Origin of the sequence: Bacillus sp. XT-2 (assembly GCF_025696525.1) — a bacterium.
Classification (GTDB): Bacteria; Bacillota; Bacilli; order Bacillales; family Bacillaceae; genus Bacillus; species Bacillus halotolerans.
Map to the genome: position 1 here is coordinate 56891 of NZ_JAHVOC010000001.1, position 461373 is coordinate 518263.

Below are 461373 nucleotides of genomic sequence, written 5' to 3' on the forward strand. Positions count from 1 at the left end.
CTTGTCTTGATCTTTTGTGTCGTCTTTCAGTTTCTTTGCTTCAGAGCTGATGGCTTCATACTCTTTCTCAAGTGCTTCATGCTCTTGTTTAAGACTTTTATATTCAGTGTTTAGTGCTGAATATTTTTTATCAGCATTTGCTGCGGCAGCGTCAGGTTCTGTCAAAGCTGCTCCGGTGAAGAGCAGAATGAGGCCTCCAATGAAAAGCGGCCAAAAGAGTTTTTTAGAGAATCGTTTTTCTTTTTTCAGCACATATCTGACGAGATGGTACACTCCATAGCCAAGCGAAAAGAGAAATGCAAAAAAACCGAGGAATGCGAATGCCATTTCCATGAAATTTACCCCTTTTTCTATTTATTTTACAATTTTCGAACAATATTTGTTAGATTTTTTCACACTCATCTGTTGAAAAATATGAGATAGACAGATAGAATGAATGTGCTATGATAACTGGATTCGTACGGAGCCTGTTGAGGTTTCCGTTTTTTCATGAGCTTTTATAGATAAGAAAGGGGGATCAGTATGCCGCGCGCATTGAAAATTTTAGTGATAGGGATGTTTATTAATGTGACAGGGGCATCCTTTTTATGGCCGCTTAACACGATCTATATTCATAATCATTTAGGAAAGTCGTTAACGGTCGCGGGGATTGTCCTTATGCTGAATTCCGGCGCCAGTGTGGCAGGGAATTTATGCGGCGGGTTTTTGTTTGATAAAATCGGCGGGTTCAAATCCATCATGCTCGGAATTGCGATTACGTTAGCAAGTCTGGTGGGTCTCGTCTTTTTTCATGATTGGCCGTTTTATATAGTGCTGCTTACGATTGTCGGGTTTGGTTCGGGTGTTGTTTTTCCGGCCAGTTACGCAATGGCTGGATCAGTGTGGCCTGAAGGGGGAAGAAGGGCATTTAATGCGATTTATGTCGCGCAAAACGCAGGTGTTGCCGTCGGTTCTGCGCTTGGCGGCGTGGTGGCGTCTTTCTCGTTTTCATACGTATTTTTGGCGAATGCCGCGCTGTATGTGGTCTTTTTCTTTATCGTATATTTCGGATTTCGAAATATTCAGACGAAGGATGTGTCTCAAACGTCTGTGCTTGATTATGACGCTGTAAGCAGCAAAGCAAAATTTACGGCTCTGGTTATTTTGAGCAGCGGGTATGTGCTCGGATGGCTGGCATATTCTCAATGGTCTACCACCATTGCATCGTACACGCAAAGCATCGGAATGTCTCTTTCTTTATATAGTGTGCTGTGGACGATTAACGGAATTTTAATTGTGGTTGGACAGCCGCTTGTCAGCTTTTTTGTGAAAAAATGGGCTGAGTCGCTGAAAGCGCAAATGATCATTGGTTTTGTCATTTTTATTGTGTCTTACAGCATGCTGCTGACTGCGAAGCAATTTCCAATGTTTCTGGCTGCCATGGTGATCTTGACCATCGGGGAAATGCTTGTTTGGCCTGCCGTGCCGACGATTGCCAACCAGCTTGCGCCTAAAGGGAAAGAAGGATTTTATCAAGGGTTTGTGAACAGCGCTGCGACAGGTGGCAGAATGATAGGGCCTTTGTTCGGAGGAGTGCTCGTCGATCATTCCGGCATTCACGCTCTTGTTTTATCACTTTTGGTTTTGCTTATGATCAGCATAGCCACGACGATTTTATACGACAAACGGTTAAAATCAGCTGATAAAGCGAATAAGCAAGCTTCAGTTTCTTCATAAGAAAGATCCCGCCGGATGAGCGGGATCTTTTTACATAATCGGAAGCACGTTCACGGCATCCTTTACATTAGAATATGTTTTCAGCGATGAGAAATTGGCATCCAGTTTATTCATTTTCATAGCCAATTCGGGCTTAATGCCGGTAATGATTAATTCGGTACCGGTCAATTTCAGCAAATGGCTCAGCTTGAAAATCTGGTCGGCGGTTTGTTCATTTACTTGGGCCAAACCTGATAGATCAATAATCAAATAATCATCTTTGGATGTTGATAAAATATTCGTCAATGTGCTGACGATGGAATTAAATCGCTCCTCTGTCAGGTTGCCGACTAGCGGAAGAGCCGAAATGCCGTTGCGAATCGGCACAATAGGAGTTGAAAGTGCAGTAATTTCTGTGAGGGAATCCTCGAGAAGCTGTTCATACTCTTTTTGCTTGGTAATGTCATTTTGAATTCCGACAAAATAGGTTTTGTCTTCTATTTCCAGCGGATCAATATATAACTCATTCCAGAACATCGTTCCGTCTTTTTTGTAGTTTTGAATCTGAACTGTAACCGGCTCTTTATTTTGTAAACCGGCTCTGATGTTGTCCACTTCACCAGCGTCTGTATCTTTCCCCTGTAAGAAGCGGCAGTTCTTTCCTAAAATTTCCTCGGCCTCATAGCCGGTCATTTGAACAAAGCCTTGGTTTACGTAGACAATCGGATTATCTTCAAGTGCAGGATCTGTAATCACTACACCGACTCGCGCGTGATCAAGCGCTTTTTTGATAACGTCCAGCTGTCCTTTTATTCCGAATGATTGAAAACTACCCATATAATTCCCCCTTAGGCCGCCAGCTTGCTGTGCGAAAGCCTGATATTCCCCTTTTTTTAATGAATTCTACAGTAACCGTAGCACAACACATGTTCTGATTCAAGCAAGCGCAGTTTGTTGTTTGTCATTCGGGCTTGTCCTCGTATACACTAAAAATAAGAACAGAGTTTGAACATATGAACGGAAAGGTTTCTACATGCTAAATAAGTGACTAGGTCAATGTCACTGGGTGAAAAATGAATCTAATGCATCAAGCTTACCGATCATGTGTTCACATATAATGGAAGAAACAAGCTTTTTTCAGATTTGCCAGTATGTAGATATCGAAAATCATCGGAATCGTTTAAGGTGGCTGGATGGCCTGAAGTCGCTTTACGAAATAAGGGCTTTAGGAAGGTGATGATGAAGATGCTGCATCAGGTATTAATTGCTTGTGTAATTGGAGGAATCATGGGGATTCTCGGTCATGTGAAAAAGAGAGGCAGACTGGAGAAACCCAGGATGACAAAGCGGTTTATCTATCTTGGATTTTTGGAAGATTGGTTTATCGGCATGACGGCTTCCATTTTACTTGTACTATCCGCTGACCCCGATTCAGGAATTCAACTTGTCATCTTATCCATTATCTCAGGCTACGGCGGTGAAGCTGTTCTCAGAAGCTTTGATTTTGTAAGAGAAATGAACAGCGGCGGCGAACCGGCCGAGTCGAAACGTCAAACCAAAACTCCACCAGAATAATTGTCCTCAATCTTCGCCCGTTCAGGGTACATTCCCATTGTATACAAACCTGCTTGCACTTATGAACAGAATTCTATAAAATACAGTTAAGATTACGGTTGCGATAAGAACAATGAAGAGGAGCAGTAAGAAGCAGATATTGTTTCAGAGAGTTGACGGCTGGTGAAAGTCAATCAAGTTTGTTTCCGAACTCACCTCAGAGTTGCAGCGGTGAAAAGCCGCTGACGCATAACTGCGTTAAAAGTATCAAGTGAGTGCGGCGTCTGCCGCGCTAACGAGGGTGGTACCGCGGGAAAACGAAAGTCTCTCGTCCCTTTTAGGGATGAGGGAGTTTTTTTTAGTTTGGGAATATTCTGAATATAATTGTCCCTTTCCCGTCAATACTTGAACCATAAAACGCCGTATTCAATCAGAAGGAGGTTTTTACTTTGAGTTTTCAGCACAAAGAGATAGAAAAGAAATGGCAAAATTATTGGCTGGAAAACAAAACATTTGCCACTCTTGATCATAATGAGAAACAAAAATTTTACGCGCTGGACATGTTTCCTTATCCGTCTGGAGCGGGTCTGCACGTCGGACACCCTGAAGGCTATACAGCAACGGATATCCTCTCCCGCATGAAGCGCATGCAGGGGTATGACGTTCTTCATCCGATGGGCTGGGACGCATTCGGTCTGCCGGCTGAGCAATACGCTCTCGACACCGGGAATGACCCGGCAGTGTTTACGAAGCAGAATATTGATAATTTCCGCCGCCAAATTCAGGCGCTCGGTTTTTCATATGATTGGGATCGCGAAATCAACACGACAGATCCTGAATACTATAAATGGACACAATGGATTTTCTTAAAGCTTTATGAAAAGGGCCTTGCTTACGTTGATGAGGTGCCGGTAAACTGGTGCCCTGCACTCGGTACGGTTCTTGCCAACGAAGAAGTCATCGACGGAAAGAGTGAACGCGGCGGCCATCCGGTCGAAAGACGCCCGATGAAGCAGTGGATGCTGAAAATCACAGCTTATGCGGACAGGCTTCTTGATGACTTGGAAGAGCTTGATTGGCCGGAAAGCATTAAAGACATGCAGCGCAACTGGATCGGCCGTTCTGAAGGTGCGCACGTTCATTTTGGCATAGACGGACATGATGAATCATTTACGGTGTTTACAACAAGACCTGATACATTGTTTGGCGCTACATACACTGTACTTGCTCCGGAGCATGCATTGGTAGAAAAAATCACAGCTGCTGAGCAAAAAGAAGCTGTCGAAGCTTATATCAAAGAAATTCAATCAAAGAGTGACCTTGAGCGCACGGATCTCGCGAAAACAAAGACAGGCGTCTTCACGGGAGCTTATGCGATCAATCCTGTAAACGGTGAAAAACTGCCGATCTGGATCGCAGATTACGTTCTTGCTTCATACGGAACAGGTGCAGTCATGGCTGTTCCCGGTCACGATGAGCGTGATTTTGAATTCGCCAACACATTCGGCCTTCCAGTCAAGGAAGTCGTGAAAGGCGGAAACGTGGAAGAAGAAGCGTACACAGGCGACGGAGAGCACGTAAACTCTGACTTCCTGAACGGGCTTAATAAACAGGAAGCGATTGAAAAAATGATCGCTTGGCTGGAAGAAACGAAAAACGGCGAAAAGAAAGTCACTTACCGTCTGCGCGACTGGCTCTTCAGCCGCCAGCGCTACTGGGGCGAGCCGATACCGATCATTCATTGGGAGGACGGAACGTCAACAGCTGTGCCGGAGGAAGAACTGCCGTTGATTCTGCCGAAAACAAACGAAATCAAACCGAGCGGCACCGGCGAATCACCGCTTGCGAACATTAAAGAGTGGGTTGAAGTCACAGACCCTGAAACAGGGAAAAAAGGAAGAAGAGAAACGAATACAATGCCGCAGTGGGCGGGAAGCTGCTGGTATTTCTTGCGCTACATTGATCCGCACAATCCGGATCAGCTGGCATCACCTGAGAAAATGGAAAAATGGCTTCCGGTTGATATGTATATCGGCGGCGCGGAGCATGCTGTGCTTCACCTTCTGTATGCCCGTTTCTGGCACAAGTTCCTTTATGATATCGGGGTAGTGCCGACGAAAGAACCGTTCCAAAAGCTGTATAACCAAGGAATGATTCTCGGTGAAAACAACGAGAAAATGAGTAAGTCAAAAGGGAACGTTGTCAACCCTGATGAAATCGTTGCCTCTCACGGCGCTGATACGCTGAGATTGTACGAAATGTTCATGGGACCGCTTGATGCTTCAATTGCCTGGTCTGAATCAGGCTTAGACGGCGCACGCCGCTTCCTTGACCGCGTATGGCGCTTGTTTGTTGAAGACAGCGGTGAGCTTAATGGCAAAATCGTTGAAGGCGCCGGTGAAACATTGGAGCGCGTCTATCATGAAACAGTCATGAAAGTGACAGACCACTATGAGGGCCTGCGTTTTAACACAGGTATTTCTCAGCTGATGGTCTTTATCAATGAAGCCTACAAAGCGTCAGAGCTGCCGAAGGAATATATGGAAGGTTTTGTGAAGCTTCTTTCTCCTATCGCGCCTCACCTCGCGGAAGAGCTGTGGGAAAAATTAGGCCATAGCGGTACGATTGCATATGAGGCTTGGCCTGTATATGATGAAGCAAAACTTGTTGACGACGAAGTTGAAATCGTTGTTCAGCTGAACGGAAAAGTGAAAGCGAAACTACAGGTTCCTGCAGATGCGACGAAGGAACAGCTCGAACAGCTTGCTCAAGCAGATGAAAAGGTCAAAGAGCAGCTTGAAGGCAAAACCATTCGTAAAATCATCGCGGTGCCGGGCAAGCTTGTCAATATTGTGGCAAACTAATCCTGGAAAAATCCCCTTTGTCAAAAAGGGGATTTTTTTCATCAGTCTCAAAATAGCAATCGTCCAGCTGACTTTGATATACTGAACATGATTATTGGTGAATAGGAGTGTTTTCTTTGGAAATAAAAGAAATCAGCACAGCTGCTTTGCAAGAAAAAATCGAGGCGGATGAAGAATTGTATTTGATTGATGTCAGAGAAGATGAAGAGGTTGCGGAAGGCATGATCCCGCAAGCGGTTCATATTCGCATGGGGGATATTCCTGAAAAAATGGACACCCTCGATAAAGACAAAGAGTACACTTTTATCTGCCGATCAGGGATGCGCAGCATGAATGTCTGCAGGTATTTGGATGAGCAAGGCTTTAAAACAGTCAACGTAGAAGGCGGCATGATGGCCTGGGAAGGCGAAACGAAACCGAAAAACTAGGGGAGAGATCACCCCTAGTTTTTTTTATTTGTATGCTGGAAGCCAATCGCCGTGCGCTTCAAATAAATCATCACACATAGAAATAATGTCATTGATGGACAGCTCCGCACTTGTATGCGGGTCAAGCATGGCTGCCTGGTAGACAGCTTCTTTTTTTCGTGTAACAGCAGCTTCAATGGTCATCAGCTGTGTGTTGATATTCGTTCTGTTTAACGCTGCGAGCTGCTCAGGAAGTTCTCCGGCAAAGCACGGGGTTATTTTTTTTCTGTCGGCGACGCATGTCACTTCAACTACCGCTTTGGAAGGAAGGTTTGTGATGAGTCCGGTATTTAAGACGTTTCCTCCGAAGGTGAACGGCTGATTCGTTTCCATTGCTTCTATTATTCTTGAGCCATATTCCTTTGAGCGTTTATGGGTGAGGTTTTTATTGTTAACAATGTCATCCCTCATTTTCTCCCAATCTTCTATCTGTTTCACGCATCTTCTTGGATATTCGTCCAGCGGGATCTGCAGCTCGTTGATCAATTCAGGATAATTCCGCTTAATAAAATAAGGATGGTATTCTGCGTTGTGCTCTGATGATTCCGTGACGTAATAACCGAACTTATCCATCAATTCAAATCGCACCATGTCATGATGCTTTGTTTTTTGCTTTTCTCTCGCTCTCTTTTTGATTTCGGGATATAAATCAGCGCCGGCCTTTTTCACTTCCAGCAGCCATGCCATATGATTGATGCCTGCGATTCGTTCTTCAATCCCGTCGTGCTCCATACCGAGAGATCTAAATAAATCTCTTGTGCACACTTGGACGCTGTGGCAGAGCCCGATCGTTTTCACATCCGTATAGCGAAGCATAGCGCCAGTCAGGGAGGCCATTGGGTTTGTATAGTTTAAAAACCAAGCGTCGGGACACATTTCCTCAATATCTCTTGCGATATCAAATAACACAGGGATTGTCCTGAGTGATCTGAATATCCCGCCGATGCCCACTGTGTCGGCAATCGTCTGCCGCAATCCGTATCGTTTAGGAATCTCAAAATCGATGACTGTGCTTGGTTTATAGCCTCCGACCTGAATGGCATTAATCACATAGCCCGCTTGCTGCAAAGCCAGTTTTCTGTCGTCATAGCTGTTGATAACCACGCTCAGATTATAGCGGTCTCTCAAATTTTCGAGCATAAGCTGAGATTCCTGCAAGCGTTTTGGGTCAATGTCGTAAAGCGCAAATTCAAATCCATTTAACGCCTCCGTTAACAAGCAGTCTCCTAAAACATTTTTTGCGAAAATTGTGCTCCCTGCACCGATAAATGTGATTTTTTTCATGTCGGTTCCTCCTTTATTTCATTATCCTTTTACCGCGCCTGATGACAGCCCGGCAATAAAGTATTTTTGCAGCGCCAGAAACAGAATGACCATCGGCAGCATTGCCATGATGGCAGCCGCGGCGACCAAATGCAGATTGTTGGCGTTTTCTCCGAAAAACCCGGCCATTGCGACAGTAAGTGTCTGCACCTTCTGATCCTGTAAAAAGAAAATCGCAAATTGATAGTCATTCCATATAAAGACACAGGAAATAATACAGATGGTGGCAGTGATCGGCTTCAGCAAAGGAAATACGATCGTAAAAAAGATTTTCAGCATTCCCGCTCCATCCATTCTTGCCGCTTCTTCAAGCTCTTTTGGAATGGTTGAACGGATAAACCCGGAATACAAAAACACGGTTAATGGCATATACGCCGCTGTATTGATCAAAATGGCGACTGCGTGTGTATTGACCATGCCGGCGTCCACAACCATTCTGTACAAAGGCACCATGGACGTTAACGGAGGGATGATCATAATTGAAATCAGCAGCGCGAAAACGGCTTTATTCAGCTTGGTTTCCCGCCGGGCAAGAGGATAGGCGGCCAGTGAGCCGAATATGATTAATAACAATGCCGAAACACCTGTGATGATGATTGTGTTGATAAACGAGTTGCCAAGTGAAGCGCGCTCCCATGCCTCAGAAAAATTTTGAAAGGAAATATCAGCTGGAAACAGCCATTTGGAACTGTAATCTCCTTTTGCTTTCAATGAAGTGGTCAGCAGAATGTAAAAAGGAATGAAATGCGCACAGGCTACAATGGCAGCAAGAAGTGTAATAAACCGCAGTTTGTTTGAGCGGGCGGCTCTCATGACATTTCCGTCTCCTTTCTTTTAAAGTACGCAAGCGCGCAAAAGCTGATGATCAAAATGACAAATGCCATAAATATGCCTTGTGTCGCAGCATAGCCGGCATCCTGCCGTTTAAAATACAGGTCATACATAAACGTTGACATCGATTGCGACGCGTTTCCGGGTCCGCCTGCAGTGAGCGCAATTATCACGTCAAACAGCTTTAAGCCTCCGATAATGTTGATGACCATATTGATCGTGATCGAAGGCATTAACAGCGGCAGGGTGATGCCAAAAAACTGCTGGCCCCGTGTTGCGCCATCCATTTCCGCTGCTTCGTAGTAATCTTTTGGAATGCTTTGTAGGCCTGCCAAATAGACAATCATGGCGATGCCGACATATTGGTACGTGTTAATCATGACGATGATCCATGGGTTCGAAGACGGACTGGCAAGCGCGTTGATCGGGGTGATGCCGAAAACGCCAAGCAGGTCATTAAGCGCGCCTCCGTCATAAGAAAAGAAAAAGTACCAAATGTAGCCCATAATGAGCGGACTGATCATAACCGGCAAATACACAATGGTCCTTGTTATCGCTTTCATTTTTATGCTTTGATTTAATAGCAGGGCGTACAGAAGCCCAATGCCGTTTTGAAAAAAGGTGCTGCCGAGTCCGTATAGCAGCGTGTTTTTTAAGATATGCCATGTGTCCGGATCAGCAAACAGCCTTTCATACTGAGCGAAACCGACCCACTGATAAACCTGAGAAAATCCGTTCCAATTTGTGAAGGTGATAAAAGCGCCTTTTACAAACGGATAAATCATGAAGATCAAAACGGAGAGCAGAGCCGGAATATACATCCACCAAAGTGAGGATTGTTTTTTCGGCTTGACCTGTTTCATAAGAACATCTCTTGCGATCTCACTCATTGTTTTCAGCTCCCTGTGTTTCAGATTGCTCCCGGAGTCGTTTATATTCTCTTCCCAGCTTTTTAGAAATCTCGTTGGGTGTCAAAATGTCTGCCGCAAGCTCTTGGCCGACCGTTCCCATCACATCCCACATCCCGTTCGGCAGGTACAATCGGTCGAAATAGGGCTCGACTTTCATATTCTGATAATGCTGATAGTCTTTGGCATAGAAAATATCAGCTTTTACATTGGTCAGCCCTGAAGGAAGCGATGTGGCTTCAGCCATTTCTTTCGCATGGGCGGGACGAGCCATAAAGGCGATAAATTGCTTTGCTTCCTTTAAATGAGGCGAGTCTTTCCATGCTGCCAGTGTATAGCGCTCGCCGCCAATCCATATCGGGTCATCACCGGAGTGTATAGCTGGTGTCGGGATAATCCCAACCTTTACATTCGGATTAATTTGGGCGACGTCTTGACCAAGAGTGCCGCCCTGCATGGTAAAAGCGATTTTATTTTGAGCCATTAATTCAATGAGCTGTGATTTTTTTGCTGTTACGGCATCGATATTGATGAGTTTTTCTTTCTGCATTTGTTTGAGGGTATCTGAAAGATAAGTAAATTTGCTCCAATTGAAGGTGCCGTCAATGAGCTGTTTCTTTTCATTATGGGCAGGATCTGTGATGAGAAGAGGTGTTGCGAATTGGTCATAATATTGGGCGAAAGAGCTTTTATCATATCCGGCGAACCAGAAAGGAACGATTTCTCCATTGCTTTTTTCTTTAATCGTTCTCAGTGCTTTTATAAAGTCATCCATCGTTTCCGGCGGATCAATGCCGAAACGGTCTAACATATTGCGGTTGTACGCCAGGCCGTCCTTTGCTTGGTTGATCGGATATGCGTATACCTTTCCGCTTTTGTTTTTAAGGATGCTGTTTAAATTTGGATCAAGATTCTGAGTCCAGTCCATATCCCGGAGATCGGCTGTATACTCCCCGTACCTGATTTTCCCCCAGCCATGAGTATCAAAGAGATCAGGCAGATCATTGGCGGCCATTCTGACACGCATCATATTTTCATAGTCATTGCCTGGGAAATGAATGCTGACGCGAATGCCGCTTTCCTTTTCGAACGCTGCGGCTAGTTTTCTGAATGTGTTTCTTTCACTGTCTGTTGACATCGTAGAATAAATGGTTAACGTCTTTTTGCCTGTATCTGCAGCGCTTTCTTCAAATGAGCATCCCGGCATAATCAGCAGAATAAGAGAGAGAAATAAAACAAATATGTGTTTCATCTTTTCCTCCTTATGATCTTGATGAACGTTTGTCTTGCGTCACCTCCTTAGCTGTATATCCGCAGCTTTGCCTGATGATCAGTGTTGTCGGCAGGGTGACTTGATGAGGAATTGTTCGGCCGTTAAAGCGGTCGAGAAGCTGTTTTACGCCTGTTCGGCCCATTTCCTCTGTATGCACTTTCACGGTGGTTAAAGGTGTGCTTGCAAACTCGGCCTCTTCAATGCCGTTAAAGCTGACAATGGCTGTATCCCGCGGCACATGCAGATCGGCTTCCTGAAGTGCTTTCAATGCGCCGATGGCCATAGAATCACTTGCGATAAAAAAGGCTTCAGGCAGCTTGCCTTGAGTGATGGCTTTTTTCATCAGACGATAGCCCTCGCGCATGCTGTAATCGCCGACCAGGACGTGTTCAGGCTGAGGATGGGCGGACTGCAAAAAGGCAGTCTGGCGTTTGTCCTCAATTGTTCTGCGAATGCTTTGGCCGTCCCTCAGTGTATGCTCCTTCTCCTGCCCGCCGATATAGCCTAATCGTTGGTAACCTAAATCGAAAAGGTGATCAATTGCCTGGCGTGCGGCGGCTTCAAAATCAATCCCAATCGAGTCGTATATCTGCGGATCGGGAGAATGATTGATAAATACGGCATGCTCCAATCGGCCGCTGATATGTTGAACGGCTTCGTCATGGACACGGCCGATAACAATGATACCGTCTAATTCCCGAAAAATATGCTCCTGGAAGGAACCGAGATGGATGGAGTTTGTAATGAAAATTTCCTGTTCAAAGCATTCTTTTTCAATTCCTTTGCGAATAGAAGAAAAATAAGGATCCTGCCGTTCTTCATCGGGAGATAAGCAGCTCAGCACCCCGATAAGCGGCTGGGCGCGCTGTTTTTGTCCGCGGGCTTTTCGGCGTTTAGCGACAGTTTGATAGCCTAGCTCTTCAGCGATACTGATCACTCTTTGTCTCGTTTCACCAGCCACAGAAAGCGAATGATCTTCATTTAAAATTCTCGAAACAGTAGCATTTGAAACGTTCGCTTTTAAGGCGATATCTTTTATACGAACCATGGTTACTCCCTTTCATTTGAATGAGATTTACTAAAACAAAAGAAATATTTTACTCATACGTTTTTGATAAATTGATACTATCATATGAAAGTAAGCGGTTACAATAATGAATTTCAGAATATTTTGTTATATTTAGTAAAAGTTTAGTAAACTACGATTTTTGTTTCTATATACTGTGTGAAAAATAAAGGGAATAACAAATCCGTCTCGTACATTGAAGATAAGCGAAAAAGGAAGGGTGATGGGATGAGTAACGAAAAAAGAGAGCTGCTGTTTCGATTGCTTGGTGATTTGCCTGATCGGAAGCATACGGGGGCGGAAACGCTGCGTATTGAGGAAAAAGAGGGATATATAATTGAAACGCTGCTGCTTGATATAAATGGGCTTGAAAAGGTGCCTGCATATTTTGTGAAGCCGAAAGCCGCAAAAGGACGGTGCCCTGTTATATTATTTCAGCATTCGCATGGCGGGCAGTATGAACGGGGAAAAAGTGAACTACTTGAGGGAGCGGATTATTTGAAAGCGCCTTCTTTTGCTCGGGAGCTGACTTCTCTCGGATATGGCGTATTGGCAATCGACCATTGGGGATTTGGAGACAGACGGGGAAAATCAGAAAGCGAGATTTTTAAAGAGATGCTTCTGACGGGCAGGGTGATGTGGGGCATGATGATGTACGACAGTATAAGAGCCATTGATTATGTGCAGAGCCGTCCTGATATTCAGCCTGACAGAATCGGAACGATCGGCATGTCTATGGGGGGCTTGATGGCTTGGTGGACAGCGGCGCTTGATGAACGGATTAAGGCATGTGCGGATTTATGCAGTCAGGTTGACCATCATGTACTGATTGAAACACAGAACCTTGACCGGCATGGCTTTTATTATTACGTTCCGTCTCTTGCCAAGCACTTTTCTGCATCAGATATCCAAAGCCTGATCGCACCGCGACCGCATCTTAGTCTTGCCGGCATACATGATCGGCTAACACCCGCTGAGGGAGTGAACAAAATCGAAAAAGAATTAACAGCTTTGTATGCTGAAAAAGGGGCTTCTGATTGTTACCGTATGGTGCGCTCCGCTTCAGGGCATTTTGAAACAGCTATGATGAGGCATGAAGCTCTGCAGTTTTTGAAAAAGTGGCTGTGACATGAAAAAGGGCAGGCTTTACGTGTTTTTCTGAAATGGTTCAAACAGGTAAGGAGGCGAGCATCTGCCCGTCTCTTCTTTTTTTAGTGGATCAATACAGTTATCAGGAATATACATGATAAATAGATTTTGTTTATGAGGAAATGGCGTTCTGATATTGACAGAATTGTGTATACATAATAGTATTCTAATTGTTAACCTTAATTTATAAATGGTTAACAAATAGAATACTTTCTTCTGTAATCAAAGCTGAAAGGGCGAGAAGGTATGCAAGAAGAAACATTTTACAGTGTCAGAATGAGAGCTTCTATGAATGGGTCTCACGAAGATGGAGGAAAGCATATATCCGGCGGAGAACGGCTCATCACGTTCGATAATATGAAACGTACGGTGAATGCTTTATTAGAAAAAGGGTTATCTCACTCTAGAGGAAAACCGGATTTTATGCAAATTCAATTTGAAGAGGTTCATGAGCCGGTTAAGAAGATTCATCCATTACCAATGAAGACAAATGAAGTAGAATCCCCGGAAGAGGGACAAAGTCTTGCCCGATTCTTATTGGGGAAAGCGGGTGTTCCAAGAAAAGTGATTGAAAAAGCATATCAACAAATTTCTGAATGGTCAGGTATCAGGGGAGCAGTGGTGTTTGATATTCACACTGGCAAACGAATTGATCAAACACACGATAAAGGTGTACGGGTGTCCAGAATGGATTGGCCGGACGCCAATTTTGAAAATTGGGCGTTCCGCAATAACATGCCGTCCAATTCAAGAATAAAAGAGGCCCTTGCACTTGCTTCGAAGGTGAGTGAGCATCCGGCAACCGTTGCAGAATTATGCTGGTCAGATGACCCTGATTACATAACAGGCTACGTCGCGGGTAAAAAATTGGGCTATCAGCGCATTACAGCAATGAAAGAATACGGGACTGAAGAGGGCTGCCGAATCTTTTTTGCTGACGGCTCTGTAAATGTAAACACATACATAAATGATCTCGAGAAGCAGCCTATTTTAATAGAGTGGGAGGAAGATGATGACTCAAGATTTGATAGAAAAAAGTAAAAAACATCTTTGGCTGCCTTTTACTCAAATGAAAGACTATGATGAACATCCCTTGATCATCGAAAGCGGCAACGGAATCAAAGTAAAAGACATTAACGGCAAGGAATATTATGACGGCTTTTCTTCCGTTTGGCTTAATGTGCACGGGCACCGCAAAAAGGAATTAGATGAGGCCATCATAAAACAGCTTGGCAAAATTGCTCACTCCACATTATTGGGCATGACCAACGTTCCGGCGACTGAACTTGCCGAGACCTTAATCGAGATCAGTCCGGAGAAGCTGACGCGTGTTTTTTATTCGGACAGCGGTGCAGAAGCGATGGAAATTGCTCTTAAAATGGCGTTTCAATATTGGAAGAACATCGGGAAGCCTGAGAAACAAAAATTTATTGCAATGAAAAATGGGTATCACGGCGATACGATCGGTGCCGTCAGTGTCGGTTCAATTGAACTGTTCCACCACGTCTATGGCCCGTTAATGTTTGATAGTTATAAAGCTCCGATCCCTTATGTATACCGCTCTGAAAGCGGCGATCCTGTGCAGAGCCGTGATGAGTGTCTCTATGCGCTTGAACAGCTGCTGAAGGAACACCATCACGAAATTGCAGCACTTTCGATTGAATCAATGGTTCAAGGAGCATCCGGCATGATTGTGATGCCGGAAGGATACTTGGCAGGTGTGCGCGAGCTTTGTACAGCTTACGATGTCTTAATGATTGTTGATGAAGTTGCCACTGGTTTTGGGCGTACGGGGAAAATGTTTGCATGTGAGCACGAAAATGTTCAGCCTGATCTAATGGCTGCCGGCAAAGGCATTACAGGAGGCTATTTGCCGATAGCTGTCACTTTTGCCACCGAAGACATCTACCATGCATTCTACGATGATTACAAAGAACAAAAAACCTTTTTCCACGGTCACTCCTATACAGGAAATCAGCTTGGCTGTGCGGTTGCTCTTGAAAACCTGAGATTATTTGAATCTGAAAACATCGTTGAACAAGTCGCGCAAAAAAGTAAAAAACTCCATTTACTTCTTCAAGACCTGCATGCACTTCCTCACGTTGGGGATATTCGGCAGCTCGGCTTTATGTGCGGCGCAGAGCTTGTTCAGTCAAAGGAAACCAAACGGCCTTATCCTGCTGATCGGCGAGTGGGGTACAAAGTTTCTTTGAAAATGAGAGAGCTCGGGATGCTGACGAGACCGCTCGGCGATGTAATTGCATTTCTGCCTCCGCTTGCCAGCACAGCTGAAGAGCTCGAAGCAATGGTGTCTATTATGAAAGAAGCGATCCAAGAGGTAACCAGCCTTGAGCATTGACAGCTGGTTAAGCCGCCGGTTAGACAAAGCGAAGGGAGCCGGCGTATACCGTACACTGCGAACAATGAATGGGCCTCCAATTCCGGAGGTGACGATTGATGGCAAAAATCAAACGGTCTGGTCGTCAAACAATTATTTAGGTCTCGCAAACCATAACCGCTTGATCTCTGCAGCTCAAGAAGCACTGCAGCAATTTGGAGCAGGAAGCACCGGCTCGCGTTTAACGACGGGCAATTCGACCTGGCATGAAAAACTCGAAAAAAAGATTGCCGGCTTTAAACGGACAGAAGCGGCTTTACTGTTTTCAAGCGGCTATTTAGCCAATGTCGGTGTCCTTTCTTCGTTACCTGAAAAAGGGGACGTCATTTTAAGTGATCAATTAAATCATGCAAGTATCATCGATGGCTGCCGCCTGTCTAAGGCTGATACGGTCATTTATCGCCATATCGAAATGGCTGATCTTGAAGAAAAACTGAAAGAAACACAGCGGTACCAGCGCCGTTTTATCGTAACAGACGGGGTATTCAGCATGGATGGCACGATTGCCCCTCTTGATCAGATCATCTCTCTTGCTAAAAGCTGCAATGCTTACGTGATCGTTGATGATGCGCATGCAACAGGTGTTTTGGGAGAATCAGGAGGAGGGACGAGTGAACATTTCGGTGTTTGTCCTGACATTGTCATCGGCACGTTAAGCAAAGCTGCCGGAGCGGAAGGGGGGTTCGCTGCAGGTTCAGCGGTATTCATCGACTTTCTGCTGAACCATGCCAGAACGTTTATCTTTCAAACCGCTATTCCTCCGGCAAGCTGTGCAGCTGCCCATGAGGCGTTAGACATCATGGAGGCCAGCAAGGAAAAACGACAGCTTTTATATTCTTATATCCAGATGATCAAAACGAATCTGAAGCACATGGGCTATGTGGTGAAGGGGCATCATACACCGATTATTCCGGTGGTCATCGGCGATACCCGAAAAACGGTCACGTTTGCTGAAAAACTGCAGGACAAAGGAATCTATGCCCCTGCCATTCGTCCGCCGACCGTTGCGCCAGGAGAAAGCCGTATCCGATTAACCATCACTGCTGGGCACAGTATGAGGGATATTGATCATTTGCTGGAAGCATTTCGTTCAATCGGAAAGGAGCTGAACATCATTCCATGAGAGGTTTTTTTGTAACCGGAACAGATACAGAAGTGGGGAAAACGGTGATATCCTGCGGTCTTGCAGCCTTATTGCGGGAAAATAAGATGGATGTCGGAGTATTTAAACCATTTTTAAGCGGGATCTCCCCTCATCATCCAGAGAGTGACACAAGCCTGCTGAAAGAGATGTCGCAAACGAGTCTTTCACATGAAGAGATTACGCCTTTTGCATTCAAAGAGCCGCTAGCTCCATACGTTGCAGGAAAGCTGGAGGGCAAGGCTGTCAAAATGCAAGAAGTCTTACGCCATTGGGAGCGGATAAGAGAAAAACATGGATGCTTCATCGTAGAAGGTGCGGGCGGGATTTCTGTGCCATTAGGAGAGGATTTTTTAGTCAGTCATGTCATAAAAGCGTTACAGCTTCCAGTGATTATTGTGGCCCGCCCTCATCTTGGAACGATTAATCACACCTTTTTAACTGTTCAATATGCCAAAAGCATGGGCCTTCCAATCGCCGGAATCGTCATCAATGGAATCAGTGATTCTCCTGATCATGATGAAAAAACCAATCCTGAAATGATTGAGAGCCTATGCGGTGTGCCGCTATTAGGAGTGACGCCAAAGCTGATAAACACAACAAAAGAAACGATACAGAATATGGTGAAGGACCATATAGATTTATCATTACTGATCAATCGAGTGGGGGCATGAAAATGAATCAATGGATGGAACTTGCAGACCGGGTGCTGGGCGGAGCAGAGGTGACCAACGAAGAGGCGCTTTCGATATTAAACTGTCCAGATGAAGACATCTTGCTTTTGATGCATGGAGCTTTTCACATCAGAAAACGGTTTTATGGAAAAAAAGTAAAGCTCAATATGATTATGAATGCAAAATCAGGGCTCTGTCCGGAAAATTGCGGCTATTGTTCCCAGTCTGCCATTTCGAAAGCGCCGATTGAGAGTTACCGGATGGTGAATAAGAAAACCCTTCTGGAAGGCGCAAAGCGGGCGCATGATTTGAACATAGGTACATATTGTATCGTGGCAAGCGGCAGGGGGCCGTCCAACAGAGAAGTGGATCAGGTCGTAGAAGCGGTACAGGAAATAAAAGATACGTATGGACTGAAAGTTTGTGCGTGTCTCGGATTGCTAAAGCCGGAGCAGGCGAAACGGCTGAAAGAAGCCGGAGTAGACCGCTATAATCATAATGTCAATACATCACAGAGAAATCATTCAAATATTACCACGTCACATACGTACGAGGACAGGGTCAATACGGTTGAGATTGCAAAAACCTCCGGCATGTCTCCATGTTCAGGCGCCATTATCGGGATGAAGGAAACGAAACGGGATGTCATCGATATCGCACAAAGCTTGAAGGCCCTTGACGCTGATTCCATTCCGGTGAATTTTTTGCATGCAATTGACGGCACACCATTAGAAGGCGTAAATGAATTAAACCCGCTGTATTGCTTAAAAGTGCTGGCGCTGTTCCGTTATATCAATCCGTCAAAAGAAATCCGCATTTCTGGTGGAAGAGAGGTCAATCTCCGCTCATTGCAGCCATTGGGGCTGTATGCCGCCAACTCCATCTTTGTCGGAGATTATTTAACGACTTCCGGACAGGAGGAGACGGAGGATCATAAAATGCTGAGTGATTTAGGATTTGAAGTAGAATCGGTCGAAGAGATGAAAGCCAGTTTAAGTGCAAATAGCTGAAAGCAAGAATAGAAGCAATCGGTGTCATGTCGATTGCTTTTATTTTTATGGAGTCAAAATGATGATGTCAGAATCATGAGAGGGAGCATATGACAATTCCAATTTCACTTACACCTTCTGCGTTTTTTAAAAACCCTTATCCTTTTTACGATACATTACGTTCTGCACACCCTTTATATAAAGGGAATGTTTTGAAGTATCCAGGCTGGTATGTCACGGGATATGAGGAAGCGGCAGCAATTCTGAAAGATACCAGATTCAGAACACGTGTCCCGCTGCCTGAGACCTCCATAAAATATAAGGATTTGAATCATGTCCAGAAGCAGATGATGCTGTTTCAGAATCAGCCTGATCATAGGCGCCTGCGTATGCCGGTCAGCGGGGTATTTACTCCGAGAATGACAGAGGGCTATCGCCCATTTATAAATGAAACTGTCCATCAGTTGCTTGATCAAGTGCAAGGGGAAAAAAAGATGGAGCTGATTTCTAACCTTGCTTTTCCTTTGGCAAGCAGCATTATAGCTAAGATCATAGGTGTGCCGGCAGAAGGAAGGGATCAATTTAAAGAGTGGGCGTCAAGCCTTGTTCAAACGATTGATTTTACCCGATCAAGAAAGGTGTTAACAGATGGCAATCAGATCACTGTAAGGATGAGGGGGTATTTTAGAGAGCTCATTCAAAAACGGAAACAAAAACCGCAGCATGACGTGATCAGCATGCTGCTGAAGGAAGGACAGGCTGGTAAGCTGACGGAGGAGGAAGTGGCATCAACATGTATATTGCTGGCGATCGCAGGACATGAAACAACAGTAAATCTCATCAGCAACTCAATTCTTTGTCTGCTGCAGCATCGAGAACAGCTTTTGCAGCTCAAAGAAAACCCAGCCCTGATTCATACCGCAGTTGAGGAATGTTTACGCTATGAAAGCCCCACACAAATGACAGCCCGTGTTGCGTCAGAAGATATTGAAATGAATGGCGTAACGATTCGACAAGGGGAGCATGTCTATATTCTGCTGGGGGCTGCCAATCGAGACCCAAAAGTATTCGCGCATGCCAATGAGTTCGATATCACCAGAAGCCCTAATCCCCATCTTTCATTCGGACAGGGCCACCATATTTGTATAGGTTCCTCGCTGGCACGGCTAGAAGCACAAATTGCAATCAACACTCTTCTGCAGCGCATGCCCGGCCTGCAGCTCGCTGTTTCTGAAGTGCGATACCGGAAGCTAATTGGTTTTAGAGCGCTTATGGAGCTGCCGGTTATTTTTTAATGAAGGCTAAAGGAAGCCATGTGAATGCTGAAAACGTGTCATCCCCGGCGAAAATGGGCAATCTATAAAAAAGGGGAGTGAACATATGAGAAAAGTGCTGATCGCCGGCGGAAATGGTGTGATTGGGAGAATATTGGCTAAAGGGCTTATGTCTGAGTACGAGGTGACGGTGCTGGATAAAGACCGCTACGAAGGCTTAGCACCCGCTATTCAGGCAGACGCGTCAAACTATGAGGATCTATTGAAAAAGATTCCGAGAGATACAGACGTGATCGTGAACTTACTCGCTGTCAAAATCAAATACGATGTCATGGACACAGCTGAATTTGAAAAAATGACGGATATTTTTTATAGAGCAAGCTACTATTTGTGCCGCGCGGCAGCAGAGCTCGGCATCCCAAAGGTTGTTTTCGCCAGCAGCAATCATGTGACAGATGTGTACGAAAAAGACGGGCGTTCGCTCTTAGGGCGGGAAATCACAACCGACGATTATCCGCTGTCAAAAAATCTATATGGCGTCCTAAAGCTGACCTCGGAACATATCGGCCACCTGTTTTATCTGGAAAATAAGCTCTCTGTCATCAACCTTCGAATCGGAACGGTCGTCACAGATGAAATGGATACACTGCATGAGAACGACCGGACGAAAAAAACGCTTCTTTCCCACCCGGACTTGCTGTCGATTTTTAAAGCAGCCATTGAAACGAATATCCGTTACGGCACTTATTACGCCGTCTCTGACAATCCCGGCAAGCCGTGGTCGATAGAATCCGCGGTTCAGGAGCTTGGGTTTGCGCCTCAAATTAATACCGCTGAGCTTCTGAAAGAGGAAGAGAACGGCAATAACAGAGCATAATCATTTTCTAAGATTATGCTCTTTTTCTTTTATGATCGGTTTCAAGCCAGTTCCGATGCCGCCGGGCAAGGGACAGTGTTCAAATGATTATAGACATGGCAATCGCATATTTGCTACATTTTAGACACGATATCGTCACATGCTGCAGCTCGTTTATTAAAAATGATAACGCTTACAAAGGGAGGTGGGAACGATCGCACATTCACTGAAAAATCGCCTGTTTGATATTTTGATTTACGGATTTTTGCTGATGTTCGCTTTAATATGCGTACTTCCGTTTATTCATGTCATTGCGGCATCCTTTGCCACAGTAGAGGAAGTGGTTTCGAAAAAATTCATCTTAATACCGACCACTTTTTCGCTCGATGCCTATCGTTACATTTTTTCGACAGATATCATTTATAAAAGCTTGCTCGTTTCTGTGTTTGTGACAGTTGTAGGCACGGCGGTCAGCATGTTTCTTTCTTCATTGATGGCTTACGGTTTATCCCGCCGCGACTTAATTGGGCGGCAGCCGCTCATGTTTCTCGTCGTATTTACGATGCTCTTCAGCGGCGGAATGATTCCGACTTTCCTTGTGGTCAAATCGCTTGGATTGCTCGATTCTTACTGGGCCCTTATTTTGCCGACAGCGATTAATGCCTTTAACTTGATCATTCTGAAAAACTTCTTTCAAAACATCCCGGCGAGCCTGGAAGAGTCCGCAAAAATTGACGGCTGCAATGACTTGGGGATTTTCTTCAAAATTGTGCTGCCGCTGTCTCTTCCAGCGATCGCAACGATTTCACTGTTTTATGCGGTGACGTACTGGAATACGTATATGACGGCGATCTTGTACTTAAATGATTCAGCTAAGTGGCCGATTCAGGTGCTTTTGCGCCAAATCGTTATTGTATCAAGCGGGGTACAAGGGGATATGTCGGAAATGGGCTCGGGCAGCCCGCCGCCTGAGCAAACGATCAAAATGGCAGTAATAGTCGTAGCGACCATTCCGGTTCTGCTGGTCTATCCATTTATTCAAAAGCATTTTGCAAAAGGGGCTTTGCTGGGGTCTGTCAAAGGATAAAGAATATGAAACGGAGGGATATGATGGGAAACAAATGGAGGGTGCTTCTGATTGTGCTTGTATTTGCTCTCGGAGGAGTGCTGGCGGGCTGTAAAGGAGCTGATCAATCATCAGGCAAGGCGGACTCGGATTCAAAGGTAAAGCTGTCTATGATGGCGATTTTGTATCACCAGCAGCCGCCGAAAGACAGGGCGATCAAAGAAATTGAGAAGCTGACAAATACAGAATTGGACATCACGTGGGTTCCTGATGCGGTGAAAGAAGACAGACTGAATGCGGCGCTTGCAGCCGGCAATCTTCCGCAAATCGTGACGATTCAAGACATTAAAAATTCGTCTGTCATGAATGCCTTCAGATCGGGAATGTTCTGGGAAATCGGCGATTATATCAAAGATTATCCGAATTTAAACAAGATGAATAAACTCATTAATAAAAATGTCACAATCGATGGCAAGCTTTACGGGATATACAGAGAGCGTCCCCTCTCGAGACAAGGCATCGTCATTCGGAAGGACTGGCTGGACAATTTGAATTTGAAAACGCCGGAAACGCTGGATGATCTTTATGAAGTTGCCAAAGCGTTTACAGAGAACGACCCGGACAAGGATGGAAAAGATGATACATTCGGATTGACTGACCGAAATGATCTGATTTACGGCGCTTTTAAGACGCTTGGCTCATATGAAGGCATGCCGACAGACTGGAAGGAATCAAATGGCACATTTACGCCTGATTTCATGACGAAAGAATACAAAGACACAATGGATTACATGAAAAAACTGCGTGATAACGGCTACATGAATAAAGACTTTCCGGTCACAAGCAAAACCCAGCAGCAGGAGCTGTTTTCTCAAGGAAAAGCCGGCATTTATATCGGGAATATGGTGGATGCTGTCAATTTGCGTGACAATGCTTCCGATAAATCAATGGAGCTGGAGATCATCAACCGCATAAAAGGCCCTGACGGAAAAGAGCGTGTATGGGCGTCAGGAGGGCATAACGGTGTATTTGCTTTTCCGAAAACGAGTGTGAAATCAGAAGCCGAGCTGAAACGGATCTTGGCGTTCTTTGACCGAATAGCCGAAGAGGACGTCTACAGCCTGATGACATACGGCATTGACGGGGTTCATTACAATAAAGGAAAAGGCAAAACATTCACAAGAAAAGAAAGCCAGGTAAAAGATTGGCAGACTGATATTCAGCCGCTGTCCGCCTTAATCGCCATTGATAAAGCCTACTTAAAAAACACCGGTGATCCGCTACGGACAGCGTACGAGGAGCTGACGGAAGACAATGAAAACATCATCGTCTCCAATCCGGCAGAGAGCTTGTATTCCGCCGCGGAGTCTGAGCGCGGAGATGAACTGAAAAAAATGATAGACGATGCCACCTATAAATATATGATCGGAGAAATTACAGAAAGCCAGTTTGATAAAGAAGTTGAAAAATGGGAAACAAGCGGAGGAAAGCAGATTATTCAGGAATACGAGGAAGCGTTTAAAAAAACAAAGTAATATTGAAAAAACCCAAAACGCACTAGCGGTTTTGGGTTTTTATATGCTTCTTTTTTGCTGGCGGTAGTTGCCCGGTGTGATGCCTTCCAGCTTTTTAAAGGATCTGATAAAGTTTTGCGAGTTTTTGTATTTGAGCTTTTCAGCTATGTCTTTCACCGCCATGTCGGATTCAGCCAGCCAGCTTTTTGCCATATGGTGGCGGTAATTCGAGACATACTCGCTGAATGAAATGCCCATTTCTTTTTTGAAAATACTGCTTAAGTAGTTTGGGTTGTAATGCAGCCTGCGGGCAATTTCGTCCAGCGTTAAATCGGATTCAAACTCATGGTGGATGATATGGATTATGTTGTCGGAAATATTCTTGTACTGTGCATCGGCCCGGGCATTTACTTTGTCTGTCATCGGATCAATGAATTCTTGCTTCAGCCAGTTTTCAGTATCCTCGAATGTCTTCAGCTCAAAAATTTGGTCATACAGCATTTTGTTTTCTTCAAGCTCAAATAGTTCAATTCCGAGTACATGCATCAGTTCAATGACATGATTCAGAAAACGGGCGATTGCGATCTGAAATTGGTACGGGTTGGTGTTGTGTGTAAAAATCGACTGTAAAATCGCGTGCAGGCATTTGTCTGCTTTCTCCTTGTCACCGGCTTTTACAGCATCGAACAGCTCATGCTGAAGCTGCTTCGGAAAATGGGTTTTGAACGTTTTTTTCTGATCCAGGTCTTCATAAAAGATTATCGATTTGTTTTCTGCTTTCAGCCGGTATTTTAACGCTTCTAAGCCTTCCGCATAAGCGTTTTTCGCCATTGCTAATGCATCAAACGGCTGGCTGACGCCGATGCTGACAGACAGGTGCAGCTCAGCTTCAACTGTATCCTGAATCATCCGGGCGATATCATTCAGCTCGGCCATAAATGCCTCTTTTGTCCCGCTTTCATTCATCAATATGGTTGCCTGCTGTTTATCGACTACCGCTGGTGCGAGGTGTTTTTCCGCGGGGATGTTCCGCTCAATCAGGCTGTTGACGGCAAACAACAGCAGATCCATATCTTTTTTCTCATACGGTGTCTGATTCAGCGTGTCAATTTGGAGCACCAGCAGGGCGAGGTGACGCCAATTTTGTTTTAAGCCGAGGCTTTCAAAGCGGTTATTGACCTCCTCATCCGTCAGTTTTCCAAGCATAAGTCTGACCATAAAATATTGCTGAAGATGAGTGGCCTGCTGCCTCATTGTTTCTTCAAGATCGTCATTTCTGTTTTTGAGCTGCTTGAAGCTTTGCTCGATTAATTCAAACTCGTTTTGATGAGGCTGTTTTTCTGGAAAGGCTCCGTGCCGCGCAAACGATTCATAAAGCAGCCGGATCGGCTTATAAAAATGACGGGAGCCCAGCCAAGAGAATAACAATGAAAGCGCTAACAAAATGAAACATACCGTAAAGGTGATCCAGCCGATCGACTTGGCTTCTTTTTTTAGTTCGGGCAGGGAAACGAGAGAAAAATAAGTCCACGTGTTATAGTCTGATTTTTGATAGGTCACTTTATAATGAATGCGGTCAATGGCTGTTTCAAACTGGCCGCTTTTGGAGCTTTGCGCCAGCATTTTTTTGACAAAATCGTCGTTTTGAAGAGAATCGCCTATATCAGACATGTTGTTGTGAAGGATGATACGGCCTTTTTCATCAATGATAAACACGCTGTTTGCGCTTGAATAATCAGGCATATTTTTAACGAGTGAACAGCTTGGGATGCTTGCGGCTGCCAGTCCCTTCGTGTTTGTGCTGTTCAGCGGGAGCTGCTTAATCAAATTGATATTATACCGGCAGCTTTCTGAAGCGCCTTCCTTTGTGGAGATCAAACGGTTGTTTTTTTCCAGCGTCCAATAGGACCGGCTCGCTTTGTTTTTCGAATACGCCTCGGCTGCTTCATGAAGGGAGTCCGTATTCATGCGGTACAAACCGGAATTGTTCATGTACCAGTTTTTCATATAGCTGACAAGCGTCATGTTGGACAAATCGGTATCAAAGCTTTGCAAATAGTTGAGCTCTTGGTTCACTTGGTCATAGATTTGAAATTGGTCAGAGTGCAAAGGCTCGGACAGTGTGCGGAGGAGAGGCGGCGAACTCACATAGTGGGTTAAAGAATGATCGACGGTTTTTAGGATGTGCTCGATGCTTAGCTGGGTCTGCTGGAGTGTGTCGAGTTTTTCCTCCGAAACGTTGGAGATGGCCGTTTTCTGAGAGTGCTCGTACGAAAACAAACCGACCAAAATGACGGGAATGGTGCTGAGTAAACAAAAAAACGTGATGAGTTTGTAATAAAACTTGTATTGGCTTCTTTTCATAAAACCCCCCATTTCATAACACCTTAATACAATTAATCCAAAGATTGATAGATATTGTCAATAATCATTTTCTAATATCGGTGTCTTTTTTTCAGATAGAGAGGCAAAACCCTTGATGACAAAGGGCTCAGGCAGAATGTGATCATATGATTGTAGACGGACTTTTGCACGCTGCGCTACAGTGAAAACAAGAACCCGTGAAAGGAGGCTTTGAAAAAGATGAAAACAGCAGAAGCGCAAGCGCCGGCTGTAGACGCAGTCATGTTTAAAAAAGAAAAAAGAAAGCGCTTACTAAATAAGCTGCTGCAGCAAAAGTTTTTGTACTTTATGATTTTGCCGGGATGTATTTATTTTTTGCTTTTTAAATATGTTCCAATGTGGGGAATCGTGATTGCGTTTCAGGATTATCAGCCGTTTCTCGGCATTTGGGGCAGCGAGTGGGTCGGGCTGAAGCATTTTATCAGGCTGTTTACAGAGCCTACATTTTTTGTCCTGTTAAAAAATACGCTCGTGCTCTTTGCCTTGAATCTGGCCATTTTTTTTCCGGTGCCGATTTTATTAGCGCTTCTTCTAAACGAAGTGCGGATTGCACTCTTTAAAAAATTCGTTCAGACGCTGATTTATATTCCGCACTTTATGTCCTGGGTCATTGTTGTATCGCTGTCATTTGTGCTTTTGACAGTAGACGGGGGCCTGATTAATGAACTGATTACGTTTTTTGGCGGTGAAAAAATCAATTTTCTGCTGAATGAAGAATGGTTCCGTCCGCTGTATATTCTGCAGGTCATCTGGAGAGAAGCGGGCTGGTCAACGATCATCTACCTGGCCGCAATGACGGCGGTTGATCCTCAGCTTTATGAAGCGGCGAAAATGGACGGAGCGGGACGGCTGCGGCAAATGTGGCATATTACGCTGCCGGCTATCAAAAGCGTCATCGTCGTTTTGCTGATTTTAAAAATTGGGGACACGCTGGAGCTTGGCTTTGAGCATGTATATTTGCTGTTAAACGCCACAAACAGGGAAGTCGCGGAAATTTTTGATACGTACGTTTATACTGCAGGGCTGAAACAGGGCCAATTCAGCTACAGTACAGCGGTCGGCGTATTTAAAGCGGCGGTCGGGCTGATTTTGGTCATGCTTGCGAATCGTTTGGCGAAGAAATTTGGCGAGGAAGGAATCTATTAAGAAAGGGATGGTATCAATGGATCAATCAATCGCTGTAAAGTCGCCTCTTACGTATGCGGAGGCATTGGCAGAAACGATTATGAACACGTATACAGTTGAAGAGCTGCCGCCTGCAAACCGCTGGCACTATCATCAGGGCGTTTTCTTATGCGGGGTTTTGCGTCTTTGGGAAGCAACCGGACAGAAACGGTACTTTGATTATGCGAAATCTTATGCGGATCTCCTAATTGATGATTACGGCAATCTATTATTTAAAAGAGACGAACTCGACGCGATTCAGGCGGGCCTTATTCTTTTTCCTTTATACGAAAAGACGAAGGATGAACGCTATGTAAAAGCGGCAACAAGGCTGCGGGGCTTATACGGAACGCTGAACCGAACGTCAGAGCAGGGGTTCTGGCATAAGGACGGCTATCCATATCAAATGTGGCTTGACGGTTTATATATGGGCGGGCCGTTTGCACTGAAATATGCCAATTTGAAGCACGAGCCGGAGCTGTTTGACATGGTTGTGCTTCAGGAAGGCCTGATGAGAAAGCATACGAAGGATCCAAAGACCGGACTCTTCTATCATGCGTGGGATGAAGCGAAAAAAATGCCTTGGGCCAGTCAAGAGACAGGCTGCTCTCCGGAGTTTTGGGCGCGTTCAATCGGCTGGTACGTCATGTCACTCGCAGACATGATTGAAGAGCTGCCTGAGAAGCACCCAACCCGTCATGTCTGGAAAAAAACACTTCAGGACATGCTCGAAAGCATCTGCCGCTACCAAGACAAGGAAACAGGATTATGGTATCAGATCGTTGACAAGGGCGACAGATCTGACAACTGGCTGGAAAGCTCGGGATCGAGCCTGTATATGTATGCCATCGCTAAAGGAATCAATAAAGGATATCTCGACAGATCCTATAAAACGTCTTTGTTAAAAGCGTATCAAGGGCTGATTCAGCATAAAACTGAAACAACAAAAGACGGCGCGTTTCTCGTCAAAGACATATGTGTCGGAACGTCGGCAGGATTTTATGATTATTATGTCAGCCGGGAACGGAGCACAAACGACCTTCACGGGGCGGGAGCGTTTATTTTGGCGATGACAGAATTGGAAGCGCTTCTCGGGTCAGACGAAAAATGAAAAGATCTCTATGTGCGGCTATATGTGTGATCGTCTCGTTGCTGTTTTTGGCTTCGTGCTCAAGCAGACCGGACGGCATTCATGTCATCCTGTTTTCAGATATGCAGGCAGGCGTACAGGATAACATAAAAGAGGCCGCTGAAAAGAAGGCAGGCAGGGCAGAAATTTTTCCCGCTTTGCCGGAAAAGCTGCTGACTGAAATTACGGCTCGCGAGGGTGACGTCTTTATCGTGCCTGAAGACTTGTTTGCAGCATACGATGATCCGGAAAATTTTCAGCCGTTAGACGGATTGTCACTGAAACATTCATCGCCCTATACAGCCGTAAATCAAAAAACGGGAGAAAAAACAGTCTATGCCGTTCTGATTGAGAAAGGGGAAAAACAGCTGAACGGCTATTCTTTTCGGCTGAATCGAAATATGGCGGCGTTTATCCCTGTATACTCCGAAAAAACAGAGGAAGCGCTGCAGCTGATTTCCCAATTAACAGAAGTCCGATAGGGGTGGGGACCATTGAAAAGCATCGTCATTTGCGGATTAAGCAGCAGAGCCCTCAGCATGTTTATCAAACCGCTGCTCAAACAGTTTTCATCCATTTATGAAATTACGGGATTGCTGGATGCCGATCCGAAACGATTCGCCGTCTGCAAAGAGGCATTTCCGGAGCTTGCACAAGTACCGGAGTATAAAGAAGAAGATTTTGATAATATGATGAGCGTTTCGAAGCCAGACATTGTGATTGTGACGGGAAGGGATGACACCCATGTTACCTATATATTGAGAAGCCTTCAGTGGGATACGGATGTCATAACGGAAAAACCGATGGTGACGACGGTGCAGGATGCAAAGCGGGTGCTTGAGGCAGAAGCGAAAAGCAAAGGGAAGGTTACTGTCGCGTTTAATTACCGCTACAGCCCGTATCATCGGAAAATCAAAGAAATGATTTTAGAGGGAAAAATAGGAAGGGTCACGTCTGTTGATTTGAATTGGTATATTGATACCTATCACGGCGCCAGCTATTTTAAACGCTGGAACCGATCCAGGCAATTTTCCGGCGGCCTTTCTGTCCATAAATCCACACATCATTTCGATCTGGTGAATTGGTGGCTCGGCCAAAACCCGGCGGAGGTATTTGCTTACGGCGAGTTGAATTACTACGGGCCGGACAGTGAGTGGAATCCGCTGCCGGAAGAAGACGGGCGTTTTTGCGGCACATGCCGGGTCAAAGAGAAATGCCATTACTATGCGAGATGGCACCCCCGTGCCTCTAAAGCTTCTGTAAAGGATGATCATCTCAAGGCGGATGCAGACCAGTCAAGCTTATATACCGCATATCGCCCTGACGCGTGCATTTTTGACGAGGAGATCGATATTGAGGATACGTATGTGGCGGCTGTCAAATATGACGGCGGTGCGCTTTTAAGCTACTCGATCACATTTTCCGCTCCGTACGAAGGCTACCGCCTTACGATAAACGGCACAAAAGGACGCATTGAATCAAATGAATTCCATGAGCCTTCCAGAATTCCGTTTGCTTTTCCAGAGCAGACGATTGAGTATTATCCGCTTTTTGAATCGAAGCAAACCATTCAAGTCGTCAAAAACGAGGGAGGACACGGCGGAGGTGATCCGCTTTTGCTTGCTGATCTATTTATAGGCAAAGATCCCCTGCGCCAGTATGACATTTTGGCCGGAGCCGAAGCCGGAGCCTATTCTATCGCGGTCGGTGAGGGAATATGGCGCTCCGTTGTTGAAAAGAAACCAATTGATATTAAACAGCTTTTTCATATGCAAAATGTATAAAAGCGAAGAGGAGGGGCTTTCGTGGAACATGACGGATCAATGGCACGGGTGCTGCGTTTTTGCGAGTGGATCATGAGGTTTGCGTATACCAATTTGCTTTGGCTGCTTTTTACAATCCTCGGTCTCGGAGTGTTCGGTGTCATGCCCGCGACTGCCGCTTTATTCGCTGTTATGCGAAAATGGATTCAGGGTCAGGATCACGTTCCGGTGCTGCCGACATTTTGGCGGGAATACAAAGCTGAATTTCTCCGTTCCAATCTGATCGGTGCTGTACTGGTGTTAATCGGTTTGATCATTTATATCGATTTGGCCTTTATTTACCCAAGCCACTTTTTATTGCATATCCTGCGCTTTGCTATTATGATATTTGGCTTTCTGTTTGTATCAATGCTTTTTTATGTGTTTCCGCTGCTCGTCCACTTTGATTGGAAAAAGCGCCTGTATTTTAAGTTTTCCCTCTTGCTGAGTGTGGCGTACTTACAATATACCCTCGTCATGCTTGCGCTGACGGTCGCGCTCTTCTTCCTGCTGGCTTATCTGCCGGGAATTGTCCCTTTTTTCAGCGTCAGTCTCATCAGCTACTGCCACATGAGGATCGCTTATGCCGTTCTGGTGAAGCTGGAGCAGCAGGACCATGAACCGGCAAAGAAACATCCTGCACCAGAAGCTTTTTATCCGGAGACGAGGTAAACATTTTCTCTATCATATATTGATTCCAAACGGAATAGATTGATAGAGAAAGGAGAGCGGATAAATGCTGAAGGTGGCAGTGTTTGATGAAGAGCATGAAAAAGATTTGCAAACGGAGATCAATTCATTTTTAAAAGGAATATCGGAAGAGCAGCTGGTTGATATCAAATATACGGTTTCAGCGGCATGTGACCCTGAAGGCGAGCAGCTCTACTGTTTTTCCGCACTCATTTTATATCGAAAATAAAAAAAGATCTTCCCGCGGACTGCGGAAAGATCTTTTTTTATGGTTAAGCCTTTTTCACTCTTGGGCTTCTTGGTTTCTGGAATTTCTCTGCTGCTCTAATTTCTTTTCGTTCTCTTGCCAATGCTTTATAAAGGGCAGCAATCATGAGCAGGATAACAATTGAAAACGGCAGTGCCGCCAGAATCGCTGTGTTTTGCAAAGCGGCAAGTCCGCCGGAATACAAGAGCGCAGCTGCCATAGCAGACTGAATGATGCCCCAGCTGAGTTTGACTGAGTTAGCCGGGTTTAATGAACCGTATGTCGTCTGCATACCAAGGACAAATGTCGCTGAATCAGCTGATGTAATAAAGAACACGGCGATCAGGATCAATGCCAGGATAGACGTGATCATCGTCAGCGGATAGTGATCCAGTGTTCCGAACAGCATCGTTTCGGAAGACTGCTTCGCCACATTAAAGATACCTTTTTGCTGAAGGTCCATTGCGGAAACACCGAAAATGGAGAACCATAGGAAAGCCAAAATACATGGTGCCACCAGGACGCCGATCAAAAATTCACGGATTGTCCGGCCTCGGGATACACGAGCGATGAAAATGCCGACAAATGGAGACCAGGAAATCCACCATGCCCAATAGAAAATCGTCCAGCCGTTGATCCATTCACGTTTGCCTGGATCGTTCGGCGCCAGTCTGAAGCTCATTTGAACAATGTTTTGAATATACTGCCCAATTGAATCTGTAAGTGAGTTCATGATCAAAACGGTAGGTCCGACAACCAGCATAAACAGCATCAGCAATCCGGCTAGTACCATATTGGTGTTGCTTAAATACTTAATGCCTTTTCCGAGTCCGCTCCAAGCCGATAGTAAAAAGAGCACTGTTACAATAACAATCAAAATCAATTGAACGATAAAATGATTCGGAATTCCGAATAGGTAATTCAATCCGCCGTTAATTTGAGTTGCGCCGATCCCCAGACTCGTTGCAACGCCGACAACTGTAGCGAAAACAGCGATACAGTCAATCAGTTTACCGATCGGGCCGTTTACTTTATCGCCGAGAATCGGAGTCAGTGTGCTGCTGATTAATCCAGGCGCGTCTTTGCGGAATTGAAAATATGCGATACATAATGCCACGACGGCATAAATGGCCCAAGCGTGCAGTCCCCAGTGGAAAAACGTGTACCGGAGCGCATCTCTGAAGGCTTGGGGGGTTTCTGTTTCACCTGATGGAGAGCTAATTGCGTAATGGCTGATCGGTTCAGCCGCACCATAGAATACTAAGCCGATTCCCATGCCTGCACTGAACAGCATGGCAAACCAAGATAATAACCCGAATTCCGGTTTTTCATCCGGTTTCCCCAGTTTAATTTTTCCAATCGGGCTGACAATTAAAAAGAGACAGAACCCGACAAACAAAGAGACAACTAATAGATAATACCAACCAAATGAATCTGTTATAAACGATTGTGCCGATTGAGACACGTTTTGCAGGCTGTCAGGAGAAATAACGCCCCACAAAACGGCTGCGGCTGTGATGACAATCACAATCCAAAATACACTAGATATATTCTTCAAACATTCTCACCCTCTGACTTTTTTGTGTACGCCTATATCTTCCTCGCAGGCTTAGTATGGTCGTACGATGGCAGATCATTCCTTCCTGTAAATTACCCCGCAATCAGGTGAAACAAAACAAATCTCACCCTAACATTTTTGCGGGAAATTTTCAAATACCCGGCATGCTGTAAGAGTTTGAAAAGTCTAAGGTTTACGTACGGGAAAAGCGTCCGGCATTCAGTCCGGCGAGTCTGCCTGTGACGAGCGCAGATGTGATATTGTATCCGCCTGTATAACCGTGGATATCTAAGATTTCGCCGCAAAAATACAGGCCGTCCATTTTTTTAGACGCCATCTTTTTCGGGTCAATCTCCTTCACCGATACACCGCCTCCTGTGACAAACGCTTTGTCTAGAGACAGTGTGCCGTTTGCGAGAACGGTAAATTGCTTGCAGTCTTTGACAAATTGTCTGAAAGGCTCCTTCGGCAGCTCAGAACATGATACGTTCGGTGAAATGCCGTTTTTTTCGAGCAGGAAAAGAAGGTAGCGCTCCTGCATCCAAGGCTTCAGCACATTTTTTAACGCTTTTTTCGGCGCGTCTTTCAGCTCCTTGTACATCTTTTGGAATAGCGTTTCTTCATTGATATCCGGAAACAAATCAATTCTGACGGGCACTTCCGGCTGTTTTTTCAGCTCTTTCACGATAAACTGGCTGCACCTGAGTATGGCGGGGCCTGAGAGGCCGAAATGAGTAAACAGCATGTCCATCTTATGTGTGATAATGGCTTTGCCTTTTTTGTTTAATACACTGACGGCGACACCTCTGAGCGATAAACCCTGCAGTGTTTTTTTCTTAATAAACGGCTCGCCAGATGTGACGGGCACCTCTGTCGGGAACAGCTCTGTTATTGTGTGGCCTGCGGCTTCGGCCCATTCATAGCCATCACCCGTGCTGCCGGTATGGGGAACGCTTTTTCCGCCAACCGCGATAATGACTGCCTGACTATGAATCATTTCGCCATTATTCGTCACAATGCCTGCCGTATGTCCATCTTCATATGTAACAGATTTGATTTTTTCGTTCGTTCTGATCGTCACACGCAGCTGTTTCAGCCTGTTTAACAGGGCGTCGACAACACTTTGCGCTTTGTCTGTCACTGGAAACATCCGGCCGTGATCCTCTTCCTTCAATTTGATCCCGAGATTTTCAAAAAACTTGATAATATCTTCATTATTAAATTCAGAAAACGCACTGTATAAAAAACGGCCGTTGCCGGGGATGTGCTTAATAATTTCTTCGACAGGAAGGCGGTTTGTCACATTGCAGCGGCCGCCTCCGGATATGGCAAGTTTACGGCCTAACTTATTTCCTTTATCTATTAACAAAACATCAGCACCCTGTTCTCCGGCTGCAATGGCAGCCATCAGACCTGAAGGGCCTCCGCCGATTACAATTACGTCATACTGCTTCATCTTTATCATCAACTTTCTTTTTACATTTCGTGTGCGGAACGCTGTCCGCAGTACTATTATAGCGAAAGACAGGTTCTGCTTAAACGTATTTTGCCGCAAACTTGCATTGTTCCTGAGATTGCTTTTGTATTTATTACCGTCTATATGCCCAGTTGTGTTAAAATAGAAAAGTTGAATCTTCGTAGAAAATGGTGATGAAGAAACATGTCAAGCAAACTGTTAAGAGGCACGTTTGTGTTAACGCTCGGTACATATATTTCACGGATACTGGGAATGGTTTATTTAATTCCTTTCAGCATCATGGTCGGAGCGACAGGCGGTGCGTTATTTCAATACGGATACAATCAATACACTTTATTTTTGAACATTGCCACAATGGGCTTTCCAGCCGCCGTTTCTAAATTTGTTTCCAAATATAATTCCAAAGGGGATTATGAAACAAGCAGAAAAATGCTGAAGGCGGGCATGTCGGTTATGCTTGTAACGGGAATGATTGCCTTTTTCATACTATATTTATCTGCTCCGTTTTTTGCGGAAATATCGCTTGGGGGCAAAGATAATAACGGTTTGACGATTGATCATGTCGTATATGTCATCCGCATGGTCAGCTTAGCGCTTTTAGTCGTGCCGATTATGAGTCTTGTGCGCGGATTTTTCCAAGGTCACCAAATGATGGGGCCGACGGCTGTCTCTCAAGTTGTTGAGCAGATTGTCCGCATCATCTTTTTATTGAGTGCGACCTTCTTGATTTTGAAAGTCTTAAACGGCGGCCTTGTGATCGCTGTCGGTTATGCAACCTTTGCAGCTCTGATCGGTGCCTTCGGCGGGCTGATCGTATTGTATATTTATTGGAACAAACGAAAAGGCAATCTGCTGGCGATGATGCCTAATACGGGGCCGACAGCAGATTTAAGCTACAAGAAAATGTTTTTCGAGCTCTTCAGCTATGCTGCTCCCTACGTGTTTGTCGGACTAGCTATCCCTTTGTATAACTATATTGATACAAATACGTTTAACAAAGCCATGATTGAAGCGGGGCATCAAGCTATCAGTCAGGATATGATGGCCATTCTGACACTTTACGTGCAGAAGCTCGTGATGATCCCGGTTTCTCTTGCGACGGCATTCGGACTGACCTTAATTCCGACGATCACAGAATCGTTTACAAGCAGAAACTACAAGCTGTTAAATCAGCAGATCAACCAGTCGATGCAGACGATCCTGTTTTTAATTATTCCGGCTGTTGTCGGTATATCGGTATTAGCAGGCCCTGTGTACACGTTCTTTTACGGATCAGAGAGCCTTCATCCTGAATTGGGGAAAGACATCCTGTTTTGGTATTCGCCAGTTGCGATCTTGTTCTCTTTGTTTACTGTCAACGCCGCCATATTGCAGGGCATCAATAAGCAAAAATTTGCGGTTGCCAGTCTTGTGATCGGTGTCGTGATCAAACTTGTGCTGAATGTCCCGCTGATTAAGCTGATGCAGGCTGATGGCGCTATTTTAGCTACGGCACTCGGGTATACTGCTTCACTTATATACGGATTTATCATGATCAAACGGCATGCCGGCTATTCGTATAAAATATTAGTGAAACGGGGCGTTCTGATGCTGCTCTTGTCAGCAGTGATGGCGATAGCCGTTAAAATCGTCCAGTGGGTGTTAAGCTTTTTCATCTCCTACGAGGATGGCCAGCTGCATGCTGCGATCGTCGTGCTGATTGCCGCTGTGGTCGGCGGAGCTGTCTACCTGTATTGCGCTTATCGTTTAGGGTTTTTACAGAAAATATTCGGCCGCCGTTTACCGGGGTTCTTAAAGAAAGGCAGACATGCTGCTGATTAACAGAATATGTTGAAACAGAGGGCTCGCTTGATGCGGGCTTTCTTTTATAGGAAGGAGAGATTGGCATGAGACTAGATAAGCTGCTTGCCAACAGCGGGTATGGTTCGAGAAAAGAGGTTAAATCGATTGTGAAAGCGGGAGCCGTCATGGTCGACGGAAAGCCGGCAAAAGATGTCAAGGCGCACGTGGACCCTGATGCGCAGGAGGTGACCGTTTATGGCGAGCCGATTGATTACCGCGAGTTTATTTATATCATGATGAATAAACCGCAGGGCGTGCTGTCAGCGACTGAGGACAGCCGGCAAAAGACAGTGGTCGATTTGCTGACGCCGGATGAACTTAGATTCGAGCCGTTTCCTGCCGGCCGGCTTGATAAGGATACAGAAGGATTTCTGCTGCTGACAAATGACGGTCAGCTCGCTCACCGGCTGCTATCGCCGAAAAAGCATGTTCCGAAAACGTATGAGGTCCACTTAAAGTCGCAAATTTCGCCAGAAGACATCAACAGCTTAGAGACTGGGGTATTTATTGAAGGCGGCTACAAAACAAAGCCGGCACAAGCAGAAATAAAGGCAAACGATAAAGGGCATACCGTGATATACCTGACGATAACAGAAGGGAAATATCATCAAGTCAAACAGATGGCAAATGCTGTCGGCAATGAAGTCATTTATCTGAAGCGGCTCTCAATGGGACGCGTATCCTTGGATCCTGCTTTGGAGCCGGGAGAATACCGTGAGCTTACAGAAGAAGAACTTGAATGGCTGAACGAGCCGCAAGCATGAAAAAATCCCGCATCACACATGCGGGATTTTTTATTATATATAAGCACACAAAAACAAGGCTAAGAACGTTCCTCGCCCTGTATCTATCAGGCCGCTCACAGGGCGGCCCTATGTAATTTTTAATGTTATGAGGTAATCTTTACTTTCTTTCTCGTTGTCTCCCATTTGCCACGGCTTGGACTATGAACAAGATCATTATATGCTAACACATTTAAGTCTCTTTGAATCGTTCTAGGTGTAATGCCGAATTCGTCAACCAGTTCCTGTGTTGTCACAAGGCCTTTCTCTTGAATAAACATGTAAACTGATTTGATTCGAGTTAGCATACGGTTTGTTGAAGGTTTCAAAAAACCACTCCCTATCATAAGATCGGATGGACTTGACTAACCACAACTCACGACTATCAACTGCGTACGAAATAGCAACTAAGGCAGACATCTGTAATATTTAAATAATTCGCCTTCATTATACACGATTTCGCAGCGGTGAATCTAGGAATAAGTATGATAAATTTTTTCCAATTTGAGTTTGGCCGCCATCCTTGTTGGATTACTATGTATTTCACCACAATATTATTATGGATAAAGAAACTTTTTTTATTCTAATTCGTATGTGATTTGGGGGGTGAGTGAGATTGAGAATGTTGTTGGAAGCATCGATAGAGCAAGCAGGGTATACAAGCCGAAAAAAAGTGCTCACCGATGTTTTATTGGAAGTCAGAGAAGGGGAGCTTGTCGGGTTGATTGGAGCGAACGGCGCTGGAAAAAGTACTGCCATCAAGGCGATACTCGGCCTCTCGCAAGACTTTAAAGGGACTATCGCTTGGAATGATTGCTCGTTTGCTTATATTCCGGAGCACCCGTCCTTTTATGAGGAATTAACGCTGTGGGAGCATCTCGACCTGATCAGCACTTTGCACGGCATTGGTCAGAGTGAATTCGAATACCGTGCCCAAAGTCTTCTTGAAACATTTTCGCTTGATCATGTCATGCATGAGCTGCCGGTGACGTTTTCGAAGGGCATGCAGCAAAAGCTGATGCTGATTCAGGCCTTTCTTTCTAAGCCTGATATGTATGTGATTGATGAACCGTTTATCGGCCTTGACCCGATATCGACAAAACGCTTTGTGGACATGCTGAAGGCTGAGAAAGATAGAGGAGCCGGCATTCTCATGTGCACACACGTACTTGATACCGCGGAAAAAATCTGCGACCGGTTTTACATGATTGATAAAGGTTCTTTGTTTCTTCAGGGAACGTTAAAAGATATTCAAGAGCAGACAGGGTTAGACGGGCAGTCATTGCTTGACTGTTTTTATACGGCGATTCAAGGAGGAAAGGCATGAACGGGCGCTCTCTCTTTTTTCGAAGGTGGCTGGATTTTTACCGATATCAGTTTAAGGTGCTGCATGCTGTCATTGATTGGACGGTTGCGCTCTACATTGTCCTGCCGGCGCTTGCTTTTGTGATTTATCAGTATGTGGAGTGGACGAATGGAAACGGCCTTCTTTACGAGTGGTCTGAGAGAGTCGAATGGAGATGGTTATACGCTGTCGGTATACTGATTGTTTGCACAGGCTCCATCCATACTTTTTTACTGGAAGCGGACCAGGTGTTTTTGCTGCAAAAGAAAGCGATCATTCGCCAGATGAAACAATACGCATTGGTGTATTCTTTATTGTTCACGTTCGCCAAATGGCTGTTGCTCTTTTTTCTTTTTCTTCCCTTTATCATTGATTCTGTTCGCGTCACGATTCCAGAAAGCGCTGCTCTATTGATCTATGCATTCGGTCTTCATACGCTCTTTTTATCCTTGAAGCAGGACAGGGTCAGAAAACCAAGATCTATTTGGAGACAGGTTGCAGACTTTTTTCTCAAGGCTGTGCTTTTGGCGTGTTCTTTTCTCATGATTACCTTTACTGAGTGGCACTTGCTCTCGCTTGCCGGTGTTTTGTTTTTTATTTTTGCTTTCATACGCAGTTTGAAAAAGACGGCTTCATTTTCGGCTTTTGAGGCAGAGGTGCTTGAGGAGAAAAAAATCAGGCTCACTCTTGCAGGTCTTGTAATGATGACGAGCCAAGATGTGAGAATGCCGAGAGTAAAGGACAGGATGAGGAGAAAACCACTATTATTCCGGAATTCAAAAAGGATATTTAAGAAACGGACAATGTATACAATTTATAAAGAATTGTTTTTTAAAGTCATGCTGAGGAATGGGGAGTATGCGAGGCACTTGTATATGCTTTTGTCGGCTTTTACGGTTTTAACAGTCGTTTCCCCGATCTTTCTTAAGGTGATTGCGCTGCTGGTTTATACAGGTGTTTGCCGTTATGTGCTTTCGCTTATTTTTGACAAAGTGATGGATGCGCCGATCTTAACTGGGGCTGATAAGGAAAGTGATGAATATTACCGGGCCAGAAAAAGCTGTGTGAACACGCTGCACTATGCTTGTGTTGCCTGCTGCTTTTTGGCGGCTGCTATCTCTTTTTTGGTGAAATAAAAACCCAAACGGATGCCGTTTGGGTTTTCTGTATGTTATAGAATAAATAGCTGGATGAAAAACAGAACGGCAAATACGAGGACGAGAGGATGAATGTCTCTCCATTTCCCCCGTGCTGCTTTCACAATCGGATACGAAATAAAGCCAAGCGCAATTCCTGTGGAAATGCTTGATGTAAGAGGCATGGTCAGAACAACGAGAAATGCCGGAAATGCTTCGTCCATCTCCTTCCAGTTAATATTCGACACCGAGCCCATCATCAGGCTGCCGACAATAATCAAAGCCGGAGAAGTGATGGCGGATATGCCGGATAAGGCGCTGACAAGCGGACTGAAAAACATCGAAGCTGCAAACAATACCGCGACAGTTAAAGACGTAAGACCTGTTCTTCCCCCGGCTGCGACGCCAGCTGAAGACTCGACAAACGCGGTTGTCGGACTTGTTCCGAATACAGCACCGACTGTGGTCGCCGTTGAATCAGCAAGCAGCGCTTTACGCGCGTTCGGGAGCTTGTTGTTTTTCATCAATCCGGCTTGCTCGGCCACACCGATCATCGTACCGGTCGTATCAAAAATCGTTACCAGCAGAAATGAAAAGACGACAGCGTACAGGCCGTGATGGATCACATCGCCAAAAGCGGAGAACGGATTTGAAATAATCAATCCCTCAGGCAAATGCGGAAAAGACATAAAGCCTTTAGGAAAATGCAGCTGGCCGGTAAAAAACGCGATCAAAGCGGTAGCTGCCATTCCGATAAATAACGCTCCGCTTACATTCAGCACCATCAGGATCACACTGATCAATAAGCCGATCAGCGTCAAGATAACCGCTGGCGAATGAAGGTTGCCGAGTGTGACCAGATTTGATTTATCAGCCGTAATAATTCCCGCCTGCCGTAAACCGATAAACGCAATAAAAAGTCCGATCCCTGTTGTGATGCCGTATTTTAAATTGTTTGGAATCGCTTCTATCAGTTGTTTTCTTAAAGGCGTTAACGATAGAATAATGAAGAGAACCCCTGCTGTGAATACTGCGCTGAAAGCTGTTGCGTAGGTGATGCCGCCGCCGCTTGCGCCTACAACGTGATAGGCTAAGTAAGCGTTTAAGCCCATGCCGGGCGCAATGGCAATCGGATAATTTGCAGCCAGGGCCATCCACAGCGTTCCGACAATGGAGGCGATAATCGTTGCGGTAAAGACCTGGTCAAAAGGAACTCCGGCATTCGCTAAAATGACCGGATTCACCACTACAATATAGACCATTGTAAAAAAGGTCGTCAATCCAGCTATGATTTCTTGTTTAATCGATGTTTGCTGCTCTTTTAGATGAAACATAGTAACCTCCAATTACGAACGTTTTAACAAAACACCATTAATATTATTCGTTTTATTTAGTTTTTGCAAGTGATTTATTGCAGAAAGGAGATCATTATGAACTGGGAAGTCGAAGTGATCAGAAAAAAAGATGATTTGATTCGCGATACGCAGGAATTCTTGAGAATCAACAGTGTAATGGACGAAACAACAGCCGGGCCCGGCAAACCATTCGGAGAAGGGGTAAATGCCAGCTTGACCTCTTTGCTTGAGCTTGGAGAAAAAGAAGGATTTTCCGTAAAAAATCTTGACGGGTTCGCCGGTCATATCGAATGGGGCGAGGGTGAAGACATTGTCGGCGTTCTTTGCCATGTTGATGTTGTACCGCCCGGAGACGGCTGGACAAGTGATCCGTTTTCAGCGGACATCCGAAACGGACGGATTTATGCAAGGGGCGCCATTGACGACAAAGGTCCGACGATGGCGGCGTTCTACGCGCTGAAAATCGTCAAAGACATGAATCTGCCGCTTTCTAAACGTGTCAGAATCATTATCGGAACAGATGAAGAAAGTGATTGGAGATGTGTGGAGCATTATTTCAAGCACGAAGAAATGCCGACTCTCGGTTTTGCGCCAGATGCTGACTTCCCGATTATTAACGCGGAAAAAGGGATTATTGATGCATCACTGCTCATCCCGCACCATACAAATAAAGCCGCTTCAGAAACAGTTCTTGCCTCGTTTACATCAGGTCTTCGCTTAAACATGGTGCCAGACGCTGCGGAAGCCGTTCTCGAAGGATCAAATATAGAAGAGGTTCTTGCCTCATTTCAAGACATGCTCCGCGCGACGGATCAAAAAGGTGCAGCTGAGATTGAGAACGGTCAGCTGATATTGCGCATGCACGGACTTTCCTGCCATGCGATGGAACCGAACAATGGAGTGAATGCCGGCATCAAACTGGCAGAATTTTTGCGCCAGACTGAGCTGGATGAAGCAGGACAGCGTTTTGTTCAAGTCGTGACAGACAAATTTTCAGATGATACGAGAGGAAAGAAGCTGAATATTGACTGTGAGGATGACATTAGCGGAGAGCTGACATTAAATGTCGGAACACTGCGCTATACAGAAGGGCAAGGAGGCGAGCTCGGAATCAATATCCGCTATCCTGTAACAGCGGAAAGCAAAATGATCCGCGATGCATTTGAAAGCGCAAGCGAATTTGAGCTTGGAGAATTTAAAGACAGCAAGCCCCATCATGTATCAGCAGACCATCCGCTAGTCAAAACGCTGCAAAAGGTATATGAAGGCCAATTGGGCAAAAAAGCTGATTTAATTTCAATCGGCGGGGGAACTTACGCGAGATCTTTGGAGGCCGGCGTTGCATTCGGACCGCTGTTCCCCGGACGTCCCGACAGTGCGCATCAAAAGGACGAATATATTGAAATTGATGACCTCCTCAGAGCGACTGCGTTATATGCGCAGGCCATCTACGAACTTGCAAAATAAAAGGACCGGCTTCTTCTGAAGCCAGTCCTTTTTTTACACAAATGACCATAAATCAGTTGATAAATAACGTTCTCCGGTATCAGCTGTCATACAGACAACGACTTGATCAGGAGAGAGACGTTTGGCGGCTTCAATCGCCGCGAAGCAGGCAGCGCCTGAAGAAGGCCCGACGAGAATTCCTTCCTCCGCAGCAAGGCGTCTGGTTGTCGTATAAGCATCCTCATCAGTGATTTTGATAATTTCATCATATACATCTTGATTTAAAACTGGAGGAATGAAGCCTGGGCTTGTCCCAACCAGCTTATGCGCACCCGGTTTTCCGCCTGATAATACCGGAGACCCCGCAGGCTCGACAACATGAACCAAAATATCCGGGAAAAGTTCTTTTAGCGCTTCGCCGGTTCCTGTAATGGTCCCGCCAGTACCGGAAGAAGCTACAAAAGCGCCTAGCGGTTTTCCGATTTCTTTTATTGCCCGGGCAATTTCCAGAGCAGTTGTTTTTCGATGCGCGTCAGGATTTGCGGTATTATCAAACTGCATCGGAATGAAGCTGTTCGGAATTTGTTCGGCAAGCTCCTTTGCTTTTTTAATGCTGCCCGGCATTCTTTCCGATCCGGGAGTTAACACAACCTCTGCACCATAGGCTTTGAGGAGGTTGATCCGCTCCTTCGTCATTGTATCCGGCATTACTAAAATCGCTTTATAGCCGCGGGCCGCCGCATTCATGGCGAGTCCGATTCCGGTATTTCCGCTGGTTGGCTCAATGATAACTGAGCCAGGCTTGAGTAAGCCGTTTTGTTCTGCTTCTATGATCATATTGTAAGCGGCTCTGTCTTTCACACTGCCGCTTGGATTGAAAAATTCAAGTTTTAAATAGACTTGTGCTGCGTTTTCCGGCTGAAGCCGATTCAATCTCACAAGCGGTGTATCTCCTATAAGATCAGAAGTGTTTTCAACGATTTTCAACATTGTCATTCCTTTCTGAATAAAACAAGTGTCATATAATATCCTAACATAATAAACGGTTGCGCGAGAGTGTTTTCATATGCGGTTCCTCTATTCGCGCAGCCTCTTTATTGATAAAATAATAGCAGTCAAAGAAGGGAGTGTCAGACGGATGTCAGATATCCGGCCTCATTATTTCATCGGCGTGCCCATTCCGCCGGAAATTGCAAATCCGATTTACCAGGCTGCGAAAAGCGAGCCGGCGCTCACGTTTCAAAAATGGGTGCACCCGCTTGACTACCATATCACGTTAATTTTTCTCGGTGCGGCGGACGAAGCGCAAATCAAGCAGCTTGAAGGCTCGCTTGCCGAGATAGCTGTTGATGCCAATCCGTTTACAATTGAGTTTGACAAAATAGATGTGTTCGGAGACCGCAGGCAGCCGCGCGTGTTACATTTGGAGCCGAAGAAGAATACGGCGCTCGAAACACTGCGGGAGCATACAAAACAAGCTGTTCTTCAAGCAGGCTTTAAAGTGGAAAAGAGAGCGTATCATCCCCATATGACGCTGGCAAGAAAATGGACAGGCCAAAAGGGATTTCCGGCGCAGGTCCCGTTTAAAAGCGGTGAGGTTTCAACGGCTATTGAACGATTTTCACTTTTTCAGACACACTTAAATCAATCACCAAAATATGAGGAAAAATACAAATTTTATTTAACTTAATTCATGCGGAGTGGAGAAACAAAATGGCACAAATCATCAAAATACATGATTATATATCGAGATATGAACTTGATCCGTACCATTATATGAATCAGTTTATACGGCTGAAAAAAGAGCGCTGGATTTCATTATTAGAAGCAGCGGAGCGCCAGCATGAAGAAAGACAAGCCAGTGCTGAACAGCCGGAACCGGTGCAGAAACGAAAAAAATTTTCATTGAAAAGAAGAAAAGAAGAGATAGAAGCCGATATACAAGAAGAGAGACACCAATGGTTTGAGGAAGAAGACGATCTGAACGTAAGGCTGCCGAAGAGCAGGATGGCGCTTGCTTCCTTTTATAAAAGACATTTATATGAATTTCAGCTCAAATGGGCAAGCTCTACTCTTTCCGAGATGTCAAATCTGTCAAACCAGGTGAAGCAGGACCGCATTTTGCGTTTTCTGGCCCAGCAGCTTCCTGATTCTTATTTTATTATGTATAAGCCTGTGCTCAAAATTCAGCAGGCGGCAGTAGAATTAAGCATAGTGATCATTTCACCTCTTGACATTTTTTGCGTTTCTTTTATAGAGGCAGAGGAAGACAGTGTGTACATAGGATCTAAACATCGTTTTTGGGAGAAGAAAACAGGCTCTCAGACTGAATCGGTATTAAATCCGGCGTTGAGTCTGTTTCGGACGGGATCTGTGGTGTCGAAGATCGTAAAGGAAAAAGGCGCTGATATTCCAGTATCGAAATTACTCCTGAGCAGAACGTCATACATTGATTACCCCGAACCGCCGTACGGTCTGGAAATAGTGGACAAACGGGGCTTGGCGGATTGGATGGAGAGGCAGAAGAAAAACACTGCTCCGATAAAACATCATCAATTAAAGGCTGCAAAAGCTTTGTTGTCTTATTGCCTGTCAGACTCCTATCGCAGACAGGAGTGGCTGGAGTAAAGCAGAACGATTTGAGCGGTTTTCTCATAACATAAGCAGGTGAGAAAGATGAGCCAATGGTTTTTTATTATTAATCCGGCAGCAGGGCACCGAAAAGGCCTGCGTGTTTGGAAGTCGATACAAAAGGAATTACTGAAACGAAAGATTGAGCACCGCTCATTTTTAACTGAACATCCGGGACACGCCGAGGTTCTCGCCCGGCAGATTTCAACAATACAGGAACATAAGCTGAAACGCCTGATCGTTATCGGCGGAGACGGAACGATGCACGAAGTCGTCAACGGGCTGAAAGATGTTGACGATATCGAACTGAGTTTTGTGCCGGCTGGCGCGTACAATGATTTTTCCAGAGGATTCTCCATTAAGAAAATAGATCTGATTCAGGAAATCAGACAGCTGAAGCGTCCGTTAACGCGAACGTTTCATTTAGGAAGCATTAATTTGCTTCAGGATAAATCGCAGGTTCTTTATTTTTTGAATCATATCGGAATCGGCTTTGACGCATATGTCAATAAGAAGGCGATGGAATTTCCATTAAAACGGGCGATCCATTTTCTGCGCCTCCGCTTTCTTGTCTATCCGCTTTCCCATTTGTACGCGTCGGCTACCTTTAAGCCGTTTTCGTTGGCCTGTACAATTGAAGGAGAGACACAGGAATTTCATCATGTCTGGTTTGCGGTCGTCTCCAATCATCCGTTTTATGGAGGCGGCATGAGGGCAGCCCCGCTTGCGAATCCGCGCGAACAGGCATTTGATATCATCATTGTTGAGAATCTGCCGTTTTTGAAAAAGTATTGGTTTTTATGCTTGATGACATTTGGAAAACACACCAAAATGGACGGCGTGACGATGTTTAAAGCGAAAGACATTACGTTTTACACGAAGGACAAAATTCCATTCCATGCTGACGGAGAAATCATGGGTACAACCCCATTCCGTCTGGCATCGAGTCCCTCACCCTTACGGATCAAAACATAAACGTTTTTGGAGGAGAGAGATTCTGATGGTCAGTATCCAACGCAGCTTTGAAGCGTATGCCGATGAAATGAATATCATTACGGTTCTGATTCCTGCTGATCAAAAAGATACCTTTACGCCGCCTTTTCAGCTTGAGACAGATACAGCGGAAATTCCTCTGACAGTCAGTCAGGAATGGCAAATAGAAGGGAAATACAAGTATGTATGTGTAGCTGAACAGCCGGTGGCTTTCGGAAAAACGCATCATGTCAAAGCATCTGGCGGCGGAAAAACGGATCTCCAAATCGGGGCGGTTGTCAGGACGGATGCGTTTGATGCTGCATTTTATTATGACGGAGAGCTCGGAGCTGTTTACGCTTCGGATTATACTGAATTTAAGGTATGGGCGCCTGCTGCGACGTCAGCTGCCGTCAAGCTGTCACATCCCGAAAAAAGCGGTTACACGCTTCAAATGACAAGAATGGAAAATGGAGTATACGCCGTTACAGTGGCTGGAGATCTGCACGGTTATGAGTATGTGTACCGGATTTGCAACAATTTAGAATGGACAGAAACGGTTGATCCGTATGCAAAAGCTGTGACGGTCAACGGAGAGAAGGGTGTCGTGCTGCGCCCTGATCAAGCAAATTCGGCTCCTTCGCTTACACCATTTTCAGACCCCGTTGAAGCCATTATTTATGAGATGCACATCCGAGACTTCTCCATTCATGAAAACAGCGGTATGAAGAACAAGGGGAAATATGCGGCGCTTGCTGAAACGGACACCAAAACGAAAAATGGCAGTTCTACAGGGCTTTCTTATTTAAAAGAGCTTGGCGTTACGCATATAGAGCTTTTGCCGCTAAACGATTATGCCGGAGTTGATGAAGAAAACCCGCTTGCCGCCTACAATTGGGGCTATAATCCGCTTCATTTTTTCGCCCCGGAGGGAAGCTATGCCTCCAATCCTCACGACCCTCAAACAAGAAACACAGAAGTAAAACAAATGATTCACATCCTGCATCAGCATGGCCTGCGTGTCATTCTGGATGTTGTTTATAACCATGTATACCAAAGAGAGCACTCGCCCTTTGAAAAAACGGTGCCCGGTTATTTCTTCCGGCATGATCAATTCGGAATGCCTTCGAATGGCACCGGCGTAGGGAATGACATCGCCTCAGAAAGGCGGATGGCAAGGAAATTCATTACGGATTGCGTTATATATTGGCTGAAGGAATACGATGTCGACGGCTTCCGCTTTGATCTGCTCGGCATTTTAGATATTGAAACGGTTCTTCATATGAAAGAAAAAGCATCTGAGGTAAAGCCCGGAATCCTTCTCTTTGGGGAAGGCTGGGATTTGGCAACACCGCTGCCGCCTGAACAGAAAGCGACATTGGCGAATGCATCGAAAATGCCGGGCGTCGGTTTTTTTAATGATTCGTTTCGTGACGCTGTTAAAGGGAATACCTTTCATATCGCGGCGGCGGGTTTTGCTCTTGGGAACGGCGAACAAACGGAAACAGTCATGCGCGGGATCGCCGGATCTTCCGGGGGGAAAGAGACAGACCCGCTTGTGTCTGCGCCGAGCCAGTCCATCAATTATGTCGAGTCGCATGACAACCACACTTTTTGGGATAAAATGAGCCTCGCGCTTCCTCAAGAAAGTGAGAGCCGAAAAAGAAGCAGGCAAAAGCTGGCGTCTGCAATCATTCTGCTGGCCCAGGGAGTGCCGTTTATTCACAGCGGACAGGAATTTTTCCGGACGAAGCAGGGGGTGGAAAACAGCTATCAATCCAGTGACAGCATCAACCAGCTGGACTGGTCGCGGCGTGAAACATTCAAGCAGGATGTTGACTATGTCTGCAGGCTGATTTCGCTCAGAAAAGCGCATCCGGCATTCCGGCTTACGTCATCAGCCGATATTCAGCGCTGCCTTGAATGTCTGGCTCTCAAAGAGCACCTTATTGTATACCGGCTGTTTAACCTCGGCGCAATCGACGAATGGAAAGAAATCATTGTCATCCATCATGCCAGCCCCGATTCTGTTACATGGCAGCTGCCGAAAGATAAGGCTTACCGCCTTCTATGTGATACTGACGGGTTTCGTGCTGAGCCTGGAGAAATCAAGAAAGCGGTTGCTGTAAACGGCATCGGAACGGTTATCTTATATTTAGCACGAGATCTTACGAGTTTTGCTTGACGAAGTTTGTGCTATAGCGCTAAAATTTAAAAGACGGCTATTGATTAGCATATGAGACTCTCAATAGCTGTCTTTTTTATTTTTCATACGATTCGTACGAAAAAGGCATTCGCTGGATAGACTGAAGACGAATAGGCCTTTATTCTAAAATATTTTAAGAAATGATGGGTTGAACATTGATATGAACTGGTTGGGACAATTACTAGGTAGCGATTGGGAGATCTTCCCCGCCGGAGGAGCTACAGGAGATGCATATTATGCGAAACATAACGGGCAGCAGCTTTTTTTAAAACGTAATAGCTCACCTTTTTTAGCTGTTTTATCCGCCGAAGGCATTGTTCCTAAGCTGGTTTGGACAAAACGGATGGAGAATGGGGACGTCATAACGGCCCAGCACTGGATGACCGGCAGAGAGCTGAAGCCGAAAGACATGAGCGGACGGTCCGTTGCTGAATTGCTTCGTAAAATACACACATCAAAAGCCTTGCTGGACATGCTGAAGAGACTTGGAAAGGAACCGCTGAATCCAGGGACTCTGCTGTCTCAGCTTAAACAGGCTGTATTTGCTGTGCAGCAATCTTCGCCGCTGATTCAAGAAGGGATTAAGTATTTAGAGGATCATCTGCATGAGGTGCATTTCGGTGAGAAAGTCGTTTGCCATTGTGATGTCAATCATAATAACTGGTTATTGTCTGAAGACAACCAGCTGTATTTAATTGACTGGGACGGCGCCATGATCGCTGATCCGGCGATGGATCTGGGGCCATTGCTGTACCACTACGTCGAAAAGCCAGCTTGGGAGAGCTGGCTGGGCATGTACGGTATTGAGTTAACGGACGGCCTTCGGTTAAGAATGGCATGGTATGTGCTATCTGAAACAATCACTTTCATTGCCTGGCATAAATCCAAAGGAAACGATAAAGAATTCCATGATGCAATGGAAGAACTGCATATGCTGATGAAGCGAATTGTTTAATAATCAGGAATACGAATCCATTTCCTCTACCCATTGAGACAAGCTGCTCTGATGCTCTTGTATGTGTGAGTCGATAGATTTGGATGATATTCCTGATTGGCTGTATCGGTACACATCTTCCAGCACGTTTTTTAAGTGTGAATCGAGCTCGGTGTTTGCCATCAGCGATTTAATCACACGTTCAAGCTGTTCGTACTCTGCGACGGTTCCGCAGCAGTCTAATTGATGGTCAGTCAAAATGTCCTTCAATAGATCAACTTGATTCTCGTAATTTAAACCCATAAAACGGTACACATCCCTTCAGTATCTTACGGGTTAAATTGTTCAAAACAGTATGGTTTTATGCATGAGACACGAGTGTTCCGACAGATGGGAACCTCTTTTTTTATGTGATCTGCTCTAAAAAGGCACACCTTCAAAAACAAGCTTGCGGGTCTTTTTAATTCATGGTATGTTGTTAGTCGAAATAATAGATAGAGGTGTCAATCATATGAGAATGCGCCACAAGCCTTGGGCTGATGACTTTTTGGCTGAAAACGCAGATATTGCCATCAGCAATCCTGCTGATTATAAAGGGAAATGGAATACAGTGTTTGGCAACAGCAATCCGATCCATATCGAGGTCGGTACAGGAAAAGGGCAATTTATTTCCGGGATGGCCAAACAAAATCCTGACATTAATTATATTGGTATTGAGTTATTTAAAAGCGTAATTGTGACAGCTGTCCAGAAAGTAAAGGATAGCGAAGTGCCGAATGTAAAGCTTTTGAATATAGACGCGGACACGCTGACAGACGTGTTTGAGCCGGGTGAAGTCAAACGGGTGTACTTGAACTTTTCAGATCCTTGGCCGAAAAACCGCCACGAAAAACGCCGTCTGACGTATTCCCATTTTCTCAAGAAATATGAAGAAGTGATGGGGAAAGGCGGAGCGATTCATTTTAAAACAGACAACCGCGGCCTGTTTGAGTACTCGCTGAAAAGCTTCTCGGAATACGGTCTGCTGCTGACATATGTCAGTCTTGATCTGCATAACAGCGATATGGAAGATAACATCATGACAGAATATGAAGAAAAATTCTCAGCACTCGGCCAGCCGATCTATCGGGCTGAAGTTGAATGGAGAGCGTAAAACAGACTCTGACACAGGAGTCTGTTTTTTTTATGCGCTGTTTGCTACGATGATGACAGGGGGGATGAAAATGGAAACGATGAAAATTGGAAACACGACGTTAACCTGGCTTGACGGAGGGGTGACTCACATGGACGGAGGAGCCATGTTCGGTGTTGTTCCAAAGCCGTTATGGTCAAAAAAATACCCAGTCAATGAAAAAAACCAGATTGAACTAAGGACAGATCCAATTCTTATTCAAAAAGACGGGCTGAACGTGATCGTCGATGCCGGTATCGGGTCCGGAAAGCTGACTGAGAAACAAAAAAGAAACTACGGTGTGACCCAAGAATCCAATGTGAAAACATCATTAGCAGCGCTCGGGTTAACGGTTGAAGATATCCACGTGATCGCCATGACACACCTTCATTTTGACCATGCGTGCGGATTGACGGAATACGAAGGAGATAAACTGGTGCCAGTTTTTCCAAATGCCGTTATTTATACTTCATCTGTTGAATGGAATGAAATGCGCCATCCGAATATCAGATCGAAAAATACCTACTGGAAAGAAAACTGGGAGGCGGTTGCCGGCCAAGTGAAGACCTTTGAAGACACTTGCACGATAACAGGGGGGGTTACACTGCATCATACCGGGGGCCACAGTGCCGGCCACTGTGTTCTTGTATGTGAGGATGCGGGTGAAACCGCGGTACATATGGCGGATTTGATGCCGACACACGCCCACCGCAATCCATTATGGGTGCTGGCTTATGATGATTATCCGATGACCTCTATACCGCAAAAGCAAAAGTGGCAGGCGTATGCAGCGGAAAAAGACGCATGGTTTATTTTTTATCATGATGCCGTATATCGCGCACTAAAATGGGACGGGGACGAAAGAATGACAGAATCACTCAAACGAAAGAAACAATAGCATATTTTCATGTTTACCCTGCATGATTTCCGGCTAATAAAGCAAACCTAGTACTAATTATGCTCAGAAAGGAAGAGGCAGGGTGAAACAATTTGAAGTAACGAACGAAGGAGAAATTCAGACAACATTAAGAGGCCTTGAAGTACTCTCTGTTCCTTTTTTGAACAAAGGAGTAGCTTTTACAACAGAGGAAAGAAAAGCGCTCGGATTGAATGGCTTTTTGCCGCCGAAGGTATTGACCATTGATGAACAGGCCAAAAGAGCGTACGAACAGTTTTCCTCACAGCCTGATGATTTAAGTAAAAACGTTTATTTGACAGCGCTGCACGATCGAAATGAAACGCTGTTTTACCGTTTGTTAAATGACCACTTAGGGGAAATGCTCCCGATTGTATACACGCCGACAGTAGGTACGGCCATTCAGAGATACAGCCATGAATACAGGAAGCCGAGAGGGCTCTATCTGTCCATCGATGACCCGGAAGGCATGAGAGAGGCCTTTAAACAGTTTAAAGACAAAAGTGATGCCATCGATTTAATTGTCGCAACCGATGCTGAAGGGATTTTAGGAATCGGAGACTGGGGAGTCGGCGGTATCGCAATATCAATTGGCAAGCTTGCGGTATACACGGCCGCTGCCGGAATTGATCCGAGCAGAGTGCTGGCTGTCGTTTTGGATGCGGGCACAAATCAAGAGAGCCTCTTGAACGATCCGCTTTATGTCGGCAATCAGCATTCCAGAGTGCGCGGTGAACGCTATGACCAATTTATTGATGAATATGTCTCACTTGCAAGAGAGACATTCCCGAATGCATTGCTCCACTGGGAGGATTTCGGAGCGAAAAATGCACGCAGCATCTTGAAACGCTATAAAGATAAAATATGTACGTTTAATGATGATATACAAGGCACAGGCGCTGTTTCACTGGCGGCAGTTTTATCCTGTGCAAAAGCATCAAAAGTCCCGCTGAAGGATCACAGAGTCGTGATATTCGGAGCGGGGACGGCAGGAATCGGAATTGCTGAACAGCTGCGGGAAGCATTAGTGCGCGAGGGGCTGAGTGAGGAAGAATCATACCAGCGATTCTGGTGCATAGACCGAAACGGGCTGTTAACAGATGATATGGATCAGCTTCTCGATTTCCAAAAGCCTTATGCCCGTTCGGCTGATGAAGTGAAGGATTATCAGCGTAACGGAGAAGGAGGGGGCATTGATCTCCTTGAAGTGGTCCGGCAGGCGAAACCGACGATCCTGATCGGAACATCTACGGTTTCCGGTGCCTTTACTGAAGAAATTGTAAAAGAAATGGCGTCACACGTAAAACGTCCGGCGATTTTGCCGATGTCGAATCCGACGACTCTTTCTGAAGCAAAACCGCAAGATTTAATTGAATGGACGGAAGGCCGTGCGCTGATTACGACAGGAAGCCCGTTCCCGCCAGTGGAATATAACGGTGTAACGTACCATATTGGCCAAGCAAACAACGCGCTTGTTTTCCCTGGTCTCGGGCTTGGAACGATTGTCACCAAATCAAAATTAATCACCGATGGCATGTTTGAAGCATGTGCCCGCGCGATCGCAAGTATGGTCAATGTCGGCATGCCTGGCGCGCCGATGCTTCCGAAGGTGGAGGATTTACGGACTGTATCGGCAACGGTTGCAGTTGAAGTCGCTAAAACCGCTATTAAGGAAGGCGTGGCCACTGAAGAGCCTGAGGATATCATTCAGGCTGTGCAGGACGCGATGTGGTATCCGGTATACAAACCAATTCGCGCGATATAATATAAAAAAGAGCCGCTGCATGGGCAGCGGCTCCTATTTTACGCTTGTCCGGTGTTAAGACGCGATTGTATCGATGACATCTACAATTCTCCCCGTTTTCGCATCCACCATCACTTCATATTGCTCTAGTTCTCCGAAAGCTGACCGTGTAACACCGGTCTTGTACACCTGCACGGTTTCTCCATTCACATTGTAGGGCTCCGGCTGGGTGTAGATCCATGATCCATCAATCGGCCCCCGCTGTTTAAAAGCGGATTTTACGATACGAAGCGCTCTTTCTGAAGAAATATAAGGCTTCATCACATATTGCTTCACAACAACAGCCGTACAAATTCCAAGTCCTGCTCCTAAAAGAAGATGACGCAATTTCAAAATAAAGCACCTCCTGATTGATCATACTTCCATTATACAGAAACCGCCAAATCCTGTTAAGCGATACGCGGCTCATTGAGCAGATTCAATCAGAGTGCTTGGAAAACAGAATTTTTTCTAATAAAATAAAAGAACTACATAGAAATGAGGGGAAAACATGAATCAAGAAACGAAAGCGCTTTTCCAAACACTGACGCAGCTTCCCGGAGCGCCGGGCAATGAGCATCAGGTCCGTGCGTTTATGAAGCAGGAGCTTGCCAAATATGCCGATGATATCGTTCAGGACAGACTGGGAAGTGTTTTCGGAGTCAGAAAAGGCGGAGAGGACGCGCCGAAAATCATGGTGGCTGGACATATGGATGAAGTCGGATTTATGGTGACATCCATTACAGATAACGGATTACTGAGGTTCCAAACGCTCGGCGGCTGGTGGAGTCAGGTGCTGCTGGCACAAAGAGTGGAAATTCAAACAGATAACGGCCCGGTTCCGGGAGTTATTTCAAGCATACCGCCGCATCTGTTAACAGATGCTCAGCGAAACCGTCCGATGGATATCAAAAACATGATGATTGATATCGGAGCGGATGATAAGGAAGACGCTATCAAAATCGGTATTAAACCGGGCCAGCAAATTGTCCCTGTATGCCCGTTTACCATTATGGCGAATGAAAAGAAAATATTATCAAAAGCGTGGGATAACCGGTACGGCTGCGGATTGAGCATTGAATTGCTGAAGGAATTGCAAGGTAAAGAACTGCCGAATACGCTTTACGCTGGCGCAACCGTTCAGGAAGAAGTCGGCTTAAGAGGCGCACAGACAGCGTCTCATATGATCAAACCGGATTTGTTCTTCGCGCTTGACGCCAGTCCGGCAAACGACATGAGCGGCGATAAACAGCAGTTTGGGCAGCTTGGAAAGGGCTTTTTGCTCCGCATTCTTGACAGAACAACAGTCATGCACCGCGGAATGAGAGAATTTGTTCTGGATATGGCTGAAACACATCAGATTCCATATCAATACTTTGTTTCGGGCGGCGGAACAGATGCAGGCAGAGTGCATATTTCAAACAGCGGCGTTCCGTCAGCAGTTATCGGGATCTGCTCCCGCTACATTCATACAAATGCGTCTATTATCCATATTGATGATTACGCTGCGGCTAAAGAAATGCTGATAAAGCTCGTAACTGCCTGTGACAAGCAGACAGTTGAAGCAATTAAAGAAAATATGTAAAACCTGGAGAAAAAGCTTGTTGAGCAAGGCTGTAAGCCATGTCGACAAGCTTTTTTCTTATTTTGTTTCAAATACATAGGAAAGTGCTTTAATGGCTTGGTTCACCGTTTCAACAGTCATATTCGCTTTGTTTGAAAGCTCTTTTAATGGGTGGTGTAGCGATTCAGGACGAATGATGATCAGGGGTTTGCCTTTTGCGATGGCATAGGAAGCATCCATTGCTGTGTTCCATTGTTTATACTTTTCGCCAAACAAGGCGATTACAAAGTCGGCTTTATTCATCAAGACGGCAGTTCTGAAGTTATTGATATCAGAAGCCTTGTCGTCCTTATAGACTGCGTTTGGCTGAGCGCCCATGATTTCTTCTCCGATATTGTCTGAACGGTCGTGATGCTCCATCGGGCCGACAAACGTAATCGGCAGCTTCAGTGACTTCGTTTTCTCCTTTATTTCCTCCCGCCAATTGCTGTGGATTTCTCCGGCTAAATAGACGATAAACTCCAAACTGGATCCCTCCTTATGTATGACCATTTGTCAATTTTACCCTCATGTAAAAGATGTTAAACGAAACGTGCTTGATAATGCAAATAAAATATGATAATGATAATGGGAAAGCTTATCTTACATATTCATTCGTTGCATATAAGTGGTTTTGCCGCAAGCAGTTTGGTATGATCCAAATGGACGAGTATCGATAAACTAACATGTAAGAACATAAACAACTGGAGGGATATTTGATGAAAAAAATCGAAACAACGCAAGAGCTGGAAAAAGCGGTAAAGGATGATTGGGCAGTATTTATGTTTTCTGCTGACTGGTGCCCGGACTGCCGTTTTGTAGAGCCTTTTCTTCCGGAATTGGAAGCAGACTTTCCTGAATTCACTTACTACTATGTAGACCGCGACAAATTTATTGATACATGCGCGGAGTGGGAGATTTACGGCATTCCAAGCTTTGTTGTGTTTAATGAAGGAAAAGAAGTGAATCGTTTTGTGAGCAAAGACCGCAAAACAAAAGAAGAAATTGAACAGTTTTTAACTGACTCTCTCGCAAAAGCGTAAAGGAGGATATCCGGTTTGAAAATGACCTCAAGGAAGCTGTCAGACATATTGAAACAGCGCCTTCAGCACGAGAATCGCTCCTTTTTATTTGACAGAGAAAAAGACACCCTCCGTGTTGAGGATGAAACAACTAAAAAAGGAATTACGCTCGACCTGCCGCCGATTATTGCAAAATGGGAACTGAAAAAAGACGAAGCCATTGACGAGATCGTTTACTATGTATCAGAAGCCATGACAGCTATGGAAGGGAAGTCGCAGGAAATAACCGGGAAGGAAAGCCGCATTTATCCGGTCATCCGCTCAACCTCTTTTCCGGACAAGTCCAGCGAAGAGATTCCGCTTATTTATGACGATCATACCGCAGAAACAAGAATTTACTATGCGCTTGATCTGGGCAAAACCTATCGTTTAATTGATCAGCGCATGCTGGAGAAAGAAAACTGGACAAGGGAGCGGATCAGAGAAACGGCTGCGTTTAACCTCCGCTCTCTGCCGACGGTTGTCAAAGAGGATACAGTTGCCGGCAATCTCTTTTACTTCTTCAGAGCAAATGACGGTTACGACGCCAGCCGGATTCTGAACGAAGCGATTTTAAATGAGTATAAACAAAATGCTAAAGGTGAGCTCGCGATCTCTGTTCCGCATCAGGACGTTCTGATACTTGCTGACATTCGGAATGAATCAGGGTATGATATTTTAGGACAAATGTCGATGAGCTTCTTTGCAGGCGGCACCGTTCCGATTACGGCGCTTTCTTTCCTGTACAATGAAGGAAAGCTGGAGCCGGTGTTTATCTTGGCAAAAAGCCGTCCGAAAAAGGATTAGAAAGGATTTTTTACTTATGAACGCTTTTTATAATAAAGAAGGTGTGGGAGATACACTTCTGATCTCTCTAAAAGACGTAACGCGCGAGCAAGTAGGCTATGAAAAACACGGCGACGTCGTCAAAATTTTCAATAGCGAAACAAATGAAACGACGGGTTTTAACATCTTTAACGCGTCTTCATACTTAACCATTGATGAAAACGGCCCTGTTGCCCTTTCAGAAACATTCGTTCAAGATGTGAATGAAATGCTAAACAGAAACGGCATTGAAGAAACATTAGTCGTTGATTTATCGCCAAAGTTTGTTGTCGGATATGTTGAATCAAAAGAAAAACATCCAAATGCGGATAAATTAAGCGTATGTAAAGTCAACGTAGGAGATGAAACGCTTCAGATCGTTTGCGGCGCGCCTAATGTTGATCAAGGTCAAAAAGTTGTCGTTGCCAAAGTCGGCGCTGTGATGCCGAGCGGACTCGTCATTAAGGATGCTGAGCTTCGGGGCGTACCGTCGAGCGGAATGATCTGCTCCGCAAAAGAGCTTGCATTGCCTGACGCTCCGGCTGAAAAAGGAATCCTTGTATTAGAAGGAGACCATGAGGCTGGAGACGCATTTCAGTTTTAGACTCCCATAAATACGCCGAAAAAATCGAATCATGTAAAAAAAGCCGCTAAGCCCTTGTTTAGCGGCTTTGTTTTGCTGAAAGCTTAATCTTTTCTGGGCCGACAAGCAGTGGTATACTAAAAATCGTCCCAGAAAACTATAAGGGAGTTAGAGATGAATTATGAGTTGGCTTCATAAATTTTTTGATTTGTTTTTAGGAGAGAGTGAAGAGGACGCTGAACGGGAGACAAAACCTGCTCAAATTCCGAAACAGCCAGAATCGCATCACTCCGAAGGACAATTAAAACGATTGGAAGATCCTAAAATATATTACGAATATCCTAAAGGCAAGTTCCGTTTTCCGGTTGTGCCTGACGGATATCAAAAAAATGATTTGAGAAGGCGCCGCCCGCCATCGGAGGAACCGCAAGCGGAGCCTCGTTCGAGCGCTGCTCAGCACAGAGACCGCACAAATAATGAAAAAGAGCATCATACATATGAAAAATCAGAGCCGGCCAAGAAACCTTTTAAACCGACAAATATACCTTCGCCTGTATATGGATTTAATCAAAAACCATCTGTGAAAAAGGACGTGCCGAAACAATCTGCGGAGAAAAAAGGTGTGCAAAAAAAGCCGGAACCTGTAGAAGAGAAGGTAACGCTGCTTTCAGAAGAAATCGAACGCGAACGCAGCTATCCAATGCCGGACCGGCCGCCGCAGCAACAGAAGAAGGAGCCTCTCTTTTCATATGACCGATTCGAAGAACAGCCTTCTGGCGTCCTTAAAAGTACGAATGAAACAATGGCAAAGCACTCAGCAGAGGAGCTGTCAGACAAAAAAGTAAACGCTGGAGACGAAATGGCTCCAAAAGCTGCTGAGATGCGGTCAGAAGAAACAGAACAAATGAAGCAGCAGGAAGAATCTTTCTTGCGCGAAGAAAAATCTTGGGAAGAGACTGTGACAGGTGCCGGAATGGAAGCAGAAAAGCTGTCAGGTAACGAAGGATATGCCCGCGAAGAAGCTGTTCCGGAAACTGCTGACACCGTCTCAACTCAAGCTGAACAAACGGAAAACCAAGAGCCTGAAAAGGAAGAGCATTTCTTACCCGATGAGCGATATGGGGAAGAGGCTGTGACAGGTGCTGAAACTGAGGCAGAAGAGCCGTCAGCCAACGAAGGAAACGTTCGTGAAAAAGCTGTTCCAGAAACTGCTGACACCTCAGCCCCAGCAGAAGAAATGGAATTCCATGAGCATGAAAAGCCTTTCTTGCATAATGAACGATACGAGGAAGAGACTGTGGCAGATGCCGGGCAAGAAGCAGAGGAACTGTCAGACAGCCATACAGCTGCTCACGAAGAAATTATTCCGGAAGCTGCATCAGCTCAAGTGATAGAGGAAAACAGCCAGCCTGAAGCAACCGCGGCCCAGATAAATGACTATCCAGAACCCGAACATAGCACAGAAGAGGATTCTCCATCCTATTCTGCGGCGGATGAAAGCCGGGAGGAAGAAGGTCCTGCGGGTGAAAGACGCACGGCCCCAGCAGAACAGCAGAACAGAACCGAGAAGTCGAGTAACAATCCTGAACGAAGTCCAGCACTTCAGAAGGGACCGTCTGTTCCTTTTAATGTTATGATGCTGAAAAGCGATGCGCATAAACAGCAAAAAGCAGGGGAGCGCCGCGGAAGCTATGTGTTCCCAAATGTCTCACTGCTTGATGTGCCGCCAGCACAAGTTCAGGACGATACTGCGTGGATAGAAAACCAGCGTCAGCTGCTTGATTTAACTTTGAAAAACTTTAACGTTCGGGCCAATGTGGTTCATGTAACGCAAGGGCCGTCAGTCACAAGATTTGAAGTACACCCTGAACCGGGTGTAAAGGTGAATAAAATCACCAACCTGTCTGATGACATTAAACTCAGCCTGTCCGCCAGAGATATTCGAATAGAGGCGCCGATTCCGGGGAAAAACACGATCGGAATTGAAGTGCCGAACCGCACGAGCAAGGTGGTTGATTTGCGCCAAATGATTCGCAGCTCTGCTTTCAGGACGAGCACGTCACCGCTTACGGCAGCACTTGGATTGGATATTTCGGGGAATCCTGTTGTCATTGATCTGAAGAAAATGCCGCACGGTCTTATTGCCGGAGCTACAGGATCGGGAAAAAGCGTGTGCATCAATACGATTTTAGTGAGTCTGCTTTATAAAGCTGATCCGAGTGAAGTGAAGGTGCTGCTGATTGATCCGAAAATGGTAGAGCTTGCGCCTTACAACAAAATTCCTCATCTCGTCAGCCCTGTCATTACCGACGCCAAAGCGGCTACAGCTGCTTTAAAATGGGTCGTTGAGGAAATGGAGCGCCGCTATGAACTGTTTGCCCATTCCGGTGTTCGCGATATTGACCGTTTCAATCAATTAACCTCTGATCACCAAACGGGCGAAAAATTGCCGTATTTAGTTGTGGTCATTGACGAGCTTGCGGATTTGATGATGGTAGCTCCAAATGATGTAGAAGAAAGCATTGCCCGGATTGCTCAAAAAGCAAGAGCCTGCGGAATCCATTTGCTTGTCGCGACTCAGCGTCCGTCAGTCGATGTCATTACCGGTCTGATTAAAGCGAATATCCCGACGAGAATTGCGTTTTCTGTCTCCAGCCAGGTTGATTCCCGAACAATCATTGACATGGCAGGTGCGGAAAAACTTCTCGGCAAAGGAGACATGCTCTTTTTGGAGAACGGTTCTGGAAAACCGGTCCGTCTCCAAGGCAACTTTGTATCGGACCGAGAAATTGACCGTGTTGTTTCCCATGTCAGAAACCAGCTGCCGCCAGCTTATTTATTCGAACAGGAAGAATTGGTCAGACAAGGCTCTGCCTTAAAGGAAGAGGATGAGCTGTTTTATGAGGCGTGCGAATTTGTTGTTGAGCAAAACAGTGCAAGCACGTCAAGCCTGCAAAGAAGATTCAGAATCGGATATAATCGGGCTGCAAGGCTGATTGATATGATGGAAGCGGAAGGTATGATCTCTGAGGCGAAAGGAAGCAAGCCTCGAGAGGTGCTGATCACTGCAAGTGATTTAATAAACGAATAATATAGGTTCATTTTCACAGCAAACATGGTATGATAATGGATAGAGCATTTAACAGCTATGCCGCTTTACAGCAAATGGGCATAGAAATCGTGATATTTAGGTTTAATCGGAAAGAAATAACCGGATACTGAACATAACAAAAAATATAAGGATACGCCGTCAGGCGGCTTTTCAGCCGCCGCGGTCGCAAATTGAAATGAACGTCATATACTGGGGAACAGATAGACGTTTGTTGGAGGTACAATTATGACTGTTTATCATTTTGTTGGAATAAAAGGGACGGGTATGAGTCCGCTTGCCCAAATACTTCATGATAATGGATATACTGTCCAAGGATCGGATATCGAAAAATTCATTTTTACACAAACGGCGCTTGAAAAAAGAAACATCACTGTTCTTCCTTTTAGCGCGGATAACATCAAACCCGGCATGACAGTTATCGCTGGAAACGCATTCCCAGACACGCACCCTGAGATTGAAAAAGCGATGTCTGACGGAATTCCGGTGATTCGTTATCATAAGTTTTTAGGTGACTACATGAAAAAATTCACCAGTGTCGCGGTTACTGGTGCGCACGGTAAAACGTCGACTACGGGGCTGCTGGCTCACGTTATCCAAAACGCAAAACCGACGTCTTTCTTAATCGGGGACGGAACAGGCCAAGGAAATGAAAACAGCGAATACTTCGTATTTGAAGCGTGCGAATACCGCCGCCATTTCTTAAGCTATCAGCCTGACTACGCGATTATGACGAATATTGATTTTGATCACCCTGATTACTTCTCAAATATTGACGATGTGTTTGACGCTTTTCAGGAAATGGCTCTTCAAGTTAACAAAGGCATTATTGCCTGCGGTGATGATGAGTATCTGCCGAAAATCCATGCGAATGTGCCTGTCGTTTATTACGGCACAGGAGAAGAAAATGATTTTCAAGCGAGAAACATTGTAAAAAGCACAGAAGGGACAACTTTCGATGTCTTTGTCCGCAATACATTCTATGACACATTTTATATTCCTGCGTATGGCCATCATAATGTATTGAACTCATTGGCGGTCATCGCGTTGTGCCATTATGAAGAAATTGACGCCAGCGTTATTAAACATGGCCTTAAATCATTTGGCGGCGTCAAACGCAGATTCAATGAGAAACAGCTCGGAAACCAAGTGTTAATTGATGATTACGCTCATCATCCGACAGAAATAAAAGTGACGATTGAGGCGGCAAGACAGAAATATCCTGATCGTGAAATCGTTGCGGTATTCCAGCCTCATACATTTACGCGGACACAGCAATTCCTTGATGAATTTGCTGAAAGCCTGAGCGGGGCAGACTGTGTGTATTTATGCGACATCTTCGGGTCAGCCCGGGAAAACGCAGGAAAGCTGACGATCGGCGACCTGCAGGGAAAAATTAATAATGCCAAGCTGATTGCAGAAGATGATACATCTGTTTTAAAAGCTCATGATAAAGCCGTTCTCATCTTTATGGGAGCAGGAGATATCCAAAAATATATGAGAGCCTACGAAAACGTCATGGCATAATAAAAAGCAGTGATTTCACTGCTTTTTATTTATCTGAAGAGAAATCCTCTTAAAGGATTTTTCAAATGTAATGGAGAATAATATGTATACAGCCCAACAGATATGTTTATGATTTTACAAATCGGGTAAACAGCAGTATATCCTGCAGCAAGGAGGTTTAAGATGATTATCATTCTTTATTTAAGCGTTGCACTAATCGCAGTAGCATTTCTCGTCTTAGTGATCTATTTGTCTAAAACACTAAAGTCACTGCAGCTGACATTAAAACATGTTGCATCCACGCTCGAAGGGCTGGAGGGACAAATGAAAGGCATTACCACTGAAACTGCCGAGCTTTTACATAAGACCAACCGCTTGGCTGAAGATATTCAGGAAAAATCAGAAAAGCTGAACACGGTCGTTCATGCTGTTCAAGGGGTGGGAACCTCTGTGCAGCAGTTCAATACATCAATGAAGCAGGCGGCAGGGTCTGTATCGGCATCAGTGAGAGAAAACCAAGATAAAATCAATCAGGTTGTCACCTGGAGCCAAGCAGCAATGGAAATTTGGGAGAAGTGGAAGCGAAAGAAATCAGCTCTTTAAGAGAGAAAAACACTTTGAGGAGGAATAATGATGAGCAAAGATGGAATTAATAGTAAAGATTTTTTAATCGGTACTTTAATCGGAGGAATCATCGGAGCCACCACTGCGCTTTTCCTAGCACCTAAATCTGGGAAAGAACTACGCGACGATCTCGGAAATCAAGCTGTTGCTCTGCGGGATAAAACAGATAAAATGACGGCAGATGCAAAAGAAAAAGGCACACAATATGTCAGCATTGCAAAAGACAAAACATCTAACATCACACAGCTTGTCGCCGATCAGTCAGGACAGATCATGAACAAGGTCAAAGATTTAAGAGACCGTTCAAAATCTGCAAATACTGAGTCATCATCTGCTATGCAAGATATGAAAAATGAAGCAATGCAGGCGGCTGACGAAGCAAAAGATCAAGTCCTCCAAACGAAAGAAGACGTAAAAGACGAGCTGAAAGATGCACAAAAACAGGCCGAGCACATCAACCGCTGAGCCCGGAAGGAGCAGACTTGACTAATGGCAAAACAGCTAATTCAATCTGAGGAAGAGTTTAAGCGTATTGCAGAAAAGGAAGACACTTTCTTGTTTTTTAAGCACAGCTTAACATGCCCGATCAGCCAAGCCGCATTTCAAGAATTTAATGCCTTTGCAAATCAGCATGAAGAAGTGCCGGCTTACTATCTGCAAGTGCAAGAGGCACGGCCCCTGTCAAATTTCATCGCAGAAACATACGGAGTCAAGCACGAAAGCCCTCAAGTTTTCGTGATCCAAAACGGTGAAGTAAAGTGGCATACCTCACATTCACAAATTACAGAAGCGGCGATTGAGCAGCATCTGTCCTAGAAAAAAGCGTCCAGATATGATCTGGCGCTTTTTTTTTGAAAAAAACTATTGATCATTTTCTTCACATCATGTACGATAGCATCATACATTACTTTATCACTTAAAAGCGTTTGGGTAATAAAGTAGACTTTTTTTAAAATTTTGTATTTCAGTATTTCCATTTGGTTTTACTTATAGTAAGATGCATGTTAACTACAAAATAAAAAATGAATGTGCAGGGAAAGGATGAAAAAAATGAGCAACACAGAATTAGAGCTTCTAAGGCAGCAGGCAGACGAATTAAACTTGCAAATTTTAAAATTAATCAACCAGCGCGGAAATGTTGTGAAAGAGATCGGTAAAGCGAAAGAAGCGCAAGGTGTCAATCGCTTTGATCCTGTCAGAGAACGCACAATGTTAAATAAAATCATTGAAAACAATGACGGACCATTCGAAAATTCTACTATCCAGCACATTTTTAAAGAAATCTTTAAAGCAGGTTTAGAGCTTCAGGAGGAAGATCACAGCAAAGCGCTTCTTGTTTCCCGTAAGAAAAAACCTGAAGATACAATCGTTGATATCAAAGGTGAAAAAGTCGGAGACGGCCAGCAAAGATTTATCGTCGGACCATGTGCGGTTGAGAGCTATGAGCAGGTGGCGGAAGTGGCTGCGGCTGCTAAAAAACAAGGGATTAAAATTCTTCGCGGAGGAGCCTTTAAGCCTCGTACGAGCCCATACGATTTCCAAGGCCTCGGTGTAGAAGGACTCCAAATCTTAAAACGTGTAGCGGATGAATTTGATCTGGCTGTTATCAGCGAAATCGTAACTCCGGCTCATATTGAAGAAGCGCTTGACTACATTGATGTAATTCAGATCGGTGCGCGTAATATGCAGAACTTTGAATTGCTGAAAGCTGCAGGTTCCGTGAAAAAGCCTGTCCTTCTGAAACGCGGACTTGCTGCAACGATCTCGGAATTCATCAATGCAGCTGAATACATTATGGCACAAGGCAATGATCAAATTATCCTTTGTGAGCGCGGTATCAGAACATACGAAACAGCAACGAGAAACACGCTCGATATCTCAGCTGTGCCAATTCTGAAACAGGAAACGCATTTGCCGGTCTTTGTTGATGTGACGCATTCAACAGGCCGCCGCGACCTCCTTCTTCCGACAGCTAAAGCCGCTTTGGCGATCGGTGCTGACGGCGTAATGGCAGAGGTTCATCCTGATCCATCAGTCGCACTTTCTGACTCTGCTCAGCAAATGGCGATCCCTGAATTCGAAAAATGGCTGAATGAACTGAAACCAATGGTGAAAGTCAACGCCTAATGGAATGAGATCAATACAAAAGGCCGCATATGCGGCCTTTTTTTGCGCTTTCTCGTTTATTTAATTATAAAACTCAAGTATACGTTTTCATCATCTATAAAAACGTGTATAATTTCATGAGAAGTATTTAAATTTGATGAATAATGAAAAATAATGTAGACTACTGACTTACGCTTACAAATCATAAACGACATAAATTCGGACATTATGACATTTCTCTACATAAAGTGTTTATGCTATAGATAAGGATAAGTGTATCCAGTAAAAGGAGTGGTTTTAGGATGAGCAATATTACGATCTACGACGTAGCGAGAGAAGCTAATGTAAGCATGGCAACCGTTTCCCGTGTCGTGAATGGAAACCCGAATGTAAAACCGACAACGAGAAAAAAAGTCTTGGAAGCCATTGACCGTCTCGGCTACCGTCCAAACGCGGTGGCAAGAGGGCTTGCAAGCAAAAAAACAACAACTGTAGGTGTCATCATTCCTGATATCTCAAGCATTTTCTATTCAGAGCTTGCGCGCGGAATTGAAGATATCGCGACAATGTATAAATATAACATCATTTTGAGCAACTCTGACCAAAACTTGGAGAAAGAGCTGCACTTATTAAACACAATGCTCGGCAAACAGGTCGACGGCATCGTATTTATGGGCGGAAACATTACGGACGAGCATGTAGCGGAATTTAAGCGTTCGCCAGTGCCGATCGTGCTTGCCGCTTCTGTTGAAGAGCAAGGTGAAACACCATCAGTCGCAATTGATTACGAGCAGGCGATTTATGACGCGGTGAAGCTTTTGGTTGATAAGGGGCACACTGATATCGCGTTTGTTTCCGGCCCGATGACAGAACCGATCAACCGCTCAAAGAAACTGCAAGGCTACAAACGGGCGCTTGAAGAGGCGAATCTTCCGTTTAATGAACAATTTGTCGCTGAAGGTGATTACACGTATGATTCCGGACTTGAGGCGCTTCAGCATCTCATGAGCCTGGACAAAAAACCGACAGCGATTCTTTCCGCAACTGATGAAATGGCGCTCGGCATTATTCATGCCGCACAGGATCAAGGCCTTTCCATTCCTGAGGATCTCGACATTATCGGCTTTGATAATACGAGATTAAGCTTGATGGTTCGGCCGCAGCTTTCAACAGTAGTTCAGCCGACGTATGATATTGGCGCGGTTGCCATGAGACTGCTGACAAAGCTCATGAATAAAGAGCCGGTGGAAGAGCATATTGTCGAATTGCCGCATCGTATAGAGTTAAGACAGTCAACCAAGTCATAAGAAAAACAAGAAAGCAAGCTTCACCTCTAGGGTGGATTCTTGCTTTTTTCGTATGAGTGAGGAGAAATGATGAAACGTTTTGATTATCTTACACCTGTTGGTTTTGTGTTAGGAACAATTATTATTGTGATTGGAATTATTTCCGGATCGGGAGTAAGCGGTTTCCGCTCTTTTCTAGATCTGACTTCTTTCTTTATCGTAACAGGAGGGCTTTGCGCCGCTGTTTTTATCAGTTTTCCGCCGAGAGAGCTGAAAAAAACGCCCACTGTGTTAAAGCAGGCATTTATCCGCCAGGAAGACAATGTAAAAGATCTTGTGAAAACCTTCGTTTCCCTTTCCGATCATGCGCGCAAACATGGGCTTTTATCACTTGATGACCAGGCCAGAGAAATCAGAGATCCATTCTTGAAAAAGGGGCTGCTTCTGGCGGTTGACGGCTGGGATGAAGAAACGATTCGGCTTGTCATGGATTCAGAAATTGCAGCAATGGAGGAACGGCACCGCAAAGGCCGGCGTGTTTTGGAGAAGGCGGGGGAATTCGCTCCGGCGTGGGGCATGATCGGGACACTGGTCGGGCTGGTGCTGATGCTCAAAAACTTAAATGACCCTGATATGCTCGGTCCGAATATGGCTGTTGCACTTTTGACGACCTTATACGGATCATTGCTGGCAAACATGGTATTTAACCCGATTGCGGCTAAGCTCGAAGAAAAAACAGAAAGTGAAATCTTCATCAAACAGGTGATGGTGGAAGGTATCATCGGGATACAATCCGGAAAAAATCCGCGCAATCTGGAAAGCCAGCTCGTCGTTTTCAGTTCTCGGGAAGAATGGCGGAAGCAGCATAATCAAGTAAAGACAAAAAAGGGATCTGTACATGAAGCTTAGAAGAGACCGCTTTGAACGAAGGAATGGAAACGGGAAAAACAATCAATCATCCTCGGGCTGGATGGTCACCTTTACAGATCTGGTTACGCTGATCCTTGTGTTCTTTATTTTACTTTTTTCGATGTCGCAGATTGATCTGCAGAAATTTAAAGCAGCGGTGAACTCGATTCAAAAGGAAGGCAGCGGGCTTCAGCCAGACCAGACAGCCATCGATCAAAAAGACACGCCGTCAGCCGATGCAAAGAAGCAAGAGAATCAGCAGGATCAACTGCTGCAAAAAGTGAATACATACATTCAAGAGCACCAGCTGAAGGCGAAAATGACAGCAAAGCGGGATGAACGCGGTGTCGTGCTCGTTCTTCAGGAAGCGGTGCTGTTTGATTCAGGCGAGGCTAAAGTGTTGGAAAATGCCGAAACGCTTCTTCACCAAATTTCAGTTCTTCTTCAGACTATTCCAAATGATATTCAGGTGGAGGGCCATACAGACAGCCGAAATATTTCAACGTACAGGTATCCGTCCAACTGGGAGCTATCCGCAGCACGTGCAAGCGGAGTGATTCAATATTTCACATCAAAAGAGAAACTCCCGTCGAAGCGATTTATCGCTGTTGGCTATGCGGATACAAAGCCTGTAAAGGATAACAAAACAAATGAACACATGAAGGAAAACAGACGTGTAGAAATCGTCATCAAAAAATCAAAAACGACCTCTTCGTGAAGGTCGTTTTTTTATTTTGTTTTTTCCTGACGCTCTGATCGAATCGCGTATAACGCTTTGCTGACGGTTTGGGCATTTTTTTCTGTAATTTCTGGCTTGCGTGGAATCGGCGGATATAAATCGGCGGGATCGCTCCAGCTGGACGGAAGGGTGACTGGGCATTGCTTTTGCCATTTTGCGATCCATTGAGATGGGATGTCATGTCCCGGATCGATCCCTTTCATTTCAAGCCATACTCGGGCCCAGGCACGGGGCACCACACGCCAAATATCATATCCGCCTCCTCCGACGGCGATCCATCTTCCGCCGCAATATTGATGCGCTAAAGCGTGAGCGAGCCGCGGAATCTGTTCGTAAATGGCAATCGTTGCTGACAAATGCGTCAGAGGATCGTAGTAATGGGCATCAGCTCCATTTTGGCTGATAATCACATCCGGCTGAAAATAAGCGGCGATTTCTGAAGCTGCTGTCTGGTAAGCCTCAATAAATGAATCATCCTCCGTAAAAGCATCAAGCGGGATATTAAAGGAATATCCGTAGCCTTTTCCGCTGCCTTTTTCCTGAATCTGACCGGTTCCGGGGAATAAATATCGTCCCGTTTCATGAATGGACAGGGTGCATACGTTGGGATTATCATAAAACGCAAATTGCACACCGTCTCCGTGATGGGCGTCCGTATCAATATACAGCACCTTGGCTTGATATTTTTTCTGAATATACTGAATCGCTACAGCGCTGTCGTTGTATATGCAAAATCCAGAAGCCCTTCCGCGAAACCCGTGGTGCAGGCCTCCCCCAAGGTTGGCAGCATGCAGTGCTTGTCCAGACATGACATAATCCGCAGCTGTTAAGGTTCCGCCGACTAATAGTGAGGCAGCTTCATGCATGCCTGCAAAGACGGGTGTATCTTCAGTGCCGAGCCCGTAGCTTTCCCCTTCTTCGGGTGGAAGTTTTCCGGCGCCGGCAAGCTGTACTGCCTGAATATAATCGTCCGTATGTACAAGAGCCAGCTCATCTTCCGCCGCAAGCCGGGGACTGACGATATCCCCCTCGTCAAAGGCATCCATCGATTTGAGCAAATCATATGTCAGCAGAACACGCTGCTGATTAAAGGGGTGCTCCTGATGAAACATATAAGTCTGATAAGAGGGAGAATAAATAAACACACTGTCCCTCATAGCTGATCCCTGTGCTCTGACGGCCATACGATGAGATGCCCGTTTTTTTGCAATTCCTGCAAAAACGGCAGCGGATTCATCGTCTTGACACGGAATACAAGCACTTTTGCGCCGGAATCGTCATGGGGATAGACAAGAACGCTCAGTATTTTTACCTGAAGTCTTTGGCAGAGGCTGCTGATATCGGCGAGGCTTTTTGTGATGTCATTTACTTTTATCTCAACCTGCGATCCGGGCTGGTCAGCGCCTGTCAGCTTCACAAAAGTCCGCAGCAAATCGGTTTTTGTCAGAATGCCGATTAACTTGTGATGCTGCACGACTGGAAGGCAGCCGATGCCGTGCTCGTAGAAAACTGCTGATATTTCTTCAACAAAATCAAGCGGATGGGCGCACACGACGTCTTTTTTCATAATGGATTCAACGCTTCGTGTGAGAAAACGGCTGCGTTTGCTTTCTTCAAATATGCTGGGGCTGGCCTGTTTCATATCTCTGTCTGTAATCATCCCAATCACATGGCGGTCTTCATTAATAACAGGCAAATGCCTGATATGAAATTCCTTCAGCTTGTGTATTGCCGTTTCAAGCGTATCCGTTTTCGTTAATGTGATGACATCCTTTTTCATGATTTGCTCAACAATCATTATCTTTTCCCCTTTGTCAGTGTCAGTTAATACATATAACGATGATAAAAACGGAGCCTGTCAAATCGTTCAATTGATTCCTGGCTGACGTTTTTTCCGATGCGCGCCATCAGGCAGTTCGCAGGATGGGAGCTGATCTCTGGCTCATCGGTGGCAAACCAGACCAATCCGCCTGCGTTCATCATTTTCTCCATGATCTTTCTGTACTCCCACACATCCTTTTTCATCCCTTTTAAATCCCAATGCCAGTAATATTCTGTCGTCATCACAATGTAGTTCTCCATTTGTTCGTCCATCATGCTGACGGTCAGAAGCGTTTTTCCGACAGAACATCCCCGGTATTCCGGCGCCACCTCAATGGCTCCGAGCTCAAGCAAATCCTCCATATTTCCTTCTGACCATCTTTCGAGCGGGTCAGGGTATAGATACGTTACATAGCCGACAATGGCCTGGCCGTCTCTGGCAATGATAATGCGTCCCTCAGGAAGGCCGGCAATATCGACTAATGCTTCATGCTGTTCCCGGGGCGGCCGAAATGCGGTCAAATCCTTATGAAACTCATAACCTGCCAAGTCTTCTGGAGAGACAGGCCCTTCTATCAGTAAGGAGCCGGTTGCTGTTTTGATGTTTGCAGAGTGATATGTTTTATGATGTTCCACTGATTCACCGTCCCATCAATTTCTATAAAAAATACATGCCTCCTTTAAGAATAACAAATTATAAAGCGTTTTCAACATGGTTTATATTTTAAAAATTGAGAAGAATATGAATATATACTATAATAAATGTGACAACTTCAGCAAAGGGGGATGTTTTGACATGAATTTGAAAGCGTTACCAGCTATAGAGGGGGATCATAACCTAGAAAACTACGATGAAACGTATCGGCAATTTGATTGGTCCGAAGCGGAAAAACATTTCTCTTGGCATAAGACAGGGAAATTGAACGCGGCTTATGAAACGATAGACCGCCACGCCGAATCTTTTCGGAAAAACAAAGTAGCGCTTTATTATAAGGACGCAAAACGGGATGAAAAATACACATTTAAAGAAATGAAAGAAGAAACAAACAGAGCCGGGAATGTACTGAGACGGTATGGAAATGTGGAAAAAGGGGACCGCGTTTTTATTTTTATGCCGAGATCACCCGAGCTTTATTTTATTATGCTAGGCGCTATCAAAATCGGCGCAATCGCCGGGCCGTTATTTGAAGCGTTTATGGAGGGGGCTGTTAAGGACCGGCTGCAAAACAGCGAGGCAAAGGTTGTCGTCACGACGCCTGAGCTTTTGGAAAGGATTCCGGTTGAAAAGCTGCCTGATTTACAGCATATATTCATAGTCGGCGGCCAGGCTGAAAAGAGAGGAACAAACATCATTCATTATGATGAAGTGGCTAAGCATGAGAGCACAAGACTGGACATTGAATGGATGGACAGGAAAGACGGCTATTTGCTTCACTATACATCAGGATCTACGGGTACGCCGAAGGGTGTGCTTCATGTCCATGAGGCGATGGTTCAGCAGTATCAGACAGGAAAATGGGTCCTTGATTTAAAGGAAGAGGACATTTATTGGTGCACGGCCGACCCAGGCTGGGTGACTGGAACGGTGTACGGGATTTTTGCGCCGTGGCTGAACGGAGCGACAAATGTTATTGTCGGCGGACGATTCAGCCCGGAAAGCTGGTATGGAACGATTGAGCAGCTTGGCGTAAACGTCTGGTACAGCGCGCCGACTGCCTTTCGAATGCTGATGGGAGCCGGAGATGAGATGGCTGCCAAATATGATCTGACTTCACTCCGCCATGTGCTGAGTGTCGGTGAACCTTTAAACCCGGAAGTGATCAGATGGGGGCATAAAGTTTTTAATAAACGGATTCATGATACATGGTGGATGACAGAGACGGGCGGACAGCTGATCTGCAACTATCCTTGCATGGATATTAAACCAGGCTCGATGGGAAAACCGATTCCCGGTGTAGAAGCAGCAATCGTTGACAATCAGGGGAACGAGCTTCCGCCGTATCGAATGGGGAACCTCGCCATTAAAAAGGGCTGGCCATCTATGATGCACACGATTTGGAACAACCCTGAAAAATACGAATCTTATTTTATGCCTGGCGGATGGTATGTGTCGGGTGATTCTGCCTACATGGATGATGAAGGGTATTTTTGGTTCCAAGGCAGAGTGGACGATGTCATCATGACCTCCGGTGAGCGCGTCGGACCATTTGAAGTGGAAAGCAAGCTTGTCGAACATCCGGCAATTGCGGAGGCGGGGGTCATTGGAAAACCTGATCCCGTGCGCGGCGAAATCATCAAAGCCTTTATCGCTCTCAGAGAAGGGTTTGAGCCATCTGATAAACTGAAGGAAGAAATCCGCCAATTTGTCAAACAAGGTCTTGCAGCCCATGCGGCTCCGCGTGAAATTGAATTTAAGGATAAGCTGCCAAAAACACGGAGCGGTAAAATCATGAGACGTGTGCTGAAGGCGTGGGAACTGAATCTTCCGGCCGGAGACCTGTCAACGATGGAGGATTAAAAGGCGCCGTTGACACGGGATTTTATTTATGTTAAAAATGATATAGCTTCATATGAAAAGGTAAAGATTGAGACAAGTAGAATATCCTTACGTTCCAGAGAGCTGATGGCCGGTGAAAATCAGCACAGACGGATATATCGAATACACTCATGAACCGCTTTTGCAAACAAAGCCGCTCAGGCTTTCAGTAGTGAAAGAACGGACCTGATCCGTTATCAGGCAAAGTGATAAGAGCGAAAAGCTGTATGTATGCTCTTATTAGTAGGGTGGTACCGCGATAATCAATCGTCCCTTCGTTTACACGAAGGGGCGTTTTTATTTTATTAAAAAAGGAGCTTTATCTCATGACAAACTTACTTGAAGACTTATCCTTCCGCGGATTGATTCAGCAAATGACGGATGAAGAAGGACTGAATAAACAGCTGAACGAAGAAAAAATCCGCCTGTACTCAGGCTTTGATCCGACAGCAGACAGCTTGCATATCGGGCACCTGCTGCCCATTTTAACACTCCGCCGTTTTCAGCTTGCGGGGCACCATCCGATTGCGCTTGTGGGCGGCGCGACGGGTTTAATCGGCGATCCGAGCGGAAAAAAAGCTGAGCGTACATTAAACACGGCTGATATTGTTGTCGAATGGTCGCAAAAAATCAAACATCAGCTTTCAAGATTTCTTGATTTTGAGTCAGCGGAAAACCCGGCTGTTATGGCAAATAACTACGACTGGATCGGAAACATGAATGTGATCGACTTCCTTCGTGACGTCGGCAAAAACTTCGGCATCAATTACATGCTGGCAAAAGATACAGTCAGCTCCAGAATCGAATCCGGCATCTCTTACACGGAATTCAGCTACATGATTCTTCAATCTTATGATTTCTTAAACCTGTACAGAGAGAAAAACTGTAAGCTGCAAATCGGCGGAAGCGATCAATGGGGCAACATTACAGCTGGCCTTGAGCTGATCAGAAAATCTGAAGAAGAAGGAGCAAAAGCATTCGGTCTTACCATTCCGCTTGTAACGAAAGCGGACGGCACAAAATTCGGAAAAACCGAAGGCGGCGCAATTTGGCTTGATAAAGAAAAAACGTCCCCATATGAGTTCTATCAATTCTGGATCAATACAGACGACCGTGATGTAGTGAAATATTTAAAATACTTCACGTTCCTTTCAAAGGAAGAAATCGAAGAATATGCTGAAAAAACTGAAACAGCACCTGAAAAGCGTGAAGCGCAAAAACGCCTGGCAGAAGAAGTGACAGCGCTCGTTCACGGACGCGAGGCACTGGAGCAAGCGATTAATATTTCCCAAGCATTGTTCAGCGGCAATATTAAAGAGCTTTCTGCCCAAGACGTAAAAATCGGTTTTAAAGATGTGCCTTCTCTAGAAAAAGACAGCGCTGAAGAACTGTCACTCGTAGATGTGCTGGTTGAATCGAAACTGTCACCGTCTAAACGCCAAGCCCGTGAAGATATTAAAAACGGAGCCGTTTACATTAACGGTGAACGCCAGACAGAAATTGACTATATCTTATCTGCTGAAGACCGCATTGAAGATCAATTTACTGTTCTGCGCCGCGGGAAGAAAAAATACTTCCTTGTCACATATAAATAAGAAAAAAACATCCTTTGCTTAATTGGCAAAGGATGTTTTTGGTTTAGCGCATAGGAATTTGAGGGAAAGAGTATATTAGATAGGGCAAACACGACCATTCACCACCTTTTCAATAGGAGGGAGAGCTCACCGTGAATCTCATGTGTACGATCGCCAAAGAAAGATTGCAGCGGGATTATTGGGAGCAGCAGACCAGAGAAAGTGTTGTCCAGCAGGAAACGGTAGAAGAATCAGACGAAAAAAAACCCCCGACCGCATAGCGGCTGGGGGTTTTTTAAACGATTAACGAGAGTAGAACTCAACGATAAGCGCTTCGTTAATTTCCGGAGCAAGTTCAGAACGCTCTGGAAGACGAGTGAATGTACCTTCAAGCTTTTCAGCGTCGAAAGTAAGGTATTCAGGAACGAAGTTGTTTACTTCAACAGATTCTTTGATGATAGAAAGGTTTCTTGATTTTTCGCGAACACCGATTGTTTGACCAGCTTTTACTTGGTAAGACGGGATGTCAACGCGGCTTCCGTCTACAGTAATGTGGCCATGGTTAACCAATTGGCGAGCTTGACGGCGAGTACGCGCTAAACCTAGCTTGTACACAACGTTATCAAGACGAGAATCTAAAAGAATCATGAAGTTTTCGCCGTGTTTACCAGTCATTTTTGCAGCTTTGTCAAACAATGTACGGAATTGACGTTCGTTTACACCGTACATGTGACGAAGCTTTTGCTTTTCTTGCAATTGCAAACCGTATTCTGATAATTTTTTACGTTGTCCTGGGCCGTGTGGACCTGGAGCGTAAGGGCGTTTTTCTAATTCTTTTCCTGTTCCGCTAAGAGAGATTCCTAGACGGCGGGACAGTTTCCAAGATGGACCTGTATAGCGAGCCATAATGTGACTCCTCCTTTGGTTTTATTTTTGTGGAAAATAAAAACCGTCTGTTCTATTCGACCATGGACATTTTGTTTTCATGTATCCTCGCTCCAGCAGCAGAGAGTTACACGATACACCTTACTGATAAGGAACAAAATGAAAACATAGAAGCTGAACAAAAAGGCTGCAATATTTCACACAAAGGTCATTATATAATTTATTTGTTTTGAAGTCAACCATTCATCCATTATCGCTTTGCTGTTTATGATATAATAAACAAAAATTAGTGGTAAACTTTTTAGGTGATAAAACATGATAGAACAAACAAAAGATCAATTACCCGCCTTTCGTTATCATATGCTCGATTTTTTATTAACCAAATCTGTAAAGGTCTCATTCACCGACTCTCTTTTATGGCTGACATCGGCTATTCAAACATATTTTCCATCACTTTGCGTATCCCTTTTACCGTCTCCATCTGATCACATGGCACAAATGGCAGAGGATGAAGTGCATTTTTCTGCATCGAAAATAAATGCCTCATTTTATGTTATCGAGGATCATGTCTCCGGCAGGAGCTTTCATTTAACATGCAGGCAGGACGGAGTGTTTCCGGAAGAGCTTCCGGATTTGATTTCTTCTTTTTTGAATCAGTCAATGAAACAGGAAAGACTTTATATCAAAACAATCTATCAAAAAAAGATATACAAGATGACAGAACTGTTCCATTCGCTGCTCGACCAGACGGAAGTGTTGAAGAAGCTTCTTGAAAGCTTACACACCACGTTTCCCCTGTTTCAATTTTCTCTGTTTATTTCTCATGATCAGGACCAATGTATAGGTGTTCCTGCAAAGGAACTGTATATGGAAGGGGAAGATGCCGATTCCTTTGCGCTTAAAGTCTATCTATCCGGGAACATTTTGCGGAAAAATGAAACGGTCGCTTACATCCCAATTAAAGGGCAGCAGGGAACGTACGGCGTTCTGATGGCAGGTGGGGCGGGAGACAGTCCTCTTACCGACGTGTACCTTGATGAAATGTCACTGATAGCAAATGCGGCGGGAAAGGCGTTTGAAAATGCCCAGCTCTATGAACAATCCAAAACAAGTATTGCAAACTTGGAATTAATTAATGAAACATCGCGCCGTCTCAACCAGCGGCTGACGCTGACGGATACGATGAACGATCTTGCTGTGAGAATGGCTGAATCATTTCATGCTGAAGAAGTGGGTTTTTTCCATATTGACCATTTTGAACATCAGACACTGCTTCCCGGGAGCACAGCATTTTTTAAAGAAACGAAGTCGTCTGATATATATAATGAAATAAAAGAAAAACTGTACGAAGGTGAGAATGGCGTTTTTATCGGAAATGGACAGTCTGTGTTTGGAAAAGCCGGATACGGTTCACTTATGGCTGTTCCGATGATGGAGAATGACCAGCTCCTGGGATTTGCCGTTTTGCTGAAAAAGGAAATGTACGCTTTTACATTTGAAATGTACAAGCTGTTCCAAGCGCTGATTCATCACGCAACGCTGGCTGTGACCAATTCGATGCTTCGCGACCGCCTTGAGCATCTGGTGAAAACGGATCAGCTGACAGAGCTGTATTCAAGAGTCTATTTAGATGAAAAAATTCAATACAGCATGAAAATTCATCAAAAAGGCGTTTTTATTCTTGTTGATATTGATAATTTTAAAAATGTAAATGATACGTACGGACATCAGACAGGGGACGAGATTTTAATACAGGTCGCTTCCGTTATCAAAAGCAATATTCGAAAGCATGATGTCGGCGCCCGCTGGGGGGGCGAGGAGCTGGCGGTTTACCTTCCGAATGTGACGGTTGCTGTCGGGAAACGGATTACCGAAAGGCTTGTTTGTGCGGTGAGAAAAAGCACGAAGCCTGAGGTGACGATTTCATGCGGAATCTCCTGCTGGGACTCAGAATCGAAAAAATCCTTGAAGGAGCTTGTTCACGAGGCCGACGAAGCGCTTTACACCGCGAAACGCAGCGGGAAAAACCGTTTGATGATTCACGAGTCGATAAAATGAAAAAAGCCCAAAACGCTACATGTTTTGGGCTTTTGTTGTATGCTCTACACTAAAGCTTTTTCAAGGATTTCTGCAAATTGTGTAAGATACTTTTCATCGATCTCATCAAATCGGTTTTTGACAGGGCTGTCAATGTCCAAAACGCCGACTAGGTTTCCGTCTACATGAATCGGAAGCACAATTTCTGATTGAGATGCTGCATCACAGGCGATATGTCCCGGAAATGCGTTTACATCCGCAACTCGCTCTACTTTTCCGTTTGCATATGCTGTTCCGCAAACGCCTTTGCCGAAAGGAATACGGACACATGCCGGCAGACCTTGAAATGGCCCTAACACAAGCTGTCCTTCCCCTTCTTTAGCAAAATAGAAACCGGCCCAGTTGACCTCAGGCAATGAATGATAAAGCAGTGCTGACGCATTTGCGTAGTTTGCAATTTGGTCTGTTTCGTCTTCTGTTATGGCTTCGAGCTGTTTGAGCAGAAGCTGGTAGTCTTTTTCTTTATCTCCAGATTGTTGTTCGACATGAAACATGGAAAACCCTCACTTTTTCTATAATATAAAACAAAATCCCGGCTTTTCTGCCGGCATTTGTCGATAAGTTCTTACAGGAACAGCCGGTCTCCGCCTTGAATTTGTAACAAGAGGAAGGAGTGAGCCGGTATGAAAGTAAGCACCAAAGACAAAATTATTGAATCTGCTGTCATGCTCTTTAACCAAAAAGGATTTTCTGGCACATCTGTCCGTGAAATTGCAAAGTCAGCTGATGTAAATGTTGCGCACATCTCCTACTATTTTAAAGGCAAAGGAGGTTTGATGGAACACTTAGTTTCAGAGTTTTACGAAGGCTACAATAAAACACTTGAAACAGCGGCAGGCAACATCTCTTTTCAAAGCACGCAGGAACAGCTTCTCCAATTGGTTTTCGATATTTTATCCTATCAGCATAACAATCGTCAATTAACTCGGTTTGTCTACCGGGAAGTCACCATTGATTCGACTTTAATAAGGGAAATAATGTCGACGTACCTGATGAAGGAAAAGTATATCTTCCAGCTGATTATTGAGGAAGGAGAAAAACAGCGAGAACATTTAACGCTGCCGCTGCCTCATTTTATTCTTCAATTAAAATCTCTCTTGATGATGCCCTATCTCCAGCCTCAATATATTTCAGAAGTGCTCTATATGCAGCCGCACGAGCCGTACTTTTATAAAATGTATTTTGAGGAAATCAAGATTTGGATCAGAAGCGTATTCCGGACAGGAGACATGCGGTCACAAATTAGCGCAGTTCAGTAAATTTCTCATACGCGTATCCGACATCACCCGCTTGATGGGCATCAGACCCGAATACAAGCGGGATGTTTTTTTGCTTCGCCGCCTCAATCATCCAATCCTCCAGATAAATATCCCCCGCGTATGTTTTTCTCAGACCTGATGTATTAAAGTCGAGCTCCATTCCGTTTTCCTTGACAGCGTTCAGGCACTCAGAAGCAAGTCTGTGAATATGATCGGACATTTTATAAGGAAACAGCCTGATGAATTTTTTAACGAGTGTGATGTGACCGACTCTTTTTGGCTTATAGGCGCCGAGAGATGCTACAATAGAAGAATAAATGCTGCGGTAATACAGTTCATATACAGCTTCGATGCTTCCGCACTCTGAGATCAGCTTTTTAAATGTATGCTCATCATAGTCGAGGCACAGATAAGACGAGCTTGTGCGCAAAAAATGAACGGATAAGATGCTGTCATCTAAAAATGGGCCGTATGTATTCAGAAACGATTTGATTTCATCTTCGTATTCAGCAATATAATCGACCTCAAGCCCGGTCCGTATGTCAAGCTGTCCGCGATATTCTTTTTTTAATCCGGAAATTTCATTAATGTAGCGTTCCAAAGAGGCTTGCGCCATCGCGCTGTCTTTTTGCGGTGTCGGATCGGTAAAAGAGGGAGGCAAAGGAGCGTGCTCTGTAAACGTAATTGATTGAAAGCCTTTTTTTATCGCTTCCTCCGCATATTGTCTGAGTGTGTCTGTTGTTCCGTGAGGGCAAAATGGTGTGTGAATATGTCCGTCTCGCTTTAGCATTGGTGTCACCCCGTGAAAAAATAGTCAAATCCTGCCGATTTTGCACAAAAAGTTTTTGATTTCTGCTCAAAAAATGTTGGTTACATGGTATCATAATAACAATGAAAACGACAGTTTTTCTCAATACATATCCTGAAATCTTTCTGAATAAATAAAACACCCTGACAGATTAAGGTTAACAGCAAGGGGGCTCATTATGGAGTTTGTCATTGGATTATTAATTGTACTGCTCGCGCTGTTTGCGGCGGGCTACTTTTTCAGGAAAAAAATCTACACGGAAATTGATCGTTTGGAATCTTGGAAGATTGAAATTCTCAATCGATCGATAGTGGAAGAAATGTCCAAAATTAAACATCTGAAAATGACGGGGCAGACAGAAGAGTTCTTTGAGAAATGGCGTGAAGAATGGGATGAGATTGTCACTGCCCATATGCCGAAAGTTGAAGAGCTCCTTTACGATGCCGAAGAATGCGCGGACAAATACCGGTTTAAAAAAGCCAATCAAGTGCTCGTTCATATCGACGATCTCCTGACAGCGGCGGAATCGAACATTGAAAAGATACTCCGGGAAATCAGCAATCTCGTCACAAGTGAAGAAAAGAGCCGCGAAGAGATTGAACAGGTAAGAGAACGCTACTCAAAGTCCCGAAAAAACCTGCTGGCATACAGCCACCTTTACGGAGAGCTTTATGACAGCCTTGAAGCAGATCTTGACGAGATTTGGAGCGGGATCAAACAGTTTGAAGAAGAGACAGAGGGCGGGAACTATATTACTGCAAGAAAAGTTCTCCTTGAGCAGGACCGCAATCTAGAACGGCTTCAGTCGTACATAGATGATGTGCCGAAACTGTTAGCCGACTGCAAGCAGACGCTGCCGGGCCAGATTGCAAAGCTCAAAGACGGATATCGCGAAATGAAAGAGAAAGGGTATAAGCTTGAGCATATCCAGATTGATAAGGAACTGGAAAACCTGTCAAATCAGCTGAAACGGGCAGAACATGTTTTGATGACTGAGCTGGATATTGATGAAGCATCTGCCATACTGCAGCTCATAGACGAAAATATTCAATCTGTTTACCAGCAGCTCGAGGGTGAAGTTGAAGCAGGCCAATCTGTGTTAAGCAAAATGCCTGAGCTGATCATTGCTTACGATAAGCTGAAAGAAGAGAAGGAGCAGACAAAGGCGGAAACTGAACTGGTGAAGGAAAGCTACAGACTGACAGCTGGTGAGCTAGGCAAACAGCAGGCCTTTGAAAAGCGCATTGATGAAGTCGGCAAGCTGCTTGCGTCAGTAAAAGATAAGCTGGATGCAGAGCATGTCGCCTACTCTCTTTTAGTTGAAGAGGTTGCATCAATTGAGAAGCAGATTGAAGAAGTGAAAAAAGACCATACGGATTACCGTGAAAAGCTGCAGGCTCTTAGAAAAGAAGAACTGCAGGCGAGAGAGACACTTGGCAATCTGAAAAAAACAATTTCTGAAACAGCAAGACTGCTGAAGACAAGCAACATCCCGGGCATCCCGAGTCATATTCAAGAGATGCTGGAAAACGCGCATCATCACATTCAAGAAACGGTCAATCAATTAAACGAAATTCCTTTAAATATGGAAGAGGCCGGAGCCCATCTGAAACAAGCGGAAGATATCGTGAACAGGGCAAGCCGGGAATCAGAGGAACTGGTAGAGCAGGTTATGCTGATTGAAAAAATCATTCAGTTCGGAAACCGATTCAGAAGCCAGAACCATATTTTATCTGAACAGCTGAAAGAAGCGGAAAGACGGTTTTACGCTTATGATTATGAAGAATCCTATGAAATTGCGGCTGCAGCTGTAGAGAAAGCTGCGCCAGGTGCTGTGAAAAAAATAAAAGCTGATTTATCCGCTTAAATTCAGATCGTAAAAAAGAGCCCGCAGTTTATGAGCGGGCTCTTTTTTATTAAAAAAACGCCTGCGCAGTAACGCAGGCGACCATAACATTAACTTATTTCTTTAAGCTGCTGTTTGGATGTACCGATGAAAAAGGTAAGAATATAGCCGATAATGGCGGCGATGATTCCAGGAATCACCCAGCCGATGCCAAGGCTGTATAGCGGCAGATTGTCATTTAAAAACGTATTTAGAGCTCCGAGCGAAAAGCCGGCTGCTTTTATTCCGTCTAAAATACTGAATAATCCTGTACCGATTAAGCATGCAATGTAAACTTCACGTCTTTCTTTAAAGAGCTTATCAATAAATGAAAGAACGATAATGACAATGGCAAGCGGATAAATAGCTGATAAAATAGGAACTGAAAAAGCGATAATTTGAGCAAGCCCGAAATTAGAAATCATCAAGCTGAATAAAGTGACGATGGTAACGACAACTTTATATGATAACGCAGGGATAAGCTTTGAAAAATATGTGCCGCAAGAAGTGACAAGCCCAACGCTTGTGGTTAAACATGCGACTGTGATAGCTGATCCAAGTACGATATTTCCTAATGAACCGAATAAATAATGGGACGATGCTGATAAAATTTTAGCTCCTTCACCAACAGGCCCGATTGCGTTTGTGCTTGTTGCACCTAGGTAGGCCAGAGAAACATAAATGAATGTCAGCCCTAATGCAGCAATTATTCCGGCTTTAATACAAGCTGCCGCAAGAGCTTTTGATTGTGTAACGCCTCTGCTTTTCACAGCATTTACAACGACAACACCAAATACGATTGAAGCAAGCGCGTCCATTGTTTTGTAGCCTTCCAAAAATCCTTTAAATACCGGTGTTCCTTTATATGCTTCCGTTACTGCACCTAAACCGCCCATTGGCGTGATAATCGCTTTGAGAACAATCACTAAAATAATTGTGAATTTAATTGGAGTGAGAATTTTTCCGATTCGATCCACGACTTTGGTTGGGTTTAGCGCTAAATAGTAAGTAATGCCGAAAAAGATGAGTGTAAAAAATAATAAAGACAGTCTTTCAGGAACGCCAGCCAGAAACGGAACTGCACCAATTTCATAAGAAACGGTTCCTGTTCTCGGGATGGCGAATAATGGTCCGATTGATAAATAAAGCACAACAGTAAATACTGTACCGAATGCAGGGTGAGCTTTATCAGCAAGTCCTTTAGCATCCTTGCCGGTTAATGCGATAGCGATAATTCCGAGAAGAGGCAGACCTACCCCGGTCAGTAAAAATCCGCCGATGGCTTTCCAGACATTGTGTCCGGCTGCTTGTCCAAGTTCCGGCGGATAAATCATATTTCCTGCTCCAAAGAATAGCGCAAATAGCATGAAACCAATAATAATGGTATCTTTGACAGGCAGTGAGTGTTTCATGAAAATCCTCCTAATAATTATGTTAAAATATTCTGTCAATTAATTGTCAGATAATATGACGAAACGAACAAATCTTATTATATGGTAAAAAATTTAGAAGTCAATACTAGCTTTTTGTAATTTTCTATTAAATTTTGTTATGGTAACATAAATATCATACCTTGTACCGCTTTCATAAAGGAGTAAAAAAAGATGATATATTTAGATAATAGTTCAACGACCAAACCTTATAATGAAGTCTTGAACGTTTATGAACAGACTAGCAGCCGATATTTTGGCAATCCTTCATCTTTGCACCGATATGGAGCCGAAACGGAACAGCTGCTTCAGGCAGCCAAAAATCAAATAAAAAGAGCCTTGGGCCTAAAGAATTATGATATTGTATTTACGTCAGGTGCTACAGAAGCTAATAATGTGGCTTTAAAAGGAGCCGCTTTGTCAAAGATAAAAACAGGCAAACATATCATTGCCACTTCTATCGAACATCCGTCCGTTACTGAATCTTTGGAGCAGCTGACAGAGCTATTCGGGTTTGAAGTAACTTATCTTTCAGTAAATGAAGATGGATTTGTGTCCATTAAGGAACTGAAAGATGCGATTCGGCCGGATACCGTGCTTGTCAGCATGATGCATGTGAACAATGAAGTTGGCTCCGTGCAGCCGATTGAAGAGGCTGGAGAAGTGCTGAAGCAGTATCCGAACATTCTGTTTCACGTCGATTATGTGCAAGGCATCTTTAAAGTTCCCTTGGCGATCGAGAATGCCGGCATTGATCTTTGTTCCATATCCGGCCATAAATTCCACGGACTGAAGGGGACAGGTGCACTTTTAGTAAAGGAAGGAACGCGTCTTATCCCGCTGATAACAGGCGGCTCCCAGCAAAAAGGCATACGTGCAGGAACCGAGCATACAGCAGGTGCGGTTTCACTGGCCAAAGCCATCAATCTTGCGGCTGATGATTATCATCATCACCTTGAAAGAATGGCGGCCGCAAAGGAATTGTTTATGAAAAGGCTGAGTGATTCAGACGGTGTTGTCTTAAATACGCCTCACTTCAATAGCGCTCCGCATATCATTAATTTCTCTGTGCCGGGCATAAAAGCGGAGGTGCTTTTGCATATGCTGGAGGAAAAGGATATATTCGTTTCAACGACATCAGCCTGCTCGGCAAAGGAACATAAACCGAGCAAAGTCCTGTTACAGATGGGCAAGGGAGAGCAGATCGCCGGAAGCAGCATCAGAATCAGCTTAAACTACAGCCAGACAAGCGATGTGACAGAGCCATTTATGAACGCGCTTGTGCCTGGCATCAAAAAACTAAAAAAAATGATGAGGTAGAACATGAATTACGATCATATATTAATTCGTTTTGGGGAGATATCAACCAAAGGAAAAAACAGAAAAAGCTTTATTGAACGTTTAAAGCAAAACGTCAGGCTTGTCCTGAAAGACTATCCAACATTAAAATACTTTTCTAATCGGGATCGTATGACGATTACATTAAATGGAGTGGACCCTGAGGCTCTTTTTCCTCACTTGAAACAGGTGTTTGGCATTCAAAGCTTCAGTCTGGCCATTAAGTGTGAGAGCCGCCTTGATGATATTAAAACAACTGCCCTGCAGGCGATCAAGGATCAATACCGGCCTGGTGATACGTTTAAAGTCGCGACAAAGAGAGCGTATAAACAGTTTGAATTAGATACGAATGAAATGAACGCTGAAATCGGCGGCCATATTTTGCGAAATACAGAAGGGCTGACAGTTGATGTCCGCAATCCAGACATTCCGCTCAGAATTGAAATCAGGGAGGAAGCAACCTTTTTGACGATTCGCAATGAAAAAGGCGCCGGCGGTCTTCCGGTCGGTTCAGCGGGGAAAGCGATGCTGATGCTTTCCGGCGGTTTTGACAGCCCGGTAGCCGGTTTTTACGCAATGAAAAGAGGACTCTCAGTAGAAGCTGTCCATTTCTTCAGCCCGCCATACACAAGCGAACGTGCGAAACAAAAAGTGATGGACTTAGCGAAGTGTCTGTCTCGCTTCGGAGGAAGCATGACGCTTCATATCGTCCCGTTTACAAAGACGCAAGAGCTGATCCAAAAACAAATTCCTGAAAACTATACGATGACGGCAACCCGCCGCTTAATGCTTCAAATTGCCGACAGAATCAGAGAAAAAAGAAACGGGCTCGCGATTATTACGGGGGAAAGCCTCGGACAGGTAGCGAGCCAGACGCTTGAAAGCATGTACGCGATTAATGCGGTTACGTCTACACCGATTCTGCGTCCGTTAATCGCTATGGATAAAACAGAAATCATCGAAATATCACGGGAAATCGGCACATACGAAACAAGCATCCAGCCATTTGAAGATTGCTGCACGATCTTTACGCCGCCAAGCCCGAAAACACGCCCGAAAAAAGAAAAAATCGAACACTTTGAGAGCTTTGTGGATTTTGAACCGCTGATTCAAGAGGCGGTTGATCACATTGAAACAATGACATTATATAGCGAACAAGAAGCAAACGACAAATTCGCAGAACTCTTTTAACTAAGAGCCGGCTCCTGTATACAATTACCAAAGATTTTCTGTATGAAGCCATGTGTTTTAACACATTCTATACTCACAAGGAGGTGAGACACATGGCTAACAATAACTCAGGTAACAGCAACAACCTTTTAGTACCAGGAGCTGCTCAAGCTATCGACCAAATGAAATTGGAAATCGCTTCTGAATTCGGTGTAAACCTTGGAGCAGAAACAACTTCTCGCGCTAACGGTTCTGTTGGAGGAGAGATCACAAAACGTCTTGTATCTTTTGCTCAACAAAACATGGGCGGAGGACAATTCTAATTTACAATTTCACATAATGGCTTAGGAGTGGGGTTTTTCCCCACTCTTTTTCGTTTTTTTATAAAAAAGGACCAGCGGCCTATAAAAACCGATGTTTATGGAGCTTGTTTTTAGGCATATCCTTACGGAAACGGCATGTATTTATGTATAATGGGTGGAGAAAGTGAGGAGTTGTTCGTGTTGAAACGAGAAGATTTAATTGCCCCAATGGAATACAATTTAGTTAATGAAATCGAAAAGTTCAGTGCAACTGGACAAAAAACCGCCCTATTATGGGAGGATGAATCGGGCAAACAAAAATCATGGTCGTATGAAAAGCTTATGGAAGAAACAAATAAAATCGGTGCGGCTCTGGCTGATCTTGGATTTAAAAAGGGAGATAAACTGATTGTAATGGTGCCGCGTGTGCTCGAAGCCTATGCCGTTTATCTGGCTATCCTGAAATCGGGAATGGTCGTTATTCCTTGTTCTGAAATGCTTCGTGCGAAAGATCTTGAATACCGGATTGAACATGCCGAAGTGAAAGGCGCCATTGTTTATTCTGCTTTTATTGGCGCTTTCCGTGATGTCAGTACTGCAGACCGCCTGATTAAACTTTCTATTGGTGAAAATGATGCCGGATGGAAAAATCTATTAACGATTGATGCGGATGGAAGCCGTTTTCAAACTGCTGATACAACAAGAGAAGACATGGCGTTCTTGTCTTATACTTCCGGAACAACGGGACAGCCGAAAGGTGTTGTACATACACATGGATGGGCATTTGCTCATTTAAAAACATCTGCCGGTGCATGGCTTGATATTTCTGAACAGGATACCGTATGGGCGACTGCTGCGCCAGGCTGGCAAAAATGGGTATGGAGTCCGCTATTGGCGGTACTCGGAAGCGGAGCAACAGGTTTTGTGTATCAAGGCAGATTCAAAGCTGAAAAATATTTAGAGCTTTTAAACCGCTACAAAATCAATGTTTTCTGCTGTACGCCGACGGAATACCGTTTAATGGCAAAGGTCGAAGGCTTAGATAGCTACGATCTTTCAGCCCTGCACAGCGCTGTTTCAGCCGGTGAGCCGCTCAACCGCGAAGTGATTGACGTGTTCCAAAAGCATTTCGGCGTCAAGGTCAGAGACGGATACGGCCAAACAGAAAGCACGCTTTTAGTCGGTGTCTTAAAGGATATGGACATTAAACCGGGAAGCATGGGAAAACCGACACCGGGAAATCAGGTGGAGATCATCAATGAAGACGGTGAAATCTGCAAAACTGGTGAGGTTGGTGATATCGCTGTTCACCTCAGCACCCCGGCACTCTTTAAAGAATATTTTAAAGATCCGGACAGAATGAAAACACAAATTCGCGGCGATTATTTCCTAACAGGAGACAGAGCAAGAAAAGATGAGGATGGTTACTTCTGGTTTGAAAGCCGGAATGACGATATCATTATCAGCTCCGGCTACACGATCGGGCCATTCGAAGTGGAAGATGCGCTCGTGAAGCACCCTGAAGTCAAAGAATGTGCTGTCGTCGCAAGCCCTGATGAAATAAGAGGCTCCATCGTTAAAGCATACGTTGTCCTGCAAGATCACGAAAAACGCAGTGATGAGCTCGTCAAAGTTCTGCAAAATCATGTGAAGACCATTACGGCTCCATACAAATATCCAAGAGAGATTGAATTTGTCGAAAGCCTGCCGAAAACGGCTTCTGCAAAAATCAGACGAGTGGAATTAAGAAAACGTGAAGAACAGCTCAAAGCCAATAAAGAGACGTAAAGAAAGAGAGTGAACGTGAATGAAGGCGATATGGCACGGCGGTTTCATTTATACGATGCTCGAAGAAGGCCACCAAACGGAGGCTGTTTATGTTGAGGATGGTGTCATAAAAGGCACCGGCAGCTATGAGAGTCTGAAGAAGAAATACAGTTCACCGGAAACAAAAGACATCAGTTTGAACGGAGCAGTCATGTTTCCAGGATTTGTGGACAGCCATTTGCATCTGATCGGGCACGGAGAAAAACAGCTCCAGCTTGATCTGTCTTCGTTTACATCTAAAGAAGCTGTGCTGCAGGCTGCGAAGGCAAGAGAAGAGAGCCTGTCTGAAGACGATTGGCTCATTGGAGAGGGCTGGAATGAAAATCAATTCCAGAAGCCGGCTTATTTGACGAAGCATGACCTTGATCCTTTATTCCCGAACAGGCCCGTCCTGCTCAAGCGGGTATGCAGGCATGCAATAGCGGTCAATTCTGCGGCGCTGCAAGCCGCAGGAATTTCAAAAGCCACTCCTGATCCCGATGGCGGAGTCATTGGCAGAGATGCAGACGGTGAGCCGACGGGGCTTCTGTTTGATAAGGCGCAGGATCTGGTCCTGCAAGCCGTTCCGCCTGTATCTCAGCACTATGTTGATCAGGCGCTTACAGCGGGCATTCAGGATTGCTGGACAAAAGGCCTGACAGGCGGCCATTCGGAAGATTTGTCTTATTACGGCGATGTGTCCGTTCCGATGAAAGCTTATGAGACGGCTGCGGCAAGCGGAAAGTATCCGTTTCGCTGTCATTTGCTCGTTCATCATGAAGCGGTTGATCGGTGGGAGCAAATGAAGAAGCCGTCTGGCCCGTACGTTGAATTCGGTGCGATGAAACTATTTTCTGATGGAGCGCTTGGCGGGAGAACAGCTTTGTTAAAAGAACCGTATCATGACGATCCTTCTACAAACGGTGTTCAAGTCCATGATGATGAAACACTCAGCCGCCTCGTTCAAAAAGCGAGAGAGAAAGGAATGGAGGTTGCCGTCCATGCCATTGGCGACCTTGCCTTTGAAAAAGTGCTGCAGGCTGTCGAGCAGCATCCGCCAAAAAGCGGCCGGCATGATCGTCTGATCCATGCTCAGGTGCTGAATGATGAACTGATTGAAAAAGCAGCACGCATGCCGATTGCTCTTGATCTTCAGCCTCATTTTGTCGCCAGTGATTTTCCGTGGGTGATTGACCGTCTTGGAGAAGGCCGTATGAAAACAGCTTTTGCCTGGAAAACACTGATCTCTAAAGGCATTTTATGTGCAGGGGGTTCTGATGCTCCGATTGAGCCTGTTGAGCCGCTTCTCGGCATTCAGTCTGCGGTGCTCCGGACAAGCAGCCGCGAACAGAACGGTCCGAGCTATAACGAAAGCGAGTGTTTAACAGTATATGAAGCTATCAGGCTTTATACAGCAGGAAGTGCTGAGATCATTTACAAAGAGCAGACACGGGGGAAAATAGCCGAAGAGTATGACGCGGATTTTACCGTTCTCAGTGAAGATCCGTTTACAATTGACCCGAAACAGCTTCATCTTTTAAAGATAGAAAAAACCGTTATCAACGGTCAGATTGTATATGAGAATCAACAGTAAAAAGGACAGGCGAATAGCCTGTCCTTTTCTTTTTCTATAAAAATGTCCGTTTTACTTTCTCCCAAAATGAATTGTCCTTTAGTTTCACGGTTTTTATTTTTTTATCAGACAGCTTGATTTCAATCGTTTTCACGTTTCTTGTGCTGAGTGCTTCATTGTCCAAACCGATAATCGGGTGTTCATTTCCGGCTTGCACCACACGAAGCGTCAGCTTTCGTTCAGAGCTGAGGACAAACGGAGAGCCTAGAGTGCGGTAGGTATTATTGTTAAGCGAAGCAAGCTCCGTCACCTGCATGCAGGGAAGCAGCGGATCAACGACAGCTCCGGCCACAGACTTATTATAAGCTGTGCTGCCTGTAGGCGTGGAAATAATCATCCCGTCTCCTCTGAACGTTTCGAAGTGCAGATCGTCAATCAGCACATCCATCACAAAGGTTTTAATTATGCTCGAACGAATGGAAACTTCGTTTAAACAATGAAAAGGACTGGTCTGATCCACTGTCACTTCAATCAGCGGATATTTTCTGACCTCAATTTGTTCAAACGTCATCGCATCCACCATTTTTTCATGCTCATCACTATTAAAATCACAGTATAAATGAGCTTTCCCCTTTTTGGTGATGCCGACGTATAAGCAGTCGTCACGGAAATTCGTCTTTCTGACCGCCTGCAAAAATGTACCGTCTCCGCCTACACTGGCAATAATATTGGCGTCAGAAGGCTGATTGACAACAGTAAATCCGTTCTCTTCAGCCAATTGTGTTAAGGAGCTGACTTGTTTGTTTGTTTCCTGGTCCTGTTTGTGAAAAAAATAAACATTACGGCGATGATCGGTCATATCCCATTTCCCCTTTGCTGTCATATTTAAGTTTTTCTGCCATCCAGTATTTGTGATAAAATACCTTTGGTCATAAGTGTACCACGTTTGCCGGCAGCCCGTTAAGCCGGAGCTTTCTCATCAATGAAACATTTTTTCATTTGAATCGTATAATGAGAGAGTTTGGGAAAAAGGAGGAGAAAAAATGAATGCAAAAAGATGGATCGCATTAGTGATCGCCCTTGGAATTTTTGGCGTGTCCATCATCGTCAGTATCTCAATGAGTTTCTTTGAAAGTGTCAAGGGTGCCCAAACAGACCTTACGTCACTGACAGATGAATCTCAGGAAGTGACGCTTGAAAACGGAAGCCTTTCCAGCAAAATCGCCGTTTTGGAGGTCAGCGGCACCATTCAGGATAATGGTGATTCAAGCAGTCTGCTCGGTTCAGACGGGTATAACCACCGAACATTCTTAAAAAATCTTGAGCAGGCAAAAGAGGATGATGCGGTAAAAGGGATCGTACTCAAGGTAAACTCTCCGGGAGGCGGAGTGTATGAAAGTGCCGAAATACATAAAAAACTGGAAGAGGTAAAAAAAGAAACAAAAAAACCAATCTATGTGTCAATGGGATCGATGGCAGCTTCCGGAGGTTATTATATCTCAACAGCTGCCGATAAAATTTTTGCGACACCGGAAACCCTGACAGGATCTCTTGGGGTTATCATGGAGAGCGTGAATTATTCAAAGCTGGCTGATAAGCTCGGCATCTCTTTTGAGACCATTAAAAGCGGAGCTCACAAGGACATTATGTCTCCTTCCCGTGAGATGACAAAAGAAGAAAAAAATATCATGCAATCTATGGTTGATAACTCCTATGAAGGCTTTGTCGATGTCATTTCGGAAGGCCGCGGCATATCGAAAGCGGAAGTAAAGAAAATCGCGGACGGACGCGTGTATGACGGGCGGCAGGCGAAAAAACTGAATCTTGTGGATGAACTCGGATTTTATGATGATACAATTGCGGCCATGAAAAAGGATCATAAAAACTTGAAAAACGCTTCTGTCGTCTCTTACGAGGAAAGCTTCGGATTAGGCTCTCTGTTTACTATGGGAGCGAACAAAATGTTTAAAAGTGAAATTGATTTTCTGAATATGAGAGAAGTTCTTTCACAATCCGGTTCGCCGAGAATGATGTATCTCTATGCGAAGTAGGAGGGATCAATAATGGATGCGACATATGAAGAGTTAGAGCGCAGCGACATCGCAGGCCCGGATCAAGCGGAACAGCTCACACACGCATATGCGGGCTTTTGGGTCCGTTTTTGGGCTTTCCTGCTTGATTGGCTCGTTGTGTGGGGGGTAAACCATTTAATCGTTTCTCCCATCTTTACTTTACTGGATCTGCCGAAAATATCCGGCATGTTCACCATCTCAGCGTACAGCATCACAACGCTTTTCGTTTATCTGGCGTATTTTGCGCTGATGACCAAATACTTCAGGCAAACGCTTGGAAAAATGGTGTTCGGCCTTAAAGTAATTTCTGTCAAGCAGGGCCATAAGCTGACATGGAGCACCGTGATTTTCCGTGAAGTGATCGGGCGGTATATTGATAAGATTTGGATTTTATATATCATCGTCGCTTTTTCTCCTAAAAAACAGGGGATTCATGATTACATTGCTGATACAACTGTGGTGCACGAAAAATTATATCGTAAATAACAGCTAAACCCGGACCCCGTCCGGGTTTATTTTTTGCTGAATGGGCGATAATGCTTCCTAGAGGAAGTGAAAGAATATGGTATATGTGCTGTCAGCCATTCTTATTCTTATAGGTATCGTGCTGCTTCTCAGAATGAAAATTCATGTTGCCGCGGAGTATCTTCATGCTGAGGATAATGACAAAATAACTTTGAAAATTACAACGCTGTTTGGCCTGGTTCGGATTAAAAAAACAATTCCGGCGATTAAGGTGAACAAAGATGACGGAACAGTCGATATCAGACAGAACACAAAATCGAAAGTGAAAAAAAGCAGCAGCAAGAAAAAAATTACGTTTGATGATGTGCAGCAAAGCATCAATAAAATTGAAATGCTTCTGCATCATGTCACTAAGTTAAGGAAAATCAGCGCCTCTTTTATAGCGCATTTGCATATCACAAAACTCGAATGGATCACAGTTGTCGGGGTTCATGACGCAGCAGTGACAGGTGTGTTAACGGGTGCCGTATGGGGAGTCAAAGGCGGTATCGCAGCTATGCTTCATGACCATTTAGACTTTGTGAACAAGCCTGTTTATGAAGTGATTCCATCGTTTCAAGTCCCTGTTTCCAAGACCCATTTTCAGTGTATATTCTTTTTTCGCTTTGGACATGCTATGCTTGCAGCTTTCAAATTCGTCAAATACGGACGGGAGCTTTCTGTATTAAAGAAAAATCCGTCGGCTCGAATGACTTCAAAGAATGATTCACCAGTTTAAGGAGGAAGCGTATATGGCAGACCATCCCATCCAAGGTTTAATGAAAACCGCAATGGAAAACTTGAAGGAAATGATTGATGTTAACACAATCATCGGGGATCCGGTTGAAACACCGGATGGAAGCGTGATTTTAACCGTTTCTAAAGTCGGATTCGGATTCGCCGAAGGCGGCAGCGAGTTTGGCGGCAAGCCGGCTGAGAAAAAATCGGAAGACGATGAAACAAGAGAACAAAAACTGCCCTTCGGAGGCGGAAGCGGAGGCGGTGTGTCCATTACGCCGATCGCGTTTTTAATTGTCGGTTCGACTGGCATCAGAATGCTTCATTTAGATGAAAATACACATTTGATTGAGAAAATTCTAGACGCAGCCCCTCAAACACTGGAACGCATACAGCAAATGTTTAAGAAAAATAACAAGAATCAAAACCAAGGCCAAAATCAAAACCAAATGAACAATATGAATTATTAAAGAAGGGTTAACTGCGGCGGCCGCAGTTAACTTTTTTTTGGCATAAACTTTGCAGTTTGCAAGAAACTTTACTATGATAGAGACATACATACGAAAGGGAGGAATTATAATGGCTGAAATTACATTCAAAGGCGGTCCTGTTACGCTTGTCGGACAAGAAGTGAAAGTAGGGGATCAAGCTCCTGATTTCACAGTGCTGACAAACAGCCTTGAAGAAAAATCGTTAGCTGACATGAAAGGAAAAGTAACGATTATTTCTGTTATCCCTTCAATTGACACAGGCGTTTGCGATGCACAAACCCGCCGCTTTAATGAAGAAGCTGCAAAGCTTGGAGATGTCAACATTTACACAATCAGTGCGGACCTTCCATTTGCACAGGCGCGCTGGTGCGGAGCAAACGGAATTGACAAAGTAGAAACTCTGTCAGACCACAAAGACATGTCATTTGGCGAAGCGTTCGGTGTATACATAAAAGAACTTCGTCTGCTTGCGCGTTCCGTATTTGTGCTTGATGAGAACGGAAAAGTCGTTTACGCTGAATATGTAAGCGAAGCAACGAACCACCCGAATTATGAAGAGCCGATTGAGGCTGCCAAGGCATTATTGAAGTAAGCAGGTGAAAAAAGCTCCAGGCTGCCGCCGGAGCTTTTTTCATGGCAAGGAGGAACACATTATGCAAAACGATCATGTAGGTGCGGTATACGGGCTGCTGGATGATGCCGCGATCATCATAAAAAATGAATTGCAGATTTCATATATAGAAGCGCTTGCCGAAGCGGGAGAAATGTATTTTCTTGAAAAAACAGATCAGCTGAAGCTGCCGAATGAGAAGGCTGCAAAGCTTCAAGCACTGCTTGAAAAAGCCGAATTTGACACATATGAGCACGAGTGGGTGCGCAAAGCATTCCAGCTTGCCGTCCTAAAGGGATTAAAGGATATATCCCATCCAAACAGACAAATGACACCGGACACAATCGGGCTTTTTATCAGTTATCTGGTAAATAAGTTTATGGCAGGAAAAAAGGAGTTAACGCTTCTTGATCCGGCTGTCGGAACGGGAAATCTTCTGTTCACCGTGTTAAACCAGCTGTCTGAAAATACGGTGAAAAGCTATGGCATAGAGATAGATGACGTGCTCTTGAAAATCGCCTATGACCAGGCGAACCTTCTGAAAAAAGAGCTGGAACTGTTCCACCAGGACAGCCTCGAGCCGCTGTTTATCGATCCGGTTGACACAGTGATATGCGATCTGCCGGTTGGCTATTATCCGAATGACGAAGGGGCAAATGCCTTTGAACTGAAAGCGGATGAAGGCCATTCCTTCGCCCATCATTTGTTTATTGAGCAAAGCGTCAAGCATACGAAACCGGGCGGATACCTGTTCTTTATGATCCCGAATCATTTGTTTGAAAGCTCTCAAAGCGACAAGCTGAAGCAGTTTTTCAAGGACAAGGTTCATATCAATGCACTATTGCAGCTGCCGAAATCAATTTTTAAAGACGAAGCCCATGCCAAAAGTATCCTTGTGCTTCAGAAAACAGATGAAGAGACGAAAGCGCCGAACCAAATTCTGCTTGCGAATCTGCCGTCTTTCTCCAACCAGAAGGCGATGCTCGACATGATGGCGCAAATAGATGCGTGGTTTACTAAGGAAAAATAGAAAATGAAAAAACAGTTTGAGCGTCCGTCATATGAGGAAGCTTAAGCTGTTTTTTTGTTTGAACATCAGAGGGCAGATAAACGAATTGAATAGGGTTTCAAAACACAAAATACGAAAGGAGAAACTGCATGATGTAAGCGTTAATCAATGTTAAGCGGATAGGCAATGTGTCTGAAAATAACGACTTCTTTTTGTAAGCGTTATCAATACACAAGTTGACTTGAAAAGCCGACATGACAATGTTTAAATGGAAAAGTCAGATATTTTTCGGGAGAAAATGATGATTCACCCGGGAAAAAAGTACGAAAAACGAAGATGTTGATACAGAGTAAAAAGGAGCGTCAATCATGTCCAAAATTATTGCAATTAACGCAGGAAGCTCGTCTTTGAAATTTCAGCTTTTCGAAATGCCTTCAGAAACCGTTTTAACGAAGGGCTTAGTTGAACGAATCGGTATCGCCGACAGTGTGTTCACGATTTCTGTAAACGGCGAAAAAAATACAGAAGTAACTGATATACCTGATCATGCGGTAGCGGTTAAAATGCTGCTTAATAAGCTGACAGAATTCGGCATTATCAAAGATTTAAATGAAATTGACGGAATTGGACACCGCGTGGTACACGGCGGAGAAAAATTCAGCGATTCCGTTTTATTAACGGACGAAACAATTCAGGAGATCGAAGATATTTCTGAATTGGCGCCGCTGCACAACCCGGCAAATATCGTCGGAATTAAAGCCTTCAAAGAAGTGCTTCCAAATGTTCCTGCGGTTGCTGTTTTTGATACGGCATTCCATCAGACAATGCCTGAGCAGTCTTACCTGTACAGCCTGCCATACGAATACTATGAAAAATTCGGTATCCGTAAATACGGCTTCCACGGCACTTCTCATAAATATGTGACTGAGCGTGCGGCAGAGCTTCTCGGCCGTCCGTTAAAAGATTTACGCCTGATTTCCTGCCACCTTGGCAATGGCGCAAGTATTGCAGCTGTTGAAGGCGGAAAATCAATTGATACATCTATGGGCTTCACGCCGCTTGCCGGTGTTGCAATGGGTACACGCTCTGGAAACATCGACCCTGCCCTTATCCCATACATTATGGAGAAAACAGGCCAGACAGCTGACGAAGTACTGAATACATTAAACAAAAAAAGCGGACTGCTTGGCATCTCCGGTTTCTCAAGCGATCTTCGTGACATCGTTGAAGCAACGAAACAAGGAAATGAGCGCGCGGAAACTGCGCTTGAAGTCTTCGCGAGCCGCATCCACAAATACATCGGTTCTTACGCTGCCAGAATGAGCGGTGTGGATGCGATTATCTTTACTGCCGGTATCGGTGAAAACAGCGTAGAAGTCAGAGAACGCGTTCTTCGCGGTCTGGAATTTATGGGCGTATACTGGGATCCTGCGCTTAATAACGTACGCGGTGAGGAAGCGTTCATCAGCTACCCTCATTCTCCAGTAAAAGTTATGATCATTCCGACTGATGAGGAAGTCATGATTGCACGAGACGTTGTTCGTTTAGCTAAATAATGCAAAAAGCACATTCACTTGAATGTGCTTTTTTGTTGAAGCATCATAAAGGTAGACAAAAATACAAAGAGGTGAGCCAATGAGCGTTCAAGAGCATAAACAAGAAGCACCCGATATTGTCCGGTGCAAAGTGATTACTGTCAGTGATACGAGAACGGAAGAAACGGATAAAAGCGGCAGGCTGATGATCTCATCTTTAGAAGAAGCCGGCCATCAGATTGCTGCATATGAAATTGTGAAAGACGAAAAGGATGCCCTGCAGCGGTCTGTCTTAGCGGGATGCATGGATGATCAGACGGACGCGGTCCTCTTAAACGGCGGGACGGGTATTGCAAAGAGGGACGTCACCATTGAAGCCATTACGCCGTTGTTTTCTAAAGAGCTGCCCGGCTTTGGAGAAATATTCAGGATGCTCAGTTATACAGAAGACATCGGCTCCAGTGCGATCATGTCGAGAGCCACAGCCGGCGTTATCCAACACACAGCCATTTTTTCAACGCCAGGCTCCAGCGGTGCGGTAAAGCTGGCGATGAATAAGCTGATTATTCCGGAGATCGCCCATGTGGTCAGAGAAATCAGAAAAGACAAGTAAATGAATAAATACTACGAAACTTCACCTGGAAAAATGGGTGAAGTTTTTTTAATAAAAGGCTTGAAAAAAAGGAACTTACTTGTTAAAGTGTATACATACAAAATGTATTTTTATTAAATATAATTTATTTTTATACAAAAGAAACAGGGTTGAGAGGAGATTTTTATCATGGCAGAACAGAAAAAAGTCGTATTAGCATACTCAGGGGGTCTCGATACTTCCGTCGCGATAAAATGGCTTCAAGAGCAAGGGTATAATGTCATCGCCTGCTGTCTGGATGTCGGCGAAGGCAAGGACTTGGCGTTTGTTCAGCAAAAAGCGCTTGAAGTCGGCGCAACAAATTCTTACGTGATCGATGCAAAAGAAGAATTCGCCCAGGATTACGCGCTGTTATCTTTGCAGGCTCACACGATGTATGAAGGGAAATATCCGCTCGTGTCCGCATTGTCTCGGCCGCTTATTGCAAAAAAATTAGTCGAGATCGCAGAAAAAGAAGAGGCGCAGGCAATTGCGCACGGATGTACAGGGAAAGGAAATGACCAGGTGCGTTTTGAGGTATCAATTAAATCATTGAATCCTGACCTTGAAGTCATCGCTCCGGTTCGGGAATGGCAATGGTCTCGTGAAGAAGAAATTGAATATGCGGCAAGCCGCGGCATTCCGATTCCGATTAATCTTGACAGCCCATATTCCATTGATCAAAACCTTTGGGGACGCGCAAATGAGTGCGGCATTTTAGAAGATCCGTGGGCTGCTCCGCCAGAAGGAGCATACGACCTTACAGCGCCGCTGGAAAAAACACCGGATACACCGGAAGTGATAGAAATCGCATTTGAACAAGGCGTGCCTGTATCCATCGACGGCGTCTCTTACTCACTTTCTGAATTAATTTTAAAACTGAACGAAATTGCAGGCGCGCATGGTGTCGGACGTATCGACCACGTAGAAAACCGCCTTGTCGGCATTAAATCCCGTGAAGTATACGAATGCCCGGGTGCGATGACGCTTATCAAAGCACACAAAGAACTGGAAGATTTGACATTAGTGAAAGAGGTCGCGCACTTTAAACCGGCCATCGAACAAAAGCTGTCAGAAATCATTTACAACGGCTTATGGTTCTCACCTTTAAAAGACGCGCTGCACGCTTTCTTAAAAGAAACGCAAAAACACGTTACAGGCATCGTTCGCGTGAAGCTGTTTAAAGGCCATGCGATTGTAGAGGGGCGTAAATCAGAATACTCTCTATATGATGAAAAGCTTGCAACATATACAAAAGACGATGCGTTTGATCACCATGCGGCAATCGGATTTATCGAGCTTTGGGGACTTCCGACAAAAGTGAACAGCATCGTGAAAAAGAAGGAGCAGATTAAAGCATGAAGAAGCTTTGGGGAGGCCGATTCCAAAAAACACCGGAAAAATGGGTTGATGAATTCGGCGCGTCCATATCATTTGACCAACATTTAGTGACTGAAGACATTACAGGGTCTCTCGCACATGCTGCCATGCTGAAAAAATGCGGTATCCTGACAGAAGAAGAAGAGCTGAAAATCCGTGAGGGACTGAATGCCCTTTTGCAAAAAGCAGAAGACGGGGCATTAGAGTTCTCAGTTGATTATGAAGATATTCATTTGAACATTGAGAAAATGCTCATTGACGAAATTGGCCCTCTCGGCGGCAAGCTGCATACCGGAAGAAGCCGGAATGACCAGGTGGCAACTGACATGCATTTGTACCTGAAAAACCATGTCACTCACATTATCGAGCTGATAGAGGCATTCCAAGGCGCGCTCATTGATAAGGCAGAAGCAAATGTTGAAACCATTCTGCCGGGCTACACTCATCTTCAGCGCGCCCAGCCGATTTCATTCGCTCACCATCTGCTTGCGTATTTCTGGATGCTGGAGCGCGACAAGGAACGTTTTCAGGATTCAATGAAGCGGATCAACAAATCTCCGCTCGGCTGCGGAGCGCTCGCGGGTACCACCTTCCCGATCGATCGTGAGTATTCAGCAGAGCTGCTCGGCTTTGATTCCATTTATGAAAACAGCCTCGACGGCGTCAGCGACAGAGATTTCATTTTGGAATTTTTAAGCAACAGCAGCATGCTGATGATGCACCTTTCTCGTTTCTCTGAAGAAATCATTCTGTGGTGCTCGCAGGAGTTTAAATTCATTGAGCTAGACGATACGTACGCAACGGGAAGCAGCATGATGCCGCAGAAGAAAAACCCGGATATGGCTGAGCTGATCCGCGGCAAAACAGGACGCGTGTACGGTGACATGATGGGGCTGTTTACGATCATGAAAGGCCTTCCGCTCGCTTATAACAAAGACCTGCAGGAAGACAAAGAAGGCATGTTTGACACGGTGAAAACGGTCGAAGGCAGCCTGCAAATCTTCACAGGCATGATTCAAACAATGACTGTGAACAAAGACATCATGAAGCAAGCGACAAAACAAGACTTTTCAAATGCGACGGAGCTGGCTGATTATTTAGCGAAAAAAGGAATGCCATTCAGAGAAGCGCACGAAGCGGTCGGAAAGCTTGTGTACACATGCATCGAAAAAGGAATCTATTTAAGCGACATGCCGTTTGACGATTTTCAGAAGGCGAGCGATCTCTTCGAAGAAGATATTTACACTGTTTTGGATCCTTATCATGCGGTCGAAAAAAGAATGAGCGCAGGAGGCACGGGCTTCAAACAGGTTGAGGAGGCGCTCGTAAAGGCGAAAGCTTGCGTGGCTGCCGGAGTTTGTTAAAATTTCCTTCATAAAATCTCGTCATTATAGCCAACCTACCCCTATAATGATGGGAGGCAGAAGGATGAAAAAAGAACCGGAACGCTATATTTATGATGAACAAGAAAGCCAGGAGACAACAAGGCTCATTTCCGAAGCATATCAAAGCGGTTATGTGGATATCCCGGATCAAGAGCCTTCATCTTCTGCGGAATAGGCTGTCTATTATAGGCAGCTTTTTTTGTATGGCAAAGTGTAAAAAGTGATATTGCCGGCCTTTTATAGTAAAGTAGAAGAAGAAACACTTTATTGAAAAGCGGCGACGTTGCTTTGGGAGGTATTCATGTGCGACATGCTTTAATTACTGCCGGTTCGAAGGGATTAGGCCGCAAAGTGACTGAAACATTGCTTGCAAAGGGGTATTCAGTAACAGTGAATTACAGGCAGGATGAAGAGGCAGTAAACCGCCTGAAGGAAGCCTGTCCTGATTACCTTGACCGGCTGCAATTTGTAAAAGGTGATGTCACCAAAAAAGAAGATTTGCTGCGCATCGCAGACGCTGCCTTGGACCGCTTCGGGAGAATCGACTTTTTGATTAACAACGCGGGGCCATACATATTTGAACGAAAAAAGTTAGCTGATTATACCGATGACGAATGGTACGGTATGCTGGAAGGGAATTTAAGCGCCGTCTTTCACTTATTCAAAGCAGTTATTCCGGTCATGAGAAAACAGCAATTCGGGCGTATCATCACGTACGGATTTCAAGGCGCGGCACACGCACCCGGCTGGCTTCACCGCTCCGCTTTCGGCGCCGCAAAAGTGGGATTGGCTTCTTTAACAAAAACAATTGCGATAGAAGAAGCTGAATCGGGCATAACCGCTAATATGGTTTGCCCGGGCGACATTGTCGGCGACATGAAGGAAGCGTCAATTGAGGAAGCCAGACAGCGTATCGGCAAAGAAAAAACGCCGATAGGAAGATCCGGCACCGGTGAAGATATCGCCAGAATCATTGCCTTTTTGTGCGAAGAGAACTCAGACCTGGTGACAGGAACTGTAATTGAAGCAACCGGGGGCCTCAATGTGATTAACAAGAATCAATCCACATAAGTTTTTCAGCATCTTAAAAAGGGAAAATGAAAACATAAAAAACAAAGTGACGAGGTGAAGGAAATGAAAGTAACGTATCACGGACATTCTGTAGTTGCAGTAGAAACGAATGACCACCATATTTTATTTGACCCGTTTTTGACAGGAAATTCGTTAACCGACTTGAAGCCGGAGGATGCAAAAGCGGACGCTATCTTATTGACTCACGGCCACAATGACCACGTGGGCGACACTGAGCAAATCGCAAAGCAAAATAACGCGCTGGTTGTGGCACCCAATGAGCTGGCTGTATATTTGGGATGGAAAGGGTTAAATGTTCACCCTATGCACATCGGCGGCTCCCATCAGTTTGATTTTGGGAAAGTGAAGCTTACACAGGCCTTTCATGGATCTGCCATCACTGACGAAGAAAACAAAACGATCACCTACACAGGCATGCCATCCGGTATTCTGCTGACTGTTGAAGGCAAAACGATCTTCCACGCCGGCGATACGGCTCTTTTCTCTGACATGAAGCTGATCGGGGAGCTGAACCATATTGATCTTGCCTTCCTGCCGATCGGCGACAACTTTACGATGGGGCCTGAAGACGCCAAACTAGCTGCAGAATGGCTGCGGGCAAAACAAGTTGTACCGGTTCATTACAATACATTCCCGGTCATCGAGCAAGACCCGGAAGCATTTGCAGACAGCCTGCCGGGCGGAGTCGGAAAAGTCATGGCCGTCGGTGAATCGATTGAGCTTTAAACGCTGAAAGCATCTCCTGAAAATAAGGAGATGCTTTTTATTTTTCGTGCGGAATGACCGTTGTCATTTTTGCCATTTATAATTCGGAACTGACCGCAGCTTTCAGCTCTTGGCTGCGCTGATGGAAGCAGTTGTTAATTCGATCAATTAAGTCCTTTGTCGCGCTGTCAAAATGTTTTTCTTTTCTGTTTGTCAAAAGCCCTATAGGCGGTGATATGTCTAGATTGATAATGGGGATGACTTTTGTGCCTTTCAGCGGTTTAGAATGTGCCGTACTGGTGAAGATTGAAATACCAATGTTTTCTCGCACGTAATATTCATGTGCCATGCTGCTTGTGAGCTCCATTTTCTTGTAATGATTACTAAATGCCTTATGCAAGTGCTGTTCAATTTGAATACGAATGGGGCAATTGGCAGGCGTAAATATAAAACATTCGCCTTCTAAATCAGATAAATGAACAGCTTTTTTCTCAGCGAGCCGATGACGATCAGATACAATTAAATTTAAAGTGTCATAAAAAAACGGTTTGTAATAATTTTCAAGAATCAGTTCCGGTTCGCCGCAGACTGCAAAATCAATAGTGCCGTCTAAAAGCTTTTGGCTGCAGGTATTGGCGTCATCTACGTTTACATTAACCGTTATCTTTGGATAATCATTTAAGAAATCCTTCAGAATATCAGGAAATATGAAGCTTGCAGTCGGCTCTGAAATGCCTACATTGATAATGCCGGCATCCCCTTCCTTTAAGTCGGAAAGAGTGTGCGTAAGCGCCTCGTATTGAGTTAAAAGATCCCCTGTTTTTTCGAAAAAGAGTCTTCCGGCTTTTGTCAGCTGCAGGTGTTTTCCCCGTTCAAACAATTGCACGCCTAAATCCTGCTCTAATTGCTTCATGCGCATCGATATTGTCGGCTGTGAATAGTTTAATATTTCCGCAGCCTTATAGAAGCTTCCGAATGTAACAATCGTATGAAACGTTTTAATTGAGCGAAACTCCAATATGCTTCTCCCCCCTGTCTTTTCATCATTACATTTTCTGAACTCAAGGATTATTTTTTTTGATTAGTCAAACATGAAAGTATGCTTTATAGTATAAACAATAAAAGCTTAGTAAACAAATAGGAATTGTATATTTTGTGGAGGAGAGTGCTCAAAATGAGTGAGGATATTTTTCGATTGGCAACTGTTGAAGATGCACCGGAGTTTTTAAAACTGGTTAACAGCGCCTTTCAACCAATTCGGCAGCTGGATATTGATTGGCCTTCCACAAGAGCTGACATACATATGGTGTCAGAAAATATCAAAAATCATTCAGCAGTTGTGCTGGAGCGGGACGGCAAGCTCATCTCAACGATTACCATCCGGTTTCCATGGGAGAATGAATCGCCCCCTTCAAAATATCCATTTGTATGGTGGTTTGCAACGCTGCCGGAATATAAAGGGAAAGGCGTCGGCAGTAAGCTGCTGACGTATGTTGAGGAAAAAGTGCTGCGGGATATGCTGAAGGCACCGGCGCTGACGCTCGGCACCTCGGCGCGCAAGCATCCTTGGCTCGTCGATATGTACAGAAGGAGGGGGTATGAAGTGTATTTTGAGCAGGAGAAAGATGGGGATATAGGTGTCATGATGCATAAGGTTCTGATTCCGGAACGCTTTGAGCCGTCGCTTTTAGGCACCCCCAGCTGGGCATAATGAGAGGAAGCCTATGAATAAGCGAATGAGAATAGCTTTTCTGCTGTCGGTGTTTGGATTACTGGCTGGATGCGGACAGGAAACAAACGGGAAAACGGATAGTCAGGCTCAAACGATTATTGTCGGCACTGGGACAGATTTTCCGAATATTGCATTTTTAAATGAAAAAGGCGATTTGACCGGGTACGACATTGAAGTAATGAAAGCCATCGATAAACAATTGCCTCAATATACCTTCGAATTTAAGACGATGGATTTCTCAAATCTTCTGACGAGTCTTGGAAATAAAAAAATTGATGTGATCGCCCACAATATGGCCAAAAACAAAGAGCGCGAAAAACGTTTTTTGTATCATAAAGTGCCGTATAACTATTCGCCGATGTATATCACCGTGAGAGAGGATAATAACAAGATTGATACATTAAAAGATTTACACGGAAAAACAGTCATTGTCGGTGCCACATCAAATGCAGCGGATTATATCACGTCGTACAACAAAGCTCACGGCAATCCGATTCATCTGAAATACGCCGGGCAGGGAAGCAATGACACGGCCAATCAAATTGAAACCGGCCGTGCCGACGCAACCATATCCACACCGTTTGCGGTCGACTTTCAAAATAAAACGCACGCTTTCCGTCAAAGGACAGTCGGTGATGTGTTATTGGATACTGAGGTATATTTCATGTTCGATAAAGGCAGTCAAACCTTAGCTGATGATACGGATCAAGCCATTAAAAAGCTGGAGAAAGACGGAACGTTAAAAAGGCTGAGTCAAAAATGGCTCGGCGCAGATTACTCAAAATCAAGTTTTAAAAATAAATGAAGCTGAAAATGAGGCGATAAGATGAGGACAAAAGCAGCTGTCATGACAATATTGTTTGCCGTTACAACAGTCCTTTCGGCTTGCGGCGGCAGCCAAACAACGGGGGCTGGAGAAAAGAAGGTGCAGACGATTACGGTCGGAACCGGGACCCAATTTCCGAATATTTGCTTTATTAATGATGATGGCGATTTGACCGGTTATGATGTCGAGCTGGTCAAAGAGATTGATAAGCGTCTGCCGAATTATAAATTCACTTTCAAAACGATGGAATTTTCCAACCTGCTCGTCAGTCTCGGCCAGCATAAAGTCGATATCGTGGCACATCAAATGGAGAAAAGCGAAGAGCGTGAAAAAAAGTTTCTCTTTAACGAGGTCGCCTACAATCATTTCCCTTTAAAAATAACCGTCCTTCAAGATAACGATACCATTCACGGGATTGAAGATTTAAAAGGGAAACGGGTCATTACAAGCGCAACCTCAAACGGCGCGCTTGTGTTGAAAAAATGGAATGAGAAACATGGCGATCCATTCGAGATTGCCTATGCGGGCCAGGGTTCAAACGATGCCGCGAACCAGCTGCAGTCAGGCCGTGCCGACGCAACAATCTCAACGCCTTTTGCAGTGGATTTTCAAAACAAAACGAGCGCGATAAAAGAAAAAACGGTCGGTGATGCGCTCTCCAATGCCAAAGTGTATTTTATGTTTAACAAAAATGAACAAACATTACGTAAAAACATTGACAAAGCATTACAGGAAATCATTGATGACGGAACACTGAAAGAGCTCAGTTTAAAATGGCTTGGCGACGATTATTCCAAGGAACAGTATTGAGTCTAAAGAGAGGGAGCCGTGATGGAAAAAACGTTTGATATCAGCATGATTGCAGATTTTGTACCGACCTTAATCGGCTATCTGCCGGTTACATTATACATTTTAACGCTGTCATTGCTATTCGGGTTTGTATTGGGGCTCTTTTTAGCGCTGCCCCGCATCTATAACTTTCCTATTGTAAATCAATTTGCAAGAGTGTATATCTCGTTTTTCAGAGGTACACCCGTTATGGTGCAGCTTTTTATCGTGTTTTATGGCATACCGGCGCTGACGGGGGTGATAGGGATTGATACATCAAAAATGGATCCGTTTTATGCCGCTGTTGCAACATACGCGTTAAGCAATGCCGCAGCAGCAGCTGAAATCATTCGAGCAGGGGCGGGCAGTGTTGATAAAGGCCAAACGGAAGCGGCGTACAGTATTGGTCTCAGCGGAAGGCAGGCTTTCAGGCGCATCGTTCTGCCCCAGGCCTTTGTGCAGGCTTTTCCGAATATGGGAAACATGGTGATCAGTTCTTTAAAAGATACGTCTCTTGCTTTTTCAATAGGTGTGATGGATATGTCGGGAAGGGGCCAAACACTGATTACCTCAAGCAATCATTCTCTTGAAGTGTACATTGCGCTATCCGTTGTTTATTATGCCGTAGCAGTTTTATTCGAAAGGTTCTTTACATTGGCCGAAAAACGAATCAAGAAGGATCAAAAACGACTTGTTACCGTTTTTGACATGAACATACATTGAAATATGTACGGGGACTAGGAGGGGAGAAGATTGCAATTTGACTTTCCATTTATTGCTTCCGCCATGAAAGAAATGATAAAAACCATTCCGCTGACATTGATGATGGCTGTTTTGCCGATCATCCTCGGATTTCTTGCGGCACTTGGAAATATAATGGTCAGAATTTTTAGAATAAAGGGATTGGCGGCTTGTTCAAGGCTTTATGTGTCATTTTTTCGGAGTACACCTGCCATTCTCCATATTATGCTGATTTATTTAGGCGTGCCGCCGATTGTGGATCGTGTCAGCAGCTTTTTTCATCTCGGCTGGTCCGCCAATGAGATTCCGGTCGCCGTGTTTGTGGTCATGGCTTTGTCTTTAACTGCTGGTGCTTATTTAACAGAAATTATCCGGTCGGGCATCTTGGCAATGGATACCGGACAGGTCGAAGCGGCCTATTCAATCGGCCTGACGCACGGTCAAACCTTTCGTCGAGTGATATTGCCGCAGGCGCTGATGGTTTCAATCCCTAACTTCACAAATTTAGGCATCGGGTTTTTGCATACGACCTCTATTGCAGCTATAGTGGCTGTTCCTGAAATAACAGGGACAGCGACTATCGTTGCTTCTGATAATTATGCATTTTTGGAAGCCTTTATCGGAGCGGCGATTATCTATTGGGTGCTGACTCTTATGATGGAAACCGTAAATGGAATATTTGAGAGGAAGGCATCCAGATTTCAAGGAGGCACTTTATGATTGAGATTAAAAATATTCATAAGCGTTTTGGCATGCACCAGGTATTAAGAGGAATAAATCTGACTGTGCACAAAGGAGAAGTTGTGACAATTATCGGTCCAAGCGGGTCAGGGAAAACCACCTTTTTACGCTGCCTTAATTTATTAGAAAGGCCGGACGAAGGGATCATCTCTTTACATGACAAAGTGATTAATTGCAGTTTTCCGACAAAAAAAGACACTCGCTGGCTCAGAAAACAGACAGCAATGGTATTTCAGCAATATCATTTGTTTACTCACAAAACGGTGATTGAAAATATCATGGAGGGTTTGACGGTAGCCCGGAAAATGAGAAAACAAGACGCGTATGCCATAGCAGAGAACGAGCTGATAAAGGTTGGGCTTCAAGACAAATTGAACGCTTATCCGAGTCAATTATCGGGAGGGCAAAAACAAAGAGTTGGAATAGCGAGGGCGCTTGCCATTAATCCTGATGTGCTGCTGTTCGATGAGCCGACAGCTGCGCTTGACCCAGAGCTGGTCGGCGAAGTTCTTGAGGTCATGCTCGATATTGTGAGGACCGGAGCCACTATGATCATTGTTACACATGAAATGGAGTTTGCGAAAAGGGTTTCAGATCAAGTTGTTTTTATGGATGAGGGCGTCATTGTTGAACAAGGAACTCCGGATGAAGTCTTCCGCCATACGAAAAAAGAAAGAACAAAGCGGTTTCTCCGCCGTGTTTCGCCGGAGTATTTATATGAAATAAAAGAACACATAAAGGAGCCGGTGATATGATCCGCTTAAGTATATTAGACCAAAGTCTGGCAGGTGAAGGAGAAACCGCAGCCGATACATTACAGCATACGGTGAAGTTGGCGCAGATGGCTGAAGAGTATGGATATTACCGTTTTTGGGTCGCTGAACATCACAACAATAGTGATATTGCCGGCTCCGCTCCTGAAGTTCTTTTAGGGTATCTTGCCGCAAGCACAAAGACCATACGTTTAGCATCCGGCGGCGTGATGCTGCAGCATTATAGCCCATACAAAGTGGCGGAGCAGTTTCATCTATTGTCTGCATTAGCTCCCGGACGCATTGACCTTGGAGTAGGCAAAGCGCCCGGCGGCTTTCAGCTGTCGACAGACGCTCTGCAATATGAATATGTAAAACCGGCGCGCAAGTTTGAAGAAAAGCTGGAGGATCTCACTCATTTCATTCGGGATGATTTTCCAGATGCCCACTGTTTTGCGCAACTGCGGCCGGCACCGCAGGCTGAACACAGGCCGGGACTTTTTCTGCTGGGGGGAAGCACAGAGAGCGCAATTTCAGCTGCAAAACTGGGAATATCTTTTGTCTTTGCTTACTTTATTAACGGTGAAGAGAAAGTGCTAAAAGAAGCCCGCCGAGCCTTTGACACGCATCTGCCAGCAGGCTATGAAGCGGAATTTCACCTTGCTCCCGCTGTTTTTGCGGCGCGTACAAAGGAAGAGGCACAAAAACATATTGAGTCGCGTGAATCGATAAAAGTGATTTTGCAAGATGGGAGGAGAGTGAATGTCGGTACCCGCGAACAAGCCGAAGCCTATCTTGAGAACGTCAGCCAGCCCTATGACATCATCGTCCAAAAAACCGGGGTGATTGCCGGAACGAAGGAAGAAGCGGCGGACGAATTAAAACGTTTATCAGACACATACAGAATTAACGATTTTGTCATTTTTACACCAATCAAAAATGCAGACGAAAAACGGCTGTCTTATCAGCTGCTGAGTGATGCAGTTCTAGCCGCAAAACAATAAGGGGGATAAAACATGAGCGATTTTGTCAACGTTGTGGTTTGGAGTAAGAAAGGCTGTATTTATTGCGAAGAAGTCAAAAATTACTTACATGAAAAAGCAATAGCGTTTCAAAATATCGATGTTTCGGAGAAGGAAGAGCTGAGAGACATTTTACAGGTGAAATACGGAGTACGCCACGTTCCTGTGGTAGAAGTTGGCGGCGGTAATCGTTATGAAGGGATTACTGAAATTGGTATTAAAAATCTTGAGCTTGCACTTGCCAATTACGCTCAGATAAAGGAGGAAAAAAGGTGACGCGAAGAAATGATATTCAGTTTGGAGCCATTATTCATGGGGTTGGGGGAACAATTGACGGCTGGCGTCACCCTGAAGTCGATCCTTCCGCAAGTACAAACGTGGAATTTTACAAGCAAAAGGCTCAAACAGCTGAAAAAGGCTTGTTCAGTTTCATTTTCATTGCAGACGGCTTATTTATTTCTGAAAAATCAATTCCCCATTTTTTAAATCGATTTGAGCCCATCACCATATTATCGGCGCTTGCGTCCGTCACAAAAAACATTGGTTTAGTAGGTACGTTCTCTACTTCTTTTACTGAGCCATTTACGATTTCAAGGCAGTTAATGTCGCTGGACCACATCAGCGGGGGGAGGGCTGGCTGGAATCTGGTTACTTCTCCGCAGGAAGGAGCTGCACGCAATCATAGCAGAAGCAGACTGCCAGAACATACCGAGCGTTACGTTATTGCACAAGAGCATTTGGATGTTGTGCGTGGTTTGTGGAATTCCTGGGAGAAGGACGCATTTATACACAATAAAGAAACAGGGCAGTTTTTTGATCCGGCAAAGCTTCATCGTCTGAATCACAAAGGAGAGTATTTTCAAGTAGAGGGGCCTTTAAATATCGGGCGCTCAAATCAGGGAGAGCCTGTCGTGTTTCAAGCGGGTTCTTCAGAAACAGGCCGTCAATTTGCGGCCAAAAATGCAGATGCGATTTTTACCCATTCCAATTCATTAGGCGAGACAATCGCATTTTATGCGGATATTAAAAAGCGGGCTGCCGCTCAAGGGCGCGACCCTTCCAGCGTGCTGATTTTTCCGGGAATCAGCCCGATTGTGGCAGATACGGAAGAAGAAGCAGAGAAGAAATACCGGGAATTTGCAGAATTGATTCCGATTGAGAATGCAGTTACTTATTTGGGGAGATTTTTTGATGATTACGATCTGAGTGTGTTCCCGCTTGATGAACCGTTTCCCGATATTGGCGAAGTTGGAAAGAATGCTTTTCAAAGCACAACAGATCGAATTAAGAGAGAAGCGAAAGCCAGAAACATGACACTACGGGAAGTGGCGCGGGAAATGGCTTTTCCAAGGACTCCATTCATCGGTACACCAGAGCAGGTCGCCTCCTTGCTTGAGACTTGGTTCAAAGCCGAAGCTGCTGACGGTTTTATCATCGGGTCGGATATCCCGGGAACACTTGATGCCTTTGTAGAAAAAGTGATTCCGATTCTTCAAGAAAGAGGGCTGTACCGCAGAGACTATAACGGCGGGACATTGCGGGGAAATCTTGGGCTTGATACTTCGGTTCATCATCCTTTTGTACATTCATCAAATCATTAATAGGAGAAGCGGGAGGAGGATGACTTTTTTGGCAATCATTGCAGGTACGGTTGTGAAAGGAAAACAGTTGGGCAGAAAATTAGGATTTCCAACAGCAAATATAGAAACCGAAATAAACGGGCTTCCTAACGGCGTTTACGGGGTTCTGGCGGCGATCAACCAGCAATTTTATTTAGGGGTTATGAATATCGGAGTGAAACCAACGATTGGTCCTAATCTGAAAAAAACCATTGAGATTTTTTTGATTCACTTTGATAGGGAGATCTACGGAGAACATATGGAATGCAGCATTCTCTTTAAAATAAGAGATGAAAGAAGGTTTTATTCTTTGGAGTCACTAAAAGAGCAAATCAAAAAGGATATTTCATACGCTTCCAAACGCTTTGAACGTATGGGAATTGCATCTCAAAATAAAGAAAGCCTGCTCTCACACCCTGAGTTAAATCTTCCGGACCTCAGCTTTTACAAGAAGTGTAACAGTTTATACGGGATCAACCGCGGTGTATACAATGTGATTGACAATTGGTTTTTTGAGTATGGTATTACACAAGTTGCATATCGGCGTATATATATTTTATCTTTTTTAAGCTTTTTGCAGGCAGAGAATGAGAACCCTCCCAGTAAGTGTGTAAAATTTGGGCCGGGCGGTCTTGCATTTAAATTGAGCCGTTTTATTGCTGCTTATATTGAAGAGACTGGAGATCTTGTGATGTTAAAGGCAGATAGGTAAAGAGCTGAAAGGAGGAGAAAACATGCCTTTAGATTATTGGAGAAATATAGAAGGGGCATACCCATATCAGACAGCAAAAACAATTAAAGATGATAGCGAGCATAATCCATTGAATCTCTTATCGCTTGAAAAAGAGCTCATCGCAATACGCCGGCATCTGCACCAATACCCCGAGCTGTCAAAAGAAGAATTTGAAACAACCGATTTTATTGCAAAATGCCTTGGAGAAAAGGGCATACCAATTCGTCCTACATCATTAAAAACAGGTGTATTCGCAGATATAGCAGGGGAGTCAGAAGGTCCGGCCATTGCTTTGAGGGCTGATATTGACGCGCTGCCAATCGAAGAAAAAACAGGGTTGCCCTATGCATCTAAAAAGAAAGGAATCATGCACGCGTGCGGCCATGATTTTCACACGGCAGCGCTTCTTGGTGCGGCCTTTTTGCTAAAGGAAAATCAAGATAGCCTGAAAGGAAAGGTTCGTTTGTTATTCCAGCCGGCTGAGGAATCAGGCGCAGGCGCTGCAAAAGTGATAGCGGATGGCCAATTGGATGGCATTGAAGCAGTTATCGGTCTTCACAACAAACCCGATATACCGGTTGGCGCTGTAGGGTTAAAAACAGGTCCTCTTATGGCTGCTGTTGACCGATTTAAAGTAGCGATACAAGGAAAAGGCGCTCATGCAGCATTGCCGCATAATGGTTTTGATCCTATTGTCGGCGCCTCTCAGCTTATCGTCGCCCTGCAAACGATTGTAAGCAGAAATGTAAATCCGCTAAAAAGCGCGATTGTAACTGTAGCGAAAATCGAAGGCGGCAGCACATGGAACGTCATCCCCGATACAGCGGTGATCGAAGGCACTGTTCGAACATTTGATTCAGAGGTTCGGGAACAAGTGAAGCAGCGTTTTCTGTCTGTTGCAGAGCAGATTTCTTCTGCTTTTTCTTTGAAGGCGAATGTGAAGTGGATTTCCGGACCGCCGCCGCTTTGTAATGATACAGCAATAACTGAAATCGCAAAAGCTGCTGCTCATAAAGCACAGCTTCAGGTCATTTCACCCGACCAATCCACTGCCGGGGAGGATTTTGCTTACTATTTGGAGCATATTCCCGGATCCTTTGCTTTTTTTGGAACAGGCGGTGATCATGATTGGCATCACCCGGCATTTACAATTGATGAAACTGCCATTATAAAAGCCTCTTATTTTTTATATGAAAGCGCTAGAAGATTATTAGGATAATGAACGCAGGAATGAAGAGTCAGAGATGGTTTGCTTTGAGAAAATATTCGATTGATACAGACGAGGTGTGCTGATGAAGAAATTAATTGTTTTTGCATTTATAGGCTTGTTATCGCAGTTAATAGACGGTTCGTTAGGTATGGCTTATGGTGTTACCTCAACTTCGCTGTTATTAGCTTTCAGCATAACGCCTGCTGTTGCTTCGGCTTCTGTCCATTTAGCGGAAGTCGTCACGACTGCCGCATCAGGAGTGTCACATATTAAATTTGGAAATGTTGACAAACAAACTGTTTATCAGCTTGTCATTCCCGGTTCAATAGGGGCTTTTTTAGGCGCTGCATTTCTCAGCCATTTACCCGGAGATGTGGCGAAACCCTATATTTCTTTGTTTCTGCTCCTGCTGGGCGGATATGTATTGATAAGATTTTTATTTCAATACAAGCCTGCTCTTGAGAAAAAACATGTGCCGTTAAGCAGAAAACAATCCATTCCCTTAGGAGTGATCGCCGGTTTTGCAGATGCCACAGGAGGAGGTGGCTGGGGCCCCGTCACCACTCCGATTTTATTATCCCGAAAAGGCCTGAGTCCGAGGAAAGTAGTAGGAACTGTAGATACTAGTGAGTTTGCCATCGCAGTATCTGCAACTGTCGGTTTTCTTGTTTCATTGGGATGGGAGGATGTCAATTGGTTATGGGTGTGTTCGTTAATGGCTGGCGGAATTATCGCGGCCCCTATCGCAGCATGGCTCGTACAGAAATTTCACCCGCAATTGATGGGTGTGCTTGTAGGAGGATTTATTATATTAGTAAATGCGAGAACATTGATAAATGAATGGATTGAAAACACAGCTGTTTATCCATTTATCTATACGGCGATAGGAGCAATATGGCTGTTTGCTGTTTTATTTGTTTTATCTAAAATAGGGAATAAAAAGATTGTAAAAGCAGCAGTTGACATCAATATAAAAGAAAAATAAAGACATTGTTTTTATAGATGTGAAAGGAATCACGAAGGCCAGGAGCTTGCGGGAAGTCTGAATGATGGATTCGTTCTTCAGCACCCAACAGAACACTGCGCTGTAAGAAGCCGGGCAGGCTTCCTTTTTATTTTCCTGCCTCATTGCGAATCAATCATCCGAGCCCTTATAATAAAAGCAGAAGACTGTCCCTTAGAGGTGAAAGGTTTGGCAACTAAGCATGAACAAATTTTAACATATATTGATTCGCTGCCTGTCGGTGAAAAAATTTCTGTGCGGAGAATCGCAAAGGAAATGAAAGTAAGTGAAGGCACGGCGTACAGAGCGATCAAGGAAGCAGAGAATAAAGGCTTTGTCAGTACGATTGAACGTGTCGGAACAATCAGAATTGAACAAAAGAAAAAAGAAAATATCGAAAAGCTTACATATGCAGAGGTTGTAAACGTCATAGACGGACAAGTGCTCGGAGGCCGGGCCGGACTCCATAAGACATTAAATAAATTTGTCATAGGCGCAATGGAGCTGGATGCGATGATGCGGTACACGGCAGCCGGAAATCTTTTGATTGTCGGAAATCGAATCAATGCACACAGACAGGCGCTTGAGGCAGGCGCCGCTGTACTTGTAACGGGCGGATTTAACACAGATGACAGCATCGTGCAGCTGGCAGACGAGCTTGAGCTGCCGATTTTATCCACGAGCTATGACACCTTTACAGTCGCCGCTATGATTAACCGAGCTATTTATGACCAGCTGATCAAAAAAGAAATCGTTCTGGTGGAGGACATTTTAACGCCCGCTGACCGTACGATATATCTTTCACCTAAGGATAAACTTGAAAAATGGTACGAGAAAAATTTTGAAACGGGCCATGGGCGTTTCCCGGTTGTCGACGAACAAATGAAAATCCACGGGATCTTGACTTCGAAAGATATCGCAGGTCACGACCGGAATGCACCCATTGAAAAAGTCATGACAAAAAATCCGGTTACGGTTATTGGAAAAACGTCTGTCGCCTCAGCGGCGCAAATGATGGTATGGGAAGGGATCGAAGTGCTTCCCGTCACTGACGGACACCAAAAACTGATTGGCATGATCAGCCGCCAAGACGTGCTGAAAGCTCTTCAAATGATTCAAAAGCAGCCTCAAGTCGGGGAAAAGCTTGATGATATCGTCTCAAGAGGATTTAAAGATGAGGATGAGGATAAACAGGATCAGACGGTTTATCAGTATGAAGTAACGCCGCAAATGACAAATCAGCTGGGGACGATTTCTTATGGCGTGTTTACGACCATTTTGACGCAAGCGGCCAATCGGTTTTTGCGCTCGAAAAAACGCGGCGAACTAGTGATAGAAAGCATCACCATTTTCTTTTTGAAGCCTGTGCAGATGGAGTCGGTCATCGAAGTCAAGCCGCGCATTTTAGAGGCTGGAAGAAAGTTCGGAAAAATGGAAGTTGAAGTGCACAGCCAAGGCCATATCGTGTCTAAAGCAATGCTGATGGTTCAGCTGATGGAAAGAAGCTAAGGGACGTCTCAGGCGCCCCTTACGCGTGATCTCTTTCAGCTTCTTTGGCGTGAAGGGGATTGTAATGGCTGTAGGCTTTATAACCTGCCCATGCGCTTCCGGCTCCGATGACGATAAAGATGCCGCCGATTACTAACGTTAATACTGAATGGAATAATATCATTTGATTGAGTCCGTAAAACAGCACCAGCGATCCTAATGCCATGCTAGATTTTGCTGAAAAGATTTCTTTTTCCAAAGATTGCTTTGCCCGTACGCCTTTTACTTTATAGTACACATAAAAGCAGGCTGAAAGCCCAATCAAAAAAACAAGAACCAGCATAAATGAAATCCTCCATCGTAAAAGTTTACAAACCCATTCTATACAAAAACGGGCTTGGTTTTGACGTTATTTTTCTTTTCCGTCGGCAGAGAATGTGATTTAATGAAAAAAAACAATAAAGGAGTATCAAATGAAAACAGAATTGATCAGAACCATATCATTATATGACACGATTATCTTACATAGACATGTGCGCCCTGACCCGGATGCCTACGGATCTCAGTGCGGACTTACGGAAATCCTGCGTGAAACGTATCCTGAAAAAAATATTTTTGCGGTCGGCACGCCAGAACCGTCCCTCTCTTTCTTATATACCCTCGATGAGGTGGACGATGAAACATATAAAGGCGCCCTTGTGATCGTCTGCGATACGGCAAATCAGGAAAGAGTCGACGATCAGCGTTATTTATCAGGCGCCAAACTAATGAAAATCGACCACCATCCGAACGAAGATCCTTACGGCGATCTTCTATGGGTCGATACGAATGCCAGCTCAGTGAGTGAAATGATTTACGAGCTGTATTTAGAAGGAAAAGAGCACGGCTGGAAGCTGAATACAAAAGCTGCAGAGCTGATCTATGCCGGCATTGTCAGTGATACCGGACGCTTCTTATTTCCCAATACAACGGAAAAAACATTAAAATATGCAGGCGAGCTTATTAAGTATCCGTTCTCTTCTTCAGAGCTGTTTAATCAATTGTATGAAACAAAACTGAATGTGGTGAAGCTTAACGGCTATATCTTTCAAAATGTGTCTTTGTCTGAAAATGGCGCTGCTTCTGTTTTCATCAAAAAGGATACTCTTGAAAGGTTCGGCACAACGGCTTCTGAAGCGTCGCAGCTTGTCGGGACGCTTGGAAATATCTCAGGTATTCGCGCATGGGTGTTTTTCATAGAAGAAGACGATCAAATCAGAGTCAGATTCCGTTCAAAGGGGCCTGTTATTAACGGACTCGCCCGGAAATATAACGGCGGAGGGCATCCTCTGGCTTCAGGCGCCTCCATTTACAGCTGGGATAAAGCGGAACAGATTTTAGCTGATCTGGAGACGTTATGTAAAGAACACAAGTAGAGGGGAGACCCTCTCTCTTAGTGTTCATCTGTGACGGGGATGAACCAGCAGCCGAACTCAGTAAGGTCCTCGTAGACTTGGAGATTGTGAGATTGAAGTTCTTTTTTGATGAGGGAAGCGAGTGAGTTTGTTTCGGCATATGCAGAAAAACCTTGTCTGAGTCGGGCTGCTTGATCTTTTGCTAACTGACGGTCACTGTAAACCTCCATTTCCCTTCCTCCTCCTTTCGCTATTAAGCCTCATTTATAGTTTATAAAAAAGAATGGGAAAAAGCGACAGGAGTTTGAAAAATTTAAAAAAATTCCATATTTACGTCGCGAATGATATTTCGATTTCTACCGAAAGCCTTGTGTAAATAATTAATTCCTTGACGGCTGCCTCATATTTTTTTTCATTGATCGTATAGACTTTATTTTCAATTGTCCGTTTTAAAAGCTCCTTCGTTTTATAGACGCTTTCTATATCCTTTGTAATGACCTCTGAAATATCATCCTTTACATGCTCCTCGAATTTTGTTTTATCAGGCTGCGAAATTTTATATTTTTCTCCATTCAGCAATTTGACATCGACGCTTTGAATAAGCAGTTTTCTTTTATTGTCTTCATTTAGTTTGTGGAGGTCTTCCTGATAGATGGAAATTTGGTCGTTCAAGTCTTTGACGTGCTCTTTTTGTTTTTCGATGAGGGAAACCTGCTCCTCCTGGAATGTTCCGTATGTAAACAGGAAAAAAAACCAGCTGATCACGGCTCCGCACATCATACCTGCAAAAAAACGCTGCCATCCCGGTTTCTTGTAATGCTGCGGCACTCTCATGAAGAAATATGCTCCTGCGTCAGCCATGAAATAATAAGCCAGCCGCTTTGCGCCCCGCCCATGGCCGAGATAATGAGAAGAATCTGCTTGAATAAATCTCTCGTATTGCCTTCAAGAATACCCCGTTCAAAGCTGTATACCGCATCGAATGTACCGCCGATAGCGGCGACCAGTGCCCATATTTTTAATCTGTTCGCAAGCTTTGTAATAACCGTAAGCGGGGCTTCGCCTGCCAAATATGCTCCAAGGCCTCCGATGAGTGCGCCTCCGATCAGCACCCCTAATGCTATAAAATAACTGTTGATAAAATTTACCATAAAACCAGCTTCCTGATCCATCTTGATCACCTCACCTTTTATATCATATTGAGCATTCGGGACAAGTATGATGACGACTCGAAAAAGAACATTTGTTTCTTTTGAAAACCCGACTTATAATGAAGAAAGAAATGGATCGTAATGGAGAAAGAGGTGATAGCATGTCTTTTGTTCACCTGCAAGTGCATAGCGGGTACAGCCTGCTAAACAGCGCCGCGGCTGTGGAAGAGCTCGTCAGTGAAGCTGACAGGCTCGGATATGCGTCTTTGGCGCTGACAGATGATCATGTCATGTACGGAGCTATACAATTTTATAAAGCATGCAAGGCGAGGGGGATCAACCCGATTATCGGCTTGACGGCTTCTGTTTTCACAGATGATGACGAGCTCGAAGCCTACCCTCTCGTCCTGCTGGCAAAATCAAATACAGGCTATCAAAACCTGCTGAAAATCAGCAGCGTCCTGCAATCGAAATCAAGAAACGGCCTGAAGCCAAAATGGCTTAACAGCTATCGCGAAGGCATTATTGCGATCACCCCCGGCGAGAAGGGCTATATTGAAATGCTGCTTGAAGGAGGGCTGTTTGACCAGGCCGCTCAAGCCGCACTTCATTTTCAGTCTATATTCGGAAAAGGCGCTTTTTATTTATCCTTTCAGCTGTTTAAAGAAAATAAATTCTTATCTGAGCAAATCCTCCGGCTGTCTGAAGAAACGGGAATTCCGGTCACGGCGACAGGCGATGTTCATTATATAAGGAAAGAAGATCAGGCTGCCTATCGCTGTTTGAAAGCGATAAAGTCAGGTGAAAAACTCACTGAGGCATCAAACGAAGAGATGCCGGATCTCGACTTGAAATCCATTGATGAAATGCGTGTTATATACCAAGAGCATCCTGAGGCATTGCAAGCATCTGTTGAGATTGCAGAACAATGCCGGGTTGACGTCAGTCTGGGACAGACCCGCCTGCCATCATTTCCGACTCCAGACGGTACATCCGCGGATGATTATTTGACGGATGTTTGTATGACAGGGCTCCGCAGCCGCTTCGATACACCAGATGAACAGTATATTCGACGTCTTCAATATGAACTTGATGTCATCAAGCGGATGAAGTTCAGCGATTATTTTCTGATCGTATGGGATTTTATGAAGCACGCCCATGAAAAAGGGATTGTGACAGGACCGGGAAGGGGTTCTGCGGCGGGATCGCTCGTAGCTTATGTCCTCTATATCACGGACGTTGATCCGATCAAGCATCACCTGCTGTTTGAAAGGTTTTTAAACCCGGAACGAATCAGTATGCCGGATATTGATATCGACTTTCCGGATACGAGAAGGGACGAGGTCATTCAATACGTTCAGCAGAAATACGGCGCAATGCACGTCGCCCAGATTATTACCTTCGGGACGCTGGCGGCAAAAGCGGCGCTTCGGGACGTCGGAAGGGTATTCGGTGTAAGCCCGAAGGAAGCGGATCAGCTTGCGAAGCTCATTCCTTCAAGGCCGGGCATGACTTTGGATGATGCGAGAAAGCAATCGCCGGAGCTGAATAAGCGACTCAGTGAGTCAAGTCTGCTTCAGCAAGTGTTTACGATTGCCAGAAAAATAGAAGGTCTTCCGAGACATACGTCAACCCACGCGGCCGGCGTTGTCTTAAGTGAGGAACCGTTAACTGATGTTGTCCCGCTTCAGGAAGGACATGAAGGGATCTATTTAACGCAATACGCGATGGATCACCTCGAAGATCTGGGCCTTTTGAAAATGGATTTCTTGGGCTTGCGCAACCTGACACTCATCGAGTCCATCACTTCAATGATTGAAAAAGAAAAAAATATTAAAATAGATCTTTCGAGTATTTCTTATCAAGACGAAAAAACATTCTCCCTGCTGTCAAAAGGGGATACGACAGGGATTTTCCAGCTTGAATCCTCAGGAATGAGAAGCGTTTTGAAAAGGCTTAAGCCTTCAGGATTAGAAGATATTGTCGCGGTAAACGCACTGTACCGGCCCGGCCCGATGGAAAATATTCCGTTATTTATCGACCGTAAACACGGACGCGTGCCGGTTCATTATCCCCACGAAGATTTAAGAGGGATATTGGAAGATACGTATGGTGTCATCGTTTATCAGGAGCAAATTATGGTGATTGCTTCGCGTATGGCAGGATTTTCTTTAGGCGAGGCGGACCTGCTCAGACGTGCAGTCAGCAAAAAAAAGAAAGACATTCTTGACCGAGAGCGAAGCCATTTTGTTGAAGGGTGCTTAAAAAAGGAGTATTCTGTAGACACTGCAAATGAAGTCTACGATTTAATCGTCAAATTCGCAAACTATGGCTTCAACAGAAGCCATGCGGTGGCATACAGCATGATCGGCTGCCAGCTTGCGTATTTGAAGGCTCATTATCCTTTATATTTTATGTGCGGATTGCTTACAAGCGTCATTGGCAATGAGGATAAAATAGCTCAATATCTTTACGAAGCGAAGGGGAGCGGGATTCGTATCCTTCCTCCGTCAGTGAACAAAAGCAGCTATCCGTTTACAGTTGAAGACGGAGCTGTCAGGTACAGCCTCCGTGCGATAAAAAGTGTAGGCGTCTCAGCAGTCAAAGATATATATAAAGCAAGAAAAGAGAAACCATTTGAAGATCTTTTCGATTTCTGCTTTCGCGTGCCGTCAAAAAGCGTAAATCGCAAAACGCTTGAAGCACTCATATTTTCTGGTGCAATGGACGAATTCGATCAAAACCGGGCTACGCTGCTCGCATCGATTGATGTTGCGTTAGAGCATGCCGAGCTATTCGCCGCGGACGATGACCAAATGGGATTGTTTTTAGAAGAATCGTTCTCCATTAAACCGAAGTACGTGGAAACCGAGGAGCTTCCGCTTGTGGATATTCTTGCATTTGAAAAAGAAACGCTCGGTATTTATTTTTCAAATCATCCGCTCTCTGCCTTTCGAAACCAGCTGACAGCGCGAGGAGCGGTACCCATTCAGCAAGCTCAGCAGGCTGTTAAAAAGCAGGTTTCACTCGGTGTCCTGCTGTCGAAAATCAAAACGATTCGGACAAAAACAGGTCAAAACATGGCGTTTTTAACGTTAAGTGATGAGACCGGCGAAATGGAAGCCGTTGTGTTCCCTGAACAATTCAGACAGCTTTCTCCGGTTTTAAGAGAGGGCGCTCTATTGTTCACAGCAGGGAAATGTGAAATCAGGCAGGAAAAAGTCCAGTTTATTATGTCCAGAGCGGAATTGCTGGAAAATATGAATGCTGAAAAAGCGCCATCGGTTTATATGAAGATAGAAAGCAGTCAGCACAGTCAGGAGATCCTGACAAAGATCAAGCGCATTTTGCTGGAGCATAAGGGGGAAACCGGCGTTTATCTCTATTATGAAAGGCAAAAACAGACGATAAAGCTTCCTGAGGCGTTCCATATCGATGCGGATCACCAGGTGTTATACCGCTTAAAAGAGCTGTTAGGTCAAAAAAACGTCGTTTTAAAACAGTGGTAACCATTCGCTTTTTGTTATACAATTGGAGCAATTATGTTACTCTGTTTAAATATTCTGATAGATCTACTCCGCAGAATGCAGCAATCAATGCAGCAGCATACGAATCAAAAAATTCCATTAAGGAGTGTTTAGGAGAATGTCATTAAGAGAAGAAGCATTACATCTGCATAAAGTGAACCAGGGGAAGCTCGAATCCAAATCTAAAGTAGAGGTTAAAAATGCGAAAGATTTAAGCCTTGCTTATTCCCCGGGTGTAGCAGAACCATGTAAGGATATTCATGAAGACATTAACAAAGTATATGATTATACAATGAAGGGGAACATGGTAGCAGTTGTGACAGACGGTACAGCTGTGCTCGGCCTTGGAAATATCGGCCCTGAAGCCGCACTTCCTGTTATGGAAGGTAAAGCCGTTCTTTTCAAAAGCTTTGCCGGCGTAGACGCGTTCCCAATTGCTTTGGGCACAAATGATGTTGATAAAATCATTGAAACCGTTAAATTGCTTGAACCGACATTTGGCGGTGTCAACCTTGAAGATATCGCGGCGCCAAACTGCTTCATCATTGAAGAGCGTCTGAAAAAAGAAACGAACATCCCGGTTTTCCATGACGATCAGCACGGCACAGCGATTGTCACAGTAGCTGGTCTTGTAAACGCGCTGAAATTGTCTGGGAAATCCATGTCTTCCATTAAAGTTGTGGCTAACGGCGCCGGTGCTGCAGGTATTGCGATCATTAAGCTTCTTTACCATTTCGGCGTGCGCGACATCGTGATGTGCGATTCAAAAGGAGCCATTTATGAAGGGCGTCCGAACGGTATGAACGATGTTAAAAACGAAGTGGCGAAATTCACAAACCAAGACCGTAAAGACGGCTCTTTGGAAGATGTGATCGCTGGTGCTGACGTATTTATCGGTGTGTCTGTCGAAGGTGCGCTAACAAAAGAAATGGTACAAAGCATGGCGAAAGATCCAATCATTTTCGCAATGGCAAACCCGAATCCGGAAATTATGCCGGAAGATGCGCGTGAAGCTGGAGCAAGCGTTATCGGAACAGGCCGTTCAGATTTCCCGAACCAAGTAAACAATGTGCTTGCCTTCCCGGGAATTTTCCGTGGAGCGCTTGACGTGCGCGCTACTCACATTAACGAAGAAATGAAGATTGCAGCGGTTGAAGCCATTGCTTCACTAGTATCAGACGATGAGCTTAGCCCAGAGTACGTCATCCCTGCACCGTTTGATAAACGTGTTGCGCCTGCTGTGGCTAAGGCTGTGGCGAAAGCGGCGATGGAAACAGGTGTGGCAAGAATTACTGTAGATCCTGAAGAAGTTGCAGAAAAAACCAGAAAACTTACGATTATTGGCGAATAATTTTAATTCATTCCAAAAATGGCAGCGCGTTGGCGGAGACCGGCGCGCTGTTCTCAAGTTAAACTTGCGGCTGAAATTTTTTTGGGGTCAGGACTTAAAAAAATTTCAGCCGAGTTTAACATGATTTTTGAATACGTTACCAACCTTACTGGTTCAACGATTTATTAGGTTTATCATGAGTCTGTCCGCACGCGTCTGCGGATAAAAAGTTGTCGAATTGAGGATGACAGCGTTTGACAAAAAAAGTACAATAGTTTCGGTAAAGTTATTAGCAAGTCTATCTGTCTGGATGGCATGCGGTGAAGAGAACCCTTCACAAAAGGGAGGTAATCATTTGTTAAAGGATATATTCACTAAAAAGAAAAAGTATGCTTCCGTACCGTCAGATCAAGCGAAGCACGATGTTCCGGAAGGCATTATGACAAAATGTCCTAAGTGTAAAAAAATCATGCTCACTAAAGAGTTGGATAAAAATATGCGGGTATGCATGAACTGCGATTATCATTTCCCAATGAATGCAAAACAGCGTATCGAAAGCTTGATGGATGAACAGTCCTTTGAGGAATTCAATCAGGGGATGTTATCGGAAAACCCGCTCGGTTTCCCGGGATATCTGGAAAAGCTTGAAAAAGATCGTGAGAAAACATCCTTAAACGAGGCTGTTGTCACAGGCAAGGGCACCATCGGGGGATTTCCTGCTGTTGTCGCGGTAATGGATTCTTCATTCCGTATGGGCAGCATGGGCTCTGTCGTCGGCGAGAAAATCACGCTTGCGATTGAAAAAGCAAAAGCGGATAAAGTTCCGTTTATTATTTTTACTGCTTCCGGCGGTGCAAGGATGCAGGAAGGCATATTAAGCCTTATGCAAATGGCAAAGACAAGCTCTGCCTTAAAATTATTCAGTGAGGAACAGGGTCTCATTATCTCAGTCATGACGCATCCGACTACCGGCGGGGTATCGGCAAGCTTTGCTTCTCTTGGCGATTATAATTTTGCGGAGCCTGGCGCGCTGATCGGTTTTGCCGGAAGAAGGATTATCGAACAGACAATAGGCGAAAAACTGCCGGAGGATTTCCAAACGGCGGAATTCTTATTAAAACATGGACAGCTTGATGCGGTTATTCACCGCGACGACATGAAAAAAACGTTAGAGAATCTGCTGGATATGCATCAAACAGGAGGTGACATTGAGTGGCTGCAAGATTAGAATTTGAAAAACCGGTGATTGAACTGCAAACCAAAATCGCCGAATTGAAAAAATTCACCCAGGATTCGGAAATGGATCTGAGTGCAGAAATCGAACGGCTTGAAGACCGTCTAGCTAAGCTTCAGGATGATATTTATAAAAATCTGAAGCCTTGGGACCGTGTTCAAATCGCACGTCTGCCGGACCGTCCGACAACACTTGATTATATTCATTACCTGTTTACAGACTTTTTTGAATGTCACGGCGACAGAGCGTACGGAGACGATGAAGCCATTGTCGGCGGTATTGCCAAGTTCCACGGCCTGCCTGTGACAGTTATCGGTCATCAGCGCGGAAAAGACACGAAGGAAAACCTGGTCCGCAACTTTGGAATGCCTCATCCTGAGGGCTATCGTAAAGCGCTTCGTCTGATGAAACAGGCTGATAAATTTAACAGACCGATTATCTGTTTTATTGACACGAAGGGGGCATACCCTGGACGAGCAGCTGAAGAAAGAGGACAAAGCGAAGCAATCGCCAAAAACCTGTTTGAAATGGCCGGCCTTAGAGTGCCTGTTGTTTGTATCGTCATCGGCGAAGGCGGAAGCGGCGGAGCTCTAGGTTTAGGTGTGGGCAACCACTTGCATATGCTGGAAAACTCTACTTATTCTGTTATTTCTCCGGAAGGTGCTGCGGCACTCTTATGGAAGGACTCCAGTCTTGCCAAAAAAGCGGCGGAAACAATGAAAATCACTGCGCCTGACTTAAAAGAATTAGGTATTATAGATCATATGATAAAAGAAGTAAAAGGCGGAGCGCACCACGATATTAAGCTGCAGGCAAGCTACATGGATGAAACCCTTAAACAATCGTTAAAGACTTTGCTGAAGCTGAATGAAGAAGAATTAATTCAGCAGCGCTATGAAAAATACAAAGCAATTGGGAAAGTATCGATTGAAGATCAATATATCGGGGTAAACTAAATAAACGTGAAGCCTTTGGCTCACGTTTATTTTTTGTGACATTCCTTAAATTTTATTTAAAAACAATTTATTTAATTGTATAATAGGTAAGGTTTCATAGGGAGGATGGAGATCCCTTTTCATTGTTTTTAGGGCAATGATCATGTTATGTTTTAATCATATATGTTTGCTGAGGTGAATGGAGAATGAAACGTATAGGGGTATTGACGAGCGGCGGGGATTCCCCGGGAATGAATGCAGCAGTTCGCGCAGTTGTCAGAAAAGCGATTTATCATGACGTTGAAGTTTACGGCATTTATAACGGATACTCAGGATTGATCAGCGGAAAGATTGAAAAGCTAGAGCTCGGTTCTGTAGGTGATATTATTCATCGAGGTGGAACAAAGCTTTATACAGCAAGATGTCCTGAATTCAAAACGGTTGAAGGCCGTGAAAAAGGGATCGAAAACTTGAAGAAGCTGGGTATCGAAGGGCTTGTCGTTATCGGCGGAGACGGCTCATACATGGGGGCGAAGAAATTAACGGAGCACGGGTTTCCATGTGTAGGTGTACCGGGTACAATTGATAATGACATTCCGGGTACTGATTTTACAATCGGTTTCGACACAGCTTTAAATACAGTAATTGACGCAATTGATAAGATTCGTGATACAGCGACTTCTCATGAACGTACATATGTGATCGAAGTGATGGGCCGCCACGCCGGCGATATTGCATTATGGGCCGGACTTGCAGGCGGTGCGGAATCAATCTTGATCCCTGAGGCTGATTACGACATGCACGAAATCATTGCCCGGCTAAAACGCGGTCATGAGCGCGGGAAGAAACACAGTATTATTATCGTTGCCGAAGGGGTAGGCAGCGGTGTTGAATTCGGGAAACGCATTGAAGAAGAAACAAATCTTGAAACTAGGGTATCTGTATTAGGCCATATCCAGCGCGGCGGTTCCCCAAGTGCTGCTGACCGTGTTCTGGCAAGCCGACTTGGCGCGTATGCGGTTGAACTGCTGCTTGAAGGAAAAGGCGGACGCTGTGTAGGTATACAAAACAATAAGCTTGTAGACCATGATATTATAGAAATACTGGATCAAAAACACACAGTTGAGCAAAACATGTATCAGCTTTCAAAAGAATTGTCTATTTAAGAATGCAGCAGAAGGCTGAAGATTTCAGAAGGAAGTGAACGAATTGAGAAAAACAAAAATTGTTTGTACCATCGGTCCGGCAAGTGAAAGTATTGAAATGCTTACGAAATTAATGGAGTCAGGAATGAATGTGGCTCGTTTGAATTTTTCTCACGGAGATTTTGAGGAGCACGGAGCACGTATTAAAAATATCCGCGAAGCGAGCAAAAAGCTCGGCAAAAACGTCGGAATCCTGCTTGATACAAAAGGCCCTGAAATCCGTACACATACTATGGAAAACGGTGCTATTGAGCTTGAAACAGGCAAAGAGCTTATCGTTTCAATGGACGAGGTAGTTGGAACAACTGATAAGATTTCAGTAACATATGAAGGTTTAGTAGAGGACGTTGAAAAAGGCTCAACGATTCTTTTAGATGACGGGCTTATCGGTCTTGAAGTCCTTGAAGTGAATGCCGCTAAACGCGAAATCAAAACAAAAGTACTAAACAACGGAACACTGAAAAACAAAAAAGGCGTTAACGTGCCGGGTGTCAGCGTCAACCTTCCTGGTATTACTGAGAAAGACGCGAGAGATATCGTTTTCGGTATTGAGCAAGGGGTAGATTTCATCGCTGCGTCTTTTGTACGCCGTTCTACTGACGTGCTTGAAATCCGTGAACTTCTTGAGGAGCATAATGCTCAGGATATTCAAATTATCCCTAAAATTGAAAACCAAGAAGGCGTAGACAACATCGATTCTATTCTCGAAGTGTCTGACGGCTTAATGGTTGCGCGCGGAGACTTAGGTGTGGAAATCCCGGCTGAAGAAGTGCCGCTCGTGCAAAAAGACCTGATTAAAAAATGCAACGCACTGGGCAAACCGGTTATTACAGCGACACAAATGCTTGACAGCATGCAGCGCAACCCGCGTCCGACTCGTGCGGAAGCGAGTGACGTCGCAAACGCAATTTTCGACGGCACAGATGCGATCATGCTTTCTGGTGAAACAGCTGCCGGAAACTACCCGGTTGAAGCGGTTCAAACGATGCACAACATCGCATCCCGTTCTGAAGAGGCGCTGAATTACAAAGAGATTCTTTCAAAGCGCAGAGACCAAGTAGGCATGACGATTACTGATGCAATCGGCCAATCTGTTGCACATACAGCCATTAACTTGAATGCTACTGCGATTGTAACGCCGACTGAAAGCGGCCATACAGCGCGTATGATTGCAAAATACCGCCCGCAGGCACCGATTGTCGCTGTGACTGTAAATGATTCTGTTTCCAGAAAACTCGCTCTTGTATCCGGCGTTTTCGCAGAAAGCGGTCAAAATGCAAGCTCAACTGATGAGATGCTGGAAGACGCTGTGCAAAAATCATTACACAGCGGAATTGTAAAAAATGGTGACCTGATCGTCATTACAGCAGGCACTGTCGGCGAGTCAGGAACAACGAATTTGATGAAAGTTCATACTGTCGGCAATATCATTGCTAAAGGCCAAGGTATCGGCCGCAAATCAGCTTACGGTCCGGTTGTCATTGCGCAAAACGCGAAAGAAGCCGAACAAAAAATGACTGACGGCGCGGTTTTGGTTACAACTAGCACTGACCGTGACATGATCGCGTCTCTTGAAAAAGCGTCTGCTCTTATTACAGAAGAGGGCGGCTTGACAAGCCATGCTGCAGTAGTCGGATTAAGCCTCGGCATTCCGGTTATTGTTGGTTTGGAAAATGCGACATCCATTTTGACAGAAGGCCAGGATATTACGGTTGACGCTTCTAGAGGGGCAGTCTACCAAGGCCGTGCAAGTGTACTTTAATCACATCTGAAAATGGGAAGGGAGCGTATTCCCTTCCTTTTCTCTATTTGTCACTATTTTTGAACGAAGGCGTTTTACACATGTGGGGGGCTGGAGATGAGGTTTTTATTTTTGCTTTTTATTGTGTTTCCGGCAATTGAAATCGGCATATTTCTATTTACGGGCAAGCTGATCGGTATTCTTCCGACGGTTCTTTTGATGATTCTGACCGGGATCATTGGGGCAGCAGCTGCCAAAAAACAAGGAACTGAAGTTTACTTCAAGGTTCAGCGTGACCTTCAATACGGAAAGATGCCTGGTGAAGCGATTGCTGACGGCCTGTGCATCTTTATTGGCGGCCTTTTGCTGATGCTGCCAGGCTTTTTATCAGACCTGGCCGGCGCATGCCTGCTTATCCCGTTCACCCGCAGCTGGTGTAAGCCGATCCTGTTCAAATGGCTGAGAGGCATGTCGAAGAACAAGCGGATCATTATAAAATAAAAACGGCAGCCTGCATTATGGGCTGCTGTTTTATTTTTGCTGGACAGTGATGTAGGACCATATTTCCTTTAAGGCACCTGTTGTAATAAAAGCCTGGATGACGACGAGAACGGCAGGACCGGCAATCAGTCCTAAAAATCCGAACAATTTAAAGCCGGCAAAGAGGGCAATGAGTGTTGCCAGCGGATCGATTCCGATTGATTTACTTAATATTTTCGGCTCTGTCAGCTGCCGCTGAACGAGTACGATAAGGTACAGCACACCAATTCCAATTGCTTGAGGAAGCTGGCCTGTAATCGATAAATACAAAATCCACGGCACGAAGACGGATCCTGCTCCTAAATAAGGGAGAAGGTCGACTAGCCCGATTAAAAAAGCAATCGTTGCTGCATGCTCAACCTTTAAGAGAGAAAGACCGATGAATACAATGACCATCGTAAGGAATACAAGAACAGCCTGCGCTTTAATGAAACCGGTCATTGCTTTTTTTAACTCGCTGCTGATCGCCTTTCCGTTTGCTGTTATTCGATCCGGCAGCACTGAAGCGAGCATCGCTTTCAGCTTGTGCCAATCCTTTGTCATGAAAAATGTAGCAAGAAGTGAAAATATCAAAACAGCCGCGGTATTCGGAAGCAGCGCGAAAAACTTCGGGATCATTTCAAGAATGTGAGACAGCAGCAGTCCTGCGTTTTTGGCAGCGGAATCTCCAAGTGTCTGAATGTGAGTGACGATGGAAGCCTGCTGGTTGGTCTCCAATTCATGAAATAAAACGGTCAGTTCGTGATAGAGCGGCTGGATATGAGTGGTAAACAGTTTTTCACAATAAGAGATAAATGTGCTGATATGCGGGGGAAGGGTTTTTGCAAGATATGCAGTCCCTGTTACGATTTCTGCTATCACAATGGTCAGCACACCGAACGCCGCGAGCAGAAAAAAGGCAAGCACGCCGATGACATTTAAAGTTCGCGGGAATCCGGTCACCTTGTCCAAGTAGTCTACAACAGGGTGAATCGCTGTTGAAAGAATAAGGGCAATGAGGAACGGATATGTTAACGGAAACGAATAATAAACAGCGGCTGCTGATCCGGCTGTAAGCGACACGACAAAGAGGGTTCGGAAAAAAATAGTGATATAGGATTGATTCACAAAAACGCTCCTCCTCTCGTCAGCATGTCCTATTGTTATGTTTATTCACGGTACGGCTGTATATGAATACATTCATCTTAAAGGAGGGATGACGCGTGTTTACACAAGCGAATTTATTTTTAATATTACTCTTGGCTATTGCACTTATCGCAAAAAATCAATCGCTGCTTTTTGCTGTATCCGTCCTTTTGATCATTAAAATCGTGGGACTTGACCAAAAATTTTTCCCGACTATCCAGTCAAAAGGCATCAACTGGGGCGTGACCGTCATCACAATTGCTGTTCTTGTTCCAATCGCCACAGGAGAGATTGGATTTAAACAGCTTGGTGAGGCAATGCGTTCTTCTTACGCATGGATTGCATTGGGGGCGGGAATTGCCGTTGCGCTGATTGCCAAAAATGGCCTGACCCTGTTGGAAAACGATCCTCACATCACCACTGCTCTTGTCATCGGTACCATTCTCGCTGTCGCGCTTTTCGGCGGAGTCGCAGTGGGTCCGCTGATCGGAGCGGGGATTGCTTATATCGCGATGCAGCTCGTAAAACTGTTCACTTCATGAAAAAAGCGGCTTGCTGCCGCTTTTTTTTAATGCCAAAAAACCGCAAATAAAGGCGTTTTTTCGGGAAAATCATAGAATGAAAAAAAAAATTATAGGTAAACATTTAACAAATGTCTGATTATTGTTTATAATAGGAATAGGCACAAACTTAAAAAAGCTTATAAGAATTTGTTATGTTCTTTCATAAGCAAAGGGTTTCAGCACCAGCAGGCAGTAAAATGTAAGCATTTTCTTTTGGGGGGAGAAATACTTACAACATGCTTTTTAAGTTAGCCTCATGTTTTTACAACACTCTTAAAGGGGAAATTTATTGAAAAGGAGATGTTATATATGACAGCGACACGCGGTCTTGAAGGGGTTGTAGCAACAACATCATCTGTTAGTTCGATTATTGATGATACCCTTACATATGTGGGGTATGATATCGATGATTTGACAGAGAATGCGAGCTTTGAAGAAATCATTTACTTGCTTTGGCACTTAAGGCTGCCAAACAAAAAAGAGCTTGATGAGTTAAAACAGCAGTTAGCAAAAGAAGCTGCCGTTCCGCAAGAAATTATTGAGCACTTCAAATCTTATTCCCTCGAAAATGTTCATCCCATGGCTGCTCTTCGGACAGCGATTTCTTTACTAGGCCTGCTTGACAGCGAGGCTGATACCATGAACCCGGAAGCCAACTACAGAAAGGCGATCCGCCTTCAGGCAAAGGTGCCTGGTCTGGTTGCAGCGTTTTCCAGAATCCGCAAGGGTCTTGAACCCGTTGAGCCAAGAGAAGACTACGGCATTGCCGAGAATTTTCTCTACACATTAAATGGAGAAGAGCCTTCGCCGATTGAGGTTGAAGCCTTCAATAAAGCACTGATTTTACATGCCGATCACGAGCTGAACGCGTCAACGTTTACAGCAAGGGTCTGTGTGGCAACACTTTCGGATATCTACTCAGGAATCACTGCAGCGATCGGCGCACTGAAGGGCCCGCTTCACGGCGGTGCAAACGAAGGCGTCATGAAAATGCTGACAGAGATCGGCGAAGTGGAGAATGTCGAGCCTTTCGTTCGCGCCAAGATGGAAAAGAAAGAAAAAATAATGGGATTCGGCCATCGCGTTTATAAGCATGGCGATCCGCGCGCCAAACATTTAAAAGAAATGAGCAAACGTCTGACCAACCTGACCGGCGAAAGCAAATGGTATGACATGTCGATTCGCATCGAAGAAATCGTGACATCAGAAAAAAAGCTTCCGCCTAACGTTGATTTCTATTCCGCTTCTGTTTATCACAGCCTCGGAATAGACCATGACCTGTTCACACCGATTTTTGCTGTAAGCAGAATGTCCGGCTGGCTCGCTCATATCCTTGAGCAGTATGACAATAACCGCCTGATCCGCCCGCGTGCAGATTACACAGGCCCTGACAAACAAACTTTTGTTCCGATTGAAGAAAGAGCCTAAAGAACCATGGGAGGCTGGCTTATGTTAATGAAGTTAGCCTCTTGTTCAGAACATCAAAGATGGTTTACACTTTAGAATGTTAAGAAAAATCATTTTGTTTTCTATATAAGAAAAATAAAATGTTTTCTAAATATGAATTACATACTGGGAGGTTTTTATTGTGGCACAAGGTGAAAAAATTACAGTCTCTAACGGAGTATTAAACGTACCAAACAACCCGATTATCCCTTTTATTGAAGGAGACGGAACCGGTCCTGATATTTGGAATGCGGCTTCAAAAGTTTTGGAAGCCGCAGTAGAAAAAGCATATAAAGGTGAAAAGAAAATTACGTGGAAAGAAGTTTATGCCGGAGAAAAGGCTTATAATAAAACAGGTGAGTGGCTTCCTGCTGAAACATTAGATGTCATCCGCGAATATTTCATCGCGATTAAAGGCCCGTTAACGACACCTGTCGGCGGCGGTATCCGTTCTTTGAACGTAGCGCTCAGACAAGAGCTTGACCTATTCGTTTGCTTGAGACCGGTAAGATATTTTACTGGAGTGCCGTCACCGGTAAAACGCCCTGAGGATACTGACATGGTCATCTTCCGTGAAAATACAGAAGATATTTACGCAGGCATCGAGTACGCAAAAGGCTCTGAAGAAGTGCAAAAGCTTATCAGCTTCCTGCAAAATGAATTGAATGTCAACAAAATCCGTTTCCCTGAAACATCAGGTATCGGCATTAAGCCTGTTTCTGAAGAAGGAACAAGCCGTCTGGTCAGAGCGGCAATTGAATATGCGATTGAGCACGGCCGCAAGTCTGTAACGCTTGTACACAAAGGAAACATCATGAAGTTCACGGAAGGCGCCTTCAAAAACTGGGGCTATGAGCTTGCAGAGAGAGAATACGGCGAAAAAGTCTTCACATGGGCTGAATATGACCGCATTGCTGAAAAAGACGGAAAAGACGCCGCTAATAAAGCGCAAAGCGAAGCAGAAGCAGCAGGCAAAATCATTATCAAAGACAGCATTGCTGATATTTTCCTTCAGCAGATTCTGACACGTCCAAGCGAATTTGATGTTGTTGCAACAATGAACCTTAACGGAGACTATATTTCTGACGCTCTTGCGGCGCAAGTAGGCGGAATCGGTATTGCTCCTGGGGCGAATATCAACTACGAAACAGGACATGCGATTTTCGAGGCGACACACGGAACGGCTCCTAAATACGCCGGACTTGATAAAGTAAACCCATCTTCAGTTATTCTTTCAGGTGTGCTGCTGCTTGAGCATTTAGGATGGAATGAAGCGGCTGATTTAATCATTAAATCTATGGAAAAAACAATCGCTTCTAAAGTCGTAACTTACGATTTTGCCAGATTAATGGACGGCGCGACTGAAGTTAAATGTTCAGAGTTCGGAGAAGAACTGATTAAAAACATGGACTAAGCAAGGAAACAGCCTAAAATTAGCCATAAAGGAGAAGAGAGACATGGGAAATACTCGTAAAAAAGTTTCTGTTATCGGAGCAGGTTTTACCGGAGCGACAACAGCTTTCTTAACCGCTCAAAAAGAGCTGGCGGACGTTGTTCTCGTTGATATCCCGCAATTGGAGAACCCTACGAAAGGAAAAGCCCTTGATATGCTGGAAGCCAGCCCGGTTCAAGGCTTTGACGCGAAAATTACGGGTACATCTAATTATGAGGATACGGCGGATTCTGACATTGTTGTCATTACAGCCGGTATTGCAAGAAAACCTGGTATGAGCAGGGATGATCTAGTCTCTACAAACGAAAAAATTATGAGAAGCGTCACACGAGAAATCGTGAAATATTCTCCTGACTCTATCATTGTGGTTTTGACAAACCCTGTTGATGCAATGACATACGCAGTATACAAAGAGTCTGGCTTCCCGAAAGAGCGCGTGATCGGCCAATCAGGTGTGCTTGATACGGCAAGATTCAGAACGTTTGTGGCGGAGGAATTAAACTTGTCAGTGAAAGATGTGACTGGTTTTGTTCTCGGCGGACACGGTGACGATATGGTGCCGCTTGTACGTTATTCTTATGCTGGCGGTATCCCGCTTGAAACCCTCATTCCAAAAGACCGGATTGACGCGATTGTGGAGCGCACAAGAAAAGGCGGCGGCGAGATCGTGAATCTCTTAGGAAACGGAAGCGCGTATTATGCGCCTGCGGCTTCACTGACAGAAATGATCGAAGCAATCTTAAAAGATCAGCGCCGCGTCCTTCCTACAATTGCTTATCTTGAAGGAGAATACGGCTATGAAGGCATCTACCTTGGTGTTCCTACAATTGTCGGCGGAAACGGGCTTGAACAAATCATTGAGCTTGAATTGACAGAATACGAGAAAGAACAGCTGAATAAATCAGTTGAATCTGTCAAAAATGTGATGAAAGTATTATCCTAAAATAAAAAGAGAAAGGCTGGTTTAATCGAAGCCTTTCTCTTTTTATTACAAAATGAAAGCGCTTCCTTATATTCCTCAGCTGCCTCTTGTATTTTTCTTTTAAAATGATGTAAAAGGCGAATTGTCGGAATGTCCGGCTTTCGTTAAAATAAAATCATGAAACATGGTAAGATGACATAAAATAGAGAAATAGGATGTCGGGGAATTAAGATACTGGAGGCACAGCATGAACAAGAAAATTTTAGTTGTGGATGATGAAGAATCTATCGTTACACTTTTGCAGTACAATTTGGAGCGATCAGGCTATGAGGTTATTACTGCTTCGGATGGAGAAGAAGCACTCAAAAGGGCGGAAACAGAAAATCCTGATTTAATTGTGCTTGATGTGATGCTTCCAAAGCTGGATGGAATTGAAGTATGCAAGCAGCTGAGACAGCAAAAACTCATGTTTCCTATTTTGATGCTGACAGCGAAGGATGAAGAATTTGACAAAGTATTAGGGCTTGAGCTTGGTGCTGATGATTATATGACCAAGCCGTTCAGCCCTCGAGAAGTCAATGCAAGAGTAAAAGCTATTTTAAGGCGTTCTGAAATGGCTGCGCCCTCTAATGATATGAAAAACGAGGAAACAGAAGGACAAATTGTTATCGGCGATTTGAAGATTCTGCCCGATCATTATGAAGCTTATTTTAAAGAAAATCAGCTTGAGCTGACACCGAAAGAATTTGAGCTGCTTTTGTATTTAGGCAGACATAAAGGCAGAGTGCTGACGAGAGATTTGCTTTTAAGTGCTGTCTGGAACTACGATTTTGCCGGAGATACGAGAATTGTTGATGTGCATATCAGTCATCTTCGAGACAAAATTGAAACGAATACAAAAAAACCGATCTATATTAAAACCATTAGGGGATTGGGGTATAAATTGGAGGAGCCAAAAATGAATGATTAAATATCGTGTGCGCCTTTTTTCTGTGCTCGTTGTCTGTATGATTGTGGTGTTTAGTGTACTCGGGCTGTTTTTACAGCAGCTCTTTGAATCTTCTGATCAAAAAAAATCGGAGGAACACATTGAAAAGGAAGCCAAATACATGGCTTCGCTGCTTGATGCCGGCAATCTGAATGACCAGGCAAATGAGAAAGTCATTAAAGATGCAGGCAGTGCGCTTGATGTAGAAGCGTCCGTGATCGATACAGAAGGAAAGGTGCTGTACGGGTCTGACGGCAGCGCGGCGGATTCTTCACAGATTCAGGCGCTTGTCTCCGGTCATGAGGGAGTTCTCGCGAAAGAGGAGAACATGCTTTATTATGGGCTTTCGCTTAGGAGCAAAGGCGAAAAAACGGGGTATGTGCTGCTTACTTCCCGTGAAGAAAGCTCGGGTCTGAATGGCGAGATGTGGGGCATGCTGACGGCCAGTCTTTGTACCGCTTTTATTATTATTGTTTTCTTTTATTCTAATATGACCTCTCGCTACAAAAGATCTATTGAAGCAGCCACAAACATGGCAACAGAGCTGTCCAAGGGGAATTACGATGCCCGTACATACGGCGGTTATATCAGGCGTTCTGACAAGCTTGGCCGGGCCATGAACAGCCTTGCCGTTGATCTGATGGAAATGACGAGGACGCAGGAAATGCAGCGCGACCGCCTGCTGACTGTCATTGAAAACATCGGCTCCGGGCTGATTATGATTGATGGAAGAGGCTTTATCAATCTCGTCAACAGGTCTTACGCGAAGCAGTTTCATGTCAATCCGAATCAGATGCTGCGCCGTCTTTACCATGATGCATTTGAACATGAAGAAGTGATCCAGCTTGTCGAAGAGATTTTTATGACTGAGACGAAGAAATGCAAGCTATTAAGGCTTCCAATCAAAATTGAAAGGCGTTATTTTGAAGTGGACGGCGTTCCTATTATGGGGCCGGATGATGAATGGAAAGGGATTGTGCTCGTTTTTCATGACATGACAGAAACGAAAAAATTAGAGCAGATGAGAAAAGATTTTGTGGCCAATGTTTCCCACGAGCTGAAAACGCCGATTACATCGATCAAAGGGTTTACGGAAACGCTATTAGACGGGGCAATGGAGGATAAAGAGGCGCTTTCAGAATTTCTCTCGATTATTTTAAAGGAAAGCAAAAGGCTTCAGTCATTGGTGCAGGATTTGCTTGATCTTTCTAAGATTGAGCAGCAAAACTTTACGCTCAGCATCGAAACGTTCGATGCAGCAAAAATGCTGGCTGATATTGAAACGCTGCTTAAGCATAAAGCGACGGAGAGAGGTATCTCTTTACAGCTGAACGTTCCGAAAGACCCTCTCTATGTAGCGGGCGACCCGCACCGGCTGAAACAGGTGTTTTTGAATCTCGTAAACAATGCATTAACCTATACACCGGAGAAGGGTTCGGTAGCTATCAATGTCAAACCGGGAGAAACAGAGATTCAAATTGAAGTTTCCGATACCGGGATTGGCATCCAGAAAGAAGAAATTTCCCGCATCTTTGAACGGTTTTACCGCGTTGATAAAGACAGAAGCAGAAACTCAGGCGGGACCGGTCTCGGTCTTGCGATTGTAAAGCATTTAATAGAGGCTCATGAAGGCAAAATCGATGTGACAAGCGAGCCGGGCAGAGGCACTGTGTTTACAGTGACGCTGAAGCGGGCTGCTGAAAAGCCTGTTTAATGTTTACAAAGCTTTAACAATATCTTCATGCACTGTTAAACCTATGCTGGTAGGATGTAGTAGAACCCCTTCATCCAAGGAGCCAATTTTGACGGCGGGAACCTTTTTGTGTTCCCGTCCTTTTTTGTGTGTTCTCATCGGTTCGCGTATTTTCCTTTCAAATTGAACTTTGTTAAAATAAGAGAAGCTAAAGACTATTATTATGAGATGAATGGAAGCTGCTGCTTCTTAGGAGGATATTGAATGACGGAACGAAAAAAATTAGTGCTTGTAGACGGAAACAGTCTGGCTTACCGGGCGTTTTTCGCATTGCCGCTGTTAAGCAATGATAAAGGAATTCATACAAATGCGGTTTACGGTTTTGCGATGATTTTGATGAAAATGCTTGAGGATGAAAAGCCGACGCATATGCTGGTTGCGTTTGATGCCGGGAAAACGACGTTTCGTCACGGCACATTTAAAGAGTATAAAGGCGGAAGACAGAAAACCCCGCCTGAGCTTTCAGAACAAATGCCGTTTATCCGCGAGCTGCTTGATGCCTATCAAATCAGCCGTTACGAACTGGAACAATACGAAGCTGACGACATTATCGGCACACTCGCCAAATCGGCTGAAAAAGACGGCTTTGAGGTAAAGGTTTTCTCGGGCGATAAGGATTTAACACAGCTGGCAACAGATCAGACGACGGTTGCCATTACGAGAAAAGGAATTACCGATGTTGAGTTTTACACACCAGAGCATGTCCAGGAGAAATACGGGCTCACGCCTGACCAAATTATTGATATGAAGGGTTTAATGGGGGATTCTTCTGACAACATCCCGGGTGTGCCTGGTGTCGGGGAAAAAACCGCGATTAAGCTGTTAAAGCAATTCCATTCTGTTGAAAAGCTGCTCGAATCAATTGATGAGGTAAGCGGAAAAAAACTCAAGGAAAAGCTGGAAGAATTTAAGGATCAGGCTTTGATGAGCAAGGAATTGGCGACGATTATGACCGATGCGCCGATTGAGGTGTCCGTTTCGGGTCTGGAATATCAAGGCTTTAATCGTGAACAGGTCATTGCCATCTTTAAGGACCTTGGGTTCAATACGCTTCTTGAACGGCTCGGGGAAGACGGTGTAGAGGCGGAGCAGGATCAGTCGTTAGAAGAAATTGATGTCAAAACAGTCACCGACGTGACTAGCGATATATTGGTTTCTCCATCTGCATTTGTCGTTGAACAGATTGGTGATAATTATCATGAAGTGCCGATTCTCGGTTTTTCGATAGTGAACGAAACGGGAGCCTACTTTATTCCAAAAGACGTTGCTGTCGAGTCTGCTGTGTTTAAAGAATGGGTGGAAAATGACGATCAGAAAAAATGGGTCTTTGACAGCAAGCGGGCTGTCGTGGCTTTGCGCTGGCAGGGCATTGAGCTGAAAGGTGCGGAGTTTGATACGCTTCTTGCCGCTTATATCATTAATCCGGGCAATTCGTATGACGACGTTGCCAGTGTGGCTAAGGATTACGGCTTGCATATCGTTTCAAGCGATGAATCAGTTTACGGCAAGGGAGCAAAACGCGCAGTGCCGGCAGAAGTCGAACTGTCTGAGCATCTCGTCAGAAAGGCTTTAGCCATTCAAAGCCTCCGGGAAAAGCTCGTTCAGGAGCTGGAGAACAACGATCAGCTTGAATTGTTTGAGGAGCTGGAAATGCCGCTGGCGCTTATTCTCGGAGAAATGGAGTCAACCGGCGTAAAGGTTGATGTTGACCGCTTAAAACGAATGGGAGAAGAACTGGGCGCCAAGCTGAAGGAATATGAAGAAAAAATTCATGATATTGCGGGAGAGTCGTTTAATATCAATTCTCCTAAACAGCTCGGCGTCATCCTGTTTGAAAAGATCGGCCTGCCAGTTGTGAAGAAAACGAAAACAGGCTATTCAACGTCTGCTGATGTGCTTGAAAAGCTGGCTGACAAACATGATATTGTTGACTATATTTTGCAGTACAGACAAATCGGGAAGCTGCAATCGACATACATCGAAGGGCTTTTAAAGGTGACAAGAAAAGATACACACAAGGTGCATACGCGCTTTAACCAAGCCTTAACGCAAACAGGGCGCCTCAGCTCGACCGATCCGAACCTGCAAAACATACCGATCAGGCTTGAGGAAGGGCGCAAGATCCGCCAGGCCTTTGTTCCGTCTGAAAAAGACTGGCTCATTTTTGCGGCTGATTACTCGCAAATCGAGCTGCGGGTGCTTGCCCACATTTCAAAGGATGAAAATTTGATCGAAGCCTTTACAAACGACATGGATATTCATACAAAAACAGCAATGGATGTGTTCCATGTCGCTGAGGATGAAGTGACATCGGCGATGAGACGCCAGGCGAAAGCGGTCAACTTCGGAATCGTATACGGCATCAGTGATTACGGGCTTTCACAGAATCTCGGCATTACGCGGAAAGAAGCCGGGGCATTCATCGACCGATATTTGGAAAGTTTCCAGGGCGTCAAGGCGTATATGGAGGACTCAGTGCAGGACGCGAAGCAAAAAGGCTACGTAACCACGCTGCTGCATCGCCGCCGCTACATCCCTGAATTGACGAGCCGAAACTTTAATATCCGCAGCTTTGCGGAGCGGACGGCAATGAATACGCCGATTCAAGGAAGTGCCGCGGATATTATTAAAAAAGCCATGATTGATATGGCAGCCAAGCTGAAAGAAAAGCAGCTGAAGACAAGATTGCTGCTGCAAGTACACGATGAATTGATTTTTGAAGCACCGAAGGAAGAAATTGAAATACTTGAAAAGCTTGTTCCAGAAGTGATGGAGCATGCGCTAGCATTAGATGTGCCGTTAAAAGTGGACTTTGCTTCAGGCCCATCCTGGTACGATGCGAAATAAACAGAGAAAAAGGAAGTGATGGATGTGCCGGAATTACCAGAGGTTGAAACCGTCCGGCGCACTCTGACCGGGCTTGTAAGAGGAAAAACAATCAAATCGGTAGAGATCAGATGGCCGAATATCATCAAACGGCCTGCCGAACCGGAGGAATTTGCGCGAAACTTAGCAGGAGAAACCATCCAGTCCATCGGAAGACGGGGAAAGTTTTTACTGTTTAACTTGGATCATTATGTCATGGTCTCCCACCTTCGTATGGAAGGAAAGTACGGGCTTCACCAAGAGGAGGAGCCGGACGATAAACACGTGCATGTCATATTTACGATGACGGACGGAACCCAGCTGCGTTACAGGGACGTTCGGAAATTCGGAACCATGCATTTATTTAAACCGGGAGAGGAAGCAGGAGAGCTGCCGCTTTCTCAGCTCGGACCCGAACCGGATGCAGAAGAATTTACGAGTGCGTATTTGAAAGCACGGCTCGCGAAAACAAACCGAGCTGTCAAAACCGCTCTTCTGGATCAGAAAACGGTCGTCGGACTCGGGAACATTTATGTGGACGAGGCTCTGTTCAGAGCGGGCGTCCATCCCGAGACAAAGGCAAACCAGCTATCAGATAAAAAAATCAAAAAACTTCATGCTGAAATTAAAAATACCCTTCAGGAAGCGATTGATGCCGGTGGAAGCACTGTCCGGTCGTATATCAATTCCCAAGGAGAAATCGGAATGTTTCAGCTGCAGCATTTTGTGTACGGGAAAAAAGATGAGCCCTGCAAAAATTGCGGCACCATGATTACCAAAATTGTCGTCGGAGGCAGAGGCACACATTTTTGCGCCAAGTGCCAGAAAAAATAGAGGAATGCTTCATCGTCCAAGCTGTCGGTGCATATATCAGTAACTCTGTAATAGAGGAAGTGCCGTTTTTCGGAAACACGGATTTTTCACTTTTCCATATACATGATTGTGATGAATCTCCGGGCATTTAACATCTGATACAAGAGCACCAACAGAAAGGAAGAAACGGATATGCAAATGGTTTCTATACTGCTGCTGGCGTTAGCTGTCAGCTTGGACAGTTTTTCAGTCGGATTTACGTATGGATTGCGAAAAATGAAGATACCGCTAAAAGCCATAATTGTCATTGCCTTCTGTTCCGGCACTGTTATGTTTATATCCATGCTGATCGGAAGCTTTCTCACCAAGTTTTTTCCCGTGTATGTGACTGAGAAGCTCGGCGGGTTAATATTGGTTGGAATCGGCGTGTGGGTTTTATATCAATTTTTCAGGCCGGCAAAAGACAAAGACTACTTATTGCATGAAAAAACGCTGCTTAATTTAGAGGTTCGGTCATTGGGCATTGTGATCCACATTTTGAGAAAACCGATGAGTGCGGATATCGACAAATCTGGTGTGATTAATGGGATTGAAGCGGTGTTATTGGGATTCGCCCTGTCGATTGATGCCTTCGGAGCAGGTATGGGAGCTGCCATTCTCGGTTTTTCTCCCATTGCGATGAGCATAACCGTCGCGATTATGAGTTCGCTGTTTGTGTCAGTCGGCATCAATGCCGGCCATATTCTGTCTAAATGGAGATGGATCGATAAAATGGCGTTTTTGCCGGGGCTTCTGCTGATCACGATCGGGCTCTGGAAATTGTAAAAAGGAGTGGATCTCTTGACCTTAGTCATTGGTTTAACGGGAGGAATAGCAAGCGGCAAAAGTACGGTTGCCAATATGCTGATAGATAAAGGAATCACTGTCATAGATGCGGATATCATTGCAAAACAAGCGGTAGAAAAAGGGATGCCGGCCTACCGGCAGATCATTGACGAATTTGGTGAAGACATTCTGCTCGAAAATGGTGATATAGACAGAAGAAAGCTTGGGGCGCTGGTCTTTACAAATGAACAGAAGCGTCTTGCTTTGAATTCAATTGTTCATCCTGCGGTCAGAGAGGAAATGCTCAAGCGGCGTAATGAGTCCATTGCAAATCAGGAGACATTTGTAGTATTAGATATCCCGCTTTTGTTCGAAAGCAAATTGGAGTCTTTAGTGGATAAAATTATTGTGGTCAGTGTGACAAAAGAGCTTCAGCTTGAACGCCTGACCAAGCGCAACCAATTAACGGAGGAAGAAGCGCTTAGCCGGATCCGCTCCCAAATTCCATTAGAGGAAAAAGTGTCAAGAGCGGATAACGTAATAGACAATAGCGGCACACTCGAAGAGACAAAACAGCAGCTTGAGGAAATTCTCAGCTGCTGGGCATAACAAAACACCGTTCATTATGAACGGTGTTTTTGTGATTAAAAATCAAAATTGTCCGGATCAGGACCGACGCGCAGATTTTCATTTAACGCATCAATTCGGTTCATGTCATCCTGTGATAATTCAAAATCAAATATGTTCGCGTTCGCTTTAATTCGATGTTCCTTTGTTGATTTAGGAATGGTGATGACACCGTGCTGTAAATCCCAGCGTAAAATGATTTGCGCGACTGATTTGTTATATGATGTTGCAATGTCTGTCAGTTCGGGATGATCAAGCAATTGTCCCTGCATTAAAGGTGACCATGCTTCCATTTGAATGCCTTGCTTCTTGCAATAAGCCATCAGCTCTTTTTGCGTGAGGCGCGGGTGGAATTCCACTTGGTTGATCATAGGCTTCATTTCAGCATCCTTCAGCAGATCCTTCAGGTGGTGGATTTGGAAATTGCTCACTCCGATCGCTTTGACACGGCCTTCTTTATACAGTGTTTCAAGTGCTCTCCAAGCTTCTTTATATTTGCCTTCCACAGGCCAGTGAATGAGGTATAGATCTAAATATTCCAAACCGAGTTTTGACAGGCTTGTTTCAAATGCCGCCAATGTTTCCTCATACCCTAAATCCGCATTCCACACTTTTGATGTGACAAATAGATCCTCTCTGGAGATGCCGGCTTCTTCAATTCCTTGCCGCAAGCCTTCCCCAACTCCCGCTTCATTTCCGTAGATTGCGGCAGTATCAATACTGCGGTAACCTTGAACAATGGCGGTTTTCACCGCATTGACGAGTTCTGATCCTTCTTCCACTTGGAATACACCGAGGCCGAACCGCGGCATTTTCACCCCGTTATGAAGTGTTGCTGCTGCTTGTAAATGTGTTGTCATGTTTGTTTCCTCCTTATTGAAATGTTAGGCTGCCTGCCGATCCTGTTTTTCCAGAAGGCGGCTCCAGCCTGTTAAGATGACGGCTCCTGCTACCATTAAAGCTCCAATCCACGCGGTATGAATCAGCCCGATGGAATCGGTAATCACGCCTCCCAAAAAAGATCCTAGGGCAATTCCTGCGTTAAATGCTGCAATATTAATCGCGGATGCTACATCTACTGCGCTCGGTACAAAACGTTCAGCCAGCATGACGACATATACTTGCAGGCCTGGCACATTCATAAAGGCCAGCAAGCCCATAAAGAGAATCGTAATGAGGCCAGCAATTTTATAAGGAGCCGTAAATGTTAACGTAAACAGGACAAGCGCCTGTACGATAAACATATAAAACAGCGCGGCGATCGGATTTCGATTGGACAGTTTTCCGCCAATCATATTTCCGATAGCAATGGCAATTCCGTATACGAGCAGGATAATGGCTACAGTGCCGGCCTTAAAGCCCGTCACTTCCTGAAGCAGGGGAGACAGGTAAGTGAACACAACAAATGTTCCTCCGTATCCTAAAGCTGTTATGACAAATAAAAGCAGTAAACGGCCGTTTGTCACAAGCTTCAATTGATCCCGCATCGTTGTTTTCGTCCCTTTTCGTAAATTGGAAGGGACAAGAATGCCATTTGCAATGACAGCGATAATGCCGACGGCGATAATAACCATAAAGGCAAACCGCCAGCCGAGCTGCTGGCCGATAAACGTGCCGAAAGGAACTCCGGTTACTGTTGCGACGGTGAGTCCTGTAAACATAATGGAAATCGCACTCGCCCTTTTATTTTCAGGGACAAGATCAGCTGCGATCGTCGAGCCGATCGACATAAACACACCGTGTGAAAAAGCGGATATCACACGTGCTGTTAAAAGAATCCCGATGCTTGAGGCCGACGCGGCCATCGTATTCCCGGCGATAAAAATGATCATGATCCAAAGCAATAGCGTCTTTCGTGACATGCTTGAGGTTAATGACGTTAAAATAGGCGCGCCGAACGTAACACCCAGTGCGTATAGCGAAACGGTCAATCCTGCTGTTGTTACAGGAATGTGTAAATCATCAGATATTAACGGCAAAAGGCCGACGCTGATAAATTCAGTTGTCCCTATCGCGAATGCACTAATGGCGAGAGCCAGAAGTGCAGGAATGCTGCTTTTATTGGCTGAAGTCATTCAAGTTCCTCCTTTTCTGTTATGTGTTGTATGATTGAAATTCTGCCGAACAAGCTATATAAATAAAAGAGCAGATTCAATTCAGCCGGCAAATGTGATTATGAAAGATATCATCAAAAAAGAAAAGTAAGTACTTTTAAGTGCTATAGTCACTTTTTGGTGCCTGTAAGGAGAGTGAACCGCATGGAGAAGAAAAAATATAACATTTCAGTTGAAGCGACTCTTGAAGTAATAGGCGGGAAATGGAAATGCGTGATTTTATGCCACCTGACACACGGAAAAAAACGAACAAGTGAGTTAAAGCGTTTAATGCCGAATATCACTCAAAAAATGCTGACCCAGCAGCTGCGTGAGCTGGAAGCTGACGGTGTCATTAACCGTATCGTGTACAATCAGGTTCCTCCTAAAGTGGAATACGAACTGAGTGAATACGGCCGCAGCTTAGAAGGCATTTTAGATATGCTCTGCGATTGGGGAGCAAATCATATCAACAAGGTATACGGCGATACTTTCTCTGTATTAGAAGAAAGTGTGCTCAATGATAAATTGAAACAGGAATCATAAGAAAATAAAGCAGGCAGTGCGCAGCGCTGGCTGCTTTTTTGATTCTTTATCCTCATATTGTGTGCAAGAAAACGTATGATACATCATAAATTAGCGTTATAATCGTTGATTTTTATCAATATGTACTGGCGAATTCTTTTTAATGTGTTATACTAATTTCAGATGACAACAATTTAGAATGACATAATTGATGAGGGGTGACCAACGTGAAGGTAAAAGTAGCGATAAACGGGTTTGGAAGAATCGGAAGAATGGTCTTTAGAAAAGCAATGTTAGACGATCAAATTCAAGTAGTGGCTATTAACGCCAGCTATTCGGCTGAAACGCTGGCTCATTTAATAAAGTATGACACAAATCACAGACGGTACGACAAAGAGGTTGAGGCTGGAGAAGACAGTCTGATTGTGAATGGAAAAAAAGTACTCTTGTTAAACAGCCGTGATCCGCAACAGCTGCCTTGGCGGGAATATGATATTGACATTGTCGTTGAAGCAACAGGGAAGTTTAATTCAAAAGAAAAAGCGATGGGACATATTGAAGCGGGCGCGAAAAAAGTCATTCTGACCGCTCCGGGGAAAAATGAAGACGTTACCATTGTGATGGGTGTTAATGAAGACCAATTTGATGCTGAACGCCACGTCATTATTTCAAATGCGTCATGCACGACAAATTGCCTTGCACCGGTTGTGAAAGTGCTAGATGATGAATTTGGCATTGAGAGCGGTCTAATGACGACAGTGCACGCTTATACGAATGATCAAAAAAATATTGATAATCCGCACAAAGATTTGCGCCGCGCCCGGGCATGCGGTGAATCCATCATTCCGACGACAACAGGAGCGGCAAAGGCGCTTTCGCTTGTTCTGCCTCACCTGAAAGGAAAGCTTCACGGTCTCGCATTGCGTGTGCCTGTACCGAACGTCTCATTAGTTGATCTTGTTGTCGACTTGAAAACGGATGTAACGGCAGAAGAGGTAAACGAAGCATTCAAACAGGCTGCCAAAACGTCAATGTACGGAGTGCTTGATTATTCGGATGAACCGCTCGTGTCGACAGATTATAATACGAATCCGAATTCGGCGGTTATTGACGGGCTTACGACAATGGTGATGGAAGACAGGAAAGTAAAGGTTCTCGCATGGTATGACAATGAATGGGGCTACTCATGCAGAGTAGTTGATCTCATCCGCCATGTGGCGGCACGAATGAAACATCCATCTGCTGTATAGAATAAGGTCATGGACACAATTTAAGAAAAAACCCTTAACAGCATATTTCTGAAAAAACGCTTCTTGCAAATTAGACTTAAACACAGTATACTATTTTTCGTGAACTTCTTGCTTGAGACTGTTTCGGGATTACTTAAAGGGTTAGGACCTCTCCGGACTAACTTTCCCCCGTGGTAAATAGCCGACCCAGTTGTTGGAACTTCACTTTTTAATTCTTGTTAAGGGGGGTCCATGACTATGGAAACAATGGGGCGTCACGTTATCTCCGAGCTATGGGGATGCGATTTTGATAAGCTGAATGACATGGATTTTATTGAAAAAACGTTTGTAAATGCTGCTTTAAAATCAGGAGCTGAGGTGCGCGAGGTTGCATTTCACAAATTTGCACCGCAAGGCGTAAGCGGAGTCGTTATTATTTCCGAATCACATTTAACGATTCACAGTTTTCCTGAGCACGGATATGCAAGCATTGATGTTTATACTTGTGGAGACTTAGATCCTAATGTCGCTGCTGACTACATTGCAGAGGCATTACATGCTGATACAAGAGAAAACATTGAAATACCAAGAGGAATGGGGCCTGTGCAGATTAAACAGGCGCAAGCGAAAGTACTATAAAGTAAACACGAACACAAAGGGAGCTGGAGCTAGAAAGCCGTTACGCGCTTTTTAGCTTATGCTCCTTTTATTTTTATGAACAAACAGGGGCGGCTAGCTTTTTCTTTTTCCGTTTTTTTTGTAAAATAAGAAAGAGATATGTCATAAACCGCCTGATGCTGTTAGACACAGCCTAAACAACGGCTCTCCCGACAGATGCCTGTCACATCACTTATAGCCGGAGGCTGCCGAATATACATTGCAGGGTACGAAATAGTTGGGAGCTGATTTTATTGAAATGTCCTTCATGCCAGCATAACGGAACGCGAGTCCTCGATTCACGGCCTGTGGATGACGGAAAATCCATTCGCAGAAGACGGGAATGCGAAGCCTGCCATTACCGCTTTACTACCTTTGAGAAAGTGGAGGAAACCCCGCTCATCGTTGTTAAAAAAGAAGGTGTGCGAGAGGAATTCAGCAGGGAAAAAATGCTGCGCGGCCTTATTAAAGCATGTGAAAAAAGGCCTGTTTCACTCAAAACGCTGGAAGATATGTGTTTTGACATTGAAAAAGAACTGCGCAATCAAGGCTGTTCCGAAGTGAAAAGCGAGTTCGTCGGAGAAATGGTCATGGATCGCCTGGCTAAGGTTGATGAAGTCGCATACGTGCGGTTCGCGTCCGTCTATAGGCAGTTTAAAGATATTAATGTCTTTATCGATGAATTAAAAGATTTAATAAAGAAAGAGCGTTAAAGAGCTAAAAGGATTCTTCTAGCTCTTTTCTCATGTGCAAAATTGGCATTTGATAGATATTCGAAACGGTGTAAAATGAGAGGTAGAAACATAATCGGAAGGTTTGAGAATGTATGGCTGACTATTGGAAAGATGTACTGCCTGTAGACCCTTATGTGGTGAAGAGCAAATCAATGCTGCAGGATATTGACAGACAAATTATTACACAACTGTACCAGCCCTTAATCGGCCCTGTTGCATTCTCTCTTTATATGACATTGTGGGGAGAACTTGAACAAAACCGTCTGTGGGGCGGAGAATCCACACATAGACAGCTGATGGGAATGACCCAGTCCAATTTGAAAACGATCCATCAGGAACAGGGAAAGCTCGAGGGCATCGGATTGCTAAAAGTATATATGAAAGAATCCGAGCGGCAGGAGCGCCTCTTTATATATGAACTGCTGGCGCCGCTGCGGCCGAATGAATTTTTCGAAGACGGCATGCTGAACGTTTTTCTGTATAACAGAGTCGGAAAAACAAAATATCAGCAGTTAAAACAATTTTTTACGCATCCGGCGATTTCAGAAGACGCCAAAGAAATTACAAGGCCGTTTAATCATGCGTTTGAATCGCTGCAGCCGAGTGAATGGAAGCTCACATCCGATATGGAGGAAACGGTGAGACTTGCGACGGGAAGGGAGTATACAACTGTCGGACAGGCTCCGTCCTATACCGTTACAGAGGATGTGTTCGATTTTGATTTGTTTTTAGCGGGGCTTTCGGAGACGATGATTCCAAGAAAAGCAATGACACAGCAGGTGCGGGAAACGATTAAAAAGCTTTCTTATTTGTACGGCATTGATCCTTTGCAGATGCAAAATGTCGTCATGAGCGCGATCGATGAGCATGAAGTGATTACCACCGAAGCTTTAAGAAAAGCAGCAAGTGACTGGTACCAAATCGAGAGGAACGGACAGCTGCCGGACTTAGTGGAGAAAACACAGCCGGTACATCTGCGTGAAGGCGGAAAAGCGGCAGAAGAGGATTCGCTGGATAGTGAGCTGATCGCATTGCTGGAGGTCATCTCACCGAAAAAGCTTCTTCAGGATATCGCGGACGGAACCGAACCGTCAAAAGCAGATCTAAAAATTATAGAAGAAATTATGTTTGAACAGAAGCTGGAGCCAGGCGTCACAAATGTATTGATTTATTACGTCATGCTGAAAACCGACATGAAGCTGTCGAAAAATTATATTCAAAAAATTGCCTCCCATTGGGCGCGCAAAAAAGTCAAAACGGTCAGAGAAGCGATGAAGCTTGCCATAGAAGAAAACCGCCAGTATCTCGAATGGGCTGAAGGGAAAACGAGCCAATCTTCTAAACGAAATCAAAAAGTGATTCGCGAAGAAAAACTTCCTGACTGGATGAAAGAAAAGAAAACGGCTTCCGATTCTGAAACCGGACAGCAAATGCTGCATGAACAGGACTTGGAAGAACAGAAGAAAAAGATGATGGAAGAAATGAAAAAACTGAAAAAATACTCTGCCTATTAAGAGCAGAGATGCGGGGTGAAGTAATACATGGAACCAATCAGCCGTTCCCTGCAGGGCGTAACCGGCAGACCGGATTTCCAAAAGCGTCTTGAACAAATGAAGGAAAAAGTGATGAAGGATCAAGACGTTCAGGCATTTCTAAAGGAAAATGAAGACGTCATCGATCAAAAAATGATTGAAAGAAGCTTAAATAAGCTTTATGAATATATTGGACAGAGCAAGCACTGCTCTTATTGTTCAGAAGACGAAAACAGCAATAATCTGTTGGAGGGCTACCATCCGAAGCTTGTGATGACCGGCCGCTCTATTGATATCGAGTATTACGAATGTCCGGTCAAACGAAAGCTCGATCAGCAGAAAAAACAGAAGTCTCTCATGAAAAGCATGTATATTCAGCAGGATCTTCTCGGAGCGACGTTCCAGCAGGTTGATATTAATGATCCGAGCAGACTTGCAATGTTCCAGCATGTCACAGATTTTCTGAAAAGCTATAATGAGACGGGAAAAGGGAAAGGATTATATTTGTACGGCAAGTTCGGTGTAGGAAAAACCTTTATGCTCGCCGCTATTGCCAATGAGCTGGCGGAAAAAGAGTATTCCTCCATGATCGTCTATGTGCCCGAATTTGTCAGAGAGCTGAAAAATTCGCTTCAAGATCATTCGTTGGAAGAAAAGCTGAACATGGTAAAAACCACGCCTGTATTGATGCTCGACGACATCGGAGCAGAATCGATGACGAGCTGGGTCAGGGATGAAGTTATCGGGACAGTGCTTCAGCACAGAATGTCCCAGCAGCTGCCGACTTTCTTCTCTTCTAATTTCTCGCCTGATGAGCTGAAACATCATTTTACGTATTCTCAAAGGGGAGAAAAGGAAGAAGTGAAAGCGGCAAGATTAATGGAGCGGATTTTATATCTGGCTGCTCCTATCCGTCTTGACGGAGAAAACCGCCGCCATTAATAACCGCTGCGGTTCAAAGGGGAAGGAACTGAGGGTATGAAACTTAAAACGGCTGTTAAATGGCTGGCAGTGCTTGCGGGAGCAGGCTTGATTTTTTGGGCAAATAAAAGGTATTTAAATCTATCTCCGAAAGAAATCCGGATATGGGTTTTATCATTCGGCATCTTTGCGCCGCTTATCTTTATCGGGATATCGATCGTCAGGCCGCTTGTATTATTTCCGGTATCAGTTATTTCTATTGCGGGCGGACTGGCCTTTGGCCCGATTCTCGGCACGCTCTACACACTATTTGGGTCGATGTGCGCTTCGGCTGTCTCATTTTTTGCAGCCGGTCTGTTGGCGGCAAAAACCAACAGCCATCACGAAAGGCTGGAAAATATCCAGAAACAGATGGAAGAAAACGGTTTTTTCTATATCTTTCTTCTGCGGATTCTTCCGATTAATTTTGACTTCGTCAGCTATGCGGCAGGGCTTTCTAATGTCAAGCCGCTCCCATATTTTGCGGCGACGGCTGCGGGAATCATCCCTGGGACCGTTGTGCTGAACGTGCTGGGAGCAAGCTTTTTCACGGGCAATTTGCCCGCCTTCTTTCTCGTCCTCGGATTTTATATCATTTTTATGGCGCTGCCATTTATCTTCAGAAAGAAAATGCAAAGCTTGTTTCAAGAATCAAATTAAGATTTGCCGGTGACCTTTACGTCTATTTTAAAAACATCCCCCATATACTTGTATCAGATGCCGTAAGGGGGGACAAACATGCTTGAAATAATCTTTGAAGATGACCATGATACAGCCGCTTTTTTACATCTCATTCAGCATTCGGACGATCGGAAAAACATCATTGTCCGTGAAGGCATACGAAAAATCGGGATTGAAAAAGCTGAGCCGGCTTTCTCTATTCAGGGTTTTATGGAGCCGATTATGGTCAAGTTTTTTTTAGATTGCAAAGAAGACGAGCATATGCTGTCGTTGATTGAAGAGACGTATTGTTTCACGGACCAGGATGAGCAGCAGCAAATCCTTCAGCTCGCACACAGTATTATAGAAGGAGAAGCTGATGTTCTTCCGTTTGAACCGATGAAGCCGCCGCGCAAGCAGTGTATTTTAGATGAGCTCCAAACGATTTGTTTAGAGGACGGGGTATTTTCAATTCGTTCCTTTCAGACCTTTCGCCTCGGAAAGTACTACGAACAGCTTAGAGAAACTGTGGAAGCGGCAATAGACGAATATAAGATGGAGCAGGAGTACCAAAACTTTATTCAGACACTCAGAGATTATGTAATGGCTAAACCGCCGCGAATCAAAAAGGTGCACATTGTCCATGATGGTTCATTTACACTGTGGGAGATGCGCTATGTGCCGGAACGGGAAAAAATGAAATACATAGACAGGCGATTTGTCCGGGATCATCCCATGTACATTGACTCCCATTTGCTTGCGCCGCTGGTCTCCATCGCGCCTGATGAGGTGATTCTCTATACAGACCAGCCCGAGCATATGATGGTAAGGACGATTCAAAACGTATTTCAAGAGCGTGTGCAAATGCTTCCGCTTCACGCGTTTTCAAACGCTGAAACACCGGTCAAGCACTCAGAGGGATAAGTGCCGGCAGCCTGTAAACTTAAGGCTGCCGCTTGAAAAAAAGGAAATACAATCGTGTTGATTTTTTGGAACGAACAATTTATAATACATAGGAGATTAAGATTGACACACGTACTGATAAGGACATGAAGGAATGATACCGGCTTAAAGAGAGGGAAGTCACGGCTGCAAGCTTCCCAGCTAAGGACCATTCGCTTTACCGCCTTTGAACCTCAGCTGTGAACCCCCTTTATAAGGAACAGTAATAGCTGACGGGAACTCCCGTTACAGAGTTTAGAGCCGCAGATGCCGGTGTATTGGCTTGCGGAAAAAAGGGTGGAACCACGATTCCGTTTATTCAACCTCGTCCCTTTCATAGGGGGCGGGGTTTTTATATGCAAAAAAAGGAGTGACAATGATGTCAGATATGGTAAAAATCACATTTCCTGATGGAGCAGTCAAGGAGTTTGCGAAAGGAACAACAACAGAAGATATCGCGGCATCCATCAGTCCGGGATTAAAAAAGAAATCATTAGCCGGAAAACTGAACGGAAAAGAAATCGATTTGAAAACGCCGATCAACGAAGACGGCACTGTGGAAATCATTACTGAAGGATCAGAAGAGGGTCTTGAGATTATGCGCCACAGTACGGCTCACTTGCTGGCACAAGCGATTAAACGCATTTACAAAGACGTGAAATTCGGTGTCGGTCCGGTTATCGAAAACGGTTTTTACTATGATGTAGAAATGGAAGAAGCGATTACGCCGGAGGATCTGCCGAAAATCGAGAAAGAAATGAAAAAAATCGTCAATGCGAACCTTCCGATCGTTCGAAAAGAAGTCAGCCGTGAAGAAGCGAAAGCCCGCTTTGCGGAAATCGGCGATGACCTGAAGCTTGAACTGCTGGATGCGATTCCTGAGGGAGAAACCGTATCGATTTACGAGCAGGGCGAATTTTTTGACCTGTGCCGCGGCGTACACGTTCCATCAACAGGAAAAATTAAAGAGTTTAAGCTGTTAAGCCTTGCAGGTGCATATTGGCGCGGTGACAGCAATAATCAAATGCTTCAGCGTGTATACGGAACAGCTTTCTTCAAAAAAGCTGATCTTGACGAGCATCTTCGCATGCTTGAAGAAGCAAAAGAGCGTGACCACAGAAAACTTGGCAAAGAATTAAAGCTGTTTGCGAATTCTCAAAAAGTCGGACAAGGTCTGCCGCTTTGGCTGCCAAAAGGCGCGACAATCCGCCGCACGATCGAGCGCTACATTGTCGATAAAGAAATCAGCCTCGGCTATGAACACGTCTATACACCAGTGCTTGGAAGCAAAGAGCTGTATGAAACATCAGGACACTGGGATCATTATCAAGAAGGCATGTTCCCTCCGATGGAAATGGATAATGAAACACTTGTGCTCCGTCCGATGAACTGCCCGCACCATATGATGATTTATAAAAACGATATTCACAGCTACCGTGAGCTTCCGATTCGTATCGCTGAACTCGGCACAATGCACCGCTACGAAATGTCAGGTGCGCTGTCAGGTCTTCAGCGGGTGCGCGGCATGACACTGAATGATGCCCACATCTTTGTCCGCCCGGATCAGATTAAGGATGAGTTTATCCGGACAGTTCGTTTGATTCAGGACGTATATGAAGATTTCGGCTTGCACGATTACACATTCCGTCTGTCTTATCGTGATCCGGAAGACACAGAGAAATACTTTGATGACGATGAAATGTGGAACAAAGCGCAATCTATGCTGAAAGCGGCAATGGACGAAATTGGCCATGACTATTACGAAGCAGAAGGCGAAGCTGCATTCTACGGCCCTAAACTTGATGTTCAGGTGAAAACAGCGATCGGCAAGGAAGAAACATTGTCTACTGTTCAGCTGGACTTCTTGCTGCCTGAACGCTTTGATCTGACATATATCGGTGAAGACGGCAAGCAGCATCGTCCGGTTGTTATTCACAGAGGTGTGGTATCAACAATGGAACGCTTTGTTGCATTCCTAATCGAAGAGCATAAAGGCGCACTTCCAACATGGCTTGCACCGGTTCAGTTCCAAGTCATCCCGGTTTCTCCGGCTGTGCATTTGGATTATGCGAAGCAAGTACAAGAACGCCTGCAGCGTGAAGGCCTGCGTGTAGAAGTCGACAGCCGTGATGAAAAAATCGGCTACAAAATCCGCGAAGCGCAAATGCAAAAAATTCCGTACATGCTTGTGGTCGGTGACCAAGAAGCAGAAAACGGTGCGGTAAACGTCCGTAAATACGGAGAGCAGAAGTCTGAAACCATTTCACTTGATGATTTTGTGAAAAAGGCTGTAGCTGAAGCGAAGAAATAATACAAAAAAGCATGATCTCATGTAAGAGATCATGCTTTTTTATTTATGTTCTAAAATAGGAAACAAATCATGAAGGCTGCTGATGATGTGATCAGGCGTCACTTCTGTTTCATTTTTCTTATCCGTCCGGTTGATCCATACGGTTTTGATACCGGCTCTGGAAGCGCCTAAAATGTCTGTATTCAGGTTATCGCCGATCATGATGGCATCCTCTTTCTGGATCTTCATCAGCTGCAGGCAATGCTCGAAAATAGAAGCATCAGGTTTCCCTTTGCCAAAAGCGCCTGAGATGACAATTTCATTGAAATAAGGGGCGAGCTCAGGCACGCCGGCGAGCTTCTCCTTTTGCAGACTCGGATCGCCGTTAGTCAAAAGCAACAACTCGTACTTTCCTTTTAATTGATCAAGCACATCAAATGTTTCATCGTAAACAAACGGGCGTTTTCGGCGTTCCGCTGCAAAAAACTCTCCCAAATATTCACCATATGCCGGATCGTCGACACCAAGCGCTTTCAGGCCGTTTGTCCATGCGTTTCGTCTGTACTCCGGCACAATCTTATTCAGCTTCTGAAATCCTTCACTGATCGGCTCGGAGAAATTTGACCACAGCCCTTCAAATGGGTTAATGCCGATCATCACCGTATAAGGGTATGTCTCGTAAGACATGTACAATTCTCTCGCCGCTTCCCGAACAGCTGCTTCGAATTCCTCAGGGTCAAGACCATATTTTTTCTCGGCCTGTAAACATGTTTCTGCAAATGTTGTTCTGACGCTTTTCTCATCCCACAGTAGTGTATCGTCTAAATCAAAAAATACGGCTTTCATGATCTTCTCCTCTGCTTCAGATTCAATTCTTTCTGCCAAAAGGCTCATGTTTATTCTACAATAGATAAAAGCCTTGTGAAATATGTTTTCAGACGATTTTAAAAAAACAGTCAGCCATGAAACGGTTTACCGAAAAAATGATAAAATGAAATGGGAAAGAACAGGTGACACAGATGATTCAATTAATGATCATGATGCTGGAAAGGGTAGGGATTATTGTTATATTGGGATTTATTCTAGCCCACACTAAACTTTTCAGACAGGCTCTTCAAAATCCGGAGGGCTACAAAGGAAAAGCCGTATTGATTTCTATTTTTTCTCTTTTCAGCATCATCAGCAATTATACCGGCATCGAAATTCAAAAACATATGATTGTGAATAATGATTGGGTGTTTACAATAGATCCGTCGGGCTCTATTGCGAATACCCGTATTTTGGGCGTTGAAATAGGCGGGCTTTTAGGCGGGCCGTTTGTAGGAGCGGGAATCGGTTTATTAGCAGGCCTTCACCGTTTTTCGCTCGGCGGCAGCACGGCTTTAAGCTGTGCGGTCTCATCCGTTTTAGCAGGGTTTCTAGCGGGATGGATCGGCAGGTATTTTACGAAGCGCTATCGAATGCCGACACCGCGTATCGCAGCCCTCGTCGGGATCGGTATGGAGACCTTGCAAATGGTCATTATTTTGCTGATGGCAAAGCCGTTCAATGACGCTTGGGAGCTTGTCAGCATGATCGGGATTCCGATGATCCTCATTAACGGAACAGGCAGCTTTATTTTCCTGTCGATTATTCAAGCCATTATTCGCAAGGAAGAACAGGCAAGGGCGCTTGAAACGCACAGGGTGCTGACCATTGCCGATCAGACGCTTCCTTTTTTCCGTCAAGGGTTAAATGAAAGCTCTTGTAAAAGTGTAGCGGCCATCATCCATAAGATGACCGGAACGGATGCGGTATCTCTGACGGACAATGAGAAAATACTTGCGCATGTCGGCGCGGGAATGGATCATCATATCCCATCTGAAAGCCTGATCACAGGTCTGTCTAAAAAGGTAATTAAAACTGGGCGCATCATGAAGGCTACTTCACAGGAAGAGATTGAATGCACCCATTCGGAATGCCCTTTGCACGCGGCGATTGTACTGCCTTTGACATCAAACGGCAACACAATCGGAACGTTAAAAATGTATTTTAAAAGCCCGGCCGGTCTCAGTCAGGTAGAGGAGGAGCTTGCCGAGGGGCTGGCCATGCTGTTTTCGACACAGCTTGAGCTCGGTGAAGCCGAGCTGCAAAGCAAGCTTCTGAAGGATGCGGAAATCAAAGCGCTTCAAGCACAGGTTAACCCGCATTTTTTATTTAATGCCATCAATACGATTTCTGCTTTATGCCGGACAGATGTTGAAAAAACCCGTAAGCTTTTGCTGCAGCTTAGCGTGTACTTTCGTTCTAATCTCCAGGGAGCAAGACAGCTGCTGATCCCGCTTTCAAAGGAGCTGAATCATCTTCAAGCCTATCTGTCATTAGAACAGGCGCGTTTTCCCGGGAAATATAAGATTGAGCTTGATATTGACAGCAGGCTGGAGCAAATTGAGATTCCTCCGTTTGTCTTACAGGTGCTTGTTGAAAACGCATTACGGCACGCATTTCCAAAAAAACAAGACATGTGCAAAGTAACGGTTTGTGTCTTATCTGACGAGTCATCCGTCTATATGAAGGTCACGGACAATGGGCGCGGAATTCCGCCGGACGTCTTGCCGGAACTGGGGAATAAACCGCTGCCTTCTAAGGAAGGAACAGGGACTGCGCTTTATAATCTGAATCAGCGGCTGATCGGTTTATTCGGCCAGCAGGCTGCATTACATATCAAGAGTGAGGTACATAAAGGGACAGAGGTTTCCTTTCAAGTACCTATGCAGCAAATGAAAGAGGGAGAAGAACATGCTCAGGGTGTTAATAGTTGATGATGAGATTCTGGCAAGAGATGAACTGGCTTATTTGCTCAAAAGGACAAATGAGGAATTAGAAATCAATGAAGCGGAAAATATTGAATCCGCATTTGACCAAATGATGGATCAAAAGCCTGATTTGCTGTTTTTAGACGTTGATTTATCCGGAGAGAATGGTTTTGATATCGCAAAACGATTGAAGAATATGAAGAATCCCCCGGTTATTGTGTTTGCGACGGCCTATGACCAGTATGCACTTAAAGCTTTTGAAGTGGACGCTCTTGATTACTTAACCAAACCTTTCGATGAAGAAAGGGTTCGGCAAACAATGAAAAAGTATAAAAAGGTAAAGCGGGAGATTGATGAACCAGAACAGATCAGCCATGCCAGCCAGCATAAACTAGCCTTATCTGTCGGCGAATCGATTGTGATTGTGGATACGAAGGATATAATCTTTGCGGGAACCGAAGACGGCCATGTCCATGTAAAAACCTTTGATGCATCTTATTCAGTCAATGATACGCTCGTTGTCATTGAAAAAAAACTGCCGGAAACTGATTTTCTCCGCGTCCATCGAAGCTTTGTCGTTAATACTGAGTACATCAAAGAGATACAGCCATGGTTTAATTCCACCTATAATCTGATCATGAAAGACGGATCGAAAATACCGGTCAGCCGGACATATGCCAAGGAATTAAAAAAGCTGCTCCATATTTGACGGGGCGGCTTTTTGTATTTCATCCTTTTTATGCTGCAACTCATCTTTAATATTCGGCAAGTTATCATGTAAGCGCTTAATAGAGAGTGGTTCTTATTTATAATGAGGGTACAAAAGAGAAAGAGGTGAAGAAAATGAGTGCTGAAAAAGTGTACGGATTTTTAACACAAGCATTTATTTTTGCCGTCATTATGCTGGTTTCCAATATGATTGCCGCTTTTGTCCCAATTCCTATACCAGCGTCGGTTGTAGGTTTGGTCTTATTATTTCTCCTATTATGTTTTAAAGTGATTAAACTGGACCAAGTAGAAACGCTCGGAGCGTCTTTAACCTCATTGATAGGATTTTTATTTGTTCCCTCAGGTATATCTGTTATGAATTCTCTTGGTGTGATGCAGCAATACGGCCTGCAAATCGTCCTTGTCATTCTTCTCGCAACGATTATTTTATTGGGGGCAACAGGACTGTTTTCTCAGCTTATTCTTACACTGAGCGGAAAACGCAAGACTGCTGATGACATAAAAGCAAAAACGGTACAGCCCCCGCAGAAGAAAAACGAACTTGTTCATCATTAAGAGAAGCAGGAGGTTCATGAAATGGAAAGCACAATGAGTCCATATTTCGGAATTGTCGTATCACTGGCCGCTTTCGGCATCGGCACCTTTTTATTTAAAAAAACAAAAGGGTTCTTCCTTTTCACTCCATTGTTTGTTGCGATGGTGCTAGGGATTGCATTTTTGAAAATCGGCGGTTTCTCTTACGCTGACTATAATAACGGGGGAGAAATCATTAAGTTTTTCTTGGAACCCGCGACGATTGCCTTTGCCATTCCATTGTACAAACAAAGAGATAAACTGAAAAAATACTGGTGGCAAATTATGTCCTCCATTATCGCAGGCTCTATCTGCTCTGTCACGATTGTCTATTTGCTTGCAAAAGGGATTCACCTTGATGCGGCAGTGATGAAAAGTATGCTTCCGCAGGCGGCAACAACGGCGATTGCGCTTCCTTTATCAAAAGATATTGGCGGCATCAGCGATATCACAGCTTTTGCTGTTATCTTTAACGCCGTCATTGTGTATGCGCTCGGCGCTTTGTTCTTAAAAGTATTTAAAGTGAAGAATCCCATTTCGAAAGGGTTGGCTCTCGGAACGTCCGGACACGCACTCGGTGTAGCTGTCGGGATCGAGATGGGTGAAGTCGAAGCCGCGATGGCAAGTATCGCTGTTGTCGTTGTCGGGGTCGTAACGGTTCTGGTTATTCCTGTGTTCGTGCAGCTGATCGGAGGATAAGCCAAGGCTGAACCCTTGGCTTTTTCTATTTTATGGTGCGTCTTCCGGATCGATATATCCTTGTTTAATGCCCCATTCCACTTGATCGTCATGCCACTTTTTTCGTTCTTCATAACCATAGCCGTCGTCATCAGGAAGCTCTGAAGCCGGCGGTTGAATGGCATCATCTGTCTGGCTCGGGGAAGATGGCGCATTTTGGCTGTTAGATGAGGAAGCCTCATTCTGCTGACGCTGTGCCTGCGCTTGCCGTTCTTTTTTGGCGTCCGCTTCCTGCTGTTTTTGGAGTGCTGCCTGACGCTGCCTTTCAAGCTCAGCTTGCCTTTCTGCTTCCGCTAATCGCTGTCTCCCTGCTGCAGCCTGTGCCAATCGTTGCTGTTCCGCTTCTTCCTCCTGTTGTTTCTTTCGTTTCGCTCTCTGCTCTTTTTCACGTTTTTTCGCTGCAGCGATTTGCCTTTGTTTCTCTGCTTCTTCCTTCGCCTTCAGCTTTCCTAATTCAGTTGCAAGAGGATTCACCATTTTCAATGAAACGGGTTTTAGGTTTTTCAGCTCTTTCTCCAGCTTGTTTTCATGAAACGCTGCGGCTGTGATAACGGTCTCTTCTTTTGGCTCTGAAGATATGCTGTTGCTATTGGAGCAGCCGGTTACTATCAATGTTAAAAATAGAGTAAGCTGTATCAGTTTGTTCATGTGTCAGACTCCCTTCTCGTTCTTATATCGGCTTTTTTAGTGTGAGGTTCACTTTGTTTTGCATTTTTTCCTATATGTGGTTTTTGGTAAACTGCGAAATAAGGAGAAGGATGGGGTAGTATATTGATCTTCATATAACAGAATCTGGTGCAGAGCATCCGCAACTCCTGATTTTTATTTATGGCGGGGGTGTCAGCGGCTGGATGCGGGAAGATCAAATCAGCCATTTTCAACATTTGTGGCGCCGTTTTGATCTTTTCCAGACTCAGACAAAAATGCTTTATCTTCATGCCAGCCGATTCGAAACATACTATAAAGTAAGCAGTCAAATGAGTGCAGGTACGCTTTATCAAATACTAATATGACATGTACGATACCCGATTCGCTCAGACAAACCAGTGCCAGCCTGCTGGTGCCAGTCGGGGAAAAAGAAAGAAAAGTGATGAAAGGAAAGCATCGGCAGCTAAAATCGCAAAGATGAATGAAAATTCGAGAACCGTTATGTTTCCAGGGATCGGCATGGAGCGCCGCTGGCTGGCTCAGCCGATGCTGTTTTAACAAAATCCTTCATGATTGGCTGGAGGGTTCAGAACCTTGCATTCTGGATAAGAATAAAAGATTTTCTTTTTCTCTCTTGCACTCATAAATAACCCATGTTACAATGAGAAAGTTGTTCCGGATAAGTCATCCTTGACTAAACATCCGGCATTGTGTAGAATAGTTATTGAATTGAATATAAATCACAAGCAGAAGCACCCGCTTCTCACCTGATTGACACATTCATGTAGTTGGCAGGTTGACCGTACATTTTTATTGATACAGATGTTCGTAGTGTGGGTGTTTTATAATGCCCGCACTTTTTGTTTGCCTGCAGAATGCAGTCAAAAGAGTTGTGAATCAATTCGAAGAAACTATGGAGGTGGCTCATTATTAGCAAAGATCAATTGGTTAATGAGGGTATCCGTGCACGTGAGGTCCGCTTAATCGGACAAAATGGCGACCAGCTTGGAATCAAGTCCCGTCAGGAAGCACTTGAAATAGCCGGCCGCGCAAATCTTGACCTTGTGTTAGTTGCAGCAAATGCAAAACCGCCTGTCTGCCGCATCATGGACTACGGAAAGTTCAGATTCGAGCAGCAGAAAAAGGACAAAGAAGCACGCAAAAATCAAAAAATCATTAACTTAAAAGAAGTTAGATTAAGCCCGACAATCGATGAGCACGACTTTAACACGAAGTTGCGCAATGCGATTAAATTTCTTGAAAAAGGCGATAAAGTGAAAGCTTCTATCCGCTTTAAAGGACGCGCAATCACTCATAAAGAAATCGGCCAGCGTGTACTAGACCGTTTTTCTGAAGCATGTGCTGAGGTTGCGACAGTCGAAACAAAACCAAAAATGGACGGCCGCAGCATGTTCTTAATGCTCGCGCCGAAAAACGAAAAGCAATAAGGAGGAAATCCCATGCCAAAAATGAAAACTCACCGCGGATCTGCTAAACGTTTTAAAAAGACAGGTTCTGGGAAGTTAAAACGTTCTCATGCATACACAAGTCACTTATTCGCCAACAAATCTCAAAAGCAAAAGCGTAAGCTTCGCAAGAGTGCTGTTGTAAGCGCAGGAGACTTCAAACGTATCAAACAAATGCTTGCTAACATCAAGTAATCGGACAAGGAACAATTAGGAGGGAAATTTAATGCCAAGAGTAAAAGGCGGAACTGTTACACGTAAGCGTCGTAAAAAGGTTCTTAAATTAGCAAAAGGTTATTTCGGTTCAAAACATACATTATACAAAGTAGCTAACCAGCAGGTCATGAAATCTGGAAACTATGCTTTCCGTGACCGTCGTCAGAAAAAACGTGATTTCCGTAAGCTTTGGATCACTCGTATCAACGCAGCTGCTCGCATGAACGGTCTTTCTTACAGCCGTTTAATGCACGGTCTTAAGCTTTCTGGTATCGAAGTAAACCGTAAAATGCTTGCTGATCTTGCTGTAAACGATCTTACTGCATTCAATCAGCTTGCTGATGCTGCTAAAGCTCAATTAAACAAATAATGATATAGAGCCGCTCTTAGAGAGCGGCTTTTTTATATAAAGGATGAGGCAACATGATAATTGCTGTATATCTAGTTCTGATCAATCTGTGCGGTTTTTGGGTGATGGGCGCAGATAAACGAAGAGCGCAGCGCCACAAATGGAGAATTTCTGAAAACCGGCTGTGGCTGATCGCCATCGTGTTTGGAGCGCTTGGTGTCTGGCTCGGCATGCAGACCTTCAGACATAAAACGAAGCACGCATCATTTCAATACGGTGTGCCGTTTCTCTTGGTGATTGAAGCGGTGTTGATCGGCATCTATTACAGTCCGTTTGATTTATAAAAAAGCAGAAAAGCGTTTACCGCTCTTCTGCTTTTTTTGCAAGTTTAATGGGCAGATCCCAGTCAATTTTACAATCCGGATATCGTTCCAGTACTTTTTCTTCAATATTCTCAAAATCTTTTGCGGAAAAGTTTTTTAGCTTCTCAGGAGACTCCGTCCATACAAAGATGGTGTGGATGAACAACGGATGATCCTTGGAAGGAATATGCTTTTCTCCTTCAAAAAGCACGCCTTTATACGTCAATTGAAAGTTCTTTCGGGTATTGTTCTGTTCATCGATAATATAAAAAAGTTCTTTTGATTGGGCCAGCTTCAATCTTCTCTTTGGATTTGCGACATATTTGACCAAGGCATAAATACAGTAAGCAAATAGAGCAAGCAATAAAATCCGGAGAACCATGATAAACATTGTGTGAAGGCACCTCCCTCATTGTGATGATCTGATGTAATACGTAGAGCATAGAAAAAGGTTTCACTTTTTCTAAAAGAAGTTTGTTAAAAAAGATATACCCGCTTTTTAAGTGAAATAGTCGTATGGTTACCGTCAGGTTTTGTATAATAATAATGCAGGACAGATGAAGGAGGTTTTTGGAATCATGGCAAAATTGGATGAAACGTTAACCATGCTGAAGGAATTAACTGATGCAAAAGGCATTCCGGGAAATGAAAGAGAAGTAAGGCAAGTGATGAAATCATACATAGAACCATTTGCTGATGAAGTGACAACTGACCGGCTTGGCAGTTTAATTGCGAAAAAAACAGGTGCGGAAAACGGCCCGAAAATTATGATTGCCGGGCATTTGGACGAAGTCGGCTTTATGGTGACACAAATCACCGATAAAGGCTTTATCCGTTTTCAAACTGTCGGCGGCTGGTGGTCTCAAGTCATGCTGGCTCAGCGTGTCACCATCGTGACGAAAAAGGGAGAGGTCACAGGTGTTATCGGATCTAAGCCACCGCACATTTTATCTGCTGAAGCGAGAAAAAAACCGGTCGATATCAAAAAGATGTTCGTTGATATCGGAGCTTCAAGCCGTGAGGAAGCATTGGAATGGGGCGTACTCCCAGGTGATATGATCGTTCCGCATTTTGAATTCACGGTCATGAACAATGAAAAATTTCTTTTAGCAAAGGCGTGGGACAACCGTATCGGCTGTGCGATCGCCATTGATGTTTTGAGGAATTTAAAAGACACAGATCATCCAAACGTTGTGTATGGTGTTGGAACTGTACAGGAAGAGGTCGGCCTAAGAGGAGCGAAGACTTCTGCGCACACGATACAGCCTGATATTGCTTTCGGTGTGGATGTAGGAATAGCCGGAGATACACCAGGGATTTCTGAGAAGGAAGCGCAAAGCAAAATGGGAGAAGGGCCGCAGATTATTCTGTACGATGCATCTATGGTCTCCCACAAAGGGCTTCGTGACTTAGTTGTCAATACAGCAGAAGAAGCAGGCATTCCATATCAATTTGATGCGATCGCCGGCGGAGGAACTGATTCCGGGTCCATTCATTTGACGGCAAACGGTGTTCCGGCGCTGTCCATTACCATTGCAACACGATACATTCATACGCACGCTGCCATGCTGCATCGTGACGATTATGAAAACGCGGTAAAATTAATCACCGAAGTCATTAAGAAGTTAGACCGGCAAACGGTTGACGATATTACGTACCAATAAAGATACGGAAGAATCCGCCTCACAAGGCGGATTCTATTTTTTTGTCTGTACAAATTTTGGCGGAGTGACTACAATAAAGGAGATACCGAAAAATTCCTGAATCTGATCACGTACGAGAAGCAGCTCATTTGTAAGGAAAGGAGGATTCAATTTCACAATTTGTAAGCGCTTTCTAAAATAAGGGAGGTTTGAAAAAATTGAAAAAGAAAAAAGCATGGAAACGGTTCTTTCACTTTTCGAGTGCTGCTCTGACGGCGGGTTTGTTATTGACTTCCGCTTCTCCGGCATCCGCTGCATTTTGGGGAGCATCTAATGAACTGCTTCATGATCCAACGATGATCAAAGAGGGAAGCTCGTGGTACGCGTTTGGAACAGGCCTTACGGAAGAAAGGGGATTGCGGGTTCTCAAATCGTCGGATGCTAAAAATTGGACCGTGCAAAAATCGATTTTCAGCACACCTTTATCATGGTGGTCCACTTATGTGCCGAATTACGGCCAAAACCAGTGGGCACCGGACATTCAATATTATAACGGAAAGTACTGGCTGTATTATTCAGTTTCTTCTTTCGGAAAAAATGTCTCTGCCATAGGCCTTGCTTCTTCAACAAGCATCAGCTCGGGAAGCTGGAAAGACGAAGGCCTGGTGATCCGGTCGACGAGCTCCGATAATTATAACGCCATCGACCCGGAACTCACCTTTGACAAGGATGGCAATCCGTGGCTTGCGTTCGGCTCATTTTGGAGCGGAATCAAGCTGACCAAGCTGGATAAGAACACGATGAAGCCTACCGGATCGCTTTATTCCATTGCGTCGAGACCGAGTAATAGCGGAGCGCTGGAGGCTCCTACCCTCACGTATCAAAATGGTTACTACTATTTAATGGTTTCATTTGATAAATGCTGTGACGGGGTAAATAGTACGTACAAAATTGCTTATGGGAGATCTAAAAGCATAACAGGGCCTTATCTTGATAAAAGCGGAAAAAGCATGCTGGAAGGAGGGGGCACCATCTTAGATTCCGGCAATGATCAATGGAAAGGGCCTGGAGGTCAGGATATTGTAAATGGAAACATACTTGTGCGCCATGCCTATGACGCGAAAGATAACGGCATTCCCAAGCTACTAATCAATGATTTGAATTGGAGTTCGGGCTGGCCGTCCTATTAAACTGATAAGCCGGGTGAATACCTGGCTTTTTTTAAAAAGAAAAGATTGACAGTATCCTACTGAATTACTATAATGAAGTTGTTCGTACAAATTAATGATAATTCACTAGTTTTTGTTTATTAGTACGTATCTATCAATTTAGAATTGGAAGCGTTTTATTTTATAAGAAAGGGGCAGTCAACATGCTTCAGACAAGAGATTATGAATTCTGGTTTGTAACAGGAAGCCAGCATCTATACGGAGAAGAAACGCTGCAGCTGGTAGACCAGCATGCAAAAAGCATTTGTGAGGGGCTTAGCGGCATTTCTTCCAGATATAAAATTAAGCATAAACCTGTTGTAACTTCCTCGGAAACCATCAGACAGCTGTTAAGAGAAGCGGAGTACAGTGAGACATGCGCCGGTATTATTACATGGATGCACACATTTTCTCCCGCAAAAATGTGGATAGAAGGCCTTTCCTCTTATCAAAAACCGCTTATGCATCTGCATACTCAATATAATCGCGATATTCCATGGGGTACGATTGACATGGATTTTATGAACAGCAACCAATCCGCACATGGCGACCGCGAGTACGGGTACATCAATTCCCGTATGGGGCTGAGCCGTAAAGTTGTCGCGGGCTATTGGGATGATGAAGAGGTAAAGAAAGAAATTTCTCAGTGGATGAATACGGCGGCTGCGTTAAATGAAAGCAGACATATCAAGGTTGCCAGATTCGGAGATAACATGCGCCATGTTGCAGTAACGGACGGAGACAAGGTGGGAGCGCATATCCAGTTCGGCTGGCAGGTTGACGGCTATGGCATCGGGGATCTTGTCGAAGTGATGAATGGAATTTCTGACGATGAGGTCGAAACACTTTATGCAGAGTATGACAAGCTTTATGTCATCAGCGAGGAAACGAAACGAGACGAAGCAAAGATAGCGTCCATTAAAGAACAGGCGAAAATTGAACTTGGTCTAACCGCTTTTCTTGAACAAGGCGGATACACGGCTTTTACGACTTCATTTGAAGTGCTGCACGGAATGAAACAGCTGCCTGGGCTGGCCGTTCAGAGGCTGATGGAAAAAGGCTACGGGTTCGCCGGAGAAGGTGATTGGAAGACGGCTGCTCTCGTCCGGATGATGAAAATCATGGCTGAAGGTAAAAGAACGTCCTTCATGGAAGACTATACGTACCATTTTGAACCTGGAAATGAAAAGATTCTTGGCTCACACATGCTTGAGGTGTGCCCGACAGTTGCTTTGGATCAGCCGAAAATTGAAGTACATCCGCTGTCTATCGGAGGCAAGGATGACCCGGCGCGGTTTGTATTCAATGGCATCAGCGGATCAGCCATTCAAGCGAGTCTGGTTGATATCGGAGGGCGTTTCCGTCTCGTGCTCAATGAGGTAAACGGACAGGAAATCGAGAAAGATATGCCGAATCTGCCTGTCGCCCGCGTTCTCTGGAAGCCTGAGCCTTCATTAAAAACAGCGGCAGAGGCATGGATTTTAGCCGGCGGCGCACACCATACCTGCTTGTCTTACGAATTGACAGCGGAGCAATTGATGGATTGGGCGGAAATGGCGGGGGTTGAAAGTATCTTGATTTCTCACGATACATCGATTCACAAGCTGAAACATGAATTGAAATGGAACGAGGCGCTTTACAGGCTTCAAAAGTAGAGAGGAGGATGTCACTTGGCTTACACAATAGGTGTTGATTTCGGAACATTATCAGGAAGAGCGGTGCTCGTTCACGTCAAAACTGGAGAAGAGCTGGCGGCGGCTGTCAAAGAATATCCACACGCCGTCATTGATACCGTCCTTCCCAAAACGGGTCAAAAGCTGCCGCGGGACTGGGCGCTTCAGCATCCGGCAGATTATCTGGAAGTCTTGGAAACAACGATTCCATCATTACTTGAACAGACTGGTGTTGATCCAAAAGAGATCATCGGGATCGGAATTGATTTTACGGCATGTACGATCTTGCCTGTCGACAGTGAAGGACAGCCATTATGTATGCTGCCGGAATTTGAAGAGGAGCCGCACAGCTATGTGAAGCTTTGGAAGCATCATGCCGCCCAAAAGCATGCTGATCGGCTCAATCAAATCGCCGAAGAAGAAGGAGAAGCTTTTTTACAGCGCTACGGAGGAAAGATTTCATCAGAATGGATGATTCCGAAGGTGATGCAGATTGCCGAAGAAGCGCCGCACATTTATGAAGCAGCTGATCGGATGATCGAAGCAGCTGACTGGATCGTGTATCAGCTGTGCGGCTCGCTGAAGCGAAGCAACTGCACAGCTGGTTATAAAGCGATTTGGAGTGAAAAAGCGGGATATCCTTCAGAGAATTTCTTTGAAAAACTTCACCCTGCAATGAAAACGATTACAAAAGATAAGTTAGCGGGATCGATTCACTCAGTAGGGGAAAAAGCAGGCGGGCTGACGGAAAAAATGGCACAGCTGACCGGTCTCCTTCCGGGCACAGCAGTTGCTGTTGCGAATGTTGACGCTCATGTTTCTGTTCCGGCTGTCGGTATCACAGAACCAGGAAAAATGCTGATGATTATGGGAACCTCAACATGCCACGTACTCTTAGGAGACGAGGTAAACATTGTGCCCGGCATGTGCGGGGTTGTGGACAACGGCATCCTTCCGGGATTTGCGGGGTATGAAGCCGGACAGTCCTGTGTGGGCGATCATTTTGAATGGTTCGTGAAAACGTGTGTCCCGCAAGCCTATAAAGACGAAGCGGAGAAAAAAAATGTCAGCATTCACGAGCTGCTGAGCGAGAAGGCAAACATGCAAGCACCGGGGGAGAGCGGCCTCCTTGCCCTGGATTGGTGGAATGGAAACCGTTCAACCCTTGTTGATGCTGATCTAACGGGGATGCTGCTTGGCATGACGCTGCTGACGAAACCCGAAGAGCTTTACCGTGCGTTAGTTGAAGCAACAGCATACGGCACAAGGATGATTATTGAAACATTTAGAGAAAGCGGAGTGCCAATTGAAGAACTTTACGCAGCTGGCGGTATTGCTGAGAAAAACCCGTTTGTCATGCAGATTTATGCGGATGTCACAAACATGGATATTAAAATCTCAGGTTCACCGCAAGCCCCTGCCTTAGGATCTGCCATTTTCGGCGCGCTTGCGGCCGGTAAAGAAAACGGCGGCTATGATGATGTCACAGAGGCAGCGGCGTACATGGGGAAACTGAAAGATAATTCATATACGCCAAATGCTGAGCATGCCGCCGTATATGAAAAGCTATACGCTGAATATAAAGAGCTTGTTCAATATTTCGGAAAAGAGAATCATGTCATGAAGCGTCTGAAAACGATAAAAAATCTTCAATTTTCATCTGCCGCACAAAAGAATTCATAAAGGGTGATGAGCATGCTTGAAACGTTAAAAAAAGAGGTGCTGGCTGCCAACCTGAAGCTTCAAGAGCATCAGCTGGTGACCTTTACGTGGGGAAATGTGAGCGGTATTGACCGTGAAAAAGAGTTAATCGTCATTAAACCGAGCGGAGTCGAATACAGCGAGCTGACAGCCGATGACTTGGTTGTTTTGAATTTGGAAGGTGAGGTCGTAGAAGGCTCGCTCAAACCTTCTTCTGATACACCCACTCATGTTTATTTGTATAACGCGTTTCCAAATATCGGCGGGATTGTCCATACCCATTCTCAATGGGCGACAAGCTGGGCGCAAGCCGGAAGGGACATACCCCCTTTAGGCACGACACATGCCGATTATTTCGACAGTGCGATTCCGTGTACACGTGAAATGTACGATGAAGAAATCATTCATGACTACGAACTGAATACAGGCAAAGTGATCGCGGAGACCTTTCAGCATCATAAATACGAGCAGGTGCCGGGCGTGCTCGTTAATAACCACGGCCCGTTCTGCTGGGGCACAGATGCCTTAAACGCCATTCATAACGCGGTGGTGTTAGAAACGGTTGCGGAAATGGCGTATCACTCTATGATGCTGAACAAGAATGTCAACCCGATCAATACTGTTCTCCACGAAAAGCACTTTTATCGAAAACACGGAGCAAATGCGTATTATGGCCAGTCATAATCCCGCAGTATCACCGGCCGGTTTTCTGATTGACTTGGACGGTACCGTATTCAGAGGAAACGAACTGATCGATGGAGCAAGAGAAGCCATCAGTACACTTCGAAATATGGGAAAGAAAATCGTCTTTTTGAGCAACCGGGGAAATATCTCCCGTGCCATGTGCAGAAAAAAACTGCTTGGTGCCGGAATAGATGCAGATGTAAACGAAATTGTCCTGTCATCAAGTGTGACAGCAGCCTTTTTAAAAAGGAACTATCGTTTTTCAAAGGTATGGGTGCTTGGAGAACAGGGCTTGATTGACGAACTGAGGCTGGCAGGCGTCCAGACAGCAGATGAACCGAAGGAGGCGGATTGGCTTGTCATCTCGCTTCATGAAACACTCACCTACGAAGACTTGAATCAAGCCTTTAAAGCGGCCGCCGCAGGCGCTCGTATAATTGCCACGAACAAAGACCGCTATTTTCCTAATGAGGACGGGAATGCCATCGACGTCGCTGGAATGATTGGGGCGATAGAAGCTTCTGCTCAGGCGAAGACGGAGCTTGTCGTCGGAAAGCCGTCGTGGCTGATGGCGGAGGCTGCCTGTACTGCGCTGGGGCTTTCTGCACATGAATGTATGATTATAGGGGACAGCATTGAATCTGATATCGCAACGGGAAAGCTGTATGGCATGAAGAGCGCTTTAGTGCTGACTGGTTCAGCGAAACCGGGTGAACAGCGTTTGTATACGCCGGATTATGTACTGGAGTCGATTAAGGATGTAACCAAACTGGCTGAGGAGGGGATTCTGCTATGAATCATATCGCAGCTGACGTTCAGCGTGCTTTTGAACACGCGGGGGAGATGACATTTCCTGTAGAAGTAGAAGAAATTATTCTAGAAAAACAAGCAGCCGATCGGTTGTTGGATTATGTAAAAAGAAAGAATGATCAGCGTATCGTCCTTGTCTGTGATCGGAATACGCACCGTATAGCGGGGATCGAGTTAGAAGACCGCTTGATAAAGGAAGGGCTTCAGGCGGAGTGTCTGATCATTCCGGAAAATGAAGCGGGAGATGTGGCGGCAGATGAACGGTCACTCATTCATGTGCTGGTCCATACGAAAAAATCAACAGATATCATGATCGCAGTCGGTTCGGGGACTATCCATGATATTGTGCGTTTTGCCGCCTTCCAGAGGGGGCTGCCGTTTATTTCTTATCCGACCGCCCCATCCGTTGACGGATTTACATCAGCCGGTGCGCCCATTATTTTATACGGTACGAAAACCACCATCCAAACGAAGGCCCCGTCCGCGCTGTTCGCTGATCTTGACATCTTAAAATCGGCGCCGCAGCCTATGGTGGCGGCTGGATTTGGGGATATGCTAGGCAAAATGACGTCTCTGGCTGATTGGAACATTTCTCATCATCTCGCTGGTGAGCCATATTCATCAACAGGCGCAAAGCTCGTACAAGAAGCACTTGATGCCTGTATCGAACATGCTGAAGACATTGCGATGAAAACGGAAACGGGCATCCGGGTCCTGATGGAGTCCTTGATTGTATCAGGACTTGTCATGCTGGCTTTGGATCATTCCCGTCCTGCTTCAGGAGGGGAGCATCATATTTCCCATTGGATTGAGATGGAATTAATGGAGAAAAAACGGCCTCAGATTCTCCATGGGGCAAAAGTGGGCTGTGCGGCCGTTTTATTGACTGACACGTACAGAAAGCTGATCCAAGCCGAAGGGCTGAACGAATTTTCTCCGCGTCAGCGGGAAGTCATTCAATCGGCTTATGAAACGCTGCCGGAAGGAAAAAAGCTGGCCGGCTGGCTGAAATCTGCCGGAGGCCCTGCGTATTTTGACGAAATCGGTGTCGGGCAGGATTCCGTCAAAAATGCCTTCAGACACGCACACACCTTAAGAGACCGCTGCACCGGATTAAGGCTCATCAATGAAAACAAAACGCTTGTCAATCATGGTCTTTATGAATAGCCCGCACCTCGAATGGAAGGGGTAACATAGATGAAAAAGATGACTGTCTGTTTTCTTGCGCTCATGATGGTTTTGACATTATTTATCGCTGGGTGTTCAGCGGAACGGTCATCCGGTAAGCCGGGTGAAACGGAGCTGACTTTTTGGACATTTAACGGACTTCATGAGCAGTTTTATGTGGAAATGGTGAAAGAGTGGAACAAGAAATATCCTGACCGTCAAATTAAACTGAATACGGTCGTCTATCCGTATGGCCAAATGCACGATAATCTGTCGATTTCCTTAATCGCCGGGGAAGGCGTGCCTGACATTGCAGATGTAGAATTGGCGCGGTTTTCAAACTTTCTGAAGGGCACCGATGTGCCGCTTGCCGATTTGTCCCCGCTTATTGAAAAGGACCGGGATAAATTCGTAGAGGCGCGTCTTACGCTGTACAGCAAAAACGGCAAGCTATACGGGCTGGATACTCATGTAGGAACGACAGTTATGTTCTATAACATGGATATTATGAAAAAAGCCGGTATCAACCCGGATGATATGAAAACATGGGATGATTACCGCAAAGCCGGACAGAAAGTGCGCAAAGCGACCGGAAAGCCAATGGGAACAGTGGAAACAAATGATTCAGCAACATTTTTATCTATGATTTCACAGCAAAACTCAGGGTATTTTGATAAAAACGGAAAGCTGATCCTGAATAATGACACCAACGTAAAAACGCTTCAGTATTTAAAAGACCTGATTAATGATAAAACAATGATCGCTGCACCAGGCGGCGGGCATCACAGTGAAGAATATTACGGTTTTATGAACCAAGGCGGAGCGGCTTCTGTTCTGATGCCGATTTGGTATATGGGAAGATTCATAGATTATATGCCTGATCTGAAAGGGAAGATTGCCATTCGGCCGCTTCCGGCATGGAAAGAAGGAGGCGACCGTTCAGCAGGTTTGGGCGGCACAGCCACCGTTGTGCCAAAGCAGGCCAAACATGTCGAATTAGCGAAAGAGTTTCTCGCCTTTGCGAAGGGTTCTGAAGAAGGAAACAAAAAGCTTTGGAGTGTGCTCGGGTTCGATCCGCTTCGCTGGGATGTCTGGAGCTCCAAGGAATTGAAAGAGAAAAACCAATACACGGATTACTTCCAAAACGGAACAGGCATTTTTTCTGTGCTGCTCGATATCAAGGATGAAATCAATCCGATTTATTTACATGAGGATTTTGCCAAGGCTTCAGACCTTGTCAACAGAAGCGTATTATTCGACGCGCTCAAATCTCAGCAAAAGACGCCAAAACAAGCCTTGGACAGAGCGGCAGGTGAACTGAAACAGAAATAGAATCCCATTCAAAAAGTGAAAGCGGGGAGGTTCTCATGAAACCTGTGAAAACGGGAACGGCTCATCCCGTTCCTTCGGCTGCGAAAGAATCAGGCTGGCGAGGTATTTTTTATTCGAAAAAAGCGGCGCCTTATCTGTTTACAGCGCCATTTGTTTTATCCTTTCTTGTTTTTTTTCTATACCCCATCATTAGTGTCTTCATCATGAGCTTTCAAAGAATATTGCCTGGAGAGGTGACGTTTGTCGGGTTATCCAATTACACCGCTCTTAACAACCCGACGTTTTATACCGCCCTTTTTAATACGCTGGAATATACGTTTTGGACGCTGATTGTGCTGATTCCAGTTCCATTGCTGTTGGCCATATTCTTGAATTCGAAACTGGTCAAATTCAGAAACATTTTCAAATCAGCGTTATTTATACCTGCACTGACTTCTACCATTGTGGCTGGAATCATTTTCCGGCTGATTTTTGGAGAGATGGAAACATCTTTAGCCAATTCGATTTTATTGAAACTCGGCTTTTCACCGCAGAACTGGATGAACAATGAACATACCGGCATGTTTTTGATGGTGCTGCTTGCTTCGTGGAGATGGATGGGAATTAACATCCTTTACTTTTTGGCCGGACTGCAAAATGTGCCGAAAGAGCTGTACGAAGCCGCTGATATTGACGGAGCAAATACGATGAAAAAATTTATGCACATTACGCTGCCGTTTCTGAAGCCTGTATCCGTCTATGTTTTAACCATCAGCATCATTGGAGGGTTCAGGATGTTTGAGGAAAGCTACGTCCTTTGGCAAAATAATTCCCCGGGTAATATCGGCCTGACGCTTGTCGGATATTTGTATCAGCAGGGCCTTGCTTACAATGAAATGGGATACGGGGCGGCCATCGGCATTGTCCTTTTGATTGTCATACTTGTTGTCAGCCTGATTTCATTAAAACTGTCAGGCTCGTTTAAGGGGGAGGGGTAAATGTTGCAGCACAGTCCTCAGTTTCGGGTGTACAGAATCGCGCTTACTTTATTTTTTATCATGCTGAGCCTGTTGTATATTTTCCCGATTTTCTGTCTGCTTTTAGGATCATTAAAGCCGTCATCTGAGCTTTTGCGGGTGGGGCTGAATGTTGACATTGATCCAAAAGTGATGAGTCTTGATAACTATACATTTTTGTTTAACGGCGGCAGCATTTATTTTAAATGGTTTTTTAACAGCCTTGTGCTCTGTCTATTAACGACAGTGCTTACTCTGTTTTTCTCGTCGATGATCGGATACGGGCTAGCGGTTTATGAATTTAAAGGCAGAAATATCATCTTTGTTCTTGTGCTGATTATTATGATGGTTCCGCTGGAAGTGATGATGCTCCCGTTGTTTAAGCTTACAGTCGGACTGCATTTGATCGATTCGTATACGGGTGTCATTTTGCCGTTTATCGTTTCGCCGGTAGCTGTTTTCTTTTTCCGGCAATATGCACTCGGCCTTCCGAAAGATCTGCTGGATTCAGCAAGGATGGACGGATGTACGGAATTTGGCATTTTTTTCAGAATTATGGCGCCTCTGATGAAACCGGCATTCGGAGCGATGATTATTCTCCAGTCTTTAAACAGCTGGAACAACTTCTTATGGCCCTTGATTGTGCTTCGGTCGAAAGAAATGTTTACGCTTCCAATCGGGCTGTCCAGCTTGCTTAGCCCTTACGGAAACAACTATGACATGCTCATATCCGGCTCAGTATTTGCCATTTTGCCGGTGATTATCATTTTCTTGTTTTTCCAAAAGTACTTTATCTCCGGCCTGACAGTAGGCGGAGTCAAAGGATAATGAAGGAGGAAACGTATAATGAAAAAAGCGAGAGTGATTGTGGACAAAGAATATAAAATTGGTGAAGTCGACAAACGGATTTACGGGTCGTTCATCGAGCATATGGGGCGTGCTGTATACGAAGGCATATATGAACCTGATCATCCTCAGGCTGATGAAAACGGGTTTCGCAAGGATGTTCAGGCGTTAATCAAGGAATTGCAGGTTCCGATCATCCGCTATCCGGGCGGAAACTTTTTATCAGGGTATAATTGGGAGGACGGCGTCGGACCTGTTGAGAACCGCCCGAGACGCCTTGACTTGGCATGGCAAACGACAGAAACCAATGAAGTGGGAACGAATGAATTTTTAACTTGGGCAAAAAAGGTGAACACAGAAGTCAATATGGCTGTTAACCTCGGCACGAGAGGGATAGATGCTGCCCGTAATCTCGTAGAATACTGCAACCATCCGAAAGGCTCTTACTGGAGTGATTTGAGAAGATCACATGGCTATGAGCAGCCGTACGGCATCAAAACGTGGTGCCTGGGTAACGAAATGGATGGCCCGTGGCAGATCGGCCACAAAACAGCTGACGAATACGGACGGCTTGCAGCGGAGACGGCAAAGGTCATGAAATGGGTTGACCCATCAATTGAACTTGTTGCCTGCGGCAGCTCAAACAGCGGCATGCCGACGTTTATCGATTGGGAAGCAAAGGTGCTGGAGCATACGTACGAGCATGTCGACTATATTTCTCTCCATACGTATTACGGAAACCGGGATAACAATCTGCCAAACTATCTGGCTCGTTCCATGGATCTCGATCATTTTATTAAATCTGTTGCTGCAACCTGTGATTATGTAAAAGCAAAAACACGCAGCAAGAAAACAATCAATCTCTCTCTGGACGAATGGAACGTATGGTATCACTCAAATGAAGCTGATAAAAAAGTAGAACCGTGGATTACTGCGCGGCCTATTTTAGAAGATATTTATAACTTTGAAGATGCCTTATTGGTGGGCTCATTGCTCATTACGATGCTGCAGCACGCAGACCGTGTGAAAATCGCGTGTCTTGCACAGCTTGTAAATGTCATCGCGCCAATCATGACGGAAAAAGGCGGAGAAGCATGGAGGCAGCCGATTTTCTATCCGTACATGCATGCTTCTGTCTACGGCAGAGGAGAGTCGCTGCAACCGCTTATTTCTTCACCGAAGTATGACTGCTCTGATTTTACTGATGTGCCGTATGTTGACGCCGCTGTCGTATATTCTGAAGAGGAAGAAACACTGACGATTTTTGCGGTGAACAAAGCTGAAGATCAAATGGAAACTGAAATTTCCCTCAGAGGCTTTGAATCGTATCAAATCGCAGAGCACATCGTACTTGAGCATCAGGACATCAAAGCGACAAACCAGCATAACAGAAAAAATGTCGTCCCGCATTCCAACGGAACATCGTCTGTTAGTGAAAACGGCTTAACTGCACATTTCACGCCGCTTTCATGGAATGTGATCCGTCTGCAAAAACAATCATAATAGCAACATGAGCCGGAGATCTGTCTCCGGTTTTTTATTTTTTCTTAGTAAATATGATTCAGTACCTTGTAATGTTCAGTAGTGGATGTTACCATGTGAGGGATGGTGGAAAATATAAACAAAATTACGGGCCGCAGGGAGGATTTGATCATGAATGCTCAATTTAAAAAGGGAGCATTAGAGTTATGTGTGCTTGTATGTATTGCTGAAAAAGACCAATACGGATATGAGCTGTCTCAAAACATTTCCCGGTATATGGCTATTGCTGAAGGCACCTTATATCCTCTTCTAAGAAGACTGACGAAAGAGGAGTATTTAGAAACATATATGGCTCCGTCTTCCGAAGGGCCTGCCAGAAAATATTACACGTTGTCAAAGCTTGGTGTCATGCGAATGAAATTGCTGCTGGCAGAATGGGATCAGTTCACAGCATCCGTCAACCAAATCATTGATGCGGCAAGGGGAGGAGAACGATGAACCAAGAACAGTTTTTACAGGAGTTAAGTAAAGCGTTAAAGCCGCTTTCTGAAGAAGAGCGGAATGAGATCTTATTTGATTTTGAGGAACATATTACCGAAGGGATGAAAGAAGGCAGGCCGGAAGCGAACATTATCAGGGAACTCGGCTCCCCAAAACAAATTGCAAAGGAATTGGTGCCAGATGTGACGGAAACTGCTCCAGCAGTGCAGCGCCCTAAGAAGAACCTCTTCCAGATGGCATGTTCAGCAGCAGCGATAAGCATCTTGAATTTGATTTTTGTGCTGGGACCAGCTATTGGCATTTTTGGAGTGTACGTAGGTTTCTGCGGGGCAGCGCTTGCACTCTCTGTATCACCAATTATGTTTGTCGGCATGGTGATGTTTCAAATGAATACGCACATGATGCTGGAGTTCTTTTTATCACTCATGTTTGGCAGTCTGGGACTGCTATCTTGTATAGGGCTGTGGCATATAGGAAAGCTGCTGTATAGCGTGAGTTTACGATATATCAGATATAATTTAAAGCTGGTGACGGGGGCGCAGACATGAAAAAAATCATAATAGGATTGATCGCAGTATTTGCAGTCGGGGTAATCGGAGCTGTCATCTCTGCAGCTGCCTCGGATTTTACAAATGAAGAGGTGAAAGCTGCCGAAACTTATGATCCTGCAGATATTAAAAAAATTGAGGTAGCAACGAGCTCGATGAATGCAGAGGTCAAAAGCGGGCAAACGGATGATATTCAGGTAGCTGCTGAAGGACAAGTCAGTGATAAAAGCAAAAAGCTGTTCGATGTGACCCAAGATGGCAAATCATTAACAATCAATCAAATAGCACGCGAGAATATCATCTCTTTTATACCGTGGGGCAGCGAAAAGGATATGAAAATCACAATCACGATTCCGAAAAAGAAGTATGATGAGATAACCGTAACGACAACCTCTGGTGATATTCTGATAGAAAATGCGCAAACGGATCAATCAGCTGCTGACTCTACATCAGGAAATATTGAGCTGAAGCATACACGCATCGAAAACGAGCTGACGCTAAAAACAACGAGCGGAGATGTTCAAGCTGATCAAAATTCATTCGGCCAAGGTGAGGTAAAGACAACAAGCGGATCAATAAAAAGCAGCCACACAACAGCTGAAAAGGTGAACTATAAGACAACTTCCGGGGATATTGATCTTCTTCAGGATCATCAGAACGAAGAGGTCGACATCGTCACTACGAGCGGAAGTGTGTCAGTAGGGTATCAGAAAGAACCTGCATCTTTGGCAGTGGATTTTCAGGCTGACTCAGGTGATGCTGCGGTCAATCTCGACCACATCCTGTATAAAGAAAAGACAGAGCACCGTGTTGTAGGTTATGTAGGTAATAGCCCCTCTAACCATTTAAAAGTTCGTACAACCTCTGGAGACATTGAACTAAACTAACTGCCTCAAGCCGGCCCACTCCAGCCGGCTTTTTTGAATAGGAAAAAATGACCGCTTTTTGCTCTGAAATTATGATATATTTATGAAAAACAGCAAAGGGGTTGGGGAGAAATGAATGCGGTTACAATTGTGATAGCGTCAATGTGTATATTGGCTATCGCCTATCGTTTATACGGAACATTTATGATGGTGAAGGTTCTCAAAGTGAATGATGAAAAGCCAACGCCTGCACATGCGCTTGAGGATGGAAAAGACTATGTGCCTACGAATAAATGGGTCTCATTCGGTCATCATTTCGCGGCCATTGCGGCGGCCGGGCCGCTGGTCGGACCGATTCTCGCGGCGCAGTTCGGTTATTTGCCGGGATTATTATGGCTGTTAATCGGGGCGGTGATAGGGGGAGCCGTCCATGATATTGTTGTGCTGTTCGCGTCAATGCGTCAAAACGGAAAGTCGCTGTCGGAAGTGGCGAAGGATGAGCTTGGTCCTGTTGCCGGCTTTTGTACGGGACTGTCCATGCTGTTTATTATTACCATTACGATGGCAGGCCTGTCGATGGTTGTGCTGCACGCGCTTGAACGGAATCCGTGGGGGACATTTGCTGTAGGGATTACGATTCCGATTGCGATGGGTGTCGGCTTGTTTTATAAGAAAACAGGGAATTTAAAGCTGGCGTCTTCTATCGGTTTTCTATTTTTAATGGCCGGAGTGTTTATCGGGCCTTGGGTGCAGACTACCGCATTTGGTGATCTGTTAACCCTTGATACGAAAACGCTTGCAATCGCGTTGCCGATTTACGCTTTTTTTGCAGCGGCGCTGCCGGTCTGGCTGCTGCTCGCACCGCGCGATTATTTAAGCAGTTTTATGAAAATCGGTGTGTTTATCGCTTTAATTGCGGGTGTGTTTGTCGTGAATCCGTCCATTCCATTTCCGGCTTTTACGGAGTTTGTAAAAGGCGGCGGGCCTGTGCTTACGGGTCCTGTCTGGCCATTCATCTCGATTACAATAGCCTGCGGCGCGATCTCGGGGTTCCATGCCTTTGTCGGTTCCGGCACCACGCCGAAAATGCTTAATAAATGGAGTGATATGAAGCCGGTTGCTTTCGGTGCAATGCTTGTTGAGTGCCTTGTCGGCATTATGGCGCTGATTGCGGCGACTGCTTTGCAGCCTGCAGATTACTTTGCGATCAACAGCACGCCTGAGGTTTTCCGTACGCTCGGCATGGATGTTGTGCATTTGCCTGAACTGAGCAGGGAAATCGGTTTGGACTTAGAAGGCAGAACAGGGGGAGCCGTCACGCTTGCGGTAGGAATGACTTATATTTTTACCGGAATTCCGTTTTTCAGCCATCTGGCCTCATACTTTTTCCAATTTGTCATTATGTTTGAAGCGGTGTTTATTTTAACGGCAATCGACGCCGGCACGCGTGTGGCACGCTATTTGATTCAGGACTTCTTCGGAGAGGCGTATAAGCCGCTGAAGAAAACGGACTGGATTCCCGGATCTGTATTTGCCAGTGCGCTTGCCTGCTTTATGTGGGGCTATTTGCTTTACTCAGGTGATATCGGATCCATTTGGGCGCTGTTTGGCGTTTCCAATCAGCTGATGGCTTCAGTGGGTCTGATTATCGGAGCAACCATTGTGCTGAAAATCGCCGACAAACGCCGTTACATCCTCACCTGCCTCATTCCGCTCGCCTATTTATATGTGACTGTGAATTACGCGGGCTATTGGATGGTGCGCTATGTGTATCTCAATCCAGACGCTGCGGGTTACAGTGTCCTGAATGGCGTTTTGTCTATCATCATGCTGCTGTTAGGCTTCATCATTATCGTGGCGGCAGTGAAAAAATGGGCGCAGATGTGGAGAGATCCCAGCTTAAGAATGGAAGCCTCTATACCGGGATAAAAGGAAAAATGGAAACCTTAAGGAGGAAAAGAAATGAATTTATCAATGAAGTATATCATCCTGTATGTATCGGACAGCCAGCGCTCGATTCATTTTTATCAGCATATTTTGGGGCTGCCGATCCGCGCGGAACACGGCACATATGTAGAGTTTGATACCGGCTCCACCATTTTGGCGCTCAATACACGAGAAAGTGTCAAGGAAATGACGCCGTTAGATATACCGGAAACACCCGTTTCTTCACAAACATTTGAAATCGGGTTTGTCACTGAAAGTGTAGAAGCGGTCATCAAAAAAGTAAGAGAACACGGCATAACCATTATCGGGGAGCCTAAAGTGAAGCCATGGGGACAGACGGTCGCTTATATCGCCGATCCTGATGGACATTATATTGAAATTTGCAGTCCGATGGAATAAAGCACAAAGCCCAAAACAGAAATTGTTTTGGGCTTTCTTATGATGTTAGCGATCCGGCGGCTTCCAATAGCAAATCAGCAAGGTGAACAGCTCGGACCCTGCCGTTTAACCCCTCTCGTTCAATGCCGAGCTTCATCTGCAAAAGACATCCTGGATTGGCGGTTACAATGACCGCTGCTTCAGTTGCTTTGACAGCAGCCATTTTACTGTCCAGTATTTTCATTGACATGTCTGCTTCAACAATATTGTAAATTCCCGCTGATCCGCAGCAGCTGTCCGCTTTATCCATTTCTTTGAATTCAGCTCCCTTGATGCTTTGAAGAAGCTTTCTGGGCTCCGAAGATGTATGCATTACATTTCTCAGGTGGCATGAATCTTGATAGGTAATCAGCTTAGGTGTTTCAAGCTCCAAGTCTTTTTGGTGAAAATCAAGCTCAATCAAAACCGATGAAAAATCTTTTAGCTTCTGCACAAATGAAACAGCCCGCTCCGACCACTCGGGATCATCCTTCAGCAAATGGCCGTATTCAGTGAGAAAGGCTCCGCATCCGCCCGCGTTTGTAATGACAGCATCTACGTCTAGCGCTTCAAACACGGCGATGTTTTGTTTCGCAAGCTCTTTTCCCGTATTTTTTTCGCCACTGTGTCCATGCAGTGCGCCGCAGCATGCCTGCTCAGGCGGGATGACAATTTCACAGCCTGCCAGCTGCAGCAGTTTCAGCGTGGCATTGTTTGTCGGCAAAAACATCGTATCCATTAAACAGCCTGAAAAAAAAGCAACCCTTTTTTTAGCTGGGCCGACCGCCGGCAGTAAACGCGGCCGATGCTTCATTTCTTCACGTTTAGGCACATCCGGAAGAACGGCTTCCATCGTGCGCAAATGCTCAGGCAGAATGCGGAGCATGCCGGTTTTTCGCACAGCCGTCTGCAGCCCTGACCGCTGGTACAACCCAATGAGACTCACAGCCGAACGCATGCGGTTTTGATGCGGAAAGAGCTCCTGAAAAGCCGCTTTTCTCATAACACGCGCGCTGAGCGAGTGTTTTTTATTTTGGTGGATAATATCTCTTGCTTCCTCCAGCAGCTGTCCGTATTTAACGCCTGATGGGCATACCGGTTCACACGCGCGGCAGCCGAGGCAAAGAGACAGTGAACGCTCGACATCTTCATCCGGTTCAATCACACCGTCGGCGACTGCTTTCATTAAGGCGATTCGCCCGCGCGGCGAGTGAGATTCCTGAAAACCGGATTCGATATAGGTTGGGCAAGAAGGCAGACAGAAACCGCAGCGCATACAATTCAAAAGTTCGCTTTCATCCATACGCTCTTTAAACTCATGTTGGATCTGTTTCATTTCTTTTTCTGTTGTCATCTTTCCGTCACCACACGTTTTCCGGCATCTTTCGCAAACACTTTGCCCGGGTTTAAGATATTTTTTGGATCAAATGCCGCTTTCATTGCTTTCATTGCGGCGATGCCTTCTTTTTTCAGCTTCATTTCCAAGTAAGGCGCTTTCATGGCACCGACTCCGTGCTCCCCGGTAATCGTGCCGCCAAGCTCAATCGCTTTTTCAAAAATCTCGGCAAAAGCCTGTTCGACTCGCTCCATTTCATCTTTATTTCTTATGTCTGTCGTGCATGTCGGATGAAGGTTTCCATCCCCGGCATGGCCAAAGGTGCAGATCGAAATATCGTATTTCGCGGCAATGTCATTAATGGCTTTTACCATATTTGCGATTTCTGACCGCGGTACAGTCGCATCCTCCAAAATGGTGGTCGGCTTTAAACGGGCAAGTGCAGAAAGCGCTGAACGCCGGGCTTCAGTGAGGGCGAATGCTTCCTCATCTGTTTGTGCAGTTTGAACGGAGACGGCAGCGCCTTTTTTGCAAATTGCCTCAATTTTTTCCGTGTCACGAGCCACGGTCTCAGCTGTCCCGTCCTGTTCGATCAAAAGAACCGCTTTCGCATTTGTCGGAAGGCCGATCTTGGCATAATCCTCAATCACCAAAAGGGTAGGCTGATCGAGAAATTCAAGTGTAGCCGGTATAATTTTTTCGGCAATAATGGCTGACACTGTTTGAGCAGCGGCATCAATATTTTCATAAAGGGCGAGCAGCGTCTTCTTTGTTTCTGGCTTCGGCACGAGTTTGAGAATCGCTTCTGTCACAATGCCGAGTGTCCCTTCTGAGCCGACAAAAAGGCGCGTGAGATCATACCCGGCTACATCCTTTGCAAGTTTTCCCCCAGTGCGGATCATATCTCCGTTTGCCAAAACAACCTCCAGCCCGATGACGTAGTCACGGGTGACGCCGTATTTTAAGCCGCGGAGACCGCCGGAATTTTCGTTGATGTTTCCTCCGATGGTTGATATTTTCATAGAACTCGGATCAGGCGGATAGAACAACCCCTTGCTTTCAACCGCACGAATTATATCCAAGGTAATAACGCCAGGCTGGACTGTGGCCGTCAAATTTTCTTCATCAATCTCAAGAATCTGATTCATATGCTTAAAGAGAAGAACAAGCCCGCCTTCAGTAGGGCACGTGCCCCCGCACAGGTTTGTCCCCGATCCTCTCGGAACAATCGGTACACGGTGCTCACTGCAAATGTTTAAAATACGTGATACTTCATGTGCATCTCTCGGCGCAATCACTGCATCCGGCATAGACTGAAATTGCGGTGTCGCGTCATATGAATACACGAGACGGCCGGCTTTCGAGTCATCATAGTTTTCCGGTCCGACGATTTGGATCAGCTGTTCTTTTACATCTTTGGTGATCATGTTCACCCATCCCCCTATCAAAAAACGCTTTCAATCTATTGTAAAAGAAAAAAAGCAAAGCTTTCCATGTAGGGACATACAAAAAATGAAACTGAAACTCTCTCTATTTTGTATCTTGACCTAAAAAGTAAAGCGCGACATACATCGTGACGATGTCCTCTGTACGCTGAAAACTTAAACCCGTCAGCTGTTCAGCCTTTGACAGGCGATAGCGGAGCGTATTGATATGAATATGCATCTCTTCAGCCGTTTTTTTCAGGGACAAATCGTAATGGAAGAGAGTTCGTATCGTATTCATAAGCTCTTCGTTCCGGAGCGCTTCCTGAAACACTCTTTGCGGAAATTCATGTCGGGTACCCGGGCTGATCTCAGTCAGGCACATATCAAGCTTCAGGTCTTCCTCGCATACGGCGGTTTTGCGTTTAAGGCTGACGGCTAGCGCTTTTTCTGCCTGTTCGTATGACTGCGGCAGGCCGGAGCCGCTGACAGCCCTCCCAACGCCGGCAGCTGCACGGCTGTTTCCGAGGCGTTCAGCCAATGAACAAATAAGCTGAATTTGCCGCAAAAGCTGCTCCTTTTGTTCATGTTTCGGCACTTCGTGATTAATCAGAATACGTTCATTTCCCCATCTGATGAATAGATCGGATGGAAACACTGGTTTCCAGGCGCGTGTCATTTGATCAATATCGCCGGGAGACCATTCGTGCCCTTGAATGAGGATCATCTGGCGGAGGGAGGTAAGGTCAACGCCAAGAAGCTGCGCTTTTTCGAGAAAACCCGGAGACCATTCTTTTAATTGCAGCCAGTCGATCATAAAGGATTCCAGCATTCTCTCGCGCCACTGGGTCTGCTCCAGATGCCACGATTCTTTAATGAACAGCTCTGTCATTTTCCTGAGCAGCTCCCCGTACGGCTGAATCTCAGCAGGTTCTCCCGTCAGTCCGAACACGGCGATGACATCACGCTCAGAAAATACGGGGAGGTTTAACCCCGCCTTTACCCCTTTGAGTCTCTTTTCATCTTCTTTTGTAATGATCACATTGCGTTTCTCTTTCGCGCAGATGAGCGCTCCTTCATGAAATAGCCCGACTCGCTCATCATTTGTGCTTGCGATAATGAGGCCGTCTGTGCTGACAATAATGACTTCACGTTCGTACATTTTTTTCACTTCGGCAATGATTTTTTTCGCTAACAGCGGTTGTAAAAACATGGCGGCGATCCCCCTCATGTTTTTATTATATAAGAAAAAAACCGGGCGCTGTCACCCGGTTTTGATGTGCTATTGGGCAGGTTTTAATCCGCCTTCCAGCGTCTTTAACATTTCTTGTTTCTCACTCTCAGATGCGTGCTGCCAAATGACTTCAAACAAAACGCCGAGTCCCGGAAGCATTTTTTCTTCACCGCTTTGAATCGCGTCCACAATTGTGTGTTCAAGCTGCTCCTGATCATTGCCGGTTACATTGGCAATGACGGCATGACGTAAATTAAGATCCATATGAAGCGCTCCTTTTTTCTAAAAATGTAATACGTATATTCTAACCCTGCACCCGGTTTATTATGTGCTGTTCTTGCGATATAATAACATCATGTTAAAAAAAGGAGAGCCACACAGACAGTGAAACAAATAGAATCGGCAAAAAACCAAAAAGTGAAGGATTGGAAAAAACTTCACACAAAAAAAGACCGAACAAAAACGAATACCTATTTGATTGAAGGAGAACATCTTGTTGAAGAAGCCTTAAAGAGCCCGGGCGCGGTGAAAGAAATTCTTGTCAAGGATGAAGCGGACATCCCGCCGAATCTTGATATGGGCATCCAGTGCTACGTGCTGAGCGAAGACGCGTTTTCAGCTGTTACAGAAACGGAAACACCGCAGCGGATCGCCGCTGTTTGCAATATGCCGGAAGAACATCTCGCGCCGCCTAAACGTGTGCTGCTGATTGACGCTGTTCAAGATCCGGGGAATCTCGGCACGATGATTCGCACGGCGGACGCAGCCGGTTTGGATGCGGTTGTGCTCGGTGACGGCACGGCGGATGCGTTTAACGGAAAAACGCTGCGATCCGCGCAAGGCTCCCATTTTCACATTCCTGTTGTGAGAAGAAATTTACAATCATACGTGGATGAATTAAAAGCAGAGGGCGTAAAAGTGTACGGCACAGCACTGCAAAACGGGGCGCCTTACCAGGACATCTCACCATCCGGTTCATTTGCTTTAATCGTCGGAAATGAAGGGGCAGGGGTGGATACCGGATTGCTGGAAAAAACAGATTTAAACCTGTACGTCCCGCTGTACGGGCAGGCTGAATCACTGAACGTTGCAATTGCGGCGGCTATCCTGATGTACCACTTGCGAGGATAGTGTTGCGCCGAGCGGAGTATTTCACTATAATAGAACATAATATTTGAAAAACCGTGACAGAGGATCTCGATTTCTGATCAACTGCCTTCCAGGGAGAAAATGCCGCAGACTGAGAGCATTTTTAAAGCAGCCAGAAATTGGTTTCACCTCTCGAGTTGTCACCGGGACCGCGCACCTTGCGCGTAAAGGTGAACCGGAATCTGATTCCGTTATGTCAATGAAGCTGACGACAGCATCAGTCTGTCTGAAATAAGGGTGGTACCGCGGCCACAACTCGTCCCTTGTCCTATAAGGGGCGGGTTTTTTTGTTTTTTAGAGACATATAACGGTTTGTTTACATAAAAGGAGGATGCAAAATGGAAGAAAAGCTAAAACAGCTGGAACAAGAAGCTTTAGATCAAGTAGAAGCGGCAAGCTCATTGAAGGTTGTCAATGATATTCGGGTTCAATATCTCGGAAAAAAAGGGCCGATCACAGAAGTGCTGCGCGGAATGGGCAAGCTTTCTGCGGAGGAGCGTCCGAAAATGGGCGCTCTTGCCAATGAGGTAAGAGAACGAATCGCCAATGCGATTGCAGCTAAAAACGAAAAGCTTGAGGAAGAAGAAATGAAACAGAAGCTTGCGGGACAGACAATTGACGTCACACTCCCGGGTAATCCTGTCGCAATCGGCGGACGCCATCCGCTCACTGTTGTCATTGAAGAAATTGAAGATCTATTTATCGGCATGGGCTATACCGTTGAAGAAGGCCCTGAGGTCGAGACGGACTACTACAACTTCGAAGCGCTCAACCTGCCGAAAGAACACCCTGCCCGCGATATGCAGGACAGCTTTTACATCACAGAGGAAATGCTGATGAGAACGCAAACCTCTCCTGTTCAGACGCGGACGATGGAAAAGCACAAAGGCAAAGGGCCTGTTAAAATCATTTGTCCCGGAAAAGTATACCGCCGCGATAATGATGACGCGACGCACTCTCACCAATTTATGCAGATTGAAGGGCTTGTTGTTGATAAAAACATCAGCATGAGTGATTTAAAAGGAACCCTTGAACTGGTTGCGAAAAAAATGTTCGGGCAAGACCGTGAAATCAGACTTCGCCCAAGCTTCTTCCCGTTTACCGAGCCTTCAGTAGAAGTAGACGTAACGTGCTTTAAGTGCGGAGGAAACGGCTGCTCTGTATGTAAAGGAACAGGCTGGATTGAAATCCTCGGCGCCGGCATGGTTCACCCGAATGTGCTGGAAATGGCCGGTTTTGATCCGAAGGAATATCAGGGCTTTGCGTTCGGAATGGGTGTTGAGCGCATCGCGATGCTGAAATACGGCATCGATGATATCCGCCACTTCTATACAAACGATGTCAGATTTATTTCGCAGTTTAAACAGGCGTAAGAGGAGGATGCTAGAATGTTTGTTTCTTATAAATGGTTAGAGGATTATGTTGATTTAAAAGGCATGGATCCGGCTGTTCTTGCTGAGAAAATAACAAGAGCCGGTATTGAAGTTGAAGGAATTGAGTATAAAGGAGAAGGCATTAAAGGCGTTGTCATCGGCCATGTGCTGGAGCGCGAACAGCATCCAAACGCCGATAAGCTGAATAAGTGCCTTGTAGATATCGGAGCTGAGGCACCCGTCCAAATCATTTGCGGCGCGCCAAACGTGGATAAAGGGCAAAAAGTTGCAGTCGCTACAGTCGGAGCGGTGCTGCCGGGCAATTTCAAAATCAAAAAAGCCAAGCTTCGCGGTGAAGAATCAAACGGCATGATTTGTTCTTTACAAGAGCTCGGTATTGAGAGCAAGCTTGTGGCGAAGGAATATGCGGAAGGCATTTTCGTTTTCCCAAATGATGTTGAAGCAGGAAGTGATGCGTTAGCTGCTTTACAGCTTGACGATGCTGTCTTAGAGCTCGGTTTAACACCGAACCGCGCCGATGCGATGAACATGCTTGGTGTTGCTTATGAGGTTGCAGCGATTTTAGACACAGAGGTAAAGCTTCCGCAAACGGATTACCCAGTCGCTTCAGAACAAGCGTCAGACTACATTTCTGTCAAAGTTGAAGACCAGGAAGCAAATCCGCTGTATACAGCAAAAATCATTAAAAACGTAAAAATTGCTCCGTCACCGCTTTGGATGCAGACGAAACTGATGAATGCAGGCATTCGACCGCATAACAACGTCGTGGATATCACAAACTTTGTTTTATTGGAGTACGGACAGCCGCTTCACGCGTTTGATTATGACAGATTTGGCTCTAAGGAAGTCGTAGTCAGAAAAGCTGTTGAAAATGAAACAATCTTAACACTCGACGATCAGGAACGAAAACTGTCTGCTGATCACCTTGTCATTACAAACGGGTCGAAAGCACAAGCCGTTGCTGGTGTTATGGGAGGAGCAGAATCAGAAGTTCGGGAAGACACAACAACGATTTTGCTTGAAGCTGCGTTCTTCAACGGGCAGACGGTTCGCAAGGCTTCAAAAGATCTTGGTTTGAGAAGTGAATCGAGTGCAAGATTCGAAAAAGGCATTGATCCTGCGCGTGTTCGTCTTGCGGCAGAACGAGCGGCACAGCTGATCCACCTGTATGCCGGCGGTGAAGTGCTTGCCGGAACTGTTGAAGAAGACCATCTCACAATCGAAGCGAATAACGTTCATGTATCGGCTGACAAGGTGAACAGCGTTCTCGGCATGACGATCAGCAAAGAAGAACTGATCAGCATTTATAAGCGTCTTGGCTTTACTGTCGGAGAAGCAAATGACTTGCTCGTTGTGACTGTTCCGTCACGCCGCGGTGACATTCGCATCGAAGAGGATTTGATTGAAGAAGCAGCAAGATTGTACGGCTACGACAACATTCCGTCCACACTTCCTGAAACAGCGGGAACAACAGGCGGATTGACGCCTTACCAGGCAAAACGCCGTAAAGTCAGACGTTTCCTTGAAGGAGCCGGCTTGTCACAAGCGATTACCTACTCATTAACAAACGAGAAAAAAGCGGCGGCATTTGCGATTGAAAAATCATTTAACACTGTCCTTGCGCTTCCGATGAGTGAAGAAAGAAGCATTCTCAGACACAGCCTTGTTCCGAATCTGCTTGAATCCGTTTCTTACAACCTGGCAAGACAAACTGATTCGGTTGCATTGTACGAAGTCGGTTCCGTTTTCCTGACGAAGGAAGAGGATACAAAACCTGTTGAAACGGAGCGCGTGGCAGGAGCGGTAACCGGTTTATGGCGCAAGCATCTGTGGCAGGGCGAGAAAAAACCGGTCGATTTCTTTGTCGCAAAAGGAATTGTTGAAGGGCTGTTAGATAAACTGAACGTCCTGGGCAGCATTGAATTTGTGCAATCAGAAAGAAAACAGCTGCACCCGGGCAGAACTGCGAACATTCTTTTAAACGGCTCTCTTATCGGCTTTATTGGCCAAGTCCATCCTTCACTGGAAAAAGAACTGGATATTAAAGAAACGTACGTGTTCGAACTTGATCTTCACACGCTGCTTACAGCAGACACGGCGCCGCTCGTGTACACGGCGATTCCGAAATATCCGTCTGTGACACGTGATATCGCGCTTGTGACAGATAAATCAGTGACAAGCGGCCAGCTCGAGAGCGTCATTAAAGAGGCGGGCGGCAAGCTTCTGAAAGAAGTAACCGTCTTTGACGTCTACGAAGGCGAACATATGGAGGAAGGCAAAAAGTCAGTCGCTTTTTCACTCCAATATGTAAATCCGGAGCAAACGCTGACTGAAGAAGAAGTGACAAAAGCGCACGACAAAGTCCTGAAAGCGTTGGAAAACACTTATCAGGCCGTATTGAGAGGCTAATAAAAAAGCTTGCAGAGAACATCTGCAAGCTTTTTCTATGAACGTTTTTTATCCGCCAGGCGCTGCGCTTTCTGCGTATTGGCAAAATGGAGTTTTGTAAAGGTTCGGAGAGCGGATAACCCTTTTTTGAGAATCAGTTTGGCGGCCGCTTCATCTACATGAGGGCCGGCCCCTTTCGGCAGTGTCATTCCCGCCTCACGCGAAAGCTTATCCATTTCCATTAAAAAGGAATATCTCGCAATAATCGATGCAGCAGCCACTGACAGGTGAATGCCTTCGGCTTTTGTGCTGAAATAGGTGCGCTCCTGTACAATGTCTCTTCCCTTTAAATGGTTGTAGTAGACGCCGGGCTCGGCGAATTGGTCGATCAGAATCGCCTCAGGTTTTACTCCGTCCATTTTTCGCAAAAGATGGGTTATGGCCTGATTATGCAAGAGAGCTTTCATTTTTCCCTGACTCATGCCTCGTTCCTGCATGCTGTTGTACTTTTCGTTTTTTAAAACGAGCAGGCTGTACGGAATGGTTTTGATCAGGCTTCGGGCGATCTCAATGATTTGCGGGTCCTTTAGGTGTTTAGAATCCTTCACACCGAGTTCCTTCATTAAAGAAAGCTTTGTTTTGTCAACGTATGCGCAGACAACCGTCATTGGGCCAAAGTAATCTCCGGTTCCAACCTCATCAGAGCCGATGACAGACATGCCTGCGATGTCTGTTGGAGGGGCGTAGCGTGAATCAGCCGGCTTTTTTGCCGTTTTTTTCTTTTCCTGCGGCTCAGCAGTTCCCCAGCGGGCAGATTCTGCCTCTGCGTTTTTGCCCTGAAACAATACCTTCCCTGACTTATAAGCTGTAATGGTACAGCCTGCCGGTTTTGCCTGGAAAATGGCACCCTGCGGCACAGATGCAGTAAGTGAACTGTTATACGCTGTTTTCATTTGGTCAATAGCAGACATTGGTACTTTTATCACAGAATGGGACACGTAATAATCTCCTTTTTTTACACGATTCACTGTATCTACCAGTGTATCATAACAGCGGGAGGCTCGTCTTTCCATTCATTTAATAAACGTGTTATGATAGGAACTAGGATTCTCACGGAATGGAGGAGAAACGTTGTCTGACGGCAAAAAAACGAAAACAACCGTTGACATTTACGGCCAGCACTTCACTATGATCGGTGAAGAAAGCAGAGCCCATATGAGATATGTGGCCGGAATTGTTGATGATAAAATGAGAGAAATTAATCAAAAAAATCCATATCTTGATATAAATAAACTTGCAGTGCTGACAGCGGTAAATGTGGTGCATGACTATGTGAAATTAAAAGAGCAATATGAAAAACTGGAGCGTCAGCTTAAAGAAAAGGATTGAACAACTATGCTAGATATCATCATCTTAATCTTGCTCCTGATGGGGACTTTACTGGGATTAAAACGCGGTTTTATCCTCCAGTTTATCCGCTTGACGAGCTTTATTCTTTCGATCGCGTTTGCGTCTTTATTCTATAAAAATGTCGCACCGCATTTGAAGTGGATTCCCGCGCCCGATTTTTCAGCGGGACAGCCGGCGTTTTCTTTTTTCTCGGGAAATCTGGAAGCAGCCTACTATAATGCGATTGCGTTTGTCGTTCTATTTATTATCGCTAAAATCTTACTGAGAATCATCGGCTCATTCCTAAGTATTGTAGCGGGCATTCCTGTGATTAAACAAATCAACCAAATGCTCGGTGCCGTTCTCGGTTTTCTGGAAGTCTATTTATTTACATTTGTGCTGCTGTATGTTGCTTCCGTACTTCCGATAGACGGCTTACAGCAAATGATGGGGCAATCGTCTCTCGCAAATGTCATGATCAACCATACACCGTATTTGTCAGGGCTTTTACAGGAGCTTTGGACGCAATACGGAGGATAAAAAACTTCTCTTGTCCGGAGAAGTTTTTTTCAAGTATGATGGAAACATATGTGAACGTCTGGGGGTTATTCTATGCATAAAAAAGATATTATCCGGCTGCTGGAAACCATTGCAGTCTACATGGAACTGAAAGGGGACAACCCGTTTAAAGTTTCCGCATTCCGAAAAGCAGCGGCAGCCTTGGAACAGGACGACCGCAGTTTATCAGAAATGGACGACATGATGTCACTGTCCGGTATCGGAAAAGGCACGTACAGCGTCATAAAAGAATATATAGATGAAGGAAAGTCAAGTACGCTCGAATCACTGCAGCAGGAGGTGCCGGAAGGGCTGGTGCCTTTATTGAAGCTCCCGGGGCTCGGCGGCAAAAAAATCGCAAAGCTGTATAAAGAGCTTGGCGTACATGATGCAGAATCATTGAAGGAAGCCTGCGAACAGCAGAAAGTCCAAGGGCTTGCGGGATTCGGCAAGAAATCCGAAGAAAAAATATTACAGGCGCTCGGAGAAGCCGGAAAACAGCCTGAACGTTTTCCGATCGGCTATGCGCTCCGGGTCGCGCGGGAAATTGAAGAGCATCTTTCTCAATTGACAGACATCATCAAATATTCCCGTGCCGGAAGTCTCCGCAGAGCACGCGAAACCGTCAAAGATCTGGATTATATTATTGCGACGGATCATCCCGCTGAAGTAAGAGAGCAGCTGCTTGCGCTGCCAAACATCAAAAGCGTCATTGCCAGCGGGGACACGAAGGTATCGGTCATTCTTTCTTTTGAATATGAAACAAGTGTCGATTTCCGTCTCGTGACGGAAGAACAATTCCCGACAACTCTTCATCATTTTACGGGATCGAAGGACCACAATATCAAAATGCGGCAAATTGCAAAAGAACGCGGTGAACGGATCAGTGAGTACGGCGTCGAGACGGTTGAAACAGGAGAAATCAAAACCTTCCCGAGTGAACGGGAATTTTACGCACACTTCGGCTTGCCGCTGATCCCGCCGGAACTCCGTGAAAGCGGGCAAGAGGTGGAAACCTACAACGACAGCATTGAACTCATAGAGCACGATCAAATCAAAGGCGATCTCCACATGCACTCCACATGGAGCGATGGCGCCTTTTCGATCAGGGAAATGGCTGAAGCATGCATGAAAAAAGGCTATCAGTACATGGCTATCACTGATCACTCGCAATATTTAAAGGTCGCCAACGGGCTGACTGCTGAAAGGCTCAAGCAGCAGGCGAAAGAAATTGACGCGCTGAATGCTGAGTTTGAGAACTTCCGTATTTTTAAAGGCGTTGAGATGGATATTCTTCCTGACGGCACACTTGATTATGATGACGATGTGCTGGCGGAAATGGATCTTGTCATTGCATCCATCCATTCAAGCTTTAATCAGCCGGAGCACGTCATTATGAAGCGGCTTGAGACGGCACTGACCAACAAGCATGTTGACATTATCGCACATCCGACCGGACGCCTCATCGGCAGACGTGCCGGTTACGAAATCGATATCGACAAACTGATTGAGCTCGCGAAGAAAACAAATACGGCGCTTGAACTCAACTCTAACCCTGCGCGTCTCGACCTGCGGACAGAGCATTTAATAAAAGCAAATGAACAAGGAGTTACATTGGTCATTAATACCGATGCCCATAACATCGAGATGTTAAACGATATGAAAACCGGCGTTACTGCCGCGCGCAAAGGCTGGACGGAAAGTAAAAACGTCCTGAATGCCCGGTCGCTTGAAGATGTACAGGCATTCCTGAAGCGCAACGATTAAGTAAGGAGGCTCACACAACCGTGCAGCAAAAAGTATTATCATCTCTTGAATTCCATAAAGTGAAAGAACAGGTAATCGAGCACGCCGCTTCATCGCTCGGAAAAGAAATGCTTCTCCAGCTAAAGCCTTCTGCTTCGATTGACGAAATCAAAAAACAGCTGGATGAGGTAGATGAAGCCTCTGCGATCATCCGGCTGCGAGGCCAGGCACCGTTTGGCGGCCTTACCGATATCAGAGGGGCATTAAGACGGGCGGAAATCGGCAGCGTTCTCAGTCCCTCGGAATTCACTGAAATATCAGGACTGCTTTACGCAGTCAAACAAATGAAACACTTTCTCGGACAAATGGCTGAAGACGGAGTCGACATTCCGCTGATGCAGCAATATACTGAACAGCTCATTACACTGCCCGATATAGAACGAGAAATTAATTCCTGCATAGATGATCACGGCGAAGTGCTAGATCACGCGTCAGAAACGTTAAGAGGAATCCGCACGCAGCTCAGAACGCTCGAATCGAGAATCAGAGACCGGTTAGAGTCCATTCTGCGTTCCTCCTCTGCTTCGAAAATGCTGTCTGATACGATTGTTACAATCCGAAATGACCGCTTTGTTATCCCGGTCAAACAAGAGTACAGATCAAGCTACGGAGGCATTGTGCATGACACCTCTTCTTCTGGCGCGACTCTGTTCATTGAACCGCAGGCGATTGTAGATATGAACAACTCGCTTCAGCAGGCGAAAGTGAAAGAAAAGCAAGAAATTGAACGGATTTTACGCGTGCTGACAGAGCATACGGCGGAGCACACAGAGGAGCTTTTTCAAGATTTGCAAGTCCTGCAGACGCTTGACTTCATTTTTGCAAAAGCGAAATACGCAAAAGCGGTCAAAGCTACAAAACCGACCATGAATGACAGCGGATTTGTCCGTCTGAAAAAAGCGCGCCATCCATTGCTTCCGCCTGATCAGGTGGTCGCCAATGACATCGAGCTGGGCGGCGATTTTTCAACCATCGTGATTACAGGACCGAATACCGGGGGGAAAACAGTTACTTTAAAAACACTGGGGCTGTTGACCTTAATGGCGCAATCGGGTCTTCATATTCCGGCAGATGAAGGATCGGAAGCCGCTGTATTTGAGCATGTGTTCGCTGATATCGGCGATGAACAGTCGATCGAGCAAAGCTTAAGTACATTTTCTTCCCATATGGTGAACATTGTCGGCATTTTAAGACAAGTCAACGAAAACAGCCTTGTGCTCTTTGATGAACTGGGAGCGGGTACAGACCCGCAAGAAGGCGCGGCACTCGCCATGAGCATCTTGGATGAAGTCCACCGCACCAATGCCAGAGTATTAGCGACGACGCATTATCCTGAGTTAAAGGCGTATGGCTATAACAGAGAAGGCGTCATGAACGCCAGTGTCGAATTTGACATTGAGACCCTTTCACCAACCTATAAGCTCTTAATCGGTGTGCCGGGACGAAGCAACGCCTTTGAAATTTCTAAACGGCTCGGGCTTCCGGACCATATTATCGGGCAGGCGAAATCAGAAATGACGGCCGAGCATAATGAGGTCGATACGATGATTGCGTCTCTTGAACGAAGCAAAAAACGGGCGGAAGAAGAGCTTTCGGAAACAGAGGCGTTCAGAAAAGAAGCCGAAAAGCTGCATAAAGAGCTGCAGCAGCAAATCATCGAACTCAACAGCAAAAAAGACAAATTGATGGAAGAGGCCGAACAGCAGGCGGCTGAAAAAGTTAAAGCGGCCACAAAAGAAGCTGAAGACATCATTCACGAATTACGCTCGATTAAAGAAGAACACAAGTCCTTCAAGGATCACGAGCTGATTAACGCGAAGAAACGGTTAGAAGGCGCTATGCCGACCTTTGAAAAGTCCAAAAAACCGGAAAAACCGAAAACGCAAAAACGCGTCTTGAAGCCGGGGGATGAAGTAAAAGTCCTTACTTTCGGGCAGAAAGGAACATTGCTTGAAAAAACCGGCGGCAATGAATGGAATGTTCAAATCGGCATTTTAAAAATGAAAGTGAAAGAAAAAGACTTGGAATTTATCAAATCGGCTCCGGAACCAAAAAAAGAAAAACTCATTACGGCGGTTAAGGGCAAAGATTACCACGTATCGCTTGAACTTGATCTTCGCGGCGAGCGCTATGAAAATGCCCTCAGCCGTGTTGAAAAATACTTGGATGACGCGGTGTTAGCGGGATATCCAAGAGTGTCCATTATCCACGGCAAAGGTACCGGCGCTTTAAGAAAAGGCGTGCAGGATCTCCTGAAAAATCACCGCAGCGTTAAAAACTCCCGTTTCGGTGAAGCTGGTGAGGGAGGATCAGGCGTTACAATTGTTGAACTAAAATAAAAGGGAGTATGGCCATGAGTGATTTTTGGGAAAACGAGCTTGTGGAAATCGCGGCGTATTACAGTGTCGCGGTTCTCTGCCTCGTCCTCTTTTTGACTGTGTTTGAGCTGGTGACAGCTTATAAAAACTGGGAAGAGATTCAAAATGGAAATCTCGCTGTGGCAATGGCAACAGGCGGGAAAATTTTAGGGATAGCAAATGTGTTCCAGCACTCCATCTCTCAGCACAATTCTCTGCTGCAAATGATCGGCTGGGGTGTGTACGGGTTTGTTATGCTTTTGATCAGCTACTTCATTTTTGAGTTTTTGACACCGCGGTTTAAAATTGATCAAGAAATTGAAAATGATAACCGGGCTGTCGGCTTTATTTCATTTGTCATTTCTGTCGGGCTCTCATTTGTTGTGGCAGCCGGAATATAAGGGGACGGAGAATAGATGGAAAAGCTTGCAAAAATACTGCTCGCCGCGGCGGGAATCTTTTTGTTGATTGGTCTTATTTATTTGTTCGTATGATGAGAAAAAGAAAGATTTTCCTTTCTTTTTCTTTTTTTTGCCGTCCATCTGCTATAATAATAGGGTGAACTCTAAAATCGAAAGGGGAGGTTTTATGCAGTCTCAAAAGCCGTGGCTTGCTGAGTATCCCGACGAAATCCCGCATGAGCTTCCGTTGCCGAACCAAACCCTGCAATCCATCCTGACAGACTCCGCCGCACGATTCCCTGACAAAACAGCCGTATCTTTTTTCGGAAAGAAACTCACCTTTCATGACATTTTGACGGATGCTCTTAAACTCGCATCTTTTCTGCAGCAAAATGGCCTGCAAAAAGGAGACAGAGTGGCTGTCATGCTGCCCAACTGCCCGCAATCTATCATTTCCTATTACGGGGTGCTGTTTGCCGGCGGTATCGTGGTGCAGACAAACCCGCTCTACACCGAGCATGAGCTCGAATATCAGCTGAGAGACGCAGAGGCCAGGATGATCATCACCTTGGATTTGCTTTTCCCGAAGGCAATAAAAATGAAAACGTTATCAATCGTAAATCAGATTTTGGTGACGAGTATAAAAGACTATTTGCCGTTTCCAAAAAATATTCTCTATCCGCTTACGCAAAAACAAAAAGTGCACATTGACTATGATGAAAACGACAATATTCATACCTTTGCTTCGAGCATGAAGCGGGAAAAAACAGAACTGATCACAATTCCGGACATTGACCCTGAACATGATATCGCCGTTCTGCAATACACTGGAGGTACGACGGGAGCGCCCAAAGGAGTCATGCTCACGCACAGAAATATTTTAGCCAATACCGAAATGTGTGCGGCTTGGATGTACAACGTAAAAGAAGGCGATGAAAAAGTGCTTGGCATTGTCCCATTTTTTCACGTCTATGGGCTGACGGCAGTGATGAATTATACGATTAAACTAGGATTTGAAATGATCCTGCTTCCCAAGTTCGATCCGCTGCAAACGCTCAAAATCATCGATAAACAAAAACCGACACTGTTTCCCGGCGCGCCGACGATTTACATTGGCCTCTTGCATCATCCCCAATTACAGCAATACGATCTGTCATCCATTAAAAGCTGCCTCAGCGGCTCAGCCGCTCTTCCTGTCGAGGTGAAGCAGCAATTTGAAAAGCTGACTGGCGGAAAGCTTGTGGAGGGATATGGTTTATCCGAGGCATCTCCGGTGACACACGCTAATTTTATTTGGGGAAAAAACAAACCCGGCAGTATCGGCTGTCCCTGGCCTAATACAGACGCAGCCATTTACTCTGAAGAGACTGGCCATTTTGCCGCTCCGTATGAGCATGGTGAGATCGTCGTAAAAGGCCCGCAGGTCATGAAGGGGTACTGGAACAAGCCGGAGGAAACGGCTGCTGTCTTAAGGGACGGGTGGCTTTTTACCGGAGACATGGGCTATATGGATGAAGATGGATTTTTCTATATTGCCGACCGGAAGAAGGACATCATTATCGCAGGCGGCTATAATATTTACCCGCGGGAAGTTGAAGAAGCGCTGTACGAACATGAAGCGATTCAGGAAATTGTCGTTGCAGGCGTGCCTGATTCGTACAGAGGGGAAACGGTAAAAGCGTTTGTCGTGTTAAAGAAAGGCGCACAAGCCGACGCAGCAGAACTGGACGCTTTCGCCAGAGCCCGTCTCGCACCCTATAAAGTGCCGAAAGCCTATGAATTCAGAAAAGAGCTTCCGAAAACAGCGGTTGGGAAAATTTTAAGAAGGCGTTTACTTGAAGAAGAAACCGAAAATCATCATATCAAGTAACAAATAGAGCCAGAAAAAGAGAACATTTATGAATAAACTTGACAAACCGGAAAATCCTTCTTATCATAAAATTATGAATGAATAGTCATTCATTTCTATAGGAAGGAACGATGAAAATTGAAGCAAAAACGGCCAAAGTATATGCAGATTATTGATGCAGCAGTTGAAGTAATTGCGGAAAACGGCTACCACCAGTCACAGGTATCTAAAATCGCCAAACAAGCCGGAGTAGCGGACGGCACCATCTATCTTTATTTTAAAAATAAAGAAGACATTTTAATTTCTCTGTTTAAAGAAAAAATGGGCCAATTCATTGAGCGGATGGAAGAGGACATAAAAGAAAAGGCAACAGCAAAAGAGAAATTGTCGCTCGTGATTTCAAAGCATTTCTCACTCTTGGCGGGAGACCATAACCTCGCCATTGTCACTCAGCTTGAGCTCCGCCAATCCAATTTGGAGCTGCGGCAGAAAATTAATGAAATATTAAAGGGCTACTTAAATATTTTAGACGGCATTCTGACGGAAGGAATACAATCAGGCGAGTTAAAAGAAGGCCTCGATGTCCGCCTCGCCCGGCAGATGATTTTTGGAACGATTGACGAAACCGTGACGACCTGGGTGATGAATGATCAAAAATATGATCTGGCTGCTTTGTCAGACAGTGTTTTAGAATTACTGGTATCCGGAATTCACAATAAGTAAAGGAGTTCTGTCCTATGAATGCAATATCACTCGCAGTTGATCAATTTGTTGCAGTTATGACGATTCACAATCCGCCGGCAAACGCGCTTTCTAGCCGGATATTAGAAGAGCTGTCCTCCTGTCTTGATCAGTGTGAGACAGATGCCGGCGTGCGGTGCATTATTATACACGGGGAAGGAAGGTTCTTCTCCGCCGGCGCTGATATCAAAGAATTTACATCACTGAGAAACAGTGAGGATTCCTCAATGCTGGCTGAACGCGGCCAGCAGCTGATGGAGAGAATGGAGAGCTTTCCAAAACCGATTATCGCAGCGATTCACGGAGCTGCCCTCGGCGGCGGGCTGGAGCTTGCAATGGCCTGCCATATCAGAATTACGGCAGAAGATGCCAAACTGGGGCTTCCTGAGCTTAACCTCGGTATTATTCCCGGTTTTGCAGGTACACAGCGGCTCCCGCGATACGTTGGTACAGCAAAAGCATTGGAGCTCATTGGATCAGGAGAACCGATATCGGGGAAAGAAGCGCTTGACCTCGGACTTGTGACAATCGGAGCAAAAGATGAAGCAGAAGTGCTTGAAAAAGCGAAAACGCTTGCCGCCAAATTTGCAGAAAAAAGCCCGCAAACGATGGCGTCTCTGCTTGAGCTTCTCTATACAAATAAGGTGTATTCCTATGAAGGCAGCTTAAAGCTTGAAGCAAAGCGTTTTGGAGAAGCGTTTGAGTCGGAGGACGCCAAGGAAGGCATTCAGGCATTTCTCGAAAAAAGAAAGCCTCAGTTCAAAGGCGAATAAAAGGGGATATGATCATGAATCTATTTGTACTGATGAAACGGACGTTTGACACAGAAGAAAAAATCGTCATTGACGCAGGGAAGATTCAGGATGACGGGGCTGAATGGATTATCAATCCGTACGATGAGTACGCGATTGAAGAAGCCATTCAGCTGAAGGAAAAACACGGCGGCACCATCACCGTTGTTACTGTCGGCGGCGAAGAAGCGGAAAAGGAGCTGCGTACAGCGCTTGCCATGGGATGTGACCAAGCCGTTTTAATCAACATAGAAGATGATCTCGAAGAACCCGACCAGTATTCCATTTCTCAAGTTTTATACCACTATATGAAGGATCAGGAGTTTGACCTTATTCTCGGAGGAAATGTCGCGATCGATGGAGGCTCAGGACAAGTGGCGCCTCGCCTGGCAGAGCTTTTGGACATTCCGTGCATCACGACGATCACCAAACTCGACATCAATGGAAGTGACGCAGAAGCGGAAAGGGACGTTGAAGGGGATGTTGAAAAAATCAAAACGACTCTTCCTTTGCTGGTCACAGCTCAGCAAGGCTTAAATGAACCGCGCTACCCATCGCTTCCGGGGATCATGAAAGCCAAGAAAAAACCGCTTGAAGAGCTTGAGCTGGATGATCTGGACTTGGATGAAGAAGATGCTGAACCAAAAATGAAAACAATTGAACGTTTTCTGCCTCCGAAAAAAGAAGCCGGAAAGCTTCTGCAGGGTGAGCCTGCCGAACAGGCAAAAGAGCTCGTATCATTGCTCCGCAGCGAGGCGAAAGTCATTTAGCGCTTGCACATTCAAAGAAACAGGGGGATGTTAGGATGGGAAAAAAAGTGATCGTACTCGGAGAAATTCGTGACGGAGAACTGCGAAATGTCACCTTTGAAGCGATCTCCGCTGGAAGAACCATTTCAGGTGATGGAGAAGTGATCGGTGTTCTTATAGGAGAAAACGTATCACAGCATGCAGAGGAGTTTATCCACTACGGTGCAGACAAAGTTCTCACAGCTGAGGACCCAAAGCTCAAGGCATATACGGCAGACGGATACAGCCAAGTGATGCGAACCATTATTGAAAAGGAGAAACCTGATGCGGTCGTATGCGGACACACTGCAATGGGGAAGGATCTGTCGCCGAAGCTTGCAGCCCGGCTCCAAACGGGATTGATTTCTGACACTACAGATGTAAGCGTTACCGGAGAGAACGTTGTTTTCACAAGACCGATTTACTCAGGGAAGGCATTTGAACGTGTCATTTCAACGGATCCGATGACGCTTGTGACGATTCGTCCAAACAACATTCAAGCGTTAGAAAAAGACGCCAGCCGGGCAGGCAGCATTGAAAGCATCGAAGTTTCCCTTACGGATCTCCGTACCGTCATACAAGAGATCGTCAAAAAAACAGCGGACGGCGTTGATCTCTCTGAAGCGAAAATCATTGTTGCGGGCGGCCGCGGTGTAAAAAGCAAGGAAGGCTTTCAGCCGCTGCAGGAGCTTGCCGAGGTGCTGGGCGCAGCAGTCGGCGCTTCACGCGGGGCGTGTGACGCTGATTATTGTGACTATGCTCTTCAAATCGGACAGACCGGAAAAGTTGTCACTCCTGATTTGTATATCGCCTGCGGAATTTCCGGTGCCATTCAGCATTTGGCGGGGATGTCCAACAGCAAGGTAATTGTCGCCATCAATAAAGATCCTGAAGCCGATATTTTTAAAATAGCTGATTACGGTATTGTAGGAGATTTATTTGAAGTCGTCCCATTACTGACTGAAGAATTCAAACAGCTGAATATTCACTCATAAAGGGAAGCCCCGGACTGCAAAAGTTCGGGGTTTTTGAATACATACGTACAAATATTTAGTAATAAAAAAAGTCGTTGACATGTACGGACATATATAATAAGGTTACTTTAAAAGCGCTTACATTCATGCTGGCTCCTCAGACAAAACACAGATCCTATATTTGACTGTGGTGCTTTTCATATTTATGAAAGGAATGATCAAGCATGTCTGAACATACAGCAGTGATTCAAACGGATATTGTAAAAGGAACGATCAACAAAAATATATACGGTCATTTTGCTGAGCATTTAGGAAGAGGGATTTATGAAGGGATTTGGGTCGGAACGGAATCAAGCATTCCTCATATAAACGGTATAAGAAAAGATGTGTTAGAAGCGCTGAAACAGCTGCGTATTCCTGTCCTCCGATGGCCGGGAGGCTGCTTTGCGGATGAATATCATTGGGCTAATGGTGTGGGTGACCGCAAGACGATGCTCAATACTCACTGGGGCGGTACAGTTGAATCGAATGAATTCGGGACACATGAATTTATGATGCTGTGCGAGCTGCTTGAGTGCGAACCTTACATTTGCGGCAATGTAGGAAGCGGAACAGTTCAGGAAATGGCGGAATGGATCGAATATATGACCTTTAAAGAAGGCACGCCCATGTCGGATTGGAGAAAACAAAACGGAAAAGAAGAGCCTTGGAAGCTGAAATATTTTGGAGTGGGCAATGAAAATTGGGGCTGCGGCGGCAACATGCATCCAGAGTACTATGCCGATCTATACCGCCGTTTTCAAACGTATGTCCGCAATTACAGCGGCAATGAAATTTATAAAATTGCCGGCGGTGCAAACGTCGATGATTTTAATTGGACGGACGTGCTCATGAAAAAAGCCGCTGGCCTGATGGATGGGCTAAGCCTTCATTACTACACGATTCCGGGAGATTTCTGGAAGGGCAAAGGATCGGCCACAGAATTTACAGAGGACGAATGGTTCATCACGATGAAAAAGGCCAAATACATTGATGAATTGATTGAAAAACACGGAACAATTATGGACCGGTATGATCCGGAACAGCGGGTCGGACTGATTATTGACGAATGGGGCACATGGTTTGACCCTGAGCCAGGAACAAACCCAGGCTTTTTATATCAGCAAAACACGATTCGTGACGCGCTGGTCGCAGCTTCTCACTTTCACATTTTCCATCAGCATTGCCGCCGGGTGCAAATGACCAACATCGCACAGACGGTAAACGTGCTTCAAGCTATGATTCTGACTGAGGGAGAACGGATGCTATTAACGCCGACATACCATGTGTTTGATATGTTTAAGGTACATCAGGATGCCTCTCTTTTAGATACTGAAACAACGTCCGCTGACTATGAATGGAAGGGAGAAACGCTGCCTCAAATCAGTGTGTCAGCATCAAGAAATGCTGAGGGCGATATAAACGTCAGCATCTGTAACATTGATCATCAAAATAAAGCAGAGGTGGAGATCGAGCTGAGAGGTCTTGACAAGACTGTGGATCATTCCGGCGTTATCCTGACTGCTGAAAAGATGAACGCCCATAACACGTTTGATGATCCGGAGCACGTAAAACCTGAATCGTTCAGCCGTTATTCTGTAAATAAAAACAAATTGAAAGCAAAGCTGCCGCCAATGGCAGTTGTCTTACTCACATTACGGACTGATTCTTAACCAAAAAAAGGAGCGCCGATCCACTAGAGGACAGCGCTCTTTTTTGTTTTGAAACAGCTCCAAAAGGGCATGGTAAAGTATATGACGGTTATAGAAGGGATGTTGTCCTATGCTTCGTACAATTTTAATGATCATCGGCGCAATCGTGGTGATCGGAGCGATTATCAGATTCGTGTTTTAATTTCGAAATGCCCCATTCTATGAGTAAACCGATTGTGATCAGGAAAAAATAATTTATAAGCATTTAAATAGCGTGAACGAATGGGAGATGCTATACTAAAAATCATCATTTCACAATTGGAGGAATTCAATAATGGCTATCGTAAAAGCAACTGATCAATCTTTCTCAGCTGAAACAAGCGAAGGCGTCGTACTGGCTGATTTCTGGGCCCCTTGGTGCGGACCTTGTAAAATGATTGCACCTGTTCTTGAAGAATTGGATCAAGAAATGGGCGACAAACTGAAAATTGTAAAAATCGATGTAGATGAGAACCAAGAAACAGCAGGCAAATACGGCGTTATGAGCATCCCGACACTTCTTGTCTTAAAAGATGGAGAAGTTGTTGAAACATCTGTAGGCTTCAAACCGAAAGAAGCGCTTCAAGAGCTTGTAAACAAACATCTTTAATGTTCGGCTGCTTACATGCCAGAGCGATTCCAATTGAGGGATCGCTTTTTTTATTCGCCAATCGTGAACCATGGAGAAAAACACCTGTTCGTGTTAAACTGGAAACAAAGGACTAACTATAAGGAAGGGTAACATATGAACAAACAACTGAAAGAAAAACTCGCCCTCCTTCCCGATCAGCCCGGGTGTTATTTAATGAAGGACCGTCAGCAGACAGTGATCTACGTAGGAAAAGCAAAAGTGCTGAAAAACAGAGTGCGCTCCTACTTTACCGGGTCTCATGACGCAAAAACACAGAGGCTTGTGACGGAAATCGAGGATTTTGAATATATCGTGACGTCCTCCAATCTTGAAGCGCTTATTTTAGAAATGAACTTGATCAAAAAGCATGATCCGAAATATAACGTCATGCTGAAAGATGATAAAACCTATCCTTTTATAAAACTCACCCATGAACGCCACCCAAGGCTGATTGTCACCCGCAATGTCAAAAAAGACAAAGGGCGCTATTTCGGACCGTATCCGAATGTTCAGGCCGCAAGGGAGACGAAAAAGCTGCTCGACCGTCTCTATCCTCTCAGAAAATGCTCAAAGCTCCCCGACAGAGTGTGTCTTTATTATCACCTCGGACAATGTCTTGCTCCGTGTGTAAAGGACATTTCTGAAGAGACAAACAGAGAGCTGGTTGAGAGTATTACCCGTTTCTTAAAAGGCGGCTATAACGACGTCAAAAAAGAGCTTGAAGAGAAAATGCTTGAGGCGGCTGAGAACCTTGAATTTGAACGGGCAAAGGAGCTTCGTGACCAAATTGCCCATATCGAATCAACGATGGAAAAACAAAAAATGACGATGAACGACTTAGTCGACCGTGATGTATTCGCTTACGCTTATGATAAAGGCTGGATGTGCGTACAGGTCTTTTTTGTACGGCAAGGAAAGCTCATCGAACGTGACGTCAGCATGTTTCCGCTTTATCAGGAAGCAGATGAAGAGTTCCTTACCTTCATCGGGCAGTTTTATTCAAAAAACAATCATTTTCTGCCGAAGGAGATTTTAGTGCCGGACAGCGTCGATCAATCGATGATTGAGCAGCTGTTGGAAACAAACGTCCATCAGCCGAAAAAAGGGTCGAAGAAAGAATTGCTTATGCTGGCACATAAAAACGCAAAAATCGCGCTTAAAGAAAAATTCTCTTTAATCGAACGTGACGAGGAGCGTTCAATCGGTGCTGTGCAGAAACTCGGAGACGCCTTAAATATTTATACCCCGCACAGAATCGAAGCGTTCGATAACTCGAATATACAAGGGACAAACCCGGTTTCGGCGATGATTGTGTTCATCGACGGCAAACCATACAAAAAGGAATACCGCAAATACAAAATCAAAACTGTCACAGGGCCTGATGATTACGGCTCAATGAGAGAGGTTGTCAGACGAAGATATACAAGAGTGCTTCGCGAAAACCTGCCGCTCCCTGACCTGATCATTATAGACGGAGGGAAAGGCCAGATCAATGCGGCCCGTGACGTCATAGAAAACGAACTCGGCCTTGATATCCCGATTGCCGGCTTGGCGAAGGATGATAAACACAGAACCTCCAATTTATTAATCGGCGATCCGCTGGAGACGGTTTATCTTGAACGAAACAGCCAGGAATTTTACCTGCTTCAGCGCATTCAGGATGAGGTGCACCGGTTTGCGATCAGCTTCCACAGGCAAATCCGCGGGAAAAGCGCGTTCCAGTCTGTGCTAGACGATATACCCGGAATCGGAGAAAAAAGAAAGAAAATGCTGTTAAAGCATTTCGGTTCCGTCAAAAAAATGAAGGAAGCAAGCCTCGAGGACATCAAAAAAGCGGGTGTACCCGCAGCGGCGGCACAGCTGCTTTATGATAAATTGCAAAAATAATGTTGTCCTTTTGAAAAAGTTCTGATAAAATGTGAACTAATTTCATAATTAGATCGTGTAATATGGTGAAGATAGAGGTGCGAACTTCAAGAGTAAGCCTTTGGAGAAAGATGGATTCTGAGAAAAAGGCTGAAAGGGGAGCGTCGCCGAAGCAAATAAAACCCCATCGGTATTATTTGCTGGCCGTGCATTGAATAAATGTAAGGCTGTCAAGAAATCATTTTCTTGGAGGGCTATCTCGTTGTTCATAATCATCGTGATGATTAATTGATAAGCAATGAGAGCAATTCCTCTCATTGCTTTTTTTATTGTGGACAAAGCGCTCTTTCTCCTCACCCGCACGAACCAAAATGTAAAGGGTGGTTATACATGGGTCTCATTGTACAAAAATTCGGTGGTACTTCCGTCGGCTCAGTCGAAAAAATTCAAAATGCAGCAAATCGCGTCATTGCGGAAAAACAGAAAGGCCATCAAGTCGTAGTTGTCGTATCAGCTATGGGGAAATCCACTGACGCATTGGTCAGCCTTGCAAAAGACATCACTGATCAGCCGAGCAAACGTGAAATGGATATGCTGCTGGCAACAGGCGAGCAGGTCACCATTTCCTTGCTTTCCATGGCGCTGCAGGAAAAAGGCTATGACGCCGTTTCCTATACAGGATGGCAGGCGGGGATCCGCACGGAGGCCGTCCATGGCAACGCCAGAATTACGGAGATGAACACATCCGTGTTAGAAGGCCAGCTTCAGGAAGGAAAAGTCGTTGTTGTGGCAGGGTTTCAAGGCATGACAGACGACAGTGAAATCACGACATTGGGCAGAGGTGGTTCAGACACAACAGCAGTGGCTTTGGCTGCCGCATTAAAAGCGGATAAATGTGATATTTATACAGATGTGCCCGGCGTGTTTACAACCGATCCGCGCTACGTGAAATCAGCGAGAAAGCTTGCCGGCATCTCTTACGATGAAATGCTGGAGCTTGCCAATTTAGGCGCTGGAGTTCTTCATCCGAGAGCGGTTGAATTTGCGAAAAATCACCAAGTGCCGTTAGAAGTGCGTTCAAGTACAGAAACAGAAGCGGGAACATTAATTGAGGAGGAATCATCCATGGAGCAGAATCTTATCGTCAGAGGCATCGCGTTCGAAGATCAAATCACAAGGGTAACCATCTACGGGCTGACAAGCGGCCTGACCACTTTGTCTACTATTTTTACAACTCTTGCAAAAAGAAACATTAACGTGGATATCATTATTCAAACGCAGGCGGGAGACCATGAGACCGGAATTTCCTTCTCTGTTAAATCCGAAGACGCGGACCAGACTGTTGCCGTACTTGAAGAGTACAAAGATGCGCTGGAATTCGAAAAAATCGAGACAGAAAGCAAATTGGCCAAAGTATCCATTGTCGGATCAGGCATGGTATCAAATCCCGGTGTAGCGGCTGAAATGTTTGCTGTACTGGCGGAAAAAAACATATTAATCAAAATGGTCAGCACATCTGAAATCAAAGTTTCAACAGTAGTGAGCGAAAATGACATGGTAAAAGCGGTGGAAGCACTCCACGATGCATTCGAGCTCTCGAAACATCCTTCAGCTGTGTCATGACAACCAAAAAGGCGGGACTCATGCAGTCACCGCCTTTTTCATTAAACAGGGTCTTTCATATCCCATTTAACAGTCAGAACCACTTTATCGGCTCTCTTTTTTACTTGTTCGTATGATTCGGCAATCTGATCATTCATCAATTGAATTTGCTCGGCGATGAAGCCAGCTTCCAGCTGAAAGCAAGGTTCTTTCTGATATTTTAGCCGATTGGAAATGATCTGTCCTTCAAGCTCGAATTCTAGCTCTTGTTTCTTTGCGCTAACGTTTGTGAGGGTTCCCCAGCCTGCTTCTTCAAAGAAAGCCGGAAATTCCTCCCATGATTCAAGAGGAAACTTTCGGGCGAGATGTTTCCCTGCCCAATACATCATGGAAGAGTAATCTTGGCCAAGCATGTCTGGGAGAACAATCTCTCGTATCAGTTCATAGGCATAGGCGTTCATTTCAATTTCTTTTAGATTATGTATTGATGCTTCATATTTAGACTTCATATCTGTCTCCCCTCTCTCCTTCGTATATTATAGCCCAAACAGGGGGGAGGATTACAGAATGATCCTGTAATTCTCATGAAAAATTAAGAAAGAATTATATATTGATAAAATAAAATTTTTGAATCAACTAATCAATTCGGAAAATTAGAATTTATGTACGCGTTTTCTTGACGCCCTTTTGTGGTAGGAGTAAAATGAAATTGTCAATAAATCTTAATAAAGTGCTTACAATTGAAAGAAGTGGGGGAAGAGATTTAGCACATTTCGCACTTATCAAACAGGGGGTAAAGTAATGTCTGGGAACAGAGAGTTTTATTTTCGAAGATTGCATTCCTTGCTTGGCGTCATACCGGTCGGCATCTTTTTGATTCAGCATTTAGTCGTCAACCAGTTTGCCGCAAGGGGCGCGGAAGCATTCAATAATGCTGCTCATTTTATGGATAGTCTGCCTTTCAGGTATGCTCTGGAAATCTTTATTATCTTCTTACCTTTAATTTATCATGCAGTTTATGGTGTGTACATAGCGTTTACTGCGAAAAATAACGCAGGACAATATAGCTATATGCGAAACTGGCTCTTCGTCCTGCAGCGTGTAACCGGTATCATCACTCTCATTTTTGTGAGCTGGCATGTGTGGGAAACCCGCATTGCTGCACAGATGGGCGCTGAGGTCAATTTCGACATGATGGCGAATATCTTGAGCTCGCCGGCTATGCTGGGCTTTTACATTGTAGGTGTTTTATCGACAATTTTCCACTTCTCGAACGGTTTATGGTCTTTTGCTGTCACATGGGGCATCACTGTAACGCCACGTTCTCAAAGAATTTCGACGTACGTTACGCTGATTATCTTTGTTGCACTGTCATACGTAGGCTTAAAAGCGATTTTTGCATTTGTATAAGAGTACTAGATTACTAGAGGGAGAGGGGCTATCATGAGTCAAACAAGCATTATTGTAGTCGGCGGGGGTCTTGCCGGCCTCATGGCGACAATCAAAGCAGCGGAATCAGGAATGGCGGTTAAGCTGTTTTCCATCGTTCCTGTGAAACGTTCTCATTCGGTTTGTGCCCAAGGCGGCATCAACGGAGCAGTCAATACAAAAGGGGAAGGCGACTCTCCGTGGGAACATTTTGACGATACTGTATACGGGGGAGACTTTCTTGCCAATCAGCCGCCGGTTAAGGCGATGTGTGAAGCGGCGCCATCAATCATCCACTTATTAGACCGGATGGGCGTCATGTTTAACCGGACGCCTGAGGGGCTGCTTGATTTCCGCCGATTTGGGGGTACACAGCACCACAGAACAGCTTATGCCGGTGCGACGACTGGCCAGCAGCTGCTTTACGCTTTGGACGAGCAAGTGCGCAGATACGAGGTTGCCGGTCTGGTCACAAAATACGAAGGCTGGGAATTCCTTGGCGCTATATTAGATGATGACAGAACCTGCCGCGGAATTGTCGCGCAAAACCTGACAAACATGCAAATTGAATCCTTCCGTTCTGACGCTGTCATTATGGCGACAGGCGGACCGGGAATCATTTTCGGTAAATCCACAAACTCCATGATTAATACAGGGTCTGCTGCATCGATCGTTTATCAGCAGGGAGCGTATTATGCAAATGGAGAATTCATTCAGATCCACCCGACAGCTATACCGGGGGATGATAAATTAAGGCTGATGAGTGAATCAGCGCGCGGTGAAGGCGGACGCGTATGGACATACAAAGACGGTAAGCCATGGTATTTCCTTGAGGAAAAATATCCTGCATATGGGAACCTGGTGCCGCGTGATATTGCGACACGCGAAATATTTGATGTGTGTGTGAATCAGAAACTCGGCATCAACGGCGAGAACATGGTGTATCTCGATCTGTCTCATAAAGATCCAAAAGAGCTTGATATTAAGCTCGGCGGCATCATTGAAATTTATGAGAAGTTTATGGGAGACGACCCGCGCAAACTCCCAATGAAAATCTTCCCTGCGGTTCATTATTCAATGGGCGGCTTATGGGTAGATTACGATCAAATGACAAATATCCCGGGACTGTTTGCCGCTGGAGAATGTGATTACTCCATGCACGGCGGCAACCGCTTGGGAGCAAACTCCCTGCTCTCCGCGATTTACGGAGGAATGGTAGCCGGACCGAATGCGGTTAAATATGTAAACGGCTTAGAATCTTCCGCAGAGGATATGTCTTCATCGATATTCGATGCCCACGTGAAAAAAGAAGAAGAAAAATGGGCTGAGATCATGAATATGGACGGAAACGAAAATGCGTACGTCCTCCATAGAGAGCTCGGGGAATGGATGACGGCGAATGTGACGGTTGTCCGCCATAACGACAAGCTGTTGAAAACAGATGACAAAATTCAGGAGTTAATGGAGCGGTATAAAAAGATTAACATCAATGACACGACAAAATGGAGCAACCAGGGAGCTATGTTTACACGCCAGCTTTCAAACATGCTTCAGCTTGCCAGGGTGATTACACTGGGTGCTTACAACCGTAATGAAAGCAGGGGCGCCCATTATAAACCGGATTTCCCTGAGCGTAATGACGATGAATGGCTCAAAACAACAATGGCTAAACATGTAAGCCCGTATGAAGCGCCTGAGTTTGAGTATCAGGATGTCGACGTATCACTGATAACGCCTCGGAAACGGGATTACTCGAAGAAGAAGGTGGCGAAATAATCATGAGTGAGAAAAAGACCATACGATTTATTATCACACGTCAAGATACACCCGACAGCACACCTTACGATGAAGAATTTGAAATACCATACCGCCCGAACCTGAACGTCATTTCCGCTTTAATGGAAATCCGCCGGAATCCGGTTAACGTGAAAGGTGAAAAGACAACTCCTGTCACATGGGATATGAACTGTCTTGAAGAAGTATGCGGCGCATGTTCAATGGTTATAAACGGAAAGCCCCGCCAGTCTTGTACGGCGCTTGTTGACCAGCTTGAACAGCCGATCCGCTTAAAACCGATGAAAACATTCCCGGTCGTGCGTGATCTGCAGGTTGACCGCAGCAGAATGTTTAATTCTCTGAAAAAAGTAAAAGCGTGGATACCGATCGACGGCACGTACGATTTAGGACCGGGACCGAGAATGCCGGAAAAACGCCGCCAGTGGGCATATGAATTATCAAAATGCATGACGTGCGGTGTCTGCCTGGAAGCCTGCCCGAATGTAAACAGCAAATCGAAATTCATGGGTCCGGCTCCAATGTCTCAGGTCCGTCTGTTTAACGCCCATCCGACAGGAGCCATGAACAAATCCGACCGGCTGGAAGCGCTGATGGATGAAGGAGGCCTTGCAGATTGCGGCAACTCGCAAAACTGCGTTCAATCCTGTCCGAAAGGCATTCCGCTTACCACTTCTATCGCTGCCTTAAACAGGGATACAAACTTACAAGCATTCCGCAATTTCTTCGGAAGCGACAGAGTATAAGATGAAAAAAACCTCTTCCGCATGGGAGAGGTTTTTTTAACAATAAGGAGATGAGTGAAATGAAGCTTCCTGCTTACATTGACATGCCGTTTCAAAAATGGATAGAATCCTTTTCTTTTTTTAATGAAGTATCTGTACGATTTTCTGAGACAGATATGTTTGGGCATATGAATAATGTAATCCCTTTCATCTATTTTGAAGAAGCGAGGATATCTTATTTTAAAAATCTGAATATGATGAAACAACATAAGCAAACCATGACAGTCGTCGCCAGTCAGCAATGTGATTATCTGCGCCAAGTTATGCCTTATGAAGACTTGCGTATTTATGTAAAAACAAGCGCTGTCGGCAGTTCATCCCTCACCTTGCATTACCTCGGAGAAAATAGCGTAGGGGAGCCTTGCTTCACTGGAGCTGTTGTCATGGTTCAAGTGTCAAAGGAAAGCGGAAAGGCTGTCAGCTGGACGAGTGAGGAGAAAGAAAAGCTTCTCCATACACGATAAACTAATTCTTCTGTAAACGTCACCTCCTGCGCCCTCCTGACATATGATATCTTGACTATATCAAAACCCATTCGTTTCAGATTCGCTCTCACCTTAGCAAGGAGGGTTACAATACTTGAAGGAGAAAGAATTTCAATCGAAGCCGCTGCTAACGAAAAGAGAAAGAGAAGTGTTCGAATTGCTCGTTCAAGATAAGACAACAAAGGAGATTGCAAGCGAGCTATTTATCAGTGAGAAAACCGTTCGAAACCATATTTCAAATGCCATGCAGAAATTAGGTGTGAAAGGGCGTTCGCAAGCCGTTGTTGAGCTTCTTAGAATGGGTGAGCTAGAGCTTTAATCCTTGCCGGTATTCCTTCTTTTTAGGAGGGAGCCGGTTATTGCTGTTTGTTTGAAAAGTTCCAAATTCCTATATTAAACTAGGATGATACGATATAAAACGAGATTTTCAATTTGCTTTCATTTGCCTAATGTCCCTCTATTTCTCGTCCCGCGAGTCTTGCATTTTCTTTAAAAAAGAAGGAAAATAGACACGGAACGCTTTTGTGCGTAAGAGATCCTTGAGTGAGGGATGGACAAATGACATCAAAACCTTTGGAGCATGTTGCGGACATTGAAAAGTCGCTCCGCCACATTGCCGCGATCATTAAACAAAAAGGAAGAGAAATCCTAAACCAATACGCGATCACGCCGCCGCAATTTGTCGGTCTGCAATGGCTTTATGAATTAGGAGACATGACAATCGGCGAACTATCGGGGAAAATGTATCTGGCATGCAGCACGACGACGGATCTCATCGACCGTATGCAAAAAAATGAGCTTGTCGAGCGGGTAAAGGATCCGGCGGACAGACGTGTCGTCAGGATACACCTTCTGCCTGAAGGAGAACGCATTATCCAAGAGGTCATTACAAAAAGGCAGGAATACCTGCGTGATATGTTCGAAACGTTTACAGATGAAGAAATAGCCATCTTCGAAAAATCATTGATGAAACTGCAGCATGAAATGAAGAGAAAATGAGGCGATTTTGTTGGAACAACCAATAGGAGTCATTGATTCCGGGGTTGGCGGGTTAACCGTTGCAAAGGAAATCATGAGACAGCTACCAAAAGAAAATATAATCTACGTAGGGGATACAAAACGGTGTCCGTACGGGCCGCGTCCTGAAGAAGAAGTGCTTCAATACACGCGGGAGCTGACAAATTATTTGTTGAAAAACCACCACATTAAGATGCTGGTGATCGCCTGCAACACCGCGACAGCAATTGCACTGGAAGACATCCAGCGCGACGTTGATATTCCGGTGGTCGGGGTGATCCAGCCTGGTGCGCGGGCAGCGATAAAAGTGACAGAAAATCAGCATATCGGTGTAATCGGCACAGAAAACACCATTAAGAGCAATGCTTATGAAGAAGCCCTTCTGGCATTAAATGCCGAACTGAAGGTCGAAAATCTTGCCTGTCCGCTGCTTGTGCCGTTTGTGGAAAGCGGAAAGTTTCTGGACAAAACAGCAGACGAGATTGTCAAAACATCATTATCTCCATTAAAAGATACATCGATTGACTCGCTGATTTTAGGCTGCACCCATTATCCTATTTTAAAAGACGCAATTCAAAGATATATGGGAGAGCATGTGAATATTATTTCGTCAGGCGATGAAACAGCCCGGGAAGTGAGTACGATTCTATCGTATAAAGGACTGCTGAATCAATCTCCGTTTACCCCAGATCATCAATTCCTGACTACAGGAGAACGGGATCAGTTTGCGAAAATAGCAGATGACTGGTTTGGCCATGAAGTAGGTCACGTAGAATGCATCTCTTTGCGAGAACCAATTAGAAGATAGTTTTGCCCCGCAACGGCGTGTTGCGGGTTTTTTCTGTTTTTAATGGAATTCATCGGTCTATTTTCCGCAGAGGCTCGTATACATAGTAGTACAAACAGCCTTAGGAGGGAAAAGTATGCTGAAAAAAGGACCTGCAGTCATTGGTGCCACTTGTCTCACCTCTGCCTTGCTTTTATCCGGGTGCGGTTTATTTCAATCCGATAAGACAGCTGAGGAAATCGATCCGCCTCAAGACGTTACATACGTAAATGATGAAGCGGGGACCGATTCAAATACAACAGCAGCCGAAAAAACAAAAAATGAAAAAAGTGATACCGAAAAAGCGAATCAGGACTCTTCTACAGTGATGAGGGAGCTTTATCTCATTGATAAAAACGGTTATGTCGTTGCTCAAACGATGCCTCTTCCGAAAAGTGAAGGAACGGCTAAGCAGGCGCTTGAATACCTTGTGCAGGGCGGGCCTGTGTCAGAGATTCTGCCGAATGGCTTCAGAGCTGTTTTGCCGGCTGACACAACTGTTAACGTAGATATCAAAAAAGATGGCACTGCTATAGCGGACTTCTCGAAAGAATTTAAAAACTATAAGAAGGAAGATGAACAGAAAATCGTTCAATCGGTGACGTGGACGCTGACTCAATTCAGTTCAATTGATAAAGTAAAGCTGAGAATCAACGGCCATGAACTGAAGGAGATGCCTGTAGGCGGCACGCCGATCTCAGACGATTTAAGCCGTAAGGACGGGATTAATTTGGAAACAGCAGGCGTCAATGATCTCACTGCTACACATCCGCTGACAGTCTACTATTTGGCGGAAACCGATGACAGTGAGTATTACGTGCCGGTAACGAAACGAATTGACAATTCTAAAACAGACGACATTACAGCGGCTATTAATGAACTGGCTGAGGGCCCGAGCAAGGCGAGCGGCCTGTTAACGGATTTCAGCGAAGATGTGAAATTGGTCAGTAAGCCGAAAATCAAAGATGGACGTGTAACGTTAGATTTTAATCAATCCATTTTCGGAAGCGCCGATGAAAAGACGAAAATGATTTCTTCAGAAGTGCTCAACAGCATTGTGCTGACTTTAACAGAGCAGCCGGATGTAAAAAGCGTATCCGTTAAAGTGAACGGAAAAGCCGAGCTTGTGAACGAAAAAGGCGAAAAACTTTCAGAAGCGGTATCCAGACCGTCTCAAGTGAATACGGGTAGTTTTTAAATTGGGATTTTTGATATACTAGAAAGAAAGAGGTTAGCGTTCCGGCTGCCTCTTTCTTTATTCAATTCCGGGACAAAAATGGTTTATGTACATACAATCGGAGGTAAAACATGAGACATGACGGAAGACAACATGATGAGCTGCGTCCAATCACGTTTGATTTGGACTTTATCAGCCATCCGGAAGGGTCTGTTCTAATAACAGCGGGGAATACAAAAGTAATCTGCAACGCATCTGTAGAGGACCGCGTACCGCCGTTTTTGCGGGGCGGAGGCAAAGGCTGGATTACAGCTGAATACAGCATGCTGCCGCGGGCTACAAATCAAAGAACGATCAGAGAATCTTCCAAAGGAAAAATTTCCGGCAGAACGATGGAAATTCAGCGTTTGATCGGCCGCGCGCTTCGGGCAGTCGTTGATTTAGAGAAACTGGGCGAACGGACGATTTGGATTGACTGTGATGTCATTCAGGCGGACGGAGGAACGAGAACGGCTTCCATTACCGGAGCATTTCTTGCCATGGCGATTGCGGTTGGCAAGCTTCTCAAAGCAGGAACGATTAAAACAAACCCGCTCACTGATTACCTGGCAGCGATCTCTGTCGGAATTGATAAAGAGCGGGGAATTTTGTTAGATTTAAATTATGATGAAGATTCTGCTGCTGAAGTTGATATGAATGTCATCATGACAGGCAGCGGCCGCTTTGTGGAGCTTCAGGGAACAGGGGAAGAGGCAACCTTTTCACGTGAGGATCTGAATGGGCTTCTCGGTCTTGCAGAAAAAGGCATTCAGGAACTGATTGACAAGCAAAAAGAAGTACTGGGCGATTCTCTTCCAGAACTGAAATAATGACAGAAAGGCTTGATCATCATGAAAGAAGCAATTATTGCAACTCACAATCCGGGAAAAGTGAAGGAATTTAAAGAAATCCTTGAGCCGAAAGGGTACGAGGTAAAATCATTAGCTGAAATCGGGTTTACAGATGAAATTGAAGAGACAGGCCATACGTTTGAAGAAAATGCGATTCTAAAAGCGGAAGCGGTGGCGAAAGCAGTGAACAAAATGGTGATTGCAGACGACTCCGGCTTGTCCGTTGATAATTTAGGAGGCCGTCCCGGCGTCTATTCAGCACGCTATGCAGGGGAACAGAAAGATGACCAGGCGAATATCGATAAAGTGCTGAGCGAGCTGAGAGGCATCGAAAAAGAACAGCGTACGGCACGTTTTCGCTGCGCGCTTGCCGTAAGTATTCCGGGAGAGGAAACAAAAACAGTCGAAGGTCATGTTGAAGGTTATATTGCCGAAGAGCCGAGAGGAGAATACGGATTTGGCTATGACCCGATCTTTATCGTCAAAGATAAAGATAAAACTATGGCCGAGCTGACAAGTGATGAAAAAAATAAAATCAGCCACAGGGCTGACGCGCTTAAAAAGCTGTCGAAGCTGTTGGAGGCATAAGGGGGAGCTTATATATGAACGTGCTGATTATCAGTGACAGCCATGGGCTTGAAGAGGAGCTTCAAACCATAGCGAAACGTCATGAAGCGGATGTTGATCTCATGATTCATTGCGGAGACTCTGAGCTTGAAACCGGCCATCCGGCGTTAGAGCCTTATTCCGTTGTAAAAGGCAATTGTGATTTTATCGGCGATTTTAAGGACGAGCTCCTGCTGACGGCCGGTTCCAAAAAAATATTGGTTACGCACGGACACCTTCATGGTATTAAACAGACCTTGCTAAACGTATACTATCGTGCAGAGGAGCTCGGAGCGGATATCATTTGCTTCGGGCATTCACACATCGCAGGAAGCGAAATGCTGCGCGGAAAACTGCTGATTAATCCCGGCAGCATCCGCCTTCCAAGAGTGCGCAGCACAGAAAGCTATGCTATACTGTCTTTAGAAAATGATACAGCAACAGTGCGTTTTTATAACCAAGCAGGCGATGAAATCATTGATTTGCAACACCGGGTAACCCTATGAAATATCACATGAGGAAGAAAATTTTCTTCCTCATGAAAAAAATTCTAAAAAACCGTTGACTTATCATTGCATCCCATATATAATAAATCTTGTCGCTGATAGTTAAAGCGAAAACAAAAAACAAAACGTGTCCCAGTAGCTCAGCTGGATAGAGCAACGGCCTTCTAAGCCGTCGGTCGGGAGTTCGAATCTCTCCTGGGACGTACCAAGAAAAAACCTCAAATCTTTAAAGGATTTGAGGTTTTTGTTTATGATGATTTTTTATTTGTTATTTAACGTATCATCATCCAGATCGCGGACATTCCCTTCTTTATTCAGACGCGGTTCTTCTTTTTTCACAGTTTCGGAAATATGTTCGTTTTCTTCGACAGTCCGTTTTCCGACAACCACTTCATCCGTAACAACTGGTTTTTTTGTCACTTCGAGCTTTTCCTCAACGATAGGAACTCTGACCGTTTCTGAGTCATTTACGGGAGAAGCGTCTGCCGTGTTTTCATCCACCGGACGGCGTTCAACGTAAATTTCATCATGTCTTACCGGAATGTCCATATCTCTTTGTTCTGTTTTGACTTCTTTTCCGATTTCCACTTCTCCGGTTTGGATATCTTCTTTATCCACTTTCAGCTGTTCTTCTCGAAGCGGCATGGTTTTTTCTTCTTTTGTTGTATAATCTACTGTCTCATTTGTATTTGCAAAGCCGCCTGAAAGGGCATTGCCGTTATCAATAGTTGCATCTAAGTCTGCGTCTGTATCAACGGCTACGAGAAGCTTTCCGTCATCCAGGTCCTCTTGGTACTTGTCTATTTCGTCATTTGAGATATCCAGGTCTGATAATGCTTTGCTGTGTGCGCCAGTATCATCCATTGTGAAATAATCTTTCAGTTTATCAAAAAAGGATTCAGAATCGCTATTATTTGTTTCAAGGGCTTGGTTTACTTCTGTCCCTGTACGGGATTCGAGATAATCGGTATCCTGGCGATTTGTGACAACAGAAATATCGTCAGAATCATACCCCTTTGTTAGCAAGCCTTCAATCACTGCAATGGTCTCTTGCGGAGTTTCGTATACACCAACTACACTTTTTGTCATATTAATCTCCTCCTCTGTAAAAATAAAATTTTATCGTTCTTGTCGTCTTTAATTCCCGTTACGTTTTAAAATAAACAAAATAGAAAACACTTGGTGCTGCCAACAGCATTCAGGCGAAAGACAGGAGGAAATAAAAAAGATAGATAAGACAGAAACATAGTCCCGCACTTATCTATCCTTTATATTTCACAATTCCTTTGTCATAAACACGCTGTTCGGATCTTCTATATAGTCTGCAAACGGCTGGCAATACCGGAAACCGAAGCTTTCATAAAGTTTTCTAGCCGGCTCGAAAGAAGTCATTGGCCCCGTTTCCAAACTCAATCGATGATAGCCGCGCCGCTTGGCTTCTACTATAATGTGCTGAAGAACCTTGCTGGCAACGCCCTTTCTTAAATGGGAAGAAGAGGTTCGCATCGACTTAATTTCTCCATGCCGGCTGTCCAGTTCCTTAAGTGCTCCGCAGCCGGCTAATTCATTGTCGTCCCAAGCGCTCCAAAATGTAATCTCAGGTTTTTTCAGCCTTTCTATGTCCAGGGCATGAATACTTTCAGCCGGAGACATGAGAGTCATGCTATGTAAATGCTCACTTACTAATTCGATCACTTGATGTCCGGTCAAATCATCTACTTTAATATGCAAAATGAATTCCTCCTCAAAAACGTGTCACTCTGAACAGACTTATCCTTTATCTTAAAATATATCCTTTTTGCTTCCAAATAGTAAGATAGGAAACCTCACAGTCTATTAACTTTATTAAAGATGAATAAATTAACAAGTGCCGAACATAGATGTTCGGCACCTCATGATATTTTAATATCGAAATCCTCCGTGTACTCCAGATGCTCCGCCGAATCCTCCGGCGTGCGTTGCGGGAATACTGAAACCGCCGCCATGGCCGCTATAGCCGGCACCTGAAAATTGCTGCCCGTAAAATCCTGAAGCATATGGAAATGAGGAGTACATAGCAGAGGGGGTGCTTAGCGGGCTGTATGCCTGGCTGTACGGCTGTCCGTATCCAAAGCCTCCAAATGGCTGGTGGCCTTGCTGATAAAAGCTGGGAGCTGCCGGATAAAATGGCTGGGGAAAGCTTGGAAAACCCCCGGGAAATCCTTGGATGTCTGCTAATGATTTATTCATCTCGTATCACCTTTTCTTTGCAAGATAACACCAGTGTATGACGAAAAATAATGAAAGAGCCTATCCGAACTGAAATTGTTTTTTGCCAGAAGATCTTTCATATGTACGTCTCATCGAAACAAAAACACGTCATATTATATGACATGTTTATATGAAATTGAAAAATTCGAGTGTAAACTTGATAGATTAATAAAAAAATTACAAAAACTTTTATCTTTTGAAATTCCTTATATACCAATAATGAAAGCGTATACAGTATAGTTTGATTAATCTAAATTGTCTAATAATTTTAAAAAATGCTGTTGACACTGCGTCCAAAGCGGCGTAATATGAGTTCAACAAAAGATAAACGCAAGTTTCACAAGCACAAATGATTGCAATAGGATTTTAAAAAAATGAAAAACAAACGATCTTCTTGGACGGCAGAAAAGCTGTTCAAGAGACTGAATATGAAAAGCGCAGATGAGGATAAGTAGCCTTGAAAAAGCTTTCCACAGAGAACCGGATTAGCTGAGAACCGGCGAAGCTTTACAAGGTGAACTCGCCTCAGAGTGCCAGTCTGAAATCACAGTAGGACTTGGCCGGGTGAACGATGATGTTTACTCGTTATTAAAACGGATAGGAATATCCATGAGACGGCCGCATGAAAGGCCGTAAACAAGGGTGGTACCGCGGAAAGAAGAGCCTTTTCGCCCCTTTTGGCTATCGCATTCAATGCGCGGCTGATTGTGGGCGGAAGGGCTTTTTTTATTGAATAATCAGCTGTAAAGCTAATAAATGATGATCTTTAGAGGATGAAAATCCAAAAGGAGGAACTAAAAATGGGGACTAATGTACAGGTGGATTCAGCATCTGCCAAATGTACACAGACGATGAGCGGAGCGTTAATGCTGATTGAATCATTAAAGAAAGAAAAAGTAGAAATGATATTCGGCTATCCGGGCGGAGCTGTACTTCCGATCTACGATAAGCTGTACAATTCGGGAATGGTACATATCCTTCCCCGGCACGAGCAAGGCGCCATTCATGCAGCAGAAGGATACGCGAGAGTTTCTGGAAAACCAGGGGTCGTTATTGCGACATCAGGCCCGGGAGCGACAAACCTTGTTACTGGACTTGCGGATGCCATGATTGATTCACTGCCTTTAGTCGTCTTTACAGGGCAGGTGGCAACCTCCGTTATCGGCAGCGATGCTTTTCAGGAAGCGGACATTTTGGGGATTACAATGCCGGTTACAAAACACAGCTATCAGGTCCGCCAGCCGGAAGATCTGCCGCGCATCATTAAAGAAGCATTCCATATTGCGACAACGGGAAGACCGGGACCTGTATTAATCGATATTCCGAAAGATGTTGCAGCAATTGAAGGGGAATTCAGCTATGATCACGAGATGAATCTCCCGGGATATCAGCCGACAACGGAGCCGAATTATTTGCAGATCCGCAAGCTTGTGGAAGCTGTAAGCAGCGCAAAGAAACCGGTTATCCTAGCGGGTGCGGGCGTATTGCACGGAAAAGCGTCAGAAGAATTAAAAAATTATGCCGAGCAGCAGCAAATTCCAGTTGTACACACGCTTTTAGGACTTGGGGGTTTCCCGGCAGACCATCCGCTTTTCTTGGGGATGGCGGGGATGCATGGCACTTATACAGCGAACATGGCCCTTCATGACTGTGATCTTTTAATCAGCATCGGCGCCCGTTTTGATGACCGCGTCACAGGAAACCTGAAGCATTTTGCGAGAAACGCAAAGATTGCCCACATTGATATTGATCCGGCTGAAATCGGAAAAATCATGAAAACACAGATTCCGGTTGTCGGCGACAGCAAAGTTGTCCTGCAAGAGCTGATCAAACAAAACGGCAAACAAGGCGATTCAAGCGAATGGAAAAAACAGCTTGCCGAGTGGAAAGAAGAGTATCCGCTCTGGTACGTAGACAATGAAGAAGAAGGCTTTAAACCTCAAAAATTGATTGAATACATTCATCAATTTACAAAGGGGGAAGCCATTGTCGCAACGGATGTCGGCCAGCATCAAATGTGGTCAGCACAATTTTATCCGTTCCAAAAGGCAGATAAATGGGTGACATCAGGCGGTCTTGGAACAATGGGTTTCGGCCTTCCGGCAGCGATTGGCGCACAGCTGGCCGATAAAGATGCAACCGTGGTGGCGGTGCTTGGAGACGGCGGTTTTCAAATGACGCTACAGGAACTTGATGTTATTCGCGAATTGAATCTGCCGGTTAAAGTTGTGATCTTAAATAACGCTTGTCTCGGAATGGTAAGACAGTGGCAGGAGATTTTCTATGAAGAGCGTTATTCAGAGTCTAAATTCGCTTCACAGCCTGACTTTGTCAAATTGGCAGAAGCATACGGCATTAAAGGCATCAGAATCTCCTCTGATGCAGAAGCGAAGGAAAAGCTGGAAGAGGCATTGACATCAAAAGAACCGGTTGTCATTGACGTTCGGGTCGCCAGCGAAGAAAAAGTATTCCCGATGGTGGCTCCGGGGAAAGGGCTGCATGAAATGGTGGGGGTGAAACCTTGAAAAGAATTATCACATTGACTGTGGTGAACCGCTCCGGCGTGTTAAACAGGATCACCGGTCTATTTACAAAAAGACACTACAACATTGAAAGCATTACAGTTGGACACACAGAAACAAGCGGCGTCTCCAGAATTACCTTTGTCGTTCACGTTGAAGGAGAAAATGATGTTGAACAGCTGACAAAACAGCTTAACAAACAAATTGATGTGCTGAAAGTCACTGACATCACAAATCAATCAATTGTCCAAAGGGAGCTGGCCTTAATCAAGGTCGTTTCCGCACCGTCAACGAGGACAGAGATTCACGGAATTATAGAGCCGTTCAGAGCTTCTGTCGTTGATGTCAGCAGAGACAGCATCGTTGTACAGGTGACTGGCGAATCTAACAAAATTGAAGCGCTGATTGAATTACTAAAACCGTATGGAATCAAAGAAATTGCGAGAACAGGTACAACGGCTTTTGCGAGGGGCACTCAGCAAAAGTCGTCATCCAATAAAACAATATCTATTGTATAAAACAAAACAAGGGAGAGATTGAAATGGTAAAAGTATATTATAACGGTGATATCAAAGAGAACGTATTGGCTGGAAAAACAGTAGCGATTATCGGTTATGGCTCACAAGGGCATGCACACGCGCTGAACCTGAAAGAAAGCGGAATTGACGTGATTGTCGGTGTCAGACAAGGAAAATCTTTCACTCAGGCGCAAGAAGACGGACATCGAGTATTTTCAGTAAAAGAAGCTGCGGCTCAAGCTGAGATCATTATGGTTCTTCTTCCGGATGAACAGCAGCAAAAAGTATATGAAGCTGAAATCAAAGATGAGCTGACTGCAGGCAAATCATTGGTCTTCGCTCACGGATTTAACGTTCATTTCCACCAAATTGTTCCACCGGCAGATGTTGACGTATTTTTGGTAGCGCCTAAAGGTCCTGGACATTTGGTTAGAAGAACATATGAGCAAGGAGCAGGCGTACCGGCGTTGTTCGCGATCTATCAAGATGTGACAGGTGAAGCGAAAGATAAAGCTTTGGCATACGCAAAAGGAATCGGCGGAGCAAGAGCAGGCGTTTTGGAAACGACATTTAAAGAAGAAACAGAAACGGATCTGTTCGGTGAGCAAGCTGTACTTTGCGGAGGATTAACTTCCCTTGTAAAAGCTGGATTTGAAACATTAACTGAAGCTGGTTATCAGCCGGAACTTGCATACTTTGAATGTCTTCATGAGCTGAAATTGATCGTTGACCTTATGTATGAAGAAGGCTTGGAAGGCATGAGATACTCTATTTCTGATACTGCTCAATGGGGAGATTTCGTATCCGGGCCGCGTGTTGTAGACGCAAAAGTAAAAGAATCAATGAAAGAAGTCTTAAAAGACATCCAAGACGGAACATTTGCAAAAGAATGGATCGTAGAAAACCAAGTAAACCGTCCTCGTTTCAACGCAATCAATACGAGCGAAAACGAACATCAAATCGAAGTGGTGGGAAGAAAGCTTCGTGAAATGATGCCGTTTGTCAAACAAGGCAAGAAGAAGGAAGCGGTGGTCTCCGTTGCGCAAAATTAATTTTTTCGATACGACGCTTCGTGATGGTGAACAATCCCCTGGAGTAAACTTAAATACACAGGAGAAACTTGCCATAGCAAAGCAGCTCGAAAGACTCGGGGCAGATATCATTGAAGCGGGATTTCCCGCTTCGTCCCGAGGTGACTTTTTAGCTGTGCAGGAAATCGCAAGAACCATAAAAAATTGTTCTGTGACAGGTCTTGCCCGCTGTGTAAAAGGTGATATTGATGCGGCCTGGGAAGCGTTAAAAGACGGTGCTCAGCCAAGAATTCACGTATTCATTGCCACATCGGACATTCATTTAAAACACAAGCTGAAAATGACGCGTGAACAGGTCATCGAAAGAGCCGTTGAAATGGTGAAATACGCAAAAGAGCGTTTCCCGATTGTTCAATGGTCTGCTGAAGATGCCTGCCGAACTGAACTGCCGTTTTTAGCGGAAATCGTAGAAAAAGTGATTGACGCAGGGGCTAGTGTCATCAACCTTCCGGATACAGTCGGCTATTTGGCTCCGGCAGAATACGGGAATATCTTTAAATATATGAAAGAGAACGTTCCAAACATTCATCAAGCAAAGCTGTCAGCTCACTGCCACGATGATTTGGGAATGGCAGTCGCCAATTCTCTCTCAGCGATCGAAAATGGCGCCGATCAAATTGAATGTGCGATTAACGGAATTGGTGAAAGAGCCGGAAATGCTGCATTAGAGGAAATTGCAGTTGCCCTTCATATCAGAAAAGATTTCTATCAAGTCGAAACAGGCATTACGCTAAATGAAATAAAACGCACTAGTGATTTAGTAAGCAAGTTCACAGGTATGGCTGTTCCGCGAAATAAAGCGGTAGTGGGCGACAACGCATTTGCTCATGAATCAGGCATCCACCAGGACGGCTTCTTAAAAGAAAAATCAACATACGAAATTATTTCACCAGAGCTTGTCGGTGTAACGGCAGATGCGCTTGTCCTAGGCAAGCATTCAGGACGCCATGCATTTAAAGACCGGCTGACTGCATTGGGATTCCAATTTGATAGTGAAGAGATTAATAAGTTCTTTACGATGTTTAAAGAGTTAACTGAGAAGAAAAAAGAAATCACTGATGAGGATCTTGTCTCTCTTATTTTAGAAGAAAAAGTAACAGACCGCAAGATTGGGTATGAATTTCTTTCTCTGCAAGTCCATTATGGAACATCTCAGGTCCCTACGGCTACGGTTTCTTTGAAAAATCAAGAAAACGCCCAGCTTATTCAGGAAGCGGCAACAGGAGCCGGAAGCGTGGAAGCGATATACAATACCCTTGAACGCTGTATTGATAAAGATGTGGAGCTCTTAGACTACCGCATTCAGTCCAATAGAAAAGGCGAAGACGCATTTGCCCAGGTTTATGTAAGAGTAGTAGTAAACGGAAAAGAATCAGCAGGGCGGGGCATAGCGCAAGACGTATTAGAAGCTTCGGCGAAAGCCTATCTGAACGCTGTCAACCGTCAATTGGTTTTCCAGTCTAATATGAACGGACTGCAAAACCATACAGCTGTCGGATCATAAAAGAAAGGAGAACTTAATTTGAAGAAACGGATTGCTCTATTGCCCGGAGACGGGATCGGCCCCGAAGTATTAGAATCAGCGACAGACGTGCTGAAAAGTGTTGCCGAACGCTTCAGCCATGAATTTGAATTTGAATACGGCCTTATTGGAGGAGCGGCAATTGACGAACACAACGACCCTCTCCCAGAGGAAACCATTGCGATTTGTAAAAAGGCTGATGCTATTTTGCTTGGTGCTGTCGGCGGCCCGAAATGGGATCAAAACCCTTCGGAGCTGAGACCCGAAAAAGGTCTGCTCAGCATTAGAAAACAGCTTGACCTGTTTGCGAATTTACGGCCTGTGAAAGTGTTTGAAAGCCTTTCTGACGCTTCGCCTTTGAAAAAAGAATATATTGATAACGTTGATTTCGTTATCGTTCGTGAACTGACAGGCGGTTTGTATTTCGGACAGCCGAGCAAACGCTATGTAAACAGTGAAGGTGAGCAAGAAGCGGTAGACACACTGTTTTATAAGAGGGAAGAAATTGAACGCGTGATCAGAGAGGGCTTTAAAATGGCGGCTGCCAGAAAAGGCAAGGTTACCTCTGTTGATAAAGCGAACGTTCTTGAATCAAGCAGGCTGTGGCGGGAAGTGGCTGAAGACGTCGCAAAAGAATATCCTGATGTGAAACTTGAGCATATGCTCGTTGATAACGCGGCTATGCAGCTGATTTATGCACCGAATCAATTTGATGTCGTGGTGACTGAAAATATGTTTGGTGACATTTTAAGCGACGAAGCGTCCATGCTAACAGGTTCTCTCGGAATGCTTCCGTCAGCCAGCTTATCAAGCTCAGGACTCCATCTGTTCGAGCCTGTACACGGCTCAGCACCTGACATAGCAGGGAAAGGGATGGCAAATCCATTCGCGGCGATATTATCAGCGGCAATGCTTTTGAGAACATCTTTCGGGCTTGAAGAAGAAGCGAAAGCTGTAGAAGATGCAGTCAATCAGGTTCTTACTTCCGGAAAAAGAACAAGAGACTTGGCAAGAGGCGAAGAATACAGCAGCACTCAGGCCATTACAGAGGAAGTAAAGACGGCATTGATGAGTGAAAATACAATTTCTAACGTGTGACAGCTTATGGTGTAAGCGGTCTTAGTTCATAGGTAGAGGGAGGAAATAAAGATGATGCCTCGAACGATCATCGAAAAGATTTGGGATCAGCATATTGTAAAACATGGTGAGGGAAAACCGGATCTTCTCTATATTGATTTGCATCTCATCCATGAGGTGACATCCCCTCAGGCATTTGAAGGGTTGAGACAAAAGGGAAGAAAGGTCAGGAGACCGCAAAATACATTCGCAACGATGGATCACAACATTCCAACCGTCAATCGCTTTGAGATAACGGACGAAGTTGCGAAACGCCAAGTGACAGCGCTTGAGCGGAACTGCGAAGAGTTTGGCGTACGCCTTGCCGATCTTCACAGCGTAGATCAGGGGATTGTCCATGTAGTCGGGCCCGAGCTTGGCTTAACGCTTCCGGGAAAAACGATCGTATGCGGCGACAGCCATACTTCCACTCACGGTGCATTCGGCGCCCTGGCATTTGGAATCGGAACGAGTGAGGTTGAGCATGTTCTTTCTACACAGACACTCTGGCAGCAGCGTCCGAAAACGCTTGAGGTGCGTGTAGACGGGACACTGCAAAAAGGGGTAACGGCAAAGGATGTCATTCTTGCTGTTATCGGTAAATACGGCGTGAAATTCGGCACCGGTTACGTTATTGAATACACTGGGGAAGTATTCAGAAACATGACGATGGATGAGCGGATGACCGTTTGCAACATGTCAATTGAAGCCGGAGCAAGAGCAGGTTTGATTGCGCCTGACGAAGTGACATTTGAATATTGCAAAAACCGCAAGTATACGCCAAAAGGAGAAGAATTTGATAAAGCCGTAGCAGAATGGAAAGCGCTGCGCACTGATCCAGGTGCTGTTTACGATAAATCAATTGTGCTTGACGGCAATGACATTTCTCCTATGGTGACATGGGGTATCAACCCGGGAATGGTTCTTCCTGTCGATTCTGAAGTTCCGGCGCCGGAAAGCTTTTCAGCGGAAGATGACAAAAAAGAAGCGATTCGCGCTTATGAATATATGGGGCTGACTCCTCATCAGAAAATTGAAGACATTAAAGTGGAGCACGTATTTATCGGTTCCTGTACAAATTCACGCATGACTGACCTCCGCCAGGCTGCCGATATGATCAAAGGGAAAAAGGTGGCTGAAAGTGTTAGAGCAATCGTCGTGCCTGGATCTCAGAGCGTAAAACTTCAGGCTGAAAAGGAAGGGCTTCATCAGATCTTCTTAGACGCTGGATTTGAATGGAGAGAATCAGGCTGCAGCATGTGTTTGAGCATGAATAATGACGTTGTTCCTGAAGGAGAGCGCTGTGCGTCAACCTCTAACCGTAACTTTGAGGGCAGACAAGGAAAAGGCGCGAAAACACATCTCGTCAGCCCTGCGATGGCTGCGATGGCCGCCATTCACGGCCATTTCGTGGATGTCAGAAAGTTTTATCAGGAAAAAACAGTTGTGTAAGGAGTGCACGAGATGGAACCTTTGAAAACACATACGGGGAAAGCGGCCGTATTAAATCGTATTAATGTTGATACAGACCAGATCATTCCGAAACAATTTCTAAAGAGAATTGAAAGAACGGGCTACGGCCGTTTTGCATTCTTTGACTGGAGATACGATGCGAATGGCGAACCAAACCCGGAATTTGAATTAAACCAGCCGGCTTATGAAGGGGCGTCCATTTTAATAGCGGGAGAAAACTTCGGCTGCGGGTCATCGCGTGAACACGCTCCGTGGGCGCTTGATGACTACGGCTTTAAAATCATTATCGCACCGTCATTTGCTGATATTTTCCACCAAAACTGCTTTAAAAACGGTATGCTGCCGATTCGTATGCCGTATGACAATTGGAAAAAGCTTGTCGGACAATACGAAAATCAGTCACTGCAAATGACAGTCGATCTTGAAAATCAGCTTATTCACGACAGCGAAAGCAATCAGATCTCATTCGAAGTCGATCCGCATTGGAAAGAAATGCTGATCAACGGCTATGATGAAATTTCATTAACGCTTTTACTTGAAGATGAAATTAAGCAATTTGAGTCGCAGAGAAGCTCTTGGCTTCAAGCTTAAAAAAAGCTGCCCGGCAATTTGTCCGGCAGCTTTTTTTGCCTGGCAGAACCTTTCCTTTCTTGTTTTTGTGTACGGGTGTTGATACACTTGAACAAAATAAATGCCTGAAAGGAATATAGGTATGACGCATGACAAGAAAAACGCAAAAATTATTCCTTTTCCTCATTTGAAAGACCGTCTGGTGGAAAAAGGAATGTCCTCGCTGAAGGAGAAAAAGTATCAAGAGGCGCTGGAACTGTTTTCAGAAGCAATGAAATATGATGATACTGAATCAGATCTTCACTTGGGTATGGCCATTTGCTTTTTGGAGCTGGGCGAATTGGAAGAGGCAAAACGTGTATGCGAAAAGATGCTGAAAGAAGGATACGGCCAGTATTTTACAGTTTTACAAGTATACATGACGATCTTAATTCAGCTTAAGAAATACGAAGAAGTCAAAAGCACGATTGAGGCCGTCCTGGAGGAAAATCAGCTGCCTGCGGAAAGCGCCGAGCAATTTTATAAACTGCTTGATTTCAGCCGCAAAATGACCGACCCAGAGCGAGAAGACGAGGCTTGGGCCGAAGAGTATGAAGATGTGATCGACACGGAGAAAGTGTTAGCCAGCCCAGAGGAACAAATGAATTTGATCCATTCATTGAAAGACCGCAATGTAGCGAAGTATACGGGGCTGTTAAAAACAATTCTTGAAGATCCCGCTGCTCACCCGATTATCAAGACGATGATCGTGATGTTAATGGCGGAACACGACTACAGCAAACCGGTCCACATTACAAAATTCGGCGACTCCATGACAATCGAGCCGAGCGAGACTGTCCCGCCTGACGCCTCCCCGATTTTGCACCGCGTTCTCCGTGTGCTGGATGAAACGCTTGGGAATGAAAATCCAACCCTGTATGCAGCGGTAGAAGAACTGTGGAGAAGACATTTGTATGTTTTATATCCATTTCAGCCAAAATTGCTGTCTGCCGATCTTTGGGCGGCGGCCCTGCATAAAGTCGGCTATGAAATGCATGGGATTGAGATTGAAAGAGAAGAGCTGCATATGATGTATGAGTTTACCGACAGAGAACTTGATGAAGCGTGCACAATGATTAAAGATATTGAAGAAATTTCTTATTTGTAAATCACGCCATATAGTTGAAAGCGGTATGTGTTATGTTATAATATAATGGTTGTATTTGTGTATAACGGGTTATAAGAAATACGGTTGGACAGGCTTTGCAGTTCATTATTAAAATGTATACATAATGATTCTGATCTTTGGCAGCTTCGTTTTTGATGGACGAAGCCGAATGATTGCTTTAGAATGGAAGACCGACACAACCTGAATAGATTTTTGGAGGGAAACACATGTCTGTAAAATGGGAAAAACAAGAAGGCAACGAAGGCGTTTTAACGGTTGAAGTTGATGCTGAAACATTTAAAACGGCACTTGATGATGCATTTAAAAAAGTAGTTAAGCAAGTTTCAATTCCTGGATTCCGTAAAGGGAAAATTCCTCGCGGTTTATTCGAACAGCGCTTTGGCGTAGAAGCTCTTTACCAAGATGCTTTGGATATTCTTCTTCCTGTAGAATACCCTAAAGCGGTTGAAGAAGCTGGAATCGAGCCTGTAGACCGTCCTGAAATCGATGTTGAAAAAATCGAAAAAGGCGAAAGCTTAATCTTCACTGCAAAAGTAACAGTGAAACCTGAAGTGAAGCTTGGCGAATACAAAGGCTTAGGCGTCGAAAAAGACGACACAGCTGTAACTGACGAAGATGTTCAAAACGAACTAAAGGGGCTTCAAGAGCGTCAAGCTGAGCTTGTTGTAAAAGAAGAAGGCGCTGTTGAAGAAGGAAACACAGTTGTTCTTGACTTCGAAGGATTCGTTGACGGCGAAGCATTCGAAGGCGGAAAAGCTGAAAACTATTCACTTGAAGTGGGTTCAGGTTCATTCATCCCTGGCTTCGAAGATCAGTTAGTTGGCCTTGAAGCAGGTGCTGAGAAGGATGTTGAAGTAACATTCCCGGAAGAGTACCACGCTGAAGATCTTGCCGGCAAACCAGCTGTCTTCAAAGTGAAAATTCACGAAATCAAAGCGAAAGAGCTTCCTGAGCTTGACGATGAATTCGCAAAAGATATCGATGAAGAAGTGGAAACACTTGCTGAATTGACTGAAAAAACGAAGAAACGCTTAGAAGAAGCTAAAGAAAACGAAGCTGACGCTAAATTGCGTGAAGAGCTTGTTCTGAAAGCTTCTGAAAACGCTGAAATCGATGTTCCTCAAGCGATGATCGACACTGAGCTTGACCGCATGCTGAAAGAATTCGAACAGCGTCTTCAAATGCAAGGCATGAACCTTGAGCTTTACACTCAATTCTCAGGCCAAGACGAAGCTGCGTTAAAAGAGCAAATGAAAGAAGATGCTGCAAAACGCGTAAAATCTAACCTGACTCTTGAGGCGATTGCGAAAGCGGAAAACCTTGAAGTAACAGATGAGGAAGTTGATGCTGAGCTTTCTAAAATGGCTGAAGCATACAACATGCCTGTTGAAAATATCAAACAAGCCATCGGTTCTACTGACGCGATGAAAGAAGATTTAAAAGTTCGCAAAGCAATTGATTTTCTTGTAGAAAACCGTTAATATGGTGCATAATAATAGTAATAATAAAACAGGGCGCGAATGATTCGTGCCTTGTTTTGTACAATTATGATATATCTCTTTTTCTTGGGGCAATATAGTTAATGCAGGCTGTTTTTTGTCATACATATAGAATGTGCAAGTCAGAAACACAATGTTACCGTCTTTTTGGAAAGTATGGTAAAATGCAATACATACTCGTTTCGTTTCAAGAATCATTTTCTTTTGCTCTGCCGGTAAAAGAAAAAGTGAGACAAGATTAAGGGGTGAAAGAATGTTTAAATTCAACGAGGAAAAAGGACAATTAAAATGCTCGTTCTGTGGAAAAACACAAGATCAGGTTCGTAAGCTTGTAGCTGGACCTGGTGTATATATATGTGACGAATGTATCGAACTCTGCACTGAAATTGTGGAGGAAGAACTCGGAACAGAAGAAGAAGTAGAATTTAAAGATGTGCCGAAGCCGCAGGAAATTCGTGAAATTCTGAATGAATATGTAATCGGTCAGGATCAGGCGAAGAAATCACTAGCTGTTGCGGTGTATAACCACTACAAACGCATCAACTCCAACAGCAAAGTGGACGATGTCGAGCTTTCGAAAAGTAACATTTCATTAATCGGCCCGACAGGAAGCGGTAAAACCCTTCTTGCGCAAACTTTAGCCCGTATTTTAAATGTGCCGTTTGCGATTGCTGACGCTACGTCCCTGACAGAAGCTGGATATGTAGGTGAAGATGTAGAGAATATTCTCTTGAAACTCATCCAAGCTGCTGACTATGACGTGGAAAAAGCGGAAAAAGGAATTATTTATATTGATGAAATCGATAAAGTGGCAAGAAAGTCTGAAAACCCGTCTATTACACGTGATGTGTCAGGTGAAGGCGTGCAGCAGGCATTGCTAAAAATTCTTGAAGGAACTGTGGCGAGCGTGCCGCCTCAAGGCGGACGTAAGCACCCTCATCAAGAGTTTATTCAAATTGACACAACAAACATTTTGTTCATTTGCGGCGGTGCCTTCGATGGTATCGAACAAATCATCAAACGCCGTTTAGGACAAAAAGTGATTGGCTTCGGTTCAGATAATAAGGCTGCAGATCTGGAGAAAGAAGACCTTCTTTCAAAAGTGCTTCCAGAAGACTTGCTCCGTTTCGGATTAATTCCGGAATTCATCGGACGTCTTCCGGTTATTGCAAGTCTTGAAAAGCTTGACGAAGAAGCGTTGGTTGCGATCTTAACAAAACCGAAAAACGCTCTTGTGAAGCAGTTCAAGAAAATGCTTGAGCTTGATAATGTTGAGCTTGAGTTTGAAGAAGAAGCACTGTCTGAAATTGCTAAAAAAGCAATTGAGCGTAAGACAGGAGCACGCGGACTCCGTTCCATCATTGAAGGCATTATGCTTGATGTGATGTTTGACCTGCCTTCCCGTGATGACATTGAAAAATGTGTGATTACTGGGGCGACTGTAACGCATGGAGAACCGCCTCGCCTTTTGTTAAAGGATGGAACTGAAGTTAGCCAAGATAAAACGTCTGCTTAAAAATGAAAATGAACCTCCTGAGTGGTAACATTCAGGAGGTTTTTTTGTTGTGTAAACTCTTCCGGAAAACGTTTATTCCCCTCTTTTATGGGAGATACTAGCAATCAGAGGAATGAATTGGATACATAAATTGTTTTTCAGGAGGGACCACCATGAGTTGGACAGGGATCGCTTTATTTATTCAGCTGTTTTTTGGGATTATCATTGGTTTGTATTTTTGGAATTTGCTTAAAAATCAAAGGACACAAAAAGTCACGATAGATAAGGAATCAAAGAAGGAAATGGAGCAGCTTCGCAAAATGCGGGCTATCAGCCTGTCCGAACCGTTATCTGAAAAGGTGCGCCCTAAAAGCTTTCAAGATATCGTCGGTCAGGAAGACGGGATTAAAGCGTTAAAAGCTGCGTTGTGCGGACCGAATCCCCAGCACGTCATTGTCTATGGACCGCCGGGAGTCGGAAAAACAGCTGCTGCAAGGCTTGTGTTAGAGGAAGCCAAAAAACATAAGCAATCACCTTTTAAAGAGCAGGCTGTTTTTGTGGAACTCGATGCAACAACGGCTCGATTTGATGAAAGAGGAATTGCTGATCCGCTCATTGGATCTGTACATGATCCAATATACCAAGGGGCCGGAGCGATGGGACAGGCAGGTATTCCGCAGCCGAAGCAGGGGGCTGTCACGCATGCCCACGGCGGTGTATTGTTTATTGATGAAATTGGGGAGCTGCACCCGATTCAAATGAATAAAATGTTAAAGGTGCTTGAGGACCGGAAAGTATTTTTAGACAGCGCTTATTACAGCGAAGAAAATACACAAATACCGAACCACATTCACGATATTTTTCAAAATGGGCTTCCAGCTGATTTTCGTCTGATCGGTGCGACAACAAGAATGCCTAATGAAATCCCTCCGGCAATCCGATCCCGCTGTTTAGAGGTATTTTTCCGCGAGCTTGAGAAAGATGAGCTGAAATCAGTTGCCAAAACAGCAGTGGATAAGATTGAAAAGAATATTTCTGAAGAGGGGCTTGATTTGCTGACCAGCTATACGCGGAACGGCCGGGAAGCCGTCAATATGATTCAAATCGCGGCGGGAATGGCGGTGACCGAAGATCGGAAGGACATCACCATTGAGGATATAGAATGGGTGATTCATTCCAGCCAGCTTACCCCTAAGCACGAGCAGAAAATCGGCACTGCACCGCAAATCGGCATTGTAAACGGACTCGCAGTGTATGGCCCTAACAGCGGTTCGCTGCTGGAAATCGAAGTGAACGTAACACCGGCTCAGGATAAAGGGTCAATTAACATTACCGGAATAGCAGAAGAAGAAAGCATCGGCAGCCAATCAAAATCAATTCGCCGGAAAAGCATGGCAAAGGGCTCGGTTGAGAATGTGCTAACCGTACTGCGTACAATGGGAATGAAGCCTTCAGACTATGATATCCACATTAATTTTCCGGGCGGCATTCCGATTGACGGGCCGTCGGCAGGTATTGCCATGGCGGCGGGAATTTTTTCAGCCGTTCATAAAATTCCGATTGACAACACGGTTGCCATGACAGGCGAGATCAGTCTAAACGGACTTGTAAAACCGATTGGAGGCGTGATCCCGAAAATTAAAGCGGCAAAACAGTCCGGTGCCAAAAAAGTTATTATCCCGCATGAAAATCAGCAATCGATCTTAAAACAGATTGAAGGGATCAAAATTGTGACGGTGAAAACGTTCCAGGAAGTGCTTGATGAAATTTTAGTGAACCCGCCTACTGAACAAAAACCGTTTAACATGCAAATGAATAAAGAATCGGTCTGACCCTATTTTGAAAATAGGGTTTTTTTTATGAAGGACATCTTTTCCTTTTTCAGATGAGAAAGAAAGGGTATACTACGAGGAGACTGTGTTATAGAAAAGCTGAACCATGCCGTTTATTGTACAAGGATGAAAAAGTTGTATTATAATGGTTCATACTAAAGTCACGGAGGTGTCAGTCACATGGCAGAAGAATTAAAACGCAGCATCCCGCTCCTCCCTTTAAGAGGTTTATTAGTGTACCCGACAATGGTTTTGCACTTAGATGTAGGACGTGACAAGTCGGTTCAGGCCCTTGAACAGGCAATGATGCATGATCATATGATATTTTTAGCTACTCAGCAGGATATTTCGATAGACGAACCGGGTGAAGACGAAATTTTTACTGTCGGCACCTATACGAAAATTAAACAAATGCTGAAGCTTCCGAACGGTACGATCCGTGTGCTGGTGGAGGGCATACAGCGCGCCCAGATCATTGAATACAGTGAGCATGAGGATTATACATCGGTAGACATTCAGCTGATCCATGAAGATGATTCAAAAGATACAGAAGACGAAGCGCTGATGCGGACTTTGTTGGACCACTTTGATCAGTACATAAAAATTTCTAAAAAAATCTCAGCCGAAACGTATGCCGCGGTTACTGATATCGAAGAGCCGGGCAGAATGGCAGACATTGTTGCTTCTCACCTGCCTCTTAAACTAAAGGATAAGCAGGATATTTTAGAAACGGCCGATGTCAAAGACAGACTGAATAAGGTCATTGATTTTATCAACAATGAAAAAGAAGTGCTTGAGATCGAGAAAAAAATTGGCCAGCGTGTCAAACGTTCAATGGAGCGTACGCAAAAGGAATATTATTTGCGCGAACAGATGAAGGCGATCCAAAAAGAGCTAGGCGATAAAGAAGGCAAAACAGGTGAAGTTCAATCGCTGACCGAAAAAATCGAAGAAGCGGGTATGCCTGAACATGTGAAGGAAACGGCTCTTAAGGAATTAAACAGATATGAAAAAATTCCGTCCAGTTCTGCCGAAAGTTCTGTTATCCGCAATTATATTGATTGGCTGGTCGCTCTCCCATGGACGGATGAGACAGAAGATAAGCTTGATTTAAAAGAGGCTGAACATCTTTTGGACAAAGAACATCACGGACTTGAAAAAGTGAAAGAGCGTATTTTAGAGTATTTGGCGGTTCAGAAGCTGACAAAATCCTTAAAAGGCCCGATTCTCTGTTTGGCAGGACCTCCGGGGGTCGGAAAAACGTCCTTAGCCAAATCGATTGCTAAAAGTATGGATCGGAAATTTGTCAGAATTTCACTTGGCGGGGTGCGCGACGAATCAGAAATTCGCGGGCACAGACGGACATATGTCGGGGCAATGCCGGGACGTATTATTCAAGGCATGAAAAAAGCCGGCAAGCTGAATCCGGTCTTCTTACTAGACGAAATTGACAAAATGTCTTCTGATTTCAGAGGCGATCCGTCATCCGCAATGCTTGAAGTGCTTGATCCGGAGCAAAACAGCACCTTCAGCGACCACTACATTGAGGAGACCTTTGATCTGTCAAAAGTGCTCTTTATCGCTACGGCTAACAATTTAGCGACAATCCCGGGACCGCTTAGAGACAGAATGGAAATCATTAATATTGCGGGCTACACGGAAGTGGAAAAACTTGAAATTGTGAAAGATCACCTTCTTCCGAAGCAGATCAAGGAGCATGGGCTCAAAAAGAGCAACCTGCAGCTGCGTGATCAGGCCATTCTTGATATTATTCGCTATTATACGAGAGAAGCAGGCGTGAGAAACCTCGAACGCCAGCTTGCTGCCATCTGCCGCAAGGCCGCAAAAGCCATTGTTTCTGAAGATAGAAAACGGATTACAGTTACGGAGAAAAATCTTCATGACTTTATCGGAAAACGAATTTTCAGATACGGACAAGCAGAAACGGAAGATCAGGTGGGCGTCGTCACGGGGCTGGCTTATACAACTGTCGGCGGAGATACGCTGTCGATTGAAGTATCGCTTTCTCCAGGGAAAGGAAAATTGATCCTGACGGGTAAGCTTGGCGATGTCATGAGAGAGTCTGCTCAGGCGGCTTTCAGCTACGTGCGTTCAAAAACAGAAGAACTTGGCATTGAACCTGACTTTCATGAGAAGTATGATATTCATATACACGTTCCTGAGGGTGCCGTGCCTAAAGATGGTCCTTCTGCCGGTATAACAATGGCTACTGCGCTTGTTTCTGCTTTAACAGGACGGGCTGTATCGCGTAAAGTCGGAATGACTGGCGAAATTACGCTTCGCGGACGCGTGCTTCCGATCGGCGGACTGAAAGAAAAAGCACTCGGGGCACATAGAGCGGGATTGACGACCATTATTGCGCCTAAAGATAATGAAAAAGATATAGAGGATATTCCAGAAAGCGTCAGAGAGGGGCTTACCTTTATATTGGCATCCCACTTAGACGAAGTTTTGGAACATGCCTTAGTAGGAGAGAAGAAATGAAAGTCACAAAGTCAGAAATCGTAATCAGTGCAGTTAAACCTGAACAGTACCCTGAAGGGGGGCTTCCGGAGATTGCACTGGCCGGAAGATCGAACGTTGGAAAGTCATCTTTTATCAATTCATTGATTAATCGTAAAAATCTTGCGAGAACATCATCAAAACCGGGAAAAACACAAACATTAAATTTCTACATTATTAATGACGAATTGCATTTTGTTGATGTACCGGGTTACGGTTTTGCCAAAGTGTCAAAATCCGAGCGTGAAGCTTGGGGCAGAATGATTGAAACCTACATCACGACACGCGAGGAATTGAAAGCAGTGGTGCAGATCGTTGATTTGCGGCATGCACCGTCTAATGATGATGTGCAGATGTATAAATTCTTAAAGTATTACGGCATTCCTGTTATTATTATCGCTACAAAAGCGGATAAGATCCCGAAAGGAAAATGGGACAAACATGCGAAGGTTGTCCGACAGACATTAAATATTGATCCGGAAGACGAGCTGATTCTCTTCTCCTCAGAAACGAAAAAGGGGAAAGACGAAGCTTGGGGAGTGATCAAAAAAATGATAAACCGGTAGAGAATACTCTCTGCCGGTTTTATTTATCGTATAGATTTTTTTCGTTTTATCAATAATAACAATAAACTGATTCCGATAAATACAAATGGCCAATACTCTTTCAGCAGGGCCGTGGGAACATGCGCAGACTCGAGCCATGCCATAATCTGTTTGAAAAAGTAAAGAAACAGGGAAAAACAAATCATCGAAACAGCTTCATATACATATTCTTTTTTCTGAACGGTTGAAACGAGCAGTGAGAAGCCGACCATGAAGAGTAGCATTTCAAAATCATCCGGCCACCATGTCCACTTTGGCTTAGCGAAAAAGTGCAAACCGATTCCGAAGAGAAGCAAGCCGATAAAGAAATGGGGGGAGACAGCTTCTTTTTTTCCTTGGTATATAAAGGATGCGCCTAACAGCATAAGAAGAACAGGCCATTGATCCTGACCTGAAAACAGTTCGGCTTGGCCGCTTTCAAGCCATGCGTAAACGGATGCGGCGAGCAGCAGACAAGGAAATAAAATTGATTTTTGTTTCATGCATATCACCTTCTTGTTTTCTAGAGCTGATTTTAAGTAAGTTTCTGCTGTTTTTGGTATTGTCAATAGGAACATATTTTGTTCGTGAAGCTTTTTCTAATATAGCACAAGATTTTTGAAATCTGTTCACAATTTGCGAAAGAAACTATGTTATAATTATTATAAATAATGAATTCTATGTTAGAATGATTATAAATTAAAGTTTGGGTGTTGGGGGTGTAAGGAAAGCTATGCATATACTTGTTGTGGGAGTAGATTATAAATCCGCCCCTATTGAGATACGTGAAAAAGTAAGTTTTCAGCCGAATGAGCTTGCAGAAGCGATGGTGCAGCTAAAAGCAGAGAAAAGCATTCTCGAAAATATCATCGTATCTACCTGCAACCGCACTGAAATTTATGCGGTAGTCGACCAGCTCCATACCGGCCGTTATTATATAAAAAAATTTTTAGCTGACTGGTTTCACTTAAGCAAAGAAGACCTGTCGCCGTTTTTAAGATTTTATGAAAGCGATGCGGCTGTTGAGCATTTGTTCCGTGTAGCCTGCGGATTGGATTCTATGGTGATCGGTGAAACGCAAATTCTCGGTCAGGTGCGCGACAGCTTCAAAACAGCTCAGCAAGAAAAAACGATCGGCACGATTTTTAATGAGTTGTTTAAGCAGGCGGTTACAGTGGGTAAACGGACTCATGCCGAAACAGACATTGGCTCTAATGCAGTGTCTGTTAGCTATGCGGCCGTTGAGCTTGCGAAAAAAATCTTCGGAAACCTTTCAAGCAAGCATATATTGATCCTTGGTGCAGGAAAGATGGGCGAGCTTGCAGCCGAAAATCTGCATGGACAGGGAATCGGAAAAGTGACCGTCATTAACAGAACATACTTGAAAGCGAAAGAACTTGCAGACCGTTTCTCCGGTGAAGCGCGAAGCTTAAATCAGCTTGAAAGCGCGCTTGCAGAAGCCGATATTTTAATCAGCTCTACCGGTGCGAGTGATTTTGTTGTGTCTAAAGAAATGATGGAAAACGCGAATAAGCTTCGCAAGGGCCGTCCTTTATTTATGGTGGACATCGCCGTGCCAAGAGACTTGGATCCCGCTTTAAACGATCTAGAAGGCGTCTTCCTTTATGATATAGACGATCTTGAAGGGATCGTAGAAGCGAACCTGAAAGAGCGGAGAGAAACCGCTGAGAAGGTTGAACTGTTAATCGAAGAAACCATTGTGGAGTTTAAACAATGGCTGAATACACTCGGTGTAGTGCCCGTCATTTCCGCATTGCGTGAAAAAGCGCTGGCAATCCAGTCTGAAACGATGGACAGCATCGAACGGAAGCTGCCTCATTTGACGACAAGAGAGAAAAAACTTTTGAATAAACATACGAAAAGTATCATTAATCAAATGCTCCGCGACCCGATATTAAAGGTGAAAGAACTTGCGGCAGAGGCTGATTCTGAAGAAAAGCTGGCTTTGTTTAAGCAGATTTTTGATATAGAAGAAGCTGCGGGCCGGCAAATGATCAAAAGCGTTGAAGGCAGACAAAAGGTCCATTCTTATAACAAGGCTGAATCAAGAGCGGGGTTTGCCCCACTTGTAAGTGAGTGAAAGCTGAATGATTGATACTGCAATGGCAAGACTTAATGAAGGGACAATCGTCATTTACGCATTAAGTGTACTCTTTTATTTTATAGATTTTCTTCAACACAACCGGAAGGCTGGGAAAATGGCCTTCTGGTTGCTTTCTATTGTCTGGACTCTGCAAACCGTGTATTTAGCCTACTTTATGTGGGTGACGGGGCGGTTTCCGGTATTAAATGTGACGGAGGCGCTTTATTTTTATGCTTGGGTGCTTGTCACACTGTCACTTGTACTGACAAAGCTGCTGCGTGTTGATTTTATTGTGTTTTTTACAAATGTAATAGGGTTTGCTATGATCGCCATTCATACATTTTCACCGACGGAGCAGCAGTCAGCGGCTTTTTCGGGTCAGCTCGTATCGGAGCTGTTAGTGATTCATATTACAATGGCGATTCTTTCTTACGGCGCTTTTTCCCTTTCTTTTGTATTTTCTGTGCTCTATTTGTTTCAATATCATCTCTTAAAAAAGAAAAAATGGGGAAAGTGGCTGTTGAGAATAGAAGATTTGTCTAAGCTTGATTATATGGCGTATGTTCTGAATGTCATCGGAGTTCCAATGCTTTTGCTGAGTTTGATTCTTGGCGTCATTTGGGCGTATGTGTCTCTAGAAACGCTGTATTGGTTCGACGCCAAAGTGCTTGGTTCGTTTGTCGTCCTGCTTCTGTACAGCTATTATCTCTATATCAGGCTGATTAAAGAGCTTCAGGGAAAGGTCGCCGCACTGTGGAATACGGCTTGTTTTCTCGTGCTGATGATCAATTATTTCCTGCTCGGAAGCCTGTCTCAATTCCATTGGTTCAGTTAAATAATGTGCCCAAGCAGATTCGGGAGGAAAGAAAAATGAGAACGATAAAAGTAGGTTCCAGACGGAGCAAACTCGCTATGACCCAAACAAAATGGGTGATTCGCAAACTGAAGGAAATCAATCCTTCTTTTGCTTTTGACATAAAAGAAATCGTCACAAAGGGTGACCGGATCGTTGATGTTACCCTGTCAAAAGTGGGAGGGAAAGGGCTGTTTGTCAAAGAAATCGAACAAGCGCTTTTAAACGAAGACATTGATATGGCGGTTCACAGCATGAAGGATATGCCTGCCGTTTTGCCTGAAGGCCTTGTGATCGGCTGTATTCCTGAACGGGAAGATCCTCGTGACGCTCTTATTTCAAAGAATCGTGTAAAGCTTTCTGAATTGAAGGAAGGTGCTGTAATCGGCACAAGCAGTTTAAGAAGAAGCGCGCAGCTTTTGATTGAGCGCCCTGACATTACAATTAAATGGATTAGAGGTAATATAGATACGAGACTTCAAAAGCTGGAAAACGAAGATTATGACGCAATTATTTTAGCTGCAGCAGGGCTTTCCAGAATGGGCTGGAAGCAGGATGTCGTAACTGAATTTCTTGAGCCTGAGCGCTGTCTTCCGGCTGTTGGCCAAGGCGCTCTTGCAATTGAGTGCCGCGAATCCGATCGAGAGCTTTTAACGTTATTTTCTCAGTTTACGGATGAGTACACAAAACGGACTGTACTTGCAGAACGTGTCTACTTAAACGCGATGGAGGGCGGCTGTCAGGTGCCGATCGCCGGCTACTCGGTGATAAACGGCCAGGATGAAATTGAACTGACAGGGCTTGTGGCTTCGCCTGATGGAAAAATCATTTTCAAAGAAACCGTCACCGGAAACGATTCGGAGGAAGTCGGTAAGCGCTGTGCGGCTCTCATGACTGATAAAGGCGCTAAAGATTTAATCGATCGCGTAAAACGGGAGCTAGATGAGGATGGTAAATGATTTTCCTTTGAAAGGAAAAACAGTGCTTGTCACCCGAAATAAGACGCAGGCAAAATCGTTTCGGCAGAAAGTGGAGCAGCTTGGCGGAAAAGCGGTATTGGCCTCATTGATCACGTTTCGCCGAGCTCTGCCGAATGATCTGGCGGAACAGGTGCGAATAGATCTAACCATACCGGGCTGGCTTGTGTTTACGAGTGTAAATGGAGCGGATTTCTTTTTTTCTTATCTGAAAGAAAATCAGCTTATTGTTCCCGGTCATAAAAAAATTGCGGCTGTTGGTGAAAAAACCGCACGCCGTTTAGAATCGTACAACGTATCGGTTGATGTAATGCCTCATGACTATATTGCAGAACAATTGGCGGACGCTCTTAAGCAGCATGCCGAACCGTCAGAACGGATTTCAGTCATAAAAGGCAATTTATCTCGCGATGTGATAAAAAAAGAGCTTACGCCTCTTGGCTTTGAGGTGAAGGAATGGGTCGTATATGAAACTGTTCCTGATGAAGATGGCATCGAGGAATTAAAAAATGCCGCGAATCAGTATTCATTTGATTATGTGACATTTACAAGCTCATCAACCGTACATACATTTATGCATGTTCTGGGAGAAGGAATAAAAAAATGGCCGGCGCACCAGACGGACTGCATCAGCATCGGACCGCTAACGAGGGACGCTCTGCTATCGTACGGAATCACGTCGTATATGCCTGATACATTTACAATTGACGGCATGCTTGATTTAATGTGCCGCATGTCTAGAAAGGAAGATAGAATATGAGTCAATCATTTAACAGACACCGCCGTTTGCGGTCATCAAAAGCAATGAGAGAGATGGTGAAAGAAACTCGTCTGCATCCATCTGATTTTATTTATCCGATCTTTGTCGTTGAAGGTTTAGAAGGAAAAAAAGCTGTTCCTTCAATGCCTGATGTTTATCATGTATCTTTAGATCTATTAAAGGATGAAGTGGCTGAGCTGGTCAGTCTCGGAATTCAATCCGTCATTGTTTTCGGCATACCTGAAGAAAAAGATGATTGCGGAACGCAAGCTTACCATGACCACGGGATTGTGCAAGAAGCAATTGCCGAAATTAAAAAGCACTTCCCTGAGATGGTTGTCGTTGCTGATACATGCCTATGTGAATATACAGATCACGGACATTGCGGTCTCGTCAAAGACGGACAGATCCTGAATGATGAATCCTTGGAGCTATTGGCACAGACAGCTGTCAGCCAAGCAAAAGCCGGAGCGGATATCATTGCGCCTTCTAACATGATGGACGGATTTGTGACGGTTATCAGAGAAGCGTTAGATAAAGAAGGCTTCATCAATATTCCGATCATGTCTTACGCCGTGAAATATTCAAGTGAGTTTTACGGTCCGTTCCGTGATGCAGCAAACAGCACGCCTCAATTTGGCGACCGCAAAACGTATCAAATGGACCCTGCCAACCGTCTGGAAGCACTCCGTGAAGCCCAATCAGATGTTGAAGAAGGCGCGGACTTCCTGATTGTGAAACCTTCCCTTTCTTATATGGATATCATGCGGGATGTAAAAAATGAGTTTACATTGCCGCTTGTGGCTTATAATGTAAGCGGAGAGTATTCTATGGTGAAGGCTGCAGCTCAGAACGGCTGGATCAAGGAAAAAGAGATTGTCTTAGAAATTTTGACAAGCATGAAGCGTGCGGGTGCCGACCTGATTATTACGTATCATGCAAAAGACGCAGCAAAATGGCTTGCGGAGTAATTTTATTCAGTTGACAGGAGTTGAGGCAGATGAGAAGCTATGAAAAATCAAAAGCGGCTTTTAAAGAAGCGCAAAAACTCATGCCGGGCGGTGTAAACAGCCCCGTTCGCGCCTTTAAATCGGTAGACATGGACCCGATTTTTATGGAGCGCGGAAAAGGCTCTAAAATCTATGATATTGATGGAAATGAGTATATTGATTACGTCTTGTCATGGGGGCCTTTAATTTTAGGACACACAAATGACCGCGTTGTAGAGAGCCTCAAAAAAGTGGCTGAATACGGGACAAGCTTCGGAGCTCCGACTGAGGTGGAAAATGAATTGGCGAAGCTCGTCATTGACCGAGTGCCGTCAGTAGAAATTGTACGGATGGTCAGCTCGGGAACCGAGGCGACCATGAGCGCGCTTCGTTTGGCAAGAGGATATACAGGCCGCAATAAGATTTTAAAATTTGAGGGCTGCTACCATGGACACGGAGATTCTCTGCTGATTAAAGCGGGTTCAGGAGTGGCAACACTCGGTCTGCCTGACAGCCCGGGCGTACCTGAAGGAATAGCGAAAAACACCATCACCGTTCCGTACAATGATTTAGAAAGTGTAAAGCTTGCATTCCAACAGTTCGGTGAAGATATTGCAGGCGTCATCGTAGAACCGGTTGCCGGAAACATGGGAGTAGTTCCGCCGCAAGAAGGCTTCCTGCAAGGATTGCGTGATATTACTGAACAGTACGGCACGCTGCTGATTTTTGATGAAGTCATGACTGGCTTCCGGGTCGATTACAAATGCGCTCAAGGCTATTTCGGCGTAACGCCTGATCTGACTTGCTTAGGAAAAGTAATCGGGGGCGGACTGCCTGTCGGCGCTTATGGCGGTAAAGCCGAAATTATGGAGCGGATTGCTCCGAGCGGTCCGATTTATCAGGCAGGTACGCTGTCAGGCAACCCGCTTGCGATGACGGCTGGACTCGAAACATTAATGCAGCTCACGCCTGAATCATACAAGACCTTTATGAAAAAAGGTGACAGGCTGGAAGAAGGCATATCAAAAGCGGCAGAGGCGCACGGTATTCCGCATACCTTTAACCGCGCAGGTTCAATGATCGGTTTCTTCTTTACAAATGAACCTGTCATCAATTATGAAACAGCCAAAGCATCGGATTTGAAGCTGTTTGCCAAGTATTATAAAGGAATGGCAAACGAAGGTGTGTTCCTTCCGCCGTCTCAATTTGAAGGGCTTTTCCTCTCGACGGCTCATACTGATGAAGATATTGAAAAAACAATTCAGGCAGCTGAGAACGTATTCGCTGAGATCAGCCGCGGATAAGTACGATAAAAACCGGTATCAAGGACATCCTTGTACCGGTTTTTCTATGCTTCCCCATTCATATTTTCTCCATTTCATACATACACCTTTAGTGACATCTAATTTTAAGGATTAGATGAAAGGAGGATATGAACTTGCCGCAAAATCATCGATTGCAATTTTCTGTAGAAGAATCGATCTGTTTCCAAAAAGGACAGGAAGTTTCTGAACTGCTTTCCATTTCATTAGATCCTGATATTAGGGTTCAGGAAGTAAATGATTACGTTTCAATCAGAGGATCGCTTGAACTTACAGGTGAGTACAACATAGATCAGAGCAAAAATACTGAAGAGTTTTATACCGATAAGCGGTTTGTCGAAGAGGTCAGAACGAGAGAGGATGGAACTGCGGAACTGACTCATTGTTTTCCTGTCGATATTACCATCCCGAAAAATAAAGTCAGTCATTTACATGAAGTTTTTGTGTTTATTGATGCATTTGACTATCAACTAACAGACTCGCGCATCCTGACGATCCAGGCTGATTTAGCAATAGAAGGCCTTCTTGATGACACAGCAGACAGAGAGCAAGACATTCCTCTCTATGAAGCTCCTGATGAAGGTTTTTCTGAGCCGCCAGAGCTATTTGCTTTAGAAGCAGAGGACAGCGAAGAAGAAGCGCCAGCCGAGCCGCCGGAGCTTCTAGTCTCGGAAGCAGGGCTTCGTGAAGAGCAGGAAAATGAAGAGGAAGAAGCTGAGCGGTCAGAGCCATTGGCTTTGAAATCAGAGGACAGCGAAGATATAAAGGCGGAAGAAGCGCCAGCTGAGCCGCCAGAGCTTGTTGTCTCGGAAGCGAGGCTTCGTGAAGAGCAAGCAGATGAAGAGGAAGAAGCTGAGCGGTCAGAGCCATTGGCTTTGAAATCAGAGGACAGCGAAGATATAAAGGCGGAAGAAGCGCCAGCTGAGCCGCCAGAGCTTGTTGTCTCGGAAGCGGGGCTTCGTGAAGAGCAAGCAGATGAAGAGGAAGAAGCTGAGCGGTCAAAGCCATTGGCTTTGAAATCAGAGGACAGCGAAGATATAAAGGCGGAAGAAGCGCCAGCTGAGCCGCCGGAGCTTGTTGTCTCGGAAGCGAGGCTTCGTGAAGAGCAGGAAAATGAAGAGGAAGAAGCTGAGCGGTCAGAGCCATTGGCTTTAAAAGCAGAGGACAGCGAAGGTATAAAAGCGGAAGAAGCTGAGCGATCAGAGCCATTGGCTTTAAAAGCAGAGGACAGCGGCGGTATAAAAGCGGAAGAAGCACCAGCTGAGCCGCCGGAGCTTCTAGTCTCGGAAGCGAGGCTTCGTGAAGAACAGGAAAATGAAGAGGAAGAAGCTGAGCGATCAGAGCCATTGGCTTTAAAAGCAGAGGACAGCAAAGATATAAATGCGAAAGAAGCGAAGCCGCCGGAGCTCATTCTTTCAGAGGCAGAGCTTCGTGAGGAAGCGGAAACAATAGAAGCAGATTCCCCAAAGGCTGCTTCAGGAATAGAGATCCGCGAAAAAGCAGAGACGGAAGAAGAGCAGGCTGAACTGTCAAAACCGCTTGTTTCAGCGGCGGAAATATCACCTGCTGTAGAAGCTGAGCTTCAGCAAGAGGCTGAGCGTGGTGAAGAAAAAACAGAAAAGCCAGATTCTCCTATTCTTGAGCATGCTCTGCGTCAAGAATCCCAAAAAACAGAATCGGAGCTATCGGATCACATAGAGCCTGCACCTCGACAGGATGCAGAACAACCGGAGGAAGTCGAGGAAACTATACGTGAAGACGTTGTTTCTTTAGAAGGAAGCAGAGAGCAGGAAGAAGCGCCAGCTGCACTTTTAAAGGAAGAAGCAGCAGCTCCAACCCTGCATTTTAATCAAAAGATAAGTGCTGAAGAGGAATCTCAGGAAGAAGAGCTTACGCCGGCCTACCGTACCTTCCTGCCGGAACAAGATTCAGAAGAGCATTCCTTTTATTCAGCGCCTAAGCTGCTGGAGGAAGAAGAGCAGAAGAAAGAAAGCTTTGAAATTGAAGTGAGAAAAACACCTACACCTGAAGAACCTGAGGAAGAGGCGTCTTTTCATTCTTACCAGCTGCCAGACACTTCCGAACCTGAAAGGAAGGAAACAGATGCTATTGCTGGGGCTGTTCCTGCTGCTCAAACAAAGGGAACTGAAACAAAGGAAAATCATAATTCTCTTTATTTAACAAAACTCTTTACGAGAGAAGAGGATGAGTTTTCTAGAATGAAAATCTGTATTGTTCAGCAGGAAGATACCATTGAACGTTTATGCGAACGGTACGACATTACCTCCCAGCAGCTGATCAGGATGAATTCTTTGGCGCTGGATGATGAATTGAAAGCAGGGCAGATTCTTTATATCCCTCAATACAACAGCAGCCATGCGTAAGCCGTAAGCGATCGGAAAATGTGGTGAATGGAATGGAAGATGTCCAATCGGTTCTTCAGGAATACGGACTGACGGCTCAATTTATTGAGCCAGTCAGTTCTCGTGTGTGGAAAGTGTATTCAGATTATGGGGTATTTGCGCTGAAAAAAATGAAATCGGTTCGCGGCAAACATTTTACAGATCAAATGGTGGCAATTGAGGAAAAAGGCTTTCATTCCTTTGTTCCCATTTACAGAACAAATGGGGGAGAGTTTTTCTCCGGGGGCGTACAAACTGGAGACTCCTATTACTTAATGCCTTGGCTCCAATTTGACCAAGAGGAAGAGCGGGATCAGAAACATGCCTATCTATTTAGAGAAACAGCCCGCCTTCACGAGAGAACTGCGCAGGAAATCAAGGTCAGGCGTGAAGACATTGAACACCACTATGAACAAACGAGAAAAAAGTGGGAAAATGAAAAGGTCATTTATGAACAGTTTGTAGACAGAGCTGAGAAAGAATGGTACCTTTCCCCCTTTGAATTGCAGGCTGTAACCTATTATTCAGAAACCATTTCCGCCGTAAACTTTGCGCTTGAGCGGATTAAGGACTGGTATGAAACGGCAAAAGAAAAAGGCTCCTCAAGGGTTGTCATTACCCACGGCAGCCTGTCTATTCACCATTTTCTGTATAATGATGCAGGGACCGGATACTTTACGAATTTTGAGAGAGCGTCTGTGGGGCCGCCGCATAACGACTTGCTCGGCTTTTACACACGAATGTTCAGCGGTTTTCCAAAAGCTTGTCCGGAGTGTGTCGATTGGTTTTATGCATATACGAAAGCATTTCCTCTGCATGAGGCTGAAATCAGTCTTTTTCTCAGTTACATGGCTTATCCGGCAGCGGTGTACAAAGTGCTGAACCGCTATCAGACCGGGAAAAGACGGCGTGAAAAAGATGAATGTACACACTTATTAAAGGCATACTGGCAAATGAAAAATATTGAGCCGTTTGTGATGAAAATCCATCAAATTGAACAAGAGAAAAAATTTCAGGCGGAAAACGAGTCCACGTCTTAATTGGCGCGGACTTGTTTGTTTATATCCATTCCAAATGAAGCGCACAGGCTAACAGAATCAATATTGCGAGCAGCAAGACATCAAAGGTTGTCGGAAAGAAAATGGTTCTGATACCTTGGAAAATCGTAATCGGGATAATCACTTGCGCGGATACAAGCCGAATTTGCCTGACCCACGGCGGCAGGGAATAAGAGCTGAAACGTTTCTTCACGGTGCATCCTCCTCAACGCATTTACAAGCATCATATGTATACTTGGTCAATAGGTGCCTGCCCATCTTGTATAGGACGCAGTATTTTTGGAAAAGATGATTGACGAATCAAAAACACTTTTACTATAATAAAGAACATAAATAAAGTATATAATGAGCTGATAGATACACCTGCTTAGAACGGGAAGAGTACAAGAAAGACGCATGCAGAGAGAGGAGCCGCTTGCTGAAAGGCTTCTTATGTTGTCTGATTGGAAGGTCGCCCGGGAGCATAATTTCTTGAAAGAAGAGTAGAGAAATTCGGGAAACCCCCGTTATCCGTTGAAGCGCATGAACTGACAAAGTTCATGAAAAAAGGTGGTACCGCGAAAGAGCTTTTTCGTCCTTTTCCCAAGGATGAAGGGCTCTTTTTTCGTTCTCAGCCATTTTAAACATGCTGGAGGGTTATGATGGAAACGAATGAACAAACAATGCCGACGAAATACGATCCGGCTGCGGTTGAAAAAGACCGATATGATTTTTGGCTAAAAGGTAAGTTTTTTGAAGCAGGCAGCGATCAGACAAAGGAGCCGTACTCTGTCGTTATTCCGCCGCCAAACGTAACAGGAAGGCTTCACCTTGGCCACGCTTGGGATACAACGCTGCAAGACATTGTAACAAGAATGAAACGCATGCAGGGTTATGATGTACTGTGGCTTCCGGGTATGGACCACGCCGGTATTGCGACACAGGCTAAAGTTGAAGCGAAACTTCGTGAAGAAGGCACAAGCCGTTACGATTTAGGCCGTGAGAAATTCCTTGAAGAAACGTGGAAGTGGAAGGAAGAGTATGCTGACTTCATCCGCAGCCAGTGGGCGAAATTAGGGCTTGGCCTTGATTATTCCCGTGAGCGCTTCACGCTTGATGAAGGCTTAAACAGAGCGGTTCGCGAAGTGTTCGTCAAACTTTATGAAAAAGGCTTGATCTACAGAGGCGAATACATCATAAATTGGGACCCTGCAACAAAAACAGCTTTATCAGACATTGAGGTCATTTACAAGGATGTTCAAGGCGCGTTTTATCACATGAGCTATCCGCTTGCTGACGGATCAGGTTCAATTGAAATCGCGACGACACGTCCAGAAACGATGCTTGGTGATTCAGCCGTTGCGGTTCACCCTGAAGATGAGCGCTACAAGCACCTTATCGGAAAAACGGTTATTCTGCCTATCACAAATCGTGAAATACCGATTGTCGGCGATGACTATGTTGATATGGAATTTGGTTCAGGTGCGGTAAAAATTACGCCTGCCCACGATCCGAACGACTTCGAGCTGGGCAACCGTCATAACTTAGAGCGCATTCTTGTCATGAATGAAGACGGCACGATGAATGAAAATGCGCTGCAATATCAAGGCATGGATCGCTTTGAATGCCGCAAAAAGCTCGTTAAAGATTTACAGGAGGCAGGCGTTCTCTTCAAAATCGAGGATCATCTGCACTCTGTCGGGCATAGTGAACGAAGCGGAGCAGTTGTTGAACCTTATCTTTCTACCCAATGGTTTGTGCGCATGCAGCCGCTTGCTGATGCAGCAATAGAATTGCAGGAGAAAGAAGAAAAAGTCAACTTTGTTCCTGACCGCTTCGAAAAAACGTATTTGCATTGGATGGAAAATATCCGCGACTGGTGTATTTCCCGTCAATTATGGTGGGGCCACCGCATTCCTGCCTGGTATCATAAAGAAACAGGCGAGTTATATGTCGGTCTTGAAGCGCCGGAGGACAGCGAAAATTGGGAGCAGGATACAGACGTGCTGGATACATGGTTCAGTTCTGCGCTCTGGCCTTTCTCCACTATGGGCTGGCCTGATTTGACAGCTGAAGACTTTAAACGCTATTATCCGACTGACGTTCTCGTTACAGGCTACGACATCATTTTCTTCTGGGTGTCACGCATGATTTTCCAAGGGATTGAATTTACTGGCGAACGTCCGTTTAAAGATGTTTTAATCCATGGCTTAATCCGTGATGAGCAAGGCAGAAAAATGAGTAAATCTCTTGGCAACGGTGTCGATCCGATGGACGTGATTGACAAGTACGGAGCCGATTCTCTTCGCTATTTCCTGGCGACTGGAAGCTCTCCTGGCCAAGATCTTCGCTTCAGCTATGAAAAAGTGGAATCGACTTGGAATTTTGCCAATAAAATTTGGAACGCTTCTCGTTTCGCATTAATGAACATGGATGGCATGACATATGATGAGCTTGATCTTTCAGGTGAGAAATCAGTAGCTGACAAGTGGATTTTAACGCGTTTAAACGAAACGATCGAAAGTGTGACACAGCTAGCTGATAAATATGAATTTGGTGAAGTCGGCCGCCATTTATATAACTTTATTTGGGACGATTTCTGTGATTGGTATATTGAAATGGCGAAGCTTCCTCTATACGGAGAAGACGAAGCGGCTAAGAAAACAACCCGTTCCATTCTTGCTTATGTTCTGGACCAAACGATGCGCCTGCTCCATCCGTTTATGCCATTCTTAACGGAGGAAATTTGGCAGCACCTGCCTCACCAAGGAGAATCCATTACTGTAAGCACATGGCCTGCTGTTGTGCCTGAGCATACAGACACTGAAGCTGCTGCTGACATGAAGCTTCTCGTTGAACTGATCCGTTCTGTGCGTAATATCCGCAGCGAAGTAAACACACCGATGAGCAAGCAAGTTGAATTGTACATTAAAGCGAGCACGGACGAGGTCGCAGCCCGTCTCGAAGCAAACCGTTCTTATGTGGAACGCTTTACAAATCCGAGCGCGCTGAAAATCGGTACAGATATCGAAGCTGTTGATAAAGCAATGACGGCAGTTGTCACAGGAGCAGAGGTCATACTTCCGCTTGAAGGTTTAATTAATATCGATGAAGAAATCGCCCGTCTGCAAAAAGAATTCGATAAGCTGACGAAAGAAGTCGAGCGTGTCCAAAAGAAACTTGGAAACGAAGGATTTATAAAAAAAGCGCCTGCACACGTAATTGATGAAGAACGTGAGAAAGAGAAAGATTATGTGGCAAAGCGTGACGCTGTTCAAAAACGAATGGCTGAGCTGAAGGGCTAATGAAAAGCCGAGGCGGTTTCTTGAGAAACCGCCTTGTCTTATAAAAGAGGGGATTATCATTGTTTACTGCATATGAAGAAGCGCGCAGCTGGATTCACAGCCGTCTAAAATTCGGAGTGAAGCCCGGTCTTGATCGAATGAAGCAGCTGATGGCGCGATTGGACCATCCTGAAAAGAAAATCCGCGCGCTCCACGTGGCGGGAACAAACGGCAAAGGATCAACTGTCGCTTTTATCCGTTCTATGCTGCAAGAAGCGGGATACACTGTCGGTACGTTTACATCGCCTTATATCATCACATTTAATGAGCGCATCAGCGTAAACGGCACACCTATTACAGATGAGGAGTGGGTCACACTCGTTAATCAGGTGAAACCGATCGTTGAAGAGCTTGATCAAACTGAACACGGTCAGCCGACAGAATTTGAAATTATGACGGCTTGTGCATTTTTATATTTTGCTGCGTATCATCAGGTCGATTTTGTTATTTTTGAAACAGGTCTGGGCGGAAGGTACGATTCTACTAATGTTGTCGAGCCGCTTTTAACCGTCATCACAAGTATCGGACACGACCATATGAACATTTTAGGAAACACCATTGAAGAAATCGCAGGCGAAAAAGCCGGGATTATAAAAGAAGGCATTCCGATCGTGACAGCCGTTACCCAGCCGGAAGCCTTACAGGTAATCCAGCATGAAGCTGAGCGAAAATCTGCTCCTTTTCAGTCATTGCATGATACAAGCAGGATTTATAATGAAAAGGCTCTCCCTGCAGGAGAACAGTTTTCTTTAAAAACCGGAGAAACGTGTTATGAAGATATTCGAACATCTCTCATCGGTACGCATCAAAGACAAAATGCGGCATTGTCCATTTTGGCTGCCGAGTGGCTTAACAGGGAAAACATTGCTGAAATGAGTGATTCTGCGTTAAGAAGCGGGCTCGTAAAGGCTGCTTGGCCGGGCAGATTAGAGTTGGTTCAGGAACATCCGCCGGTATATTTAGACGGCGCCCATAATGAAGAAGGGATCGATAAGCTGACTGAAACGATGAAGCAGCGTTTCCCAGATTCCGATATTTGTGTGGTGTTCAGTGCGTTAAAGGATAAGCCGTATCATGACATGATTAAGAAACTGGAAACGATCGCGCACTCGATTCATTTTGCTTCTTTTGATTTTCCGCGTGCTTCTCTTGCGAAAGATCTGTATGATGCTAGTGAAATCAGCAGCAAAAGCTGGAATGAAGATCCGGAGCATGTGATCAAATTAATAGAAAGCAAAAAAGGCTCAAATGATATCGTGCTCATTACGGGATCACTTTATTTTATTTCTGACATTCGAAAAAGAATGCTGTAATGACTTTGGCCCGGCAGAATCAATAATGATATTCTGCCGGGATTTTTTCTGTCAAAATCTAAAATTGCTTATTATAGATCAATATGCTTGCTGTGCTACAATCCATAGCATAATCTAAAGAGAGTAAAGGTGTGTTGTCTATGATTCAGATTCTTTTTGTCCTCGGCCTTATCCTCGGTTCATTTTATTATACGGTTGGATGCCGTATCCCCTTGCACATATCCATCATAAGTCCGCGTTCAGCATGTTCCTTTTGCCGTCGAACCCTAACCCCGACGGAATTAATCCCTGTTTTATCTTTTATTCTGCAAAAAGGCAATTGCAAAAGCTGCGGCCAAAAGCTCTCTCTTATGTACCCGGCGGCAGAGCTCTCGACAGCGAGTTTATTTGCAGCCGCGGGATTTCGTTTTGGTTTGTCTTGGGAACTGATTGTTGCGTTGGTGTTTCTATCTCTTCTAATTATTGTTTCTGTGACAGATATTCACTTTATGCTGATTCCAAATCGCATATTGCTATTCTTTCTTCCCTTTCTGGCAGCTGGCAGAATCATTTCTCCGCTTCTTTCTTGGTATGAAGGCTTTATAGGCGCGGCTGCCGGTTTTCTTTTACTGGCCTTTATTGCCGTCATCACTCATGGAGGAATAGGGGGAGGGGATGTTAAATTATTTGCCGTTATCGGCCTTGTGCTTGGTGTGAAAATGCTTGCTGCCGCCTTTTTCTTTTCAGTTTTTATAGGCGCATTGTACGGAGCTGCCGCTGTACTGTTCGGAAGGCTGGCCAGAAAACAGCCGATTCCCTTTGCCCCGGCAATTGCGGCAGGAAGCATTTTCGCTTATTTATACGGTGACTCTATCATTTCCTTTTATGTCAAAACGGCGTTAGGCTGACTGATGAAAAATTTGACGAACGTTTTTTGGACAAGACGACAAAAGTCTTGTTCTTTTTTTTTTCGCCTGTGCTAAAGTGTGTAGCATGAAAAGCCACAAGAACGGTCACACAAATGAAGGGAGGAAGCAGAATTGAAAAAAAGGAAGCAAAAAAAAATCAGTAAAGCGGAAGAAAAAGCCCTTAAGGTGACGATTAATGGAAAAGAAGAAACAGTTTACGAGCAGGAGACACCGAAGACAGAGCAAGAAAAAAACATGACGTTTTCAAATTGGGAGGAAAAGAGAAAGGCGGAGCAGGAGGTTGCAGCCTCCCATGAACATCCTGATGAAGATGAATTTAACTGGGATTCAGAGGAGGATAAGGTGTTTAAAGATGATCCCAAAGTTGTTCCGCCCTATCAAAAGAAAAAATCGAAGCTCTATTCAAAAGGAAAGACAGGGACGGCCAAGCCGGTAAAAAGAGTGGCGGCAACGATTGCCTTTGCAGCGGTTTTAGGCACCGGCTTAGGGTTATTTGCATTAAATATATCAGGCAATAAAGAAGCGTCGGCGCCAGCCTCTTTAGATGCCTCTTTAGGCAGCCAGACGGCAAAAGCAGGAGATACAGCTGCGGAGAAACAAAGCACCGCCGGAGAAAAACAAGCGGCACAAACGGAAGGTACATATAAAACATATGCAGTGCAAGCAGGAAAGTTTTCAAATGAAAAGGGTGCAGAGACGTTAACTGAACAGCTGACTGAAAAAGGATATTCCGCCGTTTACCTGTCAAAGGATGACGGGTACACGTATGTCATCGCGGGCCTGGCAAGTGATAAGGCTGTATCACAGCAGGTAGGGCAGCTTTTAATCGACAGCGATTTTGAAGCCTGGGGGGGCAAGGAACTATCTTTATCAATAGAGTCGGATATGACAGATCCTTTCAAGAAAACAGCGGAGCTCTCAGCGAAGGCGATCCTGGGAGAAGATATTACAAAAGCGAGTGTTGAAAAAATAAAAAATTCGCTCGGTAAAACAGAAGCAGCTGAAACGGGAGAGAAAAAAGCAATTTTGCAGGCGTTAAAGGAATTAGAGGACCCAAGTGCTGAAGCCGGATGGAAGGCTCAGCAGCAGCTTTTAGCCGTAATTAAATAATAGAAAGTGCCTGAGCCTTCGTCCTTAGTGACAGGCTTTTTTTATTTTGTCATGAAAAAGTTATTTTTCTGAAATTGTGGCGAGCCTCGTGATTTGGTAGGATAAATGAGTATCTTTTTTTCTTAAGCAAACCCTGAAAGGATGACGAACATGGCTAAGCCGCTTATACTTGCATCACAATCTCCGCGAAGAAAAGAACTCCTCGATCTGCTTCAGATTCCCTACACCATTATTGTCAGTGAAGTAGAGGAAAAATTAAATCGAAACTTTTCACCTGAAGAAAACGTCCAATGGTTGGCAAAACAAAAAGCTAAGGCTGTGGCCGATCTCAATCCGGGCGCAATCGTAATCGGTGCTGATACAATGGTATGTCTTGACGGTGAGTGCCTAGGCAAACCGCAAGATCAAGAAGAAGCCGCTGCTATGCTCCGCAGGCTTTCCGGCCGTAGTCATTCAGTGATAACCGCTGTCAGTATTCAAGCTGCAAATCACAGCGAAACGTTCTATGATAAGACTGAGGTTGTGTTTTGGCCCCTCAGTGAAGAAGATATTTGGACTTATATTGAAACGAAAGAACCGATGGATAAAGCAGGTGCTTACGGCATCCAAGGAAAAGGCGCACTTTTTGTAAAAAAAATAGACGGAGATTATTATTCAGTCGTAGGGCTCCCTATATCAAAAACAATGAGAGTTCTGAAGGATTTTGATGTAGAAGCCTGACGATTTTTATAAACGGGAAGGGAAAGAAAAGGAGGGCTTGATCATACACGATCTGCCATTAAAACTCAGAGATTTCCCAAAGAAAGAAAAACCTAGAGAACGGCTGCTGAAAGTCGGAGCCGAGAACTTAGCAAACAACGAACTTTTGGCTATTTTATTGCGGACAGGCACAAAGAACGAATCTGTTATGAACCTTTCAAACAGGCTTCTGCGCTCGTTTGACGGGCTGCGTCTGCTGAAAGAAGCTTCCGTTGAGGAGCTGTCCAGCATCCCGGGAATCGGTCTGGTGAAGGCTGTGCAAATACTGGCAGCAGTTGAACTGGGAAGCCGTATTCATAAACTAGCCAATGAAGAACATTTTGTAATCCGCTCCCCGGAAGACGGCGCAAACCTGGTCATGGAGGATATGCGCTTTTTAACCCAGGAGCATTTTGTCTGTTTATATTTAAATACAAAAAACCAAGTCATCCATAAACGCACTGTTTTTATCGGAAGTCTGAATTCATCTATTGTCCACCCCCGGGAGGTATTTAAAGAAGCGTTCAAACGATCTGCCGCTTCCTTTATTTGTATCCACAATCATCCTTCGGGGGATCCGACGCCGAGCAGGGAAGATATTGAAGTGACAAGAAGGCTGTTTGAATGCGGAAACCTGATTGGCATCGAGCTGCTTGACCATTTGGTGATTGGCGACAAAAAATTTGTGAGTTTAAAGGAAAAAGGATATTTGTAACACTTTTTTTTTCGTCGAATTAAGCTATAATAGAGTTTATGAGTTTTTCCCTTTAGGGTATTTTTGCTTTAAGAAAGGAAGATACATACATATGTTTGGAATTGGTACAAGAGACCTTGGTATAGATCTTGGAACTGCGAATACGCTTGTTTTTGTGAAAGGTAAAGGAATTGTTGTGAGAGAGCCGTCAGTCGTTGCTCTGCAAACGGATACGAAATCGATTGTTGCTGTCGGAAATGATGCGAAAAATATGATCGGACGGACTCCTGGAAACGTAGTAGCTCTTCGCCCGATGAAAGACGGCGTTATCGCTGATTATGAAACGACGGCTACCATGATGAAATATTACATCAATCAGGCCATTAAAAATAAAGGCATGTTTGCCAGAAAACCTTATGTGATGGTTTGTGTGCCATCCGGCATTACTGCGGTTGAAGAGCGTGCTGTTATCGATGCGACAAGACAAGCCGGAGCGCGTGACGCGTATCCGATCGAAGAACCGTTTGCTGCGGCTATCGGCGCCAATCTGCCGGTTTGGGAACCGACTGGAAGCATGGTTGTTGATATCGGTGGCGGAACGACAGAAGTTGCGATTATTTCCCTCGGAGGTATTGTAACATCTCAATCCATCCGCGTTGCCGGTGATGAAATGGACGATGCGATTATCAACTACATCAGAAAAACATACAACCTGATGATCGGGGACCGCACTGCTGAAGCGATTAAAATGGATATCGGCTCTGCTGAATCCGCAGAAGAATCCGATAAAATGGAAATCCGCGGCCGTGACTTGCTGACAGGTCTGCCGAAAACGATCGAAATTACTGGAAAAGAAATTTCTAACGCTTTGCGTGACACTGTGTCAACTATTGTAGAGGCAGTGAAAAGCACACTTGAAAAAACACCGCCTGAGCTTGCCGCAGATATCATGGACAGAGGTATTGTGTTAACCGGTGGCGGAGCGCTTCTTCGTAATTTGGACAAAGTCATCAGCGAAGAAACAAAAATGCCGGTCCTTATCGCTGAAGACCCGCTTGATTGTGTAGCGATCGGTACAGGAAAAGCACTGGAGCACATCCATCTTTTCAAAGGAAAAACAAGATAACGGGAGTTCAATAGAAGAGGTGTAACACGATGCCGAATAAACGGTTAATGCTATTACTTCTGTGTATTATCATATTGGTGGCTATGATTGGATTTTCGCTGAAGGACGGCCGTAATACCACCTGGCCTGAGAAACTGATCGGTGATACGACGGGAGTATTTCAAAACATTTTTCATACGCCTGCCGAATTTTTTGCAGGGATATTTGAGAACGTTAGTGATTTAAAAAACACATACGAAGAAAACGAGCGTCTGAGAGAAAAGCTTGACGGACAGACAAAATATGAAGCCAAGCTCCAAGAACTTGAAGACGAAAACAAATCCTTGCGTGACGAACTCGGCCATGTGAAATCAATAAAAGATTACAAGCCGATTTTGGCGACAGTCATTGCCAGAAGTCCTGATAACTGGGCGAAGCAGGTGACTATTAACAAAGGGACTCAGCAAAACGTAGCGAAAGATATGGCTGTAACGAACGAAAAAGGCGCATTAATCGGGAAGATTAAAAGCTCCGGCCTTAATAACTTTACGTCTACGGTCCAGCTTTTAAGCGATACTGACCGGAATAACAGAGTCGCAACAACCATTTCCGGGAAAAAAGGCAGCAAAGGCTACGGTTTAATCGAAGGCTATGATAAAGACAAAAAACGGCTTAAGATGACCATAATCGAACGCAAGGATAAACAAGATGTGAAAAAAGGCGATCTGATCGAAACGTCGGGCACAGGAGGCGTATTTCCAGAAGGGCTGACAATCGGTGAAGTGACTGAGATCGAGTCTGACTCTTATGGATTAACGAAAGTTGCCTATGTAAAACCTGCGGCTGATCTTTCTGATTTAAATAATGTGATCGTTGTTAATCGTGATGTGCCGACTGTCGATACAGAGGAGGAAGGATCGTGAAACGTTTCCTTCTCCCTTTCGTTATGATGTTGGTTTTTTCGGCGGAAAGCATCTTTACTGATCTGGTGCATTTCCCGTTCGTCACGGATGACCAGGTGCTCGTCCCGCGTTTTCTGATGCTTGTGCTGATTTTTATGTCGGCTTTTATCAATCAAAAACACGCGGTGATCTACGGTTTTATTTTCGGCTTTCTATATGATATGAATTATACAAGTCTATTAGGTGTTTATATGTTTGGCTTTGCGGGGCTAAGCTATTTGGCATCAAAAGCGTTTAAAGTGCTGCACACAAACGCTTTTGTCGTCATCCTGATTGCTGTTCTTGCAGTTTGCCTGCTTGAATTTTATGTATTCGGCATTCAGTCGCTGATTCACAAAGACATTATGACGTTTAATGGCTTTGTGCTAGACCGGTTTATACCGACAGTTTTATTAAATATGATAAGCGCACTCATCCTGGTTCTCCCATTTAGATTATTTTTTATGAGTCTAAAGAAAGAATTGAGAGATGAGTAAAAAGGATTTTATCTTTTTTTGACGAAATGAGTATGTTGTTGAGGTGAATATTGTGAAGACCAAAAAGCAGCAATATGTAACGATAAAAGGAACAAAGAATGGTTTGACATTGCATCTTGATGATGCATGTTCTTTTGATGAGCTTCTCGATGGTCTTCAGAATATGCTGTCAATTGAACAATATACAGATGGAAAAGGCCAGAAAATCAGCGTTCACATTAAGCTGGGCAATCGCTGCTTATATCAGGAGCAAGAGGAACAGCTGACCGAATTAATTGCGTCAAAGAAAGATTTGTTTGTTCATTCTATTGAGAGTGAAGTCATTACTAAAAAAGAAGCACAGCGTATGAAAGAGGAAGCTGAAATTATTTCTGTTTCAAAAATTGTCCGTTCAGGCCAAGTGCTCGAGGTGAAGGGCGATTTGCTTCTAATCGGAGATGTGAACCCGGGCGGGACAGTCAGAGCCGGCGGAAACATTTTTGTTTTGGGTTCGCTGAAAGGGATTGCCCACGCCGGATTTAACGGAAATAATCATGCGGTCATTGCTGCCTCTGAAATGCTGCCGACACAGTTAAGAATCAATCACGTGTTAAATCGCTCCCCAGACCACATTCAAAAAGGGAACGAAATGGAATGTGCTTATTTAGATACAGACGGAAATATGGTCATTGAACGCCTTCAACATTTGGCTCATTTAAGACCTGATCTAACAAGGCTTGAGGGAGGAATGTGAATTGGGTGAGGCTATCGTAATAACTTCGGGAAAAGGCGGAGTAGGTAAAACAACAACATCTGCTAACCTCGGTACCGCCTTAGCCATTTTAGGGAAGCGTGTATGTTTAGTAGATACTGATATAGGACTGCGCAACCTGGATGTAGTAATGGGTCTTGAAAATAGAATTATTTATGATCTCGTAGACGTTGTAGAGGGCAGATGTAAAATGCATCAGGCGCTCGTAAAGGATAAACGTTTTGATGATTTGCTCTATTTAATGCCCGCTGCTCAAACGAGCGATAAAACGGCTGTTGCTCCTGAACAAATTAAAACTATGGTCCAAGAGCTCAAGCAGGAATTTGATTATGTCATCATAGACTGCCCCGCAGGAATTGAGCAAGGATACAAAAACGCCGTTTCCGGGGCTGACAAGGCGGTAGTGGTCACAACGCCTGAAATTTCAGCTGTGCGAGATGCTGATCGCATTATAGGGCTTTTGGAACAAGAAGAAAATATTGAACCGCCGCGGCTCGTCGTAAACAGAATCAGAAATCACCTGATGAAAAACGGTGACACGATGGATATCGATGAAATCGTTCAGCATTTGTCGATTGATTTGCTCGGTATCGTTGCCGATGATGATGAAGTGATTAAGGCATCTAACCATGGCGAACCGATTGCAATGGACCCTAAAAATCGCGCCTCCATCGCATATCGCAATATTGCCCGCCGCATTTTAGGCGAATCTGTTCCTTTGCAGGTGCTTGAAGAGCAAAACAAGGGAATGATGGCTAAGATTAAGTCATTTTTCGGAGTAAGATCATAATTTCATAGAATAAAAGAGAAGAATCTGACAAAGCAAATGCTGTGTCAGATTTTTTTGTTTCTGACTGCTCTGTGCTGAAGGTAAATCGAATAATTGCCGTGGACAAGACATATGATGTACAAACCCAACGAATGCAAAGGATGATGGCAATGAGTCACAGAGCAGATGAAATCAGAAAACGATTAGAGAAAAGAAGGAAACAGGTTTCCGGCTCAAAACGTTTCCCTACTCAGACAGGTTCCGAAAAGCAAAAACCGCCGTCCTGGGTCATGATGTCTGATCAGGAAAAACATGGAACCCTCCCGGTATATGAAGATGGCAATTCGAATTTCAGCGGAAGACACCCTTTGGTGAAAACAGACTCAATTATTCTGAAATGTCTTCTATCGGCCTGCCTTGTTCTTGTTTCTGCCATAGCCTATAAAACAAATATTGGACCCGTCAGCCAGATCAAGCCGGTCGTTGCACAAACCTTCGAAACAGAATTTCAATTTGCTTCAGCAAGCCATTGGTTTGAAACGAAATTTGGCAGCCCGCTTGCATTTCTCGCTCCTGAAAAGAAAAATAAGGAACAGCAGGTTGAAGTGGGTCAGGATCTCGTCGCACCCGCATCTGGTAAAGTTCAGCAGGATTTTCAGGACAACGGGGAAGGCATTAAAGTCGAAACAAGCAGCGATACAATCGATTGTATAAAAGAAGGCTATGTTGTTGAAGTCAGTAAAGATGGTGAGACGGGGCTGACAGTGAAAGTGCAGCATGCTGACAATACCTACAGCATTTATGGTGAACTGAAAGACGTGGATGTCGCTTTATATGATTTTGTAGATAAAGGCAAAAAGCTCGGTTCGATTAAACTCGATGATCATAACAAAGGGCTCTATTATTTTGCCATGAAAGACGGCGACAAATTTATTGATCCGATTCAGGTGATCTCATTTGAATAAATGGCTTGACCTCATCTTGAAAATTCATGTTCATCCTTTTCTTTGGATTATCATGGCGCTGGGGCTGATTACAGGGCATATGAAAGCATTGCTGTGTTTGCTTGTGATTGTTCTGATCCATGAGCTGGGGCATGCCGCTCTGGCCGTGTTTTTTTCTTGGAGAATCAAGCGTGTTTTTTTGCTGCCATTTGGAGGAACAGTTGAAGTGGAAGAGCACGGAAATCGGCCGTTAAAGGAAGAGTTTGCGGTTATTATTGCCGGACCTCTTCAGCACATTTGGCTTCAGCTTGCGGCTTGGATGATTGCAGGCCTCTCAATAATTGATCAGCAGACCTTTGAACTGTTTACATTTTATAATCTATCTATTTTATTTGTGAATCTGCTGCCGATTTGGCCGCTTGATGGCGGCAAGCTGTTATTTTTAATTTTTTCAAAGCATCTGTCTTTTCAAAAAGCGCACCGGCTGAATCTGAAGACTTCACTTGTGTGCTGCCTGCTTCTCGCATGCTGGGTTTTATTTGCGGTTCCTCTGCAAATCAGCGCATGGGTTTTGTTTGTCTTTCTGGCTGTTTCTCTGTTTGAGGAGTACAGGCAAAGACACTACATCCATGTGAGGTTTCTCCTGGAAAGATATTATGGGAAAAACCGTGAGCTTGAAAAATTGCTACCGCTTACCGTTAATGCTGAGGACAAAGTCTATCATGTCATGGCGGAATTCAAACGAGGCTGTAAGCATCCTATTATTATAGAAAAATCCGGAGAGAAGCTAAGCCAGCTGGATGAGAATGAAGTGCTGCATGCCTACTTTGCTGATAAGCGGACAAATTCCTCTATGGAAGAGCTGCTGCTCCCTTATTAAAATCGATTGACAAACGCCTTGTATTCTGATATATTTTTTAATGTTATGGATGTAGCACCAATGCTACAACCGCTCAGTACAGGTGTTAAGAGTTGTTTTACAGCCCCCTGGTATCTGGCGAGTCTTAGTCTAATAGGAGGTGCAGAGAATGTACGCAATCATTAAAACAGGCGGTAAACAAATTAAAGTTGAAGAAGGCCAAACTGTTTACATCGAGAAACTTGCTGCTGAAGCAGGTGAAACAGTTACTTTTGAAGACGTTTTGTTTGTTGGCGGAGACAATGTGAAAGTCGGCAACCCTACAGTTGAAGGCGCAACAGTAACGGCTAAAGTTGAAAAACAAGGCCGCGCGAAAAAAATCACTGTTTTCAGATACAAAGCAAAGAAAAACGTTCATAAAAAACAAGGTCATCGTCAGCCTTACACTAAAGTGACGATCGAAAAAATCAACGCGTAAGCATGATTCAGGCAACAATCAGACGGTCCCGTACTGACAAAAGCTTATTGTCTTTTGAAATGACGGGCCACGCCAACTTTGCTGAACATGGACAAGATCTCGTTTGTGCCGGAGTAACAGCCGTTGTGTTTGGATCCGTTAACGCGGTCATCGCGCTGGCGGGCTTCGAGCCGCTTCTTGATATAGGAGAAGACGGGGGTTATTTCTACTTTGAATTCCCTGAATCTCTTGATCCGGAGGCGCGCCAAAAAGCTCAGTTGCTGATTGAAGGCATGATTGTTTCGTTAGAGACAATTGAGCGGGATTATAAAGATCACTTGCGTGTGACCACAAACATAATATAGGAGGTGAGCTACATGCTTAGATTAGATCTTCAGTTTTTCGCTTCTAAAAAAGGAGTAGGTTCTACAAAGAACGGACGTGACTCTGAGGCTAAACGTTTAGGTGCTAAACGTGCTGACGGTCAATTCGTAACAGGCGGTTCTATCCTTTACCGTCAACGCGGAACAAAAATTTACCCAGGTGAAAACGTGGGCCGCGGCGGAGATGACACTCTTTTTGCGAAAATCGACGGAACTGTTAAATTCGAACGTTTCGGCCGTGACCGCAAAAAAGTGAGCGTATATCCTGTAGCTCAATAATGATTCAAAAACTCCGGTCGATGATGACTGGAGTTTTTTTTGCAATATGCGGAGTAAGCATCAAGAATGTTATGCAGAGTATGTGCGAGCAGACCCCGCCAAGAATGAGAACGAATGTCTCAAACCCACTGGATATGTTCCCCAAGCAGTAATACATAAAATGTTCTGCCTGGCTGAAAATCAACCGAAGCCAGAAAAAAGGAACATGATATTTCTGGGAAAAACAATTGTTTTTCTATCAAAGCCTTCTCTGTTATAATTCATAATACACACTTATACAGACTCCTAAATAAGAAATCAAATGATTGGGAGTGCGAAAATGAAGGATGTTTCAAAAAATCAAGAAGAAAATATAAGCGATACGGCTTTAACAAATGAACTGATTCATCTTCTTGGCCATTCCCGGCATGATTGGATGAATAAGCTGCAGCTAATTAAAGGAAACTTAAGCTTGCAGAAGTATGACCGCGTCTTTGAAATCATTGAAGAAATGGTGATAGACGCTAAGCACGAATCAAAGCTCTCAAACCTGAAAACACCGCATTTAGCGTTTGATTTTCTTACGTTTAATTGGAAAGCCCAATGTATGACACTTGAATATGAAGTTCTCGGGGAAATTAAGGATTTGTCAGCTTATGATCAAAAATTGGCGAAACTGATGAGAAAGCTGTTTGATCTGTTTGAACAAGCAGTCACTAGAGGCAGTGAAAATCATTTAACCGTTTCGCTTCAAACCGATCATCCTGACAGACAGCTGATTCTGTACCTTGATTTTCACGGCACTTTTGCCAATATATCTGCCTTTGACGATTTTCGGCAAAATGGATATGAGGACTTTGATATCATGCGTTTTGAGATCACAAGTCACGAATGTCTGATTGAAATTGGGTTGAACTAGCGGAGTTTTTTAACGGTTTAGAACGGAGGACATTATGTTTGTAGATCAGGTGAAAGTGTATGTAAAAGGCGGCGACGGAGGCAACGGGATGGTTGCGTTTCGCCGTGAAAAATATGTGCCGAAAGGCGGCCCTGCCGGCGGCGACGGCGGAAAAGGAGGAGACGTCGTTTTTGAAGTGGACGAAGGTCTCCGTACTCTTATGGATTTTAGATATAAAAAACACTTTAAAGCGATTCGCGGCGAGCATGGCATGTCAAAAAACCAGCATGGACGAAATGCTGATGATATGGTCATTAAAGTTCCGCCTGGCACTGTTGTGACAGACGATGATACAAAACAGGTCATTGCCGATTTAACCGAACATGGACAGCAGGCTGTCATCGCAAGGGGCGGAAGAGGCGGAAGAGGGAACTCACGCTTTGCCACACCGGCGAACCCCGCACCTCAGCTCTCAGAAAACGGTGAACCGGGAAAAGAACGCTATGTTGTTCTTGAATTAAAAGTGCTTGCAGACGTCGGGCTTGTCGGGTTCCCAAGTGTAGGAAAATCGACTTTGTTGTCCGTCGTTTCATCTGCAAAACCGAAAATTGCGGATTATCATTTTACGACACTTGTTCCGAATCTTGGCATGGTCGAAACAGATGATGGACGGAGCTTCGTTATAGCCGATTTGCCTGGACTGATTGAAGGGGCTCATCAAGGCGTCGGGCTTGGCCACCAATTTTTGCGCCATATTGAGCGGACCCGTGTTATCGTTCATGTCATTGATATGTCCGGCTTGGAAGGCCGCGATCCGTATGAGGATTATGTGACAATTAATCAGGAATTGAGCGAGTACAATTTGCGTCTCACTGAGCGCCCGCAAATTATTGTCGCAAATAAAATGGACATGCCGCAGGCGGCGGAAAATCTTGAAGGGTTTAAAGAAAAGCTGACGGATGATTATCCGGTGTTCCCGGTCAGTGCAGTGACAAGAGAAGGTCTTCGCGAGCTTCTGTATGAAGTTGCCAATCAGCTGGAAAACACTCCGGAATTCCCGCTGTATGACGAGGAAGAGCTTACGCAAAACCGTGTTATGTACACGATGGAGAATGAAGAAGTGCCATTCAGCATCACGCGAGATCCTGACGGAGTCTTTGTGCTTTCAGGAGACAGTCTTGAGCGGTTATTCAAGATGACTGATTTCTCACGTGATGAATCTGTTAAACGATTTGCAAGACAGATGCGGGGAATGGGTGTTGATGAAGCACTCAGAGAACGCGGGGCCAAAGACGGAGACATTATCAGACTTCTTGAATTCGAATTTGAATTTATTGATTAATGATGGGTGAGAGCCTGGATATCAGGCTCTCTATTTTCAAAAGGGGGGATGCAAGTGAAAGAGGAGACGTTTTATCTTGTCCGTGAAGATGTGTTGCCTGATGCGATGAGAAAAACATTGGAAGTCAAAAAACTGCTGGATCGAAAAAAAGCAGAATCAGTGGCAGATGCCGTTCAAAAGGTGGATTTAAGCAGAAGTGCATTTTATAAATACAGAGATGCCGTTTTTCCTTTTTATACAATGGTTAAAGAGCAAATTATCACACTTTTCTTTCATTTAGAGGATCGCTCCGGGGCGTTATCTCAGCTCCTTCAGGCGGTGGCTGACTCTGGAAGCAACGTTCTTTCCATTCACCAGACCATCCCGCTTCAAGGGAGAGCAAACGTAACGCTGTCTATCAGTACATCTGCAATGGAAGAGGATATTCATACATTAATGAACAAGATGAGAAAGTTTGACTTTGTAGAAAAGGTTGAAATATTAGGTTCAGGAGCGTAAGGGGAGAGAATATCGTCATGAAAGTCGGTTATTTAGGTCCAGCAGCTACATTCACACATCTAGCAGTCAGTTCTTGTTTCCAAAATGGCGCCGAGCATGTTGCTTACCGCACGATACCGGAATGTATAGATGCGGCAGTCGCAAGTGAGGTTGATTTTGCTTTTGTTCCTTTAGAGAACGCATTAGAAGGATCAGTAAATTTAACAATAGACTATTTAATACATGAACAGCCTCTGCCCATCGTAGGTGAAATGACATTACCGATTCATCAGCACTTACTCGTTCATCCTTCCAGAGAAAATACGTGGAAAGATCTAGACAAAATTTATTCTCACTCACATGCGATTGCGCAGTGCCATAAATTTCTGCATCGGCATTTTTCTTCCGTGCCGTATGAATACGCCAATTCAACCGGAGCGGCGGCAAAGTTTGTCAGTGACCATCCCGAGCTGAATATCGGGGTGATTGCCAATGAAATGGCGGCTTCTACATACGAATTAAAAATCGTAAAACGGGATATACAGGATTATAGAGACAATCATACGCGATTTGTCATTCTGTCTCCTGATGAAAATATAACCTTTGAAGTGAATTCAAAATTGAATTCAAGACCAAAAACAACACTGATGGTGATGCTTCCGCAGGATGATCAGTCCGGAGCGCTGCATAGAGTGCTGTCTGCTTTTTCTTGGAGAAACTTAAACCTGTCAAAAATCGAATCCCGTCCGACCAAAACCGGGTTAGGGAATTATTTCTTTATTATTGATATTGAACAGGCGTTTGATGAAGTATTAATCCCTGGGGCTATGCAGGAGCTTGAAGCGCTCGGATGCAAAGTAAAGCTGCTTGGTACATATCAATCTTATCAATTATAAAAAGCCCTATTAGGGCTTTTTTTAGTCTTCAATCAAAATACCGGCTTCTTCGAGTGCTTGACAGGCTTGATCGATGCGATGTTCATCGGGTGCTGTCAGTGTATGAAGATGCACACCATCTGTCAACTGTGATAAATAGGCGGCATTTGTGGAATTGATCTTTTTGATGAAATGTTCGACTTCTTTTCGCGTGCCGACTTGGATCGCTGCAGTTAAATCTCCGTATACAGGATGCTCAATTTTTACGTCTTTTACAGTTACCCCTTCATCCACGATGAGCTGCAATTCTTCTTCTGTCCGTTCAGGCCCGTGCAGACACGCTATAATTCTTTCTGCCTGCTGATGCTTCTGAGCGGCGGCGTCCAGATAGACATAGCCTTGGCTTGTGGCGATAATCGGCTCGTTTCTCGCTTTTAAAAGCGAGATATCCTGAACGATCACCTGTCTCGAAACATTTGCTTTTTTTGCGAGCTCTCCTCCTGTCAGCGGCGATGTGGATTCCTTCAGCCACAAAAGAAGCTGCTCACGCCTATTGGCGCCCAAGAGCTTTAATTCTTCGGTCAATATGATATTCTCCTTTCCTTTGTTCCAAAAGCGCTGTAAACGTATGTAATAACATATCCAGCTGTTCAGTTGTTGTGTTTTTTCCGAAAGAGATGCGGATAAATTGCAGGGCTTCCTGTTCTGTTTTTCTTAACGCTTTCATCGTTTCAGACGGCCCGTGATAACCTGCAGAACAAGCGCTGCCCGTTGAAATGCAAATATTATTCCGATTACATTCTAACATAACATATTGTCCTTCAAATGAGCCAAAAAAACACCCGATAATATGGGGCAGACATTCTGTGTTTGCACCATCTGCCGCAAGGGTTACAGGGAGAGACCGAATACGGATTTGTTCTAAAAAGTATTGTCTTAACATTTGATTATGGGATATCTGACTTTCCATTTCACTTACGATCAGCTCCGCTGCCGCTGTAAAGGCTCCGATACCCGGTACGTTTATCGTGCCTGCTCGAAACCCATTCTCATGAACGGTGTCAGGGTACACCGGTTTCCAATTGACGTCCGGCCGAATATAGACAGCTCCGACTCCTTTAGGGCCGTGAATTTTGTGACTGGAAATAGAGAGAGCATCCACCCCCATTTCTTCAGTATGGATGGGCAGTTTGCCGAATGTTTGTACCGCATCACAATGAAGAAGAATTTGCCTGTTGTGAAGATACGATGACAGGTGTTTAATGGGCTGAATAATTCCTGTTTCTGAATTGGCATGCTGAATAGAAACCAGGCCTGTGTCCGGGCGAATATGAGCTGCCAATATTTCCTCGGTAATAAGTCCGTACTCGTTAGGCTTAATGATTGTCACGTCAAAGCCATGATTCTGCAGTAAAGCAGCACAGTTATGGATTGATTGATGTTCCATGGCAGTCGTAATAAAATGTCTTTTTGTTTTTGGCAGGCCGTTTAACAATGATTGAATGGCAAGAAAATTGGATTCAGTGCCGCCGCTTGTAAAATATATACCGCCTGTTTCTCCGCCGATTATGTCAGCTATTTTCCCCCGGCAGTACTCCAGTATATGATTTGCTTTTCCCCCAGCGTCATGCAAGCTGCTGGCATTCCCGTACATATCAATGCTGAGCTTCTGAAATACGTCCAGTGCTTCCTCGCAAATTGGCGTGGTTGCTGCATAATCTAAATAAATCATCCGGTCTTTCCTCCATATGTTCTTCATAAAAAACTCTTGAGTTTATTTTATCGTTGTGTAAATATAGGTGTCAAGACAGGTGTAAACAACAGGAGGTGGCATATGTCTATAAAGACGATTGTGGTTATTGGTTCAGGAGCGGCGGCACTTGCCCTGGCTTCTGCACTTCCGCCATCATACCAGGTGACTGTCATCACGAAAAAAAGCACAAAAAACAGCAATTCAAGACATGCACAGGGCGGAATTGCGGCGGCTTATGCAAAAGATGACTCGATTGCGTCTCATATGGAGGATACGTTATATGCAGGCTGCGGACATAACGATCAAAACATCGTATCAGACGTTTTACTTGATGGAAAAACCATCATTGAGAACTTTTTGGAGAATGACTTTCCATTTGACCGGGATAAACAAGGCAAAGTCAGCCTTGGCAGGGAAGGAGCCCATACGCGTAACCGCATATTTCATGCGGGAGGAGACGCTACAGGCAGCATGCTTATTGATTACTTGCTGAAACAAATCAATAGCCAAATCGAAGTCATCGAGAATGAAACAGCGGTTGATTTGCTGATGAAGAATGGGCGCTGTGCCGGTGTAGTGACGAAAGACAGCCGCGGCCGGATCAATTTGCGGCATGCGGATGAGGTTGTGCTGGCAGCTGGCGGATGCGGAAGCTTGTTTCAGCACCATACGAACGATCCATCTGTCACGGGTGATGGTCTTTCACTTGCTTACCGGGCCGGAGCGGAATTAACTGATTTAGAGTTTACCCAGTTTCATCCTACACTTCTCGTCAAAAATGGCGTCTCGTGTGGGCTTGTTTCAGAGGCAGTCAGAGGTGAGGGCGGTTTTATAACAGACCAAAACGGCCGCCGTATTATGGCCGGACGGCATCCGCTGGAGGATTTAGCACCACGGGACGTCGTCTCGCGGGTGATTCATGAAGAAATAGCAAAAGGAAAACGTGTGTATATTGATTGCAGCGCTATTTCTGACTTCGAAGTGCGTTTTCCCACAATCACCTCTATTTGCGAAAAGGCAGGGGTTGATATTCGTAAAAGAAAAATACCTGTTGCGCCGGGAATGCATTTCTTAATGGGAGGCGTTTCAGTCAATCGGTGGGGAGAAACAACTGTGCCCGGGCTTTACGCGATAGGGGAAACTGCATGCACCGGCTTACACGGAGCCAATCGTCTTGCGAGCAATTCCTTGCTGGAGGCACTTGTATTTGGTAAAAGAGCAGCAGAACATATCATGAGAAAACCGGTTGATATCAGGTATAGTCAATTCAACGGTGAAACCAGCGGAGTTTATGCGGTGCCGAATATCGAGCTTTCTGAACTGCAAAACAGAATGACAAGCGACATGTCCATAGTAAGAGAAAAAGACAGACTGATTGAGATGAGCAATTGGCTTTATGGGCTCCCATCTCAGAAGATAAATGTGAAGGATATCACAATTCCGCAGCTGGAGCTTTCTCACTTGTGGCAGGTTGCAAAGCTGATGACTTCGTCTGCTCTATTGCGGGAAGAAAGCAGGGGGGCGCATTTTCGAATTGATATCCCTCAGGCTGATACAGGCTGGCAAGGCAAACAAATTGTCCATACAAAAAAGGGAACCAAAATGAGAAAAAACGAAGGGATTTGGAGAAATGAATCATTTACAGCTGAAAAAATTGCTGAATCACTTTTTTCATGAGGATATAGGGACGGGAGATCTTACATCACAGTCCATCTTTGAAGGACAGAACTGTGAGGCCTCAATTGTTGCAAAGTCAGACGGCATTTTCGCCGGAGCTGCGGTAATAAAGGAAGGCTTTGCCTTTTTAGATGAAAAGGTTCAGACGTTTTTACACAAAAAAGATGGAGATCATTTGCGAAAGGGTGATGTGATTGCCGTCTTACGCGGGCCGGCCGCTGCTCTTCTTTCTGGAGAGAGGGTAGTATTAAATCTTATTCAAAGGCTGTCGGGTATTGCGACGATGACAAGGCAGGCTGTTGAACGGCTTGATGATGAACAGATTAAGGTTTGTGACACAAGGAAAACGACGCCGGGGTTAAGAATGCTCGAAAAATATGCGGTCAGGATCGGAGGAGGATATAACCATCGATTCGGCCTGTACGACGGAATCATGATCAAAGATAATCATATTGCAGCTTGCGGTTCCATTGTAAAGGCGTGTGAAAAAGCGCGGCAGGCAGCAGGGCACATGGTGAATATTGAAGTGGAAATTGAATCTGAGGAGCAGCTCAGAGAAGCCATTCTTGCTGAAGCTGATGTCATTATGTTTGACAATTGCCCGCCTGACACTGTCCGCCATTTTGCAAATATCACACCGGATCACATTAAAACCGAAGCTTCCGGAGGAATTACATTAGAATCTCTGCCCACTTTTAGAGGGACGGGTGTGAATTATATTTCCTTAGGATTTCTGACTCATTCGGTCAGAAGCTTAGATATCAGCATGGATGTAGCGTTAACAAATCAGTCAGTGGAGGAATGCGGTTATGTCAATTCTTGAGGCAATCAAACAATTTGAAATGATGCCTGACCATTATAAAGGGCTGTCAATGAAAGAGATGGAGAGACGTGTTGCAGCCATTAAGGAAAAGTTCGGGAGCAAGTTGTTTATTCCAGGCCATCATTATCAAAAGGATGAAGTAATTCAATTTGCTGACCAAACGGGCGATTCACTCCAGCTTGCCCAAATGGCGGAAAAAAATAAGGATGCGGAATATATTGTATTTTGCGGCGTACATTTTATGGCAGAGACCGCTGATATGCTGACAGGTACGGACCAAACGGTCATCCTGCCAGATATGAGAGCGGGCTGTTCTATGGCTGATATGGCTGACATGCAGCAGACGAACAGGGCGTGGGAGAAACTTCAGCATATATTCGGCGACACGATCATACCATTAACCTATGTGAATTCTACAGCGGAGATCAAGGCATTTGTCGGAAAGCACGGCGGAGCGACTGTAACCTCATCCAATGCCAAAAAAGTGCTTGAATGGGCGTTTACACAGAAAAAACGCATTTTATTTCTGCCTGATCAGCATTTAGGAAGGAACACCGCTTATGAACTTGGTATCCCGCTTGAGGACATGGCTGTCTGGGACCCGATTCAAGATCAATTAGAGAACGAGGCAGAACAAAACGATATCAAGGTTATTCTTTGGAAAGGCCACTGCTCTGTTCATGAAAAATTCACCGTGAAAAATATAAATGATTTGAGAGAACGAGATTCTGACATCCGGATCATTGTTCATCCTGAATGCTCCCATGAAGTCGTAATGCAAAGTGACGACAGCGGATCAACGAAATATATTATTGATACAATCAGCCACGCTCAGCCGGGAAGCAAATGGGCAATCGGTACAGAAATGAATCTTGTTCAGCGACTGATTCAAGAGCATTCCGACAAACAAATTGAATCACTCAATCCGGATATGTGTCCATGTCTGACGATGAATCGAATTGACCTCCCGCATTTGCTCTGGTCTTTAGAACAAATAGAAAAAGGAGAACCAGCAGGCGTGATCAAAGTGCCGAAAGTCATTCAGGACGATGCCCTTCTTGCGCTGAATCGAATGCTTTCCATCACGTAAACCAGAAATATTTCCCCTCCTGTACTCATAATTTCTTTCGATCAGGCATATGTTGTGAAGAAACATATTGTAATCACAACTGAACTGTTCACGTTTTGCATAGGAGGGGAAAACGTTGAAAATCCATATCGTTCAAAAAGGCGATTCACTCTGGAAAATAGCTGAAAAATACGGAGTTGATGTTGAGGAAGTAAAAAAACTCAATACGCAGCTCAGCAATCCAGATTTAATCATGCCTGGGATGAAAATAAAAGTGCCGTCTGGAGGTGTTCCAGTCAGAAAAGAGATAAAAGCGGGCAAAAGTCCGGCGGCAGTCGGGGATGAGAAGCAAGAACATCCATTTTCTAAGGAGAAGCCTAAATCCGTTGTCGACGTAGAAGACACAAAACCGAAAGAAAAGCAGTCTGTTCCTTTTGTCCCGCCGATGCCGAATTTGCATGATAATGTGTATCCTGAAGCTGATGTGAACGATTATTATGATATGAATCAGCTTTTTCAGCCTTGGTCACCTCCTAAACCGGAGGAGCCTAAAAAGCATCATGACGGAAATATAGATCATATGTATGACATGCAAGATCAATTTCCACAACAGGAGGCAATGAGTAATATGGAAAATGCAAATTATCCGAATATGCCCAATACGCCTAAGGCGCCAGATGTAGGCGGTATGGAAGAAGAAAACATCCACCACACTGTTCCGAATATGCCGGCAGTTCAGCCATATTATCCGTATCCAGCCCATTTTGTGCCATGTCCGGTTCCTGTCTCACCGATACTGCCTGGATCCGGCCTGTGCTACCCATACTATCCTGCACATGCATTTCCGATGCATCAGCCTTATGGCTACCAGCCAGGTTTTGTATCACCTTCGCAATATGATCCGGGTGAATATGATAACCAGCATCATGAAAACAGCCATCACGGGCATTACGGATATCAGCCTTCGCACGGCGCGCCTCAATATGCATCGCCGGCTTATGGATCTCCTTATGGGCATATGCCATATGGTCCTTATTATGGCGCTCCTCAAGTGATGGGTGCTTATCAGCCAAATGTGGCACATGGTTATATGCCGCCATTTAAGGATCATGATGATTGCGGGTGTGACGATGATCAGCAGCCATACTTCTCAGCACCTGGATATCAGGGAGGAGCATATGGAACTCCTTATATGCCTTACGGAGGAGCAAATCCGAATCCGTATGCAGCCGGAACTTCCATGCCAAATCAGCCTTCAACAAACCAGATGTTTGGACGCCCGGAAGAAGAAAGTGAATGATTGTTCGGGACGATGTAAATCGTTCCTTTTTTTATATTGTCTTACAATCGTCGAATGGTCATAACTGACACGCTTAACATATCTCCCTGATGCACATGATAAAAACGAGCACAACATGCTCAATCAGTCCTCGGGGGGTTTTTCCATTGGGTAGAAAGTTAACAATTGCAGGCCTCATTTTGATGACAGCCGGATTAACAGCATGCGGCGCAAATAATGATGCCCTTAATGATACGCGTAATAACGGTAATAACGGCAATACCCGTCCAATCGGATATTATACAAATGAGAATGACGCTGACAGACAGGGAGACGGGATGGATCACGACGGCCCGGTCTCTGAATTGATGGAGGACCAGAACGGCCAGAACGGCCGTGACCGAAACACAACCAATGTAAACGACCGTGTTACTGCAGATGATCGCGTCCCATTGGCAACTGACGGAACATATAACAACACAAATAACAGAAACATGAACCGAAATGGGACGAACAACAACGGGTATGACAACCAAGAGAACAGAAGACTTGCCGCAAAAATCGCCAATCGTGTGAAACAAGTCAAAAACGTCAACGACACACAAGTGATGGTAACGGATGACAAAGTAGTCATCGCAGTCAGAAGCCACGCTGATTTTACACAGTCTGACAGGCAAAATGTCAAAAAAGCCGCACGAAACTATGCGGATGGCCGTGACGTTCAAGTATCTACAGATAAAGGACTGTTCACAAGACTTCATAAAATGAACAGACGCTAGGACTAAGAAGGCTGCCGGAGAGTGATTCCCGGCGGTCTTTTTCTTTACAACGGCTTGCAATACCCATTAAAGTGTACATAGAAATATCAAGGAAGGTGAAAGCATGGCTGGCCATTCTAAGTGGAAAAACATCCAAAAAAGAAAAAATGCGCAAGACGCAAAGCGCGGAAAAGTATTTATGAAGCTTGCTAAAGAAATCTATGTGGCAGCAAAGCAAGGCGGAGCCGATCCTGAAGCAAATTCAGCATTGCGGCTTGTGATTGAAAAAGCAAAAGGCGCCAATATGCCAAATGATAATATAGACCGTGCCCTAAAAAAAGCCGCAGGAAGCCAGGACGGCAGCAGCTACGAGGAAATCACCTATGAAGGCTACGGTCCCTCAGGGGTTGCCGTCATGGTGGAGTGCTTAACTGATAATAAAAACCGTACGGCGACAAATGTGCGGACAGCTTTCAATAAAAACGGCGGAAGTCTCGGAGAAAGCGGATGTGTAGCATTTTTGTTTGAACGGAAGGGGTACATTGCAATTGACCGCACACATCGGCAAATAGAAGAGGATGACTTGATGCTTGATGTCATAGAAGCGGGCGGCGAAGAGCTGCAGACAGAGGATGAATTCTTTGAGGTATTAACAGCGCCTGAACGTTTTGAAGAGGTAAAAACAGCACTTGAAGCAAATTATCCAGTTGATTCAGCTGAAGTAACCATGATTCCGAAAACATATGCAGAGGCTGATGATGAGGCTGTTGAAAAACTGGAAAAATTGATCGATGCGCTTGAAGACGATGATGATGTTCAGGCAGTGTATACAAATTACCAGTAATATAAAAATGACCGGCGCGAAGTGATCTCAGGCCGGTCTTTTTTCATCTTAAGAGACGCGCTCATTTTCGTGTGTGTATTCTTTCTCCCAGAAATCAGCGTTTTTGATGCCGAGAGCTTTAGGATCAAAGACTGGGTCTAAGCCTTGTTTCTTCTGTTGCTCATAATTCTTTAACGCAATAAGCGCCGGCTTGGCGAGCAAAACAATGGCAATGACGTTCAGCCAAACCATAATGCCAAGTCCCGCGTCACCTAATGCCCAAGCAAGTGTAGCGGTTTTGACAGCACCGTAGAATGTCGCGGCTAAAATGATCAGTTTTAAGCCCAGCATTGCCCACTTGCTTTCTCTGCCTCTCGCTAAATATGTGATATTTGTTTCAGCGATGTAGTAATAAGCCATAATGGTTGTAAAAGCGAAGAAGAACAAAGCAATAGCGACAAAGCCTGCACCAAAGCCGGGCAGCACACTGTCAATGGCGGCCTGAGTGAAGCCCGGTCCAGCTTCTACACCTTTCAGGTGATTGACAATAAATGAACCGTCGGCAGCCTGTGTATTGTACATACCGGTAAATAAAATCATGAATGCTGTAGCGGAACATACAAATAAAGTGTCGATATAAACAGAAAATGCCTGAACCAATCCTTGCTTTACCGGATGAGATACCTCTGCGGCGGCAGCAGGATGAGGGCCTGTTCCTTGTCCGGCTTCGTTTGAATAAATGCCTCGTTTGACGCCCCATGAAATGGCCATGCCGATGAGACCGCCGAATGCGGAATCTAATGCAAAAGCACTTCTGAAAATCAAAGAAATGACAGCAGGCAGTTCAGAAATATTCATCACAATGATGATCAGAGAGAGCAGAATGTATCCGACTGCCATAAACGGGACAATCATTTGTGCGGCACTGGCGATACGTTTTACACCTCCGAAAATGATAAAACCTAATAAGAGAACAAGAAAACAGCCAGTAATGGCAGGAGAGATGCCGAATGCATTTTGGACGCCCGCTGCAATGGAGTTGGACTGGACCCCTGGCATAAGGAGAGCCATTGCAATAAGGGCCGCAGCCGCAAATAAAACAGCAAACCACTTAATGCCTAATCCTTTTTCTATATAATAAGCGGGTCCGCCTCGATATTGGCCGCCTTGTTTCACTTTATAAATTTGGGCAAGAGTAGATTCAACAAAGGCGCTCGAAGCACCGATAAAAGCAATGGCCCACATCCAGAACACCGCGCCGGGTCCGCCGAACGCAATTGCTGTTGCCACACCTGCGATGTTTCCGGTCCCCACCCTGCCGGACAGCGCGATTGATAATGCTTGAAACGAAGATACCCCTGCCTCTGAGCTCTTGCCTTGAAACATCAGCACAATCATTTCCTTGATGTGTCTGACTTGTAAAAAACGGGTCACAATAGAAAAGATCAATCCAATTCCTAATAAAATATAAATGACGGGTGTACTCCATAAGACCGCGTTTAAACTAGCAACAACATCTGCCATCAAGCTTCCTCCTCACGTCGTTTCGATTGCATTTATAAAGAGGATTTTGGGTTAATTGAACTATTTTTACAATCAATCTGTCACATTATATAACGTGTAATGATCATGAGAGGGGAGAATGGGGTGAAAAAAGCGCAGCGTATGAAGTACGCTGCGCTTCTGTTTATAAAGGCATGTGGACACCAATTATGAAACAGTCTTTGAGAAATAAATAGCCAAGCTCATTGTGTATATAAAAGGCAAACGATAAGGATCTTTCATTATCTCACCTCACTGATGCTTGCGGCGGTTCCTCACGAATCCAATGATCATCCTTTCGCCAATCATAAGTTTCATCGATATCGAGATGTAAAGTCTGGCTGCCGATTTTTACTGTATTGTTGTTCAACCATTTAACAGATAGTCTGCTGTCAGGATAATTCCAATAGATTGTTTTTTTGACAAGTGTTTTTTCATTCACGAGTTCGCCCCTGGCGGCATCTGAGCTTAAGGTATTTTTGGATATATAAGTGTTTAGCGTATAGCTTCCGTCAGGCGATTCCACTGATTGTACGAGGCTGCCTTTCGGAACGTTTTTCAGTGAAAAAAACATCCAATAGACGGCACCGCCGAAGAACAGAAGACATGAGAATATTATAAGAAGGACTTTACTGCGTGTTTTGATGTGACTATCTCCCTTTTTCTCTCTTTTACCACATCACGGATTTTATACGATCTTTACATTTCTTTAAAATTTCCTCAATAAAGTGCAGGTATGATAAAAGAAAATAGATAAAGGGTGGAGGAGACAGAAATGGAAAACACATATTGTCATTCCAGCGAAAAGAACTCAGACGCGGTTTATTTGAGTGTGAGAGGATATCGCATCAAGCTGTCGCCTGAACAAATGAATTTAATTTCTGCTGTCAGAAAGTAAAAATAAAATGATAAAGGCAGCCGCTTATGCGGCTGCCTTTTCTATGAAAAATATTTTCTTTTCCGTTGTGCAAAGTGCTTCTGAAACCAAACTTTTTTATATAAAAAAGCAATAACCTCAAGCCAAAAGCCCGGGATTTTTTTCGGGAAAATCGGCTTTTTATAAAGCGTATGATACGCCGTTTTTAAATCGTCCCACTGCGTGCACGTTTTCGTCTGTTCAAATCTCGCAACATCAATGACCCGCACTGCTCCGGATTCTGTCAGAATCAGATTGCGCAAATGAATGTCTGACGGGTTGAGGCCGGCTGCACGGGCGTCAGAAAGTGCGTCCTCTACCTGCTGAATCATATCGTCGCTGATCGCGATGCCTTTTTTCAGGCAGTTGTAAAAGGTATCGCCTTTAATATATTCCATTAAAATAAATGAATCACCAGTTTCATAAATGTCAGGGTAGAATGCGGATCCGGCTAATTTTTCATAAATCGCTGCTTCTTTGACGGCTGTCGCTTGATACTCCGGAAAAAATACCTTCAGCGCCATTTTCCGGTCACCTTCTGTTATGGCAAACACATAGGCGCTTCGTCCCTTGCCGATCAATGTTAATTCCTCGGGTTTCTCTTTGACTTTATCAAATCTGCTGTTTTGGCGGTATATGACTGAATGGGCCAGTGCCTCTGCTTTTGTCAGCATTTCATTCACCTTCTTTGCTCTATTTTATGCAGTTGTTTATAGGAAAATCCAAAACTGTTCAGGAAAAAGAGCCTAAATATAGTGTATCTGGTCTTGGGAAAGAAGGCTACCTATAAGCTTTGATTGTGATAAAAGAGACATGAAAACGTTGATTCCACTCCTTGAAAAGCGCTTACAAATGGGATACTATTAATTTGAAATAAAGCGCTTTCGTAAACTATCAAGGGGGAACACGCTATGACGAAACAGATGGTGACAGGAATTATCGGTGCAGGGCGCATCGGCAAACTTCATGTTCAAAATATACATCGGATTCCTCATATGAAAATAAAAGCGGTTTCTGATATTTCTGCAAGCTGTTTACAGGATTGGGCCGCCAGTCACCACATTGAATACATAACCGCTGACTATAGAGATTTATTGCTTGATCCTGATATTGACGCTGTTTTTATCTGTTCGCCAACAAACACACATGCGCAAATCATCAGAGAAGCAGCTGAGGCGAAAAAACATATTTTTTGTGAAAAACCAATCAGTTTTTCTCCTGATGAAACGAAGGAGGCACTTGCGGCCGTGCGGAAACATGGGGTTAAGCTGCAAGTCGGATTTAACCGCCGTTTCGACCCTCATTTTAAGAAAATCAAAACCATTGTCTCAAATGGTGAAATCGGCCCGCCTCATTTATTAAAAATTACGTCACGGGACCCTGAACCCCCGAATGTTGATTATGTCCGCACATCAGGCGGCTTATTTATCGATATGTCGATTCACGATTTTGATATGGCGAGATACATCATGGGAAGTGAAGTGACGGAATTGTATGCAAAAGGAGCGGCTTTGGTGAATCCGTCCTTTGCAGAGCTGGGGGACATTGATACGGCTGTCATTACCTTGACATTTGCAAACGGTGCCATGGGTGTGATAGACAACAGCCGTCAAGCTGTGTACGGATATGACCAGCGGGTCGAGGTTTTCGGCACGAAAGGCTCGGCAGCAGCGGATAACAGCAGGCCGACGACGGTAGAAGTGTCAACGGCTGACTTTGTCATGAAGGATAAACCGCATTTCTTTTTTCTTGAACGCTATAAGGAAGCCTACACAGAAGAGATTCTTCAGTTTGCAGATGCGATCAAAACCAATCGGGAGACTGCCTGCACCGGCGAGGACGGCTTTCAGGCGGAACGAATAGCAAGGGCGGCTCAGCAGTCGCTCGCTTTAGGCATGCCTGTCAGCATTGAACATACTGAAAAAATTGTTTTTTAATATTCAGATAAAGGGATTACAATACAGCAAGCTTGGGTATATACATTCCATTGATACTTTATAAAAAGTAGGCGGTGGAAATCATGAATACAGCACATGCTAAAGGAAATGCTTTAAACAAAATCGGTATTCCTTCTCACATGATTTGGGGTTATATTGGTGTGGTCATCTTTATGGTTGGAGACGGACTTGAGCAAGGATGGCTGTCTCCTTTTCTTGTTGATCACGGTCTCAGTATGCAGCAATCTGCTTCGCTGTTTACGGTGTATGGCATTGCTGTCACGATTTCGGCTTGGCTATCAGGAACCTTTGTCCAGACTTGGGGGCCAAGAAAGACGATGACGGTCGGTTTACTTGCTTTTATCCTCGGTTCGGTTGCTTTTATCGGCTGGGCGATTCCTCATATGTACTATCCGGCTCTCTTGGGCAGCTACGCGCTCAGGGGCTTGGGATACCCGCTGTTTGCATACTCGTTTCTTGTATGGGTATCATACAGCACCTCTCAGCAAATCCTTGGTAAAGCCGTCGGCTGGTTTTGGTTTATGTTTACGTGCGGCCTGAACGTGCTTGGACCGTTTTATTCGAGCTATGCGGTTCCGGCGATTGGAGAAATCAATACGCTTTGGAGCGCTTTACTATTTGTGGCAGCAGGCGGAGTTCTCGCACTGTTTTTTAATAAAGATAAATTTATGCCTGTACAAAAACAAGATCAGCCGAAATGGAAAGAGCTGTCGAAGGCGTTTACAATTATGTTTGAAAATCCTAAAGTCGGCATCGGCGGCGTAGTCAAGACAATAAATGCTATCGGACAATTCGGATTTGCGATATTTCTTCCGACCTATTTGGCGCGTTACGGCTATTCTGTTTCAGAATGGCTGCAAATTTGGGGGACGCTGTTTTTTGTCAACATTATATTTAACATCATTTTCGGCGCGGTCGGAGATAAACTGGGCTGGCGCAATACTGTCATGTGGTTTGGCGGAGTCGGCAGCGGCATTTTTACACTGGCGCTCTATTACACGCCGCAATTGATCGGGCATCAGTACTGGGTGCTGATGATCATTGCCTGCTGCTACGGTGCGGCACTGGCCGGATATGTTCCATTAAGCGCGCTTTTGCCGACGCTTGCGCCTGATAACAAAGGTGCTGCCATGTCTGTGTTAAATCTGGGATCGGGTCTGTGCGCTTTTATTGCTCCCGGCATCGTGAGCCTTTTTATCGGCCCGCTCGGCGCAGGCGGCGTGATATGGATTTTTGCGGCATTATATTTTCTCAGTGCTTTCCTGACACAATTTCTGACGATTTCAGAACGGCACGCCGATATGTATCCAGAGGAACGGCTTGTCAGGAAAAATGTGCAAACAAATTTTGAGGAAACGGTTAAGCAGTAGCCTCTTTGGTCAGACTAGTCATAAACGTGTGCAAAGAGGTGTAAAGGGTGAAACGATTTAGCACTGCGTATCTGTTGCTGGGGATTTTATGCTCAGCCGCAGCTTTTCTAATGGGTGCTCCCCGCGCGTCAGGGGCGGAAGTGGAGCACTATGAACCGCTGCAAGTGCATGTGCAGCTTGAAAAAGTGTATTTGGATGGAGAGGTCAGCATCGAGCATAAGCGTGAAAAGGTGCTGTCCATGGATGACTTTTGGGCGGATTATGCGGGATGGACGCTTGTCGAACATAAAAATGGGTACGTTCTATTTCGGAAGCAGGTGGACGATATTTCTCCGCTCAGCAAGGTGAATGGTTATATCGGCGTTTCTGACAGCGGAGTAATTTCCACCTTTCATGGACGGCCGGAGTCGGATTCTGAACCGATTCAATCTTTTTTTCAAATTGACTTAGAAAGACTGGAGAGCCATATGCAAAAAAATCTCGAAAAAGGCATTCCGTTTCGGACGAAAGCGGAGTTTGAAGATGTCATAGAACATATCAAGACGTACAGCGGGTGACCACTGCTGATTGAAGACATGTGCTCATGTCTTTTTTTTCGTGGAACAATGAATGAGAAGCGAACATATGTTAACTTTTCTTTAAGCCTTTGGCTGTTTTTATGGTACAATGAAGAACAGTCAAAGAGGTGAATTTTCGTGATCGAATTTGTTAAAGGGACGATTGATTATGTATCTCCCCAATATATTGTGATAGAAAACGGCGGCATCGGCTATCAGATTTTTACGCCAAATCCGTTTATATATAAGGAGAGAAGTCAAGAAACCATTTTTACGTACCATCATGTAAGAGAAGATGCGTTTTTACTATACGGCTTTTCAACAAGGGAGGAAAAAGCGCTCTTTACAAAGCTGTTAAATGTGACCGGAATCGGTCCAAAAGGGGCACTCGCCATTTTGGGATCAGGTGACCCGGGAGCGGTCATTCAAGCAATTGAAAATGAAGATGAAGCCTTTTTAGTCAAGTTTCCGGGTGTCGGCAAAAAAACTGCCCGCCAGATTATCCTTGATTTAAAAGGAAAGCTGGCTGACGTCGTGCCTGAAATGATTGAAAATCTGTTCAATCATGAAGAAAGACTTGAAAAACAAACGGCAGAAACGGCGCTTGAAGAAGCACTCGAGGCCCTCAGGGTACTTGGTTATGCCGAAAAAGAAATCAAAAAGGTACTTCCTCACTTAAAAGAGGATATTGGTCTGACAACAGACCAGTACGTAAAAAAAGCATTACAAAAACTATTGAAGTAAGGTGATGTTCATGGATGAACGGCTCGTCTCAAGTGAAGCAGACAACCATGAATCAGTGATAGAGCAAAGCCTGAGGCCTCAGCGCCTGGTTCAATACATCGGGCAGCATAAGGTAAAAGAGAATTTGCGTGTTTTTATAGATGCCGCAAAAATGAGACAGGAAACGCTTGATCATGTTCTTTTATACGGTCCGCCAGGGCTTGGAAAAACGACGCTTGCTTCCATCGTTGCCAACGAAATGGGAGTGGAGTTGCGGACGACTTCGGGACCTGCGATTGAAAGGCCGGGTGATTTGGCTGCGATCTTAACGGCGCTCGAGCCGGGGGATGTATTATTTATCGATGAGATACATAGGCTGCACAGATCGATTGAAGAGGTGCTTTATCCGGCAATGGAAGATTTTTGTCTTGATATTGTCATTGGAAAAGGGCCTTCTGCCCGTTCAGTCCGTCTTGATCTTCCGCCTTTTACACTGGTCGGCGCCACGACAAGAGTAGGGCTTTTGACGGCGCCGTTAAGAGATCGATTCGGCGTCATGTCGCGGCTTGAGTATTATACACAAGAAGAGCTTGCTGATATTGTTACGAGAACGGCTGATGTGTTTGAGGTTGAAATTGATCAGCCGTCAGCGCTTGAGATTGCCAGAAGATCAAGAGGAACGCCGCGGGTGGCCAACCGCCTGCTGAGAAGGGTCCGGGATTTTGCACAGGTGTTAGGCGACAGCCGGATTACAGAAGAGATTTCTCAGGACGCTTTGGAGCGGCTTCAAGTCGACCGTCTTGGCTTGGATCACATTGATCACAAGCTGCTGATGGGAATGATCGAAAAATTTAACGGCGGTCCGGTGGGGCTTGATACGATTTCAGCCACGATCGGCGAAGAACCGCATACGATTGAAGATGTGTACGAACCGTATCTTCTGCAAATCGGTTTTATCCAGAGAACGCCGCGGGGAAGGATCGTCACACCGGCCGTTTATCATCATTTTCAAATGGAGGCTCCCCGATATGACTGAATTTCCTAAGATCATTATGATTCTTGGTGCTGTTTTGCTAATTATCGGAGCGGTTTTGCATTTTGTCGGCAAGATGCCGGGAGATATTTTTGTAAAAAAAGGAAATGTGACGTTTTTCTTCCCGGTTGTCACTTGTATTATCATAAGTGTGGTATTATCAATCTTGCTTAATCTTTTCGGCAGAATGAAATAACAAAAGACTAGAATAAAGGTGAAATTATGAAAGTTGATTTATTTGATTTTGAACTTCCGGAACGTTTAATTGCACAGGTGCCATTGGTACAGCGTGACGCTTCAAGGCTGATGGTGCTTGATAAACATACAGGAGAGCTGACAGACAGCTCGTTTAAACAGATCATCAGTTTCTTTAAAGAAGGGGATTGTCTCGTGCTGAACAATACCCGCGTTTTGCCTGCCCGGTTATTCGGAACAAAAGAGGATACGGGGGCAAAAGTAGAACTGCTTTTGCTGAAACAGGAAGCCGGTGACAGGTGGGAAACGCTCGTCAAACCGGCAAAACGGGTAAAAAAAGGAACCGTTGTAACATTTGGAGACGGCAGATTAAAAGCTGTCTGCACGGAAGAGCTGGAGCATGGCGGCAGAAAAGTTGAGTTCCAATATGACGGTATTTTTTACGAGGTGCTGGAATCACTCGGAGAAATGCCGCTTCCGCCATATATTAAGGAACAGCTTGATGACAGAGAGCGTTACCAAACGGTGTTTTCAAAAGAAATCGGATCTGCCGCTGCGCCTACAGCCGGACTTCATTTCACGGAAGACATTTTACAGCAGCTGAAGGACAAAGGCGTTCAGATTGAGTTCATCACACTGCATGTCGGTCTCGGAACGTTTCGTCCGGTCAGTGCCGATGAAGTGGAAGAGCATAATATGCATGCAGAGTTCTATCAAATGTCAGAAGAAACGGCCGCGGCTTTAAACAGCGTAAGGGAAAAGGGCGGACGGATTATTTCTGTCGGCACGACCTCAACCCGCACGCTTGAAACGATTGCCGGTGAACATGATGGGCGATTTAAAGCATCAAGCGGATGGACATCTATTTTTATTTATCCGGGCTATGAATTCAAAGCCATTGACGGAATGATTACAAACTTTCACTTGCCGAAATCATCATTGATTATGCTGGTCAGTGCGCTTGCAGGCAGAGAAAACGTTCTGCGTGCGTATAACCATGCGGTTGAAGAAGAATACCGTTTCTTCAGCTTCGGCGACGCAATGCTGATTATATAAATTGAGAACAGGAGGCCTCATAAAAAGTGGCTGAACAACCAATACGCTATGAATTTATAAAAGAATGCAAACAAACAGGGGCGCGCCTGGGCAGAGTGCATACTCCCCACGGCTCCTTTGAAACGCCTGTTTTTATGCCGGTCGGCACACTGGCGACAGTTAAAACAATGGCGCCTGAAGAGCTGAAGGCAATGGACGCGGGCATCATATTAAGCAACACATATCACCTATGGCTTCGCCCGGGACAGGATATTGTAAAAGAAGCGGGCGGACTCCATAAATTTATGAACTGGGACCGCGCAATTTTAACAGATTCCGGCGGTTTTCAGGTCTTTTCATTAAGCAAGTTTCGTAATATAGAGGAAGAGGGCGTTCACTTCCGCAATCACTTAAATGGAGATAAGCTGTTTTTATCTCCGGAAAAAGCGATGGAGATCCAAAACGCACTCGGCTCTGATATTATGATGGCATTTGACGAATGCCCGCCATATCCGGCAGAATACGATTACATGAAACGGTCAGTTGAGCGGACAAGCCGCTGGGCTGAACGCTGCCTGAATGCCCATGCCCGGCAGGACGAGCAAGGCCTGTTTGGTATTGTTCAGGGGGGAGAATACGAAGATTTGCGTACACAAAGCGCGAAAGACTTGATTTCCCTTGATTTTCCGGGATATGCTATAGGTGGATTGTCCGTTGGTGAACCGAAAGACGTTATGAACCGGGTGCTTGAATTTACGACACCGCTTTTACCGAAGGATAAGCCGAGGTATCTGATGGGAGTCGGTTCTCCGGATGCTCTGATTGACGGAGCGATCCGCGGAGTAGACATGTTTGACTGTGTGCTGCCTACCCGTATTGCACGGAACGGCACGGTGTTTACTGCTGAAGGACGGCTCAATATGAAAAACGCAAAATTTGAGAGAGACTTCCGTCCGATTGATGAAGAGTGTGATTGCTACACATGTAAAAATTACACACGGGCGTATATCAGACACTTGATTCGCTGCAATGAAACGTTTGGACTCCGATTAACAACTTACCATAACCTTCATTTTCTGTTACACTTAATGGAGCAGGTAAGACAGGCTATTCGCGAGGATCGTCTGGGTGATTTCAGAGAAGAGTTCTTTGAGCGTTACGGCTATAACAAGCCAAATGCGAAAAGCTTCTAATATAAAAAGCCATAATGGCAAGTTTGTTTCAGAAAGGGGGGAAAAAGATGACAGGTACTTTAGGTACATTAGTTCCTATTATTTTAATGTTTGCGGTTCTTTATTTCTTGCTGATCCGTCCGCAGCAGAAGCAGCAAAAAGCTGTGCGTCGAATGCAGGAGGAACTGAAAAAAGGCGATTCAGTCGTGACAATCGGTGGATTGCACGGTACAGTTGACTCTATCGACGAAAGCAAAGTCGTCATTAAGACTGGTGATAACACACGTCTTACTTTCGACCGCCGCGCGATCAGAGAAACTTCTGCTGCTGAATAACAGCAGGAGTTCATACATAGCAAACAAAAAAAGAGCGGGTAACCCCCGCTCTTTTTTTATTAGGAAGATCTGCTTCCTCTCAAATTCACTCCGAAAATGCCGCCAAGCATACATACGCCTAAAAAGCCAAGATGGAAGAGCAGCTGTTCTGCTGTAAATGTTTTTCCGAATCCCAGATATTGAAACAGTAAAATAATCAAGGAAAAGCTTAAAGCAGTCAATGCCCCAATCAGCCATCCTCTTTCCTTCCCTTTCCCGCCAGATATGAATCCGCCGATAAATAAAGAAAGAAATGATACGGCGGTGATCAGCCAGTTGAATGATGATTCTTCAAGCGAGGTTGCTGTCAGTAAAAGCGAAACGGCTAAACTCGTTAGGAGCATGGCTGAAAAAATAGCGATTAAGCCGTAGAGTATGCCTTTTCCAACTTGTTTCGTTTCCTCCATTAATTTCTCCTCCCTGCCTATCTATAAAGGCTTCTGTTCTTTTTAAACAAAGCCTCAGACATGCTGATGGCTCGTCTTTGTAAAAATGTATTCCCTCGTTCCGTGAATTAGACGTAAAAGCTTTATGAAATACGATCACTTTTTCTTACATAAATCGTATGTTTTGTTGCATGCTATGATGAGTTGGAGGTGCATGATGGAAGAGCTTCTTACTATAACGTTTCGCACAGTCGTATTATATTTTGTGATCCTGATTATTTTTCGTTTCATGGGCAAGCGGGAGATCGGAGAGCTTAGTATATTAGATCTCGTTGTCTTTATCATGATGGCAGAAATTGCTGTCCTGGCCATAGAAAACGTAGAGGACCATCTGTTTCATACCATTTTGCCAATGCTTGTGCTAATGATGATCCAAGTGACGTTTGCATACATATCCTTAAAAAACCGGAACGTACGTCAGCTTCTTGACGGCAAGCCCACCATTATCATTAAATACGGAAAAATTGACGAAAACGCCATGAAATCACAGCGTTATAATTTTGATGATTTGATGGTTCAGCTAAGAGAAAATAATATCGACAGAGTGGCTGATGTATCATTTGCTATATTAGAGCCGTCAGGCAAACTGACTGTCGTAAAAAAACAAAACAATGATGAACATAGACAGCTGGAGATGCCGCTTATCATTGACGGTGACATTCAAACTGAGAACCTGGCTCGGATCGGCAAAGATAACCAGTGGCTTGAGGAGAATTTATTGAAACAGGGATATACGAATCCTTCAGCTATATCATTTTGTTCGTTTACTGACGGCGAATTTTTTATTGATGAAAAAGATGGGCGCCGCACCTGATTTTCATCGGACGATCAGGCGTCCGATAATAGGGATGCGGCGAAGCTCATCTTTTTTGATTAAACGGAAAACGAGCAGCAAGATGATATAGAAAACAGCGCTTATCGCAATCCATCCGGCAACATTCACAGCCTCCGACTCTCCGAACCGCACATATTGTTTGACAGCAGAGCTGAGGAACCCGCATATAAAAATAACCGCAAAGCAGAGCACGTACTCTTTTATTTTGATGCTGATCGGCAGCACTTTGCTCACTGTCGCTGCATGCAAAAGGGTGACGAGCACCATGCCCGTTACAATCGCTAATGCAGCACCCATGATGCCGAGAGACGGTCTCGTGGCAAGGACGAAAATAAGGCCTGTTTTTACAAGGGCTCCGATCAAGCTGTTCATCATTGCAGCTCCTGCTAAATTGAGCGCCTGCAGCACAGCCTGAAGCGGACCCTGGAAATAATAAAGCAGAAAAAACGGAGCCATGACTTTTATAAACACGGCTGCACCTGAGGACCCATACATCACGCTCATCAGCTCATCCGCAAACACATATAAAATCACTACTGAAATGCCCCCACTAAGCAGGCACAGCCGCATGGCCTGCTCCAATCGGTATTCAACCACCTGAAGTTTTTTCTGTTCCATTCCTTCACTTATCGCAGGAACAAGCGCGGTCGACAAAGAATATGTAATAAAGCTGGGCAGAGTCAGCAGCGTCATGGCAAAGCCGGTCAGTTCCCCGTATTGCTTTGTAGCCGCAACTGTCGCCACTCCGGCAATTGCAAGGCTTTGCGCGACAACAATGGGTTCAAAAAACCAAGACAGGTTGCCGATAAAACGGCTGCCGGTTGTAGGAAGTGAGACGCTCATTAATTGAGAAAAAGTTTCTTTTCCATTTTTAATCGATTGAAAAAAATGTTTTCTGATTTTCATTGTCTTTTTGAATTTGAAACAAATGAATAAATAAACAAGTGACGCCAGCTCTCCTGCAACTGAAGAAAGCATGGCTCCCGCTGCGGCATATTCAATTCCGTAAGGGAGAAAAATCGTCGTACATACAGCCACGAGAGAAATGCGGACGACCTGTTCCAGGACTTGTGAAACGGCAAGCGGGTTCATGTTTTGTTTTCCTTGAAAATACCCTCTCAGCACACTGGATATGGCGATAATCGGCACGACCGGAGTAATGGCCAAGAGGGGGTACAGCGTCCTCTGATCTGTCAGCATGGTTTCCGCCATTACCGGGGCGAAAAATAAAAACAGCGGTGTGAAAATCAGGCTGAGAATCCCAGTGATGGTAAGAGACATGACTAAAATATTTTTCGTTTTTTGATGATCTCCGCGTGCGCTGGCTTCAGCGACAAGCTTACTGATCGCGACGGGAAGACCGAATTGAGTTAATGTAGTGGCTAAGAAAAAGGTAGGAGCCGCCATCATATAGAGCCCGACCCCTTCTTCACCGATAAATCGGGCGATGACCACCCGGTTGACAAAGCCGAGCATTCTTGTGACCATCCCTGCTGCGATAAGGATAAGAGTGCCCTTTAAAAACGTCTGTTTCGCCATTTTTACCCCCTGCCTTCTCAAACTACCTGGAATCATATACAATAAAGATATGCGTATATATCGTCCAAGCATGACAAGTCTTCTTGAAAAACAATAAAAAAGGAGCGTGGAATTCGTGGATAAGCATCCAGCCGATCTGTATAAAGACCACGTAAGGCCGTTTCTTTACAGCAAACTGGAAGAGTTTAAGATTCTGGGATATGATGATGTTGAACTCGAAAGCTTGTGGTCATACTTAAAAAACAAGAAGTGGAAAAAGAAATCGGAGCTGCATATCTATGAACTGACAAGGGATATTTTATCAGTGAAAATTGGAGAATTTATGAACTATGCAACTGTTGAGTCATTTAAAACGTCTAATTGGCTGGGCAGTGAAGAAGGTCAGGAAGCATTGGAAGAACTACTGAGGTAGCAGTTGATCTGCATAGGTTTAAGGGAGGATATACATAATGAAAAAAGGACGCTTGATTGCGTTTTTCCTTTTCGTTCTATTGATTGGCACGGGGCTGGGCTACTTTACAAAGCCTGCTGCAAACAATATTACGTTAGGATTGGATTTGCAAGGCGGATTTGAGGTGCTGTATGACGTACAGCCCGTAAAAAAAGGTGACAAAATCACAAAAGACGTTCTGGTCAGCACAGTAGAGGCTTTGAACCGCAGGGCGAATGTCCTCGGTGTCAGTGAACCGAACATCCAAATTGAAGGAAATAACCGGATTCGTGTTCAGCTAGCTGGTGTGACAAACCAAAACAGAGCGCGGGAAATTTTGGCGACTGAGGCTCAGCTTTCTTTCAGAGATACAAATGACAAAGAATTGCTGAACGGTTCTGATCTCGTTGAAAACGGGGCAAAACAAACATACGACGCCAAAACAAATGAACCGATTGTCAGTATTAAACTGAAAGACGCTGATAAATTCGGTGAAGTGACGAAAAAGGTCATGAAAATGGCGCCAAACAACCAGCTTGTCATTTGGATGGATTACGAAAAAGGAGACTCTTTTAAGAAAGAAGTTCAAAAAGAGCACCCTAAGTATGTTTCTGCTCCGAATGTAAGCCAGGAATTAAACACAAAAGACGTTACAATTGAAGGGCATTTTAAAGTCCAGGAAGCGAAAGATTTAGCCAGCATTTTAAATGCCGGGGCGCTGCCTGTTAAACTGACTGAAAAATACTCAACATCAGTAGGCGCACAATTTGGACAGCAGGCGCTGCATGATACGGTGTTTGCAGGTATTGTCGGAATAGCTATTATTTTCCTATTCATGCTTTTCTATTACCGCCTGCCAGGATTGATTGCGGTGATTACGCTATCAGTTTATGTATACATTACGCTCCAGATTTTTGACTGGATGAACGCTGTTCTCACTCTTCCGGGAATAGCCGCACTCATTTTAGGGGTCGGGATGGCTGTAGATGCCAACATCATCACCTATGAGCGGATTAAGGAAGAGCTTAAGCTAGGAAAATCCGTCCGTTCTGCCTTCCGCTCAGGAAACAGACGGTCATTTGCGACGATTTTTGACGCGAATATTACAACCATTATTGCAGCGGTTGTGCTCTTTGTCTTTGGGACAAGCTCTGTTAAAGGGTTTGCGACAATGCTGATTCTGTCGATTCTGACAAGCTTTATTACCGCAGTCTTCTTATCAAGATTTCTGCTCTCGCTTCTTGTGGAAAGCAGATGGTTAGACCGGAAAAAAGGCTGGTTTGGCGTCAAAAAGAAACATATTGTGGACATCCAGGACACAGATGAAAATACAGAACCGTATACGCCGTTCCAAAAATGGGATTTTACGAGCAAGCGAAACTTTTTCTTTATTTTCTCAAGTGCAGTTACCGTTGCCGGGATTATTATTCTGCTTGTATTTAAACTGAATCTGGGCATTGACTTTGCGAGCGGCGCACGGATTGAAGTGCAAAGTGACCATAAGCTCACGACAGAGCAGGTGGAGAAGGACTTTGCATCACTTGGCATGGAACCTGACACGGTTGTCTTGTCAGGCGAAAAGAGCAATATTGGTGTTGCCCGCTTTGTAGGAGTGCCTGATAAAGAAACCATTGCAAAAGTGAAAGATTACTTTAAAGACAAGTACGGATCCGAGCCGAATGTCAGCACGGTGTCACCTACTGTTGGTAAAGAACTGGCGAGAAATGCATTGTACGCAGTAGCCATTGCTTCAATCGGAATCATTATTTACGTTTCCATCCGATTCGAGTACAAAATGGCGATTGCTGCGATTGTTTCACTGCTTTATGATGCTTTCTTTATCGTCACATTTTTCAGCATTACAAGGCTGGAGGTAGATGTTACCTTTATTGCGGCCGTCCTGACGATTGTCGGTTATTCGATTAATGATACAATCGTTACATTTGACAGGGTTCGCGAGCATATGAAAAAGCGCAAGCCGAAAACGTTTGCCGATTTGAGCCATATCGTAAATCTAAGCTTGCAGCAAACCTTTACAAGATCCATTAATACTGTATTAACTGTAGTGATTGTTGTCATAACACTGCTGATCTTTGGGGCATCTTCTATTACAAACTTCTCAATCGCTCTATTGGTTGGGCTGTTAACAGGTGTTTATTCATCCCTCTACATTGCCGCGCAAATTTGGCTTGTTTGGAAAGGGAAAGAATTAAAAAAAGGTACGGAACAATAGAGTAGCTGTCAGGCTGTCCATTATGGGCAGCCTGATTTTTTGGCGTTTGATTGATCTTAAAATAGACATTTGCTATAATGACATACGCTTACAATTAAACATATAAATGGTGTGAAGAGGATTTGTGACAGGTTTTCATTTATGTGGGAGGGTTTGGGTATGAAGGTTCGCGAGTCGGAGCTGCCGGGTATCGGGCAAAAAGTTGAGATTGTCACCAGAAACCAAGATAAAATATCAATTATCATTCATGACGACGGCAGAAGAGAGCTGTATTATTTTGACGAAAATGATCATGAAGAATGTGTGACATCCGTACAGTTTGATGATGCGGAAGCGAGACAGATTTCTGCGATTCTGGGCGGGATGGCATATAAACCGAAAGCGTTAGAAACCGTGGAAGTGGCTCTTGACGATTTGATCATAGAATGGTTTAAAGCAGAAGCAGGAGCACCAGCCGTTCACAAGACAATCGGTGATTTGGACGTGCGGCAGGAATATCAAGCGACAGTCATCGCTATATTAAAGAAGAATCAGAAAAAGCAATTGAATCCAGGGTCTGAAACAGTGATAGAAGAAGGAGATACACTCGTCATCTCTGGAGAGAGAGACGGACTGAAGAGGCTGATCCGTGAAAAATTAACCGCACTGGGGGCTTGACTCGCGTCAAGCCATGTTTAAAACCAATGTGAATAGGGAAACTAACCTCAATAAGTGAAGTTTGGGGGTAATCGAATGAACAAACAATGGACGATTATATTTGCACTTATTTTTACGTTGCTTGTCGCTGTTTTCGCAGTCATTAATGTAAGATCCGTAGAAGTTGATTACCTGTTTGGCAGATCAGAGTGGCCGCTTATTCTAGTCATTTTAGGTTCAGTACTGATGGGGGCGCTGATCGTTTTTTCTGCCGGAATTTTTCAAGTCATGAAATTAAAGAGAGAAATAAAAGCGTTGCGGAAAGAAACCAAAACCGCACAGGATGTGATACATAACCAAGAGGATGCTCATTTGAATGATGTTCAAGCCGACACACAGGATGCATCCGCCATTATTGAGAAAAAAGACTAGTTTTCGAATTATATTTGAAACCCCTCAGCATGCTCTAGTATAATAGGGTGGTTGAGGGGTGAATTTATGTTAGCGTCAAAAATGCGATGGGAAATCCAGCGACCAGATCAGGAAAAGGTCAAATCACTCACAGAACAATTGGACATAACACCTCTTGTTGCGTCGCTGCTTGTAAAAAGAGGCTTTGATACGGCAGAAAACGCGAGGCTGTTTTTACATACAAAGGATACCGAATTCTATGATCCCTATGAGATGAAGGGGATGAAAGAAGCGGTAGAACGAATAAAACAGGCGATTTCACAACAAGAACAGATTATGATATATGGCGATTATGACGCCGATGGAGTTACCAGTACTTCAGTGATGCTGCACACTTTGCAAAAGCTGTCGGCGCAAGTTGATTTTTATATACCTGACCGGTTTAAAGAAGGCTACGGCCCTAATGAACAGGCATTTCGCTCGATTAAAGAACGAGGCTTCTCACTCATTATTACGGTTGATACGGGGATTGCCGCTGTCCATGAAGCGAAGGTAGCAAAGGAACTTGGCTTAGATGTCATCATTACCGACCACCATGAGCCTGGACCGGAGCTTCCGGATGTCCATGCGATCGTTCACCCGAAGCAGCCTGGCTGCACCTATCCTTTTAAGGAGCTTGCAGGAGTGGGCGTGGCGTTTAAGCTTGCCCACGCATTATTGGGCGAATTGCCAGATGAACTTCTTGACCTGGCGGCAATCGGCACCATTGCCGATCTAGTTCCGTTGCATGATGAAAACAGATTAATTGCAACATTAGGTCTCGAAAAGCTCCGGCGGACGAACCGGCTTGGCTTAAAAGAACTGATTAAGCTCTCAGGCGGAGAAATCGGAGAAGCGAACGAAGAAACCGTCGGATTTCAGCTCGCACCGAGACTGAACGCAGTCGGAAGAATTGAACAGGCCGATCCTGCTGTTCATTTGCTGATGTCAGAGGACCCGTTTGAAGCGGAAGAGCTTGCCGCTGAAATCGATCAGCTTAATAAAGAACGGCAAAAGATGGTCAGCAAAATGACGGATGAAGCGATTGAAATGGTTGAACAAGAAGGGCTTAATCAAACTGCGATTGTCGTGGCAAAAGCAGGATGGAATCCCGGAGTCGTCGGAATTGTTGCTTCAAAGCTTGTAGACCGTTTTTACCGCCCGGCCATTGTCCTTGGAATTGATGAAGAAAAAGGGATCGCCAAAGGTTCGGCACGAAGCATCAGGGGATTTAATTTGTTTGAAAGCCTTTCTGAATGCAGAGATATTCTTCCGCACTTTGGAGGCCATCCAATGGCGGCTGGCATGACGCTGAATGCCGAAGATGTGCCGGAATTGCGGAACAGGCTGAATGAGATAGCTGACAATACGCTTACAGAAGAAGATTTTATTCCTGTACAGGAAGTAGACCTCGTATGCAGCGTGGAGGACATTACGGTTGAAAGCATCACAGAGATGAATCTGCTTTCCCCCTTCGGCATGCTGAACCCGAAACCGCATGTGATGGTAGAAAACGCAGTGCTGGAAGATGTCCGCAAAATCGGGGCGAATAAAAATCATGTCAAAATGACGATTAGAAACGATTCCTTCCAGCTTGACTGCGTCGGTTTCAATAAAGGCGAGCTTGAGGAAAATATTGTGCCCGGTTCAAAAATTTCGATTGTTGGTGAAATGTCGATCAACGAATGGAATAACAGAAAAAAACCGCAGCTGATGATCAAGGATGCGGCTGTTGCTGAATGGCAGCTGTTTGACTTAAGAGGAAAACGCACGTGGAAAGATCCGGTTTCCGCCCTTCCGTCTGATAAACGAGTCATTGTCTCCTTCAAAGAAGAAACCAAAGTGCTTCTTCAGTCTGAAGATTTTCGCCATGACGTGCACGTTATCAGTTCTGAAGACCAAGCGAAGGCATGTGAACTTGACAATGCATATATTGTATTACTGGATTCTCCGCCTTCGCTGGACATGCTCGCACGTTTGCTGGAAGGCAAAGCGCCTGAGCGGATTTACTTCATCTTTCTCAATCATGAGGAACACTTTTTATCATCTTTTCCGGCAAGAGACCACTTTAAATGGTATTATGCATTCTTGCTGAAAAGAGGCACTTTTGACTTGAATAAACACGGCTCAGAGCTTGCGAGGCATAAAGGCTGGTCCGTTGAAACAATCAATTTCATGACAAAGGTGTTTTTTGATCTCGGTTTTGTTAAAATAGAGAATGGTGTGCTGTCTGTAATAAGCGGAGCGAAAAAACGCGATTTAACAGACTCGCAAACATATCAAGCAAAACAGCAGCTGATGGAGCTGGATCAAAAGCTGAATTATTCTGCGGCTGAAGAGCTGAAGGAATGGCTGAATAAGCTGATGAAACAAGATTCAGAGGCTTATGAAAGTACGAGGAGGACATAAAACAGATGGATTTAAAACAATACGTAACAATTGTACCCGATTACCCGAAAGAGGGCGTGCAATTTAAAGATATTACGACACTGATGGATAAAGGCGATGTCTATCGCTATGCAACAGATCAAATTGTGGAATATGCGAAAGAAAAACAAATTGATTTGGTTGTCGGCCCAGAGGCGCGCGGCTTTATTATCGGCTGTCCGGTTGCCTACGCGCTTGGCGTCGGATTTGCACCGGTGCGCAAAGAAGGCAAATTGCCGCGCGAGGTCATCAAAGTGGATTACGGTTTGGAGTATGGCAAAGACGTATTAACGATCCACAAAGATGCGATTTTACCAGGCCAGCGTGTGCTTATTACAGATGACCTGCTTGCAACAGGCGGCACAATTGAAGCAACAATCAAACTTGTTGAGGAGCTTGGCGGCATTGTAGCTGGTATCGCTTTCTTAATCGAGCTTTCTTACCTTGATGGTAGAAATAAACTTGATAATTATGACATCTTAACATTAATGAAATACTAAAGATAACCTCATAAAGGAAAAAGCACTCGATACAGGGTGCTTTTTTCCTATTGTTTTGCATTTATTTGATATATTATTTGGTGATTTGAACTTCTGCTCTTTACATCTATCGTTTTTTTCTTGATAATAAACTACAATACAGTTTACATTTTAAAAAAGGTGATTCCATGGCGAACGAACAAGTATTGACTGCCGAGCAAGTTATTGATAAAGCGCGCAGTTATCTATCCGATGAGCATATCGCATTTGTCGAAAAAGCATACCTGTACGCTGAAGATGCTCATCGCGAGCAATACCGCAAATCAGGTGAGCCTTACATCATTCATCCGATTCAGGTTGCGGGAATTCTCGTTGATCTTGAAATGGATCCATCCACAATCGCGGGCGGATTTCTGCATGATGTAGTGGAGGATACTGATGTGACGCTTGATGACCTGAAGGAAGCATTCTCCGAGGAAGTAGCAATGCTTGTGGACGGTGTAACGAAGCTCGGTAAAATTAAATATAAATCTCAAGAGGAACAGCAGGCGGAAAATCATCGCAAAATGTTTGTCGCTATGGCTCAAGATATCCGGGTCATACTGATCAAGCTGGCGGATCGTCTTCACAATATGCGGACGCTGAAACATCTTCCCCAAGAAAAACAGCGTAGAATTTCTAATGAAACGCTGGAAATTTTTGCTCCTTTGGCTCATCGCCTCGGGATTTCAAAGATTAAATGGGAACTGGAAGATACGGCGCTCCGTTATTTGAATCCTCAGCAATATTACAGAATTGTCAACCTCATGAAGAAAAAACGCGCAGAACGCGAGCTTTATGTCGACGAGGTTGTCAATGAGGTGAAAAAACGTGTCGAAGAAGTCAATATCAAGGCTGACTTCTCAGGCCGGCCGAAACATATTTACAGTATCTATAGAAAAATGGTGCTGCAAAATAAGCAATTCAATGAAATTTATGATCTGCTTGCTGTCCGGATTCTCGTGAACAGTATAAAGGACTGCTACGCGGTGCTCGGCATTATTCATACCTGCTGGAAGCCGATGCCCGGCAGGTTCAAAGATTATATCGCAATGCCGAAGCCGAACATGTATCAATCGCTTCATACAACAGTTATAGGGCCTAAAGGCGACCCGCTGGAAGTGCAGATCCGCACCTTTGAAATGCATGAAATCGCGGAATATGGGGTTGCGGCTCACTGGGCTTATAAAGAAGGAAAAGCAGCGAGTGAAAGCGCAACATTTGAGAAAAAGCTTTCATGGTTCCGCGAAATTTTGGAATTCCAAAATGAATCAACAGATGCCGAAGAATTTATGGAATCGCTCAAAATCGATTTGTTCTCGGATATGGTGTACGTCTTTACGCCAAAAGGAGATGTCATCGAGCTTCCGTCCGGTTCTGTCCCGATTGATTTCTCTTACCGGATTCACTCTGAAATCGGCAATAAAACAATCGGTGCGAAGGTCAACGGAAAAATGGTGACCCTTGACCATAAGCTCCGGACAGGTGATATCGTTGAAATTCTCACCTCCAAGCATTCCTATGGTCCGAGTCAGGATTGGGTGAAGCTTGCTCAAACCTCACAGGCGAAGCATAAGATCCGTCAATTCTTTAAGAAGCAGCGGCGCGAAGAAAATGTCGAAAAAGGCCGTGAATTGGTTGAAAAAGAAATTAAAAATCTGGACTTTGAAGTGAAGGACGTCCTGACACCGGAGAACATCCAAAAAGTTGCAGATAAATTTAATTTCTCAAATGAAGAAGACATGTACGCAGCGGTCGGCTACAATGGCATCACAGCCCTGCAGGTGGCGAACCGGCTGACGGAAAAAGAAAGAAAACAGCGCGATCAGGAAGAACAAGAAAAAATTGTTCAGGATGTCACTGCGGAGCCTAAACCGTATCCGCAAGGAAGAAAGCGGGAAGCTGGCGTTCGCGTCAAGGGGATCGACAATCTCCTTGTGCGTTTATCGAAATGCTGTAATCCTGTGCCTGGTGACCATATTGTCGGTTTCATTACAAAAGGCAGAGGGGTTTCCGTCCATCGCGACGACTGCCCGAATGTCAAAACGAATGAAGCGCAGGAGCGGCTGATCCCCGTAGAGTGGGAACATGAGTCACAGGTGCAAAAACGCAAGGAATACAATGTTGAGATCGAGATTCTTGGGTATGACCGCCGCGGATTGCTTAACGAGGTGCTTCAGGCAGTGAATGAAACGAAAACAAATATTTCTTCTGTCTCTGGCAAATCGGATCGCAACAAAGTGGCAACCATTCATATGGCTATTTTTATCCAGAACATCAATCATCTGCATAAAGTCGTCGAGCGCATTAAGCAAATAAGGGATATATATTCTGTGCGCCGCGTCATGAATTAAAGGAGTCAGAAAATGAAATTAGTCGTTCAGCGAGTAACAGAAGCAAGCGTAACCGTTGATGGAGATGTGATCGGCCAAATTGGACAAGGCATTATGGTCCTGGTCGGCATCACTCACGATGATACAGAAGAGGACGCCGCTTACTTAGCGGATAAAGTGGTGAATCTTCGCATTTTCGATGACAGTGATGGAAAAATGAATTTGTCGCTTCTAGACACAGGCGGAGAGATTTTGTCTGTTTCACAGTTTACGCTTTACGGAGATACGAGAAAAGGACGGCGCCCGAACTACATGAACGCCGCAAAACCTGATAAGGCTTTGGGGCTTTATGAAAAATGGAATGACCTGCTTCGTGAAAAAGGAATCAAAGTAGAAACCGGTAAATTCGGCGCCATGATGGATGTAAAGCTCACAAACTCCGGACCGGTCACATTGATTATGGATTCAAAATAAAAAGCTGCCAAAAGGCAGCTTTTTTTATTGAAAATATTTCTCCAATCCGCTCTCAATTCCGTCTGTTACTTTTTCTTGATATGAATTGCTATGTACAATGGCTTCTTCCTGCGGATGGCTTACATATCCTAGCTCGTACAGCATAGCGGGCTGTTTGTTTTCACGGAGCACATAATAATCTCCGAACAGTACGCCGCGGTCAGGAATTGAAGATCGCTTAACCACTTCAGAGTGTACATCTGATGCCAGTTCCTGATCCTTTGCAGGACTGTAGTAATAAGCTGTGCTTCCCCTTGTAGAAGTATCCGCAAAGCTGTCGTAATGAATGCTGATGAAGGCGTCTGCATTGCGGTAGTGAGACGTCGAGACTCGTGACTGTAAGCTGACAAATGTATCATCCTGCCGTGTCACATACACGTCTGCTCCTGCTGATCTAAGTTTGCTGGCCAGCAGTTTCGCCGTTTTGATCGTCAGTTTTTTCTCGAATTGGCCTGAATAGCCGATTGTTCCGCTGTCTTTTCCTCCATGCCCCGGATCGACAACAATCGCTTTGTTTTTCAGCGACCCGCTTCCGGAAGCGGAATCAGCGACAGGCGGCTCTCCGGATTCTTCAGCGCTTTTAGACGTCTGTACCACCCAGTTGGCGACATAAGCGGTCTGCCCATTGTCAAGTTTTACTTCATACCAGCTGCCCTTTGATCCGGTAATGGAGTACGCATCGCCTTTGGCTGCGCGTTTAACGATAGAAGCTGATGTTGAAGCATCGCTTCTTAAATTCGTTCCTCCGTATACGATATAGGCTTTTTTTGTACTGTCTGAACTTCTGACATCAGCTGAATCTTCAGCTGGGTCAGAACTGGTCACAATGTAATGGCTTGCGACCCAGCCTTTTAGCCCATTCACTTCAATATGGAGCCAGCCGTTTTTCTCTTCGAGGATTGTAAGTTTCGTTCCTCGCGAGAGTTTTGTTATAATCGCTGCATCATGTGAGGCGGACCCTCTGACATTCAGTGAAGAAACGCCAACCGTGCCCGTTGTTGAACCAGATGATTCTGTCTGATCACTTTCCTCAGACGCTGAACTGCCGCTGCCTGAAGTGACGTATTCGGAAGATACCCATCCGGTGGAATTTCGATATGATATTTTGATCCAGCCGGAATCCTTGTCAATCACTGCGGCTTGGCTGCCCTGCGGGAATTTGCCGATGACTTCGTATGAAGTACCAGGGCCTGTTCTCATCCGTAAATCGGGATCTGTTGATGTTACAGTTTCACTGCTGTCTGTAGAGCTTGTGCCTGACTGTTTTTCCTTAGTAATAAGCCAGGAGACAACCCACCCTTTATCTCCGGAACCAAGCTGTATTTGCACCCAGTCTCCGTCTTCTTTCAAGATGGGGTAGCGTTCTCCTTTTTTCACCTCCGCCATGATGCCGTAGCTAAGCCCCGGGCCGCTTCTGACGTTCATTTCATCTGTTGCGATGACCGCTTCTCCCTGAGCGGCTGTAACGGCAGAAAAAGGCGGGAAAAGCGCCCCGGCGACGATAATACATACAATAAGGACAAAGTGTTTCTTGCTCATTGTGTCCTCCTTTCTAATGATCATAAAAAAAAGCATTCTTTCTTAATATCGTAAAGTCCTTTCTGATTTTTAAATAAAAATAAAATGATTTGTTTATACTAGGCATAAATCCAATGAAAAAGGTGTGCAAATCATGAAATATCATCCAAAAATGGGACGTGCATTTCACGACGGCGAAGGAAACCTGCATTTCAGTGATCATGCCGATCCTGATACAATCGGTTATCTCACTGAAACGGCAACGGAATTTGGTCTTATGTCCAAAGAAGCATCACAGCAGAAAAACAACCGGAATAAAGCTTGACAGAGTACAGCAATGCCATTATTATAATAGAAATCGAGTACATAATAAATAATAATTAAACTGAACCAATAATGGAGAAGAGTAGGTCAGATTGCATGGCTAGAGAGGAACCGCCCCAGGCTGAAAGCGGCTCCCATTGCGTCTTTCTCGAAACAACACTCCGGAGGTTTCCTGCTGAACGCGTGATACCGTCATTAGGCAGTGAACGTGAACCTGCGTTAAAGGATCGAGCGGGAATACGAAAATATTCCAACTAGGGTGGCACCACGGGTATAACTCTCGTCCCTACTATATGTGTATAGTAGGGGCGGGAGTTTTTTTATTTTTCATCATTGACGATAAATGTATATTTTATAAGGGATACATAAGGAGGTCTACACATGGGATATAACATTCCAAGAGGAACACAAGATATTCTGCCCGGAGAATCAGAGCGCTGGCAGTATGTTGAACAAATCATGAGAGACACTTGCCGAACTTATCAATATAAAGAAATCCGCACGCCGATTTTTGAGCATACAGAACTGTTCGCCAGAGGCGTCGGGGAGTCTACGGATATTGTACAAAAAGAAATGTACACCTTCCAGGACCGCAAAGGCAGAAGCCTGACGCTTCGCCCCGAGGGAACTGCTGCAGCAGTTCGCGCTTTTAATGAAAATAAATTATTTGCGAATCCTGTTCAGCCGACAAAGCTGTATTATGTCGGGCCGATGTTCCGTTACGAACGTCCGCAGACAGGCCGTTACCGCCAGTTTTATCAGTTTGGAATCGAAGCGATTGGATCGAAAGACCCTGCAATAGATGCTGAAGTAATGGCGCTGGCGATGGGTATTTATCAGAAGGCCGGCTTGAAAAACGTCAAGCTTGTGATAAACAGTCTTGGCGATCGGGACAGCCGCAAAAGCTACAGAGAAGCGCTCGTGAAACACTTTGAGCCGCGCATCGAGGAATTTTGTTCAGACTGTCAGTCACGTCTGCACACCAATCCGCTCAGAATTTTGGATTGCAAAAAGGACCGGGATCATGAGCTGATGAAATCGGCACCTTCTATTCTTACTTACTTAAATGAAGAATCAGCCGCTTATTTTGAAAAAGTGAAGCAATATTTAAACGATCTCGGCATTTCTTATGAAATTGATCCTAACCTTGTGAGAGGGCTGGATTATTATAATCATACCGCATTCGAAATCATGAGCAATGCGGAAGGCTTTGGCGCGATTACAACGCTTGCCGGCGGCGGCCGCTATGACGGATTGGTCGAGCAAATCGGCGGACCAGAAGCGCCCGGCATCGGATTTGCGATGAGCATTGAACGCCTGCTTGCCGCAATTGATGCTGAAAAAAGAGAACTGCCTGTTGATCAGGGGATTGACTGCTATATCGTGACGCTTGGCGAAAAAGCGAAGGATTATTCCGTTTCGTTGGTGTACAAACTGAGAGAAGCCGGCATTTCCAGTGAAATTGATTACGAAAATAAGAAAATGAAAGGGCAGTTTAAAACAGCTGACCGCCTCAACGCCAGATTTATTGCGATTTTGGGAGAGGATGAGCTTGCTCAAAACAAAATCAATGTAAAGGATGCAAAAACAGGCGAACAGATTGAAGTGGCTCTTGATGAATTGATACATGTGATGAAAGCAAACCAAAAGGGATAAGGAGTGGAACGCATTGTTTGGAAGAACATATTATTGCGGTGAAATGACTGAAAAAGCAATTGGCGAATCTGTAACGCTGAAAGGCTGGGTCCAAAAAAGACGGGACCTCGGCGGATTGATTTTTATTGACTTGCGTGACCGTACGGGAATTGTTCAAGTCGTTTTTAACCCTGATGTATCAAAAGAAGCGCTTGCTATTGCGGAAGGCATCAGAAACGAATATGTACTTGATATTCAAGGAAAAGTGGTTGCGCGCGAAGAAGGTACAGTGAATAAGAATTTGAAAACAGGCGCGATTGAAATTCACGCTGATGCAGTGACTGTATTGAGTGCTGCGAAGACGCCTCCGTTTGCCATTTCTGATCAAGCGGATGATGTATCAGAGGACGTGCGTTTAAAATACCGTTACTTAGATTTGCGCAGACCGGCTATGTTTCAAACGATCCAGCTGCGCCATAACGTGACGAGAGCTGCTCGGGGCTTTTTAGATGAAAAAGGGTTTCTTGATATTGAAACGCCGATTTTAACAGGAAGCACACCTGAGGGCGCACGTGACTACTTGGTGCCGAGCCGTGTGCACGAAGGTGAATTCTATGCGCTCCCTCAATCTCCGCAGCTATTTAAACAGCTTCTGATGGTCTCAGGCGTTGAACGCTATTATCAGATTGCCCGCTGTTTCCGTGATGAGGACTTGCGTGCGGACCGCCAGCCTGAGTTTACGCAAATCGATATTGAAATGTCCTTTATGAGCCAGGAAGACATTATGTCATTGGCTGAGGATATGATGGCAAAGATTATGCGTGAAACGAAAGGTGTGGAACTCAAGCTTCCTCTGCCTCGAATGACGTATGACGAGGCGATGAACAAATACGGTTCTGATAAACCGGATACTCGCTTTGACATGCTTTTGACAGATGTATCTGACATTGTAAAAGATACTGAATTTAAGGTGTTCTCATCAGCTGTGGCAAACGGCGGTGTAGTCAAAGCCATCAACGTAAAAGGCGGGGCAGGCGATTACTCAAGAAAAGACATCGATGCTCTAGGCGCGTTTGCCGCAAATTATGGAGCGAAAGGACTTGCTTGGGTGAAGGTCGAAGCGGACGGAGTGAAAGGCCCGATCGCCAAATTCTTTGATGATGAAAAGCAGTCTAAGCTGATTGAAGCACTTAATGCCGCTGAGGGTGACTTGCTGCTGTTCGGAGCGGATAAATTCGAAGTTGTTGCCGCATCACTCGGAGCCCTGCGCTTAAAGCTTGGGAAAGAACGGGGACTCATTGATGAAAACCTCTTCAACTTCTTATGGGTTATTGACTGGCCGCTCTTAGAGCATGATGCGGAGGAAGGCCGTTTTTACGCAGCGCACCATCCGTTTACAATGCCTGTCCGCGAAGACCTTGAGCTGATTGAAACAGCGCCTGAGGACATGAAAGCACAAGCCTATGACCTCGTCTTAAACGGCTATGAGCTTGGCGGCGGTTCGATCCGTATTTTCGAAAAGGATATTCAGGAAAAAATGTTTGCACTGCTTGGTTTCACAAAAGAAGAAGCAGCAGAACAGTTTGGATTCCTTCTTGAGGCATTTGAATACGGCGCTCCTCCGCACGGCGGAATCGCGCTTGGCTTAGACCGTCTCGTGATGCTTCTTGCCGGCCGTACGAATCTGAGAGATACGATCGCTTTCCCGAAAACGGCAAGTGCAAGCTGTCTGATGACAGATGCGCCGGGAGAAGTAAGCGACGCGCAGCTTGATGAACTTCACCTTTCTATTAAATCAAAAGTAAAGAACTGAATGTGCAGTTCGATTCTTGAAAATCAAAATCGTCTATGATATGATTTTGACAAGTTAAATAAAGTCCTGATGTGTTAGTTGTACACCTAGTTTTGACCGAACATTTTTTTGATTTGGGAGCCCGCATTTTTAAATGGCGTACATGCCTCTTTTCATTCGGTAAAGAGGACTTACAAGATTTAAAAGAGGGCACCCACCTGCTGAGAGCGGGTTCAAAACAAAGGAAAGCTGCAACGGCACAATTGGGACTTTATTTTTTATGCGCAGAAAAAACGGCTGTTTCTGTAATAGCCATTTATCATATGAAAACCAGATTACGAATGTGGAGTGAGGTTCTTGTTACACCAGTTTTCACGCAATGAATTAGCTATTGGAAAAGAAGGCCTTGAAACGCTGAAAAACAGCACGGTTGCTGTGCTTGGAGTTGGAGGCGTCGGATCGTTCGCAGCGGAGGCGCTTGCACGTTCAGGCGTTGGACGCATCCTGCTTGTTGATAAGGATGATGTGGACATCACAAACGTAAACCGTCAGCTTCACGCTCTTCTTTCAACTGTCGGTCAGCCGAAAGTGGATTTAATGAAAGCGCGTATTGCAGACATTAACCCCGAGTGTGAAGTGATTTCGTTAAAAATGTTCTATACGGAAGAAACGTATGAGCAATTCTTTGAGTATAACCTTGACTATGTGATTGATGCGTCAGACACCATTCATTATAAAATCCATTTAATGAAAGAATGTCTGAAACGGGATATTCCGCTGATCTCCAGTATGGGTGCGGCGAATAAGACAGACCCGACACGTTTCCAAATCGCAGATATTTCTAAAACGCATACTGACCCGATCGCAAAGGTGGTTCGTACGAGACTCCGTAAAGAAGGCATCAAAAAGGGCGTTCAAGTGATTTTCTCCGATGAAAGCCCGATTGTAATCCGGGAAGACGTCAGAAAAGAAGTCGGAAATGACGATGCGAAAATCCGCAAAGCCAAAATGCCGCCTTCCTCTAATGCTTTTGTGCCGTCAGTTGCGGGATTGATTATGGGCGGTCATGTTGTCATGGATCTTTTGAAAGATATTGAAATCAAACGCGTGAAGGATAAATAATGAATAAAAAACAGCCTTGAAGCATATTCAAGGCTGTTTTTTTATTTTCTTTTTATTAATTTATCGTACACTTGCTTTAACGCAGATTCAAATTTACCAGTTTGCTTCGGTTTGTAATATTGCTTGTTCTTTAAAGGATCAGGGAGGTACTGCTGTTCAACCCATCCATTTTCGTAATTATGAGGGTATTTATAGTCGATTCCTCTTCCAAGTTCCTGTGCCCCTTTATAATGCGCGTCTTTTAAATGTTTTGGGACATCGCCGATTTTTCCTGCTCTGATGTCCGCGAGCGCTTCATCGATTGCTAAAATAGCTGAATTGGATTTTGGCGAGAGACAGAGCTCAATGACCGCATTGGCCAGCGGTATGCGCGCTTCAGGGAAGCCGATACGTTCGGCGGTCTGAACTGCATGCAGCACTCTCGGTCCGGCCTGCGGGCTGGCTAAGCCGATATCCTCAAAGGCGATAACCAACAGTCTTCTCGCGATGCTTTCCAAGTCACCCGCTTCAATTAATCTGGCCAAATAGTGAAGAGCGGCGTTGGCATCAGAGCCGCGGATCGATTTTTGAAAAGCGGACAAGACGTCATAATGCGCATCACCGTCTTTATCGTGAGAAAAACTCTTTTTCTGCAGGCATTCTTCCGCAGACTCTAACGTGATGTGAATCACGCCGTCCGCAGACTCCTTCGTTGACAATACGGCAAGCTCAAGCGCATTTAAAGCGGAACGGACATCTCCTCCGCATCCGTGGGCAAAATGCTCCATCGCCTGGTCATCAATTGAAACGGAATATGTGCCAAGCCCCCGGTGCTCATCATGAAGAGCTCGCTCTAATGCCTGTTTAATCAATTCAGGTGTTAATGGCTCTAGCTCAAAAATCTGCGTTCGGCTTCTGATGGCCGGATTTATGGCGTGATATGGGTTAGCTGTAGTGGCGCCGATTAAAATAATCATGCCATTTTCTAAATAAGGCAAAAGAAAATCCTGTTTTCCTTTATCGAGTCTGTGGACTTCATCCAAAATCAAAATGACCTGGCCGGACATTTTGGCTTCTTGGGCTACGATCTCCATATCCTTTTTATTGTTAATAACGGCATTCAGCTTGCGGAAAGCAATACTTGTTGAACCGGCGATTGCTGTTGCGATTGAGGTTTTTCCAATTCCGGGCGGCCCGTACAAAATCATGGATGACAAATGTTTTGCCTGAACCATTCTGCCGATAATTTTATCTTCAGCCACCAGATGCTGCTGGCCGATAATATCCTCTATTTTCGTCGGACGCATCCGATATGCCAATGGCTTCATCATCATCTCTCCTTACTTAATTACAGGGTAACGGAAAACCGGAAATTAGAAAAGGGGGAAGCCCCGTTTCCGCCAGCTTCCATGAAAATTCGCAGAAGGTATGCTATAATAGCAGTTGGTCTATTATTTAATAAACGGACGAATTATATAGAAATTACCATTATATATGTGGAAAATCATGAAATAACAGAGGTGTTCATGTTGAAAATATCAACCAAAGGAAGATACGGTCTCACCATTATGATCGAGCTCGCGAAAAAGCATGGTGAAGGCCCGACTTCATTAAAAAGCATCGCACAGACAAATAATTTGTCAGAGCATTATTTAGAGCAGCTGGTCTCACCGCTCAGAAATGCCGGCTTAGTCAAAAGCATCAGAGGCGCATACGGCGGATACGTATTAGGCAGTGAGCCGGATGCCATTACAGCTGGAGACATCATCCGCGTGCTTGAAGGTCCGATCAGCCCTGTGGAAGTGCTCGAAGACGAGGAGCCTGCCAAGCGGGAGCTGTGGATCCGCATACGGGATGCCGTCAAAGAAGTGTTAGACAGCACAACATTAGAGGACCTTGCCAGCTATACAGATGGGGAGCAAGAAGCTTATATGTTCTATATTTAAATCAGAGGTGTAAAACAAAATGGAACGGATTTATTTGGATCACGCCGCAACGTCTCCGATGGATGATCGCGTGCTGGAGAAAATGATACCGCATTTCTCCGGAAATTTCGGCAATCCATCCAGCATTCATTCATTTGGAAGAGAATCACGCAAATGGGTGGACGAAGCAAGAGCGCAGATTGCAGCTGAAATTGGTGCGGCAGAACAGGAAATTATTTTCACTAGCGGGGGAACGGAAGCCGACAACTTAGCGATAATGGGAACTGCGCTTGCCAGAAAAGATCAGGGAAAACATATCATCACGACAAAAATTGAGCATCACGCCGTGCTACACACTTGCGAAAAACTGGAGGAAGACGGATTTGAAGTGACGTATCTGGATGTTGATGAAAACGGCAGAGTCAGTGCAAATCAGGTGAAAGAAGCACTACGTGATGATACAATCCTTGTGACAGTGATGTATGGAAATAACGAAGTCGGAACTGTGCAGCCGATCGATGAAATCGGCCAGCTGCTGAAGGAACACACGGCTTATTTTCATACCGATGCTGTTCAGGCATTCGGGTTTTTTCCAATTGATGTGAAAAGCAGCCATATTGACCTTCTGTCTGTTTCTGGGCACAAGCTCAACGGGCCAAAAGGGACAGGCTTTTTATATGCAAGTAAGGATGTAAAGCTTTCTCCGCTGTTATTCGGAGGAGAGCAAGAAAGAAAACGCCGTGCCGGAACAGAAAATGTTCCGGGAATTGTCGGGCTGAAAGAAGCGGTCAAGCTGTCGGGCGAAGAACGGGACGAAAAAAACGAGAAGTATCAATCGTTTAAAACAATCATTGCCGGTACGCTTAAGGATGCCGATGTGGCATTCGAGATCAATGGAGATCAAGAGCATAGCCTTCCGCATGTCATGAACCTTTATTTTCCCGGTGCATCTGTGGAGGCACTGCTGGTAAATCTTGATATGGCGGGAGTTGCGGTCTCCAGCGGATCAGCGTGCACCGCTGGTTCAGTCCTGCCATCACACGTTCTGACTGCCATGTTCGGTGAAGAGAGCGACCGGCTGACGTCCTCAATTCGAATCAGCTTCGGTCTCGGCAATACGGCTGAGCAAGTGAAAACCGCTGCCGAACATGTGGCTGCCGTTGTAAAGCGGCTGACACAATAAGGCGGACTTAATTATTGGAGTGAATGAAATGGAAAAACGGCCGGAGGATACAAGAGTCGTTGTCGGCATGTCCGGCGGAGTAGACTCATCTGTGGCGGCTCTGCTGTTAAAAGAACAGGGCTATGATGTGATCGGAATCTTTATGAAAAACTGGGATGATACGGACGAAAATGGTTTTTGTACGGCGACAGAGGATTATGAAGATGTCATCCGCGTCTGCAATCAAATCGGAATTCCGTACTATGCCGTTAATTTTGAAAAGCAATATTACGAGAAGGTATTTCAATACTTCCTCGATGAATATAAAGCAGGCAGAACACCAAACCCGGATGTGCTGTGCAACAAAGAAATTAAATTCAAGGCATTTTTGGAGCATGCCCTGTCACTTGGCGCCGACTATTTAGCGACTGGCCACTATGCAAGGGTCGACAGAAGCGGCGGCAAAGTCAGAATGCTGCGCGGCATTGATGAAAACAAAGATCAAACGTACTTCTTGAATCAGCTGACAGAAGATACGCTAAGCAAAGTCATGTTCCCGATCGGCGAGCTTCAAAAAAGCCGTGTGCGTGAAATTGCCAAAGAAGCAGAACTTGCAACGGCAACGAAAAAAGACAGCACAGGCATCTGTTTTATCGGCGAACGCAACTTCAAAACGTTTCTTAGCCAATATCTCCCTGCACAGCCGGGCGATATGATGACGATGGACGGCGAAGTAAAAGGACGCCATGACGGGTTAATGTACTACACGATCGGACAGCGTCACGGCCTTGGCATCGGCGGAAGCGGCGAGCCGTGGTTTGCGGTCGGTAAAGATCTTGAAAAGAACATCCTTTACGTGGATCAAGGGTTCCACAACCCGCTCCTTTACTCCGATAAAATCACAGCAACCAATATCAGCTGGGTTCGTTCGGATATCATGAAGGGCGAAGAGATTTCCTGCACGGCTAAATTCCGTTACCGTCAAGAAGACCATAAAGTCACGGTTCGAATGACTGGGGAAGGCGAAGCGGAGGTTATCTTCGACGAACAGGTCCGTGCTGTCACACCGGGACAAGCCGTTGTCTTTTATGATGGCGAAGAATGCCTTGGCGGCGGAACCATCGATGACGTATATAAAGACGGAACAAAATTGTGGTATGTATAAAATGAAAAAAACCTCAACAGCGAGTTGGGGTTTTTTAATGAAAGGAAGATGTCTGTGGACTACAATCAAGCCGGTATAGAGGCAATGCAGGAAGGCGATTACGAAAAAGCGGCAGAGGCTTTTACAAAAGCGATTGAAGAGAACAAAGAAGACGCAATTCCGTATATTAACTTTGCTAACCTGCTTTCATCAGTAAATGAACTGGAACGGGCGCTTGCGTTTTATGAAAAAGCGCTTGACTTAGACAGCGGGGCAGCCACTGCTTATTATGGAGCAGGAAATGTCTATGTTGTAAAAGAAATGTACAAAGAAGCGAAAGACATGTTTGAAAAAGCGCTGCGTGCCGGAATGGAGAACGGTGATCTTTTCTACATGCTTGGAACCGTTCTCGTAAAGCTTGAGCAGCCTAAGCTCGCTCTGCCATATTTACAAAGAGCCGTCGAGCTGAATGAAAACGATGCAGAAGCGCGTTTCCAATTCGGGATGTGCTTAGCGAACGAAGGCATGCTGGACGAAGCACTCAGCCAATTCGAAGCTGTAACAGAGCAAGACCCGGGGCACGCGGATGCGTTTTATAATTCCGGTGTCGCTTATGCTTATAAAGAAAATCGTGAAAAAGCGCTTGAAATGCTGGACAAGGCTATCGAAATCCAGCCCGATCATATGCTGGCGCTTCATGCAAAAAAACTGATCGACCCATCATAAAAAGCTCAGGAGGAGGGACGGCTCGTGCAGCAGCACCCGGATCAGCTGAAAATGGAGGAGGAGCCCTTTTTAAAAGGGACAGTAAACACCGTCATTTATCACAATGACGCCAATTTATATACGGTTCTGAAAGTGAAAGTCAGAGAGACCTCCGAAGCTATTGAAGATAAAGTCGTATCCGTGACGGGCTACTTCCCTGCGCTTCAAGAAGAAGAGACCTACACGTTTTACGGAAAAACCGTTACTCACCCAAAGTTCGGACTGCAATTTCAAGCTGAGCATTTCAAAAAGGAGATCCCGACAACAAAAGAAGGTGTCATTCAGTATTTGTCGAGCGATCTGTTTGAAGGAATCGGTAAAAAAACCGCTGAAGAGATTGTAAAAAAACTGGGTGACAGTGCGATTAATAAAATTTTGGCTGATTCTTCAGTCCTTTATGATGTTCCGAGACTGTCAAAAAAGAAAGCTGACACCCTTGCCGGTGCTTTGCAGCGGCATCAGGGACTGGAGCAAATTATGATTTCGCTGAATCAATTTGGGTTCGGCCCTCAGCTGTCTATGAAAATCTATCAGGCCTATGAATCCGAGACGCTTGAGAAAATTCAGGAAAACCCTTATCAGCTTGTGAGAGACGTGGAAGGCATAGGCTTTGGAAAAGCAGATGAGCTTGGCGGAAGAATGGGGCTCTCAGGGAATCATCCTGAGCGGATAAAAGCGGCTATTTTGTACACGCTTGAAACGACATGCCTTTCAGAAGGGCATACGTACATAGAAACGAAGCAGCTGATTATCGAAACCCAAACGCTGTTAAATCAGTCAGCGGCAGATGGACAGCGCATTACAGAAATGGATGCCGCTAATGCAATGATTGCGCTTGGAGAGAATAAGGATATTGTCATTGAAGATGAACGATGTTACTTTCCGTCGCTGTTTTTCGCTGAACAAAATGTTGCAAAGCGTGTGAAACAGATCGCAAGCCAAACCGAATATGACGACCAGTTTCCTGAATCAGAATTCCTTCTGGCTTTAGGGGAATTGGAAGAGCGTATGAATGTTCAGTACGCGCCGAGTCAGAAGGAAGCGATACAAAAAGCGCTGTCGTCACCGATGCTTCTTTTAACGGGAGGGCCGGGTACCGGTAAAACAACGGTCATCAGAGGCATTGTGGAATTGTATGGAGAACTCCACGGTGCTTCGCTTGATCCGTCGGATTATAAAAAAGATGAAGCCTTTCCGATTGTGCTGGCCGCGCCTACAGGTAGAGCGGCGAAACGAATGAGTGAGTCAACGGGTCTTCCGGCGGTTACGATACATCGGCTGCTCGGCTGGAACGGCGCGGAAGGATTTACTCATACAGAGGACCAGCCGATTGAAGGGAAGCTTTTGATTATCGATGAAGCGAGTATGCTCGATATATGGCTTGCGAATCATTTGTTCAAAGCGATCCCTGACCATATTCAAATCATCATTGTCGGAGACGAAGACCAGCTGCCTTCCGTCGGACCCGGTCAAGTGCTCAGAGACCTTTTGGCATCCCAGGTGATTCCGACCGTAAGACTGACAGACATCTATCGGCAAGCGGAAGGATCGTCGATTGTCGAGCTTGCCCACGAGATGAAAAACGGGCTGCTTCCGAACAACCTGACGGCCCCGACAAAGGATCGTTCCTTTATTCGCTGCGGTGGTTCGCAAATTAAAGAAGTGGTTGAGAAGGTTGTCGCGAATGCATTGAAAAAAGGATATACGGCAAAAGATATTCAGGTCCTCGCACCGATGTACAGAGGGAAAGCCGGAATCAATGAGCTGAATGTGATGTTGCAGGATATTTTAAACCCTCCAAAAGAAAAGCGGAGGGAAATTAAGTTCGGTGACGTTGTCTATAGAACCGGGGATAAAATTTTGCAGCTTGTCAATCAGCCGGAAAACAATGTGTTTAACGGCGATATTGGAGAAATCACTTCCATTTTCTACGCGAAGGAAAATACAGAAAAAGAAGACATGGCTGTTGTCTCTTTTGACGGCAATGAAATGACATTTACGAAAAAAGACTTCAGTCAGTTTACTCATGCGTATTGCTGCTCTATTCATAAATCGCAGGGCAGTGAATTTCCGATCGTGGTTCTTCCTGTAGTGAAGGGCTACTATAGAATGCTCAGAAGAAACCTTCTATATACTGCCATCACGAGGGCGAAGAAATTTCTCATTTTATGCGGGGAAGAGGAAGCGCTGGAGTGGGGCGTGAAAAATAATGACGCGACTGTCAGACAGACCTCATTAAAAAACAGGCTGTCAGCGCAGGCGGCTGAAATGGATGCTGAGCTGGCGGCTTTGCAAAAAGAGCTCCCGTTCAGCGTGCACGACGCAAATATCGGAATGGAAGGCATTACGCCATTCGATTTTATGAAAGAAGAACAGCTGTAAAAAGGGCTCCCGTGTTTGCGGGAGCTTTTTTCATTGGGGGTGGAAGTGATTTCATCGTATGTGTCAAAGGCGAAAAGCAAAACCTAAGCCTGTTCAACAAAAGGTGGTTGATCACACTTTGAGAACATGCCATGAGGTAGAAGGTTTTCCTGTATATTCAGAACAAACTTCTGTTTATCTTGGGACGATTTCTGATATTTGTTTTTCTCTTGAAGGAAATTGTCTCGGATTTATTCTTGAACAAAAACGTCTTTTTCATAACCATCATGCGCTTTTACGAGCATGTGATATCAGTTGCATTCTTCATGACCGGATATTGGCCGCAGTCAATTCAGAACAGCTTTTGCCTCTTCCGAAATCATGCTTCACATATGAGCAGATGAAAATGAAGCTCGTGAAATCGCAAGAGGGTGATATTTTGGGGATGCTGGAAGATGTATACTTTTGTTTGGACAAGGGCATAATCGTAGCATATGAACTCTCGGACGGTTTCTTTTCTGACTTGGCGGGGTGCAAACGCCAGATCCAAAGAGCGGATTCGCTTGTAGAGGTGCGGAAAGACGAGATCGTTCTGAACGGATAGAGGTGTGAGATATGCTTATATGCCCGAACTGCAAAAGTAAGGATATCGGGAAAATCGGCGTGAACCAATATTATTGCTGGGGCTGTTTCATTGAGCTGACAGTGGTCAAAGGGAAGATTGAAACTCATCAAGTGGAAGAAGACGGAACGCTAAGCAGCCTGGATGATTTGTTTTCTGAGGATGAACGCAGCATCAATTTTTAATAACGAAAGGAGATGCGCAGGATGAATCGGACAATGACTTCTCTTTTGGCGCTGGGAGCCGGGGCTCTCGTGTACCGAATGGCAACTCAATCTGACATGCTGAATAATCGAAGCATGAAGCGGATGAGAAAAAGAATGATGAAGATGTTTTAAGGAATGAAGGATACTCTCTTTAGAGTATCCTTTTTATGTCTGCCGTGCCTCTAGGCGTCTGGCTGCAAGTGAAAGACTGTAATTGACTGCAAAATACATCAATGCCGCCAGCAGAAAAATCGGTAAAAAATAACTGCCGTCAGCGCTTTGCCCGTTTAAAATCTGCGCGTTATGAATAAGCTCAGGCAGGGCAATCACAACAGCTAGCGATGTATCCTTTAATAAAGAAATAAACTGGCTTACGATCGGCGGAACCATCCGGCGAAGCGCCTGAGGCATCACAATAGAGAAAAGTGTCTGTGTATAGCTAAGACCGGAGGAACGCGCCGCTTCAATCTGCCCTTTGTCAACTGAATTCAGGCCGCTCCGTATGATTTCAGAAAGCATGGCGGATTCAAAGATTGTTAAGGCTGTAATAGCGGCAGCTGTAATTTCAAGTTTGATCCCAATTTCCGGCAGGGCGAAAAACGTAAAGAAAATAATTAATAATAAGGGGAGATTTCTGATCGTTTCAACGAGAACGGCAATCAGTTGAGAAAGAATTGGGATTTTCGCATAGCGGAGAGTACCTGCGATCAACCCAAAAATAAAGCTCAGAATGATAGAAATAAATGCAACGTACAGTGTGACGAGAAAGCCGTCCCATAAAAAAGCTAAATGTTCAGATGAATAAGCTCCGATGAAATCCAATGTTTTTCACTCCTTATCAATAGCTTCTTTCCAGCCGTTTTTCCAAATAGTTAACACCGATACTAAGCGGTATCGTCAGCACTAAGTAAAAGAGTGCCACAAAGATATAGACATCAAAAACGACGAGCGTGCTTGATGACACCAAATCCGCCTGATACATGAGATCCAATCCGGCAACAACCCCGAGAATAGACGAGTTTTTGACCAAGTTTAAAAATTGATTGCCCAAGGGGGGGATCACAATTTTGATCGCCTGGGGCAAAATGATATATATCATCGCCTGGCTGTAGGTAAAGCCTGACGATCTTGCTGCTTCCATTTGCCCTTTTGAAACAGACTGGATGCCGGCTCTGATGGCTTCTGCGATAAAAGCAGACGTATAAATTGTGAGCGCAACGGTACCCGCTTGGAATCCATCCAGCCTCAGACCCGCATTTGGAAGTCCAAAGTAAAAGACAAATGTAATCAAAAGCAAGGGGATATTGCGGATAAATTCGACATAAGCCGTCCCGAGCCATTGCAAGGGCTTAAATACTGTTATTCTCATCACCGCGACAAGAACGCCAAGCGCAAAGCTGCCGGCCAGCGCGATCAGGCTTGCGAGCAGCGTGTGGTAAAAACCGTCCATATACATGTCGAAGTTATCGAATAGAATAGACACATTCATATGCTTTATTCACTCTCCTTATAAAATCGGGATGAGCATCGCCTGCTCACCCCGGGATGTTCGTTATTCAGCTGGTTCTTCTTTAATCCATTTTTTATAAATCTCGTCATATCTACCGTCCGATTTCATCTTTTCGAGAGAAGCGTTAATTTCTTTTGCGAGAGCCGATTGTCCTTTTTTTACGGCAATTCCATATGGCTCATCCGTGAATGGTTCTCCTGTTAATTGATAATTTTTATTCTCGTCAGCCATTCCGTATAAAATGGCATTATCCGTTGTGAGAGCATCGCCTTGACCGGATTTCAGCGCTGTAAAGGCTTCGGTGTAGTTTTCGAACTCTAATACACTCGCATCAGGCGCCTTTTCGCGTATGTTTTGAGAGGAAGTGGAGCCTTTTACAGCGAGAACTTTCGAGCCTTTGCCAAGGTCCTCAATACTTTTGATCTTGCTGCCTTTTTTCACGAGAAGTGATTGGCCTGCTTCAAAATAGACATCGGAAAAGTCAACTTCCTTTTTTCGTTCATCAGTGATCGTCATCGTTGCGACAATGGCGTCGATATCTCCGTTTTGAAGCATCGGGATCCTTGTTTTTGATGTGACTTCTTTAAATTCAGCTTTGTTTTCGTCGCCTAAAATATCTTTAGCGATTTGTTTGGCAATGTCGATGTCAAATCCCTCGATATCACCTGAGCTTGGGTTTTTCAGGCCGAACAGCCTGGTGTCGGTTTTAACACCGAAAACAATTTTGTCTTGATCTTTAATGGCAGCTAATGTATCTTTTTTGCTATCCTTTGCGCTTTCTCCGTTTGACCCCTTGCTTCCGCATGCAGCAAGCATGACAACAGCGATTAAAGAAATCAATGCTAACGATAAAATCTTTTTCATACAAACTCCCCCATTTCTCTTTTTAATGATTTAAAATACGGCTCAAGAATAGGCGTGCCCGTTCTTCCTTCGGGTTTGCGTAAAACTCAGCCGGTGCTGCTTCCTCCAGAATGTTTCCTTCATCAATAAAGACAATACGATCCGCCACTTCTCTCGCAAACCCCATTTCATGCGTCACGACAACCATTGTCATGCCTTCTTTGGCGAGGTTCTTCATCACATCAAGCACTTCACCGATCATTTCCGGATCGAGCGCCGATGTCGGCTCGTCAAACAGCATGACCTCCGGCTTCATCGCCAGTCCCCGGGCAATAGCCACACGCTGCTGCTGCCCGCCGGAAAGCTGGGAAGGGTAGGCGTTTGCTTTCTCAGGGATTCCGACTTTTTCAAGGTAATACAGCGCAGTTTCCTTCGCTTGTTCAGCGGATTGTCCGAGTACTTTTACGGGCGCCAGCATAATATTTTGCAGCACGGTTTTATGAGGATATAAATGAAAGTGCTGAAACACCATTCCGATATTTCGCCGTACGTTATTAATGTCAGTTTTTCTGTCATTAATAACTGTGCCGTTTACGGTAAGTGTTCCTTCGTTAATCGTCTCCAGCCTGTTGATGCATCTGAGCAAAGTGCTTTTTCCGGAACCTGATGGGCCGATAATGACGACGACTTCACCTTTTTCGATTTGCAGGTTAATCTGCTTTAGCACATGAAAATCTCCGTAATGCTTGTTTACATTTTGAAATGAGATCATCGCAATCCTCCTAACAGAAACTTCAATAATTATGTGTAAATGTAACTAACTTACAAGGTTGAGGAAAGTAACAACACGATATGATGCATACCTTAGTGCGAAAGGGTCAAACTTTTCTGGAAATTTAGCGTGGAAAAATATCCATTCCATTTGTCTGTGTAAAGAAAACATAAGAGAATAATTCCCTATAATCCTCAAAAGATATAGAAGAGGTGAAAGCAGATGCTCCAGAAACCGGTGCAGCTTTTGTTATGGGTGGCCATTTGTTTATTGGTCCTGTTAACAGTCTATGTCTTTTGTATGCTAGATATGTTATGGTCTCCCCTGTGGCTCGTCATAAAATCGATCTTTATTCCCTTGATCATTTCTATTTTTATTTCTTATTTATTACTTCCGGTCACTGAGTGGCTTCATGACAAAGGTCTGCCAAGGACTTTAAGCATTTTGGTGATTTACGTCCTTTTTTTTGGCGGACTGGGCTGGGCATTATATAAAGGTGTGCCTGTTCTAATCGTGCAGCTGACGGATCTGTCAGAAAATATACCTATGTTTGCCGAGACGTACAATGGGCTCCTTCTCCATGTGCATAACCATACAGATGACTGGCCGGACGGCATGCATCAGCGCATAGACAAAATGATTAGGCAGACAGAGGCGTTTTTCGCCGGCACAATCGAAGGGGCAATTAGCGGAATCCGTAAAGTGCTCGACTATTTCTTAATTGCGGCAACGATTCCTTTTCTCGTGTTTTATATGGTCAAGGACATCGAATTGATGAAAAAAACGGTGTGGTATTTGACGCCGAAGTCGTGGAGGAAGCGGGGCAGCGCTTTTTTGCTTGATGTAGATGATTCTCTCGGTGATTACATTCGCGGCCAGCTGCTCGTCTGCTTGATTCTCGGAGCCGTAGCCGGTATTACATTTTGGATATTTGGCCTTCCGTATCCGCTGATACTGGGTCTTATCTCGGGTATTACGAATGTCATCCCGTACTTCGGTCCCTTTATCGGCGCTGTTCCTGCGCTTTTGATTGCAATGACGATTTCTGTGAAGGCCGTTCTTGTCGTTGTCATTACGGTGTTTGTACTTCAATTTTTGGAAGGAAATGTCCTCAGTCCGTTTATTGTCGGCAGAAGTCTCAAGATGCACCCGGTAGTGATCATGCTTGCGCTTCTTGCCGGAGGTGAGCTGGCGGGGATTGTCGGCATGATACTTGCAGTGCCTGCTGCGGCTGTTTTAAAAGTAATGATGATCCATTTTCTGCGGATGCGGACGGAGCATTGACATTGGCGTGCCGCTTGTCTATAATTTCTCGTAGAATACATACGAATCTCGAGTGACGGATCTGAGTACGCCGAAGCCCTGTTAAAGAGAGAAGCTCCGTAAGCTGAAAGGAGCTTTATCAGAAGATCGGAGGAAGCTAATCCTGAGTGCAGTTAATCGCTGCCGCACATCCTGCGTTATTGGATGAAAGGTGACGGGCGAATCATAAGGCCCGTAATCAGGGTGGTACCGCGAGACAGCTCTCGTCCCTGTGTAAACGTGTGTTTGCATAGGGGGAGGGCTTTTTTGCTGTCACTGAAGAGAATTTCGATTTTTATAGAGGAGGAAATACAATGAAACACTTAACTTCTGCTGAAGTGCGTCAAATGTTTTTGGATTTCTTTAAAGAAAAAGGACATGCTGTAGAGCCGAGCGCGTCATTAGTGCCTCATGAAGATCCTTCACTGCTTTGGATTAACAGCGGTGTTGCGACGCTGAAAAAATATTTTGACGGCCGCGTTGTGCCGGAAAATCCAAGAATCGTAAACGCTCAAAAAGCAATCAGAACAAACGATATTGAAAATGTGGGTAAAACCGCGCGCCATCACACATTCTTTGAAATGCTCGGAAACTTTTCCATCGGTGATTATTTTAAAGAAGAAGCGATCACATGGGCTTGGGAATTTTTAACGAGTGACAAGTGGATTGGTTTTGACGAAGAGCTTCTTTCTGTTACAGTTCATCCGGAAGATGAAGAAGCGTATGAGTTTTGGGCGAAAAAAATCGGTGTTCCGGAAGAAAGAATTATTCGCCTGGAAGGGAACTTCTGGGACATCGGCGAAGGGCCGAGCGGACCAAACACAGAAATTTTCTACGACCGCGGTGAAGCGTACGGGAACGATCCTGACGATCCGGAGCTTTATCCTGGGGGAGAAAATGACCGCTATCTTGAAGTATGGAACCTTGTATTCTCTGAGTTCAACCATAATCCGGACGGCACGTATACGCCGCTTCCGAAGAAAAACATCGATACAGGGATGGGGCTTGAAAGAATGGTATCTGTCATTCAAAATGTCCCGACAAACTTTGATACTGATTTGTTTGTTCCAATCATCAAAGCGACAGAAACGATTTCCGGTGAAGCATACGGCCAAGATCATGTAAAAGACACTGCATTTAAAGTCATCGCCGACCACATCAGAACGGTTGCTTTTGCTGTCAGTGACGGGGCGCTTCCGTCAAATGAAGGACGCGGCTATGTATTAAGACGTTTATTGCGCCGCGCTGTGCGTTATGCCAAAACGATCAACATCAACCGTCCGTTCATGTACGATCTTGTGCCGGTTGTTGCTGAGATCATGGCTGCTTTCTACCCTGAAGTAAAAGAGAAGGAAGAATTCATCTCAAAGGTCATTAAAACGGAGGAAGAACGCTTCCACGAAACACTGAATGAAGGACTTGCCATCTTGTCAGAAATGATCAAAAAGGAAAAAGATAAGGGCAGCAGCGTCATTTCAGGTGCGGATGTCTTTAAACTTTACGACACGTACGGATTCCCGGTTGAACTGACTGAAGAATATGCGGAAGATGAGAACATGACAGTTGACCATAAAGGCTTTGAAGAAGAAATGAACCAGCAGCGCGAGCGGGCCAGAAATGCACGTCAGGATGTGGGCAGCATGCAGGTGCAGGGCGGCGCATTACGCGACGTAACAGAAGAAAGCACATTTGTCGGCTACTCCCAAACAAAGGCTGATGCCAATGTGATTGTGCTTCTGCAGGACGGCCAGTTAATTGAAGAAGCACATGAAGGCGAAACTGTACAGATCATTCTTGACGAAACACCTTTCTATGCGGAAAGCGGCGGTCAAATCGGCGACAAAGGCTTTTTGCGCAGCGAGCAGGCAGTGGTAAAAGTGAAAGATGTGCAAAAAGCGCCGAACGGCCAGCATGTGCATGAAGGTGTTGTCGAGAGCGGAACCGTTCAAAAAGGCATGCATGTAACAGCTGAGGTTGAAGATCATATGAGAAGCGGCGTGATTAAAAACCATACGGCAACGCACTTATTGCACCAGGCCTTGAAGGATGTTCTTGGAACGCACGTCAATCAGGCGGGCTCCCTTGTGAATGAAAACCGCCTTCGTTTTGACTTCTCACACTTCGGGCAAGTGACAAAAGAAGAACTCGAACGAATTGAAGTCATTGTAAACGAAAAGATTTGGGCAAGCATCCCGGTCAGCATTGATCTGAAACCGATCGCTGAAGCAAAAGAAATGGGAGCTATGGCTCTGTTCGGAGAAAAATACGGTGATATTGTAAGGGTTGTTCAAGTCGGAGATTACAGCCTTGAGCTTTGCGGCGGATGCCATGTCAGCAACACAGCGGAAATCGGTTTATTTAAAATCGTATCTGAGTCTGGAATCGGAGCGGGCACTAGACGGATTGAAGCTGTAACAGGACAAGGCGCTTACGTGGAAATGAACAGCCAGATCTCAGTTTTGAAGCAGACTGCCGACGAACTGAAAACAAATATCAAAGAAGTGCCGAAGCGCGTTGCTGCGCTGCAGGCTGAGCTGAAGGAAGCGCAAAGAGAAAATGAATCTCTTCTGGCGAAACTCGGCAACGTTGAAGCAGGCGCGATTCTATCAAAAGTAAAAGAAGTTGATGGTGTCAGCGTGCTTGCGGAAAAGGTAAACGCCAAAGACATGAACCATCTCCGCACAATGGTTGATGAACTGAAAGCAAAAATCGGCTCTGCGGTCATCGTGCTTGGCGCTGTGCAAAATGATAAAGTCAATATTTCTGCCGGTGTTACAAAGGATCTGATTGAGAAAGGCCTTCATGCCGGCAAGCTTGTCAAACAAGCCGCGGAAGTTTGCGGCGGAGGCGGCGGAGGCCGTCCGGACATGGCACAGGCGGGCGGCAAACAGCCGGAAAAATTAGAAGAAGCATTGGCTTCTGTAGAAGATTGGGTGAAATCCGTTTTATAATTTGCCCATGTAGTGTAGAATGATGGTAAGATTAGGACCCCAGGCTGAACTTTGCCTGCGAATTTGGGAAAGAGGTGCAAAACGGTGAGCTCGTTTGATAAAACGATGAAATTTAATTTCTCCGATGATTCTGCCGAGACTAACGTAAATGAGGTGCTGATTACTGTGTATGACGCGCTTCAGGAAAAGGGCTACAATCCAATCAATCAGATTGTCGGATACTTGCTGTCAGGTGATCCCGCTTATATTCCTAGGCATCGTGACGCTCGCAATTTAATTCGCAAACTTGAAAGAGACGAATTAATCGAGGAATTGGTGAAGTCTTATTTAGAACAGCATAAAGAGGCGTAAATAAACAATGAGAATATTAGGGCTCGATTTAGGAACCAAAACACTCGGTGTTGCTCTGAGCGATGAAATGGGCTGGACTGCTCAAGGCATTGAGACCATAAAGATAAATGAAGCAGAGGGCGATTACGGATTACCCCGTTTATCTGAACTGACAAAAGACTATACTATAGATAAGATCGTGCTCGGCTTTCCTAAAAACATGAATGGAACAGTCGGCCCGAGAGGTGAAGCCAGCCAAACATTTGCGAAAGTGCTTGAAACCACGTACAATGTTCCTGTTGTGCTGTGGGACGAGCGTCTTACCACAATGGCGGCTGAAAAAATGCTGATTGCCGCTGATGTCAGCAGGCAGAAACGAAAAAAAGTCATTGATAAAATGGCGGCTGTTATGATTCTGCAAGGATATCTTGACAGCTTAAATTAAAGCCAGAGGTGAATATAATGGAACACGGCGAAAAAAATATTACAATTGTTGACGATCAAGGAAATGAACAGCTTTGCGAAGTGCTGTTTACATTTGAAAACGAAGAGTTTGGCAAATCTTATGTGTTGTACTACCCAATTGAAACAAAGAATGACGAAGAAGTAGAAATTCTTGCTTCCAGCTTTACGCCAAACGAAGATGGTGAAGACGGCGAACTATTCCCGATCGAAACCGATGAAGAATGGGATATGATCGAAGAGACATTAAACACGTTTTTAGCGGAAGAAGACGAAGAGTAAAAACCGCGCCAAAAGCCGGAGCCTATACTGCTCCGGCTTTTTTTCTGCTTATAAAGAGACTTTTTTTGTAATAAATTGCCGAAACAGCATGAATCATGTAGTATAAAAGCTGATGGGAGGAGACCTTATGTATATTAATCAGCAAAAAAAATCATTTTTAAATAAAAAAAGAATTGTACTGTCTTCCATTATTGTGCTGCTTCTCATCATAGGCGGAGCATTTTTATATGGGAAATCACTGCTGGAACCTGTTGAAAAAAACAATAAAACGACAGTTAATATTAACATTCCGAGCGGATCGTCTGTATCTGCGATCGCATCGATTTTGAAGGAAAACAATGTCATAAAAAGTGAAAAGGCATTTCAGTACTATGTGAAATATAAAAAAGCTTCCGGATTCCAAGCCGGGTACTACCATCTGAACAAAGGAATGGATCTGGATGCCATTATCAAGAAGCTGACAAGCGGAGCAACAAACTACGCCTTTCAAATCACGGTCCCTGAGGGGAAACAGCTGACACAGATCGCCGACGCCATTACGGAGGAAACGAAATACTCAAAAAAACAGGTCATGGCAAAGCTGGACGATAAAACGTTTGTCAATCAGCTGAAAAAGGAATTTCCGGACACCGTTACAAACGATGTTTTTCAGAAGAATATAAAGCATCCGCTGGAAGGATACCTATTCCCGGCTACATATCCATTCCACGATCCGGATACGTCGCTTGAGGACATCATAACTGAGATGATGAAACAGACAGATTCTTATGTGAAGACATACAAAACAGAAATGAAGAAAGAAAAGCTTTCTGTGCATAAGCTGCTGACGATGGCTTCTTTGATCGAAGAGGAAGCGACTGAAAAAGCCGATCGCCATAAAATTTCCAGCGTCTTTTATAACAGGCTGAAAAAGAAGATGCCGCTTCAGACCGATCCGACCGTCTTGTACGCGGCTGGCAAACATAAAGACCGGGTGCTATATAAAGACCTTGAAATCGATTCGCCGTACAATACGTATAAAAACACCGGTCTGCCGCCAGGACCGATTGCCAATGCCGGAATGTCGTCATGGGAAGCGGCGCTTCATCCGGATAAAACGGACTATCTGTACTTTTTAGCAAAATCAAACGGTGAGGTCGTATTTACGAAAACATTAAAAGAACATAATAAAGCAAAAGAAAAATATATTTCGGCAAAAAATCAGAAATAAAAGGAGAGCAAAAGCTCTCCTTTTATTCGCATTCCGCAAGGTTTTATGATAAAATATATCGGGTTGTTTACTAACGTATACAAGTTGTGCTCAGAGAGTGTCCTGTGTCAAAGACTGGGGCACTCCTTTTTAGAACGGGAGGCTGTTTGTTGTGACAGACCGCTATGAACAAATAAATGACTATATAGAAGCATTATTGAAGCCTCAGCCGGATAACGTGAGGAAACTGGAAGCATATGCGGAAGAACATCATGTTCCGATTATGGAAAAAGCGGGCATAGAAGTGCTGCTCCAAATTTTGTCTGTCAAACAGGCGAAGAAAATACTGGAGATCGGAACGGCTATCGGTTACTCGGCCATTCGAATGGCGCTGGCACTGCCGTCTGCAGAAATATATACGATTGAACGCAATGAGACACGCCATGAGGAAGCTGTTAACAACATAAAGGATTTTCAGCTTGATGACCGAATCCATGTGTTTTACGGGGACGCGCTCGAATTAGCAGAAGCCGTTCATGTCACAGCGCCATATGATGTGATTTTCATTGATGCTGCTAAAGGTCAATATCAAAACTTTTTTCACTTATATGAACCGATGCTTTCGCCAGACGGGGTGATTTTAACAGACAACGTGCTGTTTAAAGGTCTGGTGGCAGAGGATTACAGCAAAATAGAACCAAAAAGAAGGCGCAGGCTGGTATCAAAAATCGATGAGTATAATCATTGGCTGATGAATCATCCGGATTATCAAACTGCGATTATCCCTGTTGGGGACGGGCTTGCGATCAGTAAAAAGAAGAGGTGAACGTCATGAAAAAGCCAGAGCTCTTAGTCACACCGACAAGTACGGCAGACATTTTGCCGCTGATTCAGGCGGGGGCAACTGCGTTTTTAGTTGGGGAACAGAGATACGGTCTGAGATTAGCGGGGGAATTTTCCCGTGAGGATGTAACGAAAGCGGTAGACATTGCCCATAACGAAGGAGCAAAAGTATACGTTGCCGTAAATGGAATTTTTCATAACGATAAAGTGGGAGAACTTGGCGATTATCTCGCTTTCTTAGCGGAAACGGGCGTTGATGCGGCTGTATTCGGCGATCCTGCCGTTCTTATGGCTGCACGTGAATCAGCGCCGGAGCTGAAGCTTCATTGGAGCACAGAAACGACAGGAACCAACTATTATACATGCAACTACTGGGGACGTAAAGGCGCAGCTCGATCTGTGCTTGCCAGAGAATTAAATATGGACAGCATTGTTGAGATCAAAGAAAACGCAGAAGTTGAAATTGAAGTCCAGGTGCATGGAATGACCTGCATGTTCCAGTCGAAGCGTTCCTTGATCGGAAACTATTTCGAATACCAAGGCAAAGTCATGGACATTGAAAGAAAGAAAAAAGAATCCGGCATGTTCCTGCATGATAAGGAACGCCATAATAAATATCCGATTTTCGAAGATGAGAACGGCACACATATCATGAGCCCGAACGATGTGTGCATTATTGATGAACTTGAAGAGCTGATAGATGCGGGAGTCGATTCTTTCAAAATCGACGGTGTTCTGAAATCATCTGAATACTTAGTGGAAGTCACCAGCATGTACAGAGAAGCGATTGATCTGTGTGCGGAAAACCGTGACGATTACGAAGCGAAAAAAGAAGACTGGATCGAACGTATTGAAAACATTCAGCCAGTAAACAGAAAAATAGATACCGGCTTCTTCTTTAAAGAAACGGTTTATTAATGAAAAGGAGGTTACGCTATGACTGCCGTAAATGATAAGATTTCTAAAATAGTTGATGGTAAGCGTGTGATTACGAAAAAGCCAGAGCTTCTCGCGCCTGCGGGGAATCTTGAAAAGCTGAAAATTGCTGTACATTACGGAGCGGATGCCGTCTTTATCGGAGGGCAGGAATACGGGCTTCGTTCGAATGCGGATAACTTTACGATTGAAGAAATCGCAGAGGGCGTGGAATTTGCGAAAAAATACGGCGCGAAAATTTACGTCACGACAAATATTTTTGCCCACAATGAGAATATTGACGGGCTTGAAGATTATTTAAAAGCTCTCGGTGACGCCAATGTTGCCGGCATCATTGTGGCAGATCCGCTTATTATCGAAACCTGCCGCAGAGTAGCTCCTCATGTTGAGGTTCACTTGAGCACGCAGCAATCTCTCTCCAACTGGAAGGCTGTTCAGTTCTGGAAGGAAGAAGGGCTTGACCGTGTGGTGTTAGCCCGTGAGACAAGCGCGCTCGAAATCAGAGAAATGAAAGAAAAAGTAGATATCGAAATTGAATCCTTTATTCACGGTGCGATGTGTATTGCATACTCCGGCCGCTGTGTCTTGAGCAATCACATGACAGCCCGCGATTCCAACCGCGGAGGCTGCTGCCAGTCATGCCGCTGGGATTATGATTTATATCAAACCGACGGTGCCAATGCCGTTGCTTTATACAGTGAAGAAGACGCTCCGTTTGCAATGAGTCCGAAAGACTTGAAGCTGATTGAGTCGATTCCGAAAATGATTGAAATGGGCATCGACAGCTTAAAGATTGAAGGACGGATGAAATCCATTCACTACGTAGCGACAGTTGTCAGCGTGTATCGTAAAGTGATTGACGCTTATTGCGCTGATCCCGATAACTTTGTGATTCAAAAAGAATGGCTGGAAGAGCTTGATAAATGCGCCAACCGTGACACTGCGACAGCTTTCTTCGAAGGAACACCAGGCTATGAAGAGCAAATGTTTGGCGAACACGGCAAAAAAACAACATTTGATTTTGTCGGCTTAGTGCTGAATTATGATGAGGATACACAAATGGTCACTCTTCAGCAGCGCAATTTCTTCAAAAAAGGCGACGAAGTAGAATTTTTCGGTCCGGAAATCGAAAACTTTACACATACGATTGAAACTATTTGGGACGAAGACGGAAATGAGCTAGACGCTGCCCGCCATCCCCTGCAAATTGTCAAATTCAAATTAGACAAAAAGATTTATCCGAGCAACATGATGAGAAAGGGGAAGTAATCACCCATGGGTAAGAGTCCAGTAGTCATTGGAATCGCAGGAGGTTCCGGTTCAGGAAAAACGAGTGTAACACGTTCAATTTATGAACAATTCAAAGGGCACTCGATTTTAATGATCCAGCAAGACCTCTATTATAAAGACCAAAGCCATCTTCCATTTGAAGAAAGGCTGAATACAAACTATGATCATCCGCTTGCGTTTGATAATGACTATTTAATCGAGCATATTCAAGACCTATTGAATTACCGTCCGATTGAAAAGCCGATTTACGATTATAAGCTTCACACACGGTCAGAAGAAACGGTTCACGTAGAGCCGAAAGACGTGATTATTCTTGAAGGCATTCTTGTTCTTGAAGATAAAAGGCTGCGCGACCTGATGGATATCAAGCTTTACGTTGACACAGACGCTGACTTGCGCATCATCAGACGGATTATGAGAGATATTAATGAGCGCGGACGCTCTATTGATTCTGTCATTGAACAATATGTGTCTGTTGTCCGCCCGATGCACAATCAATTCGTTGAGCCGACAAAGCGATACGCTGATATTATTATCCCGGAAGGCGGACAAAATCACGTTGCAATTGATCTGATGGTCACAAAAATTCAAACCATTCTTGAACAAAACGCGATTTTGTAATACCATAGCATAGACATAAATAACTCTGACCATATTATGTATAGGCAGGAAGGGGATGTGTAAATTCCCTTCTTTCCCTGTTTATAAACGCGAAATATTTGCAGAACCACAAGATTCAGTTTAAGATAAACAGTACCAATATGGGAGAGAAGAACGAGGACTGCCCTGTGTTCTCATTCTTGTATTTTAGTTTATGCTCTCATACATAATCGAAGATGTTGAGGGACAACCAGAAGGAGTGAAGGGACATGGCACAAGAGAAAGTTTTTCCTATGACTGTAGAAGGAAAACAAAAACTTGAACAAGAATTAGAATATTTGAAAACGGTTAAACGAAAAGAAGTAGTAGAGCGCATCAAAATCGCGAGAAGTTTCGGGGATCTTTCCGAAAACTCTGAATACGACTCAGCGAAAGAAGAGCAGGCATTCGTAGAGGGCCGTGTAACGACTCTTGAGAATATGATCCGCAATGCGAAAATCATTGAAGATGACGGCGGCTCTAACGTTGTCGGTTTAGGTAAAACCGTCACTTTCGTCGAACTGCCTGATGGTGATGAAGAATCTTATACAATCGTCGGAAGCGCTGAAGCTGATCCGTTTGAAGGGAAAATTTCAAACGACTCGCCGATCGCTAAAAGCCTGCTTGGCAAAAAAGTAGATGATGAAGTCACAGTTCAGACACCGGGCGGAGAAATGCTCGTGAAAATTGTGAAAATTTCATAATATCCGTTTAGCAAAGAAACACCTCGTCCACAATGTGGGTGAGGTGTTTTTTTATGAAGTTATCGAAACGAATGAAGCTGGCTGTTCTGGCTTTTTTAATCGTGTTTTTTCTGCTTTTACTGAGGCTCGCGGAAATCCAGCTGTTTTTCACAGAATCATTTTCGAAAAAGAAAATTAATTTAATACAGGAAAGTGTTAATCAGCGGACGGAGGAAGTGCTCATTTCTGACGGCAGAGGATCGTTTTTAGATCGAAACGGCCAAGCGCTGACTGGGACAAGCGAGCCTGCGGTTGTCTTGTTCCCTTTTCTGTTAACGCAGGACTGGCCGATTAAAAAAGTCGCAGAGATTCTCGGCATGTCTGAAGATGATTTGCATCAGACTCTTGCAAAATCGAAAAAACCAGTTATTTTACATCAAAAGAAAATCAAAACACTTTCGAAGGAATCTATCACAAAAATCAATTCTTTGAAATATCCTGGCATTTACGGCGTATATATGGAGAATGAAGACAAGCCCAGTCTTGCCTCGCATACGATAGGCACAACCAATCAAGATCCGGCGCTTCTCCGCAATAAGTATCCTGAAAAGGAAAACCTGCCGATTAAAACGAAAATCGGCACAACTGGTTTAGAACGGACATTTGATGAGTTTTTGCTCCCGGAACAGGACACGAAGCTTTTGTATCATGTGGACGGAAAAGGAAACCCTTTGTTCGGCATGGACGTCAAATATACAGCTGAGGCCAACTCATTTTATCCGCTCCAAGTCAAAACAACGATTGATCAAAGCATTCAAAAAGCGATAGAAGGCATACTAGATGATCAGGGGCTGAAAAAAGGAGGAGCGGTGCTGCTGGACATCGAAAAGAGCAGTGTGTTGGGCATCGTAAGCAAACCGGATGCCGATGTGTCCAGACAAAACACGCTTCAAAATTATATGCTGACGCCAATCTATCCCGGCTCCGTTTTTAAAACTGTGATAGCGGCAGCTGCGATTGAGCATAACGCGGTAAAGCCGAGTCAAACCTTTAATTGTAATTTAAACCTGTACGGCGAACCGGGAGACGATAAAGGAACCCTGTCCTTTGAAGAAAGTTTCGCGCAAAGCTGCAATTACACGTTTACCAGTCTTGCCGAACAATTAATGAAGAAAGACCATTCCGTCATTGAAGACATGTCAGAAAAGCTGTCCCTTACAGATCGGGCAGGCTGGGAAGGAAAACTGTACCACGAGTCAGATTTCCGCCAATTCTATAATGAAAAAAGCGGTGTGATTTGGGGGGATGAAAAAGACAAATCAGTCAAAAAAGCAATTGCGCAAACAGCGATCGGGCAGAAAAATGTAAAGGTAACGCCGCTTGAGGTAGCTAATATGATGGCGACAATCGCCCGCGGCGGTGAAAAGCGGCAGGTGAAAATCGCAGAGCAGATTGAATACAAAAACGGCACAACGCTCGTCAAGTTTAAAGATCAGAAGCTTAAAGGAGAAACAATAGACAAATATACGGCACAGCAGCTTCAAAAAATGCTGCGGCGGGTGGTGGAATCTCCTTCCGGAACGGGCAGAAGGTTTCAGGATCTCTCGTATACTGTAGCAGGGAAGTCAGGCACCGCCCAGACAGGCAAGCTTTCAAAAGATAAAGAAACGCTTTATGAAAAATGGTTTGCCGGGTATTTTCCCGCGGATAAGCCGAAATACGCGCTTGTCGTATTGCACATGGATACGCCGGGGGATAAGGCTCTGACAAATTCGGTGTTTTATGATATTGTTAAAAAAGTACACGAAATTGAAATCAATCAGAAATAGAACAACTTCTCAGCACATGGTAAAATATATGCTGAGCCAAGAGGGATAAAGGAGTGCAGAATTATTGAGCAATAATCAATCTCGTTATGAAAACCGTGATAAGCGCAGGAAAGCTAATTTAGTGCTTAACATCTTAATCGCAATCGTATCTATTCTAATTGTTGTAGTAGCAGCCAATCTCTTCATTAACAGTCCTTCTAGCAAAGATGTCAGCAAGGATTCTGAAACGGCGCAAAAACAGGAATCTCCGGCTTCAGGAAAGACGGAAAAGAAATCGGATGAGGATATAAAAGACAGTAAGAAAGATACATCTGACAGCGAAAAGGATTCTGAGAAATCTTCTGACTCAGATTCAGATTCCAAAAAAGATGATTCTTCTAAAAGTGATGACTCAGATTCAGATTCAGACTCAAATTCAGATGACCCGCTTAAAGACGCAAAAGTCACAGAAGGCGGCTCATCAAGTGATGTGGAAAAAACGTATGAAAATCCTGACTGGAAAGCAGTCGGAACTGAGCAGAAGGGCGAGCATGCCGCCACTTATGACTCAAGCTCACAAGACTGGGCTGAGATGCTGAAAGCCATATCATATGCAACCGGTGTTTCAACAGATAACATGACCGTGCTCTGGCTCGGAAATAACGGCAGCCCTCAGGATGCCAAAGGTAAGATTTTAGATAAAACGAGCGGAGAGAAATATCAAGTAACGATTACATGGGTTGATGAAAAAGGCTGGAAGCCGACAAAAGTAGAAAAATTAAAATAAACAAAAGCAGCCGAATCTTTCGGCTGCTTTTGTTTTACACCTCAGCCGCAAAATGAACAACGGCGCTGTAAAAAAATTTTCCGTCTGCCACAGCAGTTTGATGCGAGACAGATTTCACACGCAGCATGATTGCTTTATTGTTTTCAATTTGTGTGTTGATTTTCTTTTCAAGCTCCTGCAATGATGCCGCTTCGAAAAATTCTACTTTGTCTTTAATCATATCCAATTGAAAATTCATCTTTCGACCCCTCCGCCTTTACAAGTCATATGAAGTATAAGCCTTTTTACGCTGTACGCGCAATATATGACTGGATAAAAAACACCAAAGTGTTTTAGTACCTACTTTCAAGAAGATATGGTAAGATAGGAACTGTTCCATCATTAATTCATAGTATGCTTATAGGAATTATAAAATATGGAGTGTGACAACTATGGGACGTGAATTTATCCCTCTTTTTGAGGATTGGGCCGCAACTTACGATCAAACAGTTCAAGGTTTTGATATTCAGTATAAAGAGGCGTTCAGAGGCTATGATGATATTTTGAATGCCATTGTCAGCCGGTCAGGGATTCGTGTATTAGAATTTGGGCCAGGGACCGGCAACTTGACAGCGAAACTGCTTGAAGCGGGGAAATCTGTATTTGGAGTCGAGCCGTCTCCGGCGATGCGCAAGTTAGCATCTGACAAGCTTCGCGGCAGGGCGGAAATTGTTGACGGAGACTTCCTGACATTCCCTGAACCGCCATTTCAGGCTGACACGATTGTCAGTTCATATGCTTTTCATCATTTGACTGACGAAGAAAAACGAGCTGCAATAAAGCAATATGGCAAATACCTTCACATGCATGATAAAATAGTGTTTGCCGATACTGTCTTTGAACACGAGGAAGCGTATAATCAAGCCATTGATAAAGCACGTTCTCAGGGCTTCTATCAGCTGGCGAATGATTTAAAGACAGAGCATTATCCCACATTGGAAACGATGAAAGAGATGTTTACAGCTGAAGGTTTTGCAGTCCAATTCATTCAGCAAAACGACTTCGTGTGGATAATGGAGGCGATCAAACGGTAAAGTGAAGGGAATGTGTATAGATGAAACTAGCAGTCATCGGAGCAATGGAAGAGGAAGTAACCATCCTAAGAAACAAACTGGAAAATGCAAAAACAGAAACGATCGCGCACTGTGAATTTACAACAGGCCAATATGAAGGAACTGAAGTGATTCTTTTAAAATCAGGAATTGGAAAAGTGAATGCTGCGATCAGCACGACACTTCTGCTTGATCGCTACAAGCCTGATTATGTGATTAACACAGGCTCAGCGGGCGGATTTCATCATACACTGAATGTGGGAGACGTCGTCATTTCTACTGACGTTCGCCATCATGATGTAGATGTAACGGCCTTTGATTATGAATACGGACAGGTGCCAGGCCTTCCGGCTGCTTACGCCGCAGATGAAAAGCTGATCAGCATTACTGAAGAAGCGATTTCTGAGCTTGACGGCATTCAAGTTGCAAAAGGAACGATCGCAACAGGTGATTCTTTTATGAATGATCCGAAGCGGGTCGAAGAGGTGCGTGCGAGATTTTCTGATCTGTATGCGGTTGAAATGGAGGCAGCGGCAGTCGCTCAAGTGTGCCACCAGTTTAAAACGCCGTTTGTTGTGATCAGAGCATTATCTGATATCGCAGGAAAAGAATCACATGTATCATTTGACCAATTTTTAGAGCAGGCCGCTGTTCACTCAACAGAGCTTGTGTTAAAAGTGATCAAACGAATTCATTAAAACGGGGGAGTGTTCTCCTCCGTTTTCCCTAAAACAACCTCTATCAAGGAGGAGGACATATATGACAGTTATTACGGACATTACGGAGCTGATTGGGAATACACCGCTTCTCCGCTTGAAGAATTTTGATATTCCTGAAGGAGTGGCTGTATATGCCAAGCTGGAAATGATGAACCCTGGCGGAAGCATAAAAGACAGGCTGGGAGATATGCTGATTCGTGACGCCCTGGATTCAGGCAAAGTGAAGCCCGGGGGAGTCATTATAGAGGCAACGGCCGGAAATACAGGTATCGGGCTTGCCCTTAACGCCAGAAAACATGGTTTAAAAGCCATTTTCTGTGTTCCGGAACATTTCAGCAAAGAAAAGCAGCAAATTATGCAGGCGCTAGGAGCGTCAATCGTGCATACGCCGCGTAAAGACGGAATGCAGGGAGCCATTCAAAAAGCGATACAGCTGGAGAGGGAAATTGATAATTCCTATTGTGTTTTGCAATTTAAAAACCGAGTAAATCCATCGACTTACTATAAGACTCTTGGGCCTGAAATATGGAAAGCGCTTGACGGCAATATTCATACGTTTATCGCGGGGGCAGGATCAGGAGGCACATTCGCGGGAACAGCATCCTTCTTAAAAGAAAAACATCCCGCAGTCAAAACAGTGATTGTCGAACCGGAAGGCTCCATATTAAACGGCGGAGAGCCTTATGCTCATAAAACAGAAGGGATCGGCATGGAGTTTATCCCTGACTATATGGATCAAAGCCATTTTGATGAAATATATACGGTAACAGATGAGAATGCTTTTAGACTTGTGAAAGAAGCGGCTGAAAAAGAAGGCCTGCTGATCGGAAGCTCTTCAGGTGCAGCGCTTTATGCGGCATTGGAGGAAGCGAAAAAATCGTCTGCCGGAACAAATATTGTCACAGTATTCCCAGACAGCAGTGATCGGTATATCAGCAAACATATATACGAAGGAGGCATCTGATATGAAGAAAAAAACATTGATGGTACATGGCGGGATCACAGGTGATGAGAAAACAGGAGCTGTTTCCGTTCCGATATATCAAGTGAGCACGTACAAGCAGCCAAAAGCAGGGCAGCATACCGGCTATGAATATTCAAGAACGGCCAACCCGACAAGAACTGCACTGGAAACGCTTGTGACAGAGCTCGAAGCCGGGGAAGCAGGTTATGCGTTCAGCTCAGGAATGGCTGCAATTACAGCTGTTATGATGCTGTTTAACAGCGGAGACCATGTGGTTTTGACTGATGACGTGTACGGCGGGACATATCGAGTGATGACAAAAGTGCTTAACCGTCTCGGCATTGAATCAACTTTTGTGGATACAAGCAGCAGAGAAGAAGTCGAAAAAGCGATTCGTCCCAATACAAAGGCAATTTATATTGAGACACCGACAAATCCGCTTCTCAAAATCACCGATTTATCACTGATGGCAGATATTGCGAAAAAAGCGGGGGTTCTTCTAATCGTAGACAACACCTTTAATACACCATATTTTCAGCAGCCGCTTACTTTAGGCGCTGATATCGTACTTCACAGTGCGACTAAATATCTCGGCGGGCACAGTGATGTTGTCGGCGGTTTAGTTATTACAGCTTCGAAAGAGCTTGGAGAAGAGCTGCATTTTGTGCAAAATTCAACAGGCGGCGTGCTCGGCCCTCAGGATTCATGGCTGTTAATGAGAGGGATCAAAACACTGGGGCTCAGAATGGAAGCAATCGATCAAAACGCGCGGAAAATCGCAAGCTTTCTTGAGCAGCATCCTGCTGTTCAAACGTTATATTACCCTGGTTCTCCAAACCATCCGGGACATAAGCTTGCGAAATCTCAAGGATCAGGCTTTGGAGGCATGATCTCCTTTGATATTGGCAGTGAAGAGCGAGTGGATGCCTTTTTAGGCAAACTTAAGCTGTTTACAATTGCAGAAAGCCTGGGCGCTGTAGAAAGCTTAATTTCTGTTCCGGCTAGAATGACACATGCTTCTATTCCGAGAGAGCGCCGGCTTGAACTCGGCATTACAGACGGCTTGATCAGAATCTCTGTGGGAATAGAGGATGGGGAGGATTTGCTGGAAGATATCGAGCAGGCTCTTAACATTTTATAACAAATGGATAGATTTACTTTCTCTGTAAGCTGCCAGAGTATATTATAATAGTCGTATACTATGAATCTGGCAGGTGATTCTTTTATGAAGAAGAATAGAATGAAATCATTAAAAGAAGACTACAAGCATTTCGCTTTTACCTTGCTTGCAGTCAGCACTTTTTTATATATAGGCGCGGTTCTTCCTGATCAGGGCTTAACGTTAGGCCAGAAATCAGTTATGTTTATGACGGATTGCGTGTTTTTAGCCGGCGCTTTCTTTTGCGCCGACCGTTCACTTGTATATAAGAAGCGCTTGGAAGAAGCCGACGAATAAAAAAACAGCCATCAACTGATGGCTGTTTTTTGTTATTCTTCTCGCAGCTCTTTTCCCATGCCTTTTAAAAACTGAAGGCCGAAGCCGACTGCTCTGTTAATATCAGGGTCGTTCATCGCTTTTAAAAGATCGAGAATGCCGACTTTCTTGTCTTCTTTTAAAAAGCTTTGCGCCTGTTCGGTTCCCGCCATTACGCTTTCTAAAAGCTTGCCTGTAAACGCAGGATCAGCCTTTGTCAAAGCGCCTCCAGCCGCCATCATCGTGTTGATGAGGTTTGTGACAGGCTCGCGAGATACCTGGCCAAGCGCGATTTTGGCGATGTCTTCTTTCGCCCTCAGCATGCTTGCTGCTGCATCAAAGATGCCAAGCTCATTAAGTTCACTCATTAACGTCATCGTTTTCGAGACGGCATCCTCATTTTCCGTCAGCAGCTCCTTCAGCTCCTCGATTTTCTCAAGCTTGATTTGCTCCGCTGTTTTTGTTTCTTTTTTGATCGTTGTAATCGGAGTGGCCATTTTCGTTTCCCCCTTTCATTTAATCAGTCAAATGGACATAACCCGGACGGTTCCATTTTCTTTCTGCCTCGACGCCGTTTTGCGGATTCCGTTTCTTGTTGCGCGGATTTGTTTTAGGAAGCGGTGCGCTTTCGCAGCCTCCAAGCACCTCCATGCGAACCTTCGTTTGTTTGTAAGCAGGCGTGTTCGTGCGTTTATCAGCCGCAGGCCCTGTCAGGAAGTTAATCGCTGAATCCTTGTCTGTCGAGTTCATCGGCAGGTAGAGTTCATTTTTTCGCACACGGTCAGTAATGAGCGCATTTAATTTAACAGCTCCGAACGGAGAAACGAGGCGAACCAGTGAACCGTCACAAATGCCGCGCTCCTGTGCAAGCTCCGGCGATACTTCGACGAATACATTCGGCACTTTGGATTGAATGCCTTTCGATTTATTTGTCATATTTCCTTCATGGAAATGCTCAAGCATCCGGCCGTTATTGATGTGAAGATCATATTCCTCAGGGAAAGCGGCAGGTTCAGTCCAATCAGACAGTGCAAAACGGGCTTTCTTGTCTGGGAAATTAAATCCGTCTTCATACAGAAGCGGCGTGCTTTCACCTGTGAAGCTGCCCCATAGGAAGGTGTTCCAGCCTTCAAGCACCTCATAGCTGGCTTTTCCAAATAGAGGAGAAAGACTCGCCATTTCAGAGAAAATGTCGCTTGGATGGCTGTAGCTCCATCCGGCTCCTAAGCGGTTTGCCACCTCTTGAATAATCCACCAATCCGGTTTCGCGTCTCCAAGTGTCGGAAGCGCTTGATACAATCGCTGCACACGGCGCTCTGTATTGGTAAACGTTCCATCTTTCTCAAGAGATGGAGTGGCAGGCAAGACGACATCGGCATATTGAGCCGTTCTCGACAGGAAAATGTCCTGAACCACGAAGAAATCAAGGCTTGATAAAATATCATGCACATGGTTCGCATTCGAATCGACCAGTGCCATATCTTCACCAACAAGGTACATGGCCTTCATCTTGCCTTCTTCAATGGAATGAAGCATTTGAATATTGTCTAAACCTGGTTTTCCTTCAATCTCCACACCATAAGCCTTTTCAAATTTGGCGCGTGCTTCGTCATCTGTAATATGCTGATATCCCGGAAGCCAGCCTGGCAATGTCCCCATATCGCAAGCGCCTTGAACGTTATTGTGGCCGCGCAGTGGATAAGCGCCGGCACCCGGACGGCGGTAGTTGCCTGTTGCCAGAAGCAGGTTCGAAATCGCTGCTGACGTATCAGAGCCGCCCGTATTTTGAGTAACACCCATTCCCCAAAGAACACAAGTGCCGTCAGCGTCACGAATCATCTCGGCAATTTGAATGATGCTTTCTTTTGAGAGGCCTGTGATGCGTTCCGCATAATCAAGCGTATAGGTTTTAAGTGTTTCTTTATAGTCTTCAAAGTAGTTCACGTTCTCATCAATAAACGCTTGATCATGCCAGCCTTGGTCGATCATATATTTCGTAACGGCCATCAGCCATACTTGGTCTGTACCTTGTTTAGGACTGATGAACAGATCAGACCGCTCAGCCATCTCATTTTTCCGCAGGTCGGCAACGATCAATTTTTGTCCATGGAGCTTGTGTGCACGTTTGACCCGTGTTGCAAGCACCGGATGTCCTTCAGCCGGATTGGCGCCGACGATGATGACGAGTCCGGCCTTGGCAATATCTTTAATCGTGCCGGCGTCACCGCCCATGCCGACCGTACGGAACAACCCGTCTGTAGCAGGAGACTGACAGTAGCGAGAGCAGTTATCGACGTTATTTGTTTCAAATACCTGACGCGCTAATTTTTGGATGACATAGTTTTCTTCATTCGTAATTTTAGAAGAAGAAATGAATCCGACAGAGCCTTTGCCGTATGTCTCTTTAATTGCACCTAATCTGCTTGCGACTAGATCGAGGGCTTCTTCCCAAGATGATTCAACAAAAGCCCCGTTTTTACGGATTAAAGGCTTTGTAATCCGTTCTTCAGAGTTGACGAAATCCCAGCCGAATTTTCCTTTCACGCATGTAGAAATCGCGTTAACCGGAGCATCGGAAACAGGCTGGATCTTTAAGATATCCCGGCCTTTTGTCCATACTTCAAAGGAACAGCCGACGCCGCAGAACGTACATACCGTTTTGGTTTTTTTCGTTCTCGTTTCACGCATTGCCGCTTCAACTTCAGAAATGGCAAAAATGCTGCTGTACCCCGGTTCAACATTTTTGACAAGGTCAATCATTGGTTCCATGACATCCTGCTTGATGCCCGTCATAAAGCCAGCCTGGCCAAGCATTGATTTTTCCATCAGTGCATTACACGGACAAACCGTGACACATTGGCCGCAGCTGACACAAGAAGATTCATTGATTGAAACTCCTTCATCCCAAATAACCCGCGGACGTTCGCGTTCCCAGTCGATAGAGAGTGTTTCATTGACTTGAAGGTTCTGACACACCTCAACACACTGGCCGCAGGCGATGCATTGGTTTGGATCATACCGGTAAAACGGGTGAGACATATCAACCGCACAAGACGGATCTTCTTTTGGCGTATAAGGGTATTTTTGATGCTCGATCCCCATCATTTCCGCTGTATTATGCAGTGTACAGTTCCCATTGTTATTATCGCAAACTGTACAATACAGCAAATGATTTTCAAGAAGGCGGTCCATTGCTTCGGTTTGTGCCTCTTTCACCCGATTTCCCGAAAGATCAATTGACATTCCGTTTTCAGCGACCGTAGAGCATGAACGAACCAGCTTGCCGTCTGCCTCTACAATGCATGTATCGCATGTTTGAATCGGATCAACCTCTGGGACGTGGCAGATTTGCGGATACTCAATCCCATTTTCATTTAAAATATCTAAAATTGTGGCCCCTGCTCGTGCTTGAATTTCTGTTCCGTCAACGCGGACACTGATCGACTTATCGTCCATCATATTCATATTCCCCTCCATCTTTCTTTCAAGAAGTCAAAAAAGCCATGTATAGATACACCTGTCTTTCATTCACAGAAGGTGTAAACACACATGGCGGAATAGTTCACTAGCAAGTCTTACTAACAGACCAATCCTTGATTTTTATAAACCGATAGACTCATAACAAGATCCTATTACAAATCCATCAACACTGCTTTTATTATAAAGTGATATTTATTATAATACAATATGACAGGAAAATTTTAACCAAGTGAAATGTCCTGAGGGGAACCGGGAACGGCCTTTTTTAAGGCAAAATCGGAAGGGGTAATCAGCATGTCAAAGAAAATTCATGAGTTCAATGATATTATTCGAAAACTTCGCAAGGAATTGTTCGGCAAAGGACCTGAACGGATTCACACGGTATTTGTAGATAATATGGCTGTGTCGACGCTCTACGGCAACCTGAGCGCGAGCGAGCAGTTTATCGCCCGCACGCCTGAGGGAAGAGAAATGGTGCATGCGGCCCGGACAAGCCTGATTCAAGACCTTTACTCTAAAAAAACGCCGGAAGGAATGGAGGAGCTGATCGGGGCTAAGCTTGTTCATTTGTTTTCTGATATCAAAATTGAAGAAAATATCGCCGTATCTGTTTTTGTCTTTGACCGAAAAATTGACGACCAAAAAGAAGTCCTTTTTAACTAGCATATTTGCCATTGACACAAAATTGTCACATTTGATATGATGTTTTTACTGCAGTTATAGAAGGACAAAAGCAATGGAATGTATGCACGAACTGTATATATTCTCTATCAATATCTTAATTCTGCTTGATGTTGTTGTATGGGTATGCACACAAGTTAGGCAGCATTCAAACACCTGATTGATACAGGTTATTTGAGTGCTGCCTTTTTTGATGCTTTTCTTTTATAACTGTAAAAATGGAGAAACAATGGGGGCGTATGTAGTATGGGTTTTCGGAAACCGGATGAAATAGCAGAAGCAGCAATTGAAGCAGGGATGAAAAAGGTAAAGCTTCCGCTGCTGTCTCTCTTGGTGCTGGGGTTTTTAGGCGGTGCCTTTATCGCACTCGGTTATTTGCTTGATATCAGGGTGATCGGCGATCTTCCGAAAGAATGGGGAAGCATGTCCAGTTTTATCGGGGCTGCGGTATTTCCTGTAGGACTGATACTTGTGGTTCTTGCAGGGGCTGAGCTGATTACAGGAAATATGATGTCAGTGGCAATGGCGTTATTTTCGAGAAAAATATCACTAAAGGAATTGGCGGTTAATTGGGTGATCGTCACCATTATGAATCTGATCGGCGCTTTGTTTGTTGCTTACTTTTTCGGCCATCTTGTCGGCTTAACCGAAACGGGGCCATATTTGGAAAAGACGATTGCTGTCGCGCAAGGAAAGCTTGATATGAGCTTTGGCAAGGTTCTCGTTTCCGGCATTGGCTGTAACTGGCTGGTCTGTCTTGCAGTTTGGCTTTCATTCGGTGCTCAAGATGGGGCAGGGAAAATTTTTGGCATCTGGTTCCCTGTCATGGCCTTTGTGGCAATCGGATTTCAGCACGTTGTCGCCAACATGTTTGTGATTCCGGCTGCCATTTTTGCAGGCTCGTTTACGTGGGGGCAGTTTATCGGAAACCTCATTCCGGCTTTTATCGGCAATGTTATTGGAGGAGCAGTGTTTGTCGGATTCATCTATTTTATCGCATATCATAAGAAAGACCGCTCCAGAAAAGAAATGAAACAGGTATCATAAACAAGGGACAAAGACAGTCGATGAATCACACAATTTACGTCCATTTTTAGAAAAAGATGTTTACAAAATGGAATTTGGTGGATATACTTACGAAGTAAGAAAAAAAGCAAAGGAGGCTGAATCAAAATGACAATGCGACAACGACGCAGACCAGTTAATGGCTCACGCAATGTACAAGGAATTTATAATGGTTTATTCAGCCTGTGGAAGAGTCCGTGTCCTTCCTTAACCGATGCTTATCGCACGCATTAAATTCGGAATCGTCGGACATACGCAACTCCCCGCAGGCAGTAGAGACATGGGTGTCTTCTTTTGTCTGCGGTTTTTATGTGCCCGCAGCAGGGAGATGCCGCGGGTTATTTCGCTTTGGGCAGACTTTGAAAGGGGGTGAGCGATATGACGATTAACCTATTCTTTTTGACTTTAACGATTAACAAGCGGTTTAAAAGCCCGGAAGAGTTCGAACAAGAACAGCAGATCGAGCAGATTTATGATGAAATGAAAGAATCTCAGCTGAAACATCTTTATTTGACAAACTGGCGCTAATAAAAGGAAACAAAATACAGAAGGGAGAGATGACAAATGCTTAAAATGGAACTATTGATGCATTATACGATGGAGAAGGACCAAGTGTAGCGAATGAAGCTGTCAAGGAAATGCCGTCCTGCATATCATAAAAAAAGCAGCACTTTATGTAAGGGCAGGTGATGGCATGATGAACTTTCAACAAAAAAGGCTGCCGTCGATAGGTCATGGTTATGCATCCATGCCGCATTCCTTCAAACACGGCTATGGCAATCCATTCCGTCAGCAGAGACTGGCGGCGATGCAGCAGCAAAGGCTGTATATGTTCCCATATCATTGGCATTAAAAAGCGGGCGGAAAACATTTTGTTTTCTGCCTTTTTTTGCGGGAAAAAATGAAAATGTTCAGTTCTGTTGAAACATTTCTAAACACATTGCCGTCTAGTTGATATCTTCATTCTGTATAAGAAATGAAGCGATGTTTATTTTTTTAATATAATAAATAAGCACAGGAAACCAAAAGCAGGTGTTTAAAATGCTAGAAAACAAACTTTATAAACGAGCGAACCTATTGAAATTATTTTCTGGGAAATATAAGCAAACTAAAATAATTGAGCATATGATGATTGATTCTATAGACATACAAGAAAATGACAGAATTTTAGAAATTGGAACCGGAAACGGCTCTGTCTTTAAGACAATAACGGGAAAACTTGAAAAGGGAAGCATAAAAAGCATCGACTCTTCTAAGCGAAAAGTAAGACAGGTATCTCGTGCAATCCAAAAGCAAAAGAAAACAGATCAAGGGGGCATTTTCCATGGTCATCCGGAAAGGATCCCCTTTGAAGACCGTACCTTCAATAAAGTATTTTCTTTACATACGGTTCAGGCTTGTACTGATGTCAGGCTCGCATTAAGAGAGATTTATCGAGTGCTTCAAATTGACGGCCGATTTTACATCAGTATTGATAACAATGCAGAAAAAAACGAGAAAAAATATATTCAATTGCTGCAAGATCAGCATTTTAGAGACATTTCTGTCATCAGACGCGATTCGTGCCTTTGTATTGTCGCTGTTAAATAAAAAATTTCTCGGGAAATATATCCAGACTTCTGACATTCAGGGATTTGGGTATATTTTCTTAATTTTATATTTTTTGCATAGCATTTATATTAAAAAAAGTTTTTTTCATATAAACTATAAATATAAGAATGGGTAAGAGGTGATTCGAGACAGAGTGGATATCATTTATGAACAACCGGAATGAATGTTCATTCCTAAATGAATCGGAGGTTTTAAGTTTACATGGCATCCGCACTTATCAGTAAATACGATTTGATCATGAAGGCATCGCTCTCGCTTTTTACGGAAAGAGGATTTGATGCCACCACCATCCCAATGATAGCAAAAAGAGCTGAAGTTGGTACAGGCACGATTTATCGCTACTTTGACAGCAAAGAAACACTCGTCAATGTTTTGTTTCAAGAAAGCATTCAGCGTTTTTCAGAAAAGGTAAAGCGAAATTATTCTGAAATGCCTGTCAGAGAGGGCTTTCGCCACATATTTTGCTGTCTCGTTCAATTTACGAAGGAGAGCGACTACGCGCTGTTTTTTCTTGAAATGAAAAAGGATGCTCACTATTTAAATGAAACAAGCAAAAAAATGATAGAAAACCTGACTCAAATGCTTGACGATTTCTTTAACAAGGGAAAAACAGAAGGAGTGATCCGCTCCTTGCCCTCCAATGTATTAATTGCGATTGTATTAGGCGCATTTCTCAAGTTGTATCAGCTTGTGCAACAAGGTGATATAGAGATGAATGCTGATTTGATTTCTGAATTGGAGCAGTGCTGCTGGGACGCGATTAAACTTCATTCATTGACTTCAGAAGAATAAAGAAAGGAAGATGTTTATGAAACAGGCAAGTGCAATACCTCAGCCGAAAACATACGGACCTTTAAAAAACCTCCCGCATTTGGAAAAGGAACAGCTTTCCCAATCCTTATGGCGGATTGCTGATGAGTTAGGGCCGATTTTCCGTTTCGATTTTCCTGGTGTATCCGGCGTTTTCGTATCAGGCCATGAACTCGTTGCTGAAGTGTGTGACGAGAGCCGATTTGACAAAAACCTTGGAAAAGGCTTGCTGAAAGTGCGTGAGTTCGGAGGAGACGGATTGTTTACAAGCTGGACGCACGAGCCGAATTGGCAGAAAGCCCATCGTATTCTGCTGCCGAGCTTCAGTCAAAAAGCAATGAAAGGCTATCATTCTATGATGCTGGATATCGCGACACAGCTGATTCAAAAATGGAGCCGGCTGAATCCGAATGAAGAAATTGACGTGGCGGACGATATGACCCGCCTGACGCTTGATACCATCGGGTTATGCGGATTTAACTATCGGTTTAACAGCTTTTACCGTGATACGCAGCATCCGTTTATCACCAGCATGCTCCGGGCTTTAAAAGAGGGAATGAACCAAACAAAAAGACTGGGCCTGCAGGATAAGATGATGGTCAAAACGAGACAGCAGTTCCAAAAGGATATCGAAGTGATGAATTCGCTGGTTGACAGAATTATAGCAGAGCGAAAAGCAAACCCGGACCAAAACATTAAGGATCTGTTATCGCTCATGCTTTATGCGAAAGATCCTGTAACGGGTGAGACACTGGATGATGAAAACATCAGATATCAAATCATCACGTTTTTAATCGCAGGCCATGAAACAACGAGCGGCTTGCTTTCCTTTGCGATTTACTGTCTGCTTAAACATCCGGAAAAACTTAAAAAAGCTCAAGAGGAAGCCGATCGCGTGTTAACGGAAGACCCGCCTGAATATAAACACATTCAGCAGCTGAAATATGTTCGGATGGTTCTCAATGAAACGCTTAGGCTGTATCCGACAGCGCCCGCTTTTTCTCTTTATGCCAAGGAGGAAACAGTTTTAGGCGGCGAATACCCTATCAGTAAAGGACAGCCCGTCTCCGTCTTGATCCCAAAACTTCACAGAGATCAAAACGCTTGGGGTGAAGATGCAGAAGATTTTCGTCCGGAACGGTTTGAGAACCCTGAAAATATTCCTCACCATGCGTATAAACCGTTTGGAAACGGCCAGCGGGCGTGTATCGGGATGCAGTTTGCGCTTCAAGAAGCGACAATGGTTCTCGGACTTGTATTAAAGCACTTTGAATTGATGAATCACACTGGTTACGAGCTCAAAATCAAAGAGGCATTAACAATTAAACCGGATGATTTTAAAATTACAGTGAAACCAAGGAAAACGGTCCAAATGAATGTTCAGAAAAAAGAACAGACTGGCACCGCGCACGAAACGAAGGAAAACGAGACAAAACCTAAACACGGCACACCTTTACTCGTTCTTTACGGTTCAAACCTCGGCACCGCAGAAGGCATGGCAGGTGAATTGGCAGCTTACGGGCGCCGGCTCGGCTTTACAGCGGAAACTGCACCTCTTGATGATTACATTGGAAAACTCCCCGACCAAGGCGCTGTTGTCATTGTGACTGCCTCATATAACGGGGCGCCGCCTGATAATGCTTCTGGCTTTGTCGAGTGGCTGGGAGAGTTGGAGGAAGGTCAATTAAAGGGTGTTTCCTATGCGGTATTTGGCTGCGGAAACCGGAGCTGGGCCAGCACGTATCAGCGAATTCCTCGCCTTATCGATGACATGATGGCATCAAAAGGAGCATCACGATTGACATCCATTGGGGAAGGCGATGCGGCCGATGACTTTGAAAGCCATCGCGAGTCTTGGGAAAACCGCTTTTGGAAGGAAACAATGGAAGCCTTTCACGTGAATGAAATATCCGAGAAAGAAACGAAGCCGTCACTATCCATTACATTCCTCAGTGAAGCAACAGAGACACCGCTTGCTAAAGCGTATGGCGCGTTTGAAGGTATCGTTCTTGAAAACCATGAGCTTCAGACAGCAAGCAGTTTGCGTTCGACGCGTCATATAGAATTGGAGCTCCCTGACTCAAAAACGTATAAAGAAGGCGACCACATCGGAATATTGCCGAAAAACAGCCAAGAGCTGGTTCAACGGGTTCTCAACCGATTCGATTTGCAGCCGCAAGCTGTGATAAAAATGAACGGCAGCCCGCATATGGCTCACCTTCCGCTGGATCGGCCGATCAGAGTGATGGAGTTATTATCATCTTACGTAGAGCTGCAGGATTCTGCTTCAAGGCTTCAGCTTCGTGAGCTGGCTTCATATACAGTATGCCCGCCTCATAAAAAAGAGCTGGAATTACTTATATCGAGTGATGAAATGTACAAGGAACATGTTCTGACAAAACGTGTGACAATGCTGGATCTGTTAGAGGACTATCCGGCCTGTGAAATGCCGTTTGAACGGTTTTTAGAGCTTTTGCCATCACTAAAGCCAAGATATTATTCAATTTCAAGCTCACCGAAGGTCAAAGCAAATAGGGTCAGTATGACGGTGGGAGTTGTAAAGGCCTCAGCTTGGAGCGGACGCGGGGAATATAAGGGCGTTGCATCCAATTACTTAGCCGGACTCCGTCAAGGTGATACGGTTGCCTGTTTCATTCGGACACCGCAATCTGGATTCCAGCTGCCTGATGATCCCCAAACCCCGCTGATTATGGTGGGACCGGGTACAGGAATTGCGCCATTCAGAGGTTTCATCCAGGCCAGATCCGTTCTGAAGAAGGAAGGAAGTGCGCTTGGCGAAGCTCATTTATACTTCGGATGCCGGCGTCCTGATCATGACGATCTTTATAAAGAAGAGCTTGACCAGGCGGAAAAAGCCGGTTTGGTAACAGTCCATCGATGCTATTCACGAAGGGAAGACGAACCAAAAGTATATGTTCAGCACTTACTAAAACAAGATGCACAGAAATTAATTTCACTGATCGAAAAAGGTGCGCACGTTTATATATGCGGCGATGGTGCACAAATGGCTCCTGAAGTAGAGAACACACTGCGTGCGGCTTATGAAGCTGACAAAGGAGCAAGTCAGGAAGCGTCAGCAGAATGGCTGAAGAAGCTGCAAGATCAAAAACGTTATGTAAAAGATGTATGGACTGGAATGTAAGTAAAAATAAATCCCGCCAGAGATGGCGGGATTGCTTTAGCATGTGAAAAAAACCGGCACGATATTGAAATCTACTGAAAAGGATGTTATAGGGAGTATCGCGCCGGCCTTGTTATTATTATCGTCCGAAAGATATAAAACTTTAGGTTTTTTTCTGGTTTTTTATAAATGAATAGTTATAAAGTTATATATTTGTATCTTGGAGTTTAATTTTCTAGAAACTTAATCAAGCGTTTTTTCCTTTTTATTCTTGCATCTCATCATGCCGTTTGAGTTAGACTGTCCGATTTGAGACTATGCATTTGAATGCCCCGCAGGTTTCAGTCTGTTCGCTTCCTCACACTTCATGCTAGTCAGAGGATGTTCCATGATGATATAGACGCTCAAGATGTTTTCTGTAATGAAAATCATGAACCAAACGAATCGTCGGTCTGATTAAAAGCAGGAAGCTGCCAACCGCAAACAGCCATATCCCTGCAGACATTAATTCATCGTAAAAGAAGAAAAAGCTGCCGATGAAAAATAAAAAGCCAATGATAAAATCGTTTACTGTATAGAGAACTTTATATCGTTTTTTGAAAAAAAGCTCGTATCGATTTATTTGCTTTTTCATCTCTTTTTCTGCATTAGCTTCCACGATGATCCCTCCATTCTATATTTTCTTACCCTCACGTAAACGATAGGTAAACATAAGAGCTTCACAGCTAGAAATAAAAATGATGAGGACCATATATAGGTCAGCCATTTCTCAAGTTAGGAAGGGCGGTAGTTTGTGAGTTTTCTTATACCTATTTATTAACATAAATTGAAAAATGTTGTAATATAAATAGATCATAAACGAAGGGGGTGGCAATATGAATAAAGAATCGAAGGTTATTATCGTATTAGGTGAATTTGAGAACGAAGCGGAAGGAATAATTTTAGAATGCAGAATATAAATTTCCAATAGATTAGGTTTTATGCCTGGTCCATGTCATCAATGTGAACGGCAATTCTTTTTTAAAAGCAATTTGCTGCACGCAGCTGGAATTGATCCATCGCAAAAAAAGAGGTCTAAGCAGGACCTCTTTTTTGCTAATCTATTTTATTGCCCGAACGATAAGAGCGGTTAAAGCTTCAGCCCCTTGGGGAACCAAGTGTACGCCGTCAGGGGTGAAATACTCCGGATGCTGGAGAGCTTCTGTATGCCAGTCAACCAACGTAATATTGTTATGCGTGTTAGCCTGCTGCCGCAAAGATTCATTCACCTTGCTTTCCCATTGCCGGGGAACCCGCGTATTGACAAGATAGATATGAGCTTTTGAGAAAGATGTAAGCAATTGATCGATTTGGCTGTTTGTAAAGTAGCCATTGGTTCCCAGCTCAATGATGACAGCTTTATTCGGCTGATTAAAAGACTTGTATTCCCGTGTCAGTTCTAAAGCTTGAGACATTTGTCTTCCCACCTTCCCATCAATTGTGACATGTGAAAGAGACTGACGGAGGCTGGAGGCGATATCAAGCATAACGGAATCCCCTATAGCTAATACTTCTTTATCAGCAGCTGCTGGTTCTTTCTGAGATTTTTCGTCCTTTTTTTTCTTAGTCTCCTGTCCTTTTGCGCTCGTTTCCTCTTGATCTTTATTTGAGGCTGTTGTTTTTTGTTTCGATTTGTTTTCTCCGTCTTTATCGGATGCTGCCAACTTTCTATGCTCTGACGTGCTATACGTCCATTGCGGATGTTTTTTCTCTCCGGCTACCCCTGACAGTCCCCCTGCAAAAATAAGTATAGCGAGAATGACGAAGCCAATTGACATTTTGCTGATGACAGATGTCGTTTTCCATTCTCGAATTCTATGAATAAAAGCCCGGCGGAAAAATGACTTAAACCCCTCTGTCCGTATCGGCTTTTCAATGAAATGATAGGAAAGCTCGGCGAGTATAAATGTAACGAAGATCTTTAGCGCGATATGCCAAAAAACAGGGTTTCCGATTTCTTGAATCGGCGTGCTTAACACAATAACAGGGTAGTGCCAAAGATAAATACCGTAAGACCTCGTTCCAAGCCAACGAAGAGGCCTCCATGACAGCAGAATGCCCAAAAAGCTGCTCGGATGGGATACACATGCAATAAGGACCGCTGCGGTAATGCTTATTAAAAACATTCCGCCTCTGTAAAGAAAAGGTTCGTATTCATCTGTAAAATAGACACACAAAACTAAAATACAAAACGCCGATAGTTCTGTGCCATACAAAAGGCGCTTCAGTTTGCATGGCAGCCTGTTGGAAGACAGCCTTTTCATCGGCCATATCAGAGCCAGAGCACATCCTATGAGAAGTTCAAACGAACGAGTATCTGTGCCGTAGTACACGCGACTCGGATCTCCGCCGGGTTCATACAGTACGCTCATCATCACGGCTGAACAGAGCGCAAGCAACGATACCGCTGCCGCCAGTTTCGCACGGTTTTTAAATATGTACATTCCAGCAACCAAGAACATCGGCCATACAATATAAAATTGCTCTTCAATTGCCAATGACCAAAGGTTTTTAAGCGGTGACGGGGATCCGAAGCTATCAAAATACGAGAGTTTATGAAAAATAAACCACCAATTGCTCATGTAAAAGAGAGAAGAGATGGCATCTCCGCGCACAGTGTGCAAAAGTTCTCGGTTGCACACGACGACCCAAATAACAGCGGAAATGATCATAAGGTAAGCCGCTGGCAGAAGCCGCCGAATTCGGCGCACCCAAAAGTCCCGAAAATCAAGGCTGATATTATTTCCATGTGCCGGCAGTATAATAGATGTAATTAAGTAGCCTGATAATACAAAAAAGATATCAACTCCAATGAAGCCACCGTTAGCCCAATTGAAGTTTAGGTTTTAAGCGATAACTGCCAGGACGGCAAAAGCCCGAAGGCCATCGAGTCCAGTGATGTAGCGGTGATGCTGTGTTTTGTGATACATGGTATTCCTCCAATAATGTGCAGATATTCTCGCTGTTTTGGCTGCAAGGTTACGGCCTTCTTGATATCTGTCAGGTCCCTTTGCGAAAGGGAAAACACCCATGACACAGATGATGACATGGATGTTTTTCTGTTATCGAACATAACGTTCTCCCATGAGCAGATTTGAGATGACGCTGGTCGGAATTTTAAACTCTGTAACGCCCATATAGCCGGGGGCAACTTCATATTCATCAAATGAAATCACAAGTTTATGGTCTTCTGTAATATAAAACGTTTGATCAGGCTGAATGTGTTTGAATGGTTCTGCATCCTCGTCAGTGACCCAATAGATTTTATTTGGATCTTCCTTCATTTGCTGTTTCATTTGTTCTTTGATGTTTTGGCTGATGACTTTGATATAGCGGTCATCTTTAAATAAGCTTTTTAATGTAAGTAAGATATCATTCTTTTTGTCAATTGTGATATAACGGCTTTGTGTGTAAGATGATGCTTGTGTTTTTTCAATATCACGCCGAATAGAAATTAAATCTGGCGTGTCTGTTACTGTCTCGTAATCACTGTAGATGCTGAGATGTCCTTTTTTATTTTTGGATGTGGACTGTATAAATTCTTTATACATCTGCTTGCTTTCTTTCAAATATTTCTGGTTGATGCTGTTTTCAAGCTCTTTATTAGAAAGTCCCGACAGAGCAGGCGTTTTGACATCGATGCTTGATTCATCTTTCTCTTCTTTGATCTCAATAAAAGTGATGGCTTTGACGATCTTGCCGATGACAGGGATTTTTGACATAGCTTGAGCTGCATCTGGGTTGATGTTGACAAGTGCAGTGAATAAAATAGCTGCCGCGACAGCTGCTGATGTCGGCCACATGACGATTCTTTTCTTTTTTGGTTTTTGCTGAAGGGCTTTTTCGACAATGATATCCAGTTCTTTAGGAATCTGGACATTTTTATATTCTTCTCTTAATTGCTGTAATCTCTTATCCATTAAGAAAGATCCTCCTTCGTCAACTGAATGCGCATCAGCTTCAATGCTCTGTAAAGGCGCGTTTTGACGGTATTCAAGTTTTCCCCTGTAATTTCCGCAATTTCTTCTAGTTTGAGGTCTTCAAAAAAACGCAAAATAATAATTGTTTTATAGTGGGACGGCAATTCGTCGAGCGCTTCATGAAGATCAGTGTCCTTATAGTGATCTTCCTTTCCTGAGCTTAAAAACTCAATCGTTTCGTCATCCATCACCTTTAACTTTTTTTGTTTTCGTAAAAAATCAATAGCTGTACGTACTAAGATTTTATAAAACCAGCTTTTTATCGTCTCAGGGTTTCTGACCGTTTCAACTGAGCTGAGCGCTTTTTTTATAGATTCCTGAATAATATCTAATGCGTCATCTTGATTTTTCACATAACTGAAGGCTAATCTGTAGAAATCTTGCTTATGGTCAGTTATACACGTGACAAGCAACGCTTTTATTGTTTGTTTTTTCTTCATTGCAATAAAGGGCTCCTTTTTGAATATACGTATATCGTAGGATGTTACCTAGGATAGACGGGGCAGTTTGAAAAATAGTTTGCGCAGATATTATTTTTTAAAAAAAAGTGATCAGGAGCGGGAGGGGAGGATCAATTGCTTAAAAATAAACGGAAAAGACCCTATTAATGGGGGAGTTCATAAAAAAACATGACTTGTTGATACAAGCCATGTTTTTTGGTTACATGGTATACAGGAAATATCATGTGTTCTATTCCAAGTAATGTTTTTTAAAATCTGAGTGGATTGAAAATTTGCGTCGTAACTGGATGAGGTTTTTTCCAAAACTATCTTCTAAAAGCCCTCTATGCTTCTTCATAATTTCCATGAGATACAGATCATGAATGATCACTTCTGTAATAGGCATGACTAAACCTACATGCATCGTCCATGCAGCACGGCTATCGTTGCCAAGAGAGACAATACCTGCTACTACTTCTGAATCATCTCCGCTATATACAAGCCACCGTCCGTCATACTCTTCTGTAATTTCACTGCTCATATCATGAAGGTACACATTAGCAAAATCAGATGCGATATCTCCGTAGGCAATAATGGTGACAATGACACCTTTATTTGCCGCCTGTCTCAGCTCTGATTCCACCTCTTTGAAATCCTCTTTCCAGATCTCCAAGAGGATTCTTTTTTTTGCTGATAATATACAAGCCTTCACCTTTTCAAGAATTTCACTGCGTCCGGTGATATTCCAGATATTTTCCCGGTCATTTGCGGTCTGTTCGAATTTTTCAAAGTATTTTTCAGCCTGGTCAAAATTCTCTTCCGCTTTGAGCCGTCGGTTTTTAATCAGTTCTTTAGCGGGTACAGGGACATACTGAGGCGTGTTTCCGTGGCTTACAAAAACATCTCCTCTTAAGACAAGGCTTTCCAAGACTTCATATATTTTTGAACGAGGCACGCCGGAATTTTTGGCTACCGCATAACCGGTTAAAGGCGATTCTTGCAATAATGCCAGATAAGCTTTTGATTCATATTCGGTAAAATTGAGGTTTTTTAAAATGTCTAACATATTTTCCTTCATACATCCTCCAATATAAAGAGCAGTCGCTGCCTTTGTAATCGCTATTTTAACAAACCATATTGATTTTTTCCAAACGTATTGATACACTTTTTTGTAGGGAGTTACTTTAGTAGTCACTATATGTTAAGGGGATTCATTTAAAGGGGGAAAGAACATGCACAGCTTACTCGCATACATACCGATCGCTGCCGTGATGGTTATCATTCCAGGAGCAGATACGATGCTTGTTATGAAAAATACCCTTAGATATGGCGCAAAGGCTGGCCGATATAATATTCTCGGATTGGCAACGGGACTATCTTTTTGGACGGTTATTGCCATTCTAGGTTTATCAATGGTCATTGCCAAGTCGGTGATTCTTTTTACAACAATCAAATATTTGGGAGCAGCATACTTAATTTATTTAGGGATAAAAAGTTTTTTTGCAAAAAATATGTTTTCTTTAGACGACATGCAAGCTCAAGCAAAAACCGCAGCAATTTCTCCGAAACGACACTATAAATCTTCCTTTATGCAAGGGTCACTCAGTAACATTCTCAATCCCAAAACGGTTTTGGTCTATGTCACGATCATGCCCCAATTTATCAATCTGAAGGGAAATGTAAACCAGCAGCTTATTATTTTAGCTTCAATTCTCACCCTATTAGCGGTGTTATGGTTCCTCTTTCTCGTTTATATCATTGATTACGCAAAAAAATGGATGAAAAATCCCAAGTTCCAGAAAGCTTTTCAAAAAATAACGGGAATCATATTAGTTGGGTTTGGTATTAAAACTGGTTTAAATTGATGTCACGGCCACTTACCAAAAGACTCCGTTCATATTTTGAACGGAGTCTTTTGCTAAATATGGAGATTAAATCACGGAGGCAGGTATGTTTTTATCTTCAGCATACGTTTATTTGGAGACATTTGTACGGGAAAAGATCATGACACTAAATGAGCGGGATCGTAAAACATGGAATATCCAGTGCCTCGCAGCACACAAAAAAGACAAGGGATAAACAACTCCCTTGTCTTTTTTATGATTTCACTTAGTATGACGAACTTTATAAGCAATCATCAATAAGAGAAACCAAACTGGAGTGACAAATAGGGAAACACGCGTATCTTTCGCGAGTGCCAGCACAACCAGTATGAACACCAGGAAAGCCAGTGTTACGTAATTGGATAATGGAAAAAGCGGCATTTTAAATGTATTCACCTTTGCTGCATCCGGTCTTGTTTTCCGATATTTCAAATGGCAAATCACAATAATGCCCCAAATAAAGATGAAGCATATAGTAGAAACACTTGTGATAAGCGTAAAGACTTGCTCTGGCATTACATAGTTCAGAATAACACCAATAAGAATGGCAATGGCTGAAAAGAACAATGCATTGCTTGGTACATTTGAGGCAGTCAGCTTTTGCAATGGGTCAGGTGCATGATGATCCTTGGCAAGCGAGTATACCATCCGGCTTGTACTAAATAAAGCACTATTGCCAGCTGAAGCAGCAGATGTCAGTACAACAAAATTAATGATGCTGGCGGCTGCTATGATACCGACCGCTGAGAATACTTGAACAAATGGGCTTTCAGCAGGATTAATGATATTCCATGGATAAATACTCATAATCACAAGAAGAGCGCCAATATAAAAAAGCAAAATTCGAATAGGGATATTGTTAATTGCTTTAGGGATTACTTTTTCTGGGTTTTCTGCTTCGCCTGCAGTAAGCCCCACAAGTTCAATGCCCGTAAATGCAAACACGACCATCTGGAATGAGAGGATAAATCCATGTAAACCATTTGGAAACATGCCGCCGTGACTCCAAAGATTTGTGAAGGAGGCTATGCTTGACTGTGTGGAAAATCCTTTTATGATCAAGACAATACCGATAACAATCAGTGCCAGTATTGCGATGATTTTGATTAATGCGAACCAGAACTCCAATTCACCAAAAAGTTTTACAGTCGCTAGATTCATGATGAGCAACATCATAAGCGCAATGAACCCTGGCATCCATTGGGGTACACCAGGAAACCAATATTGGGTATAAAGACCGACAGCTGTTAAATCAGCCATAGCAAGTGAGATCCAGCAAAACCAGTACGTCCAGCCGGTAATAAATGCTGCCATATTTCCTAAATAATCACTTACAAAATCAACAAAAGAGTGATATCCCGCGTTTGATAAGAGCAGCTCTCCCAGTGAACGCATAATAAAAAAGAGAAATACGCCCGTGATCATGTAAGCAAATAAAATAGAGGGTCCTGAAAAATGTATTGATTTCCCTGATCCTAGGAATAAACCAGTTCCGATTGCCCCCCCAATCGCTATGAGTTGTATGTGCCTGTTTTTAAGGCCTCTGGACAATTTCCGTTTGTGCAGAGAATTGTCCATAGTGGAATCGTCCGTCACTTTATGTTTTCCTCCAATAAAAAATATAGTTATCTTGGTTGTTTAGGAATCATAGCTTCCTAAATTTTTTATCTATCATTATAACAGGAAACTATATTATTTTAAATTTTATTGATTTTTTTAATTAAATGTAACTAATGTATCTATCTTTCTTTTCTATTTTTATAAGGTGTAATATCCATCAGGATGAGTAAAGGATTTCTTTTCTGCCGCTCTAATAATATATCCCACTATTTTTTATTAAAATAATAATGTTATAAGAAGAATAGAGAGTTTACATTCAGTCATGTTTATAATGACAAGAGATTAAGTTTTGGGTTATTTGCCCTGATCTTTAAGATGTATTTTCTGAAGTATCAGAACTTTGTCACCAATATGTTCACGGAGAGTGGTAAACTGTTTACGAATTATTACTTTTGAAGGGGGACAACCTGAGTGAATCATAGATCAAAAACACCAAAAAGGGTGTTTGTTTAGACAAATAACGAAATTATTTTTTAATCGGTGCAAGCTTTTGTGTTGAGATACGTGCTATTGTTCCTGCATACAAAAACATTTCACAGAATATTGAAAAAGAAAATCCGAGTGCGGACGCAAGGCCATAGAATGAGATGAGATCCTCAGTACAAGGCATAAAACTGATGTCCGTTTTTTCAATTTTGACTAATAAGGACAAAGGATGATATAGATGAAAAGAATTGATAAAATATACCATCAGCTCATGCATAATTTTCATGACTCCAGCTTAGATCATCTTTTAAAGGTACAGGGAAATTCAGCAAAGGAAATTGCTCAGCAATTGAAGATAGAGCGGTCCAATGTCAGTTTTGAATTAAACAATCTCGTGCGGTCCAAAAAGGTAATAAAAATTAAAACGTTTCCCGTGCGCTACATTCCAGTGGAAGTAGTGGAAAGGGCATTCAACAAAAAATGGAATACAGAGATAATGGAAGTGAAAGAACTGAAGGGGCTTTCTGAAAATCAAAAAAAGAACGATCAAAATATTTCTACGAATCCTCTTGAACTTATGATTGGAGCAAAAGGCAGTTTGAAGAAAGCAATTTCTCAAGCAAAAGCAGCTGTTTTTTATCCTCCGCACGGTCTGCACATGCTTCTCTTAGGACCAACAGGCTCCGGTAAATCCCTTTTTGCGAACCGGATTTACCAGTTTGCGATTTACTCTGACATTTTGAAGGCTGGTTCTCCGTTCATCACATTTAACTGTGCAGATTACTATAACAATCCTCAATTATTGCTCTCTCAATTATTTGGTCATAAGAAAGGAGCATTTACCGGTGCCAGCGAAGATAAAGCCGGTTTAGTTGAGCAGGCCGACGGGGGCATTCTGTTTATGGATGAAATTCATCGTCTTCCGCCTGAGGGACAAGAAATGCTGTTTTATTTTATCGACAGCGGATCTTATAACCGTCTTGGAGAAACTGAACATAAAAGAACATCGAAAGTATTATTTATTTGCGCAACTACCGAAAACCCTAATTCTGCTCTATTAAAAACATTTTTGCGGAGAATTCCAATGACGATTCATATTCCATCGCTGGAAGAACGATCTCTTAAAGAGAGAGTTGATCTCACAACGTTTTTATTAGGGAAAGAAGCAGAGCGTATTAAGAAGAATCTAAGTGTGCATATCGATGTATATAATGCATTGATTCATTCTGCGAAGTTTGGGAATGTGGGACAGCTGAAATCAAATGTGCAGTTAGTTTGTGCACATGGATTCTTACATAATCTTGACAGAGATGAAGTTGTTGAACTGACCGTTCGGGATCTCCCGGATGAAATCAAGCAAGATTGGATGTCAAGCAGCAAAAACATGAAAAGAAGCAAAACGATTTCTGAATATGTCAATATCACAACCATCATATCCCCGATAGTAGAAGATGAAACAACAAAAATTGATGATGATCTATCATTTAATTTGTATCATTTGATAGAAGAAAAGGTCGAAGTGCTAAACAAAGAAGGTTTGTCCAAAAAGGAAATAAACCAATATATTTTAACGGATATTCATTTGCATGTCAGAAGCTTTTTTAATCAAAGCGCGTTCCGAAATGACAACCTGCTGACATTTGTTGAGGACGGCGTGATTCAAATGACGAAGCAATTAAAAGAAGTTGCTGAACATGAACTGAATTGCACATTTGACCGTAAATTTATCTATTTTTTAAGTATGCATATCGATTCATTTTTAAAACGCGGTAAGCAAATTGATATTTTAAATGCGCAGGAAACGGATGAAATCCGTGATACCCATGTGAAAGAGTATCAGGTGGCGCTCATATTTAAAGACAAAATTCAGGAACACTTCAGAGTAACCGTCCCGGAAATAGAAGTCATCTACTTAACGATGCTGATTCATTCCATCAAAACGTTAAAAGAAAACAAAAGAGTAGGGATTGTGGTTGCCGCACATGGAAATAGCATGGCGAGTTCCATGGTAGAAGTAGCGACGGAGCTTTTAGGAAGCACCCCAATTGCGGCCGTTGATATGCCCCTTTCTGTTTCACCTGCGGAAATTATGGAGCGCTTAGCGGGAAAAATACAGCAGGTAGATGAAGGTGAAGGTGTTTTAATGCTTGTTGACATGGGGTCACTTGCAATGCTGGAAAGCAAGCTTGAAGAAAAAACAGGCATCAAAATCAAAACAATCAGCAATGTCACGACCTCAATGGTGCTGGACGCCGTCAGAAAGGTGAACTATCTGAATTTACATTTACATGCCATATATGATTCGGTCACAAAGGATTTTATTGAGTTATGGGATCGGCAGCCTGCCGCCTCACCAGGAAAAAAGAGGGCGTTGGTTTCAATCTGCACAACAGGCAGCGGAACGGCAAAAAAGCTGGAAGACATCTTAACAACGATCGTAAACAAGGCCTCTGATGTTCCCATCCACATATTGACCGTATCATCGATTAAATTGGCAAACAGCATCAAAGAAATCGAAAAAGAGTATGAGATCCTTGCGACAGTAGGAACAAAAGATCCTAAAATCAATGCTCCGCATGTATCATTGGAGGTATTAATTGGAGGAGAAGGAGAGAAGATGATCCAACAGGCGATCACAAAAGGAAGCATCCCGATGAGTAATGGATTATCGGGCACAAACATCATTGTACGGGAGCTTTGCGAGGATAGTTTGAAAAAGTATCTGGTTTTTTTGAACCCCCATCACATTATAGAAATCTTATTAGAGTGGCTTCAGACCATTCAAGATGAACTAGGCATCATTTTCAATAATACAGTGATGATCAAAGTGATTATGCATACAGCTTTTGCCTTTGAAAGGGTGATTAAACAGAATCCGATTGCTTTTTCCGAAGAAGACGAAATAACCGATCAGCTGAAAGAGATCTTTGAGGTGACAGAGCGAACATTAATCCCTTACGAACAAAAATTGGGGCTGAACATAAGCGATGATGAAAAATTATTTATAGCCGCCATTTTTGCTGACGAAGTACATGGCCACATGTGTTAAAAACGATTTTTTTACGTAAACCTGTATTAAATGGAACGCCATTTTAATACAGGTTTATTTTTGTATTCACATGTGTTTTCAATCAGCTTTCTTCATGTGCTGCAAAACAAATGAAAACGCTTAACACAGCTTCTTTGGCACGATACTTGCATTATAAATGGGTGTACGAAAAAGGAAAGGAGCAATCGTGTTATGATTTCAGTCATTATTAGCGGACATGGGGACTTTCCCATAGCATTAAAAGAATCTTCAGGCATGATATTCGGTGAAGAAAATCATCTGATAGCGGTGCCGTTTTTTAAAGGAGAGGGCATCCAAACGCTGCAAGAAAAATATCATCAGACGCTTCAGGATATTCCGAAAGAAAATGAGGTGCTTTTTTTAGTTGATATTTTTGGAGGCACACCGTATAACGCAGCGGCTTCCTTCATCGCTAAGGATCAAAGAATGGATATGGCTGCCGGCATAAACCTGCCGATACTACTGGAGGTTTTAAGCCTGAGAGAACATCTGAAACTCAAAGAATTGCTGAATCACTTAAAAAAAATGAGCCAGCAAAGCTTTCAAGTTTGCAGCGAACATTTAGAAAAAGCAAAAACAGTTTGTGAAGAAAAAAGAGAGGATGAACTATGATGAACATTACATTGGCAAGAATTGATGACCGCTTTATTCACGGCCAAATCCTGACAAGATGGATTAAAGTCCATGCAGCAGACCGAATCATCGTTGTGTCAGATGACGTTGCGCAGGATGAAATGAGAAAAACCCTGATCCTATCTGTTGCTCCTTCCAATGTAAAGGCGAGTGCCGTATCAATTTCTAAAATGGCAAAGGCGTTTCATAGTCCGCGCTACGAAGGGGTAACGGCGATGCTGCTGTTTGAAAACCCATCCGATATTGTATCTCTCATAGAAGCAGGCGTCCCTATCAAAACCGTAAATGTCGGAGGGATGCGTTTTGAGAATAATCGCCGGCAAATCACCAAATCAGTCAGCGTAACTGAAGAGGATACAGAGGCGTTTGAAACATTAAATGAATTAGGCGTCACACTGGAATTGAGGCAGCTGCCTTCTGATACCAGTGAAGACTTTATGGAGATTTTGAGAAATGTAACAAAATCATCAAGGGGATGAGATGATGACTTCAATACAAATTATTTTGTTGTTAATCATTGCAGCCATTACAGGTATTGCAAGTGTATTGGATGAAGGACAAACACACCGTCCGCTGATTGCCTGCACTTTGGTTGGCCTTGTGCTTGGTGATCTAAAAACAGGAATCATTTTAGGAGGAACGCTGGAGCTGATGGCGCTGGGCTGGATGAATGTCGGCCTCGCCATGGCGCCTGATACAGCCATTGCCTCTGTGATTTCAACCATTTTAGTGATTACCGCTGATCAAGGCATTGGTGAAGGCATTGCCGTCGCTGTTGCTTTGGCAGCTGCAGGTCAAGCGCTTACTATTTTTGTCCGAACGATTACTGTCTTTTTCATTCACCGTGCTGATAAATATGCCAGGGAGGGGAATATCAAAGGAATTGAAATTATGCATGTTACCGCCATGGTGTTTCAAGCGCTGCGTGTCATGATACCGACTTTGATTGTGGCCTTAATCAGTGTGAGCGCTGTTCAGGCGTTCTTGGGAAATATTCCGGAAGTCATTACTAAAGGTTTGCAAATAGGAGGAGGCATCATTGTTGTTGTGGGGTATGCAATGGTGATCAATATGATGAATATCCCTTATCTTAAGCCATTTTTCTATATTGGTTTTTTGTTGGCAGCGTTTACCGATTTCAATTTAGTAGGATTTGGCGCTCTTGGTCTCTGTCTGGCGCTTTTATACCAGCAGGTTATGCAAAAAAATAGCGCCCACGGGGCAGTCGCCGCAGCCGCAGACGGCAGCAATGCAGCTGTCTATGATGATGATGACGATCTTGATGCATAAGAACGAGGGGGGATGAAAATTGGAGAAAGAAAAAAGATTAACAAAGAAAGACATTTTCAGTATGTTTATCCGTTCGAATTTCTTGCTCGGCTCATTTAACTTTGAACGTGTGCAGGCAATGGGATATTGCTATGTGATGATACCGGCGATAAAAAAATTGTACGGTCCGGGAGCGAAAAGAAACGCAGCTTTGCAGCGCCACTTGGAATGGTTTAATACACATCCGTGGCTGTCCGCACCCATATTTGGGGTGACAGCTGCCATGGAAGAAGAAATGGCGAACAATAAAGGAATAGACGGGAAAGCAATAAGCGGGATGAAAATCGGTTTAATGGGTCCGATAGCGGGTGTGGGCGATCCTATTTTCTGGGGAACCGTACGCCCCGTATTGGCTGCTTTAGGGGCTTCTCTTGCTTTAGGCGGAAACATTGCCGGTCCTCTGCTGTTCTTTTTCCTGCTGAATGCCATCAGATTAACCACAAAATATTACGGTTTAAAGTATGGCTATGTAAAAGGGATGGAGATTCTGCAGGATCTAGCAGGGAATCGTATTCAAAAACTGACAGAAGGTGCTTCCATCCTCGGGTTATTTGTGATGGGGGCTTTGGTCTCCAAGTGGACCACCATCAACATCCCGATCGTTGTTTCAAGAATTAAAGATGATAACGGAAAAGTTGACGTTCAAACTGTGCAAAATATTTTAGACAGCATTATGCCGGGGGTGCTGCCTTTAGGATTGACTTTATTAGTGGCATGGATGCTGCGAAAAGGAGTAAATCCGCTCCTTATTATAGTTGGCATATTTGTGATCGGTATTCTTGGCTATTGGGCTGGATTTCTGGCATAAGCGCTTAACGGGTAAAAAGGGGAGAACCTGCAGAAGTCTTTCTCATAACCTCTTCATCATTCGATACAGCTTTTATCACGGATCACTCATGCAGATGTCTCTCTTGAATGTTTTCAAATGTTAGAGAGGAGAAAATCAGAATGAAAAAGAAGCTAATTCAAGTCGTGATCCTATTCACCATGCTGTTTACTATGGCACTGCCAGTAAGTGCAGCCGATTCAAGCTACTATGATGAGGATTACCGTCCTCAATATCATTTCACACCAGAGGCAAACTGGATGAATGATCCAAATGGAATGGTTTATTATGCAGGGGAGTATCATTTGTTTTATCAGCATCATCCATACGGTTTGCAATGGGGGCCGATGCATTGGGGCCATGCAGTAAGCAAGGATTTAGTTCACTGGAAGCACCTTCCCATAGCGCTGTCACCTGATGAAAAAGGCACAATTTTTTCCGGGAGCGCAGTGGTCGATTGGAATAATACAAGCGGTTTTCAAACCGGAAAGGAGAAGCCGCTTGTCTCTATATATACACAGGATCATGAAGACGGCCAAGTGCAAAGCGTCGCCTATAGTAATGATAAAGGCAGAACGTGGACGAAATACTCAGGTAATCCGGTCATTCCAAACCCGGGAAAAAAAGATTTTCGCGATCCGAAAGTGTTTTGGTATGAAAAAGATAAAAAGTGGGTGATGGTCCTGGCAGCTGGTGACCGAATTCTCATTTATACATCGAAAAATTTGAAGCAGTGGACATATGCAAGTGAGTTTGGACAAGGACAAGGAAGTCATGGAGGCGTATGGGAATGTCCGGATTTATTTGAACTTCCTGTAGACGGCAATCCGAAACAAAAGAAATGGGTGATGCAAGTCAGTGTCGGAAATGGTGCGGTTTCAGGAGGATCAGGCATGCAATATTTTGTAGGAAGTTTTGATGGAACAACTTTCAAGAACGAAAACCCGTCAGACAAAGTATTATGGACCGACTACGGTAAAGACTTTTATGCGGCTGTTTCTTGGTCCGATGTTCCTTCTTCAGATGGACGGCGGCTTTGGCTAGGGTGGATGAGCAATTGGCAATATGCCAACGATGTTCCTACATCTCCATGGAGAAGTGCAATGACTATTCCAAGAGAAGTAAAATTGAAAGCGTTTTCTAAAGGGATCAGAGTTATTCAAACACCAGTAACAGAGCTGCAATCTATCAGGGGAGCCGCGCAGAAGTGGAAAAATAAGATTATATCGCCAGAGAGCAGTAATGTATTGGCGGGTATATCTGGAGATGCTTATGAAATGAATGCAGAGTTTCAAGTGAATCCAGGTTCGGCTTCTGAATTCGGTTTTAAGGTTCGAACAGGGAGAAATCAATATACAAAAGTCGGTTATCATCAAAAGAGCGGCAAACTGTTCGTTGACCGAAGCCGATCCGGAAATGTCACCTTTAATCCAACCTTTAACACTGGGAAGCAAGCAGCTCCGCTGAAGCCGGTAAATGGAAAGATTAAAATGCGTATTTTTGTTGACCGCTCTTCAGTCGAAGTATTTGGTAATGACGGGCAACAGGTGTTGACTGACATCATTCTTCCGGATAGTTCAAGCAAAGGTCTTGAATTATATGCTGTTAATGGCCGTGCTAAGGTAAACTCTCTAACGATTCATCCTTTAAAAAAAGCATGGGGAGCGTCACCGTTTATATCCAATTTGACTGGCTGGACAACTGTAAACGGTACGTGGGCCGACACAATTGATGGAAAACAAGGAAGATCAGACGGCGATTCCTTCATGATGTCTTCAGCATCAGGAGCTGACTTCACTTATGAATCCGATATAATCATTAAGGATGGGAACGGAAAAGGGGCAGGGGCTCTTGTGTTTCGTTCTGATAAAGACGCACAAAACGGTTATGTAGCCAATGTGGATGCGAAACATGATCTTGTGAAATTTTTTAAATTTGAGGACGGGATTGCCTCTGTTATTGCCGAACACCAAACACCAATAGATATAAATAAAAAATATCATCTGAAAACTGTGGCTCATGGCGCTCACTTTAAAATATATTTGGATGACCGTCTAGTCATAGATGCTGAAGATTCTGCATTCTCAGAAGGTCAATTTGGCTTGAACGTTTGGGATGCTACAGCAGCCTTTCAGAATGTCAGCGCAAAGGCTGATTAGAAAAGACAAAAGAGGCATTTTAAATGAAGGGAGAATAGAGATTCTTACACTTTCTCTATAAAAAAGGGCACAGACTCAAACTGTCTGTGCCTTTTTCTTATTTCAACAGGTTCAATGATTCGCGGTTAAATGCTTCCAAATCATCAGGTGTTCTGCTTGTTACAATGTTGTGGCTGACGACTACTTCTTCGTCTTTGTAATTTGCACCAGCGTTGATCAAGTCTTTGCGAATGCTGCGGTAGCCAGTGATGTCTTTGCCTTTCAGAAGATCCGTATCAATGAGTACCTGCGGGCCGTGGCAAATAGCGAAAACAGGTTTCTCATTTTCTACAAATGCTTTCGCAAATTCACCCGGCCGGTCATCTCCGCGAAGCAAATCTGGGGAAAATCCTCCAGGAATCAATAGGGCATCGAATTCACTTGCATCTACGTCGGAGATTGCTTTGTCGATCTTCACTTTCTCGCCATGTTTACCGGTAACTTCCTTGCGTGCTTCCAAATCAATGGCAACCACGCTATGGCCAGCTTCTTCGTATGCCTTTACCGGACTTGTATATTCGATATCTTCGAATTGATCTGTAACGAGAACAGCAATTTTTTTGCTCATATTTATACCTCCTATGATTTCCTATATACCATAGAATAACAGGCACGTTCATCTTCCTTCAAAATATTTGCTTGAGATGGTTTTCATATGGTAACATCGCCGCCAAAACGAGGCAGAAGGATTAGCGCTCTTCTCAACTTATTTCTTTTTTAAAAAATAGACTTTTTAAATGATTTTCACGTCCTGTGGAGCGGAGTGCAGTAAATAAAAGGCGAGGTAGCCAATAGTATGGCTACCTCACCTTTTACAACTATTCCGACTCATAATGTAGAGATATCAATAACGAATCGGTAGCGTACATCACTGCGAAGAACACGCTCATATGCTTCATCCACTTGATCGGCACGAATCACCTCAATTTTAGGTGCAATGCCATGCTGAGCAGCGAAATCAAGCATCTCTTGTGTTTCTGCAATTCCGCCGACAAGAGAACCCGCTAGGCTGCGGCGGCCCATGATTAAGGAGAATACACTATATTTGTCCGGCTCGGCCGGTGCCCCTACATTCACAAGGGTTCCGTCTATCCGAAGTATTGATAAATAGGCATCTACATCAAGGTTCGCGGATACTGTATTTAAGATTACGTCAAAACGCCCGGCCAATTCAGTAAATGTAGCTTGATTACTGGTTGCATAGTAATGGTCAGCCCCTAGTTCAAGGGCTTCCTCTTTCTTATTCATAGAGCGGCTCAGGACGGTTACCTCTGCACCCAAAGCATGCGCAAATTGAATCGCCAAATGACCAAGCCCGCCGACCCCTACAATCGCAACCTTTTTGCCTGGGCCGACGTTCCAGTGTTTTAGAGGGGAATAGGTTGTAATCCCTGCACACAGTAGAGGGCTGGCAACATCCATCTCCAAACTGTCCGGTATCCGAACAACGAACCTGTCAGTGACAACGATTTTTTGGCTGTACCCGCCATACGTCGGATTTCCATCATAGTCCAGTGAATTATAAGTTTGGACAACACCTTTAGTGCAGAACTGTTCCTCACCGCTGAGGCAGTATTCGCATTCTCCGCAGGAGTCAACAAAACAGCCGACGCCAACGCGATCTCCGACAGCAAATTTTGTGACTTCTGCTCCCACAGCCTCCACAACTCCGGCGATTTCGTGACCGGGAACCATCGGAAAAATTCCTCCGCCCCATTCATCGAACGCACTGTGGATATCGGAATGGCAAATACCGCTGAACTTAATGTCGATTAAGACGTCGTGCGGCCGTAATTCTCTTCTTTCAATTGTCGTCTGTTCAAATTTCGCTTTAGCATTTGGTACGCTTAATACACGAGTTTTATAATGATTACACATACAGACCTTCCTTTCATATAGTCAGTTTCCAGATAAGAACATGTCACTTGGTGTTTGTCATGTGTGTTCAACATCACTTTAAACCTTAAAGTCCACTTTAAGGCAAGAGTTTTTTTAGAAACATATTTTTATAAAAGATTAAGAGTAAACACAATTATTGAAGAAATAATGCTTTTTTAACACTTAAGTATTAAATTCTGTACGGCCGCTCATATAAAAAAACGCATCGAATCAATTGACTCGATGCGTTCGTTTTATCATGTATCATACCATTCATCATGAACAGGTCCGTCTCTCCAAGAGTAATGGTTACATGTACAAGCCAACTGTCTTTTGTTGCGCCATGCCAATGTTTTACGTGCGGCGGAATATTCACGGCATCTCCTGAAGAATGAGATTAAGAAATACGTCAGCAGTTTAAATTTGTTTCTTCTTGACTTAAAGTGAACTTTAAGTGTTATCTTCAAAAACAGCAGGATAAAGAGGTGAAAAATATGAATATTACGCAAGTGGCAAAGCAGTTTGGCCTAACAGCCGCAACGCTCAGATATTATGAACGTGTTGGATTGATCCCGCCGGTAAAACGAAAAGAAAGCGGAATCCGCGATTATGATGAAGAAGATATCAAATGGGTTGAATTCATCAAATGCATGCGAAATGCTGGACTAACGATAGAAGCGTTAATTGAATATACAACGTTATTTACTGAAGGAGACCGAACAGTAGAAGCCCGCAAAAATATCCTGGCTGACGAAAGACAGCGATTGATAGAAAAGCGGAAAGAAATTGATGAAACAATAAAAAGATTAAATAAAAAAATTGAGGATTATGATGGGAAATTGCGCGAAAATGAGGACAAACTCAAAAGCAGACCTAAAACGGAAAGTTTTCATGGATAAGTACCAGTAAGGCTAGAATGAATTAAACAATTCCTTCTTTGTTAACATTTATCAAAAAAGAGCAGGGGAAATCGCGGAAAAACGCGGTGTTCCCCGTATTCATATCGCGCTTGCCTGGCTGCTGCAGAAAGAGCCTGTAACAGCTCCTATTATTGGTGCTACGAAAATGTCCCACCTTGAAGATGCCGTAGGTGCTCTTGCAGTTAAATTGACGCCTGCAGAAGTTAAGTTTCTAGAAGAACCATATGTACCTCACCGAATAGTTGGTCATCATGAATTATGCTCGAAAACGATATTGCTGGAATTCAACAAAATACTATGTTTCGGATTGAGAGAAAGAATAGAGGGCTTAAGAATAAAAACTGGCCTATTCCAATTCCTTAAGGGAATTCCAGGCCTAAGGAGCCGGGAGAATGATAGAAAAACAGTATACAATTATCGCGAGTACAGGCTTCGCCCGTGCAGCGGCCTTGTTAGTGCGGGCGGCTTGTAAATTCAGCTCCAGTATATATCTTGAATATCAAGGGGAATCTGTCGATCTGAAAAATACACCCAAGTCCCTCATTGATGTGATGTCACTAGGAATTAAACCTAATACCCACATTAAGATAAGAGCTAATGGCGTTGACGAGTATCAGGCTTTACAAGCGTTAGAAGATCATTTGCAAAAAAACAAGTTCACAAAGAAATGAGGAAGAAAACCTCTCTTATTTATCATTTTCAGGGACTCGCTCCAAGTCCCCCTTTTTTATACGAGCGTTTTGTTAAATGCTTATCTTTAAAGAAACCAACTCATTTCTCTTCATATTAACGCCGAAAATCTTATAATTGGAAAGGATAGGGTAATGAAAAAGGCATCCATAAGGATGCCTAAAATGCATCTTTACTGAATGATTACCTATTGAATCCTTTTACTGGTTTACAGCATGGATTTCTTAAGTCACTTCCACAATCATATTTCTCAACGATATTTTCATTCTCTGTAGATTGTGTCACTGGATAGTAATTTTCTACTCTTGTAACATTTCTATTAACATTAACAATGTGAGTCGGCTGAACACGTCTAACAGTACGTTCATTGGTTGTCGTATTTACAACATTTCTTGTGGGAGAAACAATTGTTTCTACATTGTTGCCTCCATTGCCCCCCACGAAAACCATTGAAGCCATTGAAGCTATTGGTACCGTTGTTCCCGCTACGAGAGCCGAACATGAATTCGTCTACACTTCTAAACCCACCGTTGCTGCAGCTCATCAAAATCACCAACTCAAAAAATCTTGTCTTACTACATAAGTTATGATGAAGAAAAAAAGGTGTCCTAGACAAGAAACTCATATTATAAAAAATCCGCTATTATTTTAGGATTTCTATACACATGACAAGAAAGGGGGCAAAGTTTTCTATCATTTAATGTAGAAAACTAGAACGAGTAAATCTCTGCAGCTTTTAGTCATGACATTGGTGACGAGTTCAGAAAGTGGTTTCAGATCACAATGTGACTGGAAGCTATAAAAGTAGAGATCCTACGGCTGCTGGCTGATAGAAGAGGCATACTGTGTATCGTTAAAGCTACGAAATGTGGATGAAAAACAAGTGCAGGTGGTTCTTTATTTTTCAGTCTAATGATGTAGCTTAAATAAGCTAAATGTAGAAAGAATTTGTTTCTCATTTTAGATATATTAAGAGAGGGGGGAGAAATAGTGAAAATAAAAAATCTTGAAATATTTGTTTCTCATTTTAATCAAACTGTAAGCTTTTATAAAGATATCCTTCAATTTAAAAGGCTGGCGTTAACTGATACATTAGCCATATTTCAAGTGGGAGAAAGCATCTTAACCTTGCACCAAGACGAAGTGAATCGCTATTACTATCATTTTGCGTTTAATATCCATTCGAATATTTTCTCACAAGCTAAAGAATGGCTGAAAAAGAAGGTTGATTTACTTGAAGAAGATGGTGACGATGAAGCGTATTTTGCAAATGCAAAGGCAAGATCGATATATTTTGAAGATCCTGCAGGTAATATTGTTGAGTTTATTTCTCGATTAGAAACTTCTCCGGAAACGAGGTCAAAAGTATTCACGCCCGACAATGTAATAGGTATAAGCGAGATTGGTTTATCTACAGATCATGTTAAAGAATGTTTTGATTACCTTTTAAAGTTGGGAGTTCGGCAAAGAAATGATGAACCTTTCTCAAAAAATCATTTACTTTTCATGGGGGAGTATAAAGAAGGAGTCTATATTTTATTAGGTCCTGTCGGGAGAAGATGGATATTCTCGGATAAATACAGTATAGATGCACCACTCATGATAGAAACTGACCGAGGGATAATCAAAAATTTTGACTAGTAATCAAGCTTTTAATTGGTGTGTGACATATCTTTCATGCATTATTTCGGATTGCATTGAAATGCCTGTATTCCCAAATTTTATCCTCTCTTCTGTCGGAAAATTCAGTAATAATGGCACTTCTCATATACCTGTTTGATGGTGATATGATCAATATATGTAAACGAAAGAAGCGTAGGTGGTCTGCCGAATCATTCCTGAACTGAATGTAAGAAAACCAGACGCAGGATATTTATGATGAGGAGGAGTATAAGTTGAGAAAGTTAAAAATGGGAAGTTTATTAACCGTTATGATGGCGTCATTATTCATTTTTTCTAGTCATGCACAAGCAGTTCAGTATTACACTGTCTCAACAAGCAGCGGTGCTCCCGTAAATATGCGCAGCGGCCCAGGTACAAGTTTGGGGATTGTAACTACTATTCCGAGCGGAACCCGCATCCCGATCTACTGCTACAAAACCGGTACAACTGTAACTGGAAAGTATGGAACGAGTAATATTTGGAACTACACAGAACGGACGCTTGCAAGCGGGGAGATTGTTCCTGGATTTGTCTCTGATACATATATGTATACAGGCTCAGACGGCCCGGTAGTCCCTAAATGCAGCTGGTAGTCTAAGCTGAAATCAAAAAACTAAGACAGTGATATTTTCATAGAAAGAGGGATTCAATTGACAAAACTGAAAAAGCTGAGTATGTTAACCGTGATGATCGTATCATTATTCATTTTTTCCAGTCAGGCACTTGCCGTTCAGTACTTTACTGTCTCAACAAGCAGCGGTGCGCCTGTAAATATGCGTAGCGGTCCAGGTACAAACTATCCTATTATGCTTTCCATTCCTAGCGGCTCACGTGTTCCTTACTATTGTTACGCTTACGGAACGACTGTTACCGGGAAGTATGGAACGAGTAATATTTGGGACCAAATCCAGTGGAAAGATTCCCGGGGGGTCGTGAATATTGGATATGTGTCTGACACATATGTGTACACAGGTTCAGACGGCCCTGTCGGTTACAAATGCAACTAGCTATATAATTCGTACAATAGAGTCTCTTCTTTGGGCCTATCTGAGAGAAACCATACCAACAATGTTGGTATGGTTTTTGCTATTATTATGTCTTCCGCACCTGCATTTGTGGGAATGCCGCTATCGAGCGCTTCATCTATAATATGGAACGCGGTCTTTTCATCTGTATCGAGCCACCTAAACATAAACGGCTGACCCGCAATCCTGTTCTTCCTAAAAAGGTGTACTTCACAACAAATCTCTCCTCATGGAATATCGTAGATTTTCGCATTTTAAAAGAATTTCTGATTAACAAAGTAGGATTCTAATGAAATCGCCATCTGCTCCCAGCAACATTCAAGCGAGATTAGGAGCATTTTCCCTTTGATTTTTGAACAAGATAATTGTATAATACAAATCGTAATTATTTCGGTTTGGGAAAAGGAGTGTTGTAATGAAAATTTTATTTGCAAAGAGATTAGGGATATTTATGATTGGTTTATTACTAATATTGGCAGGATGTCAGACTTCAGGTTCATCTAAAGGTGAGTCTAATAAAACAGCAACATCATCCTCAGCAGGTGAAGAAAACTCTTCTAACACGCAAGAGCAAACATCAGAATCTCATGATCACGATCACGATCATAGTCATAGTCATGCACATGGTGAAGAGACAGAAAAAATTCATGAAGGCGATTTTAAAAACAGCCAAGTAAAGGATCGTTCACTTTCTGATTGGGAAGGAGACTGGCAATCGGTATATCCATACCTGCAAGATGGCACTCTGGACGAAGTATTTTCATATAAATCAAAACATGAAGGTGACAAGACAGCTGAAGAATATAAAGAGTATTATAAAAAAGGGTATAAAACAGATGTTGACCGTATTGTAATCCAAAAAGATACTGTAACGTTCTTCAAAAATGGAAAAGAATATTCAGGTAAGTATACGTATGACGGGTACGAAATTCTAACATATGATGCGGGCAATAGAGGGGTAAGATACATATTCAAACTAGCTAAAAAAGCTGAAGGACTTCCTCAGTATATTCAGTTTAGCGATCATAGTATCTACCCGACTAAAGCTAGCCATTACCATCTCTATTGGGGTGACGACCGTGAAGCTTTACTTGATGAAGTGAAAAACTGGCCAACCTACTACCCGTCTAAAATGGATGGACACGATATTGCCCATGAGATGATGGCGCATTAAATGAAGATGAACATACCGTGAATTATGGCATTTCTTCTACACAAACGGTTTTTTTTTCACTATGGAAAATTGATAGAATGGGGAAAAACAAGCTTAGTCCCTTATGGAGTTTGAATGTTTAAATACTTTTAGCTGCTGACTCCTCGTCAGCAGCTTTTTTGCCCTCTTTCGTTTTTATCCGTTTCTTTCTCTTCGCAACGGGGATTGACGGTCATTAACAAAGTTAAGATACGATCAATATTAACTTGACGGTTGGGAAAAAGCTTTTTGAAGATAGGGTGAAGAGTAAGGGAGAGTATGAGGAAAAAATGAAATGACTAAAGATGAAGAAGCTCTGGTATTATTTCAAAGTTCTGTGAGTGTATGTTATGCGAACACAACAACGAAAGCAAAAACAGTTAGAAAAAGAACCAATGGTTTAAAGCCAACGGTTCTTTTTCAATGTCATATTTAAAGCAGGAACATTGGTTAAAATGTGGCATGTGTAGCCGTGAGTTGAAAGCAGTTAACGGTCAATCGTTCTATTGATATCAGCACTCCATGCTTTAAACAACAAGAGACATGCTGTACTCGTTAAAGTAATATCATGAAAAAACGATGTAACCGGAAATGCTATATATCTACACGCGCCTTCCTTATTGTAGCATCGTTCCTCTTCCTATCGAACGAAAGCGCGGGTGTTCTGCAAGTATGGAGCGTCTCATTTCTTTTACTGCTGGATGGTCTGATGCAAAGAACTGGAGTTTGGACTCGTATAGCTCAACTAATTTTCCGTTATCTAGAACACCTAATGTGTCACTCAATTGATAAGCGGCTTTCAAATCATGCGTAATAAAAAAATACGATAACCCAAACTCGTCTTTGAGCTCTTTTAACAAATCGAGTATAAGTGTTTGGGTAACCATATCCAGACTGCTGACTGATTCGTCTAAAACGATCAGTTTCGGTTTGAGCGAGATTGCTCTGGCGATATTGATTCGCTGCAATTGCCCGCCGCTGAATTGGTGCGGATATTTTGTTAAATCATTTTCACTTAGGCCTACTCTTTCCAATAACTTAATAATGGTTCGTCTTTGTTCCGCCGCAGTGAGGGTTTCATAGTTTTCTAATGGTTCTGCAATTATCTGTTCCGCCGTCATTCGCGGGTTGACGGACGAGTATGAATCTTGAAAGACAGCTTGAAGGTCACGACGGATTTTTCGCCGGATCGATTTATCTACGCTATACATATCATGGCCTTGAAAAAGGATTTGACCTGATTGCGGCCGTTCTAAACCAAGCAACACTTTTCCCAATGTACTCTTACCGGCTCCACTTGGCCCAATCAAGCCTAAGCATGTACCCTTCTCAATCGAAAAGCTGACATCGGATAGGACTTGTTTAGATTGAAATTTCCATTTGAATAATGAACGCTCCGCATAACGATGAGAGACTTCTTTCACTTGTAATAAACTCACTTGTTCACCTCATTAAAATGCGCTCTTTCGTCAAATTGACCCAATGGCACGTTCATCAATTGGCAATGTCAAACGTGCACCTAATAGCTTCTTTGTATATTCATGCTTTGGTGCATCAAACAGCTGAAGCACATCTGCTTTTTCTGTGATTCTTCCTTTCTGCATCACAGCGACTTCATCCGCCATTTCAGCAATGACGCCCAGGTCATGAGATATAAGCAAAATCGCCGTTCCACATTCAGAGCGCATGGCGTCTAAATGTTTCAGCACGGTTTTCTGATTATTTACGTCTAGTGCGGTTGTGGGCTCATCCGCAATGAGAATGCTTGGATGTAAGCATACCGCGGTTGCAATCATCACCCGTTGAAGCATTCCGCCGCTTAATTGAAAAGGGTAAGATTTTAAAAGTTTAATAGGATTGGATAAGCTCACATTATGCAACGCTTCGATTGCAAGCTCCTTTGCCTGCTTTTTGTTAAAAGACGTATGAGTGCGAATCGTTTCAATCATTTGATGACCAATCGTAAAAACGGGGGTAAAAGCGTTCATCGGATTTTGCATAATATAGGCAATTTCTTTGGCGCGTATTTTGCGCATTTCTTTATCTGCCAATCCGTTTAATTCTCGGCCTAGTAGTGAAATGCTTCCTTTCACCTTGGTTGTTTTCTGATCAAGCATCTGAAGAATGGACATGCCTGTTACTGTTTTTCCACATCCGCTCTCACCAATCAGGCCAAGGACTTGACCGCGCTTCAGTTCGAAATTGACGTCTTGCACTAGAGTAGAAACTCCTTTGTGCGTTTTGGCCTGTACATGCAAATCTCTAACTTGCAGCACCGGTGATTGTTCTGTTCCCAACTTCCTCATTCCTTTTTATCATCGACGTTTGACTCCGTATTTTTCTGATAAGCTCTCGCCTAATAAATTGAACGTTACAACCACAATCATGATCATCATCCCTGGATAAATCATCAACTCAGGGTTCGTCCGGATATACGATTTACCTTCATGAATCATCGCTCCCCATTCCGCAGCCGGTGGCTGGACGCCTAATCCAAGAAACGACATAGCGGATATGTCCATAATGGCCCAGCCCATTTCCAATGTACCCATGACAACGAGGGGAGGGAGCACATTAGGTATGATATGTTTTTTCAGAATCTTCCATTGTGATGATCCATTGATTTGTGCGGCTTTAATAAAGTTCTCCTCTTTGAGACTAAGCACCATTCCTCTAAAGATTCTCGCATAATAGACCCATTGCACAAGCATGAGGGCAAGAATGACTTGAGGAAGTCCAGGTCCGAATATGCCCACTAGACCAAGAACTAAAATTAAGTTCGGAAAGGCCATCACACCATCACAACATCTCATTAACAGATGATCAATCCATCCGCCTTTATATCCCGAAATCGTACCGACGATGAGACCGATCACAAGTGAGGAAATAAAAATGAGCACTGCAAATCCCAAAGAAATTCGTGTTCCGTACAAAAGGCGGGATAAGTTGCACCTTCCTAAATGATCAGTTCCTAAAGGGAACTCCAAGGATGGAGGGTGCAGCTTATATGCCAAATGAACAGCAACAGGGTTATTCGGCGCAATCCAAGGGGCAAATACAGCAATGAGAAATAGAATTGATAATATGATGATACATGCTGTTATCACTTTTTGACTTTTACATATCATGCGTATGCTTGTGATCATCGAAACTGCCCTTCTTTCCTGGAAATGCGCGGATCAATAAACATTTGAATGAGATCAACGATTAAGCTACTCAATATAAAAAATGTGGCGGCTATGAACACATAGCATTGAATGACAGGGATGTCACGATTGAAAATGGCCTCAATAAAATAACGGCCAAAGCCAGGCCAAGAAAAAACCACTTCAACAATAATGGTTCCGGTGAGAAGTTTGCCAAGATTCATTCCTAGGCCTGTAATCATCGGAGAAATGGCCATTTTCAATACATGCTTAGCCATAATGCTTTTATTCTTCAAGCCTCTGATTTTTGCGTATTGTACATATGGTTCTTGCAGGTTTTCTATAACACTGGCGCGCAAAAGTCTTGTATACATAGCAATTAAAGGAAGCGCCAGCGTCATTGACGGCAGTACGAGGTGCTGCCATGTCCCAATTCCTTCTACTGGAAAAAGATCTAATTGAACAGAAAAGAAAAAAATCAACATATACCCTAACCAAAAAGTCGGAATGGATGCCCCGAAAAAGGAAATGAAGCGACTGATATGATCAATTGCGCGATTTCTTTTCATTCCCGCAAGGAAGCCGAGAGGCACACTGACAACCACCGCGATCAATAAACTACCAAGCGCAAGTTCGATCGTTGCTGGCATTCGGAGTGTAACCTCGTCCCAAACCGGCTTATTCGAAACATAAGAAATGCCGAAATCGAATTGGCATTTCTTCAAAATAGAGTTTACATATTGGATATAGAAAGGTTGATCTAAGCCAAACTCATGTCTTTTTTGCTCTAAAATGTCATCGGTTGGCTGAATATGCGCTGCGGCTACATACGCTTCAGCCGGGTCAACCGGTGAGAGTTGAATCATTCCAGTTGTCAGAAGTGTAGCTAAAAGAAACACTGGTATGATGGACATGATTCGTTTCAATATATAGATGCCCATAAAAGCCTCCTACTGCTTAATGCGAATACCTGTAAATGGATGTTCATCACGGTTGGCAGGGAAAGTAAAGTCTGTAATATTCTTTTGGTAGATCGCTGTCTTTTTTATATAAGAGATAGGAACGATAGCTCCCTGATCTTGAAGGGATGTTAAAATAGATGAGTAAAGAAGTTGACGCTCTTTTTTATCAGTTGTTTTGGGAACTTTTGCCATCTGCTTCAATAGCTCATCCTTGTTTGGATATGCCGAAATCGCTTCATTAAATCCAAATCCTTTTGACGCGACAATGTTTACAAATGTATGCGGATCATAAGGTGCGCCATAGTTGCTAAAGAAGTTCATATCAAATTCATTCGCTTTGAACCGTTTAACCTGAGTCGCCAATTCTACTCCTTCAAGATTCAACTTCACCCCAATCGCTGCCCACTCTGCTTGCAGCGTTTCTGCCATTGCTTTTTGAATGGATTCCGCTGAATCATACATTAAACTAAATTCAAGAGGCTTTCCGTCTTTCTCACGCACCGTCTTGCCATTCGGAAGCTTCCAACCTGCTGCATCTAATAACGCTCCCGCTTTTTCCGCATCATATTTCACTGGCTTTACATCAATATCAGACGTGTATGGGAAGGTTGTCGGCAAAATATGATCTGCTTTTTCTTCTAATCCGGAGGTAATGCCTTCCACCATGGCGTCTTTATTAAAGCCATAGTGCAGGGCTTGGCGAACACGTTCATCAGAAAGCTGTTCTTTTTTTGTATTCATGACAAGCTGTCTCGTCGCCACCGGTTCGGAAAGGCTTGTTTCATATTGACCTGTCAATTGCAGCTGCTTATATGCATCCAAACTGATGACGCCTTCACCGTAAATTAAGTCCAGTTCACCTTTTTCAAATGCAAGTACTCTTGTTTCTGCGTCTGGGATGACTTTCACCTTGATTTTCTCGACTTTAGGCTTTTCACCCCAATAATTTTCATTGCGTTTAAAAATCGCATATTCATCGGTTTTATGCTCTTCCAATACCCATGGACCCGTCCCGACCGGTTTTGTTACACCTTTTGATGTATCGCCATCCTTAGGGAACCCAGCCTCTCCTAAAAACCGAACAGGCCGTACAACAGCAAGCTCCTGAATGGTTGGATAATATGATTCAGTCAGTGTCAATTGAAATGTATGATTATCGATCACTTTTGTTTGAGCTATTTTTGTAATAAATCCTAACCAGCTATGTAACTCAGGATGTTTTAAAATGGAGTCAAAATTCTTTTTCACGATTTTTGCATTAAATGTTGTCCCGTCAGAAAATGTTACATTCTTACGCAAATGAAACGTATACACTTTGCCGTCATTAGATATATCCCAAGACTCAGCTAAATGCGGTTTAAGCTTTCCGCCCGCTTCATAAGAGACCAAAGGCTCGTACACCATTGATTGCGTAAACAATTGGGAAGGGTTATAGACATGTGGGTTTATTTCTCCTATATCTCTAGGCCAAGCAATTGTGACCATACTGTGAGGATCTTTCTTCTCTGTTTGTCCTGCATTTGTACATCCTGCTAATAAAATAGAAAAGATGAGTATCGATACGAAAGTAAATTTAATTTTCAAACGAATCTTCCCACTAAGCATCTGTATTCCCCCCCCCCTAATTGATGTTGATAATCATTTTCATTTTAAGGAGGCAGCATACCCTTGTCAATGTAAGAATATAGGTATTGTTTTGGACCGATGTTCTGCCAACGGCAGTGGGCAGTATTCGCAACAAAAACAAGTAATTGATTTCGAAAAGGGTAACAAGTAATCCTTCGAATAATTAAGATGCAACCGACTTATCATAACCAGAACGGGAAAAGTTGTCATATTTTACTATCTTTTAATGGTGGAGAAGATCTCTATAAAAACTGAGGAGTTGGAAAAACTGAGTCAAATTAATCTACTTCTAAGATTTTCACTTGAAGTGCTGCAGTCATTTTCATAGGGGGTGTGTGCTTAGAATATGCTTTAACTTTAGCTTTACCAATTGTAGTGATTTATTATCTGGTCCATATTTGCAGGCAATGATCCTAGTCGAAGCGGTCAAACTGTAATAGCCGTGAACAAGATTATTTATTGAATTATTGATCTTTGTAACTTTTTTTGTTTTATATTGCTACACTATATAACTTCAGCTGAGCGTATAAAATGGCTCTGGATCAATATGAATGATGTAAGGTAAAACTGTGGACGTTTTAAAAAAGCTCATAGAGTTTCAGAAAGATGAAGATTTGTAATTTATATTTCCCTGGTACAGAAACTTTGTCAGGATAAGGAGTTAATCACATTACAAAACGCCATAAAGGTTTCTTATGGCGTTTAGCCGAACAGGGAGGTGCTGTTGCGGATATTAACTTAATATCTAAAGAAAGCTGCTCCAACAATGATTAACAAGATGAATAGCACCACAATTAACGCGAAGGAACTACCGTAACCATTAGACATATTGCCACCTCCTTTAGTGAGGGTAGTATAAGATATGCCAAACGATCGTTTTCGACATAGATTTACGTCTAAATAAGAAAAAATGAATTTTTTGTCTAAAAAATAAATTAAAACGCCATAAAAGTTTCTTATGGCGTCAAACAGAACAGGGAGGTACTCCTGCATATAGGGTTAAATAGGAACGCCTTCTGGATAGCCTCCGAAGAAAGCTGCTCCAACAATGATTAGTAAGATGAATAGCACCACGATTAATGCGAAGGAGCTACCACAACCATTTGAGTATCCCATATGTCCACCTCCTTTAAAAGAGGATAGTACATGATATGCGGGGGCGAGTTACTTCGAAAGGGATGCTAGTTGAAATGAATTTTAAAATGATTTTTTAGTCTAAGTTGAAATAGAGAGCATTGGAAGGGCAACAATACCAATATAGACGGATTTATGGAACGAAAACGAAATCGGAAATTGAGTCTCTCTTGAAATAATCAGGAGAAAATACGTCAACACACCATTATATACCTGCTCATTTTTATATGCACCTCTGCTTGGATATTATGTTCTGAGTAGGGGGTGCTTATTTTTGTTTGTATTTCCCAGGCTGTTACACTCCGTAAAGGAAACTTTTGATCATGAGCACTACATTACCGAACTTCTATTATCTCTATAAATGAATGTGTACATTATTAAAAATTTTATCCTCATTCTTATGTAATTTGTGTTTCTTTCTGATTTGGAGTGTAAACATAATTAACTTTCTATACATAATTAGCAATTTAAATATAAATTGAGTGAAGAAATAAACCTTCTCAACTATCCCTCTGTTGTCTTGGCAATGATTCATGCACCTTACAAGTGAATGAAGCATTAGAGCCCTACACTTAACCAAACGATAAACTCGAAGGATTGGATTAAAAAAGAGTTGTATTCTGATATTAATTTGGATATATTGTATATAAAGTATATATACAATATGATAGTGGGGTTTTATATGCAAATTATCATTTCAAATCATTTAAAAGAACCTATTTACGAGCAAATTTATGCTCAAATTAAAAAACATATTTTGACCAATGAATTACATGCAGGGCAATCCTTACCTTCAATGCGGCAGTTAGCGAAGGATTTGGATATAAGTGTTATTACAACGAAACGTGCCTATGAGGAACTTGAGAAGAACGGATTCATATATTCGGTTGTTGGGAAAGGTTCTTTTGTATCGGAGCAGGATAGTGAGATGATGAAAGAAAGAAAAATGAAGGTAATTGAAGAGCAATTGTTGACGGCAATTCAAAACAGTAAAGAAATGGGCATCTCACTTACAGAATTAAAGGGCATACTTACACTGTTATATAGGGAGGAAGAATAGTGGAAAATGTTATTGAATTCAAACATGTTTATAAATCATTTGGTGATTTTCAGCTAAAAGATATTTCAATGACAGTTAAAAAAGGATTTATAACGGGTTTTATCGGTGGTAATGGTGTTGGGAAATCTACAACGATTAAACTTATGATGAACTTATTGCAACCAGATAGCGGATCGATTTCAATATTTGGGTTAGATCATAAAGCACATGAAAAAAAAATAAAGCAACGGATTGGTTTTGTATTTGATGAAAATATTTTCTACGCACATTTAACATTAGCAGAAATGAAGGAGATTATAAGGCCCTGCTATATGAAATGGGATGATCGCCTATTTAATTACTATGTTGAAAAATTTGAACTGCCGTTAAATAAAAAAATCAAATCATTTTCTAAAGGAATGATGATGAAAGCTTCTTTATCAATAGCCTTATCACATCATGCAGAGTTAATTATTATGGATGAACCCACATCGGGATTAGACCCAATATTTCGCAGGGATTTTCTGGATATACTGCATAATATAATGCAAGATGGAAAGAAAACGATCTTCTTTTCTACACATATTACAACAGATTTAGACCGTATTGCAGATTATATTACTTTTATTCATAATGGTGAGCATATTTTCACAAAGAAATCGTATCAAATTCAAGAAGAGTATGCCATTGTAAAAGGAGGCGCGGAGTTATTAGATCGAGATACAGAACAGGAGTTTATTTCCATCCGGAAATCTAATGCTGGTTTTGAGGCATTAACAGCCAATAGAACACGAATAGAAGACGTGTTTGGTGACTTAGTTTTAATCGAAAAACCAACGATTGAAGAGCTGATGTTCTATACAAAGAAAGGGGCTAAATAGGGTGTTTCACTTAATAAGAAAAGATATCATTTTACAAAAGAAATCTCTTATGATATTGCTGCCTGCTTTATTTGTTTATTTAACGTTAAATATATCATATATCTGGTCAGGTTTTGTATTTAGTATTGTCATAATAATGAACGCGTTTTCAATGGATGAAAAAGCCCGAATAAATACCCTGCTGAATTCACTGCCTTATACAAGAAGGGAAATTGTTAGTTCAAAGTACATCGGGGTACTTATTTTTACTTTGATTGTAGTTCTTACAATTTTCATAGGGAACTTGATCATTCATAGAGAACTAACAACATGGATAGATCTAATGTTTATCGTATGCCTTGTGATGGTATCTGCTTCATTTATCTTTCCATTTAGTTATCAGTTTAACAGCCAATATTTGTTCAAAGGCTCACTTATCTTACTTGGTATTTATATGGTATTAGTTAATACCTTGTTCCGAAATTTGAATGATATAATCAGAGAATGTGTTCGAATATTATTATCATTACAAAATCTTAATGTTTATTTATTAATTCTATTTTCGGTTATTATTCTATATGTTTGTTCTTGGCTTCTGTCGATTCGTATTTATAGAAATAAAGCATTTTAAAGGAAAGGTGTAGAAATTCTACAGAAAGAGATTTTTACTGAGTGGTTTAATCATCCCTATTCTCATATGTTGCAAAAGGAACGGTATCTTAAATCAATGTTTGTGATGTATTTTGACGTTAGATGTTACTCATACAACGGATTACCTGGGATAGAATTTACGGTCCAAAAACGCGAAATCGAAAACAATATTGAAGTAAAAAAGAGCCTATCTCCTTTATGAGAAGGGCTATCCACTTATTTAACATGAGTTTCTGAGTGATACATAGCTTTTTCGAATGCAGCTATTCATTTTTATCTTCGTAATCAAATCCTGCCCAATCGGATCATAAAGGGACACGTCTTTTTTGTTTTTTCATTTCGCGTACATGCATGATGAGGATTTTTTATTAATTACAAAAGGGGGGAGCATAGTTTCCTGTCACTGATTGATTAAATAAATGTTGGGTCAGCTTCCTGTAATACATGTTCAAACGGGGTATACTGCGCATGTCTTAGGAGCTCCTGAGCATGGCAGAACAGTGATTCAAATAAGGGCAGCCTTGCGCAGGTTTAATCATGAGATAGATTTTAAGGGTATGTAAATGAATAATTGAAAAAACCCACTAAAATGTGGGTTCTTTGTATGCGCTAACGGGGGAATAACTATTCTTCATCTTCAAAGAAACCGAATAGTTTTTCTTCATCATATTCATATTTACGTCCTAGATTATCTGTATCTCTTTCGTGCTGTAAAAGAACTTTATAGTTTTTTCCCTTTGAAGATTCGTTTTCAGTAACACTTAGGACGGTTACTTTATCGTTCTCATATGTCTTTGCAAAAAGTTTAATCTCCTCAATTGTATCCTTTAAATCTGTTTCATCACCATTAAAAAAGTCTAAAGAAACTTCAGTTGTGTATTTTTCAATCATGGCTAGCTCCCTGCTAATATGTTAGTTCTTAAAGGATAACGGAAAATCTAATTAACAGCTATCACTGGATGGTGAAAGAGGTTCAACAGTTGCAGAGAGTACTCTATGGTTCAGCAACTCTAATGTGAAATTGGAGTGTTGCTCAGTATGGATGAGATGGCGATCAATGGCCGGTGCCGGATAATTACATAAATAAAGAAGAAGCAAGTAGGATGGGAAAGCATAAAAGGTAAGTAGCACCGGGTAAAAGTATCGGGGGAGATATATACAAAAACAGAGAAAAATCTTTCTGAAGCTAAAAATAGAGTGTGGTGCGAAGCTGATATAAACTATATCACAGGTTACAGAGGGAATGACAGATTACTTTATTCGAATGAGGGTATAAAACAACAGATTTATTATAAAACGTTTGTTAAGTTAAATAATGGAGGACATAGTTTTTAATGAAAAAAATAGTTGTATATGGAAAAGATTTTCAAAATAAAGAAGGGTTACATAATGCATTAAAAGATAAATTAGACTTCCCAGACTACTATGGGGGAAATTTAGACGCTTTATGGGATTGCCTTACAGGGTGGATAGAGTTGCCGTTAACTTTAATCTGGAGAAATTTTGAGTGTAGTAAAAAGTTTTTAGGTTCATACGCTGATGATGCATTAGAAGTTTTACAAGAGGCTCAAGAGGAATTAGAGGATGAGTTTAAAATAATAATAGAGTAGACTTTCTTTTTTGGTTTTGTGAATTTGAAAAAAGTTACAGGCATTGTTTTTTTATCGCCTTCATGTCTATATATATGGCAAAATTCATGAGCGAAATCATACCATTGTTCAGTTCGGCTTTTTCGGCTGTCCAAGCATATATTATAAATTCCGCTGTGTTTAAGTGCGAAGCTTGTTACAGGTTTAAACGAAAGCCTGATATCTAAAGCCTTGGCAATCCGTTCAAAATTAATTTGTTCTGGTTCTTTAATATCAATCTTCCTGTATAAGTTTTCAATCCAATCCTCTAAATGACTGTTTGTATACCTCAAGATGAAAAACCTCCTTAAAGACGACAATATAAAAATTGGATTCGTGAAATATTATAGGGAAAACTAAGACTTTTTTCACGGGAAAATGCATCTAAGATAAGGGTGGTGTTTCTTGAAGAGCTGCTAAGTAATTAATGACAATAATCGATAATGAAAAGTGTTTGTTTCATAATTAGAGCCATATTCGGTTTAGAGTTAGAGGTATTTAGGCTGCAAAAAGAAAAAGTTGAAACGGAGGAATACATGCAATGCGGAGTGAACAGGTAATGATGGACATTTTTTTAGACTTTGCTTTGAATGATGAAAGAATCCGATTGGTTACTTTGGAAGGATCACGTACAAACAGAAATATTCTCCCCGACAACTTCCGAGACTATGACATTTCTTATTTTGTAACTGATATGGAATCTTTTAAAGATAATGATCGGTGGCTTGAATTCTTTGGTACTCGCATTATGATGCAAAAACCCGAAGATATGGAGCTTTTTCCTCCTGAATTAGGTAACTGGTTTTCATACATCATTCTTTTTGAGGATGGTAACAAATTAGATCTAACCCTTATTCCAATCAGTGAAGTAGAAGATTATTTTGCTAAGAACGATGGTTTGGTTGAGGTCCTGCTTGATAAGGATAATTTCATCAAAAATAAAGTAATCCCAAATGATCGTCAATATTGGATTAAAGAGCCTTCTGCAAGGGAATTTGATGATTGCTGTAATGAGTTCTGGATGGTTTCGACATACGTAGTAAAAGGATTAGCAAGAAAAGAAATACTTTTTGCAATTGACCATTTAAATGAGAATGTACGTCCTAATTTATTGAGAATGATGGCGTGGCATATTGCATCCCAGCAAGGGTATTCATTCAGTATGGGGAAGAACTATAAATTTATTAAACGTTACCTTTCAAATAAAGAATGGGAAGAGCTAATGTCTACATATTCTATGAATGGGTATCAAGAAATGTGGAAGTCGTTATTTACTTGCTATGAATTATTTAGGAAATATTCAAAAGTTGTATCAGAAAGTCTTAGATATAAGTATCCAGATTATGATAAAGTCATCACAAAGTATACGGAAAGTATTTATAACTCATTAAAATGAATGCATAAACCCGCCTCCTTAGCGGGAGGTTTTCTTGTGTACAAAGAAGAAATTAAACTAATGAAAAAAGAAGAGTCTATCATAATACTCTTCTCTAAATTGTTTCAGTCTTCATTTTTCCTTTCCTTACAAATACCATGATTCCAGGGATGATCATAAGTATAGCTGGTATTAAGTAAAACCAATCAATACATATAAGTCCTCCAACTCCTGAGATAAAAAGTAAAACACTGCTCAACTTTGGTTTGAATAAGACAACAATTGAAGCGGTAACCCAACGCATGAAAAGATCAAAGATACCCATGCACCAACAAGGAGGTCGCTCGTCATTTCAAAGTATCTGATCAAATGAAAAAATAAATCAAGGTAGGCGATACCTAAAGCTAGAATAGATGCTACAACACCCAATAGGCTCCCTATCAAACTTAAAAAAAACTCAATGGTTCTCTTCACAATAAACGCTCCTTATGTAATAAGCAACTTCATTTTTATATATTAGAATATAAAAGCAACATAAATGAAAATATAAATGAGAAAGACAACGGTGTAAATAGTGGTTATTCATACGAAGGATTGAAAAAGAAGGACACGCAGCAGATTCATTTGCTCTTGTTGGGGGGCAAGTGTTGACAACTCTATTAGCTGGCTTAATTAAAGAAGGAGTATAAAACCTGTATCAAAGATGTTACTAGATATCTACGACACAGGTTTTATATTTAGGTAACTAATATTCTTATATTTAACTTTGCATTTTTTTATTCTGCAATAGTTGATTCTATTTCTGTTTTCAATTTTTCAAACCACTCTAAATTAACCAAGTGATGTGAACGGGAATTTTCGTTCATACGGCGAAAGTAATCGATTGTGCCGGGAATTTCTTGAGTGATGGACAGGTATTCATCAAGGAGCTCGATTCGAGTTTTAGTCTGATCGATTTGTGATTGGATCAGATCCAGTAATTTATTTTTGTCGAATTCATCGGCAAAGAGTAACGCCCCATAAAATTGCAGGTTCACATATTCCGATTTGGTGCCGGATTTGATCATTAATTTTTCGAATTCTGCCCTTCCCGAATCTGTGACTTTGTAGTTACGGATTTCACGCCCGCTGGTTGAGGGTTTCTGCTGAATCTGTTCAATTAAGCACTTTTCTTCAAGTTGCTGCAGATTGTAATAAAATGAACCTTTCGTGAAGTTAACAATGTATTTGTAATGACGTTTTTCCATTAAGGCCAGAAGTTCATAGCCGTGAGCTCCGGGGTTTTGGATTAGCAAGCCAAGGATAAGTAAGGGAATCATGGTTTCATCACCTTCGCCATCTGCGCCTCAAATTCCGCGTACGTAATTTTACCCGAAGCCAAATCCATACTATGAAGGTAAATCTGTTCTGTTTTAGAATAGTCACCATTCACTTTCAGTGATTGCTCCTCTCCCGAAATGGGTTTCAAGATATGGTACTTTTTCGAAAAAGCCTCGAAATAGCGGTAACCGAATTTGCGTTGTGAAGCTGCGTCTAAATGAATGCCATCAGGATTCGCAGTCAAACCTGCTGCAGTAACAAAATAACAATTCTGTTGTTCGTTGGCAAAACGAAGCAATTGTTCATTAACCTGTCGAAATTCAGTCGCGTGCTGTCCAAAACCGGTCTTCCCAAGAAAGTCACCAAGCCCTCCAATAATCAACGGTACCTCATCAATTTCCAACTCGTTTCTTAGCGTCTCGATGATAAGAGTTAATTTCTCGTAATAAGTTTCATGTAGCGAACGATAACTATCACTCTCACCTTGGTGCCAAAGGATTCCACAAATTTGACTGGACCGGAGGGCGAAGCGGGCTTCGGACAAAGCATGCTGAAAAAGGATGCCTTCCGGATGCCAGTCATTCAATGAACTGCCACCTTCCGCACAAGGGATCAAGCCAATTTCTTCATCGGGATGAGCTTTCGACCATGCATCTGCAAAAGATGCCGCTAGGCCAACGCCGGAAACCGGACGGTCATAATTAATCGGCTCTGTCATCATCTGCCACTGTCCATTGCGCAGCATTTTTATTTTTTCATTATAGATAGGGTCTACTTCATTCAAAAATCCACGGCCCGCCATATTCGACTGCCCCAACATTAAAAAAGACTTTATCATCTCATTTTTCACTTCTTTACATCAATATTTTAGTCTAATTAGACTATAGTCAATTCAGTTTGTCTTGTAAAGTTATAACAAGGTTTTATTTTTTTATTAGTATGTATGAAAAACAAACTAACATTGAAAATTTGGTGGATGTATTTGAGAAATAGCAAGTTCTTTTACTTTTTCTTATCCAACTATCGGGGGTTTTAGTTTCAATAACGATCTTCCACAATCGGGCGCGATTATTGAACAAGAACTAAAGGAGTGATACATATTAGTCATGTATAATATGTATCACTCCTTATTTTTTATGGCTTTTTTTGATTTAGGTCTTGATAAACAACGAAAAAAACAACAAAAACCCTGTCATGTAAGGGTTCCTATGAGGTTCAAAATCATTTTTCATAGGAAATACGTTCAATGATGGGGGTTTATCCTAAATGAAATGGATTGTTAAAAAGGGAGGGCTATGTTGAAAGGGTTAAATATCAATAAAAAATTTTTAAGCATAAAGAGGAAGAGCGTCAAAACTCTTCCTCTTTTATTTGGATAGAATACCGAAAATTTCTCTTGGGAAAATTTATTTTTTAGCAAATCCCTGTTTATTTAAATACTCAAGCATGAAGGGGAGTTTGCTTCTTTCGAGATGGTCCTCAATATGATCTTTCCATCCCTTTACTTTTTTCACTGTGAAAGGCGCTTTAACAGGACGATTCTGGTAATACTCACGCATCTGTTGATCATAGGTTGCTAATTTTTCATCATCTAGCGATTGATACTGATTATCAAACATGACCATCGATTGAGGCAAACGTGGTTTTAATCCAGGTTTCTCTTCAGCAGGGTGGCCTATGCATAGCCCTACTAAAGGAACCACATGTTTTGGTAAATGTAATATCTCAGTTAATTCTGTAATATGTAGTCTAATTCCACCGATATATACGCCACCGAGTCCCATTGATTCGGCTGCAGTCAAAGCATTTTGAGCCATTAGCCCAGCATCAAATGTACCTATTAAAAGGTATTCAATATACTCAAGATCTACATCGGGAGCGATTTGATGATTTCGGTTAAAATCTGCACAAAAAATCCAAAACTCTGCTGCCTCTTCAATATAAGGCTGGTTCGCAGAAAGCTCCATTACTTTTTTTCGAAGATCTGGATCTGTAATTCTAATGATAGAAACGGCCTGAAGAAGGCTGAAAGATGAAGTCTGATTAGCTGCCTTAAAGATTGCTTCTCGTTGCTCCTTTGTGAGAGGTTGATCTGTAAAAGACCGAATGGAAGTATGATTACAAAGTAATTCAATTGTATTGTTCATATTGACACTCTTCCTTTCTTACATATTAGATTCAAGCTGATTAAGTTGGGCTAGAGTTACTTTTGAAAAAAGTGTAACTTGTATACAATATGATAAAATCAGCACTCTAATTTATGAAGAGGGCAATTTAAATTGCCGTAGTGCATTTTTTTGTACTTAGTACCAAAAACTGGATAAAAAGGTGGCTAGATTTTGTTAAAACGAATTTGAAAAAGAATTTAAATGGAATAAACAAAAGATCCGGCAAATGTCCCGAAAAAGGAAGCTTGTGTCAACCTGCTTAGTTAGTAAAAAAAAGCTGTCACATTCGACAGCTTCTGATCTTTTAACTCTTGCCCCGTTACTTTAATACATTTCTTCATAAACTCTTATCGTAAAATTACTCTATCTGCTCCCCAAACTTCTTTCCGAACTCTTCCATCAAATCAATTATAGGAATGAATTCTTTCCCTTTTGAGGTTAGTGAATACTCTACACGAGGAGGAACCTCAGGAAACACCTCTCTCTTAATTAATCCATCTGTTTCTAATTCTCTCAGCTGCTTTGTAAGAGAACCTTGTGAAATGTCCCATAAAAAAGCTTTAATTTCGCTATAACGACGTTTTTTTGTTTTTAAAAACCAGAGAATAATATATTTCCAGCGTCCCGAAAGCATATTTTGGGCATATGCAATTCCATATACTTCTCTCTGTTCCTTTATATACTCTTTGTCAAATCCATCCTTACATATTTTAGACACCTTTTCACCTGCTTTCTGCTGTTAAGTACAAAAAAATGTACTACGGCAATTTATATTGCCCTCTTTAAATAGATGAGAAATGATTTTATTCTAGTATATGTAAAAGAATTATTCAATTCGTTTTTCATATCTAATGATTATATGTTGCGATTTGGTAAACAAATAATTGTGTAACTTTAAGCAGAATTATTCTTTTTATATACAAATCCTTTAGGAGGGAAAATAGTGAAATTCGGAATTATAGGTGCAGGAACAATTGGGTCAATTATTTCTAAAAAATTAGTTGAGAATGGGCATGATGTCAAAATTGCAGATGCAAGGGCAATTGAATATTTAGAAGGAAAAAAGCTTGCTGGAACCCCTGTGCGCGTAAAGGATGCAATTAAAAACATTGATGTTCTGATCATATCTCTTCCTACAAAAGCAATGTCAAGCATTCGAAATATGATCGATCAAGTCGGAGAGGATGTAATCATTGTAGATACTTCAAATTATTATCCTTTTAGAGACGACAAAATTGAAGAAATCGAGAACGGGATGGTTGAAAGTGTTTGGGTATCAAATCAATTAGGCAGACCTGTCATTAAAGCATTCAACAATTTATTAGCCTATACTTTAGAAAATGAAGGAACAACCGTAGATTCTAGTGAACGAATCGCGATAGCAGTTTCTGGTGATGACACATCACAAAAACAAGTAGTCATAGACGTAGTATCCGAGTTAGGCTTCGATGCAATAGAAGTGATTCTTGGAGACAGCAACCAGGAACTCCTGCTTACTGCACAGAGCTAACAAAAGATGAACTTACGAAAGCGTTGAAAAAGGCGAATAAAGAAAAAGCACCGTTACTACGCGACAAAGTGATGGAAATATTTGCAGAGAAAAAGGATGTTAAATTTTCACACGAGGATGTTGTGAATCTAAACAGAGAAATATACAATTCATAAAAACAAGCTATCATAAGGAAGAAATTAAAAATTATAGAAAATGAAAGTAAAGAGTATAATAAAAATAAACATTCATAACGTGCAAGATGGTTTTATAATGTTGAAGGCCTAATGAGTGTAGTAAAAACCGGTGGTTTAATACTATCGGTTTTTTTTACTGCTTTTATATACTCATTGAAAATCACCTCATTATTAGAACAAACAGTTGTTACATAGCATTACCCAAGGGGTGATGCATTTTATGAAGGTGATAATCATCGAGGGAACGCAAGCTGGCAAATGCATTAACGATTGCTATCATTATTTAATAAAACGTTATAGGAAGGAGATCCAGGGTGATAGCCATATATGTAAGGGTATCGACCGAAGAACAAGTGATCAAGGGATCGAGCATTGACAGCCAGATCGAAGCCTGCATAAAGAAAGCAGGGACTAAGATGTGCTGAAGTATGCTGATGAAGGGTATTCTGGTGAGTTGTTTGAACGTCCAGCTTTTAACCGCTTAAGGGAGGACGCAAGTAAAGGACTCATAAGCAAGTTATCCTCAATGACTCAGCTATCATTGATGATGATTAGTCTAATTCCATTTGACAGTAATGGTATTAAGCATTTTAATATTTACTCACTTTGTAGATACAGACAGATTCAAATGTTGGTTTCATAATAGTTGGAGATCAAGTTAGGGACTAAAGGAAGGAAAGAACCTTTCTTTTTTACTTGGAAGGAAAAAAACCGTGCCCATTTTGTGCCCAAAATAGATATAAAATGATGCAATGAGTGTGTATTGGATAACTTCAGATGCTTGAAAGCTTCTGTAACTGCAAATACTTCCACTTTATTGAGGGCAACGAACTAATAAAGAGATACCAAAAAGCCATTTTGGTATCTTCTTTGTGTTTTTTTAGAGCTATTAAATCCATCTAGGAGCATCATGACTTGGCATCAGCAACAGTAACTTAATACTATATCGAATCTATTTGAGGAAACTGATTGATGATATATTGCTTGAAGTTTTCAGCGACAGGTGATAGATACTTCCCTTCAATCCAGGAAATACCAACTGTGCGCTCGAACCTTGGCCAACTAATGCGAACCTTTGCGATATTTGTTTGGTCTAAGCCTTTAAAATCAGGAAGAATTGAAACGCCCAGACCTGCTGCAACAAAACCTGCGATTGTAGCAGCTTCTTCGCCTTCAAATACAATGTTTGGGGTAATATTAACCTGTTCAAATATATGATCTATGGTTACTCGAAGAGCAAAACCTTCTTTCATTAAAACAAAAGGCTCATGAGCAATGTCGTTTAAGGTAATCTCCTGACGAGTAGCTAACACATGATGTTTGGGCAAGAATAAAAAGAGCTCCTCCTTCCATAAGGGTTTCCACATTATATTTGATTCGACTGGAAAAGAAGCAAGCAGGCAGAGATCTAGTTCACCTGATTTTAGTTTATCTAAAAGCTGATTAGAGTGAGACTGGTTTAGTTGGAAATGAACATTTGGGTATTGATCTTTAAATGCTCCAATTAAATTTGGAACGATGGTTGTACCCAGTGTGTGTAAAAAGCCTAAAGACACTTCACCTTGATCTGGTTGTAAAAGGGATTGAATTTCTTCCCTTCCTTCAGTAAATTCTTTCATGATGGAATCGATCCTCTTGAGGAATCTTTCCCCATATTTATTTAATGTAATGGACCGGCCTTGTCTATCAAAAAGCGGAACCCCTAAGTAATTTTCTAATCTAACAATAGACCGAGAAAGTGCTGGCTGTGTTATTGATAACGTTTCAGCAGCTTTAGTTACATGCTGTATACGAGCAAGAGTTTGAAAGTACTCTAATTGTTCCCATTCCATTAAAACATCCACCTTTTTATAAATCATTACATAAAAGAATTAAAATCATATTTATTATGCATTATACATCATAATTTATTAGTGTTATGATCAATTTATCGAAAAAATATATGAATTTTTATATGAATTATAAACTAATTGTGTATTCAGAAGGAGGATTATTTTAATGAACTATCGAATTGAAAAAGATACTTTTGGAGAAATAAAGGTGCCTGCTGATAAGTTTTGGGGAGCGCAAACACAACGTAGTAAAGAGAACTTCAAGATAGGTTCTGAAAAAATGCCTATCCGTATTGTTAAAGCTTTTGCTATATTGAAGCGCAGTACAGCTATTGCTAATAATCGTCTAGGTAATTTGGATAGTGAAAAAACAAAGGTTATTACAGCAGTTTGTGATGAGATTCTTGAAGGCAAATATGATGACAATTTTCCACTCGTTGTTTGGCAGACGGGAAGCGGTACACAAAGCAATATGAATGTTAACGAAGTGATAGCAAACCTTGCAACAGCTTTATTAAAAGAAAAAGGCTCTATACAAACCATACATCCAAATGATGATGTCAACCGCAGTCAAAGTTCGAATGACACTTTCCCAACAGCGATGCATGTTGCAGGTGTATTAGCTATCTATGAACAATTAGTTCCTGCACTTGATCAACTTCGGAACACATTAGATGAAAAAGCAAAAAAATTCAATGACATTGTAAAAATAGGTCGTACACATCTTCAAGATGCTACACCTTTAACCCTTGGACAAGAAATTAGCGGTTGGGTATATATGATTGATCGTTCGAAAGAAATGATTTTGGAAGCAACTGAAAAAATGCGTGAGCTTGCTATCGGGGGTACGGCAGTAGGGACAGGCATTAATGCACATCCACAGTTTGGAAAAGTTGTCTCAGAGGAAATCTCGAAGTTTACAGGCCAACAGTTTAAAAGTTCACCGAATAAGTTCCATGCCTTAACCAGTCATGATGAAATAACGTATGTACATGGTGCAATGAAGGCATTAGCTGCTGACTTAATGAAAATTGCGAACGATGTTAGATGGCTTGCAAGCGGTCCTCGCTGTGGTATCGGGGAAATTTCAATCCCGGAAAATGAGCCTGGCAGCTCCATTATGCCCGGTAAAGTTAACCCTACTCAATGTGAAGCCCTTACCATGATTGCGGCTCAAATTATGGGGAATGACGCAACTATTGGATTTGCTTCAAGTCAAGGCAACTTTGAACTAAATGTATTTAAACCAGTTATTATCTATAACTTCCTTCAATCCGTGCAGTTACTGAGTGATGGAATAAAATCTTTCCATGATCATTGCGCGGTTGGTATTGAACCTAATAAGAAAACCATTAAAGAAAATCTTTCCGGATCTTTGATGCTTGTCACAGCATTGAATCCTTATATCGGATATGAAAAAGCTGCGAAAATTGCTAAGTTTGCTCATAAAGAAGGCTTAACGTTAAAAGAGGCTGCTGTGCAACTCGAATTATTAACGGAAGAGCAATTTGATGAAATGGTTAAGCCAGAAGATATGGTGAAACCAAACATTTAAATCTTTTAAGATAAAAACTAGTTACTAATCAGTAACTAGTTTCTCCTTATTCAAAAGGGGGGTGCACAGATTTTCCGTCACTGATTGATTAAATAAATGTTGGGTCAGCTTCCTGTAATATATGTTCAAACTAAAAAGCCAAGCCCATTTTCAATTGCATGTGATTGTATGTACGAAAGATTAATATTACGCAACATGAAAGTTGGAATGCAAAAGTGATATGTAAAATAATTGGACTGCCACTCTAAATAATCAGTCCAAGTTGCAGGCATTGTTTTTTTATCGCCTTCATGTCTATATATATGGCAAAATTCATGAGCGAAATCATACCATTGTTCAACTCGGCTTTTTCGGCTGTCTAAGCATGTATTATAAATTCCACTGTGTTTAAGCGCGAAGCTTGTAACAGGTTTAAAGCCTGATATCTAAAGCCTCGGCAATCCGTTCAAAATTAATTTGTTCAGGCTCTGTCATATCAATCTTCCTGTATAAGTTTTCAATCCATCCTCTAAATGACTGTTTGTATACCTCAAGATGAAAACCTCCTTAAAGACGACAATCTAAAAATTGGATTTATTAAATATTATAGGGGAAACTAAGACTTTTTTCACGGGAAAATGCATCTAAGATAAGTGTGGTGTTTATTGAAGAGCTGCTAAGTAATTAATGACAATAATTGATAATGAAAAGTGTTTAAACAGAATCTTAATAATCAATCTCCTATCTTAATTGTTGAAGACCAGAAGCACATCTTTATATACGCATTTAACAAAAGTACTTTTTCGAATAAAATCTATTACCTTGAATTGGATAAGGAAGGGAATTTATCCTTGAAACTCAGCATGAAATTCATATACAATACAGGGGTAGGGTATATAAACTTTAGTTTAGGTGGTGTTTGTTAATGAAAAATCCTGAAATTGAGTCTTTTATTAAGGATGTGGATCGAATTGTTCATGACGGCGGGACTGAAGAGGTTTTGACTGGTAAGATTGCGGAGAGGATGAGACATCTGTTACAGGCCGATAATATTCTCCCTTCACAGTATCGGCAACCGAACCCAAAATACGCTCTGTATCCGTTGTATATTGCTGACGATGAGAGTTTTTCTATCGCGGTTGCGGTTTGGGATGTTGGGCAATCCACTCCTGTCCATGATCATGGAACGTGGGGCGTAATTGGAGTAGTTCAAGGAACGGAACACGAAATACAGTATGCATCGCCTTCTAATAAGCATGAGGAACTGATAGCATGTAATGACCGTTATATTCTGCAAGGGGAGGTTGTCGTCTGTTGCTCCACTGACCAAGACCTTCACAAAGTGGAGTGTGCCTCCAATGATCCGTGTGTAGGAATTCATGTGTACGGCGGCAATATTGGAAAAATAGAGCGTCATATCTACGATACACATACGGGGAAAAAACGGGTAGCGGTTAGTCACTGGGTTCCTGTACCAGCTTCCCGACAGTAAGTCGCATCTTTACGCCTAATGACTGTATAAATCATTGAGTAAAGTTTATGTAGCTTACTTTTATTTAACAGATGTGCTTAAAATATAGTAAAGTGGAATAATGGATTAATTAAACTGCAATAATCAGAATATTCTAAAAAATAACTTGAAAAACATTTTAAATCGAATTACCTTATCTAAGAAAGGAGGATTAAAATATGAAAATAACTATTGAAGAATTACCTGAATCAAGGATTGCTTACTTCCGAAATGTTGGGGAGTATGGTGAAAAGCAAAACAAAGAATTAATGGAGAATTTTAAAAAGTGGGCAAAATCGAATGGTGTATTTGATCATTCTACAATTTTAGGCATACCACAAGATAACCCAGAGATTACTCCTAAAGAAGAATGTCGTTATGATGTTTGCGTTGTTATAAATAAAGATTTTAATGTGGAAAAACCAGCTCATGTTGGTGAATTTTCTGGTGGGAAATACGCTGTTTTCTTGCTTGACCATATAAAAGAGGCAGTCAGTGAATTTTGGGGCAGTATTTTTACTGAGATAGAAAGAAATAATCTATCAATAAGAGAACAACCAATTATAGAAAGATATACTTCACAAATGATTGATAATCATTTGTGTGAAATATTAGTTCCTATACAGTAACGAAGCAGGGATATTTCCTACCCTCTGTTTAAAGGATAAAAACATGAGAGGCCTACTATGTATTTCAGATCTAATTGCAATTGAATCACCACAAGAAAATAACACAGATATGATGTTTAAAGTTGAAGCAGTCGATCCACCTGAACGTTGTCCTGAATGTGGTTTTGACAAGTTGTACAAACACAGTTCAAGAAAGAAACCAATTATTGATTTGCCCATTCGTTTAAAGCGAGTGGGCTTACAATTGAACCGCAGACGATACAAGTGTCGTGAATCTGGGAACGCTTAATATCCATTGATGAAAAACGTAGATGACCAAAAGGCTTTTAAAATCCATCCAAGAGCAATCCATGTCTAAGACTTTTGTAGAGGTCGCAGAAAGCGTTGGCGTTGACGAGAAAACCGTATTTTTTTCATTTACAACCTTGCAAGGTTTTTAACAAGAAGCCCTCTTTTTCCAATTCGATACTTAGCAGTTTTTTTCACAACAAACGCTCTTTTTTATATATGAAAATGTAAAAGAAACATAAATGAAAATATAAATGAGAAAAACAACAAAAACCCTTGCCACGTAAGGGTTTGTAAGGGATTCAAAAATCACTTTATAAATGAGGATATGAATGAGAATCTAAATCTTATTAGTAAACAGAATTAAACATAATAAACAGAAATAAATAATAATAAACAAACTGCGTTTATTTATCTGATTTCCGTCTTTCTTTTAATTGCTCCGTTATAATCTCCAAAGCAGCCTGTAATATTTCATCAGTTATTTCTCCATTATAATCAATATGAACTTTATAAAGTGCAAAAAATACAATGTCATTTCGTGATATCTGGAAATTACGTTGATTTTAAACTTTTCGAGAAAAGCTTGCCGCACCTTGAAAAAGCCTTAGAGTTGTCCAAACAATTAGATCGCAATGAAAGGCTACTTAGCTCGGCTTACTACAATCTCGGAAAGAATTACGCAGATTTAGGAATAAATGATAAAGCAGATCATTTCTTAAATGAGGCTGCCAAGGTATCAGAAAGTGCTAAGTTGAGCAATTTACCACATTCCCTGTTTACATACGCTAAATTTTTTTTAAAGCAGGGGAAAACATGTGAAGCAATAAAAATGAGTAAAAAGGGTTTATCGGCTGCGATATCCCAAGGTGACAAACTTTTTGTGTCCCTGCAAAAGTACTTGGAAGCACTTTATATTAATGCAGTAGATCAAGCGGGAATCAAAAAAACGATTGATTACTTAGAAAGAAATAAGAATTATGCGTATGTGGAAGATATCGCAATTGATACGGCTGAAGTTTTTGCAAAATCAAAGGAGTTTGAAACATCCTATATTTATCATCAAAAAATGCTTGAAACGCAAAAACAAATTCAGAGGGGAGAATGCCTGTATGAATTTTAAAAAAGGCGTAATCATTATTCTTACTGCAGTTACTTTAAGCTTAGGTTTCGTTGCAACTTTTACTATAGAAGAAAGTGCAGCATATCATCAACTTTCTGACCGGAATCAAACATAAGAATTATTAAACCCTCTCAATTGAGGGTTTTTTCTTTATGTATTGGATTGGTTCAACATTGACAATTGAGTCAAAAGGAAAAGGGAGCCGTTAAAACTTTTCCTGCTTGTTCTGCGCATTTATAATTTAAGTTATTTCTTAACTGTTCGTTACTTGAAAGCAATGTTCTGATGATTATACTGGATAATAGAAATATGAACCATTCATAAATTACTTGGCAAAACCTAATGGAATCATATAATATATAAACTAAACTTTGCGATTAAGGTGTGAGAAATTTGTCTAAAAAGCATGAAATAATATCAGCTGCAAGAGAGATTATTTATTCTAAGGGATATCAAGCAACCTCTATAAATGATATTCTTATGGCTGCAGAGATTGGAAAAGGCCAATTTTATCATTACTTCTCTTCTAAATATGATTTAGGATTAGCAGTAGTGGAATCTATAGTCCATGAATGGCAAACAGAGTTAATATCAGATATTCTTCAGTCAGATAATACTCCAGTAAATAAGTTAAATATGATGCTGGACAGAACACTTACTTTTCATACTGAAGTGAAGAATAAATCAGGTTGTCCGATAGGAAACTTAGCCATTGAAATGAGTGAGCATGATGAAACGTTTCGTGTAAAAATTCAACATTTATTTGAATGTTGGATAGGGGCTATAGAGATTACATTAAATGAAATGGTTGAACAAGGCCTGTTAGATTCCTTTGATACAAAAAAAGATGCTCAAGCAATTGTAGCTATGATTGAAGGAGGAATTTTGCTAATGAAAAACCAACAAAACGTCAACTTTTTAAGTGACATTATAGAAGTAATTCGAAAACAATTTAATCTAGAATAGTCAACTGTTTTTTTCTTGCAATATTGTTTTTCTTATGTTAAGCTCTTTTTGTACCGACTGGTAGGTACAATCCTGTACTGAAGGAGAGATAAACAATGGCAAAATTAAATGGTGTTGATATGAGTATTATTGAAGGTTTAGTGGAGCAATACAAAAAAAATCCTGCTGAAGGTACTGGAAGTTGGTCATCTTCTGTAAAATGGGATAACGGTTTCCATGTGGAGGCAAAAGTAGGTGATCATGCTCCTATTCATGTTGATGAGCCAAAATGGTTAGCAGGTTCCAATAAGGGAGCAAACCCAGTGGAATATTTATTAAGCGCACTAGGTTCTTGCCTGTCAGTGGGGTTTATTGCAAATGCTAGTGGAATGGGAATCAAGATAAACTCGTTAGAAGTAGAGGTTTCAGGACAACTAGATTTGAATGTCTTTTTAGGATTAAAGGAAGGAAATCCTGGTTTTGATGAAATCAATGCGCATTTTAATGTCGATAGTGATGCGGATGAACATCAGATTGAAGAACTTGTTGCACAGGCCATGAAACTTTCACCTGTAAAAAATACAATCCAAAGGAATGTTCATGTTCAGGCATCTTTAAGTCACAATAAGAAAAAAGAATAATTATAAGAGTATTTTTCGCAAGTTACTGTACCGAATAGTAGGTACAGTAACTTACTTATAACTGACTGAAGGAGTACAACAGATATGTTTTATTCTAAAGAACATTTATGGGTAAAGGTTGACAATAATATTGTTACCTTTTGGAATTACTGATTATGCTCAATCAACGCTTGGAGAAATTGTGTTTCTAGAACTCCCAGAAATGGGAACTTTAACAGTGAAAGATGCTAGCTTTGGGAGTATTGAATCAGTTAAAACTACATCGGAGCTTTTTTCTCCGATTAACGGACAGATTATAGAAGTGAATACAGAATTAGAAGATAGTCCAGAATTTGTGAATGAATCACCTTATGATAAAGGGTGGTTACTGAAAGTAAAAGCTTCTAACACAGAGGAGATAAAAGAACTTCTAAATGTGGAGGAATACGATAATTACGTAAGTCAAATTTAAACAATTTAATTAAAGGAGTGTTCATATGAAAATTGAAGTTTGGTCTGATGTAGCATGTCCCTTTTGTTATATAGGTAAACAAAATTTAGAAAAAGCATTGAAACAATTCCCTTTTAAAGATGAAGTTAAAGTTGAATATAAAAGCTTTGAATTAGATCCTAGTGCGCCAGTATATAACGGGCAAAGTTATTATGAAAAATTACTCCCTAAATTTGGGGATTCCGAACAATCAAAACAGTTCCTTGAAAACTTAACTCAAAGTGCAAAAAAGGTTGGATTAACATTTAATTTAGAAGGTTTGAAACCAACTAATACGTTTGATTCCCATCGCTTAACAAAATGGGCAAAAACAAAAGGAAAAGAAGCTGATATCTCGGAAACTCTGCTTTATGCACACTTTACTGATTCTAAGGATGTAGGTGATCATGAAACTCTTGCAGATTTAGCAGAAGCTTCTGGTTTAGATAGACAAGAGGCTCTGAAGGTCCTAAATGACAAGTCTCTTTATGCAGATGAGGTAAGATCAGATCAAATAGAAGCTAAGCGTTATGGTATCTCTGGAGTTCCCTTTTTAATTATAAATCAGAAATACGCCGTTTCTGGGGCACAACCAGCAGAGGCTTTCTTAGAGGCACTCAACAAGGTATGGGAAGAAGAAAATCCGTTACTGAAACTTAAGAATCTATCAGTGAATAGTGAGGATGACACACTTTGTACTGATGGAAGCTGCGGAATTCCTACAAGTAAAAAATAAGTGGGAGCAACAAATTTCTCTTAGATGAGTTTGTTTTTAAACTCTAACTTCTCTTCTAAAACTGATCTGATCTCTTTAGTAATGGCAATTTTAAGTTTAATCCTATTAAAGACTAGTATTAGGAGGGAGAGAACTAATGGTAGAAACAGTTGAATTAACATCTTTAGATTCAATAGATAACTTTATCCATCAAAATAAATTTAGTTTTTTGTATATTTCAAGGCCGGATTGTGGAGTATGCCATGCAGTCTTGCCTCAACTCAGAGAATTACTTGATAAATTTCCACATATCAAATTAGGGTATATCAATGCTTACAACGTAGAGGAGATAGCCTCAAGGTTTTCAATTCTTACGGTTCCTGCACTCCTTTTATTCATTGAAGGAACTGAATATTTGAGAGAAGCACGCTTTGTTCATTTTGAACAATTAGAAAAAAGACTAGAAAGAGTAAGTAAAATATATACAACATGATGTTTTAACAATGTTAAAAAAGTATGGCAACCAAAAACTAGAGGAGTGTTTCATATGTCTAATGTGAATGTAAAACTGAATGCTGTTTGGAAAGGAGGAGTAGAAGGAAACGGCATCATCAAATCTCAATATATTGATACACCCATTGCTATAGGAACAGAGTATGGAGGTAATGGGGAAGGAGCATCACCTAAAGAAATCCTTGTGTCATCAGTACAAGCTTGTTATGTAGCAACATTAGTGTCGATGGTTGAATCAAGAAAACTGCCAGTAGTGAGTATTGAGGTTGATTCTGAGATGGTTGCTTCTGACAGTAGTTTTGATATTATCCATTATCCTCGTGTTGTTTTATCTGCTGATGCAACAGAAAAAGAAGTACAGTCAATGGAAAGAGTGAATGAAGCAGCTGATAGAGCATGTATAGTAGGTAACATGGTCAAAAAAGCAGGCGTAGAAATAGAAGTCAAAGGTAAAGTGTCTACTCTTTAATCGATTCAATTAATTATTAAAAAAGCTTTTTATAACTCAGGAGGAAAAACAAAATGACTATAATCAAAGTAACAGATGGTAATTTAGAAAAGAACTTAAATACAGATAAAGTGGTTTTACTAAACTTTTCAGCATCTTGGTGTGGACCATGCCGGGTTTTTGCTGAGACATTAGAGGAGTTTGACAAAGAGTTTGGTGATAAAGTACAAGTTGTTAAAGTTGATGTGGATGAGAATCCGGAGCTTGCTGCAGAATTTGGTGTAATGAGTATCCCTAATACACGCTTCTATTCTAATAATAAATTCGAAAAACCTTTTGCTGGTATTGTTGGTATTGCGCAATTAAAAGAAGAAGTTTCAAAAATTAAGTCCCTTTAATCAAATGTGCATTAATGAATTCTTTTAGAGGAGGGGAACATATTGGAGGAAATGAAAATTTATGATGTCATCATAGTTGGGGCAGGTCCCGCTGGAATGACAGCAGCAGTTTACACTTCACGTGCTAATTTGAACACATTGCTTATTGAACGTGGAATACCTGGTGGACAAATGGCTAATACGCAGGATGTAGAGAATTATCCTGGTTTTGATCATATTTTAGGTCCAGACCTCTCTAATAAAATGTTTGAGCACGCCAAAAAGTTTGGTGCTGTGTATGAATATGGAGATATAAAAGAAATTATAGATGAAGGCCGTTTAAAAAAAGTAGTAACTACAAAGAAAGAATTTTATGCAAAATCTGTTATCATCGCTACTGGGGCAGACCATAAAAAGCTTGGAGTCCCAGGGGAGAATGAACTTGGTGGTCTAGGAGTTTCATATTGTGCGGTGTGTGATGGAGCATTCTTTAAAGGACGTGAACTTGTTGTTGTGGGTGGAGGAGACTCAGCTGTAGAAGAAGCTGTGTATCTTACACGTTTCGCTTCAAAAGTCACCATTATTCACCGTCGAGATCAGTTGCGTGCGCAAAAAATACTCCAAGAAAGAGCATTTAGCAATGAAAAGATTGACTTCATTTGGAATAAAGAAGTTACAAGTATAAATGCAGGAAATGGAACAGTGAATACAGTAACGTTAAAAGATACAAAAACAGGGGAACAATCTCAATTCCCTGCAAATGGTGTATTTATTTACGTGGGTACACTTCCGTTAAATAGTGCATTCAAAAACTTAGATATAACCAATGAAGAAGGTTATGTAGTGACGGATGAAGCAATGGCTACAAAGATTCCTGGTATTTATGCAGCTGGAGATATCCGTGATAAAACCCTGCGTCAAATTGTCACAGCAACGGGTGATGGATCAATAGCAGCTCAAAGCGCCCAACATTATATTGAAAACCTCGGGAATTCATAAGAAACAACATTGATCTATTTTGGTAATTTATCATCACACCTAATTGTACCGAATAGTAGGTACAATTAGGTGTGAAATAAAAAAGTTAGAGGGGAAAATTATGAATCAGAACGATAGTTTATACAAAAAATCACATTTTAACCGTTTAGGTGAATTTAGTACACTTTCACCTGAAAGCTTTAAAACATTTGTAGCTTTTGACAGAAAAGCGTTATCTGAAGGAAAGTTAACAGCTAAATTAAAGGAATTAATTGCAGTTGCTGTTGCTCATACGACTGGATGTCCCCATTGTATTGATTTTCATGTTAAACAAGTTAAAAAACATAGAGCTTCCAGGGAGGAAATGGCTGAATCAATTATGGTAGCAACAGCATTGAAAGCAGGGTCTGCTCTTGCTCATGGTGTTAATGCTTTAAACGCTTATGATGGAACAGCTGATGATGAATTATTTAGAGCTCCTTATATCAACCGACTAAAAGAGTTTTCTCAGTTAAATGGAGATGCCTTTAAAGCGTTTATGACATTTGACCAACAAGCGATGAAGGCGGGATTACTTAGTGTGAAGGAAAAAGAGTTGATTGCTATAGCAGTGGCGCATACAACAGGGTGCCCTTACTGTATTGATATCCACACTAAAGCAGCCAAAAAAGCGAAAGCAACGAGAGAAGAAGTTGCTGAATCAATTATGGTAGCAACTGCCTTAAAAGCCGGATCTGCTCTTTCTCATGGAGTTAATGCATTAGTTGCTTATGATGAATAATCTTATGGAGGGTTATGTACTGTTGGCAGCTGTGTCATCCCCCCTTAAAATCATAATAACTTTTATTAGATAACGAGAGTAGAAAGAGATAATCCCTATAAAAAACAAAATGAAGGAGATATAAAAATGACAAAAATTAATGGAGTCGATACAAAAGTTATTGAAAACTTAGTAGAAAATTATAAGAAAAATCCTGAGGAAGGAATGGCAGGATGGTCTTCTTCGGTAAAATGGAAAGATGGATTTTACGCTGAAGCGCAAGTAGGTGATCACAAACCCGTTCTGATTGATGAGCCAGATTGGTTATCAGGATCTAACAAGGGTCCAAATCCAGTTGAACTTTTATTAAGTGGATTGGGTGGTTGTTTATCAATTGGATTTATTGCAACAGCTAGTTTAATGGGGATTAAGGTAAATTCACTAGAAGTTAACGCTTCAGGACAATTAGATTTAAATGTCTTTTTGGGCTTAAAAGAAGGGAATCCAGGTTTTAACGAAATTGATGTTCAATTCACAATAGATAGTGATGCAGACGATAAACAACTTGAAGAATTAGTTTCAAAAGCAATGGAAATTTCGCCTGTGAAAAATTCATTAGAAAGAAATGTTCAAGTAAATTCAACTTTTAAACGTAATAAGTAAAAAGCGTTATGACAGGGTCGATCTTATTTATTTTGTATAACTAATTTTTTAAAAAAACGTAGATATACGATCATATTACATGCGTAATGTCTACGTTCTCATACGTTGCAGGTAGAATTGGAAATCCGAGAGGAGGAAAAACCCCCATTATGTCTGATGTGAACAGTATTAATAGATGGAAGGCTCTATTTTTGATTGCATTGGCTGAACTATTTGCCCTCAGTTTATGGTTTAGCGCTTCAGCCGTTCTTCCCCAATTAAAACATCAATGGGGAATGAGTGCAACAGAAGGGTCATGGATGACCACATCCGTACAGGTTGGGTTCATTATTGGAGCCATTTGTTTTGCTTTTCTAGGGTTGGCAGACCGTTATAACCCAAGAAAAATATTTGCTATTGCCTGTATATTCGGAGCTGTCATCAATAGTTTATTTACTTTAAGCACTGGAATGGTAGTGGGATTAAGTTTACGTTTTTTAACAGGAATTACTATGGCAGGTGTTTATCCTACTGCCGTGAAACTACTCTCTACTTGGTTTCAAGATAGACGAGGATTTGGTATTGGAATCCTAATTGCAGCTCTGACATTAGGTTCTTCATTGCCGCATCTTTTTAATTTATTTATTCCGAATGTCAGCTGGAAGATATTAATGCTGGTCAGCTCTTTATTAGCATTGGTCGCAGCTGGTATTATGCATTGGGGTCTTCCGGATGCTCCGGAGTCTAAAAAAGAAGTAGCTACTGTATCGATGAATACACTCAAATATATCTTAAAAGATCGACCTGTAATGTTGGCTAACTATGGATATTTTGGTCATATGTGGGAGTTATATGCTATGTGGACATGGCTTCCATATTTCTTAACAGCCAGCTTTAAAGCATCCTTAGAGGGGACAGCTTTACAAGAGACCAGTACACTGTTCGCATTTTTAACAATTGGAATTTCGGGGGCTATAGGTTCGATAATAGGTGGATTATATGCTGATAAAATTGGAAAAGCACGACTTTCTATGATTGCCATGATTGTTAGTGCTCTATCTTCTTTATGTATCGGACTCACCTTTGGTCTTTCTATATGGATTACCGTTATCGTAGCAATCATTTGGGGGATATCAGTTGTTGCAGATTCGGCACAATTTTCAGCAATGGTTGCAGATTTCGCAAAATCAGAATGTGCAGGAACTGCCTTGACATTTCAAATGGCTATAGGTTTTCTTATTACGGTCCTTTCTATTTATTTGATTCCGGTCTTTGAAGATATCGTAGGGTGGAAATGGGCATTCTCCATCCTTGCGATCGGTCCTGTTATAGGAGTTTGGGCAATGATTTCTCTTATCCATTATAAACATTAAACGATGTACTCATTTTGTTTTTTAACACAGTAATGGCATGTGTTTTTCGTTTTTAAGAGAACTTGACGGATCCATTTTTACCTGTTTAATCTTTGTTCTTTAATTAAAGCAATCCTTTAGTTGAATAGTAAACAGCTTTATTTTTAACACCATTCTTGTTATTATCCCACTGCATAAGTGCGGAAGTTCCATAGAATTATGGAGCTTAAGGCCAAACCAACTGTTGGACTAACAGTACAGCATCAGGCTTAATCTTAAAAACATGATTTTCCGGATTTCCCTAACGTTACTGATTATTGCATAAGTGTATGGTGATTCTTTATGCAAAATGTAACAAATCCAACAAAGCCGAGAAAAGTAGTTTGGGTAAAGGAGGGTGAATGATTGGTGGACAAGAAGTTACTTACGAAAGCTGGTTATAATGCGTTGAAGAAAGAATTACTTTTTTTAAAGAAAAAAAGATGGAAAGAAGTTAGTGAAAAAGTTCAAGAGAGCAGAAATTTTTGTGATTTTAATAAAGATCCTGAGTATCAAATTTCAGTAGATGAATTTGCTGCACTTAAAAAGAAAATAAATGATTTGGAATACATTATAAAGCAAGCAAAAATAATTAAAAATGCAAATATACGAGAAGTAGGGATCGGATCCATTGTCACTGTTAAAGAAATGACAGGAAAATATGAAATGCATCTTAAACTTGTTAGTCCCGCAGAATCACATTTATCTGAAAACTATATATCCGATGAGTCTCCAATCGGAAAAAGTCTAATTGGTCACAAATTAAATGATGATGTAATAGTCAAGACCCCTTCTGGAATGATGCATTTATTAATCACTGAAATACAGTGATTTTTTTCTTAAGCTACTCTGTTGTACTCTATTTTAAATAAGGTAGATAATTGATGATTGGTAGTAACAATTGTGCTTTGTGAATGAAAATGGTGAATATTATAAAAAGATACAGGGTTGCAAAAAGCTAAAAAAGCATGCTAATATAATATTGTACCGACTGGTAGGTACAGGAGTTTAGTTATTGATAGAAGGAGGTTAAGTGATTACACCAACAGAACTGTATTATTCCAAGGACCCTATATGGGCAATTGAAGATCGAGTACGTTTAGGGATTACAGATATAATGCTCAAACAACAATTTGATGAAATTGTATTCTTAGATCCCCCGAGGAATGGAATTCATTAACGATAAACAATAGCTGTGGTGTTGTGGAGTCCATTAAAACTACTCCTTATCTCATCCTTTAAATTCTAAAAGTAAACACCGTATTAGAGGATAGTCCTGAATATGTAAATGAATCCCCTTATGATTAAGGATGGATGCGAGAAGTTCAAATGGATAATATAGATGATATCAAGCATCCTATAGGTGCTAAAGAATTCAAAGATTATGTATATGAAAAAATGGAGGGAATCATGATGAAAAAATTAGAATCAATTGATCAATTTGAGAAGTTAAAAAATACAGAGCGCGTTGTCTTTATGTTTTCAGCGGACTGGTGCCCAGACTGTCGGGCGATCGAGCCAATTTTACCGAACATTGAAGCGAATTATTCGGAATATCAGTTTATTTATGTAGACCGGGATGACTTTATTGATTTGTGCATCGAACTGAATGTATTTGGTATTCCAAGTTTTATCGCTTATCATAACGGAGAAGAAGCAGGGCGGTTTGTTAGCAAGGCTCGGAAAACACAAGAAGAAATCGAAACATTTCTTAACAGATTGTCCGCTTAATTGCTAACATAAAATTGTACCAAACGGTAGGTACGGATAAAAGGAATTAGAGGGAAGAATTATTAGTCAAGACGATGTTAAACAAATTAAAAACATAGAGATTCAAAAGAAGAAGTTGCTGAATCAATTATGGTAGCAACTGCCTTGAAAGTCGGATCTGCTCTTGATCATGGAGTTAATGCATAATGAATAAGTCTTAAAGTATAAAACTTGGAGGTTTTTATGAATAATTTTCAGTCAGTTGAAGCTCTTTTTAAACCATTTGAAATGGGAAATCTGAAACTATCTAATCGTATTTTGATGGCACCTATGACGCGAAACTTTTCTCCAAATGGAGTACCAGGGGAGGATGTCGCTGCGTATTATCGTCGTAGAGCTGAAAATGGTGTTGGACTTATTGTGACAGAGGGTACGTTTATCAACCATCCTGATGTTGCATCCGAGGTGCCAGCATGGCAGGAGGACGTACCACACTTATACGGAGAAGAGGCGCTAAACGGTTGGTCAAAAGTAGTTGATGGGGTACACGAGGCCGGTGGGAAAATTTTCTCTCAATTGTGGCACATGGGTGCACGAGGCAACGCTAATGATTACTCAAAACAAGAAATTTTGGAATTGGTTGAAGCTTTTGCACAGGCAGCAGCCAATGCTAAAAAGGTTGGTTTTGATGGCATTGAGATTATGGCAGCCCATGGATTTTTAATTGATCAGTTCTTTTGGGAAAAAACAAACACACGTACTGATGAATATGGTGGCGACATAGTTAAGCGCACACGCTTTGCGAGTGAGGTCATCGCAGCTTGCCGACGTGTTATTGGACCAGATTTTCCAATCTCGTTGCGAATCTCACAGTGGAAATATGATTTCTATACAGCAAAATTAGTAGAAACTCCAGAAGAACTAAAACGTTTCTTAACGCCATTAGTTGATGCAGGAGTTGACATCTTTCATGCATCTATTCGTCGTTTTTGGGAACCTGCATTTGAAGGATCTGAACTGAATCTATCAGGATGGATTAAAAAGTTAACAGGAAAACCAACAATTACAGTTGGATCTGTCGGTCTTGATGGCGCTGATTTCTTGGATTTCTTCGCTACTGGAGAAGAGGCCACTGGTAAAGCCAACAAAATGGGCAATTTGATCGAGAGGTTAGAACGTGAAGAATTTGATCTGATGGCTGTGGGTCGCGCATTATTGGCTGACCCTGACTGGGTAAACAAAATCCGAGATGGACGAACAGAAGAATTAATTCCGTTTACGCGTGAGGCAATTGAAACATTATATTAAACAGAGCTAAAAAAATAATAAAGAACCCATTTTGATTGATTTTTTTCAAAATGGGTTCTTTTTAGTTACTTTCAGATAAAGATCCCATAACACTATTACTTATCTTTTAGTGATTGATTTTGTAAGGTATATGAAATTAACGGAAACTTTTTCGAGTTGAGTCTATCATATGGTCGTTTACTACGGAAGCAATTTTCATGAAGTTTATAAAATCTTCTGTTGAAAATTGATCCAGTCTACTCATCCTAGAACAGATCCGATGGTTTCAAACTATGGCTTTGAATCGCATGAGAGAGGATGCAAGCAAAGGACTTAAAAGTCAAGTCATCTGCTACAATCCTCATCGTCTTTACGGAAATGATCATTGAGCTTATCAGTGCTGACGAGTTGAGAGAGCGAGACAAGCGGTTAGCTGGAAGCATTTTTATACCTCTATCGTATATTCTGTCTTCATTAGTTTCGAGAGTTTTAAAAGAAGAATGTACATGAATGAGAGAAGCAGGCATATTAGATCCGGCTTCTTCTGCATTATTTCCCCTTCGCTTTCTTCCGCTTTTCCTTCTCCGCCCGATAGAACTCATGGAACATCTTCATCAGCGCCCGCTTCTCAATCCGCGATACATAGCTGCGCGAAATACCGAGTTCTTTGGCAATCTCACGCTGCGTTTTTTCCTTCTTCAAATCAAGCCCAAACCGCCCGACAATTACTTCCTTTTCACGGTCATCTAAAATGTCAATGTATTGCTTCACTTTTTCAAGCTCCATATTGAGCTGGATTGTATCAATTACGTCTTCATTTTCTGATTTCAGGACATCGATCAGGCTTATTTCATTCCCTTCTTTATCCTGCCCGATCGGATCATGAAGGGACACGTCTTTTTTTGTTTTTTTCAATGCGCGTAAATGCATGAGGATCTCATTATTAATTACAAAAGGGGGGTGCACAGATTTCCTGTGTTTGATTAAATAAATGTTGAGTCAGTTTCCTGTAATAAATGCTTAAACGTTTCTTAGCGAATGAAGAGGATACCTTAAATAAACAAGCACATATTCAATTGTATGTGATTATATGTACAAAAGATTAATATTACGCAACATAAAAGTTGGAATGCAAAAGTGATATGTAAAATAATTGGACTGTCACTCTTAATAATCAGTCCAAGTTGCAGGCATTGTTTTTTTATCGCCTTCATGTCTATATATATGGCAAAATTCATGAGCGAAATCATACCATTGTTCAATTCGACTTTTTCGGCTGTCCAAGCATATGTTATAAATTCCGCTATGTTTAAGTGCGAAGCTTGTAACAGGTTTAAATGAAAGCCTGATATCTAATGACTCGGCAATCCGTTCAAAATTAATTTGTTCAGGTTCTGTAATATCAATCTTTCTGTATAAGTTTTCAATCCAATCCTCTAAATGACTGTTTGTATACCTCAAGATAAAAAACCTCCTTAAAGACGACAATCTAAAAATTGGATTCGTTTAAATATTATATGGAAAGCAAGACTTTTTTCATAGGAAAATTCGTCTAAAAAGATGGAATATGAATCCGTTTAATAATGGCTGTTTTCGTAAGAATGATAATTTTGACACACATCTGGATTTCTCTAGAAAAGTAAAGGTCTTTAGGGATTTATGTCAAAATGATAGTAAGTACCTTATACAACAAACAGGGAGTTTGGTTGCTTAATAAGGAGGGGGAAGTATGAAAAAAAATATTCACATATTGGGAGCTTCTGGTGTCGGGACTTCAACATTGGGTGTTGCATTATCAAAGCATTTGCCTCATACGCATTTTGATACCGATGATTACTATTGGATAGATAAATTCACTAAAAAAAGAGAAATTCCTGAAAGAAGAAAGTTGCTTGAAAAAGACTTAACAATAAATGAGAAATGGATTCTTTCTGGTGCAGTGTGTGGCTGGGGCGATAATCTAAAAAGTTATTTTGACCTTGTCGTCTTCTTATGGATTCCACAAGATATACGGCTTGAGAGATTAAGGCATAGGGAATTTCAGCGTTATGGAAATGAAGTGTTAGCCGGTGGCAGTAAATATGAACAATCAAAAGCATTTTTAGAGTGGGCTTCTTTATATGATAATGCTGGAATGGAAGTTAGAAGTAGAGCTTTGCATGAACATTGGATGGAAGATTTATCTTGTCCAGTGCTAAAGATTGAAGGCGATCACTCAGTCAATGAAAGAGTTGACCGTGTCTTGGATTATCTGAATTCTAATTAAACTAACGGATAGCGATAGCTGCATAAGAAAATAAATTTAAAAATCAAAGAAAGTTCCAGTAATGCATTTTACGGATCACGTTTTTTTATACCGCTATCAGTATGCTGTTGGAGGGGTTAAATATCAATAAAAAATTCTTAAAAAGGTTAATGATTGTACCAATTCTATTCATTTGTTATGTTTTATTTTTAAATCCTAAAGTTATACTTGAACAGCAATGTCCTAATAAGCCTTACAGTTTAACAATCGTAAAGCACGGGACAGGTATATTCGATAAGAAAATAGTTTTAATATATTACAAGATCAACGGAAAAACAGTAGCTGTTGGGGATTTGGTGTTTTTTGAGAATTTTGACAGAGATATAGATGTTACTTGGGATACGAATACAGATGATGGAACTTGGTGGATAGATAAAAGCGTACATTTAACCATGACCTATGCTAAAAATTTTAAGGGGGATTTAGACAAGAAAGATATTGATTTTGATTATGGTACTGTCCAATGATAATGAATCAGTATATTTAAACAGGAATATACAATAAAAGAACCGCCAGTCGCGGTTCTTTTGTGTTCAAATTTAAACAGATTTAGGAGCAGTTTTTCCTTTCCTTACAATTACCATGATTCCAGGGATGATCATAAGTATACTGGTATTAAGTAAAACCAGTCGTTTGAATAAGACAACAATTGAAGCCGTAAACCCAATACATGAAAAGATCAAAGACCCCCATGCCCCAACAAGAAGGTCGCTTGTCATATCAAAGTATCTGATCAAATGAAAAAATAAATCTAAATAGGCGATACCTAGAGCTAGAATAGATGCTACAACACCCAGTAGGCTCCCTGTCAAACTTAAAAAAATTCAATGGTTCTCTTCACAATAAACGCACCTTATGTAATCAGGACACTTCATTTTTATATATGAAAATGTAAAAGAAACATAAATGAAAATATAAATGAGAAAAACAACAAAAACCCTTGCCACGTAAGGGTTTGTAAGGGATTCAAAAATCACTTGCGGCTCTTTATTTCTACCCAGATAAAGGAGCGAAGAATAACGGTATCGACGGCGTATATGGACCGAAAACAGCAGATGCAGTTAGACGATTTCAGTCGATGCATGGACTATCTGCTGATGGAATTTATGGACCTAAGACTAAAGCCAAACTTGAAGCTCTATCAAAGAGGAACTGAACAAGCTCTAAGTATAATAAAACAGCTCCTTATCCTTTTAAATAGCACAATTTTGGTTGAGTGACTTTTGCCATTAGCCATTACAACCTTTATATCCAAAAATTCTTAATATACATCCAAATATTTTTATTATATACTTATCTAACCAAAAAAACTGGAGGTTGGTTTATTTATGCCATTATCAAATTCAATGACAAATCCGAGTGTTAGACTTGCTACTTCTCCACCACCACCGTTTCTGCTCATAAACACGCTTATATTTAAAACAGATTAAGAATCTGCGAAATATAAGCTGTTTCGCAGATTCGAAGGAGTAGAAAATGAAATCTAGCATACAGTTTATATTATCAATGATTATTTTTGGTACAATTGGTTTAGTTGTGAGATACATTGACTTATCTTCGAGTGAAACAGCGTTTTTAAGTAGCTCAATTGGTTTTCTCTTTTTAACACTTGTGTTTATTAATAAGAGAAAAAGCTTCTCCTGGAAAAAAATAAAAAGTTGTGGGATATTTCTTTTTTTATCGGGCATTGCTTTGGGAGGAAATTGGATATTTCTTTATCAATCCTATGAGTATACAACACTAACGAATGCCACGTTAGGTTATTATTTTGCACCTGTTTTTGTGATGTTACTTTCACCTATTTTTTTAAAGGAAAAACTCTCTTTTAAAAAAGTGATATGTATCTTCGTAGCAGTATTAGGGATGATGTTCATTGTCGGAAATGGTGTTAGTGCATCCGGAAGAGAGGATTTAATTGGGATTATTTTGGGGTTAATTGCAGCTGCATTTTATGCTGCGTTAATGTTGTTAAATAAGTTTATTAAAGAGATGAATCGGCTGGAAGTAACCATTATCCAACTGTTGGTCACAGCTTTAATTCTTCTACCATATGTCCTTATTACAGAAGGACTTAACATGCTAAGTGTATCATCATCATCAATTCCTTTTATAATCTTTCTGGGGATTGTAAACACAGGAATAGGGTTCTGGTTGTTTTTCTCTGGCATGGAAAAATTAAAAGGTCAGAGCATAGCTGTGTTAAGTTATGTTGACCCATTTGTTGCTATTCTCATTTCTGGTCTAATATTACAAGAGCAATTCACGTTATTACAAATTATGGGTGGAATTCTTTTATTAGGTTCTACTTTTGCTAGTGAATTAAGATTTCGCAGAACACAAGAGTGTGTCAAACGATTTTAGCCTATGTTTGGGTTACTCAGGACGACATTTATGGACCTGATACTAAAGCAAAACTTGAAGACTTATTGAAAATAATTAAAAGAAGCCCTTCTTAAAAAGAGGGGCTCCTTTTCTAACTATATTGTTTTAAGGTGTTCTTTAATTTGTTCAATGACTTGCTTAAGCCATTCTAATGGAGTTATATCATCTTCAGGAAAGTATATACCATCAGCTGCTTCTTCTATAAATTCATTCTTGTCTTCTTCTGAATAATCACTATTTACAAACTCAGTTAGTGCTATTAAATCTCTTTCTTTTAGTTTTTGTGATGCTTCATTTAAATATTCATCAAGGGCATCTTCCGGAGACTCTATATCTTGGTGGAAATGTCCACCGAGAAATCTAAATACAGGATCAGAAACTTTAATTTCAATCATTATATATCACCTCGTTGGGTAGCCTGTTAGTATAAAGCTACCATCTTCATTTTTCCTTAATACTATTCTTGCGTTAGTCATATCTTTAACTTCATTTGAACCTCTACGAACTCCTCTACCTATAACTTCGGTTCCCCTATAAGGCAACGGTAATGTATCGTCAATATCACTATTTAACCACTCTTCAATTTCCTTTTTATATTTAGTTAATGTTTCATTAGCGACTTTTTCTGCAGTTGGCCTATCAGTGAAACTAGAAGAGGCACGTATCCTCTTGTTTTTCTGTAGTCTCTGTAATAACTCTTCATCAGTCTTACCGATATGTCTATCAATTAGATGCCCGCCCTTTGCTTCATGAGCAGCTAATCCTCCGCCAGGTGCGAGAGGGGTACTATCACCTTGTTTGACATTACCTATACCCATGTTGTTAGAAGTCTCAGATTTTCTAAGTACACTCTCTTTTTTATCTTCAATAATACTTTTTAATAAAGGCGTATTCTTTATATTATATGTATTGTCGATGTCTTGGGCAATTCCGACAAGTGCAAGATCATTCTTATCTAATAATAGAATTGATGTAAGCTTTGCCTTTGTTTATCCCTTTATTCACATGAGAAGCGGCTGTTCCACCTTCAACCACTTTACCCACTTTTGAGAGCTTAGTAGTGGTTTGTACTGCGGCACCCGCACCTTTTGGTCCAACAATATTGCCGATTGCATAACTGATATAATGTGCTCTTGTGTATGCATCACCATTTATCATTTTATCATTCCATGAATCGACGATGTTTGTCCAGATTATTTTTGGATAGGAGGGAACGCTTAAGACTGTTGTAATTGTTTTTGTAAGTTTTAGTTCCATAGGAAGCTGTGAATATTCCCAGGCTCCTACAACCAAGTCTTTGATGCCATATATCGTATCGTCAATCGCATCGTTAAGCCCATCATTAACTCCATCGATGAAATCAATTGCTGCCTTACCGGCATTGATCACACTTTCACCAACTTCTTCGAGCTGTTTTGCTTGTTCAAGCTGCACCACATATTGTAACTGTGCAGGCTCAAGGTTCTCATACCCGATCTTCTTGGCAATTTCTAAGTATTCATCCGGATCCGTCACTCCGTCAGCTAACTTCTTCTTCAGCTCTTTGATTTCTCGCTCTTTAGCTTCCTCTTTCTTAATCGTCAAATAAGCTTCTGTACGTTTCTCAATATCGCCCTTTTTCTTATGTATATCACTCTCACGGTACGCCTTGGCGTTGTAGTGAAGAGGCGTAGCGTTTTTGCCTTTGCCAGTTGCTTCTTGGAGCTTTTGGAAATCTGACTTGATGAATTGTTCATTTGGTTCTGACATAGCATATTCTGTTAGTAAATCCTCGTCAAGATCACCTAGTTTTTCAATTGTTTTTTTGCGTTTATTATTGGCATCCGCAAGCTCATCCTTGAAGGTTTCTGTTGAAAACAGGTCGAGCGGAAGGATGTCGTCAATATCGTTTAGGATATCTTTCATGGCTTTTTTCTGTTCAGACATGATTGATTTTGATTTTGTATGGGCGTTAGCCAGTTCATGTTCTAAAAAAGATTCTTCAATATAAGCATCAGAGAGACCTTTGTCTTCGACAGCTCCGGCAATGCTGTTAAAGAATGCGATTTTCATGTCAATGTAGTCAATCCATTGATCAGTGACACCAACATGATCGTGATAGAATGCTTTAATGTTATTAGCGCCTTTACCTGAGAATTCGCTGTCATCCAGTTCAGCGACGCTTTGTAAAGCTTTTCTCAAGTTGACCATTTGCGTCCTTAGTTCTTTATATTCTTTGGCGCGGTCTGTAGCTTCAGACATAAGTGTTTTAGCTTCAAAGACTTTCATAATCATACCCTCTCATTTAATCATATAACAAAATATTACCGTGGAAGAATGATGAAACTAACTGTTATGTGGATCAAAGGTTGGAAATGAATCATTCGATCTGTGCTATTTTACCTATTTACCAATCGTTTCAATGAAAGGGGACTTTCCAATTGTAACATCGCCATCATGAAAAAATTCGATAACGTAGCCAGATTCACTAAACAGAAAAGTATCTGATCCAACGGCAGTTACATCATCAATTACGTTTAATGCATGCTCAAGACTGGTTTTTAATGCTGGCTGTTCTCCGTAACCCCAAAGGATAATAATGTTCCTATCTTTAAAATGGTGTTTAGCTAGCCAATCGTAAATCTCTTCCTCGTAATCTATAAATTGGTGACAACAAACTTCTTCCCACTTGATTCGTCCCCAAGATGTAAAGGGAAAACAGTTTGAAAGCAGTTCATAATATTTTGCCGTTAATTCTTCTGATAAGATTTCTTTGTTTTTCCCTAGAGCTTCTAAGCATTCATCAAATAAGTCCAAAATTTTCACCTCAAAAGCTTTATGTATGATGGATTTTTTCAGTATTAGAAATAAGAAAAAGCCGTTATGAAACGGCTAAAGGGAATCAGAACTAATGTTGTTTATCGAATCAAACAAGGAATTCATGAGTAGGTGCTAGAGTTACATTCCGGGATGCTTCCTTCATTTCGCCATTAGACATAGTTCCGAAAAAGGCAAGTCCAATTAAAACGGCGGATAAACTGATAAACAATTTAGATTTCATACATGCATTCCCCTTTCGATATTTGCTTTTGAGCATATACCATCTTCTTGAAACAGATGATACTATCCTCTATTTTTCCATTTTAATCGAAAAGGTTTACTCCTAAAAATGCCATCTCTTCCATATAAGGGTATACTTTGCCATTCTCTAAACGAGAAAAAATGTTGAGGAGTTTAGGTGTATCGCCATTTCTTATATAAAGAACGTCTAATGCTTCAAATAAGTTCATAAAAAGTTCGTCTTTAAAGTCTACAGCGCTTCTGATTCCTTTGCGGAAACACTCTAATGCCTGTTCTTTTTTGCCTTGTATAAAATAAATCAACGCTAGATCATGATAGGCCTGTGGAAGTACGTCAGAGTTTATTTTTCTGTATTGAACCAAGGCCTGCTCGATGTAACGTGCAGCCTTATTTAAGTTGTCCATTTTGTAATAGCAATTACCGAGATTGAAAAATGGAGTGGCATAGATGTGAGTATTTTTACTTTTAAGCAGCTCAGCACCTTTTAAAGCAAGGTGGGGGAGAGCTTTTTCATGGTTTTCAAGGTCATCGTAGTTGCCGGCAATGACAAAATGGCACTGAATACGCCGAACAGAATAAAGTTCATGTTTTTTATAGATATTGTATGAAAGTTAAGAGTCATTTTCATATGATAATAGACTTCGGATAACTTAAAATAAAACTCAGCTTTTTCAATCTTGTCGGAGATCGTTGGAATTTTGCGTTCAGCTTTTTTGTAATATGTAATGGCCTTTGTGTATTTACCGTTTCTAAACTCATACATCCCGCGGAAGAAGTTATAATAATATGCCCGCATATTGTCCAGTTTTTTCTTATATCCTTCGATTTTCTTCAAATATTCTGAAAATTCCATTCGATTCTCATCAGATGGCAGCGTATACTCCAGCATGATTTTATGTCGAAAGGCCATTAGTTGATGATAAATAAGCAAGTCTTGATCTTCTTCCATAACCTCTATATCACGTTCGATTTCAGCTTTTAACATTTCAGCATCAGTAACGTTGAATTTTTGAATATGCCTATGCCATTCATTAATTTTCATTCCCACTTCAGCTGATGTGATTGATATCAAGATATTCACCCTTCCCTTAACTCTACTAGTACTGTAAATATTAACAAGTTTTTGTTCGCAGAAAAAGGCAATAGGGCACCGCAATTTAAATTTTCGGTGAGACCGCAATAACTTTTTGTCTTGGTATTAAGAATCTTGATTATATGCTACGTAGAAAGTGACGGGTTGGGACTGTTAGAGGAGTAAACCTTGTGTTTGCTCCTCTTTTTTTGCTTATCAGATAGTCGTCGTGGTGTTGTTATCAAGTTGCAATAGTATTTTTAAGAAAAGCATCAATTGATTTTATTTGAATACAAAAGAACCTGTATTGGAATTTTTATAATAAATATTTTGACATTTCAGTAAAGAGCATATATATTCTTATATGAGCATGTAATCATATATTGATATTTCTAGTGTCAGGTTAGAATGCTCAATAAAAGATAAGAAATAATAAAGCATATGAATCAAGAAACTTTCGTTAAGGAGGAGATTTTTATGGGTCACAATCATACTACGGGAGCTAATAAAAAGGTTTTATTGATCTCTTTTATCATGATTACAGGTTATATGATGATAGAAGCCATAGGTGGATTTTTAACAAATAGTCTGGCGCTTTTATCAGATGCAGGCCATATGCTGAGTGATTCAATTTCATTAATGGTTGCCTTGATTGCTTTTACATTAGCTGAAAAAAAGGCAAATCACAATAAGACATTCGGCTATAAACGATTTGAGATTCTTGCTGCTGTGATAAACGGTGTTGCATTAATTCTTATTTCTCTTTATATCATTTATGAAGCAATCGAACGTTTCTCTAACCCACCAGAAGTAGCAACAACTGGCATGCTTACGATTAGTATTATCGGGTTAGTTGTGAATATATTAGTCGCATGGATTATGATGAGTGGCGGAGATACAAAGAATAATCTGAACATAAGAGGAGCTTATTTGCATGTGATAAGCGATATGCTCGGCTCTGTAGGTGCCATTCTAGCTGCCATACTTATCATCTTCTTTGGATGGGGCTGGGCAGACCCATTGGCTAGTATGATTGTGGCTATTCTTGTTCTAAGAAGCGGTTACAATGTGACTAAAAGTTCCATTCACATATTAATGGAAGGAACTCCAGAACATATCGATGTCACTGACATCATTCGTGCAATTGAAGAGACAGAGGGAATTCAAAACATTCATGATTTACACATATGGTCTATCACAAGTGGATTAAATGCTCTTTCTTGCCACGCTGTGGTTGACGATCAGCTGACCATTTCAGAAAGTGAAAATATTTTACGCAAAATTGAACATGAGCTTGAGCATAAAGGCATTACGCATGTAACCATTCAAATGGAAACAGAAGCACATAATCATGACAATGCGATCCTTTGTCAGGCCACAATTGAGAAGCCGCATGACCACCATCATCATTAAAATTTTTATCTGATGAGGTTCAGTTTTAGTCTATCTCTCGTATGAATAAAATTAGTGGGAGGCTTAATATGTATGACACGATAGTAATTGGAGCTGGTCAAGCAGGAATCTCAATAGGATATTATCTTAAGCAGACCGACCAAAAGCTTATCATTTTGGATAAAAGTCAGGGGGTTGGGGAGAGCTGGAAAGAACGGTATGACTCATTGGTTTTATTTACTTCTCGAATGTATAGCTCTTTGCCTGGGATGCATCTTGAAGGAGAAAAAAACGGATTTCCTTCAAAAGATGAAATTGTAGCTTATCTAAAGAAATATGTTGAAAGATTTGATATTCCAATCCAATTACAGACAGATGTAATAAGTGTTCTAAAATCAAAGAATTATTTCTTAATAAAAACAAATCAGGGAGAATATCAATCAAAGAATCTTGTCATTGCTACAGGTCCTTTTCATACCCCTAATATTCCATCAATATCAAAAGGTTTAGCTGATAATATTAATCAACTACACTCGTCACAATATAAGAATTCAAAACAATTGGTACATGGAAATGTACTAGTAGTTGGTGGGGGGAATAGTGGTGCGCAGATAGCTGTTGAATTATCCAAAGAAAGAGTTACATATTTAGCCTGTAGTAATAAACTTGTTTATTTGCCTTTAATGATCGGAAAAAGAAGCATCTTTTGGTGGTTTGATAAATTAGGAGTTTTACATGCAAGTCATACATCGATATTAGGCAAATTCATTCAAAAGAAAGATGATCCAATATTTGGGTATGAACTAAAACACGCAATAAAACAGAGGGAGATTATGTTAAAAACAAGAGTCGTAGCTGGAAAGCAAAATGAAATCATTTTTAAAGATTCATCTTCATTAGAAGTAAACAATATTATTTGGGCTACAGGTTTTAGGAATCCCCTTAAATGGATAAATATAAAAGGTGTTTTGAATAAAGAAGGCCGAATCATACATCATAGAGGTGTTTCACCTGTAGAAGGATTGTACTTTATAGGTTTGCCTTGGCAGCATAGGCGAGGTTCAGCATTGCTTCAAGGCGTAGGAAATGATGCTGAATACATTGTAAAACGAATTAACGGGGAATAAACTATGTAGAGCAGTAACTAACATGTGAACTGCTCCTATTTTTTGTGGGAATAAGTTTAGGAAGCAGAGATGTGCCTTCTCTTTTATATTTAAGAAATTAGAACAAAGAAGCGAAGAAATCTCTTCAAGACATACTCATATTTTTATGTTCAATAATGTAAGAGGAGAGAAACGAGCCTAAAATTATCTTGGTTAATCATATCAAAGGTACCGAAGAAAAAGTTTGCGGTTTTTTTGCGGTTCAAACACTTTTTTGAAATGTTAGAATATTACATAAAAAGACATAAAAGGAGGGGTCCTGTGAATCCGGTTTTATCATCGTCAGAAGTTGGCGTAAAGATCAATGAATGGTATAAAATGATACGTCAATTTAGTGTCCCGGATGCAGAGATTTTAAAGGCAGAGGTGGAGCAAGAAATCCAACGGATGGAGGAAGATGAGTATTTACTCATTTACTTCTCCCTAATGAAATTCCGTCATCAACTCATGTTAGATTATTTGGAACCCGTAACAACACGTATAAGACCAACTATTGACGAACTTCTTGAAAAAATTGAGACTTCAAATAAAGGCATATCTGGTCTTTTGTCGTATTATTCTCTGTTTTTCAGAGGGATGTACGAGTTTGATAAGAAGCAATACATGAAAGCTATTTACTATTATAGAGAAGCTGAAAAGCAGCTTATACATGTCCCTGATGAGATCGAAAGGGCAGAGTTTCATTTTAAGTTAGCTGAAGCATATTATGGTATGAAGCAAAGTCATGTGGTGTCTATGCATCACGTTAAACAAGCATTGGATATTTATAATCAATATGAACTTTATAAGGTGCGAAAAGTTCAATGTATGTTTGTTATCTCAGGGAATTATACTGATTTTAAACATTACGAAAAAAGTCAGCCGCATCTTGAAAAGGCATTAGAGTTATCTAGGGAATTGAATAACAAAAGGTTGATTAGTTCTGCACTATATAATTTAGGCACTAATTTTGCTGATAGTGGTGATTACGAGCAGGCGGAAGTATACATAAAGCAAGCAGTGGAGATTACAGAAAAAGAAAAGCTCACAAACTTGCCACATTCTTTATTTTCTTATGCAAAAATCCTTTTTAAACAAGGAAAAATGAATGAGGCTATCCAAGTAAGTAAGAAAGGTTTGTCAGCAGCTCTTTATCAAGGTGATGAGCTTTTCGCAAAATTACAGGGATATTTAAAAGCTCTTTATGTCGATGCAGTGGACCAACAAGGTGTTAATAAAACAATAGAATACTTAGAAAAAAATAAGAACTATTCATATATTGAAGACATTGCCTGTGAGACCGCAGCTGCTTACGCAAACTCAAAAGAATTTGAAACATCCTATGTATATCATCAGAAAATGCTTGAGACTCAAACACAAATTCAAAGGGGAGAATGCCTGTATGACTTTTAAAAAGAAGGTATGCCTAATCCTGGGTTTGTCACTTGTTTTAGTGTGTAGTTTCGGATCCAACTTAACAGAAAATCAAACTCAAAACACATTTCATATTGCCTCTGATCGTTTTCAAACTTGATAATATTACATTCAACCTCCTTCAGAAATGGAGGTTTTTTTATTTGATATCAACAGAAACAATGGAATCAAATGCGATATAATTAGTATCCCCCCTTTAAATCCTTGAGGAATAACCTTTACTTTTGGGGAGAGAAAAAGGCAATAGGGCACCGCAATTTAAATTTTCGGTGAGACCGCAATAACTTTTTAGTTCTCATGGAAAATCTGTCGATGGTGAATTAAGTGGTTTTGAGGATTAGCTCATTAAAAACTCACTTCGTAGATGAAGACAGTGCTTCAAAAGTGATTTTAAAATTGCTGCAGAACAAGTTATGCATAAAGAGAAAGGTGATCAGACCTTTTATTTCTATTTTGGATGATTGCTGAACTTGTACCCATTTTTGTGCATAAAATATAAAACTGTGTAAAAAGATGTAATGAATGACTTCAAAATTACTTAGGACCTAATGGCCGAAGTAATTGTCCGAGAAAACACTGGTTGTTTCAAACTATCGGTGTTTTTATTTGTCTCATTTTATGGGGGTGTACCACTTACATAAAGTTCTTTTATGCCCCCTAGAGAATATACATGTAAAAATATTTTTTCATATGGGGGATTATATGAAGTTGCAAGGGAGGATAAGTTTAAGCGTTGGTTGGATAACTTTGTTTCTAATGGGTACTGATTTATTTGTGGTATCCCCATTATTACCGTTTATTTCGGAAGTATATAAAGTTAGTGCATCAACCACTGGATGGATGGTAACTGTTTTTGCAGTTACATATGCTTTTTCGGCTCCTTGCTTCGGTTGGCTTTCAGATATCAAAGAACGGAGAACATTGATTACATTTGGCTTATTGCTGTTCGCTATTTCTAATATGCTAACTGCATTTTCTCCTTCATTTTTATGGTTGATTGTTAGCCGTATTTTAGCTGGTTTATCCGTTGCTTCAATCACTCCTTTGATATACGCAATCATTGGAGATACTGCCCCGCCTAACCGAAGAGGAACATGGCTTTCGATTGTTGTCTCAGGACACTTGACGGCTCTTTGGGCAGGAGCGCCAATCGGTACGTTATTAGAGCATTTTCTTGGATGGCGCTCAGTATTTGTTGTAATGGCAATCATAGGAGCCGTATTGGCGGCAGTGAATTTTAAAACATGGGAATCTATTCCTAAAAATGGTTTAACAAGAAACCTGTTAGAAGGAAATCTGCTAAGAATACTTGGTTCTGTAAGTGTTACTACCATTTGGGCGATTTCAATGTATACCCTTTATGTTTATTTAGGTGCAGCTCTTTACTCTAAAAATAAATTCTCGTCATCAGAAATCGCATTAGCTGTTGCTTTTTATGGTGTCGGTGCTGTTTTAGGGAGCCTTACAAGTGGGCAATTAACAGATAAATTTGGAGAAGAGAAAATTTCGAAGGTTACGCTAATATTGTTAATTTTAATACTCATTTGTTTAGGGATATTCTTCTCATCTGGTGATTGGATTTATTTCTTTCTTTTTATATGGGCTTTAGTTGGGTATGCAGGATTTACATCATACCAAGCAAGATTAGCAGTGGAATATCCAAAAGAACGAGGAATTGTTATGGCATGGAATAATACAGCTCTGTATATTGGTATTACCATTGGTTCAATGATTGGGGGTTATGTCATATCTAATTGGGGATATTCTTCACTTCCATATGTTTGTAGCGTTGCAGCAATCGTAAGTTTTGTGCTTAGTACCCAAAAGGTACAAGAAGCCAAAAAAGATTCAGCTTTTTCAACAGATACATGACCACGGAACAAAGTCTATTTGGGGTTCAGCCGAGATACATGTATAAGGGGTCATAGGATTGTTTTTATTTCCAAATCCTAAAATATTAAAAGTGACATTAGGAAACATGGATTTTTTGCACAAAGCTTAACTTCAAACTAAAAAAGTCAAATTTCCTGTCACGCTAAGCCACTTTTCATTAAAGCCGGATTCCTGTTCAACTAGAGGCTCCGGCTTATGTTCATTACACTCTGATTCTCGTTCGCTTTACTCAGTTATATTTTTCAAGCCGATCTTTGAGATTTGTGCGGACAGCAGGCCATTCCTCGGCAATGATTGAAAAGTAAGCTGTATCCCTAATGCTACCATTACTTGCAGGGAGATGTGCCCTGCGAATGCCTTCAAAAGTAGCACCAAGCCTTTGTATAGCAGAACGTGAACGTATGTTACGAGCGTCAGTTTTCAGTGTGACTCTGATAGTATTCCACGAATCAAATGCATGTGCAAGCATCAGAAGCTTGCACTCTGTATTAACACCAGTACGTTGAAATGAAGCTCCATACCAGGTGCTACCGATTTCTGCCACGGTTGGTGGAGTCAAATCTGTAGGGGAAGTCCCACTTGCAACGCCCGGTGGCCATGAAAAAACTTCGAGAGCAAAAAGCCGCGGATCTGTTTTGAAACATCATAAAAATGGATAAAGAAATTTCTCGTTTCAAAACTGGTTGTCTAGTTTTGAAATTTGATTTCCATATTCATCAAAATTGCTTTCCAAAAGCCACTTTTCGAACCGATTTTTTATATTGGGCCATTCTTTATCAATTATCGAAAACCAAGCTGTATCTCTATTTCTTTGTTTGTATACAAGTGCTTGCCTAAAAGTTCCTTCATATTGAAATCCCAATCTTAGAGCTGCCTTTCTAGAAGGATCGTTTAAACTATCACATTTCCATTCATAACGTCTATAGTGCAGCTCTTCGAATACGTAACGCGCCAGTAGAAACTGTGCTTCAGTAGCAATTCTAGTTTTTTTTAGTCTTTCAGAGTATATTACATGTCCAACTTCCACTGAACTATTTTCGATATTGATCCTCATTAGTGAAAAAGAGCCCAGTGCTTCGTTACTGTCATTGTCAACTATTGCATAGTAAAAAGGGTCTTCTGATTTTATTAATTTTGATAAGAAAATTTCGAATTCCTTTTCACTTGTAAATTTTTCGGTTGGCAGATAGGTCCATTGTTTATCGTCACTCTCGGGTCCATAAACAATTTTGTACAGATCATCAAAATGCTTCATTGATACCTTTTCTAACGTACAGTATTTTCCTGCTATTGTGTTTCTTGTTGGAACTAGTGGATGCTGATAGCCCTCAACTGGCTCACCGATTTTTTGTCCAAATTGGTTAATTTGCATACTTAACATATCCTTTCTTAGATCAACCCACGAAGTAGGGAACTTATGCTTGTTAATATTACATTGAATGTTTAATAAGATTGATTTCTCTAACTTTTGGGGATTCCATCAGCGTAAGAATTCTCCCAATAAAGTACCTAGTTCAAGAATAATCCAAACAATTTAACCGATCGTATCTGAGTAAAATCAATCCTCTTATTATCTGTACATACTAATTTTATTGGCGGATATTATGCATTTTTTTATCCCAACTTTCTTTATAAATGATAAAATCATTTTAGAGAATTTCTGTACCTAATAAAAGTGACAGAATTTAAAAAAACAATAGGGACAGATGGAGGGTTAACAGTGGAAATTACCCCATTTTTACATAGGGAGTCGTCTGAGCCGTTATATAGTCAATTGTATCATTGGATTAAGAATGAAATTGAGGAAGGTAGGCTCTTGCCAGGAATGAAGATGCCATCAATTCGTCAGCTAACGGCTCATTTAAAGGTTAGCCGAAACACGGTTGAGACAGCATATCAGCAGCTACAATCAGAGGGATACCTAGAAAGTGTCCCTAAAAGTGGAATATGGGTAGCTGAGATTGAGAAACCTTTACTACATCCGATTGTTGTGGAACATCCTATTAGGTTGGAAAGTAAACAATCAAGCGAGGTCCTTGTGGATTTTAAATATGGAAACATCGATCTGGAGAAGTTTCCCTTGAAGCAGTGGAAAAAATGTCTGTCAGACGCAGTTGATCAAGTATTTCATTATGGAGAAAATCAGGGTGACTTTGCATTGAGGAGAGAGATTTCAAACTATCTGCTGCAATCCAGAGGGGTACGCTCTACACCGGAACAGATTCTTGTAACGGCCGGAACACAAGCCTCCATGGCGTTAATCTGCCGTCTTTTAGCACTTCAGGAAAAAAACGTGGCCATGGAAGAACCCGGTTACAGTGGAGTTCGATCAGTCTTAAAAGACCAAGGATGCCAAATTGAACCAGTTCCTCTTGAGAAGGACGGATTGTCAATGGAGCATATTCAAATGAGCAGGGCAAAAGCAGTGTATTTAACGCCTTCTCACCAATTTCCATTTGGTATGATTATGTCCATATCGAAAAGAATGCGTTTACTAAAATGGGCTTATCAAACTGGGGGATACATTATTGAGGATGATTATGACAGCGAGTTTCGATACAGGGGACAGCCGATTCCTTCACTGAAATCATTGGATGAAGAGGAAAGGGTTATTTATTTAGGTACATTTTCTAAATCATTTCTACCTTCAGCTCGATTAAGTTATATTGTATTTCCATCCTCTCTAATGGTTCAATATTCACGAAAGTTCGCAGCTTACAAGCAATCTGCTTCTCCTATTATTCAGAGGGCTATGGCCATGTTTATGCAATCCGGGGAATTTGAGAGGCATATACGAAGAATGCGCAAGATTTATCAAAGAAAACATCAGACTCTGTTAAGGAGCATTGAACAGTATATGGGCAATCAAGTAAAAATTGTTGGAGAAAAGTCAGGCTTACATATCTTATTGAAACTAAAAGGCGTAACAGCCTTCGAGTTGATCGAAGCTGGTTTCCAAAAAGGTGTCAAAGTATATTCTCCGTCAAGGTTTTGGCTTAATCCAAACCCCGAAAATGATTCCTATATCATGTTGGGATTTGGTGGATTATCAATTGAAGAAATTGAAAATGGAGTAAGATTACTCGCTAGCTGCATCCCATGAAGAGGGAGAACAGTAAGTAATAAACATATTGGCTTAAAGAATGATGGCGATATATGTAGGTATCGACCGAGAAACAAGCGATCAAGGGGTCAAGCATCGACAGCCAGATAGAGGCCTGGCCTGTATAAAGAAAGCAGGGACTAAGGATGTGCTGAAGTATGCCGATGAAGCTTTGGGGAGCTTTTAGAACGTCCGGCTTTGAATTGCTTAAGGATAAGGATGGATTCAAAATTGCCGCAGATCGAGTTGGTGCATAACATAGTTTTGAGTAATTTTCCAAATAATAAACCCACCTTCATCTTTACAATAGAAGCTGGGTTTATTATTTCAGGTAGTTTTTAAAGTGTTAAAAATATTACGTGCTTGTTGTTTTCAACTCATTTATTTGAAAATTAGATTCTTTCTTCTTTCTAACTTTTAAAGTTAATAGCATTAATATGATTGAAATAAAAAGTAATAAAAAGAATGCAAAATTATAAGAGTTTGTTATATCTTTTGCAGCCCCAACAAGTATAGGGACAGCGCCACTTATAATGTAACCACCGAATTGAATCATAGCAGTCCATTGACTAGCATCTCTTGGTGTAGTTGTTGCGTCTAAAGGAAGGATCATCGCTATTGGAAATAACCCTCCGGCACCAATCCCAGTCAAAATAGCACTAATAATGGGTGAAATACTTCCAGCTATTAACGTGATTATCCCGATAAAATAACATAAAGCACATAGAATAATCCAAGGTTTTCTATTTGGATTATTATTAATTAAAATAGGGATGATGAAGCTGAAAATCATCTGTATGATTGAAAAAACAGTAGCAGTTGTTGCTGCATATGTGGCACTAAAACCTACTTCTTGTACTTTTGGAGCTAGCCATGTTGCAAAAGAATAATACATGCCAGACTGTAGGCCAAAAATCACCATTAGCAGCCATACATATCGATTTCTCCAAGGTAATTGGTTTTTTTGTTTTACAGACTCCCCTTCTACACTTTTCTTTAGTTTAGATTTTTTAATGATTGGCATCCAAACAATTATTCCAATTCCAGCGAATAAAGCCCATATTGCTAAAGCGATGTTCCAAGAATTATTAAAAGAATGCATAGCGGGCACTACCAACCCAGAACTTAAGGATGCTCCAACGCCCATGCCAGCTGAATAAACACCAATCATTGAAGATGAATATTTAGGAAATTGTTTTTTTATATATCCAGAGATAAGTGGACCGGCTATTGCAATTCCAATTCCGGTAAGTACAGCCGTCATTAATAATAGAAAAGGGAAGGTTGCCATAAAGCGCAACGCTGTTGCTAGTCCAATTAATAAGACTGAAAATGCAATGGTCAATTCAATTCCCCATCGTTGACTAAGCTTTGCAGCCACAGGAGCAAATACCCCCATACAAAAAACTGGGAGGGCTGTAAGTAAACTAACCGAAACATTAGACATTTGTAAGTCTGCCTGAATAGTTTTTAAAACTGGAGAGATTGATGTAATGGAAGCACGTAAGCTCATGGATATAACAAACAAAGAAAAGATGCTCCAAATTATATAAATGTTTCCCTTTTTTTTCATAATTATAAACGCTCCTTTTATGATTTTAGATGATTGTTTGATATAATATAGTTAACTTTTTCGTTTGAATGTATACTATAGTTATATCTTTGGTATACTATAATATATTTTGTTGATAGAATCAATGCGAAAGGTGTGAAAAAGTGAAGGAAGAAAATATTGACTTATCCAATCAGGTAGGGATTAAACTTAGAGGAATTCGAAGAAGTAAAAAAATTAGCTTGGAAGAGTTATCTAACTTAAGCAATGTCAGTAAATTAACTCTAGGTAAAATTGAAAGAGGCGAAGCGAACCCAACAATAAATGTCTTATGGAAAATATGTAGAGGATTAAATATTCCATTAGCATCTTTACTAACTTTTGAAGAGGAAATTGAAGTACACCGATTTGTGCCTCCCCATCACTTTGCGGGACAAAATAATGATTGGTTTATCAACCCATTGTTTAAGGCACTTGGCACGGTTGAATGGTATAGAGCATGTATCGATCCAAACAGTGAGTACAGTGAGTCACATTTGGCTGGATCTGAAGAAATCGTACTTGTATTAAATGGTCAATTGGAAATGAAAGTTGGAGAGGAAAAACACCAACTAAACAAGTGGGATGTCATTAAATTTAAAGGTGAAGAGATTCACACGTACATAAACCGTTCAGACGAAAAAGTGTACTTAATGATTTCTTTAACCTATACAAGCCCTTAAGCTCAAACTTTTCAAGAGAGGAATTTTTTGTTTATCACTGGTTATTTTAATACCTACCGTATGAGGATAATCTTAATTCGAAAAGCAAGTTACTTTAAGATCAGGCTACCAATGTGGTAGCTTTTTTATTTACTATAGGGGCAGTATTCTGTTATATACCAGGGTTTCTTCTAATTTTTGCCCTACTTCTGTTTTCTTAAATAGTCCCCTCAACAAAAATTTGTATTGTTGAAATTGCATTAATAACTGGCAATAAAAACGCTACTTCATTTTTAAAATGAGAATAAATCTTTGTAAACGATAATAAGCTAATTTTGATTTAAGGCTTTGATTAGAAAATAAAATCTCTCCTATTGAGGATCTAAGGAGTGTAGAAATGTCTCAACAAAACATCGATTGTTTCAAATTATCGGTGTTTTTTATTTTCTGCATATACATTGAAACGTTTAATAACACTGTAGTTTAATTTAAAATCTCCTCATTTGGACAAACAGCTGTTACATAGCATTACCCAAGGGGTGATGCATTTTATGAAGGTGATAATCATCGAGGGACCGCAAGCTGGCAAATACATTAACGATTGCTATCATTATTTAATAAAACTTTATAGGAAGGAGATCCAGGGTGATAGCCATATATGTAAGGGTATCGACCGAGGAACAAGTGATAAAGTAACGAAAGCTAGAGCGAAATCTGTATAAAGAAAGCAGGGATTACTCTTTAGTTGAAGAAAGAATTGTATTTTTAACAATAGAATGATTTTTTATTTCTAAGCAGTTAAAGCATTTTGTTACTTTTCTGTTTGGTCATCATTATTTATATTTCTAAAATCTTACTAAACTCCAAATTGTTTTAAATGATGGTCAAGATGCTTGTATATTCCTTTTCCCCATTGCTCAGAAGTAAGTTTACCGAAAAAAGGATGTGGATGAGTCGTACACTTCTCTGGACCATTACTTTGGAAAGTTATAATTTTTTGTTTCAGTATTTCCTTCTCTGTTTCAAATTCTTTTTCATCTACTATCAAAATGTCAGGAGTCGTGGACATATTTTGGGCTAATGGCTTGTCATTATAAAAAATTGGTTTCACAAAGTTTCCTATTAATATTCCTAACCAACCTCTCGCTGGAAAAGAAAGTCCCATTGGAATGTCTTGAAAGGATGAGAAATGTGCTAACATTTGGAGAACATCCATTTTACCCCATTTAGGCTTGCAAATTGGGCTTAATTTGTCAATACGATTTAAAATTTCCTCTAAATGCAATTGATTAAAAATATTTTTCATTTATGCATCTCCCCCTATTCTACACCTGCTAATAAAATGATACCTAGTGTACCCAGCAAGCCCAAAATGAAAATTCGTACTGGAAATTCATTTCCTCTTATTAAAGATTCATTCTCATATGTATAATATATCCTAAAATTTCTGCCGATGTAATCACCTTGCAAAGTTAAATTTTTGAACCTTTTATCTGTCTGTGAAAATTTAAGAGACATAAGAGAGGAAAATGGAAATGCTATGAGGATTTACCATGTGAGGACCTATTGAGTGTAGTGAAAAACCGTTAGTTTTTTTACTGCTTTTTTACACTCCACTCATTGAAAATCACTTCATTAGGACAAACAGTTATTACATAGCATTACCCAAGGGGTGATGCATTTTATGAAGGTAATAATCATCGAGGGACCGCAAGCTGACAAATGCATTAACGATTGCTATCAATATTTAATAAAACGTTATAGGAAGAAGATCCAGGGTGATAGCAATATATGTAAGGGTATCAACCGAGGAACAAGCGATCAAGGGATCAAGGGATCGAGGAATCGAGTATTGACAGCCAGATCGAGGACTGCATAAGAAAGCAGGGACTAAGGATGTGCTGAGGCATGAACGATTTTCTGACGAGCTTTTAGAACGTCCGACTTAGAATCGCTTGAGGGAGAATGCGAGTAAAGGACTTAAGTTTGCTAAGGTCCTGACCGTCTTTCTCGGAAATGATAATTGAGCTTATCAGTGCTGACGAGTTGAGAGAGTGAGACAAGCGGTTAGCTGGAAGCATTTTCATACCTCTATCGTATATTCTGTCTCCATTAGTTTCGAAAGTTTTAAAAGAAGCATGTAAATGAATAAGAGAAAGCCGGCATATTAGATCCGGCTTCTTCTGCATTATTTCCCCTTCGCTTTCTTCCGCTTTTCCTTTTCCGCCCGGTAGAACTCATGAAACATCTTCATCAGCGCCCGCTTTTCAATCCGAGATACATAGCTGCGCGAAATACCGAGTTCTTTGGCAATCTCACGCTGCGTTTTTTCCTTCTTTAAATCAAGCCCAAACCGCCCGACAATCACTTCCTTCTCACGGTCATCTAAAATGTCAATGTATTGCTTCACTTTTTCAAGCTCCATATTGAGCTGAATCGTATCAATCACGTCTTCATTTTCTGATTTTAGGACATCGATCAGGCTTATTTCATTCCCTTCTTTATCCTGCCCGATCGGATCATGAAGGGACACATCTTTTTTTGTTTTTTTCAATGCTCGCAAATGCATGAGGATTTCATTTTCAATACACCGCGCAGCATACGTCGCCAGTTTTGTCCCTTTTCCGGCAGAATAGCTTTCAATTCCTTTGATCAGCCCGATTGTTCCGATGGAGATTAAGTCCTCTGCGTCTTCACCTGTATTTTCAAACTTTTTTACAATATGGGCGACCAAGCGAAGATTATGCTCAATCAGCATGTTTCTGGCATGTTCATCCCCTTTAGCCATGAGCTCTAAGTATTTTTTTTCGTCGCTGCTTGAGAGCGGTTGTGGAAAGGCATTGTTTTTCACGTAAGATACTAAAAAGACAAGCTCTTTAACTACAAAACCGAGCGCTGCGAAAACACCTGTCACCATCGTCACCTCCACATGATTATGTAGGCAAAAGCCTATATGTCAATGTATGTGATCGGAAGGCTGTCTGTGTCTGTACCGGGAAATTTCTCAATGGGGAGCTTAGGTTTTGTTTTTTAAAATAATCTTTACGCTGCCCCCATACATTTAAATGAACGAAACTGTATGGGGGGATGAGGATGAAAAGATGGATGGCAATGCTTCTTCTGGCGGCAGCAGTTTTTCTTGGTTTATTGGGAAAGGATATGACGGCTCCGCAACAGGTCAAGGGGGCTGCTTTATATGACAAAGTTTTATATTTTCCGTTGTCTCGTTATCCGGAAACCGGGGATCATATAAGAGATGCGATTGCCGAAGGACATTCTGATATATGTACAATTGATCGTGATGGAGCGGACAAAAGGCGGGAGGAATCATTAAAAGGAATTCCGACGAAGCCTGGCTACGATCGGGATGAATGGCCGATGGCAGTTTGTGAAGAAGGAGGTGCCGGAGCCGATGTCCGATATGTAACGCCTTCTGATAATCGCGGCGCCGGTTCATGGGTAGGAAATCAAATGAGCAGTTATCCAGATGGCACCAAAGTGTTGTTTATTGTTCAGTGATAAAAGAAGAGGCTCAATTCTGAGCCTCTTTTGCTATGATCCTATTTTGCCGCTAGGCTGATTCTCCTGAGGAGGATACGATTCTGTTTCTCGCCAATACTGGCGTGTTCCTTCTTCACGTACAACAATTCCGATCTTTGCGAGTTCAAGACGGAAATCTTCAATGTCGTCTGTTTCCTCTTCTTTCAGTGCTTTCTGACGAGCCTTCAATATAGCATGAGCGCTTGGAGAGAGATCGGGTGATTCAGGTACCCATCGTCTAAATTTATCTTTAAACGGGTCTCCTTCAGCCGACCACACGTAATGGTGCTTTTTAAAGGCCTGTTCAATGATTTTAGGTTTTTCATCTATTTCTTCACGTGCCAGTTCATATCCGTCTGTTCCTAAGAGGACAAGCCGTTTATGATCAATAAATACCAGAGCAATGTCTCCGGAGTTGATCGTTTGAACATGCTTGCCTTTCATTAATTCCACGGAGTCGTCTGTAATGTGTACAGTTAATAGCAATTTCATGATTGAATGAGCGAACCATATACCGGCAATCAGGCCAAGCAGCGCGGTGATAAACTTCACCGGTGATCCGTGAAAAGAGGCAACAAGCCGAAGAGGGCCTTCTAATGGAATCCAGGGCAGAGATAATGCCCATTTCGCAAGCTGATGAAAAAAATAACCAATGAGAAGACCGATGATTGCAAATGTAACGTATAATAAACATTTCGCGGTTTTCGTAATTCCAATTATAGTTTGTGTTTGATCCTGCAAGTTTTCACCTTCTTAGCTAGAAATAAGTTGAATTCCCTTCCCATATTTTAACTTAAATAGAGAGGAAATCAAGAATGTTTCCGCGATTTTTGCTGTCATACATGAAGCCGCCAAATGATTATCAAGCCTTCTTTATGATAAAGATTATACAGAAACGATATAACACGGAGCAGTAAGTTACTGGGGATAAAAGGAATCACTCTTGCTGATCGCGGCCCGCTTTTGTTTTTTATTTGAGAAAACAGGACGTATCACATAGCAGTTCACAGGGAACATAAAGAGTAATGGCTTTAGAGTTTAGACAACCAGGAGGAACTCACATGAAAATAGGATTGATCGGCTTAGGGAAAATGGGCATAAACATAGGAAAGCAATTGATCGACCGCAATCATCAAGCAATCGGTTATGACGTGAATCAAGCGGCTGTTGATGAACTGATATCTTATGGGGCTGAGGGGACAACAAATATAAAAGAATTGATTTCATTATTAGATACGCCGCGAATTCTGTGGATGATGGTGCCGCATGGCGTTGTAGATGCTGTACTGAGTGATGTGGCACCGTTATTAAACGAAGGGGATATTATCATTGAGGCTGGAAATTCTCATTATAAAGAATCGATCCGGCGCTACAATCAAATGAAAGAAGCCGGTCTTCATTATCTCGACGCCGGAACTTCGGGCGGTATGGAGGGGGCGCGTCACGGGGCTTGTTATATGGTTGGAGGAGATCCGGAAGCATGGCGTATCGCGGAGCCGCTGTTTCGGGATACTGCTGTAGAAAATGGATATTTATATGCCGGAGAAGCGGGCAGCGGCCACTTTTTGAAAATGATTCATAATGGCATTGAGTACGGAATGATGGCTGCCATTGGTGAAGGATTTGAAGTGCTGGAAAACAGTCCGTTTGAATTTGACTATGAGAAAGTTGCAAGGGTATGGAATCATGGCTCTGTCATAAGGTCGTGGCTTATGGGGCTGACTGAGCGAGCTTTTTCTAAAGACGCGAGGCTGGACCAGATCAAAGGCGTCATGCATTCCTCCGGGGAAGGGAAATGGACAGTGGAAACGGCACTAGATCTGCAGACAGCAGCTCCGGTGATCGCGATGTCGCTCTTGATGAGATACCGTTCGTTAACAGACGATACGTTTACAGGAAAGGTCGTTGCTGCGCTCCGTAATGAATTTGGAGGACATGCAGCAGAAAAAAAGTAAGGGGGGCAAAGCGGGACGACCTTATTTTTTTGACGCTTTCACCAGATGAGGAAACTTTATATATATGATTAGCATCAGGATCAGAACGTAGGCCCCGTAAATACTGAAAGATAATAATTTGTTGCTGGAGAAATTGGCGCCGGCAATGGTAACAACTAAAATGTTCGGAATTTTTCCTATTAAAGAGGCGAAGAAAAAAACATGCCACCGAACACTGCTTAGTCCGCATACAACGTTCATGACTAGAGAAGGGATAACAGGGATAAGCCTTCCCAATAAAACTGCAGTAAACGCATTTTTATCGAATGAAGCCTCGTAGCCTTGTATAGCAGGATAAGCTTTTATTTTTTTTCTGGCCCAATCTCGAAAGCTGTACCTCGCGAGAAAAAACAGCAATATCGTGCCGAGCATTGAACCGGCCAGTGTAATCCAAACACCATTTGCAATTCCGAACACAGCGCCATTTAAAGCTGCAATGATTGCAAACGGCACAATCGGGAAAAAGACGTCGGCGGCTATCAGCAGCATACTACATAAAACGGAGATCAATCCGCCTGCTTTTATAGCATCAAGCCAAGCTTCTTTCTGATAGAACCCGACTGCAATAACGGCGATGATCAAGATTATACCTAAAGTCTTTTTTAACATATCAATTATCCACTCCCAACACTTGTGGCGATGTCAGGAGGCAGAATCTCCGGCATCTACGTTAGTATAACTTGTACCGTTTCGGTGGTTCAACTGTAATACGAGTGGGGGGAAATACAATTCTTTTTTATCTAGTAAAATAGGCTGTCCATTTCTCTTGTTGCTGCATTCTTTAATAGTAGGGAGGGATAGAAATGGTAGCGATAAAAAAGGATTTTATACCAAAATCAAACGATAACCGTCCCGGCTATGCGATGACACCTGTATATATTACCGTGCACAATACAGCAAATACCGCCAAAGGTGCCGATGCAAAAATGCACGCTGATTATGTGAAAAACCCAAGTACATCTGTCAGCTGGCATTTTACAGTAGACGATTCAGACATCTATCAGCATCTTCCTCTTACTGAAAACGGGTGGCATGCTGGCGACGGCACCAATGGGACAGGGAATCGCAAATCAATCGGGATTGAAATCTGTGAAAATGCAGACGGCGATTTTGACAAAGCAGTAGCTAATGCGCAGTGGCTGATCAAAAAATTAATGAAGGATCACAATATTTCGCTGGATCGTGTTGTTCCCCACAAAAAATGGTCTGGAAAAGAATGTCCCCGCAAACTCTTACATCAATGGAGTGCTTTCAAAAACGGAATTTCTTCCTCTGATACGCCATCTAAAGAATCACCCAAATCTTATCCTCTGCCTTCAGGAGTAATAAAACTCACTGCGCCTTATAGAAAAGGCACTAAAGTTCTTCAGCTGCAAAAGGCTTTAGCCGCCCTTCATTTTTACCCCGATAAAGGCGCGAAGAATAACGGTATTGACGGCATTTATGGACCGAAAACAGCAAATGCCGTGAAACGTTTTCAGCTGATGAATGGATTAAAAGCTGATGGTATCTACGGACCAAAAACAAAGGCCAAGCTTAAAGCGAAATTAAAATAAATGCAGAGGTAATCAGTAGCCTGTTTCCTCTGGCGGAAGCAGGTTATTGCATTCAACTCTTTGAAGTGTTTTTTCGCAGAAAAAGTCGGGAACTGAAATAGATATCTCATCCCTTACTGGAAATAGAATGATTTTAGTTGAGAGGGACACGTTAACAATAGAGAGAACGCTATAACGAAAAAACTCTGCGTTGAATGAAACAGAACAGAGGTATAACATAAAGATGAAGCTTTTGGGGGTGTAAAGATGAAGTATATGTTCATCCTTTTCCTTCTGCTGTTCGTTACAGCAGGATGTGAAGGAAAGGGATACGAAGACGTGGTAGCATTTGGTGACAGCAATACACGCGGCTCTAATTGGGATTATCGTGACTATCCAAAAGCGCAGCAGTGGGTCAATATTTTAAAAACGGCTGAACGCGGGAATCTTGATATCCTCAACGCAGGAATTGGAGGACAAACGACTGAAGATGCCCGTTTACGGTTTCAAACAGATGTACTCGATCAAAAACCTAAGCATCTTTTTATTATGTTTGGCACTAATGACGCTGGGATTCTGGCTGAAGGAAAGCCAAGAGTGTCAAAGCTGCGTTTCAGAGAGAATCTGGTTTACTTTATAAAAGAAAGCAGAAAACACGGCATCAAGCCTGTTTTAATGACGTGTATCCCTATTATTGAAGGAAACGGGAAGCATCACCTCTTTTACTATTCCAGGTATAAAGCGGCTGCTTTTGAATCAAAAGGCGGGGCGAGAAAGTGGCATAACTCATACAATGATATTACAAGAGATGTCGCGAAACATATGAATGTGCCTCTCGTAGACAACTGGAAGCACTTTATAGAAGCAGACGGCGGAAAAGCTACTGATGAAGCACTTATCCAATCCGGCTTGATAGATCCTTCAGGCAATCATATGACACCTAAAGGGGCAAGGGTAGTTTATGAAGGAATACAAGATGGGCAGGTCCTGAAGCGCTGATCCGGACAAAGGCCTAAGCCGTTTTATTTCTCCTACATAGGCTGTTATAGAAACATTTTTAAGGAGGCGCGCTTCACATGTACAGCGGTTATTTATACACGTATCCTTTCGGCGGCTGGCCATATGGCGCAAGCAGAGCATACGGATACGCTTTTATCGTTGTTTTGATTGTTGTTCTCCTGATTGTGGGCGGAGTGTATTGGTTCACATGAAATCCAGCCCTGGAAACACCTCTTTTTAGGGGTGTTTTTTGCTGAAAACAGTAGTAAAGCGCGTAACTGAAGTGATATAATATCAGTCATCTGAGTAAAAAAAGGAAATACGCCCGGAAAAAATAGACAAATTCCTATTAAGAAGATACGGAAATAATATGTCCGAGCGATCTTCTTTTTATTTCGTTTTCGATTAACTCGATAAAGTCACGGTTTAAATTCATTTCGGTGGCTTTGAAATAAGATTCTATTAATAATTCATCAGACAATTTTCTCATGCTAGGAACCCAATTAATGGGAGAGACACCTCCTTCATAGTTGGAATCATTCATGACTTTGTGACATACATTTATAGGTTGCGTTCATCTGAAGCTGAAGATTATCTTTAATCTACCATGAATTGCATATAAGAACAATCGTTCTGTTATCCACACCAAAAAGTGGATAACTTGTGAGTATCGTGTTTATAATTTGTCTAAAGAGTGATGTAATAAGAGTGGATAGTGTGTGTAAATTTATCCACACCTGGTGAAGAAACCCAATTTTTGTCGAAATTTTTTTGCTCAGTTTTTCTTTAAGCGCAAGTTCGATTTTTTTCGACATGAATTTTAAGAGAAAGAAAAGGGAAGGGTGCGGGTTTTGTTAAAAAAGTTTTTTTTACCTGACGAGTTTGTTAAAAATATTTTTCATATTACACCTGAAAAATTAAAGGAACGAAATGTAAAAGGAATTATCACTGACCTGGATAATACACTTGTTGAATGGGACAGACCAAACGCGACACCGCGATTGATCGAGTGGTTTGAAGAAATGAAAGAGCACGGCATTAAAGTGACGATTGTCTCTAATAATAATGAGCGAAGAGTAAAACTTTTCTCGGAACCGCTCGGCATACCATTCATCTATAAAGCAAGAAAACCGATGGGCAAAGCTTTTAATAGAGCAGTGCGTAATATGGAGCTGAAAAAAGAGGACTGTGTTGTCATCGGAGACCAGCTGCTGACTGATGTACTCGGCGGGAACCGTAACGGCTACCATACGATCCTGGTCGTGCCTGTCGCTTCCTCGGATGGCTTTATTACGCGCTTTAACCGCCAGGTCGAACGCAGAATACTGAGTGCTCTCAAACGAAAAGGGCACATTCAGTGGGAGGAGTAAGAATGGAAAAGGTTGTTTGTATCGGCTGCGGAGTCACAATCCAAACCGAAGACAAAAATGGTCTGGGATACGCTCCGCCGGCTTCGCTTTCTAAAGAAAGTGTGATTTGCCAGCGCTGCTTCAGACTGAAAAACTACAATGAAATACAAGACGTTTCCTTAACGGATGATGACTTTTTAAACATCCTTCATGGAATTGGAGAAACGGATTCTCTCGTTGTTAAAATTGTTGATATTTTCGATTTTAACGGCAGCTGGATTAATGGATTGCAGCGCTTAGTCGGAGGCAATCCTATATTGTTAGTCGGAAACAAGGCAGATATTCTGCCTAAATCGCTCAAAAGAGAACGGCTGATCCAGTGGATGAAGCGCGAGGCGAAAGAGCTTGGCTTAAAACCGATTGACGTATTTTTGGTCAGTGCGGGACGCGGCCAGGGAATCAGAGAAGTCATTGATGCGATTGAGCATTACCGTAACGGTAAGGATGTTTACGTTGTCGGCTGTACCAATGTAGGGAAATCAACGTTCATTAACCGGATTATTAAAGAAGTGTCAGGTGAAGACAACATTATCACGACATCCCAATTCCCGGGCACAACTCTTGATGCTATTGAAATTCCGCTAGATGACGGCTCTGCGCTTTATGATACACCGGGAATCATCAATCACCATCAAATGGCGCACTATGTAAACAAAAAGGATTTAAAAGTACTCTCGCCCAAAAAGGAACTGAAGCCGCGCACATTCCAGCTAAACGATCAGCAAACGCTGTATTTCGGCGGACTGGCAAGGTTTGATTATGTTTCAGGTGAAAGAGCTGCCTTTGTCTGCTATATGCCGAATGAATTAATGATTCACAGAACGAAACTGGAAAATGCAGACGCGCTTTATGAAAAGCACGCAGGAGAATTGCTCACACCGCCGGGAAAAGATGATATGGATGAGTTTCCAGAGCTGGTTGCCCATACGTTTACGATGAAAGAGCAAAAGACAGATATCGTTTTCTCTGGGTTAGGCTGGGTAACGGTGCATGACGCGAATAAAAAAATAACGGCTTATGCGCCAAAAGGCGTTCACGTATTTGTTCGGCGCTCATTAATTTAACAAAAAGGGGAGAGGAGTATGAAGAAGCTGTACGGGGTTATCGGAAATCCGATTGCGCATTCCATGTCGCCGGATATCCATAACGCGGCTTTGAAGGATCTTGGTTTGGACGGACACTACCATGCATTTAAGGTGGAAGAGAATCGTCTGGAAGATGCGGTAAAAGGGATAAGAGCTCTTGGTGTACAAGGCATCAATGTGACTGTTCCGCACAAGGTTTCCATCATGGATCATCTCGATCATATTGATGAGAGCGCAAAAGTGCTTGGTGCCGTTAACACTGTCAGAAGAGAAGGAGACAAGCTTGTCGGATATAATACAGACGGAGAAGGCTTTGTGAAATCTTTAATGAGAATTTTGGACAAACCAGTCTCCGAACTGTCTTTCTTAATGATCGGCGCGGGCGGGGCAGCCAGAGCGATTTTTACAACGATCGTCCGCGACAATCCGGAAAAGTTTGATATTTGCAACCGAACGATAGAAAAAGCCAAACAGCTCGCAGAATCTGCTCCCTCGTTCCGCAATGTAGAAGTGTTAAGCATAAAAGAAGCAGAAGAACGGCTTGAGCAGTATGATGTAATTATCCATACAACATCTGTAGGCATGTATCCAAACGTGGAAGATATTCCGCTTTCATTGCAGCGTGCTGCAAGCAGTGCGGTTGTTTGCGATATCGTGTATAATCCGATTCAGACTTCACTATTAAAAGAAGCAAAGCAAAAAGGTCTGAAAACACTGGATGGAGTCGGCATGTTTGTTGAGCAGGCGGCATTGTCTTTCCGCTTGTGGACGGGACATGAGCCTGATGTTGAAAAAATGAGATCTATTGTAGTAGGGAAATTAGGAGGGAAATAATGTTAACAGGAAAACAAAAACGTTTCTTGCGTTCAAAAGCGCACCATTTAAGCCCGATTTTTCAAGTAGGAAAGGGCGGAGTCAATGACAACATGATTAAACAAATTTCTGAAGCGCTTGAAGCGAGAGAGCTGATTAAAATCAGCGTTCTTCAAAACTGCGAAGACGATAAAAATGATGTTGCGGAAGCTCTTGTAAAAGGAAGCCGCGCACAGTTGGTTCAGATGATCGGCAATACGATTGTTTTATATAAGGAATCAAAGGAAAATAAACAAATCGAGCTTCCTTAAGGTGGTTGAAATGAAGAAAATCGGAATTTTCGGAGGCACGTTTGATCCTCCGCATAACGGTCACCTTTTAATGGCGAATGAGGTGCTGTATCAGGCGGAGCTCGACGAAATTTGGTTTATGCCCAATCAAATTCCTCCGCATAAACAGGATGAAGACTATACAGACAGCACTCATCGGGTGGAAATGCTGAAGCTTGCTATTCAGTCTAATCCATCCTTTAAGCTGCAGCTGGCTGAAATGGAAAGAGAAGGGCCGTCATATACCTTTGATACCGTTTCTTTACTAAAGCAGCGATATCCGAATGATCAGCTTTTCTTTATTATCGGTGCTGACATGATTGAATACCTGCCGAAATGGTATAAGCTGGACGAGCTGCTGAACCTTATTCAATTTATCGGAGTAAAGCGCCCCGGTTTTCATGTTGAAACCCCTTATCCGCTTCTCTTTGCAGACGTTCCGGAGTTTGAGGTATCATCGACTATGATAAGGGAACGGTTTAAAAGCAAGAAGCCCACTGACTACTTAATCCCTGATAAAGTGAAGAAGTATGTAGAGGAGAATGGTTTATATGAATCGTGAGAAGGCACTTGCCTGCGTCAAGCAGCAATTGACCGAGCACCGATATATCCATACAATTGGCGTAATGAACACGGCGATTGAACTTGCGGAGCGCTTTGGCGCCGACTCCAAAAAAGCGGAAACGGCGGCTATCTTTCATGATTACGCCAAATTCCGCCCGAAAGAAGAAATGAAACAAATTATAGCCAGAGAAAAAATGCCCGCGCATCTGTTGGATCACAACCCGGAACTGTGGCATGCTCCGGTCGGCGCTTACCTAGTCCAGAGAGAAGCGGGAATTCATGACGAAGATATTCTTGACGCGATCAGATATCATACCTCTGGGCGTCCGGGCATGACGCTTTTGGAAAAAGTCATTTACGTTGCTGATTATATTGAACCAGGCCGTAAATTTCCCGGTGTCGATGAGGTGCGTGAACTTGCAGAAACGGATTTGAATCAAGCGTTGATTCAGTCGATCAAAAATACAATGATTTTTCTAATGAAAAAAAATCAACAGGTTTTCCCAGATACATGTTTAACTTATAACTGGCTTGTGTCTGGCAAATGAACAGGAGGAATATGTGAATGAATCAAACGTCCATTTTAAAGATTGCAGCTGCGGCTTGCGACGATAAGCGGGCAGAGGATATTTTAGCACTGGATATGGAAGGAATTTCTCTGGTTGCGGATTATTTTCTGATCTGCCACGGTAATTCAGACAAACAAGTGCAGGCCATTGCGCGTGAAATCAAGGACCAGGCTGAAGAAAACGGCATTGAAGTCAAAAAGATGGAAGGCTTCGATGAAGCAAGATGGGTATTAGTTGACCTTGGGGATGTCATTGCCCATGTGTTTCATAAGGATGAAAGAAGCTATTACAACCTAGAAAAACTGTGGGGAGACGCTCCGCTCGCAGACCTGGAACTTGGATTGAACCAATGATTTACCAAGGCTTTGCAAGCGTGTATGACGAGTTAATGTCTCACGCACCTTACGACAAATGGACAAAGTGGATTGAAGCATCTCTACCGGAAAAAGGCCGTATTCTCGATTTGGCATGCGGCACCGGAGAAATTTCAATCCGGCTTGCCGAAAAAGGCTTTGAAGTCACCGGGATTGATCTCAGTGAAGAAATGCTTTCTTACGCCCAGCAAAAAGTACCAGCTAAACAGCCGATTCTTTTCCTTCAGCAGGACATGAGAGAGATTACCGGATTTGAAGGCCAGTTTGACGCGGTTGTGATCTGCTGTGACTCCTTGAACTATTTAAAAACGAAAAATGACGTAATGAATACCTTTAAAAGTGTATTTCAGGTGCTGAAGCCGGACGGCATATTGCTGTTTGATGTTCATTCACCATATAAAATAACCGAGGTTTTTCCTGGGAGCACGTTTGCTGATCAGGACGAAGATATCAGCTATATTTGGCAAAGCTTTGCCGGAAGTGAAGAGCTTTCCGCCATTCATGATATGTCGTTTTTTGTTTGGAACGGAGAGGCGTACGACCGCCTCGACGAAACACATGAGCAAAGAACGTTCCGAGTGGATGAATACGAAGAAATGCTGGCAAGCTGCGGCTTTCAGCTTCATAAGGTTACCGCTGATTTTACCGATTCAGCGCCGTCACCACAATCTGAGCGCCTGTTCTTTAAAGCACAGAAATCAAAAACCATCGTTTACTAAGACGATGGTTTTTAAAATGCCTTTTTACCCTTTTGCATACAACAGACGGCTATGACATACTCGTTTACACATGAAACTGCTTCTTCACCGCGGAAATATCCTCTTCGTACTTCAAATGCGTATTTTGAAACACCCGATGAAACATATCCTGTACACCGCTTTCGAGTGCTTTAATGCCTTCTCCTGTCACGCCGCCTTTTACGCAAACCTTTTCCTGTAATGCAGGAAGGGTATACAATTCGGTTTCTAACAGTTTTCCCAGCCCGACAAGCATTTCTTTACACATGAGAACAGCGTCCTGTTTAGACACTGACGTCTCCGTAACGGCTGCATCTATAAACCGCTGAATCAGATAGCTCATAAAAGCGGGTCCGCAGCTTACGATATCTGACGCTACTCTTGTGATGTCACTTTCAATTTGCAGCGGATTAGAAATGTGCTTCATCAGCTCGTTGATTTTTGTTTTTGCTGCCTCCCCGCAGCTTTTACCGAAGGTGACAAGAGAAACGCCAGCAAGCGCCCGGTTTGTAATACTCGGGATAACTCGTGCCACTTGACATGGCACATACTGTTCCAGCTGATCAGTCTGAAGCGGGCTTGTAATTGAAATGAGAATGTGATCCTTTGTTAAATAAGGGACTGCCCTTGACAATAATGGATATATATCAAGCGGCTTTACACAGATGAAAATGATCTCATTTTCTGCAACAAGCTTTTCAAGGCTCTCTGTTACGTTTAAGCTGTTGTAGCGGTTTTTTATCTTCAACGCTTTTTCAATTGTGCGGTTTGTGATTGTGATGTTTGAGGGATCGGCTGCTTGTGATTCAATAAATGATTCTATAAGGATCGTACCCATATTTCCAGTGCCGATAAAGCCAATCTTCAATGATTTCCCCTCCTTTGAGCTATTATCCTCTAAACCATATGTGATAAAGAAACAAAATATGACGAAAGCGGGGCGCATGCAAGTTGAATTGGTTGAATCAACATAAAACGATAATCATGTCAGTTGGCTCTGCTGCTGTTCTCATTGCAGTTCTTTGCCTCTTTTTTTTCAGCGGAAATAACAAAGAGCCTGTAAAACAAGTTGTATCTAGTGAAAAGGAAAATGAGGAGGTCAAGCAGGAAGCAACAAAAGACAAAGCGGAAGAAAATATTGTAATCGATATAAAAGGCGCTGTTAAGCATCCCGGCGTTTATGAAATGCATACGGGAGACAGAGTATCGCAGGCTATTGAGAAAGCAGGCGGCATTGGTGAAAAAGCAGATGAAACGCAAGTGAATTTGGCGGAACTTTTACAGGACGGTACAGTGGTGTATATACCGAGTAAGGGAGAAGAGGCGGCACAGCAAGCGGCCGGCGGCGCTGTACAAAGCAGTAAGGGGAAGGAGACATTGGTCAATATCAATACAGCAACATTAGAGGATTTACAAAACATTTCGGGAGTAGGACCTTCAAAAGCCGAAGCGATTATTGCGTATCGGGAAGAGAACGGGCGTTTCCAGACAATCGAAGATATCACAAAGGTTTCGGGAATTGGCGAAAAATCTTTTGAAAAAATAAAGTCTTCCATTACAGTAAAGTGAATTGACGGTCATGCATGATGATAGGTAAACTAAAGAACAGGCAACACAACATTTGGAGGGAACGACGTGGAACGAATTTCATGGAACCAATATTTTATGGCTCAAAGCCATTTACTGGCACTGCGCAGCACCTGCCCGAGATTGTCTGTCGGCGCTACCATTGTCAGAGATAAACGCATGATTGCAGGAGGCTATAACGGATCAATCGCAGGCGGCGTACATTGCGCGGACGAAGGATGCTTAATGATAGACGATCATTGCGCGAGAACGATTCACGCGGAAATGAATGCGATACTTCAATGCTCTAAATTTGGAGTGCCGACAGATGGAGCGGAGATATATGTCACGCACTATCCGTGTATTCAATGCTGTAAGTCTATCATTCAAGCCGGTATCAAAACAGTATATTACGCTGAGGATTATAAAACACATCCGTATGCCCAGGAGCTATTTGAGCAATCAGGCGTTACGGTTGAACAGGTTGAACTCGATGAAATGATCGTTGATCTGAAAAACAGAGAAAAGCTTTCATTTGTAGCGGGGCTTTTAGAAAAATTAGCGGATGCCGGTCTTGCAGAGGAAGATTTGAAGAAAATACATGAACAGGCTAATAAACTTTTTACGAGTTATGTGTGATTGATGCGGAATTCGCGTCTATTATTGCCTTTGGCGGCAGCTTCAGCAACGGCTGGAATTGCTGCCGCCTCTTATTTCTCCGCTGTCTTTCTCTTCTTCCTCTCTCTTCTTATTGTGTCAACCAAAACAAGGCACGCTCCACTCATTTTTGTTTGTTTATTCTCTTTTGTACTCAATTTTGCCCTGTTTAAGATCACAGATTCTCAAAATACTTCTTCGTATCAGCAGGGCAGCTATCACTTCAAGGCGGTTATTCATAGTATTCCTAAAATTGACGGGGATCGGATGTCTATGCTGATCAAGACGCCCGATGGCGAAAAATGGGCTGCCTCTTATCGGATTCAGTCTTTAGCTGAAAAAGACAAACTGTCACATCTAGAGCCGGGTATGGCATGCGAATTGACTGGTACTTTGGAGAAGCCAAAACAAGCAACAGTGCCGGGAACATTTGATTATCAACAGTATCTTTACCGGCAGCGTATTCATTGGAGCTATTCTGTCACATCTATTGGAAATTGCAGCGAGCCTTCAGGTGTCCGGTATAAGCTTCTCAGTTTGAGAAAATACATCGTATCATTCACGAACACACAGCTTCCGCCAGATTCAGCAGGAATCGTACAGGCGCTTACAGTAGGTGAAAGATCTTATTTAGATGACGATGTGCTTAATGCTTACCAAAGTCTAGGTGTTGTCCATCTGTTAGCCATCTCAGGACTCCATATCGGGATTTTGACAGCAGGCCTATTTTATGCAATGATCCGTCTGGGCATAACAAGAGAAAATGCGTCAATCCTATTGCTTTTGTTTCTGCCGATCTATGTTATTTTGACAGGTGCAGCGCCTTCTGTTCTCCGAGCCGCTCTGATGTCCGGCATCTACTTAGCGGGAAGCCTTTTTCAGCAGCGGGTGAATTCTGCCGGGGTAATCTGTCTTTCGTATATTGTCCTCTTGCTTTTTAATCCCTACTACCTTTTTGAAGCTGGATTTCAGCTTTCATTTGCGGTCAGTTTTTCTTTAATTCTCTCATCGTCTATTTTTCAGCATATCAAAACGAGTCTGGGACAGCTGACGATTGTATCTGTTATTGCCCAGCTAGGCTCACTACCCATTCTTCTGTATCATTTTCAGCAGTTTTCTATCATTAGCATTCCAATGAATATGGTGTTGGTGCCTTTTTATACATTCTGTATTTTACCGGCTGCTATTATAGGAGTTATTCTATTATTTTTTTCAGCATCCGTCGGTCAATTTCTGTTCTATTGGTTTGATGTAATGATGACCTGGATCAACAGACTGATCACTAAAATCGCTGATATAGAAATATTCACAATCATCATCTCTCGCCCTGCACCTGCTCTTCTTCTCTTATTCACGCTCACTGTCATCATATTGCTTATGAGTATTGAGAAACCCTCATTTCCCCGGCTGACAGTGTCCACAGGCCTTTTTTGTGCAACGCTTATCCTGCTCTTTGTTTCCCCTTATGTTAGTTCCGAGGGAGAAGTAGATATGATTGATATCGGACAAGGTGACAGTATGTTTGTCAGTGCACCGTATCAGAAAGGCCGTGTTTTAATTGATACGGGAGGCACTTTGTCTTATTCGTCAGAGCCTTGGCGGGAAAAACAGCATCCTTTTTCACTGGGGGAAAAGGTGCTGATCCCTTTTTTAACGGCAAAGGGCATCAAGCAGCTTGATGCGCTGATACTGACGCACGCAGATCAAGATCATATCGGAGAGGCAGAGGTTTTGCTGAAGCATCATAAAGTGAAGCGTCTCATCATTCCGAAAGGGTTTGTTTCTGAATCTCATGATGAGAAAGTGCTGCGGACTGCCAGACAGGAGGGTGTGGCAATTGAAGAGGTGAAGCGGGGTGATGTATTGCAAATAAAGGACTTACAGTTTCATGTGCTGTCACCGGAAACGCCTGATCCGGCAAGTAAAAATAATTCTTCTCTCGTTCTATGGATGAAAACAGGCAGGATCAGCTGGCTCCTGACGGGTGATCTGGAAAAAGAGGGGGAACAGGAGGTTATCGATGTGTTCCCAAATATAAAAGCGGATGTGTTAAAGGTGGGGCATCATGGAAGCAAGGGCTCGACCGGTGAAGAATTCATCAAACAGCTTCAGCCCAAAACGGCGGTCATCTCAGCGGGTGAAAACAATAGGTACCATCATCCGCATCAAGAAGTTCTTCAATTGTTAAAGAGCCGATCCATTCGTGTGCTGCGCACTGATCAAAGCGGCACGATCCAATACACGTACAAAAGCGGATCTGGAACCTTTTCTGTTTATCCTCCATATGATACATCAGATATGACAGAGACGAATTAAAAAAGACTGCCGAGAAATCAGCAGCCCGGGCAGTCGCGTTATGAACCAACCAGGTGAATAACCGTTGCCATGACAAACAATAAGGCGAAAAATCCGAAGGACACAACAAAACCAACCGCTGAATCTACAGCATCATTTCGTTTGCTTTGAACGTTTTTTTCAAAATCATTCAATTTCATCCCCCCTGACTGACTTAAGTATAATGGAATCGTTTTGAAAAATCTAGAAGCTAAGGTAACGTTTTCTGTTCTGGTGATTATCGCCTTTTTACAAGCTGTCCCGGGGGCTTGCGAACGGGCGTTTAATATAAATGGGGAAGCAGCTGTCAGGCTTCCTCTTTACTATTTTGCAAACACAATTTAGGATAGAAGGGGATGATGAAAGAGAGGAAGTCGTACAACAATGGTATTTGATGTGTGGAAAAGCCTGAAAAAAGGAGAAGTCCATCCGGTTTATTGTTTATACGGAAAAGAGACGTATCTGCTCCAGGAAACCGTCAGCAGGATCAGACACACGGTGATTGATCAAGAGACGAAAGATTTCAACCTGTCTGTTTTTGATTTGGAGGAAGACCCGCTTGATCAGGCGATTGCCGACGCTGAAACGTTCCCGTTTATGGGGGAGCGGCGCCTTGTCATTGTGAAAAATCCATATTTTTTAACGGGTGAGAAAAAGAAAGAAAAAGTTGAGCACAACGTCAGTGCGCTTGAATCGTATATACAATCACCGGCACCATATACGGTCTTTGTTCTGCTTGCGCCTTATGAAAAACTGGATGAGCGGAAAAAACTGACCAAAGCGCTAAAAAAGCAGGCGTTCATGATGGAGGCAAAGGAATTAAACGCGAAGGAAACGACAGACTTTACGATCAATCTGGCGAGAACCGAGCAGAAAACGATCGGCACCGAGGCGGCAGAGCATTTGGTTTTGCTTGTAAACGGGCATCTGTCATCTCTTTTTCAGGAGATTCAGAAACTCTGCACGTTTATTGGAGACCGTGAAGAAATTACGCTGGATGATGTGAAAATGCTTGTGGCGAGAAGCCTGGAACAAAATATCTTTGAACTGATTAATAAAATCGTCAATCGGAAACGAACTGAGAGTCTGCAAATTTTTTATGATTTGCTCAAACAAAATGAAGAACCGATCAAAATTATGGCTCTTATATCGAACCAGTTCCGGCTGATCCTGCAGACGAAATATTTCGCGGAACAAGGGTACGGCCAAAAACAGATTGCCTCTAATTTAAAGGTGCATCCATTCCGGGTAAAGCTGGCGATGGATCAAGCGAGACTTTTTTCAGAAGCCGAGCTTCGGTCTATTGTTGAACAGCTTGCCGTTATGGACTATGAGATGAAAACCGGGAAAAAGGACAAGCAGCTTTTACTAGAGCTTTTTCTCTTGCAGCTGTTAAAAAGAAATGAAAAAAACGATCCTCATCATTGAGGATCGTTTTTGTTTTATGCAGAAAGTCCGTTCACTTTTTTCGCTAGTCTTGATTTGTATCGAGCTGCGGCATTTTTGTGTACAAGACCTGTTTTCACTGCTTTATCAATACGTTTAGCTGCTTCAGTAAGAGCAGTTTTCGCTTTGTCAGCTTCGTTGTTTGCAACAGAAGCTTCAACTTGTTTGATTGCAGTACGCATAGCAGATTTGATTGTCGCGTTATGAGCGCGGCGTTCGTTATTAGTTTTTGTACGTTTAATCGCTGATTTAATGTTTGGCATGTGTTTCACCTCCTAAGATACAACCTGTAGCACAGTGTCTTAAGGTTAAATCTTCTTCACAATAGAACAAATTGTATTCTATCAAACACACCTTTAGATTGCAATATAAATGTAAAGTATTTTTCATTGAAGGAATGCTTTTAAGCATGATTCATTTTATAAATGGAAACAATATGGATACTGAATATCGAAGGAGGCCCTGTATGAAAAAGAGTGAGCTGGATGTAAATCAGTATTTGGTACGTACGGATTTAGCGGTTGAAACGAAGGAAGCCATGGCTAATCAGCAGGCTGTGCCTGCAAAAGAGATAAAAGGTTTTATCGAAAAAGAACGCGATCATGGCGGAATAAAAATCCGCACTGTTGATATCACGAAGGAAGGCGCTGAGCTTTCAGGAAAAAAAGAAGGACGTTATTTAACGATTGAGGCTCAAGGAATCAGAGAAAATGACTCGGAAATGCAAGAGAAAGTATCTGCTGTATTTGCGGAAGAATTCTCAGCTTTTTTGGAAAGCCTTAAGATCTCAAAGGATGCGAGCTGTTTAATTGTCGGCCTCGGCAACTGGAACGTGACACCTGATGCGCTCGGTCCGATGGCTGTAGAAAATCTATTGGTGACAAGACATTTATTTAAACTCCAGCCTGAAAATGTGCAGGAGGGCTACAGGCCTGTCAGCGCATTTGCTCCTGGTGTCATGGGAATTACAGGCATCGAAACAAGCGACATTATTAAAGGGGTAATCGAACAGTCAAAACCTGATTTTGTGATTGCCATTGATGCACTTGCGGCGCGTGCGGTAGAAAGGGTCAACACAACCATTCAAATATCAGATACAGGAATTCACCCGGGGTCAGGCGTTGGAAATAAACGCAAAGACTTGAGCAAGGACACCCTGGGCGTACCTGTCATTGCAATCGGTGTACCGACAGTCGTTGACGCGGTAACAATTGCCAGCGATACGGTTGACTACATATTAAAGCATTTTGGCAGAGAAATGAGAGATGACAGTCCGTCGAGATCGCTTGTTCCGGCGGGAATGACGTTTGGGAAAAAGAAAGTGCTTACTGAAGAGGATCTTCCCGACCCAAAACAGCGTCAATCGTTTCTCGGCATTGTCGGGACTCTTGAAGAAAACGAAAAGCGGCAGCTCATTCATGAGGTGCTGGCGCCTCTGGGCCATAATTTGATGGTCACGCCGAAGGAAGTCGATTCATTTATTGACGATATGGCAAATGTGCTGGCAAACGGATTAAATACAGCGCTTCATGAAAAGGTGTCTCAAGAAAACAAAGGCTCCTATAATCACTAAACGGTTCTACTTCCTCTAGCTTGTTCATAGAGTAATTACTAGACAAGCGCTGGAGGGATTCAATGAGAAATAAACGCAGAAACAGACAAATTGTTGTTGCGGTGAATGGCGGGAAAGCGATAAAGGCGATCTTTCTATTTATCGCAAGCCTAGTAGTGATTTTTGTTTTATCTGGTGTGCTGACGTCTCTCCGGCCGGAACTCAGGCCTTCGTCTGACTCTTTTTACGGGATTGCCGACGAACTGCCGGGTGACGTATTTGCACACTTGCTGCGGATGGAAAACCATTATTTCGCTTCTGACCTTTCTCAAACCGACAGCTCATTTCATCTATCACGTCTTTCTTTAAAGCTGGCGACAAGTATTAATCTCGAAGATCCGCGAAGTTTTCTTGGACGTGAGCTGCCTGGGTTTGCGCAATTTGACACAGAGATTCTTTTAGCGGGACAAGGCACCGATTATACAAACATGCCGTCGGAATCCCCGCCGCCTTCAAAGGTGATGCAGGAAGAAAGAGAAGCGAATTTGGCGGAGATTGAAAAACAGCAGACGCAAACAGACAATACGAAAAAAGACCCGCCAAAACAAACAACCGGCGATAAGAAGGTTGTCTTTATCTATCACACGCACAATACAGAATCTTATCTCCCGTTATTAAAAGGTGAGACCGACCCCGATATGGCGCGTCATTCTAAAGCAAACGTCACCCTCGTGGGAGACATGTTCGGAAAAGCGCTGCAATCTCAAGGTATCGGAGCCACAGTTAATAAAACGGATATACAGGCAAAACTGAGCAAAAAAGGGTTGAATTATGCCAGATCCTATGATGAATCAAGGCCGGTCGTGCAGGAAGCCCTTGCGTCAAATAAAAATCTGCAATATATCATTGACATCCATAGAGACTCCAGGCGCAAGAAAAATACGACGGCAACCATTAAAGGGAAAAGCTATGCCCGGGTGGCGTTTGTGGTCGGCAAAAAAAGCAAGAATTTCGAAGAAAACTACAAAATTGCAAGTGAGCTTCACAAGCTGATGGAGAAAAAATACCCGGGACTCAGCACAGGGGTCTTTTCTAAAGGCTCACCAGGCGATAACGGAGTTTACAACCAAGACTTAAACGACAGAGCGCTTTTGCTTGAATTCGGCGGAGTGGATAACAATCTCGAAGAGCTGCAGCGGGCGGCTGACGCAACCGCTGACGTATTCAGCGAAATGTACTGGGATGCTGAAAAGGTTAACGCTGAAAGCGGCGAGACGAAAAAACAATAAGAAATAGGTGGTCGAGTTGATTGCATATCTTGGCAAATGCTTGCTTCTTGTGGCGATGATGTTTATAGGCGTCCTGTTCGGCATGCAGCAGGCGAATAACGGCATGCTGAGCATGAAAGGCTATCATGATCCTTCACTGAAAGGCGCGTTTACGCTCACAGACGGAGAAAATAATGAAAAAGAAGCGACCGTTTTAGGGGAAACAGTAACCTCGAAAGATTTAGAAGAAAAACAAAAAGAGCTGGAACAGGTGGAAACCTTTAACGTTTTCTCTAAAGCCGGAAAAACGCTTTCTGACACAGTGACAAACACAGCCCAATCGATGTATGAATGGATACGGGATATGAGAAAATAAGTGCTTGAAAGAGAAAAGCAGCCCCAGTATGAGAGGGAACTTTTCTCTTTCTTGTTTTACATTGAATCTTTACAATCCTATTGATATAATCTAAGCTAGTGTATTTTGCGTTTAATAGTAGGAGTGATAGATTGTGACAGATAAAGAAAAGCGTTTAGAGAGGCAGTCGAGAATTCGGAATTTCTCCATCATCGCCCATATTGACCACGGAAAATCGACCTTAGCGGATCGAATTTTAGAAAAAACGTCGGCAATCACTCAACGAGAAATGAAAGAACAATTGCTTGATTCTATGGATCTTGAACGCGAACGGGGCATTACCATTAAATTAAACTCTGTTCAGCTTAAATACAAAGCGAAAGACGGAGAGGAATATATTTTCCACCTGATTGACACACCGGGACACGTCGATTTCACATATGAAGTATCCCGAAGCCTTGCTGCCTGCGAAGGAGCGATACTTGTCGTGGATGCGGCGCAAGGAATTGAAGCGCAGACGCTTGCGAACGTTTACTTGGCACTTGATAATGACCTTGAAATTCTTCCAGTCATTAATAAAATCGATCTGCCAAGCGCAGAGCCGGAACGAGTTCGCCAAGAGGTGGAGGATGTCATCGGCCTTGACGCATCGGAAGCCGTGCTCGCTTCAGCAAAAGCCGGGATCGGGATTGAAGAGATATTAGAGCAGATCGTAGAAAAGGTGCCTGCTCCGACCGGAGATCCAGAGGCGCCGCTTAAAGCGCTGATCTTCGACTCGCTTTATGACGCTTACCGCGGTGTCGTGGCTTATATCAGAGTCGTTGAAGGAACGGTAAAGCCGGGGCAAAAAATCAAAATGATGGCAACCGGCAAAGAGTTTGAAGTGACAGAAGTCGGTGTGTTCACGCCGAAAGCAACTCCGACAGATGAACTGACCGTCGGCGATGTAGGCTTTTTAACTGCTGCGATCAAAAATGTCGGTGACACACGCGTCGGTGACACGATAACAAGCGCGGCCAATCAGGCTGCCGAAGCGTTGCCTGGATATCGCAAGCTGAACCCGATGGTGTATTGCGGTTTGTATCCGATCGATACGGCCAAATACAACGATTTAAGGGAAGCTCTTGAGAAGCTTGAACTGAATGACTCATCGCTTCAATATGAAGCAGAGACATCCCAAGCGCTCGGATTCGGTTTCCGCTGCGGATTTTTAGGTATGCTTCACATGGAAATCATCCAGGAGCGGATTGAGCGTGAGTTTAAAATCGACCTGATCACAACGGCACCGAGTGTTATCTATGATGTGTATATGACAGACGGCGAAAAGGTTGTTGTCGACAACCCGTCCAACATGCCTGACCCACAAAAGATCGAAAGAATCGAGGAGCCGTATGTAAAAGCGACAATGATGGTGCCGAACGATTATGTCGGTGCGGTGATGGAGCTTTGCCAAGGAAAACGGGGCAATTTTATCGACATGCAATATTTAGACGCAAATCGTGTCAGCATTGTCTATGACATGCCATTAGCGGAGATCGTCTATGAGTTTTTTGATCAGCTGAAATCAAGCACAAAAGGCTACGCGTCCTTTGATTACGAACTGATCGGCTACAAACCGTCTAAACTTGTCAAGATGGACATTATGCTGAACGGAGAAAAAATCGACGCCCTTTCATTTATCGTGCATCGCGATTACGCGTACGAACGCGGAAAAGTAATTGTAGAAAAACTGAAAGAGCTCATTCCGCGCCAGCACTTTGAAGTACCGATTCAAGCGGCGATCGGCCAAAAAATCGTGGCCCGCTCTACCATTAAAGCGATGCGTAAAAACGTATTGGCTAAATGTTACGGCGGAGACATCTCGCGGAAACGGAAGCTTCTTGAAAAACAAAAAGAAGGAAAACGCCGAATGAAGCAGGTCGGCTCAGTTGAAGTGCCGCAAGAAGCATTTATGGCGGTCCTGAAAATGGACGACAGTCCGAAAAAATAATAGAAGCCGCCGCAGTCCTGTACTGCGGCTTCTTTCTGTAAAGAAGGTGAATACATTGAAATCAGCTTATATCCATATTCCATTTTGTGAGCATATTTGCCACTACTGCGATTTCAATAAATATTTTATTCAAAGCCAGCCCGTCGGCGAGTATTTAAACGCACTCGAGAAGGAAATAATAAATACGATAGAAAAAACGGGGCAGCCTGATTTGGATACGATTTTTATCGGAGGAGGCACGCCGACATCCCTCTCTGAGGACCAGCTCAAAAAATTGATGGACATGGTCAGCCGTGTGCTGAAGCCTTCAGACTCTTTAAAAGAATTCGCTGTTGAGGCGAACCCGGACGACCTATCGGCAGAAAAATTGAAAATACTCAAAGAAGCGGGCGTTAATCGTTTAAGCTTCGGTGTGCAAACATTCGAAGACGACCTTCTAGAAAAAATCGGACGGGTGCATAAACAAAAAGACGTATTTGCCTCTTTTGAACGTGCAAGGGAAATTGGTTTTGAAAATATTAGTCTCGATTTGATGTTCGGTCTTCCCGGACAAACGCTTAAACATCTGGATCATTCTTTAAAAACTGCTTTATCCCTGAACGCAGAGCATTATTCCGTTTACTCTCTCATTGTAGAACCGAAAACGGTATTTTATAATTTGATGCAAAAAGGGCGGCTTCATCTGCCGGCGCAGGAACAGGAAGCCGAAATGTACGAAACGGTGATGAGCCGGATGGAAGCTGCCGGTATTCATCAATATGAAATCAGCAATTTTGCAAAACAAGGCATGGAATCTCAGCACAATCTGACGTACTGGAGCAATGAGGAATATTTCGGTTTCGGAGCAGGAGCCCACGGGTATATCGGCGGAATTCGAACAGTAAACGTCGGACCTGTTAAGCATTACATTGACCTGATAGCTGAAAAAGGTTTTCCTTACCGGGATACACATGAAGTGACGATGGAAGAACAAATTGAAGAAGAGATGTTTTTAGGATTAAGAAAAACATCCGGAGTCAGCAAAAAACGGTTTGAAGAGAAATACGGTCGTTCTCTTGATAAACTGTTTCCCGGCGTTTTAAAAGAGCTTTCTGAAAAGGGACTGATTCTTAACACAGAGTCTGCCGTTTGTTTGACTCATCAGGGAAAATTATTGGGTAATGAAGTTTTTGGCGCTTTTTTGGGTGAGTTATAATTGACATTTTTCTTGTGGTTTGATACTTTTGTTATAGATTTAGCACTCGCTTGTTGAGAGTGCTAACAGAGGTGATGATGATGTTAACAAATCGTCAGCTGCTGATCCTTCAGGTCATAATCAACGATTTTATTAAATCGGCGCAGCCGGTCGGATCTAGAACTCTTTCGAAAAAAGATGAAATCACATTTAGCTCTGCAACAATAAGAAACGAGATGGCTGACTTGGAGGAGCTGGGCTTTATTGAGAAAACCCACTCTTCCTCAGGACGTGTTCCGTCGGAAAAAGGGTACCGGTATTATGTTGATCATTTGCTGTCGCCCGTCAAACTGACAAAAACCGACCTAGACCAAATCCACTCGATCTTCAAAGAAAAAATATTCGAGCTGGAAAAGACAGTTCAAAAATCAGCACAAATTTTGTCCGATCTTACGAATTATACGTCTATCGTACTCGGGCCGAAGTTGAGCGAGAATTATCTTAAACAGATTCAAATCATACCGATTCAGCCCGATAAAGCGGTAGCCATTCTCGTAACCAATACGGGGCATGTGGAAAATAAAACGATTAATTTTCCAACCAAAATGGATCTGTCTGATATTGAAAAGCTGGTAAATATATTGAACGACCGTTTAACCGGTGTGCCGATGGATGAACTGAATGAACGCATTTTTAAAGAAGTTGTCATGTACTTAAGGCAGCACATTAAGAACTACGACAACATCCTTGAAGCGCTGCGGTCAACATTTCATTCGACAAGTCACGTTGAAAAATTGTTTTTCGGCGGGAAAATCAATATGCTGAACCAGCCCGAGTTCCATGATATCGGCAGAGTGCGGTCGCTGCTTTCTCTAATCGAAAAGGAGCAGGACGTCTTGAAGCTCGTCCAATCTTCAGATACAGGCATTTCGATTAAAATCGGAAAAGAAAATGACTATGAAGAGATGGAAAACTGCAGCCTGATTACAGCCTCTTATTCAGTAGATAAGAAGCAAATAGGCTCAATTGCGATCATCGGACCAACCCGTATGAATTATTCACGGGTCGTCAGTCTGCTTCAGCATGTGACTTCAGACTTGTCAAAAGCATTAACAAGTTTGTATGATGAGTAAGGGAAATTTGGCAAATTTTATCGAAGGGCATCACCCGCCCTTCTCCTTACACTTTTGAGGGAGGTGAACACAATGTCAGAAGAAAAACAAACCGCGGAACAAAACGAAACAGAAGAGCAAGAAGTAATCGAAGAACAAGCTGCCGCTGAAGAACAGCAGGAAGAAACAAACGAAAGCGAACTTCTTCAAAATCAAATTAACGAATTGCAAGGTTTGCTTGAGGAAAAGGAAAACAAACTTTTGCGTGTTCAAGCAGACTTTGAAAACTATAAACGACGCAGCCGCTTAGAAATGGAAGCGTCACAGAAATACCGTTCTCAAAACATCGTTACTGAATTGCTGCCGGCTCTTGACAGCTTTGAAAGAGCGCTTCAGGTTGAAGCCGACAATGAACAGACGAAAAGTTTGCTCCAAGGAATGGAAATGGTCCACCGCCAGCTCGTAGAAGCCTTGAATAAAGAAGGCGTAGAAGCAATCGAAGCTGTAGGACAGGAATTTGATCCGAACCTTCACCAAGCCGTTATGCAGGCTGAAGATGAAAACTACGGCTCCAACATTGTCGTTGAGGAAATGCAAAAAGGCTACAAGCTGAAGGATCGCGTCATTCGCCCTTCCATGGTAAAAGTGAATCAATAATTACATAGCAGGAGGTTATTCAAGTGAGTAAAGTTATCGGAATCGACTTAGGTACAACAAACTCATGTGTGGCAGTACTTGAAGGCGGCGAGCCTAAAGTTATTGCTAACGCTGAAGGAAACCGCACAACTCCATCAGTTGTCGCATTCAAAAATGGCGAACGCCAAGTAGGGGAAGTGGCTAAACGCCAATCTATCACAAACCCTAACACAATTATGTCTGTCAAACGCCATATGGGTACAGATTACAAAGTTGAAATTGAAGGAAAAGATTACACTCCTCAAGAAGTGTCTGCTATCATCCTTCAACACCTTAAATCATACGCTGAAAGCTATCTTGGCGAAACAGTATCAAAAGCAGTTATCACAGTTCCTGCATACTTTAACGATGCTGAGCGTCAAGCGACAAAAGACGCTGGTAAAATCGCAGGTCTTGAAGTAGAACGTATCATCAACGAGCCGACTGCAGCAGCGCTTGCATACGGACTTGATAAAACAGATGAAGATCAAACAATCCTGGTATACGACCTTGGCGGCGGTACATTCGACGTTTCCATCCTTGAACTTGGCGACGGTGTATTCGAAGTTCGTTCAACTGCCGGTGACAACCGTCTGGGCGGAGACGATTTTGACCAAGTCATCATCGATCATCTTGTGTCTGAATTCAAAAAAGAAAACGGCATTGATCTGTCAAAAGACAAAATGGCGCTTCAGCGTTTGAAAGACGCAGCTGAGAAAGCGAAAAAAGATCTTTCCGGCGTATCTTCTACGCAAATTTCTTTACCGTTTATCACAGCTGGAGAAGCAGGACCGCTTCACCTTGAACTTACATTAACTCGCGCTAAATTCGAAGAGCTTTCTTCTCATTTAGTAGAGCGCACAATGGGCCCTGTCCGTCAAGCGCTTCAAGATGCAGGACTTTCTGCAAGCGAAATCGACAAAGTCATCCTTGTCGGCGGATCAACTCGTATTCCTGCCGTACAAGAAGCAATCAAAAAAGAAACTGGAAAAGAAGCGCATAAAGGCGTAAACCCGGATGAAGTTGTAGCGCTTGGTGCTGCAATTCAGGGCGGCGTTATCACTGGTGACGTAAAAGACGTTGTTCTTCTTGACGTTACACCGCTTTCTCTCGGTATTGAAACAATGGGCGGCGTGTTCACAAAACTGATCGACCGCAACACAACAATTCCGACAAGCAAATCACAAGTGTTCTCAACTGCTGCTGATAACCAAACAGCTGTTGATATACATGTTCTTCAAGGTGAGCGCCCAATGTCTGCCGACAACAAAACACTCGGCCGCTTCCAGCTTACTGATATCCCGCCAGCACCGCGCGGCGTGCCTCAAATCGAAGTTTCTTTCGATATTGACAAAAACGGTATCGTAAATGTAAGAGCAAAAGACTTAGGCACAGGAAAAGAACAAAACATCACAATCAAATCTTCTTCAGGTCTTTCTGATGATGAGATCGAACGCATGGTAAAAGAAGCGGAAGAAAATGCTGACGCTGATGCGAAGAAAAAAGAAGAAATCGAAGTCCGCAACGAAGCAGATCAGCTTGTTTTCCAAACTGAGAAAACATTAAAAGATCTTGAAGGCAAAGTGGACGAAGAACAAGTGAAAAAAGCCAACGATGCCAAAGACGCCTTAAAAGCAGCGATTGAGAAAAACGAATTTGAAGAGATCAAAGCGAAAAAAGATGAGCTTCAAGCAATCGTTCAAGAGCTTTCTATGAAGCTTTATGAAGAAGCTGCTAAAGCACAGCAAGCTCAAGACGGAGCAAACGCTGAAGGCAAAGCTGATGACAACGTTGTCGACGCTGAATACGAAGAAGTAAACGACGACCAAAACAAAAAATAAGTTTCTTTCTGAGTCAGCCCGCTTTTGGGCTGGCTGAAAAGAACATATTTCATAATCTGATTCAATGGTTAGAAAGTCAAAGTCAGGCATCTCTTGGCTTTGACTTTTTTTCTTGCCCGGGATAAAAGGAATTGAAAAATCATAATTCAAAATGATACAATCTAATTTATGTGAGAAATTCGGGAGAGTGAAGTAGATGAGTAAGCGTGATTACTATGAAGTGCTGGGTGTAAGTAAGAGCGCTTCAAAGGATGAAATAAAAAAGGCTTATCGAAAGCTGTCAAAAAAATATCATCCTGACATTAACAAAGAAGCCGGATCAGATGAAAAGTTTAAAGAAGTCAAAGAAGCATACGAAACGCTGTCTGATGACCAAAAACGGTCTCATTACGACCAATTTGGCCATACTGATCCTAACCAAGGCTTCGGCGGCGGTTTTGGCGGCGGCGACTTCGGCGGTTTTGGTTTCGATGATATTTTCTCAAGTATTTTCGGCGGCGGCACTAGACGAAGAGATCCGAATGCACCGCGTCAAGGGGCGGATCTGCAATATACGATGACTTTGTCATTTGAGGATGCCGTTTTCGGAAAAGAAACGACCATCGAGATTCCACGTGAGGAAACGTGTGATACATGTAAAGGCTCAGGGGCGAAACCTGGTACAAATCCGGAAACGTGCTCACACTGCGGAGGCTCCGGTCAGCTAAATGTGGAGCAAAACACGCCGTTTGGTAAAGTTGTCAACAGACGAGTCTGCCACCACTGCGAAGGTACAGGTAAAATCATTAAAAACAAATGTGCGGATTGCGGCGGCAAAGGAAAAATCAAAAAACGCAAAAAAATCAACGTCACAATTCCTGCCGGTGTAGATGACGGGCAGCAGCTGCGTCTCTCAGGACAGGGTGAACCAGGCGTAAACGGCGGCCCTGCCGGGGATTTATTTGTCGTATTCCACGTGCGCGCCCACGAATTCTTTGAGCGCGACGGAGATGATATTTACTGTGAAATGCCGTTAACGTTTGCTCAAGCCGCGCTTGGAGATGAAGTGGAAGTTCCGACGCTTCACGGGAAAGTGAAATTGAAAATCCCTGCCGGTACACAAACAGGAACAAAATTCAGATTAAGAGGCAAAGGCGTTCAAAATGTCAGAGGCTATGGACAGGGTGACCAGCATATCGTCGTCCGCGTTGTCACTCCGACAAACTTGACAGATAAACAAAAAGATATTATCCGCGAATTTGCCGAAGTCAGCGGAAACCTGCCTGATGAACAGGAAATGAGTTTCTTTGATAAGGTAAAACGCGCGTTTAAAGGCGATTAATTATTGGATGAGGAGTTGGTAGTTTTGAAATGGTCCGAATTAAGCATTCACACAACACATGAAGCGGTCGAACCTATCTCAAATATTTTGCATGAAGCTGGTGCGAGTGGGGTTGTGATAGAGGACCCGCTTGATTTAATTAAAGAACGTGAGAATGTGTACGGGGAAATCTACCAGCTCGACCCCAATGATTATCCGAACGAGGGTGTCATTGTCAAAGCGTATCTGCCGGTCAACAGCTTTCTTGGAGAAACGGTAGAGGGCATTAAAGAAACAATTAATAATCTGCTTCTTTATGATATTGATTTGGGCAGAAACCATATCACCATTTCCGAAGTGAACGAAGAGGAATGGGCGACTGCTTGGAAAAAGTATTACCACCCTGTGAAAATTTCTGAAAAGTTTACGATTGTGCCGACGTGGGAGGAATATACGCCGGTACATACGGATGAGCTGATTATTGAAATGGACCCGGGAATGGCATTCGGAACAGGCACACACCCGACAACCGTACTTTGTATTCAGGCGCTTGAACGCTTTGTGCAAAAGGGTGATAAGGTGATTGATGTAGGCACAGGCTCCGGGATTTTAAGTATTGCGGCTGCAATGCTTGAGGCTGAATCGGTTCATGCCTATGATCTTGATCCCGTTGCTGTAGAAAGCGCACGTCTCAATTTGAAGTTAAACAAGGTTAGCGATATAGCTCAAGTCAAACAAAATAATTTGTTAGACGGGATTTCAGGAGAACATGATGTGATCGTTGCCAACATTTTGGCTGAAGTCATCCTTCGTTTTACTTCACAGGCTTATCATCTGCTGAAAGACGGCGGGCACTTTATTACTTCAGGAATTATCGGCCAAAAAAAGCAAGAGGTAAAAGAAGCATTGGAACAGGCTGGTTTTACCATTGTGGAAATCCTCTCAATGGAAGATTGGGTCAGCATTATTGCAAAAAAATAACAGTTAGTAGGTGTCACAGCGTATGCAACGATATTTTATCGAGCTCACGAAGCAGCAAATGGAGGAAGCGCCGGCTATTTCAATTACCGGAGAAGATGTTCATCATATTGTAAATGTCATGAGAATGAACGAGGGAGACGAGATTATCTGCTGTTCTCAGGATGGCTTCGAAGCAAAATGTGAACTTCAATCTGTTACCAAAGAAAAAGTGTCCTGTCTTATGATAGAATGGACGAATGAAAACAGAGAGCTTCCGATAAAGGTTTATATTGCAAGCGGCCTCCCGAAAGGGGATAAACTTGAATGGATTATCCAAAAGGGGACTGAGCTGGGAGCTCATGCCTTTATTCCTCTGCAAGCCGCACGCTCTGTTGTCAAGCTGGATGACAAGAAAGCTAAGAAAAAGCGGGAAAGATGGACAAAAATTGCGAAGGAAGCGGCGGAGCAATCGTACCGAAACGAAGTGCCGCAAGTGCTGGATATCCATTCCTTTCAGCAGCTTCTTGAAAAGGTGCAGAATTTCGATAAATGTGTCGTTGCATACGAAGAGTCATCGAAGCAAGGAGAAACAAGCTCGTTCAGCGCAGTTGTAAGCAGCCTTCCGAAAGGATCATCCCTTTTGATCGTATTCGGTCCCGAAGGCGGTTTAACAGAAGCGGAGGTTGAGCGGCTCACGGCGAAAAACGCTGTTCCGTGCGGCCTCGGACCGAGAATTTTAAGAACAGAAACCGCTCCGCTATACGCGCTGAGCGCAATTTCTTATCATACAGAGTTATTAAGAGGTGATCAATAATGGCAACTGTTGCGTTCCATACGCTTGGCTGCAAAGTCAATCATTATGAAACAGAAGCAATCTGGCAGCTTTTCAAAGATGCGGGCTATGAAAGAAGAGACTTTGAACAAACAGCTGACGTATATGTCATTAATACATGTACGGTAACAAATACGGGAGATAAAAAAAGCCGCCAAGTGATCAGACGCGCCATTCGTCAAAATCCTGACGGCGTCATCTGCGTCACAGGCTGTTATGCGCAAACCTCGCCAGCTGAGATTATGGCAATCCCGGGTGTTGACATTGTAGTCGGAACTCAGGATCGTGAAAAAATGCTCGGCTACATCGCTCAATATCGTGAAGAGCGTCAGCCGATCAATGGCGTCAGCAACATTATGAAAGCTAGAGTATATGAAGAGCTTGATGTACCGGCTTTTACAGACCGGACAAGAGCGTCATTAAAAATACAGGAAGGCTGCAATAACTTCTGCACGTTCTGTATCATTCCGTGGGCGCGCGGACTTCTCCGTTCACGTGACCCGGAGGAAGTTATTAAACAAGCACAGCAGCTTGTTGATGCGGGTTATAAAGAAATCGTACTTACTGGTATTCATACAGGCGGCTACGGTGAAGATATGAAAGATTACAACTTTGCCAAGCTTTTGAGAGAACTTGACGCCCGTGTTCAAGGTGTGAAACGGATCAGAATTTCGTCCATCGAGGCAAGCCAGATCACAGACGAAGTAATTGAAGTTTTAGACCGTTCAGATAAGATTGTGCGCCATTTGCACATTCCGATTCAATCCGGATCAAACACAGTGCTTAAACGGATGAGACGCAAATACACTATGGAATTTTTCGCTGACCGTTTAAATAAGCTGAAAAAAGCACTTCCGGGCTTAGCCGTAACCTCCGATGTCATTGTAGGCTTCCCTGGTGAAACAGAAGAAGAATTTATGGAAACCTATAACTTTATCAAAGAAAACAGATTCTCTGAACTGCATGTTTTCCCTTATAGCAAACGTACGGGAACGCCAGCTGCGCGGATGGAAGACCAAGTGGATGAAAACGTCAAAAACGAACGTGTACACCGCCTGATTGCACTTTCTGACCAGCTTGCGAAGGAATATGCCTCTGATTATGAAAATGAAGTCCTTGAAATTATCCCTGAGGAAGCATTTAAAGAATCAGATGAAGAAAACATGTATGTCGGCTACACAGACAACTACATGAAAGTTGTTTTCAAAGGTACGGAAGACATGATCGGCAAAATCGTGAAAGTAAAAATACTAAAAGCAGGCTATCCATACAATGAAGGACAGTTTGTCCGTATTGTTGAGGATGACATAACAGAACAAATGCGTATGTCTTCTTAATCTGAAAAACCGGTGCATCTGAATGTGCCGGTTTTTTATGTTCAGTTTTTAGTTGGGATAAGCAGTTTAATAAAGCTGTAGAACAAGTTGGTAAGCGGTAAAAACAAAAGAGCTGATACGACATTAAATAGCAGGCTGAAATGGGCGATTCTTTGGGCAGGGTCTGCCGAGAGCTGTTCAACAAAGCCGGTAGCTGCCGCCAAAAACGGGAATACAATTGCTACGCCGATTATGTTAAACAAAACATGGGCGCACGCTGTCTGTTTTGCGGCATATCCGCCGGATACAGCAGCCATGACAGCTGTAATGCATGTCCCGATGTTTGATCCAAGCACAACGCTCATTGCCTGTGTCAGTCCAATAACGCCTTCATTCATAAAGCTCATTAAAATGCCGATGCAGACAGAACTTGAGTGAATGATTGCAGTTAACACCATGCCGATAAGCAAAGCAGACCAGTTTGAGTCGTTTACATGATGAAGAATCCCTGCACCTGTTTTCAGCTGAGTAAGCGGTTCTGCAAGACGGCTGAAGCCGCTGATGCAAAAAAAGATAATTCCGAGTCCGAGGAAGCTTGTTCCCAGCTGTTTGAACGGATACCTGCCCGTCAGAAAAAACAGCAAACCGCCAATCAATAGAATCCAAATCAACACATCCATTTTGATTGCAAGAAATTCGGTTGTAAAGGTAGATCCGACATTTGTTCCAAGGATCATCGGTATTGTCCGTTTGAAAGAAAGGGCCCCCGCACTTACAAATCCGATGACAATTACCATAAAGGCGGAGCTGCTTTGGAGAAATCCTGTAAAAACAATACTGATGAGGAATGCTTTTAATGGATGATCCGTAAAAATCAGCAGCTGCTCTTCAATTTTTGAATACGTCAGCGAAATTAAACCTTTCCGAAGCATGTTCATTCCTGCGAGAAAGAATAATATAAGAGCAGTAAAACTAATCAGAAGCAACATTTTATTCACCAACCCCTTTCTATCATTATATAGACAGGCAGTCCCGCTCATGACGGAAAAGTGAACTCACTTAGTTGACCTGACTGAAGGCTTATATTATAATGTCAAAGTACATGTTTATATGTGTAACTTAAAGGTAGTCGATTGGTGTATTCGGAGGGAGGGAAAGAGAATGTCAAAAACGGTCGTTAGAAAAAACGAATCGCTTGAAGATGCTCTTCGTCGCTTCAAACGCAGTGTATCAAAGACAGGTACTTTGCAAGAAGCAAGAAAGCGCGAATTTTATGAAAAACCTAGCGTAAAGCGCAAGAAAAAGTCTGAAGCTGCTAGAAAACGCAAATTCTAAAAGAGGGTGGATTTATGAGTCTTCTTGAGCGACTTAACCAAGATATGAAGCTATATATGAAAAGCCGTGAGAAAGACAAACTGACTGTCGTTCGAATGGTTAAGGCTTCACTTCAAAACGAAGCAATTAAGCTTAAGAAAGACAGTTTGACCGAGGATGAGGAACTCACTGTCCTTTCTCGTGAACTTAAGCAACGTAAAGACTCCCTCCAGGAATTTTCAAACGCTAATCGTTTAGATTTAGTAGATAAAGTTCAAAAAGAGCTGGACATTTTAGAAGTTTATTTACCACAGCAGCTATCAGAAGAAGAGCTGCGTACAATCGTAAATGAAACCATTGCGGAGGTCGGTGCGAGCTCAAAAGCGGACATGGGCAAAGTGATGGGGGCAATTATGCCTAAAGTAAAAGGTAAAGCTGACGGAAGTTTAATTAATAAGCTTGTGAGCAGTCAACTGTCTTAAATGGCAAAGAAAAGGACATCTTTCTAAGAGAGATGTCTTTTTTTTATACATAAAAAAATGAAACCTTTGATACATTTGTTACGTATGAAGAGAAGGTACTTAATATACGAGGAAGGAGGGATACATCGCCCTTGCTTCAAACAAAAGGATTCCGAGCGGCTCTTTTGAGCATATTTCTACTATCATTATTAGGAGTTCAGCTGCATACAAAAGCAGAAAAACAAACCGTCTACGTCATTCCCGTTGAAAAAAATGTCGAACAGGGTCTCGCCTCGTTTTTGTCGCGTTCGCTACAAGATGCAGAGGCTCAGCATGCAAACCATATTATTCTTGATATTAACACACCGGGAGGACTGGTAAAATCAGCTATTGATATAGCGGACACGATCAACGAAACGGATATCCCGATAACTGCTTATGTAAACAAACGGGCATTGTCTGCTGGTGCATATATCGCGTTACAGGCTGACGCCATTTATATGGCGCCCGGAGGAAAGATGGGAGCTGCGGCGATCATAGACGGTAAAGGCAATGCTGCTGACAAAAAAGCTGAATCATTCTGGCTTGCGGAGCTGGAAGATGCTGCAGCAAAAAACAACCGTGATCCAAAATATGCGCGTGCCATGGCAGACCCTGATGTAGATGCAAGAGAAGCGGGCGCGCCGAAGGGAGATCTGCTTACGCTGAATGCGGAAAAAGCTGTTGACGTAGGCTATTCAGAAGGAACAGTTAACAATCTTTCCGCGCTTGTGAAGAAGCTTGGATACGAAGATGCACATATCAGCTATGCTGAGGAAAGCTTTGCAGAAAAGGCAGCAAGGTGGCTGACCAGTCCGATTGTTGTTCCTATTTTATTGACAATTGCCTTTTTAGGTCTTACTGTTGAGCTTTTTTCTCCTGGTGTCGGTCTGCCTGGAACAGCAGGATTTATCGCATTGATCCTGTTTTTTTACGGACATCTTGCAACGGGTCTTGCCGGATATGAAACGGTTCTCCTCTTTATAGCAGGGGTGATTCTGATCCTGATGGAGATATTCCTCCCCGGAGGAATCATTGGTTTACTTGGCTTGGGAGCAATTGTTGCGAGCTTATTTTTGGCCGCGGGAAGCTTCACAGTCATGGCGGTTTCTCTCTTGATCGCCTCAGCTGTTTCCATTACAGCTTTCATTTTACTGACAAGGGTGTTGGGAAAGCGTATGAAATTCTTTAAGAAATTTATATTAAATGATTCTACAAATACAGAGAGCGGTTATGTATCAAACCAAACGCGAACGGACTTAATCGGCAAGGAGGGTGTGACCTTTACGCCGCTGCGTCCCGCGGGAACCGTCATTATCGATGACGAACGTCTTGATGTGGTATCTGAAGGATTATTTACAGAGAAAGATAAAAAAGTAAAAGTAATCAAAGTGGAAGGCTCGCGCATTGTCGTGAGAGAAATTTAAACAGAAACGAGGAGAAGTAGCATGGACCCATCAACATTAATGATACTGGCTATTGTCGTAGTAGGGATCATTGTCTTAGCTGTATTTTTTACATTTGTACCTGTTATGCTCTGGATTTCAGCTTTAGCAGCTGGAGTTAAAATCAGCATTTTCACTCTAATAGGGATGAGGCTTCGCCGCGTCATACCGAACCGGGTGGTTAATCCGCTGATTAAAGCGCATAAAGCGGGACTCGACGTTGGAACAAACCAGCTTGAAAGCCACTATCTTGCCGGAGGGAATGTAGATAGAGTCGTTAACGCACTTATCGCGGCTCAGCGTGCTAATATTGAGCTTACATTTGAACGCTGTGCAGCCATCGACCTTGCCGGCCGTGATGTATTGGAAGCCGTGCAAATGAGCGTTAATCCGAAGGTCATTGAAACACCGTTTATTGCAGGTGTTGCTATGGACGGAATTGAAGTGAAGGCGAAAGCGAGAATTACAGTAAGAGCCAATATCGACCGCCTCGTCGGGGGTGCGGGTGAGGAAACGATTGTAGCCCGTGTAGGCGAAGGGATCGTCTCTACAATCGGTTCATCCGAAAATCACAAAAAAGTGCTGGAGAACCCTGATATGATTTCTCAAACGGTTCTCGGTAAAGGCCTGGATTCAGGAACCGCCTTTGAAATTCTTTCGATTGATATTGCTGATGTTGACATTGGTAAAAACATCGGGGCGATCTTGCAGACGGATCAGGCAGAGGCCGACAAAAATATTGCACAGGCCAAAGCCGAAGAACGCCGTGCAATGGCTGTTGCTCAAGAACAGGAAATGCGCGCACGTGTAGAAGAAATGCGAGCTAAAGTGGTTGAAGCCGAAGCGGAAGTGCCGCTTGCGATGGCCGAAGCCCTGCGCGAAGGAAATATCGGCGTCATGGACTACATGAATATTAAAAACATTGATGCAGACACAGATATGCGTGATTCATTCGGTAAATTAACGAAAGACCAATCGGATGAAGACCGCAAATCATAATCTCTCTATGCAGAAGGGAGAATAGTGATGGAAGATATACTGACGAATCCGCTTGTTATTGCAGCGATTATCGGAATTATTTCCACGATTTTCGGCAAAGTGAAAAAAGAAGAAGAAAAAAACAATCAAAATCAAAAAAGAAAAAAGCCGCAGACAATGAAACCTGCTTCTGTTCAAAATAAACAATCAGCTGAAGAAACGCCAGCACCTATTCCAAACCGCTTGGAACAGATGAGACAAGAAGCTGAAGACAGACGGAAGGAAACGGAAAGAAACCTGAAAGGGCTTGAGCGGGATCTTACTGCCGCCAAACATAAAGCTGTGTATACCAAGCAAAAACTGCTTCAGGTCAATAAAGACACTGTGGTGCAAGGCATTGTCTTAGGCGAGGTATTCGGTCCGCCAAGGGCAAAAAAACCTCATCACACAATGCGAGCAGCCCGCAAAAATTAAGTGTTAGAACCCTCTTTCAAATCATACATATGAGATGAAAGGGGGTTCTTTTTGTATGGGGCAAAGAAAGAATCGTTTAAAAGCTTGGCTGACAAGAGCATTGGAAATTCCCCCGGACGTTATGATGGATCTGCCGCGGATCACAATGGTCGGCAGACTTCATATCTACATAGAAAACCACAGAGGCCTTCTGCTGTTCAGTGAGAATGAAGTGAGGCTGATGCTGAAGCAGGGCCAGTGCATCATATCAGGAAAAAACTTTGTTATCAAAGCGATTCTTCCGGAAGAAATACTTTTGGAGGGTACGATTGATGTCGTTCGATATGTTGAGTCATAAAGCCGAGGGGGAAATGTTGTGAAAAATAAATGGCTGTCTTTTTTTGGTGGTAAGGTCCAGCTTGAAGTGACGGGACGAGGCATTGAACGGCTCCTTAATGAATGCACAAGAAGAGGGATTCCAATCTTTCATCTGAAAAAAAAGAAAGAAGCCGTCTTGTTATATATACAGCTTCAGGATGTACATGCCTTTCGGCGTGTCAGAAGAGAATTTGACTGTAAAGCCCGTTTTATCAATCGAAAAGGTTTCCCGTTCTTATTGCTGAAATCCAAACTGAATTTAGGTTTTACCATTGGTTTTGCGCTTTTTTTTATCCTATTGTTTTTGCTCTCCAATATGGTGTGGAAAATTGAAGTGACTGGTGCAAAGCCTGAAACGGAGCACCAAATGATGCAGCATTTGAAGGAAATCGGCGTCAAAAAAGGGCGATTGCAATTTTTAATGCAGTCTCCCGAAAAAATACAAAAATCGTTAACCAACGGAATAGACAATATCACTTGGGTCGGAGTCGATTTGAAAGGCACGACCATCCACATGAAAGTTGTGGAGAAAAATGAGCCTGAAAAAGAAAAGTATGTCAGTCCGCGCCACATTGTCGCCAAAAAGAAAGCAACCATTACAAGAATGTTTGTCCAGAAAGGCCAGCCCATGGCCGCAATCCATGATCATGTGGAAAAGGGGCAAATGCTTGTCTCCGGCTTAATCGGAAGCGAAGATGAGCAGCAGGAAGTCGCCTCTAAAGCTGAAATTTACGGCGAGACCTGGTACAGATCTGAAGTAACGGTGCCCCTTGAAACATTATTTAACGTCTATACGGGCAAAGTAAGGACAAAGCACAAGCTTTCTTTTGGCTCATGGGCTTTCCCAATCTGGGGGATAACGCTTAAAAAAGAAGAATTAAAACATCCAAAAACAGAACAAGAGAAGCATTCGCTTCATTTTCTCGGTTTGGAGCTCCCTGTTTCTTATATCAAAGAGCAAACGAGAGAAAGTGAAGAGGCTTTGCGAAAATATACGAAAGAAGAAGCAGTTCAAGAAGGAATCAAAATGGGTAAACGGGATGTAGAGAGTAAAATAGGCGAGGACGGCGAGGTGAAAAGTGAAAAAGTTTTGCACCAGACAGTCGAGAATGGTAAAGTAAAGTTGATTATTCTCTACCAAGTTATAGAAGATATCGTTCAAACCACACCTATTGTCAGGGAGACTGAAGAATGACAGAACATTTACTTGCGATGAATCAAAAACTGAAAAGCCCGGACGAAGCGCTTTCACTGTTCGGGAATCAAGATTCTTTTTTGACACTGATGGAGAAAGATCTGGATGTAAATATCATTACGCGAGGCGAAACGATTTATATTTCAGGCGATGAAGAATCGTTTCAGATTGCCGACAGGCTGCTGGGATCACTTCTCGCATTAATTCGCAAGGGGATAGAGATCTCTGAACGTGATGTGATTTCCGCCATCAAGATGGCAAAAAAGAATGAACTTGAATATTTTGAAAGCATGTACGAAGAAGAAATTACAAAAAACGCAAAAGGCAAATCGATCCGTGTGAAAACCATGGGACAGCGGGAATACGTAGCCGCCATGAAACGAGATGATCTTGTATTTGGCATTGGCCCGGCAGGAACTGGAAAAACGTACCTTGCTGTCGTAAAAGCAGTCCACGCATTGAAAAACGGACATATTAAAAAAATCATTTTAACAAGACCTGCGGTAGAAGCCGGTGAAAGCCTCGGTTTTTTACCAGGTGACCTGAAAGAGAAAGTAGATCCTTATTTGCGCCCGCTGTATGACGCTCTTCATGATGTGCTTGGAACAGATCATACAGAACGTCTGCTGGAAAGAGGAGTCATTGAAATCGCTCCGCTCGCTTATATGAGAGGCCGGACACTTGATGATGCCTATGTTATACTTGATGAAGCACAGAACACTACGCCTGCCCAAATGAAAATGTTTTTGACGAGACTGGGTTTTGGCTCTAAAATGATCATTACAGGTGACGTTAGCCAAATTGATCTGCCGAAAGGCGTCAAATCGGGACTTGCAGTAGCGAGAGAGATGCTGAAAGAAATCGACGGCATTTCTGTGATTGAACTGGACCAGACAGACGTGGTCAGACATCCGCTTGTTGCGAAAATTATTGAAGCATACGATAAGCAAAATTAATCCTGAATGACCCGATCGCGCGTTATCGGGTCATTTTTGCTTATCAGCTTGATTTTCTAGAGGAGGTTCTTGTGTTGAAAAAGAAGGGGAAGACCAAAAGCGGCTCAAAAAATTGGCGCGGCTTTAAAAATGCCCGCTCCATGCATGTACTGCTGTATCTTCTGCTGGCTGCGATTATGTTCGCATTGCTTTTTGTACATGTGAAGCCGGAAACGCTTGATTTAGACCTGTTTTCAGTCAGCGACAAGACCATTTATGCTCCGGCAACCGTGGAAGATCAAAAAGCGACAGAGGAAAAAAAGCAAGCTGCTGAGGATGCGGTCGAAGATCAATATACCTTAAAGAAAGATTATACAGACAATCGAATTGATCTTGTGTCATCGATATTCGACAGTATCAGTGAAGTGAAAAAATCAGCAGAAGAAGACAGCAGTTCACCATCAGAAAAAACAATGATTAAGTCGGTGAAAAATAAGCTGACGTCAGATGTGAATGATTCTATATCAGAGGATGCCATCAAGACTTTGCTGAAGGCGGACCATGAAGATTTTTCATTTGTCAGAGATACTGTCATAACAGCAGTAAACTCAGTGATGAGCAGTGAAATCCCGTCGGATAAATTATCTGAAGCAAAAGATAAAGTGCAAAAAGAACTGAAGAGTAATTCTATCCCGTCTAAATATTTAGGAGCCGCCACGGAAATCGGGCGTTACGCCATTATTCCGAATTACGTCTTCGATCCAAAAGCAACAGAGGCAAAACGCCAGGAAGCGTCAGACAATGTTCAGCAGGTTCAGATCAAACAGGGGCAGGTGCTCGTGGAAGAAAATGACCTCATTGATCGGGAAGTGTACAGAAAACTTGAGCTGACCGGATTGTTAAATAACTCCAATTTGTTCAAACCGATTAGCGGCCTTTTGATTATGATCGGGCTTTTCATTGCTACACTCGTTTACTATTTCGAAAAACAGAATCAAAATCTGAAATTCAAAAACAAGTCGATCCTATTATTCTCCATTATTACAACGCTTTTGCTTGTTATTATGGAGGTTGTCAGTTTATTTCAAAAGATGGAATATAACAATATTGGCTATCTTGTTCCCATTGCGGCCGGTGCAATCTTAATCAAGCTGCTGATGAATGAACGGATCGCTATTTTAGGAAGTATCATTCTTGCGATTTGCGGAAGTATGATGTTTAATCAAGGTGTGACAGGAACATTTAATTATGTCATTGGTATTTATTATTTGATCAGCGGTATTTCCGGTGTTTTGTTTTTAGGAAAACACAATGGCAGATCAAAAATTTTGCAGACCGGGCTTTTTGTGGCGTTTATCAATATGATTGTGGTTCTATCTCTATTATTGATTCAAAACACCGCGCTGTCAGGCTTGGAAATCGGGACGCTCATGCTGATGGGGGTTGTGTCGGGTTTTGCTTCCTCCGTATTAATTATCGGACTTATGCCGTTTTTTGAGACAGGTTTCGGCATTTTGTCCACAATGAGGCTGATCGAGCTGTCCAACCCTAACCATCCGCTGCTTCGAAAAATACTGACAGAAACACCAGGTACATATCACCACAGCGTCATGGTCGCCAATTTGTCAGAGGCCGCCTGCGAGGCGGTAGGGGCAAATGGTTTGCTTGCAAGAGTCGGTGCGTATTATCACGACCTCGGAAAAACAAAGCGGCCGCAATATTTTATTGAAAATCAAATGAATATTGACAATCCGCATGATAAGCTTTCTCCGCAGCTCAGTAAAAATATCATTATTTCGCATACCACTGACGGGGCGAATATGCTGAGGAGCTATAAATTTCCAAAGGAGCTTGTGGATATTGCTGAGCAGCACCACGGGACCTCTCTTTTGAAGTTCTTTTATTATAAAGCGAAAGAAAAAGGCGATCAGATTACAGAGGAAGAATTCCGTTACCCGGGACCGAAGCCGCAGTCAAAAGAAGCCGCGATTATATCAGTGGCAGACAGTGTCGAAGCGGCTGTCAGATCGATGCATAATCCAAATCCTGAACGAATTGAAAAGCTTGTCAGGGGCATTATATCCGATAAGCTTCAGGACGGACAGTTTAGTGAATGCGATTTGACATTTAAAGAGCTTGATACAATTGCAAAAACGCTTTGTGCAACATTAAAAGGAATTTTCCACTCCCGGATTGAATATCCGGAGGCTACTAAGAAGGTGAAATAGATGAGTTTATTGATTGATATCGTAGATGAAACCGGAAGTGTCTCTGAAGAGATGCTTAAAGAAGTAGAAAATCTGCTTCAATTTGCCG

General features: G+C 43.3%; 451 protein-coding genes, 1 tRNA gene, 1 other RNA gene, 21 pseudogenes, 1 riboswitch and 7 other annotated features (2 of these 482 only partly in view). Of the genes and pseudogenes, 363 read left to right on the forward strand and 111 right to left on the reverse strand.

The features are described 5' to 3' along the window. Positions 1 to 333 carry the 5' portion of an LMBR1 domain-containing protein gene (locus KXD37_RS00395; RefSeq protein ID WP_024122565.1) on the reverse strand. The gene continues 414 nt to the left of window position 1, outside the view, so 333 of the gene's 747 nt are visible here — the first part of the coding sequence; it begins with the start codon at positions 331 to 333; the stop codon falls past the left edge of the window. Between the two features lie 189 nt (positions 334 to 522). Between KXD37_RS00395 and KXD37_RS00400 the strand changes: the two genes are divergently transcribed. After that, positions 523 to 1716 carry an MDR family MFS transporter gene (locus tag KXD37_RS00400; protein ID WP_044153739.1) on the forward strand — a complete coding sequence of 398 codons (1194 nt, stop codon included), beginning with the start codon at positions 523 to 525 and terminating at the stop codon, positions 1714 to 1716. Between the two features lie 30 nt (positions 1717 to 1746). On the opposite strand, the gene KXD37_RS00405 is transcribed toward KXD37_RS00400, so the two are convergent. After that, positions 1747 to 2532: a blue-light photoreceptor gene (locus KXD37_RS00405; protein WP_095714559.1), complete on the reverse strand. Its 786-nt coding sequence runs from the start codon at positions 2530 to 2532 to the stop codon at positions 1747 to 1749. Between the two features lie 402 nt (positions 2533 to 2934). Here KXD37_RS00405 and KXD37_RS00410 point away from each other — a divergent pair, with 402 nt between their 5' ends. The 3 genes from KXD37_RS00410 to KXD37_RS00420 all read left to right on the forward strand — a co-directional run bounded on the left by KXD37_RS00410 (position 2935) and on the right by KXD37_RS00420 (position 6541). Beyond that, positions 2935 to 3270 carry a DUF4257 domain-containing protein gene (locus KXD37_RS00410; RefSeq protein ID WP_003223352.1) on the forward strand — a complete coding sequence of 112 codons (336 nt, stop codon included), beginning with the start codon at positions 2935 to 2937 and terminating at the stop codon, positions 3268 to 3270. Between the two features lie 103 nt (positions 3271 to 3373). Next, positions 3374 to 3588 (forward strand) — a binding site (T-box leader). Between the two features lie 110 nt (positions 3589 to 3698). Beyond that, positions 3699 to 6113, forward strand: a complete 2415-nt coding sequence (gene leuS, locus KXD37_RS00415; protein WP_095714558.1) for a leucine--tRNA ligase — start codon at positions 3699 to 3701, stop codon at positions 6111 to 6113. A 116-nt stretch (positions 6114 to 6229) separates the two neighbouring features. Beyond that, positions 6230 to 6541, forward strand: a complete 312-nt coding sequence (locus KXD37_RS00420) for a rhodanese-like domain-containing protein (RefSeq protein ID WP_024122561.1) — start codon at positions 6230 to 6232, stop codon at positions 6539 to 6541. Between the two features lie 24 nt (positions 6542 to 6565). Here KXD37_RS00420 and melA read toward each other — a convergent pair whose 3' ends face one another. From melA to KXD37_RS00445, 5 genes are read right to left on the reverse strand one after another with little or no spacing between them, the layout of a single operon-like run. Beyond that, positions 6566 to 7864, reverse strand: coding sequence for an alpha-galactosidase MelA (gene melA, locus KXD37_RS00425; protein ID WP_151174458.1), 1299 nt, complete (start codon positions 7862 to 7864; stop codon positions 6566 to 6568). Between the two features lie 21 nt (positions 7865 to 7885). Next, a complete protein-coding gene (locus KXD37_RS00430) occupies positions 7886 to 8716 on the reverse strand; it encodes a carbohydrate ABC transporter permease (RefSeq protein ID WP_024122559.1) in 831 nt (276 codons plus the stop codon). Then, the gene (locus KXD37_RS00435; RefSeq protein ID WP_263463047.1) at positions 8713 to 9624 is read right to left on the reverse strand and encodes a carbohydrate ABC transporter permease; all 912 of its coding nucleotides are present in this window, start codon (positions 9622 to 9624) and stop codon (positions 8713 to 8715) included. The genes KXD37_RS00430 and KXD37_RS00435 overlap by 4 nt, the downstream gene beginning before the upstream one ends. After that, positions 9617 to 10894, reverse strand: a complete 1278-nt coding sequence (locus KXD37_RS00440) for an ABC transporter substrate-binding protein (RefSeq protein ID WP_263463049.1) — start codon at positions 10892 to 10894, stop codon at positions 9617 to 9619. The genes KXD37_RS00435 and KXD37_RS00440 overlap by 8 nt, the downstream gene beginning before the upstream one ends. A gap of 10 nt (positions 10895 to 10904) precedes the next feature. Then, entirely contained in the window at positions 10905 to 11963 is a 1059-nt protein-coding gene (locus KXD37_RS00445; protein ID WP_059291799.1) for a LacI family DNA-binding transcriptional regulator, read from the reverse strand. A 246-nt stretch (positions 11964 to 12209) separates the two neighbouring features. Here KXD37_RS00445 and KXD37_RS00450 point away from each other — a divergent pair, with 246 nt between their 5' ends. From KXD37_RS00450 to KXD37_RS00495, 10 genes are all read left to right on the forward strand, one after another. After that, complete coding sequence (locus KXD37_RS00450) at positions 12210 to 13109, forward strand: dienelactone hydrolase family protein (RefSeq protein WP_024122555.1); 900 nt, start codon at positions 12210 to 12212, stop codon at positions 13107 to 13109. A 267-nt stretch (positions 13110 to 13376) separates the two neighbouring features. After that, on the forward strand, positions 13377 to 14171 hold the full coding sequence (bioW, locus tag KXD37_RS00455; protein WP_263463055.1) for a 6-carboxyhexanoate--CoA ligase: 795 nt from the start codon (positions 13377 to 13379) through the stop codon (positions 14169 to 14171). Continuing rightward, positions 14143 to 15489 (forward strand): adenosylmethionine--8-amino-7-oxononanoate transaminase, encoded by a 1347-nt coding sequence (bioA, locus tag KXD37_RS00460; protein ID WP_106020289.1) that lies wholly within the window; start codon positions 14143 to 14145, stop codon positions 15487 to 15489. The genes bioW and bioA overlap by 29 nt, the downstream gene beginning before the upstream one ends. Further along, on the forward strand, positions 15479 to 16651 hold the full coding sequence (gene bioF, locus KXD37_RS00465) for an 8-amino-7-oxononanoate synthase (RefSeq protein WP_024122552.1): 1173 nt from the start codon (positions 15479 to 15481) through the stop codon (positions 16649 to 16651). Before bioA ends, bioF begins: the two co-directional genes overlap by 11 nt. After that, positions 16648 to 17343, forward strand: coding sequence for a dethiobiotin synthase (gene bioD / locus KXD37_RS00470; protein ID WP_106020287.1), 696 nt, complete (start codon positions 16648 to 16650; stop codon positions 17341 to 17343). The genes bioF and bioD overlap by 4 nt, the downstream gene beginning before the upstream one ends. A 2-nt stretch (positions 17344 to 17345) precedes the next feature. After that, complete coding sequence (gene bioB / locus KXD37_RS00475) at positions 17346 to 18353, forward strand: biotin synthase BioB (protein ID WP_106020286.1); 1008 nt, start codon at positions 17346 to 17348, stop codon at positions 18351 to 18353. An 89-nt stretch (positions 18354 to 18442) separates the two neighbouring features. Continuing rightward, complete coding sequence (locus KXD37_RS00480; protein ID WP_127696630.1) at positions 18443 to 19627, forward strand: cytochrome P450; 1185 nt, start codon at positions 18443 to 18445, stop codon at positions 19625 to 19627. Between the two features lie 85 nt (positions 19628 to 19712). Continuing rightward, a complete protein-coding gene (locus KXD37_RS00485; protein WP_101863524.1) occupies positions 19713 to 20483 on the forward strand; it encodes an NAD-dependent epimerase/dehydratase family protein in 771 nt (256 codons plus the stop codon). Between the two features lie 205 nt (positions 20484 to 20688). Continuing rightward, entirely contained in the window at positions 20689 to 21549 is an 861-nt protein-coding gene (locus tag KXD37_RS00490; protein ID WP_081638357.1) for a carbohydrate ABC transporter permease, read from the forward strand. A 23-nt stretch (positions 21550 to 21572) separates the two neighbouring features. Then, a complete protein-coding gene (locus tag KXD37_RS00495) occupies positions 21573 to 23063 on the forward strand; it encodes an extracellular solute-binding protein (protein ID WP_024122547.1) in 1491 nt (496 codons plus the stop codon). 39 nt (positions 23064 to 23102) lie between these two features. Here KXD37_RS00495 and KXD37_RS00500 read toward each other — a convergent pair whose 3' ends face one another. After that, positions 23103 to 25418 carry a helix-turn-helix domain-containing protein gene (locus KXD37_RS00500; protein WP_106020285.1) on the reverse strand — a complete coding sequence of 772 codons (2316 nt, stop codon included), beginning with the start codon at positions 25416 to 25418 and terminating at the stop codon, positions 23103 to 23105. 207 nt (positions 25419 to 25625) lie between these two features. Between KXD37_RS00500 and rmgP the strand changes: the two genes are divergently transcribed. The 6 genes from rmgP (at position 25626) to KXD37_RS00530 (ending at position 30459) form a co-directional block, all read left to right on the forward strand. Then, positions 25626 to 26591, forward strand: coding sequence for a polygalacturonan/rhamnogalacturonan ABC transporter permease (gene rmgP / locus KXD37_RS00505; RefSeq protein WP_024122546.1), 966 nt, complete (start codon positions 25626 to 25628; stop codon positions 26589 to 26591). Between the two features lie 7 nt (positions 26592 to 26598). Then, a complete protein-coding gene (locus KXD37_RS00510) occupies positions 26599 to 27720 on the forward strand; it encodes a glycoside hydrolase family 88 protein (protein WP_142396191.1) in 1122 nt (373 codons plus the stop codon). Beyond that, complete coding sequence (locus KXD37_RS00515; protein WP_188323227.1) at positions 27717 to 28220, forward strand: lipoprotein YteS; 504 nt, start codon at positions 27717 to 27719, stop codon at positions 28218 to 28220. The genes KXD37_RS00510 and KXD37_RS00515 overlap by 4 nt, the downstream gene beginning before the upstream one ends. Before the next feature lie 12 nt (positions 28221 to 28232). Further along, positions 28233 to 29522, forward strand: coding sequence for a Gfo/Idh/MocA family protein (locus tag KXD37_RS00520; RefSeq protein ID WP_188323226.1), 1290 nt, complete (start codon positions 28233 to 28235; stop codon positions 29520 to 29522). A gap of 21 nt (positions 29523 to 29543) precedes the next feature. Continuing rightward, on the forward strand, positions 29544 to 30212 hold the full coding sequence (locus KXD37_RS00525; protein WP_255004732.1) for a YesL family protein: 669 nt from the start codon (positions 29544 to 29546) through the stop codon (positions 30210 to 30212). 64 nt (positions 30213 to 30276) lie between these two features. Beyond that, a complete protein-coding gene (locus tag KXD37_RS00530; RefSeq protein WP_003325003.1) occupies positions 30277 to 30459 on the forward strand; it encodes a sporulation protein Cse60 in 183 nt (60 codons plus the stop codon). A 43-nt stretch (positions 30460 to 30502) separates the two neighbouring features. On the opposite strand, the gene KXD37_RS00535 is transcribed toward KXD37_RS00530, so the two are convergent. Both KXD37_RS00535 and KXD37_RS00540 read right to left on the reverse strand, forming a co-directional pair. Then, positions 30503 to 32035, reverse strand: coding sequence for a BCCT family transporter (locus tag KXD37_RS00535; protein WP_024122541.1), 1533 nt, complete (start codon positions 32033 to 32035; stop codon positions 30503 to 30505). 193 nt (positions 32036 to 32228) lie between these two features. Then, complete coding sequence (locus KXD37_RS00540; protein WP_188323225.1) at positions 32229 to 33491, reverse strand: NAD(P)/FAD-dependent oxidoreductase; 1263 nt, start codon at positions 33489 to 33491, stop codon at positions 32229 to 32231. Positions 33492 to 33695: 204 nt separating this feature from the next. Here KXD37_RS00540 and murJ point away from each other — a divergent pair, with 204 nt between their 5' ends. Both murJ and KXD37_RS00550 read left to right on the forward strand, forming a co-directional pair. Next, entirely contained in the window at positions 33696 to 35333 is a 1638-nt protein-coding gene (murJ, locus tag KXD37_RS00545; RefSeq protein ID WP_024122540.1) for a lipid II flippase MurJ, read from the forward strand. 65 nt (positions 35334 to 35398) lie between these two features. Beyond that, positions 35399 to 36118 carry a pseudouridine synthase gene (locus KXD37_RS00550; RefSeq protein WP_024122539.1) on the forward strand — a complete coding sequence of 240 codons (720 nt, stop codon included), beginning with the start codon at positions 35399 to 35401 and terminating at the stop codon, positions 36116 to 36118. A 125-nt stretch (positions 36119 to 36243) separates the two neighbouring features. On the opposite strand, the gene KXD37_RS00555 is transcribed toward KXD37_RS00550, so the two are convergent. After that, positions 36244 to 36465, reverse strand: coding sequence for a DeoR family transcriptional regulator (locus KXD37_RS00555; RefSeq protein WP_003152337.1), 222 nt, complete (start codon positions 36463 to 36465; stop codon positions 36244 to 36246). Positions 36466 to 36752: 287 nt separating this feature from the next. Between KXD37_RS00555 and KXD37_RS00560 the strand changes: the two genes are divergently transcribed. Together KXD37_RS00560 and KXD37_RS00565 are read left to right on the forward strand one after the other, a co-directional pair. Then, a complete protein-coding gene (locus KXD37_RS00560; protein WP_024122538.1) occupies positions 36753 to 37463 on the forward strand; it encodes an ABC transporter ATP-binding protein in 711 nt (236 codons plus the stop codon). Further along, on the forward strand, positions 37460 to 38617 hold the full coding sequence (locus tag KXD37_RS00565; protein WP_254517835.1) for an ABC transporter permease: 1158 nt from the start codon (positions 37460 to 37462) through the stop codon (positions 38615 to 38617). Before KXD37_RS00560 ends, KXD37_RS00565 begins: the two co-directional genes overlap by 4 nt. A gap of 35 nt (positions 38618 to 38652) precedes the next feature. Here the strand turns inward: KXD37_RS00565 and pbuO are convergent, their stop codons facing one another. Next, positions 38653 to 39951, reverse strand: coding sequence for a hypoxanthine/guanine permease PbuO (gene pbuO / locus KXD37_RS00570; RefSeq protein WP_095714540.1), 1299 nt, complete (start codon positions 39949 to 39951; stop codon positions 38653 to 38655). A 96-nt stretch (positions 39952 to 40047) separates the two neighbouring features. Here pbuO and pepV point away from each other — a divergent pair, with 96 nt between their 5' ends. Continuing rightward, the gene (gene pepV / locus KXD37_RS00575; protein WP_151174452.1) at positions 40048 to 41439 is read left to right on the forward strand and encodes a dipeptidase PepV; all 1392 of its coding nucleotides are present in this window, start codon (positions 40048 to 40050) and stop codon (positions 41437 to 41439) included. 33 nt (positions 41440 to 41472) lie between these two features. Here pepV and cysK read toward each other — a convergent pair whose 3' ends face one another. Then, positions 41473 to 42408, reverse strand: coding sequence for a cysteine synthase A (cysK, locus tag KXD37_RS00580; RefSeq protein WP_029441392.1), 936 nt, complete (start codon positions 42406 to 42408; stop codon positions 41473 to 41475). A gap of 148 nt (positions 42409 to 42556) precedes the next feature. Between cysK and thpR the strand changes: the two genes are divergently transcribed. From thpR to KXD37_RS00605, 5 genes are all read left to right on the forward strand, one after another. Further along, on the forward strand, positions 42557 to 43108 hold the full coding sequence (gene thpR, locus KXD37_RS00585; protein WP_024122533.1) for an RNA 2',3'-cyclic phosphodiesterase: 552 nt from the start codon (positions 42557 to 42559) through the stop codon (positions 43106 to 43108). Positions 43109 to 43131: 23 nt separating this feature from the next. Then, positions 43132 to 44046: a hypothetical protein gene (locus tag KXD37_RS00590; protein WP_151174451.1), complete on the forward strand. Its 915-nt coding sequence runs from the start codon at positions 43132 to 43134 to the stop codon at positions 44044 to 44046. Between the two features lie 48 nt (positions 44047 to 44094). Then, a complete protein-coding gene (locus KXD37_RS00595; protein WP_188323221.1) occupies positions 44095 to 45024 on the forward strand; it encodes a YegS/Rv2252/BmrU family lipid kinase in 930 nt (309 codons plus the stop codon). A gap of 25 nt (positions 45025 to 45049) precedes the next feature. Further along, positions 45050 to 47206 (forward strand): type I pullulanase, encoded by a 2157-nt coding sequence (pulA, locus tag KXD37_RS00600; RefSeq protein ID WP_263463107.1) that lies wholly within the window; start codon positions 45050 to 45052, stop codon positions 47204 to 47206. Between the two features lie 181 nt (positions 47207 to 47387). Then, on the forward strand, positions 47388 to 48182 hold the full coding sequence (locus tag KXD37_RS00605) for a phosphotransferase family protein (protein ID WP_038954258.1): 795 nt from the start codon (positions 47388 to 47390) through the stop codon (positions 48180 to 48182). Between the two features lie 3 nt (positions 48183 to 48185). Here KXD37_RS00605 and KXD37_RS00610 read toward each other — a convergent pair whose 3' ends face one another. Further along, a complete protein-coding gene (locus tag KXD37_RS00610) occupies positions 48186 to 48464 on the reverse strand; it encodes a YtzH-like family protein (RefSeq protein ID WP_024122528.1) in 279 nt (92 codons plus the stop codon). 208 nt (positions 48465 to 48672) lie between these two features. Here KXD37_RS00610 and trmB point away from each other — a divergent pair, with 208 nt between their 5' ends. From trmB to KXD37_RS00625, 3 genes are all read left to right on the forward strand, one after another. Beyond that, a complete protein-coding gene (trmB, locus tag KXD37_RS00615) occupies positions 48673 to 49314 on the forward strand; it encodes a tRNA (guanosine(46)-N7)-methyltransferase TrmB (protein WP_038954257.1) in 642 nt (213 codons plus the stop codon). 70 nt (positions 49315 to 49384) lie between these two features. After that, complete coding sequence (locus KXD37_RS00620; protein ID WP_263463117.1) at positions 49385 to 50230, forward strand: YtnP family quorum-quenching lactonase; 846 nt, start codon at positions 49385 to 49387, stop codon at positions 50228 to 50230. 82 nt (positions 50231 to 50312) lie between these two features. Continuing rightward, complete coding sequence (locus KXD37_RS00625) at positions 50313 to 52013, forward strand: NAD-dependent malic enzyme (RefSeq protein ID WP_101863508.1); 1701 nt, start codon at positions 50313 to 50315, stop codon at positions 52011 to 52013. Between the two features lie 54 nt (positions 52014 to 52067). Here the strand turns inward: KXD37_RS00625 and KXD37_RS00630 are convergent, their stop codons facing one another. Further along, positions 52068 to 52385 (reverse strand): PepSY domain-containing protein, encoded by a 318-nt coding sequence (locus KXD37_RS00630; protein ID WP_010331516.1) that lies wholly within the window; start codon positions 52383 to 52385, stop codon positions 52068 to 52070. A 157-nt stretch (positions 52386 to 52542) separates the two neighbouring features. Here KXD37_RS00630 and KXD37_RS00635 point away from each other — a divergent pair, with 157 nt between their 5' ends. After that, on the forward strand, positions 52543 to 53616 hold the full coding sequence (locus KXD37_RS00635; protein ID WP_024122524.1) for a M42 family metallopeptidase: 1074 nt from the start codon (positions 52543 to 52545) through the stop codon (positions 53614 to 53616). Between the two features lie 57 nt (positions 53617 to 53673). On the opposite strand, the gene KXD37_RS00640 is transcribed toward KXD37_RS00635, so the two are convergent. Then, positions 53674 to 54120, reverse strand: coding sequence for a YtoQ family protein (locus tag KXD37_RS00640; protein WP_024122523.1), 447 nt, complete (start codon positions 54118 to 54120; stop codon positions 53674 to 53676). 77 nt (positions 54121 to 54197) lie between these two features. On the opposite strand from KXD37_RS00640, the gene KXD37_RS00645 reads away from it, so the two are divergent. The 13 genes from KXD37_RS00645 to motS all read left to right on the forward strand — a co-directional run bounded on the left by KXD37_RS00645 (position 54198) and on the right by motS (position 66361). Then, positions 54198 to 54314, forward strand: a complete 117-nt coding sequence (locus tag KXD37_RS00645) for a hypothetical protein (RefSeq protein ID WP_125825412.1) — start codon at positions 54198 to 54200, stop codon at positions 54312 to 54314. Between the two features lie 39 nt (positions 54315 to 54353). Next, positions 54354 to 54677, forward strand: coding sequence for a thioredoxin family protein (locus KXD37_RS00650; RefSeq protein WP_010331513.1), 324 nt, complete (start codon positions 54354 to 54356; stop codon positions 54675 to 54677). Between the two features lie 15 nt (positions 54678 to 54692). After that, a complete protein-coding gene (locus KXD37_RS00655; RefSeq protein WP_024122522.1) occupies positions 54693 to 55502 on the forward strand; it encodes a DUF1444 domain-containing protein in 810 nt (269 codons plus the stop codon). A 16-nt stretch (positions 55503 to 55518) separates the two neighbouring features. Next, positions 55519 to 56124, forward strand: coding sequence for a YtpR family tRNA-binding protein (ytpR, locus tag KXD37_RS00660; protein ID WP_151174445.1), 606 nt, complete (start codon positions 55519 to 55521; stop codon positions 56122 to 56124). A 160-nt stretch (positions 56125 to 56284) separates the two neighbouring features. Further along, positions 56285 to 59194 (forward strand): DNA translocase FtsK, encoded by a 2910-nt coding sequence (locus KXD37_RS00665; RefSeq protein ID WP_263463129.1) that lies wholly within the window; start codon positions 56285 to 56287, stop codon positions 59192 to 59194. 246 nt (positions 59195 to 59440) lie between these two features. Continuing rightward, entirely contained in the window at positions 59441 to 60739 is a 1299-nt protein-coding gene (murC, locus tag KXD37_RS00670; RefSeq protein ID WP_024122519.1) for a UDP-N-acetylmuramate--L-alanine ligase, read from the forward strand. 162 nt (positions 60740 to 60901) lie between these two features. Beyond that, a complete protein-coding gene (locus KXD37_RS00675; RefSeq protein ID WP_024122518.1) occupies positions 60902 to 61321 on the forward strand; it encodes a DUF948 domain-containing protein in 420 nt (139 codons plus the stop codon). A 30-nt stretch (positions 61322 to 61351) separates the two neighbouring features. Continuing rightward, positions 61352 to 61807 (forward strand): YtxH domain-containing protein, encoded by a 456-nt coding sequence (locus tag KXD37_RS00680; RefSeq protein ID WP_044153829.1) that lies wholly within the window; start codon positions 61352 to 61354, stop codon positions 61805 to 61807. A 24-nt stretch (positions 61808 to 61831) separates the two neighbouring features. Continuing rightward, a complete protein-coding gene (gene ytxJ, locus KXD37_RS00685; RefSeq protein WP_105953383.1) occupies positions 61832 to 62158 on the forward strand; it encodes a bacillithiol system redox-active protein YtxJ in 327 nt (108 codons plus the stop codon). A gap of 234 nt (positions 62159 to 62392) precedes the next feature. Continuing rightward, positions 62393 to 63469, forward strand: a complete 1077-nt coding sequence (locus KXD37_RS00690) for a bifunctional 3-deoxy-7-phosphoheptulonate synthase/chorismate mutase (RefSeq protein WP_024122514.1) — start codon at positions 62393 to 62395, stop codon at positions 63467 to 63469. 281 nt (positions 63470 to 63750) lie between these two features. Next, positions 63751 to 64755: a catabolite control protein A gene (gene ccpA, locus KXD37_RS00695; RefSeq protein WP_024122513.1), complete on the forward strand. Its 1005-nt coding sequence runs from the start codon at positions 63751 to 63753 to the stop codon at positions 64753 to 64755. 69 nt (positions 64756 to 64824) lie between these two features. Then, a complete protein-coding gene (motP, locus tag KXD37_RS00700; RefSeq protein WP_024122512.1) occupies positions 64825 to 65643 on the forward strand; it encodes a flagellar motor protein MotP in 819 nt (272 codons plus the stop codon). Further along, positions 65633 to 66361 (forward strand): flagellar motor protein MotS, encoded by a 729-nt coding sequence (gene motS / locus KXD37_RS00705; RefSeq protein ID WP_106020270.1) that lies wholly within the window; start codon positions 65633 to 65635, stop codon positions 66359 to 66361. Before motP ends, motS begins: the two co-directional genes overlap by 11 nt. Before the next feature lie 11 nt (positions 66362 to 66372). Here motS and KXD37_RS00710 read toward each other — a convergent pair whose 3' ends face one another. Genes KXD37_RS00710 through acuA form a run of 3 tightly spaced genes read right to left on the reverse strand, consistent with a single transcriptional unit; the run spans position 66373 to position 68839 of the window. Beyond that, a complete protein-coding gene (locus KXD37_RS00710) occupies positions 66373 to 67539 on the reverse strand; it encodes an acetoin utilization protein AcuC (RefSeq protein ID WP_106020269.1) in 1167 nt (388 codons plus the stop codon). Continuing rightward, the gene (locus tag KXD37_RS00715; protein ID WP_024122509.1) at positions 67536 to 68180 is read right to left on the reverse strand and encodes an acetoin utilization AcuB family protein; all 645 of its coding nucleotides are present in this window, start codon (positions 68178 to 68180) and stop codon (positions 67536 to 67538) included. The genes KXD37_RS00710 and KXD37_RS00715 overlap by 4 nt, the downstream gene beginning before the upstream one ends. A gap of 26 nt (positions 68181 to 68206) precedes the next feature. Further along, a complete protein-coding gene (acuA, locus tag KXD37_RS00720; RefSeq protein ID WP_069487059.1) occupies positions 68207 to 68839 on the reverse strand; it encodes an acetoin utilization protein acetyltransferase AcuA in 633 nt (210 codons plus the stop codon). 160 nt (positions 68840 to 68999) lie between these two features. On the opposite strand from acuA, the gene acsA reads away from it, so the two are divergent. From acsA to sr7p, 3 genes are all read left to right on the forward strand, one after another. Next, a complete protein-coding gene (gene acsA / locus KXD37_RS00725; RefSeq protein WP_024122507.1) occupies positions 69000 to 70721 on the forward strand; it encodes an acetate--CoA ligase in 1722 nt (573 codons plus the stop codon). Positions 70722 to 70775: 54 nt separating this feature from the next. Then, positions 70776 to 71017, forward strand: a binding site (T-box leader). Between the two features lie 48 nt (positions 71018 to 71065). Beyond that, entirely contained in the window at positions 71066 to 72334 is a 1269-nt protein-coding gene (gene tyrS, locus KXD37_RS00730) for a tyrosine--tRNA ligase (protein WP_095714526.1), read from the forward strand. Between the two features lie 131 nt (positions 72335 to 72465). Next, positions 72466 to 72594 (forward strand): small protein SR7P, encoded by a 129-nt coding sequence (sr7p, locus tag KXD37_RS00735; protein ID WP_024122505.1) that lies wholly within the window; start codon positions 72466 to 72468, stop codon positions 72592 to 72594. A 22-nt stretch (positions 72595 to 72616) separates the two neighbouring features. On the opposite strand, the gene rpsD is transcribed toward sr7p, so the two are convergent. Then, positions 72617 to 73219, reverse strand: coding sequence for a 30S ribosomal protein S4 (gene rpsD / locus KXD37_RS00740; protein ID WP_024122504.1), 603 nt, complete (start codon positions 73217 to 73219; stop codon positions 72617 to 72619). 294 nt (positions 73220 to 73513) lie between these two features. On the opposite strand from rpsD, the gene KXD37_RS00745 reads away from it, so the two are divergent. Further along, on the forward strand, positions 73514 to 75256 hold the full coding sequence (locus KXD37_RS00745; RefSeq protein WP_024122503.1) for a diguanylate cyclase domain-containing protein: 1743 nt from the start codon (positions 73514 to 73516) through the stop codon (positions 75254 to 75256). 44 nt (positions 75257 to 75300) lie between these two features. On the opposite strand, the gene KXD37_RS00750 is transcribed toward KXD37_RS00745, so the two are convergent. Further along, complete coding sequence (locus tag KXD37_RS00750) at positions 75301 to 75789, reverse strand: GAF domain-containing protein (protein WP_101860116.1); 489 nt, start codon at positions 75787 to 75789, stop codon at positions 75301 to 75303. A gap of 129 nt (positions 75790 to 75918) precedes the next feature. Between KXD37_RS00750 and refZ the strand changes: the two genes are divergently transcribed. Further along, positions 75919 to 76554 (forward strand): transcriptional regulator RefZ, encoded by a 636-nt coding sequence (gene refZ / locus KXD37_RS00755; protein WP_010335311.1) that lies wholly within the window; start codon positions 75919 to 75921, stop codon positions 76552 to 76554. Here the strand turns inward: refZ and hisJ are convergent. Continuing rightward, positions 76538 to 77344 (reverse strand): histidinol-phosphatase HisJ, encoded by an 807-nt coding sequence (gene hisJ / locus KXD37_RS00760; RefSeq protein WP_106020268.1) that lies wholly within the window; start codon positions 77342 to 77344, stop codon positions 76538 to 76540. The two genes, refZ and hisJ, sit on opposite strands and share 17 nt — an antisense overlap. A gap of 196 nt (positions 77345 to 77540) precedes the next feature. On the opposite strand from hisJ, the gene ezrA reads away from it, so the two are divergent. Continuing rightward, on the forward strand, positions 77541 to 79229 hold the full coding sequence (gene ezrA / locus KXD37_RS00765) for a septation ring formation regulator EzrA (protein ID WP_044153843.1): 1689 nt from the start codon (positions 77541 to 77543) through the stop codon (positions 79227 to 79229). 89 nt (positions 79230 to 79318) lie between these two features. Here the strand turns inward: ezrA and brnQ are convergent, their stop codons facing one another. After that, complete coding sequence (gene brnQ, locus KXD37_RS00770) at positions 79319 to 80659, reverse strand: branched-chain amino acid transport system II carrier protein (RefSeq protein ID WP_254517834.1); 1341 nt, start codon at positions 80657 to 80659, stop codon at positions 79319 to 79321. 192 nt (positions 80660 to 80851) lie between these two features. Here brnQ and KXD37_RS00775 point away from each other — a divergent pair, with 192 nt between their 5' ends. The 5 genes from KXD37_RS00775 (at position 80852) to KXD37_RS00795 (ending at position 86887) form a co-directional block, all read left to right on the forward strand. Then, entirely contained in the window at positions 80852 to 81997 is a 1146-nt protein-coding gene (locus KXD37_RS00775) for a cysteine desulfurase family protein (protein ID WP_105990207.1), read from the forward strand. A 3-nt stretch (positions 81998 to 82000) separates the two neighbouring features. Then, entirely contained in the window at positions 82001 to 83206 is a 1206-nt protein-coding gene (gene thiI / locus KXD37_RS00780; RefSeq protein WP_106020267.1) for a tRNA uracil 4-sulfurtransferase ThiI, read from the forward strand. Positions 83207 to 83298: 92 nt separating this feature from the next. Further along, complete coding sequence (gene sspA / locus KXD37_RS00785; RefSeq protein ID WP_014114778.1) at positions 83299 to 83508, forward strand: alpha type acid-soluble spore protein SspA; 210 nt, start codon at positions 83299 to 83301, stop codon at positions 83506 to 83508. 177 nt (positions 83509 to 83685) lie between these two features. Then, positions 83686 to 85275, forward strand: a complete 1590-nt coding sequence (gene mbcS / locus KXD37_RS00790) for an acyl-CoA synthetase MbcS (protein WP_106020266.1) — start codon at positions 83686 to 83688, stop codon at positions 85273 to 85275. Positions 85276 to 85294: 19 nt separating this feature from the next. Beyond that, positions 85295 to 86887, forward strand: coding sequence for an amidohydrolase (locus tag KXD37_RS00795; protein WP_263463180.1), 1593 nt, complete (start codon positions 85295 to 85297; stop codon positions 86885 to 86887). A 34-nt stretch (positions 86888 to 86921) separates the two neighbouring features. Here KXD37_RS00795 and KXD37_RS00800 read toward each other — a convergent pair whose 3' ends face one another. Beyond that, complete coding sequence (locus KXD37_RS00800; protein ID WP_024122495.1) at positions 86922 to 87725, reverse strand: NAD kinase; 804 nt, start codon at positions 87723 to 87725, stop codon at positions 86922 to 86924. Between the two features lie 184 nt (positions 87726 to 87909). Between KXD37_RS00800 and sppA the strand changes: the two genes are divergently transcribed. The 13 genes from sppA (at position 87910) to KXD37_RS00865 (ending at position 99039) form a co-directional block, all read left to right on the forward strand. Next, positions 87910 to 88917 (forward strand): signal peptide peptidase SppA, encoded by a 1008-nt coding sequence (sppA, locus tag KXD37_RS00805; protein ID WP_044153849.1) that lies wholly within the window; start codon positions 87910 to 87912, stop codon positions 88915 to 88917. 12 nt (positions 88918 to 88929) lie between these two features. Further along, positions 88930 to 89424, forward strand: a complete 495-nt coding sequence (locus KXD37_RS00810; protein WP_263463184.1) for an RDD family protein — start codon at positions 88930 to 88932, stop codon at positions 89422 to 89424. Between the two features lie 76 nt (positions 89425 to 89500). Continuing rightward, a complete protein-coding gene (locus KXD37_RS00815; protein WP_263463186.1) occupies positions 89501 to 90181 on the forward strand; it encodes a DUF2953 domain-containing protein in 681 nt (226 codons plus the stop codon). Between the two features lie 13 nt (positions 90182 to 90194). Beyond that, the gene (gene ytfJ, locus KXD37_RS00820; protein WP_263463189.1) at positions 90195 to 90650 is read left to right on the forward strand and encodes a GerW family sporulation protein; all 456 of its coding nucleotides are present in this window, start codon (positions 90195 to 90197) and stop codon (positions 90648 to 90650) included. Positions 90651 to 90759: 109 nt separating this feature from the next. Then, entirely contained in the window at positions 90760 to 91263 is a 504-nt protein-coding gene (gene tpx, locus KXD37_RS00825) for a thiol peroxidase (protein WP_024122490.1), read from the forward strand. Between the two features lie 61 nt (positions 91264 to 91324). Then, positions 91325 to 92311: a class I SAM-dependent methyltransferase gene (locus KXD37_RS00830; protein WP_106020262.1), complete on the forward strand. Its 987-nt coding sequence runs from the start codon at positions 91325 to 91327 to the stop codon at positions 92309 to 92311. A gap of 347 nt (positions 92312 to 92658) precedes the next feature. Next, on the forward strand, positions 92659 to 93846 hold the full coding sequence (locus tag KXD37_RS00835; protein ID WP_024122488.1) for an acetate kinase: 1188 nt from the start codon (positions 92659 to 92661) through the stop codon (positions 93844 to 93846). 79 nt (positions 93847 to 93925) lie between these two features. Further along, positions 93926 to 94438 (forward strand): molybdenum cofactor biosynthesis protein B, encoded by a 513-nt coding sequence (locus KXD37_RS00840; RefSeq protein ID WP_106020261.1) that lies wholly within the window; start codon positions 93926 to 93928, stop codon positions 94436 to 94438. A 168-nt stretch (positions 94439 to 94606) separates the two neighbouring features. Then, positions 94607 to 95818 (forward strand): argininosuccinate synthase, encoded by a 1212-nt coding sequence (locus tag KXD37_RS00845; RefSeq protein ID WP_024122485.1) that lies wholly within the window; start codon positions 94607 to 94609, stop codon positions 95816 to 95818. Beyond that, positions 95815 to 97200, forward strand: coding sequence for an argininosuccinate lyase (argH, locus tag KXD37_RS00850; RefSeq protein ID WP_106020260.1), 1386 nt, complete (start codon positions 95815 to 95817; stop codon positions 97198 to 97200). The genes KXD37_RS00845 and argH overlap by 4 nt, the downstream gene beginning before the upstream one ends. Positions 97201 to 97264: 64 nt before the next feature. Beyond that, on the forward strand, positions 97265 to 97396 hold the full coding sequence (locus KXD37_RS00855; protein ID WP_010335290.1) for a hypothetical protein: 132 nt from the start codon (positions 97265 to 97267) through the stop codon (positions 97394 to 97396). Between the two features lie 128 nt (positions 97397 to 97524). Then, a complete protein-coding gene (locus KXD37_RS00860) occupies positions 97525 to 98292 on the forward strand; it encodes an SDR family oxidoreductase (RefSeq protein ID WP_059335663.1) in 768 nt (255 codons plus the stop codon). A 63-nt stretch (positions 98293 to 98355) separates the two neighbouring features. Beyond that, positions 98356 to 99039, forward strand: coding sequence for a metal-dependent hydrolase (locus tag KXD37_RS00865; protein ID WP_024122482.1), 684 nt, complete (start codon positions 98356 to 98358; stop codon positions 99037 to 99039). A gap of 76 nt (positions 99040 to 99115) precedes the next feature. On the opposite strand, the gene KXD37_RS00870 is transcribed toward KXD37_RS00865, so the two are convergent. Beyond that, positions 99116 to 100036: a LysR family transcriptional regulator gene (locus KXD37_RS00870; RefSeq protein WP_106022162.1), complete on the reverse strand. Its 921-nt coding sequence runs from the start codon at positions 100034 to 100036 to the stop codon at positions 99116 to 99118. A 156-nt stretch (positions 100037 to 100192) separates the two neighbouring features. On the opposite strand from KXD37_RS00870, the gene KXD37_RS00875 reads away from it, so the two are divergent. The 13 genes from KXD37_RS00875 (at position 100193) to KXD37_RS00935 (ending at position 111734) form a co-directional block, all read left to right on the forward strand. After that, on the forward strand, positions 100193 to 100729 hold the full coding sequence (locus tag KXD37_RS00875; RefSeq protein WP_106020258.1) for a GNAT family N-acetyltransferase: 537 nt from the start codon (positions 100193 to 100195) through the stop codon (positions 100727 to 100729). A 13-nt stretch (positions 100730 to 100742) separates the two neighbouring features. Further along, positions 100743 to 101555 carry an amino acid ABC transporter substrate-binding protein gene (locus tag KXD37_RS00880; protein ID WP_188323212.1) on the forward strand — a complete coding sequence of 271 codons (813 nt, stop codon included), beginning with the start codon at positions 100743 to 100745 and terminating at the stop codon, positions 101553 to 101555. A gap of 21 nt (positions 101556 to 101576) precedes the next feature. Continuing rightward, positions 101577 to 102386, forward strand: coding sequence for an amino acid ABC transporter substrate-binding protein (locus KXD37_RS00885; RefSeq protein WP_024122478.1), 810 nt, complete (start codon positions 101577 to 101579; stop codon positions 102384 to 102386). Positions 102387 to 102407: 21 nt separating this feature from the next. Continuing rightward, positions 102408 to 103127 carry an amino acid ABC transporter permease gene (locus tag KXD37_RS00890; RefSeq protein WP_151174435.1) on the forward strand — a complete coding sequence of 240 codons (720 nt, stop codon included), beginning with the start codon at positions 102408 to 102410 and terminating at the stop codon, positions 103125 to 103127. A 30-nt stretch (positions 103128 to 103157) separates the two neighbouring features. Continuing rightward, positions 103158 to 103865 (forward strand): amino acid ABC transporter permease, encoded by a 708-nt coding sequence (locus KXD37_RS00895; protein ID WP_101860130.1) that lies wholly within the window; start codon positions 103158 to 103160, stop codon positions 103863 to 103865. Beyond that, a complete protein-coding gene (locus tag KXD37_RS00900) occupies positions 103862 to 104641 on the forward strand; it encodes an amino acid ABC transporter ATP-binding protein (protein WP_095714218.1) in 780 nt (259 codons plus the stop codon). The genes KXD37_RS00895 and KXD37_RS00900 overlap by 4 nt, the downstream gene beginning before the upstream one ends. After that, positions 104638 to 105642: an LLM class flavin-dependent oxidoreductase gene (locus KXD37_RS00905; RefSeq protein ID WP_188323211.1), complete on the forward strand. Its 1005-nt coding sequence runs from the start codon at positions 104638 to 104640 to the stop codon at positions 105640 to 105642. The genes KXD37_RS00900 and KXD37_RS00905 overlap by 4 nt, the downstream gene beginning before the upstream one ends. A 12-nt stretch (positions 105643 to 105654) precedes the next feature. After that, complete coding sequence (locus KXD37_RS00910; protein ID WP_151174434.1) at positions 105655 to 105936, forward strand: glutaredoxin family protein; 282 nt, start codon at positions 105655 to 105657, stop codon at positions 105934 to 105936. Beyond that, complete coding sequence (locus KXD37_RS00915; RefSeq protein WP_188323210.1) at positions 105933 to 107261, forward strand: LLM class flavin-dependent oxidoreductase; 1329 nt, start codon at positions 105933 to 105935, stop codon at positions 107259 to 107261. The genes KXD37_RS00910 and KXD37_RS00915 overlap by 4 nt, the downstream gene beginning before the upstream one ends. A 28-nt stretch (positions 107262 to 107289) precedes the next feature. Further along, entirely contained in the window at positions 107290 to 107991 is a 702-nt protein-coding gene (locus KXD37_RS00920; RefSeq protein ID WP_151174433.1) for a riboflavin kinase, read from the forward strand. Positions 107992 to 108013: 22 nt separating this feature from the next. Further along, on the forward strand, positions 108014 to 109231 hold the full coding sequence (locus tag KXD37_RS00925) for an amidohydrolase (protein WP_188323209.1): 1218 nt from the start codon (positions 108014 to 108016) through the stop codon (positions 109229 to 109231). Between the two features lie 73 nt (positions 109232 to 109304). After that, on the forward strand, positions 109305 to 110207 hold the full coding sequence (locus KXD37_RS00930; protein ID WP_024122469.1) for a sulfite exporter TauE/SafE family protein: 903 nt from the start codon (positions 109305 to 109307) through the stop codon (positions 110205 to 110207). Positions 110208 to 110414: 207 nt separating this feature from the next. After that, on the forward strand, positions 110415 to 111734 hold the full coding sequence (locus KXD37_RS00935; RefSeq protein WP_044153858.1) for a CBS domain-containing protein: 1320 nt from the start codon (positions 110415 to 110417) through the stop codon (positions 111732 to 111734). A gap of 19 nt (positions 111735 to 111753) precedes the next feature. Here the strand turns inward: KXD37_RS00935 and KXD37_RS00940 are convergent, their stop codons facing one another. Beyond that, on the reverse strand, positions 111754 to 112056 hold the full coding sequence (locus KXD37_RS00940) for a YtpI family protein (protein WP_024122467.1): 303 nt from the start codon (positions 112054 to 112056) through the stop codon (positions 111754 to 111756). 130 nt (positions 112057 to 112186) lie between these two features. Between KXD37_RS00940 and nrnA the strand changes: the two genes are divergently transcribed. Next, complete coding sequence (nrnA, locus tag KXD37_RS00945; protein WP_127696651.1) at positions 112187 to 113128, forward strand: bifunctional oligoribonuclease/PAP phosphatase NrnA; 942 nt, start codon at positions 112187 to 112189, stop codon at positions 113126 to 113128. 17 nt (positions 113129 to 113145) lie between these two features. On the opposite strand, the gene KXD37_RS00950 is transcribed toward nrnA, so the two are convergent. The 3 genes from KXD37_RS00950 to ytrH all read right to left on the reverse strand — a co-directional run bounded on the left by KXD37_RS00950 (position 113146) and on the right by ytrH (position 114279). After that, positions 113146 to 113337, reverse strand: a complete 192-nt coding sequence (locus KXD37_RS00950) for a hypothetical protein (protein WP_010335284.1) — start codon at positions 113335 to 113337, stop codon at positions 113146 to 113148. A 100-nt stretch (positions 113338 to 113437) separates the two neighbouring features. Beyond that, positions 113438 to 113941, reverse strand: coding sequence for a sporulation membrane protein YtrI (ytrI, locus tag KXD37_RS00955; protein WP_024122465.1), 504 nt, complete (start codon positions 113939 to 113941; stop codon positions 113438 to 113440). Continuing rightward, positions 113938 to 114279, reverse strand: coding sequence for a sporulation membrane protein YtrH (gene ytrH / locus KXD37_RS00960; RefSeq protein ID WP_024122464.1), 342 nt, complete (start codon positions 114277 to 114279; stop codon positions 113938 to 113940). The genes ytrI and ytrH overlap by 4 nt, the downstream gene beginning before the upstream one ends. A 140-nt stretch (positions 114280 to 114419) precedes the next feature. Here ytrH and dnaE point away from each other — a divergent pair, with 140 nt between their 5' ends. The 7 genes from dnaE (at position 114420) to KXD37_RS00995 (ending at position 124731) form a co-directional block, all read left to right on the forward strand. Then, positions 114420 to 117767, forward strand: a complete 3348-nt coding sequence (dnaE, locus tag KXD37_RS00965; RefSeq protein ID WP_254517829.1) for a DNA polymerase III subunit alpha — start codon at positions 114420 to 114422, stop codon at positions 117765 to 117767. A gap of 136 nt (positions 117768 to 117903) precedes the next feature. Further along, complete coding sequence (gene maeB / locus KXD37_RS00970) at positions 117904 to 119136, forward strand: NADP-dependent malic enzyme (protein ID WP_095714225.1); 1233 nt, start codon at positions 117904 to 117906, stop codon at positions 119134 to 119136. A 334-nt stretch (positions 119137 to 119470) separates the two neighbouring features. Then, positions 119471 to 120343, forward strand: coding sequence for an acetyl-CoA carboxylase, carboxyltransferase subunit beta (gene accD, locus KXD37_RS00975; protein ID WP_044153863.1), 873 nt, complete (start codon positions 119471 to 119473; stop codon positions 120341 to 120343). Continuing rightward, a complete protein-coding gene (gene accA / locus KXD37_RS00980) occupies positions 120328 to 121305 on the forward strand; it encodes an acetyl-CoA carboxylase carboxyl transferase subunit alpha (protein ID WP_024122460.1) in 978 nt (325 codons plus the stop codon). The genes accD and accA overlap by 16 nt, the downstream gene beginning before the upstream one ends. A gap of 185 nt (positions 121306 to 121490) precedes the next feature. Further along, the gene (gene pfkA / locus KXD37_RS00985; protein WP_024122459.1) at positions 121491 to 122450 is read left to right on the forward strand and encodes a 6-phosphofructokinase; all 960 of its coding nucleotides are present in this window, start codon (positions 121491 to 121493) and stop codon (positions 122448 to 122450) included. Between the two features lie 43 nt (positions 122451 to 122493). Beyond that, positions 122494 to 124251: a pyruvate kinase gene (pyk, locus tag KXD37_RS00990; RefSeq protein WP_024122458.1), complete on the forward strand. Its 1758-nt coding sequence runs from the start codon at positions 122494 to 122496 to the stop codon at positions 124249 to 124251. 96 nt (positions 124252 to 124347) lie between these two features. Next, positions 124348 to 124731, forward strand: a complete 384-nt coding sequence (locus KXD37_RS00995; protein WP_106020252.1) for an FxsA family protein — start codon at positions 124348 to 124350, stop codon at positions 124729 to 124731. Positions 124732 to 124761: 30 nt separating this feature from the next. On the opposite strand, the gene ytvI is transcribed toward KXD37_RS00995, so the two are convergent. Next, entirely contained in the window at positions 124762 to 125877 is a 1116-nt protein-coding gene (ytvI, locus tag KXD37_RS01000) for a sporulation integral membrane protein YtvI (RefSeq protein WP_106020251.1), read from the reverse strand. Between the two features lie 95 nt (positions 125878 to 125972). Between ytvI and KXD37_RS01005 the strand changes: the two genes are divergently transcribed. The 10 genes and pseudogenes from KXD37_RS01005 to coaE all read left to right on the forward strand — a co-directional run bounded on the left by KXD37_RS01005 (position 125973) and on the right by coaE (position 138132). Beyond that, positions 125973 to 126437 carry a DUF441 domain-containing protein gene (locus KXD37_RS01005; RefSeq protein WP_010335274.1) on the forward strand — a complete coding sequence of 155 codons (465 nt, stop codon included), beginning with the start codon at positions 125973 to 125975 and terminating at the stop codon, positions 126435 to 126437. Between the two features lie 330 nt (positions 126438 to 126767). After that, positions 126768 to 127886: a citrate synthase gene (citZ, locus tag KXD37_RS01010; RefSeq protein WP_010335272.1), complete on the forward strand. Its 1119-nt coding sequence runs from the start codon at positions 126768 to 126770 to the stop codon at positions 127884 to 127886. A gap of 160 nt (positions 127887 to 128046) precedes the next feature. After that, positions 128047 to 129318 carry an NADP-dependent isocitrate dehydrogenase gene (icd, locus tag KXD37_RS01015; RefSeq protein WP_024122455.1) on the forward strand — a complete coding sequence of 424 codons (1272 nt, stop codon included), beginning with the start codon at positions 128047 to 128049 and terminating at the stop codon, positions 129316 to 129318. 43 nt (positions 129319 to 129361) lie between these two features. Beyond that, positions 129362 to 130300, forward strand: a complete 939-nt coding sequence (mdh, locus tag KXD37_RS01020; RefSeq protein WP_101860137.1) for a malate dehydrogenase — start codon at positions 129362 to 129364, stop codon at positions 130298 to 130300. A gap of 226 nt (positions 130301 to 130526) precedes the next feature. Next, positions 130527 to 131249, forward strand: a complete 723-nt coding sequence (phoP, locus tag KXD37_RS01025; protein ID WP_010335269.1) for a two-component system response regulator PhoP — start codon at positions 130527 to 130529, stop codon at positions 131247 to 131249. Continuing rightward, a complete protein-coding gene (gene pnpS, locus KXD37_RS01030) occupies positions 131242 to 132981 on the forward strand; it encodes a two-component system histidine kinase PnpS (protein ID WP_106020250.1) in 1740 nt (579 codons plus the stop codon). The genes phoP and pnpS overlap by 8 nt, the downstream gene beginning before the upstream one ends. Before the next feature lie 243 nt (positions 132982 to 133224). Beyond that, a complete protein-coding gene (gene polA, locus KXD37_RS01035; RefSeq protein ID WP_263463203.1) occupies positions 133225 to 135867 on the forward strand; it encodes a DNA polymerase I in 2643 nt (880 codons plus the stop codon). Between the two features lie 24 nt (positions 135868 to 135891). Next, the gene (gene mutM, locus KXD37_RS01040) at positions 135892 to 136719 is read left to right on the forward strand and encodes a DNA-formamidopyrimidine glycosylase (RefSeq protein ID WP_024122451.1); all 828 of its coding nucleotides are present in this window, start codon (positions 135892 to 135894) and stop codon (positions 136717 to 136719) included. Between the two features lie 153 nt (positions 136720 to 136872). Continuing rightward, positions 136873 to 137523: pseudogene (gene ytaF / locus KXD37_RS01045) on the forward strand (sporulation membrane protein YtaF); the annotation flags it as partial. A gap of 15 nt (positions 137524 to 137538) precedes the next feature. Further along, positions 137539 to 138132 (forward strand): dephospho-CoA kinase, encoded by a 594-nt coding sequence (gene coaE, locus KXD37_RS01050; RefSeq protein ID WP_101860140.1) that lies wholly within the window; start codon positions 137539 to 137541, stop codon positions 138130 to 138132. A 35-nt stretch (positions 138133 to 138167) separates the two neighbouring features. On the opposite strand, the gene KXD37_RS01055 is transcribed toward coaE, so the two are convergent. Both KXD37_RS01055 and KXD37_RS01060 read right to left on the reverse strand, forming a co-directional pair. Next, complete coding sequence (locus KXD37_RS01055) at positions 138168 to 139010, reverse strand: aldo/keto reductase (protein ID WP_106020247.1); 843 nt, start codon at positions 139008 to 139010, stop codon at positions 138168 to 138170. Positions 139011 to 139034: 24 nt separating this feature from the next. Beyond that, complete coding sequence (locus KXD37_RS01060) at positions 139035 to 140225, reverse strand: MFS transporter (protein WP_127696655.1); 1191 nt, start codon at positions 140223 to 140225, stop codon at positions 139035 to 139037. A 183-nt stretch (positions 140226 to 140408) separates the two neighbouring features. On the opposite strand from KXD37_RS01060, the gene KXD37_RS01065 reads away from it, so the two are divergent. From KXD37_RS01065 to thrS, 9 genes are all read left to right on the forward strand, one after another. Continuing rightward, positions 140409 to 140789, forward strand: a complete 381-nt coding sequence (locus tag KXD37_RS01065) for a winged helix-turn-helix transcriptional regulator (RefSeq protein WP_024122445.1) — start codon at positions 140409 to 140411, stop codon at positions 140787 to 140789. Positions 140790 to 140995: 206 nt separating this feature from the next. Then, positions 140996 to 142018, forward strand: a complete 1023-nt coding sequence (locus tag KXD37_RS01070) for a glyceraldehyde-3-phosphate dehydrogenase (RefSeq protein ID WP_188323208.1) — start codon at positions 140996 to 140998, stop codon at positions 142016 to 142018. 237 nt (positions 142019 to 142255) lie between these two features. After that, positions 142256 to 142636, forward strand: a complete 381-nt coding sequence (speD, locus tag KXD37_RS01075) for an adenosylmethionine decarboxylase (RefSeq protein ID WP_003223584.1) — start codon at positions 142256 to 142258, stop codon at positions 142634 to 142636. A 272-nt stretch (positions 142637 to 142908) separates the two neighbouring features. Then, a complete protein-coding gene (nrdR, locus tag KXD37_RS01080) occupies positions 142909 to 143367 on the forward strand; it encodes a transcriptional regulator NrdR (RefSeq protein ID WP_010335260.1) in 459 nt (152 codons plus the stop codon). Between the two features lie 113 nt (positions 143368 to 143480). After that, positions 143481 to 144902, forward strand: coding sequence for a replication initiation membrane attachment protein DnaB (dnaB, locus tag KXD37_RS01085; RefSeq protein ID WP_254517826.1), 1422 nt, complete (start codon positions 143481 to 143483; stop codon positions 144900 to 144902). 27 nt (positions 144903 to 144929) lie between these two features. Further along, on the forward strand, positions 144930 to 145862 hold the full coding sequence (gene dnaI, locus KXD37_RS01090; protein WP_024122442.1) for a primosomal protein DnaI: 933 nt from the start codon (positions 144930 to 144932) through the stop codon (positions 145860 to 145862). A 36-nt stretch (positions 145863 to 145898) separates the two neighbouring features. Next, on the forward strand, positions 145899 to 146540 hold the full coding sequence (locus KXD37_RS01095; protein ID WP_254517825.1) for a TVP38/TMEM64 family protein: 642 nt from the start codon (positions 145899 to 145901) through the stop codon (positions 146538 to 146540). Positions 146541 to 146618: 78 nt separating this feature from the next. Then, positions 146619 to 147464: a putative sporulation protein YtxC gene (gene ytxC / locus KXD37_RS01100; RefSeq protein ID WP_106020243.1), complete on the forward strand. Its 846-nt coding sequence runs from the start codon at positions 146619 to 146621 to the stop codon at positions 147462 to 147464. Positions 147465 to 147861: 397 nt separating this feature from the next. Further along, positions 147862 to 149793 (forward strand): threonine--tRNA ligase, encoded by a 1932-nt coding sequence (gene thrS, locus KXD37_RS01105; protein WP_010335257.1) that lies wholly within the window; start codon positions 147862 to 147864, stop codon positions 149791 to 149793. Between the two features lie 39 nt (positions 149794 to 149832). Here the strand turns inward: thrS and KXD37_RS01110 are convergent, their stop codons facing one another. Further along, a complete protein-coding gene (locus KXD37_RS01110) occupies positions 149833 to 150618 on the reverse strand; it encodes an HAD family hydrolase (RefSeq protein WP_038954252.1) in 786 nt (261 codons plus the stop codon). 173 nt (positions 150619 to 150791) lie between these two features. Here KXD37_RS01110 and lytS point away from each other — a divergent pair, with 173 nt between their 5' ends. From lytS to lrgB, 4 genes are all read left to right on the forward strand, one after another. Then, positions 150792 to 152573, forward strand: coding sequence for a two-component system sensor histidine kinase LytS (gene lytS / locus KXD37_RS01115; RefSeq protein ID WP_202647566.1), 1782 nt, complete (start codon positions 150792 to 150794; stop codon positions 152571 to 152573). Next, a complete protein-coding gene (locus KXD37_RS01120; protein WP_044153936.1) occupies positions 152551 to 153276 on the forward strand; it encodes a LytR/AlgR family response regulator transcription factor in 726 nt (241 codons plus the stop codon). The genes lytS and KXD37_RS01120 overlap by 23 nt, the downstream gene beginning before the upstream one ends. 134 nt (positions 153277 to 153410) lie before the next feature. Further along, positions 153411 to 153851, forward strand: a complete 441-nt coding sequence (gene lrgA / locus KXD37_RS01125; RefSeq protein ID WP_263463204.1) for an antiholin-like murein hydrolase modulator LrgA — start codon at positions 153411 to 153413, stop codon at positions 153849 to 153851. A 21-nt stretch (positions 153852 to 153872) separates the two neighbouring features. Beyond that, positions 153873 to 154568, forward strand: coding sequence for an antiholin-like protein LrgB (lrgB, locus tag KXD37_RS01130; RefSeq protein WP_263463205.1), 696 nt, complete (start codon positions 153873 to 153875; stop codon positions 154566 to 154568). 30 nt (positions 154569 to 154598) lie between these two features. Here lrgB and KXD37_RS01135 read toward each other — a convergent pair whose 3' ends face one another. Further along, complete coding sequence (locus tag KXD37_RS01135; RefSeq protein WP_263463206.1) at positions 154599 to 155255, reverse strand: hypothetical protein; 657 nt, start codon at positions 155253 to 155255, stop codon at positions 154599 to 154601. Positions 155256 to 155993: 738 nt separating this feature from the next. Then, positions 155994 to 156124 (forward strand) — a sequence feature (ribosomal protein L20 leader region). 57 nt (positions 156125 to 156181) lie between these two features. On the opposite strand from KXD37_RS01135, the gene infC reads away from it, so the two are divergent. The 4 genes from infC to KXD37_RS01155 are packed head-to-tail and all read left to right on the forward strand — an operon-like array spanning position 156182 to position 157630. After that, complete coding sequence (infC, locus tag KXD37_RS01140) at positions 156182 to 156703, forward strand: translation initiation factor IF-3 (RefSeq protein ID WP_071543361.1); 522 nt, start codon at positions 156182 to 156184, stop codon at positions 156701 to 156703. A gap of 12 nt (positions 156704 to 156715) precedes the next feature. Next, positions 156716 to 156916, forward strand: coding sequence for a 50S ribosomal protein L35 (gene rpmI / locus KXD37_RS01145; protein WP_003222418.1), 201 nt, complete (start codon positions 156716 to 156718; stop codon positions 156914 to 156916). Positions 156917 to 156947: 31 nt separating this feature from the next. Further along, positions 156948 to 157307, forward strand: a complete 360-nt coding sequence (gene rplT, locus KXD37_RS01150) for a 50S ribosomal protein L20 (protein ID WP_003222420.1) — start codon at positions 156948 to 156950, stop codon at positions 157305 to 157307. Positions 157308 to 157360: 53 nt separating this feature from the next. Beyond that, on the forward strand, positions 157361 to 157630 hold the full coding sequence (locus KXD37_RS01155) for a DUF1294 domain-containing protein (protein WP_024122433.1): 270 nt from the start codon (positions 157361 to 157363) through the stop codon (positions 157628 to 157630). Between the two features lie 16 nt (positions 157631 to 157646). Here KXD37_RS01155 and ysdB read toward each other — a convergent pair whose 3' ends face one another. Then, on the reverse strand, positions 157647 to 158039 hold the full coding sequence (gene ysdB, locus KXD37_RS01160) for a sigma W pathway protein YsdB (RefSeq protein WP_024122432.1): 393 nt from the start codon (positions 158037 to 158039) through the stop codon (positions 157647 to 157649). A gap of 187 nt (positions 158040 to 158226) precedes the next feature. Between ysdB and KXD37_RS01165 the strand changes: the two genes are divergently transcribed. From KXD37_RS01165 to KXD37_RS01240, 16 genes are all read left to right on the forward strand, one after another. Further along, positions 158227 to 159312, forward strand: coding sequence for a M42 family metallopeptidase (locus KXD37_RS01165; RefSeq protein ID WP_263463207.1), 1086 nt, complete (start codon positions 158227 to 158229; stop codon positions 159310 to 159312). 197 nt (positions 159313 to 159509) lie between these two features. After that, a complete protein-coding gene (gene abnA / locus KXD37_RS01170; RefSeq protein WP_101860147.1) occupies positions 159510 to 160481 on the forward strand; it encodes an arabinan endo-1,5-alpha-L-arabinosidase AbnA in 972 nt (323 codons plus the stop codon). A 182-nt stretch (positions 160482 to 160663) separates the two neighbouring features. After that, positions 160664 to 162154, forward strand: coding sequence for an L-arabinose isomerase (gene araA, locus KXD37_RS01175; RefSeq protein ID WP_263463208.1), 1491 nt, complete (start codon positions 160664 to 160666; stop codon positions 162152 to 162154). A gap of 15 nt (positions 162155 to 162169) precedes the next feature. After that, complete coding sequence (gene araB, locus KXD37_RS01180; protein WP_188323202.1) at positions 162170 to 163855, forward strand: ribulokinase; 1686 nt, start codon at positions 162170 to 162172, stop codon at positions 163853 to 163855. Positions 163856 to 163867: 12 nt separating this feature from the next. After that, positions 163868 to 164557 (forward strand): L-ribulose-5-phosphate 4-epimerase, encoded by a 690-nt coding sequence (araD, locus tag KXD37_RS01185; protein ID WP_024122427.1) that lies wholly within the window; start codon positions 163868 to 163870, stop codon positions 164555 to 164557. After that, positions 164535 to 165353, forward strand: a complete 819-nt coding sequence (locus KXD37_RS01190; protein ID WP_101860150.1) for an HAD-IIA family hydrolase — start codon at positions 164535 to 164537, stop codon at positions 165351 to 165353. Before araD ends, KXD37_RS01190 begins: the two co-directional genes overlap by 23 nt. Next, positions 165350 to 166534, forward strand: a complete 1185-nt coding sequence (gene egsA / locus KXD37_RS01195) for a sn-glycerol-1-phosphate dehydrogenase (protein ID WP_263463209.1) — start codon at positions 165350 to 165352, stop codon at positions 166532 to 166534. Before KXD37_RS01190 ends, egsA begins: the two co-directional genes overlap by 4 nt. Before the next feature lie 30 nt (positions 166535 to 166564). Then, the gene (locus KXD37_RS01200; protein WP_127696667.1) at positions 166565 to 167866 is read left to right on the forward strand and encodes an ABC transporter substrate-binding protein; all 1302 of its coding nucleotides are present in this window, start codon (positions 166565 to 166567) and stop codon (positions 167864 to 167866) included. A 35-nt stretch (positions 167867 to 167901) separates the two neighbouring features. Continuing rightward, positions 167902 to 168843, forward strand: coding sequence for a carbohydrate ABC transporter permease (locus tag KXD37_RS01205; RefSeq protein WP_010335239.1), 942 nt, complete (start codon positions 167902 to 167904; stop codon positions 168841 to 168843). Beyond that, positions 168844 to 169689, forward strand: a complete 846-nt coding sequence (gene araQ / locus KXD37_RS01210) for an arabinose ABC transporter permease AraQ (RefSeq protein WP_255004748.1) — start codon at positions 168844 to 168846, stop codon at positions 169687 to 169689. A gap of 18 nt (positions 169690 to 169707) precedes the next feature. Continuing rightward, positions 169708 to 171210 carry an alpha-L-arabinofuranosidase AbfA gene (gene abfA / locus KXD37_RS01215; protein WP_095714250.1) on the forward strand — a complete coding sequence of 501 codons (1503 nt, stop codon included), beginning with the start codon at positions 169708 to 169710 and terminating at the stop codon, positions 171208 to 171210. Between the two features lie 150 nt (positions 171211 to 171360). Next, entirely contained in the window at positions 171361 to 171687 is a 327-nt protein-coding gene (locus KXD37_RS01220; protein ID WP_024122421.1) for a PadR family transcriptional regulator, read from the forward strand. Beyond that, positions 171684 to 172238: an HAAS signaling domain-containing protein gene (locus tag KXD37_RS01225; RefSeq protein ID WP_099043322.1), complete on the forward strand. Its 555-nt coding sequence runs from the start codon at positions 171684 to 171686 to the stop codon at positions 172236 to 172238. Before KXD37_RS01220 ends, KXD37_RS01225 begins: the two co-directional genes overlap by 4 nt. Next, positions 172235 to 173125: a DUF4097 family beta strand repeat-containing protein gene (locus KXD37_RS01230; protein ID WP_127696669.1), complete on the forward strand. Its 891-nt coding sequence runs from the start codon at positions 172235 to 172237 to the stop codon at positions 173123 to 173125. Before KXD37_RS01225 ends, KXD37_RS01230 begins: the two co-directional genes overlap by 4 nt. A 111-nt stretch (positions 173126 to 173236) precedes the next feature. Then, on the forward strand, positions 173237 to 175033 hold the full coding sequence (gene cstA, locus KXD37_RS01235; RefSeq protein WP_255004749.1) for a carbon starvation protein CstA: 1797 nt from the start codon (positions 173237 to 173239) through the stop codon (positions 175031 to 175033). A gap of 33 nt (positions 175034 to 175066) precedes the next feature. Then, positions 175067 to 175450: a VOC family protein gene (locus KXD37_RS01240; RefSeq protein WP_044153993.1), complete on the forward strand. Its 384-nt coding sequence runs from the start codon at positions 175067 to 175069 to the stop codon at positions 175448 to 175450. Positions 175451 to 175487: 37 nt separating this feature from the next. On the opposite strand, the gene KXD37_RS01245 is transcribed toward KXD37_RS01240, so the two are convergent. The 4 genes from KXD37_RS01245 to sspI all read right to left on the reverse strand — a co-directional run bounded on the left by KXD37_RS01245 (position 175488) and on the right by sspI (position 179726). After that, a complete protein-coding gene (locus tag KXD37_RS01245) occupies positions 175488 to 176822 on the reverse strand; it encodes a (Fe-S)-binding protein (RefSeq protein WP_255004750.1) in 1335 nt (444 codons plus the stop codon). Continuing rightward, the gene (gene glcD, locus KXD37_RS01250) at positions 176819 to 178231 is read right to left on the reverse strand and encodes a glycolate oxidase subunit GlcD (protein ID WP_263463210.1); all 1413 of its coding nucleotides are present in this window, start codon (positions 178229 to 178231) and stop codon (positions 176819 to 176821) included. The genes KXD37_RS01245 and glcD overlap by 4 nt, the downstream gene beginning before the upstream one ends. Before the next feature lie 103 nt (positions 178232 to 178334). After that, positions 178335 to 179441, reverse strand: a complete 1107-nt coding sequence (locus KXD37_RS01255; RefSeq protein ID WP_263463211.1) for a CdaR family transcriptional regulator — start codon at positions 179439 to 179441, stop codon at positions 178335 to 178337. A gap of 69 nt (positions 179442 to 179510) precedes the next feature. After that, positions 179511 to 179726, reverse strand: coding sequence for a small acid-soluble spore protein SspI (gene sspI / locus KXD37_RS01260; protein WP_010335228.1), 216 nt, complete (start codon positions 179724 to 179726; stop codon positions 179511 to 179513). A gap of 120 nt (positions 179727 to 179846) precedes the next feature. Here sspI and KXD37_RS01265 point away from each other — a divergent pair, with 120 nt between their 5' ends. Beyond that, positions 179847 to 180593 carry a TrmH family RNA methyltransferase gene (locus KXD37_RS01265; protein ID WP_263463212.1) on the forward strand — a complete coding sequence of 249 codons (747 nt, stop codon included), beginning with the start codon at positions 179847 to 179849 and terminating at the stop codon, positions 180591 to 180593. Positions 180594 to 180617: 24 nt separating this feature from the next. Here the strand turns inward: KXD37_RS01265 and KXD37_RS01270 are convergent, their stop codons facing one another. Next, positions 180618 to 180866, reverse strand: a complete 249-nt coding sequence (locus KXD37_RS01270) for a hypothetical protein (RefSeq protein ID WP_081638352.1) — start codon at positions 180864 to 180866, stop codon at positions 180618 to 180620. An 83-nt stretch (positions 180867 to 180949) separates the two neighbouring features. Here KXD37_RS01270 and pheS point away from each other — a divergent pair, with 83 nt between their 5' ends. Both pheS and pheT read left to right on the forward strand, forming a co-directional pair. Further along, positions 180950 to 181984: a phenylalanine--tRNA ligase subunit alpha gene (pheS, locus tag KXD37_RS01275; protein WP_059335559.1), complete on the forward strand. Its 1035-nt coding sequence runs from the start codon at positions 180950 to 180952 to the stop codon at positions 181982 to 181984. 15 nt (positions 181985 to 181999) lie between these two features. Beyond that, positions 182000 to 184414 (forward strand): phenylalanine--tRNA ligase subunit beta, encoded by a 2415-nt coding sequence (pheT, locus tag KXD37_RS01280; RefSeq protein WP_254517818.1) that lies wholly within the window; start codon positions 182000 to 182002, stop codon positions 184412 to 184414. Positions 184415 to 184449: 35 nt separating this feature from the next. Here pheT and rnhC read toward each other — a convergent pair whose 3' ends face one another. Then, complete coding sequence (gene rnhC, locus KXD37_RS01285; protein WP_095714259.1) at positions 184450 to 185391, reverse strand: ribonuclease HIII; 942 nt, start codon at positions 185389 to 185391, stop codon at positions 184450 to 184452. A gap of 133 nt (positions 185392 to 185524) precedes the next feature. On the opposite strand from rnhC, the gene zapA reads away from it, so the two are divergent. The 14 genes from zapA (at position 185525) to KXD37_RS01355 (ending at position 201897) form a co-directional block, all read left to right on the forward strand. Beyond that, a complete protein-coding gene (zapA, locus tag KXD37_RS01290) occupies positions 185525 to 185782 on the forward strand; it encodes a cell division protein ZapA (protein WP_024122410.1) in 258 nt (85 codons plus the stop codon). Positions 185783 to 185788: 6 nt separating this feature from the next. Further along, positions 185789 to 186322: a CvpA family protein gene (locus KXD37_RS01295; RefSeq protein ID WP_024122409.1), complete on the forward strand. Its 534-nt coding sequence runs from the start codon at positions 185789 to 185791 to the stop codon at positions 186320 to 186322. A 72-nt stretch (positions 186323 to 186394) separates the two neighbouring features. Beyond that, the gene (polX, locus tag KXD37_RS01300; RefSeq protein WP_106020221.1) at positions 186395 to 188107 is read left to right on the forward strand and encodes a DNA polymerase/3'-5' exonuclease PolX; all 1713 of its coding nucleotides are present in this window, start codon (positions 186395 to 186397) and stop codon (positions 188105 to 188107) included. Between the two features lie 20 nt (positions 188108 to 188127). Then, entirely contained in the window at positions 188128 to 190485 is a 2358-nt protein-coding gene (locus KXD37_RS01305; protein WP_024122407.1) for an endonuclease MutS2, read from the forward strand. 14 nt (positions 190486 to 190499) lie between these two features. Beyond that, complete coding sequence (locus tag KXD37_RS01310; protein ID WP_010335217.1) at positions 190500 to 190904, forward strand: DUF350 domain-containing protein; 405 nt, start codon at positions 190500 to 190502, stop codon at positions 190902 to 190904. Between the two features lie 187 nt (positions 190905 to 191091). Continuing rightward, positions 191092 to 192774: an AMP-binding protein gene (locus KXD37_RS01315; RefSeq protein ID WP_106022183.1), complete on the forward strand. Its 1683-nt coding sequence runs from the start codon at positions 191092 to 191094 to the stop codon at positions 192772 to 192774. 117 nt (positions 192775 to 192891) lie between these two features. Beyond that, complete coding sequence (fadR, locus tag KXD37_RS01320) at positions 192892 to 193476, forward strand: fatty acid metabolism transcriptional regulator FadR (protein WP_095714264.1); 585 nt, start codon at positions 192892 to 192894, stop codon at positions 193474 to 193476. 14 nt (positions 193477 to 193490) lie between these two features. Continuing rightward, the gene (locus tag KXD37_RS01325; protein ID WP_103671723.1) at positions 193491 to 194267 is read left to right on the forward strand and encodes an enoyl-CoA hydratase; all 777 of its coding nucleotides are present in this window, start codon (positions 193491 to 193493) and stop codon (positions 194265 to 194267) included. Positions 194268 to 194281: 14 nt separating this feature from the next. Further along, positions 194282 to 195055, forward strand: a complete 774-nt coding sequence (gene etfB, locus KXD37_RS01330) for an electron transfer flavoprotein subunit beta (RefSeq protein ID WP_024122404.1) — start codon at positions 194282 to 194284, stop codon at positions 195053 to 195055. Between the two features lie 35 nt (positions 195056 to 195090). Continuing rightward, a complete protein-coding gene (locus KXD37_RS01335) occupies positions 195091 to 196068 on the forward strand; it encodes an electron transfer flavoprotein subunit alpha/FixB family protein (protein WP_254517817.1) in 978 nt (325 codons plus the stop codon). 203 nt (positions 196069 to 196271) lie between these two features. Then, positions 196272 to 197759: an alpha-N-arabinofuranosidase gene (locus tag KXD37_RS01340; protein WP_101861328.1), complete on the forward strand. Its 1488-nt coding sequence runs from the start codon at positions 196272 to 196274 to the stop codon at positions 197757 to 197759. A 313-nt stretch (positions 197760 to 198072) separates the two neighbouring features. Beyond that, entirely contained in the window at positions 198073 to 198387 is a 315-nt protein-coding gene (gene trxA / locus KXD37_RS01345) for a thioredoxin (RefSeq protein ID WP_003222500.1), read from the forward strand. 135 nt (positions 198388 to 198522) lie between these two features. Beyond that, positions 198523 to 200295: an excinuclease ABC subunit UvrC gene (gene uvrC, locus KXD37_RS01350; protein ID WP_127696676.1), complete on the forward strand. Its 1773-nt coding sequence runs from the start codon at positions 198523 to 198525 to the stop codon at positions 200293 to 200295. A gap of 64 nt (positions 200296 to 200359) precedes the next feature. After that, a riboswitch (Lysine riboswitch) is annotated at positions 200360 to 200539 on the forward strand. A 125-nt stretch (positions 200540 to 200664) separates the two neighbouring features. Further along, entirely contained in the window at positions 200665 to 201897 is a 1233-nt protein-coding gene (locus tag KXD37_RS01355) for an aspartate kinase (protein ID WP_024122399.1), read from the forward strand. Positions 201898 to 201938: 41 nt separating this feature from the next. Here the strand turns inward: KXD37_RS01355 and KXD37_RS01360 are convergent, their stop codons facing one another. Further along, complete coding sequence (locus tag KXD37_RS01360; protein ID WP_010335208.1) at positions 201939 to 202385, reverse strand: YslB family protein; 447 nt, start codon at positions 202383 to 202385, stop codon at positions 201939 to 201941. A 292-nt stretch (positions 202386 to 202677) separates the two neighbouring features. Here KXD37_RS01360 and sdhC point away from each other — a divergent pair, with 292 nt between their 5' ends. The 12 genes from sdhC (at position 202678) to KXD37_RS01420 (ending at position 211593) form a co-directional block, all read left to right on the forward strand. Beyond that, positions 202678 to 203286, forward strand: coding sequence for a succinate dehydrogenase cytochrome B558 (gene sdhC / locus KXD37_RS01365; protein ID WP_003237652.1), 609 nt, complete (start codon positions 202678 to 202680; stop codon positions 203284 to 203286). A gap of 33 nt (positions 203287 to 203319) precedes the next feature. Beyond that, positions 203320 to 205080: a succinate dehydrogenase flavoprotein subunit gene (gene sdhA / locus KXD37_RS01370; RefSeq protein WP_024122398.1), complete on the forward strand. Its 1761-nt coding sequence runs from the start codon at positions 203320 to 203322 to the stop codon at positions 205078 to 205080. A gap of 2 nt (positions 205081 to 205082) precedes the next feature. Then, the gene (gene sdhB / locus KXD37_RS01375) at positions 205083 to 205844 is read left to right on the forward strand and encodes a succinate dehydrogenase iron-sulfur subunit (RefSeq protein WP_024122397.1); all 762 of its coding nucleotides are present in this window, start codon (positions 205083 to 205085) and stop codon (positions 205842 to 205844) included. A 59-nt stretch (positions 205845 to 205903) separates the two neighbouring features. Further along, the gene (locus KXD37_RS01380; protein WP_106022189.1) at positions 205904 to 206347 is read left to right on the forward strand and encodes an acyl-CoA thioesterase; all 444 of its coding nucleotides are present in this window, start codon (positions 205904 to 205906) and stop codon (positions 206345 to 206347) included. 115 nt (positions 206348 to 206462) lie between these two features. Next, on the forward strand, positions 206463 to 206687 hold the full coding sequence (gerE, locus tag KXD37_RS01385; protein WP_003184172.1) for a spore germination transcription factor GerE: 225 nt from the start codon (positions 206463 to 206465) through the stop codon (positions 206685 to 206687). A 239-nt stretch (positions 206688 to 206926) separates the two neighbouring features. Beyond that, the gene (locus KXD37_RS01390) at positions 206927 to 207367 is read left to right on the forward strand and encodes a MarR family winged helix-turn-helix transcriptional regulator (RefSeq protein WP_003222521.1); all 441 of its coding nucleotides are present in this window, start codon (positions 206927 to 206929) and stop codon (positions 207365 to 207367) included. Between the two features lie 7 nt (positions 207368 to 207374). Beyond that, positions 207375 to 208193, forward strand: a complete 819-nt coding sequence (gene racE / locus KXD37_RS01395; protein WP_081638350.1) for a glutamate racemase — start codon at positions 207375 to 207377, stop codon at positions 208191 to 208193. Positions 208194 to 208308: 115 nt separating this feature from the next. Beyond that, a complete protein-coding gene (locus tag KXD37_RS01400; protein ID WP_024122394.1) occupies positions 208309 to 209409 on the forward strand; it encodes a GerMN domain-containing protein in 1101 nt (366 codons plus the stop codon). A 110-nt stretch (positions 209410 to 209519) separates the two neighbouring features. After that, positions 209520 to 210257 carry a ribonuclease PH gene (gene rph / locus KXD37_RS01405; protein ID WP_127696677.1) on the forward strand — a complete coding sequence of 246 codons (738 nt, stop codon included), beginning with the start codon at positions 209520 to 209522 and terminating at the stop codon, positions 210255 to 210257. Positions 210258 to 210269: 12 nt separating this feature from the next. Continuing rightward, positions 210270 to 210866, forward strand: coding sequence for an XTP/dITP diphosphatase (locus KXD37_RS01410; protein ID WP_101863450.1), 597 nt, complete (start codon positions 210270 to 210272; stop codon positions 210864 to 210866). 14 nt (positions 210867 to 210880) lie between these two features. Continuing rightward, positions 210881 to 211390, forward strand: a complete 510-nt coding sequence (locus KXD37_RS01415; protein ID WP_024122391.1) for a YfcE family phosphodiesterase — start codon at positions 210881 to 210883, stop codon at positions 211388 to 211390. Between the two features lie 129 nt (positions 211391 to 211519). Continuing rightward, a tRNA-Arg gene (locus KXD37_RS01420) sits at positions 211520 to 211593 on the forward strand. Positions 211594 to 211651: 58 nt separating this feature from the next. Here KXD37_RS01420 and KXD37_RS01425 read toward each other — a convergent pair. From KXD37_RS01425 to KXD37_RS01435, 3 genes are all read right to left on the reverse strand, one after another. Further along, complete coding sequence (locus tag KXD37_RS01425; protein ID WP_151174411.1) at positions 211652 to 212479, reverse strand: YsnF/AvaK domain-containing protein; 828 nt, start codon at positions 212477 to 212479, stop codon at positions 211652 to 211654. A 186-nt stretch (positions 212480 to 212665) separates the two neighbouring features. Beyond that, positions 212666 to 213121, reverse strand: a complete 456-nt coding sequence (locus KXD37_RS01430; RefSeq protein WP_151174410.1) for a GNAT family N-acetyltransferase — start codon at positions 213119 to 213121, stop codon at positions 212666 to 212668. A 171-nt stretch (positions 213122 to 213292) separates the two neighbouring features. After that, positions 213293 to 213619 (reverse strand): hypothetical protein, encoded by a 327-nt coding sequence (locus KXD37_RS01435; RefSeq protein WP_213417801.1) that lies wholly within the window; start codon positions 213617 to 213619, stop codon positions 213293 to 213295. Positions 213620 to 214069: 450 nt separating this feature from the next. After that, positions 214070 to 214319, forward strand: a binding site (T-box leader). A gap of 121 nt (positions 214320 to 214440) precedes the next feature. Here KXD37_RS01435 and ilvB point away from each other — a divergent pair. The 13 genes from ilvB (at position 214441) to yihA (ending at position 231535) form a co-directional block, all read left to right on the forward strand. Beyond that, positions 214441 to 216165 carry an acetolactate synthase large subunit gene (gene ilvB / locus KXD37_RS01440; RefSeq protein ID WP_263463213.1) on the forward strand — a complete coding sequence of 575 codons (1725 nt, stop codon included), beginning with the start codon at positions 214441 to 214443 and terminating at the stop codon, positions 216163 to 216165. After that, on the forward strand, positions 216162 to 216680 hold the full coding sequence (ilvN, locus tag KXD37_RS01445) for an acetolactate synthase small subunit (RefSeq protein ID WP_095714278.1): 519 nt from the start codon (positions 216162 to 216164) through the stop codon (positions 216678 to 216680). The genes ilvB and ilvN overlap by 4 nt, the downstream gene beginning before the upstream one ends. A gap of 23 nt (positions 216681 to 216703) precedes the next feature. Then, the gene (ilvC, locus tag KXD37_RS01450; RefSeq protein WP_024122384.1) at positions 216704 to 217732 is read left to right on the forward strand and encodes a ketol-acid reductoisomerase; all 1029 of its coding nucleotides are present in this window, start codon (positions 216704 to 216706) and stop codon (positions 217730 to 217732) included. After that, positions 217719 to 219275, forward strand: coding sequence for a 2-isopropylmalate synthase (locus KXD37_RS01455; protein ID WP_024122383.1), 1557 nt, complete (start codon positions 217719 to 217721; stop codon positions 219273 to 219275). The genes ilvC and KXD37_RS01455 overlap by 14 nt, the downstream gene beginning before the upstream one ends. A gap of 18 nt (positions 219276 to 219293) precedes the next feature. Next, positions 219294 to 220391 carry a 3-isopropylmalate dehydrogenase gene (leuB, locus tag KXD37_RS01460; protein WP_059293476.1) on the forward strand — a complete coding sequence of 366 codons (1098 nt, stop codon included), beginning with the start codon at positions 219294 to 219296 and terminating at the stop codon, positions 220389 to 220391. Between the two features lie 51 nt (positions 220392 to 220442). Then, positions 220443 to 221861, forward strand: a complete 1419-nt coding sequence (leuC, locus tag KXD37_RS01465; protein ID WP_106020211.1) for a 3-isopropylmalate dehydratase large subunit — start codon at positions 220443 to 220445, stop codon at positions 221859 to 221861. 12 nt (positions 221862 to 221873) lie between these two features. Then, positions 221874 to 222473: a 3-isopropylmalate dehydratase small subunit gene (gene leuD / locus KXD37_RS01470; protein ID WP_101861315.1), complete on the forward strand. Its 600-nt coding sequence runs from the start codon at positions 221874 to 221876 to the stop codon at positions 222471 to 222473. Positions 222474 to 222594: 121 nt separating this feature from the next. Continuing rightward, positions 222595 to 223599 carry a DNA damage checkpoint antagonist DdcA gene (gene ddcA / locus KXD37_RS01475; RefSeq protein WP_024122379.1) on the forward strand — a complete coding sequence of 335 codons (1005 nt, stop codon included), beginning with the start codon at positions 222595 to 222597 and terminating at the stop codon, positions 223597 to 223599. A gap of 227 nt (positions 223600 to 223826) precedes the next feature. Beyond that, positions 223827 to 225101: a trigger factor gene (gene tig, locus KXD37_RS01480; RefSeq protein ID WP_024122378.1), complete on the forward strand. Its 1275-nt coding sequence runs from the start codon at positions 223827 to 223829 to the stop codon at positions 225099 to 225101. A gap of 271 nt (positions 225102 to 225372) precedes the next feature. After that, the gene (gene clpX, locus KXD37_RS01485; protein WP_024122377.1) at positions 225373 to 226635 is read left to right on the forward strand and encodes an ATP-dependent protease ATP-binding subunit ClpX; all 1263 of its coding nucleotides are present in this window, start codon (positions 225373 to 225375) and stop codon (positions 226633 to 226635) included. 152 nt (positions 226636 to 226787) lie between these two features. Then, positions 226788 to 228446 (forward strand): ATP-dependent protease LonB, encoded by a 1659-nt coding sequence (lonB, locus tag KXD37_RS01490; RefSeq protein WP_254517815.1) that lies wholly within the window; start codon positions 226788 to 226790, stop codon positions 228444 to 228446. A gap of 180 nt (positions 228447 to 228626) precedes the next feature. After that, positions 228627 to 230951 (forward strand): endopeptidase La, encoded by a 2325-nt coding sequence (lon, locus tag KXD37_RS01495; protein WP_127696682.1) that lies wholly within the window; start codon positions 228627 to 228629, stop codon positions 230949 to 230951. Beyond that, the gene (yihA, locus tag KXD37_RS01500; RefSeq protein ID WP_106020210.1) at positions 230948 to 231535 is read left to right on the forward strand and encodes a ribosome biogenesis GTP-binding protein YihA/YsxC; all 588 of its coding nucleotides are present in this window, start codon (positions 230948 to 230950) and stop codon (positions 231533 to 231535) included. The genes lon and yihA overlap by 4 nt, the downstream gene beginning before the upstream one ends. A gap of 23 nt (positions 231536 to 231558) precedes the next feature. Here yihA and KXD37_RS01505 read toward each other — a convergent pair whose 3' ends face one another. Then, complete coding sequence (locus KXD37_RS01505) at positions 231559 to 232056, reverse strand: hypothetical protein (RefSeq protein ID WP_101861313.1); 498 nt, start codon at positions 232054 to 232056, stop codon at positions 231559 to 231561. 230 nt (positions 232057 to 232286) lie between these two features. On the opposite strand from KXD37_RS01505, the gene hemA reads away from it, so the two are divergent. From hemA to cotN, 8 genes are all read left to right on the forward strand, one after another. Further along, on the forward strand, positions 232287 to 233654 hold the full coding sequence (gene hemA / locus KXD37_RS01510) for a glutamyl-tRNA reductase (protein WP_188323192.1): 1368 nt from the start codon (positions 232287 to 232289) through the stop codon (positions 233652 to 233654). A 7-nt stretch (positions 233655 to 233661) separates the two neighbouring features. Then, positions 233662 to 234492, forward strand: a complete 831-nt coding sequence (locus KXD37_RS01515) for a cytochrome c biogenesis protein (protein ID WP_010335178.1) — start codon at positions 233662 to 233664, stop codon at positions 234490 to 234492. A 35-nt stretch (positions 234493 to 234527) separates the two neighbouring features. Beyond that, on the forward strand, positions 234528 to 235469 hold the full coding sequence (gene hemC / locus KXD37_RS01520; protein WP_188323191.1) for a hydroxymethylbilane synthase: 942 nt from the start codon (positions 234528 to 234530) through the stop codon (positions 235467 to 235469). Next, positions 235459 to 236247, forward strand: coding sequence for a uroporphyrinogen-III synthase (gene hemD, locus KXD37_RS01525; RefSeq protein ID WP_188323190.1), 789 nt, complete (start codon positions 235459 to 235461; stop codon positions 236245 to 236247). Before hemC ends, hemD begins: the two co-directional genes overlap by 11 nt. Further along, a complete protein-coding gene (gene hemB, locus KXD37_RS01530) occupies positions 236244 to 237218 on the forward strand; it encodes a porphobilinogen synthase (RefSeq protein WP_024122369.1) in 975 nt (324 codons plus the stop codon). Before hemD ends, hemB begins: the two co-directional genes overlap by 4 nt. A gap of 29 nt (positions 237219 to 237247) precedes the next feature. Further along, positions 237248 to 238540, forward strand: coding sequence for a glutamate-1-semialdehyde 2,1-aminomutase (gene hemL / locus KXD37_RS01535; protein WP_127696687.1), 1293 nt, complete (start codon positions 237248 to 237250; stop codon positions 238538 to 238540). Positions 238541 to 238674: 134 nt separating this feature from the next. Next, positions 238675 to 240942: a LysM peptidoglycan-binding domain-containing protein gene (locus KXD37_RS01540; RefSeq protein WP_263463214.1), complete on the forward strand. Its 2268-nt coding sequence runs from the start codon at positions 238675 to 238677 to the stop codon at positions 240940 to 240942. 32 nt (positions 240943 to 240974) lie between these two features. After that, positions 240975 to 242000 (forward strand): spore coat protein CotN, encoded by a 1026-nt coding sequence (cotN, locus tag KXD37_RS01545; RefSeq protein ID WP_263463215.1) that lies wholly within the window; start codon positions 240975 to 240977, stop codon positions 241998 to 242000. Positions 242001 to 242019: 19 nt separating this feature from the next. On the opposite strand, the gene KXD37_RS01550 is transcribed toward cotN, so the two are convergent. Further along, positions 242020 to 242211 (reverse strand): hypothetical protein, encoded by a 192-nt coding sequence (locus KXD37_RS01550; RefSeq protein ID WP_024122364.1) that lies wholly within the window; start codon positions 242209 to 242211, stop codon positions 242020 to 242022. 166 nt (positions 242212 to 242377) lie between these two features. Beyond that, positions 242378 to 242600, forward strand: a binding site (T-box leader). Positions 242601 to 242659: 59 nt separating this feature from the next. Here KXD37_RS01550 and valS point away from each other — a divergent pair. The 16 genes from valS (at position 242660) to rpmA (ending at position 257089) form a co-directional block, all read left to right on the forward strand. Then, positions 242660 to 245302 (forward strand): valine--tRNA ligase, encoded by a 2643-nt coding sequence (valS, locus tag KXD37_RS01555; protein WP_103672514.1) that lies wholly within the window; start codon positions 242660 to 242662, stop codon positions 245300 to 245302. Positions 245303 to 245361: 59 nt separating this feature from the next. Then, entirely contained in the window at positions 245362 to 246654 is a 1293-nt protein-coding gene (locus KXD37_RS01560) for a bifunctional folylpolyglutamate synthase/dihydrofolate synthase (protein WP_151174403.1), read from the forward strand. Positions 246655 to 246794: 140 nt separating this feature from the next. Then, positions 246795 to 247541, forward strand: a complete 747-nt coding sequence (locus KXD37_RS01565) for a prepilin peptidase (protein ID WP_127696691.1) — start codon at positions 246795 to 246797, stop codon at positions 247539 to 247541. 132 nt (positions 247542 to 247673) lie between these two features. Further along, positions 247674 to 248672: an SPOR domain-containing protein gene (locus KXD37_RS01570; RefSeq protein WP_106020200.1), complete on the forward strand. Its 999-nt coding sequence runs from the start codon at positions 247674 to 247676 to the stop codon at positions 248670 to 248672. Between the two features lie 150 nt (positions 248673 to 248822). After that, the gene (locus KXD37_RS01575) at positions 248823 to 249392 is read left to right on the forward strand and encodes a Maf family nucleotide pyrophosphatase (protein ID WP_024122358.1); all 570 of its coding nucleotides are present in this window, start codon (positions 248823 to 248825) and stop codon (positions 249390 to 249392) included. Between the two features lie 37 nt (positions 249393 to 249429). Then, complete coding sequence (gene radC / locus KXD37_RS01580) at positions 249430 to 250125, forward strand: RadC family protein (RefSeq protein WP_024122357.1); 696 nt, start codon at positions 249430 to 249432, stop codon at positions 250123 to 250125. 91 nt (positions 250126 to 250216) lie between these two features. Further along, complete coding sequence (gene mreB, locus KXD37_RS01585) at positions 250217 to 251230, forward strand: cell shape-determining protein MreB (protein WP_010335164.1); 1014 nt, start codon at positions 250217 to 250219, stop codon at positions 251228 to 251230. Positions 251231 to 251259: 29 nt separating this feature from the next. Beyond that, positions 251260 to 252132 (forward strand): rod shape-determining protein MreC, encoded by an 873-nt coding sequence (gene mreC, locus KXD37_RS01590; protein ID WP_188323188.1) that lies wholly within the window; start codon positions 251260 to 251262, stop codon positions 252130 to 252132. Continuing rightward, on the forward strand, positions 252129 to 252647 hold the full coding sequence (gene mreD, locus KXD37_RS01595) for a rod shape-determining protein MreD (RefSeq protein ID WP_010335162.1): 519 nt from the start codon (positions 252129 to 252131) through the stop codon (positions 252645 to 252647). The genes mreC and mreD overlap by 4 nt, the downstream gene beginning before the upstream one ends. Positions 252648 to 252699: 52 nt before the next feature. Beyond that, complete coding sequence (gene minC, locus KXD37_RS01600; RefSeq protein ID WP_024122354.1) at positions 252700 to 253380, forward strand: septum site-determining protein MinC; 681 nt, start codon at positions 252700 to 252702, stop codon at positions 253378 to 253380. A 1-nt stretch (position 253381) separates the two neighbouring features. Beyond that, positions 253382 to 254188 (forward strand): septum site-determining protein MinD, encoded by an 807-nt coding sequence (minD, locus tag KXD37_RS01605; RefSeq protein ID WP_024122353.1) that lies wholly within the window; start codon positions 253382 to 253384, stop codon positions 254186 to 254188. A gap of 149 nt (positions 254189 to 254337) precedes the next feature. Beyond that, positions 254338 to 255132, forward strand: a complete 795-nt coding sequence (locus KXD37_RS01610) for a M23 family metallopeptidase (protein WP_024122352.1) — start codon at positions 254338 to 254340, stop codon at positions 255130 to 255132. Further along, entirely contained in the window at positions 255125 to 255991 is an 867-nt protein-coding gene (locus KXD37_RS01615; protein ID WP_044154177.1) for a M50 family metallopeptidase, read from the forward strand. The genes KXD37_RS01610 and KXD37_RS01615 overlap by 8 nt, the downstream gene beginning before the upstream one ends. A 57-nt stretch (positions 255992 to 256048) precedes the next feature. Further along, positions 256049 to 256126, forward strand: a sequence feature (ribosomal protein L21 leader region). A gap of 13 nt (positions 256127 to 256139) precedes the next feature. Then, positions 256140 to 256448 carry a 50S ribosomal protein L21 gene (rplU, locus tag KXD37_RS01620; protein WP_003222620.1) on the forward strand — a complete coding sequence of 103 codons (309 nt, stop codon included), beginning with the start codon at positions 256140 to 256142 and terminating at the stop codon, positions 256446 to 256448. 2 nt (positions 256449 to 256450) lie between these two features. Further along, positions 256451 to 256792, forward strand: a complete 342-nt coding sequence (locus KXD37_RS01625) for a ribosomal-processing cysteine protease Prp (protein ID WP_069487111.1) — start codon at positions 256451 to 256453, stop codon at positions 256790 to 256792. 12 nt (positions 256793 to 256804) lie between these two features. Next, positions 256805 to 257089, forward strand: a complete 285-nt coding sequence (rpmA, locus tag KXD37_RS01630) for a 50S ribosomal protein L27 (protein WP_003222623.1) — start codon at positions 256805 to 256807, stop codon at positions 257087 to 257089. Positions 257090 to 257208: 119 nt separating this feature from the next. On the opposite strand, the gene KXD37_RS01635 is transcribed toward rpmA, so the two are convergent. Next, a complete protein-coding gene (locus KXD37_RS01635) occupies positions 257209 to 257331 on the reverse strand; it encodes a hypothetical protein (protein ID WP_125825434.1) in 123 nt (40 codons plus the stop codon). Positions 257332 to 257408: 77 nt separating this feature from the next. Here KXD37_RS01635 and KXD37_RS01640 point away from each other — a divergent pair, with 77 nt between their 5' ends. The 4 genes from KXD37_RS01640 to pheA are packed head-to-tail and all read left to right on the forward strand — an operon-like array spanning position 257409 to position 260681. Then, a complete protein-coding gene (locus KXD37_RS01640; protein ID WP_095714292.1) occupies positions 257409 to 257987 on the forward strand; it encodes a sporulation initiation phosphotransferase B in 579 nt (192 codons plus the stop codon). Positions 257988 to 258021: 34 nt separating this feature from the next. After that, the gene (obgE, locus tag KXD37_RS01645; RefSeq protein WP_024122348.1) at positions 258022 to 259308 is read left to right on the forward strand and encodes a GTPase ObgE; all 1287 of its coding nucleotides are present in this window, start codon (positions 258022 to 258024) and stop codon (positions 259306 to 259308) included. 54 nt (positions 259309 to 259362) lie between these two features. Next, the gene (gene thrR / locus KXD37_RS01650; RefSeq protein WP_010335153.1) at positions 259363 to 259806 is read left to right on the forward strand and encodes a transcriptional regulator ThrR; all 444 of its coding nucleotides are present in this window, start codon (positions 259363 to 259365) and stop codon (positions 259804 to 259806) included. A gap of 17 nt (positions 259807 to 259823) precedes the next feature. Then, positions 259824 to 260681, forward strand: a complete 858-nt coding sequence (gene pheA, locus KXD37_RS01655; RefSeq protein WP_188323187.1) for a prephenate dehydratase — start codon at positions 259824 to 259826, stop codon at positions 260679 to 260681. A gap of 21 nt (positions 260682 to 260702) precedes the next feature. Here pheA and KXD37_RS01660 read toward each other — a convergent pair whose 3' ends face one another. Both KXD37_RS01660 and KXD37_RS01665 read right to left on the reverse strand, forming a co-directional pair. Next, complete coding sequence (locus KXD37_RS01660) at positions 260703 to 261245, reverse strand: transcription repressor NadR (RefSeq protein WP_095714293.1); 543 nt, start codon at positions 261243 to 261245, stop codon at positions 260703 to 260705. Further along, positions 261211 to 262392, reverse strand: coding sequence for an IscS subfamily cysteine desulfurase (locus tag KXD37_RS01665; protein WP_106020197.1), 1182 nt, complete (start codon positions 262390 to 262392; stop codon positions 261211 to 261213). Before KXD37_RS01665 ends, KXD37_RS01660 begins: the two co-directional genes overlap by 35 nt. Positions 262393 to 262494: 102 nt before the next feature. Here KXD37_RS01665 and nadB point away from each other — a divergent pair, with 102 nt between their 5' ends. The 6 genes from nadB to KXD37_RS01695 all read left to right on the forward strand — a co-directional run bounded on the left by nadB (position 262495) and on the right by KXD37_RS01695 (position 268863). After that, positions 262495 to 264090 (forward strand): L-aspartate oxidase, encoded by a 1596-nt coding sequence (gene nadB, locus KXD37_RS01670; RefSeq protein ID WP_188323186.1) that lies wholly within the window; start codon positions 262495 to 262497, stop codon positions 264088 to 264090. Beyond that, on the forward strand, positions 264044 to 264913 hold the full coding sequence (nadC, locus tag KXD37_RS01675; RefSeq protein WP_263463216.1) for a carboxylating nicotinate-nucleotide diphosphorylase: 870 nt from the start codon (positions 264044 to 264046) through the stop codon (positions 264911 to 264913). Before nadB ends, nadC begins: the two co-directional genes overlap by 47 nt. Then, the gene (gene nadA / locus KXD37_RS01680; protein ID WP_127696697.1) at positions 264900 to 266003 is read left to right on the forward strand and encodes a quinolinate synthase NadA; all 1104 of its coding nucleotides are present in this window, start codon (positions 264900 to 264902) and stop codon (positions 266001 to 266003) included. Before nadC ends, nadA begins: the two co-directional genes overlap by 14 nt. A gap of 115 nt (positions 266004 to 266118) precedes the next feature. Beyond that, a complete protein-coding gene (gene safA, locus KXD37_RS01685; protein WP_106020193.1) occupies positions 266119 to 267282 on the forward strand; it encodes a spore coat assembly protein SafA in 1164 nt (387 codons plus the stop codon). A 146-nt stretch (positions 267283 to 267428) separates the two neighbouring features. After that, positions 267429 to 268040 carry a YhcN/YlaJ family sporulation lipoprotein gene (locus KXD37_RS01690; RefSeq protein ID WP_024122340.1) on the forward strand — a complete coding sequence of 204 codons (612 nt, stop codon included), beginning with the start codon at positions 267429 to 267431 and terminating at the stop codon, positions 268038 to 268040. Positions 268041 to 268143: 103 nt separating this feature from the next. Further along, a complete protein-coding gene (locus tag KXD37_RS01695; RefSeq protein ID WP_106022198.1) occupies positions 268144 to 268863 on the forward strand; it encodes a YebC/PmpR family DNA-binding transcriptional regulator in 720 nt (239 codons plus the stop codon). 48 nt (positions 268864 to 268911) lie between these two features. On the opposite strand, the gene KXD37_RS01700 is transcribed toward KXD37_RS01695, so the two are convergent. Then, entirely contained in the window at positions 268912 to 270366 is a 1455-nt protein-coding gene (locus KXD37_RS01700; protein ID WP_263463217.1) for an alanine/glycine:cation symporter family protein, read from the reverse strand. Between the two features lie 265 nt (positions 270367 to 270631). Next, positions 270632 to 271030: a DUF5412 family protein gene (locus KXD37_RS01705; RefSeq protein WP_164848149.1), complete on the reverse strand. Its 399-nt coding sequence runs from the start codon at positions 271028 to 271030 to the stop codon at positions 270632 to 270634. A gap of 129 nt (positions 271031 to 271159) precedes the next feature. On the opposite strand from KXD37_RS01705, the gene KXD37_RS01710 reads away from it, so the two are divergent. Then, positions 271160 to 271282: a hypothetical protein gene (locus tag KXD37_RS01710; protein WP_127696699.1), complete on the forward strand. Its 123-nt coding sequence runs from the start codon at positions 271160 to 271162 to the stop codon at positions 271280 to 271282. Between the two features lie 41 nt (positions 271283 to 271323). On the opposite strand, the gene KXD37_RS01715 is transcribed toward KXD37_RS01710, so the two are convergent. Beyond that, positions 271324 to 271974: a phosphotransferase gene (locus KXD37_RS01715; RefSeq protein WP_106020190.1), complete on the reverse strand. Its 651-nt coding sequence runs from the start codon at positions 271972 to 271974 to the stop codon at positions 271324 to 271326. A gap of 237 nt (positions 271975 to 272211) precedes the next feature. Here KXD37_RS01715 and iolG point away from each other — a divergent pair, with 237 nt between their 5' ends. From iolG to yajC, 9 genes are all read left to right on the forward strand, one after another. Beyond that, entirely contained in the window at positions 272212 to 273237 is a 1026-nt protein-coding gene (iolG, locus tag KXD37_RS01720) for an inositol 2-dehydrogenase (protein ID WP_127696700.1), read from the forward strand. 83 nt (positions 273238 to 273320) lie between these two features. Continuing rightward, positions 273321 to 274628 (forward strand): MFS transporter, encoded by a 1308-nt coding sequence (locus tag KXD37_RS01725; protein ID WP_127696701.1) that lies wholly within the window; start codon positions 273321 to 273323, stop codon positions 274626 to 274628. A gap of 47 nt (positions 274629 to 274675) precedes the next feature. Then, the gene (locus KXD37_RS01730) at positions 274676 to 275185 is read left to right on the forward strand and encodes an intercompartmental signaling factor BofC (RefSeq protein WP_024122331.1); all 510 of its coding nucleotides are present in this window, start codon (positions 274676 to 274678) and stop codon (positions 275183 to 275185) included. A gap of 138 nt (positions 275186 to 275323) precedes the next feature. Then, the gene (gene ruvA, locus KXD37_RS01735; RefSeq protein ID WP_024122330.1) at positions 275324 to 275929 is read left to right on the forward strand and encodes a Holliday junction branch migration protein RuvA; all 606 of its coding nucleotides are present in this window, start codon (positions 275324 to 275326) and stop codon (positions 275927 to 275929) included. 10 nt (positions 275930 to 275939) lie between these two features. Further along, positions 275940 to 276944 (forward strand): Holliday junction branch migration DNA helicase RuvB, encoded by a 1005-nt coding sequence (gene ruvB / locus KXD37_RS01740; protein ID WP_024122329.1) that lies wholly within the window; start codon positions 275940 to 275942, stop codon positions 276942 to 276944. Beyond that, a complete protein-coding gene (locus KXD37_RS01745) occupies positions 276937 to 277137 on the forward strand; it encodes a DUF2905 domain-containing protein (protein WP_003222669.1) in 201 nt (66 codons plus the stop codon). Before ruvB ends, KXD37_RS01745 begins: the two co-directional genes overlap by 8 nt. 26 nt (positions 277138 to 277163) lie before the next feature. After that, a complete protein-coding gene (gene queA / locus KXD37_RS01750) occupies positions 277164 to 278192 on the forward strand; it encodes a tRNA preQ1(34) S-adenosylmethionine ribosyltransferase-isomerase QueA (RefSeq protein WP_106020188.1) in 1029 nt (342 codons plus the stop codon). A 26-nt stretch (positions 278193 to 278218) separates the two neighbouring features. Beyond that, a complete protein-coding gene (gene tgt / locus KXD37_RS01755) occupies positions 278219 to 279364 on the forward strand; it encodes a tRNA guanosine(34) transglycosylase Tgt (RefSeq protein ID WP_024122326.1) in 1146 nt (381 codons plus the stop codon). A 47-nt stretch (positions 279365 to 279411) separates the two neighbouring features. After that, positions 279412 to 279678, forward strand: coding sequence for a preprotein translocase subunit YajC (gene yajC, locus KXD37_RS01760; protein WP_024122325.1), 267 nt, complete (start codon positions 279412 to 279414; stop codon positions 279676 to 279678). A 59-nt stretch (positions 279679 to 279737) separates the two neighbouring features. On the opposite strand, the gene KXD37_RS01765 is transcribed toward yajC, so the two are convergent. Further along, positions 279738 to 280124 carry a TIGR04086 family membrane protein gene (locus tag KXD37_RS01765; protein WP_024122324.1) on the reverse strand — a complete coding sequence of 129 codons (387 nt, stop codon included), beginning with the start codon at positions 280122 to 280124 and terminating at the stop codon, positions 279738 to 279740. Positions 280125 to 280320: 196 nt separating this feature from the next. Here KXD37_RS01765 and KXD37_RS01770 point away from each other — a divergent pair, with 196 nt between their 5' ends. Next, positions 280321 to 280977, forward strand: coding sequence for a DUF421 domain-containing protein (locus KXD37_RS01770; RefSeq protein ID WP_095714303.1), 657 nt, complete (start codon positions 280321 to 280323; stop codon positions 280975 to 280977). Positions 280978 to 280980: 3 nt separating this feature from the next. Here the strand turns inward: KXD37_RS01770 and spoVB are convergent, their stop codons facing one another. Continuing rightward, positions 280981 to 282537 (reverse strand): stage V sporulation protein B, encoded by a 1557-nt coding sequence (gene spoVB, locus KXD37_RS01775; RefSeq protein WP_024122322.1) that lies wholly within the window; start codon positions 282535 to 282537, stop codon positions 280981 to 280983. A gap of 115 nt (positions 282538 to 282652) precedes the next feature. Between spoVB and KXD37_RS01780 the strand changes: the two genes are divergently transcribed. The 8 genes from KXD37_RS01780 to dtd all read left to right on the forward strand — a co-directional run bounded on the left by KXD37_RS01780 (position 282653) and on the right by dtd (position 292038). Continuing rightward, the gene (locus KXD37_RS01780; RefSeq protein ID WP_024122321.1) at positions 282653 to 282949 is read left to right on the forward strand and encodes a post-transcriptional regulator; all 297 of its coding nucleotides are present in this window, start codon (positions 282653 to 282655) and stop codon (positions 282947 to 282949) included. A 37-nt stretch (positions 282950 to 282986) separates the two neighbouring features. Further along, positions 282987 to 285200, forward strand: coding sequence for a protein translocase subunit SecDF (gene secDF, locus KXD37_RS01785; protein ID WP_024122320.1), 2214 nt, complete (start codon positions 282987 to 282989; stop codon positions 285198 to 285200). 159 nt (positions 285201 to 285359) lie between these two features. Next, positions 285360 to 285857 (forward strand): cation:proton antiporter regulatory subunit, encoded by a 498-nt coding sequence (locus KXD37_RS01790; RefSeq protein WP_024122319.1) that lies wholly within the window; start codon positions 285360 to 285362, stop codon positions 285855 to 285857. 75 nt (positions 285858 to 285932) lie between these two features. After that, entirely contained in the window at positions 285933 to 286268 is a 336-nt protein-coding gene (locus tag KXD37_RS01795) for a lipopolysaccharide assembly LapA domain-containing protein (protein WP_024122318.1), read from the forward strand. Positions 286269 to 286334: 66 nt separating this feature from the next. Next, positions 286335 to 288695: a single-stranded-DNA-specific exonuclease RecJ gene (gene recJ, locus KXD37_RS01800; RefSeq protein ID WP_127696703.1), complete on the forward strand. Its 2361-nt coding sequence runs from the start codon at positions 286335 to 286337 to the stop codon at positions 288693 to 288695. Positions 288696 to 288700: 5 nt separating this feature from the next. Next, positions 288701 to 289213 (forward strand): adenine phosphoribosyltransferase, encoded by a 513-nt coding sequence (locus KXD37_RS01805; protein ID WP_010335123.1) that lies wholly within the window; start codon positions 288701 to 288703, stop codon positions 289211 to 289213. Between the two features lie 167 nt (positions 289214 to 289380). After that, positions 289381 to 291585 (forward strand): GTP diphosphokinase, encoded by a 2205-nt coding sequence (relA, locus tag KXD37_RS01810; RefSeq protein WP_010335122.1) that lies wholly within the window; start codon positions 289381 to 289383, stop codon positions 291583 to 291585. Between the two features lie 12 nt (positions 291586 to 291597). Beyond that, positions 291598 to 292038 (forward strand): D-aminoacyl-tRNA deacylase, encoded by a 441-nt coding sequence (gene dtd / locus KXD37_RS01815; protein WP_106022203.1) that lies wholly within the window; start codon positions 291598 to 291600, stop codon positions 292036 to 292038. A 24-nt stretch (positions 292039 to 292062) separates the two neighbouring features. Here dtd and KXD37_RS01820 read toward each other — a convergent pair whose 3' ends face one another. Further along, entirely contained in the window at positions 292063 to 293616 is a 1554-nt protein-coding gene (locus KXD37_RS01820; RefSeq protein ID WP_106020185.1) for an SH3 domain-containing protein, read from the reverse strand. A gap of 133 nt (positions 293617 to 293749) precedes the next feature. Between KXD37_RS01820 and KXD37_RS01825 the strand changes: the two genes are divergently transcribed. The 5 genes from KXD37_RS01825 to KXD37_RS01845 all read left to right on the forward strand — a co-directional run bounded on the left by KXD37_RS01825 (position 293750) and on the right by KXD37_RS01845 (position 298468). Continuing rightward, positions 293750 to 293920 carry a YrzK family protein gene (locus KXD37_RS01825; RefSeq protein ID WP_010335119.1) on the forward strand — a complete coding sequence of 57 codons (171 nt, stop codon included), beginning with the start codon at positions 293750 to 293752 and terminating at the stop codon, positions 293918 to 293920. Between the two features lie 59 nt (positions 293921 to 293979). Beyond that, positions 293980 to 294210: a binding site (T-box leader), on the forward strand. Positions 294211 to 294300: 90 nt separating this feature from the next. Further along, complete coding sequence (gene hisS / locus KXD37_RS01830; protein WP_024122316.1) at positions 294301 to 295575, forward strand: histidine--tRNA ligase; 1275 nt, start codon at positions 294301 to 294303, stop codon at positions 295573 to 295575. A gap of 13 nt (positions 295576 to 295588) precedes the next feature. Further along, positions 295589 to 297367 (forward strand): aspartate--tRNA ligase, encoded by a 1779-nt coding sequence (gene aspS / locus KXD37_RS01835; protein WP_024122315.1) that lies wholly within the window; start codon positions 295589 to 295591, stop codon positions 297365 to 297367. Between the two features lie 60 nt (positions 297368 to 297427). After that, a non-coding RNA gene (gene ssrS, locus KXD37_RS01840) (6S RNA) lies at positions 297428 to 297620 on the forward strand. Positions 297621 to 297703: 83 nt separating this feature from the next. Then, positions 297704 to 298468 (forward strand): ThiF family adenylyltransferase, encoded by a 765-nt coding sequence (locus KXD37_RS01845; protein ID WP_059293512.1) that lies wholly within the window; start codon positions 297704 to 297706, stop codon positions 298466 to 298468. A 41-nt stretch (positions 298469 to 298509) separates the two neighbouring features. Here KXD37_RS01845 and KXD37_RS01850 read toward each other — a convergent pair whose 3' ends face one another. Beyond that, complete coding sequence (locus KXD37_RS01850; RefSeq protein WP_254517801.1) at positions 298510 to 299775, reverse strand: replication-associated recombination protein A; 1266 nt, start codon at positions 299773 to 299775, stop codon at positions 298510 to 298512. A gap of 201 nt (positions 299776 to 299976) precedes the next feature. Between KXD37_RS01850 and cymR the strand changes: the two genes are divergently transcribed. From cymR to KXD37_RS01890, 8 genes are all read left to right on the forward strand, one after another. Further along, positions 299977 to 300393 carry a cysteine metabolism transcriptional regulator CymR gene (gene cymR / locus KXD37_RS01855; RefSeq protein ID WP_003225879.1) on the forward strand — a complete coding sequence of 139 codons (417 nt, stop codon included), beginning with the start codon at positions 299977 to 299979 and terminating at the stop codon, positions 300391 to 300393. A 19-nt stretch (positions 300394 to 300412) separates the two neighbouring features. Next, a complete protein-coding gene (locus KXD37_RS01860) occupies positions 300413 to 301555 on the forward strand; it encodes a cysteine desulfurase family protein (RefSeq protein ID WP_103672584.1) in 1143 nt (380 codons plus the stop codon). A 28-nt stretch (positions 301556 to 301583) separates the two neighbouring features. Continuing rightward, positions 301584 to 302699, forward strand: a complete 1116-nt coding sequence (gene mnmA / locus KXD37_RS01865) for a tRNA 2-thiouridine(34) synthase MnmA (protein ID WP_004398509.1) — start codon at positions 301584 to 301586, stop codon at positions 302697 to 302699. Positions 302700 to 302783: 84 nt separating this feature from the next. Continuing rightward, positions 302784 to 303404 carry a tetratricopeptide repeat protein gene (locus KXD37_RS01870; protein ID WP_081638347.1) on the forward strand — a complete coding sequence of 207 codons (621 nt, stop codon included), beginning with the start codon at positions 302784 to 302786 and terminating at the stop codon, positions 303402 to 303404. A 24-nt stretch (positions 303405 to 303428) separates the two neighbouring features. Then, positions 303429 to 305825: an ATP-dependent RecD-like DNA helicase gene (locus tag KXD37_RS01875; RefSeq protein ID WP_127696706.1), complete on the forward strand. Its 2397-nt coding sequence runs from the start codon at positions 303429 to 303431 to the stop codon at positions 305823 to 305825. Between the two features lie 58 nt (positions 305826 to 305883). Beyond that, the gene (locus KXD37_RS01880; protein ID WP_106022554.1) at positions 305884 to 306408 is read left to right on the forward strand and encodes a PRC-barrel domain-containing protein; all 525 of its coding nucleotides are present in this window, start codon (positions 305884 to 305886) and stop codon (positions 306406 to 306408) included. Positions 306409 to 306419: 11 nt separating this feature from the next. Next, on the forward strand, positions 306420 to 306611 hold the full coding sequence (locus KXD37_RS01885) for a hypothetical protein (protein WP_010335110.1): 192 nt from the start codon (positions 306420 to 306422) through the stop codon (positions 306609 to 306611). A 21-nt stretch (positions 306612 to 306632) separates the two neighbouring features. Further along, positions 306633 to 306764, forward strand: a complete 132-nt coding sequence (locus KXD37_RS01890; protein WP_024122308.1) for a YrzQ family protein — start codon at positions 306633 to 306635, stop codon at positions 306762 to 306764. A 33-nt stretch (positions 306765 to 306797) separates the two neighbouring features. Here the strand turns inward: KXD37_RS01890 and KXD37_RS01895 are convergent, their stop codons facing one another. The 4 genes from KXD37_RS01895 to KXD37_RS01910 form a co-directional block, all read right to left on the reverse strand. Further along, positions 306798 to 307454 (reverse strand): amino acid ABC transporter permease, encoded by a 657-nt coding sequence (locus tag KXD37_RS01895; RefSeq protein ID WP_263463218.1) that lies wholly within the window; start codon positions 307452 to 307454, stop codon positions 306798 to 306800. Between the two features lie 16 nt (positions 307455 to 307470). Next, entirely contained in the window at positions 307471 to 308121 is a 651-nt protein-coding gene (locus KXD37_RS01900) for an amino acid ABC transporter permease (protein WP_024122306.1), read from the reverse strand. A gap of 63 nt (positions 308122 to 308184) precedes the next feature. Further along, positions 308185 to 309006: a transporter substrate-binding domain-containing protein gene (locus tag KXD37_RS01905; RefSeq protein WP_024122305.1), complete on the reverse strand. Its 822-nt coding sequence runs from the start codon at positions 309004 to 309006 to the stop codon at positions 308185 to 308187. Between the two features lie 22 nt (positions 309007 to 309028). Then, on the reverse strand, positions 309029 to 309757 hold the full coding sequence (locus KXD37_RS01910) for an amino acid ABC transporter ATP-binding protein (RefSeq protein WP_024122304.1): 729 nt from the start codon (positions 309755 to 309757) through the stop codon (positions 309029 to 309031). A 222-nt stretch (positions 309758 to 309979) separates the two neighbouring features. On the opposite strand from KXD37_RS01910, the gene KXD37_RS01915 reads away from it, so the two are divergent. The 13 genes from KXD37_RS01915 to KXD37_RS01975 all read left to right on the forward strand — a co-directional run bounded on the left by KXD37_RS01915 (position 309980) and on the right by KXD37_RS01975 (position 323259). Further along, a complete protein-coding gene (locus KXD37_RS01915; RefSeq protein ID WP_024122303.1) occupies positions 309980 to 311041 on the forward strand; it encodes an AI-2E family transporter in 1062 nt (353 codons plus the stop codon). A 332-nt stretch (positions 311042 to 311373) separates the two neighbouring features. Next, the gene (gene alaS, locus KXD37_RS01920) at positions 311374 to 314010 is read left to right on the forward strand and encodes an alanine--tRNA ligase (RefSeq protein ID WP_095714639.1); all 2637 of its coding nucleotides are present in this window, start codon (positions 311374 to 311376) and stop codon (positions 314008 to 314010) included. Positions 314011 to 314094: 84 nt separating this feature from the next. Further along, positions 314095 to 314361, forward strand: a complete 267-nt coding sequence (locus tag KXD37_RS01925) for an IreB family regulatory phosphoprotein (protein WP_003225903.1) — start codon at positions 314095 to 314097, stop codon at positions 314359 to 314361. Between the two features lie 7 nt (positions 314362 to 314368). Next, positions 314369 to 314785, forward strand: a complete 417-nt coding sequence (gene ruvX / locus KXD37_RS01930; RefSeq protein ID WP_024122301.1) for a Holliday junction resolvase RuvX — start codon at positions 314369 to 314371, stop codon at positions 314783 to 314785. A gap of 17 nt (positions 314786 to 314802) precedes the next feature. Continuing rightward, positions 314803 to 315084 (forward strand): DUF1292 domain-containing protein, encoded by a 282-nt coding sequence (locus tag KXD37_RS01935; protein WP_010335105.1) that lies wholly within the window; start codon positions 314803 to 314805, stop codon positions 315082 to 315084. A 127-nt stretch (positions 315085 to 315211) separates the two neighbouring features. Beyond that, entirely contained in the window at positions 315212 to 316294 is a 1083-nt protein-coding gene (gene mltG, locus KXD37_RS01940; RefSeq protein WP_106020182.1) for an endolytic transglycosylase MltG, read from the forward strand. 151 nt (positions 316295 to 316445) lie between these two features. Beyond that, positions 316446 to 317099, forward strand: coding sequence for an O-methyltransferase (locus tag KXD37_RS01945; protein ID WP_024122299.1), 654 nt, complete (start codon positions 316446 to 316448; stop codon positions 317097 to 317099). A gap of 5 nt (positions 317100 to 317104) precedes the next feature. Then, the gene (locus KXD37_RS01950; protein WP_095714640.1) at positions 317105 to 318034 is read left to right on the forward strand and encodes a peptidase U32 family protein; all 930 of its coding nucleotides are present in this window, start codon (positions 317105 to 317107) and stop codon (positions 318032 to 318034) included. Between the two features lie 18 nt (positions 318035 to 318052). After that, positions 318053 to 319321, forward strand: coding sequence for a peptidase U32 family protein (locus tag KXD37_RS01955; protein ID WP_044154332.1), 1269 nt, complete (start codon positions 318053 to 318055; stop codon positions 319319 to 319321). 6 nt (positions 319322 to 319327) lie between these two features. Next, positions 319328 to 319963 (forward strand): uridine kinase, encoded by a 636-nt coding sequence (gene udk, locus KXD37_RS01960; protein WP_010335100.1) that lies wholly within the window; start codon positions 319328 to 319330, stop codon positions 319961 to 319963. Between the two features lie 248 nt (positions 319964 to 320211). Beyond that, on the forward strand, positions 320212 to 320685 hold the full coding sequence (gene greA / locus KXD37_RS01965) for a transcription elongation factor GreA (protein WP_010335099.1): 474 nt from the start codon (positions 320212 to 320214) through the stop codon (positions 320683 to 320685). A 53-nt stretch (positions 320686 to 320738) separates the two neighbouring features. After that, positions 320739 to 322493, forward strand: a complete 1755-nt coding sequence (locus KXD37_RS01970) for a peptidoglycan D,D-transpeptidase FtsI family protein (RefSeq protein ID WP_024122296.1) — start codon at positions 320739 to 320741, stop codon at positions 322491 to 322493. A 64-nt stretch (positions 322494 to 322557) separates the two neighbouring features. Next, positions 322558 to 323259, forward strand: coding sequence for a YrrS family protein (locus KXD37_RS01975; RefSeq protein WP_024122295.1), 702 nt, complete (start codon positions 322558 to 322560; stop codon positions 323257 to 323259). Between the two features lie 34 nt (positions 323260 to 323293). Here the strand turns inward: KXD37_RS01975 and KXD37_RS01980 are convergent, their stop codons facing one another. After that, positions 323294 to 323497, reverse strand: coding sequence for a YrzA family protein (locus tag KXD37_RS01980; RefSeq protein ID WP_127696710.1), 204 nt, complete (start codon positions 323495 to 323497; stop codon positions 323294 to 323296). Positions 323498 to 323690: 193 nt separating this feature from the next. On the opposite strand from KXD37_RS01980, the gene KXD37_RS01985 reads away from it, so the two are divergent. The 5 genes from KXD37_RS01985 (at position 323691) to KXD37_RS02005 (ending at position 327489) form a co-directional block, all read left to right on the forward strand. Beyond that, complete coding sequence (locus KXD37_RS01985) at positions 323691 to 324332, forward strand: class I SAM-dependent methyltransferase (protein WP_024122293.1); 642 nt, start codon at positions 323691 to 323693, stop codon at positions 324330 to 324332. Between the two features lie 20 nt (positions 324333 to 324352). Beyond that, positions 324353 to 325048, forward strand: a complete 696-nt coding sequence (gene mtnN / locus KXD37_RS01990) for a 5'-methylthioadenosine/S-adenosylhomocysteine nucleosidase (protein ID WP_024122292.1) — start codon at positions 324353 to 324355, stop codon at positions 325046 to 325048. A 61-nt stretch (positions 325049 to 325109) separates the two neighbouring features. Continuing rightward, a complete protein-coding gene (locus tag KXD37_RS01995; RefSeq protein WP_127696711.1) occupies positions 325110 to 326033 on the forward strand; it encodes an O-acetylserine dependent cystathionine beta-synthase in 924 nt (307 codons plus the stop codon). Position 326034: 1 nt separating this feature from the next. Continuing rightward, the gene (locus tag KXD37_RS02000) at positions 326035 to 327174 is read left to right on the forward strand and encodes a bifunctional cystathionine gamma-lyase/homocysteine desulfhydrase (protein WP_101864607.1); all 1140 of its coding nucleotides are present in this window, start codon (positions 326035 to 326037) and stop codon (positions 327172 to 327174) included. An 84-nt stretch (positions 327175 to 327258) separates the two neighbouring features. Further along, complete coding sequence (locus tag KXD37_RS02005) at positions 327259 to 327489, forward strand: YrhC family protein (protein ID WP_010335091.1); 231 nt, start codon at positions 327259 to 327261, stop codon at positions 327487 to 327489. A 32-nt stretch (positions 327490 to 327521) separates the two neighbouring features. Here the strand turns inward: KXD37_RS02005 and KXD37_RS02010 are convergent, their stop codons facing one another. Both KXD37_RS02010 and fdhF read right to left on the reverse strand, forming a co-directional pair. Continuing rightward, on the reverse strand, positions 327522 to 328004 hold the full coding sequence (locus tag KXD37_RS02010) for a DUF1641 domain-containing protein (protein ID WP_010335090.1): 483 nt from the start codon (positions 328002 to 328004) through the stop codon (positions 327522 to 327524). A 19-nt stretch (positions 328005 to 328023) separates the two neighbouring features. Then, positions 328024 to 330966, reverse strand: a complete 2943-nt coding sequence (fdhF, locus tag KXD37_RS02015; RefSeq protein ID WP_106022556.1) for a formate dehydrogenase subunit alpha — start codon at positions 330964 to 330966, stop codon at positions 328024 to 328026. Positions 330967 to 331281: 315 nt separating this feature from the next. Between fdhF and KXD37_RS02020 the strand changes: the two genes are divergently transcribed. The 7 genes from KXD37_RS02020 to cypB all read left to right on the forward strand — a co-directional run bounded on the left by KXD37_RS02020 (position 331282) and on the right by cypB (position 338317). Further along, positions 331282 to 331650: a DUF2294 domain-containing protein gene (locus tag KXD37_RS02020; protein WP_024122287.1), complete on the forward strand. Its 369-nt coding sequence runs from the start codon at positions 331282 to 331284 to the stop codon at positions 331648 to 331650. 264 nt (positions 331651 to 331914) lie between these two features. Further along, positions 331915 to 332715 (forward strand): formate/nitrite transporter family protein, encoded by an 801-nt coding sequence (locus tag KXD37_RS02025; protein ID WP_095713420.1) that lies wholly within the window; start codon positions 331915 to 331917, stop codon positions 332713 to 332715. A gap of 396 nt (positions 332716 to 333111) precedes the next feature. Continuing rightward, positions 333112 to 333261, forward strand: coding sequence for a YrzI family small protein (locus KXD37_RS02030; RefSeq protein ID WP_024122284.1), 150 nt, complete (start codon positions 333112 to 333114; stop codon positions 333259 to 333261). Positions 333262 to 333427: 166 nt separating this feature from the next. Then, positions 333428 to 333586 carry a hypothetical protein gene (locus tag KXD37_RS02035; protein WP_125825436.1) on the forward strand — a complete coding sequence of 53 codons (159 nt, stop codon included), beginning with the start codon at positions 333428 to 333430 and terminating at the stop codon, positions 333584 to 333586. Positions 333587 to 333774: 188 nt separating this feature from the next. Further along, positions 333775 to 334323, forward strand: coding sequence for a class I SAM-dependent methyltransferase (locus KXD37_RS02040; protein WP_103672579.1), 549 nt, complete (start codon positions 333775 to 333777; stop codon positions 334321 to 334323). 222 nt (positions 334324 to 334545) lie between these two features. Next, positions 334546 to 335136: a TetR/AcrR family transcriptional regulator gene (locus KXD37_RS02045; protein ID WP_254517791.1), complete on the forward strand. Its 591-nt coding sequence runs from the start codon at positions 334546 to 334548 to the stop codon at positions 335134 to 335136. A gap of 16 nt (positions 335137 to 335152) precedes the next feature. After that, on the forward strand, positions 335153 to 338317 hold the full coding sequence (gene cypB / locus KXD37_RS02050; protein ID WP_254517789.1) for a bifunctional cytochrome P450/NADPH--P450 reductase CypB: 3165 nt from the start codon (positions 335153 to 335155) through the stop codon (positions 338315 to 338317). 349 nt (positions 338318 to 338666) lie between these two features. Here cypB and KXD37_RS02055 read toward each other — a convergent pair whose 3' ends face one another. From KXD37_RS02055 to KXD37_RS02080, 6 genes and pseudogenes are all read right to left on the reverse strand, one after another. Then, complete coding sequence (locus tag KXD37_RS02055; RefSeq protein ID WP_373271173.1) at positions 338667 to 338930, reverse strand: YrhK family protein; 264 nt, start codon at positions 338928 to 338930, stop codon at positions 338667 to 338669. Positions 338931 to 339396: 466 nt separating this feature from the next. Next, positions 339397 to 341265: pseudogene (locus tag KXD37_RS02060) on the reverse strand (acyltransferase family protein). Beyond that, positions 341175 to 341408: a hypothetical protein gene (locus tag KXD37_RS02065; protein ID WP_263463407.1), complete on the reverse strand. Its 234-nt coding sequence runs from the start codon at positions 341406 to 341408 to the stop codon at positions 341175 to 341177. The pseudogene KXD37_RS02060 and the gene KXD37_RS02065 overlap by 91 nt, the downstream one beginning before the upstream one ends. Continuing rightward, positions 341398 to 342255, reverse strand: coding sequence for an anti-sigma-V factor RsiV (gene rsiV / locus KXD37_RS02070; protein ID WP_151174392.1), 858 nt, complete (start codon positions 342253 to 342255; stop codon positions 341398 to 341400). Before rsiV ends, KXD37_RS02065 begins: the two co-directional genes overlap by 11 nt. Further along, complete coding sequence (gene sigV, locus KXD37_RS02075) at positions 342255 to 342755, reverse strand: RNA polymerase sigma factor SigV (protein ID WP_024122276.1); 501 nt, start codon at positions 342753 to 342755, stop codon at positions 342255 to 342257. The genes rsiV and sigV overlap by 1 nt, the downstream gene beginning before the upstream one ends. A gap of 250 nt (positions 342756 to 343005) precedes the next feature. After that, positions 343006 to 343833 carry a TrmB family transcriptional regulator gene (locus KXD37_RS02080; RefSeq protein ID WP_059293538.1) on the reverse strand — a complete coding sequence of 276 codons (828 nt, stop codon included), beginning with the start codon at positions 343831 to 343833 and terminating at the stop codon, positions 343006 to 343008. A 154-nt stretch (positions 343834 to 343987) separates the two neighbouring features. Here KXD37_RS02080 and KXD37_RS02085 point away from each other — a divergent pair, with 154 nt between their 5' ends. Continuing rightward, the gene (locus tag KXD37_RS02085; protein WP_106020171.1) at positions 343988 to 344620 is read left to right on the forward strand and encodes a LysE family transporter; all 633 of its coding nucleotides are present in this window, start codon (positions 343988 to 343990) and stop codon (positions 344618 to 344620) included. 240 nt (positions 344621 to 344860) lie between these two features. Here the strand turns inward: KXD37_RS02085 and KXD37_RS02090 are convergent, their stop codons facing one another. Beyond that, on the reverse strand, positions 344861 to 346234 hold the full coding sequence (locus KXD37_RS02090) for an amino acid permease (protein WP_106020170.1): 1374 nt from the start codon (positions 346232 to 346234) through the stop codon (positions 344861 to 344863). A 688-nt stretch (positions 346235 to 346922) separates the two neighbouring features. Here KXD37_RS02090 and KXD37_RS02095 point away from each other — a divergent pair. The 6 genes from KXD37_RS02095 to KXD37_RS02120 all read left to right on the forward strand — a co-directional run bounded on the left by KXD37_RS02095 (position 346923) and on the right by KXD37_RS02120 (position 354701). Then, positions 346923 to 349733, forward strand: coding sequence for a sigma 54-interacting transcriptional regulator (locus KXD37_RS02095; RefSeq protein ID WP_127696716.1), 2811 nt, complete (start codon positions 346923 to 346925; stop codon positions 349731 to 349733). Positions 349734 to 349925: 192 nt separating this feature from the next. After that, positions 349926 to 350366: a PTS fructose transporter subunit IIA gene (gene levD, locus KXD37_RS02100; RefSeq protein ID WP_095713411.1), complete on the forward strand. Its 441-nt coding sequence runs from the start codon at positions 349926 to 349928 to the stop codon at positions 350364 to 350366. After that, entirely contained in the window at positions 350366 to 350866 is a 501-nt protein-coding gene (locus KXD37_RS02105) for a mannose/fructose/sorbose PTS transporter subunit IIB (RefSeq protein WP_095713421.1), read from the forward strand. The genes levD and KXD37_RS02105 overlap by 1 nt, the downstream gene beginning before the upstream one ends. Before the next feature lie 4 nt (positions 350867 to 350870). Next, positions 350871 to 351677 carry a PTS fructose transporter subunit IIC gene (gene levF, locus KXD37_RS02110; protein ID WP_103672574.1) on the forward strand — a complete coding sequence of 269 codons (807 nt, stop codon included), beginning with the start codon at positions 350871 to 350873 and terminating at the stop codon, positions 351675 to 351677. A gap of 19 nt (positions 351678 to 351696) precedes the next feature. Then, positions 351697 to 352524 carry a PTS fructose transporter subunit IID gene (levG, locus tag KXD37_RS02115; protein WP_024122268.1) on the forward strand — a complete coding sequence of 276 codons (828 nt, stop codon included), beginning with the start codon at positions 351697 to 351699 and terminating at the stop codon, positions 352522 to 352524. 140 nt (positions 352525 to 352664) lie between these two features. After that, the gene (locus KXD37_RS02120) at positions 352665 to 354701 is read left to right on the forward strand and encodes a GH32 C-terminal domain-containing protein (protein ID WP_263463219.1); all 2037 of its coding nucleotides are present in this window, start codon (positions 352665 to 352667) and stop codon (positions 354699 to 354701) included. A 97-nt stretch (positions 354702 to 354798) separates the two neighbouring features. Here the strand turns inward: KXD37_RS02120 and yraA are convergent, their stop codons facing one another. The 3 genes and pseudogenes from yraA to KXD37_RS24025 all read right to left on the reverse strand — a co-directional run. Further along, positions 354799 to 355308 (reverse strand): cysteine protease YraA, encoded by a 510-nt coding sequence (gene yraA, locus KXD37_RS02125; protein WP_255003643.1) that lies wholly within the window; start codon positions 355306 to 355308, stop codon positions 354799 to 354801. Positions 355309 to 355568: 260 nt separating this feature from the next. Beyond that, positions 355569 to 356618, reverse strand: coding sequence for an NAD(P)-dependent alcohol dehydrogenase (locus tag KXD37_RS02130; RefSeq protein ID WP_255003641.1), 1050 nt, complete (start codon positions 356616 to 356618; stop codon positions 355569 to 355571). 190 nt (positions 356619 to 356808) lie between these two features. Beyond that, a pseudogene (locus KXD37_RS24025) lies at positions 356809 to 357003 on the reverse strand (hypothetical protein); the annotation flags it as partial. A 109-nt stretch (positions 357004 to 357112) separates the two neighbouring features. Here KXD37_RS24025 and KXD37_RS02135 point away from each other — a divergent pair. From KXD37_RS02135 to KXD37_RS02145, 3 genes and pseudogenes are all read left to right on the forward strand, one after another. Beyond that, positions 357113 to 357517 carry a MerR family transcriptional regulator gene (locus tag KXD37_RS02135; RefSeq protein WP_024122264.1) on the forward strand — a complete coding sequence of 135 codons (405 nt, stop codon included), beginning with the start codon at positions 357113 to 357115 and terminating at the stop codon, positions 357515 to 357517. A 55-nt stretch (positions 357518 to 357572) separates the two neighbouring features. After that, a pseudogene (locus KXD37_RS02140) lies at positions 357573 to 357788 on the forward strand (aldo/keto reductase); the annotation flags it as partial. 142 nt (positions 357789 to 357930) lie between these two features. Beyond that, positions 357931 to 358209, forward strand: a complete 279-nt coding sequence (locus tag KXD37_RS02145) for an HPr family phosphocarrier protein (RefSeq protein ID WP_106020165.1) — start codon at positions 357931 to 357933, stop codon at positions 358207 to 358209. Positions 358210 to 358411: 202 nt separating this feature from the next. Here the strand turns inward: KXD37_RS02145 and KXD37_RS02150 are convergent, their stop codons facing one another. Continuing rightward, entirely contained in the window at positions 358412 to 358687 is a 276-nt protein-coding gene (locus KXD37_RS02150) for a CotD family spore coat protein (RefSeq protein WP_188323181.1), read from the reverse strand. A 531-nt stretch (positions 358688 to 359218) separates the two neighbouring features. On the opposite strand from KXD37_RS02150, the gene KXD37_RS02155 reads away from it, so the two are divergent. The 3 genes from KXD37_RS02155 (at position 359219) to KXD37_RS02165 (ending at position 360897) form a co-directional block, all read left to right on the forward strand. Then, entirely contained in the window at positions 359219 to 359869 is a 651-nt protein-coding gene (locus KXD37_RS02155) for a VOC family protein (protein ID WP_106020163.1), read from the forward strand. A 254-nt stretch (positions 359870 to 360123) separates the two neighbouring features. Further along, the gene (locus KXD37_RS02160) at positions 360124 to 360483 is read left to right on the forward strand and encodes an SH3 domain-containing protein (protein ID WP_263463220.1); all 360 of its coding nucleotides are present in this window, start codon (positions 360124 to 360126) and stop codon (positions 360481 to 360483) included. 57 nt (positions 360484 to 360540) lie between these two features. Beyond that, positions 360541 to 360897, forward strand: coding sequence for an SH3 domain-containing protein (locus tag KXD37_RS02165; RefSeq protein WP_151174386.1), 357 nt, complete (start codon positions 360541 to 360543; stop codon positions 360895 to 360897). Positions 360898 to 360911: 14 nt separating this feature from the next. On the opposite strand, the pseudogene KXD37_RS24055 reads toward KXD37_RS02165, so the two are convergent. After that, positions 360912 to 361129 (reverse strand): annotated as a pseudogene (locus KXD37_RS24055) (aldo/keto reductase); the annotation flags it as partial. Between the two features lie 201 nt (positions 361130 to 361330). Here KXD37_RS24055 and KXD37_RS02175 point away from each other — a divergent pair. Both KXD37_RS02175 and KXD37_RS02180 read left to right on the forward strand, forming a co-directional pair. Further along, positions 361331 to 362089: a metal-binding protein ZinT gene (locus tag KXD37_RS02175; RefSeq protein WP_263463221.1), complete on the forward strand. Its 759-nt coding sequence runs from the start codon at positions 361331 to 361333 to the stop codon at positions 362087 to 362089. Between the two features lie 313 nt (positions 362090 to 362402). Then, positions 362403 to 362543 (forward strand): hypothetical protein, encoded by a 141-nt coding sequence (locus KXD37_RS02180; RefSeq protein ID WP_174754430.1) that lies wholly within the window; start codon positions 362403 to 362405, stop codon positions 362541 to 362543. A gap of 181 nt (positions 362544 to 362724) precedes the next feature. On the opposite strand, the gene nikE is transcribed toward KXD37_RS02180, so the two are convergent. From nikE to KXD37_RS02215, 7 genes are all read right to left on the reverse strand, one after another. After that, a complete protein-coding gene (nikE, locus tag KXD37_RS02185) occupies positions 362725 to 363546 on the reverse strand; it encodes a nickel import ATP-binding protein NikE (protein ID WP_106020160.1) in 822 nt (273 codons plus the stop codon). A 30-nt stretch (positions 363547 to 363576) separates the two neighbouring features. Continuing rightward, a complete protein-coding gene (gene nikD, locus KXD37_RS02190) occupies positions 363577 to 364404 on the reverse strand; it encodes a nickel import ATP-binding protein NikD (RefSeq protein WP_106020159.1) in 828 nt (275 codons plus the stop codon). 18 nt (positions 364405 to 364422) lie between these two features. Then, complete coding sequence (nikC, locus tag KXD37_RS02195; protein ID WP_095713400.1) at positions 364423 to 365253, reverse strand: nickel ABC transporter permease subunit NikC; 831 nt, start codon at positions 365251 to 365253, stop codon at positions 364423 to 364425. Beyond that, on the reverse strand, positions 365250 to 366194 hold the full coding sequence (gene nikB, locus KXD37_RS02200) for a nickel ABC transporter permease subunit NikB (protein WP_106022546.1): 945 nt from the start codon (positions 366192 to 366194) through the stop codon (positions 365250 to 365252). Before nikB ends, nikC begins: the two co-directional genes overlap by 4 nt. Positions 366195 to 366203: 9 nt before the next feature. Continuing rightward, entirely contained in the window at positions 366204 to 367820 is a 1617-nt protein-coding gene (gene nikA, locus KXD37_RS02205; protein ID WP_106022545.1) for a nickel ABC transporter substrate-binding protein, read from the reverse strand. A gap of 759 nt (positions 367821 to 368579) precedes the next feature. Continuing rightward, positions 368580 to 368669 (reverse strand): YjcZ family sporulation protein, encoded by a 90-nt coding sequence (locus tag KXD37_RS02210; RefSeq protein WP_024122253.1) that lies wholly within the window; start codon positions 368667 to 368669, stop codon positions 368580 to 368582. A 171-nt stretch (positions 368670 to 368840) separates the two neighbouring features. Then, complete coding sequence (locus KXD37_RS02215; RefSeq protein ID WP_010335054.1) at positions 368841 to 368957, reverse strand: YjcZ family sporulation protein; 117 nt, start codon at positions 368955 to 368957, stop codon at positions 368841 to 368843. A 700-nt stretch (positions 368958 to 369657) separates the two neighbouring features. Here KXD37_RS02215 and KXD37_RS02220 point away from each other — a divergent pair. From KXD37_RS02220 to KXD37_RS02230, 3 genes are read left to right on the forward strand one after another with little or no spacing between them, the layout of a single operon-like run. After that, complete coding sequence (locus KXD37_RS02220) at positions 369658 to 370035, forward strand: GntR family transcriptional regulator (RefSeq protein WP_106022544.1); 378 nt, start codon at positions 369658 to 369660, stop codon at positions 370033 to 370035. Next, positions 370035 to 370895, forward strand: coding sequence for an ABC transporter ATP-binding protein (locus KXD37_RS02225; RefSeq protein ID WP_188323179.1), 861 nt, complete (start codon positions 370035 to 370037; stop codon positions 370893 to 370895). The genes KXD37_RS02220 and KXD37_RS02225 overlap by 1 nt, the downstream gene beginning before the upstream one ends. Before the next feature lies 1 nt (position 370896). Next, positions 370897 to 371505, forward strand: coding sequence for an ABC-2 transporter permease (locus KXD37_RS02230; protein WP_127696723.1), 609 nt, complete (start codon positions 370897 to 370899; stop codon positions 371503 to 371505). 644 nt (positions 371506 to 372149) lie between these two features. Here KXD37_RS02230 and KXD37_RS02240 read toward each other — a convergent pair. Next, positions 372150 to 372416: a hypothetical protein gene (locus KXD37_RS02240; protein WP_106020153.1), complete on the reverse strand. Its 267-nt coding sequence runs from the start codon at positions 372414 to 372416 to the stop codon at positions 372150 to 372152. Positions 372417 to 372859: 443 nt separating this feature from the next. On the opposite strand from KXD37_RS02240, the gene KXD37_RS02245 reads away from it, so the two are divergent. Then, positions 372860 to 373135: a barstar family protein gene (locus KXD37_RS02245; protein ID WP_106020152.1), complete on the forward strand. Its 276-nt coding sequence runs from the start codon at positions 372860 to 372862 to the stop codon at positions 373133 to 373135. 29 nt (positions 373136 to 373164) lie between these two features. Here the strand turns inward: KXD37_RS02245 and KXD37_RS02250 are convergent. After that, positions 373165 to 373446, reverse strand: a pseudogene (locus KXD37_RS02250) (ImmA/IrrE family metallo-endopeptidase); the annotation flags it as partial. A gap of 248 nt (positions 373447 to 373694) precedes the next feature. On the opposite strand from KXD37_RS02250, the gene ant(6) reads away from it, so the two are divergent. Beyond that, entirely contained in the window at positions 373695 to 374549 is an 855-nt protein-coding gene (gene ant(6), locus KXD37_RS02255; RefSeq protein WP_106020151.1) for an aminoglycoside 6-adenylyltransferase, read from the forward strand. A gap of 755 nt (positions 374550 to 375304) precedes the next feature. Here the strand turns inward: ant(6) and KXD37_RS02260 are convergent. The 4 genes from KXD37_RS02260 to KXD37_RS02275 all read right to left on the reverse strand — a co-directional run bounded on the left by KXD37_RS02260 (position 375305) and on the right by KXD37_RS02275 (position 378734). Continuing rightward, complete coding sequence (locus KXD37_RS02260) at positions 375305 to 375847, reverse strand: PadR family transcriptional regulator (protein ID WP_263463222.1); 543 nt, start codon at positions 375845 to 375847, stop codon at positions 375305 to 375307. After that, positions 375844 to 376686 (reverse strand): sialate O-acetylesterase, encoded by an 843-nt coding sequence (locus KXD37_RS02265; protein ID WP_024122239.1) that lies wholly within the window; start codon positions 376684 to 376686, stop codon positions 375844 to 375846. The genes KXD37_RS02260 and KXD37_RS02265 overlap by 4 nt, the downstream gene beginning before the upstream one ends. Positions 376687 to 377254: 568 nt before the next feature. Further along, positions 377255 to 377995, reverse strand: coding sequence for an oxygen-insensitive NADPH nitroreductase (gene nfsA, locus KXD37_RS02270; protein WP_106020149.1), 741 nt, complete (start codon positions 377993 to 377995; stop codon positions 377255 to 377257). A 379-nt stretch (positions 377996 to 378374) separates the two neighbouring features. Next, positions 378375 to 378734: a winged helix-turn-helix transcriptional regulator gene (locus tag KXD37_RS02275; RefSeq protein WP_024122237.1), complete on the reverse strand. Its 360-nt coding sequence runs from the start codon at positions 378732 to 378734 to the stop codon at positions 378375 to 378377. Positions 378735 to 378959: 225 nt separating this feature from the next. Between KXD37_RS02275 and KXD37_RS02280 the strand changes: the two are divergent. Together KXD37_RS02280 and KXD37_RS02290 are read left to right on the forward strand one after the other, a co-directional pair. Continuing rightward, positions 378960 to 379681: pseudogene (locus KXD37_RS02280) on the forward strand (NADPH-dependent F420 reductase). A gap of 335 nt (positions 379682 to 380016) precedes the next feature. Then, positions 380017 to 380222: pseudogene (locus KXD37_RS02290) on the forward strand (recombinase family protein); the annotation flags it as partial. 421 nt (positions 380223 to 380643) lie between these two features. On the opposite strand, the gene KXD37_RS02295 reads toward KXD37_RS02290, so the two are convergent. After that, positions 380644 to 381534 (reverse strand): LysR family transcriptional regulator, encoded by an 891-nt coding sequence (locus KXD37_RS02295; RefSeq protein ID WP_127696726.1) that lies wholly within the window; start codon positions 381532 to 381534, stop codon positions 380644 to 380646. 166 nt (positions 381535 to 381700) lie between these two features. Between KXD37_RS02295 and fumC the strand changes: the two genes are divergently transcribed. Then, complete coding sequence (gene fumC / locus KXD37_RS02300; RefSeq protein ID WP_127696727.1) at positions 381701 to 383089, forward strand: class II fumarate hydratase; 1389 nt, start codon at positions 381701 to 381703, stop codon at positions 383087 to 383089. A gap of 24 nt (positions 383090 to 383113) precedes the next feature. Here fumC and KXD37_RS02305 read toward each other — a convergent pair. Continuing rightward, positions 383114 to 383622: pseudogene (locus KXD37_RS02305) on the reverse strand (ImmA/IrrE family metallo-endopeptidase). 371 nt (positions 383623 to 383993) lie between these two features. On the opposite strand from KXD37_RS02305, the gene KXD37_RS02310 reads away from it, so the two are divergent. The 3 genes and pseudogenes from KXD37_RS02310 to KXD37_RS02320 form a co-directional block, all read left to right on the forward strand. Then, a complete protein-coding gene (locus KXD37_RS02310; protein ID WP_127696728.1) occupies positions 383994 to 384560 on the forward strand; it encodes a cysteine dioxygenase family protein in 567 nt (188 codons plus the stop codon). A 197-nt stretch (positions 384561 to 384757) separates the two neighbouring features. Further along, positions 384758 to 385207, forward strand: coding sequence for a GyrI-like domain-containing protein (locus tag KXD37_RS02315; protein WP_127696729.1), 450 nt, complete (start codon positions 384758 to 384760; stop codon positions 385205 to 385207). A gap of 43 nt (positions 385208 to 385250) precedes the next feature. Then, positions 385251 to 385614, forward strand: a pseudogene (locus KXD37_RS02320) (transposase family protein); the annotation flags it as partial. A gap of 288 nt (positions 385615 to 385902) precedes the next feature. Here the strand turns inward: KXD37_RS02320 and KXD37_RS02325 are convergent. Next, positions 385903 to 385989, reverse strand: a pseudogene (locus KXD37_RS02325) (transcriptional regulator); the annotation flags it as partial. Here KXD37_RS02325 and KXD37_RS02330 point away from each other — a divergent pair. The 16 genes and pseudogenes from KXD37_RS02330 to KXD37_RS02405 form a co-directional block, all read left to right on the forward strand. Beyond that, positions 385989 to 386618 (forward strand): annotated as a pseudogene (locus KXD37_RS02330) (aspartate phosphatase); the annotation flags it as partial. The pseudogenes KXD37_RS02325 and KXD37_RS02330 overlap by 1 nt on opposite strands. Then, complete coding sequence (locus KXD37_RS02335; RefSeq protein WP_262927560.1) at positions 386608 to 386733, forward strand: hypothetical protein; 126 nt, start codon at positions 386608 to 386610, stop codon at positions 386731 to 386733. The pseudogene KXD37_RS02330 and the gene KXD37_RS02335, both read left to right, overlap by 11 nt. A gap of 278 nt (positions 386734 to 387011) precedes the next feature. Beyond that, the gene (locus KXD37_RS02340; RefSeq protein ID WP_010788730.1) at positions 387012 to 387584 is read left to right on the forward strand and encodes a TetR/AcrR family transcriptional regulator; all 573 of its coding nucleotides are present in this window, start codon (positions 387012 to 387014) and stop codon (positions 387582 to 387584) included. Positions 387585 to 387679: 95 nt separating this feature from the next. Beyond that, positions 387680 to 388204, forward strand: coding sequence for an OsmC family protein (locus KXD37_RS02345; RefSeq protein ID WP_010788731.1), 525 nt, complete (start codon positions 387680 to 387682; stop codon positions 388202 to 388204). Between the two features lie 130 nt (positions 388205 to 388334). Further along, positions 388335 to 388655, forward strand: a complete 321-nt coding sequence (gcvH, locus tag KXD37_RS02350; RefSeq protein WP_317988168.1) for a glycine cleavage system protein GcvH — start codon at positions 388335 to 388337, stop codon at positions 388653 to 388655. Positions 388656 to 388680: 25 nt separating this feature from the next. Further along, entirely contained in the window at positions 388681 to 389409 is a 729-nt protein-coding gene (locus KXD37_RS02355; RefSeq protein WP_188323177.1) for a DsbA family oxidoreductase, read from the forward strand. Between the two features lie 136 nt (positions 389410 to 389545). Beyond that, positions 389546 to 389881 carry a thioredoxin family protein gene (locus tag KXD37_RS02360; RefSeq protein ID WP_127696734.1) on the forward strand — a complete coding sequence of 112 codons (336 nt, stop codon included), beginning with the start codon at positions 389546 to 389548 and terminating at the stop codon, positions 389879 to 389881. A 54-nt stretch (positions 389882 to 389935) separates the two neighbouring features. Beyond that, entirely contained in the window at positions 389936 to 390370 is a 435-nt protein-coding gene (locus KXD37_RS02365; RefSeq protein ID WP_263463224.1) for an OsmC family protein, read from the forward strand. A 53-nt stretch (positions 390371 to 390423) separates the two neighbouring features. After that, positions 390424 to 390747 carry a thioredoxin family protein gene (locus KXD37_RS02370; protein ID WP_010788736.1) on the forward strand — a complete coding sequence of 108 codons (324 nt, stop codon included), beginning with the start codon at positions 390424 to 390426 and terminating at the stop codon, positions 390745 to 390747. Positions 390748 to 390789: 42 nt separating this feature from the next. Then, positions 390790 to 391725 carry a thioredoxin-disulfide reductase gene (gene trxB / locus KXD37_RS02375; RefSeq protein ID WP_263463225.1) on the forward strand — a complete coding sequence of 312 codons (936 nt, stop codon included), beginning with the start codon at positions 390790 to 390792 and terminating at the stop codon, positions 391723 to 391725. A 100-nt stretch (positions 391726 to 391825) separates the two neighbouring features. Beyond that, positions 391826 to 392485, forward strand: a complete 660-nt coding sequence (locus tag KXD37_RS02380; protein WP_127696737.1) for a carboxymuconolactone decarboxylase family protein — start codon at positions 391826 to 391828, stop codon at positions 392483 to 392485. Positions 392486 to 392611: 126 nt separating this feature from the next. After that, complete coding sequence (locus KXD37_RS02385; protein WP_010788739.1) at positions 392612 to 393127, forward strand: OsmC family protein; 516 nt, start codon at positions 392612 to 392614, stop codon at positions 393125 to 393127. Positions 393128 to 393276: 149 nt separating this feature from the next. Then, positions 393277 to 394479 carry an MFS transporter gene (locus tag KXD37_RS02390; RefSeq protein ID WP_127696738.1) on the forward strand — a complete coding sequence of 401 codons (1203 nt, stop codon included), beginning with the start codon at positions 393277 to 393279 and terminating at the stop codon, positions 394477 to 394479. Between the two features lie 387 nt (positions 394480 to 394866). Continuing rightward, positions 394867 to 395328, forward strand: a complete 462-nt coding sequence (locus KXD37_RS02395; RefSeq protein ID WP_223203937.1) for a GreA/GreB family elongation factor — start codon at positions 394867 to 394869, stop codon at positions 395326 to 395328. Between the two features lie 582 nt (positions 395329 to 395910). Then, positions 395911 to 396228, forward strand: a complete 318-nt coding sequence (locus tag KXD37_RS02400) for a thioredoxin family protein (RefSeq protein ID WP_127696941.1) — start codon at positions 395911 to 395913, stop codon at positions 396226 to 396228. A gap of 222 nt (positions 396229 to 396450) precedes the next feature. Continuing rightward, complete coding sequence (locus KXD37_RS02405) at positions 396451 to 397515, forward strand: NADH:flavin oxidoreductase (protein ID WP_127696740.1); 1065 nt, start codon at positions 396451 to 396453, stop codon at positions 397513 to 397515. Positions 397516 to 398043: 528 nt separating this feature from the next. Here KXD37_RS02405 and KXD37_RS02415 read toward each other — a convergent pair. Together KXD37_RS02415 and KXD37_RS02420 are read right to left on the reverse strand one after the other, a co-directional pair. Continuing rightward, positions 398044 to 398442 (reverse strand): annotated as a pseudogene (locus KXD37_RS02415) (sigma-70 family RNA polymerase sigma factor); the annotation flags it as partial. Beyond that, positions 398438 to 398955, reverse strand: a pseudogene (locus tag KXD37_RS02420) (ImmA/IrrE family metallo-endopeptidase). The pseudogenes KXD37_RS02415 and KXD37_RS02420, both read right to left, overlap by 5 nt. 268 nt (positions 398956 to 399223) lie before the next feature. Here KXD37_RS02420 and KXD37_RS02425 point away from each other — a divergent pair. The 4 genes and pseudogenes from KXD37_RS02425 (at position 399224) to KXD37_RS02440 (ending at position 402160) form a co-directional block, all read left to right on the forward strand. After that, the gene (locus tag KXD37_RS02425; RefSeq protein ID WP_103672588.1) at positions 399224 to 399760 is read left to right on the forward strand and encodes an AAA family ATPase; all 537 of its coding nucleotides are present in this window, start codon (positions 399224 to 399226) and stop codon (positions 399758 to 399760) included. A gap of 149 nt (positions 399761 to 399909) precedes the next feature. Next, positions 399910 to 400266 (forward strand): hypothetical protein, encoded by a 357-nt coding sequence (locus KXD37_RS02430; protein WP_223203884.1) that lies wholly within the window; start codon positions 399910 to 399912, stop codon positions 400264 to 400266. Between the two features lie 497 nt (positions 400267 to 400763). Further along, positions 400764 to 400955, forward strand: a pseudogene (locus tag KXD37_RS02435) (peptidoglycan-binding domain-containing protein); the annotation flags it as partial. 320 nt (positions 400956 to 401275) lie between these two features. After that, on the forward strand, positions 401276 to 402160 hold the full coding sequence (locus tag KXD37_RS02440) for a DMT family transporter (protein WP_127696742.1): 885 nt from the start codon (positions 401276 to 401278) through the stop codon (positions 402158 to 402160). Positions 402161 to 402276: 116 nt separating this feature from the next. On the opposite strand, the gene KXD37_RS02445 is transcribed toward KXD37_RS02440, so the two are convergent. The 5 genes and pseudogenes from KXD37_RS02445 to KXD37_RS02465 all read right to left on the reverse strand — a co-directional run bounded on the left by KXD37_RS02445 (position 402277) and on the right by KXD37_RS02465 (position 406313). Continuing rightward, complete coding sequence (locus KXD37_RS02445) at positions 402277 to 402576, reverse strand: contact-dependent growth inhibition system immunity protein (protein ID WP_019260160.1); 300 nt, start codon at positions 402574 to 402576, stop codon at positions 402277 to 402279. A gap of 6 nt (positions 402577 to 402582) precedes the next feature. Further along, positions 402583 to 404449 (reverse strand): annotated as a pseudogene (locus KXD37_RS02450) (ribonuclease YeeF family protein). A 368-nt stretch (positions 404450 to 404817) separates the two neighbouring features. Next, positions 404818 to 404977 (reverse strand): annotated as a pseudogene (locus KXD37_RS02455) (hypothetical protein). A gap of 109 nt (positions 404978 to 405086) precedes the next feature. After that, a complete protein-coding gene (gene phrE, locus KXD37_RS02460) occupies positions 405087 to 405221 on the reverse strand; it encodes a phosphatase RapE inhibitor PhrE (RefSeq protein WP_106020134.1) in 135 nt (44 codons plus the stop codon). Continuing rightward, a pseudogene (locus KXD37_RS02465) lies at positions 405211 to 406313 on the reverse strand (tetratricopeptide repeat protein). Before KXD37_RS02465 ends, phrE begins: the two are co-directional and overlap by 11 nt. 477 nt (positions 406314 to 406790) lie before the next feature. Between KXD37_RS02465 and czcD the strand changes: the two are divergent. The 4 genes from czcD to KXD37_RS02485 all read left to right on the forward strand — a co-directional run bounded on the left by czcD (position 406791) and on the right by KXD37_RS02485 (position 412156). After that, positions 406791 to 407726: a CDF family zinc transporter CzcD gene (gene czcD, locus KXD37_RS02470; RefSeq protein WP_101861076.1), complete on the forward strand. Its 936-nt coding sequence runs from the start codon at positions 406791 to 406793 to the stop codon at positions 407724 to 407726. A 68-nt stretch (positions 407727 to 407794) separates the two neighbouring features. After that, complete coding sequence (locus tag KXD37_RS02475) at positions 407795 to 408832, forward strand: flavin-containing monooxygenase (RefSeq protein ID WP_127696743.1); 1038 nt, start codon at positions 407795 to 407797, stop codon at positions 408830 to 408832. Between the two features lie 300 nt (positions 408833 to 409132). Next, the gene (locus tag KXD37_RS02480) at positions 409133 to 410263 is read left to right on the forward strand and encodes a Rap family tetratricopeptide repeat protein (RefSeq protein WP_263463226.1); all 1131 of its coding nucleotides are present in this window, start codon (positions 409133 to 409135) and stop codon (positions 410261 to 410263) included. A gap of 723 nt (positions 410264 to 410986) precedes the next feature. Further along, a complete protein-coding gene (locus KXD37_RS02485) occupies positions 410987 to 412156 on the forward strand; it encodes an MFS transporter (protein ID WP_127696745.1) in 1170 nt (389 codons plus the stop codon). A gap of 250 nt (positions 412157 to 412406) precedes the next feature. Here KXD37_RS02485 and KXD37_RS02490 read toward each other — a convergent pair. Together KXD37_RS02490 and KXD37_RS02495 are read right to left on the reverse strand one after the other, a co-directional pair. After that, a pseudogene (locus KXD37_RS02490) lies at positions 412407 to 412751 on the reverse strand (GNAT family N-acetyltransferase); the annotation flags it as partial. A gap of 99 nt (positions 412752 to 412850) precedes the next feature. Next, positions 412851 to 413549 carry a GNAT family N-acetyltransferase gene (locus KXD37_RS02495; protein WP_106020131.1) on the reverse strand — a complete coding sequence of 233 codons (699 nt, stop codon included), beginning with the start codon at positions 413547 to 413549 and terminating at the stop codon, positions 412851 to 412853. Positions 413550 to 413897: 348 nt separating this feature from the next. Here KXD37_RS02495 and KXD37_RS02500 point away from each other — a divergent pair, with 348 nt between their 5' ends. Then, the gene (locus tag KXD37_RS02500) at positions 413898 to 415280 is read left to right on the forward strand and encodes a PLP-dependent aminotransferase family protein (protein WP_223203882.1); all 1383 of its coding nucleotides are present in this window, start codon (positions 413898 to 413900) and stop codon (positions 415278 to 415280) included. Between the two features lie 40 nt (positions 415281 to 415320). Next, positions 415321 to 415493, forward strand: a pseudogene (locus tag KXD37_RS02505) (recombinase family protein); the annotation flags it as partial. A gap of 142 nt (positions 415494 to 415635) precedes the next feature. On the opposite strand, the gene KXD37_RS02510 reads toward KXD37_RS02505, so the two are convergent. Next, positions 415636 to 416853: a CynX/NimT family MFS transporter gene (locus tag KXD37_RS02510; RefSeq protein ID WP_106020130.1), complete on the reverse strand. Its 1218-nt coding sequence runs from the start codon at positions 416851 to 416853 to the stop codon at positions 415636 to 415638. A 143-nt stretch (positions 416854 to 416996) separates the two neighbouring features. On the opposite strand from KXD37_RS02510, the gene KXD37_RS02515 reads away from it, so the two are divergent. Both KXD37_RS02515 and KXD37_RS24060 read left to right on the forward strand, forming a co-directional pair. Further along, entirely contained in the window at positions 416997 to 417554 is a 558-nt protein-coding gene (locus tag KXD37_RS02515) for a helix-turn-helix domain-containing protein (protein ID WP_101861070.1), read from the forward strand. Positions 417555 to 418084: 530 nt separating this feature from the next. Next, positions 418085 to 418255, forward strand: coding sequence for a hypothetical protein (locus tag KXD37_RS24060; RefSeq protein ID WP_373271221.1), 171 nt, complete (start codon positions 418085 to 418087; stop codon positions 418253 to 418255). Positions 418256 to 418389: 134 nt separating this feature from the next. Here the strand turns inward: KXD37_RS24060 and KXD37_RS02520 are convergent, their stop codons facing one another. Next, positions 418390 to 418839 (reverse strand): DUF1569 domain-containing protein, encoded by a 450-nt coding sequence (locus tag KXD37_RS02520; RefSeq protein WP_188323174.1) that lies wholly within the window; start codon positions 418837 to 418839, stop codon positions 418390 to 418392. A gap of 472 nt (positions 418840 to 419311) precedes the next feature. Between KXD37_RS02520 and KXD37_RS24065 the strand changes: the two are divergent. Continuing rightward, positions 419312 to 419479: pseudogene (locus KXD37_RS24065) on the forward strand (hypothetical protein); the annotation flags it as partial. A gap of 242 nt (positions 419480 to 419721) precedes the next feature. Here KXD37_RS24065 and sigK read toward each other — a convergent pair. Then, entirely contained in the window at positions 419722 to 420450 is a 729-nt protein-coding gene (sigK, locus tag KXD37_RS02530) for an RNA polymerase sporulation sigma factor SigK (RefSeq protein WP_174754429.1), read from the reverse strand. A 176-nt stretch (positions 420451 to 420626) separates the two neighbouring features. On the opposite strand from sigK, the gene KXD37_RS02535 reads away from it, so the two are divergent. Next, complete coding sequence (locus tag KXD37_RS02535) at positions 420627 to 421052, forward strand: NucA/NucB deoxyribonuclease domain-containing protein (protein ID WP_095713328.1); 426 nt, start codon at positions 420627 to 420629, stop codon at positions 421050 to 421052. Between the two features lie 33 nt (positions 421053 to 421085). On the opposite strand, the gene KXD37_RS02540 is transcribed toward KXD37_RS02535, so the two are convergent. After that, complete coding sequence (locus tag KXD37_RS02540; RefSeq protein WP_106020129.1) at positions 421086 to 421814, reverse strand: hypothetical protein; 729 nt, start codon at positions 421812 to 421814, stop codon at positions 421086 to 421088. 320 nt (positions 421815 to 422134) lie between these two features. On the opposite strand from KXD37_RS02540, the gene gnd reads away from it, so the two are divergent. Continuing rightward, a complete protein-coding gene (gene gnd / locus KXD37_RS02545) occupies positions 422135 to 423028 on the forward strand; it encodes a phosphogluconate dehydrogenase (NAD(+)-dependent, decarboxylating) (RefSeq protein WP_263463227.1) in 894 nt (297 codons plus the stop codon). Positions 423029 to 423049: 21 nt separating this feature from the next. Here gnd and KXD37_RS02550 read toward each other — a convergent pair whose 3' ends face one another. Further along, entirely contained in the window at positions 423050 to 423676 is a 627-nt protein-coding gene (locus KXD37_RS02550; protein WP_024122122.1) for a TVP38/TMEM64 family protein, read from the reverse strand. Positions 423677 to 423870: 194 nt separating this feature from the next. Between KXD37_RS02550 and KXD37_RS02555 the strand changes: the two genes are divergently transcribed. The 3 genes from KXD37_RS02555 (at position 423871) to KXD37_RS02565 (ending at position 425813) form a co-directional block, all read left to right on the forward strand. After that, the gene (locus KXD37_RS02555) at positions 423871 to 424623 is read left to right on the forward strand and encodes an N-acetylmuramoyl-L-alanine amidase (RefSeq protein WP_024122121.1); all 753 of its coding nucleotides are present in this window, start codon (positions 423871 to 423873) and stop codon (positions 424621 to 424623) included. A 246-nt stretch (positions 424624 to 424869) separates the two neighbouring features. Next, the gene (locus tag KXD37_RS02560; RefSeq protein WP_101864558.1) at positions 424870 to 425601 is read left to right on the forward strand and encodes an SGNH/GDSL hydrolase family protein; all 732 of its coding nucleotides are present in this window, start codon (positions 424870 to 424872) and stop codon (positions 425599 to 425601) included. A gap of 77 nt (positions 425602 to 425678) precedes the next feature. Beyond that, complete coding sequence (locus tag KXD37_RS02565; protein ID WP_010335019.1) at positions 425679 to 425813, forward strand: hypothetical protein; 135 nt, start codon at positions 425679 to 425681, stop codon at positions 425811 to 425813. Between the two features lie 137 nt (positions 425814 to 425950). Here the strand turns inward: KXD37_RS02565 and KXD37_RS02570 are convergent, their stop codons facing one another. Next, positions 425951 to 426091, reverse strand: a complete 141-nt coding sequence (locus KXD37_RS02570; protein ID WP_003226124.1) for a sporulation histidine kinase inhibitor Sda — start codon at positions 426089 to 426091, stop codon at positions 425951 to 425953. A 361-nt stretch (positions 426092 to 426452) separates the two neighbouring features. On the opposite strand from KXD37_RS02570, the gene KXD37_RS02575 reads away from it, so the two are divergent. From KXD37_RS02575 to KXD37_RS02610, 8 genes are read left to right on the forward strand one after another with little or no spacing between them, the layout of a single operon-like run. After that, a complete protein-coding gene (locus KXD37_RS02575) occupies positions 426453 to 426971 on the forward strand; it encodes a YqeG family HAD IIIA-type phosphatase (protein ID WP_003226126.1) in 519 nt (172 codons plus the stop codon). 2 nt (positions 426972 to 426973) lie between these two features. Then, positions 426974 to 428074, forward strand: a complete 1101-nt coding sequence (gene yqeH, locus KXD37_RS02580; protein ID WP_024122119.1) for a ribosome biogenesis GTPase YqeH — start codon at positions 426974 to 426976, stop codon at positions 428072 to 428074. An 18-nt stretch (positions 428075 to 428092) separates the two neighbouring features. Then, positions 428093 to 428929, forward strand: a complete 837-nt coding sequence (gene aroE / locus KXD37_RS02585) for a shikimate dehydrogenase (RefSeq protein ID WP_038954228.1) — start codon at positions 428093 to 428095, stop codon at positions 428927 to 428929. Further along, the gene (gene yhbY / locus KXD37_RS02590; RefSeq protein ID WP_106020126.1) at positions 428929 to 429219 is read left to right on the forward strand and encodes a ribosome assembly RNA-binding protein YhbY; all 291 of its coding nucleotides are present in this window, start codon (positions 428929 to 428931) and stop codon (positions 429217 to 429219) included. The genes aroE and yhbY overlap by 1 nt, the downstream gene beginning before the upstream one ends. 10 nt (positions 429220 to 429229) lie before the next feature. Then, positions 429230 to 429799, forward strand: a complete 570-nt coding sequence (locus KXD37_RS02595; RefSeq protein WP_010335014.1) for a nicotinate-nucleotide adenylyltransferase — start codon at positions 429230 to 429232, stop codon at positions 429797 to 429799. Next, the gene (yqeK, locus tag KXD37_RS02600; RefSeq protein WP_106020125.1) at positions 429789 to 430349 is read left to right on the forward strand and encodes a bis(5'-nucleosyl)-tetraphosphatase (symmetrical) YqeK; all 561 of its coding nucleotides are present in this window, start codon (positions 429789 to 429791) and stop codon (positions 430347 to 430349) included. The genes KXD37_RS02595 and yqeK overlap by 11 nt, the downstream gene beginning before the upstream one ends. A 17-nt stretch (positions 430350 to 430366) precedes the next feature. Next, the gene (rsfS, locus tag KXD37_RS02605) at positions 430367 to 430723 is read left to right on the forward strand and encodes a ribosome silencing factor (protein WP_044154484.1); all 357 of its coding nucleotides are present in this window, start codon (positions 430367 to 430369) and stop codon (positions 430721 to 430723) included. Continuing rightward, positions 430720 to 431463, forward strand: coding sequence for a class I SAM-dependent DNA methyltransferase (locus tag KXD37_RS02610; RefSeq protein WP_106020124.1), 744 nt, complete (start codon positions 430720 to 430722; stop codon positions 431461 to 431463). The genes rsfS and KXD37_RS02610 overlap by 4 nt, the downstream gene beginning before the upstream one ends. 64 nt (positions 431464 to 431527) lie before the next feature. Here KXD37_RS02610 and comER read toward each other — a convergent pair whose 3' ends face one another. Then, entirely contained in the window at positions 431528 to 432349 is an 822-nt protein-coding gene (comER, locus tag KXD37_RS02615) for a late competence protein ComER (protein WP_101864554.1), read from the reverse strand. An 83-nt stretch (positions 432350 to 432432) separates the two neighbouring features. Here comER and KXD37_RS02620 point away from each other — a divergent pair, with 83 nt between their 5' ends. From KXD37_RS02620 to KXD37_RS02630, 3 genes are all read left to right on the forward strand, one after another. Then, the gene (locus tag KXD37_RS02620) at positions 432433 to 433050 is read left to right on the forward strand and encodes a helix-hairpin-helix domain-containing protein (protein WP_151175157.1); all 618 of its coding nucleotides are present in this window, start codon (positions 432433 to 432435) and stop codon (positions 433048 to 433050) included. A 66-nt stretch (positions 433051 to 433116) separates the two neighbouring features. Further along, the gene (locus tag KXD37_RS02625) at positions 433117 to 433686 is read left to right on the forward strand and encodes a ComE operon protein 2 (RefSeq protein ID WP_010335007.1); all 570 of its coding nucleotides are present in this window, start codon (positions 433117 to 433119) and stop codon (positions 433684 to 433686) included. A gap of 3 nt (positions 433687 to 433689) precedes the next feature. Continuing rightward, positions 433690 to 436020, forward strand: a complete 2331-nt coding sequence (locus tag KXD37_RS02630; protein ID WP_263463396.1) for a DNA internalization-related competence protein ComEC/Rec2 — start codon at positions 433690 to 433692, stop codon at positions 436018 to 436020. Positions 436021 to 436058: 38 nt separating this feature from the next. On the opposite strand, the gene KXD37_RS02635 is transcribed toward KXD37_RS02630, so the two are convergent. After that, positions 436059 to 436193, reverse strand: coding sequence for a YqzM family protein (locus KXD37_RS02635; protein ID WP_010335005.1), 135 nt, complete (start codon positions 436191 to 436193; stop codon positions 436059 to 436061). Positions 436194 to 436233: 40 nt separating this feature from the next. On the opposite strand from KXD37_RS02635, the gene KXD37_RS02640 reads away from it, so the two are divergent. Both KXD37_RS02640 and holA read left to right on the forward strand, forming a co-directional pair. Next, complete coding sequence (locus tag KXD37_RS02640; RefSeq protein ID WP_151175156.1) at positions 436234 to 436383, forward strand: hypothetical protein; 150 nt, start codon at positions 436234 to 436236, stop codon at positions 436381 to 436383. A gap of 39 nt (positions 436384 to 436422) precedes the next feature. Continuing rightward, on the forward strand, positions 436423 to 437466 hold the full coding sequence (gene holA, locus KXD37_RS02645) for a DNA polymerase III subunit delta (protein WP_151175155.1): 1044 nt from the start codon (positions 436423 to 436425) through the stop codon (positions 437464 to 437466). A 14-nt stretch (positions 437467 to 437480) separates the two neighbouring features. Here the strand turns inward: holA and rpsT are convergent, their stop codons facing one another. Then, on the reverse strand, positions 437481 to 437747 hold the full coding sequence (gene rpsT / locus KXD37_RS02650; RefSeq protein ID WP_010335003.1) for a 30S ribosomal protein S20: 267 nt from the start codon (positions 437745 to 437747) through the stop codon (positions 437481 to 437483). A gap of 203 nt (positions 437748 to 437950) precedes the next feature. Between rpsT and gpr the strand changes: the two genes are divergently transcribed. From gpr to mtaB, 12 genes are all read left to right on the forward strand, one after another. Then, complete coding sequence (gpr, locus tag KXD37_RS02655; protein ID WP_044154490.1) at positions 437951 to 439057, forward strand: GPR endopeptidase; 1107 nt, start codon at positions 437951 to 437953, stop codon at positions 439055 to 439057. A gap of 62 nt (positions 439058 to 439119) precedes the next feature. Continuing rightward, positions 439120 to 440325 carry a spore autolysin SpoIIP gene (gene spoIIP / locus KXD37_RS02660; protein ID WP_095713315.1) on the forward strand — a complete coding sequence of 402 codons (1206 nt, stop codon included), beginning with the start codon at positions 439120 to 439122 and terminating at the stop codon, positions 440323 to 440325. A 16-nt stretch (positions 440326 to 440341) separates the two neighbouring features. After that, a complete protein-coding gene (locus tag KXD37_RS02665) occupies positions 440342 to 440680 on the forward strand; it encodes a YqxA family protein (RefSeq protein ID WP_024122107.1) in 339 nt (112 codons plus the stop codon). 133 nt (positions 440681 to 440813) lie between these two features. Continuing rightward, positions 440814 to 442649: a translation elongation factor 4 gene (gene lepA / locus KXD37_RS02670; protein ID WP_044154493.1), complete on the forward strand. Its 1836-nt coding sequence runs from the start codon at positions 440814 to 440816 to the stop codon at positions 442647 to 442649. A gap of 55 nt (positions 442650 to 442704) precedes the next feature. Beyond that, positions 442705 to 443844 (forward strand): radical SAM family heme chaperone HemW, encoded by a 1140-nt coding sequence (gene hemW, locus KXD37_RS02675; protein WP_024122105.1) that lies wholly within the window; start codon positions 442705 to 442707, stop codon positions 443842 to 443844. Between the two features lie 80 nt (positions 443845 to 443924). After that, positions 443925 to 444956, forward strand: a complete 1032-nt coding sequence (gene hrcA / locus KXD37_RS02680) for a heat-inducible transcriptional repressor HrcA (RefSeq protein ID WP_095713313.1) — start codon at positions 443925 to 443927, stop codon at positions 444954 to 444956. Positions 444957 to 445028: 72 nt separating this feature from the next. After that, entirely contained in the window at positions 445029 to 445592 is a 564-nt protein-coding gene (gene grpE, locus KXD37_RS02685; protein WP_024122103.1) for a nucleotide exchange factor GrpE, read from the forward strand. A gap of 23 nt (positions 445593 to 445615) precedes the next feature. Continuing rightward, positions 445616 to 447451 (forward strand): molecular chaperone DnaK, encoded by a 1836-nt coding sequence (gene dnaK / locus KXD37_RS02690; RefSeq protein WP_024122102.1) that lies wholly within the window; start codon positions 445616 to 445618, stop codon positions 447449 to 447451. Between the two features lie 196 nt (positions 447452 to 447647). Next, positions 447648 to 448772: a molecular chaperone DnaJ gene (gene dnaJ / locus KXD37_RS02695; protein WP_059335442.1), complete on the forward strand. Its 1125-nt coding sequence runs from the start codon at positions 447648 to 447650 to the stop codon at positions 448770 to 448772. A gap of 24 nt (positions 448773 to 448796) precedes the next feature. After that, complete coding sequence (prmA, locus tag KXD37_RS02700; protein WP_106020120.1) at positions 448797 to 449732, forward strand: 50S ribosomal protein L11 methyltransferase; 936 nt, start codon at positions 448797 to 448799, stop codon at positions 449730 to 449732. 22 nt (positions 449733 to 449754) lie between these two features. Continuing rightward, the gene (locus KXD37_RS02705) at positions 449755 to 450525 is read left to right on the forward strand and encodes a 16S rRNA (uracil(1498)-N(3))-methyltransferase (protein WP_103672287.1); all 771 of its coding nucleotides are present in this window, start codon (positions 449755 to 449757) and stop codon (positions 450523 to 450525) included. Continuing rightward, a complete protein-coding gene (gene mtaB / locus KXD37_RS02710; RefSeq protein ID WP_127696755.1) occupies positions 450525 to 451880 on the forward strand; it encodes a tRNA (N(6)-L-threonylcarbamoyladenosine(37)-C(2))-methylthiotransferase MtaB in 1356 nt (451 codons plus the stop codon). The genes KXD37_RS02705 and mtaB overlap by 1 nt, the downstream gene beginning before the upstream one ends. A 41-nt stretch (positions 451881 to 451921) precedes the next feature. Here the strand turns inward: mtaB and KXD37_RS02715 are convergent, their stop codons facing one another. Next, on the reverse strand, positions 451922 to 452848 hold the full coding sequence (locus KXD37_RS02715; protein ID WP_263463229.1) for a Na/Pi symporter: 927 nt from the start codon (positions 452846 to 452848) through the stop codon (positions 451922 to 451924). 172 nt (positions 452849 to 453020) lie between these two features. Between KXD37_RS02715 and rpsU the strand changes: the two genes are divergently transcribed. From rpsU to ybeY, 10 genes are all read left to right on the forward strand, one after another. Then, complete coding sequence (gene rpsU / locus KXD37_RS02720; RefSeq protein ID WP_003152957.1) at positions 453021 to 453194, forward strand: 30S ribosomal protein S21; 174 nt, start codon at positions 453021 to 453023, stop codon at positions 453192 to 453194. A gap of 14 nt (positions 453195 to 453208) precedes the next feature. After that, complete coding sequence (locus tag KXD37_RS02725; RefSeq protein ID WP_010334989.1) at positions 453209 to 453655, forward strand: GatB/YqeY domain-containing protein; 447 nt, start codon at positions 453209 to 453211, stop codon at positions 453653 to 453655. 131 nt (positions 453656 to 453786) lie between these two features. Next, positions 453787 to 455100, forward strand: a complete 1314-nt coding sequence (locus tag KXD37_RS02730; protein ID WP_059293575.1) for an NfeD family protein — start codon at positions 453787 to 453789, stop codon at positions 455098 to 455100. A 21-nt stretch (positions 455101 to 455121) separates the two neighbouring features. Continuing rightward, the gene (gene floA, locus KXD37_RS02735; protein ID WP_024122095.1) at positions 455122 to 456117 is read left to right on the forward strand and encodes a flotillin-like protein FloA; all 996 of its coding nucleotides are present in this window, start codon (positions 455122 to 455124) and stop codon (positions 456115 to 456117) included. Positions 456118 to 456144: 27 nt separating this feature from the next. Then, positions 456145 to 456570 carry a hypothetical protein gene (locus KXD37_RS02740; protein WP_044154508.1) on the forward strand — a complete coding sequence of 142 codons (426 nt, stop codon included), beginning with the start codon at positions 456145 to 456147 and terminating at the stop codon, positions 456568 to 456570. 55 nt (positions 456571 to 456625) lie between these two features. Next, positions 456626 to 456907, forward strand: a complete 282-nt coding sequence (gene yqfC / locus KXD37_RS02745; RefSeq protein ID WP_024122093.1) for a sporulation protein YqfC — start codon at positions 456626 to 456628, stop codon at positions 456905 to 456907. 18 nt (positions 456908 to 456925) lie between these two features. Further along, positions 456926 to 458122 (forward strand): sporulation protein YqfD, encoded by a 1197-nt coding sequence (gene yqfD, locus KXD37_RS02750; RefSeq protein WP_024122092.1) that lies wholly within the window; start codon positions 456926 to 456928, stop codon positions 458120 to 458122. Next, positions 458119 to 459078: a PhoH family protein gene (locus KXD37_RS02755; protein WP_024122091.1), complete on the forward strand. Its 960-nt coding sequence runs from the start codon at positions 458119 to 458121 to the stop codon at positions 459076 to 459078. The genes yqfD and KXD37_RS02755 overlap by 4 nt, the downstream gene beginning before the upstream one ends. A gap of 71 nt (positions 459079 to 459149) precedes the next feature. Beyond that, on the forward strand, positions 459150 to 461285 hold the full coding sequence (gene pgpH / locus KXD37_RS02760) for a cyclic-di-AMP phosphodiesterase PgpH (RefSeq protein ID WP_106020117.1): 2136 nt from the start codon (positions 459150 to 459152) through the stop codon (positions 461283 to 461285). Beyond that, positions 461286 to 461373, forward strand: the 5' end (the start) of a protein-coding gene (gene ybeY, locus KXD37_RS02765) for an rRNA maturation RNase YbeY (RefSeq protein ID WP_105953589.1). The gene runs 386 nt beyond the window's last position; 88 of the gene's 474 nt are visible here — the first part of the coding sequence; the start codon lies at positions 461286 to 461288; its stop codon lies off the right edge, out of view. It abuts the gene before it with no gap.

Bases quoted from the DNA above. Each gene is read 5' to 3' on its own strand.
- rph (WP_127696677.1), top strand. From the start codon at position 209,520: ATGAGACATGACGGAAGACAACATGATGAGCTGCGTCCAATCACGTTT.
- KXD37_RS01225 (WP_099043322.1), top strand. From the start codon at position 171,684: ATGAACCAAGAACAGTTTTTACAGGAGTTAAGTAAAGCGTTAAAGCCG.
- rsfS (WP_044154484.1), top strand. From the start codon at position 430,367: ATGAATCAAACGTCCATTTTAAAGATTGCAGCTGCGGCTTGCGACGAT.
- egsA (WP_263463209.1), top strand. From the start codon at position 165,350: ATGAATCATATCGCAGCTGACGTTCAGCGTGCTTTTGAACACGCGGGG.
- KXD37_RS02440 (WP_127696742.1), top strand. From the start codon at position 401,276: ATGAAATCTAGCATACAGTTTATATTATCAATGATTATTTTTGGTACA.
- tyrS (WP_095714526.1), top strand. From the start codon at position 71,066: ATGACAAACTTACTTGAAGACTTATCCTTCCGCGGATTGATTCAGCAA.
- leuD (WP_101861315.1), top strand. From the start codon at position 221,874: ATGGAACCTTTGAAAACACATACGGGGAAAGCGGCCGTATTAAATCGT.
- secDF (WP_024122320.1), top strand. From the start codon at position 282,987: ATGAAAAAAGGACGCTTGATTGCGTTTTTCCTTTTCGTTCTATTGATT.
- KXD37_RS01565 (WP_127696691.1), top strand. From the start codon at position 246,795: ATGATTCAGATTCTTTTTGTCCTCGGCCTTATCCTCGGTTCATTTTAT.
- greA (WP_010335099.1), top strand. From the start codon at position 320,212: ATGGCACAAGAGAAAGTTTTTCCTATGACTGTAGAAGGAAAACAAAAA.
- yqfC (WP_024122093.1), top strand. From the start codon at position 456,626: ATGGGGCAAAGAAAGAATCGTTTAAAAGCTTGGCTGACAAGAGCATTG.
- KXD37_RS01795 (WP_024122318.1), top strand. From the start codon at position 285,933: ATGAACAAACAATGGACGATTATATTTGCACTTATTTTTACGTTGCTT.
- KXD37_RS00595 (WP_188323221.1), top strand. From the start codon at position 44,095: ATGAGCCAATGGTTTTTTATTATTAATCCGGCAGCAGGGCACCGAAAA.
- mtnN (WP_024122292.1), top strand. From the start codon at position 324,353: ATGAAACTAGCAGTCATCGGAGCAATGGAAGAGGAAGTAACCATCCTA.
- pheS (WP_059335559.1), top strand. From the start codon at position 180,950: ATGGAAGAAAAGCTAAAACAGCTGGAACAAGAAGCTTTAGATCAAGTA.
- mtaB (WP_127696755.1), top strand. From the start codon at position 450,525: ATGGCAACTGTTGCGTTCCATACGCTTGGCTGCAAAGTCAATCATTAT.
- murC (WP_024122519.1), top strand. From the start codon at position 59,441: ATGACTGTTTATCATTTTGTTGGAATAAAAGGGACGGGTATGAGTCCG.
- KXD37_RS01515 (WP_010335178.1), top strand. From the start codon at position 233,662: ATGATTGATACTGCAATGGCAAGACTTAATGAAGGGACAATCGTCATT.
- yihA (WP_106020210.1), top strand. From the start codon at position 230,948: ATGAAAGTCACAAAGTCAGAAATCGTAATCAGTGCAGTTAAACCTGAA.
- citZ (WP_010335272.1), top strand. From the start codon at position 126,768: ATGACAGCGACACGCGGTCTTGAAGGGGTTGTAGCAACAACATCATCT.
- levF (WP_103672574.1), top strand. From the start codon at position 350,871: ATGACTTCAATACAAATTATTTTGTTGTTAATCATTGCAGCCATTACA.
- hemC (WP_188323191.1), top strand. From the start codon at position 234,528: ATGAGAACGATAAAAGTAGGTTCCAGACGGAGCAAACTCGCTATGACC.
- mreB (WP_010335164.1), top strand. From the start codon at position 250,217: ATGTTTGGAATTGGTACAAGAGACCTTGGTATAGATCTTGGAACTGCG.
- KXD37_RS00830 (WP_106020262.1), top strand. From the start codon at position 91,325: ATGCAAAACGATCATGTAGGTGCGGTATACGGGCTGCTGGATGATGCC.
- lytS (WP_202647566.1), top strand. From the start codon at position 150,792: ATGATTCAATTAATGATCATGATGCTGGAAAGGGTAGGGATTATTGTT.
- clpX (WP_024122377.1), top strand. From the start codon at position 225,373: ATGTTTAAATTCAACGAGGAAAAAGGACAATTAAAATGCTCGTTCTGT.
- sspA (WP_014114778.1), top strand. From the start codon at position 83,299: ATGGCTAACAATAACTCAGGTAACAGCAACAACCTTTTAGTACCAGGA.
- KXD37_RS01505 (WP_101861313.1), bottom strand. From the start codon at position 232,056: ATGAAACAAAAATCAATTTTATTTCCTTGTCTGCTGCTCGCCGCATCC.
- ytrH (WP_024122464.1), bottom strand. From the start codon at position 114,279: ATGGATCAGGAAGCTGGTTTTATGGTAAATTTTATCAACAGTTATTTT.
- rplT (WP_003222420.1), top strand. From the start codon at position 156,948: ATGCCAAGAGTAAAAGGCGGAACTGTTACACGTAAGCGTCGTAAAAAG.
- KXD37_RS00875 (WP_106020258.1), top strand. From the start codon at position 100,193: ATGAGTGAGGATATTTTTCGATTGGCAACTGTTGAAGATGCACCGGAG.
- sdhC (WP_003237652.1), top strand. From the start codon at position 202,678: ATGTCTGGGAACAGAGAGTTTTATTTTCGAAGATTGCATTCCTTGCTT.
- uvrC (WP_127696676.1), top strand. From the start codon at position 198,523: ATGAACAAACAACTGAAAGAAAAACTCGCCCTCCTTCCCGATCAGCCC.
- KXD37_RS01065 (WP_024122445.1), top strand. From the start codon at position 140,409: ATGGAGAAGAAAAAATATAACATTTCAGTTGAAGCGACTCTTGAAGTA.
- KXD37_RS00925 (WP_188323209.1), top strand. From the start codon at position 108,014: ATGCCTTTAGATTATTGGAGAAATATAGAAGGGGCATACCCATATCAG.
- grpE (WP_024122103.1), top strand. From the start codon at position 445,029: ATGTCAGAAGAAAAACAAACCGCGGAACAAAACGAAACAGAAGAGCAA.
- KXD37_RS01985 (WP_024122293.1), top strand. From the start codon at position 323,691: ATGGGACGTGAATTTATCCCTCTTTTTGAGGATTGGGCCGCAACTTAC.
- KXD37_RS01340 (WP_101861328.1), top strand. From the start codon at position 196,272: ATGTCTGAACATACAGCAGTGATTCAAACGGATATTGTAAAAGGAACG.
- phrE (WP_106020134.1), bottom strand. From the start codon at position 405,221: ATGAAATCTAAATTGTTTATCAGTTTATCCGCCGTTTTAATTGGACTT.
- KXD37_RS02310 (WP_127696728.1), top strand. From the start codon at position 383,994: ATGAAAAATCCTGAAATTGAGTCTTTTATTAAGGATGTGGATCGAATT.
- rmgP (WP_024122546.1), top strand. From the start codon at position 25,626: ATGAAAACAGCAGAAGCGCAAGCGCCGGCTGTAGACGCAGTCATGTTT.
- KXD37_RS02560 (WP_101864558.1), top strand. From the start codon at position 424,870: ATGAAGTATATGTTCATCCTTTTCCTTCTGCTGTTCGTTACAGCAGGA.
- KXD37_RS02595 (WP_010335014.1), top strand. From the start codon at position 429,230: ATGAAGAAAATCGGAATTTTCGGAGGCACGTTTGATCCTCCGCATAAC.
- KXD37_RS01165 (WP_263463207.1), top strand. From the start codon at position 158,227: ATGGCAAAATTGGATGAAACGTTAACCATGCTGAAGGAATTAACTGAT.
- KXD37_RS00410 (WP_003223352.1), top strand. From the start codon at position 2,935: ATGAAGATGCTGCATCAGGTATTAATTGCTTGTGTAATTGGAGGAATC.
- araQ (WP_255004748.1), top strand. From the start codon at position 168,844: ATGTTGCAGCACAGTCCTCAGTTTCGGGTGTACAGAATCGCGCTTACT.
- KXD37_RS02260 (WP_263463222.1), bottom strand. From the start codon at position 375,847: ATGATTCCCTTACTTATCCTTGGCTTGCTAATCCAAAACCCCGGAGCT.
- KXD37_RS00440 (WP_263463049.1), bottom strand. From the start codon at position 10,894: ATGAAACACATATTTGTTTTATTTCTCTCTCTTATTCTGCTGATTATG.
- KXD37_RS02365 (WP_263463224.1), top strand. From the start codon at position 389,936: ATGTCTAATGTGAATGTAAAACTGAATGCTGTTTGGAAAGGAGGAGTA.
- etfB (WP_024122404.1), top strand. From the start codon at position 194,282: ATGAATCTATTTGTACTGATGAAACGGACGTTTGACACAGAAGAAAAA.
- nikC (WP_095713400.1), bottom strand. From the start codon at position 365,253: ATGATCACAAGCATACGCATGATATGTAAAAGTCAAAAAGTGATAACA.
- KXD37_RS02345 (WP_010788731.1), top strand. From the start codon at position 387,680: ATGGCAAAATTAAATGGTGTTGATATGAGTATTATTGAAGGTTTAGTG.
- KXD37_RS00690 (WP_024122514.1), top strand. From the start codon at position 62,393: ATGAGCAACACAGAATTAGAGCTTCTAAGGCAGCAGGCAGACGAATTA.
- KXD37_RS02105 (WP_095713421.1), top strand. From the start codon at position 350,366: ATGAACATTACATTGGCAAGAATTGATGACCGCTTTATTCACGGCCAA.
- KXD37_RS00565 (WP_254517835.1), top strand. From the start codon at position 37,460: ATGAACGGGCGCTCTCTCTTTTTTCGAAGGTGGCTGGATTTTTACCGA.
- pepV (WP_151174452.1), top strand. From the start codon at position 40,048: ATGAACTGGGAAGTCGAAGTGATCAGAAAAAAAGATGATTTGATTCGC.
- polX (WP_106020221.1), top strand. From the start codon at position 186,395: ATGCATAAAAAAGATATTATCCGGCTGCTGGAAACCATTGCAGTCTAC.
- KXD37_RS02550 (WP_024122122.1), bottom strand. From the start codon at position 423,676: ATGTTAAAAAAGACTTTAGGTATAATCTTGATCATCGCCGTTATTGCA.
- KXD37_RS00840 (WP_106020261.1), top strand. From the start codon at position 93,926: ATGAGCGTTCAAGAGCATAAACAAGAAGCACCCGATATTGTCCGGTGC.
- KXD37_RS00800 (WP_024122495.1), bottom strand. From the start codon at position 87,725: ATGACCGATCATCGCCGTAATGTTTATTTTTTTCACAAACAGGACCAG.
- KXD37_RS02570 (WP_003226124.1), bottom strand. From the start codon at position 426,091: ATGAGAAAATTGTCTGATGAATTATTAATAGAATCTTATTTCAAAGCC.
- KXD37_RS01870 (WP_081638347.1), top strand. From the start codon at position 302,784: ATGCAGGAAGGCGATTACGAAAAAGCGGCAGAGGCTTTTACAAAAGCG.
- pbuO (WP_095714540.1), bottom strand. From the start codon at position 39,951: ATGTTTCATCTAAAAGAGCAGCAAACATCGATTAAACAAGAAATCATA.
- KXD37_RS01700 (WP_263463217.1), bottom strand. From the start codon at position 270,366: ATGGCAGATGTTGTTGCTAGTTTAAACGCGGTCTTATGGAGTACACCC.
- KXD37_RS01120 (WP_044153936.1), top strand. From the start codon at position 152,551: ATGCTCAGGGTGTTAATAGTTGATGATGAGATTCTGGCAAGAGATGAA.
- KXD37_RS00635 (WP_024122524.1), top strand. From the start codon at position 52,543: ATGAATCAAGAAACGAAAGCGCTTTTCCAAACACTGACGCAGCTTCCC.
- KXD37_RS01315 (WP_106022183.1), top strand. From the start codon at position 191,092: ATGCAGTCTCAAAAGCCGTGGCTTGCTGAGTATCCCGACGAAATCCCG.
- KXD37_RS01110 (WP_038954252.1), bottom strand. From the start codon at position 150,618: ATGAAAGCCGTATTTTTTGATTTAGACGATACACTACTGTGGGATGAG.
- KXD37_RS00865 (WP_024122482.1), top strand. From the start codon at position 98,356: ATGAAAGTAACGTATCACGGACATTCTGTAGTTGCAGTAGAAACGAAT.
- KXD37_RS01905 (WP_024122305.1), bottom strand. From the start codon at position 309,006: ATGAAAAAGATTTTATCGTTAGCATTGATTTCTTTAATCGCTGTTGTC.
- KXD37_RS01240 (WP_044153993.1), top strand. From the start codon at position 175,067: ATGAATTTATCAATGAAGTATATCATCCTGTATGTATCGGACAGCCAG.
- mreC (WP_188323188.1), top strand. From the start codon at position 251,260: ATGCCGAATAAACGGTTAATGCTATTACTTCTGTGTATTATCATATTG.
- KXD37_RS02495 (WP_106020131.1), bottom strand. From the start codon at position 413,549: ATGCAAATTAACCAATTTGGACAAAAAATCGGTGAGCCAGTTGAGGGC.
- KXD37_RS00845 (WP_024122485.1), top strand. From the start codon at position 94,607: ATGGCAGAACAGAAAAAAGTCGTATTAGCATACTCAGGGGGTCTCGAT.
- KXD37_RS00665 (WP_263463129.1), top strand. From the start codon at position 56,285: ATGAGTTGGCTTCATAAATTTTTTGATTTGTTTTTAGGAGAGAGTGAA.
- KXD37_RS02135 (WP_024122264.1), top strand. From the start codon at position 357,113: ATGAATATTACGCAAGTGGCAAAGCAGTTTGGCCTAACAGCCGCAACG.
- KXD37_RS00890 (WP_151174435.1), top strand. From the start codon at position 102,408: ATGGAAAAAACGTTTGATATCAGCATGATTGCAGATTTTGTACCGACC.
- KXD37_RS02265 (WP_024122239.1), bottom strand. From the start codon at position 376,686: ATGATAAAGTCTTTTTTAATGTTGGGGCAGTCGAATATGGCGGGCCGT.
- KXD37_RS00515 (WP_188323227.1), top strand. From the start codon at position 27,717: ATGAAAAGATCTCTATGTGCGGCTATATGTGTGATCGTCTCGTTGCTG.
- KXD37_RS02245 (WP_106020152.1), top strand. From the start codon at position 372,860: ATGAAAAAAATAGTTGTATATGGAAAAGATTTTCAAAATAAAGAAGGG.
- sppA (WP_044153849.1), top strand. From the start codon at position 87,910: ATGAATGCAAAAAGATGGATCGCATTAGTGATCGCCCTTGGAATTTTT.
- KXD37_RS00435 (WP_263463047.1), bottom strand. From the start codon at position 9,624: ATGAGTGAGATCGCAAGAGATGTTCTTATGAAACAGGTCAAGCCGAAA.
- KXD37_RS00405 (WP_095714559.1), bottom strand. From the start codon at position 2,532: ATGGGTAGTTTTCAATCATTCGGAATAAAAGGACAGCTGGACGTTATC.
- KXD37_RS02630 (WP_263463396.1), top strand. From the start codon at position 433,690: ATGCGGAATTCGCGTCTATTATTGCCTTTGGCGGCAGCTTCAGCAACG.
- udk (WP_010335100.1), top strand. From the start codon at position 319,328: ATGGGTAAGAGTCCAGTAGTCATTGGAATCGCAGGAGGTTCCGGTTCA.
- KXD37_RS01310 (WP_010335217.1), top strand. From the start codon at position 190,500: ATGAGTGATTTTTGGGAAAACGAGCTTGTGGAAATCGCGGCGTATTAC.
- lrgA (WP_263463204.1), top strand. From the start codon at position 153,411: ATGAGTGCTGAAAAAGTGTACGGATTTTTAACACAAGCATTTATTTTT.
- KXD37_RS01415 (WP_024122391.1), top strand. From the start codon at position 210,881: ATGAACGTGCTGATTATCAGTGACAGCCATGGGCTTGAAGAGGAGCTT.
- KXD37_RS00480 (WP_127696630.1), top strand. From the start codon at position 18,443: ATGACAATTCCAATTTCACTTACACCTTCTGCGTTTTTTAAAAACCCT.
- mltG (WP_106020182.1), top strand. From the start codon at position 315,212: ATGTATATTAATCAGCAAAAAAAATCATTTTTAAATAAAAAAAGAATT.
- KXD37_RS02400 (WP_127696941.1), top strand. From the start codon at position 395,911: ATGAAAAAATTAGAATCAATTGATCAATTTGAGAAGTTAAAAAATACA.
- yqeK (WP_106020125.1), top strand. From the start codon at position 429,789: ATGAATCGTGAGAAGGCACTTGCCTGCGTCAAGCAGCAATTGACCGAG.
- KXD37_RS00710 (WP_106020269.1), bottom strand. From the start codon at position 67,539: ATGAGGGACAGTGTGTTTATTTATTCTCCCTCTTATCAGACTTATATG.
- pnpS (WP_106020250.1), top strand. From the start codon at position 131,242: ATGATTAAATATCGTGTGCGCCTTTTTTCTGTGCTCGTTGTCTGTATG.
- dnaE (WP_254517829.1), top strand. From the start codon at position 114,420: ATGTCTTTTGTTCACCTGCAAGTGCATAGCGGGTACAGCCTGCTAAAC.
- sigV (WP_024122276.1), bottom strand. From the start codon at position 342,755: ATGAAGAAAAAACAAACAATAAAAGCGTTGCTTGTCACGTGTATAACT.
- KXD37_RS00905 (WP_188323211.1), top strand. From the start codon at position 104,638: ATGATCCGCTTAAGTATATTAGACCAAAGTCTGGCAGGTGAAGGAGAA.
- pfkA (WP_024122459.1), top strand. From the start codon at position 121,491: ATGAAACGTATAGGGGTATTGACGAGCGGCGGGGATTCCCCGGGAATG.
- KXD37_RS02370 (WP_010788736.1), top strand. From the start codon at position 390,424: ATGACTATAATCAAAGTAACAGATGGTAATTTAGAAAAGAACTTAAAT.
- KXD37_RS01640 (WP_095714292.1), top strand. From the start codon at position 257,409: ATGAAGGATGTTTCAAAAAATCAAGAAGAAAATATAAGCGATACGGCT.
- czcD (WP_101861076.1), top strand. From the start codon at position 406,791: ATGGGTCACAATCATACTACGGGAGCTAATAAAAAGGTTTTATTGATC.
- ytrI (WP_024122465.1), bottom strand. From the start codon at position 113,941: ATGAGAGTGCCGCAGCATTACAAGAAACCGGGATGGCAGCGTTTTTTT.
- KXD37_RS02175 (WP_263463221.1), top strand. From the start codon at position 361,331: ATGAAAATTTTATTTGCAAAGAGATTAGGGATATTTATGATTGGTTTA.
- KXD37_RS02380 (WP_127696737.1), top strand. From the start codon at position 391,826: ATGAATCAGAACGATAGTTTATACAAAAAATCACATTTTAACCGTTTA.
- cotN (WP_263463215.1), top strand. From the start codon at position 240,975: ATGGAAGATGTCCAATCGGTTCTTCAGGAATACGGACTGACGGCTCAA.
- thiI (WP_106020267.1), top strand. From the start codon at position 82,001: ATGAATTACGATCATATATTAATTCGTTTTGGGGAGATATCAACCAAA.
- queA (WP_106020188.1), top strand. From the start codon at position 277,164: ATGAAAGTTGATTTATTTGATTTTGAACTTCCGGAACGTTTAATTGCA.
- KXD37_RS02005 (WP_010335091.1), top strand. From the start codon at position 327,259: ATGAAGAAGAATAGAATGAAATCATTAAAAGAAGACTACAAGCATTTC.
- KXD37_RS01745 (WP_003222669.1), top strand. From the start codon at position 276,937: ATGACTGAATTTCCTAAGATCATTATGATTCTTGGTGCTGTTTTGCTA.
- KXD37_RS01970 (WP_024122296.1), top strand. From the start codon at position 320,739: ATGAAGTTATCGAAACGAATGAAGCTGGCTGTTCTGGCTTTTTTAATC.
- nadA (WP_127696697.1), top strand. From the start codon at position 264,900: ATGTCAATTCTTGAGGCAATCAAACAATTTGAAATGATGCCTGACCAT.
- KXD37_RS00510 (WP_142396191.1), top strand. From the start codon at position 26,599: ATGGTATCAATGGATCAATCAATCGCTGTAAAGTCGCCTCTTACGTAT.
- KXD37_RS01825 (WP_010335119.1), top strand. From the start codon at position 293,750: ATGAAATATCATCCAAAAATGGGACGTGCATTTCACGACGGCGAAGGA.
- KXD37_RS02485 (WP_127696745.1), top strand. From the start codon at position 410,987: ATGAAGTTGCAAGGGAGGATAAGTTTAAGCGTTGGTTGGATAACTTTG.
- KXD37_RS02150 (WP_188323181.1), bottom strand. From the start codon at position 358,687: ATGGCTTCAATGGTTTTCGTGGGGGGCAATGGAGGCAACAATGTAGAA.
- KXD37_RS01095 (WP_254517825.1), top strand. From the start codon at position 145,899: ATGAAACTTAAAACGGCTGTTAAATGGCTGGCAGTGCTTGCGGGAGCA.
- KXD37_RS00715 (WP_024122509.1), bottom strand. From the start codon at position 68,180: ATGATTGTTGAGCAAATCATGAAAAAGGATGTCATCACATTAACGAAA.
- rpsD (WP_024122504.1), bottom strand. From the start codon at position 73,219: ATGGCTCGCTATACAGGTCCATCTTGGAAACTGTCCCGCCGTCTAGGA.
- cysK (WP_029441392.1), bottom strand. From the start codon at position 42,408: ATGTTGAAAATCGTTGAAAACACTTCTGATCTTATAGGAGATACACCG.
- ruvB (WP_024122329.1), top strand. From the start codon at position 275,940: ATGGATGAACGGCTCGTCTCAAGTGAAGCAGACAACCATGAATCAGTG.
- ruvX (WP_024122301.1), top strand. From the start codon at position 314,369: ATGAGAATATTAGGGCTCGATTTAGGAACCAAAACACTCGGTGTTGCT.
- KXD37_RS00900 (WP_095714218.1), top strand. From the start codon at position 103,862: ATGATTGAGATTAAAAATATTCATAAGCGTTTTGGCATGCACCAGGTA.
- KXD37_RS00450 (WP_024122555.1), top strand. From the start codon at position 12,210: ATGAGTAACGAAAAAAGAGAGCTGCTGTTTCGATTGCTTGGTGATTTG.
- KXD37_RS00605 (WP_038954258.1), top strand. From the start codon at position 47,388: ATGAACTGGTTGGGACAATTACTAGGTAGCGATTGGGAGATCTTCCCC.
- KXD37_RS02045 (WP_254517791.1), top strand. From the start codon at position 334,546: ATGGCATCCGCACTTATCAGTAAATACGATTTGATCATGAAGGCATCG.
- KXD37_RS02430 (WP_223203884.1), top strand. From the start codon at position 399,910: ATGATTGTACCAATTCTATTCATTTGTTATGTTTTATTTTTAAATCCT.
- KXD37_RS01190 (WP_101860150.1), top strand. From the start codon at position 164,535: ATGCGTATTATGGCCAGTCATAATCCCGCAGTATCACCGGCCGGTTTT.
- KXD37_RS02475 (WP_127696743.1), top strand. From the start codon at position 407,795: ATGTATGACACGATAGTAATTGGAGCTGGTCAAGCAGGAATCTCAATA.
- recJ (WP_127696703.1), top strand. From the start codon at position 286,335: ATGTTAGCGTCAAAAATGCGATGGGAAATCCAGCGACCAGATCAGGAA.
- KXD37_RS00940 (WP_024122467.1), bottom strand. From the start codon at position 112,056: ATGCTGGTTCTTGTTTTTTTGATTGGGCTTTCAGCCTGCTTTTATGTG.
- KXD37_RS02520 (WP_188323174.1), bottom strand. From the start codon at position 418,839: ATGAAAAATATTTTTAATCAATTGCATTTAGAGGAAATTTTAAATCGT.
- KXD37_RS01610 (WP_024122352.1), top strand. From the start codon at position 254,338: ATGAGTCACAGAGCAGATGAAATCAGAAAACGATTAGAGAAAAGAAGG.
- rpmA (WP_003222623.1), top strand. From the start codon at position 256,805: ATGCTTAGATTAGATCTTCAGTTTTTCGCTTCTAAAAAAGGAGTAGGT.
- sdhA (WP_024122398.1), top strand. From the start codon at position 203,320: ATGAGTCAAACAAGCATTATTGTAGTCGGCGGGGGTCTTGCCGGCCTC.
- KXD37_RS01230 (WP_127696669.1), top strand. From the start codon at position 172,235: ATGAAAAAAATCATAATAGGATTGATCGCAGTATTTGCAGTCGGGGTA.
- KXD37_RS01950 (WP_095714640.1), top strand. From the start codon at position 317,105: ATGAAAAAGCCAGAGCTCTTAGTCACACCGACAAGTACGGCAGACATT.
- KXD37_RS02000 (WP_101864607.1), top strand. From the start codon at position 326,035: ATGAAGAAAAAAACATTGATGGTACATGGCGGGATCACAGGTGATGAG.
- KXD37_RS01860 (WP_103672584.1), top strand. From the start codon at position 300,413: ATGGAACGGATTTATTTGGATCACGCCGCAACGTCTCCGATGGATGAT.
- KXD37_RS01625 (WP_069487111.1), top strand. From the start codon at position 256,451: ATGATTCAGGCAACAATCAGACGGTCCCGTACTGACAAAAGCTTATTG.
- valS (WP_103672514.1), top strand. From the start codon at position 242,660: ATGGAAACGAATGAACAAACAATGCCGACGAAATACGATCCGGCTGCG.
- KXD37_RS02030 (WP_024122284.1), top strand. From the start codon at position 333,112: ATGACGATTAACCTATTCTTTTTGACTTTAACGATTAACAAGCGGTTT.
- maeB (WP_095714225.1), top strand. From the start codon at position 117,904: ATGTCATTAAGAGAAGAAGCATTACATCTGCATAAAGTGAACCAGGGG.
- KXD37_RS00540 (WP_188323225.1), bottom strand. From the start codon at position 33,491: ATGAAGCAGTATGACGTAATTGTAATCGGCGGAGGCCCTTCAGGTCTG.
- cstA (WP_255004749.1), top strand. From the start codon at position 173,237: ATGAATGCGGTTACAATTGTGATAGCGTCAATGTGTATATTGGCTATC.
- lrgB (WP_263463205.1), top strand. From the start codon at position 153,873: ATGGAAAGCACAATGAGTCCATATTTCGGAATTGTCGTATCACTGGCC.
- nadC (WP_263463216.1), top strand. From the start codon at position 264,044: ATGAATCATTTACAGCTGAAAAAATTGCTGAATCACTTTTTTCATGAG.
- KXD37_RS01220 (WP_024122421.1), top strand. From the start codon at position 171,361: ATGAATGCTCAATTTAAAAAGGGAGCATTAGAGTTATGTGTGCTTGTA.
- KXD37_RS01205 (WP_010335239.1), top strand. From the start codon at position 167,902: ATGAAACCTGTGAAAACGGGAACGGCTCATCCCGTTCCTTCGGCTGCG.
- KXD37_RS02180 (WP_174754430.1), top strand. From the start codon at position 362,403: ATGACTAAAGATGAAGAAGCTCTGGTATTATTTCAAAGTTCTGTGAGT.
- KXD37_RS01425 (WP_151174411.1), bottom strand. From the start codon at position 212,479: ATGACAAAAAGTGTAGTTGGTGTATACGAAACTCCGCAAGAGACCATT.
- KXD37_RS01435 (WP_213417801.1), bottom strand. From the start codon at position 213,619: ATGAATAAATCATTAGCAGACATCCAAGGATTTCCCGGGGGTTTTCCA.
- KXD37_RS02120 (WP_263463219.1), top strand. From the start codon at position 352,665: ATGAAAAAGAAGCTAATTCAAGTCGTGATCCTATTCACCATGCTGTTT.
- KXD37_RS02215 (WP_010335054.1), bottom strand. From the start codon at position 368,957: ATGGGATACTCAAATGGTTGTGGTAGCTCCTTCGCATTAATCGTGGTG.
- argH (WP_106020260.1), top strand. From the start codon at position 95,815: ATGAAGAAGCTTTGGGGAGGCCGATTCCAAAAAACACCGGAAAAATGG.
- hemL (WP_127696687.1), top strand. From the start codon at position 237,248: ATGAGAAGCTATGAAAAATCAAAAGCGGCTTTTAAAGAAGCGCAAAAA.
- KXD37_RS02555 (WP_024122121.1), top strand. From the start codon at position 423,871: ATGGTAGCGATAAAAAAGGATTTTATACCAAAATCAAACGATAACCGT.
- dnaI (WP_024122442.1), top strand. From the start codon at position 144,930: ATGGAACCAATCAGCCGTTCCCTGCAGGGCGTAACCGGCAGACCGGAT.
- KXD37_RS01335 (WP_254517817.1), top strand. From the start codon at position 195,091: ATGGGAAAAAAAGTGATCGTACTCGGAGAAATTCGTGACGGAGAACTG.
- KXD37_RS00750 (WP_101860116.1), bottom strand. From the start codon at position 75,789: ATGTTTCATGTCGAACAACAATCTGGAGATAAAGAAAAAGACTACCAG.
- KXD37_RS00500 (WP_106020285.1), bottom strand. From the start codon at position 25,418: ATGGGGGGTTTTATGAAAAGAAGCCAATACAAGTTTTATTACAAACTC.
- motP (WP_024122512.1), top strand. From the start codon at position 64,825: ATGAAACGTTTTGATTATCTTACACCTGTTGGTTTTGTGTTAGGAACA.
- bioB (WP_106020286.1), top strand. From the start codon at position 17,346: ATGAATCAATGGATGGAACTTGCAGACCGGGTGCTGGGCGGAGCAGAG.
- motS (WP_106020270.1), top strand. From the start codon at position 65,633: ATGAAGCTTAGAAGAGACCGCTTTGAACGAAGGAATGGAAACGGGAAA.
- KXD37_RS00885 (WP_024122478.1), top strand. From the start codon at position 101,577: ATGAGGACAAAAGCAGCTGTCATGACAATATTGTTTGCCGTTACAACA.
- KXD37_RS01255 (WP_263463211.1), bottom strand. From the start codon at position 179,441: ATGTTTTTACAACCGCTGTTAGCGAAAAAAATCATTGCCGAAGTGAAA.
- yraA (WP_255003643.1), bottom strand. From the start codon at position 355,308: ATGAGCAAAAAAATTGCTGTTCTCGTTACAGATCAATTCGAAGATATC.
- KXD37_RS00645 (WP_125825412.1), top strand. From the start codon at position 54,198: ATGCAAATAAAATATGATAATGATAATGGGAAAGCTTATCTTACATAT.
- KXD37_RS00610 (WP_024122528.1), bottom strand. From the start codon at position 48,464: ATGGGTTTAAATTACGAGAATCAAGTTGATCTATTGAAGGACATTTTG.
- KXD37_RS01915 (WP_024122303.1), top strand. From the start codon at position 309,980: ATGCTCCAGAAACCGGTGCAGCTTTTGTTATGGGTGGCCATTTGTTTA.
- KXD37_RS02725 (WP_010334989.1), top strand. From the start codon at position 453,209: ATGAGTCTTCTTGAGCGACTTAACCAAGATATGAAGCTATATATGAAA.
- bioW (WP_263463055.1), top strand. From the start codon at position 13,377: ATGCAAGAAGAAACATTTTACAGTGTCAGAATGAGAGCTTCTATGAAT.
- yqeH (WP_024122119.1), top strand. From the start codon at position 426,974: ATGGAAAAGGTTGTTTGTATCGGCTGCGGAGTCACAATCCAAACCGAA.
- KXD37_RS02315 (WP_127696729.1), top strand. From the start codon at position 384,758: ATGAAAATAACTATTGAAGAATTACCTGAATCAAGGATTGCTTACTTC.
- phoP (WP_010335269.1), top strand. From the start codon at position 130,527: ATGAACAAGAAAATTTTAGTTGTGGATGATGAAGAATCTATCGTTACA.
- ddcA (WP_024122379.1), top strand. From the start codon at position 222,595: ATGACGCATGACAAGAAAAACGCAAAAATTATTCCTTTTCCTCATTTG.
- lon (WP_127696682.1), top strand. From the start codon at position 228,627: ATGGCAGAAGAATTAAAACGCAGCATCCCGCTCCTCCCTTTAAGAGGT.
- rsiV (WP_151174392.1), bottom strand. From the start codon at position 342,255: ATGGATAAGAGATTACAGCAATTAAGAGAAGAATATAAAAATGTCCAG.
- ysdB (WP_024122432.1), bottom strand. From the start codon at position 158,039: ATGTTTATCATGGTTCTCCGGATTTTATTGCTTGCTCTATTTGCTTAC.
- KXD37_RS01805 (WP_010335123.1), top strand. From the start codon at position 288,701: ATGGATTTAAAACAATACGTAACAATTGTACCCGATTACCCGAAAGAG.
- KXD37_RS02055 (WP_373271173.1), bottom strand. From the start codon at position 338,930: ATGAAAAAGCAAATAAATCGATACGAGCTTTTTTTCAAAAAACGATAT.
- KXD37_RS00530 (WP_003325003.1), top strand. From the start codon at position 30,277: ATGCTGAAGGTGGCAGTGTTTGATGAAGAGCATGAAAAAGATTTGCAA.
- KXD37_RS01885 (WP_010335110.1), top strand. From the start codon at position 306,420: ATGCTTATATGCCCGAACTGCAAAAGTAAGGATATCGGGAAAATCGGC.
- KXD37_RS02020 (WP_024122287.1), top strand. From the start codon at position 331,282: ATGTCAAAGAAAATTCATGAGTTCAATGATATTATTCGAAAACTTCGC.
- mdh (WP_101860137.1), top strand. From the start codon at position 129,362: ATGGGAAATACTCGTAAAAAAGTTTCTGTTATCGGAGCAGGTTTTACC.
- gpr (WP_044154490.1), top strand. From the start codon at position 437,951: ATGAAAAAGAGTGAGCTGGATGTAAATCAGTATTTGGTACGTACGGAT.
- KXD37_RS00810 (WP_263463184.1), top strand. From the start codon at position 88,930: ATGGATGCGACATATGAAGAGTTAGAGCGCAGCGACATCGCAGGCCCG.
- melA (WP_151174458.1), bottom strand. From the start codon at position 7,864: ATGAAAAAAATCACATTTATCGGTGCAGGGAGCACAATTTTCGCAAAA.
- glcD (WP_263463210.1), bottom strand. From the start codon at position 178,231: ATGATCACCAAAGATGTAAAAGAACAGCTGATCCAAATCGTCGGACCG.
- fumC (WP_127696727.1), top strand. From the start codon at position 381,701: ATGAACTATCGAATTGAAAAAGATACTTTTGGAGAAATAAAGGTGCCT.
- pheA (WP_188323187.1), top strand. From the start codon at position 259,824: ATGAAAGTCGGTTATTTAGGTCCAGCAGCTACATTCACACATCTAGCA.
- acsA (WP_024122507.1), top strand. From the start codon at position 69,000: ATGAATTTGAAAGCGTTACCAGCTATAGAGGGGGATCATAACCTAGAA.
- fdhF (WP_106022556.1), bottom strand. From the start codon at position 330,966: ATGATGGACGATAAGTCGATCAGTGTCCGCGTTGACGGAACAGAAATT.
- ilvB (WP_263463213.1), top strand. From the start codon at position 214,441: ATGGGGACTAATGTACAGGTGGATTCAGCATCTGCCAAATGTACACAG.
- KXD37_RS02445 (WP_019260160.1), bottom strand. From the start codon at position 402,576: ATGATTGAAATTAAAGTTTCTGATCCTGTATTTAGATTTCTCGGTGGA.
- KXD37_RS01900 (WP_024122306.1), bottom strand. From the start codon at position 308,121: ATGAATGTGTCTATTCTATTCGATAACTTCGACATGTATATGGACGGT.
- bioA (WP_106020289.1), top strand. From the start codon at position 14,143: ATGACTCAAGATTTGATAGAAAAAAGTAAAAAACATCTTTGGCTGCCT.
- bioD (WP_106020287.1), top strand. From the start codon at position 16,648: ATGAGAGGTTTTTTTGTAACCGGAACAGATACAGAAGTGGGGAAAACG.
- nadB (WP_188323186.1), top strand. From the start codon at position 262,495: ATGTCTATAAAGACGATTGTGGTTATTGGTTCAGGAGCGGCGGCACTT.
- KXD37_RS02240 (WP_106020153.1), bottom strand. From the start codon at position 372,416: ATGATTGAAAAATACACAACTGAAGTTTCTTTAGACTTTTTTAATGGT.
- aroE (WP_038954228.1), top strand. From the start codon at position 428,093: ATGAAGAAGCTGTACGGGGTTATCGGAAATCCGATTGCGCATTCCATG.
- ytpR (WP_151174445.1), top strand. From the start codon at position 55,519: ATGAACGCTTTTTATAATAAAGAAGGTGTGGGAGATACACTTCTGATC.
- KXD37_RS00430 (WP_024122559.1), bottom strand. From the start codon at position 8,716: ATGAGAGCCGCCCGCTCAAACAAACTGCGGTTTATTACACTTCTTGCT.
- KXD37_RS00930 (WP_024122469.1), top strand. From the start codon at position 109,305: ATGAAGAAATTAATTGTTTTTGCATTTATAGGCTTGTTATCGCAGTTA.
- relA (WP_010335122.1), top strand. From the start codon at position 289,381: ATGGCGAACGAACAAGTATTGACTGCCGAGCAAGTTATTGATAAAGCG.
- mnmA (WP_004398509.1), top strand. From the start codon at position 301,584: ATGGAAAAACGGCCGGAGGATACAAGAGTCGTTGTCGGCATGTCCGGC.
- KXD37_RS01200 (WP_127696667.1), top strand. From the start codon at position 166,565: ATGAAAAAGATGACTGTCTGTTTTCTTGCGCTCATGATGGTTTTGACA.
- spoVB (WP_024122322.1), bottom strand. From the start codon at position 282,537: ATGGCGAAACAGACGTTTTTAAAGGGCACTCTTATCCTTATCGCAGCA.
- KXD37_RS00910 (WP_151174434.1), top strand. From the start codon at position 105,655: ATGAGCGATTTTGTCAACGTTGTGGTTTGGAGTAAGAAAGGCTGTATT.
- obgE (WP_024122348.1), top strand. From the start codon at position 258,022: ATGTTTGTAGATCAGGTGAAAGTGTATGTAAAAGGCGGCGACGGAGGC.
- KXD37_RS02210 (WP_024122253.1), bottom strand. From the start codon at position 368,669: ATGTCTAATGGTTACGGTAGTTCCTTCGCGTTAATTGTGGTGCTATTC.
- lonB (WP_254517815.1), top strand. From the start codon at position 226,788: ATGAGTTGGACAGGGATCGCTTTATTTATTCAGCTGTTTTTTGGGATT.
- KXD37_RS00950 (WP_010335284.1), bottom strand. From the start codon at position 113,337: ATGGAGGTTTACAGTGACCGTCAGTTAGCAAAAGATCAAGCAGCCCGA.
- KXD37_RS02385 (WP_010788739.1), top strand. From the start codon at position 392,612: ATGACAAAAATTAATGGAGTCGATACAAAAGTTATTGAAAACTTAGTA.
- thpR (WP_024122533.1), top strand. From the start codon at position 42,557: ATGTCAGATATCCGGCCTCATTATTTCATCGGCGTGCCCATTCCGCCG.
- KXD37_RS02405 (WP_127696740.1), top strand. From the start codon at position 396,451: ATGAATAATTTTCAGTCAGTTGAAGCTCTTTTTAAACCATTTGAAATG.
- rpsU (WP_003152957.1), top strand. From the start codon at position 453,021: ATGTCAAAAACGGTCGTTAGAAAAAACGAATCGCTTGAAGATGCTCTT.
- gnd (WP_263463227.1), top strand. From the start codon at position 422,135: ATGAAAATAGGATTGATCGGCTTAGGGAAAATGGGCATAAACATAGGA.
- yhbY (WP_106020126.1), top strand. From the start codon at position 428,929: ATGTTAACAGGAAAACAAAAACGTTTCTTGCGTTCAAAAGCGCACCAT.
- brnQ (WP_254517834.1), bottom strand. From the start codon at position 80,659: ATGAAACACTCACTGCCTGTCAAAGATACCATTATTATTGGTTTCATG.
- KXD37_RS00815 (WP_263463186.1), top strand. From the start codon at position 89,501: ATGGTATATGTGCTGTCAGCCATTCTTATTCTTATAGGTATCGTGCTG.
- murJ (WP_024122540.1), top strand. From the start codon at position 33,696: ATGTCAAGCAAACTGTTAAGAGGCACGTTTGTGTTAACGCTCGGTACA.
- KXD37_RS00680 (WP_044153829.1), top strand. From the start codon at position 61,352: ATGAGCAAAGATGGAATTAATAGTAAAGATTTTTTAATCGGTACTTTA.
- trmB (WP_038954257.1), top strand. From the start codon at position 48,673: ATGAGAATGCGCCACAAGCCTTGGGCTGATGACTTTTTGGCTGAAAAC.
- refZ (WP_010335311.1), top strand. From the start codon at position 75,919: ATGAAAGTAAGCACCAAAGACAAAATTATTGAATCTGCTGTCATGCTC.
- hisS (WP_024122316.1), top strand. From the start codon at position 294,301: ATGGGATATAACATTCCAAGAGGAACACAAGATATTCTGCCCGGAGAA.
- KXD37_RS02360 (WP_127696734.1), top strand. From the start codon at position 389,546: ATGGTAGAAACAGTTGAATTAACATCTTTAGATTCAATAGATAACTTT.
- KXD37_RS00650 (WP_010331513.1), top strand. From the start codon at position 54,354: ATGAAAAAAATCGAAACAACGCAAGAGCTGGAAAAAGCGGTAAAGGAT.
- KXD37_RS02035 (WP_125825436.1), top strand. From the start codon at position 333,428: ATGATGAACTTTCAACAAAAAAGGCTGCCGTCGATAGGTCATGGTTAT.
- KXD37_RS01355 (WP_024122399.1), top strand. From the start codon at position 200,665: ATGGGTCTCATTGTACAAAAATTCGGTGGTACTTCCGTCGGCTCAGTC.
- ccpA (WP_024122513.1), top strand. From the start codon at position 63,751: ATGAGCAATATTACGATCTACGACGTAGCGAGAGAAGCTAATGTAAGC.
- KXD37_RS01665 (WP_106020197.1), bottom strand. From the start codon at position 262,392: ATGATTTATTTAGATTATGCAGCAACCACGCCAATTTGCGAGGAAGCA.
- nrnA (WP_127696651.1), top strand. From the start codon at position 112,187: ATGAAAACAGAATTGATCAGAACCATATCATTATATGACACGATTATC.
- tig (WP_024122378.1), top strand. From the start codon at position 223,827: ATGTCTGTAAAATGGGAAAAACAAGAAGGCAACGAAGGCGTTTTAACG.
- KXD37_RS00550 (WP_024122539.1), top strand. From the start codon at position 35,399: ATGAGACTAGATAAGCTGCTTGCCAACAGCGGGTATGGTTCGAGAAAA.
- KXD37_RS02715 (WP_263463229.1), bottom strand. From the start codon at position 452,848: ATGTTGCTTCTGATTAGTTTTACTGCTCTTATATTATTCTTTCTCGCA.
- KXD37_RS02425 (WP_103672588.1), top strand. From the start codon at position 399,224: ATGAAAAAAAATATTCACATATTGGGAGCTTCTGGTGTCGGGACTTCA.
- KXD37_RS02145 (WP_106020165.1), top strand. From the start codon at position 357,931: ATGATAGAAAAACAGTATACAATTATCGCGAGTACAGGCTTCGCCCGT.
- KXD37_RS00795 (WP_263463180.1), top strand. From the start codon at position 85,295: ATGAAGGCGATATGGCACGGCGGTTTCATTTATACGATGCTCGAAGAA.
- KXD37_RS02355 (WP_188323177.1), top strand. From the start codon at position 388,681: ATGAAAATTGAAGTTTGGTCTGATGTAGCATGTCCCTTTTGTTATATA.
- KXD37_RS01155 (WP_024122433.1), top strand. From the start codon at position 157,361: ATGATAATTGCTGTATATCTAGTTCTGATCAATCTGTGCGGTTTTTGG.
- KXD37_RS02610 (WP_106020124.1), top strand. From the start codon at position 430,720: ATGATTTACCAAGGCTTTGCAAGCGTGTATGACGAGTTAATGTCTCAC.
- KXD37_RS01575 (WP_024122358.1), top strand. From the start codon at position 248,823: ATGGCTAAGCCGCTTATACTTGCATCACAATCTCCGCGAAGAAAAGAA.
- KXD37_RS00620 (WP_263463117.1), top strand. From the start codon at position 49,385: ATGGAAACGATGAAAATTGGAAACACGACGTTAACCTGGCTTGACGGA.
- KXD37_RS00855 (WP_010335290.1), top strand. From the start codon at position 97,265: ATGAAAAAAGAACCGGAACGCTATATTTATGATGAACAAGAAAGCCAG.
- KXD37_RS01910 (WP_024122304.1), bottom strand. From the start codon at position 309,757: ATGATCTCATTTCAAAATGTAAACAAGCATTACGGAGATTTTCATGTG.
- KXD37_RS02335 (WP_262927560.1), top strand. From the start codon at position 386,608: ATGAATTTTAAAAAAGGCGTAATCATTATTCTTACTGCAGTTACTTTA.
- iolG (WP_127696700.1), top strand. From the start codon at position 272,212: ATGACGAAACAGATGGTGACAGGAATTATCGGTGCAGGGCGCATCGGC.
- KXD37_RS01980 (WP_127696710.1), bottom strand. From the start codon at position 323,497: ATGAATTTTCAATTGGATATGATTAAAGACAAAGTAGAATTTTTCGAA.
- KXD37_RS01935 (WP_010335105.1), top strand. From the start codon at position 314,803: ATGGAACACGGCGAAAAAAATATTACAATTGTTGACGATCAAGGAAAT.
- KXD37_RS02510 (WP_106020130.1), bottom strand. From the start codon at position 416,853: ATGAAAAAAAAGGGAAACATTTATATAATTTGGAGCATCTTTTCTTTG.
- KXD37_RS01995 (WP_127696711.1), top strand. From the start codon at position 325,110: ATGACAGTTATTACGGACATTACGGAGCTGATTGGGAATACACCGCTT.
- KXD37_RS00880 (WP_188323212.1), top strand. From the start codon at position 100,743: ATGAATAAGCGAATGAGAATAGCTTTTCTGCTGTCGGTGTTTGGATTA.
- spoIIP (WP_095713315.1), top strand. From the start codon at position 439,120: ATGAGAAATAAACGCAGAAACAGACAAATTGTTGTTGCGGTGAATGGC.
- KXD37_RS02080 (WP_059293538.1), bottom strand. From the start codon at position 343,833: ATGAAGGAAAATATGTTAGACATTTTAAAAAACCTCAATTTTACCGAA.
- KXD37_RS01390 (WP_003222521.1), top strand. From the start codon at position 206,927: ATGACATCAAAACCTTTGGAGCATGTTGCGGACATTGAAAAGTCGCTC.
- KXD37_RS24060 (WP_373271221.1), top strand. From the start codon at position 418,085: ATGAAGGTGATAATCATCGAGGGACCGCAAGCTGGCAAATACATTAAC.
- KXD37_RS02025 (WP_095713420.1), top strand. From the start codon at position 331,915: ATGGGTTTTCGGAAACCGGATGAAATAGCAGAAGCAGCAATTGAAGCA.
- sigK (WP_174754429.1), bottom strand. From the start codon at position 420,450: ATGGTGACAGGTGTTTTCGCAGCGCTCGGTTTTGTAGTTAAAGAGCTT.
- yajC (WP_024122325.1), top strand. From the start codon at position 279,412: ATGACAGGTACTTTAGGTACATTAGTTCCTATTATTTTAATGTTTGCG.
- thrS (WP_010335257.1), top strand. From the start codon at position 147,862: ATGTCAGATATGGTAAAAATCACATTTCCTGATGGAGCAGTCAAGGAG.
- KXD37_RS01770 (WP_095714303.1), top strand. From the start codon at position 280,321: ATGGAAGAGCTTCTTACTATAACGTTTCGCACAGTCGTATTATATTTT.
- abfA (WP_095714250.1), top strand. From the start codon at position 169,708: ATGAAAAAAGCGAGAGTGATTGTGGACAAAGAATATAAAATTGGTGAA.
- KXD37_RS02535 (WP_095713328.1), top strand. From the start codon at position 420,627: ATGAAAAGATGGATGGCAATGCTTCTTCTGGCGGCAGCAGTTTTTCTT.
- tpx (WP_024122490.1), top strand. From the start codon at position 90,760: ATGGCTGAAATTACATTCAAAGGCGGTCCTGTTACGCTTGTCGGACAA.
- ytfJ (WP_263463189.1), top strand. From the start codon at position 90,195: ATGGCAGACCATCCCATCCAAGGTTTAATGAAAACCGCAATGGAAAAC.
- nikA (WP_106022545.1), bottom strand. From the start codon at position 367,820: ATGCTTAGTGGGAAGATTCGTTTGAAAATTAAATTTACTTTCGTATCG.
- ytxJ (WP_105953383.1), top strand. From the start codon at position 61,832: ATGGCAAAACAGCTAATTCAATCTGAGGAAGAGTTTAAGCGTATTGCA.
- KXD37_RS00835 (WP_024122488.1), top strand. From the start codon at position 92,659: ATGTCCAAAATTATTGCAATTAACGCAGGAAGCTCGTCTTTGAAATTT.
- KXD37_RS01890 (WP_024122308.1), top strand. From the start codon at position 306,633: ATGAATCGGACAATGACTTCTCTTTTGGCGCTGGGAGCCGGGGCTCTC.
- KXD37_RS00745 (WP_024122503.1), top strand. From the start codon at position 73,514: ATGATAGAACAAACAAAAGATCAATTACCCGCCTTTCGTTATCATATG.
- speD (WP_003223584.1), top strand. From the start codon at position 142,256: ATGGAAACAATGGGGCGTCACGTTATCTCCGAGCTATGGGGATGCGAT.
- hemD (WP_188323190.1), top strand. From the start codon at position 235,459: ATGGTAAATGATTTTCCTTTGAAAGGAAAAACAGTGCTTGTCACCCGA.
- ezrA (WP_044153843.1), top strand. From the start codon at position 77,541: ATGGAGTTTGTCATTGGATTATTAATTGTACTGCTCGCGCTGTTTGCG.
- KXD37_RS01765 (WP_024122324.1), bottom strand. From the start codon at position 280,124: ATGGAGGAAACGAAACAAGTTGGAAAAGGCATACTCTACGGCTTAATC.
- hemA (WP_188323192.1), top strand. From the start codon at position 232,287: ATGCATATACTTGTTGTGGGAGTAGATTATAAATCCGCCCCTATTGAG.
- dnaB (WP_254517826.1), top strand. From the start codon at position 143,481: ATGGCTGACTATTGGAAAGATGTACTGCCTGTAGACCCTTATGTGGTG.
- rpsT (WP_010335003.1), bottom strand. From the start codon at position 437,747: ATGCCAAACATTAAATCAGCGATTAAACGTACAAAAACTAATAACGAA.
- KXD37_RS00495 (WP_024122547.1), top strand. From the start codon at position 21,573: ATGGGAAACAAATGGAGGGTGCTTCTGATTGTGCTTGTATTTGCTCTC.
- KXD37_RS01295 (WP_024122409.1), top strand. From the start codon at position 185,789: ATGCTAGATATCATCATCTTAATCTTGCTCCTGATGGGGACTTTACTG.
- KXD37_RS01380 (WP_106022189.1), top strand. From the start codon at position 205,904: ATGAAGCTTCCTGCTTACATTGACATGCCGTTTCAAAAATGGATAGAA.
- KXD37_RS01710 (WP_127696699.1), top strand. From the start codon at position 271,160: ATGGAAAACACATATTGTCATTCCAGCGAAAAGAACTCAGACGCGGTT.
- pulA (WP_263463107.1), top strand. From the start codon at position 45,050: ATGGTCAGTATCCAACGCAGCTTTGAAGCGTATGCCGATGAAATGAAT.
- KXD37_RS01790 (WP_024122319.1), top strand. From the start codon at position 285,360: ATGAAGGTTCGCGAGTCGGAGCTGCCGGGTATCGGGCAAAAAGTTGAG.
- KXD37_RS02085 (WP_106020171.1), top strand. From the start codon at position 343,988: ATGCACAGCTTACTCGCATACATACCGATCGCTGCCGTGATGGTTATC.
- KXD37_RS02740 (WP_044154508.1), top strand. From the start codon at position 456,145: ATGGAAGATATACTGACGAATCCGCTTGTTATTGCAGCGATTATCGGA.
- alaS (WP_095714639.1), top strand. From the start codon at position 311,374: ATGAAACACTTAACTTCTGCTGAAGTGCGTCAAATGTTTTTGGATTTC.
- KXD37_RS01055 (WP_106020247.1), bottom strand. From the start codon at position 139,010: ATGACAACACATTTACAAGCAGCAGCAACACTTCATAACGGGGTGAAA.
- ytxC (WP_106020243.1), top strand. From the start codon at position 146,619: ATGCTTGAAATAATCTTTGAAGATGACCATGATACAGCCGCTTTTTTA.
- KXD37_RS02010 (WP_010335090.1), bottom strand. From the start codon at position 328,004: ATGGCCACTCCGATTACAACGATCAAAAAAGAAACAAAAACAGCGGAG.
- KXD37_RS00485 (WP_101863524.1), top strand. From the start codon at position 19,713: ATGAGAAAAGTGCTGATCGCCGGCGGAAATGGTGTGATTGGGAGAATA.
- KXD37_RS01135 (WP_263463206.1), bottom strand. From the start codon at position 155,255: ATGAACAAACTGATACAGCTTACTCTATTTTTAACATTGATAGTAACC.
- KXD37_RS01060 (WP_127696655.1), bottom strand. From the start codon at position 140,225: ATGACTTCAGCCAATAAAAGCAGCATTCCTGCACTTCTGGCTCTCGCC.
- KXD37_RS02130 (WP_255003641.1), bottom strand. From the start codon at position 356,618: ATGTGTAATCATTATAAAACTCGTGTATTAAGCGTACCAAATGCTAAA.
- KXD37_RS02390 (WP_127696738.1), top strand. From the start codon at position 393,277: ATGTCTGATGTGAACAGTATTAATAGATGGAAGGCTCTATTTTTGATT.
- KXD37_RS01695 (WP_106022198.1), top strand. From the start codon at position 268,144: ATGGCTGGCCATTCTAAGTGGAAAAACATCCAAAAAAGAAAAAATGCG.
- KXD37_RS02705 (WP_103672287.1), top strand. From the start codon at position 449,755: ATGCAACGATATTTTATCGAGCTCACGAAGCAGCAAATGGAGGAAGCG.
- KXD37_RS02755 (WP_024122091.1), top strand. From the start codon at position 458,119: ATGACAGAACATTTACTTGCGATGAATCAAAAACTGAAAAGCCCGGAC.
- pheT (WP_254517818.1), top strand. From the start codon at position 182,000: ATGTTTGTTTCTTATAAATGGTTAGAGGATTATGTTGATTTAAAAGGC.
- KXD37_RS01715 (WP_106020190.1), bottom strand. From the start codon at position 271,974: ATGCTGACAAAAGCAGAGGCACTGGCCCATTCAGTCATATACCGCCAA.
- nikB (WP_106022546.1), bottom strand. From the start codon at position 366,194: ATGGGCATCTATATATTGAAACGAATCATGTCCATCATACCAGTGTTT.
- KXD37_RS02220 (WP_106022544.1), top strand. From the start codon at position 369,658: ATGCAAATTATCATTTCAAATCATTTAAAAGAACCTATTTACGAGCAA.
- nfsA (WP_106020149.1), bottom strand. From the start codon at position 377,995: ATGAACAATACAATTGAATTACTTTGTAATCATACTTCCATTCGGTCT.
- KXD37_RS00445 (WP_059291799.1), bottom strand. From the start codon at position 11,963: ATGGTTCGTATAAAAGATATCGCCTTAAAAGCGAACGTTTCAAATGCT.
- cypB (WP_254517789.1), top strand. From the start codon at position 335,153: ATGAAACAGGCAAGTGCAATACCTCAGCCGAAAACATACGGACCTTTA.
- KXD37_RS01325 (WP_103671723.1), top strand. From the start codon at position 193,491: ATGAATGCAATATCACTCGCAGTTGATCAATTTGTTGCAGTTATGACG.
- KXD37_RS01955 (WP_044154332.1), top strand. From the start codon at position 318,053: ATGACTGCCGTAAATGATAAGATTTCTAAAATAGTTGATGGTAAGCGT.
- dtd (WP_106022203.1), top strand. From the start codon at position 291,598: ATGAAATTAGTCGTTCAGCGAGTAACAGAAGCAAGCGTAACCGTTGAT.
- KXD37_RS00775 (WP_105990207.1), top strand. From the start codon at position 80,852: ATGATATATTTAGATAATAGTTCAACGACCAAACCTTATAATGAAGTC.
- KXD37_RS01850 (WP_254517801.1), bottom strand. From the start codon at position 299,775: ATGAAGCCATTGGCATATCGGATGCGTCCGACGAAAATAGAGGATATT.
- araD (WP_024122427.1), top strand. From the start codon at position 163,868: ATGCTTGAAACGTTAAAAAAAGAGGTGCTGGCTGCCAACCTGAAGCTT.
- holA (WP_151175155.1), top strand. From the start codon at position 436,423: ATGGTATTTGATGTGTGGAAAAGCCTGAAAAAAGGAGAAGTCCATCCG.
- KXD37_RS02065 (WP_263463407.1), bottom strand. From the start codon at position 341,408: ATGTTCGATAACAGAAAAACATCCATGTCATCATCTGTGTCATGGGTG.
- dnaJ (WP_059335442.1), top strand. From the start codon at position 447,648: ATGAGTAAGCGTGATTACTATGAAGTGCTGGGTGTAAGTAAGAGCGCT.
- hisJ (WP_106020268.1), bottom strand. From the start codon at position 77,344: ATGCTAAAGCGAGACGGACATATTCACACACCATTTTGCCCTCACGGA.
- KXD37_RS01880 (WP_106022554.1), top strand. From the start codon at position 305,884: ATGTGTCAAAGGCGAAAAGCAAAACCTAAGCCTGTTCAACAAAAGGTG.
- KXD37_RS01725 (WP_127696701.1), top strand. From the start codon at position 273,321: ATGAATACAGCACATGCTAAAGGAAATGCTTTAAACAAAATCGGTATT.
- KXD37_RS02040 (WP_103672579.1), top strand. From the start codon at position 333,775: ATGCTAGAAAACAAACTTTATAAACGAGCGAACCTATTGAAATTATTT.
- KXD37_RS01245 (WP_255004750.1), bottom strand. From the start codon at position 176,822: ATGACAACAGAAAAAGAAATGAAACAGATCCAACATGAGTTTAAAGAG.
- hemB (WP_024122369.1), top strand. From the start codon at position 236,244: ATGAGTCAATCATTTAACAGACACCGCCGTTTGCGGTCATCAAAAGCA.
- KXD37_RS02295 (WP_127696726.1), bottom strand. From the start codon at position 381,534: ATGGAATGGGAACAATTAGAGTACTTTCAAACTCTTGCTCGTATACAG.
- rpmI (WP_003222418.1), top strand. From the start codon at position 156,716: ATGCCAAAAATGAAAACTCACCGCGGATCTGCTAAACGTTTTAAAAAG.
- KXD37_RS01400 (WP_024122394.1), top strand. From the start codon at position 208,309: ATGCTGAAAAAAGGACCTGCAGTCATTGGTGCCACTTGTCTCACCTCT.
- KXD37_RS00675 (WP_024122518.1), top strand. From the start codon at position 60,902: ATGATTATCATTCTTTATTTAAGCGTTGCACTAATCGCAGTAGCATTT.
- leuC (WP_106020211.1), top strand. From the start codon at position 220,443: ATGATGCCTCGAACGATCATCGAAAAGATTTGGGATCAGCATATTGTA.
- KXD37_RS02565 (WP_010335019.1), top strand. From the start codon at position 425,679: ATGTACAGCGGTTATTTATACACGTATCCTTTCGGCGGCTGGCCATAT.
- KXD37_RS00995 (WP_106020252.1), top strand. From the start codon at position 124,348: ATGAGGTTTTTATTTTTGCTTTTTATTGTGTTTCCGGCAATTGAAATC.
- sspI (WP_010335228.1), bottom strand. From the start codon at position 179,726: ATGGATCTTAATTTACGTCATGCCGTCATTGCCAATGTAACCGGCAAT.
- levD (WP_095713411.1), top strand. From the start codon at position 349,926: ATGATTTCAGTCATTATTAGCGGACATGGGGACTTTCCCATAGCATTA.
- trxA (WP_003222500.1), top strand. From the start codon at position 198,073: ATGGCTATCGTAAAAGCAACTGATCAATCTTTCTCAGCTGAAACAAGC.
- sdhB (WP_024122397.1), top strand. From the start codon at position 205,083: ATGAGTGAGAAAAAGACCATACGATTTATTATCACACGTCAAGATACA.
- KXD37_RS00590 (WP_151174451.1), top strand. From the start codon at position 43,132: ATGGCACAAATCATCAAAATACATGATTATATATCGAGATATGAACTT.
- KXD37_RS02095 (WP_127696716.1), top strand. From the start codon at position 346,923: ATGAAAAGAATTGATAAAATATACCATCAGCTCATGCATAATTTTCAT.
- polA (WP_263463203.1), top strand. From the start codon at position 133,225: ATGACGGAACGAAAAAAATTAGTGCTTGTAGACGGAAACAGTCTGGCT.
- KXD37_RS01820 (WP_106020185.1), bottom strand. From the start codon at position 293,616: ATGAGCAAGAAACACTTTGTCCTTATTGTATGTATTATCGTCGCCGGG.
- KXD37_RS00400 (WP_044153739.1), top strand. From the start codon at position 523: ATGCCGCGCGCATTGAAAATTTTAGTGATAGGGATGTTTATTAATGTG.
- floA (WP_024122095.1), top strand. From the start codon at position 455,122: ATGGACCCATCAACATTAATGATACTGGCTATTGTCGTAGTAGGGATC.
- hrcA (WP_095713313.1), top strand. From the start codon at position 443,925: ATGTTAACAAATCGTCAGCTGCTGATCCTTCAGGTCATAATCAACGAT.
- ilvC (WP_024122384.1), top strand. From the start codon at position 216,704: ATGGTAAAAGTATATTATAACGGTGATATCAAAGAGAACGTATTGGCT.
- araA (WP_263463208.1), top strand. From the start codon at position 160,664: ATGCTTCAGACAAGAGATTATGAATTCTGGTTTGTAACAGGAAGCCAG.
- KXD37_RS01360 (WP_010335208.1), bottom strand. From the start codon at position 202,385: ATGAAGTCTAAATATGAAGCATCAATACATAATCTAAAAGAAATTGAA.
- rplU (WP_003222620.1), top strand. From the start codon at position 256,140: ATGTACGCAATCATTAAAACAGGCGGTAAACAAATTAAAGTTGAAGAA.